This window comes from Caballeronia sp. S22, assembly GCF_964261745.1.
GTDB lineage: Bacteria > Pseudomonadota > Gammaproteobacteria > Burkholderiales > Burkholderiaceae > Caballeronia > Caballeronia jiangsuensis.
Genome location: NZ_OZ180035.1, coordinates 2,051,290 through 2,509,354, shown reverse-complemented (window position 1 = coordinate 2,509,354; position 458,065 = coordinate 2,051,290). Strand labels below are relative to the sequence as shown.

The 458,065-nt window shown below is 62.3% G+C and carries 410 protein-coding genes, 8 tRNA genes, 11 pseudogenes and 1 riboswitch (2 of these 430 running past the window's edge); of the genes and pseudogenes, 192 read left to right on the top strand and 237 right to left on the bottom strand.

Translation table 11 applies throughout. The features are described from left to right. Together dcm and ACEN42_RS11810 are read right to left on the bottom strand one after the other, a co-directional pair. A protein-coding gene (gene dcm, locus ACEN42_RS11815) for a DNA (cytosine-5-)-methyltransferase (RefSeq protein WP_371881118.1) crosses the window boundary here: on the bottom strand, positions 1-699 show its 5' portion. 330 nt of this gene lie to the left of the window's left edge; only the first 699 of its 1,029 coding nucleotides appear in the window; it begins with the start codon at positions 697-699; its stop codon lies beyond the left edge, outside the window. Positions 700-856: 157 nt separating this feature from the next. Then, positions 857-1,042, bottom strand: a pseudogene (locus ACEN42_RS11810) (ATP-binding protein); the annotation flags it as partial. 222 nt (positions 1,043-1,264) lie between these two features. Between ACEN42_RS11810 and istA the strand changes: the two are divergent. Both istA and istB (ACEN42_RS11800) read left to right on the top strand, forming a co-directional pair. Next, entirely contained in the window at positions 1,265-2,752 is a 1,488-nt protein-coding gene (gene istA, locus ACEN42_RS11805) for an IS21 family transposase (RefSeq protein ID WP_371880031.1), read from the top strand. Then, positions 2,749-3,600: an IS21-like element helper ATPase IstB gene (gene istB / locus ACEN42_RS11800; RefSeq protein WP_371880030.1), complete on the top strand. Its 852-nt coding sequence runs from the start codon at positions 2,749-2,751 to the stop codon at positions 3,598-3,600. Before istA ends, istB (ACEN42_RS11800) begins: the two co-directional genes overlap by 4 nt. Before the next feature lie 281 nt (positions 3,601-3,881). Here istB (ACEN42_RS11800) and istB (ACEN42_RS11795) read toward each other — a convergent pair whose 3' ends face one another. From istB (ACEN42_RS11795) to ACEN42_RS11760, 8 genes and pseudogenes are all read right to left on the bottom strand, one after another. Continuing rightward, complete coding sequence (istB, locus tag ACEN42_RS11795) at positions 3,882-4,571, bottom strand: IS21-like element helper ATPase IstB (RefSeq protein ID WP_371880029.1); 690 nt, start codon at positions 4,569-4,571, stop codon at positions 3,882-3,884. Next, positions 4,568-5,062, bottom strand: a pseudogene (locus ACEN42_RS11790) (IS21 family transposase); the annotation flags it as partial. The gene istB (ACEN42_RS11795) and the pseudogene ACEN42_RS11790, both read right to left, overlap by 4 nt. A gap of 87 nt (positions 5,063-5,149) precedes the next feature. After that, positions 5,150-6,154 carry a tyrosine-type recombinase/integrase gene (locus ACEN42_RS11785; RefSeq protein ID WP_371880025.1) on the bottom strand — a complete coding sequence of 335 codons (1,005 nt, stop codon included), beginning with the start codon at positions 6,152-6,154 and terminating at the stop codon, positions 5,150-5,152. Continuing rightward, on the bottom strand, positions 6,151-7,143 hold the full coding sequence (locus ACEN42_RS11780) for a tyrosine-type recombinase/integrase (protein ID WP_371880026.1): 993 nt from the start codon (positions 7,141-7,143) through the stop codon (positions 6,151-6,153). The genes ACEN42_RS11785 and ACEN42_RS11780 overlap by 4 nt, the downstream gene beginning before the upstream one ends. Beyond that, positions 7,140-8,402, bottom strand: coding sequence for a site-specific integrase (locus ACEN42_RS11775; RefSeq protein WP_371880027.1), 1,263 nt, complete (start codon positions 8,400-8,402; stop codon positions 7,140-7,142). Before ACEN42_RS11775 ends, ACEN42_RS11780 begins: the two co-directional genes overlap by 4 nt. A 155-nt stretch (positions 8,403-8,557) precedes the next feature. Further along, positions 8,558-8,809 (bottom strand): annotated as a pseudogene (locus ACEN42_RS11770) (DDE-type integrase/transposase/recombinase); the annotation flags it as partial. A 98-nt stretch (positions 8,810-8,907) separates the two neighbouring features. Continuing rightward, positions 8,908-9,675 carry an IS21-like element helper ATPase IstB gene (gene istB, locus ACEN42_RS11765; protein ID WP_371880028.1) on the bottom strand — a complete coding sequence of 256 codons (768 nt, stop codon included), beginning with the start codon at positions 9,673-9,675 and terminating at the stop codon, positions 8,908-8,910. Positions 9,676-9,687: 12 nt separating this feature from the next. Next, positions 9,688-10,593 (bottom strand): annotated as a pseudogene (locus tag ACEN42_RS11760) (IS21 family transposase); the annotation flags it as partial. Between the two features lie 131 nt (positions 10,594-10,724). Here ACEN42_RS11760 and ACEN42_RS11755 point away from each other — a divergent pair. Genes ACEN42_RS11755 through ACEN42_RS11745 form a run of 3 tightly spaced genes read left to right on the top strand, consistent with a single transcriptional unit; the run spans position 10,725 to position 13,977 of the window. Beyond that, positions 10,725-11,987, top strand: a complete 1,263-nt coding sequence (locus tag ACEN42_RS11755; RefSeq protein WP_371880027.1) for a site-specific integrase — start codon at positions 10,725-10,727, stop codon at positions 11,985-11,987. Then, positions 11,984-12,976 (top strand): tyrosine-type recombinase/integrase, encoded by a 993-nt coding sequence (locus ACEN42_RS11750; protein WP_371880026.1) that lies wholly within the window; start codon positions 11,984-11,986, stop codon positions 12,974-12,976. The genes ACEN42_RS11755 and ACEN42_RS11750 overlap by 4 nt, the downstream gene beginning before the upstream one ends. Continuing rightward, a complete protein-coding gene (locus ACEN42_RS11745) occupies positions 12,973-13,977 on the top strand; it encodes a tyrosine-type recombinase/integrase (RefSeq protein ID WP_371880025.1) in 1,005 nt (334 codons plus the stop codon). The genes ACEN42_RS11750 and ACEN42_RS11745 overlap by 4 nt, the downstream gene beginning before the upstream one ends. Before the next feature lie 111 nt (positions 13,978-14,088). On the opposite strand, the pseudogene ACEN42_RS11740 reads toward ACEN42_RS11745, so the two are convergent. The 4 genes and pseudogenes from ACEN42_RS11740 to ACEN42_RS11725 form a co-directional block, all read right to left on the bottom strand. Next, positions 14,089-14,691 (bottom strand): annotated as a pseudogene (locus ACEN42_RS11740) (IS21 family transposase); the annotation flags it as partial. A 167-nt stretch (positions 14,692-14,858) separates the two neighbouring features. Continuing rightward, positions 14,859-15,149, bottom strand: a complete 291-nt coding sequence (locus ACEN42_RS11735; RefSeq protein WP_374191181.1) for a hypothetical protein — start codon at positions 15,147-15,149, stop codon at positions 14,859-14,861. 105 nt (positions 15,150-15,254) lie between these two features. Next, a complete protein-coding gene (locus ACEN42_RS11730; protein WP_371881117.1) occupies positions 15,255-15,452 on the bottom strand; it encodes a hypothetical protein in 198 nt (65 codons plus the stop codon). A 901-nt stretch (positions 15,453-16,353) separates the two neighbouring features. Next, entirely contained in the window at positions 16,354-16,485 is a 132-nt protein-coding gene (locus ACEN42_RS11725) for a hypothetical protein (protein ID WP_371880023.1), read from the bottom strand. A 1,170-nt stretch (positions 16,486-17,655) separates the two neighbouring features. Between ACEN42_RS11725 and ACEN42_RS11720 the strand changes: the two genes are divergently transcribed. After that, the gene (locus ACEN42_RS11720) at positions 17,656-18,279 is read left to right on the top strand and encodes an SgcJ/EcaC family oxidoreductase (protein WP_371880022.1); all 624 of its coding nucleotides are present in this window, start codon (positions 17,656-17,658) and stop codon (positions 18,277-18,279) included. A 203-nt stretch (positions 18,280-18,482) separates the two neighbouring features. On the opposite strand, the gene ACEN42_RS11715 is transcribed toward ACEN42_RS11720, so the two are convergent. Next, positions 18,483-19,040, bottom strand: a complete 558-nt coding sequence (locus tag ACEN42_RS11715; RefSeq protein ID WP_371880021.1) for a MarR family winged helix-turn-helix transcriptional regulator — start codon at positions 19,038-19,040, stop codon at positions 18,483-18,485. A 111-nt stretch (positions 19,041-19,151) separates the two neighbouring features. On the opposite strand from ACEN42_RS11715, the gene ACEN42_RS11710 reads away from it, so the two are divergent. Next, positions 19,152-19,952: an SDR family NAD(P)-dependent oxidoreductase gene (locus ACEN42_RS11710; protein ID WP_371880020.1), complete on the top strand. Its 801-nt coding sequence runs from the start codon at positions 19,152-19,154 to the stop codon at positions 19,950-19,952. Between the two features lie 184 nt (positions 19,953-20,136). Beyond that, positions 20,137-20,910, top strand: coding sequence for an SDR family NAD(P)-dependent oxidoreductase (locus tag ACEN42_RS11705; protein ID WP_371880019.1), 774 nt, complete (start codon positions 20,137-20,139; stop codon positions 20,908-20,910). Between the two features lie 181 nt (positions 20,911-21,091). Here the strand turns inward: ACEN42_RS11705 and ACEN42_RS11700 are convergent, their stop codons facing one another. Beyond that, positions 21,092-21,823, bottom strand: coding sequence for an enoyl-CoA hydratase/isomerase family protein (locus ACEN42_RS11700; RefSeq protein WP_371880018.1), 732 nt, complete (start codon positions 21,821-21,823; stop codon positions 21,092-21,094). Positions 21,824-22,261: 438 nt separating this feature from the next. On the opposite strand from ACEN42_RS11700, the gene ACEN42_RS11695 reads away from it, so the two are divergent. From ACEN42_RS11695 to ACEN42_RS11685, 3 genes are all read left to right on the top strand, one after another. Then, positions 22,262-23,284 (top strand): MFS transporter, encoded by a 1,023-nt coding sequence (locus tag ACEN42_RS11695; RefSeq protein WP_371880017.1) that lies wholly within the window; start codon positions 22,262-22,264, stop codon positions 23,282-23,284. Continuing rightward, entirely contained in the window at positions 23,281-23,457 is a 177-nt protein-coding gene (locus ACEN42_RS11690) for a hypothetical protein (protein ID WP_371880016.1), read from the top strand. The genes ACEN42_RS11695 and ACEN42_RS11690 overlap by 4 nt, the downstream gene beginning before the upstream one ends. Positions 23,458-23,537: 80 nt before the next feature. Beyond that, positions 23,538-24,269 (top strand): SDR family NAD(P)-dependent oxidoreductase, encoded by a 732-nt coding sequence (locus ACEN42_RS11685; protein ID WP_371880015.1) that lies wholly within the window; start codon positions 23,538-23,540, stop codon positions 24,267-24,269. A gap of 76 nt (positions 24,270-24,345) precedes the next feature. Here the strand turns inward: ACEN42_RS11685 and ACEN42_RS11680 are convergent, their stop codons facing one another. Next, positions 24,346-24,798 (bottom strand): helix-turn-helix domain-containing protein, encoded by a 453-nt coding sequence (locus ACEN42_RS11680; RefSeq protein WP_162068499.1) that lies wholly within the window; start codon positions 24,796-24,798, stop codon positions 24,346-24,348. A gap of 1,104 nt (positions 24,799-25,902) precedes the next feature. Further along, complete coding sequence (locus ACEN42_RS11675) at positions 25,903-26,844, bottom strand: LysR family transcriptional regulator (RefSeq protein ID WP_371880014.1); 942 nt, start codon at positions 26,842-26,844, stop codon at positions 25,903-25,905. Between the two features lie 79 nt (positions 26,845-26,923). On the opposite strand from ACEN42_RS11675, the gene ACEN42_RS11670 reads away from it, so the two are divergent. Further along, the gene (locus ACEN42_RS11670; protein WP_371880013.1) at positions 26,924-27,820 is read left to right on the top strand and encodes an NmrA family NAD(P)-binding protein; all 897 of its coding nucleotides are present in this window, start codon (positions 26,924-26,926) and stop codon (positions 27,818-27,820) included. 447 nt (positions 27,821-28,267) lie between these two features. Here ACEN42_RS11670 and ACEN42_RS11665 read toward each other — a convergent pair whose 3' ends face one another. Continuing rightward, positions 28,268-29,737, bottom strand: a complete 1,470-nt coding sequence (locus ACEN42_RS11665; protein WP_371880012.1) for a DUF1254 domain-containing protein — start codon at positions 29,735-29,737, stop codon at positions 28,268-28,270. Positions 29,738-30,951: 1,214 nt separating this feature from the next. Between ACEN42_RS11665 and ACEN42_RS11660 the strand changes: the two genes are divergently transcribed. The 4 genes from ACEN42_RS11660 (at position 30,952) to ACEN42_RS11645 (ending at position 34,116) form a co-directional block, all read left to right on the top strand. Next, positions 30,952-31,584: a TetR/AcrR family transcriptional regulator gene (locus ACEN42_RS11660; protein ID WP_371880011.1), complete on the top strand. Its 633-nt coding sequence runs from the start codon at positions 30,952-30,954 to the stop codon at positions 31,582-31,584. 795 nt (positions 31,585-32,379) lie between these two features. Continuing rightward, entirely contained in the window at positions 32,380-32,544 is a 165-nt protein-coding gene (locus ACEN42_RS11655) for a DUF3331 domain-containing protein (RefSeq protein WP_371880010.1), read from the top strand. 89 nt (positions 32,545-32,633) lie between these two features. Beyond that, the gene (locus tag ACEN42_RS11650) at positions 32,634-32,840 is read left to right on the top strand and encodes a hypothetical protein (RefSeq protein ID WP_371880009.1); all 207 of its coding nucleotides are present in this window, start codon (positions 32,634-32,636) and stop codon (positions 32,838-32,840) included. Positions 32,841-32,976: 136 nt separating this feature from the next. Then, the gene (locus tag ACEN42_RS11645) at positions 32,977-34,116 is read left to right on the top strand and encodes an AI-2E family transporter (RefSeq protein ID WP_371880008.1); all 1,140 of its coding nucleotides are present in this window, start codon (positions 32,977-32,979) and stop codon (positions 34,114-34,116) included. Positions 34,117-34,252: 136 nt separating this feature from the next. Here the strand turns inward: ACEN42_RS11645 and ACEN42_RS11640 are convergent, their stop codons facing one another. Continuing rightward, positions 34,253-35,005, bottom strand: a complete 753-nt coding sequence (locus tag ACEN42_RS11640; protein WP_371880007.1) for a TetR/AcrR family transcriptional regulator — start codon at positions 35,003-35,005, stop codon at positions 34,253-34,255. Positions 35,006-35,423: 418 nt separating this feature from the next. Between ACEN42_RS11640 and ACEN42_RS11635 the strand changes: the two genes are divergently transcribed. From ACEN42_RS11635 to ACEN42_RS11610, 6 genes are all read left to right on the top strand, one after another. Further along, positions 35,424-36,602, top strand: a complete 1,179-nt coding sequence (locus ACEN42_RS11635; RefSeq protein ID WP_371880006.1) for an efflux RND transporter periplasmic adaptor subunit — start codon at positions 35,424-35,426, stop codon at positions 36,600-36,602. Further along, on the top strand, positions 36,599-39,772 hold the full coding sequence (locus ACEN42_RS11630) for an efflux RND transporter permease subunit (RefSeq protein WP_371880005.1): 3,174 nt from the start codon (positions 36,599-36,601) through the stop codon (positions 39,770-39,772). The genes ACEN42_RS11635 and ACEN42_RS11630 overlap by 4 nt, the downstream gene beginning before the upstream one ends. A gap of 2 nt (positions 39,773-39,774) precedes the next feature. Beyond that, a complete protein-coding gene (locus tag ACEN42_RS11625) occupies positions 39,775-41,250 on the top strand; it encodes an efflux transporter outer membrane subunit (protein ID WP_371880004.1) in 1,476 nt (491 codons plus the stop codon). A gap of 174 nt (positions 41,251-41,424) precedes the next feature. Further along, positions 41,425-42,765 carry a paraquat-inducible protein A gene (locus ACEN42_RS11620; protein ID WP_371880003.1) on the top strand — a complete coding sequence of 447 codons (1,341 nt, stop codon included), beginning with the start codon at positions 41,425-41,427 and terminating at the stop codon, positions 42,763-42,765. 59 nt (positions 42,766-42,824) lie between these two features. Further along, the gene (locus ACEN42_RS11615; RefSeq protein WP_371880002.1) at positions 42,825-44,420 is read left to right on the top strand and encodes an intermembrane transport protein PqiB; all 1,596 of its coding nucleotides are present in this window, start codon (positions 42,825-42,827) and stop codon (positions 44,418-44,420) included. Continuing rightward, complete coding sequence (locus ACEN42_RS11610; protein WP_371880001.1) at positions 44,417-45,148, top strand: membrane integrity-associated transporter subunit PqiC; 732 nt, start codon at positions 44,417-44,419, stop codon at positions 45,146-45,148. Before ACEN42_RS11615 ends, ACEN42_RS11610 begins: the two co-directional genes overlap by 4 nt. A gap of 446 nt (positions 45,149-45,594) precedes the next feature. On the opposite strand, the gene ACEN42_RS11605 is transcribed toward ACEN42_RS11610, so the two are convergent. After that, the gene (locus ACEN42_RS11605; protein ID WP_371880000.1) at positions 45,595-46,350 is read right to left on the bottom strand and encodes a TetR/AcrR family transcriptional regulator; all 756 of its coding nucleotides are present in this window, start codon (positions 46,348-46,350) and stop codon (positions 45,595-45,597) included. Positions 46,351-46,472: 122 nt separating this feature from the next. Here ACEN42_RS11605 and ACEN42_RS11600 point away from each other — a divergent pair, with 122 nt between their 5' ends. The 4 genes from ACEN42_RS11600 to ACEN42_RS11585 are packed head-to-tail and all read left to right on the top strand — an operon-like array spanning position 46,473 to position 52,006. Further along, positions 46,473-47,963, top strand: coding sequence for an FAD-dependent monooxygenase (locus ACEN42_RS11600; protein WP_371879999.1), 1,491 nt, complete (start codon positions 46,473-46,475; stop codon positions 47,961-47,963). Positions 47,964-47,972: 9 nt separating this feature from the next. After that, positions 47,973-49,043, top strand: coding sequence for a VOC family protein (locus tag ACEN42_RS11595; protein WP_371879998.1), 1,071 nt, complete (start codon positions 47,973-47,975; stop codon positions 49,041-49,043). 33 nt (positions 49,044-49,076) lie between these two features. Beyond that, a complete protein-coding gene (locus ACEN42_RS11590) occupies positions 49,077-50,033 on the top strand; it encodes a fumarylacetoacetate hydrolase family protein (protein WP_371879997.1) in 957 nt (318 codons plus the stop codon). Continuing rightward, positions 50,030-52,006, top strand: a complete 1,977-nt coding sequence (locus ACEN42_RS11585; RefSeq protein ID WP_371879996.1) for an acyl-CoA synthetase — start codon at positions 50,030-50,032, stop codon at positions 52,004-52,006. The genes ACEN42_RS11590 and ACEN42_RS11585 overlap by 4 nt, the downstream gene beginning before the upstream one ends. Positions 52,007-52,202: 196 nt before the next feature. Here the strand turns inward: ACEN42_RS11585 and ACEN42_RS11580 are convergent, their stop codons facing one another. Beyond that, complete coding sequence (locus tag ACEN42_RS11580; protein WP_371881115.1) at positions 52,203-53,213, bottom strand: IS30 family transposase; 1,011 nt, start codon at positions 53,211-53,213, stop codon at positions 52,203-52,205. A gap of 564 nt (positions 53,214-53,777) precedes the next feature. Here ACEN42_RS11580 and ACEN42_RS11575 point away from each other — a divergent pair. From ACEN42_RS11575 to ACEN42_RS11555, 5 genes are all read left to right on the top strand, one after another. Next, complete coding sequence (locus ACEN42_RS11575) at positions 53,778-54,482, top strand: OmpW family protein (protein ID WP_371881116.1); 705 nt, start codon at positions 53,778-53,780, stop codon at positions 54,480-54,482. 283 nt (positions 54,483-54,765) lie between these two features. Continuing rightward, positions 54,766-57,744 carry a molybdopterin-dependent oxidoreductase gene (locus tag ACEN42_RS11570; RefSeq protein ID WP_371879995.1) on the top strand — a complete coding sequence of 993 codons (2,979 nt, stop codon included), beginning with the start codon at positions 54,766-54,768 and terminating at the stop codon, positions 57,742-57,744. A 10-nt stretch (positions 57,745-57,754) separates the two neighbouring features. After that, positions 57,755-58,618: a 4Fe-4S dicluster domain-containing protein gene (locus ACEN42_RS11565; RefSeq protein WP_371879994.1), complete on the top strand. Its 864-nt coding sequence runs from the start codon at positions 57,755-57,757 to the stop codon at positions 58,616-58,618. Between the two features lie 81 nt (positions 58,619-58,699). Next, entirely contained in the window at positions 58,700-58,930 is a 231-nt protein-coding gene (locus ACEN42_RS11560) for an MAPEG family protein (protein WP_371879993.1), read from the top strand. 570 nt (positions 58,931-59,500) lie between these two features. Beyond that, positions 59,501-60,412, top strand: coding sequence for a hypothetical protein (locus ACEN42_RS11555; protein WP_371879992.1), 912 nt, complete (start codon positions 59,501-59,503; stop codon positions 60,410-60,412). Here the strand turns inward: ACEN42_RS11555 and ACEN42_RS11550 are convergent. Then, positions 60,391-60,897: pseudogene (locus ACEN42_RS11550) on the bottom strand (hypothetical protein); the annotation flags it as partial. The gene ACEN42_RS11555 and the pseudogene ACEN42_RS11550 overlap by 22 nt on opposite strands. Continuing rightward, entirely contained in the window at positions 60,837-61,100 is a 264-nt protein-coding gene (locus ACEN42_RS11545) for a hypothetical protein (RefSeq protein WP_371879991.1), read from the bottom strand. The gene ACEN42_RS11545 and the pseudogene ACEN42_RS11550, both read right to left, overlap by 61 nt. Before the next feature lie 553 nt (positions 61,101-61,653). Between ACEN42_RS11545 and ACEN42_RS11540 the strand changes: the two genes are divergently transcribed. The 5 genes from ACEN42_RS11540 (at position 61,654) to ACEN42_RS11520 (ending at position 67,474) form a co-directional block, all read left to right on the top strand. After that, positions 61,654-62,301, top strand: coding sequence for a hypothetical protein (locus ACEN42_RS11540; protein WP_371879990.1), 648 nt, complete (start codon positions 61,654-61,656; stop codon positions 62,299-62,301). Positions 62,302-62,450: 149 nt separating this feature from the next. After that, complete coding sequence (locus tag ACEN42_RS11535) at positions 62,451-63,461, top strand: IS30 family transposase (RefSeq protein ID WP_371881115.1); 1,011 nt, start codon at positions 62,451-62,453, stop codon at positions 63,459-63,461. Positions 63,462-63,507: 46 nt separating this feature from the next. Continuing rightward, positions 63,508-64,149 (top strand): hypothetical protein, encoded by a 642-nt coding sequence (locus tag ACEN42_RS11530; protein WP_371879989.1) that lies wholly within the window; start codon positions 63,508-63,510, stop codon positions 64,147-64,149. Between the two features lie 384 nt (positions 64,150-64,533). After that, positions 64,534-65,616: an alpha/beta hydrolase gene (locus ACEN42_RS11525; protein WP_371879988.1), complete on the top strand. Its 1,083-nt coding sequence runs from the start codon at positions 64,534-64,536 to the stop codon at positions 65,614-65,616. A gap of 940 nt (positions 65,617-66,556) precedes the next feature. Beyond that, a complete protein-coding gene (locus ACEN42_RS11520) occupies positions 66,557-67,474 on the top strand; it encodes a DUF2971 domain-containing protein (protein WP_371879987.1) in 918 nt (305 codons plus the stop codon). 368 nt (positions 67,475-67,842) lie between these two features. Here ACEN42_RS11520 and istB (ACEN42_RS11515) read toward each other — a convergent pair. Then, positions 67,843-68,611, bottom strand: a pseudogene (gene istB / locus ACEN42_RS11515) (IS21-like element helper ATPase IstB). Continuing rightward, positions 68,608-69,507 (bottom strand): annotated as a pseudogene (locus tag ACEN42_RS11510) (IS21 family transposase); the annotation flags it as partial. The pseudogenes ACEN42_RS11510 and istB (ACEN42_RS11515), both read right to left, overlap by 4 nt. A 38-nt stretch (positions 69,508-69,545) precedes the next feature. On the opposite strand from ACEN42_RS11510, the gene ACEN42_RS11505 reads away from it, so the two are divergent. The 4 genes from ACEN42_RS11505 (at position 69,546) to ACEN42_RS11490 (ending at position 79,173) form a co-directional block, all read left to right on the top strand. Then, positions 69,546-70,457: a hypothetical protein gene (locus ACEN42_RS11505; protein WP_371879986.1), complete on the top strand. Its 912-nt coding sequence runs from the start codon at positions 69,546-69,548 to the stop codon at positions 70,455-70,457. Positions 70,458-70,907: 450 nt separating this feature from the next. Then, the gene (locus ACEN42_RS11500) at positions 70,908-72,155 is read left to right on the top strand and encodes a hypothetical protein (protein ID WP_371879985.1); all 1,248 of its coding nucleotides are present in this window, start codon (positions 70,908-70,910) and stop codon (positions 72,153-72,155) included. Positions 72,156-72,173: 18 nt separating this feature from the next. Next, positions 72,174-72,416, top strand: a complete 243-nt coding sequence (locus ACEN42_RS11495) for a hypothetical protein (protein ID WP_371879984.1) — start codon at positions 72,174-72,176, stop codon at positions 72,414-72,416. Positions 72,417-72,894: 478 nt separating this feature from the next. Then, positions 72,895-79,173 (top strand): DUF4011 domain-containing protein, encoded by a 6,279-nt coding sequence (locus tag ACEN42_RS11490; RefSeq protein WP_371879983.1) that lies wholly within the window; start codon positions 72,895-72,897, stop codon positions 79,171-79,173. A 112-nt stretch (positions 79,174-79,285) separates the two neighbouring features. Here the strand turns inward: ACEN42_RS11490 and ACEN42_RS11485 are convergent, their stop codons facing one another. The 9 genes from ACEN42_RS11485 to rph form a co-directional block, all read right to left on the bottom strand. Next, positions 79,286-79,939: a hypothetical protein gene (locus ACEN42_RS11485; RefSeq protein WP_371879982.1), complete on the bottom strand. Its 654-nt coding sequence runs from the start codon at positions 79,937-79,939 to the stop codon at positions 79,286-79,288. A 19-nt stretch (positions 79,940-79,958) separates the two neighbouring features. Continuing rightward, positions 79,959-83,333: a hypothetical protein gene (locus ACEN42_RS11480; RefSeq protein WP_371879981.1), complete on the bottom strand. Its 3,375-nt coding sequence runs from the start codon at positions 83,331-83,333 to the stop codon at positions 79,959-79,961. Beyond that, on the bottom strand, positions 83,330-84,472 hold the full coding sequence (locus ACEN42_RS11475) for a tyrosine-type recombinase/integrase (RefSeq protein WP_371879980.1): 1,143 nt from the start codon (positions 84,470-84,472) through the stop codon (positions 83,330-83,332). Before ACEN42_RS11475 ends, ACEN42_RS11480 begins: the two co-directional genes overlap by 4 nt. Next, positions 84,442-84,720 carry a hypothetical protein gene (locus ACEN42_RS11470; protein ID WP_371879979.1) on the bottom strand — a complete coding sequence of 93 codons (279 nt, stop codon included), beginning with the start codon at positions 84,718-84,720 and terminating at the stop codon, positions 84,442-84,444. Before ACEN42_RS11470 ends, ACEN42_RS11475 begins: the two co-directional genes overlap by 31 nt. Positions 84,721-85,810: 1,090 nt before the next feature. After that, a tRNA-Ser gene (locus ACEN42_RS11465) sits at positions 85,811-85,900 on the bottom strand. A 43-nt stretch (positions 85,901-85,943) separates the two neighbouring features. Then, positions 85,944-87,152: an MFS transporter gene (locus tag ACEN42_RS11460; protein WP_371881114.1), complete on the bottom strand. Its 1,209-nt coding sequence runs from the start codon at positions 87,150-87,152 to the stop codon at positions 85,944-85,946. A gap of 11 nt (positions 87,153-87,163) precedes the next feature. After that, positions 87,164-88,387, bottom strand: a complete 1,224-nt coding sequence (gene hemW, locus ACEN42_RS11455; RefSeq protein WP_371879978.1) for a radical SAM family heme chaperone HemW — start codon at positions 88,385-88,387, stop codon at positions 87,164-87,166. Continuing rightward, positions 88,384-89,004: an RdgB/HAM1 family non-canonical purine NTP pyrophosphatase gene (rdgB, locus tag ACEN42_RS11450; protein WP_371879977.1), complete on the bottom strand. Its 621-nt coding sequence runs from the start codon at positions 89,002-89,004 to the stop codon at positions 88,384-88,386. Before rdgB ends, hemW begins: the two co-directional genes overlap by 4 nt. Further along, complete coding sequence (gene rph, locus ACEN42_RS11445) at positions 88,994-89,752, bottom strand: ribonuclease PH (protein ID WP_187607230.1); 759 nt, start codon at positions 89,750-89,752, stop codon at positions 88,994-88,996. Before rph ends, rdgB begins: the two co-directional genes overlap by 11 nt. 238 nt (positions 89,753-89,990) lie before the next feature. Between rph and ACEN42_RS11440 the strand changes: the two genes are divergently transcribed. From ACEN42_RS11440 to ACEN42_RS11420, 5 genes are all read left to right on the top strand, one after another. Further along, the gene (locus ACEN42_RS11440) at positions 89,991-90,941 is read left to right on the top strand and encodes a YicC/YloC family endoribonuclease (protein WP_371879976.1); all 951 of its coding nucleotides are present in this window, start codon (positions 89,991-89,993) and stop codon (positions 90,939-90,941) included. A 9-nt stretch (positions 90,942-90,950) separates the two neighbouring features. After that, positions 90,951-91,625 carry a guanylate kinase gene (gene gmk / locus ACEN42_RS11435; protein ID WP_187607228.1) on the top strand — a complete coding sequence of 225 codons (675 nt, stop codon included), beginning with the start codon at positions 90,951-90,953 and terminating at the stop codon, positions 91,623-91,625. 69 nt (positions 91,626-91,694) lie between these two features. Next, entirely contained in the window at positions 91,695-91,898 is a 204-nt protein-coding gene (rpoZ, locus tag ACEN42_RS11430) for a DNA-directed RNA polymerase subunit omega (RefSeq protein WP_006999799.1), read from the top strand. 69 nt (positions 91,899-91,967) lie between these two features. Continuing rightward, positions 91,968-94,361, top strand: coding sequence for a bifunctional (p)ppGpp synthetase/guanosine-3',5'-bis(diphosphate) 3'-pyrophosphohydrolase (locus tag ACEN42_RS11425; protein WP_371879975.1), 2,394 nt, complete (start codon positions 91,968-91,970; stop codon positions 94,359-94,361). A gap of 61 nt (positions 94,362-94,422) precedes the next feature. After that, complete coding sequence (locus ACEN42_RS11420) at positions 94,423-94,914, top strand: phage protein NinX family protein (protein WP_187607227.1); 492 nt, start codon at positions 94,423-94,425, stop codon at positions 94,912-94,914. A gap of 61 nt (positions 94,915-94,975) precedes the next feature. Here the strand turns inward: ACEN42_RS11420 and ACEN42_RS11415 are convergent. Together ACEN42_RS11415 and ACEN42_RS11410 are read right to left on the bottom strand one after the other, a co-directional pair. Continuing rightward, positions 94,976-95,052: transfer RNA gene (locus ACEN42_RS11415), tRNA-Arg, on the bottom strand. Positions 95,053-95,152: 100 nt separating this feature from the next. Then, positions 95,153-95,229 (bottom strand) — tRNA-Arg (locus ACEN42_RS11410). Positions 95,230-95,400: 171 nt separating this feature from the next. Here ACEN42_RS11410 and greB point away from each other — a divergent pair. Continuing rightward, entirely contained in the window at positions 95,401-95,952 is a 552-nt protein-coding gene (greB, locus tag ACEN42_RS11405) for a transcription elongation factor GreB (RefSeq protein ID WP_035505314.1), read from the top strand. A 74-nt stretch (positions 95,953-96,026) separates the two neighbouring features. Here greB and ACEN42_RS11400 read toward each other — a convergent pair whose 3' ends face one another. Further along, entirely contained in the window at positions 96,027-97,169 is a 1,143-nt protein-coding gene (locus ACEN42_RS11400) for a porin (protein ID WP_250483224.1), read from the bottom strand. Positions 97,170-97,680: 511 nt separating this feature from the next. After that, positions 97,681-97,908 carry a hypothetical protein gene (locus ACEN42_RS11395; RefSeq protein WP_371879974.1) on the bottom strand — a complete coding sequence of 76 codons (228 nt, stop codon included), beginning with the start codon at positions 97,906-97,908 and terminating at the stop codon, positions 97,681-97,683. A 676-nt stretch (positions 97,909-98,584) separates the two neighbouring features. On the opposite strand from ACEN42_RS11395, the gene ACEN42_RS11390 reads away from it, so the two are divergent. After that, complete coding sequence (locus ACEN42_RS11390; RefSeq protein ID WP_371879973.1) at positions 98,585-99,730, top strand: exonuclease domain-containing protein; 1,146 nt, start codon at positions 98,585-98,587, stop codon at positions 99,728-99,730. 7 nt (positions 99,731-99,737) lie between these two features. On the opposite strand, the gene ACEN42_RS11385 is transcribed toward ACEN42_RS11390, so the two are convergent. The 5 genes from ACEN42_RS11385 to pepN form a co-directional block, all read right to left on the bottom strand. Then, a complete protein-coding gene (locus ACEN42_RS11385) occupies positions 99,738-100,340 on the bottom strand; it encodes a chorismate mutase (protein WP_371879972.1) in 603 nt (200 codons plus the stop codon). A 235-nt stretch (positions 100,341-100,575) separates the two neighbouring features. Then, the gene (locus ACEN42_RS11380) at positions 100,576-100,725 is read right to left on the bottom strand and encodes a hypothetical protein (protein WP_035505326.1); all 150 of its coding nucleotides are present in this window, start codon (positions 100,723-100,725) and stop codon (positions 100,576-100,578) included. A gap of 613 nt (positions 100,726-101,338) precedes the next feature. Then, positions 101,339-101,414: transfer RNA gene (locus tag ACEN42_RS11375), tRNA-Thr, on the bottom strand. A 53-nt stretch (positions 101,415-101,467) separates the two neighbouring features. Beyond that, complete coding sequence (locus ACEN42_RS11370) at positions 101,468-102,487, bottom strand: class 1 fructose-bisphosphatase (RefSeq protein ID WP_187607225.1); 1,020 nt, start codon at positions 102,485-102,487, stop codon at positions 101,468-101,470. 115 nt (positions 102,488-102,602) lie between these two features. Continuing rightward, complete coding sequence (gene pepN, locus ACEN42_RS11365; protein ID WP_371879971.1) at positions 102,603-105,320, bottom strand: aminopeptidase N; 2,718 nt, start codon at positions 105,318-105,320, stop codon at positions 102,603-102,605. 222 nt (positions 105,321-105,542) lie between these two features. Here pepN and ACEN42_RS11360 point away from each other — a divergent pair, with 222 nt between their 5' ends. The 8 genes from ACEN42_RS11360 (at position 105,543) to ACEN42_RS11325 (ending at position 113,696) form a co-directional block, all read left to right on the top strand. Further along, a complete protein-coding gene (locus tag ACEN42_RS11360; RefSeq protein ID WP_371881113.1) occupies positions 105,543-106,259 on the top strand; it encodes a DUF4136 domain-containing protein in 717 nt (238 codons plus the stop codon). 208 nt (positions 106,260-106,467) lie between these two features. Then, the gene (locus tag ACEN42_RS11355) at positions 106,468-107,166 is read left to right on the top strand and encodes a CDP-alcohol phosphatidyltransferase family protein (RefSeq protein ID WP_238210080.1); all 699 of its coding nucleotides are present in this window, start codon (positions 106,468-106,470) and stop codon (positions 107,164-107,166) included. Further along, complete coding sequence (locus tag ACEN42_RS11350) at positions 107,163-107,975, top strand: 2OG-Fe(II) oxygenase (protein ID WP_371879970.1); 813 nt, start codon at positions 107,163-107,165, stop codon at positions 107,973-107,975. Before ACEN42_RS11355 ends, ACEN42_RS11350 begins: the two co-directional genes overlap by 4 nt. Then, positions 107,972-108,988, top strand: a complete 1,017-nt coding sequence (locus ACEN42_RS11345; RefSeq protein ID WP_238210082.1) for a flippase-like domain-containing protein — start codon at positions 107,972-107,974, stop codon at positions 108,986-108,988. Before ACEN42_RS11350 ends, ACEN42_RS11345 begins: the two co-directional genes overlap by 4 nt. Positions 108,989-109,011: 23 nt before the next feature. Then, positions 109,012-109,788, top strand: a complete 777-nt coding sequence (locus ACEN42_RS11340) for an NTP transferase domain-containing protein (RefSeq protein WP_371879969.1) — start codon at positions 109,012-109,014, stop codon at positions 109,786-109,788. Further along, positions 109,785-111,482: a phosphoenolpyruvate mutase gene (gene aepX, locus ACEN42_RS11335; protein ID WP_371879968.1), complete on the top strand. Its 1,698-nt coding sequence runs from the start codon at positions 109,785-109,787 to the stop codon at positions 111,480-111,482. The genes ACEN42_RS11340 and aepX overlap by 4 nt, the downstream gene beginning before the upstream one ends. Then, the gene (gene aepY / locus ACEN42_RS11330) at positions 111,475-112,632 is read left to right on the top strand and encodes a phosphonopyruvate decarboxylase (protein ID WP_371879967.1); all 1,158 of its coding nucleotides are present in this window, start codon (positions 111,475-111,477) and stop codon (positions 112,630-112,632) included. Before aepX ends, aepY begins: the two co-directional genes overlap by 8 nt. After that, the gene (locus ACEN42_RS11325; protein ID WP_371879966.1) at positions 112,632-113,696 is read left to right on the top strand and encodes a 2-aminoethylphosphonate aminotransferase; all 1,065 of its coding nucleotides are present in this window, start codon (positions 112,632-112,634) and stop codon (positions 113,694-113,696) included. Before aepY ends, ACEN42_RS11325 begins: the two co-directional genes overlap by 1 nt. On the opposite strand, the gene ACEN42_RS11320 is transcribed toward ACEN42_RS11325, so the two are convergent. The 10 genes from ACEN42_RS11320 to hemN all read right to left on the bottom strand — a co-directional run bounded on the left by ACEN42_RS11320 (position 113,697) and on the right by hemN (position 126,829). Continuing rightward, positions 113,697-114,134 carry a hypothetical protein gene (locus ACEN42_RS11320; protein WP_371879965.1) on the bottom strand — a complete coding sequence of 146 codons (438 nt, stop codon included), beginning with the start codon at positions 114,132-114,134 and terminating at the stop codon, positions 113,697-113,699. A gap of 135 nt (positions 114,135-114,269) precedes the next feature. Continuing rightward, the gene (gene guaD, locus ACEN42_RS11315; protein WP_371879964.1) at positions 114,270-115,598 is read right to left on the bottom strand and encodes a guanine deaminase; all 1,329 of its coding nucleotides are present in this window, start codon (positions 115,596-115,598) and stop codon (positions 114,270-114,272) included. Positions 115,599-115,622: 24 nt separating this feature from the next. Then, positions 115,623-116,996 carry an NCS2 family permease gene (locus ACEN42_RS11310; RefSeq protein WP_187607214.1) on the bottom strand — a complete coding sequence of 458 codons (1,374 nt, stop codon included), beginning with the start codon at positions 116,994-116,996 and terminating at the stop codon, positions 115,623-115,625. Between the two features lie 5 nt (positions 116,997-117,001). Continuing rightward, complete coding sequence (locus ACEN42_RS11305; protein WP_309879853.1) at positions 117,002-118,024, bottom strand: adenosine deaminase; 1,023 nt, start codon at positions 118,022-118,024, stop codon at positions 117,002-117,004. Between the two features lie 40 nt (positions 118,025-118,064). Further along, a complete protein-coding gene (gene xdhC, locus ACEN42_RS11300) occupies positions 118,065-119,081 on the bottom strand; it encodes a xanthine dehydrogenase accessory protein XdhC (RefSeq protein WP_238210094.1) in 1,017 nt (338 codons plus the stop codon). A gap of 41 nt (positions 119,082-119,122) precedes the next feature. Beyond that, positions 119,123-121,474, bottom strand: a complete 2,352-nt coding sequence (gene xdhB / locus ACEN42_RS11295; RefSeq protein WP_371879963.1) for a xanthine dehydrogenase molybdopterin binding subunit — start codon at positions 121,472-121,474, stop codon at positions 119,123-119,125. Beyond that, complete coding sequence (gene xdhA / locus ACEN42_RS11290; RefSeq protein WP_371879962.1) at positions 121,471-122,979, bottom strand: xanthine dehydrogenase small subunit; 1,509 nt, start codon at positions 122,977-122,979, stop codon at positions 121,471-121,473. The genes xdhB and xdhA overlap by 4 nt, the downstream gene beginning before the upstream one ends. 276 nt (positions 122,980-123,255) lie before the next feature. Next, on the bottom strand, positions 123,256-123,774 hold the full coding sequence (locus ACEN42_RS11285) for a disulfide bond formation protein B (RefSeq protein ID WP_250483399.1): 519 nt from the start codon (positions 123,772-123,774) through the stop codon (positions 123,256-123,258). Between the two features lie 143 nt (positions 123,775-123,917). Continuing rightward, positions 123,918-125,297: an amidase gene (locus ACEN42_RS11280; RefSeq protein ID WP_371879961.1), complete on the bottom strand. Its 1,380-nt coding sequence runs from the start codon at positions 125,295-125,297 to the stop codon at positions 123,918-123,920. A 149-nt stretch (positions 125,298-125,446) separates the two neighbouring features. Beyond that, entirely contained in the window at positions 125,447-126,829 is a 1,383-nt protein-coding gene (gene hemN, locus ACEN42_RS11275) for an oxygen-independent coproporphyrinogen III oxidase (RefSeq protein ID WP_371879960.1), read from the bottom strand. 137 nt (positions 126,830-126,966) lie between these two features. Here hemN and ACEN42_RS11270 point away from each other — a divergent pair, with 137 nt between their 5' ends. From ACEN42_RS11270 to ACEN42_RS11260, 3 genes are all read left to right on the top strand, one after another. Continuing rightward, positions 126,967-127,254, top strand: coding sequence for a YkgJ family cysteine cluster protein (locus ACEN42_RS11270; RefSeq protein ID WP_238288168.1), 288 nt, complete (start codon positions 126,967-126,969; stop codon positions 127,252-127,254). Between the two features lie 70 nt (positions 127,255-127,324). Then, on the top strand, positions 127,325-127,918 hold the full coding sequence (locus ACEN42_RS11265) for a DUF1439 domain-containing protein (RefSeq protein WP_371879959.1): 594 nt from the start codon (positions 127,325-127,327) through the stop codon (positions 127,916-127,918). A 63-nt stretch (positions 127,919-127,981) separates the two neighbouring features. Continuing rightward, positions 127,982-128,815: an undecaprenyl-diphosphate phosphatase gene (locus ACEN42_RS11260; protein WP_371879958.1), complete on the top strand. Its 834-nt coding sequence runs from the start codon at positions 127,982-127,984 to the stop codon at positions 128,813-128,815. Between the two features lie 80 nt (positions 128,816-128,895). On the opposite strand, the gene trmB is transcribed toward ACEN42_RS11260, so the two are convergent. From trmB to ACEN42_RS11245, 3 genes are all read right to left on the bottom strand, one after another. Further along, positions 128,896-129,642, bottom strand: a complete 747-nt coding sequence (trmB, locus tag ACEN42_RS11255; protein ID WP_371879957.1) for a tRNA (guanosine(46)-N7)-methyltransferase TrmB — start codon at positions 129,640-129,642, stop codon at positions 128,896-128,898. 76 nt (positions 129,643-129,718) lie between these two features. Further along, positions 129,719-129,793, bottom strand: a tRNA-Gly gene (locus ACEN42_RS11250). A 54-nt stretch (positions 129,794-129,847) separates the two neighbouring features. Then, entirely contained in the window at positions 129,848-130,408 is a 561-nt protein-coding gene (locus ACEN42_RS11245; RefSeq protein ID WP_035505394.1) for a YggT family protein, read from the bottom strand. A gap of 790 nt (positions 130,409-131,198) precedes the next feature. Between ACEN42_RS11245 and ACEN42_RS11240 the strand changes: the two genes are divergently transcribed. From ACEN42_RS11240 to ACEN42_RS11230, 3 genes are all read left to right on the top strand, one after another. Further along, positions 131,199-131,360, top strand: a complete 162-nt coding sequence (locus ACEN42_RS11240) for a hypothetical protein (RefSeq protein WP_016344705.1) — start codon at positions 131,199-131,201, stop codon at positions 131,358-131,360. A 338-nt stretch (positions 131,361-131,698) separates the two neighbouring features. Beyond that, on the top strand, positions 131,699-132,004 hold the full coding sequence (locus tag ACEN42_RS11235) for a hypothetical protein (protein ID WP_035505397.1): 306 nt from the start codon (positions 131,699-131,701) through the stop codon (positions 132,002-132,004). A 128-nt stretch (positions 132,005-132,132) separates the two neighbouring features. Then, a complete protein-coding gene (locus ACEN42_RS11230; RefSeq protein ID WP_238288165.1) occupies positions 132,133-133,098 on the top strand; it encodes a threo-3-hydroxy-L-aspartate ammonia-lyase in 966 nt (321 codons plus the stop codon). Between the two features lie 10 nt (positions 133,099-133,108). Here ACEN42_RS11230 and ACEN42_RS11225 read toward each other — a convergent pair whose 3' ends face one another. From ACEN42_RS11225 to ACEN42_RS11215, 3 genes are read right to left on the bottom strand one after another with little or no spacing between them, the layout of a single operon-like run. Beyond that, positions 133,109-133,777 (bottom strand): LysE family translocator, encoded by a 669-nt coding sequence (locus ACEN42_RS11225; RefSeq protein ID WP_371879956.1) that lies wholly within the window; start codon positions 133,775-133,777, stop codon positions 133,109-133,111. Positions 133,778-133,781: 4 nt separating this feature from the next. Continuing rightward, positions 133,782-134,777 (bottom strand): asparaginase, encoded by a 996-nt coding sequence (locus ACEN42_RS11220; RefSeq protein WP_371879955.1) that lies wholly within the window; start codon positions 134,775-134,777, stop codon positions 133,782-133,784. Then, positions 134,774-136,372 carry a UbiD family decarboxylase gene (locus ACEN42_RS11215; RefSeq protein WP_371879954.1) on the bottom strand — a complete coding sequence of 533 codons (1,599 nt, stop codon included), beginning with the start codon at positions 136,370-136,372 and terminating at the stop codon, positions 134,774-134,776. The genes ACEN42_RS11220 and ACEN42_RS11215 overlap by 4 nt, the downstream gene beginning before the upstream one ends. A 355-nt stretch (positions 136,373-136,727) precedes the next feature. On the opposite strand from ACEN42_RS11215, the gene ACEN42_RS11210 reads away from it, so the two are divergent. Both ACEN42_RS11210 and ACEN42_RS11205 read left to right on the top strand, forming a co-directional pair. Beyond that, positions 136,728-136,964, top strand: a complete 237-nt coding sequence (locus ACEN42_RS11210; protein ID WP_371879953.1) for a hypothetical protein — start codon at positions 136,728-136,730, stop codon at positions 136,962-136,964. Continuing rightward, on the top strand, positions 136,961-138,106 hold the full coding sequence (locus tag ACEN42_RS11205; RefSeq protein ID WP_371879952.1) for a transglycosylase SLT domain-containing protein: 1,146 nt from the start codon (positions 136,961-136,963) through the stop codon (positions 138,104-138,106). Before ACEN42_RS11210 ends, ACEN42_RS11205 begins: the two co-directional genes overlap by 4 nt. Positions 138,107-138,174: 68 nt before the next feature. Here the strand turns inward: ACEN42_RS11205 and ACEN42_RS11200 are convergent, their stop codons facing one another. From ACEN42_RS11200 to ACEN42_RS11165, 8 genes are all read right to left on the bottom strand, one after another. Further along, positions 138,175-139,368 (bottom strand): pyridoxal phosphate-dependent aminotransferase, encoded by a 1,194-nt coding sequence (locus tag ACEN42_RS11200; protein ID WP_371879951.1) that lies wholly within the window; start codon positions 139,366-139,368, stop codon positions 138,175-138,177. Beyond that, positions 139,369-139,806: a transcription antitermination factor NusB gene (gene nusB / locus ACEN42_RS11195; RefSeq protein ID WP_061118886.1), complete on the bottom strand. Its 438-nt coding sequence runs from the start codon at positions 139,804-139,806 to the stop codon at positions 139,369-139,371. Next, entirely contained in the window at positions 139,803-140,312 is a 510-nt protein-coding gene (gene ribH, locus ACEN42_RS11190) for a 6,7-dimethyl-8-ribityllumazine synthase (RefSeq protein ID WP_035505424.1), read from the bottom strand. Before ribH ends, nusB begins: the two co-directional genes overlap by 4 nt. A 52-nt stretch (positions 140,313-140,364) precedes the next feature. Beyond that, a complete protein-coding gene (ribBA, locus tag ACEN42_RS11185) occupies positions 140,365-141,528 on the bottom strand; it encodes a bifunctional 3,4-dihydroxy-2-butanone-4-phosphate synthase/GTP cyclohydrolase II (protein ID WP_250483246.1) in 1,164 nt (387 codons plus the stop codon). A 146-nt stretch (positions 141,529-141,674) separates the two neighbouring features. Then, positions 141,675-142,289, bottom strand: a complete 615-nt coding sequence (locus ACEN42_RS11180; RefSeq protein WP_371879950.1) for a riboflavin synthase — start codon at positions 142,287-142,289, stop codon at positions 141,675-141,677. A 27-nt stretch (positions 142,290-142,316) separates the two neighbouring features. Beyond that, positions 142,317-143,429 (bottom strand): bifunctional diaminohydroxyphosphoribosylaminopyrimidine deaminase/5-amino-6-(5-phosphoribosylamino)uracil reductase RibD, encoded by a 1,113-nt coding sequence (gene ribD / locus ACEN42_RS11175; RefSeq protein ID WP_371879949.1) that lies wholly within the window; start codon positions 143,427-143,429, stop codon positions 142,317-142,319. An 18-nt stretch (positions 143,430-143,447) separates the two neighbouring features. Next, positions 143,448-144,731 carry a glutamate-1-semialdehyde 2,1-aminomutase gene (hemL, locus tag ACEN42_RS11170; protein WP_371879948.1) on the bottom strand — a complete coding sequence of 428 codons (1,284 nt, stop codon included), beginning with the start codon at positions 144,729-144,731 and terminating at the stop codon, positions 143,448-143,450. Positions 144,732-144,883: 152 nt separating this feature from the next. Further along, positions 144,884-145,372: a hypothetical protein gene (locus tag ACEN42_RS11165; protein ID WP_371879947.1), complete on the bottom strand. Its 489-nt coding sequence runs from the start codon at positions 145,370-145,372 to the stop codon at positions 144,884-144,886. Positions 145,373-145,523: 151 nt separating this feature from the next. On the opposite strand from ACEN42_RS11165, the gene ACEN42_RS11160 reads away from it, so the two are divergent. After that, positions 145,524-146,735 carry a Bcr/CflA family multidrug efflux MFS transporter gene (locus tag ACEN42_RS11160; protein ID WP_250483250.1) on the top strand — a complete coding sequence of 404 codons (1,212 nt, stop codon included), beginning with the start codon at positions 145,524-145,526 and terminating at the stop codon, positions 146,733-146,735. Between the two features lies 1 nt (position 146,736). Here ACEN42_RS11160 and ACEN42_RS11155 read toward each other — a convergent pair whose 3' ends face one another. Beyond that, a complete protein-coding gene (locus tag ACEN42_RS11155) occupies positions 146,737-148,848 on the bottom strand; it encodes a prolyl oligopeptidase family protein (RefSeq protein ID WP_371879946.1) in 2,112 nt (703 codons plus the stop codon). 654 nt (positions 148,849-149,502) lie between these two features. On the opposite strand from ACEN42_RS11155, the gene ACEN42_RS11150 reads away from it, so the two are divergent. Next, positions 149,503-150,308 (top strand): IS5 family transposase gene (locus ACEN42_RS11150; RefSeq protein ID WP_371879831.1). Its coding sequence is split into 2 segments (ribosomal slippage): positions 149,503-149,851 and positions 149,851-150,308, totalling 807 coding nucleotides; the frame shifts between segments, so codons are not numbered across the junction. Positions 150,309-150,560: 252 nt separating this feature from the next. Here the strand turns inward: ACEN42_RS11150 and ACEN42_RS11145 are convergent. From ACEN42_RS11145 to ACEN42_RS11125, 5 genes are all read right to left on the bottom strand, one after another. Further along, positions 150,561-151,085, bottom strand: coding sequence for a helix-turn-helix transcriptional regulator (locus ACEN42_RS11145; RefSeq protein ID WP_371879945.1), 525 nt, complete (start codon positions 151,083-151,085; stop codon positions 150,561-150,563). A gap of 331 nt (positions 151,086-151,416) precedes the next feature. Beyond that, positions 151,417-152,535: an ABC transporter ATP-binding protein gene (locus ACEN42_RS11140; protein WP_035506187.1), complete on the bottom strand. Its 1,119-nt coding sequence runs from the start codon at positions 152,533-152,535 to the stop codon at positions 151,417-151,419. A 34-nt stretch (positions 152,536-152,569) separates the two neighbouring features. Then, on the bottom strand, positions 152,570-153,427 hold the full coding sequence (locus tag ACEN42_RS11135) for a carbohydrate ABC transporter permease (RefSeq protein WP_035506188.1): 858 nt from the start codon (positions 153,425-153,427) through the stop codon (positions 152,570-152,572). Beyond that, complete coding sequence (locus tag ACEN42_RS11130; protein WP_035506189.1) at positions 153,417-154,355, bottom strand: carbohydrate ABC transporter permease; 939 nt, start codon at positions 154,353-154,355, stop codon at positions 153,417-153,419. The genes ACEN42_RS11135 and ACEN42_RS11130 overlap by 11 nt, the downstream gene beginning before the upstream one ends. 181 nt (positions 154,356-154,536) lie before the next feature. Beyond that, positions 154,537-155,790: an ABC transporter substrate-binding protein gene (locus ACEN42_RS11125; protein ID WP_187607192.1), complete on the bottom strand. Its 1,254-nt coding sequence runs from the start codon at positions 155,788-155,790 to the stop codon at positions 154,537-154,539. Between the two features lie 585 nt (positions 155,791-156,375). On the opposite strand from ACEN42_RS11125, the gene zwf reads away from it, so the two are divergent. The 3 genes from zwf (at position 156,376) to ACEN42_RS11110 (ending at position 160,567) form a co-directional block, all read left to right on the top strand. Continuing rightward, positions 156,376-157,836, top strand: a complete 1,461-nt coding sequence (gene zwf, locus ACEN42_RS11120) for a glucose-6-phosphate dehydrogenase (RefSeq protein ID WP_238210117.1) — start codon at positions 156,376-156,378, stop codon at positions 157,834-157,836. A gap of 129 nt (positions 157,837-157,965) precedes the next feature. After that, the gene (gene pgl / locus ACEN42_RS11115; RefSeq protein WP_187607190.1) at positions 157,966-158,676 is read left to right on the top strand and encodes a 6-phosphogluconolactonase; all 711 of its coding nucleotides are present in this window, start codon (positions 157,966-157,968) and stop codon (positions 158,674-158,676) included. Next, positions 158,657-160,567, top strand: coding sequence for a bifunctional transcriptional regulator/glucokinase (locus tag ACEN42_RS11110; protein WP_371879944.1), 1,911 nt, complete (start codon positions 158,657-158,659; stop codon positions 160,565-160,567). Before pgl ends, ACEN42_RS11110 begins: the two co-directional genes overlap by 20 nt. Before the next feature lie 95 nt (positions 160,568-160,662). Here ACEN42_RS11110 and ACEN42_RS11105 read toward each other — a convergent pair whose 3' ends face one another. The 5 genes from ACEN42_RS11105 to ACEN42_RS11085 all read right to left on the bottom strand — a co-directional run bounded on the left by ACEN42_RS11105 (position 160,663) and on the right by ACEN42_RS11085 (position 166,141). Beyond that, positions 160,663-161,790 (bottom strand): porin, encoded by a 1,128-nt coding sequence (locus ACEN42_RS11105; RefSeq protein ID WP_371881112.1) that lies wholly within the window; start codon positions 161,788-161,790, stop codon positions 160,663-160,665. A 411-nt stretch (positions 161,791-162,201) separates the two neighbouring features. Then, positions 162,202-163,350, bottom strand: a complete 1,149-nt coding sequence (locus ACEN42_RS11100; RefSeq protein ID WP_187607379.1) for a porin — start codon at positions 163,348-163,350, stop codon at positions 162,202-162,204. Positions 163,351-163,906: 556 nt separating this feature from the next. Continuing rightward, complete coding sequence (locus ACEN42_RS11095) at positions 163,907-164,686, bottom strand: ABC transporter ATP-binding protein (protein ID WP_371879943.1); 780 nt, start codon at positions 164,684-164,686, stop codon at positions 163,907-163,909. A gap of 27 nt (positions 164,687-164,713) precedes the next feature. Beyond that, positions 164,714-165,427 (bottom strand): ABC transporter permease, encoded by a 714-nt coding sequence (locus tag ACEN42_RS11090; RefSeq protein ID WP_187607188.1) that lies wholly within the window; start codon positions 165,425-165,427, stop codon positions 164,714-164,716. Between the two features lie 27 nt (positions 165,428-165,454). Further along, entirely contained in the window at positions 165,455-166,141 is a 687-nt protein-coding gene (locus ACEN42_RS11085; protein WP_187607187.1) for an ABC transporter permease, read from the bottom strand. Between the two features lie 455 nt (positions 166,142-166,596). On the opposite strand from ACEN42_RS11085, the gene ACEN42_RS11080 reads away from it, so the two are divergent. Next, positions 166,597-167,295 carry a pirin family protein gene (locus ACEN42_RS11080; RefSeq protein ID WP_238210124.1) on the top strand — a complete coding sequence of 233 codons (699 nt, stop codon included), beginning with the start codon at positions 166,597-166,599 and terminating at the stop codon, positions 167,293-167,295. 72 nt (positions 167,296-167,367) lie between these two features. Here ACEN42_RS11080 and ACEN42_RS11075 read toward each other — a convergent pair whose 3' ends face one another. Next, positions 167,368-167,952: a periplasmic heavy metal sensor gene (locus ACEN42_RS11075; protein WP_371879942.1), complete on the bottom strand. Its 585-nt coding sequence runs from the start codon at positions 167,950-167,952 to the stop codon at positions 167,368-167,370. A gap of 245 nt (positions 167,953-168,197) precedes the next feature. On the opposite strand from ACEN42_RS11075, the gene ACEN42_RS11070 reads away from it, so the two are divergent. Continuing rightward, complete coding sequence (locus ACEN42_RS11070; protein ID WP_187607184.1) at positions 168,198-168,920, top strand: response regulator; 723 nt, start codon at positions 168,198-168,200, stop codon at positions 168,918-168,920. After that, positions 168,904-170,244, top strand: coding sequence for an ATP-binding protein (locus ACEN42_RS11065; RefSeq protein ID WP_371879941.1), 1,341 nt, complete (start codon positions 168,904-168,906; stop codon positions 170,242-170,244). Before ACEN42_RS11070 ends, ACEN42_RS11065 begins: the two co-directional genes overlap by 17 nt. Before the next feature lie 31 nt (positions 170,245-170,275). Here ACEN42_RS11065 and ACEN42_RS11060 read toward each other — a convergent pair whose 3' ends face one another. Next, positions 170,276-170,539: a hypothetical protein gene (locus ACEN42_RS11060; protein ID WP_050328642.1), complete on the bottom strand. Its 264-nt coding sequence runs from the start codon at positions 170,537-170,539 to the stop codon at positions 170,276-170,278. A 106-nt stretch (positions 170,540-170,645) separates the two neighbouring features. Then, positions 170,646-172,331 (bottom strand): diguanylate cyclase, encoded by a 1,686-nt coding sequence (locus tag ACEN42_RS11055; protein WP_371879940.1) that lies wholly within the window; start codon positions 172,329-172,331, stop codon positions 170,646-170,648. Here ACEN42_RS11055 and ACEN42_RS11050 point away from each other — a divergent pair. From ACEN42_RS11050 to ACEN42_RS11030, 5 genes are all read left to right on the top strand, one after another. Further along, complete coding sequence (locus tag ACEN42_RS11050; RefSeq protein WP_187607181.1) at positions 172,324-172,608, top strand: hypothetical protein; 285 nt, start codon at positions 172,324-172,326, stop codon at positions 172,606-172,608. The genes ACEN42_RS11055 and ACEN42_RS11050 overlap by 8 nt on opposite strands. 454 nt (positions 172,609-173,062) lie before the next feature. Beyond that, positions 173,063-174,826 (top strand): ABC transporter permease, encoded by a 1,764-nt coding sequence (locus tag ACEN42_RS11045; protein ID WP_371879939.1) that lies wholly within the window; start codon positions 173,063-173,065, stop codon positions 174,824-174,826. A 12-nt stretch (positions 174,827-174,838) separates the two neighbouring features. Next, entirely contained in the window at positions 174,839-176,188 is a 1,350-nt protein-coding gene (locus tag ACEN42_RS11040; protein ID WP_035506214.1) for an AAA-associated domain-containing protein, read from the top strand. Between the two features lie 173 nt (positions 176,189-176,361). Further along, the gene (locus tag ACEN42_RS11035) at positions 176,362-176,562 is read left to right on the top strand and encodes a type II toxin-antitoxin system HicA family toxin (protein ID WP_035506216.1); all 201 of its coding nucleotides are present in this window, start codon (positions 176,362-176,364) and stop codon (positions 176,560-176,562) included. Positions 176,563-176,574: 12 nt separating this feature from the next. Further along, a complete protein-coding gene (locus tag ACEN42_RS11030; protein WP_187607178.1) occupies positions 176,575-176,976 on the top strand; it encodes a type II toxin-antitoxin system HicB family antitoxin in 402 nt (133 codons plus the stop codon). A 62-nt stretch (positions 176,977-177,038) separates the two neighbouring features. Here the strand turns inward: ACEN42_RS11030 and ACEN42_RS11025 are convergent, their stop codons facing one another. The 3 genes from ACEN42_RS11025 to ACEN42_RS11015 all read right to left on the bottom strand — a co-directional run bounded on the left by ACEN42_RS11025 (position 177,039) and on the right by ACEN42_RS11015 (position 179,469). Continuing rightward, on the bottom strand, positions 177,039-177,563 hold the full coding sequence (locus ACEN42_RS11025; protein WP_238288141.1) for a hypothetical protein: 525 nt from the start codon (positions 177,561-177,563) through the stop codon (positions 177,039-177,041). Next, complete coding sequence (locus ACEN42_RS11020; RefSeq protein WP_035506224.1) at positions 177,560-178,114, bottom strand: hypothetical protein; 555 nt, start codon at positions 178,112-178,114, stop codon at positions 177,560-177,562. Before ACEN42_RS11020 ends, ACEN42_RS11025 begins: the two co-directional genes overlap by 4 nt. 287 nt (positions 178,115-178,401) lie before the next feature. Further along, positions 178,402-179,469, bottom strand: a complete 1,068-nt coding sequence (locus ACEN42_RS11015) for a sigma-54 interaction domain-containing protein (protein ID WP_371879938.1) — start codon at positions 179,467-179,469, stop codon at positions 178,402-178,404. A gap of 631 nt (positions 179,470-180,100) precedes the next feature. Between ACEN42_RS11015 and ACEN42_RS11010 the strand changes: the two genes are divergently transcribed. From ACEN42_RS11010 to ACEN42_RS10970, 9 genes are all read left to right on the top strand, one after another. Next, entirely contained in the window at positions 180,101-180,412 is a 312-nt protein-coding gene (locus ACEN42_RS11010; RefSeq protein ID WP_374191180.1) for a hypothetical protein, read from the top strand. Between the two features lie 51 nt (positions 180,413-180,463). Then, positions 180,464-180,781 (top strand): YqjD family protein, encoded by a 318-nt coding sequence (locus tag ACEN42_RS11005; protein ID WP_238210135.1) that lies wholly within the window; start codon positions 180,464-180,466, stop codon positions 180,779-180,781. 80 nt (positions 180,782-180,861) lie between these two features. Then, complete coding sequence (locus ACEN42_RS11000; protein WP_035506230.1) at positions 180,862-181,098, top strand: hypothetical protein; 237 nt, start codon at positions 180,862-180,864, stop codon at positions 181,096-181,098. Between the two features lie 332 nt (positions 181,099-181,430). Beyond that, complete coding sequence (locus ACEN42_RS10995; RefSeq protein ID WP_035506232.1) at positions 181,431-182,834, top strand: sigma-54 dependent transcriptional regulator; 1,404 nt, start codon at positions 181,431-181,433, stop codon at positions 182,832-182,834. Between the two features lie 221 nt (positions 182,835-183,055). Then, positions 183,056-183,274, top strand: a complete 219-nt coding sequence (locus ACEN42_RS10990) for a hypothetical protein (RefSeq protein WP_187607173.1) — start codon at positions 183,056-183,058, stop codon at positions 183,272-183,274. Between the two features lie 224 nt (positions 183,275-183,498). Beyond that, positions 183,499-183,735 carry a hypothetical protein gene (locus tag ACEN42_RS10985; RefSeq protein ID WP_035506237.1) on the top strand — a complete coding sequence of 79 codons (237 nt, stop codon included), beginning with the start codon at positions 183,499-183,501 and terminating at the stop codon, positions 183,733-183,735. A gap of 192 nt (positions 183,736-183,927) precedes the next feature. Next, a complete protein-coding gene (gene otsA / locus ACEN42_RS10980) occupies positions 183,928-185,382 on the top strand; it encodes an alpha,alpha-trehalose-phosphate synthase (UDP-forming) (protein ID WP_250483257.1) in 1,455 nt (484 codons plus the stop codon). 130 nt (positions 185,383-185,512) lie between these two features. Next, a complete protein-coding gene (locus ACEN42_RS10975; RefSeq protein ID WP_187607172.1) occupies positions 185,513-185,860 on the top strand; it encodes a chemotaxis protein in 348 nt (115 codons plus the stop codon). A 146-nt stretch (positions 185,861-186,006) separates the two neighbouring features. Further along, positions 186,007-186,918 carry a YihY/virulence factor BrkB family protein gene (locus tag ACEN42_RS10970; RefSeq protein WP_371879936.1) on the top strand — a complete coding sequence of 304 codons (912 nt, stop codon included), beginning with the start codon at positions 186,007-186,009 and terminating at the stop codon, positions 186,916-186,918. A gap of 111 nt (positions 186,919-187,029) precedes the next feature. On the opposite strand, the gene ACEN42_RS10965 is transcribed toward ACEN42_RS10970, so the two are convergent. Continuing rightward, positions 187,030-188,517: an RNA polymerase factor sigma-54 gene (locus ACEN42_RS10965; protein ID WP_371879935.1), complete on the bottom strand. Its 1,488-nt coding sequence runs from the start codon at positions 188,515-188,517 to the stop codon at positions 187,030-187,032. Positions 188,518-188,969: 452 nt separating this feature from the next. Between ACEN42_RS10965 and ACEN42_RS10960 the strand changes: the two genes are divergently transcribed. Together ACEN42_RS10960 and ACEN42_RS10955 are read left to right on the top strand one after the other, a co-directional pair. Continuing rightward, positions 188,970-189,311, top strand: coding sequence for a BON domain-containing protein (locus ACEN42_RS10960; protein ID WP_187607169.1), 342 nt, complete (start codon positions 188,970-188,972; stop codon positions 189,309-189,311). A gap of 324 nt (positions 189,312-189,635) precedes the next feature. Next, the gene (locus ACEN42_RS10955) at positions 189,636-189,869 is read left to right on the top strand and encodes a hypothetical protein (protein WP_035506251.1); all 234 of its coding nucleotides are present in this window, start codon (positions 189,636-189,638) and stop codon (positions 189,867-189,869) included. 90 nt (positions 189,870-189,959) lie between these two features. Here ACEN42_RS10955 and ACEN42_RS10950 read toward each other — a convergent pair whose 3' ends face one another. Next, the gene (locus ACEN42_RS10950; protein WP_371879934.1) at positions 189,960-190,412 is read right to left on the bottom strand and encodes a PA2169 family four-helix-bundle protein; all 453 of its coding nucleotides are present in this window, start codon (positions 190,410-190,412) and stop codon (positions 189,960-189,962) included. 186 nt (positions 190,413-190,598) lie between these two features. Here ACEN42_RS10950 and ACEN42_RS10945 point away from each other — a divergent pair, with 186 nt between their 5' ends. Beyond that, positions 190,599-190,844, top strand: coding sequence for a hypothetical protein (locus ACEN42_RS10945; RefSeq protein ID WP_371879933.1), 246 nt, complete (start codon positions 190,599-190,601; stop codon positions 190,842-190,844). A gap of 59 nt (positions 190,845-190,903) precedes the next feature. Here ACEN42_RS10945 and ACEN42_RS10940 read toward each other — a convergent pair whose 3' ends face one another. The 6 genes from ACEN42_RS10940 to ACEN42_RS10915 all read right to left on the bottom strand — a co-directional run bounded on the left by ACEN42_RS10940 (position 190,904) and on the right by ACEN42_RS10915 (position 195,065). Then, positions 190,904-191,476 (bottom strand): glycine zipper domain-containing protein, encoded by a 573-nt coding sequence (locus tag ACEN42_RS10940; RefSeq protein WP_035506258.1) that lies wholly within the window; start codon positions 191,474-191,476, stop codon positions 190,904-190,906. A gap of 52 nt (positions 191,477-191,528) precedes the next feature. Continuing rightward, on the bottom strand, positions 191,529-191,816 hold the full coding sequence (locus tag ACEN42_RS10935) for a DUF1488 domain-containing protein (protein ID WP_238288245.1): 288 nt from the start codon (positions 191,814-191,816) through the stop codon (positions 191,529-191,531). A 71-nt stretch (positions 191,817-191,887) separates the two neighbouring features. Beyond that, positions 191,888-192,358, bottom strand: a complete 471-nt coding sequence (locus ACEN42_RS10930; RefSeq protein WP_371879932.1) for a DUF4142 domain-containing protein — start codon at positions 192,356-192,358, stop codon at positions 191,888-191,890. Between the two features lie 71 nt (positions 192,359-192,429). Beyond that, positions 192,430-192,978 (bottom strand): type 1 glutamine amidotransferase domain-containing protein, encoded by a 549-nt coding sequence (locus ACEN42_RS10925; protein WP_371879931.1) that lies wholly within the window; start codon positions 192,976-192,978, stop codon positions 192,430-192,432. A 115-nt stretch (positions 192,979-193,093) separates the two neighbouring features. Beyond that, entirely contained in the window at positions 193,094-194,461 is a 1,368-nt protein-coding gene (locus ACEN42_RS10920) for an MFS transporter (protein WP_035506268.1), read from the bottom strand. A gap of 100 nt (positions 194,462-194,561) precedes the next feature. Then, entirely contained in the window at positions 194,562-195,065 is a 504-nt protein-coding gene (locus tag ACEN42_RS10915; protein ID WP_238210150.1) for a YbhB/YbcL family Raf kinase inhibitor-like protein, read from the bottom strand. A 311-nt stretch (positions 195,066-195,376) separates the two neighbouring features. On the opposite strand from ACEN42_RS10915, the gene ACEN42_RS10910 reads away from it, so the two are divergent. After that, entirely contained in the window at positions 195,377-196,855 is a 1,479-nt protein-coding gene (locus tag ACEN42_RS10910; RefSeq protein WP_371879930.1) for a diguanylate cyclase domain-containing protein, read from the top strand. Here ACEN42_RS10910 and ACEN42_RS10905 read toward each other — a convergent pair whose 3' ends face one another. Further along, entirely contained in the window at positions 196,856-197,251 is a 396-nt protein-coding gene (locus ACEN42_RS10905; RefSeq protein WP_238210153.1) for a hypothetical protein, read from the bottom strand. 109 nt (positions 197,252-197,360) lie between these two features. Between ACEN42_RS10905 and ACEN42_RS10900 the strand changes: the two genes are divergently transcribed. Next, entirely contained in the window at positions 197,361-198,062 is a 702-nt protein-coding gene (locus tag ACEN42_RS10900; protein WP_371879929.1) for a TetR/AcrR family transcriptional regulator, read from the top strand. A gap of 72 nt (positions 198,063-198,134) precedes the next feature. Here ACEN42_RS10900 and ACEN42_RS10895 read toward each other — a convergent pair whose 3' ends face one another. Beyond that, positions 198,135-198,992 (bottom strand): shikimate dehydrogenase, encoded by an 858-nt coding sequence (locus ACEN42_RS10895; protein ID WP_371879928.1) that lies wholly within the window; start codon positions 198,990-198,992, stop codon positions 198,135-198,137. A 254-nt stretch (positions 198,993-199,246) separates the two neighbouring features. Here ACEN42_RS10895 and ACEN42_RS10890 point away from each other — a divergent pair, with 254 nt between their 5' ends. Together ACEN42_RS10890 and ACEN42_RS10885 are read left to right on the top strand one after the other, a co-directional pair. Then, positions 199,247-201,151: a bifunctional sugar phosphate isomerase/epimerase/4-hydroxyphenylpyruvate dioxygenase family protein gene (locus tag ACEN42_RS10890; protein WP_371881111.1), complete on the top strand. Its 1,905-nt coding sequence runs from the start codon at positions 199,247-199,249 to the stop codon at positions 201,149-201,151. A 60-nt stretch (positions 201,152-201,211) separates the two neighbouring features. After that, positions 201,212-201,376 (top strand): hypothetical protein, encoded by a 165-nt coding sequence (locus tag ACEN42_RS10885; RefSeq protein WP_371879927.1) that lies wholly within the window; start codon positions 201,212-201,214, stop codon positions 201,374-201,376. A 7-nt stretch (positions 201,377-201,383) separates the two neighbouring features. Here the strand turns inward: ACEN42_RS10885 and ACEN42_RS10880 are convergent, their stop codons facing one another. Further along, positions 201,384-201,689 (bottom strand): hypothetical protein, encoded by a 306-nt coding sequence (locus ACEN42_RS10880; RefSeq protein ID WP_238210160.1) that lies wholly within the window; start codon positions 201,687-201,689, stop codon positions 201,384-201,386. Positions 201,690-201,862: 173 nt separating this feature from the next. Here ACEN42_RS10880 and ACEN42_RS10875 point away from each other — a divergent pair. The 3 genes from ACEN42_RS10875 (at position 201,863) to ACEN42_RS10865 (ending at position 203,610) form a co-directional block, all read left to right on the top strand. Continuing rightward, positions 201,863-201,937, top strand: a tRNA-Arg gene (locus ACEN42_RS10875). A 138-nt stretch (positions 201,938-202,075) separates the two neighbouring features. After that, positions 202,076-202,873, top strand: a complete 798-nt coding sequence (locus tag ACEN42_RS10870; RefSeq protein ID WP_187607158.1) for a hypothetical protein — start codon at positions 202,076-202,078, stop codon at positions 202,871-202,873. Then, entirely contained in the window at positions 202,873-203,610 is a 738-nt protein-coding gene (locus tag ACEN42_RS10865; RefSeq protein ID WP_371879926.1) for a class I SAM-dependent methyltransferase, read from the top strand. The genes ACEN42_RS10870 and ACEN42_RS10865 overlap by 1 nt, the downstream gene beginning before the upstream one ends. Positions 203,611-203,624: 14 nt before the next feature. Here ACEN42_RS10865 and ACEN42_RS10860 read toward each other — a convergent pair whose 3' ends face one another. Further along, complete coding sequence (locus ACEN42_RS10860; RefSeq protein ID WP_250483321.1) at positions 203,625-203,807, bottom strand: rubredoxin; 183 nt, start codon at positions 203,805-203,807, stop codon at positions 203,625-203,627. 243 nt (positions 203,808-204,050) lie between these two features. Here ACEN42_RS10860 and ACEN42_RS10855 point away from each other — a divergent pair, with 243 nt between their 5' ends. The 7 genes and pseudogenes from ACEN42_RS10855 to ACEN42_RS10825 all read left to right on the top strand — a co-directional run bounded on the left by ACEN42_RS10855 (position 204,051) and on the right by ACEN42_RS10825 (position 212,387). Beyond that, positions 204,051-204,434 carry a DUF4399 domain-containing protein gene (locus ACEN42_RS10855; protein WP_371881110.1) on the top strand — a complete coding sequence of 128 codons (384 nt, stop codon included), beginning with the start codon at positions 204,051-204,053 and terminating at the stop codon, positions 204,432-204,434. 201 nt (positions 204,435-204,635) lie between these two features. Continuing rightward, on the top strand, positions 204,636-206,570 hold the full coding sequence (locus tag ACEN42_RS10850; RefSeq protein ID WP_371879925.1) for an ATP-binding cassette domain-containing protein: 1,935 nt from the start codon (positions 204,636-204,638) through the stop codon (positions 206,568-206,570). Positions 206,571-206,827: 257 nt separating this feature from the next. Further along, a complete protein-coding gene (locus ACEN42_RS10845) occupies positions 206,828-208,807 on the top strand; it encodes a DNA topoisomerase IV subunit B (RefSeq protein ID WP_371879924.1) in 1,980 nt (659 codons plus the stop codon). A 44-nt stretch (positions 208,808-208,851) separates the two neighbouring features. After that, positions 208,852-211,170: a DNA topoisomerase IV subunit A gene (gene parC / locus ACEN42_RS10840; RefSeq protein WP_371879923.1), complete on the top strand. Its 2,319-nt coding sequence runs from the start codon at positions 208,852-208,854 to the stop codon at positions 211,168-211,170. A gap of 66 nt (positions 211,171-211,236) precedes the next feature. Next, positions 211,237-211,368, top strand: a pseudogene (locus ACEN42_RS10835) (addiction module toxin RelE); the annotation flags it as partial. Continuing rightward, positions 211,355-211,678, top strand: a complete 324-nt coding sequence (locus ACEN42_RS10830) for a helix-turn-helix domain-containing protein (protein ID WP_238288124.1) — start codon at positions 211,355-211,357, stop codon at positions 211,676-211,678. The pseudogene ACEN42_RS10835 and the gene ACEN42_RS10830, both read left to right, overlap by 14 nt. Before the next feature lie 250 nt (positions 211,679-211,928). Continuing rightward, positions 211,929-212,387 (top strand): CopD family protein, encoded by a 459-nt coding sequence (locus ACEN42_RS10825; protein WP_238210194.1) that lies wholly within the window; start codon positions 211,929-211,931, stop codon positions 212,385-212,387. A gap of 8 nt (positions 212,388-212,395) precedes the next feature. Here the strand turns inward: ACEN42_RS10825 and ACEN42_RS10820 are convergent, their stop codons facing one another. Further along, complete coding sequence (locus ACEN42_RS10820; RefSeq protein ID WP_238210195.1) at positions 212,396-214,825, bottom strand: EAL domain-containing protein; 2,430 nt, start codon at positions 214,823-214,825, stop codon at positions 212,396-212,398. Between the two features lie 56 nt (positions 214,826-214,881). Between ACEN42_RS10820 and ACEN42_RS10815 the strand changes: the two genes are divergently transcribed. Next, entirely contained in the window at positions 214,882-215,181 is a 300-nt protein-coding gene (locus ACEN42_RS10815; RefSeq protein WP_187607150.1) for a hypothetical protein, read from the top strand. A gap of 99 nt (positions 215,182-215,280) precedes the next feature. On the opposite strand, the gene ACEN42_RS10810 is transcribed toward ACEN42_RS10815, so the two are convergent. The 5 genes from ACEN42_RS10810 to ACEN42_RS10790 form a co-directional block, all read right to left on the bottom strand. After that, positions 215,281-216,171: a PhzF family phenazine biosynthesis protein gene (locus ACEN42_RS10810; protein ID WP_371879922.1), complete on the bottom strand. Its 891-nt coding sequence runs from the start codon at positions 216,169-216,171 to the stop codon at positions 215,281-215,283. Positions 216,172-216,256: 85 nt separating this feature from the next. Then, on the bottom strand, positions 216,257-216,718 hold the full coding sequence (locus ACEN42_RS10805) for a RidA family protein (protein ID WP_035506296.1): 462 nt from the start codon (positions 216,716-216,718) through the stop codon (positions 216,257-216,259). Between the two features lie 24 nt (positions 216,719-216,742). Further along, positions 216,743-217,939, bottom strand: coding sequence for a PLP-dependent aminotransferase family protein (locus tag ACEN42_RS10800; protein ID WP_250483333.1), 1,197 nt, complete (start codon positions 217,937-217,939; stop codon positions 216,743-216,745). Positions 217,940-218,045: 106 nt separating this feature from the next. Further along, positions 218,046-218,987: a DMT family transporter gene (locus tag ACEN42_RS10795; RefSeq protein ID WP_035506300.1), complete on the bottom strand. Its 942-nt coding sequence runs from the start codon at positions 218,985-218,987 to the stop codon at positions 218,046-218,048. 35 nt (positions 218,988-219,022) lie between these two features. Beyond that, positions 219,023-219,823 carry a VOC family protein gene (locus tag ACEN42_RS10790; protein ID WP_371879921.1) on the bottom strand — a complete coding sequence of 267 codons (801 nt, stop codon included), beginning with the start codon at positions 219,821-219,823 and terminating at the stop codon, positions 219,023-219,025. 177 nt (positions 219,824-220,000) lie between these two features. Here ACEN42_RS10790 and ACEN42_RS10785 point away from each other — a divergent pair, with 177 nt between their 5' ends. From ACEN42_RS10785 to ACEN42_RS10750, 8 genes are all read left to right on the top strand, one after another. Further along, the gene (locus tag ACEN42_RS10785) at positions 220,001-221,464 is read left to right on the top strand and encodes a PLP-dependent aminotransferase family protein (protein WP_371879920.1); all 1,464 of its coding nucleotides are present in this window, start codon (positions 220,001-220,003) and stop codon (positions 221,462-221,464) included. Positions 221,465-222,242: 778 nt separating this feature from the next. Further along, positions 222,243-224,147, top strand: a complete 1,905-nt coding sequence (gene htpG / locus ACEN42_RS10780; protein WP_238210199.1) for a molecular chaperone HtpG — start codon at positions 222,243-222,245, stop codon at positions 224,145-224,147. A gap of 99 nt (positions 224,148-224,246) precedes the next feature. Further along, positions 224,247-224,888, top strand: a complete 642-nt coding sequence (locus tag ACEN42_RS10775; protein WP_371879919.1) for a chorismate lyase — start codon at positions 224,247-224,249, stop codon at positions 224,886-224,888. Next, positions 224,885-225,367 (top strand): DNA-deoxyinosine glycosylase, encoded by a 483-nt coding sequence (locus ACEN42_RS10770; RefSeq protein ID WP_371879918.1) that lies wholly within the window; start codon positions 224,885-224,887, stop codon positions 225,365-225,367. Before ACEN42_RS10775 ends, ACEN42_RS10770 begins: the two co-directional genes overlap by 4 nt. Next, entirely contained in the window at positions 225,364-226,266 is a 903-nt protein-coding gene (locus ACEN42_RS10765) for a spermidine synthase (RefSeq protein WP_371879917.1), read from the top strand. The genes ACEN42_RS10770 and ACEN42_RS10765 overlap by 4 nt, the downstream gene beginning before the upstream one ends. Before the next feature lie 225 nt (positions 226,267-226,491). Further along, positions 226,492-226,740 carry a DUF3311 domain-containing protein gene (locus tag ACEN42_RS10760; protein WP_008350708.1) on the top strand — a complete coding sequence of 83 codons (249 nt, stop codon included), beginning with the start codon at positions 226,492-226,494 and terminating at the stop codon, positions 226,738-226,740. After that, entirely contained in the window at positions 226,740-228,290 is a 1,551-nt protein-coding gene (gene mctP, locus ACEN42_RS10755; protein WP_035506375.1) for a monocarboxylate uptake permease MctP, read from the top strand. The genes ACEN42_RS10760 and mctP overlap by 1 nt, the downstream gene beginning before the upstream one ends. Positions 228,291-228,432: 142 nt before the next feature. Beyond that, positions 228,433-229,536: an FUSC family protein gene (locus ACEN42_RS10750; protein WP_371879916.1), complete on the top strand. Its 1,104-nt coding sequence runs from the start codon at positions 228,433-228,435 to the stop codon at positions 229,534-229,536. 27 nt (positions 229,537-229,563) lie between these two features. Here the strand turns inward: ACEN42_RS10750 and ACEN42_RS10745 are convergent, their stop codons facing one another. The 7 genes from ACEN42_RS10745 to ACEN42_RS10715 all read right to left on the bottom strand — a co-directional run bounded on the left by ACEN42_RS10745 (position 229,564) and on the right by ACEN42_RS10715 (position 235,502). Continuing rightward, positions 229,564-229,992: a VOC family protein gene (locus tag ACEN42_RS10745; RefSeq protein ID WP_187609477.1), complete on the bottom strand. Its 429-nt coding sequence runs from the start codon at positions 229,990-229,992 to the stop codon at positions 229,564-229,566. A 177-nt stretch (positions 229,993-230,169) separates the two neighbouring features. Next, positions 230,170-231,123, bottom strand: a complete 954-nt coding sequence (gene tal / locus ACEN42_RS10740) for a transaldolase (protein ID WP_187609476.1) — start codon at positions 231,121-231,123, stop codon at positions 230,170-230,172. 205 nt (positions 231,124-231,328) lie between these two features. Continuing rightward, positions 231,329-231,577 carry an energy transducer TonB gene (locus tag ACEN42_RS10735; protein ID WP_187609475.1) on the bottom strand — a complete coding sequence of 83 codons (249 nt, stop codon included), beginning with the start codon at positions 231,575-231,577 and terminating at the stop codon, positions 231,329-231,331. Positions 231,578-231,649: 72 nt separating this feature from the next. Beyond that, positions 231,650-232,846: a benzoate/H(+) symporter BenE family transporter gene (locus ACEN42_RS10730; protein ID WP_371879915.1), complete on the bottom strand. Its 1,197-nt coding sequence runs from the start codon at positions 232,844-232,846 to the stop codon at positions 231,650-231,652. A 15-nt stretch (positions 232,847-232,861) separates the two neighbouring features. Then, on the bottom strand, positions 232,862-234,037 hold the full coding sequence (locus tag ACEN42_RS10725; protein ID WP_187609473.1) for a VWA domain-containing protein: 1,176 nt from the start codon (positions 234,035-234,037) through the stop codon (positions 232,862-232,864). 25 nt (positions 234,038-234,062) lie between these two features. Continuing rightward, positions 234,063-234,653, bottom strand: coding sequence for a GNAT family N-acetyltransferase (locus tag ACEN42_RS10720; protein WP_187609472.1), 591 nt, complete (start codon positions 234,651-234,653; stop codon positions 234,063-234,065). Between the two features lie 6 nt (positions 234,654-234,659). After that, the gene (locus ACEN42_RS10715) at positions 234,660-235,502 is read right to left on the bottom strand and encodes a MoxR family ATPase (RefSeq protein WP_238210206.1); all 843 of its coding nucleotides are present in this window, start codon (positions 235,500-235,502) and stop codon (positions 234,660-234,662) included. 397 nt (positions 235,503-235,899) lie between these two features. Here ACEN42_RS10715 and ACEN42_RS10710 point away from each other — a divergent pair, with 397 nt between their 5' ends. Next, the gene (locus ACEN42_RS10710) at positions 235,900-236,265 is read left to right on the top strand and encodes a c-type cytochrome (protein WP_014190874.1); all 366 of its coding nucleotides are present in this window, start codon (positions 235,900-235,902) and stop codon (positions 236,263-236,265) included. Positions 236,266-236,308: 43 nt separating this feature from the next. Further along, positions 236,309-236,686: a c-type cytochrome gene (locus ACEN42_RS10705; RefSeq protein ID WP_187609470.1), complete on the top strand. Its 378-nt coding sequence runs from the start codon at positions 236,309-236,311 to the stop codon at positions 236,684-236,686. An 87-nt stretch (positions 236,687-236,773) separates the two neighbouring features. Here ACEN42_RS10705 and ACEN42_RS10700 read toward each other — a convergent pair whose 3' ends face one another. The 3 genes from ACEN42_RS10700 to rsxB all read right to left on the bottom strand — a co-directional run bounded on the left by ACEN42_RS10700 (position 236,774) and on the right by rsxB (position 238,815). Further along, positions 236,774-237,205, bottom strand: a complete 432-nt coding sequence (locus ACEN42_RS10700; protein WP_187609469.1) for a DUF1841 family protein — start codon at positions 237,203-237,205, stop codon at positions 236,774-236,776. Between the two features lie 73 nt (positions 237,206-237,278). Further along, a complete protein-coding gene (gene nth, locus ACEN42_RS10695; RefSeq protein ID WP_187609468.1) occupies positions 237,279-237,923 on the bottom strand; it encodes an endonuclease III in 645 nt (214 codons plus the stop codon). A 16-nt stretch (positions 237,924-237,939) separates the two neighbouring features. Next, complete coding sequence (rsxB, locus tag ACEN42_RS10690; protein WP_371879914.1) at positions 237,940-238,815, bottom strand: electron transport complex subunit RsxB; 876 nt, start codon at positions 238,813-238,815, stop codon at positions 237,940-237,942. Between the two features lie 361 nt (positions 238,816-239,176). Here rsxB and ACEN42_RS10685 point away from each other — a divergent pair, with 361 nt between their 5' ends. Then, on the top strand, positions 239,177-239,809 hold the full coding sequence (locus ACEN42_RS10685; protein WP_035506335.1) for a TetR/AcrR family transcriptional regulator: 633 nt from the start codon (positions 239,177-239,179) through the stop codon (positions 239,807-239,809). A gap of 105 nt (positions 239,810-239,914) precedes the next feature. Here ACEN42_RS10685 and ACEN42_RS10680 read toward each other — a convergent pair whose 3' ends face one another. Both ACEN42_RS10680 and ACEN42_RS10675 read right to left on the bottom strand, forming a co-directional pair. Next, entirely contained in the window at positions 239,915-241,186 is a 1,272-nt protein-coding gene (locus tag ACEN42_RS10680; RefSeq protein WP_187609466.1) for a polyhydroxyalkanoate depolymerase, read from the bottom strand. A 355-nt stretch (positions 241,187-241,541) separates the two neighbouring features. Beyond that, positions 241,542-243,416: a glycoside hydrolase family 15 protein gene (locus ACEN42_RS10675; RefSeq protein WP_238210209.1), complete on the bottom strand. Its 1,875-nt coding sequence runs from the start codon at positions 243,414-243,416 to the stop codon at positions 241,542-241,544. A gap of 475 nt (positions 243,417-243,891) precedes the next feature. On the opposite strand from ACEN42_RS10675, the gene ACEN42_RS10670 reads away from it, so the two are divergent. Beyond that, on the top strand, positions 243,892-244,140 hold the full coding sequence (locus ACEN42_RS10670) for a hypothetical protein (RefSeq protein WP_035506343.1): 249 nt from the start codon (positions 243,892-243,894) through the stop codon (positions 244,138-244,140). A gap of 157 nt (positions 244,141-244,297) precedes the next feature. Here ACEN42_RS10670 and ACEN42_RS10665 read toward each other — a convergent pair whose 3' ends face one another. Continuing rightward, entirely contained in the window at positions 244,298-244,450 is a 153-nt protein-coding gene (locus ACEN42_RS10665) for a DUF3096 domain-containing protein (RefSeq protein ID WP_074168899.1), read from the bottom strand. Positions 244,451-244,653: 203 nt separating this feature from the next. On the opposite strand from ACEN42_RS10665, the gene ACEN42_RS10660 reads away from it, so the two are divergent. From ACEN42_RS10660 to ACEN42_RS10650, 3 genes are all read left to right on the top strand, one after another. Then, a complete protein-coding gene (locus ACEN42_RS10660) occupies positions 244,654-245,970 on the top strand; it encodes a lactonase family protein (RefSeq protein ID WP_371879913.1) in 1,317 nt (438 codons plus the stop codon). Positions 245,971-246,039: 69 nt separating this feature from the next. After that, entirely contained in the window at positions 246,040-246,606 is a 567-nt protein-coding gene (locus ACEN42_RS10655; protein ID WP_238288102.1) for an antimicrobial peptide resistance and lipid A acylation PagP, read from the top strand. Between the two features lie 86 nt (positions 246,607-246,692). Continuing rightward, on the top strand, positions 246,693-247,745 hold the full coding sequence (locus ACEN42_RS10650; RefSeq protein WP_187609462.1) for a transporter: 1,053 nt from the start codon (positions 246,693-246,695) through the stop codon (positions 247,743-247,745). A gap of 3 nt (positions 247,746-247,748) precedes the next feature. On the opposite strand, the pseudogene ACEN42_RS10645 reads toward ACEN42_RS10650, so the two are convergent. Both ACEN42_RS10645 and ACEN42_RS10640 read right to left on the bottom strand, forming a co-directional pair. Then, a pseudogene (locus ACEN42_RS10645) lies at positions 247,749-249,224 on the bottom strand (DNA translocase FtsK); the annotation flags it as partial. Positions 249,225-251,431: 2,207 nt separating this feature from the next. Further along, positions 251,432-252,022, bottom strand: a complete 591-nt coding sequence (locus ACEN42_RS10640) for an META domain-containing protein (RefSeq protein WP_238210213.1) — start codon at positions 252,020-252,022, stop codon at positions 251,432-251,434. 274 nt (positions 252,023-252,296) lie between these two features. Between ACEN42_RS10640 and purT the strand changes: the two genes are divergently transcribed. From purT to ACEN42_RS10625, 3 genes are read left to right on the top strand one after another with little or no spacing between them, the layout of a single operon-like run. Then, the gene (purT, locus tag ACEN42_RS10635; RefSeq protein ID WP_187609459.1) at positions 252,297-253,529 is read left to right on the top strand and encodes a formate-dependent phosphoribosylglycinamide formyltransferase; all 1,233 of its coding nucleotides are present in this window, start codon (positions 252,297-252,299) and stop codon (positions 253,527-253,529) included. Between the two features lie 25 nt (positions 253,530-253,554). Further along, positions 253,555-253,731 carry a DUF6726 family protein gene (locus ACEN42_RS10630; RefSeq protein WP_371879912.1) on the top strand — a complete coding sequence of 59 codons (177 nt, stop codon included), beginning with the start codon at positions 253,555-253,557 and terminating at the stop codon, positions 253,729-253,731. Between the two features lie 44 nt (positions 253,732-253,775). Next, entirely contained in the window at positions 253,776-254,132 is a 357-nt protein-coding gene (locus ACEN42_RS10625) for an MliC family protein (protein WP_238288243.1), read from the top strand. Positions 254,133-254,199: 67 nt separating this feature from the next. Here ACEN42_RS10625 and ACEN42_RS10620 read toward each other — a convergent pair whose 3' ends face one another. Next, positions 254,200-254,571: a hypothetical protein gene (locus tag ACEN42_RS10620; RefSeq protein ID WP_374191179.1), complete on the bottom strand. Its 372-nt coding sequence runs from the start codon at positions 254,569-254,571 to the stop codon at positions 254,200-254,202. Here ACEN42_RS10620 and ACEN42_RS10615 point away from each other — a divergent pair. Next, entirely contained in the window at positions 254,552-256,036 is a 1,485-nt protein-coding gene (locus ACEN42_RS10615; protein ID WP_238210217.1) for a DEAD/DEAH box helicase, read from the top strand. The genes ACEN42_RS10620 and ACEN42_RS10615 overlap by 20 nt on opposite strands. A 65-nt stretch (positions 256,037-256,101) precedes the next feature. On the opposite strand, the gene gluQRS is transcribed toward ACEN42_RS10615, so the two are convergent. Both gluQRS and ACEN42_RS10605 read right to left on the bottom strand, forming a co-directional pair. Continuing rightward, positions 256,102-256,971, bottom strand: coding sequence for a tRNA glutamyl-Q(34) synthetase GluQRS (gene gluQRS / locus ACEN42_RS10610; protein ID WP_371879911.1), 870 nt, complete (start codon positions 256,969-256,971; stop codon positions 256,102-256,104). Between the two features lie 7 nt (positions 256,972-256,978). Next, positions 256,979-257,842 (bottom strand): sulfurtransferase, encoded by an 864-nt coding sequence (locus tag ACEN42_RS10605; protein WP_371879910.1) that lies wholly within the window; start codon positions 257,840-257,842, stop codon positions 256,979-256,981. Between the two features lie 210 nt (positions 257,843-258,052). Here ACEN42_RS10605 and dnaE point away from each other — a divergent pair, with 210 nt between their 5' ends. Continuing rightward, entirely contained in the window at positions 258,053-261,586 is a 3,534-nt protein-coding gene (gene dnaE / locus ACEN42_RS10600) for a DNA polymerase III subunit alpha (RefSeq protein ID WP_371881109.1), read from the top strand. A gap of 17 nt (positions 261,587-261,603) precedes the next feature. On the opposite strand, the gene ACEN42_RS10595 is transcribed toward dnaE, so the two are convergent. Continuing rightward, complete coding sequence (locus ACEN42_RS10595) at positions 261,604-262,365, bottom strand: glycosyltransferase family 2 protein (RefSeq protein WP_371879909.1); 762 nt, start codon at positions 262,363-262,365, stop codon at positions 261,604-261,606. A 265-nt stretch (positions 262,366-262,630) separates the two neighbouring features. Between ACEN42_RS10595 and waaC the strand changes: the two genes are divergently transcribed. The 5 genes from waaC to ACEN42_RS10570 all read left to right on the top strand — a co-directional run bounded on the left by waaC (position 262,631) and on the right by ACEN42_RS10570 (position 269,096). Then, entirely contained in the window at positions 262,631-263,599 is a 969-nt protein-coding gene (gene waaC, locus ACEN42_RS10590; RefSeq protein WP_371879908.1) for a lipopolysaccharide heptosyltransferase I, read from the top strand. Further along, on the top strand, positions 263,596-264,738 hold the full coding sequence (locus ACEN42_RS10585) for a glycosyltransferase family 4 protein (protein ID WP_371879907.1): 1,143 nt from the start codon (positions 263,596-263,598) through the stop codon (positions 264,736-264,738). The genes waaC and ACEN42_RS10585 overlap by 4 nt, the downstream gene beginning before the upstream one ends. Positions 264,739-264,917: 179 nt before the next feature. Continuing rightward, on the top strand, positions 264,918-266,198 hold the full coding sequence (locus ACEN42_RS10580; protein ID WP_371879906.1) for an O-antigen ligase family protein: 1,281 nt from the start codon (positions 264,918-264,920) through the stop codon (positions 266,196-266,198). Positions 266,199-266,291: 93 nt separating this feature from the next. Beyond that, positions 266,292-268,076 carry a lipid A export permease/ATP-binding protein MsbA gene (gene msbA, locus ACEN42_RS10575; protein ID WP_238210229.1) on the top strand — a complete coding sequence of 595 codons (1,785 nt, stop codon included), beginning with the start codon at positions 266,292-266,294 and terminating at the stop codon, positions 268,074-268,076. Positions 268,077-268,694: 618 nt separating this feature from the next. Further along, positions 268,695-269,096, top strand: coding sequence for a hypothetical protein (locus ACEN42_RS10570; RefSeq protein ID WP_371879905.1), 402 nt, complete (start codon positions 268,695-268,697; stop codon positions 269,094-269,096). A gap of 231 nt (positions 269,097-269,327) precedes the next feature. Here ACEN42_RS10570 and ACEN42_RS10565 read toward each other — a convergent pair whose 3' ends face one another. Both ACEN42_RS10565 and ACEN42_RS10560 read right to left on the bottom strand, forming a co-directional pair. Next, positions 269,328-270,041: an Abi-alpha family protein gene (locus tag ACEN42_RS10565; RefSeq protein ID WP_371879904.1), complete on the bottom strand. Its 714-nt coding sequence runs from the start codon at positions 270,039-270,041 to the stop codon at positions 269,328-269,330. Positions 270,042-270,101: 60 nt separating this feature from the next. Further along, positions 270,102-270,440: a hypothetical protein gene (locus tag ACEN42_RS10560; protein ID WP_371879903.1), complete on the bottom strand. Its 339-nt coding sequence runs from the start codon at positions 270,438-270,440 to the stop codon at positions 270,102-270,104. Between the two features lie 191 nt (positions 270,441-270,631). On the opposite strand from ACEN42_RS10560, the gene ACEN42_RS10555 reads away from it, so the two are divergent. Further along, positions 270,632-270,907 (top strand): hypothetical protein, encoded by a 276-nt coding sequence (locus ACEN42_RS10555; protein ID WP_371879902.1) that lies wholly within the window; start codon positions 270,632-270,634, stop codon positions 270,905-270,907. Next, a complete protein-coding gene (locus tag ACEN42_RS10550; protein ID WP_371879901.1) occupies positions 270,904-271,296 on the top strand; it encodes a hypothetical protein in 393 nt (130 codons plus the stop codon). Before ACEN42_RS10555 ends, ACEN42_RS10550 begins: the two co-directional genes overlap by 4 nt. Here ACEN42_RS10550 and ACEN42_RS10545 read toward each other — a convergent pair. From ACEN42_RS10545 to upp, 35 genes are all read right to left on the bottom strand, one after another. Beyond that, the gene (locus ACEN42_RS10545) at positions 271,274-271,525 is read right to left on the bottom strand and encodes a DUF4224 domain-containing protein (protein ID WP_371879900.1); all 252 of its coding nucleotides are present in this window, start codon (positions 271,523-271,525) and stop codon (positions 271,274-271,276) included. The two genes, ACEN42_RS10550 and ACEN42_RS10545, sit on opposite strands and share 23 nt — an antisense overlap. Before the next feature lie 30 nt (positions 271,526-271,555). Further along, positions 271,556-271,696, bottom strand: a complete 141-nt coding sequence (locus ACEN42_RS10540) for an excisionase (protein WP_371881108.1) — start codon at positions 271,694-271,696, stop codon at positions 271,556-271,558. 359 nt (positions 271,697-272,055) lie between these two features. Next, complete coding sequence (locus ACEN42_RS10535; protein WP_371879899.1) at positions 272,056-272,607, bottom strand: hypothetical protein; 552 nt, start codon at positions 272,605-272,607, stop codon at positions 272,056-272,058. Between the two features lie 218 nt (positions 272,608-272,825). Beyond that, positions 272,826-272,975 (bottom strand): hypothetical protein, encoded by a 150-nt coding sequence (locus ACEN42_RS10530; protein ID WP_371879898.1) that lies wholly within the window; start codon positions 272,973-272,975, stop codon positions 272,826-272,828. Positions 272,976-272,998: 23 nt separating this feature from the next. Next, complete coding sequence (locus ACEN42_RS10525; RefSeq protein WP_371879897.1) at positions 272,999-273,646, bottom strand: hypothetical protein; 648 nt, start codon at positions 273,644-273,646, stop codon at positions 272,999-273,001. 240 nt (positions 273,647-273,886) lie between these two features. Beyond that, a complete protein-coding gene (locus ACEN42_RS10520) occupies positions 273,887-274,966 on the bottom strand; it encodes a tyrosine-type recombinase/integrase (RefSeq protein ID WP_371879896.1) in 1,080 nt (359 codons plus the stop codon). 4 nt (positions 274,967-274,970) lie between these two features. Further along, positions 274,971-275,552 (bottom strand): phage baseplate assembly protein V, encoded by a 582-nt coding sequence (locus ACEN42_RS10515; RefSeq protein WP_371879895.1) that lies wholly within the window; start codon positions 275,550-275,552, stop codon positions 274,971-274,973. A gap of 12 nt (positions 275,553-275,564) precedes the next feature. After that, positions 275,565-276,275, bottom strand: coding sequence for a hypothetical protein (locus tag ACEN42_RS10510; protein WP_371879894.1), 711 nt, complete (start codon positions 276,273-276,275; stop codon positions 275,565-275,567). Continuing rightward, positions 276,272-276,652: a hypothetical protein gene (locus ACEN42_RS10505; RefSeq protein WP_371879893.1), complete on the bottom strand. Its 381-nt coding sequence runs from the start codon at positions 276,650-276,652 to the stop codon at positions 276,272-276,274. Before ACEN42_RS10505 ends, ACEN42_RS10510 begins: the two co-directional genes overlap by 4 nt. A 55-nt stretch (positions 276,653-276,707) precedes the next feature. Continuing rightward, entirely contained in the window at positions 276,708-278,666 is a 1,959-nt protein-coding gene (locus ACEN42_RS10500) for a hypothetical protein (RefSeq protein WP_371879892.1), read from the bottom strand. Positions 278,667-278,841: 175 nt separating this feature from the next. After that, positions 278,842-280,017 carry a phage baseplate assembly protein gene (locus ACEN42_RS10495; protein WP_371879891.1) on the bottom strand — a complete coding sequence of 392 codons (1,176 nt, stop codon included), beginning with the start codon at positions 280,015-280,017 and terminating at the stop codon, positions 278,842-278,844. A 3-nt stretch (positions 280,018-280,020) separates the two neighbouring features. After that, positions 280,021-280,305 carry a hypothetical protein gene (locus ACEN42_RS10490; protein ID WP_374191178.1) on the bottom strand — a complete coding sequence of 95 codons (285 nt, stop codon included), beginning with the start codon at positions 280,303-280,305 and terminating at the stop codon, positions 280,021-280,023. Positions 280,306-280,353: 48 nt separating this feature from the next. Next, positions 280,354-280,887, bottom strand: coding sequence for a DUF4376 domain-containing protein (locus tag ACEN42_RS10485; RefSeq protein ID WP_371879889.1), 534 nt, complete (start codon positions 280,885-280,887; stop codon positions 280,354-280,356). Positions 280,888-280,891: 4 nt separating this feature from the next. Continuing rightward, positions 280,892-281,725 carry a hypothetical protein gene (locus ACEN42_RS10480; RefSeq protein ID WP_371879888.1) on the bottom strand — a complete coding sequence of 278 codons (834 nt, stop codon included), beginning with the start codon at positions 281,723-281,725 and terminating at the stop codon, positions 280,892-280,894. Positions 281,726-282,249: 524 nt separating this feature from the next. Further along, positions 282,250-282,723 (bottom strand): pentapeptide repeat-containing protein, encoded by a 474-nt coding sequence (locus ACEN42_RS10475; protein ID WP_371879887.1) that lies wholly within the window; start codon positions 282,721-282,723, stop codon positions 282,250-282,252. A 115-nt stretch (positions 282,724-282,838) separates the two neighbouring features. Continuing rightward, positions 282,839-283,642, bottom strand: coding sequence for a hypothetical protein (locus ACEN42_RS10470; protein WP_371879886.1), 804 nt, complete (start codon positions 283,640-283,642; stop codon positions 282,839-282,841). A 326-nt stretch (positions 283,643-283,968) separates the two neighbouring features. Beyond that, positions 283,969-284,169 carry a helix-turn-helix transcriptional regulator gene (locus ACEN42_RS10465; RefSeq protein WP_371879885.1) on the bottom strand — a complete coding sequence of 67 codons (201 nt, stop codon included), beginning with the start codon at positions 284,167-284,169 and terminating at the stop codon, positions 283,969-283,971. Between the two features lie 173 nt (positions 284,170-284,342). Further along, positions 284,343-284,765 carry a hypothetical protein gene (locus ACEN42_RS10460; RefSeq protein WP_371879884.1) on the bottom strand — a complete coding sequence of 141 codons (423 nt, stop codon included), beginning with the start codon at positions 284,763-284,765 and terminating at the stop codon, positions 284,343-284,345. 8 nt (positions 284,766-284,773) lie between these two features. Next, complete coding sequence (gene dnaB, locus ACEN42_RS10455) at positions 284,774-286,147, bottom strand: replicative DNA helicase (protein WP_371879883.1); 1,374 nt, start codon at positions 286,145-286,147, stop codon at positions 284,774-284,776. After that, a complete protein-coding gene (locus tag ACEN42_RS10450) occupies positions 286,144-286,992 on the bottom strand; it encodes a hypothetical protein (protein ID WP_371879882.1) in 849 nt (282 codons plus the stop codon). Before ACEN42_RS10450 ends, dnaB begins: the two co-directional genes overlap by 4 nt. Before the next feature lies 1 nt (position 286,993). Further along, positions 286,994-287,377 carry a hypothetical protein gene (locus tag ACEN42_RS10445; RefSeq protein ID WP_371879881.1) on the bottom strand — a complete coding sequence of 128 codons (384 nt, stop codon included), beginning with the start codon at positions 287,375-287,377 and terminating at the stop codon, positions 286,994-286,996. Next, positions 287,374-287,625: a hypothetical protein gene (locus ACEN42_RS10440; RefSeq protein WP_371879880.1), complete on the bottom strand. Its 252-nt coding sequence runs from the start codon at positions 287,623-287,625 to the stop codon at positions 287,374-287,376. The genes ACEN42_RS10445 and ACEN42_RS10440 overlap by 4 nt, the downstream gene beginning before the upstream one ends. Positions 287,626-287,802: 177 nt before the next feature. Then, on the bottom strand, positions 287,803-288,075 hold the full coding sequence (locus tag ACEN42_RS10435; RefSeq protein ID WP_371879879.1) for an XRE family transcriptional regulator: 273 nt from the start codon (positions 288,073-288,075) through the stop codon (positions 287,803-287,805). 153 nt (positions 288,076-288,228) lie between these two features. Then, on the bottom strand, positions 288,229-288,540 hold the full coding sequence (locus tag ACEN42_RS10430) for a transcriptional coactivator p15/PC4 family protein (protein ID WP_371879878.1): 312 nt from the start codon (positions 288,538-288,540) through the stop codon (positions 288,229-288,231). Positions 288,541-288,912: 372 nt separating this feature from the next. After that, positions 288,913-289,734, bottom strand: a complete 822-nt coding sequence (locus tag ACEN42_RS10425) for a DUF6387 family protein (protein ID WP_371879877.1) — start codon at positions 289,732-289,734, stop codon at positions 288,913-288,915. A gap of 21 nt (positions 289,735-289,755) precedes the next feature. Continuing rightward, positions 289,756-290,994, bottom strand: a complete 1,239-nt coding sequence (locus tag ACEN42_RS10420) for a tyrosine-type recombinase/integrase (protein ID WP_371879876.1) — start codon at positions 290,992-290,994, stop codon at positions 289,756-289,758. A 158-nt stretch (positions 290,995-291,152) separates the two neighbouring features. Beyond that, a complete protein-coding gene (rng, locus tag ACEN42_RS10415; protein WP_035510405.1) occupies positions 291,153-292,622 on the bottom strand; it encodes a ribonuclease G in 1,470 nt (489 codons plus the stop codon). Positions 292,623-292,629: 7 nt separating this feature from the next. After that, positions 292,630-293,244, bottom strand: a complete 615-nt coding sequence (locus ACEN42_RS10410; protein WP_187609447.1) for a nucleoside triphosphate pyrophosphatase — start codon at positions 293,242-293,244, stop codon at positions 292,630-292,632. A gap of 55 nt (positions 293,245-293,299) precedes the next feature. Next, the gene (gene rlmH, locus ACEN42_RS10405) at positions 293,300-293,770 is read right to left on the bottom strand and encodes a 23S rRNA (pseudouridine(1915)-N(3))-methyltransferase RlmH (RefSeq protein ID WP_035510408.1); all 471 of its coding nucleotides are present in this window, start codon (positions 293,768-293,770) and stop codon (positions 293,300-293,302) included. 14 nt (positions 293,771-293,784) lie between these two features. Then, a complete protein-coding gene (gene rsfS / locus ACEN42_RS10400; RefSeq protein ID WP_371879875.1) occupies positions 293,785-294,225 on the bottom strand; it encodes a ribosome silencing factor in 441 nt (146 codons plus the stop codon). 2 nt (positions 294,226-294,227) lie between these two features. Continuing rightward, entirely contained in the window at positions 294,228-294,938 is a 711-nt protein-coding gene (locus tag ACEN42_RS10395) for a nicotinate-nucleotide adenylyltransferase (RefSeq protein WP_371879874.1), read from the bottom strand. After that, on the bottom strand, positions 294,929-295,888 hold the full coding sequence (gene hemF / locus ACEN42_RS10390; protein WP_187609444.1) for an oxygen-dependent coproporphyrinogen oxidase: 960 nt from the start codon (positions 295,886-295,888) through the stop codon (positions 294,929-294,931). The genes ACEN42_RS10395 and hemF overlap by 10 nt, the downstream gene beginning before the upstream one ends. A gap of 138 nt (positions 295,889-296,026) precedes the next feature. Further along, on the bottom strand, positions 296,027-297,328 hold the full coding sequence (purD, locus tag ACEN42_RS10385; protein ID WP_371879873.1) for a phosphoribosylamine--glycine ligase: 1,302 nt from the start codon (positions 297,326-297,328) through the stop codon (positions 296,027-296,029). Between the two features lie 258 nt (positions 297,329-297,586). Beyond that, positions 297,587-298,315, bottom strand: a complete 729-nt coding sequence (locus ACEN42_RS10380) for a YebC/PmpR family DNA-binding transcriptional regulator (RefSeq protein WP_187609442.1) — start codon at positions 298,313-298,315, stop codon at positions 297,587-297,589. Positions 298,316-298,656: 341 nt separating this feature from the next. Further along, on the bottom strand, positions 298,657-299,310 hold the full coding sequence (gene upp, locus ACEN42_RS10375; RefSeq protein ID WP_035510419.1) for a uracil phosphoribosyltransferase: 654 nt from the start codon (positions 299,308-299,310) through the stop codon (positions 298,657-298,659). A 241-nt stretch (positions 299,311-299,551) separates the two neighbouring features. Here upp and ACEN42_RS10370 point away from each other — a divergent pair, with 241 nt between their 5' ends. Genes ACEN42_RS10370 through kdpE form a run of 4 tightly spaced genes read left to right on the top strand, consistent with a single transcriptional unit; the run spans position 299,552 to position 302,479 of the window. After that, the gene (locus tag ACEN42_RS10370) at positions 299,552-300,331 is read left to right on the top strand and encodes an SDR family oxidoreductase (protein ID WP_187609441.1); all 780 of its coding nucleotides are present in this window, start codon (positions 299,552-299,554) and stop codon (positions 300,329-300,331) included. A gap of 15 nt (positions 300,332-300,346) precedes the next feature. Then, positions 300,347-300,733 (top strand): methylglyoxal synthase, encoded by a 387-nt coding sequence (locus tag ACEN42_RS10365; RefSeq protein ID WP_035510424.1) that lies wholly within the window; start codon positions 300,347-300,349, stop codon positions 300,731-300,733. Between the two features lie 24 nt (positions 300,734-300,757). Continuing rightward, a complete protein-coding gene (locus tag ACEN42_RS10360) occupies positions 300,758-301,732 on the top strand; it encodes a quinone oxidoreductase (protein ID WP_238210237.1) in 975 nt (324 codons plus the stop codon). 48 nt (positions 301,733-301,780) lie between these two features. Then, positions 301,781-302,479 (top strand): two-component system response regulator KdpE, encoded by a 699-nt coding sequence (gene kdpE, locus ACEN42_RS10355; RefSeq protein ID WP_238210239.1) that lies wholly within the window; start codon positions 301,781-301,783, stop codon positions 302,477-302,479. Here kdpE and ACEN42_RS10350 read toward each other — a convergent pair. From ACEN42_RS10350 to ACEN42_RS10320, 7 genes are all read right to left on the bottom strand, one after another. After that, complete coding sequence (locus ACEN42_RS10350; RefSeq protein ID WP_371879872.1) at positions 302,455-303,147, bottom strand: SDR family oxidoreductase; 693 nt, start codon at positions 303,145-303,147, stop codon at positions 302,455-302,457. The genes kdpE and ACEN42_RS10350 overlap by 25 nt on opposite strands. A gap of 743 nt (positions 303,148-303,890) precedes the next feature. Continuing rightward, entirely contained in the window at positions 303,891-307,226 is a 3,336-nt protein-coding gene (locus ACEN42_RS10345) for an efflux RND transporter permease subunit (RefSeq protein ID WP_371879871.1), read from the bottom strand. A 3-nt stretch (positions 307,227-307,229) separates the two neighbouring features. Continuing rightward, entirely contained in the window at positions 307,230-310,349 is a 3,120-nt protein-coding gene (locus tag ACEN42_RS10340; protein WP_371879870.1) for an MdtB/MuxB family multidrug efflux RND transporter permease subunit, read from the bottom strand. 27 nt (positions 310,350-310,376) lie between these two features. Further along, positions 310,377-311,741, bottom strand: a complete 1,365-nt coding sequence (locus ACEN42_RS10335) for an MdtA/MuxA family multidrug efflux RND transporter periplasmic adaptor subunit (protein WP_371879869.1) — start codon at positions 311,739-311,741, stop codon at positions 310,377-310,379. Between the two features lie 324 nt (positions 311,742-312,065). After that, on the bottom strand, positions 312,066-312,899 hold the full coding sequence (locus ACEN42_RS10330) for an IclR family transcriptional regulator (RefSeq protein ID WP_187608959.1): 834 nt from the start codon (positions 312,897-312,899) through the stop codon (positions 312,066-312,068). A 534-nt stretch (positions 312,900-313,433) separates the two neighbouring features. After that, positions 313,434-313,733 (bottom strand): hypothetical protein, encoded by a 300-nt coding sequence (locus ACEN42_RS10325; protein ID WP_238210244.1) that lies wholly within the window; start codon positions 313,731-313,733, stop codon positions 313,434-313,436. A 202-nt stretch (positions 313,734-313,935) separates the two neighbouring features. Beyond that, entirely contained in the window at positions 313,936-314,517 is a 582-nt protein-coding gene (locus ACEN42_RS10320; RefSeq protein WP_250483367.1) for a DJ-1/PfpI family protein, read from the bottom strand. 191 nt (positions 314,518-314,708) lie between these two features. Here ACEN42_RS10320 and ACEN42_RS10315 point away from each other — a divergent pair, with 191 nt between their 5' ends. Both ACEN42_RS10315 and ACEN42_RS10310 read left to right on the top strand, forming a co-directional pair. Beyond that, a complete protein-coding gene (locus ACEN42_RS10315) occupies positions 314,709-315,185 on the top strand; it encodes a hypothetical protein (RefSeq protein ID WP_187608962.1) in 477 nt (158 codons plus the stop codon). Positions 315,186-315,300: 115 nt separating this feature from the next. Then, a complete protein-coding gene (locus ACEN42_RS10310; protein ID WP_371879868.1) occupies positions 315,301-317,934 on the top strand; it encodes a mechanosensitive ion channel family protein in 2,634 nt (877 codons plus the stop codon). 7 nt (positions 317,935-317,941) lie between these two features. Here ACEN42_RS10310 and ACEN42_RS10305 read toward each other — a convergent pair whose 3' ends face one another. Next, positions 317,942-318,541 (bottom strand): cysteine dioxygenase, encoded by a 600-nt coding sequence (locus tag ACEN42_RS10305; protein ID WP_371879867.1) that lies wholly within the window; start codon positions 318,539-318,541, stop codon positions 317,942-317,944. 127 nt (positions 318,542-318,668) lie between these two features. On the opposite strand from ACEN42_RS10305, the gene ACEN42_RS10300 reads away from it, so the two are divergent. Both ACEN42_RS10300 and ACEN42_RS10295 read left to right on the top strand, forming a co-directional pair. After that, positions 318,669-319,142 (top strand): Lrp/AsnC family transcriptional regulator, encoded by a 474-nt coding sequence (locus ACEN42_RS10300; RefSeq protein WP_014190921.1) that lies wholly within the window; start codon positions 318,669-318,671, stop codon positions 319,140-319,142. A 324-nt stretch (positions 319,143-319,466) separates the two neighbouring features. Then, positions 319,467-319,685 carry a hypothetical protein gene (locus ACEN42_RS10295; RefSeq protein ID WP_035510494.1) on the top strand — a complete coding sequence of 73 codons (219 nt, stop codon included), beginning with the start codon at positions 319,467-319,469 and terminating at the stop codon, positions 319,683-319,685. Positions 319,686-319,699: 14 nt separating this feature from the next. On the opposite strand, the gene ACEN42_RS10290 is transcribed toward ACEN42_RS10295, so the two are convergent. After that, positions 319,700-322,249, bottom strand: coding sequence for an FUSC family membrane protein (locus tag ACEN42_RS10290; protein ID WP_371879866.1), 2,550 nt, complete (start codon positions 322,247-322,249; stop codon positions 319,700-319,702). Between the two features lie 193 nt (positions 322,250-322,442). On the opposite strand from ACEN42_RS10290, the gene recC reads away from it, so the two are divergent. From recC to arfB, 4 genes are read left to right on the top strand one after another with little or no spacing between them, the layout of a single operon-like run. Beyond that, positions 322,443-325,841, top strand: a complete 3,399-nt coding sequence (gene recC / locus ACEN42_RS10285; RefSeq protein WP_371879865.1) for an exodeoxyribonuclease V subunit gamma — start codon at positions 322,443-322,445, stop codon at positions 325,839-325,841. Further along, positions 325,838-329,542 carry an exodeoxyribonuclease V subunit beta gene (recB, locus tag ACEN42_RS10280; RefSeq protein ID WP_371879864.1) on the top strand — a complete coding sequence of 1,235 codons (3,705 nt, stop codon included), beginning with the start codon at positions 325,838-325,840 and terminating at the stop codon, positions 329,540-329,542. Before recC ends, recB begins: the two co-directional genes overlap by 4 nt. Beyond that, positions 329,539-331,548: an AAA family ATPase gene (locus ACEN42_RS10275; RefSeq protein WP_371879863.1), complete on the top strand. Its 2,010-nt coding sequence runs from the start codon at positions 329,539-329,541 to the stop codon at positions 331,546-331,548. Before recB ends, ACEN42_RS10275 begins: the two co-directional genes overlap by 4 nt. A 25-nt stretch (positions 331,549-331,573) precedes the next feature. After that, entirely contained in the window at positions 331,574-331,987 is a 414-nt protein-coding gene (gene arfB, locus ACEN42_RS10270) for an alternative ribosome rescue aminoacyl-tRNA hydrolase ArfB (protein ID WP_238210258.1), read from the top strand. Between the two features lie 468 nt (positions 331,988-332,455). Here the strand turns inward: arfB and ACEN42_RS10265 are convergent. From ACEN42_RS10265 to thiC, 6 genes and pseudogenes are all read right to left on the bottom strand, one after another. Continuing rightward, a pseudogene (locus ACEN42_RS10265) lies at positions 332,456-333,387 on the bottom strand (DMT family transporter). Between the two features lie 115 nt (positions 333,388-333,502). Next, on the bottom strand, positions 333,503-335,104 hold the full coding sequence (locus tag ACEN42_RS10260; RefSeq protein ID WP_187608971.1) for an L-lactate permease: 1,602 nt from the start codon (positions 335,102-335,104) through the stop codon (positions 333,503-333,505). Positions 335,105-335,346: 242 nt separating this feature from the next. Beyond that, positions 335,347-335,475 carry a hypothetical protein gene (locus ACEN42_RS10255; RefSeq protein ID WP_273591704.1) on the bottom strand — a complete coding sequence of 43 codons (129 nt, stop codon included), beginning with the start codon at positions 335,473-335,475 and terminating at the stop codon, positions 335,347-335,349. A gap of 280 nt (positions 335,476-335,755) precedes the next feature. Then, positions 335,756-336,256 carry a hypothetical protein gene (locus ACEN42_RS10250; RefSeq protein ID WP_371879862.1) on the bottom strand — a complete coding sequence of 167 codons (501 nt, stop codon included), beginning with the start codon at positions 336,254-336,256 and terminating at the stop codon, positions 335,756-335,758. Between the two features lie 211 nt (positions 336,257-336,467). After that, on the bottom strand, positions 336,468-336,647 hold the full coding sequence (locus ACEN42_RS10245) for a glycine zipper 2TM domain-containing protein (RefSeq protein WP_371881107.1): 180 nt from the start codon (positions 336,645-336,647) through the stop codon (positions 336,468-336,470). A 294-nt stretch (positions 336,648-336,941) separates the two neighbouring features. Beyond that, complete coding sequence (gene thiC, locus ACEN42_RS10240; RefSeq protein ID WP_371879861.1) at positions 336,942-338,873, bottom strand: phosphomethylpyrimidine synthase ThiC; 1,932 nt, start codon at positions 338,871-338,873, stop codon at positions 336,942-336,944. 146 nt (positions 338,874-339,019) lie between these two features. Next, positions 339,020-339,161: riboswitch (TPP riboswitch) on the bottom strand. 244 nt (positions 339,162-339,405) lie between these two features. Here thiC and ACEN42_RS10235 point away from each other — a divergent pair. Further along, positions 339,406-340,347, top strand: coding sequence for an EamA family transporter (locus ACEN42_RS10235; RefSeq protein ID WP_371879860.1), 942 nt, complete (start codon positions 339,406-339,408; stop codon positions 340,345-340,347). On the opposite strand, the gene ACEN42_RS10230 is transcribed toward ACEN42_RS10235, so the two are convergent. Continuing rightward, a complete protein-coding gene (locus tag ACEN42_RS10230; protein ID WP_371879859.1) occupies positions 340,344-342,095 on the bottom strand; it encodes a tetratricopeptide repeat protein in 1,752 nt (583 codons plus the stop codon). The genes ACEN42_RS10235 and ACEN42_RS10230 overlap by 4 nt on opposite strands. Positions 342,096-342,281: 186 nt before the next feature. On the opposite strand from ACEN42_RS10230, the gene ACEN42_RS10225 reads away from it, so the two are divergent. Beyond that, entirely contained in the window at positions 342,282-343,064 is a 783-nt protein-coding gene (locus ACEN42_RS10225) for a DUF4397 domain-containing protein (protein ID WP_187608979.1), read from the top strand. Positions 343,065-343,249: 185 nt separating this feature from the next. Here the strand turns inward: ACEN42_RS10225 and ACEN42_RS10220 are convergent, their stop codons facing one another. Both ACEN42_RS10220 and ACEN42_RS10215 read right to left on the bottom strand, forming a co-directional pair. Beyond that, entirely contained in the window at positions 343,250-343,384 is a 135-nt protein-coding gene (locus ACEN42_RS10220; protein WP_016344885.1) for an entericidin A/B family lipoprotein, read from the bottom strand. Between the two features lie 184 nt (positions 343,385-343,568). Next, entirely contained in the window at positions 343,569-345,008 is a 1,440-nt protein-coding gene (locus ACEN42_RS10215) for a sensor histidine kinase (protein WP_371879858.1), read from the bottom strand. A gap of 219 nt (positions 345,009-345,227) precedes the next feature. Between ACEN42_RS10215 and ACEN42_RS10210 the strand changes: the two genes are divergently transcribed. The 5 genes from ACEN42_RS10210 to ACEN42_RS10190 all read left to right on the top strand — a co-directional run bounded on the left by ACEN42_RS10210 (position 345,228) and on the right by ACEN42_RS10190 (position 347,609). Then, positions 345,228-345,404, top strand: a complete 177-nt coding sequence (locus ACEN42_RS10210; RefSeq protein ID WP_008350561.1) for a DUF1328 domain-containing protein — start codon at positions 345,228-345,230, stop codon at positions 345,402-345,404. Between the two features lie 54 nt (positions 345,405-345,458). After that, the gene (locus ACEN42_RS10205) at positions 345,459-345,620 is read left to right on the top strand and encodes a DUF1328 family protein (protein WP_016344888.1); all 162 of its coding nucleotides are present in this window, start codon (positions 345,459-345,461) and stop codon (positions 345,618-345,620) included. A gap of 195 nt (positions 345,621-345,815) precedes the next feature. Further along, complete coding sequence (locus tag ACEN42_RS10200) at positions 345,816-346,391, top strand: bacterioferritin (RefSeq protein WP_035506403.1); 576 nt, start codon at positions 345,816-345,818, stop codon at positions 346,389-346,391. Between the two features lie 98 nt (positions 346,392-346,489). Beyond that, positions 346,490-347,122, top strand: a complete 633-nt coding sequence (locus ACEN42_RS10195; protein WP_187608981.1) for a response regulator transcription factor — start codon at positions 346,490-346,492, stop codon at positions 347,120-347,122. A 46-nt stretch (positions 347,123-347,168) separates the two neighbouring features. After that, the gene (locus ACEN42_RS10190) at positions 347,169-347,609 is read left to right on the top strand and encodes a response regulator (protein ID WP_238210270.1); all 441 of its coding nucleotides are present in this window, start codon (positions 347,169-347,171) and stop codon (positions 347,607-347,609) included. A gap of 5 nt (positions 347,610-347,614) precedes the next feature. Here ACEN42_RS10190 and ACEN42_RS10185 read toward each other — a convergent pair whose 3' ends face one another. The 3 genes from ACEN42_RS10185 to ACEN42_RS10175 all read right to left on the bottom strand — a co-directional run bounded on the left by ACEN42_RS10185 (position 347,615) and on the right by ACEN42_RS10175 (position 350,070). Beyond that, positions 347,615-348,811: an MFS transporter gene (locus tag ACEN42_RS10185; RefSeq protein ID WP_371879857.1), complete on the bottom strand. Its 1,197-nt coding sequence runs from the start codon at positions 348,809-348,811 to the stop codon at positions 347,615-347,617. Between the two features lie 65 nt (positions 348,812-348,876). Beyond that, complete coding sequence (locus ACEN42_RS10180) at positions 348,877-349,677, bottom strand: phosphodiesterase (RefSeq protein WP_371879856.1); 801 nt, start codon at positions 349,675-349,677, stop codon at positions 348,877-348,879. 36 nt (positions 349,678-349,713) lie between these two features. After that, positions 349,714-350,070, bottom strand: coding sequence for a hypothetical protein (locus ACEN42_RS10175; protein WP_371879855.1), 357 nt, complete (start codon positions 350,068-350,070; stop codon positions 349,714-349,716). A 181-nt stretch (positions 350,071-350,251) separates the two neighbouring features. On the opposite strand from ACEN42_RS10175, the gene ACEN42_RS10170 reads away from it, so the two are divergent. Together ACEN42_RS10170 and ACEN42_RS10165 are read left to right on the top strand one after the other, a co-directional pair. Then, positions 350,252-350,536 carry a hypothetical protein gene (locus ACEN42_RS10170; protein ID WP_035506565.1) on the top strand — a complete coding sequence of 95 codons (285 nt, stop codon included), beginning with the start codon at positions 350,252-350,254 and terminating at the stop codon, positions 350,534-350,536. 109 nt (positions 350,537-350,645) lie between these two features. Further along, complete coding sequence (locus ACEN42_RS10165; RefSeq protein WP_035506415.1) at positions 350,646-350,858, top strand: hypothetical protein; 213 nt, start codon at positions 350,646-350,648, stop codon at positions 350,856-350,858. Between the two features lie 153 nt (positions 350,859-351,011). On the opposite strand, the gene ACEN42_RS10160 is transcribed toward ACEN42_RS10165, so the two are convergent. The 4 genes from ACEN42_RS10160 to ACEN42_RS10145 all read right to left on the bottom strand — a co-directional run bounded on the left by ACEN42_RS10160 (position 351,012) and on the right by ACEN42_RS10145 (position 353,883). Beyond that, on the bottom strand, positions 351,012-351,497 hold the full coding sequence (locus tag ACEN42_RS10160) for a hypothetical protein (RefSeq protein WP_371879854.1): 486 nt from the start codon (positions 351,495-351,497) through the stop codon (positions 351,012-351,014). Between the two features lies 1 nt (position 351,498). After that, on the bottom strand, positions 351,499-352,173 hold the full coding sequence (locus tag ACEN42_RS10155; RefSeq protein WP_371879853.1) for a hypothetical protein: 675 nt from the start codon (positions 352,171-352,173) through the stop codon (positions 351,499-351,501). A gap of 538 nt (positions 352,174-352,711) precedes the next feature. Further along, positions 352,712-352,933, bottom strand: coding sequence for a DNA-binding protein (locus ACEN42_RS10150; protein WP_371879852.1), 222 nt, complete (start codon positions 352,931-352,933; stop codon positions 352,712-352,714). Positions 352,934-352,956: 23 nt separating this feature from the next. Then, entirely contained in the window at positions 352,957-353,883 is a 927-nt protein-coding gene (locus ACEN42_RS10145; protein ID WP_371879851.1) for a hypothetical protein, read from the bottom strand. Positions 353,884-354,200: 317 nt separating this feature from the next. On the opposite strand from ACEN42_RS10145, the gene ACEN42_RS10140 reads away from it, so the two are divergent. Then, positions 354,201-355,694, top strand: a complete 1,494-nt coding sequence (locus tag ACEN42_RS10140) for a TIR domain-containing protein (RefSeq protein ID WP_371879850.1) — start codon at positions 354,201-354,203, stop codon at positions 355,692-355,694. Positions 355,695-355,784: 90 nt separating this feature from the next. On the opposite strand, the gene ACEN42_RS10135 is transcribed toward ACEN42_RS10140, so the two are convergent. Then, positions 355,785-356,222 (bottom strand): hypothetical protein, encoded by a 438-nt coding sequence (locus tag ACEN42_RS10135; RefSeq protein ID WP_371879849.1) that lies wholly within the window; start codon positions 356,220-356,222, stop codon positions 355,785-355,787. A gap of 338 nt (positions 356,223-356,560) precedes the next feature. Here ACEN42_RS10135 and ACEN42_RS10130 point away from each other — a divergent pair, with 338 nt between their 5' ends. Then, on the top strand, positions 356,561-357,046 hold the full coding sequence (locus ACEN42_RS10130; RefSeq protein WP_371879848.1) for a hypothetical protein: 486 nt from the start codon (positions 356,561-356,563) through the stop codon (positions 357,044-357,046). Positions 357,047-357,063: 17 nt separating this feature from the next. On the opposite strand, the gene ACEN42_RS10125 is transcribed toward ACEN42_RS10130, so the two are convergent. From ACEN42_RS10125 to ACEN42_RS10090, 8 genes are all read right to left on the bottom strand, one after another. Further along, the gene (locus tag ACEN42_RS10125; protein ID WP_371879847.1) at positions 357,064-357,849 is read right to left on the bottom strand and encodes a hypothetical protein; all 786 of its coding nucleotides are present in this window, start codon (positions 357,847-357,849) and stop codon (positions 357,064-357,066) included. A gap of 367 nt (positions 357,850-358,216) precedes the next feature. Then, positions 358,217-358,588, bottom strand: coding sequence for an HNH endonuclease (locus ACEN42_RS10120; RefSeq protein ID WP_371881106.1), 372 nt, complete (start codon positions 358,586-358,588; stop codon positions 358,217-358,219). Between the two features lie 351 nt (positions 358,589-358,939). Further along, on the bottom strand, positions 358,940-359,311 hold the full coding sequence (locus ACEN42_RS10115; protein ID WP_371879846.1) for a hypothetical protein: 372 nt from the start codon (positions 359,309-359,311) through the stop codon (positions 358,940-358,942). A 1,259-nt stretch (positions 359,312-360,570) separates the two neighbouring features. Beyond that, complete coding sequence (locus ACEN42_RS10110; RefSeq protein ID WP_371879845.1) at positions 360,571-360,747, bottom strand: hypothetical protein; 177 nt, start codon at positions 360,745-360,747, stop codon at positions 360,571-360,573. Positions 360,748-360,811: 64 nt separating this feature from the next. After that, complete coding sequence (locus tag ACEN42_RS10105) at positions 360,812-362,368, bottom strand: HK97 family phage prohead protease (protein WP_371879844.1); 1,557 nt, start codon at positions 362,366-362,368, stop codon at positions 360,812-360,814. Positions 362,369-362,456: 88 nt separating this feature from the next. After that, complete coding sequence (locus tag ACEN42_RS10100; protein ID WP_371879843.1) at positions 362,457-362,777, bottom strand: hypothetical protein; 321 nt, start codon at positions 362,775-362,777, stop codon at positions 362,457-362,459. Further along, positions 362,778-363,092 (bottom strand): hypothetical protein, encoded by a 315-nt coding sequence (locus tag ACEN42_RS10095; RefSeq protein ID WP_371879842.1) that lies wholly within the window; start codon positions 363,090-363,092, stop codon positions 362,778-362,780. Further along, positions 363,092-365,416 carry a phage tail length tape measure family protein gene (locus ACEN42_RS10090; RefSeq protein WP_371879841.1) on the bottom strand — a complete coding sequence of 775 codons (2,325 nt, stop codon included), beginning with the start codon at positions 365,414-365,416 and terminating at the stop codon, positions 363,092-363,094. The genes ACEN42_RS10095 and ACEN42_RS10090 overlap by 1 nt, the downstream gene beginning before the upstream one ends. 1,084 nt (positions 365,417-366,500) lie before the next feature. On the opposite strand from ACEN42_RS10090, the gene ACEN42_RS10085 reads away from it, so the two are divergent. Continuing rightward, positions 366,501-367,244, top strand: a complete 744-nt coding sequence (locus ACEN42_RS10085; RefSeq protein ID WP_371879840.1) for a hypothetical protein — start codon at positions 366,501-366,503, stop codon at positions 367,242-367,244. Positions 367,245-368,124: 880 nt separating this feature from the next. Here the strand turns inward: ACEN42_RS10085 and ACEN42_RS10080 are convergent. The 4 genes from ACEN42_RS10080 to ACEN42_RS10065 form a co-directional block, all read right to left on the bottom strand. Continuing rightward, entirely contained in the window at positions 368,125-368,352 is a 228-nt protein-coding gene (locus ACEN42_RS10080; protein WP_371879839.1) for a hypothetical protein, read from the bottom strand. 631 nt (positions 368,353-368,983) lie between these two features. Continuing rightward, positions 368,984-369,361, bottom strand: a complete 378-nt coding sequence (locus ACEN42_RS10075) for a hypothetical protein (protein WP_371879838.1) — start codon at positions 369,359-369,361, stop codon at positions 368,984-368,986. Positions 369,362-369,374: 13 nt separating this feature from the next. After that, the gene (locus ACEN42_RS10070; protein WP_371879837.1) at positions 369,375-370,460 is read right to left on the bottom strand and encodes a tyrosine-type recombinase/integrase; all 1,086 of its coding nucleotides are present in this window, start codon (positions 370,458-370,460) and stop codon (positions 369,375-369,377) included. A gap of 174 nt (positions 370,461-370,634) precedes the next feature. Beyond that, a tRNA-Leu gene (locus ACEN42_RS10065) sits at positions 370,635-370,719 on the bottom strand. A gap of 131 nt (positions 370,720-370,850) precedes the next feature. On the opposite strand from ACEN42_RS10065, the gene ACEN42_RS10060 reads away from it, so the two are divergent. Continuing rightward, positions 370,851-371,012 (top strand): hypothetical protein, encoded by a 162-nt coding sequence (locus ACEN42_RS10060; protein WP_371879836.1) that lies wholly within the window; start codon positions 370,851-370,853, stop codon positions 371,010-371,012. Continuing rightward, a complete protein-coding gene (locus ACEN42_RS10055; protein WP_371879835.1) occupies positions 371,012-371,464 on the top strand; it encodes a metallophosphoesterase family protein in 453 nt (150 codons plus the stop codon). The genes ACEN42_RS10060 and ACEN42_RS10055 overlap by 1 nt, the downstream gene beginning before the upstream one ends. Before the next feature lie 52 nt (positions 371,465-371,516). Here ACEN42_RS10055 and proP read toward each other — a convergent pair whose 3' ends face one another. From proP to argA, 3 genes are all read right to left on the bottom strand, one after another. Continuing rightward, the gene (gene proP / locus ACEN42_RS10050) at positions 371,517-372,992 is read right to left on the bottom strand and encodes a glycine betaine/L-proline transporter ProP (RefSeq protein WP_187608988.1); all 1,476 of its coding nucleotides are present in this window, start codon (positions 372,990-372,992) and stop codon (positions 371,517-371,519) included. A 678-nt stretch (positions 372,993-373,670) separates the two neighbouring features. Then, entirely contained in the window at positions 373,671-373,943 is a 273-nt protein-coding gene (locus ACEN42_RS10045) for an oxidative damage protection protein (RefSeq protein WP_035506430.1), read from the bottom strand. A gap of 57 nt (positions 373,944-374,000) precedes the next feature. Then, positions 374,001-375,371 (bottom strand): amino-acid N-acetyltransferase, encoded by a 1,371-nt coding sequence (gene argA, locus ACEN42_RS10040; RefSeq protein WP_238210284.1) that lies wholly within the window; start codon positions 375,369-375,371, stop codon positions 374,001-374,003. A 22-nt stretch (positions 375,372-375,393) separates the two neighbouring features. Between argA and hrpA the strand changes: the two genes are divergently transcribed. The 6 genes from hrpA (at position 375,394) to ACEN42_RS10010 (ending at position 384,645) form a co-directional block, all read left to right on the top strand. Continuing rightward, the gene (gene hrpA, locus ACEN42_RS10035; protein WP_371879834.1) at positions 375,394-379,923 is read left to right on the top strand and encodes an ATP-dependent RNA helicase HrpA; all 4,530 of its coding nucleotides are present in this window, start codon (positions 375,394-375,396) and stop codon (positions 379,921-379,923) included. A gap of 137 nt (positions 379,924-380,060) precedes the next feature. Further along, complete coding sequence (locus ACEN42_RS10030) at positions 380,061-381,074, top strand: beta-propeller fold lactonase family protein (RefSeq protein ID WP_371879833.1); 1,014 nt, start codon at positions 380,061-380,063, stop codon at positions 381,072-381,074. An 88-nt stretch (positions 381,075-381,162) separates the two neighbouring features. Further along, positions 381,163-382,182, top strand: a complete 1,020-nt coding sequence (locus ACEN42_RS10025; protein WP_187608992.1) for a sterol desaturase family protein — start codon at positions 381,163-381,165, stop codon at positions 382,180-382,182. Between the two features lie 81 nt (positions 382,183-382,263). Then, positions 382,264-383,115, top strand: coding sequence for an EI24 domain-containing protein (locus ACEN42_RS10020; protein WP_187608993.1), 852 nt, complete (start codon positions 382,264-382,266; stop codon positions 383,113-383,115). 16 nt (positions 383,116-383,131) lie between these two features. Next, a complete protein-coding gene (locus tag ACEN42_RS10015; RefSeq protein ID WP_238210289.1) occupies positions 383,132-383,953 on the top strand; it encodes a molybdopterin-binding protein in 822 nt (273 codons plus the stop codon). Then, complete coding sequence (locus ACEN42_RS10010) at positions 383,950-384,645, top strand: copper homeostasis protein CutC (protein ID WP_371879832.1); 696 nt, start codon at positions 383,950-383,952, stop codon at positions 384,643-384,645. Before ACEN42_RS10015 ends, ACEN42_RS10010 begins: the two co-directional genes overlap by 4 nt. 6 nt (positions 384,646-384,651) lie before the next feature. Here ACEN42_RS10010 and ACEN42_RS10005 read toward each other — a convergent pair whose 3' ends face one another. Beyond that, positions 384,652-385,116, bottom strand: a complete 465-nt coding sequence (locus ACEN42_RS10005) for a rhodanese-like domain-containing protein (RefSeq protein ID WP_187608996.1) — start codon at positions 385,114-385,116, stop codon at positions 384,652-384,654. Positions 385,117-385,444: 328 nt separating this feature from the next. On the opposite strand from ACEN42_RS10005, the gene glnA reads away from it, so the two are divergent. The 3 genes from glnA to ntrC all read left to right on the top strand — a co-directional run bounded on the left by glnA (position 385,445) and on the right by ntrC (position 389,770). Continuing rightward, on the top strand, positions 385,445-386,860 hold the full coding sequence (glnA, locus tag ACEN42_RS10000) for a type I glutamate--ammonia ligase (RefSeq protein ID WP_061119874.1): 1,416 nt from the start codon (positions 385,445-385,447) through the stop codon (positions 386,858-386,860). A gap of 173 nt (positions 386,861-387,033) precedes the next feature. Further along, positions 387,034-388,176 (top strand): nitrogen regulation protein NR(II), encoded by a 1,143-nt coding sequence (gene glnL / locus ACEN42_RS09995; RefSeq protein WP_035506455.1) that lies wholly within the window; start codon positions 387,034-387,036, stop codon positions 388,174-388,176. A gap of 109 nt (positions 388,177-388,285) precedes the next feature. Then, complete coding sequence (gene ntrC / locus ACEN42_RS09990; protein ID WP_187608997.1) at positions 388,286-389,770, top strand: nitrogen regulation protein NR(I); 1,485 nt, start codon at positions 388,286-388,288, stop codon at positions 389,768-389,770. A gap of 18 nt (positions 389,771-389,788) precedes the next feature. On the opposite strand, the gene xth is transcribed toward ntrC, so the two are convergent. Next, entirely contained in the window at positions 389,789-390,571 is a 783-nt protein-coding gene (gene xth, locus ACEN42_RS09985) for an exodeoxyribonuclease III (protein ID WP_035506460.1), read from the bottom strand. A gap of 374 nt (positions 390,572-390,945) precedes the next feature. Between xth and ACEN42_RS09980 the strand changes: the two genes are divergently transcribed. Then, positions 390,946-391,751, top strand: a protein-coding gene (locus ACEN42_RS09980; protein WP_371879831.1) for an IS5 family transposase whose coding sequence is annotated in 2 segments (ribosomal slippage) — positions 390,946-391,294 and positions 391,294-391,751 — 807 coding nt in all. Because the reading frame shifts where the segments join, the coding sequence is not laid out codon by codon here. Positions 391,752-392,204: 453 nt separating this feature from the next. Here ACEN42_RS09980 and ACEN42_RS09975 read toward each other — a convergent pair. Next, complete coding sequence (locus ACEN42_RS09975; RefSeq protein WP_371879830.1) at positions 392,205-393,350, bottom strand: IS481 family transposase; 1,146 nt, start codon at positions 393,348-393,350, stop codon at positions 392,205-392,207. 676 nt (positions 393,351-394,026) lie between these two features. On the opposite strand from ACEN42_RS09975, the gene ACEN42_RS09970 reads away from it, so the two are divergent. Then, positions 394,027-394,611 (top strand): GNAT family N-acetyltransferase, encoded by a 585-nt coding sequence (locus ACEN42_RS09970; RefSeq protein WP_371879829.1) that lies wholly within the window; start codon positions 394,027-394,029, stop codon positions 394,609-394,611. Here the strand turns inward: ACEN42_RS09970 and ACEN42_RS09965 are convergent. Then, entirely contained in the window at positions 394,595-395,494 is a 900-nt protein-coding gene (locus ACEN42_RS09965) for a LysR family transcriptional regulator (protein WP_371879828.1), read from the bottom strand. The two genes, ACEN42_RS09970 and ACEN42_RS09965, sit on opposite strands and share 17 nt — an antisense overlap. Before the next feature lie 108 nt (positions 395,495-395,602). Here ACEN42_RS09965 and ACEN42_RS09960 point away from each other — a divergent pair, with 108 nt between their 5' ends. Further along, positions 395,603-396,436 carry a nitrilase-related carbon-nitrogen hydrolase gene (locus ACEN42_RS09960; RefSeq protein WP_371879827.1) on the top strand — a complete coding sequence of 278 codons (834 nt, stop codon included), beginning with the start codon at positions 395,603-395,605 and terminating at the stop codon, positions 396,434-396,436. Between the two features lie 81 nt (positions 396,437-396,517). Further along, positions 396,518-397,795, top strand: coding sequence for an amidohydrolase family protein (locus ACEN42_RS09955; protein ID WP_371879826.1), 1,278 nt, complete (start codon positions 396,518-396,520; stop codon positions 397,793-397,795). A 48-nt stretch (positions 397,796-397,843) separates the two neighbouring features. Here ACEN42_RS09955 and ACEN42_RS09950 read toward each other — a convergent pair whose 3' ends face one another. The 6 genes from ACEN42_RS09950 to fixL form a co-directional block, all read right to left on the bottom strand. Next, positions 397,844-399,955, bottom strand: a complete 2,112-nt coding sequence (locus ACEN42_RS09950) for a M3 family metallopeptidase (protein ID WP_238288039.1) — start codon at positions 399,953-399,955, stop codon at positions 397,844-397,846. A gap of 140 nt (positions 399,956-400,095) precedes the next feature. Beyond that, a complete protein-coding gene (gene folD, locus ACEN42_RS09945) occupies positions 400,096-400,950 on the bottom strand; it encodes a bifunctional methylenetetrahydrofolate dehydrogenase/methenyltetrahydrofolate cyclohydrolase FolD (protein ID WP_187605031.1) in 855 nt (284 codons plus the stop codon). A 214-nt stretch (positions 400,951-401,164) separates the two neighbouring features. Beyond that, positions 401,165-402,067 carry a DUF2950 domain-containing protein gene (locus ACEN42_RS09940; protein WP_371879825.1) on the bottom strand — a complete coding sequence of 301 codons (903 nt, stop codon included), beginning with the start codon at positions 402,065-402,067 and terminating at the stop codon, positions 401,165-401,167. A 59-nt stretch (positions 402,068-402,126) separates the two neighbouring features. After that, complete coding sequence (locus ACEN42_RS09935; protein WP_371881105.1) at positions 402,127-403,491, bottom strand: DUF3300 domain-containing protein; 1,365 nt, start codon at positions 403,489-403,491, stop codon at positions 402,127-402,129. Between the two features lie 436 nt (positions 403,492-403,927). Continuing rightward, complete coding sequence (fixJ, locus tag ACEN42_RS09930) at positions 403,928-404,563, bottom strand: oxygen response regulator transcription factor FixJ (RefSeq protein ID WP_014190971.1); 636 nt, start codon at positions 404,561-404,563, stop codon at positions 403,928-403,930. Continuing rightward, positions 404,560-407,094 carry an oxygen sensor histidine kinase FixL gene (fixL, locus tag ACEN42_RS09925; protein WP_035506485.1) on the bottom strand — a complete coding sequence of 845 codons (2,535 nt, stop codon included), beginning with the start codon at positions 407,092-407,094 and terminating at the stop codon, positions 404,560-404,562. Before fixL ends, fixJ begins: the two co-directional genes overlap by 4 nt. 281 nt (positions 407,095-407,375) lie before the next feature. On the opposite strand from fixL, the gene aceE reads away from it, so the two are divergent. The 3 genes from aceE (at position 407,376) to lpdA (ending at position 413,926) form a co-directional block, all read left to right on the top strand. Then, entirely contained in the window at positions 407,376-410,069 is a 2,694-nt protein-coding gene (gene aceE, locus ACEN42_RS09920; RefSeq protein WP_250483417.1) for a pyruvate dehydrogenase (acetyl-transferring), homodimeric type, read from the top strand. Positions 410,070-410,149: 80 nt separating this feature from the next. Next, positions 410,150-411,784 (top strand): dihydrolipoyllysine-residue acetyltransferase, encoded by a 1,635-nt coding sequence (aceF, locus tag ACEN42_RS09915; protein ID WP_250483418.1) that lies wholly within the window; start codon positions 410,150-410,152, stop codon positions 411,782-411,784. A 75-nt stretch (positions 411,785-411,859) separates the two neighbouring features. Next, positions 411,860-413,926: a dihydrolipoyl dehydrogenase gene (gene lpdA, locus ACEN42_RS09910; protein WP_250483419.1), complete on the top strand. Its 2,067-nt coding sequence runs from the start codon at positions 411,860-411,862 to the stop codon at positions 413,924-413,926. 162 nt (positions 413,927-414,088) lie between these two features. Here lpdA and ACEN42_RS09905 read toward each other — a convergent pair whose 3' ends face one another. After that, positions 414,089-414,664: a phasin family protein gene (locus ACEN42_RS09905; RefSeq protein WP_035506491.1), complete on the bottom strand. Its 576-nt coding sequence runs from the start codon at positions 414,662-414,664 to the stop codon at positions 414,089-414,091. Positions 414,665-415,440: 776 nt separating this feature from the next. Between ACEN42_RS09905 and pbpG the strand changes: the two genes are divergently transcribed. Then, on the top strand, positions 415,441-416,625 hold the full coding sequence (gene pbpG, locus ACEN42_RS09900; protein ID WP_284508932.1) for a D-alanyl-D-alanine endopeptidase: 1,185 nt from the start codon (positions 415,441-415,443) through the stop codon (positions 416,623-416,625). Between the two features lie 89 nt (positions 416,626-416,714). Here pbpG and ACEN42_RS09895 read toward each other — a convergent pair whose 3' ends face one another. Next, positions 416,715-417,521, bottom strand: a complete 807-nt coding sequence (locus ACEN42_RS09895; RefSeq protein WP_035506496.1) for an IclR family transcriptional regulator — start codon at positions 417,519-417,521, stop codon at positions 416,715-416,717. A gap of 191 nt (positions 417,522-417,712) precedes the next feature. Between ACEN42_RS09895 and ACEN42_RS09890 the strand changes: the two genes are divergently transcribed. Together ACEN42_RS09890 and ACEN42_RS09885 are read left to right on the top strand one after the other, a co-directional pair. Then, complete coding sequence (locus tag ACEN42_RS09890) at positions 417,713-418,447, top strand: (Fe-S)-binding protein (RefSeq protein WP_035506498.1); 735 nt, start codon at positions 417,713-417,715, stop codon at positions 418,445-418,447. Positions 418,448-418,472: 25 nt separating this feature from the next. Then, entirely contained in the window at positions 418,473-419,885 is a 1,413-nt protein-coding gene (locus ACEN42_RS09885; RefSeq protein ID WP_371879824.1) for a lactate utilization protein B, read from the top strand. Between the two features lie 53 nt (positions 419,886-419,938). Here ACEN42_RS09885 and ACEN42_RS09880 read toward each other — a convergent pair whose 3' ends face one another. Continuing rightward, positions 419,939-420,475: a hypothetical protein gene (locus ACEN42_RS09880; RefSeq protein ID WP_371879823.1), complete on the bottom strand. Its 537-nt coding sequence runs from the start codon at positions 420,473-420,475 to the stop codon at positions 419,939-419,941. A gap of 273 nt (positions 420,476-420,748) precedes the next feature. On the opposite strand from ACEN42_RS09880, the gene ACEN42_RS09875 reads away from it, so the two are divergent. Beyond that, the gene (locus ACEN42_RS09875) at positions 420,749-420,967 is read left to right on the top strand and encodes a hypothetical protein (protein WP_035506500.1); all 219 of its coding nucleotides are present in this window, start codon (positions 420,749-420,751) and stop codon (positions 420,965-420,967) included. Positions 420,968-421,043: 76 nt separating this feature from the next. On the opposite strand, the gene ACEN42_RS09870 is transcribed toward ACEN42_RS09875, so the two are convergent. Further along, the gene (locus tag ACEN42_RS09870) at positions 421,044-422,243 is read right to left on the bottom strand and encodes an amino acid aminotransferase (RefSeq protein WP_371879822.1); all 1,200 of its coding nucleotides are present in this window, start codon (positions 422,241-422,243) and stop codon (positions 421,044-421,046) included. Between the two features lie 343 nt (positions 422,244-422,586). On the opposite strand from ACEN42_RS09870, the gene uvrB reads away from it, so the two are divergent. From uvrB to ACEN42_RS09840, 6 genes are all read left to right on the top strand, one after another. Further along, positions 422,587-424,683 (top strand): excinuclease ABC subunit UvrB, encoded by a 2,097-nt coding sequence (uvrB, locus tag ACEN42_RS09865; RefSeq protein ID WP_250483426.1) that lies wholly within the window; start codon positions 422,587-422,589, stop codon positions 424,681-424,683. Positions 424,684-425,051: 368 nt separating this feature from the next. Next, a complete protein-coding gene (locus ACEN42_RS09860) occupies positions 425,052-425,597 on the top strand; it encodes an iron transporter (protein ID WP_371879821.1) in 546 nt (181 codons plus the stop codon). A gap of 55 nt (positions 425,598-425,652) precedes the next feature. Beyond that, a complete protein-coding gene (locus ACEN42_RS09855) occupies positions 425,653-425,985 on the top strand; it encodes a cupredoxin domain-containing protein (RefSeq protein WP_238210306.1) in 333 nt (110 codons plus the stop codon). A gap of 67 nt (positions 425,986-426,052) precedes the next feature. Then, on the top strand, positions 426,053-426,904 hold the full coding sequence (locus ACEN42_RS09850; RefSeq protein WP_371879820.1) for an FTR1 family protein: 852 nt from the start codon (positions 426,053-426,055) through the stop codon (positions 426,902-426,904). Further along, a complete protein-coding gene (locus ACEN42_RS09845; RefSeq protein WP_371879819.1) occupies positions 426,901-428,304 on the top strand; it encodes a 4Fe-4S binding protein in 1,404 nt (467 codons plus the stop codon). Before ACEN42_RS09850 ends, ACEN42_RS09845 begins: the two co-directional genes overlap by 4 nt. 38 nt (positions 428,305-428,342) lie before the next feature. Then, the gene (locus ACEN42_RS09840) at positions 428,343-428,756 is read left to right on the top strand and encodes a heme-binding protein (RefSeq protein ID WP_187605019.1); all 414 of its coding nucleotides are present in this window, start codon (positions 428,343-428,345) and stop codon (positions 428,754-428,756) included. 276 nt (positions 428,757-429,032) lie between these two features. On the opposite strand, the gene hemP is transcribed toward ACEN42_RS09840, so the two are convergent. The 4 genes from hemP to ACEN42_RS09820 form a co-directional block, all read right to left on the bottom strand. After that, on the bottom strand, positions 429,033-429,281 hold the full coding sequence (hemP, locus tag ACEN42_RS09835; protein ID WP_162065347.1) for a hemin uptake protein HemP: 249 nt from the start codon (positions 429,279-429,281) through the stop codon (positions 429,033-429,035). Between the two features lie 148 nt (positions 429,282-429,429). Then, a complete protein-coding gene (locus tag ACEN42_RS09830; protein WP_187605018.1) occupies positions 429,430-429,918 on the bottom strand; it encodes an SRPBCC family protein in 489 nt (162 codons plus the stop codon). 39 nt (positions 429,919-429,957) lie between these two features. Further along, positions 429,958-430,356, bottom strand: coding sequence for an OsmC family protein (locus ACEN42_RS09825; protein ID WP_371879818.1), 399 nt, complete (start codon positions 430,354-430,356; stop codon positions 429,958-429,960). 134 nt (positions 430,357-430,490) lie between these two features. Then, a complete protein-coding gene (locus ACEN42_RS09820) occupies positions 430,491-431,363 on the bottom strand; it encodes a pirin family protein (RefSeq protein WP_371879817.1) in 873 nt (290 codons plus the stop codon). Between the two features lie 165 nt (positions 431,364-431,528). On the opposite strand from ACEN42_RS09820, the gene ACEN42_RS09815 reads away from it, so the two are divergent. Continuing rightward, positions 431,529-432,491: a LysR family transcriptional regulator gene (locus tag ACEN42_RS09815; RefSeq protein ID WP_238288020.1), complete on the top strand. Its 963-nt coding sequence runs from the start codon at positions 431,529-431,531 to the stop codon at positions 432,489-432,491. A gap of 347 nt (positions 432,492-432,838) precedes the next feature. Here ACEN42_RS09815 and ACEN42_RS09810 read toward each other — a convergent pair whose 3' ends face one another. From ACEN42_RS09810 to ACEN42_RS09770, 9 genes are all read right to left on the bottom strand, one after another. Continuing rightward, positions 432,839-433,261 (bottom strand): biopolymer transporter ExbD, encoded by a 423-nt coding sequence (locus tag ACEN42_RS09810; RefSeq protein WP_187605015.1) that lies wholly within the window; start codon positions 433,259-433,261, stop codon positions 432,839-432,841. A 16-nt stretch (positions 433,262-433,277) separates the two neighbouring features. Further along, positions 433,278-434,024, bottom strand: coding sequence for a MotA/TolQ/ExbB proton channel family protein (locus ACEN42_RS09805; RefSeq protein ID WP_035506532.1), 747 nt, complete (start codon positions 434,022-434,024; stop codon positions 433,278-433,280). Positions 434,025-434,058: 34 nt separating this feature from the next. Then, positions 434,059-434,790: an energy transducer TonB gene (locus ACEN42_RS09800; protein ID WP_371879816.1), complete on the bottom strand. Its 732-nt coding sequence runs from the start codon at positions 434,788-434,790 to the stop codon at positions 434,059-434,061. Between the two features lie 327 nt (positions 434,791-435,117). Then, on the bottom strand, positions 435,118-435,354 hold the full coding sequence (locus tag ACEN42_RS09795; RefSeq protein ID WP_035506537.1) for a bacterioferritin-associated ferredoxin: 237 nt from the start codon (positions 435,352-435,354) through the stop codon (positions 435,118-435,120). 176 nt (positions 435,355-435,530) lie between these two features. Further along, the gene (murI, locus tag ACEN42_RS09790) at positions 435,531-436,412 is read right to left on the bottom strand and encodes a glutamate racemase (protein ID WP_371879815.1); all 882 of its coding nucleotides are present in this window, start codon (positions 436,410-436,412) and stop codon (positions 435,531-435,533) included. A gap of 4 nt (positions 436,413-436,416) precedes the next feature. Beyond that, entirely contained in the window at positions 436,417-436,893 is a 477-nt protein-coding gene (bfr, locus tag ACEN42_RS09785; protein WP_035506542.1) for a bacterioferritin, read from the bottom strand. 205 nt (positions 436,894-437,098) lie between these two features. Next, positions 437,099-438,622 (bottom strand): fumarate hydratase, encoded by a 1,524-nt coding sequence (locus ACEN42_RS09780; RefSeq protein WP_250483433.1) that lies wholly within the window; start codon positions 438,620-438,622, stop codon positions 437,099-437,101. 50 nt (positions 438,623-438,672) lie between these two features. Beyond that, entirely contained in the window at positions 438,673-439,260 is a 588-nt protein-coding gene (locus ACEN42_RS09775) for a TIGR00645 family protein (RefSeq protein ID WP_187605011.1), read from the bottom strand. Positions 439,261-439,452: 192 nt separating this feature from the next. Continuing rightward, positions 439,453-440,352 carry a DMT family transporter gene (locus ACEN42_RS09770; protein WP_371879814.1) on the bottom strand — a complete coding sequence of 300 codons (900 nt, stop codon included), beginning with the start codon at positions 440,350-440,352 and terminating at the stop codon, positions 439,453-439,455. A gap of 333 nt (positions 440,353-440,685) precedes the next feature. Here ACEN42_RS09770 and acs point away from each other — a divergent pair, with 333 nt between their 5' ends. The 4 genes from acs (at position 440,686) to ACEN42_RS09750 (ending at position 445,226) form a co-directional block, all read left to right on the top strand. Beyond that, the gene (gene acs / locus ACEN42_RS09765; protein ID WP_371879813.1) at positions 440,686-442,668 is read left to right on the top strand and encodes an acetate--CoA ligase; all 1,983 of its coding nucleotides are present in this window, start codon (positions 440,686-440,688) and stop codon (positions 442,666-442,668) included. A 77-nt stretch (positions 442,669-442,745) separates the two neighbouring features. After that, positions 442,746-443,072: a DUF4212 domain-containing protein gene (locus ACEN42_RS09760; RefSeq protein WP_187605008.1), complete on the top strand. Its 327-nt coding sequence runs from the start codon at positions 442,746-442,748 to the stop codon at positions 443,070-443,072. After that, positions 443,069-445,093 carry a sodium:solute symporter family protein gene (locus ACEN42_RS09755; RefSeq protein ID WP_187605007.1) on the top strand — a complete coding sequence of 675 codons (2,025 nt, stop codon included), beginning with the start codon at positions 443,069-443,071 and terminating at the stop codon, positions 445,091-445,093. Before ACEN42_RS09760 ends, ACEN42_RS09755 begins: the two co-directional genes overlap by 4 nt. Before the next feature lie 43 nt (positions 445,094-445,136). Next, positions 445,137-445,226: transfer RNA gene (locus ACEN42_RS09750), tRNA-Ser, on the top strand. An 812-nt stretch (positions 445,227-446,038) separates the two neighbouring features. Here ACEN42_RS09750 and ACEN42_RS09745 read toward each other — a convergent pair. The 3 genes from ACEN42_RS09745 to ACEN42_RS09735 all read right to left on the bottom strand — a co-directional run bounded on the left by ACEN42_RS09745 (position 446,039) and on the right by ACEN42_RS09735 (position 447,582). After that, positions 446,039-446,221: a hypothetical protein gene (locus ACEN42_RS09745; protein WP_371879812.1), complete on the bottom strand. Its 183-nt coding sequence runs from the start codon at positions 446,219-446,221 to the stop codon at positions 446,039-446,041. A gap of 119 nt (positions 446,222-446,340) precedes the next feature. After that, positions 446,341-446,481: a hypothetical protein gene (locus ACEN42_RS09740; RefSeq protein ID WP_187605004.1), complete on the bottom strand. Its 141-nt coding sequence runs from the start codon at positions 446,479-446,481 to the stop codon at positions 446,341-446,343. 162 nt (positions 446,482-446,643) lie between these two features. Continuing rightward, positions 446,644-447,582, bottom strand: a complete 939-nt coding sequence (locus ACEN42_RS09735; protein ID WP_371879811.1) for a CHAD domain-containing protein — start codon at positions 447,580-447,582, stop codon at positions 446,644-446,646. 296 nt (positions 447,583-447,878) lie between these two features. On the opposite strand from ACEN42_RS09735, the gene ACEN42_RS09730 reads away from it, so the two are divergent. Next, positions 447,879-449,465, top strand: a complete 1,587-nt coding sequence (locus tag ACEN42_RS09730; RefSeq protein WP_238288011.1) for an inorganic phosphate transporter — start codon at positions 447,879-447,881, stop codon at positions 449,463-449,465. Positions 449,466-449,476: 11 nt separating this feature from the next. Here the strand turns inward: ACEN42_RS09730 and ACEN42_RS09725 are convergent, their stop codons facing one another. The 4 genes from ACEN42_RS09725 to ACEN42_RS09710 all read right to left on the bottom strand — a co-directional run bounded on the left by ACEN42_RS09725 (position 449,477) and on the right by ACEN42_RS09710 (position 453,528). Beyond that, positions 449,477-449,992, bottom strand: a complete 516-nt coding sequence (locus ACEN42_RS09725; protein WP_371879810.1) for a hypothetical protein — start codon at positions 449,990-449,992, stop codon at positions 449,477-449,479. A gap of 153 nt (positions 449,993-450,145) precedes the next feature. After that, a complete protein-coding gene (locus tag ACEN42_RS09720) occupies positions 450,146-451,636 on the bottom strand; it encodes an esterase-like activity of phytase family protein (protein ID WP_371879809.1) in 1,491 nt (496 codons plus the stop codon). 41 nt (positions 451,637-451,677) lie between these two features. Then, entirely contained in the window at positions 451,678-453,078 is a 1,401-nt protein-coding gene (locus ACEN42_RS09715) for a glycerophosphodiester phosphodiesterase family protein (RefSeq protein WP_371879808.1), read from the bottom strand. A gap of 174 nt (positions 453,079-453,252) precedes the next feature. Next, the gene (locus ACEN42_RS09710; protein ID WP_371879807.1) at positions 453,253-453,528 is read right to left on the bottom strand and encodes a hypothetical protein; all 276 of its coding nucleotides are present in this window, start codon (positions 453,526-453,528) and stop codon (positions 453,253-453,255) included. 192 nt (positions 453,529-453,720) lie between these two features. Between ACEN42_RS09710 and ACEN42_RS09705 the strand changes: the two genes are divergently transcribed. Together ACEN42_RS09705 and ACEN42_RS09700 are read left to right on the top strand one after the other, a co-directional pair. After that, positions 453,721-454,338, top strand: a complete 618-nt coding sequence (locus ACEN42_RS09705; RefSeq protein WP_371879806.1) for a hypothetical protein — start codon at positions 453,721-453,723, stop codon at positions 454,336-454,338. Between the two features lie 309 nt (positions 454,339-454,647). Beyond that, positions 454,648-455,352, top strand: a complete 705-nt coding sequence (locus ACEN42_RS09700) for a DUF2968 domain-containing protein (RefSeq protein ID WP_371879805.1) — start codon at positions 454,648-454,650, stop codon at positions 455,350-455,352. A gap of 63 nt (positions 455,353-455,415) precedes the next feature. On the opposite strand, the gene ACEN42_RS09695 is transcribed toward ACEN42_RS09700, so the two are convergent. Beyond that, the gene (locus ACEN42_RS09695) at positions 455,416-455,727 is read right to left on the bottom strand and encodes a hypothetical protein (protein ID WP_371879804.1); all 312 of its coding nucleotides are present in this window, start codon (positions 455,725-455,727) and stop codon (positions 455,416-455,418) included. Here ACEN42_RS09695 and ACEN42_RS09690 point away from each other — a divergent pair. Continuing rightward, positions 455,726-455,968 carry a hypothetical protein gene (locus ACEN42_RS09690; protein WP_035503355.1) on the top strand — a complete coding sequence of 81 codons (243 nt, stop codon included), beginning with the start codon at positions 455,726-455,728 and terminating at the stop codon, positions 455,966-455,968. The two genes, ACEN42_RS09695 and ACEN42_RS09690, sit on opposite strands and share 2 nt — an antisense overlap. A gap of 57 nt (positions 455,969-456,025) precedes the next feature. Here the strand turns inward: ACEN42_RS09690 and ACEN42_RS09685 are convergent, their stop codons facing one another. Continuing rightward, positions 456,026-456,532: a PRC-barrel domain-containing protein gene (locus ACEN42_RS09685; protein WP_238210340.1), complete on the bottom strand. Its 507-nt coding sequence runs from the start codon at positions 456,530-456,532 to the stop codon at positions 456,026-456,028. A 110-nt stretch (positions 456,533-456,642) separates the two neighbouring features. Between ACEN42_RS09685 and ACEN42_RS09680 the strand changes: the two genes are divergently transcribed. Next, the gene (locus ACEN42_RS09680; RefSeq protein ID WP_371879803.1) at positions 456,643-457,320 is read left to right on the top strand and encodes a ribonuclease HI family protein; all 678 of its coding nucleotides are present in this window, start codon (positions 456,643-456,645) and stop codon (positions 457,318-457,320) included. A gap of 58 nt (positions 457,321-457,378) precedes the next feature. Here the strand turns inward: ACEN42_RS09680 and ACEN42_RS09675 are convergent, their stop codons facing one another. Then, positions 457,379-458,065, bottom strand: the 3' portion of a protein-coding gene (locus tag ACEN42_RS09675) for an SDR family oxidoreductase (protein WP_371879802.1). 57 nt of this gene lie beyond the right edge of the window; only the last 687 of its 744 coding nucleotides appear in the window; the start codon falls outside the window, past its right edge; it ends in the stop codon at positions 457,379-457,381.

Here is a 458,065-nt window from a genome sequence, read left to right as displayed (position 1 = left end):
TCGTAGCGTTTTCTTCGCCGCTTTTGCTGCCATCCACTTGACCCTGTCGGTATCCGAAAAGTAGAAACTCGTTGGAACCGGTCCGGTTTTGCGGACGACATCACCCAATGTAAGTGCATCTTTGTAGCCAGTGAACTCAGCGAAGTCGCTGATTTCAGTGGGCGCAACATGTGCGCTCCAGACGTTACCGTCGAGCATGAAGCCTGCACTTTTGAACCTGCTCTTTTCGTTAGAGAGAGGGCGATACGACATCTGCTCCTTGAACGGGTCGTCGCGGAGACGGTACGCCGGTGCTGCTCCGTCGAAAGTATTCTCGAGACTGCCCGGGAAGGCCCGTGTCAGCATCGACTGCTCAAACCACCCGGAGGAAGTCTGACTCAGTTTGAGCTTCGTGCGTTTAAAGACGTTCGTGCTCTCATGGTAGGCAACCATGAATGTGCGTCGTCGCCGTTGCGCGAAACCATAGTCCGCTGCATTCACCACTCGCCATTCCATTGCATAGCCGAGCTGGTATAAGGTCGACAAGACCATTGCAAAATCGCGTCCACGGCACGCTGCTGATGAAGAAATCAGGCGGTCGACGTTTTCGAGGATGAGATATTTCACAGGCTCGCCATCAACGAGGCGCTGTTTAAGCAACTGGGCAATGGACCACCACAGCACGCCCTTCTTGCCTTCGATACCGTGTGACTTTGACAGCGGTTTGGCGACAGAATAGTCCTGGCAGGGGAAGCCTCCAACTACAACGTCGGGACAGGCTTCCCGAATAGCTGTTCGCCCGTGTCAACGGCACTCAGGAATTGATACAGTTTCTGTCGGCATCGGCACTTCAGATTTGATACACCGGGTTGTAGTGTTATTGCGGTGCCGACCGCATTCCGTTGGCGGCGTTCTCCTTTGCTGTAGTCGATCTCTTCATAACCAGTCCGGCGCGCCGCTTGTCGCGTAGTCGATAGCTCTCGCCCTGGATTGTCACGACGTGAGCGTGATGCAATAGCCTGTCGAGCATGGCAGCAGTGAGCGTTGCGTCATCGGCTGCCGCGCGTCAAACAAGATGAGAGCAGCGCGTCGATCAGGATGAGAGTACTGGCGTTGCGGCAGCGGTGGAGGGCGTAGCCCGGAACCGCTGCCGCAACGCCGCGCCGAGGAGTTCACCCCGCTACCGGGGTGCCTTGTCGGTGGTCGCGGTAAATCGGGTATGAACAGCTCTTCCATGTAGCGAAGGGAGGCTGAGTTGCCCGGCCGACACATCAACGACCATCAGATGAGGCTCTACATGAAGTACAGACTCAAGGAAGGACCAGCTCAAGCGGCTGCGCGCGCCGGGTTCAGCGCCGCCACGGGGTATCGCATCGATCAGGACCGGCGACTGCCATCGCAGAAGAAGGCGCCACGTGCGCGTCGCCGTCCCGATCCCCTGGCGGCAATCTTTGACACCGACATCGTGCCGCTGCTCCAGTCCGCTCCCGGCATCCGGCCTATAGCCGTACTGGACGAGATGCTTCGGCGCCATCCCGACCTCCCGGGCAACGTGCGCCGCACACTGGAGCGCCGTATTCGCGACTGGCGCGCACTCCATGGCGAGGAGCATGACGTTATGTTCCGTCAGGTTCACGAACCCGGTCGTCTCGGGTTGTCCGACTTCACAGAGATGGACAGCCTGGGCGTCACCGTGGCGGGTGTCGCGCTTGACCACCGCCTCTATCACTTTCGGCTGGCCTGCTCGGGCTTTGAGCACGCTCACGTCATTCTCGGCGGCGAGAGCTATGTCGCGCTGGCTGAAGGGCTGCAGAATGCCATCTGGGCACTCGGGGGCGCGCCGCGCGAGCACCGCAGCGACAGCCTGTCGGCGGCGTTCCGCAATCTCGATGCCGACGCGCGCAAGGATCTGACCACGCGTTACGATGCACTGTGCGCCCACTACGGCATGCAGCCCACACGCAACAACCGTGGCGTTGCCCACGAGAACGGCTCCATCGAGAGCCCTCATGGCCACCTCAAGAGCGCAGTGCGTGATGCGTTGCTTCTGCGCGGCAGTCGCGACTTCGACAATCTCGGTTTCTATCGCTGCTTCATCGACGAGATCGTCGGTCGCATCAACGCGCGTAATGGCAAACGCATTGAGGCCGAGCGGGCACTGCTTCAGCCGCTTCCGGCCCAGCGTACGTGTGACTACGAGGAAACGCGCGTATACGTCACGACCACCTGCGGCTTCGTCCTGCGCAAGGTGTTCTATACCGTCCCGTCCCGGCTGATCGGCCATCACCTGCGCGTGCGCCTGTACGACGACCGGCTGGAGCTGTTTCTGGGCAGTACGGCCCTGATGACACTACAGCGCGGCCGTGCGGGTCCCAATGGCAAGCACGGCCACGTCATCAACTACCGGCACATCATCCACGCGCTGCGCCGCAAGCCCATGGCGCTGCTCAACCTGGTCTATCGCGATCAGGTCTTTCCGCGCGAGGCGTATCGACTGACCTTCGATCGCCTGCTCGAGCAGCTCCCGGAGCGTCAGGCATGCAGGACCACGGTTGAACTGCTCAGCCTGGCCCACGAGCACAACTGCGAAGCGCAACTGGCCCAGGCGCTGCAGCAGTGCCTGGACGATGGACAGTTACCCGACCTGGACGCACTGCGTTCGCGTTTCGAAGCGAAGCGCACGAACAGCATGCCGGAGGTGAACGTCCAGCTAGCACCGCTGAGCGACTACGAAGCCCTGCTTGACGACATGGCAACGGAGGTGACGGCATGAGTCTCGACATCGACGCCACCCGCCTGTCGCTGCTGCTCAACGATTTGCGGCTGCCCGCCATCAAGCAGATCTGGTCCAGCTTTGCCGAGCGCTCCGACACGGAAGGCTGGCCGGCAGCGCGCCTGCTGATGGCGCTGGCCGAACACGAGATCGCCGAGCGCGATCGACGCCGAGTCGAACGTCACCTCAGGGACGCCAAGCTGCTGCCGGGCAAGACACTGGAGAACTTCGATTTCGACGCGGTGCCGATGGTATCCCGCGCGCACGTCTCGGCGCTTTGCGCGGGCGATGGCTGGTTGCGTAACGGCACCAACCTGATTCTTCTGGGGCCGAGTGGGGGTGGCAAATCCCACCTGTCGTCGGCCATTGGACTGAGCCTGCTGGAGAAGGGCTGGAAGGTCCTCTTCGCTCGCACTACCGACCTCGTGCAGCGGTTGCAGCTCGCGCGCCGCGAGCTCGCGCTGGAGTCAGCCATCAACCGGCTGGATCGCTTCGACCTGGTCATCCTGGACGATTTCGCATATGTCAGCAAGGATCAGGCAGAGACGTCGGTGCTGTTCGAGCTCATCAGCGCTAGGTATGAGCGCCGTTCTCTTTGCATAACAGCAAATCAACCATTCGGCGAATGGGACAAGGTCTTCCCCGACCGGGCCATGACGGTGGCCGCCGTCGACCGGCTGGTACATCACTCGACCATCTTTGAGCTGAATGTCGAAAGCTACCGTCGCCGTACTGCCCTGCAGCGCAAGCAGCAGGGACCGGGACGCCCGGCCAGTAGAGCGACCCCAAAGAACGTTGGCGTGCCACCGACACAGGAGGATCAGCACGGCATCGACCTCACCGAATGACCCACTGTTCTCATCCTGATTGACGCGCGGCTCGTAGGCAAAGCTAGCCGGCGTCAATCAACTCCGGCATCATCTTCCACGCCAACACATTCTCATCCTGATTGTCGCGCAGCCAGAATACCTGCGGCGTCACCATTACACAGCAATCCAAAACGACTGGTGGCTTCAGCTTGATTGTCGCGCGACACCCACTCGCCCGCGTCAATCAACGCCGCGCGTCAATCAATAAACGCTTGCCAGCGTCAATCAACATCGGCATCATCATTTCTGCCGCGACATTCTCAACTTGATTGTCGCGCGTCTCTCATCCGGATTGTCGCGCCACAATCGGCGAACGTCTGGTCCCACTGCCCGAACGGAAGGTTGCTGGTCACGATCAGACTGCCGCGCTCGTATCGTTTGGCGATCACCTGGAAGAACAGGTTGGCCTGCTCACGGCTCATCGGCAGGTATCCGATCTCATCGATGATCAACAGCCTGTACGGGTTGACGAATCGTTTTAGCGCGTCTCCCAGCTGATTCTGTCGATGTGCCGTGGTCAGTATCATCAGCAGGTCCGCTGCGGTGATGAAGCGCACCTTGATCCCAGCTTGCGTTGCTGCATAACCCAGTGCCATTGCAATGTGCGTTTTGCCTGTGCCACTCGGACCGAGCAGTACGATGTTCTCGTTGCGCTCCAGAAACGTCAGACTCGCCAGCTCCTGGACCTGAGATCTGGGCACACCGCTGGCTGCCGCGAAGTCGAAGCCGTCGAGGGTCTTGATCGTCGGGAAGCCTGCCAGGCGCGCAAACGTCGCGCGCTGTCTGACGAGCCGCGCTGTGTGCTCGGCCTTTAGTACCGATTCGAGAAACTCTGTCAGGTTCACCTCGTCGGCGATTGCTTTTTGCGCCAGGTGTGGCAGCGCGTCTGCAATGGTCGTGAGCTTCAATTGGGCGCATAGCTGCGCCACGCGTTCGTGTGCGATGTTCATGCGGCAACCCGAATCAGCTGGTGGTACACGGACAGGGGGTGCTGCAGCGGAGACAGCCAGTCGTGGAATCGCTCGCGCAACTCCTGTCCGCTCGCCGGTGTCGTTGCTGGTAACAGCGCCGGATACGGTGGCGGCACGCTCTGCAAGGCCTTCTGCTCAACAAGCAGTTGCTCGCCTGGCTTCAACCGGGTCGTTCCATGTATCCGGACATGCGCAACTTCGCGTAGCCAACGCCAGACTTCAGTGTTGGCGGTCGTCACGTCCAGTTTGACGTTGGCCGCCTTGAACTGAGCGGCCAGCGGAACGTAAAAACTGCGGCGCAAATATCCGTTCATCCGTTCGACCTTGCCTTTGGTCTTCGCGCGATAGGGCCGACAGAGCTGGGGCTGAAACCCGTAGTGCCGGGCGAAGTCGAGAAACCCCGGCTGGAAGCGGTGCTGCTTCGGACCGTATGCATCCCGCTCGATGACAACGGTCTTCATATTGTCGTACTTCTGTGCCCGCTGGCGTTATGTGGCGGAAAGCGCGGTGTTCCCGTGCTGAGGCGGCGGGGAGCGAATATTTGAGCACATAATTTGTTACAGCGAATTGAGCCATTCGAGGAGGGTTTTGTCGTCCTTCCAGGCGGTACGAGCTCGGGATCCCGTCGAAATACCAGAATTCACCGAACAGGCTGCCAATGCTTGAGCCTTGGCCTTTAACGTTAGCTCTGCGTATCGATTTGTAGTATCCACGCTGACGTGTCCGAGCCAGCCACGGATCACATTGATTTCGACACCGGATTCCAGAAGGTGGACCGCGGCGGTGTGGCGAAACAGGTGCGGGCTGACTCGCCGAGGCTGTGGGATGTCCGTGTCCCACAATGCAGCATGTCGTCGAACGATCTTGTAGATCCCGAAGCGAGTCAGGGGACGGTTTCGTCCTGCACAGAAGACGTAGCCGTCAGGCGACGTATGCTGCTCTGTGAGCAGTTGCTGAAGACCCTTAGCCGTATCCTCCCAGAGTGGGCAGATGCGCCACTTATCTCCTTTGCCGTGCAGATGAACCTTGGCTGGAGCGACGAAATCGAGATGCTCCATGCGAAGATCGGCGACCTCTTGTACACGGGCACCGGTGTTGTACAAAAAGAGCAATAGGATTCGATCTCGGAGTGCAAAGCGCCCCTGCTTTGGAAGAGAGCGAAACAGTGCTGTCACCTCATCATCCGCGAGATAGTGGGTGTCAGGCAATGCTGTCCGCTTGACAGGGATCGCGGCGACGCGCTGGCAGGCTGCAAGCATCTCCGGCACTCGCAGAGCGAGGTATGAGTAGAAGGTATTCAACGCCGCGCGTCTCTGGTTGCGGGTACGCACAGAATTGCCACGCTGCTGCTCCAGGTACTTCAGAAATGCAAGGACTTGGTCGAAGCCGAGGTCCTCGATGGTCAGAGATGCGATTGAACCGCCACGTCGTTCGGATACAAAGCACAGAAACAGGCGGACGGTGTCACGATAGCTTCGGATCGAACCTTGGCGCAACCCCTTCTGCACTGGAAGATGATCCGTAAAGAACGACTGTACCAATGGGCCGAGAGATGGTGTCATGATGAGATGACCTCCTGGAGGGTTGCTGCGGCGAATGCCTCGTAACGACGGTTCGCCTGCTCGAGCAGTGCAGGTGTCGTTGACAGATACACCGAGGTGGAGCTCACATCGGCATGGCCCATGAACGTTGAAAGCGCAAGAAGATTCGCCTGTGGATCAAGGCCGTCGCGGTACCAGCGGGTCAGCACGCCAACAGCGAAGGCGTGGCGTAGATCATGGAGATGCGGATTCGGAACACCCGGTGCAATGTCCAGATGCAGCTTTGGAACCAGAGCATGAAAGGTCTGACTTACGGTGCCCGGACTGACGGGCCGTCCTCCACGCAGGCTAAACAGCGGCGCCTCATCCGAGACTGCGCGCGCGTCGTCCATCTGACGTCGCTGCACATGCTCGTTGAGCAACGCTTCGAGCTTGGGACCGAAGGGAACGAGCCGGCTCTTATAAAACTTCGTTTCCCGAATGATTAGCAGCTGCCGCTCACGGTCAACATCCTTGATACGCAGTCGGCAGGCTTCTCCAACGCGCAATCCGAGCCCATATAGAACAGCAAAAAGAACGAAATAGGTACTGCCCCGTTCAATGGTGCTTCCGTTGTCGGGAAGCGCCTTGGCCAGAGCGAACAGCCTCCTGGCGTCTGCCGTATCAAAGATATACGGCGCCCGGTCATATCTCGATCGACGCGGTGGTGACTGCAAGGGTGTCGCGGCGAGACTGCCGCGATCGACGAGATACGAGAAGAACCGGCCTATCGTGCAACGTAGGTGGTTGTAGCTCCTCGGGCGCGATCGTGGACGCGAGAGCAGGAACTCATCCACCAGGGGCGGAGTCACTTCGGAGAGGCGACCAACGCGCTTCTGTAGAAGGTAGGCGTCGAGCAGAACGAGCGTCTTCTGTTCAACATCATAACGCCTTCCCAACGAACGTTTGTGAACGATGAACTGCTCAATATCCGGCCCAAGAAAACTCTGGAAAGACGTGTGGGGACTCATAGCACATCCTCCCCGTCGCCCTGTGCGACATTGCGGAGTTCCTCGATCGCGATCTTGCCGTAAATCTGGGTCGACGAAATGTTTCGGTGACCGATATAGTCTCCAATATGCTTAAGTGAAAAATGGGCGTTGAGCAAGTGCTGGACGCAACTGTGGCGCAGTACGTGGGATCCAGTCCGTGGAACGCTGACACCGGCCTTGCGGATGAAGTAAGCAGCCCGCGACACCACAGCCGCGGACTGGATCGGAGCGAGCGGTGCCGTCATGCGCATGAACACTTCACGATGCGTTGTCGCCGGCCGCCCATTCTTGAGGTAGTCGACGATTGCCGCTCCGGCTACCGCCGACAGCGGGTAAGTGGTCGTATTACCGGCCTTGCGGTCGCGGATTCTGAAACGCTCGTTGCGCCAGTCAACATCGTCCAGGGAGAGTGCAGCAACTTCACAGGCCCGAAGCCCGTATGTCGCGAGCAGCAACAGCATCGCGTAGTCGCGCTTACCACAGGGCGAACGTCGATCAACGCTCGCCAGGATGCGCTCAACCTGATCCCAGGCGATCGATCGGGGAATGCCTGCGTATCGATACGATTGGGGAAACTCGACCAGCGAACTCAGGTCTCTGGAGACGACTCCTTCACGATACAGGTATCGCAGAAAGACTCGCAGTGTTCCACAGGCATTGCGAAGCGTGGTCCAGGCAACCCGTGGACCATACTCGGTGATGAAGCCGCTGATCACGGTCGGCGACACAGCGCGTAGACCGATGCCGTTGCGATCGAGGTAGGTTGCGAACTGTCGAAGGTGGAAGCGGTACTGGTAAATCGTACGCGGCCGGAGGCCCTTCTCCTCGACAAGGTAAGCCAGGAACTCCGGCGCCTGCCGCTCGAACGGATTCTCTGGCTTATGCGGGCGACCCGGACCAACGTAACCGTCAATTGCCAGTTGCAGCATCTGGCAAACGGGATTGCGTATCTCATGGGCCAACCTGCTTCTTCTGGAAGCGCACCGTCCACGCCCTCGTCGGCGAATCGAGGCTTGCACAAACGGTTCGACGTGGTCGCTTAGCTGCACCAATTCGTTCGCGCCGTGCGTCTTAGCGAACTCGCCGAATTCGACCAGAACCGGAACGCGGTGCAGCACGCTGCGGGGTGTATAGCCGTGCTCTGCCATCCAGTTGACGTACTGCTCGATCGCCGGAGCGATCCACGAAGCCCGGATGCGATCAACGCTCGCGGGACGAACATAATAGTTCTCGAGCATGACAATCTCCCAAGGAAAGTGGGAAGATCAACATGCCACGACGACTCGTTATGTTGCCAGTGAGGCAACAAAATGGCCCGCGGTCGCTACTTCCAAAAGAAAGGGCCACATAACGCCAGCGGGCACAGAAGCCCGATTTTGTTCCCGGCAACAAAATCGAGGAGCGCACGGCGCGGCACACCGCCGAACCAGTTAAAACAGTTGACGTGACACCTCAGCAAAGTATCGAGCCGCATGTCGGAAACGAATTCGACGTAGGTCGCACGGCTATAGCCGAGAGTGGCCACGAATGCGAACAGATTCGCTCCTTTGCGTCTGCGGAACTCGACCCAGTCGACCTGCATCTGATCGCCCGCAGCAGTCTCGAATCGCACCAAAGGATCGGGCACCGGTACAGGCCGCAATGTGGCAACTGCGTATTTCGGCGAACGTGACCGCCGATTTCGGGAACGTGACCGATTCGGCAGGGTCAGGCGTTGCGCGGTATTGATTGTAGATTTCCTTGCTAGTTTTGGTCGAGTTCTGGTTCCAGCACGCTGGGCGTCGTAGATGGTTTTCTGAGAGATTCGCCCGTCAGTTTGATGCGGTGATGACGCTGCATGAGGCGATCTAGCATTGCGTCGGCGATCGTCTCGTCGCCTATCCAGCCATGCCAGTGTTCGATTGGTAGCTGGCTGGTCACGATCGTGGCTTTGCCGGCAGATCGGTCGTCAATCATCTCGAGCAAATCGTTTCGAACCATCGCGTCGAGCGGAGCCATCCCCCAGTCGTCCAGCAGGAGAACATCAACGCGAGCAACCTGCAGCAACCATTTGGTGAAGCCGCCGTTGCCGTGGAGGACGCGCAGTTCCTCGCCGAGGCGCGGCACACGTAGGTACAACGCGGAGTGTCCGCGTCGGCAGGCATACTGCGCGAGGGCGCAAGCGAGCCATGATTTCCCTGCGCCGGTTGGACCGCTTATGAGCAGGCTGTATCCCGACTCTACCCAGTCGCCGAGAGCCAGGCTTGTGAGCGAACGCGGGTCCACGCCTCGACCAGCGCGAGTGTCGAGATCTTCGATGGCGGCCTGGGGATACTTTAGGCGTGCTTGTTTGAGCAGTCGGGTGCGGCGACGATCATCGCGCCAACTTGCTTCCCGGTCGACCAGCAACGACAGGCGTTCCTCGAAACTCAGAGCCGCAGTGCCGGGTTGCGTCAGCTGCTCTTCCAATCCGTTGGCGAATCCGTCCAGCTTCAGGGTGCGTAGTTGCGTCAAGGTTTGGTGCATCATCATGACCGATTCTCCTTATTGATAGTAGCTGGGGCCGCGTACATGCGCGTGACTCGGACTGACCCATTCGGCAGGCGTGGTCGCTGCCGCGCGGTCGCGGTTGTTGACCAGGATGTCGCGCACGTGGCGGTAACGATGCACACCCAATTCGAGCGCCAACGCACATGCCGCTTCGAGACGGTCGCGACCATAGCGACGTGAGAGCGAAAGCAACCCAAGGCATGCCCGATAGCCGTGCTCGGGATGGCGCTGTTCCTGCAGAAGCCGCGCGACGAGCGCGCCGGTGGCGCCGCCAATCTGCTGACCCCAGTGGATAAGCCGCTGCGGAGTCCATTCGAGATGGGCGCGGTGTGCCGCCGGCATGTGCTCGACGACGGTGGTGTAGCCTCCCACGCGATCGTTGCGGGCATGGCTGGCCACACGGCGACCGCGATGCAACAACTCGACGGCACCCGCTGTGATGCGCGCATCGAGCTTGAGTCCGACAAGCGCGTGCGGGACGCTGTAGCGATGTTTATCGATCTCGATGTGATAGTCGATGTGAACCGTCACTGCCTTGAACCGCGCTAGCTCATACGGCTGCGCCGGCAGCGGTTGCAGGGCCGGCGCGTCCAGTTCGGTGAACGCGCTTGCGCGGCATCCCGGCAGCTTCTGAAATGGGCGCTCGTTCAAGTTCTTCAGTAGCGGGCGGATCGCGTCGTCCACCGACTGGACCGACTCGAACTGGCGATGACGCAAGCGCGCCATGATCCAACGTTCGACCACCTGAACCGCCACTTCGACCTTCGGTTTATCCTGCGGGCGATAAACGCGTGCAGGCAGAAATGAGGTGCCGTAGTGACGCGCGAAGTCCAGCACGGTGTCGCCCGCGCGCGGCTCGTAACGGTCGGGGTCGGCGATCATCGCGCGCGGGTTGTCCGGCTTCTGTGCCCGCTGGCGTTATGTGGCCCTTTCTTTTGGAAGTAGCGACCGCGGGCCATTTTGTTGCCTCACTGGCAACATAACGAGTCGTCGTGGCATGTTGATCTTCCCACTTTCCTTGGGAGATTGTCATGCTCGAGAACTATTATGTTCGTCCCGCGAGCGTTGATCGCATCCGGGCTTCGTGGATCGCTCCGGCGATCGAGCAGTACGTCAACTGGATGGCAGAGCACGGCTATACACCCCGCAGCGTGCTGCACCGCGTTCCGGTTCTGGTCGAATTCGGCGAGTTCGCTAAGACGCACGGCGCGAACGAATTGGTGCAGCTAAGCGACCACGTCGAACCGTTTGTGCAAGCCTCGATTCGCCGACGAGGGCGTGGACGGTGCGCTTCCAGAAGAAGCAGGTTGGCCCATGAGATACGCAATCCCGTTTGCCAGATGCTGCAACTGGCAATTGACGGTTACGTTGGTCCGGGTCGCCCGCATAAGCCAGAGAATCCGTTCGAGCGGCAGGCGCCGGAGTTCCTGGCTTACCTTGTCGAGGAGAAGGGCCTCCGGCCGCGTACGATTTACCAGTACCGCTTCCACCTTCGACAGTTCGCAACCTACCTCGATCGCAACGGCATCGGTCTACGCGCTGTGTCGCCGACCGTGATCAGCGGCTTCATCACCGAGTATGGTCCACGGGTTGCCTGGACCACGCTTCGCAATGCCTGTGGAACACTGCGAGTCTTTCTGCGATACCTGTATCGTGAAGGAGTCGTCTCCAGAGACCTGAGTTCGCTGGTCGAGTTTCCCCAATCGTATCGATACGCAGGCATTCCCCGATCGATCGCCTGGGATCAGGTTGAGCGCATCCTGGCGAGCGTTGATCGACGTTCGCCCTGTGGTAAGCGCGACTACGCGATGCTGTTGCTGCTCGCGACATACGGGCTTCGGGCCTGTGAAGTTGCTGCACTCTCCCTGGACGATGTTGACTGGCGCAACGAGCGTTTCAGAATCCGCGACCGCAAGGCCGGTAATACGACCACTTACCCGCTGTCGGCGGTAGCCGGAGCGGCAATCGTCGACTACCTCAAGAATGGGCGGCCGGCGACAACGCATCGTGAAGTGTTCATGCGCATGACGGCACCGCTCGCTCCGATCCAGTCCGCGGCTGTGGTGTCGCGGGCTGCTTACTTCATCCGCAAGGCCGGTGTCAGCGTTCCACGGACTGGATCCCACGTACTGCGCCACAGTTGCGTCCAGCACTTGCTCAACGCCCATTTTTCACTTAAGCATATTGGAGACTATATCGGTCACCGAAACATTTCGTCGACCCAGATTTACGGCAAGATCGCGATCGAGGAACTCCGCAATGTCGCACAGGGCGACGGGGAGGATGTGCTATGAGTCCCCACACGTCTTTCCAGAGTTTTCTTGGGCCGGATATTGAGCAGTTCATCGTTCACAAACGTTCGTTGGGAAGGCGTTATGATGTTGAACAGAAGACGCTCGTTCTGCTCGACGCCTACCTTCTACAGAAGCGCGTTGGTCGCCTCTCCGAAGTGACTCCGCCCCTGGTGGATGAGTTCCTGCTCTCGCGTCCACGATCGCGCCCGAGGAGCTACAACCACCTACGTTGCACGATAGGCCGGTTCTTCTCGTATCTCGTCGATCGCGGCAGTCTCGCCGCGACACCCTTGCAGTCACCACCGCGTCGATCGAGATATGACCGGGCGCCGTATATCTTTGATACGGCAGACGCCAGGAGGCTGTTCGCTCTGGCCAAGGCGCTTCCCGACAACGGAAGCACCATTGAACGGGGCAGTACCTATTTCGTTCTTTTTGCTGTTCTATATGGGCTCGGATTGCGCGTTGGAGAAGCCTGCCGACTGCGTATCAAGGATGTTGACCGTGAGCGGCAGCTGCTAATCATTCGGGAAACGAAGTTTTATAAGAGCCGGCTCGTTCCCTTCGGTCCCAAGCTCGAAGCGTTGCTCAACGAGCATGTGCAGCGACGTCAGATGGACGACGCGCGCGCAGTCTCGGATGAGGCGCCGCTGTTTAGCCTGCGTGGAGGACGGCCCGTCAGTCCGGGCACCGTAAGTCAGACCTTTCATGCTCTGGTTCCAAAGCTGCATCTGGACATTGCACCGGGTGTTCCGAATCCGCATCTCCATGATCTACGCCACGCCTTCGCTGTTGGCGTGCTGACCCGCTGGTACCGCGACGGCCTTGATCCACAGGCGAATCTTCTTGCGCTTTCAACGTTCATGGGCCATGCCGATGTGAGCTCCACCTCGGTGTATCTGTCAACGACACCTGCACTGCTCGAGCAGGCGAACCGTCGTTACGAGGCATTCGCCGCAGCAACCCTCCAGGAGGTCATCTCATCATGACACCATCTCTCGGCCCATTGGTACAGTCGTTCTTTACGGATCATCTTCCAGTGCAGAAGGGGTTGCGCCAAGGTTCGATCCGAAGCTATCGTGACACCGTCCGCCTGTTTCTGTGCTTTGTATCCGAACGACGTGGCGGTTCAATCGCATCTCTGACCATCGAGGACCTCGGCTTCGACCAAGTCCTTGCATTTCTGAAGTACCTGGAGCAGCAGCGTGGCAATTCTGTGCGTACCCGCAACCAGAGACGCGCGGCGTTGAATACCTTCTACTCATACCTCGCTCTGCGAGTGCCGGAGATGCTTGCAGCCTGCCAGCGCGTCGCCGCGATCCCTGTCAAGCGGACAGCATTGCCTGACACCCACTATCTCGCGGATGATGAGGTGACAGCACTGTTTCGCTCTCTTCCAAAGCAGGGGCGCTTTGCACTCCGAGATCGAATCCTATTGCTCTTTTTGTACAACACCGGTGCCCGTGTACAAGAGGTCGCCGATCTTCGCATGGAGCATCTCGATTTCGTCGCTCCAGCCAAGGTTCATCTGCACGGCAAAGGAGATAAGTGGCGCATCTGCCCACTCTGGGAGGATACGGCTAAGGGTCTTCAGCAACTGCTCACAGAGCAGCATACGTCGCCTGACGGCTACGTCTTCTGTGCAGGACGAAACCGTCCCCTGACTCGCTTCGGGATCTACAAGATCGTTCGACGACATGCTGCATTGTGGGACACGGACATCCCACAGCCTCGGCGAGTCAGCCCGCACCTGTTTCGCCACACCGCCGCGGTCCACCTTCTGGAATCCGGTGTCGAAATCAATGTGATCCGTGGCTGGCTCGGACACGTCAGCGTGGATACTACAAATCGATACGCAGAGCTAACGTTAAAGGCCAAGGCTCAAGCATTGGCAGCCTGTTCGGTGAATTCTGGTATTTCGACGGGATCCCGAGCTCGTACCGCCTGGAAGGACGACAAAACCCTCCTCGAATGGCTCAATTCGCTGTAACAAATTATGTGCTCAAATATTCGCTCCCCGCCGCCTCAGCACGGGAACACCGCGCTTTCCGCCACATAACGCCAGCGGGCACAGAACCTCGATTTTGTTGCCGGGAACAAAATCCGGCACGATCAGTTGTGGAACGCCGCCGTAGAAGGTCAGCGCGCGGGCGATACCACTCAGCCAGTCCTCCATCGTCTCGGCCGGCGTGGCGCATGCGAATGTGTAGCTCGATGCACCCATGGCGGCCACGAAGATGTGCGCGCGGCGCCCTGTGGTCAACGACAACGTGGGACCGGCGAAATCGACGAATAGCTTCTCGCCAGCACGGTGGATCTGCCGCATGGAGCGCTTCAGCCGTTTCGCGAACGCCTTATAGTGCTCGCAGAACTGCGTGTAACGGTAGGTCTTCTGATTCGCGAACTCCGCCTGATATTCCTCCCACAACAACGTCAGCGTCACGCCCTTGCGGCGCAGCTCTTGATGAATGCGACCGTAGTCGGGCTGTGCATAGGCCGCGGGCCCGGTGGGCTTGCCAAGAAGCCGTCGTTCGAGCTCGCCCTCGTCCATATCACAGGCGATCGCCCAATCCAGCCCGGCGGCACCCGCCAGTCCGACGTACTTCGTGACCACGCCCTTGGAAATGCCCAGCGACGCGGCGATTCGATCATGCGAGAAACCGCCGTCGAACTTAAGTCGTAAAACGTCCTTGATCATGCGCATGTTCATCCGGTGCGCGGGCATGCTTTCTCCGGCAAAAGCCGGCGAGCATAGCTCGCGTGGTTGATGTCATGCGCAACGCCAGTCCTGTCGTCCGGTCCGTTCGGTCACGTTCCCGAAACGGCCGGTCACGTTGCCGAAATCGCCGGTCACGATCCCGAAACGGCCGGTCACCTTCGTCCGAAATACGCAGCAACGAACTTGCGCACGATTCTCTCGCCGCCATCGAATCCCTTCGACTGAATCTCGCGCCACAGAACTGTCGCTGGAATCCAGTCCGGCGCCGCTGACGCAATCCGTTCCCGAAGATAGGCTTCGAACGGTTTCAGTATCGACTCGCGCGGAGTCGCCGTGGGCCGAAACGTCGGCGCGTCCTGCGTCGCCAGATACTTCCTCACCGTATTGACGGAGCAGCCAACCTCACAAGCAATGGCACGCAGGCTCTTGCCCTGCTTGTGCAATATCCTGATCTGCATGTATCCCTCGTACGAGATCATCGCCGCTTAAAGCGGCTATTATCCCTTTGTCGAGGTGTATCAATTCCTCAGTGCCGACGGTGTATCAATTTACAGGTGCCGATGACACCCGCTTTCTGAATTCAATACGGCGGCGATATCTTCGTTTATATGCACGTCACCGGACCACCGTGCGCGATAGACGTTGCTTGCATGCTGCACTTTGCGGCTGGGCTCGAATTGGTTGCTAAGAGTGACGCAGAATGGGTGTCCGTGGACACGTTCAAGACCGAGTCTGAAGCCGCCCACACCTGCGAAAAGTTCAATCGTGTTGAGTTGAATAGAAGAATTGACTGAAGACACCGTTGTTCCGTTGAGTGAGGAAGGTGTCCAGTCAAGAGAGCGTGTTTATATCCCCGTCTCCTAAAACTTTAGATTTCGGTGGTTGCGAGTTCGGCCTCAGCGGTTGCCTCGAATGGCGAAAGCGTTAGTACGCTCGGTGGCCAATCCGTTGTTTACTGGTGTCTTCAATAGCGTAAGGACCGAGCTGCTCTTGTTCGCCACGTCGCATGGATGTTGTGTTGTTTACTTCGCCGACTTTCGGGCAACGCGTCGGTTTCGCATTGACGAACAAACAACTCGCCGCGCGTCATCGATTGCTCTACCCACTTACAGCCTGTGAAATGTCCACGGAGGGACGGAGATGGGCAGAGAGGATTAGAGAACTGAAGACGAGAGGGAGGAGAATGTCGGTCTGTGCGGGAGGTTTTTACGCCGACAAACAATTGAGCGACGTGAAGAGGTGGCGTGGACTGAAAATGAGCCGAGCAGCCAACGATGGCTTCGGGCGCTGGTCAAACTCCAGCGACTGCGCGTTCGAGTCGGGCGCTTTCTTGCGTTCAAGGCGCTACCTAATCGAGGTGCCTCGCGATTTTGTTGACAGCCGATGCGACGGTGACACGCGAGTTGGACGTCGTGCTGGCGCCGGAAGGAGTCTCGTTCCCCAACGCGCGGCCGGGAACACAAGGTTGCACGACAGGAGATCGACACGGAACACCACAGGGCGCTCGCCCTGCAGCGCCTCGGACACTCAGCACTTCCCCCGGGACCAAGATGCGGTCCGTTGATTGAAACGCTAGCGCCCGCGCTTGAGCCGTTGTGGCCGGGTGCGTTTCAACGAAGGCTTCCACGTGTCGTGCGCCTAGCCGGCTTATCCCGGCGAGGGCATGCCAACAGGGAGTCGGCGCGGCAACCGCACCATCAGTTCGGCAAGCGTACGGATGTCTGCCGCCTCCAGCGCGCGCACCACCCGACGTGGTAGCCAGTTGATGCCATCGGCCACTTGGGGATCGGGAACCGGCGCATGACGCAACACGTTTTGGGCCCGAACGACGGTGGCGCCGCGGTGCTCTGCTCAGACGCTGCAAGCTTAATAGCTCCGCCACTTGGGTTGCTGGCGCGACCGTGCGAAGGCGACCAGTTGCCGGCGAATTGGGCCGAACAGGGCGCGGGACGACTGGCCGTCCGCGGGGACATGGCCGAGGTAGCGGTGAACGGTGGCGCGCGGTGGGTCCCTCATTCCCGGCAAGCAGGGCAGCAAACGAGTCGAGGTCAGGGAAAAAGCCGGGGAGCGGGCACGCGGAGGCGGAGCGTCGGGAGGGGATGGGGCGCGCCGTGAGCGCCTAGCGGAGAGCGTTGACGGTCTCTTGCTTCTAGGTTAAGCCGACCGGCTGCTGATTTGCTTTACCAAATGACCCGGCCACGTCATTCAGGCGAGGCCCGGCACCCGGGCAGTCGGGTTGCCGTCGCCATCTCAACTGCGTTGAAGGGAAAAGGACGGCAAAGTCTGGACGCTACCTCCCGGCTCATCAAGAGACAGGTGGCAAGTTAATATAGGAGGGCTTATGGCTCAACCGAAATCAACGACTCCGGACATCCTGGGTCAGCGAATGACGGCAATCATCGGCGCTTTTGGCGTTCTGATGCACGGCGGACTGCCCCCGGTGGTGGCGTTTTTGCTGCCCGCTGTTGTCGTGGTTCTTCTGCGACGTAGATCCAGGTCGTAGCGAGGAAGACCCCCGGTGAGTGATCTCGCCGGGGTGTCGACCTCATCCCGCTTCGCCTACCAGTCACACCTGATATCCCTTTCAAGACCTCTACCTAGCGACTGCTCAGCGGGCGGCGATCGCCTCTCACGGGTCGACTGCGCCAATCGGGGAGGTTGCATTGGGCACGCATCGCTCCAGTCTCGATTTTCGGCAATCGGCCATCAAGAGACGTTCAGCAGGACCTTCACGCGGACGTTCGAATATCCGCTGAATTCGAAGAGCGGACTTACGCTCGTGATCATGTGACCGGCGCTCGGCCGCCCGGCGCAGCCGTGATCATATTGGTGGCATCCGTGTCCGCAAGCAACGCGGGCACCGGGGTTTCCGTATCCCGATAGGTCGGGGAAGCGCCCCCTTTCCCCCTGCGTGGAACTCACCGCTGCAAGAATAGCTGGCGCACAATCTTGAACACAGTCGTTGTGGTCACCAATGCCCCTCGACCGCTGACGTGCGCTTCGGTGGCGCACCGGGATTCAATTAAGGGGGAAAATGTGAGACGCCTACAGAAATGGTCAACATCCCTGATAGCAGGTGCGGCGATCAGTTTCAGTATCGGCTGCTCTCTGAATGCAGGTGTGCCGAGCACAGGTAACCTTCAGGACGAAGCGGCGATAAAGCGTGTCGTTTCCGAGATGACTCAGGGCTTCAACAGTCATGATGCCGAGGCGGCCACCCGGATGTACACCACCGATGCCGACTTCGTCAGTGTCCGCGGCGAGGTTGCAAAGGGAAGGGAAGAGATTCGAAAGGGGCTGGCGGCCATTCTGAGCACAAGGGCAAGGAATGCATCACTCGATACTCGCGCCATAACGATCCGGTTTATTCGACCAGACGTTGCTCTTGTGCACGTTGACAACGAGTTGAGGGGGCTCGTAAATTTCGAGGGACAGACGCTGCCCGCACATCGGGAGCTAAGCCTCCGAGTATTCGTGAAGGAGTCCGGGGTTTGGCAAGTTTCCGCCTTCCAAAACACTCTAACGAGACCGTTTGAGCCCAGCTCGATGGGGAAGGGAGCGGCCGCGCCGTGACGGACGAAACGCAGTGATGCTGCAAGCAGTTTGGCCCGTCGCGATAGACAGCAAGCGGCCAGTTTGCGACAGTCGGCAGCCAGCAACGTACGACCGTTTTAAGGCCAGTACGGTCACCGGAGTCGCTCAAATTGACGTCTTGTCGATTTTGGGCTGGTAGCACGCAACCTCGACCCTTGCCGTCGACTCGCGGACGAGCGTGACTAGGAGCGCCTGGCAACTCGAGTCTGGCCATCGTTATACGCGTCGAGGAACGCATCCGACGCCACGTGATCGGCGAGCGAGCGCAAGCTGGCAGCCGAATCGCGGCCCAATATCTGTTCTACGCGCTGGTTTGCCTTTGCCCAATAGGCGATGGATTCGTGCAGGCGGGCCGTGCCAGCGTCCGTCAAAACGGCGCGCTTTGTCCGTCTGTCTTGCTCATCCGTGCGCAATTCCACCAGACCATCTCGGATCAGTGGCCGCAGTGCATGCGTCACAGCCGAAATCTGGATCGCGAGCTTGCCCGCGAGATCCTGCAAGGTAGGCCATTGACGGTCACGAGCAGCCGCGAGCCGTTCGATATCCGCCAATAACCCAACCTGCGTTGCCTTCAGGCCTAACGGCGCAAGCGCATCGTCATACAGATTACCGAGGCGCCGTGCCGCGCGCCTGAGCGACGTATTGGTGCACACCAGATCCTCAAAAAGGCTCCTCTCTTCGCGTGGCGCCCGGCCCACGCCGGCTACGGAGGCAGCCGTTTCATCACGTTTCTTTCCCATGACGTAAGGATGGTTGAGTACAGCACCGTTGACAAGTACCAATGATATCGCTATAAACTTGAGCCCTCAATCAAATAATTGAGCCCTCAACTTAATTTAGCGGAGAAATGCATGTCCACTTCCAGGAAAACCGCCGTCGTGACCGGCGCATCCTCGGGTATCGGCGCTGTCTATGCTGACCGTCTGGCCGCGCGCGGCTACGACCTTATCCTGGTCGCGCGGCGTGCCGACCGCCTCGCCGCGTTGTCGAGCAAGCTGTCCGAGACGCACGGCGCCAAAGTTCAGGTTCTTGTCGCCGACCTCGAGAAGGATGCGGACATCGCCAGTGTCGAAGCGGTGCTTGCGAACGATGCCAGCGTGCATGTGCTCGTCAACAATGCGGGCTTCGCCCGGCTGCGCCCGCTCGCGCAGTCGTCGTTGAACGATTCGTCGTCGCAGGTGGCGCTGAACATTACGTCGCTGACGCGACTGACACACGCCGTGCTGCCTGGATTTCTGTCGCGCAACGACGGGGTGATCATCAACATCGCTTCGGTGCTGGCTGTCCACTCGTTGCCGGTGAGCTCGGTTTATAGCGGCACGAAGGCTTATGTGCTGGCTTTTACGCGCGGTCTTCAGGATGAACTGGCGAAGACTGGCGTGAAGGTGCAGGTTGTGCTGCCCGCGTCGACCGCGACTGAAATCTGGTCGGAAGGCGTATCCGGCGTGCCGCTGTCCGCGCTTCGACCAGAGACCGTGATGAGCGCGGAAGACATGGTCGACTCTGCGCTGGCCGGTCTCGACAACGGAGAAACGGTCACCTGGCCGTCGGTCGCCGACGAAAGCCTGTGGGCGAAGTACGATGCGGCGCGCGCCGCGTTGTTCGCGGCGACGCAGACGGGTACGCCTGCACCGCGCTATCGGAAGGCTTGACGGATGCTGACGGCAGATCCTGTTCGCGTAAGCATTCGCGAGGATCTGCCGAAAGATTGCGAATGGCAGTGACTCGTTGCGAGACCATGTTGCCGCCAGACCCAGGCAGTCCACCTGTCCATATCCGCTGTCCGTATTCATGTGGATGATGGGACGAACTTGCTTTTTGCAAAAGAAGATATCGATGACGCTCCATGGAAAAGTCGCCTTGATCACCGGTGGCAATAGCGGGATCGGCTTGGCTACGGCTCGCCGGTTTATTGCCGAGGGTGCGAAGGTCGCTATAACCGGCAGGAATGCATCTACGCTTGCACAGGCGAGAAGCGAACTGGGCGAGCATCTGTCGACGTACGAGCTCGACGTAAGCGACGCGGCAGCCATCGAGCCTGTCGTTAATCAGATCGCAAAGGATTTAGGTGCGGTCGACATCGTATTCGTGAACGCCGGTGCGGCAGGGATGACGCCGTTGGGCGGGACGACGCCAGCCGTGTTCCAGGCCTTGATTGCCACGAACCTGACCAGTGTTTTCTTCACCGTGCAGGCGTGTATTCCGCACCTCAAGACAGGCGCGTCGGTGATCTTGAATGGGTCGGTGCATGCTGTGCAAGGAGTGCCGGGCTGGTCTGCCTATGCAGCAGCGAAGGGTGCTGTTCGCTCACTCACCCGTGTCATGGCGGCCGAATTGGCCCCTAAGGGTATTCGGGTGAATCAGGTGACGCCGGGCGCCACTCGCACACCCATCTGGGATGTCGTTGCAACGTCACAGGACGCAATGCATTCGCTCGAAGCAAAACTCAAGCAGAAGATTCCGCTGAACCGCCTTGGTGAGCCGGATGAAGTTGCCGACGCAGTGCTCTTTCTGGCGTCGAGCGCATCGTCCAACATCACCGCGCAGGAGATTGTGCTGGATGGTGGCGCGACGGGCGCTCCTCAGGGGGCACCGATCTACCGCGCCTGATTGGTGATGTATTTGCGATATGACCTGATCGCCGCGCTGGCGAAAGACCGATCCGATCTCTCGCCGACCACTCAAACTTGCTGCGTGCAGGCCCTTCGTGAGCTGCTTCCCGCGGCCCTGAAAGCCGGGCGACGCCGTCACGATAACGACGCCACCTTGCCGATCCGGGGCCTGACGCGGTTTATCGCGCAACGTGACCCACGTGGTGACCGAGGCGCAGTTCAAAGTCGCCATCCTGCTGCAAACCCTTCTCATACATCTTGCCAATTAACGCTTGCGTTTCCGGCCACGAAGTCGTGCCAATAAAAGCCTGGTTCGACGACCAGCGATCCGCCTCGGTCGGAACACCCGCGCGCGCGTTGACCAGCTTTTTCGCGAGTTCCAGGGCGCGCTTTTCGAAGCTAGCGACGCGGCGGGCGAAATTGTCGACAAAGGCGTCCAGTTCCACATCAGGGATCGAACGATTCACCCAGCCGTACTTTTCGGCGGTGTCGGCATCGAAATCGTCAGCGCCGCAAATGATCTCCAGCGCGCGCGACCGGCCAGCAAGCGCGGCAAGCCATTCTGTCGCGCCGCCGCCCGGGACCACAGCAACGCCGACCTCGACCTGTGCGAGCACGGCCTTTTCCTTCGACGCGAAACGCATGTCGCAGGCCAGCGCCAGTTCAGAGCCGTGGCCGCGGGCACGGCCGCGAAGCTTGGCCACGCTGACCACGCGCGATTGCGCGAGGCGCGTGACGAACTTCGGCCATGCGCTGAATTCAGCGGAACCCGGTTGTTCGGGGACGACTTCGCCGCGTTCGAGATCGTAGTGCGCCACGAAGTAGTCGGGGTTGGCGCTTTCAAACACGACGACCTTCAACTCGCGATCGGCTTCGATCTTATCCATCAAGACATTCAGCTCCGCGAACATTTCCGGATCGTACAGATTGATCGGAGGGTTCTCGATGATGATGCGCCAGTAGGCAGAGGTTTCCGCCTTGATCGTGAGTCGGTTCTGAGTAGAAGCCATGAGGTTCTCCAGGATTCGGGTTGGGCAACGTCGGCGATGGATTCGCCAAATCTGGTTTCGTTATGAAACCGCGTAAGTAGCTTATCAATTCTGGTTTGTTAATGCAACCAGAATGTATCAGCGACTCGATGGCTGTTGCCTGGGACTATTTGCTGAACTGGCTGGATCTAGCAACAGTCATGTTCGTTATTCCCGTCCAGAATGTCTCGTGAATAGTGGTTGCATAAAACAACTAGAAGGGCTACCATCACGCTGACTTGTTTCAGGTCGGGCCCGCGCGGAACCATCGATGTGGCGCTCGACATCGCTCCCATATCGCAAGCGTTCAGGAAATTCGCAATGCCCACTCAACAGAAAGACCCCAGTCGTGATTCGACCTATTCGTGGCCCGGTGTGCTGGCGGTCGCGCTCGGCGCACTGTCGCTGGTCGTCACCGAGTTTTTGCCCGTCGGCTTGTTGCCGGGCATTTGTCGCGACCTAGGCGTAACCGAAGGAACAGCCGGCCTTGCCGTTACCGCGACCGCAATTCTTGGCTTCATCGCCGCACCGGTCACTGCCATTGCGATCGGCCGGGCCGATCGCAAGCGGGTGCTGCTCGGGCTCACGGCACTGCTCATCGTCTCCAGCGTGCTGTCATGGAAGGCAGAGAGCTTTGCAACTTTGCTGATCGCACGCGTGATCCTGGGCATCGGGGTCGGCGGATTTTGGGCGATTTCGATTACTGCCGCAGCGAAGCTTGTCCCACCGGAAAAAGTGCATGCGGCTTCGTCAATCGTGTTCGCAGGCATATCGATCGGCTCGGTCATCGCAGTGCCGGCCGGTTCGTACATCAGTGCTCATGCTGACTGGCGCGACGGATTTATGGGTGCCAGCGTGCTCGCGATCGTTTGCTTCGCGTTACAGCTTGTCTTTCTGCCGTCGCTCAAGATGAAGCACGGTGTGAACGTGCGGGATTTCTTCGGTTTGCTGAAGAATCCCAAGGTTCGTGCAATCTTCCTGACTGTCATTTTTATTGTGGCCGGTCAATACGCAGGCTATACCTTCGTCACCCCTTATCCGGAGCAGATCACGCACCTCAGTACCGCGATTGTGAGCATTCTCCTGTTTGCTTATGGCGTTGCGACAGTCGTGGGAAACTTCGTAGGGGGCGCCTTCGCTGGTCGTAATTTGCACAACACCGTAGTCGCAACAGTCTGGATCTTCGTGCTGTCGCTGGCGGCTATCGCGGCGTTTGCCGCCAGCCCGTTGTTTGCTGGCCTGGCGCTGCTGGTGTGGGCGGTGTCGTGGGGAATGGCGCCGGTCGGCCCCAGCTGTGGTTGTACAACGCGACGCTGCATGCGCCCGAAGCCGCGCAGGCGATGAACACGAGTGTGTTTCAGTTGTCGATCGGGCTCGGCTCGCTGGCGGGTGGTATCGCAGTCAACCATGCGGGGCTGCATAGCTCGATGTGGCTTGGGGCGCTGATTCTGGCCCTGGCGGTGCTGATGGTCTACATCATCGGCCGCATGAACCAGCAGACTGTTACCGCAACGTAGTGCCTGGTTTGACAGATTGCTACCGGTCGACCGCCCCGTTTTGGGCGCGCGTTAACGTACGAGGGTGAAAGGAGAGAAGCATGCAACCGACTGCAGTTGTGGTGGGCGTGGGATCGGAGGAGGGCTTAGGTGCCGCAGTGGCCCGCCGCTTCGCTCGCGGGGGCTTTCACGTCCTCGTGGGCGGTCGGACGATCGAGAAGCTCGAGCGGGTGGTCAAGAGTCTTGGCGAAGGCAATGGCACGCCTGTTGTCGTAGACGCCACCAGCGAAACGGATGTAGTGCAGCTGTTCCAGTTGGCGTCGTCGCCCGGTGCCGGGCGATCGCCCGCTAGCGTTGTCGTCTTCAATGCGGGGAATAACCAGCACATTCCGTTGCAACAGGTGTCGGCTGCTCAGTTCGAAGACTTTTGGCGTGTGGGTTGTTTCGGTGGGTTTCTGGTGGGCCGCGAGGCGGCAAACCTGCTGCTGCCCAAAGGTGAAGGCACGCTCATCTTTACCGTCGCTTCGGCCAGTCTGCGAGGCCGGCCAGGGTATGCGCATTTCGCTGCAGCAAAGGCCGGGCTTCGCATGATCAGCCAGAGCATGGCGAGAGAGTTTGGACCGCAAGGCCTGCATGTGGCGCACGTGGTCATCGATGGCGGCATCAATGGAACCCGGTTGAAGAACCTGCGTCCCGATGCGGTCGCCCACCGAGGGCCGGATGGATTGCTGAACATCGACGCCATTGCGGAAACGTATTGGCAACTGCATCTGCAACATCCGACTGCGTGGACTCAGGAAATCGATCTGCGTCCATTCAAAGAGAGCTTCTGATGCGAGCCTGCAGCGCGCCCTGCGCAACGGCTTCGTCGTGCGGCTCAGGCTCAGGTCATACGATGATCGCCGGCGTCTAGTTCATCGTAATCACGCGCGACACCAACACATCCTTCGGTTGTAGCAGGCGGCCGTCTTCCGAGCGCAATTCGAGTTTCTTGAGAGGGCGCTTCTTCTTCGCGTCCAGCGGAAGCGAGCCCAGTTCTTTAGACTCGTAAAGATACTCGCCGCCCCATTGGCCAAGGGCCACGAGAACGGGCAATAGTGCTTCGCCCTTTTCGGTCAGCGTGTATTCCTGGTATGCGCTGCCATCGGACGCGGGCACGATTTCCATGATGCCCTGCTCGACCATCGACTTCAGGCGACCTGACAGGATATTCTTGGGGATGCCAAGACTGCGCTGGAACTCACTGAACCGGCCGATTCCGGCGGTTGCGTCGCGGATGATGAGTAACGACCACCAGTCGCCGATCGAGTCGAGCGCCCTGGCAATCGCACAAAGATTTCCTTCGAAGCTTTTGCGTTTCATAGCTGACTACCTTTGCGTAACCTGCCCAGCATAACACATATGGTTTAATAATGAAACCAATCGCCTAAGAGCTTCCGATGCGCTCGTTCGAGGCTTCGCCAAAAGAGAGGCAGGCGTTTCCCATTACACAACCAGATACGAGTAACGCCTGCGAAAATCGTTCTGTTTCACGGCCTCGGGCGATCGGTGAACGTGTGTATTTGGCCATGGGAGTGAGCGCTGCATATCGCAGCCAAAGGGTATTCAACTCCGCGCTTGCAATGCGGCAAGGTATGCGTGTACACCTCACGAAAGCAATCGATCTGCTAAGAGCCTGAAATCTAAGCGGCTGGGCTTCAGCGCCGGGCCGCGATCATCGTCGTGCGGTTCGTCGCGACCAAGACACGACGATGCGCATGGCTGCTATCCCGACATAAGCAGTCGCTCAACGCAGTGGCGCCTATTGACCGAATTGGGTCGGCAACGGCCCGATCTGCTAGTTCTGATGTTGGAAGCGGAGGGTTGAACGAGCAACCGTCCGCGATTCCTCTGAACGACAGGCCCCTTCGGTTCACGACTACGTGAATCTCAACCGTCGAGATTGCTCAACTTTGAACCTTGTTCGCTCAACTCTCAACTCACCGCGTGGCAGTCCCCTCGCTCGGTCGGGCGAAACATTGAAAGGCGAAGAGGATGGACAAAGAGCGTAAGAGGTCAGATGAGCGCCTGGTCGCGGCGACGCTGAGTTGTGGTCGGCGGGCGGCTCAGGACCTCAATGCCATTGACCGTCGCGCCGCATTCGCGATTGGCGCCCATCAGTTTCTCGGCGGCCTCCGGCGTTCTCCGATAGGCCGCTCGAATCGACAAAGGCTCAATGTCTTATACGAGACGCGGGGTTTAGCTCTACTTCGGGCCGCGTTGCGGGGCTGCGGCGTAGTGGGCTAGCCACAAAAGAGCATAGCGGGAGAAAGACGGTGGTACGGTATCGGGCCGATTACCATCAGATTACGAGCTTGATTTCATCATAGCCGAATCGGTCACAATCCTCTAAGACGCGCGATCCCCGTGGGTTCAGCCGATAGCGGCCGGTTGCGGTGTCGTACGGCTCCGTCACCGTGCCGCACGTCACCCGGCAGATCCGACTTCCGGTCCCTCATCACGACTCGCGAAATGAGCCACCAGAGCGTCGATGAAGACCCTTACTTTCGCCGAAAGGCTGCGGTGGCTCGGATAAAGTGCATGCGCATCCACCATTGGCGTTGTCCAGCGCGGCAGCAGTCGAACCAGCCTGCCGTCGGCCACGGCGTCAGATGCGTGGAAATCCGGTAGGAGTCCGATGCCGATGCCAGCGATCAGCATCGTCTTCATGACTTCGGGCTCCGGGATGACGATGCCGGGTGGTACTTCGACCTCCCGAACGGTCCCGTTGGTGCCGCAGAATGCGAAGGCCTGCCTTCGATCGGCATGCGAAATCCATCGGTGATTCGCGAGGTCCTCGGGCCGCGCGATCTCGGCATGGTGTGCGAGATAGGCGGGGCTGGCACAAGGCCACAACGAGAACGTCGCGAGCCGTCGCGCTATCAGCTCGGAGTCTTGCAGCGGTCCGATGCGAATCACGACGTCCATCTGCTCGAGTTGGACGTCGATCGGCTTGTTGTTGACGGAGAGGACGACGCGGATGTCCGGATAACTGCGGACGAAGGTCGGCAGCATCGAGGCAAGCGGACCCGTAGCGAATGTGAAGGGCGCATCGACGTGCAAATCGCCGACCGGCACGCCCACCAAACCAGCCATGGCATTCTCGGCTTCACCCACCTCGTCGAGGATACGGCGAACGTGGCGCCTTAGGAGCAGGCCGGCGTCGGTGAGGCGAAGATGACGTGTGGAGCGTTCCACGAGCGCCATGCCCATGTTCTCCTCCAGGCGCACCAGCGACCGGCTCACCGACGACTTGGGCATCTTGAGGTGTCTCGCGGCGCCAGAAATGCTGCCCAGCTCAGCGATGTAAGAGAACACCGTAAGTTCGGTGATATCGAGCATGTCCTGGTCGTTCCAAAACTGGAACATCGAGTCTATCACTCCGGGACTAATCGGAGGGAGTGGAACGGGCTAGAGTGGGCCTCATCCCATCTGCGGAGGTTCCCCCATGAAGCAGGCCATCCTCGTCGCCGGTGCCACCGGCATGCTCGGCAGCCGGATCGCGCATCACTTATTAGAACGTGAAGACGCCATTGTTCGCTTGCTTTTCCGCCCAGGCCTAGAGGGGAAAAAGCGGCTCGCCGCAGATCAGTTCGCGGCCCGGGGTGCAGAAGTCGTCGAAGGCGACCTGGCCGATCACGCATCACTGGACAGGGCGTCACGGGGCGTGGACGTGATCATCTCGGCCGTGCAGGGTGGTACGGATGTGATCGTGGATGGCCAAGTCGCGCTTGCGAAAGCAGGAAAGCGCAACGGTGTGCGGCGCATTCTTCCTTCGGACTTCGGCCTCGATCTGTTCAAGGCAACGCCGGACGAGCACCCCGCGTTCAACGCCCGCGCCAGGGCCGACAAGGCTATCGAGGCGCTCGGGATCGAACACATCCACATGTTGCAGGGTGCGTTCATGAGCATGCTACAGCCGGGTTCTCCGTTGATTGATTACGACAAAGGGACAGTGACCTTCTGGGGCGACGGCAAGCAGCCGATCGAATTGACGACCGTGGAAGACACCGCCCGTATGACGGCGCGCGTCGCCCTCGATCGCGACGTGCCGAGCGGCAAATTTGCCTTTGCGGGCGATCGCCTGTCGTTCCAGCAGGTCGCCGATATCGCGGAAACGCAGACGGGCAAGCCGTTCAAGCGTCATTCCCTAGGCAACGAACAGCAGCTTCGCGGCACGATGAAAGAGATGGCGGTGAGTGATCCTGGGCAGGCGGTCATGTTGGCATACCAGCTCTACATGCTCAACGGGCAGACCTCGCTGGATGATCTCCAATCGGATCGCTATGCCGACTTGCGTTTGCAGAACTACACATCGTTCCTCACGGAGCAGCTTAGCGACTGAACTCACCTGCAGGAGAATCCGATGCCTGTCCGCATGAAGGCAATTCGATTCCACGAGTTCGGCGGGCCCGAGGTACTTCGGTACGAGGACGCCCCGAAGCCCGAGCTGAAGCCAGGCGAGGGTGCTGGTGCGCGTTTATGCCGTAGGCGTGAATCCACCCGATTGGTATCTGCGTGAAGGTAATAGGATGCCTCCTCCCGAATGGCGGCCACCAATCGCGTTGCCGGCCATTCAGGGGTCGGACATGCGTTGCTTCAGTTTAGGCGATGAATACGTTTTCACACGCCCTCGGCCATAAGGCGACGTTCGTCTTATGGCCGACTGTGTCAGAAGAACGTCCGCTTCGGGGTCTATACTCAGCCGATTGCAAACCGCGTTTCGCGCCGCTAGCGCGGATAATCTATCCTTACCGGACGTATAGCCTAAGAAGTAGCCATATTCCTTTCCCTATTTGCCGACGACTTCGAAATCAGGGAGCCTGAACGATTTGTTCATTAATGCCTCCGTCGGTCCGTAGAACCGTACCGTCGGAGCAGGACGCCGGCCAGCCGTCGGAATCCAGTTCGACTCCAGTCCTTTTGGCGCATGGGGGCCCACGTAAATTGTCACGCTCCCGTCGGCATTCAATTTCATCTTGTTCATCTCATACGAAGACAACGTGGTGCGCTCGCTGTTGCTGTAGATGTAAGTCCAGGTCGCATGGTCGTAGACAGTGACGGCCCAGAATTGCTTAGCAGGCATCGCGGCCGGAATCGTGATCTTGTAGTTCGTTTTTGCGTCGAGCAGCTTGCCGTTCTTGTCGGCCACGGCAACCATATACATCGTTCCAGGCGATTCGCTCAGCGTTTTGGGCATGTAGATGCACCAGAAGAAAGCCCTGGCCCGTCCCACGTAGTCAACTCGATCATCGTAGACATAGTCGAACTGCTTCTTTTCGTCGGGAAGCAATAGGGAAATGTAGTGGCGGTCGGGCCAGTAGAGAACCTCTTTGGGCGGATGATCGAAATAGGACTGGAGGCTGAACCATGCGTCGGCAGCGCCCTGACGCATCGCCCGAACCGTTTGGGCGTCGGGGTTGAAAGTCTTGCCTTTCTGGATTCCCAATGACGCAAGCATGCCCATCATTACTTTGTCTTCCGGCCTCACGGGTTCGACGTTGATGATGTCGGCGAGATCCTTGAAGAACCGCTCGTCATAAAACGGCAGTGTCGGATAGCGCCGATTGCCTGGGTCGACGAACCGCTGCTGTGGAGGGTTTGCAGCGTCCGCAAGATAGTACAGCCGCAGCCGGTGCGAGAAATTGAACGCATCGTCGACCGTTTTTCCGGCTTGTACTATCGAGCGGAACGCCAATGTGATTCGGTAGTTGGGCGAGGCAACGTGGATGTAGCCCTCAGGAATCGGTCCCGTGTAACCCGGCGGTGTGAACAAAAATTTGCCGCCCTTGCCCTGATCCAAGCCAGACGGGCCGACGTCGGCAATCGTAAATTGCCACGCGTCGACGACCTGTCCATACAGGCTACCGTCGGCTCCAGACGGCGGAATTTCCAGCACCACGGGTCCCTTGCGAAGGTCAGTAAATGCCGAGATATAGGGCGTCGAACTATTCCCAGTCACTACTTCGAGGTTCGGCGTCGCCGGCTTCGAATACGCGAGGATATCGTTGTCTTTCAAACCGAGATCTTCTGCGCCAGCAGGACGAAAGCGGTAAATCTCCACAGCAGGCAAAGCCCAATTTACCGCTTCGAATGCGCGCTGTCGTAGTGTCTGATAGTCAAGGTTTGCAGATGGCTGACTGCCCGCCGCTGGCTGGCCACCAAGCGGCTCTTTACCATCCTGCGCACCGACAGTGCCGGACGCGAGAGCAAGCAGGCAAACCGCTGCAGCCATAAGGCTTCGTTTTGTCATTTTCATCATGAGTTGATACCGTCTCGAATCAAAGGACCGCACTTAGGACAGGATGCACGCGCGAAGCCATTGTTGCAGCGCAACGTAAAGCGTTGCTCAGAGCCGCTGGCTGTTTTCAATACTAACGTAACGTGATTGCTGCTCGCACCGCTTAGTGTCGCCCCCGCCGGAGTAAGATGCGATAGGAGTCGGGGCAGTCTGATTGTCCTTTGGTGAAACATCCGTCCCTTAAACGACGCCACGCTCAGCTGGATATCGAATCCAGTGGCTTGAAACCCAACACAGTTCCTCGCGAGCACTGTGAATGGCCGCAACGAGTCTAGGAACTGTCGTATCCACACGATCGGCGGCTCCGCTCGGTCGGCGCAGCGGGGCCATTGGCGGTTCACGGTTCGACAGCAGGACCCAATGCCGGCTCGTTTGCCTAGACCCCACGTCGATAAAACGGCTATTGAGAACCTGAGAGGTTATCTAAACAGGCGCGCGTTTGGAGGTGAGTTTGATTTCCGCGCACATTTCCGGTTAGCGGGATTTAGACCAGGCGCGGCTTTCCCTTGTGGCCCCATTTAAGAAATTCGTCAAATCTAAACACTTGCTGTCTATGGCTTTGGGCGCCACATACGCTTGAAGGTAGGCACGGCGTCGTCAGCCGCCCAAACGGGGAGACGTCGGTCCCAGAGCGGCGGCGATCGCAGAACGGCGCTGACCAAGCTGTAGTTCTGGCAATGAATCGGATTTGAACGGCTCGGCGACATCGGTTGCGTCCAGTGGCGCGCATCGTGTCGTCCCGAGTCGACAGCGGCGTCGATCAGACCGTCACCCCTCACGGCTTCGGCGGAGCCGATCGCAAGATCGCGACAGAGTCGGAGAGGGGGCGGCCGTGGCCGCACAGCTTCATGCATTGCTCGCGACGTCGACGTGGCTAGCTCAAGATGGGCGCCCGGGATTGATTGTCTTCGCGGAGTCTAAAACCCATCCAGCTCAACTGCACGTCGGTAATCGTAGTTCTGGCCGTGGCGGTAGGTCTTTCTGTGCAGACAAAACGAGTGCCAAAACATGTCATGCATGACATATTCACCATGATTGACATTAATATCAGTTTGCGCTTTAATGTCTCATAACGGCGGCGCGAACGAGCAGGGTCCGGCAAGATCCACGCCCTGCTTGAGAGGTGCAGTCCGGAGGCGGTAGCAGCAAGTTCTTTGTAACCTGTAACCGGTGCCATGAAGCGGGAACGCCTAACACGCGCGCAGCGTAAAGAGCAAACGAGGGAACGGCTGCTTGACGCCGCCGAGCGAGTGTTCGTCCGCAAGGGATTGGCTGCGACGAGCGTGGACGATATATCGGACGAGGCCGGATACACCCGCGGCGCGTTCTACTTTAACTTTGACAGCAAGGCTGAAGTGCTCATCGAGTTGTTGCGGCGGGACAGCGAGCGGACTTGTTCGAATATACAGGCGATCACGAAGGAGGGCGGCGCGCCCGATGAAGTGAAGGAACGTGCTACCGCCTATTTCACCGATGCTATCAGACCCGATTCGTTCAGCCTTTGGGCAGAAGGTTCGCTTCTAGCATCGAGGGATGGTGCGTATCGAGATCCCATCAATGCGTTGCGAAACCGGAGATTAGCTGCCACGAGTGAGTGCATTCGGAGCATACGGGCAGCCAATCAAGCCAAATTGTCGCACGGACAGGCAGAGGCACTGGCGCTTGGAATGGCGAGTATCAGCGATGGCCTTATGTTCTTCAAAATGAGTAACGGGCAAAACATGAGCGGCGAGGGCGTGATCAATGTCGCTGTCGCCTTTATATCGTGGGTACTTGGGCACGGCCCCAAATACGAAGACGATAAATAACTGAACGCCTGCCCAGAGTTGGAGCGCCCCCCGGGCCCAATTCGACCGCTGGAAAGCCTGACATCCACGAGCGAAATAAGGCCCGCCAACGAAGTCGTCTCAATCGGTAGGCATCCTAGTATTCGAAGTCCTAGCGAAGCTAGACAGAGCCGCATAAATATGCAGCCCATGTTGAACGAGGGTGAAATGTGTAGGGAAAGAAGAGATGTACCAACTGCTGTCCTTGACGACGACATGAAGGCCTCAATGCCAGGGCGATCAAGAAGAGGTCCTATCGAGACTGCGCATCCCGCATCGGCATTCAAATGGGCCTGGTTACACTCTGCCGATTCATAAGACTGGATGGATTGCCACAGCCGTTTTCCCGAGCAATCTTTCTAGGTTACGCGTATTCGGTAGTGCGGCTATTGCCTAACGAGGTCTGCGTTTTTTGATCAGTACGGCTTGGACGACGCACGAGCATTCAACTGGGTTACCGGTGACCTACATAGTAAGTCGGTTAAGCGAAGCGGCCTTAGTTTTTCAAATGCAAGTTGATCGAGCAAATTGAGTGCTCTGCCATACTCAAGGAAATTCGCTTATGAATTGCGCCGCTGATGCGTGGAGCGTGACGGTCTCACGGCTCGAAGATCCGTTGTCCGAGCGTCTTGCGGAACGCATGTTACGTCGTTGCTATGCCTCGCGAGGGGGAGTCCATATCGAGTCGCTCACGGTCCGGGTGCTGGACAAGCCGACCGTTCAAACATTAGTTGTATCGTGGTGCGATGCGCGTTTTGGCCGCCATGGCTATGAGATATGGCGTACGGGCGTGACGCAAAAGGGGGGCGCTGCGTAGCGACTGGTCGACGGATAAAAGCCGGGGAGACGGTGTACAAACCGCGAAAAGCGAAGCAAAGAGCGGTTAATGCCGACGCGATGATCTGCACGGGCATATGGAATATCGAGCCAATTGGGACCTAGAGCACTGCAAGTTGGTGCTCTACCATGCATATGCGTTTCGTAATCAGCCTGTCCACCAGTATTTAATCGTACCTAGCACGGAGGTTGTCATGAAGAAGCAGTCTATCAAAAGGGTTAGTAACGAGAAAGCCGACAACGCCCATCGGATCGTGCAGGAAGCGCTTCGCAGTGCTGCTACGGCGGCCACTACCAATGGCGCCATCGACCTGCTTGGCGAGGCGTTAGTGAAACTCGATCGCCTGCTTGCCGTAAAGGGTGGGTCGGGTTGGAAATCCTTTGGGCGCTTCGCTGCTTAATTTAAGCGTTACAAAGCGATTCAGAGGATTTGGAAGCGCATTTAACAGACCTTCCCGCCCAATGGACATTTTCGCCATTCGACATCGCGTGTTTTTCGTACCCCGAGATGCGTCGACCGGTTGAGCCGCCCAATACATGACTGCACCATTTTCAAGCGAAGAAACGCAACCAGCTAGCACCCGGATGAGAGTATCTTTGACTACCTACCATCGCCAGTCGTTATTTTGGGGCGCCGTAGCCTTGTTGGCCGGTGTTTTGCTATGGGTATTGCGTCCTGTTCTAACACCGTTTCTCCTCGGTGGAATCATTGCATACGTTTTGCAGCCGGGCGTGGAGTGGCTGGTCCGACATCGCACGCCCAGGGGCCTCGCCGCCCTGCTCATGATCTCTCTGATCGCATTGCTTATCGCGTTGTTCACATTGTTAGTATTTATTGTCTTTCAAAAGGAAGGACCTGAGCTTGCGAGGCAGCTTCCTTCAATGGTGCAGAAACTCGACGCCGTGCTGAGACCGCGGATGGCTTTCCTGGGAATTGACTACTCGGTCAATCTGGCGAATATCCGCGAGCCATTAACCGCACGCTTATCAGCGAGCGAGCAAGGCGCTGCCCCCTCGGCTTGGCAGTATTTGCGCACAAGCGGCAGCCTGATGGTCAACGTGGCTGGCAATGTGGTGCTCGTGCCCCTCGTTCTTTTCTACTTGCTCTACGACCGGCATGAGGCGTTCGAGCGGCTAGAGAGCTTTGTGCCGCGACGCTGGCTCGCGAAAACACGGGATTTCACTGCGGAGATCGATCAGATGATGTCGCAGTATCTGCGCGGGCAACTGCTCGTCGTCGGAATACTCGCGCTGTTTTATCCCGTTGCGCTAAGGATCGCCGGGTTGGACGTCGCACTACCCGTCGGTCTTCTTACGGGGCTTGCCGTGTTCATCCCTTACATCGGGTTTGCGACCGCGCTGGCATTGGCGCTTCTGGCTGCGTTTCTGCAATTCGGAAACTGGTATGGGTTCGGAACGGTGATTGTCGTGTATGGAGTCGGTCAAATCTTGGAGAGCGTCGTTCTTACGCCCAGGCTCGTCGGTGAGCGCATCGGCCTGCATCCGCTTGCCGTCATCTTCTCGTTACTTGCTTTTGGCGAGCTGTTTGGTTTCTTTGGCGTTCTGCTCGCATTGCCTGCCAGCGCGGTGTTCGCTTCTGCTTTGCGGGAACTGCGACGCCGTTATCTGATGAGCGCATTTTACCGGACCCGAACATACGAAGATCACGGACGGTAGTGCAGAAATTCTGCAATGGCCCGGGCGACGCTATTCCCCGGCAAAGCGCTCACCACCGAGATCGACGGGGGAGTCGCATCCCCTTCACAGCCAACGCAAACATCGCGGCACGCTTTGTGGCTCGCGCCGCCTCTACTCACGCGGTCGCCTCCCGGTGTGATTGCGGCAAGGGACCCCGGGCGATCTTCTCCGCTTCGATACATGGAAGGCCGAACGCCTGCAAGACGATGGCCGCCGTACTCTCGGCGAATTTTTCCTGTCTGGATCGCAACACCTTTCTCGTGCGAACTGTGCGTGTGGAAGACGCAGAAGGGTAAAGCTCAGCGGCTATTCCCGCGAGAATAGTCCCGATCACGGAAATCACGCAAATCAATACGTCTGCGACTATGAAGCGTCTTTCGGAAATCCCTCTTAAGGTATCTCGCAGCAGCCTTTGACCCAGCCCCATGCTTAACGCACGCGTAGAGAGACCTTCGCGTATCAGCAGTTGTCCCCAAACCGGTTCGCGATAGGCGCGCAAAAGCGTATGGCGTACTGACATGGCGATCACTTCGGCAGGGTCAGACAACCCGCTTGCCAGATGATCTAGCGCGGTCGCGAATTCCTCGAATAGCCATTCAACGAGCGCGGTGAAAATGCCTTCCTTCGACTTGAAGTAGTTATAGAAAGACCCGAATCCCACGTCGGCGGCATCGGTGATGTCGTTGATCGTCACGCTTTCCATTCCTTTTTTTGCCACCAGTACGAACGCAGCGTCGAGCAACCGGATGCGAGTTTCGCGTTTGCGTCTGGCAAGGCGTGGCGACCCTGCCGGGATTACGGCAGGGCCTTGAGCCGGCGCCTCGGCTACCGGTCGGCGGCGCCTGCGGGCTATTGGCAAGTCGGACATGTTGCCTCCTAATTTTGTTAGATTTTAGATTTAAGCGTCATGGTTGACAACAATATCAGAAATGGGTCTAATGTCACCTATGCGGAGGATCTGCGGAACACAGGCGCCAGCAGGACTGAAAGTGGGCGGATGCGGCGCAAACGTCTTTGAGGCGCTGTAGACACTGGACCTCACGCGGAAACCGTCCAAAGAGCGCATGGACATCGGCAAACCCGCCGATCAGATGCCGCCGATCCGCAGCGTTCCGCATGCGATCTCTCCCCGAACGCGGGGCTTCGCTGAGTTCGAGTTGTGGTAGCGAGTCAGCGACGCATCAGAGGCTTTCCTGTTTTCGTGCTGCTGGCGAGGCCTGCTCTCGCAGCCACGGCAACTCCCGTCAGCGCTGTTGGCATTTCTACCTGGACTCATCACCTGCCTTGTGAACATCGTGAAACTTTCCGGACCCGTCGCGCTAAAACGGGCGCGCTCTCTATTACCCGTCTTGTTCCGGTCGACGCACCGATTACCCGTTGTCATCGCGGCGTGCAGCGCAATCCTTCTTTCGGCATGCCACCAGCGTGAAGCCGTCGTGGCGGAAGCCAAACCGGTTGTTGCCCTTGCGGTTCATCCGGATGCGAACAAGGCGAGCGCCTCGTTGCCAGCGCAAGTACAGGCCCGTTACTCCACACCCCTGTCGTTTCGCGTGGGCGGCAAAATCATCGAGCGACGAGTGCGGATCGGCGATTCGGTCAAGGCCGGGCAGACGGTTGCGTTACTTGATCCAACCGATCTGCGTAACAACCTTGCCAACGCAAGAGCGCAGCTGGATGCCGCAGAGCATCGGCTCAGCTTCGCCAAGCAGCAGCTTGACCGTGATCAGGCGCAGGCGCACGCGAACCTGATCGCCGCTGCGCAACAAGAGCAGACTCAGGATGCCTATGCGACGGCTCTAGCGCAGCGCGATTCGGCGCGAGCCCAGATGGCGCTCGCAATCGATCAACTGCGCTACGCGACGCTGACAGCTGACCATGACGGTGTAGTCACATCGGAGGATGCCGATACCGGACAGAACATGCAGGCCACGCAGGCGGTGTATCACGTTGATTGGACCGGCGACGTCGACATCGTCTGCGACGCGCCGGAAAGGGCATTGAACTCGTTGACGATCGGGGCGCGCGCGCGCGTCACATTGCCGGCCCTGCCTGGCAGAACGCTCGAAGCGCGGGTGCGTGAGGTGTCGCCCGCGGCCGATCCCGAAAGCCGCACATGGCGGGTGAGGTTGACGTTGGCTGCACCGAGTCCCGAAGTGCGTCTTGGCATGACGGCCAATATTGCGTTCGACGTGGCAGCCGATGGTGCTACGGGCGAGCCGTTCACACTGCCGGTGACTGCGCTCTTTCACAAGGACGAGAATCCGGCCGTCTGGGTCGTGCGTAACGGCAGCAATACGCTCGAGCTGCGCTCGGTCACGATCGAGCGATATGACGAGCGCACGGTCTCGGTGAGTTCGGGCCTGCATGACGGCGACCGGGTCATTCTGCAAGGCGTGCATGCCGTGAGTTCAGGGCAACAGGTGCAGGTGGTGCCCCCGCTTCATCAGGAAAACTTCCCGACATGAACGCGCGCGACCATGAAAGCGCGCGCGCAAGCGCGCCCGTGAATGCTTCTGATAATGCCACCGCTGGCGGAACCGGTTTCAATCTGTCTGCCTGGGCGTTGCGGCATCAGCAGCTTGTGATCTTTCTGATCGGTCTGATGACGCTCTTTGGTGTGATCGGTTATACCCAGCTAGCACAATCGGAAGATCCGCCGTTCACCTTTCGGACGATGGTGATCAAGACCTACTGGCCAGGTGCGACCTCCCGCGATGTGCAGGAACAGATCACGGACCGGATCGGCCGCCAACTGCAGGCGGCGCCCTATGTGGACAACATCAAGAGCTACTCGCGCCCCGGCGAGTCGATGATCTTCTTCGCGATGAAGGACTCGGCGCCTGTCAAGGAAGTCCCCGAAACCTGGTATCAGGTTCGAAAGAAGGTGGGCGACATCCGGGCAACGCTTCCGAAAGGCGCGGTGGGGCCATTCTTTAACGACGAGTTCGGCGACGTCTACACGAACATCTACGCGCTCGAAGGCGACGGCTTTACGCCCGCGCAACTGCATGACTATGCAGACAAGCTGCGTACCGTCCTGCTGCGCGTGCCTGGTGTGGCAAAGGTTGAATACTTCGGCGATCCCGATCAGCACATCTTTGTCGAGATTTCGAATGCTCAGCTGACGCGACTGTCGATCACGCCGCAGCAGCTCGCCCAGGCCATCGATGCACAGAACACGGTTGCACCCGTGGGCACCATCACGACGGCGGATGACCGTGTGTTTGTGCGGCCGACCGGCGCGTTCAAGGACGAGCGAGCGCTCGCGGACATGTTAATCACGGTCAACAAGCGTGCGTTCCGCCTCGGCGACATCGCGACGATCAAACGTGGTTACGATGATCCGCCCGTCACGCAGATGCGCGTGGGCGGGCAGGCGGTACTCGGCATTGGTGTGACGATGCAAAAGGGCGGCGACGTAATCAATCTCGGCAAGGCACTCGACGCTAGGACGGTCGAATTGCAGGCCTCGTTGCCGGCGGGTCTGAAACTCGCTCCCGTCTCGAGCATGCCGCACGCGGTCAAGCATTCGGTAGACGACTTCGTCGAGGCGGTTGGCGAAGCAGTGGCGATCGTGCTGGTTGTCAGCCTCATCTCGCTGGGGCTGCGAACGGGCATGGTCGTCGTCATCACGATCCCGATCGTCCTGGCCGTGACGGCGCTGTGCATGCATTTGTTTGGCATTGGATTGGACAAGGTATCGCTTGGCACGCTCGTGCTCGCGTTGGGGCTGCTCGTTGACGACGCGATCATTGCCGTCGAAATGATGGCGGTGAAGCTTGAGCAGGGTTGGAGCCGCGTGCGCGCGGCGGCCTTCGCGTACACGAGTACGGCATTCCCGATGCTGACGGGCACGCTTGTGACGGTCTCGGGCTTCCTCCCGATCGCGCTCGCGAAATCGAGCACGGGCGAGTACACGCGCTCGATCTTCGAAGTGTCGGCCATTTCGCTCGTCGTCTCGTGGTTCGCAGCCGTCGTGCTGGTGCCGTTGCTGGGGTTTCACCTGCTCCCGGAGCGCAAGGATCATGCGAGCGGTGGCCACGACCATGAGCACGACGTCTACAACACGGGCTTCTATCGGCGCCTGTCGGGCTGGGTCGCGTCGTGTATTGACCGACGCTGGCTCGTGCTCGGGGTCACCGCCGCGCTCTTCGTCATCGCTATGGGAGCGTTCACGCGGGTCCCGCAGCAATTCTTCCCGAACTCCGAGCGCCCGGAACTGCTCGTCGACATCAGGCTGCCGGAAGGTGCTTCGTTCGAGGCGACATTACGTGAATCAAAGCGTTTTGAGAAAATTCTCGATGGTAAGCCCGGGATCGACCACTTCGTCGACTTCGTCGGCACGGGCGCGCCGCGCTTCTATCTCCCGCTCGACCAGCAGCTTCAGCAGCCTAATTTCGCGCAGTTCATCGTCACGGCCAAAGACGTGGAGACGCGCGAGGCGTTGATGCACTGGCTCGACGCGAAACTGGAAAAGGACTTTTCTGGCGTGCGCACACGCGTCGCGCGCCTCGAAAACGGGCCGCCTGTGGGTTTCCCGATCAAGTTCCGCGTGAGCGGCGATGATATCGCAACGGTGCGCTCGCTCGCGGACACCGTTGCGCAGAAGGTCCGTGCCGACTCACGGACGCGCAATGTCCAGTTCGACTGGGACGAGCCAGCCGAGCGTTCAGTCTCGTTCGAGATCGATCAGAACAGGGCCCGCCAGCTTGGCGTCACATCGGAGGACGTGTCCAGCTTCCTCGCCATGACGTTGTCCGGCTATACGGTTACGCAGTATCGCGAGCGCGACAAGCTCATCAATGTTGACCTACGTGCGCCCAAGAGCGAGCGCGTCGACCCCGCGAAGCTGACGAGCCTCGCCATCCCGACACCGAACGGCGCGGTGCCGCTCGGCTCGCTCGGGCACGTGCGCAACACGTTGGAATACGGCGTGATCTGGGAGCGCGATCGCCAGCCGACCATCACCGTGCAGGCGGACGTGCGCGGCGACGCACAGGGCATCGACGTCACGCGCGACATCGAGCACGCACTTACCGCTGTGCGTTCGAAGCTGCCTGTCGGATATCGGATCGAGGTGGGCGGTGCGGTCGAAGAGAGCGTGAAGGGCCAGACGTCGATCAACGCGGAAATGCCGCTGATGATCATCGCCGTGCTGACGCTGCTGATGATCCAGCTGAAGAACTTCGCGCGCACGTTTATCGTCGTGCTGACGGCGCCGCTGGGGCTTATTGGGGTGGTGGCTGCACTGCTGCTGTTTGGTAAACCGTTTGGGTTCGTTGCGCTGCTCGGCGTGATTGCGATGTTCGGCATCATCATGCGCAACTCCGTGATTCTGGTCGACCAGATCGATCAGGACATCGCGGCGGGGCACGCACGCTATGACGCCATTATTGGCGCAACGGTGCGACGCTTCAGGCCCATCATGCTGACGGCCGCCGCTGCCGTGCTCGCCCTGATCCCGCTGCTTCGCTCCGGCTTCTTTGGACCCATGGCGACTGCACTGATGGGCGGCATCACCATCGCCACAATGCTGACGGTGTTCTTTTTGCCAGCGCTCTACGCGACGTGCTTCAGGGTGCGTTGTGACGAGCGCAGTGCGCAACCGGTCGTCGTCGAGCATACGGAGGCTTGACCATGAGTTTTACGTACAAAACATCCGTGGCGGCTGTGGTCGCGGCACTCGCTGTGACGGCTTGCTCGTTCGGGCCGAGCGGTGAGCCTCCGGCCACGCCGTCGCCCCCGCACTATGGCGCCCAGGCGCAGCCGTCGAAGACCGTGGGTGCGGATGGCGTCGCGCAAACATTCGATGTCGGCGCAACTGCCGCTCCGCAATGGTGGCATCTTTACCGTTCTGACGGCCTCGATGCCCTCGTCGACGAAGGCTTGCGCAACAGTCCGACGCTCGCGGCGACGCAGCGCACGCTTGCGGCGGCACAAGAGGAACTTCGCGCGCAGGTGGGCGCATCGACGCTGCCGTCCATCGACGGCGCCGTGCAGGTCGAGCGCGCGCGTTCGCCCGTCGTTCCGGGGCTTGGCCCTGAGCAGGTGCAATACAACTTCTTTGCCGGGCAACTGCTCGCGCATTACACGTTCGACCTGTTCGGCCAGACGCGGTATATGAATTCGGCGAGCGCGGCCCGTTTGAACGTGCAGGTGTTTGAACTGGAGGCATCGCGTCGTGCGCTTGCCGCGAACATCGTCGGCAGCGCGATCAATGTGGCGGCGCTCGACCGGCAGATCGCGCTCACCGAACGTCTCGTTGCGGTGTCCGGCGATGTCGCAAACGAGGACCAGCAGCGCTACACGTTGGGCTCGGTCTCGCGCGCACAGGCGCTCGCGTCGAAACAGGACGCCGCTGCCATCGCGGCGACGTTGCCGGGGCTGCGCCAGCAACGCGCGTCGGCCGTGCATGCGCTGGCGGTGCTGATGGGCCGCACGCCGGACAACGCCCCGAGCGTCCCAGACCTCGACAGCCTGTCGCTGCCCGAGCACGTGCCGGTTGCCGTGCCCTCGGACCTGCTGCGCTCGCGTCCGGACATCCAGGCGGCCGACGCGGCCGTCAAGGCTGCGGCCGCAGACGTAGGCGCTGCAACGGCGCAACTCTTTCCGAGCCTGTCGCTCACAGGCTCGATGGGTCGCGGCGGCTTTAGTTGGCCGACCGTGCTCTCAGGCGCAGGTGGCCTGTGGGCTATCGGCGCGGGACTGTCGCAGCCGATCTTCCATGGCGGTGCGCTATTCGCGCAGCGCCGTGCGTCGATCGATGCCTACGACGCCGCCATGCTTCACTACCGCTCGGCGGTGCTCTCTGCGTTCCAGGACGTGGCGAATTCACTCGCCGCGCTGGATAACGACGCGCAGACGCTTGCTTCGACGGAAGTGGCTGCGGACGCCGCGCGCGCGGCATTCGACGATACCGCCTCGCGGTACCGCATGGGCTCGCTATCTTCGGCGGCCACGCACGTCAGCGAGTCGCGGTACCTCAATTCAAAGATCGGCGCAGTGCGCGCAACCGGCCAGCGCATGAGCGACACAGCGGCATTGTTCCAGGCGATGGGCGAGCTTCCCGCGCCTCAGCAGACGGCTGCGTCAACGAAGACTTCAGCGCAATGACGGTGTTGTTGAACGTGCGAGGGCGATCTGTCCGGATCGGATCGCCTTCGCCGTTCAGCCCGAACCAGACGATAGGCGTTTGGAACATACAACGATAGACGCTCGCTGCGGAAAACGCGTCATGCGGTGTTTGGTCCCCGAGTGAATGGTGCCCGGATTTTTGCTTTATCCCGTATGGAATATCAGAGACTGATTGCCTGCCACGAATGCGATCTGCTGTTTCGCAAGCCTTCGAATGCCAGAGGGCGCCACGCTGCCTGTTCACGCTGCGGTGCGAGCCTGACAGCGCTGCCCGGTTCCGGCCTGCCGCTTGACTCGATCTGCGCCTTAACGCTCGGCGCGTTGATCACTTTCTGCATAACGCAGACTTTCCCCGTGATCGTACTGCGCGCGAACGGCATGATGTCCGAGGCGACGCTGTTTGGCGCCGTGCGCTTCTTATGGTCGGGCAACATGCGTGCCGTCGCTGCCATGGTGTTCTGCTCATCGATCCTCTTTCCGCTGATTGAACTGCTCGCATTGTTATATCTGCTGGTGCCGCTTCGCCTGGGCAAACTGCCGCCGCGTTTCAGTTCAATGTTGCGTCTCATACAGGTTGTCCGACCGTGGGGCATGGTCGAGGTGTTCATGCTCGGTGTGCTGGTGACGATCGTAAAGATGGTGAGCATGGCAGAGGTGATCCCAGGGCCGGGATTGTTCGCATTGGGTGCGCTCACCGTCATGCTGGGGGTTGTCACCTCATTTGACCCATGCAAGCTGTGGGCTGTCCGCGACGAGATCAGGTCTCCTCGAATGGCGGGCGCTCGCTGGTCGAGAGTGAGGACGGGCGGTCGGCACTTCATACGGCCATTGCGAGCGCGCAAAGCTGGTTCGTCGCCGGATATCACGGCACAACGCGTTGGGCTTGTTTGCTGTCATGCGTGTGGGCTCGTTCAGACCCGTATCGAGCATCAGATGCACCAGCGCTGCTCGCGATGCCGACACATGCTGCACGAACGCCGGCCGGACAGCCTGACTCGAACGGTCAGTCTGCTCCTTGCCGCTGTGCTTGCCTACATCCCGGCGAACCTTCTGCCCATCATGCACGCCTCAATGCTGGGCCGCTCGGAAGACGACACGATCCTTGGAGGCGTCGCGTACTTCTGGACGTCGGGAGACTGGCCGCTTGCCGTCGTCGTCTTTGTCGCCAGTGTTCTCGTGCCGATGCTCAAGCTGGTGGTCCTCACGCTTCTCGCCGTAGGCGCTCGTCGCGGTTCCGGGTGGCGGCCTCGGGAAAGGGCAGGTCTGTACCGGATAGTCGAGCGTATTGGCCGATGGTCGATGCTTGATGTCTTCGTCGTCGCGCTGACGGTCACACTGGTGCAATTTGGCTCCTTTGCCGTCATCACTGCGGGCCCGGCCGCGCTTGCTTTTGCAGCGGTGGTGGTTCTCACCATGCTCGCGTCGCATCAGTTCGATCCGCGTCTCATCTGGGACAACGCCGGACAGCGTATCCGCCCCAGCCATGAACGATGAAGCGCCGGCCGCTTTCTTCGCGACAACCCACCGGGAATTCTGAAACAGAAGCTTGAACAATGCATCTTTCCAATCTATCCAGTCCAGAACTCAAGCCGCACAAACGCTGGTTGCCATCCCTGATCTGGTTGGTGCCGCTCATCTCCGCGTTGATCGGTGTGGCGCTCGTAGCCAGATCCGTTGCCGAAAAGGGACCGGTGGTGACTGTCACCTTCAACAATGCGGAAGGCATGGAGGCAGGCAAGACCAAGGTCAAATTCAAGGACGTCGAGATTGGCTCGGTGCAGGCCGTCAAGCTGTCGAGCGATTTGCGGCGCGTCTTCGTAAGCCTGCAGTTGAGCAAGGACGCAGCGAAATTTGCGACGCAAGGCACGCGGTTCTGGGTGGTGCGCCCGCGCGTGGGTGCCAACGGTATCTCCGGCCTCGGTACCTTGCTCTCGGGTGCCTACATCGGCGCGGATATTGGGCGCTCGACCGAAAGGCAGGCGGCGTTTCAGGGTCTTGAGAATCCGCCCATTGTCACGACGGGGCAGCCGGGGCATCAGTACACGCTGCGAGGCGAATCGCTGGGCTCGATCGATATCGGCGCCCCGATCTTCTATCATCGCATCCAGGCGGGTCAGGTGGTTGGCTACTCACTCGATCCGCATGGCGCGGGTGTCATCGTCAATGTCTTCGTCAATGCACCGTTCGACCAGTACGTCAGTACCAATTCGCGGTGGTGGCATGCCAGCGGCGTCGATCTGCGTCTCGATTCCAACGGTCTGAAGCTCAATACGCAATCACTTGCGACCGTTGTCGTCGGAGGGCTGGCGTTCCAGTCTCCCGCAGGGCAGGACACCGGGCAACTGGCAGCTGACAAAGCGGTCTTCCGCCTTGCTGCTGACGAATCGGACGCCATGCGCGAGCCCGACGGTTCGCCGCTCAATGTGGTCATGCGCTTCAATCAGTCTTTGCGTGGACTGTCCGTTGGCGCGCCCGTCGACCTTCGCGGGATCGCGCTCGGGCAGGTGACCGACATCGGTATCGAATACAACGAAAAACAGAAGAGCTTCAGCATGAAGGTGTCGATGGCGCTTTATCCTGACCGGCTCAGCCGGCGCTCCAGTGAGGCGCTGCCCGCGCCGGACACGCCCGGCGGGCACGAACTCGTGCAGCACCTCGTGACGGAAGGGTTGCGCGGGCAATTGCGGACCGGCAACCTGCTGACGAGCCAGTTGTACGTCGCGCTCGACATGTTTCCGAAAGCGCCCCGGGCGAGCGTCGATGTGCGCCGCAACCCGATCGAACTGCCGACCGTGCCGAACACGCTCGACGAACTCCAGGTGCAGGTGGCGGACATCGCGAGGAAACTGAACCAGGTGCCGTTCGACCGAATAGGCGCCAACCTGAACGGCGCGTTGGAAAACGCCAACAGGCTGTTCGGGCATATGGACACAGAGGTCGTCCCGCAAGCCCGCGAGACGCTCGCTGCCGCACAAAAGACATTTAACACCGCCGAATCGACTCTGCGGCAGACTGCGCCGATGCAGTCGGACGTTCAGGAGGCCATGCAGCAACTGACTCGTACGCTGCAGTCTCTCAATACACTCGCCGATTATCTGGAGCGTCATCCCCAGTCGCTGCTGTTCGGCAAAAAAGGAGATAGGCCATGATGCTGAGGCAACCCTGTTCATGGCGCATGATAATACGGACCGTGACCGTCATTGGTCTGGCCATCGTGACGGCGTGCGCTTCGGCGCCGACGCGCTTTTACACGCTCGGCACCGACGCACAGCCGAGGATTACTAGCAGTACTGCAAGTCCATCATTTCGTATCGAGGTGCGTCCGGTGAAGGTACCGACCGCCGTAGCGAGAAGCCAGCTTGTGGTACAGATTAATGCGGCACAGGTGCAGGTGCTGGAGGACGATCGGTGGGCGTCGTCCCTCCCGGACGAAATTCGCGATGCGCTGATTGCTCGCGTGAACCAACAGGCCGGCGCGCCAGGTGCGGGGACGGTCGCCCATGGCGAGGATGTTCCGGTATATCAGATTGCCGTCGATGTTCAGCGCTTTGAATCCTGGCCCGGTTCACATGTGCTGATTGACGTCGTATGGACCGTACGCACGTCGGCGGACGTCGAGACATTGACCTGCCACAGTGCAGTGCGCGAGCCCGTGTCTGACGGATATCAGGCGCTCGTAGGTGGCCACCGCCGCGCGATTGGCGTAGTCGCTGCACAAATCGCCAAAGTTGTACGCGCCTCCGCCGCAAGCGCGACAGATAGTCCATTGAGGTTCACCGGGGCCGCGGGCAAAGCGGCGAAGGGGATCTCCTGCCCGCATGCGGCAGACGGCGCCCAGGCAGCCGCTGACAGTGCGATTGCGCCCCTTGAGGAATGAGTCCGCTTGTCCGTCGCCAGTCTGTGCATACCTGCGCGGCGGCCCCGCCCAGATGCGCAAGCAGGTCGATCATCTCTAAATTTAGCTCTTCGACCGGTGGTGCGATCGGCGCGAGACTACGCCATTACTCTATCTGCTGCATGCCTTGCCGCTTCAGCGTGGACGCCGCATCCGGTCCGGCCCGAGTGTTTAGCGCTAGATCTCTCGAGGTATCACTGCAAAGCACCGGACACCGAAGACCAGGAGATGATCGCGAGCGTCCTTGCGCTTGGAATGATCGAGTTACGCGGGCACGGGTCGAATGGCCACGCGTGGCGATGTTTCCCCGCCGCCATCCGATGACAATCAGTTCGCACGCTTGGCAAGCGGCAGCCACGAAAGAACGCGGTAATCACATGGTCCGTCTAGCCAGAGCGTGACCACACAAGTTGCGCGCTTCGCGATCCTCAATTGTCCTCGACGGCTTCATCGACGATGGGCAATGGCCGTGCTGCGATCTTTTCCGCCTCAGCGCGCTTTAGCCCGAGTGTTTGCAGCAACATCGCTGCCGTGCGCTCCGGGAAGTGCTCGCCGCTGAAGCCGAGTTCTTTCAGTACGCCCGGCGAGCTCGCGCCCGGCGCGACGAAGTTCAGCTCGGCGGCGATCGCACAGAGGACCGTGCCGCCCACTGCGAGAAATCCGATAAACGGGTCAGCAACGACGAACCGTTTCGCGGCAATGCCGTTGCCGATGTCGCGCAGTAGCCGCTGGCCCAGCCCGCGGCTCATCGCGCGCGCAGAAAATCCTTCACGTATTAGGAAACGTCCCCACACCGGATCGTGCCGCGCACGCAGGACAGTGTGGCGCACAGAGACGGCGACTACCTCTGCGGGATCGGTAATGCCCCCTGCAAGGCGATCGAGCATGTTCGCGAATTCTTCAAACACGTTATCGACGAGCGTCGCGTAGATCGCTTCCTTCGATTCGAAGTGGTTGTAGAACGAACCAAAGCCTACGTCGGCGGCCTCGGTGATTTCGTTGATCGCCACGCCCTCCATACCCTTTTCGGCCATCAACCTGAGGGCGGCGTCGAGCAGACGTGCACGCGTCTCGCGTTTGCGTCGCGCGCCGCGTGGCTCCCGCTCTTCTACTACGGCAGGCGGATTGACGGGTGCAGCAGCGCTGGAACGTTTGGCTGGCCGGCGATGTGTCGCGTTCGTCATGATGATCCCAAGTCTGGTCATATCCGCAGTATAGATGCAAACCTCTATATTGACAAAACGATCAGCTATGAGTTTAATGTCACAAACGGCCACGGAGAGCCGGCCTTGTAAATGGAGACGGAGTGACTGTGGAGACAACAGCAAAAGAAGGTGCCGGGCCGTTCGCCTCGCACGGCCCGGCTGGTCGGCGGATCGACACGCTTGCGCCAATGGTGGATGTTCTGTTGGTGGGTTGCGGACCGGTAGGCGCAACCATTGCCAATCTTCTGGCGCGCCATGGCGTGAACGTGATGGTTGTCGACAAGTCGACAAAAGTGTTCGAGCCGCCCGGTGTGATCGAACTCGATGAGGACGCGCTGCGCGTCCTTCGGCTTGCAGGCATTGAGAAGCGCGATCTTGAGACGATAGCCATTCCAGTCGCCCACGTGCGTCCCCCCTCGCGTCACCAGTTCGCCGAGGTCGATTCGCTTGACAGCCTCGATGGTCACCCGAAGCTCAAGTTCTATCAGTCGGAACTCGAGCGTTGCCTCCTTGCTCGGCTGCGGCGCTATGAGTGCGCTCGAGTTGCGCTGGGTGTCGGGCTAATCGGCTTTGCGCTGGAACGGGATCATGTGCTCGCACGGCTGGACTTGGGGCATAGGCGCACGCATGTGATTCGCGCACGCTACCTGGTCGGCTCGGACGGGGTGAACTCGCTGGTGAGACAGTTCATCGGAAAGGAATTCGAGCGCAAGACCTTTGCCGAGGAACGACGCCTGCCGGATGCGCGGCGTGCTCTCCATTCAAGCGGTCTAACCGTTAATGCTTTCAGCAAAGGGCGTGTGTTCCTCGCGGGGGACGCGGCCTGCATCACGCCGCCATTCGTCCGCCGCGGGTTGGTCGAGGGACTGCGCGACGCAGCCAACTTGAGCTGGAAGCTTGCATGGGTGGTTCAGGGGCGAGCCGACGCACGCATTCTCGACACCTACGACCAGGAGAGGCAGCCCCGCTCGAAGCCGATGATCAAGCTCGCAAGATTCATGGAAAAGCTCGTCATTCCGCGCCATGGCGTCGTCGCCCCGTGGGCTCATGGGCTGACGCGCTTGTTGTGCCGGGTGCCCCGGCTGCACCTGCAGATCGCGGAATGGCAGAGCAAGTCAAATACTGCATCTGCAAGAGGTCTGTTCGTCAAAGGCCGCTCACCGACGAAACTGGTCCGGGGCGCTGTCATCGCGCAGGGGCGGATACGAGGTGCGGACGAGAAAACGTGCCTGAGCGACGAGGTGTTCGGGCAGGGACTGGTGCTGATTGGATTTGGCACGGATGCCCGAGCTTCGCTCGATTCTGCTACTGCCGCGGCGCTCGCTCGTGCTGGCGGAAGCATCGTGCAGATCGCGCGCTGTGGACGGCGGAGTGACAGCTGGGAGGACCTCGACGGTGTGTTCCTTCCGCATCTTGTACCGGTCGGATGGGCCGCCGTCGTACGGCCCGACAAGACCGTGGTTCACGACGGACCGGCGACCGACGCGCAGCGGCTCGTGCGCGAGAGTCTTTCCTTGCTAGGTCAGCACTGCTGGTTAGCCAGTGAGCACGACACCGCCTGGGGTCTCAAAACCGCTATCCACACCGCGTGAGTATTCGCCATGAAACTGACCACTACACATCCGGCTCGCCACCCGAATCCCACGACGAAAGCGTCGGCATTGGCCTATCTGATATTCGATCGGCCAAACCTTGAGAAAGCCGAGCAGTTTCTCAATGACTTCGGTCTTCGAACCGTGTCGCGAAGTGAAGCGCTCCTCCTCTTGCGAGGAACGGGTGCTTCGCCTTTCTGCTACGTCGTTCGGAAGGCTTCAAAAGCCCGTTTCGTTGGCTTCGGGTTGCAGGTCGATAACCGGGCCGATCTTGATGCACTTGCAAAACTGCCTGGCGCTTCGGATGTCGAACGGTCCCCCCTGCCAGGCGGCGGCTATATGGTACGACTGACGGACCCGTCAGGTTTTCGCGTCGACGCGATATGGGGCCAGGCGCGCACTGCGCCCTTGCCCCATCGGCCAGCATTGCCGTTGAACTCCGTGGATGCGACCGTCCGCATCAATGGGACGCAGCGGCCGCCCGAGCACGCCCCGGAAATTATCCGGCTCGGACATGTCGTGCTGGAACTCGCCGACTATCAGGAAACTTGCGCATGGTACACGCAGTGTTTCGGCTTCATCCCGAGCGATGTACAGGTGCTTCCCGATGGCTCGCCCGTCGTTGCGTTTATGCGGCTCGACCTGGGTGACAAGCCGGCCGATCACCATACGCTTGCACTCGCACAAGGCTTTCTGCCCACCTACAGCCATAGTGCGTACGAACTTGTTGATGCCGACGCGGTCGGCATGGGTCAGCGCATCCTGCGCGAGAAGGGATGGACGCACGCGTGGGGAATTGGCCGGCATATCCTGGGCAGCCAGCTCTTTGACTACTGGCAGGACCCGTGGGGCAAGAAGCACGAACACTATTGCGACGGCGATCTCTTTACCGCCGATGTGCCGGCGGGTGTGCACGCGGTGAGCCGCGAGGCGATGGCCCAGTGGGGGCCGACGATGCCGCGCAGCTTCACGAAGCCGAGCTTCACCCCCGCGAGCATCGTGGCGCTCATCAGGAACCTGCGCCGTAGCCCCGACCTGACGCTGAGCAAGCTGCGGACATTGGCGAAGATTTTCGCCTGAACAACCCCTTCTATAGCATCCGGAGATCGATAAATGGCACTTCACGTTCTGCATTACTTGCATGATGGCCGCGCCCAGTGGGGCGTGGTTGCACATGGCGCTATCACGCCGATCCCCGGCGAGTTTGAGTCGACCGCTGAGTTTATCGAGGCCAACCCAGTTGAACGACTATTGTTGCTAAGTGCTCCGACGATTCCGGAATCGAAAGTGCAATGGCTATCGCCCGTGACGGCCAATCAACAGTTCATCTGCCAGGGCGCGAATTATCGCCAGCACATGATTGAGTCCGGCATGGACCCGGATGTGAAGAAATTCAACATGATCTTCACGAAGGCGACGAGCTGCATCGTTTCGGCCGACTCACCTGTAGTGAAGCCAAAAGAGGTCCAATTTCTCGACTATGAAATCGAACTCGGTCTCGTCCTCAAACGAAACATCACGTCCGGCGAAACGGTCACCGACGCGAACCTGCACGACTACATCGCCGGCGCCGTCATCGTCAACGACTATTCCGCGCGCGATATCCAAATTCCGCAAATGCAGTTCTACAAAGGCAAGAGTTATCGCACCTTTGGCCCAGTCGGTCCTTATCTTTGCCTCCTGGAAGAACAGGACAGTCCGAAGCTAAAGGAGCTCGTGCTGACGCTGACGGTCAACGGAACGGTCCGCCAGAATGACACCACGGCGGGTCTTGTCTATGGCCCGGCAGAGACGTTGACGGAGCTTTCCCGCATACACGACTTGCACACCGGGGACCTGCTCGCGACCGGCACCCCCTCCGGTTGTGCACTGACCATCCCGTCACCTGAAAAGCAGCGCGCCGCGGCGCAACTGCCTGAGGCCGAAAAATGGCGGCTTTTCTTGAAGATGCAGGAAGAGAGGCCGCAATACCTGCAGGTCGGGGACGTCGTGGAAGCGCACATTGCCAGCTACGACCGCTCGATCAATCTGGGCGTGCAGCATAACGTTGTCGTCGAAGAGGCAGCATGAAAGGCGTCGCACACGTACAGGATGTCCTTGCCATCGAAGCGCAGGGGCAGGTGGCCGATCTCCCGTCGAGCACTTACGACATGATTTGCCGGGGCGCCGCCATCAATCCATCGGCACCGGCCCTTTCGTTCTTCGCAACGGCCGACGACTATCGAAACCCCGAAAGCTGGACGTATCGTGAACTGATGCGCGATGTCACGCGCACCGCGAACCTGTTCTCGCGACTGGGCGTTCAACGCAACTCGGTTGTTGCCTATGTACTACCCAACCTCCCCGAGACGCACTTCGTGATCTGGGGCGGCGAGGCGGCTGGGATTGTCTGCGCCATCAATCCGCTGCTTGAAGGGGAGGCCATCGGCGAGCTGCTGGTCGCCTCAGGGGCTAGCGTGCTTGTCACACTGGCGCCGTTTGCCGGGATTGACCTTTGGCAGAAGGTGCAGTCGGTATTGCACAAGGTTCCCGCACTACGGCATCTGGTGCTTGTCAATCTGGTCGACCGAATGTCGACTGAAAAGCGATTCGTGGCGCGGATGCTCCAGCGTGGCGAGTGTTCGCGGTTGTATGGCGAGGGCGGTGTGCGTAGCGCGGTTCCTGCGCAGATTGACATCCACGACTACAGCACCGCAATCGAACGGGAGTCGGGCGTTGCGCTCAGCAGCACGCTTCGAATCAGCCTCGATGACATATCGTCCTATTTCTGCACGGGCGGCACCACGGGACTGCCGAAGCTTGCGATGCGCCGGCACGGCAACGAGGTGGCGAATGCGTGGAGTGCAGGTCAGTTTTTCGGCGAAAGCATCGGCCCGGGAAAAGTGATTTTTTGCGGATTGCCGCTGTTCCATGTCAACGCCGTCACGGTGACAGGGCTGCTGGGGTTCTCGCGCGGTGCCCACATCGTGCTCGGCACACCGCAAGGTTATCGAGGCGAGGGCGTTGTAAAGCACTTCTGGGAGATTGTCGAGCACTATCGCATCAACTTCTTTAGCGGTGTCCCGACACTTTACGGGTCGCTGCTGGACGTTCCAGTCGGCGAACACGACATCAGCTCGCTCGAGTATGGCCTGTGCGGCGCCGCCCCTATGCCGGTGGAGTTACTGCGCACTTTCCAAAATCGTACCGGAATAAGAATCCTCGAGGGCTACGGCCTAACGGAAGGTACCTGCGTGAGCAGCGTCAACCCGCCGTTTGGCGAACGCAGGGTCGGTTCAATTGGAATTCGTCTTCCCGGGCAGGCGATGAAAGCAGTGGTGGTCGATGAAGCCGGCCGATATATACGGGATTGCGAGGCGGATGAGGTCGGCCAACTGGTGATCTCCGGCGCCAACGTGTTCGTCGGTTACACCCGTCCGGAGCAGACCACCGACATCTGGATGGAGTTGGGTGACGGCATGAACTGGCTTAACACTGGCGACCTCGGGCGCCGCGACGCCGACGGCTATTTCTGGCTCACCGGCCGGAAGAAGGAGCTCATTATCCGGGGCGGACACAACATCGACCCTGCGGCAATTGAAGAGCCACTGCATCGCCATCCCGCGGTCCAGATTGCTGCAGCCGTGGGGCGTCCCGATATGCACGCGGGCGAGTTGCCGGTCGCGTATGTCCAGCTAAAGCCAGGCACCACGGCAACCGAGGCGGAATTGGCCGAGTTTCTGCGTCACGAGATCAACGAACGCGCCGCGCTTCCCAAGGGAATACGCATCGTGGATGCGATGCCGCTGACGGGCGTCGGCAAGATCTTCAAGCCCGCGCTAAGACGCCGGGAAACGGAAGACGCCCTACGGACGGCATTGGTGGAGGCGGGCGTCGAGGACGCAACCGTGAGCATCATTGAAGACACCGCTCGCGGGATGGCACTCCACGTCGAACTTCCTAACCCCGCGCGTGAAGCATGGGCGATAGCCGCGCTTGGGCGCTTTCCGTTCGCATTTACGGTCTCGTCCGCCGCGAAGCCGTCACCGGAAGGGCACCGCTGACAGACGAACTCCATCAGAGACGCGTGGGCAGCCTAAGGTACACGAACCACGACATCGGTGGGCGCGTTCGGTCACGCCTACGGGCCCCGGTGGCGAGCTTCAAACGCGAGCGTCATGAGTTACAAGCTCGCAACGGTTAGGTGGGGAAGAGAATGAATATTGCATCGGCGGTTTCAAGCCGAAGTGCAACAAGGGGTTAATGTTTAGCGTCTTGAGGTTGACTTGCTGAGGCGAGCGTGGCGGCGAAGACCTCGAACGGTGAATGAAACGCGTGAGTTGCGCGCGGCCGGTTGTTCAAGCTGTCGGCGATAGCATCGAGTTCGTCTTGTGTGTAGACCGAGAGGTCGGTTCCCTTAGGTAAGTACTGGCGCAACAATCCGTTGGTGTTTTCGCAAGTGCCGCGTTGCCACGGGCTGTGCGGGTCGCAGAAGTACACGCGCACGCCGGTGGCCGCGGCGAGTTCCTGATGGCGCGCGAGTTCCTTGCCCTGGTCATAGGTGAAGCTCTGGCGCAGGGGTTCAGGAATCGAATTGAGTTTGGCCGAGAAGCCCGCCAGAGCTGAGGCGGCCGTAGCATCCTCCATCTTGGCAAGCAACACCAGGCGGCTGGTGCGCTCAACCAGTACGCCAACGGAGGATTGGTTGCCGGCGCCTTTTATAAAGTCGCCTTCCCAGTGTCCAGGCAGCAGGCGGTCTTCGATTTCGGGCGGGCGCACGTGAATACTCACCATCTCGGGAATCTGCCCGCGTCGGTCTGTGCCGCGTGTGCGGGACATACGGGTACTGTGGCCGTGGCGCAGGCAGGCAATCAACTGGCGGCGCAGTTCGCCGCGCGGCTGAGCGTAGATAGCCGTGTAGATGGTTTCGTGCGATACGTGCTGGGTCGGGTCGGTCGGATACATTCGCCTAAGTGTGCCCGATATCTGCTGGGGCGACCACTTCCAGTCCAGCAACGTGAGCACAACCCGCCAGCGAACGCCCTGCGTGCAAAGCTTGGCGGGGCCGCGCCCAGCGCTACGGCGGGCGGCGCATAGTGCTTGAGCTGGCACGGATGCGTAGCCAGCAGGAGAGCTGTTGCGCGTCAGTTCACGGCTCACGGTGGACGGCGAGCGACCGAGCATTCGGGCCATGGCCCGAATGCTCACATCCTGCAGTCGTAGGCTTGCGATGGCGAGGCGTTCTTCAGGTTGAAGATGCTGGTATGAAATAGTTTTGTCGGGCATTGCAACACCTTATACGAGATAGGTGTTGCACCTCGCTTTTGAGGCCGCCATCGGAAAGGTCCTTGCGGTCGCTCGTTGAAAAATGGCTCGGGCCAATCTCTGCGGTACCGGTTCGGGTTACGCGATTTGGTCATGCATCCTCGAACCAGAAACACGGTGTGCGTATCGAGCTACTGTTACCAACAGGGCCGGTTGGACTATTTTTCTTTCGCCACCGCGACGGTGCTTGGTGTGTGTTCCCGCCTGAGGCTGAACGCTTGGCGATGCGCCCATCTTAGTTTGGAGATTGAGGCATATATCAGGAGACGTACGGAGGGCAGAGTACATACCGCGTAAAAGCAAGAAGCTGGATATCGTAATTAGTATAACTACTTAAATGCGTCACCTTTAGTGTTCGTGGTCGGAAGAAGACCGTGAAGAGCGATCCAGTCACGCAGGACGGAGCGCGGACTTGTATCAAATGATGTACCGGGGGCTCATAAGAATATCAGGCAACGAGACAGGAGAAGACACTTGAGGAATTACAGGCGAACCATCAGCTCCGCCGGCATGGCGGCTTGCATCTGCTCGGCTGCGCTGACCGACAATGCCGATGCGCAGTCAGCCGGGAGCATCACACTGTCGACAGGTTGGCTCCACGTCGCGCCCCAGGGCAACGCAACGCCACTCACCGTAGAGAGCGTTGGTGGCGTAGCCGTGAATCAGCAGCTGGTTGGGAGCGGGGCACATCCGACCTCGACGGACACGGTGGGGATTACTGCAGAGTACTACGTTACGGACAACATTGGTGTCGCCATGCTTGTGGGGCTGCCGCTCAAAGTCAATCTGGTTGGAGAGGGGACGCTACAGAAGTATGGCAACCTCGGCTCGACCAAGCCGATGCCGCCCGCCGTTGAACTTCGATACCACCTGTTTTCAGCCGAATCGAAATTCCGTCCATTCATAGGACTTGGCGTGAACTACACGTGGTTCACTCAGGTTCGGATTTCCAATAGCCAATTTGTGACTGATAACTTGGGACCCGGAGGTTCGGCGCACGCGGAACTCAGTTCATCCTGGAATCCCGTGTTTGAGATCGGGGCAAATTACGCGATCACCAAACATTGGTCGGTCGGAACCTCGGTCGGCTACATTCCCGTGAAGACCCACCTTACGTTGTACGGGCAGACCGCAACGGGAACGCAGATCGTTTCCACATCGACGCTTCGACTCAATCCGCTGAACGTCTTCGTGAACGTCGCCTATACGTTCTAGCGCGTACAGGTCATCAGCGCGCCAATCGAGAGGGTTGAATGCTCATCAAACACATGGAATACGTCATGTTTCGCGTCACCGGACCCGCCTGTGGTCCGCGATTTCCAAGGCCGACTACGACCTATCGCAAGGCATGCTGCCGCAATAAGGCTCGCTCTTGCCGGGTCTACAACCCACAACGCAGCATGACGACGCTTGCCCGGGCTGCTCGCATGATTGGTGAAGCGGTCAGTCGTGCCGTCATGCCAGCGCTAGCGCAGCGAGCCTCCATTTGGATCGAATAATGAAACGACAGGCTCTGAAGACCATTCTTTTTGCGTTGCCCAAGGTCCTCGACCTGACGGCCCGCCGCTTTCCAGTCTATCGTGATCGCCTGAAGGAGCGTGATCTCGTGGCGTGGATCGGACTCGCGGATGAAAGCATCGGCCGCGTCATCACGTTCAAGAGCGGGCGTGTTCGGTCACGCGCCGGCAAGCATCTTCGGCCCGACGTGCGCATGGTGTTCAAGGATGTCGCCACGGCACTTAAGTTCCTCTCGCCCAGCCCGGACCAAGGCGAAATCATCCACGCCGCGAAGAACTTCAAGGTGGTCACCGAAGGCGAGGACGAACTGTTGGTTTGGCTGTTGCAAACCCTAAGCATGATGCAGACCGTCGGCCTGCCAATGGGCATGCCCATGCGTGACGGCACGCACCGCTACACGACCTGCACCAACGGCGGGCCGCTGTTCGTATACGTGAAGGACGGCCGAGTCGTTCGGGTGACGCCCATCGATCTGGACAGCAAAGATGCGTCGAGTTGGGTCATCGAGGCGCGCGGACGCCGCTTTAGCCCGCCACGGCGTGGCTTGGTCGCGCCCCATGCCTTGACGCTCAAATCGCTCGTCTACTCGGACAAGCGCATCCTTCATCCCATGAAACGGGTCGACTTCGACCCTGACGGCGAACGCAATCCCGAGAACCGGGGGAAGTCAGGCTATGTCCGCATCAGTTGGGACGAGGCGCTGGACATGGTTACCAAGGAAATCAACCGGCAGAAGCGTGTTCACGGTCCTGGTTCCATCACCTTCCCGATGTCGTCCCACCACCAATGGGGCAATGTGGGCTACTACCTCAGCGCGCTGACGCGCTTTGCTAACCTGATTGGCTTTACCCGCGTTGCCGCCAATCCCGACAGTTGGGAGGGATGGTACTGGGGCGCCATGCATCATTTCGGCAATTCGATGCGCATCGGCGTGCCGTCCGGCTATGGCGGCATCGAGGATTGTCTTCAGGAAGCCGACATGATCGTCTTCTGGTCCTGCGATCCCGAAAGCACCAACGGGGCCTATGCGGGTTTCGAAGGGACACCGCGTCGGTTATGGGCCAAGGAACTTGGCATCGAGTTCGTTCATATCGACCCGCACTGCAATCCCACAGCCCAATTGCTGGGCGGGCGCTGGATTCCTGTTCGACCGCAAACTGATGCTGCGTTGGCCACGGCCATCATGTATGTGTGGGCCGTGGAGGGCTTGTACGACAAAGATTACATCGCCACCCGTACAACCGGGTTCGACGAGTGGAAGGCCTATCTGCTGGGCGATACGGACGGCGTTCCCAAGACGCCCGAGTGGCAGGAGAGCGAGACCAGCGTGCCCGCCAAGGACGTCCGGGCGCTGGCGCGCCTATGGGGAAACAAGAAGGTCCATCTCGCCGTCGGAATGACGGGCGCGGGATTCGGTGGCGCGGGCCGTGGCGCGACCGGAGCGCAGTGGGCGCGCTGCATGATCATGATGATGGCGATGCGGGGTTGGGGTAAGCCGGGGGTCAATTTCGGCTGTCTTGAAGTCGGTGCGCCACACGACCTCCATTTCTATTTCCCTGGCTATGCGGATGGCGGCATTTCCGGCGACCTCGCGTGGACCGCTAATGCGGTCAACAATTACCAGCGCATGCCGCACATCCTGACCATGAACCCGGTCAAGCAAATGGTGCCGCGGCAGCAACTGCCCGATGCCATCATCAACGGCCATGCGATTGGCTATCTTTGGGACGGCATTTCCCAGGAAGCCCAGTTCGCACCATTCAGCTACCCCATGCCCGGGTATTCGCCGATCCACATGATTTATCGTTACGGCGGGTCCGCGTTCAGCACAGTGACGAATTCCGGACGCTGGGCCGAGGCTTACCGGCACCCAAGCATTGAGTGCGTAATCAACCAGTCGATCTGGATGGAGGGCGAGGCGCAGTTTGCCGACATCATCCTGCCAGCGTGTACTCCGCTGGAGCGCTGGGACATCGGTGAATGGTCGAATTCCGGTGGCTATGCGCACCATGGACACGGCACGGTGAATCATCGCATGGTGACGCTGCAGCACAAGTGCATTGAGCCTCTGGGTGAATCCCGTTCGGACTACGACATTTTCACCGCCATCATGACGCGGCTTGGCTTGGGCGGCGTGTTCACCGAGGGATGCCGCGAACTGGACTGGGTCAAGCGGGTTTTCGACTCGTCGGATTTGCCCGATCATATTTCGTGGCGCGAATTCTGCCGCAAGGGCTATTTTGTCGTGCCACCCGAGAAGCCCGAGCTACGCCATCCGGTGGACATGCGTTGGTTCGCGGAGGGGCGGCGCAAGGACCTGCAAGAACCCCATCCGCTACCGTCCCAGTTCGCCGAAAAATTCGGCATGGGCCTGCAGACGCCGAGTGGCAAGCTGGAATTCGTACCCGAGCTCCTTAAGCGGCACACGGCAGACAACCCCGATCGGCCCGCGCTCAACCGGTATATCCCCTCTTGGGAGGGCCTACGCTCGGAGCAGGCTCAGCGCTATCCACTGCAGTTGATCGCCACCCACAGCCGTTACAGCTTCCACACCCACTGCGACGGGAAGAATTCCTCGGTCAACAGCGTCGAAGACCATCGCGCACTGCTTGGCGGCCACCGCTTCTGGCTGCTGAGACTGAGTCGGGTAGACGCGGCCATCCGGGGCATTTCGCATCGCGACCTCGTCAAGGTTCATAACGACCGGGGCGCCGTGATTTGCGCGGCCGACGTCTCGCCCCTGGTCAATGCGGGAGTGGTCAAGTCGTACGAGGCGAGCGCCGAATTCAAGCTGATTGAGATCGATGGCGAGCGCGTCGAAATTGGCGGTTGCATGAATATGCTTACCCCTGACCGGCCGCAAACCGCCGGCACAAGCAGCATGAGCCCCAACTCCTGCCTCGTACAGGTCGAAAAGTGGAGAAGTGCCGAGGCGTTCTTGCTCGGTCGCGCAGCGTGAGGAACATAGAGTGAACAAGTGGAACCTAATTATCAAAGTTGGGCGTTGCGAAAACTGCCAGAACTGCGTTATCGCCGGGCGGGATGAGCATGTCGGCAATGACTTCCCCGGGTATGCCGCGCCCGCCGCTGCAGATGCCGTCAGCCCCCTGCGCATATTGCGCCGTGTTCAGGGCGACTCGCATATGGTAGAGACCACCTATCTGCCGGTGATGTGCAACCACTGCGACGAAGCGCCGTGCATGCGGGTAGGCGGCGACGCCATTCGCAAGCGCGCCGACGGCATCGTCATCATCGATCCGGAGAAGGCGCGGGGCCGCAAAGACATCGTGAAGTCGTGCCCGTACCAAGCCATCGTCTGGAACGAAGAACTGCAACTGCCGCAGACGTGGATTTTTGATGCTCATCTGCTCGACCAGGGCTGGGATCAGCCGCGCTGCCAGCAGTCATGCCCTACCGACGTTTTCGAGACGGTCAAGGTTGATGATGCAGTGATGGCAGAGAAGGCGCGACGCGAGGGCCTCAAAGTATTACGGCCGAACTTGGGCACGCAGCCGCGTGTGTGGTACAACCGCCTGGAGCGTTGGGAAACCTGCTTCATCGGCGCAAGCGTCAGCACTCGTATAGGCGACGTGGTCGAGTGTGTACCGGGTGCCGCGGTCGCCCTGTATGTCGGCGATCAAAAGCTGGCTGAAACCGTTTCAGACGGCTTCGGTGATTTCCGCTTCGGCGGCCTGGCCAAGGGAAGTGGAATTTACCGTGTCGAAATCCGTCATGCGCTCGGCAACGCATGGCGCGAATGCGAGTTGGGCGAAAGCGTGTATTTGGGCGAGATCAGCCTCGCCCAGTCGACCATCGACGTGGAGCTCGCGTAATCACCGTAATCGAGTGGACGACACTGGAACGCCACCCCGCCAATAGGCGTTCGTTGTTTCCCGCCGAGGAGGCTTGTTCAAATGAACGCTGTTGCTCTCACATGCGTGACGGTGCTTGGGCTACTACTCTTTGGCCTCGGGTTGTACATCTCAGTGGTGCGTTTTCGCGAACGTACCAATTTTGGCTGCGAGGCGGCCCCCGCGCACCGACGGCACAAGCTGGTTCGGGCTCACGCCAACACAGCCGAATACGCGCCGTTTCTCGCGGGTGCGGTTCCTCTAACTTGGCGCGATCGCCTTCGATGGCGGTAGAGTCGCCGACGATGACGAGATCGTTGTATCGAGCACTTGTGCGCCTTGGACAAACTGAATAGTCTTTGATTAAGGGGGCGTCGTGTGCTCCAACGCGCTTGTAGTAGCCCGTCCGCTTCCTGTTGCGAGGGAGCGGATTTTTTTTTTGGAATCGAGAGATGACAAAGCTCGGGCGTTGGTTATCCTGACGACTATCCGCCGATGGGCATACGTCGCGTGCGCGGGGCGATGCGCGCCTCGAACTTCGGGCGCCATGCGTCATTCGTCATACATCCATTCCGCGCACGAAGGCAGCCACGGTGCGCGGGAGCCTGCTACTGCGCGCGTGTTGCCGATGCCCTGCTTTGAGCATACGAGCAAAAAAGAGCCCTGAGCGCGGATCCCGCCCATCGCCGAGTTCAGACTTTCGCGAACCTCGACAGCTGCTGTCGACTGCTGCGCTGCTGCTTCTACCGATGGCGCCGTTCCGGGCGACGGGACGGTCGAAAGCGAAGTTTGGCTCACGAAGGTCAAACAAAGGGCGTCTCTGCCGCCCGTTATAATTGTTCAAAACGACGGTGCAGAACGAACATGCGACTATTCGACGAAATAGTGTCGCTCTTGAGCGATGCCGACGCGTCCCTCGCGAGCGGGCTTCTTAGAACTAAAATCCTCGTGCGGCGCATCGGCCACAACGAACTGGAGCCTTGGATTAACAACGAGCTGAACGGCTACAAGGCAGAGACGAATGTGCCGGATCACCGGATCGTCGGTGCCCGTTTGATTGGAACCGTAGAAAACATGCGGTGGAGGCAAACGGGCGTCACTCTTCCAACGCTTCACCTTCCTGCGAACATCAGGGAGAGCCTCTGCACGGCGCGCCTGGGCCACTCGGTCGTTGAGCTTGAGGGATTCAATGCAGCCAAAGACGGTACCGTCGCGACTACGGTGCGGCCGGAGCTATACGGTGTCCTGGGGCGGCCCTACGACGGAGCGCACGTGACCGGGGCTAGAAGCGTGATAGGCACGACACAAATCGCGGGCGTGCTTGTTGAGATCCGTTCAAGGCTGCTGGACTTTGTCCTTGGCTTACAGGACAGCATTGGGAATATTGCGGAGGAAGACTTGAAGAAAGCGGGAGAAGGAATCAACGCGCAAGAGATGTTCAACTCTGCGATTTTCGGTGCAAACACTACCATCGTCCTTGGCGCCAACAACAGCACGTCCGTTAGCAATACCGTTAGCAAAGGCGATATTGGGCAGCTGCGCCGGACGCTCGAAAAGTCGGGAGTAGAACAGACAGACCTGGCCTCTCTTGAGCAAGCGTTAGCCGACGATGGCGAAACGCCATATCAATCTAGAAGTATTGGCCCGAAAGTGGCCAGTTGGATAGGCAATATGGTTCAGAAAGCCGCGACCGGAGGGTGGCAAGTCGGCATCGGCGCTGCGGGGAACTTGCTCGCGCCCGCAATTTCAGCCTATTACGGACACACTTCCGTCTGACGTGCTGCTGGCCAAGCAGCGGCGACAGAAAATCGCCCGGACATTGACCGTTGCCCCATCGTCAGCAGTCGTTGGGGGGCGGCGGGTCGGAGGACTCCTTTGGGTCGAGTGCGGAGATTAGCGCCGGCGCGGATCTGCGATTTGTTCACGACATCGTGCAAAAGGGATAGATTGTGAGTTTGCGCTAGTGCGACGGTTTCCTCGGCGGAGACATCAAACATGTGACGCCCCGCGGGGATGGCTCCATGACGGAGTGTCATTGTCCGGATGCCTCCATCACGTAGGAGGGACTCGAGTGCTGTCATCGCGCTTCTGCGCTCTGGCTCGTCGAGATGCATCCACACGGCAGTGAGCGAAATCAGGTCGAACGACGGCTTGGATGCACGCAAGAGCGTCAGATCGGGAAGGCTGTCGTCGATACAAACTATCGAGTTCGACGGATGACGTGCAGCGCCTGCTGCGCGAAATGCATCAATAGGTTCGACTGCAACAACTTTGTGCCCAAGTTCGGCGAACGCTCCAGCGTCCCGGCCGCTCCCGGCGCCACGTCCAAAACATTAGCCGGTGCGGGCGGTATCAGGTGGGTAATGCCGCCGTGAAGCTGCTGATACGAAATTTTCTGCCACCGCTCAATATGCTGCGAAGCATTTTCAATGTACCCAGCCGTTCCGCTCACGTGGTCCGACACTGATGCCTCTCTTTCGCTGGTTCACCGACTATCCGAGATAGGGATTCGCCTCATCGTGCCCAAGCCGCGGTATGCGCTCCCGCGAGCACGTCCCGATTGCTAGCAGACCGGTGAAAGTCTTCAGGAGCTAACAGGGCATGCGCGAAGCGAATTTGAGCTTCCAGGATATGGCGAGCGACGAAAGGCGGCAACCCAACTCCTGCCAGGGCGACCAATTCAGCCCATCTGTCTTCCGACCATGGAGAATTTCGACTTGACACCGGCCCACAGTTCGACTCCCCAATTTGGAGCGCCTTCGGTGATTGCGCTAGACGGACTGCAGAGTGGCTCATTGGCCGGCACGGCCGACGACGCACGTTTGTTTCGCGGTCGTTCAATCTCGGTTCCTAAAATTTAGGCAGTCCACCCGTTGTTCTCATGTTGCTATATGAATTCAGAAGGTCGGTGCGTCGCGGTGAATTCGGCGGCGCATGGTTCCCTCCTTTTTAGGCACTTATCGTATCCCATCCGGCAACGGATCGGGGAATCAACATATAGACGTGAGGCACATAGAATGAAAAATGGTATTGGAAAAAGTTTCGGCTTCTTTGCAGCGGGCAATCTGGACACGGCACAGGAGTTCAAAAATGCGCGGATGGCGCGTTCTTTGCCGTCAAACTACCCTGTTCTGAGTGCTCCGATTGAACATCAGGACCTCGTCGCAATCGTCGCGCAAGCGAATTCAGGAACGGCGCTCCGTCTGGCAACAGTGGATACTCCGTCTGGCCCGTTAGTGGTTCTCACGATGCAGGCAGGCACCTGCCAAATCAACTGGGTGGCTGACGCAAGCGACCCCGAGCTTTGGGCCGCGACGGATACATGGCGCAAGACCGGGCGAGCGGCATTCGCCTTGAACATTCCGACGGGCGGCGAAAAAGGCGCCGTGTTCGGCACTATCGATTTTAAGATTCCGTGCGAAATCGAAGAGGTTCGGAAGGGAGCAACGACGAACGGCTCGTCGAACGTGTGGGACGCTATCAGTGCGCTGGCAGCAAGCGACATCCTGAAGCAAGAGGCCCGTTCCTTTTTTCCGGGCATTGCGGTCAATCGCGTTCTGGTATGCGCCTTGATGACAGAACGCATTCGTGCGGTAGTCAAGGATAAGCCTCGCTCGACGAAGCCCTTCATTGTGCTGAATGAATCAAGCGCAACTGCTCACTAAGCGGGGCAGCCGAAGTAAAGGCTCACACATTCATGACCCGGTCCGAGCCACTCCGTGAGGTGAGTGTTGCGAGACCGAATATCTAGGCGGCCTCAAAAGCGAGGTGCAACACCTATCTCGTATAAGGTGTTGCAATGCCCGACAAAACTATTTCATACCAGCATCTTCAACCTGAAGAACGCCTCGCCATCGCAAGCCTACGACTGCAGGATGTGAGCATTCGGGCCATGGCCCGAATGCTCGGTCGCTCGCCGTCCACCGTGAGCCGTGAACTGACGCGCAACAGCTCTCCTGCTGGCTACGCATCCGTGCCAGCTCAAGCACTATGCGCCGCCCGCCGTAGCGCTGGGCGCGGCCCCGCCAAGCTTTGCACGCAGGGCGTTCGCTGGCGGGTTGTGCTCACGTTGCTGGACTGGAAGTGGTCGCCCCAGCAGATATCGGGCACACTTAGGCGAATGTATCCGACCGACCCGACCCAGCACGTATCGCACGAAACCATCTACACGGCTATCTACGCTCAGCCGCGCGGCGAACTGCGCCGCCAGTTGATTGCCTGCCTGCGCCACGGCCACAGTACCCGTATGTCCCGCACACGCGGCACAGACCGACGCGGGCAGATTCCCGAGATGGTGAGTATTCACGTGCGCCCGCCCGAAATCGAAGACCGCCTGCTGCCTGGACACTGGGAAGGCGACTTTATAAAAGGCGCCGGCAACCAATCCTCCGTTGGCGTACTGGTTGAGCGCACCAGCCGCCTGGTGTTGCTTGCCAAGATGGAGGATGCTACGGCCGCCTCAGCTCTGGCGGGCTTCTCGGCCAAACTCAATTCGATTCCTGAACCCCTGCGCCAGAGCTTCACCTATGACCAGGGCAAGGAACTCGCGCGCCATCAGGAACTCGCCGCGGCCACCGGCGTGCGCGTGTACTTCTGCGACCCGCACAGCCCGTGGCAACGCGGCACTTGCGAAAACACCAACGGATTGTTGCGCCAGTACTTACCTAAGGGAACCGACCTCTCGGTCTACACACAAGACGAACTCGATGCTATCGCCGACAGCTTGAACAACCGGCCGCGCGCAACTCACGCGTTTCATTCACCGTTCGAGGTCTTCGCCGCCACGCTCGCCTCAGCAAGTCAACCTCAAGACGCTAAACATTAACCCCTTGTTGCACTTCGGCTTGAAACCGCCCTATCCGAAAACTAACATGTCTCATCAAACGAACAACATCGAGTACACGGGCGACTACACCGTCTCTCAAATGCACACCGTCGCTGACATAGAGAATAGTTGCAACGTCGAACTCGGATTTCCCGGAGGTACTCCAGTACTGGTCGCTAACCTCAAGGAGGGGGTTCTTGATTTCGAATCCGATAAGGGTGCTTCGAAGAGCCTGACGTTGGACGTCGTCCCGTTGCTCGCGGGTTTGGCTCTTAAGATTGGGTTTCGTCGAGGCGGACTTCTCATGTATTGGCTTGGTGATTTGAGTGACCAGGAAATTTCCGACGCGCTTGATGATTGGTGTCTCCAGGGACGGATTCCGATTGCTTACACCGATGGCCAGTCCTGTTTCTTCGAGTCTGCTGACTTCACTCCGCCGCTGAGTCTCTATCTCAGTTGGAACGAAGCTTCGCAGAATACGTCACCGAATATGATGCAAGCAATGAGCGCGCTCGCTGCGGCTGGTTTGATTGAAGTTCAAGGTATCAAAGACGCCGGCGCGACCGAGATTAAGGCCGTTCGTACCACGGTCCTTCAAACGAAGCGACATTATGAGGAGATTGACGGTAAGGTGATGACGGAGGACGATGACCTGTCGAGCGACGACGACCGCCAGACGCTGCACTAAGGTTGATTTCAAAGCACGGCCCCGCAAGGAGCCGTGCTTCTCTTATGGCTAGACTTTACACATGCCTTGGCCAAATCGACGGGCTGTGCGTCCAGACTCCCGCAGTCAATCAGGCTCGATTGAGTTGCCCTATTTTGGCGGATATGTGACCTGCCCATCATTGCGCGAGCGAATTCACTTGTTTTACGAGTGCTCTGTTATTTACTGAGAGTTCCATTCCCTCTCGATGAACGCGGAGCCCTCTTTATGTTCCGTCACTTAGCTCTCTGGATAGGGGTCTTGTTACTGCTCACTGCATGTGCTTTGCCATTGGTGAAAGAGGCAGGTCAAGGCCCGACTGCCGGCGGGGGCGGAGGGACGGGATACCTGCCGGAGACGGCTGACGTGAGCCTGAAGGCGGGTCCAACTGCTCAAGATATAACATATCCGGTCCTGTTCGGTACGACGCGCAAGCCGATTGCCGGCGCCGACGGCCGCACGGTTGTGGGCTTTTCGGAAGTGCGCGATTCCGTCATTCACTACGGGCAGGTATCCGTTGAAGTTCCAGCGGGCCACGAGGTTGGGTCGTTAGGGGACTCGCTATTTGGAAACTGGGGGTTAGCCTCCGACCCGGAGCTAAAAGTTGTGAGGGTGCAGGTGTCATCAAACAAGTCAGCATTTATCGACTTCGCTCGGGGCGCGATTGCTCCAGCCACAAATCCTCAAGATAGTTATTTGGTTGTGTTCATACACGGTTACAACAACTCTTTTGAAGCAGCTGCTAAACGTGCTGCTCAGCTTGGTGTCGACCTTGGAGTGCCACCGAACAACATGTTCTTGTTCTCTTGGGCGTCGCGGGGTTCCATCCCAGACTACACATATGACGAAGCGACGATTGATGCAAGTGAGATTTATTTGCGTCAATACCTTGAAACTGTGATAAAGATTGCTAATGGGCGGAAGATTCATCTGGTTGCCCACAGCATGGGCAACCGAGCTTTGTTGAGAGTCGTGTCGATCGGCGTGGCCACCTTCCGGCAACAAGGCGTGAAGTTCGGCCAGATAATTCTCGCTGCAGCGGACGTTGACCGTGACGTCTTCGCGCAGTTGGGTCCAAACTACCTTGACGTGTCTGACCGGACGACGGTTTATCTATCGCCGTACGACTTTGCGGTTAGACAGTCTGTCAGAGTGCACGACGCTCCACGTGCTGGCTGCGGCACGGCACCCCAAGTCGTCATCCCAGGCATTGACAATATTGTATCCACGGAGCGGGAGTCGTTTCCTTACCACGCGTATTTTGCTGAAACAGTTCCGATGCTGAGCGACATTAAGAGCCTCATCCTGAAGAACAAGCCTGCACGATCAGGCAAAGGATGGCAGTATCGGGTCGGCGGCTATTGGATTGCTGGGCCGCCTCTAGACGCGGGCAAGGTTCTATGCAAAACGGACAGTCCGGTTGTGGTCAAGGCGTCTACGGCCGAATGAATTGAGAGCCTGACAGATGCTTGGTGCGCGTCGGCCATGCCGACCGTAATATGATATTGGTCTTTCCAATTGCCGACGCACACATATGATGGCGGATTCCCTCAATTCCATAGGCTTGCTTGCGAACATGGTTGAGACGCTCATGGCATTGTTCTTCGGGTACCCTTAGCCAGGAGCGAAGAATCATTCGGGGCCTCTTTAAGCCGGGAGACTGTCCTAGCAGACGGAACAAAAATCGCCGACCTTGAGGATGCGGCGGGGCGCAAGAAACCTCTCTACCGCACCATGTCGTTACTTGCGCTAAGCCTGCTGTTCATCGGGTTTGCCGCGCAAGGCGCTTTGCTTTGGCTTTGTTGAGCCTTCCGCCTGGAGCGGTCGCGCATTCCTTTGCATCGCCTGAAGCTTATGTTCGCGTCGATCATTCTCTCGGCAACTTCGACGTTGCCGCTGAACCTTCCGTGTTGTGGCGCACCAACTCAATGGCATTCTGTTAGAGAAGGACGTGCGGCTGAGCAAGTGCCGAATGGGAGAAAAGTGTTGAGTGGACAAATCGAAGTGCTGTCGCTGGGGCGGATGGGTACTGCTCCGCATGCCATTTTCCGGGTTCGACAGGGTCCGTCACGTTTGATGCTGTCTACCCGCCGACACGACGGCTTTTTTGCCAGCTTCGCGCCGAATATGCGGTCGACCTTTGGGAAATCAACCGTCTGCCTGCGATTGTTAGAGTCGCTGCTTCTTTGTTCCGACGGGAGCACAGAACCTGTCACCCATTTCAGTTGGCCGATAGAGATGACGACGCGAAGTTCACGAGTCGCTCAATTCCTTGGGTAGCGGCGCAGCCATCCCAAGAAGGCGAGCGAGCAGGTCGACCAGGCGTGACGCTCGTGATGCTACTATCGATCGAAAGGTAAGCACTGTCGATGCTGAGAAAGGTGAATCGATGAAACAGAGGTATCGGCACAAGAACCGACCGAAATCAACGAGTCCGGCTGATGATATAGGGTGCAGACCGGAATATCTGTACAAGTACACGGTAGGGTGCAGACCGGAATATCTGTACAAGTACACGGCTCTGCGGGCACCACCAGATAACCCAGCGAGGCAACGACAACTTGATGCGCTACTTACCAAACCACAGCTGTGGCTCGCAGCGCCTTCGTCATTTAACGACCCGATGGATTGTAAGCCCGGATTTCGATTCAGCAGTGGAACTGCAGAGGCACGCGAGAAATTCCGTCAGGTTACAATTTTCCGTATGGTCAAACGAGATCATCCGCACGCGAAAGGCGACGAACTTAAAAGCCTAGCAGCCGAATATTCGCGAACGCGGCAAGATATTGATTCCCACTTCGAAGCAGAGGCTGATGTCGCACTCACGGAGGCCCTTCAAAGTATTGGTGTCTTGTGCCTGTCTGAACGTCACCGGGATCCTGTCATGTTCTATCACTACGGCGACAGGCACGCTGGTATGTGCTTGAAGTTCAGAACGGGCGACTTCCTGGCAGGTGTCGAGCGTGTGAACTATGGTGAAGATTATCCCGTGGTCGATTTTTTCGACGACTCGAACCATGAAGAACAGTTCGAGAAAATATTTTTAACAAAGTATAAAGGTTGGGAGTACGAGCACGAGTGGCGGTACATCGCCGCCAACCTTGACCTTGAGAGCACGCAGCGCCTGCGCGATTACTCGCCTGAGCTTCTGAGCGGCGTAATCTTTGGCTACAAGATGTCACAGGACGATCGAGACCGCGCCATCGATCTATTGAACAAACGCGCTTCGAAGGTGGACCTGTTTGAAGCCAAACTAGATCGCAACCACTACCTGCTAGACATCGTGCCTTACGTGTCCAGCAAATAACCCGCGGCATCTAGTGTCTCACCGGGCGGACGGGGAATTTTCGCGAGCCTAACGTCGGACGCGTTATGGTGATCCGGCGGCAATTCGGAGATCCGCGAAGGCGCGGCGAGGCCTGTGGTAAGCGCTATACACGCTCTCCGGCGAAAGTCATGCTGGCTTGACGTTGTCGCTTTTGCGGGAACCAGCCAGAAGTTGCCCTTCGCCGCGCGTAGGGCGGCCAAGCATTTGGACGATTGTTTCCGTCAAGAGAACGGCCTCATACAGAAGCATGGCGACTGGCGTCAAGATCGCCCGGACGGGCAGTTCAAACTTCTCCACTTATGGGCGCCTAAATTCCCCCACCCCGTAATGCAGGACGTCGTCGATGTTTAGCCTTCTTTCGTTTTCTGCGCAAGCGCCTCGGCAGCTTCCTTGAGCCTGTAGCTGCGACCATTGAATTCGAGGAGGTGGCAATGATGCATAAGGCGGTCAAGGATCGTGGTGCTCATCGTGTTGTCGCCAAGATAGGCGCCCCAGTCCTGTACGACACGATTGGAGGTGACCACCACGCTTCGACGCAACTTGTAGCGCTGATGGATCAGGGTCTGCAAAAGTGCGCCGGCGTCGTCGGGGATCGTACGTGAGAGGAACAGGGCGTCGAGCACGAAGGTCGCAATCGAGAATGGCACGCAGCCGCGCCTGCCGTTGTTCCTGCGCACTCAGCGCATAACGGTTGAAGAAGTCATCGGTCTCGAGATACTGCACCTTGTGCCCGTGGAGGACGGCCTGATATGCGACGGCCTTCGCCACGTGCGACTTACCGGTGCCAGGCTTGCCGACAATTAAACCGTTTTCGCCAGCGGCGATGAACTTCAGTGCGTGTAGCTGGAAGCAGGCTTGGCGAGGCAGCTTTGGATTGAACGACCAGTCGAATTCCGTCAGGGTAAGCCTCTCCTCGAGACCCGATTGCTAGTAGCGACGCTCGATGAGGCACGACTGTCGCCGGTCGAGTTCGTCCTGCAGAATCAGCGCGAAGGTCTCCAGAAATGGTTGCTGGCTCCCTTGGGCCTGCAGCACGCGTGTCTCGAGCGTGTTGCGTACGCCTGATAGACGCAATAGCCTCAGCGCGCGTTCGATGTCCGGTAAGGTGGTGGTCATACGGTTTCTCCCGTCGTGGAGGATCGAGATGTGGCGCTGTGCTGCGCGCCGGCGTCGAAGAGCTCGCTGTATTCGGTTGCGGGCCGAATCAACGGGTGCTCCTGGGTGAGCGGCAAGGCGAGTTGCGGCGCCCGATCGAGGCGCTCAAGTGCCTGTTCGAACAGCCGTTCGACAACGGCGCGCACCTGCCGGTAGCGATACAGGTGATGATGCAGCGCGTGGTCGCAGGCCTGCTCGACGAGCCAGGCGGGATACTTCTTCGCCAGCGCGACGATGCCCCACATGCCGCGATGCCCGACGCGTCCTTCGGCGTCAAACAGATGCTGGCAAAGTGCCTTCGTTTGTGGGCCGATGTCGCCGGCGCTAGCGAGCGCCAGGCTCGTCTGGCGCGACGGATTGAACGGTCGCTCGTTCTCGGGCAGTTCGAGTGAACCGGGCCGCGTGTGGCGTGGATGGGTGCGCAGCAGCTCCTGAGTGCGACGGTCGCGGATCTCGATCGTGGTGTCGTAGACGCGCACGCTGACGAGGCTGCCGATGGGTGCAGGCCGTGCCGCATAGTTGCTGCGCTCGACACTCACTGTGGTGTCGTCCCCGACGGTGCGTACGACTTCGGTGAAGTAGCGGAACGCGGTGGCCGGCAGCGACCGGAGATGTGGCTTCTCCTCCTGGAACATCGCTTCGACCTGCCGCCCCGCTCTGCCGTGGATGCGCCTGGCTGCCCAGCTCTCCTCCCAATGCATAAGGAATTCGTTCTGAGCTTCAAGTGATTCGAAACGCCGGCCGGTGAGCGCGGTGTTCTGCGTATGTTGGATCGCGTTCTCTACGGTGCCCTTTCGATTCGGGTCTCGTACGCGAGCAGGGTCGGCGACGACGCCGTAATGCTCAAGCCTTCGCGATCCAAAGCCACACGACAATAGGATTCGACTGCGAACCCATGACATCTTCGTCCCCACCTCCATTTTCTGCCCGGGCCAGAGGACAGCACAGGCAGATCGACGCCGACTTTCCCACTTCGGCGCGAAGCGGACTGCTGCATTTGCTATTTGACCTCATTGAGCGTCGTTACCTGCCCGACTGGACAGTGGTCGCGCGTGAATTGCATCGGATCGGCAGATTTTCTGTTGTCGAATATTCGTCTTCTCACGTACCGAGTCTTAAACAAGCCACAGTCGACGCCGAATCGGCCCTTGAAAGCCTCGCTTGGGAAAAACTCTATGACTTCTGTGAACGCTTGCATGGTCATCTTCCACAAGAAATCGGATACGAGGACAACTACGGCAGCTACATCGTGCAAGTGTCTCGTGGCGATATGCAGACGTATATCGCGACCGAGCTTCAGAGACTCTTCCTTGAAGAGGATCTTGCCTATGAGTTTACTGAAGGCACTGTTCGCAGACGCGGAAGAAAGCACACGGTGGAACAGGTGGCTAAGTCACAAGTTGTGCTTTGGGACTCACGGCTTTTGAGTGCACGCAAGCACTTCGATAAATCTCTCCGGTTCTTCCGTCATCCGACACGGCCTGACTACGAAAACGCGGTGAAGGAGGCCGTGTGTGCAGTGGAAGCCGCAGGTAAGGCGCTCTTTCCAATGGCAAAAGCCTCAACATTGGGCGATCTCGTGAAGTGGCTTGGATCGACAACTGAAATTTCAGTTCCGAAGGCCGTCTGTCAGACGCTTAACGGTGTATATGCGTTTCGGAGCGGCGGCGACGGGGTGGGGCACGGAGGGGCGAACGGTGGCAAGGCGACGCTCGAAGTCACCGAGTATTTGTTGGCGGTGTGCGCTTCGCAGATCATCTACTTTGCCGATCTGGCGAACTCTATGGAAGTTGACGTCGCATTCTAGTTTGGCGCCAGCAGCCTTCCGACGGCGCGGCGCGCAGTTAGTGTCGCTGCTCGCGGGCGTGGTCGACGCGCTTCTCGTTCGATAGGTTTCCGACATACTCTGTTTTCGCGAGATAGCTGTGACCGCGCGCCGGTCCGAAGCACTATGCAGAAGTCGCTCGCGACCTTCCTCTCGGTGATCGAGCTGCGTCATCGATGTGACGTTGGGCTGAATGGCTCTTCGGAGTCGATTTCCGCAGATCGCGTCGAGACGCGGGCCCTTGGGCCCTTGGTCCTACAACCCTCAAGTTTCTTTGGTCAGTGCCGTAAGACAAAAGCATTTTCTGTATCCGAGTCATGACGAGCGAGCTTGCCGCAGGGGCTCTTCGTTGGCCTCGTGAGTAGTTGTCCGCTAACCAAGCATCCAATCTAGTTGCTGCAGAAACTACGAAAGCAAGAGAAGAACCTTAACATGACAAAGATGGCTGAGGAGACCGCTAATTCGCACGATTTCTGGTTGAAGACCACCGGATACGACACGCATGGGAGAAGCTCTGGCCATGCGCGGATAGATACGCCTTGGAACGCGTTTACGCACGATGAGCAAGCGTTAGTTTGCACGTTGTGGGTCGATCGTATTGTCGGAATATTCGACGAACAAGAGAATCGGCTTCGCCACTTTGTGCGTCTAGGCGGGAAGTCGAGGAAATGGAAAGGGGTTGCAATAAGTCATGGCAAAGTGGCGCGAGATAACCTTGACCGGGCGAATAGGGAGCGTCTGCCAGTGTTCGGCTACGAAGCCGAACCTCAGCCAGGCGCGCTCGATCGCGGCGAGCGCAAAGTCAAGCATTTCTACTTAGGTCGCGTGCACCAGCTACAAGGATTGATCGGCACGAAGCTGTGGGACCTTGAGCAGCGAATGGATATCGCTGGCGCGTTTCGGAGCCAGGGTGTCGATGACGATGTCGATTTCAACGCACCCGGGAAGCTTTTCGAACTCGTGGACCGTACCGCCAGCTTACCTCACGCCAAGCGCCACGAAGAACTGGATTCGGCTGAGAACGAGAACGAGGTCATAAACCAAGAGTTCGATGGCAATCTGACGGCCGACGAATACGCGCCCATCGCGCTGCGTTTGCTTGTCGCCCACGTACTCGAACAGCAGGACGGAGTGCTGGAGACTATAACCTACAAGCAACTCGCCGAGCGACTCGACCGGAGGGCACGAGGCGGAAAGCCTTGGGCGAAGGGGCTGGGCAAGGTGCTTGGACGAGTAACGGCGCTCATCGAAAAGGCGAGCAGTCAATGGCTCGAGCGCCCCCCGTTGCTGACGAGCGTGGTAGTCCTGTCGACGGGGCCTAATGCCGGTCTGCCAAGCTCAGGCGTAGGAGATATTTGGCTTGGTTACGAGTCACTCTCTCGCGATGATAAGCGGGCAAAGGTACAGGTCGAATACCAGCGAATCCTCGCTTTTGGCAGTCGCTGGAACGAGGTTCTGAGGTTCGCTGGCCTTACGCAAGGCGCGCCGGCGTCGGAACATCGTCAAGGCAATGGGGATACGGGCGGCTGGGCTGATGGCGAATCGGAGGCTCACAAAGCCCTGAAGCGCTTCGTTTTGGAGCATCCGGAAAATTTCGGTGCGTCCGCGGACGGCTTTTCGCAAGAAGAATACGCCTTAAGATCGGGAGACGAAATTGACGTTATGTTCAAGTCCGACTAGGTGTGGGTAGGGGTCGAGGTGAAATCCCGTGTCTCAAACAGGAACTCGGAAGACTATGAGCGGGGGCTGTATCAAGTTGTGAAGTACGGGGCTGTCCTTGCCGCCCAGGCGAGAATTGACTTCCCGATGCACCCGCCGGAGGTGCGGGTTATGTTGGTGCTGGAAAGCGAACTGCCTGAGGAATATCGGACGCTCGCGACTGCGCTTGGCGTTTCGTACATCGAAGGCGTAACGCCTGGTGTCGCGCAATCGTCGGCTTGACCAGCGAGCAGGTGTCCGCTGCGACGCAGAGTGGAGGCCACGTATGACATTAAGTCGCCCGGTGCCTTGTGGATATCGCCCCTTCAGGGGGACTGAACGCTTTGAGTTGCACTTCTGCTGAAGACGGGCTGCAGTCGCAGTCTGATTCGGCGGTTCTCGGCCATGCTGAACATCCAGCATGGCCGAGAACTAACTCATCAGGTCGCAAGCTCCGCGTCCCACTCGCATCTAGCGCCGCTGTCGCATTTTCGGCAGCAGAACGCGTTACCGAGGTCGCCTTAGGGCGGCAGCAGTCGCCTTGAAGGGTTTCCGCTACCGAAACCTGAGCAATTTTTGGCCTTGCATTCGGACGGGGGTCATTGGTTGGTCATGTTCGAGATTTGTGCGATTCCTCACCCTAAAGTTTTCGTCTTTTGTGCCGACAGAAGTTACGATGAGGACAAATGTTCGACCTTTAAGGCGAGTAGCGGGGCGGGTAATGCACAACAAGAAGATTGATGACGAGGGGCACCGAGAGAGCGATGCCAACGTTTCAGACACGGAGCTATTTTCGGGCAAGGTAACCGTTGGCGAGGCGATTGAGCGACTTCGTACTCGGTTACTCGACTTGTCCGCGCGGAACCGACTGTTGAACTACAACCATCCGCCCGCGCGCTCCATTCAAATTGCCGATGAACCTGACCTAGACGAACTTTTTGAGCGACTTAGTGGCGAGTCGAAGGGGGTCCCGTTCGAATACCTGGCTGAACCAAGCCCGGACAGCTACGAGGGGAAGCGGCCCGAACCACGGACACACGCACCGCGCATCGGCGTGTCGGTATCCTTTGAGGGAACGCGCAAGCGAGCCGGAGCGAGAACCACGCGGACGGGCGGTATGCAGACACTCCTGTACCCGGCGGACCTCGAACGGAAGCTTCGAAAAATCAATAGCGACGCGAAGACCGCTGTTGAGGAAACGGGCAGCAATATGCTGTTTCTCATCTTCGGCTTTCTCGAGTTCTACGACAGTGAAGACTCCGAGAAGCCACTTTTGGCCCCACTGCTTTCTCTGCCCGTAACCCTGAATAAGGGTGAGATCGACCACGACACGCGCACTTATCGGTATTTGGCGCAACATAATGGCGAGGACTTGGCGGAGAACCACACACTTCGGGAAAAGCTGCGCCGAGATTTCGTCCTGTCTTTGCCAGAATTTGAAGAGGGCGAGGCGGTCGGGCAGTTCTTTGCTCGGGTGGAGTCGGCCGTCACGAAAAAGCGTCGCTGGAAGGTCCGGCGCCAACTGACTCTCGGTATGCTCTCGTTTGGCAAGCTGGCCATTTGGGCTGACCTCGATACGAAAAAGAATCCAGCGCTTGTCGAGCACGCACTCATCTCAGCCGTGTTTTCAGGGAGCGTCAGCGAGGGAGGCGCAGCACTTCACGCGCCAGACTACCCAATCGACGAACGCCCAGAGGCTGGCCAGCAGCTCATCTACGACGCTGACTCTTCACAGCACAGCGCCATCATCGATGTCCTGGCTGGAAAGAACCTCGTTGTGAATGGACCACCAGGAACGGGCAAGTCGCAGACCATCACGAATATCATTGCTGCGGCTCTCTCAAATGGAAAGAAGGTACTTTTCGTCTCTGAGAAGCTCGCGGCACTCGAAGTGGTCCGCCAGCGACTGAGTCATGCCGGACTTGGTCATTTTTGTCTTGAACTGCACTCTCACAAGACTCACAAGAAGACGCTTCTCGACGATATTCAAGCTCGAATCGAACAGAAGTTCGCAGCGCCTAACCAGTTTGAGTCTAAGCTAGCTACGCTCAGCCGCCAGAAGACTCAGCTCGCGCGATATGCGGAGCTTATGGGTAGTAACCTTGGGAACTGCCTTGGGCTGACGGCGAACGAGATATTTTGGGCGGTCGAGCGACGCAGGCAAGAACTGGGAAATGCGGTGCCTGACGTTCGCGCGTTGGCCGTGCCAGATGCACCTTCCTGGACGCAAGATGACCTGCAGCTGCGAATGGCGCGTCTCGAGTCCCTGGCGAATCTCTTTGAAGCTATAGGTCGATTCGACAATAGTCACCCGTGGTGGGGTTTCACGCCTGCGGCATTGGTGCCGGCGGACGAAGAAGCGATTTGGCGAACCGTCAATCTAGCGTCGCGATATGCGAAAGACGCAGATGAGGCCGCCGCCGAGGCAATCGACTTTTTCCATCTGCCGAAACAACCGGATGTCGTATCAGCTGGTGCGTCGGCGAGAGTTCTCGGTGAGATTGCCGATTTCCCGCTGAACGCGGATGCGAGCTTGGTTGCTCGCATGTTTGCAGGATCCGACTCGCAAGGCACGCATAGCTCGCAGATATTAGAACAAGTTGCGTCCCAGGTCGCCCAAGCTCGAGCGTTCTTGTCGTCCGCCTCCAATGTGTTGGCTGACAGCGTCCGACTTAGCGTTGACGACCTTGAACAACTCCACCAATCGATTGAACTGGCAAACCTTGATAGCAACCTAGGCGGAAAGAAGCTAAGCGACATTCAAGCAATTGTGCTTGGCCTCGAACTTGCGCTAGCTGCATTCGAGTCCGCGTCGCGCGCAGCGGATGCACCTTACAAGGCGACAAGTCAGCAAGCGCTGGACGCGTTCCTTCGCTTGACGGAAACGGCTGAGTTCGAACTTCTAAGTCGATGCACGCCGGAAATGATACGAATGCGCGTTGCGGCAGTAGCTGCAATCGTTGCGTCAGTCTCAGGGGCGCTTGCTCGTGTTCAGTCTTTCGCGGACCGGCGGCAAATTAAATTCGATGCCACTCCGCAAGCCGTGGCCCGTCTCGCCGGACCCACGGGAATTCCTGGGATAGTTTCAGGGCAAGTCATCAACCAAGACGTGGTTTCAAAGGCAGCGGATTTGGCCCGCTGCTCTTTTGGTGGCACAGCGCTCGTTCAACTGAGCAACGTTGCAAAGGGTCTAGAGCTCGTGACTGCGGAGTTTGCAGACGCACTGGGACGCGCCTCATTTGCGGTCGAACGACTCGGTTTGTCTTTCCACTGGACAGAGGAGTCACTTTCAGAAGCTGACACGTTACTGCGCGTGGCTTCGTCAGCGCCGGCAAATTTGCTTGACTCTCGTGCCGCATCGCTTGGGCAGTCGAAGACGGAAGATTTCCTAGTGAAGATGAAGTCGGCAATATCCACTGAGTCGACTGAGCGCTTGGCCCTTGAGGGTCTCTTCTACATAGATAGCGTTCCCCCAATCGATGACGTCAGGGCCGCCGTGTCGGTGCTTCGGCAGAAGGACGGTCTCGGAGGGCTGTTGGATGGTAAGTGGCGAAAAGCGCGCAAGCTGCACTCTGTACTCTCTCGCGAGAAGCGGAAACTTTCTGCACGCCAGCGCGCTGATGAACTTGCGAAGCTGCTCGCATGGCACGACGCGAAAGAGACCTTCGAAGAAGATTCTGAGCTCAAGGATTGGTTCGGCCCATTGTTCCGCGGGCTGGATACAGACGTGTCGAAAATCGACAATCTGGCCGCTTGGTATAGCGCATCACGTACCTTGATGCTGAAGTGCCCGGGACTTGTCGATAAGGTTAATCTGACGACCGTCCCGGCCGACCGCATTCTCGAAGTCGCGGCTAAGTCAGATACCCTGTCTCAAGACCTGTCTAAACTCCGAGGGAGTAACTTTGCCGTCGGGCGCCTTCTCGAGAGCTTGGAGTTTCCTTTCGCAGCTGCGCGGGAGAAAAATTGGGAAGACGGACTAAGCGTGTTACGAAGCGCTCGCTCGAACATCGAGGCAGTCATTGAATTCTTTCGTAGCCGGATTGAACTCTCGCTGTCGCCGAAGGAAGGGGCGGAGCGCCTCGCAGCAAAGCTTGAACTCGATGAGCTTGCTCCGGAGTTCGCGCTTCTTTCTTCCGGCCAGCAACGTCTTCAAGATGCGGCTGGAAGCGAGCTTCGGCCAATGGTCCAGCTCAAGGACGGGAGATGGCCGAACGAGCTACTGGACGTGTCTGAGCGTATCCGAAAGGCAGCCGAACTCGCCAGCGTTGCAGTTGAGTACGCGTGTGACTCAGTTCCCATTTCGGCGGCAGCCTCGTTCATTGCGCGCAAGAGGGAGCTGGAGTTTGCTTGGTCGGCGGTTGGAACGATGCCGCGGCACGATGAGTCTGTGTCGTGGGCTGAAGTGGTTGCTCGTTGCCGCGAAGTGGTTCGTACCGCGGAAGACGTGCTCGTGTCGATTGTTCCCACTTGCAAAACCGACGCCACCCTATCGGCTTTCTTGGACGCTGCCGAAACGGGCAATCGTGGCCACAAGATATTGGCCGAGCTCGCGGCGTCGACCGAAGTCATCGACCTCCTTGGGCCGGACTTCATTGGAGAGTCGGTCGACCTTAGTAGGCTATTTGAGACACATGCATGGGGTTCGAGAGTCGCTGCAGCGCACCTTCCCGCGGAAGTCCGGACACACCTTTTGTCGATACGGGCACCCGAGGCGCTGGAGCGTGCGCGTCGGCTTTACGGAACGATCACACAGAAGGTGCAAGAGGCTCAAGACGCGATGCTCAGGCTTTCTTCCTACGGGAGCTTTGTGTGGACCGACTGGCTGGACCTGCCAGCGGGCGACTCTACGTTGACACCGAGTATGCTCAGGACGAGGCTTGAGTCGGTCGGGCAGTCACCGGGCGCGCTTATGTCGTGGTCGAAGTATCTGGCTTTCCGGAAGCTCGCTCTGAGGGACGGGCTAGAGATATTTGTCGAAGCGATGGAAAGCGGAAAAATTGACCCTTCAATAATCGCGCCGGCGTTTGAGCTGGCGTCGTTTGAATCGATTGGGCGGACCATCTATCAGTCGCATGGGGAACTGTCCAATTTCGACGGGGATGCGCACTCATTGGTCCGTGAAGGATTCCGTTCGCTTGACGCCGAGATTGTGTCTCTCGCAGGAAAAGATTTCGCCGCAAAAATCTCGAGAAATACACGCGTGCCGGAAGGACAACGCGGAACGACGGCAGGTGACTTCACCGAGATGCAGCTCCTCCGACGCGAGATAAACAAGCAACGTCGTCACATTCCAATTCGTCAACTCTTGAAACGAGCAGGACGCGCGTTACAGCAGCTCAAGCCTTGCTTCATGATGGGCCCGTTGTCAGTCGCGCAATACCTTGAGCAGGGAGCCTTGGAATTTGACCTCGTGGTCATGGATGAAGCATCGCAGTTGAGGCCGGAAGAAGCGCTCGGCGCAATCGCCCGGGGGGCACAACTCGTAGTGGTCGGCGACCCCAAGCAATTGCCTCCGACCAACTTCTTTGACCGAATGGTGGACTCGATCGACGACGACGACGAAGACGCGTCGGCTGCTACCACGGGTATGGAGAGTATTCTAGACATCTGCCAGCAGTTGTTCACGCCAGTTCGTAGCCTGCGTTGGCACTACCGCTCGCAGCATGAGTCTCTGATAGCGTTTTCGAACCACCATTTCTACAAGAATCTAGTTGTCTTTCCTTCGCCCTATGCAAACAACGGCAGGCTCGGAGTTAAGTACCGTCACGTTCGAAATGGCGTCTACCAGGACCGTCAGAACCTGCCCGAAGCTCAGCGAGTCGTTGATGCGGTACTCCAGCATATGCTTAAGCATCCCGAGGAGTCGCTGGGGGTTGTAACGCTGAACCAGACGCAGCGGGAACTCATCGAAGAACTGCTGGAGAAGAAGCTGAAATCCTTTGATGAGGGTGCTGAGTTCGTCGATAAATGGGCGTCCGCTGGATGGCCGTTTTTTGTAAAAAACCTCGAAAACGTGCAAGGTGACGAGCGAGACGTCATCTTCATCTCGACGACTTTCGGCAAAGCTGCAGGGACCGACAAAGTCAGACAGAACTTTGGCCCCATCAGCCGAGCTGCCGGATGGCGTCGACTCAACGTGCTATTCACGCGTTCCAAGCGACGGATTGAGTTGTTCACATCCATGGCGCCAGAGGACATCATCATCGATGAAAAGAGTCCCCTTGGAACCCGCGCGCTTCGTGATTACTTGGACTTCGCGAAGCGTGGGGTGCTTGTGACCACGGACGCAGGCATGCGCGACCCGGACAGCGATTTCGAAGTGTCGGTGGCGAACGTCATCGCGTCGTTAGGCTACGAAGTCAAGCCGCAACTGGGCGTGGCAGGGTACTTCATAGATATCGCTGTCCGTAATCCAGACCGGCCAGGCGAATTTTTGGCGGCAATCGAGTGTGATGGGGCTACCTATCACAGTGGTATCTCTGTGCGGGATCGAGACCGAATTCGCCAAGACATCTTGGAATCTCTCGGGTGGAGAGGACGAATCTACCGAATCTGGTCCACTGACTGGTTCCATGATCCTCGACAAGCAACTCATCGATTGCGTGCGTTCCTCGAAGAGCGTCGCCACATCAGCGAGAGGGAGGCGTTGGCTGGCGCAGAGGAGGAAACCAACGCAGATTGGAAGACTGACGATGACGACGCGACGGAAGCAACTGAAATAATAGAGCAGGGCGCCGGCGACGCTACTGACATAGTAGTGGAAATTGGCGACAGGGTGACGTATTGCTTGGTCGACGACTCATCGGAACGACATAGCGTCCTAATCGTGGACAGCGAAGGGAATGCCCGTATGGCAATCATCAATGAAAAGTCGCCGCTAGCTCAAGCTCTATTAGGCCTCGGGCAAGGCGAGGTTGGCACCTTGCAGGCATCGGGGTTGAAACCACGTAAGGTTCGCGTGCTCGCAATTCAGCGTCAGGCGGAGTTGCTGACGTAGTCCGAGTCGCTTGTGTTCCGCTTGCAAGGAGTAACCTTCCAAGCAAGCGTGACTTTCCCCATTGCTGTCCTGAGCAAGCAGAGAGCCGTGGTGTTGGCACCGGAAACCAGCGCTACTGGTTGCGAAATCGCCGGGTTGGATCGACAAGCGACTGAATAACACGCAGTGACTCGATGTTAGACCGATGTCCGGCAGCCCATTTGAAGAATTTGATCGTCCGCGGCGGCCCTGCGATGATGCGCTGGTCAGGCGATGCGGACTCGTCAATCACCGTCTTCGACTTGAAGTCTAAGGCGAGGATGCCTTCGAATCGGTCAACAATCAACGTGAGCAACATGCACAGGTTGACATAGTCTATCTCCGTCGCTCGTTCGCCTGTTTCGTCCTGCCCGTCAGTCCCGACGCTCACCGCACCAGTGTTTTGTCGCAATGCGTGACGAAGCCCGCGTCGAGTCTCGTCCAATTCGCGTTTGAGTGTGCGCTTGTCGATCTCAAGCTGCCTGATCTTTAGCAGAAGCGCTGGAGCAGGAGCGCCGTCGGGAGAGAGTTCCTCCGAGTCGCCATCTTGGCTGATGAAGTGAAGCAGCATCATCCCGGCGTACGTCTTGTTTCGACGCGGAGATAGATTGGTTCGATGGATGCCAGTGATTGCTGAAACTTCTGCGACGAGCTTGCCGTAGTGAGAGAACTTGGCCCCTCGTCGCGTCAACGAATCCAGCGCCGCCTGTATTTCCCCGATGTTTTTCTGCCTCCGCGGTTCATTCACGAGGTCCAGATTCTTCGCGCTATTTGGTTTCCCATTCTAGCTCCGGAGCCTTGGCGGAATCTTGAAAGACGGTTGAGAGGATTGTCTCGAGCTGGTCAGGTAACTCGCGAGCGATGCTACGAAGCAACGAAGCCACTGAATCGATGGCGTTGGCATCGTTCGATCCATTGACGGCTTCGACAGTGAAGTTTCCTGAAAGCAGCCGACGCTTCAGTAAGTTGGCTTTCGCATCCAACGCCTCCGACGAAAAGGACGGATAGATATTTGATTCGAGAATTCTTGTGACCAGATTCTCCGAAAGACTCACGTCTTTGGTGACCCGGCTAAGATGCAACTTCACAATGTCTGGCTGCCCAACGATATAGCTGCTCTTATCGTTGTCCGGCTGCGCTAGTTCGCTTCGAATCTTGTCAAGTGTCTCGTTAGCGTAGCGCCACGCAAGGTACTCGTTGGTATCGGTCACGCGAGCGAGCCAAAGACGGTTGACCGCTTCTGCGGGCTCGCCTGCCTTACGCATTGTGTCAATTTTTTTGGTTGCAAATCGAATCTGTTCAAGGAGCAGGTTCGATTTGGCCGAAATCCCGGGTTGATGGTCGACACATTTCATGGCAAGTGGACAAAGCCCGCATCTATATTTCTCACCGAACGCGTCAACTACTTCCTTAGGGCACTGGTCTCCAACTGGACAGATGTGCGTCGCATGGAAGATTATTTGATTCATTGGTCCCTCTTGCAGAAGTTCGACCGCTTCGTTAGCGACGTCCTGGAGTTGGTCCAGTCCCCAGGTAACGAAAGGTGCCATGAAGCCAAACGTCCGATAGGTCTCTTTTCTATCAAGCTTGAATGCCTTGACCAGACCGCTGTTTGGCTTATCGGGCCGAATGGAGCAGTCTTGGTCAAGTGGTAGAAAATCTCTGAGCAAAGCGTGATCAGCTGAGGCGAACCGTTTTGCCATGTCACGTCGCGCCGGTTTCGTGTAGTAATCCGTGACAATTGTGTCTCGATGCCCGACGACCTCAGAAATTTCGCTCGTTTCCAGTAAACCCTGTCGCGTCGTTATGAACGTGGCGCGGCAGGCATGTGGCGTTTGGATTGCTAGGTAGTTGATCTCGCAATACTTGGACCCTTCACTTTCCTTGTACTGCTTGACGCTCACGGGTTTCGGCGGGATCTTTATGTAAACAAAGGAGATGTCATAGTCGTGAGAGATTCTGCGGTAGTAGCGTTGAAACTCGAACAACAATTCCTTCCAGACATCGTGATACAAGCCGTCAGAGATAGGCTTGCCGGTTCCAATGCCCTGAAAAAGTGGCACGATATCGTCAAATGGACTATTCTCTCGTCCCTCATACGGGACTGGCACGGTTGACGAGTCCGTACAAACTAAGGTCTGAAAGTATTCTTCTCGAAGTAACATCGCGCGAGCGCGATACACAATCAGCGACGGCCAGGGGGACGTCCTAGTCTTGTCAGTGTTCAAGGTAATGTCGTACACGTACCTACCAGTGGGCCTGAACGCAAACAAATGGTCATGCGGTTCGCGTGAATTGTTCTCATCCCATAGATAGACGGGAAGCCATTGATGCGTTTGCAAACGTTGCCCGGCCTCGTTTCCGACGAGACAAAGGCGCAAGGCTGTCAGGTGAGCAACCTCTCGTGTTGCTACTAGGTCTTTCACGTTCACTGAACGGTGTGACCAGGTAAAAACCCGAGGAACTTCAAAAATCGGATACGTGTCGCCCCGGTAGAAATAGAAGGGTACAAAACCAAGCGAATTCGCATCGTATGGTCCGCCGCTTCTACTGCAGACGCTTTTATCGAGCTTGTCCGTCGGGTCGAGCGCCCGCTGCTGCAGATATTCACCGAATGATTCAACCGCGTACCCATACATCGTAAGATGTCCCTCAATGTCGACTGGGAACGTTACTTTCGTCGTTTGACTTGGGCGCGGCTCTGGAAATTTATGCAGTTTCCAGATGACAGGATTCTTGAATGGTCCGTCACAGACCGACTTGTCATCACAAAGGAACTCCGAAACATACTCAAAATAGCCTGCCAAACAACGCATGATCGCGTTTCGGGTACTCGATGCGCTTCTGAGGGCAATTATGAACTCGCGGATTGGCATTGGAAACAGTTCAATATTCGTGCCTCCCGGAATCGTCTGAGACGATAAATATGGAAATGTCGTAAAATCGTTGGGTTTTGAAGGAATGGTAATGGTTAAGTTCGAAAAGGCTTCCTGCCACCAAGGCAGGTAGCAGAATAGATATTCGAAGAGGATGCTTCGGGTCTGAATTTCGTTATTGAGTCTCTGAATTCCCTCTGTTTCCTTCCTGTAGTAAAGGTAGCTCGAAAAGCTTTTGAGCCAGGGTGCGAGCACGCTAAGGTCGATTTTCACGTGTTCACGGCCTGAGAAAAGCAGAGGGCCGTTTTCCCAGTCGACGCTGTGCTGCTTCGCGGTCCGCATTTCCCTGATGAACTTCACGATAGCATTGTTGCGATCGATCGGGGTGGAGTCCTCCGGAATATCAGATGAAAGCGATACTGTCTTGATTGCCGATTTGCGCTTCATGTATGTCCTGCGACCCGACATCTTCTCTAGCGAGTGTAGTTCGCGGAGTTGCTCTTCAGCGTTGGCCTGGTCTGCGAGGTACTCATCGAACGAAACAATATCTTGGAATCGAGTCGACCAATTGGAAAACGACACCAAGTCCTTGCTTTCGTACGAGACGCGCGCAGGGAATTTCCGAAGTGTTTCGGAGAGGTACCAGAGTACCGGCACCGGAGAACCAGTGAAGTCATATTCGTACGTGCCGTGTCTTGTGTGCGTTACCGCGCGCAAGAAGTCTGCTGCTTCACTGACGCTGATGTCCTCGACGCGTTGCCAATCGGACGCACGCAGGATGTGCTGAATGTACTCAGACTTGCGATGCCCGTCGATTATCGACTCTTTTAGGATCGGTCGAGTTAGTTCTATCGCAGGCAGATTGGGACCGAGTAGAAACGTCGTTGGGAGAAGAATATAGCCGTCGTTCCAGAGCAGGAGCAGGGTATGCTTCAGACCCCTAACAACATATGGGAACGCCGTTCCGGCAGGGCGAGCGCCGCTGGAGTATGGGAAGAACGCTCGAACATCCTTGTCCTCGGGCTTCGCCGCGACAAAGGTTAGAGCGTTGTGAAGGAATTCAATATCGAGGGAGCGTTGCTGATGACGGGCCTTCTTGCCTAAGAACCTGCTTAACGCGCGTGTTCTATGCGGCTTCAACCACCAAAGTGACGTGTCCTTGAGTTGCCGCTCCGAGGCGTCGCAAGCCTGGTCAATTGCTCGTGCAATCGCGCGTGGACCCAACTTCTTTTTTGTCAGCATCAGGGAGTCGGTTAGGTTAATCACAGCTTTTCTCCTGGAATCTGATCTAGCCGTTGGGGAAAAATCAGTTGATCAGCCGCTTCAAGTCGTTGTTCGACTTTGTCTCGCCTGGTTCTCGCATAGACCCTCGTCGAGGTAATCTTTGCGTGACCCATCGCTGTTTGCACATCCGCCAGTGGTAGGCCCTTCTCGCCGGTTTCAGAATCGATTTCAATATCATTGAGAAGGAAGTCGCCGTACATATGTCTGAGCGAGTAGATCGTCCACGCGGATCGCGTGCCGCCCCGCGGTGGTGAAACTCCTGCGCGCTTGACTGCCGCCTTGAACTGATCGTTGAGAGCCTTGGCACTCACGTGTAAATACGGCTCTCCACGTCGTGCTCTCTCGACGTATTGGAAGATGAAGTTTGGAGCATTGCTGTCGACGTAAGGAACAAAGCAAGTAGAGTGATATTCCTGCATCGCACGGTAGAGCGGCATGATGAGGTCGGGAATCAGGAATGTGACCGATACCTCGCGTCCCTTAAATCGCAGCCGCTCCTGATTGGTCATGTCACGCCCTAGCCGACGCTTCTTAGGGTCAAGGACATAGAATCGCCCAGTCTCGAAATCGAAGTCTTCCCACAGGGTGTTGAGTCCTTCGTGGGGACGCAGGCCTGCGGCTGCAAGTAAGAGCCAAAGAAATGCGTCTCGCGGGTTCGTCGCCTGTTGGACTACAGACGCAAGAAGCGTTTTCGGGAAGGGGAGGTTTTTCACATCCGATTGAGTCTCCTTGTTTCTGGAGCCGATGTTCCTTTTGCGCTTGGGGTGGCGCGCTTTTCGCATGACCTGTCCAAGGACACTGTGTGCTTTTGCGTCCTCGGGGCTCAATTTGGCAGGTTGCTGAGGACCGAGGGAGAAGATCGGATTTGTGGCGTCCGCTATCGACGCATAACGCGGCGAAACGGCGGCGAGGTCGAAAATTACGCGACTCTCCTCGACTCCGACTTCAATGTGGTCTATTAGACTTCGAAGTGCCGGATAGATATTGTTGAAACTGTTTGGCTGAAGCGGCTTTTGATATATTGTACGTGTGACGTTAAGAAGCCAGTTGAATTCAGGATGTTTCAGTACATCTATTTCTAGCTTCTTCCTCAAAGCATCGCTTCCGTATTCGAGGAACATGAAATGTCCATCTTGAAGACGTTTTCCGGAATATCCTCATTCGGATTCAATTTGACGACTTCCAGAGCAAAGTCAACAAACTTCGCCCCGACCAACGAATATCGACGTCGCGTATTAAGGCTCTTAGTCCATAAATCTTGGGAGAAGGCATCAAAAAACGCTAGGTCCAGCGAGCTAGGCACAGTTTTGAGCTTATAGATTGTGGCGCCCAAATACGTGTCGACTGTCAGGGTGACGTTCTTTAGCATGGCACGCTCTCGCAATTGACGTGCAACCAATCTGAGCTTCGAGCGACTTCATTGAAATAAGGGTTTTCGAGAGATGAATGACGCTGGGCGGCTACGCGAACCTCTTGTCTCTAACTTCTCGTAAATTTCTTGTATTTGATCTTTCGATACCTGCTCAAAGGAATTCAAGCAATTGCCGGCCAGAGAAAGTTTTAGATTGCTTTATAAAATTTTGGCAGAAAAATTTAGATGGGTTGTTGCAAATTCGGATTATTTGCGCTCAGCGGTTCTCACCGTTTAGCAGGCGCATCTAAAATATCTGCAGGCAAGCGTCTTTGTCTTTCGACGGCATAATTAGCATCAAATAGTGCCTCAAAAAAGGCGCCATAGTGTCTCCGTCTCTGAACTAAAGGTTTTGAGCACCTGCGCACGGGTTGGGACAGAACGACGGTCGCTCGTGCCTTTTCTAAAGTTTTAGACAGGGACAATCCGTTGCTTTCGGCTGCCTGCGAGGCGCACGAGAGCCAGTCAGGAGCATCACAAATCGAAGTTAACCATGGCGCGAATTTTTCGCGACTCTCGTCGCAAAGGCGAGCAACGGCCGGCAAATTCGAGCGTTTCCTTTGGCAGAAGTCAATCAATGAGGCTGCGCGTAGAACAACGCTATAGTCGTTCTCACTGTTGTATCGGTGCTGAAGCCGCCAGCAGGAGGGTTGATGTACTGCGCCGTTTGTAGTAAATGGCATGCCCGCACTAACGCGGGTTCATTGAGGCTAAGGAGGTAACGAGGCGCACCTCGACGCCAGCCCTTTCGGGAACTGTCCGCTCGGTGGAGGCTTAGCGGGGTCAGTGTTCCGCGAAGCGTGCGAGTCTGCTCTCGGTCTCGAGTCAGAGGCGATTTGGGTCCGTCGACAGAGTGTGTCGCGGCTACGAAATGCGCGCAGACATTCGTCCGAATCCAGAAATGGTCCCGAAACATATGCGCCGTCTCTCTGCGCGGGCTCAGGGACGATCGTTGACCGTCTGAGCAAGTGGACTCGGTGACCGGGATAGTGTGTTGGCGGGTGGGGCTCGCCTGCTCGCTTCAGTGCGTTGCCGCCTTGGTCGCACTTCTGGAGGGTACAGATAAGAACTCACGGAAGGATCGCTCCTTCGCCGGTTTTCAAGACCGGTGCCTTAAACCGCTCGGCCACACCTCCAGCAAGGCGCGTATTGTAGCGCAAGTCATCGTCGTGGAGAAACGCTCATCCTTCGAGCGATTTCGTCGCCTTGAGCGCGGGAAAAAGCCGCATCCACAAAAGCGCGACGACGATCGTGCCGATCCCGCCGATCAGCACCGCCGGCACCGCGCCGAACAATCCCGCCGTCATCCCCGATTCGAACTCGCCGAGCTGATTCGACGTCCCGATGAACAGCGAATTGATCGCGCCCACGCGCCCGCGCATTTCATCGGGCGTCTGCAACTGCACGAGCGACATGCGCACGACGACGCTGATCACATCCGACGCCCCCAGCACCGCGAGCGCAACAAGCGACACAGAGATATTACGCGACAGCCCGAACACGATGGTCGCGATGCCGAACGCGATCACACCGCCAAACAGCGCATTGCCCGCGCGCTGCCGCAACGGAAAATGCGCGAGCCAGATCGATCCGGCGAGCGCGCCGACAGCGGGCGCCGCGCGCAGAATCCCGAGTCCCCACGGCCCGGTGTGCAGAATGTCGCGCGCGTACACCGGCAGAAGCGCGGTCGCGCCGCCGAGCAGCACCGCGAAGAGATCGAGCGACAGCGCACCGAGAATCACCGGCTTGCTGCGGATGAAGCCGATGCCCGAAAAGAGCGCCTCGATGGACAACGGCGCGCGCATGCGCACCGCTTCGTCGATTTTTATCGCGGCCACCGCGCACGCCGCGACGAGAAACGCGACCGTCACCGCGCCGTACACCGTCAGCGCGCCGAGCCCGTAGAGCACGCCGCCCATCGCGGGACCGAGGATTTGCGCGGTCTGGTTCGCGGAAGTCGACCACGCGCTCGCATGCTGCAACTGATTGCGGGCGACGAGATTCGGCAGAAGCGCGGCCAGCGACGGCGATTCAAATGCGCGCGCCGCGCCGGTAATGGCGGCGATCGCGTAGATCGGCGCGACATCGTGCCAGCCGTGCCGCGCGCCGAGACACAGCACGAGCGCGGCGACGCCTTCGATCGACTGACACACGAACGTGATCGTGCGCCTGTCGTAACGATCCGCGACGTGTCCGACCACCAGCGTCAGCACGAACATCGGCAGGAACTGCGCAAGGCCGACGAGACCGAGCGCGTAAGCGCTATGCGTGATCGAATAGACCTGCCATCCGATCGCGACCGACATCATCTGAAACGCCACCGACGACATCACCCGCGCGGTCCAGAAAAGCGCAAACGGGCGATGCCGCATCACCGAGTCCCGCGCCATCGTCGGCGCGCTCAATTTTGCGGATCCTTCAAGAACAGCTCCTGCAGATCGTTGAGAAAGCGCTGGCCGAGCTCGGTCGGCGCAATGCGCTCGATATCGCGCGTGATGAGCCCGCGTTTCTCCGCTTCGACGAGCGCGGGCTCGATCGCGGACAGCGCAAGCCCCGTGCGCTCGATGAACGAATGCACCGGAAAGCCTTCGACGAGACGCAGCGTGTTCAGCATGAATTCGAACGGCAGATCGCGCGGGCCGACGTCGCGCTCTTCCTGAATCGCCGTCTCGGCGGGCGAGAGCGCCTGATCCATATACGTCGCCGGATGCTTGAAGCGCGCCTGCCGCAGGATCTTCGACGGAAACGAGAGCTTCGTATGCGCGCCCGCGCCGATGCCGAGATAGTCGCCGAAGCGCCAGTAATTCAGGTTGTGCCGGCTCTGCCGATGCGGTTTCGCATACGCCGACACTTCGTATCGCCCGTAGCCGGCTTCGCGCGTGCGTTCGTGAATCCAGTCCTGCATGTCGGCGGAAGCGTCGTCGTCGGGCAGGGCCGGCGGGTATTTGGCGAAGAGCGTGTTCGGCTCCATCGTCAGGTGATACAGCGACAGATGCGGCGGCGCGAAGGAAATGGCCGTGTCGATGTCGTGCCGGCATTCGTCGAGCGATTGCTGCGGCAGCGCGAACATCAGATCGAGATTGAAGTTGTCGAAGTGCTTCGCGGCGATTTCGACGGCTTTACGCGCCTGCGTCGCGTCGTGGATGCGGCCGAGCGCCTTCAGATGCGCTTCGTTGAAGCTCTGGATTCCGATCGACAGACGGTTCACGCCGCTCGCGCGAAACGATGCGAACTTCGCGGCTTCGAACGTGCCGGGATTGGCTTCGAGCGTGATCTCGGCGTCGGCGTCGATGGGCAGCAACGCGCGCGCATCGGAGAGAAGCCGGTCCAGACCTTTGGCCGACAACAGCGATGGCGTGCCGCCTCCGATGAAGATCGTATGCACCTGCCGTCCCCACACGAGCGGCAACGCACTTTCGAGATCGGCGCGCAAGGCGTCGAGATAGCGTTCCTCGGGGAACGTGTCGTCCTTCGATTCATGCGAATTGAAGTCGCAATAAGGACATTTGCGCACGCACCACGGGAAATGCACGTACAGCGAGAGCGGCGGCAACGACGTCAGCCGGATGCTTCCCGGCGACGTGAAAGCCTGCACCACGTTGATGGTCTTCGGTCCGGCGCTCACGCGAGTTCCTTCAATCGTTGCAGCAGATCGCGCAGCGCGAGCGCGCGATGGCTCAGCGCGTTCTTGCGCGCCGGATCGAGCTCGGCGGCGCTCGCATTGAGCGTCGGCAGGAAGAAGTGCGGATCGTAGCCGAAGCCGTTCGCGCCGCGCGGGACGTCGATCACTTCGCCATGCCAGCGTCCTTCCGCGATGAGCGGTTCGGGATCGTCCGCGTGACGCACGAGCACGAGCACGCAGAAGTAGTACGCGCGGCGGTCGGTTGAACCGGCGAGATCGGCGACGAGGCGCGCGTTGTTCGCGGCATCGCTTTTCTCGCCGCCGTTCATCGACGCATAGCGCGCCGAATACACCCCCGGCGCGCCGTTCAGCGCGCGCACGCAGAGTCCGGAATCGTCGGCGAGCGCGGGCAGTCCGGTGAGCGTCGACGCATGCCGCGCCTTCGCCAGCGCATTCTCGACGAAGGTCGCGTGCGGCTCCGGCGCCTCGGGCACGCCGAGCTCGCCTTGCGCGATCAGTTCGATGCCCGCCGCATCCAGGAGCGATGCGAATTCGCGCAGCTTGCCCGCGTTGTTCGACGCGAGCACCACGCGGCCCAGACCCAATGCGTCAGACACCATGAATCCCCAATGCTTCCTTCTGCTTCAGGATCAGCGCCTTGATGCCGCTGTCGGCGAGCGCGATCAGCTCGTTCATCTCGTCACGTGTGAAGGGCGCGCCTTCCGCCGTGCCCTGCACTTCGACGAAACCGCCCGCGCCCGTCATCACGACGTTCATGTCGGTGTCGCATTGGGAGTCTTCGTCGTAGTCGAGGTCGAGCACGGGCGAGCCTTCGAAGATGCCGACCGAGATCGCCGCGACGAATTCCTTGACCGGCGTCTTCGCGATCTTGCCCGACGCGAGCAGTTTGCCGATGGCGTCGTGCGCGGCGACGAACGCGCCCGTGATGCTCGCCGTGCGCGTGCCGCCGTCGGCCTGGATCACGTCGCAATCGATATGCAGCGTGCGCGCGCCGAGCGCGTTCAGGTCGAACACCGAACGCAGCGCGCGGCCGATCAGCCGCTGGATTTCCTGGGTGCGGCCCGTCTGCTTGCCGCGCGCGGCTTCGCGGTCGCTGCGCGTATGCGTGGCGCGCGGCAGCATGCCGTATTCGGCGGTGAGCCAGCCTTGCTCGCGTCCGCGCAAGAACTCGGGAACGCGCTCGGCGACGCTCGCCGTGCAGATCACCTTGGTATCGCCGAATTCGACGAGCACCGAGCCTTCCGCGTGCTTCGTGTAATTGCGCGTGATGCGCACGTCGCGCAACTGGTTCGCGCGGCGGCCGCTCGGGCGCGGGGGAGAAGGCTTGAGCAGGGGAGAGTCGGTCATGGGTCGAGTTCGAGAGAATTGGACGGGAATACCCGGCGGAACCCGACGATTTTATCGTCATTCACCGCCGGGCGTCGGTCGCGCACCCGCCGTCCGGGCGGGCTTCGCGCCAAAAATGGGATAATGCCAATTCCTCGCCCGGCAGCCAAACGCGTGCCAATCCCAAAGCACTTTCGAGAGCGCCGGGCGTATCGTTGAATCGGCCTTCGCAATGAAGGCGCACATCGCGAGACGTACCATGATCTACAGCATGACAGGCTATGCCAGCGCGACGCGCGAAGTCGTCGCGGATGGCGCGGGACCCAATGGCGCGGGCGGTTCGGGCGTCGGTGTATCGGTGGAATTGCGCACGGTGAATTCGCGCTTTCTCGACCTGAATTTCCGCATGCCCGAAGACGTGCGCGCGACCGAGCCGCAATTGCGCGAAATGCTGATGACCAAGCTCTCGCGCGGCAAGGTCGATATCCGCATCAACCTGAATCGTGTCGAGCAGACCGCGAACGCGGGCGCGCTCAATCGCGAGGCGCTCACGCAGCTCGCCACGCTCGAACGCGCCGTGCTCGATGTCTTCGAGGGCGCCGAGCGCATGCGCACCGGCGAAATCCTGCGCTGGCCCGGCGTGCTCGCGGAAAGCGCGGTGTCGCAGGAAACGCTGCGCGAAGCGGTTCTCGCGTGCGGCAAGCAGGCGATCGCCGATCTCATCGAAGTGCGCGCGCGTGAAGGCGCGGCGCTCGGCCGCGTGCTGATCGACAACGTGACGGAGATGGAAGCGATCGTCGCGCGCATCACGCCGCTCGTGCCGGAGCTCATCGCGAAACATCAGCAGAAGATCGTCGAGCGGCTTCAGGACGCGCTTGGCATCGCGACCACCGAAGGCGGCGCGGCGGTCACGACGAGCGTGCCGCGCGAGGAAATCGCCGAACGCATCCGTCAGGAAGTGACGATGTACGGCATCCGCATCGACATCGCGGAAGAATTGCAGCGTCTCACCGCGCACCTCGCCGAGACGCGCCACGTGCTGCAAAAGGGCGGCAAGGTCGGCAAGCGGCTCGACTTCATGATGCAGGAGCTGAACCGCGAAGCGAACACGCTCGGCTCGAAGGCGGCGGCGAAGGAACTCGCGGACGCATCGATGACGCTCAAGCTGCTCATCGAGCAGATGCGCGAGCAAGTACAGAATCTGGAGTAACGCACCATCATGCCGAATACCACGCACCGCTCGCATAGTCATTACACGGGCATCTATCCCGGCAATCTGTTCATGGTCGTCGCGCCTTCGGGCGCGGGCAAGTCCACGCTCGTGAACGCGCTCCTCGCCGAGGACCGGGACATTCTACTGTCGGTTTCGTACACGACGCGCGAGGCGCGTTCGAAGGAAACCAACGGCGTGCAATATCACTTCGTGTCCGTCGACGAATTCATGGAGCGGCGCGAAAAGGGCGAGTTTCTCGAAAGCGCCGAAGTTCATGGCAACTACTACGCGACGTCGAAGCTGTGGATCGCGGACCAGATGAAGCAGGGCCACGACGTGCTGCTCGAAATCGACTGGCAGGGCGCGCAGCAGGTGAAGAAGCAGTTCCGCAACGCGGTGGAAATTTTCATTCTGCCGCCGTCGCTCGATGCGCTCGAAGACCGTCTCAAGAAACGCGGCCAGGATTCCGACAAAGTGATCGTGCGACGCCTGCTCGCGGCCGGCAGTGAGATGGCGCATGCGTCGGAAGCGGAGTATGTCGTCATCAACGAGAACTTCGATCGCGCGCTCAACGAACTGCGCTGTCTCGTCGCCGCGACGCGTCTGCGCTTCACGTCGCAATACGCGCGCAACACGCAGCTTTTTGTGGACCTCGGCATCCACTCGACGCCGCAAGCATGACGCACTGCAGTGGCCGGGTCGTTCGGTCACATAAGGTAGAATAAAACCCATATTGAGAAGGAAACAAACATGGCCCGCATCACCGTCGAAGACTGCCTGAAACAAATCCCGAATCGCTTCGAGCTCGCGCTTGCGGCAACGTATCGCGCGCGCCAGCTCGCGCAGGGCCACACGCCGAAAATCGAGAGCCGCGACAAGCCGACCGTCGTCGCGCTGCGCGAGATCGCCGCCGGCCAGGTGGGCATCGAAATGTTGAAGAAGGTGCCCGTCTAAGGGCTGCCGTTTCGCCCGGTTTTTTTTGCAACCGACAACCCAGCGCGTCACGCCACCACGGAGGGGAAGATGAGTCAGACACCGTTGCCCATCTCCGCCGCCGTGGACCCCGACCTCGAAATCGATCAGGATTCCCTGCTCGATGCCGACAAGCCGCATGCGGCGCGCAAGTACATCGACGCGGTCCTCGAACAGTCCTTCCGCCATCTGTTCGGCCCGACCGCCACGCCGGAGCAGCCGCGCAAGCACGACGTCGTTTCCATCGCGAAACTGACGAACGGGCTCGCGAGCTACATCACTCCGGAAGAGATCAAGGAAGTCAAGGCGGCTTTCCACTTCAGCGACGAAGCGCACCTCGGGCAGTATCGTCAGAGCGGCGAGCCGTACATCACGCATCCGGTCGCGGTCGCGGAAATCTGCGCGGGCTGGAAGCTCGATGCGCAATCGATCATGGCGGCCTTGCTGCACGACGTGATCGAAGACCAGGGCGTGACCAAGACCGAGATCGCGGAGCGCTTCGGCGCGAAGGTCGCGGAACTGGTCGACGGCTTGTCCAAACTGGACAAGATGGAATTCCGCAATCGCGAGGAAGCGCAGGCGGAAAACTTCCGCAAGATGCTGCTCGCGATGGCGCGCGACGTGCGCGTCATTCTCGTCAAGCTCGCCGACCGGCTGCACAACATGCGCACGCTCGGCGCGGTGCCGCCGGACAAGCGCCGGCGCGTGGCGCGCGAGACGCTGGATATCTACGCGCCCATCGCGCATCGGCTCGGGCTGAACAATACGTATCGCGAGCTGCAGGACCTGTCCTTCGCGAACTTCAATCCGAACCGGTACGCTACGCTCGAAAAAGCGGTGAAGGCCGCGCGCGGGAATCGGCGCGAAGTTGTCGGCAAGATTCTCGAAGCGGTGCAGCGCACCATCGCGGATGCCAAGATCAACGCGGAAGTCACCGGCCGCGAGAAAACGATCTACAGCATCTACAAGAAGATGCGCGACAAGCAGTTGTCGTTCTCACAGGTGCTCGATGTCTACGGCTTTCGCGTCGTCGTCGAAAGCGCGCTGGAATGCTATACGTGCATCGGCGCGCTGCATGCGCTCTACAAGCCCGTGCCGGGCAAGTTCAAGGACTACATCGCCATTCCGAAGGTGAACGGCTATCAGTCCCTGCATACCACGCTGGTCGGTCCGTTCGGCGCGCCGATCGAGTTCCAGATCCGCACGCGCAAGATGCACGAAATCGCCGAGGCGGGCGTCGCGGCGCACTGGCTCTACAAGAACGGCGGCGCGGATCTGAACGACGTCCAGAAGCGCGCGCATCAATGGCTCAAATCGCTGCTCGATATCCAAAGCGAAGCAGGCGATTCGAGCGAATTCCTCGAACACGTCAAGATCGACCTGTTCCCGGATGCGGTCTATGTATTTACGCCGAAGTCGAAGATCATGCCGCTGCCGCGCGGCGCGACCGCGCTCGACTTCGCGTATTCGATCCACAGCGACCTCGGCAATCAATGCGTCGCGGTGAAGATCAACAACGAGCTCCTTCCGCTGCGCACGGAGCTGAAGAGCGGCGATATCGTCGAAGTGATCACCGCGCCGTATTCGAAGCCGAATCCCGCGTGGCTCGGCTTCGTGCGCACCGGCAAGGCGCGCTCGGCGATCCGTCACTACCTGAAGACGATGCGTCTGAACGAGTCCGTCCAGTTGGGCGAGCGGCTCGTCGATCAGAGTCTCAAGGGCTACGGGCTCGCGCTGTCGGACGTCACGCCGGAAGTGTGGGAAAGGCTCGTGCAGTGGACCGGCAACAAGACGCGGCAGGAAATTTTCGCGGATATCGGTCTCGGCCGTCGCGTGGCAGCGGTGATGGCCAAGCGCATCGAAGTGTTGATGAACGGCATCGCAGATGACGACGAACATCCGCGCGAGCATCACAACACCAATACCGCGCCGCCGGTGGTCATCACGGGCACGGAAGGCATGTCGGTGCAACTGTCGCCGTGCTGCCGCCCAATCCCCGGCGACGACATCATGGGTTATATCGGCATCGGCCTCGGCATGGCGATTCACACGACCGAATGCCGCGTCGCGCAAAGGATTCATCGGCGCGATCCGGGCCGCTGGATCGATGTCGCTTGGGCGCCGCAGCCGGGACGTCTCTTCGATGTCGCCGTGAAGGTGCTCGTCAAGAACACGAAGGGCGTCTTCGCGCGCGTTGCGGCGGATATCACGTCGGCGGACGCGAACATCGTGCATATCGCGATGGACGAAGACGTGTCGCAGGAAGCGAAGCTCTTGCGCTTCGTGATCCAGGTGAGCGATCGCGTGCACCTGGCGAATGTCATGCGCCGCGTGCGCACCAATCCGGACGTGATGCGCATCGCGCGCGAGCGTCCGAGCGACGAACCGCATCACCGCAATCAGGACGGCGGCATGCGCATCGACCGCGAGCGCGCCGACTACTGACGCGGCGTGGTATGCGGCGTGCATGCCTGTCGTCGATCGACGAACAGGAGAACGCGCCGCAATGAACACTTCAGATCTCGAAGGCGCCACGCTCGACTACTGGGTCGCGCGCGGGCTGCACGAATTCATCCGAGAGATTCACTTCACCGACAGCGGAGAGACGCTCTCCATACGCGGCAACGACCGCGGCAAGCCTTGGGACGGACGCTTCCTGCCGTCGACGTCCTGGGAGGCGGCGGCCGTCGTTCTGGAGCGTGCCTGCAAGCTCGAGATGCACGATCACGGGCGCGGCGAGGTGGTATGCACCGTGAGCTTCGGCAAGGACGGCCAGCCGATGGAAGGGCGGGGCGCGTCGCTGCGGATCGCATTGCTGCGCGCCTTCGTGCGGCACACATTCGGCGATTACGTCGATGATGAGTTCCCGCGCCGCTCGCAGACCTTGCTCGGCGCGCGGGCGGAGGCGATCGGGGAGTCGAGCGCGGTGGCGTCGGTGGAGGACGTGCCGAGGCCGGAATTGCACATCGGCGATATCGGCTCGGTGCCGCGTCAATAGGCGACGCTTCAAGGTCGCCAGAAACAAAAAGGGCCTTCCGTATGGAAGGCCCTTCGAAAGATGGCGCGGCTGGCAGGATTCGAACCCACGACCCCTTGGTTCGTAGCCAAGTACTCTATCCAACTGAGCTACAGCCGCACGCAAAACGGTACTGCTTATACTGCACGGCGCTTCTGGTTAAGCGCTTGATCTTTTCATCGAGCGGCGCGACCGCCGGGCGTGAAAACATCAGAATAGGTGGCGCGGCTGGCAGGATTCGAACCCACGACCCCTTGGTTCGTAGCCAAGTACTCTATCCAACTGAGCTACAGCCGCACGCAGAAGCGGAATTATAGCCAAGTCCATTCCGAAAAGGAAGGGGTTTTGCCCAGACTATCGAATTTTCTATCAGAAAGCGTTCGACGAAAGGGGCTTCCGGCGTGGTAAGTTGGTATCTGGAACGCAAGTACCCCACGCAATTGGACTTCACTCGGCATCGACCGCATCATGAACAAGGCATTTGTCAAAGAGTCGGATGACACCGACGACGACCTCGAGCTCGGCCATCCCGATGTCCCGGCGGGCACGAAGAATTACATCACGCCAGCGGGCCACAAGCGGCTGCGTGACGAGCTTCTGCAGCTTCTGGATACGGAGCGCCCGGAAGTGGTCAAGCTCGTCTCGTGGGCCGCTTCCAACGGGGATCGCTCGGAGAACGGCGACTATATCTACGGCAAGCGGCGGCTGCGCGAAATCGACCGCCGCATTCGCTTCCTGACGAAGCGCCTGGATCTCGCGGAGGTGGTGGACAGCAGCAAGCAGGAGAACGTCGATCAGGTGTTCTTCGGCGCGACAGTGGACTACGCAGGCGAAGACGGCGATACGAAGACGGTGACGATCGTCGGCGTGGATGAAGTCAATCTGGACATCGGCTACGTGAGTTGGATCTCGCCGGTCGCGCGGGCGCTGTTGAAGGCGAAGACCGGCGACACGGTCGCGCTGCACACGCCGGCGGGCGTGCAGCAGATCGACATTCTGGACGTGCGCTATCCGGACTGATCTAACGTCGCTGTACAGACGAAAAAAAGCCGCTCCGAAGAGCGGCTTTTCTACAACAAGACTGCCTGTGAAGCTTAGAAACGGTGACGCATGCCGACCGTCGCCGAAACCTGGTTGCCGTTCGACGACATGCCCACACCGTTGATCACCGCACCGATCGGCAGGCCTTCCTGGTCGGTCATGTGCTGGTATTCGCCTTGCAGGTACACGTCGGTACGCTTCGACAGCGCGTACGCCGTTTGCAGGCTGATCTGGTGGAACTTCGGCTTTTCGCCGTCGATACGGCTGTCGGTGTACGTGTAAGCACCCGCGAGCGACAGAGCCGGAGTCAGGTTGTAACGGCCGTTGACTTCGTAGTTGGTGAAGCGAACGTGACCGTCGGTCAGGTTGATCGAGCCGGCGCCTTGCGAGCCGACGTTGGTGATCGACGAAGCGTTGTCCAGCATCGTTTGCGTGAACACGAAGCCGACGGTTGCCGCGCCGAACGCGTAGTTCACGCCGCCGCCGAAGATGCGCTGACGGCCAGCGACGAACGGCGTGTTGTCGGTCGTGATCGCGCCGTTGACGTTGTTCGTCGGCGAACCGACGTTGTTCAGTTGCATGTACGCGGCTGCAACGTTCAACGGGCCGTAGTTGTACGAAGCGCCGACGCTGTAAGCGCGGTTATCCGCAAAGCCGCCTGCCTCGTTCGAGAAGCCGTACATCGCGCCCAGCTTGAAGCCGGCGTAGTTCGCGCTCGTGTACTTGACCGAGTTGTTGACGCGGAACGTGTTGTCGAGGTTGTCGTTATCGAACGGGTGGGCGAACTGCGTGCCGCCGTATTGCGTGCCCGTCAGAGCGAGAGGCCCGAGGAAGTCGACCACGGAGTCATATTGACGACCGAGAGTCACGGCGCCGAACTGGTTGCTCGACAGACCGACGAATGCCTGACGACCGAACTCGCGACCACCTTGGCCATTCGTGCCGTTCATGATGTTGAAGCCGTTCTCCAACGTGAAGATCGCCTTCAGGCCGCCGCCGAGGTCTTCCGAACCACGCAGGCCCCAACGGCTGCCGTTGACGGAACCGCTCGTCGCCTTCCAGTTGCTATGGCCTTGCTGGTTGTTCGTGTAGGTGATGCCGGCATCGATCAGGCCGTACAGCGTGACGCTGCTTTGCGCGTGAGCGGCGGTAGCAAAAACGCCCGACAGGGCGGCGACCACGAGAGTCTTTTTCATCTTTGTAACTCCGAGAGCAGATTGGGCCGGGGACCCAGGCTTTGAGGAAACCTCGCTCCTGCGCGCTGCGAGAGGCGCGGTCGGAGGAGCAATGCATCGGCGATGCGACACATTTGTTTCCGGACCAGACGAAGTGTAAAGACGGTGTTACAGGCGGGACGTTCCAATTTCCACAATAAACCATTGTTGATGCCACAATGATCGTTGCAGCGTATATTTTTCTTTATATACAATGATTTATCTGGGAATAAAGTCGTAAGGACAGAGGTGTCAACCAAATGACGTTGCGCATGCGCGACATGATTCGCGTGAAAAATGACGGGAAATTTCTCAAGTTCGATTGTTGAGATATCTGAAACAGAAGTTTGCGGCTTTTGCAGGTAATTAATGCGGACCGTATCGCTATACTGTCATTTCTGCTTTCCGAAGCAGACTTTTTCGTTGACGGAAAAAGATCTCCAAACTTTGTCAGCGCGACTTCCCGGTCGCGCTTTTTTTTTGCCCATTGCGTTTACCGCGCCTGGGTGCCTTCGGCTGCCACGAGGTAGCCGTCGAGCGGCGTCGCCCAGTCCTCCATCACGTAGTGCCTGGCATCCATGGGCGATGAGAGCAGGTTCTGCCAGTGGTCGCCATGCCAGACGGGATCGAAATCGAGCGATGAACCGCTCTCTGTCGGCGGCGCGATCGATGGCGCGGCGAACGATTTCAACCAATGCACGAATCGATTAAGTGGAATCATCGTTGGTTGCCCTCCATTACATTTAAGTCGTAGCTTAGTTTCCATGTTGCTTAATGCTGGAGGATCGGGCAAGAGGAGTAAACACTTACGATTCGAATAATCTAGTTTCAGTTTGAATGAATATGCTTCGTGTGCGTCGATATATCGTTCGGGGTTTATTCGAACGTGACCCTGACTGTAGATGTTTCCAGTAGTTCGGATCGGATTTACCTTTGAAAGTCGGGCGATAAAGTCGATTATCTTTTAGCGAAAATTAAATGTGATATTCGCGTCCGTAGATAGGCGCAACGCGCCATCCCGCAAGACAACGCCGGCCGTTCGCCGCGTAGAGCCTGCGGTCGCGGGCCTACGCCGTCGCCACCTTCGATGCCGACGTGCCCGGACATGATCGAGTCACCGACGCACGCGACCGAAGACTCTGGTAATCCGGGAATGCTATTACGGGTTATCCGCCATTGCGCGGATTACAAATCAGCAAAAGCTGAATAATAAAGAAACAAAAAATCATATTCAGGGCGGTTCATTAGAGCCAAGTTCGTTCGGCGCTTGGAGATAATCCAAACCAACCGCTATCCGCGACTTCCGTGAGCAAAGCCCTAGATCCGACGCTGCGTTAGAATGGGCAATCCAGCCAACGTCCACACCGGCGCCCACCGCGCCGCCTTCGCCGTCCACGATGCATCCCGATCTGTCCGCAAACTTTGTCTTTCCATCCAAGCCCATCGTATTCGTCGATCTCGAAACGACCGGCGCCACGTTCGGCGTGGACCGCATCACCGAGATCGGCATCGTGGAGGCAGGGCCGTCGGGCATCTCGCAATGGTCATCGCTCGTCAACCCGCAAAAGCCGATTCCCGCGTTCGTCCAGCAGCTGACCGGCATCACCGACGCGATGGTGCGCGATGCCCCAACGTTCGAGCAGCTCGCATCCGGTCTGCTCGAACGGTTGAACGGCCGGCTCTTCGTCGCACATAACGCGCACTTCGACCACGGCTTCCTCAAAGGCGAATTCAGGCGCATGGGTCTTCGCTTCGCGCCGGACGTGCTCTGCACCGTGCAGCTTTCCCGCGCGATCTATCCGGCGGAAAGCCGTCACGGCCTCGATGCACTCGTCGAGCGCCACGCGCTCGTGCCTTCGGCGCGGCACCGGGCGCTGGCCGACGCCGACCTGCTCTGGCAGTTCTGGCAACACCTGCATCGCGCAAACACGCACGATGTCATGCGTGCGCACCTCGAACGCGTGACGCGCCGGTTCCAACTCGCGGCGCACATCGACGAAGACACGATCGAGCAGATCGTCGCGGGCTGTGGCGTCTACATGTTCTATGGCGACGACGACACGCCGCTCTATGCAGGCCGAAGCGTGCGCTTGCGTCAGCGCGTGCGCTCGCATCTCGTCGGCCCGCGACGTTCGGCGAAAGATCTGCGTCTGTCGGCGCTTGTGCGCCGCCTCGAATGGAGGGCGACGGGCGGCGAAATCGGCGCGCTGCTGGCCGAGGCTCAATGGATAGCGAGCGTGCGTCCGGCGCACAATCGCGCGCCGAAGTCGCGTCCGGGCGATGCCCGCGGCGCGCCGTGGCCTTACGCGGGCGCGATCGCGATCGAGGAGCGCGACGAGGCATCGGGGCAACGCGCGTGGCATGTCATCGACAACTGGTGCTATCTCGGCACCGCCAGCGCGCTGGAGCAGGCCGGCGCGCTGCACGCGAGCGCCGATTCACCCGCGTTCGAATTGTCGACCTATCGCATTTTGAGCGAGCGTCTCGCGCGCGGACTCGCCGTGACGCCGATCGCCTGCGGAACGGTTGCGTCCACGGTCTGAAGCGCGATCAGCCGACGGCGCCCACGCCGCCCGACGCGCATACGTGCGAGAGCGCGCGCATGAGCGGCGCGTTCATCGACGAGTTGTAGCGTGTCAAATGCTTCCAGCGCGCGACGCTTTCGGCGAGCCGCACCGGACAGTCCTCCGCATGTCGAATCGGCTCGACATGCGCAAGCGCCGACACGAGCGACTGCGTGAGCAGATCGAGCTTCGGTCGCGTGTCCTTCGCGAGATCGGGCGGCGATCCTTCCGGCGCCGCCTTCAGCGCACGCCAGTTGGCAAAGAGCGCGTTCTGCACATCCTTGCTGGCGTCGATCTGATCGCGGAAGAACTGCCGTGCGAATTCAGGATCGACTTGCGCGGCCGACGCCTTTTCTTCGACATGCTTGAGCAACGCCTCTTCGCGCGGCGCGTCGGTGATCGGCTCCTGATGAGCCCACTTCCACCGCGCGACCGGTTCCGCGAGCGCGAGCCGTTGCGACACGAGTGCGATGAGGTTGGTGAACGGAGTATCGTCGCCGTCCGCGTGCACGGATGAGGGCGCGGCGAGCGCGAGCACGCAGGCGAAAGCGGCGGAGGCGAGGAGGGATGAGTTCGATCGGCGGCGCATCGGTATCCGGGCAAAAGCGCCAGAATAGCGCACCGCCCTCAAATCTGAACGACAGCAGCCAATTGATGGAAGGCGATTCGACGAGGCGAGCCGCACTGCACGACTCGCCCGAATGCGGTCATGAAAGAGGGGCGCGACGCGTCCTGGCCTGAGCCATATCCGGACCGGACGGTCCGAGTGCGCCGCGCGCAGCGGGCGTCGTTCTCACGACGACGGCGTGATCCAGTATGTCCGCCTATTTGGACTGCGCCGAGTTGCGCTGTTCGTCGAAGAACGCGCGCACATGCTCGGGCAGCTCGGTCGCGAGAAACTCGACGCCAACCGGTTCCGGATCCGGACAGTGCACTGTGTCGGGCGTCGGGATTTTGGTCGGTTTTGCGTCCATGATTTCTCTCCTCAATGACTACAACAATTGCGCCAACTTGGCCGATGCAGCTTTTGCGCCGCCACATGCAGCCAAAATACCCAATACGGTTCTCTCTATAGATGCGTTATCGGATCGCGAAAGCTTCGGCTTGAGTCCATTCGCGCGATTCGATGTTCAGCGCATGATCGTTCGTGTTGCGGACTGGTCGATATCGGTAATTGCTTGCCGGTACTTACTCAGTTGCTGCAAAAAGTACAGTTTTTACGGCAGACCCGAGAGCCGTACCCAGCATGGCTCTGCGCGAAGTACACCCGTTGCGTACTTAAACTGTAGCTTTTCCTCTATGGATATAACGATACCGGGAAACCAGCGTTGACGCTTGATGGTGCGGAGCGGAAAATGGCTCGTTGTTGTACGAAAGCGCACATATAAGGCGAATCAGGTGCGCGGAGCGGCGGCTCGTGAAATCGGTGAAGCCGATTTTGGCTGGCATCGCAATCCCGTGTACGAACTCGACGTCCGTTGCAAAAAACGCGAAACCCGTTGCTCGCGTTCCACAGGATCGACCCAAAAGCAAAAACCCGCGATCACTTGCGTAATCGCGGGTTTTTTGATGCTGCCTGAATCTTTGTGGTGCCGGAAAGAGGAATCGAACCCCCGACCTTCGCATTACGAATGCGCTGCTCTACCGTCTGAGCTATTCCGGCATCAGAGAAACAAGATTATAGCGACCACATTCTCGTTTTGGCAATAGCCTGAATCAATTTTTCTTTTCGAGGTGGTAGCGGGTCACGCGATCGACTTCGCTCTTCGAGCCGAGGAACACGGCCACGCGCTGATGCAGGCTCGTCGGAACGATATCGAGGATGCGTTGCTCACCGTTGGTCGCGGCGCCGCCGGCCTGCTCGACGATGAACGACATCGGGTTCGCTTCGTACATCAGGCGCAGCTTGCCGGGCTTCGACGGATCGCGCTTGTCGGCCGGATACATGAAGATGCCGCCGCGATTCAGAATCCGATGCACATCCGCGACCATCGACGCGATCCAGCGCATGTTGAAGTCTTCCTTGCGCGCGCCGTCCTTGCCGGCGTTCAGCTCGTCGACATAGCGCTGCACCGGCTCGTACCAGTGGCGCACGTTCGACGCGTTGATCGCGTATTCGCGCGTTTCGTCCGGGATCGTCATGTCGCGCTGCGTGAGCACCCACGAGCCGAGTTCGCGGTCGAGCGTGAAGCAGTTCACGCCGTGGCCCGTCGTCAGCACGAGCACCGTCTGCGGGCCATAAACGGCGTAGCCCGCCGCGACCTGCTGCGATCCCGGTTGCATGAACGCGGCTTCGCTCGGCTCGACGCCGTCCGGGCAACTCAGCACCGAAAAGATCGTGCCGATCGACACGTTGACGTCGATGTTCGACGAGCCATCAAGCGGATCGAACGTCAGCAGATAGTTGCCCTTCGGATAGCGATTCGGAATCGGGAAGATCTTTTCCATTTCTTCCGATGCCATCGCGGCCAGATTGCCGCCCCATTCATTGGCTTCGAGCAGGATTTCGTTCGAGAGCACGTCGAGCTTTTTCTGCACTTCGCCCTGAACGTTCTCGCTGCCGGCCGAGCCGAGCGCTTCGCCGAGCGCGCCCTTGCTCACGTGATAGCTGATCTGCTTGCACGCGCGCGCAACGACTTCGATAAGCAGACGGAGATCGGCCGGCAGGTTCTGGTGTTCACGCTGCTGTTCGATGAGGTACTTCGACAGCGTGGTGCGGCTGGAGATGGAGGACATGCTAGGGCTCCGTGAGCGTTAGACGAATATTCACGATTCTAACCGCTCGACCCGGCGACCCCATGTGACAGCGACCGCCGTGCCAAAACTTCACGCGGCGGTCGCAAAACAGCCTTCAGGCCGCGAGCGCCTTTTCGACGACCTCGCGCACGTCGCGCGATTTCGCCTTCGATGCGACTTCGCTCAGCGCCGCGTGCATCTTCTCGCGCAAACGCGGCGTAAAGCGGCGCCACAGTTCGAGCCCGCGCGCGAGACGCGCCGCGACCTGCGGATTGAGAGAATCGAGCGCGATCACCTGTTCGGCCCAGAACGCATAGCCCGAACCGTCGTCGGCGTGGAACTGCGCCGGGTTGCCGCTGCAGAAGCTGAAGATCAGCGAGCGCGCCCGATTCGGGTTCTTGATGTTGAACGCCTGATGCTGCATCAGCTTGCGCACGATCTCGATCACCTTGCGATCCGGGCCGCCGCGTTGGGTCGCCTGAAGTGCGAACCATTTGTCGATGACGAGCGCCTCGTTCTCGAAACGCCGATAGAAGTCCGCGAGCGCCGCGTCCGCGACGGTCGCATCCGCGCCTTTCGTCGCGCTCGCGAGCAAGAGCGCGGAAAGCGCCGCCGAGCGGTCCGTCATGTTGTCGGCGGCATCGTATTGCGCCTGCGCGAGCCCGACGGCTTCACGCGGATCGTCGAGCTGGCTCAAATAGGCGAGCGAGAGATTCTTCAGGCCGCGCTTGCCCGCATCTTCCGGCAGCGGGCGATATTCACCCGGCGTGCGGCTCGCTTCATATGTCGCGAGCCACTTGTCGCGCAATTGCGACGCAAGACGGCGGGTCATGAAGACGCGCGCTGCGTGCACGGCGGCCGGATCGGACACGGCCATCTGCTCGGCGAGATAGCTTTCCGAGGGCAGCATCAGCGCAAGTTCGCGGAACGCGGGCGTGAGCGTGGTGTCGTCGAGCACGCGGGCGAACGCGGCGATCACCTGTTCGTCGATGGCAAGCGCTTCGCCCTTGGCCGCGCGTCCGGCCAGCGCGAGCAGCTCGCGCGTGGCGAGACGCTGGCCGGCTTCCCAGCGGTTGAACGGATCGCTGTCGTGCGCGAGCAGGAACGCGAGCTCGTCGTTCGTATAGTCGTATTCGACGATCACCGGCGCCGAGAAATTGCGCAGGAGCGACGGCAGCGGCGTTTCGTTCACGTCGACGAACGTGAAGGACTGCTCGCGCTCCGTGAATTCGAGCACGCGCGTCGTTCCGTTCGGCTCCTTCTCGCCTTCGAGACGCAGCGGAAGATCCGCGCCGTTCCGGCCGATCAGACCGACCGAGAACGGAATCAGCAGCGGACCTTCCTGCGTGTCGCGCGCGGCTTCGGAGCCGTCGCCGTAACCCTGCGTGAGCGTCAGCGTGTAGCGCCCGTTCGCGGCGTCATGGTGCGCACGTACCGCCACGCGCGGCGTGCCCGCCTGGCTGTACCAGCGCTCGAACTGCGCGAGATCGCGCTGATTCGCGTCGGCGAGCGCGTGACGGAAGTCGTCGCAGGTCACGGCCTGGCCGTCGAAGCGCTGAAAATAGAGATCCATGCCGCGCCGGAAGCCGTCGCGGCCGAAGAGCGTCTGATACATCCGCACGACCTCCGAGCCTTTTTCGTAGACGGTCATCGTGTAGAAGTTGTTGATCTCGACGTAGCTTTCCGGGCGCACCGGATGCGCCATCGGGCCGGCGTCCTCGGCGAACTGCATCTGGCGCAGCACGCGCACGTCCTCGATGCGCTTGGTCGCGCGCGCCGCCGCGCTCGCGGCGCCTTCGGCATCGCCCGCGGCCATGTCGGCGGAGAATTCCTGATCGCGGAACACCGTCAGGCCTTCCTTCAGGCTGAGCTGGAACCAGTCGCGGCAGGTCACGCGGTTGCCCGTCCAGTTATGGAAGTACTCGTGGCCGACCACCGCTTCGATATTCGAGAAGTCCGTGTCCGTCGCGGTTTCGGGATTCGCGAGCACGTACTTCGTGTTGAAGATATTGAGGCCCTTGTTCTCCATCGCGCCCATGTTGAAGTCGCTCACCGCGACGATCATGAAGCGGTCCAGATCCAGCTCCAGCCCGAAGCGCTTTTCGTCCCAGCGGATCGAATGGATGAGCGAGTCCATCGCGTGGCGGGTCTTGTCGAGATCATGCGGCTCGACCCAGACCTGCAGCAGCTTCTCCTTGCCCGACCCGGACCGGATGCGCTCCTCGATGCACACGAGCTTGCCCGCGACGAGCGCGAACAGATAGCTCGGCTTCTTGAACGGGTCTTCCCATTTCGCGAAGTGGCGGCCGTCGGGCAGATCGCCTTCCTCGATCAGATTGCCGTTCGACAGCAGCACCGGATACGCGCTCTTGTCGGCGCGCAGCGTGACGACGTAAGTGGCCATCACGTCGGGGCGATCGAGGAAGTAGGTGATGCGGCGAAAGCCTTCCGCTTCGCACTGCGTGAAGAAGTTGCCGCTGGAGACATAAAGTCCGGAGAGCGTCGTGTTCTCCACCGGATTGCAGATGCTCTCGATGCTAAGCTCGAAAGCATCGGCAGGAATATTGCCGATGGACAGACCGCTTTCATGGACACGGACATCCGCGTGCGCGACGCCGTCGATCGCCGCGCTCACGAATTCGAGCTGTTCGCCCATCAATTCGAGGCGCGACGCATCGCCCCGGGCGTCCGGGTTGCGGCGCAGCTTCATCGTGTTCTTCACGACCGTGCGCGCCGGCACGAGATCGAACTCGAGCGCGACGGAGTCGATCAGGAAAGCGGGCGGCGTGTAGTCCTGGCGGCGAATCACAACGGATGCGGCCGTGGTAGACATGGCAAGATCTTCATGTTTGGATTGAACGGCGGCGGCGTCTCGCGTGCGCGGGTCGAGCGCACCAACGCATGCGCGCCTGGTCGGACCATTGTACAAGCCGTCCGGAGATCGTGAATCGGGCGGCGCAGCGCGTCGTGGAACCCACAGAACAGGACGCCGCCGTGCGGGCCACGGCGGTGCTGTCTATAACTGAGAAGGGTGCTCAACGAAGTGAGGATGACCATGAATTTCCCGATCAAGGCGCTCGCCAGATGGGCCGCGCTGATCCTGGCGGCGATGTGGCTCACGGGCTGCACCACCTATGTCCAGACGCAGGTCACCGCGTTCTCGGACTGGAGCGGCAGCGACACGACGCGCACATATGCGTTCGCGCGCAAGGGCGAGCAGCAGAACAGCATCGAGCAGACGACCTACGAGACGCTCGTCGCGAACGAGCTATCGAAATACAACTTCCGGCAGGTCCCCGAGGCGAGCGCGAATTATCAGATCGCGCTCGCTTATTCGATTCGCGGCGACACGGTGACCGTGCGTCAGCCGGTCTACTACGATCCGTGGCCGATGTACGGTCCGTGGGGCGCGGGTCCGTACTGGGGCGGACCGTGGGGCGGCTGGGGACCGTACGGTCCGTGGGGGGCGACGGGCTACGTCGACCAGAGCTATCCCGTCTATATCCACGCGCTGCAGATTCGCATGAACGACCGCAAGACCGGTCGCGAGACCTACAAGGTGACGGCAGTCAACTCGACCGGCGACGCGTCGCTCTATCAGGCGATGCCTTACCTCGTGCGCAGCGCGCTCGCGGATTTCCCGCTCGGCAACGGCACGGTGCGCACGGTGACGCTGCCCGTCGACAAGAACGGCGGCATCTCCAACGAAACGGCGGCGGCCGGTTCGACCGGCGGCGTGGCGCCCGCGCCCGCGGCCAAAACCGTCGATTGATCGCGGGACGGATGCGACGGCCGCGCGCCGTCGCATCGTCGTGAAATCGTGTCGGAAATTATTGCCGTGGCGTGCCGGGCCTGATTCCGTTCACGGCTCCAGCGAAAGTTTAAAAAACGCCCGCTGGCCTTGACTAAACAGGGAATTATCGACGCGACGACGGGCCGCAATATATGCAGCTTCGGCGAATTAGCGATATATTTCCGGGATGACAAAATCGTGTCCGCCCCGTCCTGAAGCCGTTCCCGAGCCCACCACATGGGATGCGCGGCTCGCACGCCGCCTCGTCACGCCGCTCGTCGGCACGCCGGTAACGCCCAACCATCTGACCACGCTGCGCCTCGCCATCGGTCTGGCCGGGGCGTATTATTTGTCGCTCGGTCAGTTCTGGATGTGCACGCTCGGCGCGCTGCTGATCGCGCTGTCGAACCTCGTCGATCATACCGACGGCGAGCTCGCCCGCATCAGCGGACAGTCGAGCAAGATCGGCCATCTCTATGACCTCGCGTGCGACGCGCTCGTGACCGTGCTGCTCTTTCTCGGCATCGGGTTTTACGTCGCCGTGCATCACCCGTCGATGCTCCTGCCCGCGCAATGGCTCGGCGGCATCGCGGGCGTGGCGGTCGCGCTGATCTTCTTTCTGCGCATGCGTATCGAATCGATGGTCGGCAAGTCCGGCACGAAGCAGGCGTCGATGGCCGGATTCGAAACGGAAGACGTGCTGTATCTGCTGCCGGTCGTGACGCTTCTGAACGGCATGACGCCGTTTCTGATCGCGGCGGCGATCGGCGCGCCGCTCTTCGCCATCTATGTGGCGGTGGACTATCAGCGCGTGAGTTCGCAGTTGAAACGCCGCGCGCAGGCGTCCCCTGCAAAAGACGGCAACGATTTCCAGGCGGTGAGATGAGCGATACGGCAACTCCGGACAACACGCTGACGCAACCCGCGCATGCGGCGGCGGTGAGCCGCCCGTCGAGGCGCGATATCGATTCGACCATGAACGCGCGGCTTGCCACGCTGCCCACGCCGAAGCTGCGCGACGAATACGGTCAGCAAGGCTCGTTTCTCTACATCGAAGATTTCCTGCCGCGCGATTTCACCGAGCGGCTGATCGCGGCCGTGCATGACGTGATGCCGTCGGTGAACCGCAACTATCTGCCGGGTCACAAGGCGGGCGGCAGCGTCAGCCGCCATACGCTCGACAAGCTCGCGCCGTTCATCGCCGATCTGTATCGTTCGGACGCGCTCATCAAGTGGCTGGAGTCGATCACCGGCGACAAGCTGCAACTCTCGCCGCAAGACGATCCGCACGCCTACGCGCTCTATTTCTACACGCGTCCGGGCGACCATATCGGCTGGCATTACGACACCTCATACTACGACGGCCGCCGCTACACGCTCCTGCTCGGCGTGATCGACGATTCCTCCTGCAAGCTCGACTACGAACTGCACACGAAGACGCCCGGCATTCCGGATCAGCCGGGCTCGGTGCAATATCCGCCTGGCGCGTTCGTGTTCTTCGATGGCGACAAGCTGCGCCATCGCGTGACGCCGCTCGGCGAGAACGAAATGCGCGTGTCGCTCACGTTCGAGTACGTGACGAACCCCAACATGCGTCCGTTCCAGCGCTTCATTTCGAACATGAAGGACTCGATCGCGTATTTCGGGTTCAGGCAGGTCTTTCGCCGCAAGGGCGGCAAGAACGGACTGGCATGAGCCGCGCGGGCACATTCCTGCTGTCGGTCGGCGTGGTGCTGTTCGTCGCGCTGCTCGGCTGGCAAGGCTTCGGATCGGTCGCATCGACGCTGGCCGCGGCGGGCTGGGGTCTGCTCGCGGTCGCGGCGTTTCACTTCGTGCCGCTCGTCATCGATGCCGGCGCGATCAGCGTGCTTTTCGCCGACCGTCAGCGCGACGTGTCCCTGCTCGACGCGTTGCTCGCGCGCTGGGCCGGCGAATCGGTGAACAGCCTGATGCCCGCGGGCCAGATCGGCGGTCCGATGCTGATGGTCCGCTATCTCGCGCAACGCGGCATGCGCGCGCGCGACGCGGCTGCTGTCATCACGGTGAGCACGACGATGCAAACCGTCGCGCAACTGCTCTTCGCGCTGATCGGCGTCGTGCTGCTGACGGGTTACGCGTCGGGCGGCTCGTCGTCGACGGTGACGATCGCCGTGCTGGCGGTGATCGGCGTGATCGGCCTCATGATCTTCGGTTTCTATCTCGCGCAGCGGCGCGGTCTCTTCGGCCGCGCGATGCGCTTCGCGTCGGGCATCGCCGCGAAATTCTCGGCCAAGCGCGACTGGTCGTCGCTCGTCACGCGCGCCGAAGCCGTCGATGCCGCCGTGCACGAGATGTATCGCGAGCGCGGCAAGGTGGCGTCGAGCTTCGGCCTGAGTCTCGTCGGCTGGATCGTCGGCACGGGCGAAGTGTGGCTCGCACTGCATCTGCTCGGTCATCCGGTCGGCTGGGCGGAAGCGCTGCTGCTCGAAAGTCTCGGCCAGGCGATCCGCGGCGCGGCCTTTGCCATTCCCGGCTCGCTCGGCGTGCAGGAAGGCGGCTATCTACTGCTCGCGCGTCTGGTCGGCTTGCCGCCCGAGGCGGCGCTCGCGCTGTCGCTCGCCAAGCGCGCGCGTGAACTGCTGCTCGGCGTGCCGGGCATCGTCTATCTGCATTTCGTTGAAAAAGGCTGGCAGCGCCGCCGTCTCGCGCGCGTGCCGGATATCGACTGACCCACCCAGAAGGGAACACAAGCATGCGCGCAATTATTCTTGCGGCCGGGATGGGCTTGCGCCTCGTTCAGCCCGAAGGCCAACAAAAGCCGAAATGTCTGCTTCGCTTTGGCGATGCTTCGCTGTTGGAGCGTCATCTGCACTTTTTGAAGTCGGCGAATGTCGATGAAGTCGTCTTCGTGACCGGCTTCAAGAGCGAGCAGATCGAAGCCGAGCTGGCCTCCATCGACTGGAAGCCGAAGACCGAAATCGTCGTCAACGAAGCATTCACGCTCGGCAGCGTGCTGTCCGTGCATACCGCGCGCGACGCGATGACGCGCGGCGGCGATGTCCTTCTGATGGACGCCGACGTGCTGTACGACGAACGCATCTTCGAGCCGCTCGTCGCGGGCGGTTCGGTGAATCGCCTGTTGATCGACCGCGATTTCGAAGCTGGCGACGAACCGGTGAAGCTGTGCGTCGAGAACGGCGTGCCGGTCGAACTGCGCAAGCAGGTTGCGGCGGGTCTCAATTACGACACCATCGGTGAATCGGTGGGCTTCTTCCGTTTCGATCATGCGACGGCCACGCGCCTCGCCGACATCTGCGCCGATTACGTGGCGACGGGCCGCGCGAAGATGCCGCATGAAGAAGCGGTGCGCGACCTGTTGCTGGAAAAGTCCCACGTGTTCGACATCGCCGATGTGACCGGCGCACCGTGGATCGAAATCGATTTTCAGAACGACGTGAAGCGCGCGGCCGATGAAGTGCTGCCGCAATTGAACGCGCTGCGTCAGTTTGCAGGAGCATCCCAACAATGAACGCACCCGAAAACATTCCCGTCGGTTACTCGCGCACCATGCGCCTGCGCGAGATGCTGCAAAGCAATCGCCTCGAATTCCTGATGGAAGCTCACAACGGCATTTCGGCGCGCATCGCGCGGGAAGCTGGCTTCAAGGCGATCTGGGGCTCGGGCCTGTCGATCTCCGCGCAATTCGGCGTGCGCGACAACAACGAGGCGAGCTGGACGCAGGTCGTCGACAACCTCGAATTCATGGCCGACGCGAGCGATCTGCCGATCCTGCTCGACGGCGACACCGGCTACGGCAACTTCAACAACGTGCGCCGTCTCGTGAAGAAGCTGGAGCAGCGCGGCATCGCGGGCGTGTGCATCGAGGACAAGCAGTTTCCGAAGACCAACAGCTTCATCAACGGCGAAGCGCAGCCGCTCGCCGACATCGACGAGTTCTGCGGCAAGATCAAGGCGGGCAAGGATTCGCAGAGCGATCCGAACTTTTCGATCGTCGCGCGCGTGGAAGCGCTGATCGCCGGCTGGGGCATGGAAGAAGCGCTCAAGCGCGCCGAGGCCTATCGCCAGGCAGGCGCGGACGCGATCCTGATCCACAGCAAACTGTCGAAGCCCGACGAGATTCTGACGTTCGCGCGCGAGTGGGCCGGCCGCGGTCCGCTCGTCATCGTGCCGACGAAGTACTACAGCACGCCGACCGACGCGTTCCGTCAGGCCGGCATCAGCTGCGTGATCTGGGCGAACCATCTGATTCGCGGCGCCGTGTCCGCGATGCAGGCCATCGCGAAGGAAATCCACGACAGCGAGACGCTCGTGAACGTGGAAGACCGCATCGCGTCGGTGAATGAAATCTTCCGTCTGCAGGACGCAGACGAGTACTCGGCTGCCGAAAACATCTATCTGAGCGCGGCCAACGAGAAGCGCAGCGCGATCGTGCTGGCGGCGAGCCGTGGCGCGGGCCTCGAAGCGCTGACCGAAGCGCGTCCCAAGGTGATGCTGCCGGTCGCGGGCAAGCCGCTTTTGCGTCACCTCGTCGAGGCGTTCAAGAAGGAAAGCATCAACGACATCACCGTGGTCGGCGGTTATCGCGCCGATGCGATCGAGAAGGGCGGCATTCGCCTCGTCGTCAACGAGCGGCACGACACCACGGGCGAGTTGGCATCTCTCGCGTGCGCGGTCGGGCACATGAACGGCGATACCGTCATTTCCTACGGCGACTTGCTGTTCCGCAGCTACATCCTGCGCGATCTGACCGAGTCGGACAGCGACTTCTGCGTGGTCGTCGATTCGTCGCAGGCACCGGAGGCGGGCGCTGCGGCGACCGATTTCGCGTACTGCTCGACCGCCGACGACCGTGCGCTGTTCGGCCAGAAAGTGTGGCTCGACAGCGTGGTCGGCGCGGGCCAGGCGCTGACGGAAGGACGCGCGCCGCAAGGCCGCTGGATGGGCCTCATCAAGGTGCGCGCCGGTGCGCGCGAACGCCTGCTCGCGACGCTCGGCACGCTGCAACAGCGCGCCGATTTCGACAAGCTCGACATGGCTGCGCTGCTCAACGCGCTGATCGCCGCGGGTCAGAAAATCGAAGTGCAGTATGTGCACGGCCACTGGCGCGGCGTGAACGATCTCGACGATTTCCGTCGCGCGGGCGATTTCGCGCACGGTCAGACGCCCATCGGTTCCGAAGGGACGGAGAACGCGCGTGATTGAGGCCGCCGAGTTCGTCGAGGCTGCGCGCGAGCGTGGCTTCGACTGGTACGCGGGCGTGCCTTGCTCGTTTCTCACGCCATTCATCAATTACGTGTTGCAGGACGAATCGCTGCATTACGTGTCGGCGGCGAACGAAGGCGATGCGGTCGCGCTGATCGCTGGAGTCGAACTCGGCGCGGGTCGCAAGCGCCGCGGCATCGCGATGATGCAGAACTCCGGTCTCGGCAACGCGGTGAGTCCGCTGACGTCGCTGACATGGACGTTCCGTCTGCCGCAATTGCTGATCGTCACCTGGCGCGGCCAGCCGGGCGTTCACGACGAGCCGCAGCACGCGCTGATGGGTCCGATCACGCCGCAGATGCTGGAAACGATGGAGATTCCGTGGGAGCTGTTCCCGACGGAAGCCGACGAGATCGGCCCGGCGCTCGATCGCGCGACGGAGTACATGGACAGCACCGGCCGTCCGTATGCGCTCGTCATGCAGAAGGGCAGCGTCGCGCCTTACGAGTTGAAGAAGACGGGGCTGTCGGGCGTGCGCGCCAATGCGCATCCCGCGACCGTTGAGCGCTTCGAAGGCGAGCGCGTGACGCGTCACGACGCGCTGCAAAAAGTCATCGCCAACACGCCGAAGGACACGACTGTCGTGCTCGCGTCGACCGGTTTCTGCGGCCGTGAGCTTTACGCGATCGACGACCGCGAGAACCAGCTCTATCTCGTCGGCTCGATGGGTTGCGTGACGCCGATGGCGCTCGGCCTGGCGCTCTCGCGTCCCGACCTGCGGGTGGTCGCGCTCGACGGCGACGGCGCGGCGCTCATGCGCATGGGCGTTTTCGCGACGCTCGGCGCGTACGGACCGTCGAACCTGATTCACTTGCTGCTCGATAACGGCGCGCACGAATCGACGGGCGGCCAGGCGACGGTGTCGCGGGCAGTCGATTTCGCGTCGATCGCGTCGGCGTGCGGCTACGCGCTCGCGCTCGACGGCGACGATATCGGCGTAATCGATCGTCTCTTCGACGCGAAAGACGTGAACGGCGCACGTTTCGCGCGCCTGTCGATCAGGACCGGCACGCCGGGCGACCTGCCGCGCCCGAAGATCACGCCCGAGGACGTGCGCGCACGTTTGCAACAACACATTGGAGACCGTTGATGCTGCTGCTCAATCCGGGTCCTGTCACGCTGAGCGAACGCGTGCGCAAGAGCCTGCTGCAAACCGACTTGTGCCATCGCGAGCCGGAGTTTTTCGATTTGCAGGATGAGGCGCGCGAGCGTCTCGTCGCCGCTTACGAACTCGATCCGGCCGTGTGGAGCGCCGTGCTGATGACGGGTTCGGGCACCGCCGCGGTCGAAAGCATGATCGCCGGTCTCGTGCCCGAAGGCGGGCGCCTGCTCGTCGTGGAGAACGGCGTGTATGGCGATCGCATCGCGCAGATCGCGAAGCAATATGGCATCGAGTACGAAGTCGCCAAATACGAGTGGATGCAGGCGCCGGACATCGACGCGATCATCGCGCTGCTCGACAGCAAGCCGTTCACGAACGTCGCGATCATCCATCACGAAACGACGACGGGCCGTCTGAACGCGATCGATCAGTTGTCCCGCGCGTGCAAGGAGCGCGGCATCGGCCTGCTGCTCGATGCGGTGAGCAGCTTCGGCGCCGAGGCGATCGATTTCGACGGCGGCGGCATCGCCGCGATCGCCGCGACCGCGAACAAATGCCTGCACGGCGTGCCGGGCGCGGCGTTCGTCATCGCGCGCCGCGATGCGCTGGCGAAGGCGGCGAGCCGCAATTACTACCTCGGCATCGCGCGACTCGCGAAGTTGCAGGACGAGCGCAACACGCCGTTCACGCCGTCCGTTCACGCGTATTACGCGCTCGTCGAAGCGTTGCGCGAGTTCGAAGAGGAGGGCGGCTGGCGCGCGCGTCACGCGCGTTACGCGAAGCTCGCGGAGCAGGTGCGCGCGGGGCTGGCTGCGCTTGGCATTGAGAGCGCGTTGTCGCCCGAGGAGTCGTCGGTGGTGTTGCGGGCGTATCGGCTGCCTGCGGGCGTCACGTATGAAACGCTGCACGACGCGCTCAAGGCGAAGGGCTTCGTGATCTACGCTGGGCAGGGCGGGTTGTCGAAGGAGCTGTTCCGCATTTCGACGATGGGCGCGCTCGATGCGAACGATATGGACCGGTTGATTTCGTCGTTCGTGGCGTTGCTGCGCTGATCACTGCTTGCAAAAAATCGCCGTAATGAAGGGCGCGACGTGGTGCACATCCGCGTCGCTGCCCGCCGCGCGCACCTGCTGTTCGACCTCCTTATCGCCGCCCCACACGACCACGCCGTAAGCGGAATCCGCGATCGGCTCGCCCTTGCCGAGTTTGAAGATCGGGTCATCCTTCTGGTACGCGACGACCACATAAACCTTGAAGCCGTAAGCCGTCAGCGTCGCGCCTTTCACCGGCTTGAACGCGTTGACGGAGTTCGGCTCCACGCGCATCGGCTTCGTTTCGAGCAATCCGTCCTGCTGCAACGGCGCGACGAAATCATGCGCGGTCGATTTGCAATCGAGTTGCGCATCGATCGGTTTCGCATGCGCGAGCGCGCCGAGTGACGCGAGCGTCACGGCCAGGGCGATTCGATAGGTTCGGACGACGTGCTTCATGTTGACGCGATGTTCAGGACAGCTTGCACTTTAGCGAGATTGCAAGGAATCTGCACGAATCGTCGCGGGGCGCGTGGCCGCGCCAACAAAAAAGCGGCCCGCGGGCCGCTTGTCGGATGAATCGTCTACGGCGCTTCAGGCCGCCAGTTCCAGCCTCGCCGTGTTGCGCTTGTCGCGCGAATGCACGCGTTTGCCGGCCGCGTACGTTTCGAACACCGCGCGATCGTCGCCGAGCAGCGCGAACGCGAACAGCAGTTCCTCCAGCGATTCCGTGCGCGAAGTGCGGCGCGCGAGCAGCGGTGTCGCGTTCGGATCGAGCACGACGAAGTCCGCTTCGCTGCCGGCGGCAAGCGTGCCGATCTTGTCGTCGAGTTCGAGCACCTGCGCGGCGCCCGTGGTGGCGAGCCAGAACATGCGCGTCGCGGTCAGATGATGCCCGGTCAGGCGCGCGATCTTGTGCGCCTCGTTCATCGTCTGAAGCATGGAGAACGACGTGCCGCCGCCGACGTCCGTCGCGAGCGCCACGGGCATGTTCGACTCGCCCGCCTTCTCGAAGTCGAACAGGCCGCTGCCGAGGAACAGATTCGAAGTCGGGCAGTGCGATGCCACCGCGCCGGTTTCCGCCATGCGCTCGCGGTCGCGCTCATCGAGATAAATGCAGTGGCCGTACACCGCGCGCCGACGCAGCAGGCCGTAGTGATCGTAAATGTCGAGATAGCTGCGATGCCCCGGAAAGAGGCTCTCGACCCACTTGATCTCGTCCGTGTTCTCCGCGACGTGACTCTGGATGAACACGTCCTGATACTTTTGCGCGAGCGCGCCGCACGCTTCGAGCTGCGCTTCCGTCGATGTCGGCGCGAAACGGGGCGTTAGCGCGTAATGCTGACGTCCGCGGCCGTGCCAGCGCGCGATGAGTTCCGCGCTGTCGTCGTAGCCGGATTGCGCCGTGTCGCGCAGAAACTCGGGGCAGTTGCGGTCCATCAGCACCTTGCCCGCGACCATGCGCAGATTGCGCGCCTCGCTTTCGGTGAAGAACGCATCGGCGGATTGCTTGTGCACCGTGCAGTACACGAACGCCGTCGTCGTGCCGCAGGCGAGCAGTTCGTCGATGAAAAAGCTCGCCGTTTCGCGCGCCACCGCCGGATTCTCGAAGCCGCGCTCGGTCGGGAACGTGTACGTGTTGAGCCACGGCAGCAGGCCCGGCGCGGGCGACGCGATCATGTCCGTCTGCGGATAGTGAATGTGCGAGTCGATGAAACCCGGCACGATCAGCTTGTCGCGCATGGTGTGGACGGTCGCGTCGGCGGCTATCTTGTCGCGCAGCGACGCATACGCGCCTGCCGCGACCACCTTGCCGTCCTCGACGAGCAGAAGGCCATCGGCCTCGTAGACCGCGCCGTCAGCGGCATGCGCGGGATCTTCCCGGAAGGTCAGCAACTGGGCGCGGTAGGCGGTTTGAGTCATGATGCAACGTCTCCGTTTCTGGGTTTAAAGCTGTGAAAGCAGCACGAGTGAGAAGGCAGCGATGATCCACATCGCCGGCTTGATTTCCTTCGCGCGCCCCGTCGCCGATTTCAGCACGACGAACGCGAGGAAGCCGTACGCGACGCCATCGGTGATCGAGTAGGTCAGCGGGATCAGGATCATCGCGAGGAACGCGGGAATGGCCTCATCGAAGCGATGCCATTCGATCTGCGTGATCGCTTCCATCATGAACACGCCGACGAGCACGAGCGCGGGCGCGGTCGCGATCGCCGGAACGAGCGAAAGAAGCGGCGAAAGAAACAGGAAGGGCAGGAAGCACAGGCCCGCGACCACGGCGACGAGTCCCGTGCGCCCGCCCGCCGAAATGCCCGCCGCGGATTCGATATACGCGTTCGCCGGGCTCGTGCCGAGCGGCGCGGAGATGAGCGCGGAGAAGGAATCGACCATCATCGACTGGCGGATGTTGCGCGGATTGCCGTCCTTGTCATAGAGCTTGCCGGCTTCGGAAATCGCCATGAACGTGGAGAGCGCGTCGAAGAACGACGTGAACAGCATCACGAAGATGAACGGCCAGTAGATGACCTTCAGCGAGCCGACGAGGTCGAGCTGTCCGACCGCCGAAAAGTCCGGCGCGGAGACGAGGCCGTTCCAGTTCACGAGCGTCTTGGTGGCGATCGCGGCGGGCCAGTACGCGGTGCCGTCGCCCCAGAAGCGGCCGATCGGAATCGCGATGATCGTCGTGAACACGATGCCGAGCATCAGCGCGCCGGTGACCTTGCGCGCGACGAGGATCGTCGTGACGGCGAGGCCGATCAGGAACGTGATGACGACGGGATTCAACGACGCCGAATGCACGATCGTCACCGGATCGCCGACGACGAACTTCGCGTTCACGAGGCCGATCAGGCTGATGAACAAGCCGATGCCGCACGACACCGCGTGCCGCAGATTCGCGGGAATCGCATCGACGACGAGCTTGCGCGCGTTGAACGCCGCGAGCACCGCGAAGATCACGCCGGACCAGAACACGCAGCCGAGCGCGGTCTGCCACGGCATCTTGCCGCCGTGAACCATCACGAACGCGAAGAGCGCGTTCATGCCCATGCCCGGCGCGACGAGCACCGGATTGCGCGCGTACAGGCCCATCGCGCAACTGCCGAGAAAGCTGACGATGACGGTCGCCGTCAGCGCGGCCGGGAACGGCACGCCCGCCTGCGACAGGATGCCCGGATTGACGACGATGATGTACATCGCCGTGAGGAACGTCGTGATGCCCGCGACGATCTCCGTCTTCGTGCGCGAGCCCGCCGCGCGAATGCCGAAGAAGCGTTCGAGCGCGGTCGAGTCCTGTTGTGGTGTTGTTGCTGTGGTTTCCATGCGCTTTACTGCTTCCAGTGCTGATCCAGGCGCGCGACCATTGCGTCGCGTTCTTCTTCGGTGACGAACGAGGCTTCCAGGCTGTTCTTAAGCAGCGTGTAGACCTCGTGATCCGTGAGCTTCAGCGCATCGACGATCGCGAAGTAGTTCGCGTTGACGTAGCCGCCGAAGTACGCGGGATCGTCGGAGTTGATCATCACTGCGACGCCCTGATCGAGCAGGTCTTTCAGCGTGTGCTTGGTCATGTCGTCGAACACGCAGAGCTTGAGGTTCGAGAGCGGGCACACGGTCAGCGCGATGCGCGCATCCGCGAGACGCGCGACGAGCGCCGCGTCCTCGATGCTGCGCACGCCGTGATCGACGCGATCCACCTTCAGCAGATCGAGCGCTTCATACACATACGACGGCGGGCCTTCCTCGCCCGCATGCGCGACGAGCTTCAGACCGCGCTCGCGCGCCTTCGCGAATACGCGCTCAAACTTAGACGGCGGATGGCCGCGCTCCGACGAATCCAGCCCGACACCGATCAGCCGATGCGCGTATTTGTCGAACAGAGGCAACGCGCTTTCGTACGTCGCGAGCGCGTCTTCTTCGGAAAGATGGCGCAGGAAACAGAGAATCAGCCTGCTCGAAAGACCGCGCTTCTCACCTTCGGCGAGCGCGGCATCGATTCCCGCGACGACCGTTTCGATCGCTACGCCGCGTTCCGTATGCGTCTGCGGATCGAAGAAGATTTCCGTGTGCGCGACGTGGTCCGCGAGCGCGCGCTCGACGTAGGCCATCGTCATGTCGTAGAAGTCCTGCTCGGTGAGCAGCACGCTCGCGCCCGCGTAGTAGATGTCGAGGAACGATTGCAGGTCGGTGAACGCGTAAGCGGCGCGCAACGCATCGATCGAGTCGTAGGCGAGCTTCACGTTGTTGCGTTTTGCGAGCGCGAAAATCAGCTCCGGTTCGAGCGACCCTTCGATATGGATATGCAGCTCGGCTTTTGGCGCGCGCGCAATCTTGTCGGCGAGTGTGGGATTCATGTGGGCTTGGTTGTGTTGGGGCTACGGTTGCGCCTGTGGGTCAGGCGGTCTGTTGCGACGACGCGTGGCTCGAAGCGTTGGCTTCGACCGCCTGCAGCAGTTGGGCTGCCGCTGCAACGGCGATCACTTCGGGCGCCTTGTCGACGATGCCGTCGATGCCGATCGGACACACCATCCGCGCGATGAGCGCCGGGTCGATGCCGCGCGCCGCGAGCCGGTGCTCGAACTGCTTCTTCTTCGTGAACGAGCCGATCATGCCGAAGAACGCAAAGTCGCCGCGTCTCAGGATGCATTCCGCCAGCGCGAGATCCACCGTGTGGTTGTGCGTCATCACGATGTAGTACGTGTGGGGCGGCGCGCGGTCCACGGCTTCGTCGGGCGCATCGTTCGGCTCGATCGTCACGTTCTCCGGCACGAACTGCGGCGCCGGAAACGCGGCGTCGCGCTCGTCGACCCAGGTGACGTGGCAGGGCAGCGTCGCGAGCACGCGCACGAGCGCCGCGCCCACATGACCCGCGCCGAACAGCACGACCTGAAAGTCGCGTGGCGCGATGGTTTCGGTGAGCAGCGCGCCGCTCTCGTCGAAACCGGCGCCGTCCCACAGGAGGCAGTCGGCGTCGGTTGCGCCCGGTTCGGGATCGGAGAGCATGACGGCGTCGGGCATCGGCGCGAACGAGACGCTGCGCACGGTCGACAACCCCTGCGCGGTGCGTTTCGACAGCGTCGTCACCCAGTTCAGATCGGCCACGTCGAGCCGCTCGAACGCGAGCACGACCGCGCCGCCGCAGCACTGGCCGAGGCTTGGGCCCAGAGCGAAACGCTCCAGCCGCCGCATGCGCGGGCTGCGCATGCCGTCCTTCAGCACTTGTCGTGCGGTCTCGATGGCCTTCCATTCCAGATGGCCGCCGCCGATCGTATAGCGCGCTTCCTCGCGCGTGACGATCATCTTCGTGCCCGGCTCGCGCGGCGCGGAGCCTTCGACACGCGCGACCGTCACGAGCACGACGGCGTCGCCGTGCGCGAGCAGGTGTTGCAGGTCGTTCAGCCAAACTTGCATCGAGTGAGCTCCAAAAATGTCGTTGTGCGTCGTCGCAGGCGCTAGTTTACCGGGGCGGCTTCTTCGGCCCCGACAGTCAGCGCGTCAAGAATTGCCTCGGGCGTCGCCGGCGCGCGCAGTTTCGGCGCATCGGTCGAATCGGGCGCGACGGATGCGATCGCCGCGCGAATCGCCAGCAGCACCGAAAACGACAGCAGCAGCGGCGGCTCGCCGACCGCTTTCGAGCGGAAAACGGTCGGCTCGGCGTTGTCGTTGCCGGCGTTGCGAAACAGGGCGACGTTGAAGATCGCGGGCGCGTCGCTGACGGCCGGAATCTTGTAGGTCGACGGCGCGTGCGTCATCAGGCGGCCGTCGCGGTTCCACCACAGTTCTTCGGTCGTGAGCCAGCCCATGCCCTGGATGTAGCCGCCTTCCACCTGGCCGATGTCGATCGCCGGATTGATCGAGCGCCCCGCGTCGTGCAGCAGATCGGCGCGCAGGAGCTTCCACTCGCCGGTGAGCGTATCGACGACGACTTCCGACACCGCCGCGCCGTACGCGAAGTAGTAAAACGGATGGCCTTGCAGTGTCTTCGCGTCCCAATGGACCTTCGGCGTCGAATAGAAACCGTCCGACCACAACTGCACGCGCGCGAGATACGCGGCCGCGACGAGCTGATCGAACGGCATCTGCCCGCCGTTCACGTCCACGACGCCGCCATGAAAACGCACATCGGCTGCGTTGCCGCCGAGCTGCTTCACGACGAGTTCGGCGAGACGCGCGCGGATCGTGAGCGCCGCGGCTTCGGCGGCCTTGCCGTTCAGGTCGCTGCCCGTCGATGCCGCCGTCGCCGATGTATTCGCGACCTTCGATGTATCGGTCGCCGTGACGCGCACGCGCTGCAAGCCGATGCCGAGCACGCTCGCGACGACCTGCGCGACTTTCGTGTTCAGCCCCTGACCCATTTCCGTGCCGCCGTGATTGACGAGCACGGAGCCGTCCTTGTACACGTGCACGAGCGCGCCCGCCTGGTTCAGGAACGGCACGTTGAACGAAATGCCGAACTTGACCGGCGTGAACGCGATGCCGCGCCGGAGCACGCCGCCTTTCGCGTTGAACGCGGCGATGTCGGCGCGGCGCGTCTGATACTCGCTCGACGCGACGAGTTCGTCGGTCAATGCCGCGATCACGTTGTCCTCGACCGGCTGACCGTAAGGCGTCACATCGCGATCGCCGATGCCGTAATAGTTCGCGCGCCGCACGTCGAGCGGATCGCGTTTCAGCCGATGCGCGATCTCGTCGAGCATCACTTCCATCACGAGCGCGCCTTGCGGGCCGCCGAAGCCGCGAAACGCGGTGTTCGACTGCGTGTTGGTCTTGCAGCACAGCGCGCGGATGTCGACATCGCTCAGGTAGTACGCGTTGTCGAAATGGCACACGGCGCGCGTGGCGACCGCGCCCGACAGATCCGCCGAATAGCCCGCCCGCAACGCGATCTCGACGCGCGCGCCGGCGATGCGGCCGTCGTCATCGAAGCCGCATTCGTATTCGTAGACCGCGTCGTGACGCTTGCCGGTGATCATGAAGTCGTCGTCGCGATCGGCGCGCAGCTTCACGGGACGCTTCAGCAGATGCGCCGCGAGCGACGCCACGCACGCGAACAGCGCCGACTGCGATTCCTTGCCGCCGAAGCCGCCGCCCATGCGCCGGCATTCGCAGAGCACGGCGTGGGTCGGCCAGCCAAGCATGTGCGCGACGACCTGCTGCATCTCGCTCGGATGCTGCGTCGAGCTATGGACGAGCATGCCGTCCTGCTCTTTCGGCAGCGCGTAGGCGACCTGTCCTTCGAGATAGAACTGCTCCTGGCCGCCCACTTCGAACTCGCCTACGAGCCGATGTTTCGCCGCCGCGATGCGTCCGTCCGGGTCGCCGCGGCGCAGATGCAGCGGCGGCAGCACGAACTGGTTTCGCGCCTTCGCTTCGCGCGGCGTGAGCACGGCTTCGAGAGGCTCGTAGCGCACCACATCCTCGCTTTTTGCGAGCGCGGCGGCGCGGCGCGCCAGATCGTGACTCTCGGCGATGACGGCGAATACCGGCTGACCGAGGTACTGCACTTCATCGGTGGCGAGAATCGGATCGTCGTGCAGCACCGGACCGCAATTGTTCTCGCCGGGAATATCCGCGGCCGTCAGCACCGCGACGACGCCGGGCGCGGCGCGCACCGCATCCAGATCGAGCGACACGATGCGCGCATGCGCGTGCCTCGACAGACCGAGCGCCGCGTGCAGCGTGCCGCGCGACTCGGGGATGTCGTCGGTATAGATCGCTTCGCCGCTCACGTGCAGCGCCGCCGATTCGTGCGGCAGCGCGGCCCCGGCGGCGTCGAGGACCATCGGTTCGGTGAGTCGGTTCATGGCGCTTCCTCCACATGCGCGCCGTACGCGAAGGCGTTCACCTCGGCAAGCGCGAGCGGAGCGTCCGGGCGCGTTTCCAGATAGAACCGCCAAAGCACGTTGCGCGCGACTTTCGCGCGATAGGCGCTCGATGCGCGCATGTCGGTGAGCGGCTGGAAATCGGCGTCGAGCGCGGCCATCGCGTTGCGTGCCGTCGCTTCGTTCCATTCGTGGCCGATGAGCGCGGCTTCGGCTTGCGCCGCGCGCTTGGGCGTCGCCGCCATGCCGCCGAACGCGATGCGCGCATCCGTCACGCGATGGCTTTCGTCGAGCCTGATCGCGAACGCCGCGCACACCGCCGAAATGTCCTGGTCGTAACGCTTCGACACCTTGTACGTGCGAAAGCGCAGCGCTGCGACCGGACGCGGCACGCGTATCGCCGCGACGAATTCGCCGGCATCGAGCGCGGTCTTCTGATAGCCGAGATAGAACGCGTCGAGGCGCATCGTGCGGGTGTTATCGGCCTTCTGCAGCACGAGTTCCGCATTCAGCGCGATGAGCGCCGGCATCGAATCGCCGATCGGCGAGCCGTTCGCCACATTGCCGCCGAGCGTGCCCGCGTTGCGGATCGGGCGCGACGCGAAGCGCGTCCACAGTTCGGCCAGTTCGGGATAGTCGGCGGCGAGCGCGGCATACGCATCTTCGAGCGAGACTGCCGCGCCGATCGTCAGCGTTTGCGCGTCGCGTTCGATCGTCTTCAGCTCGTCGACGTTGCCGATATACAGCACATCGCCGAGATCGCGAAACTGCTTCGTGACCCACAGGCCGACATCGGTGCTGCCCGCGAGCAGGCGCGCGTTCGGATGCGCGGCGCGCAATCGGGCGAATTCGGCGCGCGTGACGGGCGCGTGGAACGTGTGCGGGCCGGAAGAATCGGACGCGCGGTATTCGAAGGTCTGCGCGCGCTTCAGCGCGGTCAACTGTTGCGTGATGGCGTCGGCATCGAGCGGCGAACGGGGATACTCGAACATGCGCTGCGCGGCATCGACGATCGGCCGATAACCCGTGCAGCGGCACAGGTTGCCCGAGAGCGCGGTGGCGATTTCATCGCGCGACGGCGGGCCTGCATCGCGAGGATGCTGGTGATAGAGCGCCCACAGCGACATCACGAAGCCCGGCGTGCAAAACCCGCATTGCGAGCCGTGACAGTCGACGAGCGCCTGCTGCACCGGATGCAGCGCGCCATCCGCGCCGCGCAGATCTTCGACGGTGAAAAGGGCGCGGGAATCGAGCGTGGGCAGAAACTGGATGCACGCGTTGACGGCTTTGAGCGCGAGCGCGCCGGAAGCGTCGACTTCGCCGATCACGACGGTGCATGCGCCGCAATCGCCTTCGGCGCAGCCTTCCTTCGTGCCGGTGCAAAGCGCGTCCTCGCGCAGATGCTGAAGCACCGTGCGCGTGGCGGGCGCGTCGCCGATCTCGCGCACGGCGCCGCGTTGAAGGAAGCGGATGGTTTGCGTTGTCATGATTCAGGAAGACATTGCGGACCGGGCGCGCGTTACGCGGTTTCCGATCGCTTCATGGGTTGCGGTGAGAAAAAACTCAGGCTGCCTTTGAGCGAAACGGACTGCGCGCACGTAGATCGCCATCCAGACACGACCTTAACACCCCAATATCCCAAAAATATTGCCGGGTACGTATCAAGATTATGCGGATGCGCTGATGCGGGAAAGGAGGAAGCGCGTAGAGCGCTATGAAGCGGGGAAAACGGGCGGCGCGCTGAGGTCGTCGCCCGGAATAATTTACCGGACCGTCGTGCGCAGTTTGCGCTTCAGGCGCACGCTTGCCGCGACCAGCACGAAAATCAGCGCAAACGCGATCAGCGACCATTGCGGCAGCGACAGACCGAGAATCGGCGGATACGGCGTTTCGCACAGACCCGCGACTTTGAACACCTGCGGCAGCCAGCTTGCGGGCGGCAGACCGTCGACGATCGGCTGGAGGGCATCGAAACCGCAACTGAAGCCGGGATGCGATTGCACGTACACATGACGCACGGCGGTGGCGAGTCCGCCGAGCGCGGAAATCGCGACGAGCGTTTCCAGCAGCGCGATGCCGCGCCAGTTACGGAACGCCGCCCCGAGGAACGCGAAGATCGCGATCAGCACGAAAAAATAGCGCTGGATGATGCACAGCGGGCAGGGATCTTCGCCATGAAAGAATTGCAGATACAGCGCGCCGCCGACGAGACCGAGACTGACGAAACCGAGCAACACGAGCAGGCGTCGCTCGCGGCGCAGCACCCGGTCGTCCTGATGCATTGTGAAGTGATTCAAAGAGTTGTTCATTATTTCGCAACGATTCGAGAAGGAAGCACCTGAGTTGCGTGGGTATCGCGGTGAATTCTAGCGCGAACGCCCGATGCGCAAAATCAGCCGCGATATTCAGACGGTTTTCGGGCCGCTCAGCGCGTCGTCGCCAGCACGGCTTCGACCGCGCGTCCGATCGACAGCAAGGTGTCGTCGGCGTTCGGCGCGCCCGCGAGCATCAGGCCGGCGGGTGCCTCGCCGCGCGGATGGCAGGGCAGCGACAGCGCGCACGCATCGAGGAAATTGAAGGCGGTCGGATTGCGCAGAATCAGCGCATTGGTGCGCGTGAAGGCGTCGTCGTCGGTTTCCAGATCGGCGATGCGCGGCGGCAGCACCGGCACCGTCGGGCAGACGATCGCGTCGAACCGCTGCCAGAGCGTCGTGCGGGCCGCCTCGATCATCACGTCGCGCGCTTCGCACAAGTCGATGTAGTCGGCCGCGCTCGCCGCTTCCGCGCGCTTGAGACGCGCCAGCACGCGCGGATCGTATTCGTCGCCGCGCTCGGCCATCAGCTTCCGGTGCCACGCATACGCCTCGATTGCCACGAGCGGATAGCGGCTGATTTCCGGCAGTCGATCCAGCGGCGCGAAGCGCACGTCTTCCACCAGCGCGCCCGCGGCGGCCAGATGATTGATCGCCGCAGCGACCGCGCTCGCGACGGGCGCCTCGACGCCATCGGTCACGTAGTTCGTGAGCACGCCGAGGCGCACACCGTCGAGCGGGCGCGTCGCGGGCACGCCGGGGTCGCGTCCGGCGAGAATGCGGTCGACGAGCGCGCAGCACGCGACCGACACGCCGATCGGCCCGAACGAATCGAGCGTCTTCGAGAGCGGCACGCCGCCTTGCTTCGGAATGCGGCTCGCGGTCGGCTTGAAGCCCGTGAGGCCGCACAGCGCGGCGGGAATGCGGATAGAGCCGCCGGTGTCGGTGCCGAGCGCGACGGCGGCCATGCCGTCCGCCACCGACGCCGCCGCACCCGACGACGACCCGCCCGCGATGCGCGCGTCGCCCGGCACGTCGGCGTGCCACGGGGAGCGCGGCGTGCCGTAGTGCGGGTTCAGTCCGAGGCCGGAGAAGGCGAATTCGCTCATGTTGGTGCGCCCGACGATCACCGCGCCCGCGCGGCGCAGGCGCGCGACAGCGACGGCGTCGGCCTTGGCGGGAGCGGCATCGCGCAGCGCTTTCGAGCCGGCGCGCGTCACTTCGCCTTCGATATCGAAGAGATCCTTGATCGACACCGGAATGCCCGCGAGCGGCGAAAGCGCGGTGCCGGCGCGGCGCAGCGCGTCGTGGGCATCGGCGGCGGCGCGGGCGTGTTCGGCATCGACATGGAGGAAGACGGTCGAGCCCTGACCGGCAGGATCGGCGATGCGTTCGAGCGCCGCCTCGACGAGCGCGCGGCTCGTCGTGCGGCCGCTTTTCAGATCGGCGGCGAGTTGGGCAAGCGGGGCGAACTGCGGCGAAGTGGTGGGCATGGCGTCGGGCAGTGGCGTTGCCTCATGCGAGAAGGCCGGGCACGCCCGGCGCTTCGCATCGGCAGTGAGTGGATGGGCGCGCCGTGTCGCAAATCTGGGGCGTCCAAGGTGGCTGTCATTCTAAGCCACCGACGCCGATCGAACACCGCTCAGATCGTGCGCGAGAAACGGCGCAGGCTCGCCTGTCCCAGATAACGGTCGAATACCGACGCGACGTTGCGCACCAGCATGCGTCCGGCGGGCAGCACGCGGATCGCGTCGTGCGAGAGGTCGATGAGGCCGTCGTTCGCCATCGGCGCGAGGCGCGCGAGTTCATCGGCGAAAGCTGACGGGAATTCGATGCCGTGCGTCGCCGCGACATCGTCGAAACGCAGCTCGCCGCCGCACATGAGACGCATGATGACGTCGCGGCGCAGTTCGTCGTCGGCGCAAAGTCGCACGCCGCGCGTGATGGCGAGTTCGCCCGCATCGATCGCGGCGGTATAGTCGGCGAGTTCGCGGGCGTTTTGCGCGTAGACATCGCCGATCTTGCCGATCGACGATGCGCCTATGCCGATCAGATCGCAATCCGCGCGTGTGCTGTAGCCCTGAAAGTTGCGCTGTAGCGTGCCGGCTTCGAACGCGCGCGCGAGCTCGTCGCCGGGCAGCGCGAAATGATCCATGCCGATGTACACATAACCTGCATCGCACATGCGCGCGATCACGCGCTCGAGAATCGCGAGGCGCACGGCGGGCGAGGGCAGCGCGCTTTCGTCGATCTGCCGCTGCATCTTGAAGAGCGATGGCATGTGCGCATAGCCGAACACGGACACGCGATCGGGTTTCAGATCGATGATCGCGTCGAGCGTGCGCGAAAAGCTCTCGACGCTCTGATGCGGCAGCCCGTAGATCAGATCGACGCTCACGGACTTGAAACCGTTCCTGCGCGCGGCGTCGAGCACCGTCTCCGTCATTTCACGCGGCTGGATGCGATTGACGGCGCGCTGCACGCGCTCGTCGAAGTCCTGCACGCCGAGGCTCAGCCGATTGAATCCGAGTTCGCGCAGCAACGCGATGGTCGCCGGCGATGCCTCGCGCGGATCGACCTCGATCGAATATTCGGCGCGCTCGTCGGCGACGAGATTGAAATGCTCGCGCGTCGCGGACATCAATTCGGCCATCTCGTCGTGCGAGAGGAAGGTCGGCGTGCCGCCGCCCCAGTGAAGCTGCGTGACCGGACGCGAGGTGTCGAAGAGCGCGGCTTGCAGTGCGAGTTCGCGCTTCATCCGGTCGAGATAGGGGCGTGCGTGCGCGCGATTTTTCGTCGCGATCTTGTTGCAGCCGCAATAGAAGCAGACGGTGTCGCAGAACGGGATGTGGAAATACAGCGAGAGATCGGCGTTCGCTTTCGCCTTGCGCGCGGCTTCGCGATAATGCGCGGGGTCGAACGCGTCGGTGAACTGGACGGCGGTCGGATAGGACGTGTAGCGCGGGCCGTGCGCATCGTAACGCGCGAGAAGATCGGGACGAAAGAACGGAGCGGCGGCAGTCATGGCGGATCTCTGGGAATCGTCCGAGTGTAATCGGGCGATGAGCGCAACATTCGCGCGATAAAGTCGCAGCGATTTGACGAAGCGCAAAGATGAGGCGTGGGACAATATCGCTTCCTTTTGCGCGGTTCAGTGTCGCCATGTCGATCGATTCTTCGTCTCATGCCTGCAGGGAAGCGTGCGGTGCGTGCTGCATCGCGCCTTCGATTTCGAGCCCGATTCCGGGGATGCCGCATGGCAAGCGCGCGGGCGAACGCTGCGTTCAACTGGGCGATGATCTGCGCTGCAAGATTTTCGGCGATCCGCGCAGGCCGGCGTGTTGTTCCGGTTTGCAGCCGTCCGGCGAGATGTGCGGCGAGACGCGCGAATACGCGTTGACGTGGATCGAACGACTGGAAGCGCAGACGCGGCCCACGCAACTGTCCTGACGATCGGCGGTCGAAGTTCCGAACCGCGCCTCGCGGCGCAGACCTGAATAAAAGCTTTGGAGGATTACGCATGACGGAAACCGTCGCGCCGCTGCGGCGCCGGTTCGTGCTCGCAGGACTGTTGTCCCTGTCCGCACTTGCATTCACATCGGAGGCACAATCCGCCTCGAACTCGATATTCCCCTTCATTCCGGATCACTACACATTTTCGACGCAGCAGGTGCAGGAAGCGGTCGCGCGCAAGTTCCCGCTGCAACGCACGGCTTCCCAGATATTCGATGTCGTCCTTAGCAATCCGGTCGTCGGCATGGCGCCGGATCGCAATCGCGTGACGGTGCGTGTCGATGCGCGTCTGTCCACGCCCTTCATGCCGAATCCGGTGATCGGCGCGTTCACACTCTCGACGCAACTCGCCTACGACGCGCCGAGCCGTTCGGTCATTCTCGTTTCACCATCCGTTGACAATGCGCAGTTCAGTGGTGACGCCGCCCAGTACAACCAACAGATTGCATCGGTCGGCGCGCAACTCGCGGCGCAACTGCTCGACCGCTATCCGATTCACACGTTCAAGCCCGAGGAACTCCAGTTCGCCGGCGTGTCTTACGAACCCGGTACAATCACAGTCCTTACAAACGGCATACGTGTGCAGATTGTTGAGAAGTGAGTCGAAATCTCTGCGCAATGTGCTCCACAAGCAACGGCGATAACGGCGACAAGGGCTGAACGGATGGACTGGATATTGATGGTGAAGGCGCTCATTCTGGGCGTCGTGGAGGGCTTGACCGAATTTTTGCCGGTCTCGAGCACGGGGCATCTGATCGTGGCGGGCAGCTTGCTGAATTTCACCGACGCGCAATCGAAAACCTTCGACGTCGTCATCCAGTTCGGCGCCATTCTCGCCATCTGCTGGGAATATCGCGCGAAGATCGGCTCCGTGGTCACGGGCCTGCCCGTGCGCGCCGACGCGCGGCGCTTCACGCTGAACGTGATCATCGCGACCATTCCGGCCATCGTCCTGGGTCTGCTTTTCGAGAAGGGCATCAAGTCGGTGCTGTTCTCGCCGGTCCCGGTGTCGGTGGCGCTGATCGTCGGCGGCATCGTGATTTTGTGGGCGGAGTCGCGCCAGCGCGAACGCGCCGTCGCCCCGCGCGTACATTCCGTCGATGATCTTTCCTACTCCGATGCCTTCAAGGTCGGTCTCGCGCAATGCTTCGCGCTGATTCCGGGCACTTCGCGTTCCGGCGCGACGATCATCGGCGGGATGCTGTTCGGGCTCGAACGACGCGTCGCCACGGAGTTTTCGTTTTTCCTCGCCATTCCGATCATCTTCGGCGCGACGCTCTACGAAATGGCCAAGTACTGGCGCACGCTGACCGTGGACGATCTCGGGCTGTTCGCGATCGGTCTCGTCGCGGCCTTCGTCAGCGCGTTCGTCTGCGTGCGCTGGCTGCTGCGCTACGTCGCGTCGCACGATTTCACCGCGTTCGCGTGGTATCGCATCGGCTTCGGCCTGCTGATTCTGATCGTCGGATATAGCGGCGGCCTGAGCTGGGCCGACTGAGCGCGCTTTCGCCGCGCACCATGCAAAACGCCACGGCTTGCCGTGGCGTTGTTGTTTGTGCGCGGCGCTTTAGCGTCGTTTCAGCGGCGGCGGAACATCAGATCCCACACGCCGTGCCCGAGCCGCAGGCCGCGTCGCTCGAACTTCGTGACCGGACGGAAATCGGGGCGCGGCGCGTAGCCGTCCGCGGTGTTTTCCAGCGCAGGCTCGGCGGACAGGACTTCGAGCATCTGCTCGGCATAGTTCTGCCAGTCGGTTGCCAGATGGATATAGCCGCCCGGCTTCATGCGCGACACGAGCAGCGCGACGAACTTCGGCTGGATCAGGCGGCGCTTGTGATGACGCGCCTTGTGCCAGGGATCGGGGAAGTAGATGTGCACGCCGTCGAGACTGTCGGGCGCGATCATGTGTTCGAGCACTTCCACGGCGTCGTGCTGAAGAATGCGGATATTGCCGAGCCCTTGCTCGCCGATCAGCTTGAGCAGCGCGCCGACGCCGGGCTCATGCACTTCCACGCCGATGAAGTCATCGCCGGGACGCGCGGCCGCGATCTCCGCCGTGGTCGCGCCCATGCCGAAGCCGATCTCCAGCACGCGCGGCGCCTGTCGGCCGAAGAGCGCATCCCAGTCGCCGGGCTGCGGCGTGTAGGGCACGACATAGCGTGGACCGAGATCGTCGATTGCGCGCTGCTGGCCCGGCGATACACGGCCCGCGCGCGTGACGAAACTGCGGATGCGGCGATGGCGTAGCGCGGCATCTTCGCCGATGTTGACGTCGGGCTGATCGTTGCCGTCGGCGCCGGCGTCGTCGTGGGGATCGTGGTTCATGAGGCGATGCTGGAAACAGATGCGCGAAACTAAAAAGCCGCCCAAACGTGACTCGGGGCGGCTTTCGCTGGATTTCTGGAGCGGGCGATGGGAATCGAACCCACGTCTGTAGCTTGGGAAGCTACGGTAATGGCCATTATACGACGCCCGCATGAGACGGCTATTGTAAGCGCAACGCGCCGCGAGGCGCAATTGCGCCGGCGGCTCAGATCCCGAACAGCGTCATCGATACGGCGACGCGCGTCACGACCATCAACAGCACCTGCACGATCACGAACAGCAGGATCGGCGAAAGATCGATGCCGCCGAGCCGCGGCAGAATGCGCCGCAGCGGATCGAGGAACGGCGCGGTGATCTGATAGAGCAGCGGCATCGCCGGCGATTGCGGATTGAGCCATGAAAGCAGCGCCATCAGGATCGTCACCCAGATGATCAGATTCAGCGCCCACTTGACGACGGTCAGCAGCGCGACGAGCAGGAGGATCGGCACCATGAGCGTCGGATCGACGCCCGCGAGCACGACCATCAGCGTCACATACACAGCCGATGCGATGAACGCCGCGACAATGCTTGCCCAGTCGATCTTTCCGCCGGGCAGGATCTTGCGCAGCGGCAGGACGATCCAGTTGGTCGCCTGCATCACGGCGTTCGAAACCGGGTTGTAGGGCGGCATGCGCACGACCTGAATCCACGCGCGCAACAGAAGCGCCGCGCCGAACAGGGTGAACAGGGTGTTGAGCAGAAAACGGGCGATATCGCCGAACATCTCGGGTCCTCTAGGATGCGTGCGCAGTGTCGCGACTTGCGCCGGGTCGTATTGACGAAAAGTGAAGGAAAGCGGAGGCGCTAGCGGGTGAAGATCCGCCTGATGGTGGTCTCGGAGCGGCGGCCGCCTGTGCGGCGCGAATCGGGAATGCTGACCTTGATCATTGTTCGTTCTCTGGACTTGAATATCGTGCCGAAGCCAACGCGGTGCGCAGCGCATCGTGCGCGATCCGCGCGAATGCACCCGTGCCGTTCGATGAAGCTTCGCGATTCACTGCATGCGGCGACTCGAATTCCCCGCCCAGCAGGCGTGCCTGATGGGGTGCCGGTCGTCACCATAACATGGCTTTAATGCGGCTTGGGGACGTTGTCGCACGTGGCGGAAGCGATTCTCCGGACAATCACATGAAAGGCAAGTGAAAGTCGTTGGCGCTGCTGGTTTGGGCACCAGACGCCAGCATCTGAAAAACCCTAGTGTTGCCAATTTGAGACGATCGCGAAAAGGCGCATTTCACGCAAAACTGGCAGGATATAAATACGGATAGCGAAAGAGCGAATCGTCGCGCAGCGCGCTATTGTTTCTATTGGCAGCTTTTCCCCGGCCCCAAAGGGCATATTTTCTGCTGTGTGTGGTTAGACGCACATCGACGTGAAAGATTGGTTTCTTTGCGAACATCGAGGAACGGACAGGCGCTCAATACTAAACAGAACACGGATTCAGCGGGAGGCGGCACGCGGCCTGAGGCCGGCGCTCTCCCTTCAGGTTTCATTCGCTACGTTCGGAGGTCGCCATGAGCATTTTCTCTTATCGAAAGCATCTTCGATTCTTGAGCCAGGCCCAGCGACGTCGCTGGTGGGACCAGAAAAAGCGCCTGACGCCCCGGGTCGTGATCGGTGGGGCGTATGTTCCGCCAAATGTCACGCGTGAATTCGCTTATGTGAAAGTCGGCTGAAACGCGCGTCGTTTTAAGACTTTCGCGCAATACATTAAGAGCCCCGCCGGATGCATTGTCCGGCGGGGCTTTTTCGTTCATTTGTAAATATAAGTTACGCGGTTTTAAGCGCTCGAGCCGCGCGACGTCGCGCAGAGGGCGCAGACCTCCGCCGAACGGCCGATCCGGACGCACTCGCAAGCGACGCCGTCCTTTCAAATCCGCGTCGACGTTAAGGAACTTGCAATTTGCAACAAATGGCTCCTGCGACCGACCGTGTTTTTCGATAAATTGAGTTCATACCGTCGCTCGTGAGCCGTGGGAATCGGCCAACACGCGAAGCGGCGAGGAGAACGAAAGTGAAAAAGCTCGGTGGTTTGTTGGTTGCTGGTGCGCTCGGTGCCGGTTTCGTCGGTGCCGCGCAGGCGCACGTTTCAATTGGCGTGGGCATCGGGGTGCCGGCCTATCCGGTTTATGCCGCGCCGCCTGCACCTGTCTATGTGGCTCCGCCGCAGCCCGTGTACGTCGCGCCGCCGCCGCCCGTGGTGTATGCGCCGCCGCCTGCCGTTGTCGTGGGTGGCTACGGCGGTGGCTATGGCTACTACGGCCGTCCGTACTACCGGCATCACGGCTACTACCGTCATGGTCCGGGCTGGCGTTACTGATCGGCCCGAGCGACGAATCCAAAAAGGCGATGCGAGTTGGCATCGCCTTTTTTGTTTGAAGGGCGCTTTTGAATTCCGCTGATGGAACTGGGAGAATGGTGATCCCTTCACGACGCGCTCTCACGCCAATGTCCTCTCTTCCCGCCCCGACTTTCGATGACGTCGCCGATGCCGCCCGGCGCATCGAAGGCGTCGCCCATCGCACGCCCGTCCTGACTTCCCGCACCGCCGATGCCATCGCGGGCGCGTCGCTGTTTTTCAAGTGCGAAAACTTCCAGCGTATGGGTGCGTTCAAGTTTCGCGGCGCGTACAACGCGCTCTCGCATTTCGACGATCGGCAGCGCGCCGCGGGCGTGATCACCTATTCGTCGGGCAATCACGCGCAGGCGATTGCGCTGTCCGCGAAGCTCGCCGGCATCCGCGCGACGATCGTGATGCCCGAGGACGCGCCCGCCGCGAAAATGGAAGCGACGCGCGGTTACGGCGGCGAAGTGATCACGTACGACCGCTACACGCAGAACCGCGAGGAAATCGGCCGCAAGCTCGCCGAGGAGCGCGGCATGACGCTGATTCCGCCCTACGATCATCCGCATGTGATCGCGGGGCAGGGCACGTCGGCGAAGGAACTGATCGAGGAAACCGGTCCGCTCGATTATCTGTTCGTGTGCCTGGGCGGCGGCGGACTCATCGGCGGATGCGCGCTCGCGGCGGCGGCGCTGTCGCCGGACTGCAAGGTGATCGGCGTCGAGCCGGAAGCGGGCAATGACGCGCAGCAATCGCTCGCGCGCGGCGAGATCGTGCATATCGACGTGCCGCGCACCATCGCCGATGGCGCCGCGTCCACGCATGTCGGCGAATACAACTTCCCGATCATCCAGCGTCACGTCGACCGGATCGTCACCGTCAGCGACGCGCAGTTGATCGAGACGCTGCGCTTTTTCGCGCAACGCATGAAGATGGTCGTCGAGCCGACCGGTTGTCTCGCGGCAGCGGCCGTGCTGCAGAAGGTCGTGCCGGTCGAAGGCAAGCGGGTCGGCGTGATCGTGTCGGGCGGCAACGTCGATCTCGCGAAGCTGGCTCAGTTCGTCGCGTGACGCTGCATCGTCATGAAGTCGCGTTGACGATCAGATCGCGGTAGCCGTTGACGATCACGCTGTACGCGAAGTACGCGAAGAGCACGGCAGACATCACGTGGCACGCGCGCAGGAGCCGGGTTCCGGCGCGCTTCCTGCCGTGGCTCGCGAGCGTGCAGATGAAGATCGTCCAGCCGAGTCCGCCGCAGAAGAAGCCGATCAGAAAGACGGACGCGGGGACGGGGCTCGTCGCACCGGACTTCGCGATGAGCGCGCCGCCGACCGCCGCGAACCACAGGATCGCGCTCGGCGACGACACCGCGAGCAGGCATCCGCGCAAGAAGCTTTTCAAGTGCCGGGGACGCGGCACGGTGAGATCCGCTTCGCCTTCGACGGGCGGCGCGGACGCGGGATTGAGCGCCTCACGCGCCATCTTCCACGTCAGGAAGAGCAGCACGATCGCGCCGCCGATCCACACGACCCAGCGCACCGCGGAAAACTGCAGCAGCGCCGACATGCCCGCGAGCGCGAGCATCGCGTAGACGAGATCGCCGAAACACGTTCCCAGGCCGAGCACGAGCCCCGGTTTGAAGCCGTGCGACAGCGCGAGCGAAATGATCGCGACATTGGCGATCCCGATATCCAGACACAGCGACAGCGACAGAAAAAAACCGTCCGACAGCAACGACCACGAGTGCATATTTTTATTGATGGTTGTGAAGCGGGAAGCTCACGTCGAGACGGCCGGTCGGCACGTTCATCGTGTTGCGCGTGGGCGGATTGCGGAAGGCGGCGAGCGCGTCGCGCTGCTGTTGCGTGCCGATGCAAAGCGTATCGAGCACATGGACGACGACCGCGTTGAGCACCGACGTGTTGCCGTCCTCGACCTTCACCGCGATGCCGATCGGACCTTCATCGCGGCGCACGCCGATCGCATAGCTCGCATCCGCGCCCGTCTTGCCGACGAGCGCTCCGCCGAACGCCTGCATCAACAGCGTACAGAAGCGTCCTTCGCCCGCGACGAGTTCCGGATGCGACGTCATCGCGCGATGAATGCGCGCGAGCGGCGAGCCTTCCGGCGCGGCGGCGATCTTCCCGTAGAGCCGCGCGAGACGTTCGAGCGGGAACGCGGGCGTCGGCAGATTGCAGCCGTCGATGGCCCATTGCACGTCGTCGTCGGCGAGATCGACCGCGCGCGCGACGGTGTGCTTCACGCGCGCCTGCAGCGGATGATCGGGCAAGTGGTAATCAGCGAGCGGCGCGTTCATCGCCCGCGCGCCCGCGAGCATGCCGGCGTGCTTGCCGGAACAGTTGCTGCACGCGGCGGTCGGCGTGAAGTCGCGCCTGATCCAGTCCTTGAACACGGCGTCCGATATTGGCGGATGGCCGCCGCAGCGCAGATCGCTTTCGCTCGCGTTCGATTTGCCGAGCATCGCGAGCGCGCGCTCGATATGACGCGGCTCGCTGCTATGCGATCCGCACATCAGCGCGAGGTCTTCGTCGGTGAAGCCGAAGCGCTCAAGCGCGCCCGTTTCGATGACCGCGAGCGCCTGCGCGGGCTTCGCCGCCGAGCGCGGCAGCGTGACGCGATGCGGATCGCCGAAGGAATGCACGAGGCGCCCGTTCGCATCGACGACGGCGACGTGCGCCGCGTGCGTGTTCTCGATGACATCGCCTCGATAAAGCGTGGCCGCGATCATGATTTATCCAGTCCGATTTCAGTCCACAGCGCATCGACGCGACGCTTCACCGCTTCATCCATGACGATCGGGCGGCCCCACTCGCGATTCGTTTCGCCGGGCCATTTATTGGTCGCATCGAGTCCCATCTTCGAGCCGAGGCCCGCCACCGGCGACGCGAAATCGAGATAGTCGATCGGCGTGTTGTCGACCATCACGGTGTCGCGCGTCGGATCGACTCGCGTCGTGATGGCCCAGATGACTTCCTTCCAGTCGCGCACGTTCACGTCTTCATCCACCACGACGATGAACTTCGTATACATGAACTGCCGCAGGAAGCTCCACACGCCGAACATCACGCGCTTCGCGTGGCCGGGGTAGCTCTTCTTCATCTGCACGATCGCCATCCGATAGCTGCACCCTTCGGGCGGCAGATAGAAATCGGTGATCTCGGTGAACTGCTTTTGCAGGAGCGGCACGAACACTTCGTTCAGCGCGACGCCGAGCACCGCGGGCTCGTCGGGCGGCTTGCCGGTGTAGGTGGAATGGAACAGCGCGTCGCGACGCATCGTGATCTTTTCGACGGTGAAGACCGGAAACCACTCCTGCTCGTTGTAGTAGCCGGTGTGATCGCCGTACGGCCCTTCGAGCGCATGTTCGTATTTCGCCGCCGCGGACGCCGATGGACGCGGCGGCGCGCCTTCGGGCGCGGGCGGCGGCGTGCCGTCCTGCGGATAGATGAAGCCTTCGAGCACGATCTCGGCGCGCGCCGGCACCTGAAGCGTATCGACGCCCGGCGTCAGGCACTTCGCGAGCTCGGTGCGCGAGCCGCGCAAGAGGCCCGCGAACTGATATTCGGACAACGAATCGGGTACGGGCGTCACGGCGCCGAGGATCGTCGCGGGATCGGCGCCGAGCACAACCGCCACCGGATACGGCTTGCCGGGATTCGCGAGCGCGAATTCGCGGAAGTCGAGCGCGCCGCCGCGATGCGCGAGCCAGCGCATGATGAGCTTGTTGCGCCCGATGAGCTGCTGCCGATAGATGCCGAGATTCTGGCGCGGCTTGTTCGGTCCGCGCGTGACGGTGAGGCCCCAGGTGAGCAGCGGTCCGGCGTCGCCGGGCCAGCATGTCTGGATCGGCAGCCGGTTGAGATCGACGTCCTGGCCTTCCCACACCACTTCCTGGCAAGGCGGCGCGCTGACCGACTTCGGCGCCATGTCCCACACGGCCTTCGCGAGCGAGAGCAGTTTGCCCGCGTCCTTCAGGCCTCTCGGCGGCTCGGGTTCCTTGAGCGCGGAAAGCAGCCTGCCGACATCGCGCAACGAACTCAGCGCGGCGACATCACTGCCGAGGCTGACATCGGCGCCGCTCTGCGCCTCGGTTTCGATGCCCATGCCGAGCGCCACGCGCCGCGTCGTGCCGAAGAGGTTGGCGAGCACGGGCATCGTGTGGCCCGTGGGCGCTTCGAAAAGCAGAGCGGGCCCGCCCGCGCGCAACACGCGATCCGAGACTTCGGTGATTTCGAGAACGGGGGAAACGGGCTGCCGAATGCGGCGAAGTTCACCGATCGCCTCGAGGCGGGCAGTGAAGTCGCGCAGATCTTTGTATTTCATCGATGGTCGAAATTGGACTCGAAGCCGCCGGAGCACGAGACTCGACGGGCGGGACGGCTGCGCGCAAGGCGATTGTCGATTTTACCTGCGACAGCGTCGGTGCGTTGGGGGACATTCAGCAAATTCCGCTGGGAATCGCCCGTGAGACGTGGTTTTCGGGCGCTGAACGCTGTTCAATATAACTGTAAGTAATTGAAACACAAGTCTTTAGCATTGACGGATAATTAAACCCTGATAGAATCAGCTCGCATCTCTTGCAGGTTTTGAAACTTTTTACCTTCGCCTCAGGTCTTTCTTGACGCAACATGCGTCGCCTGCGCCGCTCCTGCCCGGCGATTCATGGTGTTTGGTTGTCATGCCGGCGTTTCTCGCGCCGGTTTTTCGCGTGGAGAGCCACCCGCGCATTGAGGGCACGCAGTTCGTGCCGCGCAACCCGGCAAGCTTTTGCCGGATCGGCTTTCCAGACGGCGCATGCCGTATCCCCGATGCCGCTTACGCTTGCCGAGAGCGAGTGGTGTCTGATTTGCGCTCCGAATACGCGCTTTATTCGTATTCATCTGCGCAAATCATGCAACATTGGGAGTATCGATGAACACTTCGGTTTGGTGGGGTTCCGACACCCGCGCCGCGCAGATCATGCGCATCGCGCTCCGTCGCGGACGCCGTTTGAGTCACCATGTCTTCGCGATGGTCGGTTGTGCCGCCGTCGTCAGCGCGCTCGCACTGTGGTTGCTGCCTTCGTGGCGCACGAACTTTGCCGCAAAGATCATGCCTTTCGTGTCGGCCGCCGTTCAGGCGGGACCGGCTCGCCTGCTCGCGGGCCAGCCGTTGCCGCCGTTCTCGGCGGTGCATCATCCGTCTGGAGACGCCTCGCTGCCCGTGAACGTCGCCGCGAACACCGCGCCGTCGGACAGCCTCAAGGCGCCGTCGACGGGGCCATCGCTCGGCGCCGCCGCCAGCGACGACGCAAGCACGCATCAGCTCACCGGCGGCATCAGCCTCGCCGTGTCGCCTAACGGGCTCGACCCGCGCACCATGCCGTCCGTCGGCATGCTGGCGAGCATGATTCCCGCGCAACGCGTGGTCGCCGACGCACGCGACGACCGCGTGCTCGTTTCCACGCGCGAGCAGAAGCTCGTCTCGAACTTCATCGCGCGGCGTTATCGCGTAGCGGAAGAGCCGGTTGCCGAGCTCGTTCGCGCCGCGTTCGACACGGGCCGCGATGTCGGTCTCGATCCGCTGCTGCTGCTGTCCGTCATGGCGATCGAATCGGGCTTCAATCCGTATGCTGAAAGCGGCGTCGGCGCTCAGGGCCTGATGCAGGTGATGTCGAAGGTTCATTCCGACAAGTTCGAATACTTCGGCGGCTCGCACGCAGCGCTCGATCCGCTCGCGAATATCAAGGTCGGTGCGCTCGTGCTGAAGGATTGCATCGCGCGCGGCGGTTCGGTTGCGGGTGGCCTGCGCTACTACGTCGGTTCCTCGACGCAGGACGACGGCGGTTACGGCGCGAAGGTCCTGGCCGAGCGTACGCGTCTGCGCGATGTCGCACGCGGCCGCAACGTGCCGATCAACGCGCCGCAAGCGCCGGTTCAGGCTGCGCCGAAGCAGGTTCTGGCCTCGACGGCTGCGGACAAGCGCGTTCACGTGACCATCGATTCGAAGAAGTCGGTCTCGCAGGACGAAGGCGACGCGGAAACGAAGCACGTCGCATCGGCGGAGTTCGGCGCTTAAACATTTCGTCGGACGCAAAGAAAAGGGCACCTTTCACGGTGCCCTTTTTTCGTTCTTGCGATGCGCTTTTATCGGCGGAATAGCGTGCCCAGCCGCTCGACCGCTTCCTCAAGCTTCGAGTACGCCGTCGCATACGAAAGACGGATGTAGCGCTCCGGGGCATGAAAGCCGAAATCCACGCCCGGCACGAGCACGACGCCCGCGTCGTGGAGCATCGAATGCGTGAGCGCGTCGCTGTTGCCGGCGGCGGGGTGATGTACCGTCGTCGTATCGGCATAGACGTAGAACGCGCCGTCGGGCACCACCGGCACGCCGAAGCCGAGCGAACGCAGCGCCGGCACGATGTAATCGCGCCGCCGCTTGAATTCGAGGCGGCGCGATTCGTAGATCGCGATCGTCTGCGGCTCGAAACACGCGAGCGCCGCGTGCTGCGCCAGCGCCGACGCGCAGATGAACAGGTTCTGCGACAGCTTTTCGACCGCGTTCACCATCGCGTGCGGCACGACGAGCCAGCCGAGCCGCCAGCCGGTCATGTTGAAGTACTTGGAGAAGCTGTTCACGGTAACGACATCGTCGCCGAAGGAGAGGGCGGACACGGGCTTCGCGTCGTAGCTCAAACCCTGATAGATCTCGTCGACGATCGTGAAGCCGCCATGCGCACGCATCTTATCGACGATGCGCCGGAGCTCGTCCGGCTCGATCGACGTGCCCGTCGGATTCGACGGCGACGCGAGCAGCACGCCGCGCGTGGCCGGTCCCCAGTTTTCCTCGACATGCTCCGCCGTCAACTGAAAGCGCTCGGCCGGACCGCTCGCGATGAGCACCGGCTTGCCATCCGCCGCCGACACGAAATGCCGGTTGCACGGATAGCACGGATCGGGCATCAGCACTTCGTCGCCGTTATCGACGAGCGCCATGCACGCGAGCAGCAGCGCCGCCGACGCGCCCGCCGTCACGACGATCCGCTCCGGATCGACCGTGAGGCCGAACGTATCGCGATAATGCCGCGCGATCGCCTCGCGCAGGGGCGTGATGCCGAGCGCGTTGGTGTATTGCGTGACGCCGCGCTTCAATGCATCGGCGGCGGCGTTGATCACGGGCTCGGGCGCGGTGAAGTCCGGCTCGCCGATGCTCATGTGGATGATGTCGCGGCCCGCGCGCTCGAGCGCCTGAGCCTCTTTCATCAGCTCCATCACGTAGAACGGCTCGATCGCATCGACACGCGACGCAAGCCGGACGAGCGGTTCCGCACCCTGGTTCATTTATGCTCCGCGTCCGCGCGCCTGCGCCTCGGTGGGACGCATCACGACGGCGAGCTTGTCGAGCACGCCGTTCACATACTTGTAGCCGTCCGAGCCGCCGAAGGTCTTCGTCAGCTCGACCGCCTCGTTGATGACGACGCGATACGGCACGTCGATGTGGTGCTTGAACTCGAACGCGGCCACCAGCAGCACCGCGCGCTCGACCGGCGACAACTGCTCGATCGGGCGGTCGAGGCACGGCTGCAACTGCTCGGACAGCGCGGCGGATTCCTTGATCACGCCATGCAGGATCGCATCGAGATGCGCCTGATCGGCCTTGTCGAAGCCTTGTGCGTTGCGCAGTTGCGCGTCGATTTCGCCGGCGGGCGCGCCCGACAGCAGCCATTGATAAAGCCCTTGCGTCGCGAGTTCGCGCGAACGGCGTCGAGCGCTCTTCATGCGCGGTCCTCGTCTTCTTCGTCTTCGTCTTCATCGTCGCCGTCGAGCTGTTCGAGCGCGACGGAGAGATTCGCCATTTCGACCGCCACGCGTGCGGCGTCGCGGCCCTTTTCGGTCATGCGGGCGACGGCCTGCTCGTCGTTCTCGGTCGTCAGCACGGCGTTCGCCACCGGAATGCCGAAATCGAGCGCGATGCGCGAGATGCCCGAGCCGCTCTCGTTCGACACGAGCTCGAAGTGATACGTCTCACCGCGCACGACGGCGCCGAGCGCGATCAGCGCGTCGAACTGGCCGGATTCCGCGAGCTTCTGCAGCGCGAGCGGAATTTCGAGCGCGCCCGGCACGGTGACGAGCAGCACGTCCTGGCCGATCACGCCGAGGCGCTCCAGCTCCTCGATGCACGCGTCGGCGAGGCCGTTGCACACCGGTTCGTTGAAGCGCGACTGCACGATGCCGATGCGCAGGCCGTCGCCGTCGATATTCGGCTGGTATTGTCCGATTTCCATGAATGGTCCTTCCCTTGGAATTGTGTGGAATAGGGTTGTGCGGCCGGCGGTCTCAGACCGAGCGCAACTGGGTGATGGCGGTTTCCGTCGGCGCGGCGGTGGCGGGGCAGCCGGGCATCGGCACGAAGCCCGTCACTTCGAGCCCGTAGCCCGACATGCTGCCGAGTTTGCGCGGCGTCGCGAGCACTTCCATCTTGCCGACGCCGATATCGCGCAGAATCTGCGCGCCGATGCCGTAGGTCTTGAAGTCGATCGGGCGGCGCTTGAGTTCGGCCGCCTTGTCCTTCTGGTCGAAGGCGCGGAACACGTCGACGAGATGCTCCTTCGTGTCGCCGCAATTGAGCATGACGATCGCGCCGAGATCGCGCGCGGCGATTTCCTTCATCGCGGCGTCGATGGTCCACGAGTGCGTCGACGAATCGATTTCGAGCAGATCGAGCACCGAGAGCGGCTCGTGCACGCGCACCGGGGTGTCGCGGTCGGGATGCGGCGTGCCGCGCACGAGCGCGATGTGCGGCGAGTGCGTCGGCTCGTCGCGATACAGCACCGCGCGGAACGGGCCGTGCGCGGTCTGCATCGTGCGCTCGCAGACTTTCTCGATGATCGATTCGGTGCGGCTGCGGTAATGGATCAGATCGGCGATCGTGCCGATCTTGATGCCGTGTTGCTGGCCGAATTCGATGAGGTCCGGCAGGCGCGCCATCTCGCCGTCGTCCTTGATGATTTCGCAGATGACCGCGGCCGGCGTGAGGCCCGCGAGCGCGGTCAGGTCGCAGCCGGCTTCCGTGTGGCCCGCGCGCACGAGCACGCCGCCCGGCTGCGCCATGATCGGGAACACGTGGCCCGGCTGGACGATATGCTCGGCGCGCGCGTCGTGCGCGACCGCCGCGGCGATCGTCTTCGCCCGGTCCGACGCGGAAATGCCGGTCGTCACGCCTTCGGCCGCTTCGATGCTGACCGTGAACGCCGTGCCGTACTGCGTGCCGTTGCGGTGCGTCATGAGCGGCAGATTCAGTTGCTTGCAACGCTCCTGCGTGAGCGTGAGGCAGATGAGGCCGCGGCCGTGCTTCGCCATGAAGTTGATGGCTTCGGGCGTGACGAATTCGGCGGCGACGACGAGATCGCCTTCATTTTCGCGGTCTTCTTCGTCGACGAGGATCACCATCCGGCCGGCTTTCAGTTCAGCGATGATCTCAGGAGTGGAGGCGAGCGACATGATGACGTCCCGTGCGGGGTCCGGTTTGGGGAAAGCGCGTATTTTACGCCACGGCCGATGGACAGTCGCTGAAATCGGCGGGCAGCCGGGCGGGGAGGCTTCGTTGCAAAACGAGCAGCCCCAACGCCCGACAAAAGAGGCTCAGATCACTGCGCGCTCATCATCCGTTCGACATAGCGCGCGATCAGATCGATTTCCAGATTGACCTTCACGTCTTTGGCGAGCGCCTTGAGCGTCGTGACTTCGACGGTATGCGGAATCAGGTTGATGGAAAACTCGCAGCCATCGGCGCGGTCGCTGACGGAGTTCACGGTGAGACTCACGCCGTTCACCGTCACGGAACCCTTGTAGGCCAGATATTTGCCGATGTCCTTCGGCGCGACGATGCGCAATTCATGCGATTCGCCGACAGGCTCGAATTTCGACACGACGCCCAGTCCATCGACGTGGCCGGAGACGAGATGCCCGCCGAGCCGGTCGTGCGCGCGCAATGCCTTCTCCAGATTCACTTCGATGCCTGCATCGCCGAGCCCGACCGTCTTGTCGAGACTTTCGCGCGACACGTCGACATCGAACGCATCGGCCGACTTCCTGATCACCGTCATGCACGCGCCCTGGATCGCGATGCTGTCGCCGAGTTCGACATCGGCGAGATCGAGATCGCCCGCGGCGACCGTCAGACGAACGCCCGCTTCCGGCTCCGAGCCGAGCGGCGTGACTTTCTCGATGCGGCCCACCGCCGCGACAATTCCTGTAAACATCGCTTCGTTCCTTGAATCGGTGTGCAATCAGCTCGCAGCAATCGACTCGACGAAGCGCGCGAGTATGCGCAGATCGTCGCCGAGCCGGTCGATACGATGAAATTTCAGATGCGGCCGCGCATCGAGCGTTGCGGGCGGCGCGAAGTCGAACATGCCGGGCGCGTTGCCCAGCAGGCTCGGCGCGAGATACACCAGCAATTCGTCGACGCAGCCCTCGCGCAGCAGCGAGCCGTTCAGTTTGTGACCCGCTTCGACGTGCAACTCGTTGATGCCGCGATCGGCGAGCGCGGTGAGCATCGCGGGCAGATCGACCTTGCCGTGCTCGTTCGACAGCTCGATCAGGTCCGCGCCTTTCTCACGCAGCGCGTCGACGCGCGCCGGATCGGCGTCGGCGGCATGGAAGATCCACGGCGGCGCGCCTTCGAGAATGCGCGCTTCCTTCGGCACGTCGAGACGGCTGTCGATCAAGACGCGTTGCGGCTGGCGCGGCGTGTCCACCGCGCGCACGGTCAGTTGCGGATCGTCCTCGCGCACCGTGCCGATGCCCGTCAGGATCGCGCAGGCGCGGGCGCGCCACGCGTGGCCGTCGGCGCGCGCGTCCTCGCCGGTGATCCACTGGCTTTCGCCCGTCGGCAGGCCGGTGCGGCCGTCGAGCGTGGCCGCGACTTTCATGCGCACCCACGGACGGCGGCGCGTCATGCGCGACACGAAGCCGATGTTCATCTCCTGCGCCTCGTTCGCGAGCAGCCCGCAGCGCACGTCGATACCCGCATCGCGCAGCATCGTGAGGCCGCGACCGGACACCGACGGATTCGGATCTTCCATCGCGGCGATCACTTTCTCGACGCGCGCATCGATGAGCGCGTGCGCGCACGGCGGCGTGCGCCCGAAATGGCTGCACGGTTCGAGCGACACATACGCCGTCGCGCCGCGCGGATCCTTGCCGCGCGAACGGGCGTCCTTGAGCGCCTGCACTTCGGCGTGATCCTGGCCGGCCGGCTGCGTGTAGCCCATGCCGATCACTTCGCCGTTCTTGACGAGCACGCAGCCCACACGCGGATTCGGCGTGGTCGTGTACATGCCCTTCGACGCGAGCGCGAGCGCGCGCTCCATGTGGGTGAAGTCGGTTTGCGAGAACATCGGCGCGGCCCGCGAGCGTCAGGCGGCGAGCGACGCGAACGCGCCGCGCGCGGCGTCGATGGTCGCGTCGATCACGGCGTCATCGTGCGCGCTCGACACGAAGCCCGCTTCGAACGCCGACGGCGCGAAGTACACGCCCGCATCGAGCATCGCATGGAAGAACGCGTTGAAGCGCCTGGTGTCGCCCTGCTGGATCTGCGCGAAGCTGCCCGGCACCGAATCCATGAAGTACAGGCCGAACATGCCGCCGATCGAATCCGCGGAGAAGGGCACTTTCGCTTCGCGGGCGGCGGCGGTCAGGCCGTCGACCAGCTTGCGCGTCTGCTTCGCGAGATCGTCGTAGAAACCGCGGCGCTGGATCAGTTGCAGCGTCTTGAGGCCCGCGGCCACGGCGATCGGATTGCCCGACAGCGTGCCTGCCTGATACACGCCGCCCAGCGGCGCGAGATGGGCCATGATGTCGCGGCGTCCGCCGAACGCCGCCGCCGGCATGCCGCCGCCGATGACCTTGCCGAGGCACGTAAGGTCCGGCTTGATGCCGTAGACCTCTTGCGCGCCGCCGAGCGCGACACGGAAACCGCACATCACTTCGTCGAAGATCAGCACCGCGCCGTACTCGCTGCAGCGCTCGCGCAGCGCGTTGAGGAACTCGGGCGTCGCGCGCACGAGGTTCATGTTGCCCGCGACCGGCTCGACGATCACCGACGCGATCTCCGACCCGAACGCCCTGAACGCCTCGTCGAGCTGCTCGACGTTGTTGTACTCAAGCACGGTCGTGTGCTTCGCGATATCGGCGGGCACGCCCGCGGAAGTCGGATTGCCGAACGTCAGCAGGCCGGAACCGGCCTTCACGAGCAGGCTGTCCGCGTGCCCGTGATAGCAGCCCTCGAACTTGATGATGCGGCTGCGGTTCGTGAAGCCGCGCGCGAGGCGCAGCGCGCTCATCGTCGCTTCGGTGCCGGAGGAGACCATGCGCACCTGTTCGATCGACGGCACGAGCTTGCAGATTTCCTCGGCGATCTCGATTTCGGCTTCCGTCGGCGCGCCGAAGGAAAAGCCGTTCGCGAGCACGCGCTGCACGGCGTCGAGCACTTCAGGGTGGACGTGACCGAGGATCATCGGGCCCCACGAGCCGATGTAGTCGATATAGCGCTTGCCGTCGGCATCCCAGAAATACGCGCCTTCTGCGCGCTCGATGAAGCGCGGCGTGCCGCCGACCGAGCGGAACGCGCGCACCGGCGAGTTCACGCCGCCGGGAATGGTTCGCTGGGCGCGTTCGAAGAGAACTTGATTCTTGGACATGGATGAAGGCCTGCGCTGAAAGTGGAAGCGGGATTCGCGAAGGGCGGACCGGGCTCGAGCGGCGACGAGCGCGGCGTGCGAGACGCGCGGTCCGGCGCGAAAAATCGATGCTGAAATTGTACCGGAGTCGTTGCGAACGGGCGGTGTCGCGCCTATGACGACGGCGATCGTTTCGCGGGCGCGGACGGCGCGGGAGGCTGCGAGCGCCGGCCGGTTCGCGCAGTCCAGAGCTTTTCCAGCGCGCCCTCGGCAATAGGCTTGATGAGCGTGCCTGACATCTGCGCGTCCCACGTCTGCACGGAGAACGGATGCGCCCGCAATTCGTCGCGCGTGACGACGACTTCCTCGTGCGCATCGACGAGCCAGTCGTACACGAAGTCGATGCACAGCCGATAACCGCGTTTGCTTCCGGCGTCGGGCACTTCGTAAGGCGCGCGCGTCACCCAGCCCGACGCGAACACGCCCTTCGGCTCCTGCGACACGCGATGCACGAACACGCGATCGCCCGGCATGAGCCCGCGCGCGGTCCCGCAGCCCCATACATCGGCGACGGCATCGCCCGCGGCCACGCGCCGCGCGATGTCGGGCAACTCGGGCCACGGCCACTTTTTGGGGCTCCAGATCAGCAGAAAGGCGGTCATCGCGTCGATGAAACGGGAAGGAAAACGAGAGAAGAGCTTAGCGCAACGCGGCGATCAGGGCCGGATCACGGCGGGGCGTCGCGTACAATGATCGATCGCTTGCGCGGCACGAGGCCGTGTCGCATCCACTCATCCCCGTCTTGCGAACTTCATGTCCGACACCACCCGTCGCCGGCCCGATGGCCGGCTGATTCTGTTGCTCGGCGCGCTCGCCGCGTGCGGCCCGCTGTCGATCGACATGTATCTGCCGAGCCTGCCCTCGCTCGCCGCCTCGTTCGGCACGAGCCCGGCCGCCGCGCAGAGCACGCTCACGAGCTTCATGTTCGGCTTCTCGTTCGGCATGCTGCTCTATGGCCCGATGTCCGACGCCTACGGCCGCCGGCCCGTCCTGCTCGGGGGCATCGCGCTGTACGCGCTCGCGAGCATCGGCTGCGCGGTGGCGTTTTCGATCGATGCGCTCGTCCTCGTGCGCTTTCTGCAGGCGCTCGGTGCGGGCGCGGCGTCGGTGCTCGCACGCGCCATCGCCCGCGATGCCCACGAACCGGGCGACGCCGCCCGCGTGCTGTCGATGCTTTCCATCGTCACGTCGATCGGACCGTTGCTCGCGCCGCTGATCGGCGGGCAATTGCTGTTGCTCGGCGGCTGGCGGATCGTGTTCGTCGCGCTGACGCTCTTCGGCCTGACCTGCGCGGTGACCGCCTTTCTGCGCGTGCCCGAGACCTGGCCGAAAGAGAAGCGCGCGAGCGCGGCGGTCGGCAAGTCGTTCGCCGCGTACGGGCATCTGCTGACCGATCCCGTCACCTGGGGCCACATGATGTGCGGCGGCATGGCGTTCGCGTCGATGTTCGCGTACATCACCGCGACGCCGTTCGTCTATATCGATTACTTCCACGTGAAGCCGCAGTACTACGGGCTGCTGTTCGGGCTGAACATCATCGGGATCATCGCGGGGAATGTGCTCAACACGAAGTTCGTCGGGCGTGTCGGCGCGATGAAGATGATCTCGGCCGCGTCGTTCGTGAGCGTCGCGGCGGCGCTCGCGGTCGCCCTCGTGTCGCTGACGGGCTGGGGCGGCTTGTGGTCGATCGTGGCGACGCTGTTTTTCGTCGTCGGCGTGGTCGGTTTGCTGTCGGCCAATTGCACGACCGAACTGATGCACCGCTATCCGCGCAATGCGGGCGCGGCCGCCGCCGTGTTTGGCGCGATGCAACTCGCGCTCGGCGCGCTCGCGAGTCTCGCGGTCGGGCTTTTTCACGATGTGTCGCCGCACGGCATGGGCATTGTGATCGGCGTATGCGGCGTGCTGACCTTTGCCGGGCGCACGCTGGTGCTGCGCTCGCATGCGGTGCCGGTAAAGGTCTGAATCAGGCGAGCGGCCCGATCGTCGATGCGAGGAACGTGAACGCGGCCGCTTCCGCCTGCGCGATCGCTTCCGGCTCGACGCCCGCGCCGTGTCCGCCGTCGCCGGTTTCCTGATACCAGACGTTCGCGTGACCCTGCGCCTGCATCTTCGCGGCCATCTTGCGGGCGTGGCCGGGATGCACACGATCATCGCTCGTCGATGACGTGAAAAGCACCGGCGGATACGCGATATCCGCCTTCACGTTTTGATAAGGCGAGTACGCCATCAGATGACGCAGATCGGCGGCGTCGTCGGGATCGCCGTATTCGTCGATCCACGATGCGCCTTGCAGCAGCAAGTGAAAGCGCGCCATGTCGAGCAGCGGCACTTCGGACAACACCGCGCCGAACAACTCGGGCCGCTGGACCATGCACACGCCCGTGAGCAGGCCGCCGTTGCTGCCGCCGCGGATCGCCAGTTGCTTGGCCGTGGTGACGCCCGTATCGATGAGCGCCTCGGCCACCGCGTTGAAATCGTCGAAGGAAACCTGGCGATTTTCACGCAACGCCGCCTGATGCCACGCCGGACCGAATTCGCCGCCGCCGCGAATGTTCGCGACCGCGTAAAGCCCGCCGCGCTCGAGCCACGCGATGCCGGTCGTCGCGTCGTAGCCGGGATCGAGCGCGACTTCGAAGCCGCCGTAACCGTAGAGCAGGCAAGGGCGCGCGTCCGTGCGCGTGTCGACGTCACGTCCGATCAGCCAGTAGGGAATGCGCTCGCCGTCCGGCGCGACCGCGTGGCGGCGCACGGCCGAGAGGCCGGTCGCATCGAACTGTGCGGGAAGGCGCGCGAGCAGTTGCCACGGCGCGTCGTTCGCGAGATCCGCGTGATACAGCGACGGCGGCGTCAGAAAGTGCTCGACGTGGATGAGCACGGTGTCGTCGCGCTCGCTGTCGATCGAATCGACCCAGGACTGGCTCGCTTCCGGCAGCGCGAAGTCGCGCGCCTGCCACTCGCCTTCGAGCGTCGCGGGCGGGCGCAGCAGCGTGACGCGCGGCGTGCCGTCGTCCATCTGCGAGACGATCAGCCAGTGCTTCGTGAAGTCGATGCCGGCAAGTACGAGCCGATCGGATGGCGTGAACAACGCGGTGAAATGACGCGAGCCATCGAGAAACGCGTCGCGCCGGATCACGGTCAGCGTGCCGGGCGCGTAGCGACGGCCGCCCGCGTTCCAGAACTTGCGCGGCGTCACGAACAGCCAGCCGTTCCAGTGCTCGATTTCCGCGTGCGCCGGCAGGTCGTATTGGCGCCATTCGTTCGATGTCTCGTCGAGCCAATAGTTGAGCGTGTCATAAAACGACACCGCGCGCGATGCGAGATGCAGCTTTTCGATGGGATCGTAGTCCACGCCCGCCGATACATCGCGCCGGTTGCCGTCGAATACGACGGGCGCGTCCGCGAGCGGCGTGCCGCGCTTCCAGCGGCGCGCCTCGCGTGGAAAGCCGGATGTGGTGAGGGCGGGGCGCGGGTTCGTCTTGCTGTCGTCCCAGCCGACGTAGACCGTGTCGCGATCGATCCACGAGATATCGTGCTTGCCGACATCGGGCAGCACGAAGCCATCCGCGACGAAGCTTTTCGACGGGATGTCGAACTCGCGCACCATGCACGCGTCCGAGCCGCCCGGCGACAGGCTCACGAGCGCGCGATCGTAGTCGGGGTAGCGCATGTCGAAGTCGGCGAGCGCCCAGCGGGTGTCGTCGTTGTTGTTTGTGTTGAGTTCGAGGGCGTCGACGTCGAGGATCGTTTCCCACACGGGCGCGCCTGCGAGCCACGCGCTCCACGGCGTGCGGCGCACGATGCCGAGCGGATGCGCGTCGTCCTGCCAGGTGTTGTAGGCCCAGTCGCCATAGCGCGAGCACGAGACGATGCGGTCTTGCGATGTGTAGGCTTTTTCGAGCCGCTCGGCGAGCGCGCGCGCTTGCGGCGTGGTGCCGAACGCGGCTTCGGTGCGGCGGTTCTGGCTATCGACCCAGGCTTGCACGCGGGCGTCGTCGAGCGCTTCGAGGCCGATGAAGGGGTCGGGTGCGTCGGACGGGGTCCAGGCGAGGTCGGGATGCGAGGTGAGAAGAGTCATGCGGCAAGGGCACTTTGAAATGCAAAACGACGATTGTGCCTGCAATGGGGCGAAGGGGGTATCGTGGCGGTCTGGAATGCGTCGGGCTTCTATGGATGGCCTGATTTCGTGTCGGTCTATTGGCGTTGCCCCTGTGCGGGGCGGCACCTACTTTCTTTGCTGCTGCAAAGAAAGTAGGCAAAGAAAGCAGCTCGTTTAAGCCCGCGGTCACACGCACGTTGGCCATGCTTGCCAGCCGTCGATGGCACTCGCCTAAGTGTCGCCCTCAAAGGACTGACCGGGCTTGGATCGCGCACGGTCTGTCGCCTCGTGCCGCTTCACTGACTGGTTCAGCACCAAGTGGCTCCGGCCCGCTTCGCGGCCGACGGGTCAATCGGGTCGGCGCGGACCTTCTTGCTAACGCCGCCATCTCACCGCATTCGTGTTTCGTTGGTTTTCGTTGCATACCCGGCGGCAGCGCGTAGCGCTGTGCCGAAGCTATTTGGTGCTGAACCAGCGCGCTCAAACATTTGGGGCGGCAGACCGTGCGCGAGCCAAGACCGGTCAGTCTTTTGGGGGCGACACTTAGAAGCCGTTGCGGAAATAGGAATAGAGCACTGTTAACTTTTCTTGTGAGTTGGTAGCTTCCTGGATTGTTTGCTCATGCAGGAAGCGATGACTAAAGAACTTATAGACGACGAACTGTGGTCATTCATCGAACCGCTGTTGCCTGTTCGGCCTTCGCGCAATCGGCGCCACGCTGGGCGCAAACCGATTGCAGATCGAGCGGTGCTCAACGGCATCATCTTTGTCCTGCGCTCGGGCACGGCGTGGAATCTGCTACCGCAGGAACTCGGTTGGGGCTCGGGCAGCGTGTGCTGGCGTCGACTCGACGCATGGCAGAAGGCCGGTGTCTGGCAACGCATCCACGAAGCGTTACTCGCCGAATTGCGCCGACGCGGCCAACTCGATCTGGAGCGCGCCATCGTCGACAGCTCTTCTATTCGCGCCGTATCGGCGGGAAAAAAACTGGTCCGAACCCCACGGACAGGCGCAAGCTCGGCAGCAAGCATCACCTTATTGTCGAGGCGCAAGGCATTCCGCTCGCAGTCATCCTGAGCGGCGCGAACTGTCACGACATCAAGCAACTGAATGCGCTGGTCGCGGCCATTCCGCCGATTCGCGGCAAGCGAGGCCGACCATTGCGCAAACCCGGCATCGTCCAAGGCGATCGAGGATACAGTTCCAATAAGCACCGGCAGGCGTTGCGCAAGCAAGGCATCGTGCCGGAACTCGCCCGTATCGGCGCACCGCACGGTAGCGGTCTGGGCAAAACGCGCTGGGTCGTCGAGCGCTCGATTGCCTGGCTGCATAACTTTCGACGCCTGAAGATTCGTTATGAACGATATGACTATATTCACGAGGCTTTCCTTTCGCTCGCGTGCGCGCTGATTTGCTGGAACCGGCTTAAGAATTCATGAACTTAATTCTGCAACAGCTTCTTAGGCGAGTGCCATTGGCGGCTGGCAAGCATGGCCAACGTGCGTGTGACCGCGGGCTTAAACGAGCTGCTTTCTTTGGTTACTTTCTTTGCAGCAGCAAAGAAAGTGACTGCCGCCCCGCACAGGGGCAGTGCTAATAGACCGACGCGCAAACGGGATCCGGCGAAACACTGAAGCGTGTCATGACATTTCGCCAAGAACCTTCGCATATCTAAAAATACCTAACACACTCTAGGCCACCAGCCTTTCCAGTTCCTGACTCATGTCAGGCGCGATTTCCCGGGCTTCCTTCGCCAGATTGACCTGCTTTACTGTCTTGGCGACTTCGAGCAGATCCGCATCGATGCGGTACCCTCCGCGCTCGTTCAGCCACGAGAGAATATCGGAAAGGTGCCAAACGGACGGATTGCCTTCATGAACCGGTGCGGGGAATTCCATCGCGTTCGCGAGCATCAGCTTGCGCATGTTCTGACGCGTCATTCCCGTTGCTTCGGCTACATCCGTCAGACCGACAAAGTCCGGCGCTGCTTCGATCAGGCGTGCGGAAGGAATCGCCTGCTTCACGTTTTGTAGCGCCGATAAAATGGCGCTGCAGGCGTCGAAGCCAGTCCTCCTGAAGGCGAGTGCAATTCGTCCTGGCTGACCAATCCCGATGGTCGCGTCATCGCATCCGGCCTCGGCGAGCCGTTCCACAAGTTGCTCGTGGTCGCAGTCTTCTGCCGACAACAGATACTTGAGAGTGAACACGTACTTCATGAGGGATTCCTGCTGCTCCGCATCTGCGGCTTATCCGGCAGTTTCTTTTCTGCGCGTCGTACAGTTGTCGACAACCCGTCTCAAGTCGTTCGCGTGATTCTCCGCATTGCGCAGGTTGTCAAGTGACAACCTGCGCGACCTTCATCGCGATTCATGACGCAGGCGTTCCATCGCACGCCCCGCGTCAATCTTATCGAGAGATCGCTACATGTGAAGATAGTAAGTAATCCGAAATATGCTTCGGGAACTCGACAGCCGATCCAGATCAATCCAATCCCGCAAAAAAAAACGCCACGGCTAACCGTGGCGTCTCATCAATCGAACAGCAACCTCAAGCCAGCCGCTCTTCCGTCTGCGGATCGAACAACACGGCCTTCGACACATCGAACAGCAGCGTCATGTTCGACGTCGGCTGCGGATTCGACGCCGGGTGCACACGCGACACGATGCGCTTCCCATTCACCTGCGCAAACACGAGCGTGTCCGGGCCGGTCGGCTCGATCACATCGACGCGCACGTCGACCGGTTGCAGGCTCGCATCCGACACATCGTGCGCGCTGCGCGAATCGGTGATGCGCTCGGGGCGCAGACCGAGGATCACGTCCTGACCGACCTTGCCACGCAGCCGGCCCGCGTCGAACGGCAGATTCAACACCTTCTGCGCGACGCCCGTATCGAGCTGCAAACCAACACCCGAGCCCGATTCGACGAGCTTGCCGGCGATGAAATTCATCGGCGGCGCGCCGATGAAGCCCGCGACGAACAGGTTGGAAGGCGAGTCGTAGATTTCCTGCGGCGCGCCGAACTGCTGCACGATGCCGTCCTTCATCACCGCGATGCGATCGCCGAGCGTCATCGCTTCGATCTGGTCGTGCGTCACGTAGACGATCGTCGTGCCGAGGCGCTGATGCAGCAGCTTGATCTCGGAGCGCATCTCGATACGCAGCTTCGCATCGAGGTTCGAAAGCGGCTCGTCGAACAGGAACATCACGGGGTCGCGCGCGAGCGCACGGCCCATTGCAACGCGCTGGCGCTGGCCGCCCGACAACTGCCCCGGCTTGCGATCGAGCAGATGACCGATCTGCAGCGTCTCCGAGACGCGATCGACGATCTTCTTCTGCTCGTCCTTCGGCACCTTGCGGATGTTCAGGCCGAACGAGATGTTGTCGCGCACGCTCATCGAAGGGTAGAGCGCGTAGGACTGGAACACCATCGCGATGTCGCGATCCTTCGGCGAGAGATTGTTGACCGTCTTGCCGTCGATCATGATGTCGCCGCGCGTCACGGTCTCGAGACCCGCGATCATGTTGAGCAAGGTCGATTTGCCGCAGCCCGAGCCGCCGACGAGGATCAGGAACTGACCGTCCTCGATGTCGATGTTGACGCCCTTGAGAACCGGCACCCCGTTCGGGTAGGTCTTGTACACGTCACGGATGGAAAGGCTTGCCATGTGAATCCTCTATATCTCTATCGAACGAAGTCGATTAACCCTTCACCGCGCCGGCCGTCAGCCCGCGCACGAAATAACGTCCCGCGATCATGTAGACGAGAATCGTCGGCAATGCGGCGATGATCGCGCCCGCCATGTCGACGTTGTATTCCTTCACGCCCGTCGACGTGTTCACGAGATTGTTCAGCGCGACCGTGATCGGCATGGAATCCACGCCCGAAAACACGATACCGAACAGGAAGTCGTTCCAGATCTGCGTGAACTGCCAGATCAGGCAGACCATGAAGATCGGCAGCGACACCGGCAGCAGGATCTTCGTGAAGATCGTGAAGAAGCCCGCGCCGTCGATGCGCGCCGCCTTCACGAGCTCGGCCGGAATGCTCACGTAAAAGTTGCGGAAGAACATCGTCGTGAACGCGATGCCGTAGATCACGTGAACCAGCACGAGGCCGGTCGTCGTGTTCGACAGGCCGAGAAAACCCTGCAGGCGCGCCATCGGCAGAAGAATCGCCTGGAAGGGGATGAAGCAGCCGACGAGCAGCATCGTGAAAAGGCCGTCCGCGCCGCGAAAGCGCCAGTGCGTGAGCACATAGCCATTGAACGCGCCGATGAACGACGAGATCAGCACGGCGGGAATCACCATGCGCACGGAGTTCATGAAGAACGGCTCCATGCCGTCGCAACGCACGCCGGTACACGCGCCCGACCACGCCTTGATCCACGGATCGAAGGTGAAGTGCGTGGGCGGCGTGAGCAGGTTGCCCGTGCGAAGCTGGTCGAGATCCTTGAAGGACGTCGACAGCATCACGTAGATCGGGAACAGGAAGTAAAGCGCGAAAAGTATGAGCACCGCATAGATGACGGCGCGGCTCAGGGTCATCTTAGGCTGCATTGCGAGTGCTCCTCGATTCGAGATACATGAGCGGCACGAGCACCGCGACGACCGTGGCGAGCATCATCATCGACGACGCGGCGCCCACGCCGAGCTGACCACGGTTGAACGAGAACGTGTACATGAAGATCGCCGGCAGCGACGACGACGTGCCCGGCCCGCCCGCCGTCAACGCGACGACCAGGTCGAAGGTCTTGATCGTGATGTGGCAGAGAATCAGCAGCACGGAGAAGAACACCGGCCGCATGCTCGGAATCACGATCTTGCGGTAAATGGTCGGCAATCCCGCGCCGTCCATCTGCGCCGCCTTGAAGATTTCACTATCGACGCCGCGCAGGCCGGCGAGGAAGAGCGCCATCACGAAGCCTGTCGATTGCCAGACGGCCGCGATCACGACGCAGAAAATCGCCTTGTCCGGGTCGCCCAGCCAGTTGAACGAGAAGCTCGTCCAGCCCCAGTCGTGGAACACTTTCTCCAGACCGAGGCCCGGGTTCAGAATCCACTGCCAGGCCGTGCCCGTCACGATGAACGAGAGCGCCATCGGGTAGAGGAAGATCGCGCGCAATGCGCCTTCGTTGCGGATCTTCTGATCGAGAAGGATCGCAAGGAAAAGGCCGAGGAACACGCAAATCGCAATGAAAGGGATGCCGAACCAGCCGAGATTGGCGGCGGAAGTCCACCAGACGTCGTTGGCGAAGAGCTGTCGATAGCGGTCCAAGCCCGCGAAATCGTAGCGCGGCATGAGCCGCGATTCGGAGAGTGACAGATACCCGGTGATGGCGATGAAGCCGTAGACGAAAACGAGCGCGATCACGACGCTGGGAGCGAGCACCAGCTTCGGAATCAGGCGATCGGCGAGCGCCGCCGTCGGTGAGACGCGACGGGGCGGATTTTGCGGCTTCTTGTCCGCGGTGATGGAGGCAGTCACGACTCGACTCCTGGAAGATGCGCCGGCGCTTGGGTGCGTTGAGGTGCGTTTAGGTGCACTGAAAGGCGCTTCTGTGGCGAATGCCTGCTGGCGCTGAAAGATGCGACGTTACAGATGCGGTCCTGCTTCGTCTTGCGCCGCCCGGCGCATGCATGGGCACACGCGCCGGGCGGAAACTGCCTTACTTCGTCTTGGCGGCGTTCGCGAGCGCGGCGACCGCGCTCTTCGAATCCTGCGACGAATTCATGAACTTCGTCACGACGTCGGTCATGGCGCCGGCGACTGCATCGCCCTGAGCCATGCCGTGCGCGAGCGACGGAACATAGCCGCCCGATTTGATCGCCGTCTGTTCATCAGAGTAGGACTTCTTCGCGCAGTCGTCGAACTTGTCCATCGGCACGCCGAGACGGACCGGGATCGATCCCTTGTTCAGGCTGAACTGCTCCTGGAACTCCGGCGTCATGATGGTCTTCGCGAGCGCGAGCTGGCCCGGCGTCGCGGCCTTCTGGCCCTTCTGCTGGAAGAACACGAACGAGTCGACGTTGAACGTGTAGGCCTTTTCCGTGCCCGGCACCGGCGCGCAGATGTAGTCCGTGCCCGCCTTCTTGTTCGCGCCGGCGAATTCGCCCTTCGCCCAGTCGCCCATGAACTGCATGCCGGCCTTGCCGTTGATGACCATGGCCGTTGCGAGGTTCCAGTCACGGCCCGTGCGGCCGCTGTCGAAGTAGCCCTGAATCTTGCGGACCGTGTCGAACACCTGAACCATCTTGTCCGAGGTCAGCGTCTTCTGGTCGAGATCGACGATCGCCTTCTTGTAGAAGTCCGCGCCCTGCGACAGCACGACGTCTTCCCACAGCGTCAGGTCCTGCCACGGCTGGCCGCCCATCGCGATCGGCATGATGCCCGCGGCCTTCATCTTGTCGGCGACCTGGAAGAACTCGTTCCAGTTGGTCGGCACCTTGCCGCCGGCCTTGTCCAGCGCGGCCTTGTTGATGTACAGCCAGTTCACGCGGTGCACGGAGAAGGGCGCCGCGACGTAGTGGCCGTCCGCGTGGATGATCTTGTCGATCTCAGGCGGTAGGTTCTTCTTCCAGTCGCCCGCGACGGAATCGATCGGCACGAGCACGCCCTGCTCGGCCCATTCCTGGATCAGCGGACCCTTGATCTGCGCCGCCGACGGCGCGTTGCCCGAGATCACCTGCGTCTTCAGTGCGGTCATCGCGGCCGCGCCCGCGCCGCCCGCGACAGCGAAGTCCTTCCAGGTGTAACCCTGCTTCGTCATGTCGTCCTTCAGCACGCCGACAGCCTTGGATTCGCCGCCGGACGTCCACCAGTGCAGCACGGAAACAGCCTCGGCAGCCTGAACCGCCGACGCCGTCGCGCCGCACAGAAGACCTGCGGCGCACAGCGCGCCCATGAGCTTACGGACTTTCATTGTTTATCTCCTCCAGACACCAGAACAAGAAACGATTGGCTCCCGATGCCGCCAGAAGCATGGGTAAGAAGCGTTGTCAAAAAAACGGCAAAACTGGATGGCCGGAAATCGGCGATGTCGGCGGGGAAGCGGCAGCGCGGGTCACCACGAACGCAGCGTGCCGGGCCGGCAGACCGATTTACGGCCGCACGGCTCTCAAGAGATGAGTGGGTTCAATCGCAACGGCTGTCTCCTCTTTTGATTTTTGCCGGGCCGTTTGAACTTGCCCCGAAGGGCGCGCTCGACGGCGAGGCGCGAGGCCGGGCGCACGGGAGCCGCAAGGGACGCTTCTCTGTGAAAAGCGGCGAGCCGCGGGCTCCGTTAACATGCGCACAGAACGTCTGACCGGAAAAAAGCCGTCACCAGATTTGACTGATTGACATGTCTTATTTTCCGTCGATGACATTTCCTCTTGATTTGGATTGTAGTTAAACTACAATTCAGTGTCAAAAAAAATTTTATCGGACTACGGCGTCATTCGTGGTCTCATTGGGCGGCACGCCCCGATTCGACTCACATCCAGTTCTGGAACCCTCGTTCAGACTCATGCAAAGCGACTCGAATTTCACCTTCGTACTCTTCGGCGGCACCGGCGATCTCTCCATGCGCAAGATTCTTCCCGCGCTCTTCGAGGCGCATCGCGCGGGCATGCTCAATCCGGCGGGCAGGATCGTTTCGGTCGCGCGCGAAGCCATGGAGCAAGCCGAATATCGCGCGTGGGTCGAGAGTCACGTGAAGCCGCACGTATCGAAGGACGGTCTCGACGACGCCGTGTGGCGCAGCTTCGTCGATCGCTTCGAGTACGTCGGGCTCGACCTCGGACGCGCGGAAGATTTCGTGCTGCTGCGCGACGTGCTCGCACAGTTCGACGGCACGCGCGTCTTCTATCTCGCGACCGGCCCGAAGCTTTTCGTGCCGATCTGCCGCGCGCTCGCCGCTGTCGGGCTGAACCAGAACTCGCGCATCGTGCTCGAAAAGCCGCTCGGCTACGATCTGAAATCGTCGAACGCGATCAACGACGCCGTCGGCGAAATCTTCCAGGAAGAGCAGATCTACCGGATCGATCACTATCTCGGCAAGGAGCCGGTGCAGAACCTGCTCGCGCTGCGCTTCGGCAACGCGCTGTTCGAGCCGCTGTGGCGCCGCGAATGGGTCGAGAGCATCCAGATCACGATCGCGGAAGAGCTGGGCGTGGAAGCGCGCGGCGACTTCTACGACAATACGGGCGCGCTGCGCGACATGGTGCAGAACCATTTGCTGCAACTGCTCTCCATCGTGACGATGGAGCCGCCGCACTCGATGGATTCCGACTCCGTGCGCGACGAGAAATTGCGCGTGCTGCGGGCGCTCAAGCCCATCGACGAGCGCGACATCAGCCGCGTCGCGGTGCGCGGGCAATATCATGCGGGTGTCGTCCGCGGCACGGCGGTGCCGGCGTACGCGACTGAACCGGGCGTGCGTCCCGACAGCACGACGGAAACCTTCGTCGCGCTGAAAGTGGAGATCGAGAACTGGCGCTGGGCGGGCGTGCCGTTCTTCCTGCGCACGGGCAAGCGGCTTGCGGACCGTGTCGCGGAGATCGTCGTGAACTTCCGCGCGGTGCCGCATTCGGCGCTCGGCGCGAACGCATTGCGCGCGGGCTCGAACCGTCTCGTGATCCGGTTGCAGCCCAATGAGTCCATCCGGCTGTATTGCCTCGCGAAGCAGCCCGGCGAAGGCATGAATCTCGCGAGCGTGCATCTGGATCTCGCGTTCGATCAGTTCTTCAAGGAAGGACAGATGGAGGCATATCAGCGCCTGCTGCTGGACGTGATTCACGGCCGCCTCGCGCTTTTCGTGCGGCGCGACGAGCAGGAAGCGGCGTGGCGCTGGGTCGAGCCGATCCTGAACGCGTGGGCATCGGGTACCAACAAGCCGAAGCCTTACGCGGCGGGCACGTGGGGGCCGGCGGCGTCGAGCGCGATGCTCGCTCAGGCGGGCACGTGCTGGCTCGAAGAAGAAAACTGATGGCGTGACGCCGACGCGGCCCCGAAGAGGTGCGCGGCGAACATGGGGAATACAAGAGACCGCTTCGCCCATCGTTGCGACGGCGCGGGCAGCAAGCGGATCGATAAACCAGAACAAGCAGGAGGAGCAATGATCGAGCTTCGCACTTTCGACGATCCGCGCGCCCACTCGGATGCGCTGGCGAAAGCCGTGAGCGACGCGCTCAAGGCGTCCCTCGCGGCGCGAGGCGCGGCATCGGCCGGCGCCACGGGACAAACCGCTCACGCCACGCTCGCGGTATCGGGCGGCACGAGCCCGAAGCCGTTCTTGCAGACGCTCTCGCGCGAGCCGCTCGACTGGGCGCACATCGACGTGACGCTCGTCGATGACCGCTGGGTGCCCGAGACCGATTCCGCGAGCAACGCTCAGCTCGTGCGCGACACGCTCCTGCAGAACGCGGGCGCATCGGCGTACTTCCTGCCGCTCGTCGATACCGGCAAGCCGCTGGAAACGCACATCGCCGAACTGAACGCCGATCCGCGCCGCCGTCTGCCGGATGTCGCCGTGCTCGGCATGGGCGAGGACGGCCATACCGCCTCGATCTTCGCCGACGCCCCCGAATGGGATGTCGCGATCTCGACGCCCGAGCGCTTCATCGCCGTGCATCCGGGCGCGGCGCCGCACGCGCGCGTGAGCCTGTCGATGTCGGCGTTAAAGCAGATCGGACAGTTGTATCTCTTCATCGCCGGCCAGAAGAAACTCGACGTACTGAACGCGGCGCTCGCCGCCCCGCAAAAGAACGCCATCTCGACGCTGGCCCACGCTGAAGGAGTGAAGCTCGATGTCTACTGGTGTGCATAAGGCAGCGGCTCAGCACGCCGACGGACCGCGGCTTCTCGCCGACATCGGCGGCACGAACGCGCGCTTCGCGCTGGAGACCGCGCCTGGCGAAATCGGGCAGATCCGCGTGTATCCGGGGGCCGATTACCCCGGCATCGCGGAGGTGATGCAGCAGTATCTGAAGGACACGAAGGTCGGACGCGTCAATCATGCGGCGATCGCGATCGCCAATCCGGTCGACGGCGACCACGTGAAGATGACCAATCACGACTGGAGCTTCTCGATCGAGGCGACGCGCCGCGCGCTCGGCTTCGACACCTTGCTCGTCGTGAACGACTTCACCGCGCTCGCGATGGCGCTGCCCGGCCTGACCGACACGCAGCGCGAGCAGGTGGGCGGCGGTTCGCGCCGGCAGAACAGCGTGATCGGTCTACTCGGACCGGGCACGGGCCTGGGCGTGTCGGGTCTGATTCCGGCAGATGACCGCTGGATCGCGCTCGGCAGCGAAGGCGGCCACGCCACGTTCTCGCCCTTCGACGAGCGCGAAGACCTCGTGACGCGCTATGCGCGCCGCAAGTTTCCGCACGTGTCGTTCGAGCGCGTGTGCGCGGGGCAGGGGCTCGAGCTGATCTATCGGGCGCTCGCCGAGCGCGACAACGTGACGGTCGCCGACGATTTCAACGCCGCCGACGTCACGAACCGCGCGCTGCAAGGCGAAGCGCTCGCGCTCGAAGTCGTGAATTGCTTCTGCGCGATCCTCGGCACGTTCGCGGGCAATATCGCGGTGACGCTGGGCGCGCTGGGCGGCATCTATATCGGCGGCGGCATCGTGCTGAAGCTAGGCGAGCTGTTCCACAAGTCGCCGTTTCGCGAGCGTTTCGAGGCGAAAGGGCGCTTTCAGCAATATCTGTCGGGCATTCCCACGTACATCATCACGGCGGAATATCCGGCGTTTCTCGGCGTCTCTGCGATTCTCTCCGAGCAGTTGTCGAACCGCGCGAACAGCGGTTCGTCGGCGGTGTTCGAGCGGATTCGCCAGATGCGCGATGCGCTGACGCCCGCCGAGCGGCGCGTCGCCGATCTCGCGCTCAATCATCCGCGCTCGATCATCAACGATCCGATCATCGACATCGCGCGCAAGGCCGACGTGAGTCAGCCTACCGTGATCCGCTTTTGCCGCTCGCTCGGCTGCCAGGGTCTGTCCGACTTCAAGCTGAAGCTCGCGACCGGCCTGACCGGCACGATTCCGGTGAGCCACAGCCAGGTGCATCTCGGCGACACGGCCACCGATTTCGGCGCGAAGGTGCTGGACAACACGGTCTCCGCGATTCTTCAGTTGCGCGAGCATCTGAACTTCGAGAACGTCGAGCGCGCGATCGATATCCTCAACGGCGCGCGGCGCATCGAGTTCTACGGGCTCGGGAATTCGAACATCGTCGCGCAGGACGCGCACTACAAGTTCTTCCGCTTCGGCATTCCGACCATTGCCTACGGCGATCTGTACATGCAGGCGGCGTCGGCGGCGCTGCTCGGCAAGGGCGACGTGATCGTGGCCGTGTCGAAGTCGGGCAGGGCGCCGGAACTGCTGCGCGTGCTCGAAGTGGCGATGCAACAGGGCGCGACGGTCATCGCGATCACGTCGAGCAACACGCCGCTCGCCAAGCGCGCGACGGTGGCGCTGGAGACGGATCACATCGAAATCCGCGAGTCGCAGCTTTCGATGATCTCGCGCATCCTGCACCTCGTGATCATCGACATTCTCGCCGTCGGCGTGGCGATTCGCCGTGCCGCGCCGAAGCCGGGCGCGAAGATCAGCGAGACGGTCGCGAAGGCGCGTCAGTCGCGCGACGATGACGCCGCCGCCGTGCTCGACTGGCTGAGCCACGGCGCGTCGGGGATGGCGCGGGACTAGCCGTTTTAGCGCGTCAACGCAGAAGGCCGCCGATGCAAACATCGGCGGCCTTTCTAATTGCGGCCCTGCGGCGATGGCTCGCCCAGATTCATCGATCAGAACGAATGCTGGATGCCTGCGTAGACGCCGCTCTGGCTGTGGCCGGGGAGCGGGTTGTCCGTCGCGACCGAGGAGCCGAAACCATTGGCGTTCAGGCCGTAGTTCGCTGTCTTGCTATTGCGCGCCGTCGCGACTTGCAGATCGAGCAGGGTGCGCTTTGACAGGTTGTACGAGCCGCCGACGGTGTAGATGGTCGCGTTGCCCGCGCCGTTGTTGCCGTTGACGTGATAGACCGCGCCGATCAGCGCCGCGGCCGGCGTCATCTGCCACGTCAGACCGCCCCATTCGTGATCGAGCGTGGTCGGCTGGCCGGGCAACTGAGCCGTCATGCCCGACGTGCGGATCGCCTGATAGCCGCCTTGCAGCTTGAACTGACCGAGGAACACGTTGAGCATCGCGGTGTACTCGCGCGAAAACGCGTAAGCGCCGTTGCTCGTGGCGTAGTCGCCGCCGAGCGTTCCGTTCGCCGGATTGCGGATTTCGTCGTAGATACCGCGCACCTGGAAGAGCGGCGCCGTGTACGTGATCTGCGCGCCCGCCTGACGGCCTTGCGCGGTGGTGCCGTTACCGTTCCAGTTGGTCGCGTTGGAGAGCGCGTACTGGCCGTAGAAGTCAAAGCCCGCGAACTTCGGCGACTGGTACGACACGTTGTTGCTCGACTGCGGCCAGTTGCGGCCACGCACCAGCGACGCCGACGACCAGTTCGACTGGCCGAACGGATCGAAGTCCCACACGCCGTTCGCGATGAAGAGCTCGCGGCCCAGCAACACGGTGCCGAACTGGTTGTTCGCGATACCGACCGTCGCCCAACGATTGAACAGGTTGCCTTGCAACTGGCCGTTCATCGCGTTGAAGCCGTTTTCCAGCTGGAAAACGGCGCGGTTGCCGCCGCCCAGATCCTCGCTTCCCTTCATGCCCCACAAGCTCGTGCCCCAGTCGCCGCTTTCCGCCCTGAAGCGATGCGAAGTGCCGGTGGCCGCGCCGTTCGCACCGGCGCCTGTCGGCACGCCGTTCATATACTCCAGTCCCGCGTCCAGGCGGCCGTATAGCGTCACGCCGCTCTGAGCGTGCGCCGCTGCGCTGAACGCCAGAAGTGCCGCTGCAGCGAGCAAAACCTTCTTCATCATCTCCTCCAAATCCCTGTCAAAAATTGAACCGATGGCTGCTGTCTGGCCCGATGCGGGTGCATCGAACCGAACATGGTTATCGAGAAAAGACACACGCGAACGTGCGCACGACGAAGCATCGCGACGACGCGATGATCGGGGGCATTCCTTGTTTTTTTGGGAGATTTTGAAGCAGAACTACGTTTTATGAGGCGCGGTTCCGTAGTTAAGGTTGTCGATTTGACAAATGTCGTGCAGGAGCCAAAAGAGCTTCCGGATCGATGTTCGTCATGCTAAGCATGGCGCACCCGGCCAACCGCGCGCCCAAATAAAAAACGGTGCGATACCCTTTCGGGCACCGCACCGATACGCGCCTCTCGCAGCAGCGTGAAAACCTTCTAAAAAAGACTCTTTGGTCAGACTCGCCGATTAGAACGAGTGCTGGATACCTGCGTACACGCCCGTCTGGCTGTGGCCGGGGAACGGGTTGTCCGTCGAAGCAGCCGAACCGTAGTTGTTGGCGTTCAGGCCATAGTTCGCGGTCTTGCTGTTCTGCACCGTCGCGACCTGCAGATCGAGCAGGGTGCGCTTGGACAGGTTGTACGAACCGCCGACCGTGTAGATGGTCGCGTTGCCCGCGCCGTTGTTGCCGTTCACGTGGTAGACCGCGGCGATCAGCGCTGCCGCCGGCGTCGCTTGCCACGTCACGCCGCCCCATTCGTGATCGAGCGCGGTCGGCTGGCCGGGCAACTGACCCGTCATGCCCGAGCTGCGGATTGCCTGGTAAGCGCCCTGAACCTTGAACTGGCCGAGGAACACGTTGAACATCGCCGTGTATTCACGCGAATATGCGTACGCGCCGTTGCCGCCCGAGCCGCCGTCGATCGGGTTGTACACGCCGCCCAGCGTACCGTTTGCCGGGTTGCGGATTTCGTCGTACATACCGCGGATCTGGAAGAGCGGCGTCGTGTAGGTGACATACGCGCCCGCTTCACGGCCTTGCGGCGTCGTGCCGTTACCGTTCCAGTTCGTTGCGTTGGAGAGCGAGTACTGACCGTAGAAGTCGAGGCCCGCGAACTTCGGCGACTGGTACGAAATGTTGTTGCTCGATTGCGGCCAGTTGCGGCCACGCACCAGCGATGCCGACGACCAGTTCGACTGGCCGAACGGATCGAAGTCCCACACGCCGTTCGCGATGAAGAGCTCACGACCCAGCAACAGGGTACCGAACTGGTTGTTCGCGATACCGACCGTCGCCCAGCGATTGAAGAGACCGCCGCCGCCCGGGCCTTGACCCGTCATGGTGTTGAAGCTGCCTTCCAACTGGAACACGGCGCGGTAGCCGCCGCCCAGATCTTCGACGCCCTTCAAACCCCACAAGCTCGTGCCCCAGTCGCCGCTTTCCGCCTTGAAGCGGTGCGACGAGCCGGTGGCAGGCGCGCCGGCCGGACCGGTCGGCACACCGTTCATATATTCGAGCCCCGCGTCCAGGCGGCCATACAGCGTCACGCTGCTCTGAGCGTGCGCGACCGCGCTGAACGTCAGCAGTGCTGCCGACGCGAGCAAAGCTTTCTTCATCATCTCCTCCAACCCTGTCAAGAAATAGAACCCAAGTGCTGCTGTGTGGTTCGATGCGAGCGCACCCAACCGAAAATTGTTTTCAGAGGAAGGACACGCGCGGGCTGTGGTGCTAGGCGATTCGCACGTCGTGGGCGCGAACCTGACGCCGACCCGTCGATCGGTGTCGTTCCTCAGTTTCTTTTGGACTTTTGAAGTAAAACTACTTTTTGGGTACTTCGTTTTGGTACTTTGGTTACCAATTTAACAAAATACGGTATAAGCGCCAAAGAAATTTGACGTTATGCGACTGTCTGTGTCAAAAATGCAATGCCCATGTGGTAGACACACTACCCACAGGATGGGAAACACCCCGCAAAGCCTTATGCCATCAGGGCTTTAGCGGCATGTAAGTTTCAGAGTCAGGTTTGTCGCCTATTGACGCGCGGGCGTCGTGGCGCTAGGTCGGAGAAGAGCGCGAAAGAGGTCGATACAACTGCGCCCGGACGCAAAAAAAGCGCCTCTTGGGCGCCTTTTCTGGAGTGGAAGGTTGCGGAAGCCGGCGTGTGCCGGGTGCTTACTTGAGGCTGCCCGACAGGAACTGTTTCAGGCGCTCGCTCTTCGTATTGCCGAACACCGCGTCGGGATGGCCTTGCTCCTCGATGCGCCCCTGATGCAGAAACACGACATGATTCGACACGTTGCGCGCGAACGCCATCTCGTGCGTCACGACGATCATCGTGCGGCCCTCCTCGGCGAGCGTCTGCATGACCTTGAGCACTTCGCCCACGAGTTCGGGGTCGAGCGCGGAAGTCGGTTCGTCGAAGAGCATGACATCGGGATGCATCGCGAGCGCGCGCGCAATCGCAACGCGCTGCTGCTGCCCGCCCGACAGATGCGACGGATACTGCTTCTCCACGCGCGGCGCGAGCCCGACCTTCTCCAGATAGGTGCGCGCGCGCTCCTCGGCTTCCTTCTTCGAGAGCCCGAGCACGTTGATGGGCGCTTCGGTCACGTTCTCCAGCACGTTCATGTGCGACCAGAGGTTGAAGTGCTGGAAGACCATCGACAACTTCGAGCGCACTTGCCTCAATTGTTTCTGGTCCGCCGCCTTCAGCGCGCCGGTCTTGTCCTTCATCGTGCGGACTTCGGTACCGTCGACGAAGATGCGCCCCTGGTTCGGCTGCTCCAGAAAATTGATACAGCGCAGCATCGTGCTCTTGCCCGAGCCCGACGAGCCGATGATGCTGATCACGTCGCCGGCCTTCGCCTTGAGCGAAACGCCCTTCAGGACTTCGTTGCTGCCGTACTGCTTGTGAATATCGTCGACGAAAAGCTTGTGCATCTGGGAATTCATGAAGGGTCCTTGGCTGACTCGATGGTCTTATTTGCCTTGCGGTCGCAGGTAAGCGAGCCAGCGATACTCGGCGCGGCGGAACAGCCACACGAGCGCGAACGAAATGCAGAGGTAGAGCAGGGCGGCGATGCCGAACGCCTCGAACGACTGATACGTCGCCGAATTGACGTCGCGCGCGATCTTGAGTATGTCCGGCACGGTCGCCGTGAATGCGACGGTGGTCGCGTGCAGCATCAGAATGACTTCGTTGCTGTAATACGGCAGCGCGCGTCGCAACGCGGACGGCAGAATCACCCGTCGATACAGCGTGAAACCCGACATGCCGTAGGCGCGCGCGGCTTCGATCTCGCCGTAGGGCGTCGCCTTGATCGCGCCCGCGAAAATCTCCGTCGTGTACGCGCAGGTGTTGAGCGTGAACGCGAGCAGCGTGCAGTTCATGCCGCTGCGGAAGAATTCGGCGAGCAGCATGTGGTCGCGCACGACCTGCAGGCTGTAGAGACCCGTGTAGCAGAGCAGCAGCTGAACGTAGAGCGGCGTGCCGCGAAAGACGTAGGTATAGAGCCACACCGAGCGCGACAGCAGCTTGTTCTTCGACACCCGCGCGACCGCGAGCGGCACAGAAAGACAAAAGCCTAAGCCGATGGAGATGACGAGCAGCCACATCGTGATCGCGAGACCGGTGATGCGGTAGCCGTCGGTGAAGAGGTAATTCTTCCAGTATTCCTGGATGATTTGGATCATGATCCCTGCCGCCCTTGAATGGACCGATTAGAGGTCGGCCTTGCGCACGCCGATGGAATAGCGCCGCTCCAGCCAGATCAGCACGAGATTCGAGATCGTGGTGATCGCGAGGTACACCGCGCCCGCGAGTAGCGTGAAGAAGAAGAAGCGCAGCGTGCCCTTGCCGGCATCCTGCGAGGCCTTGACGACATCCGCGAGACCGATGATCGACACGAGCGCCGTCGCCTTGACCATGACCTGCCAGTTATTGCCGATGCCCGGCAACGCGAAACGCATCATCTGCGGAAACATGATGCGCGAGAAGGCCTGCCACGGCGTCATGCCGTAAGCCGCGCCCGCTTCGAGCTGGCCGCGCGGCACCGAGAGAAATGCGCCGCGGAAGGTTTCGGTGAAGTACGCGCCGTAGATGAAGCCGAGGACCAGGATGCCGGCGAGGAACGGATCGATGTCGATCTGATCCCAGCCCATCGCGTCCGTGAACAGGTTCAGCCAGATCTGGATGCTGTAGAACAGCAGCAGCATCAGCACGAGATCGGGCACGCCGCGGATGAGCGTCGTGTAGACGGTGCCGAATCCCGACGCCACGCGGTTTTTCGACAGCTTCGCCGCCGCGCCGATCAGGCCGATCACAAAGGCGAACACGAGCGACAGCACCGCCAGCTTGACGGTCTGCCAGGTGCCCGCGAGGATCAGCGGACCGTAGCCTTGCAACATGGTGATTCCTTAGTGAGGTGCCTAACGTGCACGGAGTGCGACGGGCGCGGCGCGCGATACGAATGTATTCATCTCTTTTCCCAGCCGGCGGCGTACTTCCGCGCGTTTCGGCTGTCCTTCTCCGGCGCGCTCCTGCTTTGCGTCCAGCGGACGGTATTCTATGTGGTCAAAATTGCGGGGTGCCGTAATTGCGAACCGTGCCAACGCGCAATTGTTGCGCGGCGACGGGCTCGCGGCTGCCGGATTTCCGGCGCCCCGGCCGGTGACCGTCCGCCGCCGCCCCGAAAAGCGCGGTATTTTACCCGAAGCCGACGCGGGCGCGGAGGCGAAGCCGGACGAGTCTGATTACATGCATGGGTAGAACGATGTAGTGCCTGCGGGCGCGTTGTTTCGAAGCTCCGCCGCCCTTACATTCTCTCCATCGCAAAACAACGCCTTGGGCGGGAGCAAACATCATGTTCGAGATTCGCCGCAGCAATGAACGCGGTCATGCCAACCACGGCTGGCTCGACTCTTATCACAGCTTCTCCTTTGCCGATTACTACGATCCGGAGCACACGCACTTCGGCGCGCTGCGCGTGATCAACGAAGACCGTGTCGCGGGCGGCCAGGGCTTCGGCGCGCATGGCCATCGCGATATGGAAATCGTGAGCTACGTGCTCGACGGCGCGCTCGCGCACCGCGACAGCATGGGCAACGGCTCGACGATCCGTCCTGGCGACGTGCAGCGCATGAGCGCCGGCACCGGCGTGCGTCATAGCGAGTTCAACGGCTCGCCGACGGACACCGCGCATTTCCTGCAGATCTGGATCATTCCGGATGCGCCGGGCGGCGCGCCGGGCTACGAGGAAAAGCGCTTCGCGGACGATGAAAAGCGCGGCCGGCTGCGCGTGATCGCATCGCCCGAAGGGGTGGACGGTTCGGTCAGGATCGGCGCGGACGCGCGGATCTTCGCGGGCTTCTTCACTGGCGACGAACGCGCGGACTTCGACGTGCCTGCGGGCCGCCGTGTGTATGTGCACGTGGCGCGCGGCGCGGTGACGCTGAATGGCGAGGCGCTCGGCGCTGGCGACGCCGCGAAGCTCGAGGATGTGTCGAAGGTCACGCTCGAAAAGGGCGATAACGCCGAAGTGCTGTTGTTCGACCTCGCGTAAGTCCCGGTTCGCCGATGCAAAAAAGCCGCGGAGCGTCATGCTCCGCGGCTTTTGTTTTGCCGCAACCGCCGCTTACGGTTTCGCGGTAGCCGATGCGCCCGCCGCCGCACCCGGCGCGCCGTCCGGGCCGCCGCGCTTGCCCCAGCGCTCATGCATCTTGTGCTCGTGCTCGTGCATCTTCGCGAAGTGCTTCTTGAGCGCCGTGCTGACGGTGGTCTTCTGCTGGTCGTTCAGCGCGTTGTAGAAGTTCAGCCACGCGGTCGTGGTCTGCTCGCGCAGTTGCGCGTTCTGCGCCTCGATCTTCTGGTGCGCCGCGTGCATCGCGTTCAGGTCGAGGATCGGCTGGCTTTCCATCGACTTGAACTGATCGCGCATCTGCTTGTGGCTTTCGCGCATGGCCTGATGATTCTGCTTCATCGTCGTGAGCGCGGTCTGCCACAGCTTTTCCTGATCCGCGTTCAGCTTGAGCTGGCCGTGCAGTTCGTCCAGTTGCTTCTGCATGCGCATTTCCATGCGGTGGCCGCCGTGGCCGCCCATCATGGCCGGGCCGCCGGGGGGCGGCGCAGTCGGCGCGTCGCTGGTGGCCGCGTAGGCCGTGCCGAACGTCAGCGCGATTGCAGCAGCGGCGGCGGTGAGGATGCGATATTGCTTGGCCATCTTGATACTCCCTTGATTGTTTTCGATGCCGAAGCCACGAGGCCTTGATCGACGTATCGGTTGGTGTGTCGAGGTCTTGCGCTTGTCGGTGAAACACAGCGTAGGGGTTCGCGGCAGGGCGCGTGTTACGGCATGGTTCAGGCTTGTTACGCGGGTTTACGCCCCGCTTTCGTCGTAACACCCCGTAACCCTTATGGCAGGGCTGTCATCAATCGAGCTCCGACTCACGCGCTAAACTCCATCCCATGACTACGCAAATACTTGTCGTCGACGACGACGCCGAACTGCGCGACCTTCTGCGCGACTATCTGGTCCGGCAGGGCATCGAGGTGTCGGTGCTGCATGACGCCGGTGGACTCGAACGCCGCATCGAACGCGAGCGGCCCGATCTCATCGTGCTCGATCTGATGATGCCGGGCGTCGACGGGCTGACCGCGCTCAAGCAGTTGCGCGCATCCGGCGACGACATCCCGGTCATCATGCTGACCGCGCGCGCGGACGACGTGGACCGGATCGTCGGCCTCGAACTGGGCGCGGACGATTACCTCGGCAAGCCGTTCAATCCGCGCGAACTGCTCGCGCGCGTCCAGGCCGTGCTGCGCCGCCGCCGCACGATTCCGTCCGCCGCGCCCGAGCAGCGCGAGCCGTTTTCGTTCGGCCGGTTCCGGCTGGATTTCCAGTCGCGCACGCTGCAACAGGACGACAAGCCGCTGACGCTGTCCGGCAGCGAATTCGCGCTGCTCAAGATCTTCGTGAATAACCCGATGCGCACGCTCACGCGCGAGCGCCTGCTCGAACTGCTGCACGGCCCGGAATACGACGGCACCGATCGCGGCATCGACGTGCAGGTGTGGCGCCTGCGCCGCATCCTCGAGTCCGATCCTTCGGCGCCGCGCTTCATCCAGACGGTGCGGGGGCGCGGCTACGTGTTCGTGCCGGACGGCGAGCAAAATGCGCCGGGCAATTGACACGCTGTTCGGCCGGCTGGTCGTCATCGTCATCGGCATGCTGGTGCTGTCGCATGTCGCGTGGTTCGCGATCATCCGCTTCGAGCGGGACAACGTGCAGACGCGCTTCGCCGTGGAGGAAGCCGTTTTCCTCGTCGAGGCGGTCCGTCAGCACATCGCCAACACGCCGGATCAGCCTTTGCCGCCGCGCGTGCGCGTGGTCCCGCTCGCGAGTCCCGACGTGCCCAGGCAGCCCGACGAGAACATGCCGCCGCCGCTGCAGCGTTTCGTCGAGGACCTGAAAGACCGTCTGCCCGAAGGCACCGATGTGCGCCTGAGCGAGCCAGGCGGGCCGCCGAGCGTGTGGGTGCATGGCGTGAAGGACACGGGATGGGTCGTCGTGCCGGTGCAGCCGCTGCGCCCGCCGCGCTCGCGCGACCGCATGCTCGTGTGGCTCGCGCTGATTTTCTCGACTGCCGTGCTTGCCGCGCTATTCGGCGCGTGGCAACTGCAATATCCGCTGCGCTCGCTCGCGCAGGCGGTCGGGCGCTTCGGGCGCGGCCAGCCGACGCCGCCGGTGCCCGAGCGCGGCCCGCGTGAGTTGCGGCAGCTGACGCACGGTTTCAATCAAATGGTCCGCGAAGTCTCGCAGACCGAGAGCGACCGCGCCGTAATGCTCGCGGGCGTTGCGCACGATCTGAAGACGCCGCTCGCGCGTCTGCGTCTGCGCGCCGAAATGATGGACGACGAAAAGATGCGCGACGGCGTCGTGCGCGACGTCGATTCGATGGCGCATATCGTCGACCAGTTTCTCGTGTTCGCGCACGACCGCCCGGACGGCAGCGAGCCCGTTCCCGTCGACGAACAGTGTGAGCGAATCGCACGGGCGTATCGCGCGGTGTCGCCGGGCGCGCAGCCGATTCGCCTGAAACTCGAAGCAGGGCTCGCTTTCGCGCTGCCGGCGGCCACGCTCGACCGGCTGCTTTCGAATTTGCTCGACAACGCGCATGCGTACGGCGCGCCGCCGGTCGTCATCGAGACGCGGCGTGAAGCCAAGGGCTGGGTGTTGTCGGTGTCCGATCACGGCAAGGGCATCGCGCCGGACGATCTCATCAAGGCGAGCCGGCCGTTCGTGCGGCTCGATCCGGCGCGTGGCGGCAGCGGACATAGCGGGCTCGGACTCGCCATCGTCGAGCGGCTTGCGCGTCGCGTGGGCGGTGAGTGCGAGATCGGCAATCGTGCCGAGGGCGGATTGCAGGTCGCGATGACCTTTCCGTTCGACATCGCCACGCGGCCGGTAGAAGAACGCCGCGCCGGCCCGCAGCACGAAGAGCGCGTGTCGTAACGGCGCGCCAGGTGGCAGAAGCAGCGCGGCGTCAGTCGAACAGGGTTTCGAGCGCCGACGCCGCTTCGCTGTCCACCGTGTTGTACGTCACCGTCGACGCCTCGAAGATGTAGTGCGTCGTGTATTTGCCGAGGCGCGAGAGGATCTCATCCTGAATCACTTCGGGCGCGAGATCGATCTTCAGGAACCACGCCGTCGACGAAAGCCGCGTCTGAAACGAGCCGTACTCGGCGAGCAGGTGGTCGAACGTTTCTGCGTCCTGATCCCGGCACACGATGACCAGATTTCCCTTCATGCAAACCTCCCGATTCACGCCAGCGGCATTCGATTTCGAATATCGATGATACCTGCGGGATGCGTGCGCGTCGCGACATGCGCATGACCGTGCGATGGCCCGGCGCTCATTTGCCCGCGAGCGTGTCTTCCGTGTGCCGCGCTGACGGGCCGGGATCGGCGGGGCGCACTTCGCTGCGGTCGCGCCCACGAGACTTCGCCTCGTAGAGCGCGAGGTCCGCGCGGGAGAGAATCCATTCGAGGGCGTCGTCGAGCGCGAGCTCCGTGATGCCGATGGACACCGACAGCACCGCGTCGTCCGGCAGATGCGCGCAGTGCTCGTGATGAAAGCGCTTTCTCAGACGTTCGAGCACGGCTTGCGCATCGGCGAGCGAGGTTTGCGGCAGCAGAATGCCGAATTCCTCGCCGCCGAGCCGGCCGATCGCGTCGCTCGGACGAAGCTGCGCGCGGCACACTTCGACGAAATGTTCGAGCGCGCGGTCGCCCGACGCGTGGCCGAAGCGATCGTTGATCTGCTTGAAGTGGTCCAGATCGGCGATCGCGACCGAAAGCGGCGTGCCGACCGAGCGCGCGAGCTCGACTTCATGCCGCAGCGTGTCGAGGAAATATCGCCGGGAGAGCGCGCCCGTGAGCGCGTCATGGCGCGCTTCGGCCGAAAGCAGCGTATTGGCCGATTGCAACTGCTCGGCGAGATCGCGCGTCGCGCGGTGCAGGCGCCGCTCGCGCGAGTACGATGTGGCGATCACGATCGCGAGCGTCACGACGCCGAGCATCGTCAGAAACACGAGGAAGCGGTCGCGGCTGTGATTGCGGCTGATCTCCGGCCAGCTCGTGAGCGGATGGACGATATGCGCCGAAAGGCCCGAGTTGAGCCCCGTGCGTTCGTCGTAGAGCGAGGGCACATTGCTGCCGTTCGCGGCGTAGAAGGTTTGCGCGAGCGCGGGCGCGAGCCAGTGTTCGGACGCGCGCATCTGCTCGCCGATATGCGACACGCGCAGCTCCGGAAACGACTCGCGCCGGTAATGCTCGATGCGCTCGCGCTCGGTCATGCGCGCGATGGGCGCACTGGGCATCGCCTGGTATTCGAGCCTGCCGTCGTGCGCCATCACGACGACGCCGTTCTCGTCGGTCACGAAGGTGCCGGCGCGCGAGACCCAGTGCCGCAGCCGGTCGATGCTCACCTTCGCGATCACCGCGCCGACCAGAATGCCGTCCTCGTAAGCCGGCGCCGCGATGAAGATGCCCGGTTCGCCGGACAGACGCCCGACGCCATACATCTCGACGAAGCCGCCGAGCAGCGCGCGCGCCACATAGCCGCGAGCGCTCATGTCGTAGCCGATGAAGCTGTCGTCGTCGCCCGCGTTGCTCGATGCAATGCAGAAACCCTTTTCGTTGACAAGCCAGATGGAGTCGAGGCCGGAGAAGCCCTGCGCGTCGTGCAGGAAGTGATTGACCTTCGCGAGAGCGGGGCGCGCGGTCCAGTCCTTGCGGCGTTCGAGTTCCGTCCCGGCCGGGTTCGAGGCATAATTCCGCGACTCCGCGAGCGCGCTCTGCGTGAGGTCCATCTGGGCGAGCGTCGCGGGAATGGCGCGCGACATCGCCAGATCGCTCGCGATGATCTGCGCCATGTTGTCGACGATGGACGCCGCCATCTGGCGTTCGGTGCGCACCGTCGAAGTCATCTCCTGTTGTACCATTCGGTCCGACAACAAGCCGGCGGCAATCCAGCACGCGAATGCCAGCGCCGCGAGGCCGAGCGTCGCGATCACACGGTGCAGAATGAGCTTGTTCATCGATCTCGGGCGCAATGGAAGTTCACGCCGTTCGCAGGCTGAACGCGCCGTGCCGCCCGAGCGGTCCGGTCTGCGCGAAGCGGGCAAGGCGGGTGCGCGGATTACGGCGCATCATGTCAACCGCTTTCCGGGTTTCGCTCGCAACGGGGCGGCGAGTGTGGCTCAGGCGGTTTTCCGGCTCGGATCGGGCGTCTCGCATCGCATCGGCGCTCAAATTATTGTTCGTGATAAGCCAAGATTGGACGATGTTTTCCGCCGCCTATCAAGTGCCTTCTGAAGGCGGGCGACGTGCGTCCAACATAACGGATGCGCGTCGCGCGAAAGCGCCGTTCGCCGGGCAATCCGACCTGGGCGCGCCGCAGCCAGACTGAAAGGAAGCGAAAGCACGCGGGCGCGCGGCGCATTCGACGCTGACAGCCCCTTCATTTTGCCCATGCCGTGCCGAAGAGCAACAGAAACATCGCAGGAATGGCGCGCCGGACCGCATGAAGGTTGTGCCTGTCACACGGGTTGGTGTAGTGTCGCTCGGTTCAGCGCGGGGAAACGTCTGACGCGGCGACTGCCCGGCGCCGTCATTCGTGCTGAACGTGTCGTCGTATCGACGGCCGCGTGCGTTGAGCATGAGGCCGTCCCGGGCAAAGGCTTCTTGCCCGCCGGACGGTTCGTTCGCCGTCTCAAGCAACATCCCGCGCACGCGCGGTCGGAACAAAGCCTTACGGGGAGGGCCTTGCATGGAATTTGGTTTCAATCTGAATCGCACGGCGAATGCGTCGGCCTGGCGGATCCTGCCCAACCGCTGGGACTTCATCGCGTTCCCGATGATCATCTGCATCATCGCGCTCGCCGCCGTCGGATTCCACGAGACCCTGGCGCCGATCTCGACATTGCAGACCCAGGCGATCTCGCTCGACCCCGCGAACCTTCCCGAATACGCGTTGCGCACGACCTTGCGCATGCTGCTGGCGATGGTCGCCTCGCTCATCTTCACGCTGGTCTACGGCACGCTCGCGGCGAAGAGCAGGCGTGCGTCGATCGTGCTCGTGCCGATCCTCGACATCCTTCAGTCGGTGCCGGTGCTGGGCTATATCTCGTTTACGGTGACGTTCTTCCTCGCGATGTTCCCGGGGCGCGTGATCGGCGCCGAATGCGCGGCGATCTTCGCGATCTTCACGAGCCAGGCGTGGAACATGACGTTCAGCTTCTACCAGTCGCTGCGCACGGTGCCGCGCGATCTGGATGAAGTGTCGCGCGGCTTTCACCTCACCAACTGGCAGCGCTTCTGGAAGCTCGAAGTGCCGTTCTCGATGCCGGGCCTCATCTGGAACATGATGATGTCGATGTCGGGCGGATGGTTCTTCGTCGTCGCCTCCGAGGCGATCACGGTCGGCAACCGCACGATCGTGCTGCCGGGCGTCGGCGCGTATCTGGCCGCGGCCATCGGCGAGCGCAACCTGAGCGCGATCGGCTGGGTGATCCTCGCGATGACCATCGTCATCCTGGCCTACGACCAGTTGATGTTCCGCCCACTGGTTGCATGGGCCGACAAGTTCCGCATGGAGAACACGAGCTCGGGCGACGAGCCGTCTTCGTGGCTGCTCGACCTGATCCGCCGCACGCGCCTGATTCACCGTCTGCTCGTGCCGGCGGGCTGGATTCTCGCGAAGGCGGCGCGCGTGCCGATTAAGCTGCCGTCCCTGCAGGGCGCGCTGGAAAACGTGGGCTTGCCGCTGCGCGCGAAGGTGCCGTCCACGCGCGCGGGCGATATCGCGTGGGGCACGGTCGTGGTGCTGATCACGGTGTTCGTCGTGTGGAAGGTCGCGTCGTTCGTCGCGACCGGCGTGAGCTGGGGCGAAGTCGGCCACGTGTTCGTGCTCGGGTTCATCACGCTCTTGCGCGTGGTGGTGCTGATCGCGCTCGCATCGGTGGTGTGGGTGCCTATCGGCGTGTTGATCGGCCTGCGCCCGGCGCTCGCGGAAAAAATCCAGCCGCTCGCGCAGTTCCTCGCCGCGTTCCCGGCGAACCTGCTGTTTCCGGTGTTCGTCGTGGTGATCGTGCGCTTTCATCTGAACCCGGATATCTGGCTGTCGCCGCTCATCGTGCTCGGCACGCAGTGGTATATCCTCTTCAACGTGGTCGCGGGCGCGTCCTCTTATCCGAACGACTATCGCGAGGCCGCGAGCAACTTCCAGATCCGCGGCTGGCAGTGGTGGAAGAAGTGCATGTTGCCGGGCATCTTCCCTTACTACATCACCGGCGCGATCACCGCCTCGGGTGGCGCGTGGAACGCCAGCATCGTCGCGGAAGCCGTGTCGTGGGGGAAGACGGAGGTCGTCGCGCACGGCCTCGGCGCCTACATCGCCCAGACGACCGCCACGGGCGACTACCCGAAAATCATTCTCGGCATCGCCGTGATGTCGCTGTTCGTCACGCTGTTCAACCGACTGTTGTGGCGCCCGCTATACGCCTACGCCGAAGCAAGGCTTCGGCTGGATTGAGGACGAGTTCCGATGCAGAACCTGAAAAATACGTCGGCGGCGCAGGGCTTCCAGCGCCCGCAAGGCACGCCGCCGCGACTCGGCGCGGAAATCCTGCGCGTGGCGAACGTCAGCCGCGGCTTCAATAAGACGCAGGGCGAACTGCTCGTGCTCGACGATGCGAACCTCTCGCTGCGCGAAGGCGAGATCGTCGGACTGCTCGGGCGTTCGGGCTCGGGCAAGTCGACGCTGTTGCGCATCATCGCCGGGCTGATCGAGCCGACGGCCGGCGAAGTGACCTATCTGGACAAGCCCTTGAGCGGACCCGCGAAGGGCGTCGCGATGGTGTTCCAGACGTTCGCGCTGTTTCCGTGGCTGACCGTGCTTCAGAACGTGGAAGCCGGTCTGGAAGCGCAGGGCGTGGGCGCGCGCGAGCGCCGTGAACGCGCGCTGGCCGCGATCGACCTGATCGGTCTCGACGGCTTCGAAAACGCGTATCCGCGCGAACTGTCGGGCGGCATGCGCCAGCGCGTGGGCTTCGCACGCGCGCTCGTCGTCGATCCGACGCTTCTGCTCATGGACGAGCCGTTCTCCGCGCTCGACGTGCTGACCGCCGAAAACCTGCGCACCGATCTGCTCGATCTCTGGACGCAAGGGCGCATGCCGATCAAGTCGGTGCTGATCGTCACGCACAACATCGAGGAAGCGGTGTTCATGTGCGACCGGATTCTGGTGCTGTCGTCGAATCCCGGTCGCGTGATGGCCGAGATCAAGGTGCCGTTCAAGCATCCGCGCAATCGTCTGGATCCGGCGTTCAGGCGTCTCGTCGACGATATCTACGCGAAAATGACCGCGCGCCAGATGGACGAAGCGAAGAAGAAGGGGCTCGAGTTGGGAAGCTGGCTGCCGTCGGTCTCGACCAACCTGATGGCGGGCCTCATCGAAACGCTCGCGGCCGAACCGTATCATGGCCGCGCGGACATGCCCGAAATCGCGCGCACGCTGCATCTCGAAGTCGATGATCTCTTTCCGATCGCGGAAGTGCTGCAGCACCTCGGTTTCGCCGATGTGCGCGAAGGCGATATTTTCCTCACGCCGCAAGCGCGTGTGTTCGCCGAGTTCGGCACGCAGGAGCGCAAGATGATGTTCGCGGAGCATCTGCTGCGTCACGTGCCGCTGGCCGCGCGGATCAAGAAGGTGCTGAACGAGCGGCCGGGACATCGCGCGCCGCGCGTGCGCTTCGAGCAGGAACTGGAGGACTTTCTCTCCGACAAGGCCGCGCAGGAGACGCTCGATGCGGTCATCGACTGGGGACGGTACGGGGAGATTTTCTCGTATAACGACCAGACGGAGATGCTGAGTCTGGAGGATGTGGAGGCTTAAGCGGCTTCGGGTTGGATTGAATCGAAAGCGCGGTTGCCGGTGACGGCACCGCGCTTTTTCATTGGCGTTGGCCGTTCGGCTGAACGTTCGTGCAGCGCGTTGAATCGTAACGTTTTCGTCTTGAAGATCACTGCTGCGTGTGTAAAGCTACACACGCAGCATTCGGAGACGAGATGGATTCATCGCGCTTGATTCGAATGCTGATGGATGACGGCTGGGAGCTTGTGCGGACTCGAGGCAGTCATCACCACTTCAGACACGGAACCAAAATCGGTCGCGTAACCGTGGTTCATCCAAAGAAAGACGTAGCGATCGGAACGGCCAGATCGGTTCTCAAAGGCGCCGGATTGCTCAACCGTCTGTATTCGTCGTAACGGAGCCGGACAATGGAATTTGCCCTCGCCATTCATAAAGATCCTGAAAGCAGCTACGGAGTGACCGTGCCCAACGTGCCGGGCGTTTTTTCAGCCGGAGATACGATCCACGAAGCGATCAAAAATGCGAAGGAAGCCATTTTTTTCCACATCGAGACGATCATCGAGGACGGCGCGGAAGTCTCGATCACGTCGCGAAGCATCGAGGAGTTGATCGTCGATCCGGATTTCGCCACGGCCATCTGGGCCTTCGTCGAAGTGGACCTCTCCAAGCTCGATTCCCGCCCGGAGCGCATCAACATCAGCCTGCCGCGATTCGTGCTGCACAAGATCGACAGCTATGTCGAAGCGCGCCACGAGACCCGCAGCGGGTTCCTCGCGCGCGTTGCGCTGGAAGCGATCGCCAACGGCTGAAGTCATGAAAAAAGCGCGGTGTCCGTGAGGAAACCGCGCTCTTCGGAAGACCAGCCGGGAAACTACTGCAAATTCCCCCACCGCTCGACCGCGGGCTCCGCCGACGCCCATTTCCATCCGCTCGGCTGCTGGCAAGCCGTTGCGACGAACCACTCGGCGGGCGCTTTCGCATCGTCGCCATCGACGACCGAGAACGCGAATTCCTTGCACGTCGCGAGCGCGCTGCCGAACTCGCGCAGCACGCGCACTTCACCGTGACCGTTCTCGACCGGCAAGGTGTGCTTGACCTTCCACGGCCTGGTTTCGCCGACCTGAGAGATGCCCGCCGTCACCGCGATCATGACCTGCTGATCCTGATGCAGCGATTTGGTGACGCGCTTGACGGCTTCGTCCGTGGCGGCCTGCACGGCGATGCCGACGCCGAGCCCGATGGCCGGATTCGTCGTGAACGCGCCCGTCGCGATGCCGGCCGTCGCGCCAGCCGCGGCGCCAATCGACGCGCAGCCGCTCATCGACACGCACACGGCCGCGCCCGCCGCGACGATGCCGAGACGCAGCGCCAGAGTTACGTCGAGCGACAGCGTCATTGCAGCGAACCCCAGCGCGGCGTAGCGGGCTCGGCCGAGGCCCACTTCCACTTGTCGCCGTCACGGCATACCGACGCGACGTAGAACGCGCTGTCGGCCGCGCGGTCTTTGGTTGCGTCGCGATCGACGGAGAACACGATCTCCTTGCACTCGAGCACGCCGCTGCTGATCGTGCGGCTCACCGTCACGCGGCCTTTCTCGTCTTCTTCGATCGGCACCGAATGCACCGCCTTCCACGGCGCAACCGCACCGACCGCGAGCGGACCGGCGGCCGATGCGATCTGATCCTGCGTGTTGGTATGAGCGACGCGCTGCGTGTACTGCACGCCCGCGCGGGCCGCGGCGACCGCGCCCAGACCGATGCCTGTCGCCACCGCGGCGTTGCTGGTGACGCTGTTCGCCACCGCCGCGCCCGCGATACCGGCGCCTGCTGTCGCGCCTTCGCTATAGAGCGAGTTACATCCACTGAGGCTCATGCAAGCGATGACGCCTGAAATGACCGCGGCGAGCGCGGCGGCGCGCGGGCTGCGCCGATGGACCCTGATCTGCATGTTGCTTTCCTTCGTCTACCGTATCCCGACGCTTGCCAATCGGGGTTCGAGGGCTCGAATCTTCTTGAGGTATCGCCCTCAAGTCGCCGCCCGGCAACGCAAAGTCGGCACGGTGCGCGGGCTTCGCGCATTTTGAAGCATGCTTCTAATTACCGGTTCGGGAAAATTGCAAGAAATTGCAAGCGCACGAAATGTGCCTCGATCCGCGTTTCGTCGCGGACAAAAAAAGCGAGCGCGGCCATGCGCGCTCGCTTCTCAAGTCATGTCGATGAAAGCCGGCAGGCGATTCAGTTCTCGCTGCCCGACGCCCCGTCGCCGCCTTCGGTATCCTCGTTTTCGTATGCGCCGAGGCGGTTATACAGGGTCTTGAGGCTCACGCCGAGCGCCTTTGCCGCGCGCCGCTTGTCGCCGCCGCAATGCTTGAGCGTGCCGAGGATGATCTGCTTCTGCGCATCGGCGAGCGGCGTGCCGACCCAGACGTTCATCGCGTCGCCCTGCGTGACGGGCTTCTTCACGCGCGACGCGAGATGCGGATGCGCGATCTCCACCGTCTTCTCCGCGAGGATGAACGCGCGATAGACCGTGTTCTTCAGTTCGCGCACGTTCCCCGGCCATGAGTACGTGCGCAGCACGTCGAGCGCGCGTTTGCTGAAGACCTTGCTCGTGCCTTCCTGCGCGTTCATCTCCGAGAGGAAATGCTGTGCGAGCAGTTCGCGGTCCGAATCGCGCTCGCGCAGCGGCGGCGCGCGCAACGGGAACACCGCAAGCCGATACATCAGATCCTCGCGCAAGCCGTTTTCCTTCACGGCCGTGACGGGATCGCGATTGGTCGCCGCGATCACGCGCACATCCGAGCTGATGAGATCGTTGCCGCCGACGCGAAAGAACGTGCCCGTTTCCAGCGCGCGCAGCAGCTTCACCTGCCGCACCGGCGACATCTCCGTGACTTCATCGAGAAAGAGCGTGCCGCCGTTCGCGTGCTCGAAATAGCCGATACGCCCCTGCACCGCGCCCGTGAAGCTGCCTTTCTCGTGACCGAAGAGTTCGGCTTCGATGAGGTTGTCGGGAATCGCGCCGCAGTTCACCGCGATGAACGGCGCGTCCTTGCGCGCGCTGTGGTCGTGGATCGTCCGGGCGACGAGCTCCTTGCCGGTGCCCGACTCGCCGATGATGAGCGCCGTCGCATCGGTGGCGGCGACGCGCTCGATTTGCGCATACAGCTCCAGCATCACGGGCGACGAGCCGTAGAGCAGTCCATAGGACTTCAGGCCCGGCACTTCTCCCGTGTTGCGCTTTCTTTGCGCGGGTGTATCTCCGACCGCGGTGGGCGGCGGATCCAGATCGGTTGACGCCATGTGTCCTGATCGTTCCAGTTCTGCGTATGTCGTGGGCGGGCGGCGGCCTGCGCGGGCGCCCCCGGTCGTGCAGCCGGCGGGGCGCGGTTCGGCGCGCGCGAGCGGCGCAACCGTGGGTGACCGCGCGCATCGGCATATGACGCGCCCGTGCGCGTTGCCCGTCGTGCTCACGCTAGCCGTGAGCCGCTCTTCCTCATAGTGCGTCGGTCCAGGAACGTCTGCATCGGATATTTCGCAGCGCCGATTGTTTACAGACGAGCCTATCTCATAAACGCTATTTAACCATTCGCAACGACATTGCGGCAATGCGCTGGCCGGCCGGGGGCGCATTTTGTCTGAACGGCGCGGTGAGTGCGGCGCACTTCCGGAAAGGTTCTCCTTTACGCACCGAGAATTTACAAAGGCACAGCGTAATTGTTACCCGATCATCGGCGGCGGGACGTGGCGGGCGAGCGCCAAACTCCGGTTCAGCGTCACTGGCACGAAAGCTGCATGAGCTCGGTCATCGTGATACTTGTTCGAAAGTCGCCGACGAGCATCGCCCTGAGGCGCACACACGAGAATGGGCGAGAGAGGCAAAAGCATCATGGAAGACTTCTTTATTTTCGACGGGGCCGCACACGAGCGCACCATGCCCACACGGCCGCTTCGCACGCGACGCGCGTACGGTTCGGGCGGTGATCGCCAGGAACTCGTGACGGGCGAGCCGATCGACATCTATCACTGGGCCGCCGTCGCGCTTGTGACCGCGCTGATGTGCGCGGTGCTAGGCTATGCGGCGGGCACCCCCGCGCTCGCGCGCGCCGCGAACGTGACGAGCCTCGTGTTCGGCGCGATGGGCGGCGCGCTGATGGCAAGCGGCGTCGTGCGCAGCCTGCGCGCACGTCTCGAAGCAGGCGGGCGCCTTGCCGTGCCCCGCCTTCCTGTCGCCGAAACGCGCTGATTGTTGCGTCGGCGCGCTCAGACAAACCCAATTAGGCGAGGACTACATCTTATGAGTCAAACGACTGTCCAGCTTGCGTTGGGCAAGCAAAAGATCATCGAAGACATCAAAGTGCTTCTGAACGATTCGGAGGAATTGCTGCGTTTATCGGCGACGCTGCCCGGCGAGGGCGTCGAAGCGCTGCGCACGCGTCTGCGTGATCACGTCGATTCGGCGCGCAGCGCGCTGGAAGATGCGCAGGCGAATGCGCAAAGCCGTTATCGCGCGGGCGTCGATTGCACCGAGAAATACGTGAAGGACAATCCGTGGCAGTCGCTCGGCATTGCGGCGGGCGTCGGCTTTCTGGTGGGGCTTCTGGTTTCCCGCTGATTCGCCGCACATTCAACATGAATGCGCAGCGCCGTCGTTAATCGCGGCGGCGAATTTTATTGATGATGGGAGAGAACACAATGGCACGGCCCTCGATCGGAATTTTCGGCGCGTTGTTCGCAGTTGGCAGCGTTCTCGCGTGGAAGTGGGTGCAGTCGCAGGATCTCGCGGGACGGCGCGCGGCGCGTGACCTGAACCGCTGGGAAGACGAGGGCGGCAAAGTGCTGAGCCCGTCGACCGGCGCAAGCGCGAAGGCCGTAAATGGCCATGGCGTCGTCGGCGGCACTCCGGATGCGTGGCATTTTCCGCGGAGTTGAGCCCGGCTGCTTCATCCCGCTACCGCTTTTTAATGATGCGACCAAAGAAACGCGCGCTGAATCAGCGTGCGTTTTTTAGCGTGATAAACGCTTATAATCGGTGAAACTCCGGCCATAAGTTGTCTAAATGGAAAAACTTACGCTGGGTTTGAACCAAGCGTACGGATCATCGGAAATTATTCTATTTTTTGCGCATTTTGCGTCGCGTCGATTACCTTTAATTGGCGGACATCGCGAATCGCACCGGCCCGTCGGCGTCCATGCCGCACGGAGAAGACCATGCCACATCATGGCGTGTGACCTGAAAACGCTTTGGAAGAATTCGAGACGCAATGCCACACGTATTGATTGTCGATGACGATCCCAGTACCCGCGAGGCGCTAGCCGCGATCATCGGCGAAGACGGATTGACGACGGCCACCGCCGGCGATTTGCGCGAGGCACGCATTCAGCTCGTGCGGCAGACGCCGGACGTCGTATTCACCGATCTCAAGCTGCCCGACGGCACGGGCGTCGATCTTTTCGAGGATCTCGACCCGCGCTCGGGCGTCGAGGTGATCGTGATAACCGGCCACGCAACGGTGGAATCCGCTGTCAGCGCGCTCAAGATGGGCGCGACAGACTACCTCGTCAAACCGATCAACATGCAGCGCGTGAAGGCCATCCTCTCGCGCCTGCCGCGCGCCGGCGACCTGAAAGCGGAAATCGGCACCTTGCGCGGCGAGTTGCGCCGCATGGGCCGCTTCGGTCTGATGCTCGGCAATTCGCCCGCGATGCAAACGGTGTATGACCAGATCGGCCGGGTCGCGCCGACGGCCGCGTCCGTGTTGCTGATCGGCGAATCGGGAACCGGCAAGGAAGTCGCCGCGCAGACGCTGCACGAGCTTAGCCTACGCCGCAAGCATTCGTTCATCGCGGTGAACTGCGGGGCGATCTCGCCGAACCTGATCGAATCGGAGATGTTCGGCCACGAGCGCGGCTCGTTCACGGGCGCGGATCGGCAGCACAAGGGCTATTTCGAGCGCGCGAACGGCGGCACGCTGTTCCTCGACGAAATCACCGAAATGCCGATTGAGCTTCAGGTGAAGTTGCTGCGCGTGCTGGAGACGGGCATGTTCATGCGCGTCGGCACGACCAAGGAACTCGAGACGGACGTGCGCCTCATCGCCGCGACCAATCGCGATCCCGAGCAGGCCGTGCTCGAAGGCAAACTGCGCCTCGACCTCTATCACCGGCTGAACGTATTTCCGATCAACCTGCCGCCGTTGCGCGAGCGGGGCAAGGACGTCGAGTTGCTCGGACAAGCTTTCCTCGACGAGCTGAACTCCCGCTACAACACGAAAAAAGGCTTTCCGCCGGCCGTGCGCGAGATGCTGGCGTCGTACAACTGGCCGGGCAACGTGCGCGAGCTGAAGAACTACGTGCAGCGCGCGTACATCATGTCGGCGACGGATTCGGACAGCACGGCCACGGTGCCGCTGCAGATTTCGCTGTCGAAGCCATCGGCGGGCACGGCGGTGACCATTCCGTTCGGCACGTCGCTCGCGCAGGCCGACCGTCAGCTCATCCTCGCCACGCTCGACCAGTGCGGCGGCGTGAAGACGCGCGCCGCCGAAATCCTCGGCATCAGCCTGAAAACGCTTTATAACCGGCTCGTCGAGTACGGCGAGGACGCGAACAAGGCTGCTGTCGGAGAAGGCGGCGACATGAACGAGGCAGATAGCGAAAATACCTGAACGTCGCTTATCTTTAGACGAAAACAACGCCTGCGGCTTTTAAAGTGCGCAGGCGTTTTTCATTGGCAGGCGCGTTTTCTACGCCGATAATGTGACAGGAGATGCGCAACGGAGACTGATGAGGGGCATGCCCCTTGCTGCCGATCGAATGACATCCGCGCGTGGCGCGCAGGCGCCGACGGATGGCGAAAGTACGATCACAAGACCGCAAGGAGCCCGCCATGCCACACAGCCCGTCCAGTCGCGCTTCCGATGTTCATCGTATCGAAGCACAGACGCCGCAGCCGCCGGACCCGCCGGTAACGCCGCCCGACCAGCCGCCGCCCACGCCGATTCCGCCCGACACGAATCCGGATCCGACGCGCGAGCCGCCCGAGCCGCCGTCGCAGCCGATCGGCGATCCGCCGCCGGGGCCGGGCGAAACGCCGCACGTGTATTAGCAACGCAGAAGGACGCAGGACTGCAGACGTTGGACAATGCCCAGAATTCGTGCAAGGTCTGAATAAGTTTCCATCCGCAGCGTAGAGATTACAACGGATGGTGCAACTATGACCGGCGACACGTTCTGTCGCCGGTCGCTTTTTCTGAAGCCGCGCTTGCCCAAGCGCAACGGTCCGACGCCGCCGACGTCACTATCGCGACGGCCTTCTTCTCTGGAGGCATCATGAGGCATCCCGCACTCCGACGCTCCGCGCGTCATTCTTCCAAGCGCGAAGCGCGCGCCGAAGCCGCCAAGGCAGCCGGCGCCCAGGGCGCATCGGCGCCGCCCGCCGATCACGATCCCGCCGGCCAGAACCGCCCCGCGCCTGGCGTGCCGCCCGATGGCGAGCACAATCAGGGCGGCGTGCGTCGCGAAGGGATCGACTATCAACGCGACCTGGGCTCCGAGCAGGACTCGTGATTACCGGCCGGCGGACGCACCCGGCACAAGAATAAAAATTTCTACGCGGCGTGCGTTCGCCGCGTATTTTCGTTCGTCCGTAACATCTTCATACAAACTTTCATTTACAAATACCCACAAAAAGGCACAGCTTTTGCATACCCTTGATCGCCAATTCGAGCATGCAACGACAACTGATGAGGTGATGCTGTAATGAGCAGATTGATCGTGGTATCGAATCGCGTCGCACCGATCCAGGAAGGCAAGCCCAGCGCGGGCGGCCTCGCGATCGGCGTTCTCGATGCGCTCAAGGAGACTGGGGGCGTGTGGTTCGGATGGAGCGGCGAGATCGTCGGCGAGGCGGGCGCTCCGGTCGTTGAGAAAGGCGGCAAAGTGACCTACGCGACGGTCGGACTCACGCGCCGCGATTACGACCAGTACTACCGAGGTTTCTCGAACGCCACGCTGTGGCCGACCTTTCACTATCGCAACGATCTCTCGCGCTTCGATCGCGAGGAATATGCGGGTTATATGCGCGTCAATGCCAGCCTCGCCACGAAGCTGAAGACGATGCTCAAGCCCGACGACATCATCTGGGTGCACGACTATCACATGCTCCCGTTCGCGCAGGAGTTGCGAAAGCTCGGCGTCGCGAATCCGATCGGCTTCTTTCTGCACATTCCGTTTCCGGTGCCGGAAATTATGCGCACGGTGCCGCCGCACGAGGAACTGATCGCGGCGATGTGCCAGTACGACGTCGTTGGCTTCCAGACCGACAACGACAAGCAGTCTTTCATTGATTATGTGGAGCGCACGAGCCGCGGCCACTTCAACGAAGACGACGGCATGCTGCAGGCGTTCGGCCGCATGCTGAAAGTGGGCGCATATCCGATCGGCATCTATCCGGACGCCATCGCGAAGGCCGCCGACCAGTTCGCGAACCGCAAGCAGGTGAAAAGCCTGCGCGACAGCATGCACGGGCGCAAGCTCATCATGAGCGTCGACCGGCTCGACTATTCGAAGGGTCTCGTCGAGCGCTTTCAGGCGTTCGAGCGGCTTTTGCTGAACGCGCCCGGCTGGCATGGCCGCGTGTCGCTCGTGCAGATCGCGCCGCCGACGCGCTCGGACGTGCAGACCTATCAGCGCATCCGCCAGAATCTGGAAGGCGAGGCGGGCCGCATCAACGGGCGTTTCGCCCAGCTCGACTGGACGCCGATCCAGTATCTGAACCGCAAATACGAGCGCAATCTGCTGATGGCGCTGTTCCGTCTCTCGCAGGTCGGCTATGTCACGCCGCTGCGCGACGGCATGAATCTCGTCGCGAAGGAGTATGTCGCGTCACAGGATCCGGCCGATCCGGGCGCGCTCGTTCTGTCGCAATTCGCGGGCGCGGCGGATCAATTGCCGGGCGCGCTCGTCGTCAATCCGTTCGATCTGTCGCAGATGTCCGAGGCACTGGAGCGCGCGCTGTCGATGCCGCTCGCCGAGCGTCAGGCGCGTCACGCGGACATGATGGCGCCGTTGCGCGAGAACAATCTTTCGGTATGGCGCGATTCGTTCCTGTCGGACTTGCGCAGCGTCGCGACAGCGACATCGGTGACCGAAAAAACCGTCAATACGGTGAGGCAGGGCGCGACCGGCGCCAAGCGCCCGGCGGCGAAGGCCTGAGCCCGCGCCAAATCTCGTTTTGCACATACAGCCCCGCGCCTCAAAAGAAGCGCGGGGTTTTTTCATGCGCCAAGCCGGAGATCGCGGAACGGGACTTGCGGATTCATCATCGACACGATCCCAGGAGGTCATGATGAGCGGAAGTACATTGAACCCGCCCGAAGACGACGGCGCGGAGTACGGCAAGGGGCACGGCACCGGGGCGCTCGGCCCGAGCGACTCGTCGGACAGCGGCTCGGACGTGCAGGGCGAAAAGCGCTATCCGGGCGACATCGAAGATGAACTCGACGCGCACGCGCTCGGCCAGTCCAAAGCCGAACTGAACAGCGATACGGACCGCTTCGGCACCGGCGAGACCGCGTCGGCGGACGGCGACAACAATCTGGAAGCCGACGCCGATATCCTGCCCGACGAGATCGAGGACGAAGCCCGCGGCCTCGCCGACGAGGACGCCGACCCGGCCGACGATCGACCCTGAGACCCTGAGACCCTGATACGCAGCGGGACAACGCAACATGAACGCGGCGCGCTTCCAGTGGAAGCGCGCCGTTTTTTACACACGATTCGCAGCGCGGGGCTAACATCGTCGATTGACACTTCAAGCCGCGCTCACGCTTTCCGCCGATGGATCAGGACGTCTCCGCCACTCAATCCGCGCCTGTCGCTTCGGGCCGCACGTCGCGGTTCGGCTGGTTTTCGTGGATCGTCGATCCGATCATGCAATGGTCGCAGGATCATTGCCTGATGTTCTCGGCGTCGATCGCATTCTTTGCCGCGTTCTCGCTCGCGCCGACGCTCGTCATCGTGATCGCGGTGGCGAGCGTGTTCTTCGGCGCCGATGCCGTGCAAGGGCGGCTCTTCGACGAGATAAGCGGTGTCGTGGGCGTGGACGCGGCTCACACGCTGGAGGCAATCGTCGCGAACGCGTGGCATGCGGACATCGCGCGCAGCACGGCGATTCTCTCGCTCGCGGGCGTGCTGATCGGCGCGTCGGCGACGTTCTCGTCGTTGCATAGCGCGCTCAATGTCATCTGGCCGACGCCCGCCGTGAGCACGCGCGAGAGCATCGTCACGCTGCTGCGCGTGAGGCTGATGTCGTTCGGACTCGTGGTCGGCTCCGGTTTGCTCGTCGCGATCCTGCTCGTGCTCGATGCGCTCGTCGAAATACTCGGCCATTGGGTGCTCGGCGACGGCAGTCCGTTCATTGTGCTGTCAGGCCTCACGCGGCGCGCGATATCCATCGGCGTGCTGATGGTCGCCTTCACCGTGCTGCTCAAGTTTCTGCCGACGACGCGCATGCGCTGGGGCGATGCCGCGCTCGGCGCGACCGCCGCCGCGCTGCTTTTCGAAGGCGGCAAGCGGCTCTTCGCGTTCTATCTCGCGCACGCGGGCACGGCGAACATGTTCGGCGCGGCGGGGTCGCTTGCGATCATCCTCATGTGGCTTTATTACTCGGCGGCGGTGTTTCTGCTCGGCGCGGAGCTTTCGGCGACGGCCGCGAGAAAGCGCACGCATCGGGCGTCGGGGTGGCGCTGATCGCGGACAAAAAAAGGCCGTCCGAGAACGGACGGCCTGTCACTTACGCTCCTGTCGCTCAGGCGCCTCGCTTGACCGGGTCGTCGCCGAGCGCTTGAGAGCGTGAAACCATCATGCCTGACGGCGCAGTTCCGCGGGCGGCACCTTCATGAGATGTCGATACTTCGCCACCGTGCGCCTGGCGACGATCACGCCCTGATCCGCGAGCATCTTCGCGAGACTCACATCGGACAGCGGATCGCGCGTGTTCTCCTTCGAGATCATTTCCTTGAGCAGCGCGCGCACCGCCGCGGCCGAACATGTGCCACCGCTTTCCGTGCTCAATTCGCGCGGGAAGAAGTGTTTGAACTCGAAGATGCCGCGCGGCGTGGACATGTACTTGTTGCCCGTGGCGCGCGAGATGGTCGATTCGTGCAGGCCGAGCTCATCGGCGACATCGCGCAGCACGAGCGGCTTCAGCGCGATCTCGCCGTAGTCAAAGAACGCCTTCTGATGCGAGACGATGCATTCGGCAACGCGCTGGATCGTCGTGAAGCGCTGCTGCGCGTTGCGGATCAGCCAGCGCGCTTCCTGCAATTGCTGCGCGAGCGGCGAGCGACTTGCGCCGGCCGATTGCGCGAAAAGCTCCGCGTACATGCGATGGATACGCGCGCGCGGCAGCACGGCCGGGTTGATCGTCACGACCCATTGCTTCTTCACCGGACGCACGATGACGTCGGGCACCACGTAGTTGTCCTCGCTCTGACCGTAGTTCTCGCCCGGCTTCGGATCGAGGCGGCGCACGAGCGCGCAAGCGACGCGCAGTTCATCCGCGCTGCAGCCGATCTTCTTCTGCAGCTCGGCCTGCTCGCGCCGCGCAAGACGCTCCAGATGATGCCCGACGATCTCGAGCGCAACCGCGCGTCCCGGCGTGTCCTCTTCGAGCGCTTCGAGCTGCAGTGTCAGACATTCCGAGAGATTGCGCGCGCCGACGCCCGGCTTGTCGAGCGACTGCACGAGCTTGAGCGCGATGTTGAGTTCGTCCTCGTGCAGCGCGGGTTCGATCTCGACGACATTCGCGAGCTCGCTCAATTCCTGGCGCAGATAGCCGTCATCATCGAGTGCTTCGATGATGAGTTGCGCAATCGCGCGATCGCGCTCGTTCAACTGATAGAGCCGCAATGCATCGTGGAGCGTTTCGTGCAGCGACGGCTCGATGCGCACCCAGTCCGCCGGATCGGAGCCTTCGCCGTCGCCGTTGTTGCGCGACGAACCGCGTCCGAACGGATCGGACGAGAACTCGTTCATGGAGTCGTCGCGCGATTCCGAATCGGCCCTTTGCTCGCTTTCCATGTTCGATTCGGACGCGAGCGGGGCTTCGGCGGTGTTGCTGTCCGTGGTCGACGAGGCCGATTCGCCCATCGAGCTGCCGTTATCGGCGCCGAGGGCGTTGTCTTCGGTCTGCGACTCGTCGTATTCGAGAAAGGGATTCGTGTCGAGCGCGTTGCGCAGTTCTTGCTGGAACTCCAGGGACGAGAGTTGCAGGAGACGCACGGACTGCTGCAGACGCGGCGTAAGCGCGAGGGTTTGTTTCGCGCGGAGTTCGAGTGTAGGCGGCATTGCTTGCTAATCCTCGATTGTTCTAGACGTAGTGGGCTGGTTTGCGGATCAGTAAAGCAACAGCCGTGCCATCGTTCGATAAGCTCGCGCCGCGTCTACGTTTTTTGCAGTCCGCCCGGCGTTTCCGGACTGTTCGACACGCGGGTTTCACGCAGTTTTTACACGCGCTCAGACAAAAGCGCCGCGCGTTTCGGGCGGCGTCGCGTGCGCTGCGGCGGACGATTTTGCAACCGTCGAAGATTTGTTCGCAGACGCACGCACGCCTTGCCGCGCGGCGTTTTCAGCGTGCTTTTGCGGCGCGTGGATAGCGGTTGAGATCGATCCGGCACGCAAGTTGCGGTACGAAGTTCACGATCCGCGTGCTACGGCGCGGACGTGATCGCAGAGCCGCCTCGCGCACGAAAAAGGCGAACGGGGCGCCAGACCAAAATCGAAAAAATGGGAGTATTGCCATGAAGACGACTCAATTCCTGAAGGCAGCCGGTGGTATCGCGTGTGTCGTGTTCGCGCTCAACGTCGGCGCGCAAACCACTGCGGCGTCGTCGACGAGCGGTTCCGGCACGTCGATGGGCCAGAAGGTCGACGACAGCGCCGTCACCACGAAGGTCAAGGCCGAGTTGCTCGGCGCCAAGAACGTCAAGTCCACGCACATCCACGTGAAGACGCATTCGGGCGTGGTATCGCTGACGGGCACGGTGCCGTCGGCAGAAGACAAGACCGCCGCCGAAGAAGTCGTCTCGAACGTGTCGGGTGTTGCTTCCGTGAAGAACCATCTTAAAATTGCCGCCAAGTAATGGCATAGTTCGTATGCCCGGCTTCGCCACGGCGGGCCGCGGTTGAGTGCCAGCAGTACGGAACCCGCGCGGGGTTCGACGATTCGCCATCAGCGGCGATGAATCGGACGAAGCGCGGGTTCTCGCATGGAGGCTAGGGTTCGCGTCGCATCGCCCGATGCTTCAGTCGCACGTTCACGCATGATGCTTCACGCAGTGCGCATCACCTCGCAGCACTTCGAAACTTAAAAACGAGTACGACCGTTCAGGGCGGCACTCACACAGGTGGCTCACGAATGCGCAGTAGCCCGGCGTTCAGAGGCCCCGGCAAAACAGGAGCTCTTCATGAAGACGAAAAAGATGGCATTGATCGGCGCGCTCGCGCTGGCATTCTCGACGGCGGCGTTTGCGCAGGCAGCGTCCGATGCGGCCACGGCAGGCGCGGATGCTGGCGCGCATGCGAAGAAGCAGAAGGGCACCTATCTGCATCAGCAGGACAAGGCGCACAAGCTGAAGGGCGCGTCGGCAGCGGCGGCGGCTTCGGCGCTCGGCACGAACGACAAGGGTCAGCCGCAGTAACCTGACGCTCGACAAACAAACGGCCGCATCGCGCGGCCGTTTGCGTTCATGCGGCCCGATCGTCATCGGGCCGCTTTTGCATCAATCGCTTCAGGACTTCGCGGCTGCGTACTGATCGCGCAGATCGCGGATACGATCGTGATTTTCCAGCACGCCCTGATACTGGCGTTCGACGATCGCGCGAACATCGGCAGGCAGATCCTTGTCCAGCGCCTGACGATAGTTCTTCTTCGCGGCATCCTCGCCACGCTCGCACTCGGCGAGAATCGCGTGATCGCTATGGCCGCTCACGGCCGACTTCACATCGACCCAGCCGCGATGCAGCGCGCCGGCCACCGATCCGCCGGTTTCGGGCTTTCCGCCCAGCTGCGCGACCACGTCCTGTAGCTCGCGCGCGCCTTCCGCGCACTTCTGCGCGCGATTCTGGAATAGCAGCTTGAGGCTTGGATCACGCGTATCCTCTGCGGCCTTGAGAAAACCCTTTTCCCCGTCCTTCGAGGTTTCGACGAGATCGTTGAGTACCGATACGACGTTCGTGCTCATATAACACCTCCCATTGGTTTCGACATTGCCACTGCGCAGCCTCCCTGCGGGATGCGGCTCGCCGATTCAATACGCACGCGGCGTGCCCGCATCGTTCGCGGAAGGGCATGTGATTTGCTGCCGACACGGCATTACAGCGCGCATCCGATTCGAGACGCGCGCAGAACACGGCAACAGGAGAGCGCAGTGAATTTCTTGAACCGGCTCGCGCATCGCGAGTTTCTGATCCTTGTGGCGATGGCGGCGTCCGCGCTGACCTTGCATGTGCGTCAGCACGTCATCGAAGAGCATCCCGTGCAGGCATCGCATGCGGACTATGGGCGTATCTGCGAAGCGCCCGCCGTAAGCGAAAGCAAGGCGCGTGTGCTGCCCGCCGAATGCCGTCTGCGCGCAAATCTGCCGGCGAATCGAACGCACACGCCCTGGGTCTGACACGCAAGAAAAACAAACGCCCGCGAGAAGCGGGCGTCGTCATCGGGCACAGCGAGAAATCAGGCGCGCGTGTGCGCGAACTCACCCACCGGATGCGGCGGCTGCAGCGGATCGAAATCGCTCCAGCGACCTTGTTTCCATCGTCCCGACGCACGCTCGATATCGATACCGCCCGCCTCACGCAGCGCCGCGGCCGCCTGATCCTGCGATTCCGGCGATACATGCACCGCGACGAGGACACCCGCATGTCGCGCGGGCTCCTCGGCGTGCGCGGCGTCCTTCGGCTTCTTCGTATGCGACATCGCGCCGACGAGCGATCCCACATAAGCACCGACGCCCGCCGCGATCACCGAGACGAGCAGCGGCGCATGAAACACCGCGAAGATCGCCGCACCCACCACCGCACCGGCGACCGCGCCGATCGTCACGCCCTTGCCGGCGCCTTTGGGGGCCGCGCTCGCGCCCGCATCGGTGCCGACATCGCCGCCGACGGGATAGCGCGCGTGCTGGCCGCTCGGATTGACGAAGAAGAGCGTCACGTCTTCTTCCACGAAGCCTTTCGCGAAGAGCTTCTGGGCTGCCGATTCGGCCGCGCGAAAGGTCTGAAATCGGCCCGCAATGATCAGTGACATGTTCCCTCCTTGTTGGCTTGGGTGATTGGATGCGTTGCGCTGCGTGAGCGGCTCAGTCCGGCTCCATGCCGGCGACGCGGAACAATCCGCTTCTCAGCACGGCGGGCTGGCCGCCGTTGTCGTCGAGCACTTCGGCGCACACTGCGCGAATGCGTGCCGTGCCGCGCGCGTATGCATCGAGCAGATCTTCCTCGCGAGCCGACTTCGCGCCGAAGTGATCTTCGAGCGCTTCGGCGGTGATCGAACATACGACCGGCTCACCGTCGATGAGCGCGGCAAAGTGAATGGCGAGGTCGTCGCCGTCGAAAACGGGGGCTTCGTCTGCAAACGTGATGTGCATGGTCGAGTCCTCATAGGCGGGACGGGAAGCGGAACGGGGAGACGCCACGCGTCGGGCGACATACGCGACGCTCATGACGCCGCCTTCGCTTTCGCGAGCTGCTGCGCCATCTCGTAGTGATGGCTGATGACCGGCAACGCCTTGGCTGCCGCCGCCTTCAGCGCGGTGTCGTTGCCGCTTTCGCTTTCCTTCCTGAAGAGCGCGACGGCCTTCTGATGTCCGTCCATGGCTACCTTTTCAATATAGGCCTTGTCGAACTCCGCGCCCTGGAGATTTTGCAGACTGCCGATCAGCGATGAATCCGCCGCGGCCGGCGCGGTGATGCCGTGACGCTTCGCGAGCACGTCCAGATTGCGCGCGAGTTTCGTGTGATCGACGATCATTCGCTGTGCGAATTCCCGTACCTGCCGGTCGCTCGCGTGCGTGAGCGCGAGCTTGCTCGCGGCAAGCTCGGTCGCGCCCGCCTGACCTGCGTCCTGAAGAAACTGCTGATCGATCGGCGAGAGCTTTTCGCTTTGAGCCTGCGCGACTGGCACAGACACAGAAATTGCGGCCAGTGACAACGTAAGTGAGATCAATAGTCTCGACATCGGCTTCGCTCCGGTGCGATGGATCAGGCGCGCGCCTTTCCCAGCGCTTCGATCAGCGCCTTGTTGAATGCGGGCAGATCGTCGGGCTTGCGGCTCGTGATGAGATTGCCGTCGATCTGCACTTCCTGATCGACCCATGTGCCGCCCGCGTTGCGAACATCGTCCTGCAGACTCGGCCAGCTCGTCATCGTGCGGCCCGCGATGATGCCCGCCGAAATCGGCAGCCAGCCGCCGTGACAGATCACGGCGATCGGCTTCTTCGCCTGATCGGCTTCCTTCACGAAGCTTTGCGCTTTCGCATCGAGACGGATCGCGTCGCTGTTGACGACGCCGCCGGGTAACACGAGCGCGTCGTAATCGGCGGCGTTGGCGGCGTCGAAAGTGACATCGACGTTCACTTTGTCAGCCTTGTCGACGTGTTTGAAACCCTGGATCTGGCCGGGCTTCTGCGACACGATATCCACCTGCGCGCCGGCTTCCTTGAGCGCGCGTTGCGGCTCGACGAGTTCGGCCTGCTCGAAGCCATCGACGGCGAGAATCGCGACCTTGCAACCGTTGAGGGAATTGCCCATGAACACACTCCTTCGTTGCTGTTTTCGAAGATTCCGCGTGGGCGAAATCCATTTTCGAGGTTTCAGCAAAGGCTGTGCCCAGCGAGCTGCCGGGGACGCGAAGGAAAAGGGCGAATCAGGCGGGCTCGATGCTGCGCTTGCCGGTGAGGCGCAGCACGCTGACCACGGCGGCGGCGGCCGCGAACGCCGCCGCGACCGCAATCGCGATCACCGGACCCTGCTTCGGCGCGACGCCGAAGATCAGCGCGACGAGCGCCGCGCCCAGCGTCTGCCCGGTGAGGCGCGCGGTGCCGAGCATCCCGCTCGCGCCGCCGCTGCGATGACGCGGCGCGGCGGCGAGCATCTGTCGATTGTTGGGTGACTGGAAGAGGCCGAAGCCCAGCCCGCAGACGGCCATGCGCCACGCGATATCGAACGCGTCCGGATGCGCGCCGACGCTTGCGAGCAGCACCAGCCCGACGGTCAGGATCGCGAGCCCGATGCCGCCGAGCAGCCCCGCCGGATAACGATCCGCGAGCACGCCCGCGAGCGGCGCGACGAACACGATGACGAGCGGCCACGGCGTCATCAGAAAGCCCGTCTCGACCTGGCTCATGCCGAAATTGTTCTGCAGCAGGAACGGCAACGAAACGAACGCGAGCATCTGCGCGCAGAACGAACACACCGACGCGCCGACCGACAATGCGAACACCGGAATGCGCATCAGATCGACGGGCAGAAGCGGCGCGCTTTGCGTCAGTTGCCGCTTCACGAAGAAATAGCCGATGACCGCCGTCACGATGATCTCGCCGATCACATACGGACGATGCTCGCCGTGCCCGAAGCCATCGACCGCGACGATCGCGAGGCCGAAGAACAGCGCGTTCATGATCGCGCTGATGTAGTCGTACGGCTGCCGATGTCCCGGCGTGCGCGGCATCGACTTCCAGCCGATCGCGAACGCCACGACGCCGATCGGCACGTTGATCGCGAAGAGCCACGGCCAGGTCGCGACGGAGAGCACGCCCGAGGCGACCGTCGGCCCGATCACCGACGAGATGGCGACGACCGTCGCATTGATGGACACGCCGCGCCCGAGCTGATCGTGCGGATAGATGATGCGCACGAGCGCCGTGTTCACGCTCATGATCCCCGCCGCGCCGAAGCCCTGCACGACGCGCGCGATGGTGAGCGCGACGAGCGAGCCGGACAGCGCGCACGCGAACGACGACACCGTGAAGAGCGCGAGCCCCGCCATATACACGCGCCGGTAGCCGATGCGGTCGCCGAGCGAGGCGAGCGGCAAGAGCGAGATGGTGATCGTGAGCTGATAGGCGTTGACGACCCAGATGGAGTCGGCGGGAGAGGCGTTCAGATTGCGCGCGATGGTCGGCAGCGCGACATTGGCGATGGCGCCGTCGAGCACCGCGAGCGTGATGCCGAGCGCGACGACGGCAATGGCCCAGTATCGCTGGGGCAGCGGCAGACCTTGGTCGGAATCCATCGATGGGCGGGCAGTGGCAAGCGGCGCATTGTAAGACGCGCCGTTTTCAAATGGCTTGTACGCCGGCGCGGCCGCAGGGGTCCGCGCCACGTCTTGATGCTTACTTCAACTCGTAAAGGCCGGTGTAGGTCGCCGAATCGATCTCGTTGAGATGAGTCATGAAGCGCGCCACCGCATTGGTCACGTTCCCGTCGAGCGGCAGGCTCTCCGCCGACAGCGCATGGATGCGGAAGATATAGCGATGCGGCTTGTCGCCACGCGGCGGCGCCGCGCCGCCGAAACCGACCGTGCCGTAGTCGTTGCGAAGCTGTAGCGCGCCTTGCGGCAGCAGACTGCCGTCGGCCTTGCCGGCATTGCGCGGCAGCGAGCGCGCATCGGCCGGAATGTTGACGACGATCCAGTGCCAGAAGCCGCTGCCGGTGGGCGCGTCGGGATCGTAGACGGTGAGCGCGAGACTGCGGGTATCGGCGGGCGGATCTTCCCATTGCAGCGCCGGGGAAATGTTCTCGCCCGAACCGCCGAAGGCTTGCTGGTCGAATTCCTGCGCGTGCGTCATGAAACCGTTCGCCGGAAATTCGTCGGACCAGATGCGGAAATCAGCCATGAGAGTCGTGCCTCCTTCTTATAGCGATGTGGATGGATGCGGCACAGCGCATCGGACCGCGCGATGTCGCGGTCATCCGAGCCGTGCAGCAAACGTGCCCGAGACTGCGCGACCTAGAACACGCGCGGGCAAGGGCATGGCCAATCGAGTGTAGCATCCGCCCCCGATATCCGGCATGAGCGCGAACGCCACGGCGCGCATGTGCAAACGGGCGATTCGGCCCCGGAAATACGGCGCGCGCTACAATAATGAGATGAATTCAGGCCTCAACCAGGGACCATTTTGAGCCGGCGCGAGCCGAAAGGATGACCATGCCAAACGACCCGCGCCGCGCTGCCGGTCAATTCACGCCGGCGAGCGTGCCGGAGGACGATGCCGACATGTTCGACCTCGCGCCCGTGTCGCTCTGGCTCGAGGACTTCAGCGCCGTACGCGAGCAGTTCGAGCGCTGGCGCGCGGCGGGCGTCGCGGACCTGCGCGCGTTTCTCGCCGAAAATCCCAAGCGCATCGCCGAATGTTCGTCACGCATTCGCGTCGTGAAGGTCAATCAGCGCACGCTCTCGCTCTTCAAAGCGAGCGATGTCGATGATCTCGTGCAGAACCTCGATCGCGTGTTCCGCGACGACATGCTCACCACGCACATCGACGAACTGGAGCAGTTATGGTCCGGCAAGTCGCGCTTCGTGAGCCAGACGGTCAACTACACGCTCGACGGCAAGCGCCTCGACGTGCTGCTCAAGGCGGTTGTTCTGCCGGGCCACGAGGACACGTGGACGCGCGTGCTCGTCACCATCGAGGACATCACCGAACTCGAAGCGATGCGCCGCACGGCCGCCGCGAGCGAGCTCTATGCGCGCGGGCTCTTCGAGCATTCGCCGGTGTCGCTGTGGGTGGAAGACTTCAGTTCCGTGAAGTCGCTGCTGGACGATGTGCGCGAGCGCGGCATCGTCGACTTTCGCACGTTCACGAATGTTCATCCGGAGTTCGTCGAGCGCTGCATGCAGGAGATTCACGTGCTCGACGTGAATCAGCACACGCTGCGCATGTTCGCCGCGCCGACCAAGGCGACGCTGCTCGCGCGCCTGCCCGATGTGTTCCGCGACGACATGCAGCAGCACTTCCAGGAACAGTTGATCGATCTGTGGGACGGCAAGCTCTTCCATCAGCGCGAGGTGCTCAACTATTCGCTCGAAGGCAACGAGGTGCACGTGCATCTGCAGTTCTCGGTGTTTCCGGGACATGAGGCGCGCTGGGATCTCGTGCTCGTCGCGCTGACGGACATCACCGCGCGCAAGAAGGCCGAAGCGTATCTGGAATTCCTTGGCAAGCACGACGTGCTCACGAAACTCAAGAACCGCTCGTTCTATATCGACGAAATCAATCGCCTCGAACGCAAGGGCCCGTTCCCGGTGACGGCGATCGCCGTCGATGTGAACGGGCTCAAGGGCGTCAACGACCAGCTCGGCCACGCCGCCGGCGACGCGCTGTTGCGCCGCGCGGGCGAAGTGCTCGCCAAGGCGGTGGAGAAGCCGTTCCAGGCGGCGCGCATCGGCGGCGACGAGTTCATGATTCTTCTGCCAGGCACCGACGAGCGCGGCGGCGACGCGGTGATCGAGAGCATTCGCCAGTTGCTCGAAGTGAACAACCAGTTCTATTCGGGCAATCCGCTTTCTTTCGCGATGGGCGCGGCCACCGCGCACGAGGGCGAGCGGCTCGAAGCGATGCTGCAACGCGCCGACGCCGCGATGTACGCGGAAAAACGCGCGCACTACGACGGCAAGAACGCGTGATTACTGCTGCGTAACTTCGTCGATGCCGCGATTGAGCGCCGGGCACGCCTCGCCGATCTGCTTCTGATACTCCGACGGATTGCTCGTCTTGAGCTTCTCGAAGCGATCGACGGTCGGTTGCGCCTGCGCGAGACCGAGCTTCCATTCGCCGTCGAAATCGGGTGCGTCGGGGTAGCTCGTATGGACGACGTCTTTAAAGCGCGCGACTTTCGCGGCATCGATATGACAGACATCCGCCGCGCCGCGCGCGATGTTCGCGCTCGTCATCACGCCTTCCGCGGCCATCAGTTGTTTCGACGACGGATGGCCTGGCGGCATCGCGGTCTGCGCCGTCGCGCAGAGACACCAGGTGGCCAGAATGGCGGGAGCCAGAAAGAGCGAACGCTTGATGCGCATATGATTTTCGGTTTGTCTGCAGGGTGAAAAAATTATAGGTGAAGCCCTCCGTATTGAGCGCCTGTTATGGCGAGGATGCGTCGAAAGCGCGTGCTAGAATCGATTTTCAATGCCGTTCTCAGACAGAAAAATGAAAAAAGGAAGCAAGGCCGCGACTGCTGCGCCCTCGTCGACTACGGAGCAAGGGCGGCGCAAGTACGACCCTGAGGAGACCAAGCGGAACATTCTCGACATCGCCACGCAGGAGTTTTCGGCGATGGGCCTCGCGGGCGCGCGCGTCGACGCCATCGCGGAGCGCACCAACACCACGAAGCGCATGCTGTACTACTACTTCGGCAGCAAGGAAGGCTTGTACGAAGCGGTATTGGAGCAGGTCTACGGCGATATCCGCGCGCTCGAGCAGGAGTTGCAGCTCGCGGAAATGGAGCCAGAAGAAGCGCTGCGCGAATTCGTCGGCTTCACGTTCGATTATCACGACAAGCATCGCGATTTCGTGCGCCTCGTGACGATCGAAAACATCCACGGCGCGAAGTACATCGAACAATCGAAGACCTTCAAGGCGCGCAATTCGACGGTCGTCAAGACCATCGAGGATCTCATCGCACACGGCGTCGAGACGGGCAAGTTTCGCGACGACGTCGATCCGATCGACCTGCATCTGATGATCAGCTCGTTCTGTTTTCACCGCGTGGCGAACCGTCATACGTGGGGCGCGGCGTTCGGGCGCGATCCGTCGGGCACGCGTTCGCGGGCGCGTCATCGCGAGATGATCGTCGATGCGGTGTCGCGCTACATGCGGCGCGACGGCTGAGCTTTTCCTCGCGCGCATGGCAAAACGGCGGCACTCTCGCGAGGCCGCCGTTTTTTCATGGCTATCGGCGTTTCAGCTTTCCAGCAAGGTCTGGAAATGCGCGAACATACGCTCGGCATCCGGCTCGCGGCCGGTGAAGATGCGCAGCGCATCGACCGCCTGGCACACCGCCATGCCGCCGCCGCTCACCGTGCTGCAGCCGAGCGCCTTCGCCGCTTTCAGCAACTCGGTTTCGAGCGGGAAATAGACGATCTCCGCGACCCACAATTCCTTGTGCAGATACTCCGCCGGCAGCGGCAGGCCGGGCAGCTTCGCCATGCCCGTCGGCGTCGCGTGGATGAGGCCGCTGGCGCTGGCGAGCGTTTCGCGCAGGTCGCCGCCGCTTTTCACGACGCGATCCGGGAAACGCGCCGCGAGTTCGGCGGCGAGCGAGGCGGCGCGTGCCGCGTCGGAATCGAACAGCGTGAGCTCGCGCGTGCCCATCGACAGGGCGGCATGCGCGACGGCCGCGCCCGCGCCGCCCGCACCGAGCTGTACCACGCGTTCCAGCGGCGCGCCGGGAAGGCCGCGCTGGAACGCGCGGGCGAAGCCCGAGCCGTCGGTGTTGTAGCCGATGCGCTTGCCGTCCTTCAGCACCACCGTGTTCACGGCGCCGAGCGCGCGGGCGTCGGGGTCGAGCTCATCGAGCAACGGGATCACGCTTTGCTTGCAGGGATACGTGATGTTCAGGCCGTCGTAGCCCATGCGCTCGGCGGCGACGAGCAGATCGGGCAGGGCAGACGGCTCCAGCGCGAGCGCCTGAAGGTCGATGCGCCGATACACATAGCTGAGCCCGAGATTGCCGCCTTCCTTCTCGTGCATGGCGGGCGTGAGCGAACCGGCGATGCCGGAACCGATCAGGCCGATGAGATACGAAGTCTTGTTGGTCATGCGAGCGCGCTCCGGCATGGATGAGCACTGCATGCTGCAGTGCGAGATTGAATAGGCCGCAGTGTGAACGCACGCGCGAGGCTTGTCGGTTCGTGTTTTCACTAATTTGTACGGTCTAGTTAGTTTGTTATTATCGCGCAGAATGACATGGATTGCGCGCGTCCGTCATGCGGACGGCCTACACTGGAAGGCACCGCTTTCGATCCATCCCGCGTTCAATGAATTGCAACGAGGAGGCAGCGATGCTGCGTTCAATCCGGACTTCCATCGCAACGGTATCCATCAGCGGCACGCTTCCCGAGAAGTTGCGGGCCATCAAGGCGGCCGGTTTCGATGGCGTCGAGATCTTCGAGAACGATCTGTTGTATTTCGACGGCACGCCCGCCGACGTGCGCCGCATGTGCGCCGATCTCGGTCTCGAGATCTATCTGTTTCAGCCGTTCCGCGATTTCGACGGCGTGAGCCCCGAGCGGCTCGCGAAAAACGTCGAGCGCGCTAAGCGCAAGTTCGAACTGATGCACGAACTCGGCACGGACCGCATTCTCGTGTGCAGCAACGTGTCGCCCGATACGATCCGCGACGACGCGCTGCTCGTCGATCAGCTCGGCGTGCTCGCGAAGATCGCGGCGGACGCCGGCGTGATCGTCGCGTACGAAGCGCTCGCGTGGGGCCGCTACGTGAACTCGTACAAGCACGCGTGGAAGCTCGTCGACGCGGTGAATCATCCGAATCTGGGCCTCGCGCTCGATACGTTCCATACGCTGTCGATCCGCGATTCGGTGGAAGAGATCGCGTCGATCCCGGGCGATCGCATCGCGTTCGTGCAGATCGCCGATGCGCCCGTGCTCGCGATGGACGTGCTCGAATGGAGCCGTCACTATCGCTGCTTTCCGGGGCAGGGCGCGTTCGATGTCGCGGGCTTCACGGCGCGCGTGCTCGAAGCGGGCTACAAGGGTCCGCTGTCGCTCGAAATCTTCAACGATGGCTTTCGCGCCGCGCCGACCGCGATCACGGCGGCGGATGGCTATCGATCGCTGCGTTTCCTGGAAGAGCAGACGCGCGAACTGATGGTCTCCACGGGCAAGGACGTGCCGCCCGAACTCTTCAATCCGCCCGCGCCGCCGGAGCACATCGGCTTCCAGTTCCTCGAATTCGCCGTCGACGACTCCACGCGCGAGCAGCTTTCGCAATGGCTCGGCCGGCTCGGCTTCAGGCTCGCGGGCAAGCATCGTTCGAAGGATGTCGCGTTGTATCGGCACGGCGCGGGGTCGATCGTGCTCAACGCCGAAGCCGATTCGTTCGCGAGCGCGTTCTTTCAGAAGCATGGCTTGTCGCTGTGCGCATCGGCGTTTCACGTCGACGACGCGAAGCAGGCGTTCGAGCGCGCCGCCGCGTACGGCTCGGCGCCGTTCTCGGGGCAAGTCGGCCCGAACGAGCGCGTGGTGCCGGGCGTGCAGTCGCCCGACGGCAGCCTCGATTATTTCGTCGACGAAGCGCCCGGCGGCCCGACGCTGTGGGAGTCCGACTTCATCCTGACGGACATCGACGGACCGTACGAAGTGGGACCGCTTTCGCGCATCGATCACGTGTGCCTGTCGCTGCCCGCCGACGCGCTCGACACATGGGTGCTGTTCTTCAGAAGCGCGTTCGGCTTCGAGACCGAGGCCGCCGTGCTCGTGCCCGATCCGTACGGCCTCGTGCGCAGCCGCGCGGTGCGAAGCCGCGACGGCTCGGTGCGTATCGCGCTGAATGCTTCGGTCGATCGGTATACGGCGGTGTCGGAGTCGTTATCGACGTATCGCGGCTCGGGCCTGAACCATGTCGCGTTCAGCACGCCGGATATCTTCGATGCGATTCCGCGCCTCGAAGCCGACGGCGTCAAATTCCTGCGCATTCCGGGCAACTATTACGACGATCTCGTCGCGCGCTTCGGTCTGCCCGACGATCAGATCGACCAGATGCGCGAGCACAACATCCTCTACGACCGCGACGAGCGCGGCGGCGAGTTCTTCCACGCCTATACGGAGCAGCTCGATCAGCGCTTCTTCCTCGAAGTGATCGAGCGGCGAGGCGGCTACGACGGCTACGGCGCGGCCAACGCGGCGGTGCGGCTCGCGGCGCACGCGCAACAGCAGCAGCGCGCGCGTCAGGCGGCGTGAAGCGGGGCTAAGCGTGACCTAAAATCGATACATGGCGCCAGGGAAAAGCAGGAGGACGTCATGTGGGATTTTCCGAGCATTTTCGTCGGGCTCGCGTGTCTGGCGACGATCGTCATCGTGCTGCTCGCGCAGGACTGGCGCGATGAACATCGCAGGCGCGCGGCGACGCGAGACCACGCGCAACGGCATCCGTTGCGCGAGTGGTGGCTGAGGCATCGGCATTGAAGCGCGTTCAGGCGCTTTGAGCTTTTCCGCCGCCGGCCGCGACGGCGGGCGGCTGCTCGTGTTCGCGCTCCGTTGCCTCGAATGCGTCGATATGCAGATACAACCGGTGCACGGTCTGAATCTGCGTGTGAGAGAGATGTGACTGACGCGTGATGGATGCGAGCCGCTCGCGCCAGTACGAAGGCGGCAGCAACGGCCCGCCTAGATCGCACGACAATGAACGACGCAGCACCATTTCGAGGTGCGTCAGGTCCTGGTCGGCCAGCAACGCCGAGAACGCGCCCTGCGGCTTGGTATCGGGGAATGGGTCCATTACTCCGATGGCGGCGCGGCTCAGCGAAACTTGATAGGTGCAAACCCTAGCCGGACGGTTTTTTCCGACGCGCGCCGCCGCTTTCGAATTTCTTCGCGCCGACCCCGATGCCGCCGATAGCGTTTGCTATACTCTGCGCTCGCTTGCCGACGCTGTCGGCGACGCGCGGTCCACTCCCCGTAGTTCAATGGATAGAACGAGTGCCTCCTAAGCGCTAGATGCAGGTTCGATTCCTGCCGGGGGGACCACGATCCCACATGCCGCCCTCGCGGCCTTCTTGCCGCTGCCGCCGCGCTTTCCTCCTCATCCGGTTCACATTGGACCGCGAGCGCTTTCCCGCCGATAATGCGACCACTCCGGCTCATGCCATCTCGGCTCGCGCGCTCATGACGGAAATCCAGTCCGCGGTGCTCGTCTTCATTCTTCTGCTGGCCAGCACGGGCCTGGGCGCGATCGTGCGGCCGCTGCTGCCCGAAGAGCACAAGGCGCAGGAGACGGTGCAACTCGTGCAGTTGCTCGTCGGCATGCTGGTCACGTTCGCGGCGCTCGTGCTCGGCCTTCTGACGGCGTCGGCGAAAACCATCTTCGACACCACGAACAACGACATGCGCAGCTACGCAACCTCGATCATCGAACTCGATCGCGCCATGCGCGATTACGGCGCCGATCTCGATCACGCACGCGAACTCCTGCGCTCGTACACGGCGGGCGCGCTCGCGAGCACCTGGCCGAACGAGCCGCGCCCGCTTGGCGAATATCCGAACGTCGAGCCGTCGAAGAACACCGACAGCCTCGCGAACAACACGCTCGGCGCAATCTTGAGCAAGGCTCAGCGCGAAGTGCGCCTGCTCCGTCCGCACGATGACTATCATCGCCAGCTTGCCGCCGAAGCCGCCGCGCGCTTCGAGCAACTCATCGCGCTGCGCTGGAAGCTGGTGGAGGAGGCGCACGGATCGATTTCGTATCCGTTCGACCGGATACTCGTCTGCTGGCTGCTCATCATCTTCCTGTGCTTCGGGCTGATCGCGCCGCGCAACGCGCTCTCGCTGGTGACGATCATGCTCGGTGCGCTGTCGATCGCATCGGCGGTGCTCGTGATCCTCGATCTCGATACGCCGTTCACCGGCCCGATCATGGTCGGCAGCCAGCCGATGCGCGACGCCCTCGCGTACCAGAGCCGCTGATGCTCTACGACGATCCGCGCCTCGTCGCGCTATACGATGTTCTCAATCCGTTCGCGTCCGATACGGCGTTCTATCTTGCGCTGGCCGAGTCGGCGGAACATGTCGTCGATCTGGGCTGCGGCACAGGCCTGCTCGCCTGCGAACTGGCGAAGCGCGGGCATCGCGTGACGGGGATCGATCCGTCGCCGCAGATGCTGCGTGTCGCGCGGGCGCGTCCCGGAGGCGACAAGGTGACGTGGATCGAAGGCGATGCGAGCGCGCTGCCGTTCGTCGGCATGGCGGATCTGCTCGTGATGACGGGCCACGTCGCACAGATATTTCTCGACGACGCGGCGTTGCTCGCGACGCTTAAGGCTGCGCGTCGCGCGATCCGGCCGGGCGGCGCGGTCGCGTTCGAAAGCCGCAATCCGGCGGCGCGGGCGTGGGAAAACTGGACGCGCGAGCGCTCATCGAGATGCGTCGAAGCGCCGGACGGACGAACGGTGGAAGTGTGGCAGGAACTGCACGCGCAACCCGATCCTTCGACGACATGCCACGCCGCGTTCACGACGTACTATCGCTTCACGTCGGCGCCCGAAGATACGCTGAGCGCCACGAGCGAACTACGCTTCCGCACGCTCGACGCGCTCGCGCGCCTGCTGACCGATGCGGGTTTCGCGCGTATCGACTGGTACGGAGACTGGAATCGCGCGCCGGTGGACGAAACGAGCCGCGAACTGATCGCGGTGGCGCGGTGAAACAGCAGTGAGTATCAGAACTCGACGACGACGAAATCGGCCTTGCCCACGTCGCACAGCGGGCAGCGCCAGTCGCCGGGGATATCGCCGAAACGGGTGCCGGCGGGAATGCCTTCGTCCGGCAGACCGTCTTCCTCGTTATAGATCCAGCCGCAAATCAGGCAGACCCAGCTCTTGAATTCGATGACTTCGCTCACGACAGACTCTTGATTCGAAAGAAATAAACGGACCGCGTGCGCTCGAAGACGATGCGCGGCGCGGCGACCCGGCATCTTACAGGAATCGGCGCGATCGTCCCCGGTAGCACCGTCCGCAGGATGGTCCCGATTCCGCCAAACCGAAAGCCCGGTGTATGCTTTTTGGGTCTCGGGCGCCGCATTCGCGCCAGCGACCGGTTTCACAACATGGAGAAAACGATGAACAAAAAGGTCTTGGGTGCGATGCTGACGGGCGCGATCCTGCTCGCGCAATACGCCGGTGCGGCGCATGCGCAGGCGCGCGTCTATTTCATCGAGCCGAAGGATGGCGCAACCGTCACGAGCCCCGTGCACGTGAAGTTCGGCGTCGACGGCATGTCGATCGCGCCGGCGGGGACGATGACCGATGGCACCGGCCACCACCATCTGCTGATCGATGGCAAGGCGCTGCCGAAGGGCACCGTGATTCCGGCGAACGACACGTCGCTGCACTTCGGCAAGGGCCAGACCGAAGCCGATGTGAAGCTGCCGCCGGGCGATCACACGCTGACGATGCAGTTCGGCGACGGCGCGCATCGCTCATACGGGCCGGAAATGAGCCAGACCATCAAGGTGCATGTGAAGTAACGCGTTTTTCCGGCACGAGACAAGGGAAGGCCGCCACGGATCGCATCCGGGCGGCCTTGCTGTTTTTTGGGCTGCGAGGCCTCATCTGATCGGCGTAAGCCGCGTGCGTCGTGCGTTGTCGGGCGCGGCGCCCGGTACAATGGCCGCTTCCATCGGTCGTCGTGTTCGTCGCCGATTCTTCGCCATTCATCCGGTTTTCCCATGTCGCTTTATTCCATTTCGGACGCGCAGCTCGCGTTCGGCCACGTCGCATTGCTCGACCACGCCGACTTCTCGCTCGAAGCGGGCGAGCGTGTCGGGCTGATCGGCCGCAACGGCGCGGGCAAGTCGTCGCTCCTCAAGATCGTCGCGGGGCTCGCCGCGCCCGATGACGGCCTCGTCACGCGCCAGAGCGAGCTCACGACCGTCTATGTGCCGCAGGAGCCCGAGTTCGATCTCGACGCCTCCGTATTCGATGTCGTCGCGTCCGGCCTGACCGATGCGCGCGCACTGCTCGACGAGTACGACGCCGTCGCGCACGCCCTCGCCGATACGCCCGAAGGCGTGCAGCACGACGCGTTGCTCGCGCGCATGAACGCGTTGCAATCGGCGCTCGATTTGCGCGATGCGTGGAACTGGCGCACGCGTGTCGCAACGACGCTCGCGCAAATCGGCCTCGACGGCGACGCGCGCGCGGGCGACCTGTCCGGCGGCATGAAAAAGCGCGTGGCGCTGGCGCGCGCGCTCGTCGTGCAGCCCGACGTGCTGCTGCTCGACGAGCCGACCAACCATCTCGACTTCGACGGCATTCGCTGGCTGGAAGACCTGCTCGTCACGTTGCGCACCGGTCTGCTCTTCATCACGCACGATCGCGCGTTTCTCGATCGCGTGGCAACGCGCATCGTCGAACTGGATCGCGGGCGTCTGCTGTCGTATCCGGGCAATTTCAGCGCGTATCAGACAAGGAAGGCGCAGCAGCTCGAAGTCGAAAAGATCGAGCAGGACAAGTTCGACAAGCTGCTCGCGCAAGAGGAAGTGTGGATTCGCAAGGGCGTCGAGGCGCGGCGCACGCGCAGCGTCGGGCGCATCGCGCGGCTCGTGGAAATGCGCAATGAGCGCGCCGAACGCCGCAATGTGCAGGGCAACGTGAAGCTCGATGTCGGGCAGGGCGAGAAGTCCGGCAAGATCGTCGCCGAACTGACCGATGTGACGAAGCGCTACGGCGAGCGCACGATCGTCGATCGCTTCACGGCCACCGTGATGCGCGGCGACAAGATCGGTCTCGTCGGCCCGAACGGCGCGGGCAAGACGACCTTGCTGAAACTCATTCTCGGCGAACTGCAGCCCGACGAAGGCCGCGTGCGTATCGGCACCAACATTCAGGTCGCGTACTTCGATCAGATGCGCGCGCAGCTCGATCTCGACAAATCGCTCGCTGACACCATCAGCCCCGGCAGCGAATGGGTCGAAGTGAACGGCGTGAAGAAGCACGTGATGAGTTATCTCGGCGATTTCCTCTTCGCACCGGAACGCGCGCGTTCGCCGGTGCGCTCGCTCTCGGGCGGCGAACGCAATCGCCTGTTGCTCGCGCGGCTTTTCGCGCGTCCCGCGAACGTGCTCGTGCTCGACGAGCCGACCAACGACCTCGACATTCCCACGCTCGAACTGCTCGAAGAACTGCTCGCGGATTACGACGGCACCGTGTTGCTCGTGAGCCACGACCGCGCGTTTCTCGACAACGTGGTGACGTCCGTGTTCGCCGCGGAGGGCGGCGGCATGTGGCGCGAGTATGTCGGCGGCTTCTCCGACTGGCAGATTCAGCGCGAACGTTCGGAGCGCATCGCGGAAGACGCGGCGCGTCAGACCGCGAAGGAAGCGCCCAAGGACGACACGCCGAAGGAAAGCGCCGCGGGCCGCAACGCGCAGCGCACGGTGAAGCTGTCGTTCAAGGAACAGCGCGAACTGGAAGCGCTGCCGGGGCGTATCGCCGAGCTGGAGCAAGAGCAGAAGGCGATCGGCGCGCGGCTCGAAGACGGCTCGATCTTCGCGAAGGACGCGAAGGAAGGTGCGCGTCTGTCGGAGCGCCATGCGGCGATCGAAGAAGAATTGCTCGTCGCGCTCGAACGCTGGGAAGAGCTGGAAGCGAAACGCAAGTAGGCGCGTTTTATCGGTCCGAGGTGGGCGCGGCGGGCGAAAACCGCTATTCTCCTAGCGCGGCTCGGATCGGCGGGCGGTTTTCCGCCTCCCGCACCGGCATCCGGCCAGGCATTTTCATCACGCATTCGCCGGCAGATCGGGCGTCACGTTGTGGCATTTTCCGCGAGAACGCCCGAGAGCCGGATCAACGTTCAACTATGTCCACGAAAAAATCCAGCGCAATGGCGACAGGCACTGAACGAGGCAAACGCCTCGTCATGAACGCCAAGGCAGCCGGCTACAGCGAAGCATCGATCAAGGTGCTCAAAGGCCTGGAGCCGGTCAAGCAGCGGCCCGGCATGTACACGCGGACCGAGAATCCGCTGCACATCATTCAGGAAGTGATCGACAACGCCTCCGACGAAGCGCTCGGCGGCTTCGGCAAGCAGATCATCGTCACGCTGCACAACGACAACTCCGTGTCCGTCGAAGACGATGGCCGCGGCATTCCGTTCGGCCTGCATCCGGAAGAAGGCGTGCCGGTCGTCGAGATCGTGTTCACGCGGCTGCATGCGGGCGGCAAATTCGATAAAGCGGCGGGCGGCGCCTATACGTTCTCCGGCGGTCTGCACGGCGTCGGCGTCTCGGTGACGAACGCGCTCGCGACGCGCCTCGAAGTAACGGTCTGGCGCGACAACAAGGTCGCGCAACTCGCGTTTTCCAACGGCGACGTCATCGAAGCACTCACGACGCGCGCAGCCGAGCGCGGCGCCAAGAAAAGCGGCACGCGCGTGCGTGCATGGCCGAATCCGAAATACTTCGATTCCGCCAATCTGCCGCTCGGCGAATTGCAGCGTCTCCTGCGCTCGAAGGCCGTGTTGCTGCCGGGCGTCGAAGTGGCGCTCGTCATCGAGAAGACGGGCGAGCGTCAGACGTGGAAGTATGAAGACGGCCTGCGCGGCTATCTGCTCGAAGGCATGGGCGGCAGCGATCTGCTGATTCCCTTGTTCGAAGGCGAGCGCTATGCGGAAAGCTCGAAGAACACCGAGGAAACCTTCGCAGAAGGCGAGGGTGCGTCGTGGGTCGTCGCGTGGAGCGAGGAAGGGCCGCTTCTGCGCGAGTCGTATGTGAACCTGATCCCGACGCCCGCGGGCGGCACGCACGAATCCGGCCTGCGCGACGGTCTTTTTCAGGCGGTGAAGAACTTCGTCGAGATTCATAACCTGCAGCCCAAAGGCGTGAAGCTGCTCGTAGAAGACGTGTTCGCGCGCGTGTCGTTCGTGTTGTCGGCGAAGGTGCTCGATCCGCAATTCCAAGGGCAGATCAAGGAACGTCTCAATAGCCGCGATGCGGTGAAGCTCGTGTCGTCGTTCTCGCGGCCCGCGCTGGAGTTGTGGCTGAATCAGCACGTCGAGTACGGCAAGAAGCTCGCGGAACTCGTGATCCGTCAGGCGCAGGCCCGCACGCGCGCCGGCCAGAAGATCGAGAAGAAGAAGAGCTCGGGCGTCGCGGTGTTGCCGGGCAAGCTGACCGATTGCGAATCGACGGACATCGCGCGCAACGAGCTTTTCCTCGTCGAGGGCGATTCGGCGGGCGGCTCCGCGAAGATGGGCCGCGACAAGGAGTTTCAGGCGATTCTCCCGTTGCGCGGCAAGGTGCTGAACACGTGGGAAACGGAGCGCGACCGCCTCTTCGCGAACAACGAAGTGCATGACATCGCGGTGGCGATCGGCGTGGATCCTCACGGTCCCGACGATCAGATCGATCTCACGAATCTGCGCTACGGCAAGATCTGCATCCTGTCGGACGCGGACGTCGACGGCGCGCACATTCAGGTGCTGCTGCTCACGCTCTTCTTCAAACACTTCCCGCAACTGATCGAACGCGGCCATGTGTGCGTCGCGCGTCCGCCGCTCTTTCGCGTCGATGCGCCCGCGCGCGGCAAGAAGCCCGCGCAGAAGCTCTACGCGCTCGACGAAGGCGAGCTCGAAGCCATCCTCGACAAGCTGCGCAAGGACGGCGTGCGGGAAACCGCGTGGACCATCAGCCGCTTCAAGGGTCTCGGCGAAATGAGCGCGGAGCAGCTCTGGGACACGACGATGAATCCCGACACGCGCCGTCTCCTGCCCGTCGGCCTCGGCGATCTCGGCTTCGATCTCACCGTCTCGCGCATGACGATGCTGATGGGCAAGGGCGAAGCGGCCTCGCGCCGCAGCTGGCTCGAAGAGAAGGGCAACGAAGTCGAAGCGGACATCTAAATCCAAGCTCGACTCAGGCAACACACAACGGATATTGATATTCGATGGGAATCACAGACGATCTCTTCGCCGAACAGACCGCACCGGACGGCGAACAACTGACGCTCGGCGATTACGCCGAGCGCGCTTATCTCGACTACGCGGTGAGCGTGGTGAAGGGCCGTGCGCTGCCCGATGTCTGCGACGGACAAAAGCCCGTGCAGCGCCGCATTCTCTATGCGATGAGCGAGATGGGCCTCGCGTCCGGCGCGAAGCCCGTGAAGTCGGCGCGCGTGGTCGGCGACGTGCTGGGCAAGTATCACCCGCACGGCGATCAGTCGGCGTACGACGCGCTCGTGCGTCTCGCGCAGGATTTTTCGATGCGCTATCCGCTCATCGACGGTCAGGGCAACTTCGGCTCGCGCGACGGCGACGGCGCGGCGGCCATGCGGTACACGGAAGCGCGCCTCACGCCCATCGCGCGTTTGCTGCTCGATGAAATCGATCAGGGCACGGTCGATTTCATGCCGAACTACGACGGCTCGTTCGAAGAGCCGAAGCTGCTGCCCGCGCGTCTGCCGTTCCTGTTGCTGAACGGCGCATCGGGCATCGCGGTCGGACTCGCGACGGAAATCCCGTCGCACAATCTGCGCGAAGTCGCGCAGGCCGCCGTCGCGATGATCCGCGATCCGAAGCTCGGCCACGCGGGTCTGATGGAGAAGGTGCCCGGACCCGATTTCCCCGGCGGCGGGCAGATCATCTCGTCGCCCGCGGAAATCTCGGCGGCTTACGAGACCGGTCGCGGCAGCCTCAAGGTGCGCGCGCGCTGGAAGATCGAAGAGCTCGCGCGCGGCCAGTGGCAGGTCGTCATCACGGAATTGCCGCCGGGCGTATCGAGCCAGAAGGTGCTCGAGGAAATCGAGGAACTGACTAACCCGAAGATCAAGCTCGGCAAAAAGACGCTCACGCCCGAGCAGGTTCAGACCAAGCAGACCTTGCTCGGCCTGCTCGACGCCGTGCGCGACGAGTCGGGCAAGGACGCGCCCGTGCGTCTCGTGTTCGAGCCGAAGTCGAGCCGCATCGATCAGACGGAGTTCGTCAACTCGCTGCTCGCGCATACGAGCCTCGAATCGAACGCGACGATCAACCTCGTGATGATCGGCGCGGATGGCCGGCCGCGTCAGAAGGGCATCGTCGAAATTCTGCACGAGTGGATCGGCTTCCGTTTCGTGACCGTGACGCGGCGCACGCAGCATCGCCTCGGCAAGGTCAACGACCGCATCCATATTCTCGAAGGGCGGATGATCGTCTTTCTGAATATCGATGAAGTCATTCGCATCATCCGCGAATCGGAGGAGCCGAAGCAGGCGCTGATCGCACGCTTCAATCTCACCGACCGGCAAGCCGAAGACATCCTCGAAATCCGGCTGCGTCAACTGGCGCGGCTGGAAGCGATCAAGATCGAACAGGAGCTGTCCGACTTGCGCGACGAAAAGACCAAGCTCGAAGAACTGCTCAACAGCGATGCCGCGATGAAGCGCGTGCTGATCAGGGAGATCGAAGCCGACGCGAAGCAATACGGCGACGATCGCCGCACGCTCATTCAGCAGGAAAAGCGCGCGACACTCGAGGCGCGTGTCGTCGATGAGCCGGTGACGGTCGTCGTGTCGCAAAAGGGCTGGGTGCGCGCGTTGAAGGGTCATGGACTCGATCCGGCGGGCTTCACGTTCAAGCAGGGCGATGGACTCTATGCGGCGTTCCTGGCGCGCACGCCGGATTCGCTGGTCGCGTGGGGCAGCAAGGGGCGTGTGTATTCGGTGCCGGTATCGGCGTTGCCGGGCGGGCGGGGTGACGGCGTGCCCGTTACCTCATTGATCGAGCTCGAATCGGGCACGCATCTGCTGCATTACTTCGCGGCGAATGCGGAGCAGCAGTTGCTGCTGGCATCGAGCAATGGTTTCGGCTTCCTCGCGAAGCTCGGCGACATGGTGAGCCGTCAGAAGGCGGGCAAGGCGTTCATGACGATCGACGAAGGCGCGGCTCCGCTTGCGCCGATGCCTGTCGTTCACGGCGCGACATACGTCGCGTGTCTGTCGAGCGTGGGCAAGCTGCTCGTCTTCGGCATGGACGAGATGAAGACGCTGTCGGGCGGCGGTCGCGGCGTCATTCTGATGGGCCTCGACGCGAAGGAAACGCTGCGCCAGGCGCTCGCGTTCGATGCGCGCGGCCTGATGATGATCGGCACCGGGCGTGGCGGGAAGGCGAAGGACGAGAAGCTCAGCGGGTCGCAGTTGCAACTGCATCTCGGCAAGCGGGCGAGGAAGGGGCGCGCGCCGGATTCGTCGTTGAAGGTGACGGAGTTGAGGCCGGTGTTCGAGGGGTAATGGTTTCGACCTGGCATCCCTTGAGTTCGTTTGCTCCGTACCTTGAAAGCCCGCTTCGTGCGGGCTTTTGTATTGCACTGTTTCCAGAAAAAGTCGACAGACGGCATCGCAACGCCGAAGCCGGACTTCGACATCGTTCGGGCGAGGTTGAAAGCCGCGCAGGACCATGCCGCAGGAGAACGCAATGATCGAGATTGAAAAGGGCAGCGGCAACGTCTATGCCGATCTGGGAACGGCCGATGCCGACGAAATGCGAGTCAAGGCGCAACTCGCCAGCAAGATAGGCGAGATCATCAAAACGCGCCGCTGGACACAACAGCGGGCGTCGGAGGTGCTGGGCATCAGTCAGCCCAAACTATCGCAACTGCTGCGCGGCCAGTTCCGAGGCATCAGCGAGGCGAAGATGATGGAGTTGCTGGCACGTCTCGGCCGCAACGTACAGATCGTCGTTGGTCCGCCGCGGCGCTCGACGAAGGCGGGGCGAGTCGAAGTTGTTTTCGCCGCGTGACCGGGAATTCAGGTTTGCGAGCGATACGGTGACGGTGGTGAGCGTCATCGCGGTGATTGCTCGCCGCATCATGAATATCCGAAATCGCGGGAACTCCCTACGCGACTCGCATTCTTAGTGTTCTGGGTTCGACCGGCTCGTCATTTTGCTGCCGCAACATCCAATCTTCGGCGTAAGTCCGGTGGTGTCTGCCCATGGCTTTCACACGGCAACCCGTCCATCAAGTCTTGAACTGCATCCGGAATCCCCAATGAACAAAGCCATCGAAGCGGCGCTCTTTCTGCATCTGCTCGGCGTAGCCGTTTGGATCGGCGGCATGATCTTCGCGCATTTCTGCCTGCGTCCCGCGCTCGGCGATCTCACGCCGCAACTGCGTCTGCCGCTCTGGGAGTCGGTCTTCGCACGGTTCTTCAACTGGGTGGGCGTCGCGGTGATCGTGATTCTCCTCACCGGCGGCTTCCTGCTCATGGAGTTCGGCGGCGGTCACGCGGCGTGGCCATTACATGCGATGGCCGGTCTCGGCATCGTGATGATGTTGATCTTCGGTCATATCCGCTTCGCTGTGTTTCCGCGCATTCGTCGCGCGGTGCAGGCGCAGAACTGGCCCGACGGGGCGAGGGCGGTCGGGACAGTGAGACGGCTCGTCGTGATCAATCTCGTGCTGGGCGTCGTGACGATCGGCACGGCGGTGCTGTCGCGCGGGTTCTGAGTCAGACGTCAGCCGCCGCGCTCGTCACTGAGCGCGGTGCTCGATTCGCGGCCCGCATCGTTGCGCGAGCGCGGCGACTGTCCGCGCGGCCATCCGCACACGCCGAAGCGATCGAGCAGCGCCTGCACGCCATCCGCCGGCACGGGACGTGAAAACAGGAAGCCTTGCGCTTCCACCGGCCCGAGCGCCGCGAGCCACGTAATCTGTTCTTCCCGCTCGGTGCCTTCGACGACCACCGTCAGCCCCAGCGAACGCGCCAGATTGATGATCGCCGACACCATCACGCACACGCTTCGGTCCTCGGGAATCGCCTGAACGAACGAGCGATCCACCTTGAGCGTATCGACCGAGAAGCGGTTCAGATACGACAGCGACGAATAGCCCGTGCCGAAGTCGTCGAGCGCGATGCGCACGCCCAGACGCTTCAACGCGACGATCTTCTCCTGCACGAGCTCCGGATATTCGACCATCACCGTCTCGGTGATTTCGAGTTCGAGCTTGTCGGGCGGAATGCCGCTCGCCTCGATCGCGCGCGCGACCGTCTCCAGCAAGTCGCCGCGCCAGAACTGCACGGCCGAAATGTTCACGGCAAGCGACAGCCCGTTATAACCGTCGCGCTGCCATTGCGCGAGCTGCATGCACGCCGTGTAAATCACGAAATCGCCGACCGCGACGATGAGCCCCGTCGATTCCGCCACCGGAATGAACTCGTTCGCCGGAATGAGCCCGTGCTGCGGATGATTCCAGCGCACCAGCGCCTCGAAGCCGGTGATGCAGCGGCGCGTGAGATCGATCTTCGGCTGATAGACGAGGAAGAGCTGCTGCTCCGTCAGCGCGACGCGCAGTTGCTGCTCCCACTTCATCAGATGGTCCGCGCGATGCGACAACTGCGGCGAATAGAACTGATAGCAGTTCCGGCCCGCGTCCTTCGCGCTGTACATCGCGAGATCGGCCTTCTTCAGCAGATCGATCTCGCTCTCGTTCGATACCGAAAATAGCGCGATGCCGATGCTCGCATGCAGCACGAACGCGCTGCCGCGCACGTCGAACGGCGTGGCGAACATCGTCGCGATGTCGTCGGCGAGCGTGACGGCGCGCTGTTCGACGTCGTCGCCCTTCACGACGACCACGAACTCGTCGCCGCCGATGCGCGAGAGCGTGCCGCTTTGCCCCACCGTCTCCGCGAGCCGCGACGCGGTCATCTGCAGGACGATATCGCCGGCGTTGTGGCCGAGCGTGTCGTTGACCGTCTTGAAGTTGTCGAGGTCGATGAAGAGCAGCGCGAGCCGCCCGATGTTCTCCGGCTGCGCCACGTCGTGCCTCAGCGCGCGCAGCGTCGAGTAGCGGTTGCGCAGACCGGTCAGCAGATCGAATTCGACGAGATGCGTCATCTCGCGCTCGCGCCCGAGCAGCTTGCCGATGAGCCCCGTCGCCACCGCGAAGAAGCCGAGCATCGCGAGCGAGATGAAGCTCGCCATCAGGAGATAGACATTGCGCGTGTGGTTGTAGTCGATCATCTCCTCGCGCTCGGAGAGACCGACGAGCACGCCGAGTGGATAGCCGTCGATATGCCGGTACGAGACGATGCGCTTCACGTGATCGATCGGATCGACATAGATGCCCGACGCGTGGTCCGTCGTCGGATAGACGCCGCTCGCGCTGAAGGCCGCATGCGCGCGGTCGGCCGGACCGCTGTGCGCGGCGCCCTTCGTGGCGGAGCTGGCCGCGGCGCTCTCGGCGAGGCTGCCGCCCGTGCTGCGCGCGAGCACGGAGCCGTTGTCCGATACGACCGCGATCACGCCTTCGCGCCCGATCGACGCGACGTTGTAGAAATCGCTCGTGAAATAGGCCGGATCTTCCGACACGACCACGACGCCCGCGAACGAGCCGTCCGCATGATTGAGCCGCCGCGTGATCTGCAATGTCCACAGGCCCGACACGCGGCCGCGCACCGGGCGGCTGATGTACAGCAGGTCGTCGTTCGAATGGGCGTGCACCTTGTAGTGCTCGCGATCGGACAGGTCGATCGGCTTCGGATGCGGATCGGACGTATTGCCGATCAGCGTGCCGTATTCGTCGATTAGCGAGACCTGCACCAAGGTGTCGCTTTGCACCACGCCTTTCTCGACCGTTGCGATCAGATCGAAATTGTCTGGCGACTTCTCATACTCGTATTTGACGAAGCGGGTGATCTGGTCGACCTGATGGATCGCCTTGATGGTGTGCTGTTCGAGCGCCGACGAGAGGATCGCGGCGGAGGCCATCGATTCATGTGTCGTCGCTTCACGCTCGACTGAGAGGCGGGCGAATATCACCGCCCACAGCAGCACCAGCACGAAGGTGCCGAGCACGGGAATCGCGAGGAGCGCGCGCCGACGCCGCGCCGACGGCGCGCCGAAGAGGGTGTCGGATGAGGCGTGGGAGCGCGTGCGCTTCATGGCGCATCCGTGGGCGCTGTGTCGCGTAGCGCGTGGCGTGTTGCGAACTGCGCGAGGTGGATGAAGCGATGCATGTTTTGAGGCGTTCAGCCGAAACGGGTGAATATACCGTGCGCGGCGCGCAGCGGATGATCGGCGGCTTGTTTCTCCGAGACCCGATCCACGTCCGGATTCACGTCATGAAGCAGCACAACGGCCGTTCGGCGAGCGATTTTTTGCGGCAGCGCCCGAAGCCCGGCATGAGTGAGACGGCCAGTATTCGATGTCGTCAAGAGCATACGTTTGCGCTGCGGCGCAAGCGGCTCAATCTCGCGACGCCCATTGTCCGCCGATGTGAAACCGCGTTTGCGTTCTGATCCCCGATTGTTCAGATATTAGCGAAGCCTCGAAGATTAAGAAAGGGGCGGCGCTTGGGGGTATACGCGCGCCCTCGCGAACGCGCGTAGGTCATTGTTTCAGATGCAAAATGTCCCGTCGATCACAGTTACCGACGAGCCGCCGATCCAGATCGGTGCACCGTGTGCCTCATCGTCGTACTCGATGCTCACGCGGCCGTCGCGGTCGAGCGCGGTGCCCTGGCGCACGGTGTACGAAGCGCCGGGCCGTCTGCCCTGTTGCGTGAGGAGCGTCGCGAGCGCCGCGTTCGCGCTGCCCGTCACCGGATCTTCGATGTTCTCCGCGCCGAGCAGGATTACGCGCAGCTCGAAGGTCGCGGGTCCATCGGCGTCATGCGGTCCGTACACGGCGATGCCGTGCGTATCCACTTCCGCGACGAGTGCCTGCAGCGTCTCGCGCGCCTGGCCGCGCAGCGACAGCGCGAGACACTGCGCCGCGTCTTTCACGCGCACGACGAGCCACGGCGCACCATTGTTGACGGCAGCCGGCGGCGCGCTGAAATCGATTACCGCGGGCGAGAGCGCATCGGCGAGGCGCTGGTTCTGCTCAGCGCTCAGCGGCGCGATGGTGGCGGGCGGCGCGGCGAACGCCCACTCGCCGTTGTCGCGCTCGGCGAGCGTGACGAGCCCGACGCCGCATTCCTGCACGAGCCGGCCGGGCGTCTTCGGCGTGTAGCCGCTATCGAGGAGCGCGTGCGCGCTGCCGAGCGTCGGATGTCCGGCGAAAGGCAGTTCGACCGCTGTCGTGAAAATGCGCACGCGATAGTCGGCGCGCGGATCGGTCGGCGGCATCAGGAACGCCGTCTCCGACAGATTGGTCCAGCGCGCGATTTCCTGCATGCGATGCGTCGAAAGGCCTTCGGCGTCGAAGATCACCGCGAGCGGATTGCCCTTGAACGGAACCGGCGTGAAGACGTCGACCTGCTTGAACTGAACAGTGCGTGTAGGCATGAATGTCATCGGTTGGATCAGGACACAAAAAAACCCGACGGCCTGAGCGCGTCGGGTTTCGCTGACGAGCGACGGGAGGCGCGCCTTATGCGACTTCCGCGATCAGCTCGATCTCGACGCACGCGCCGAGCGGAATCTGCGCGACGCCGAACGCCGAGCGCGCATGCTTGCCCGCATCGCCGAACACTTCCGCGATCAGCTCCGATGCGCCGTTCGTGACGATGTGCTGCTCGGTGAAGTCGAATGTCGAGTTCACGAGGCTCATCACCTTGACGATGCGCTTCACCTTGTTCAGGTCGCCGACATGCGCATGCAGAGTCGCGATCAGGTCGATGGCGACGCTGCGCGCCGCGGCCTTGCCTTCTTCGGTCGTGATGTTGTCGCCGAGCTTGCCGACATGCACCTGGCCAGCCTTCTTCGCGATGTGCCCGGAGAGATACACGGTGTTGCCGCTCTGCGCGCTCATCACATAAGCGGCGGCGGGCGCGCCCGCGACGGGCAGTTCGATGCCGAGTTCCTTCAGCTTGTCATACACGTTCGATGCCATCGGTTGCTCCTCTAAACGTTGAAATCAGATGCTCGCGCGAATCAGCGCGCCGAGTTTCGCCACGCCTTCGTCGATCGTCGCGGGCGGAACCGTCACGAACGAAAGACGCATCGTATTGTGCTCGGCTTCGTTCGCGAAGAACGGGCCGCCCGGCACGAAGGCCACATTTTGCGCGATCGCCTGCTCGAGCAGCTTCATCGAGTTGATGTGCTGCGGCAGCTTCACCCACACGAACATGCCGCCTTCCGGCCGGTTCCATTCGACGCCCGCGGGCATGTGACGTTCCAGCGCGTGGAGCATCGCCTCGCACTGATCGCGATAGAGCGCGCGGATGGTCGGCACGTGCCGGTCGAGGAAGCCGTCCTTGACCACTTCGTAGACGATGCGCTGCGTGAGGCTCGGCGTGTGCAGGTCGGTTGCCTGCTTCGCCTGCACCAGTTTGAAGTGCAATTCCTCGGGCGCGATGATGTAGCCCACGCGCAGGCCCGGCGCCAGCACCTTCGAGAACGAGCCGAGATGCACGATGTGCTCGGGCGCCATCGAGAGCAGGGTCGGCAGCGGCGCGCCGGCGTAGTCGAGCGCGCCGTAGGGATCGTCTTCGATCACCGGGAACGGCGCTTTCTGCGCGAACGCGGCGAGCGCGCGGCGGCGCTCGAGCGGCAGGCGGCGGCCCGTCGGGTTCTGGAAATTCGGCTGCGCGTAGAGCAGGCGCGCATTGGCGGTGAGCGCGGCGTCGAGCGTTTCGGGGATCAGGCCGGATTCATCGGTCGGCACTTGCACGTAGTGCGGCTCGAAGAGCGAAAACGACTGCAGCGCGCCGAGATACGTCGGCGTTTCGACGAGCACGCGGCTGCCCGGATCGACGAGCGTCTTGCCGAGCAGATCGAGCGCCTGTTGCGAGCCGGTCGTGATGAGCACCTGCGTCGGGCGGATATGCGCGCCATTCACGGAGTAACGCGCCGCGACCCATTCGCGCAGCGGCATGTAGCCTTCGGTCGCGCTGTACTGGAGCGCGGCCGCGGGCTGATCACGCAGGATGCGTTCCGACGCGTGGCGCATTTCCTCGACGGGGAACGTCGCGGGCGAGGGCAGGCCGCCCGCGAAGGAAATGACTTCGGGCCGCTCCGTGACCTTCAGGATTTCGCGAATCGCCGAACTGGTGAGCTTGCGTGCGCGTTCGGAGAGTTGCCACGGCGTGGCGCGGAGATCGGCTTGATTCATGAAATGCCTCGGTTGTCTCGGGGATGATGTCTCTCGCGGCGCGGGCCGCGAGTTTTTGAGTCTGGGCTGACGAGGAACGGCAAACCTCAATTATCGCGCGTGTGCGTCATCTTGCGTGCGTCGTGCCCGCCGCGACGACCGCGGCTTGCGGCGCGGGACGCACGGCGGTCTTGCGGCCGAGCACGACGGTCGCGATGACGGCGGCCGCATACAGCCACGTCGATGCGCTCACGTGCTCGCCGAAGAAGAGCGCGGAAAACGCCATCGTGAAAAAGATCTGCAGCAGTTGCACCTGCCCGACGCGCGCGATGCCGCCCATCGCGAGACCGGCATACCACGCGAAGAAACCGATGAACTGCGAAAACAGCGTGACATAGCCGAACGCGAGCCACGTTTTGAGCGCGAGCGGTTCGGGATGCGTCGCGTGGCTTCCGAACAACTGCGCCCACGCGAGCCAGCCGACCGGCAGCAAAAGGAACGGCGCGGAGAGCACGAGCGCCCAGCAGATTACCTGCCAGCCGCCCATCTGACGCGCGAGCCGCGCGCCTTCCGCGTAACCGAGCGCGCCGATGCCAACCGCGACGAGCATCAGCAGATCGCCCGCCTGCAAGCCGCCGCCGCCCGCCTGCAACGCGAACGCGACGACGATCGCGCTGCCCGCCACCGCGCTTGCCCAGAACGCCTTCGACGGCCGTTCGTGCGAGAGCCACGCGGCATAGATGGCGACGCACAGCGGTTGCAGGCCGTTCACGACCGCGCCGTGCGACGCGGGCACGGTCTTCATCGCCCATGCCGAAAACACCGGAAACGCGATGATCACGCCGAGCGCGACCACCGCGAGACTCTTGACCTGCGGCCAGGTCGGCAGCTTCTCGCGACGCCACACGAGCAGGGCGGCGGCCGGAATCGCCGCGACGAGCGCGCGTCCGAGGCCGTTCAGCAGCGGATGCACCTCTGCGACGACGATGCGCGTCATCGGCAGCGTCAGGCTGAAAATGACGACGCCGATCAGGCCGAGCAACATGCCTTCGGTTTCGCGGGTTTTCATCGTGAGGTGTCTCCTTGTTTGTTCGATGCGCAGGCTCAGTCGGGCTGCGGCGGTGTTTCGGGTTCGTCCTGCGTATCCGTTTTCTTCCCGCGACGGCGTTTGGACGCCTGCCGCGCGTCTTCCTCGCGCGCCATTGCCTCTTCCGCCGATTCACCGAGCGTCAGCGTCGATCCGTCCGGCAGATCGAACTGCGCGACGAGCACCGGCGCGCCCGCCGTCCGCTCGACGCGCATCAGATGTTCCGCGCCGAGCCACGCGAGCTGCTCAGACACTGCATCCGCGGCCGGATGGAATCCGGTCAGCGTGCGCAGCGCGATGCCCGTTTCCGGGAGCGCGTCGCTCGGATGACGCGGCGTGTCCCACTGGATCAGCGATGGCAGCACGCCGTCGCCGGCACCTTGCCACGCCGGAAACGCGCCATCGTCGGGCACGGTGAGGCCCCACGTATTGCCAGCGCGCGACATGGCCGCGACGGGCGCGATGCGCGCCGGATACTGCTCGCGCCAGCGCGCGAGCGATTTCGGGCGATCGACGCGCGCGACCCAGTGCACGAGCTGCGGACCGTCGTCTGCAAGACGACGCTGCATCGCCGGGTCGTCCAGCGCGAAAAGGCGCGGCCGGGGCGACTCGACGCCCCCCGCCGACGGATCGATCGCGATCACTTCCAGATACGCGCCGCCCCACAGATTCAGCAGCCGGTTGTGCGTGCGCATCAGCGGATGCGCACCGCCGGCCACCGTCTCGACGCCGAATTTCGCGGCGACGAACTGCGCGCCTTCTTCCAGCGTGCGGGCGGCGATCACGAGGTGATCGAGTTTGAGTCGATGATCGGTCATGACGGGGCGATGCGATAAACAGGGGCCGATAGCATAACGCTTCCGTTTCGCGCACCGGAGTGCCCGAAAGCAAAATGTAGCCGCTATCACCATAACAGTAACGGTACAATCGGCCCAATACTATTCGGTACAGTTTTCCTGGCGCACAGCCGCGCTTACGGTACACCGGAGGCCCGCATGTCCGTTCCGCTCGATCAGATTCCCGCGCCGCACGACGCCGCGCAACTCACGCTCGTCGATCAACTGGTGCAATGGGGCCGCCGCCGCATCGACGAGCGCGTGTTCCGGCCCGGCATGCGCATGCCGTCGATCCGCAAGCTCGCGCTCGACAAGGGCGTGTCGCGCTTCACCGTCGTCGAGGCGTACGAGCGGCTCGTCGCGCATGGCTATCTCGACTCGCGGCGCGGCTCGGGCTTCTACGTGCGCGAGCGCGTCGCGCCGGCGCTCGTCGCGAAAGGCGAGGCGCCCGCGGTCGCGGCGGAGCGCGAGCCGGTGCAGAACACCATCGACGTGGTCTGGCTGCTGCGCAACATGCTGCATACGTCGAGTCCGGAGAAAGGGCCCGGTCTCGGCTATCTGCCGGGTCGCTGGCTAGACGGCGAACTCATCACCAACGCGCTGCGCTCGCTGTCGCGCCAGAGCGGGGCGCAGATGCTCGGCTTCGGCACGCCGCAGGGTTTCCTGCCGCTGCGCCAGCAGTTGCAGACGCGGCTGGAAGAACTGGAGATCGGCGCGTCGGCGGCGCGGCAGATCGTGCTTGTGTCGGGCATCACGCAGGCGATCGACCTGATCTCGCGCCTGTATGTGAAGCCGGGCGATGCGGTGATCGTCGGCGATCCGGCGTGGTTCCAGATGTTCGGGCGCTTCGCGTCGCAGGGCGCGCGGCTCGTCGGCATGCCGTATACGCCCGATGGTCCCGATCTCGATGCGCTCGAAACGCTCGTCGCGACATGGCGGCCGAAGATGCTGATCATCAATTCGGTGCTGCAGAATCCGACCGGCACGTCGCTCACGGCGGCGCAGGCGTTCCGCATTCTTCAACTCGCGCAGGAATACGATTTCATCGTCGTCGAGGACGATGTGTACGGCGATCTGTGTCCGGCAGGCTTTCCCGCGACGCGCCTCGCATCGCTCGATCAGTTGAAGCGCGTGATCTTCCTCGGCAGCTTTTCGAAGACGCTCGCGGCCAATCTGCGCGTCGGCTATATCGCGTCGGCGCCGGACGTGGCGAAGGCGCTCGCTGATCAGAAGATGCTCGTCGGCATGACGAGTCCGGAAATCAACGAACGCGTGGTTTATAAGGTGCTGACTGAAGGGCATTATCGGCGGCACGTCGAACGGCTGCGCGCGCGGCTCGACGGGGTGCGCGACAAGACTGCGCGCATGCTCGAGAAAACCGGTTTGCGGCTTTTTGCGACGCCGGCGGCGGGGATGTTTCTGTGGGCCGACGCGGGTGTCGATTCCGATGGTCTCGCGGCGGCGGGACATGAGGCGGGGTTTCTGCTGACGCCCGGCAGCCTGTTTTCGCCGCATCAGTCGCCGACTACGTGGATGCGATTCAACATCGCCAATTGTGGGGATCCGGCGTTGCCCGGGTTGCTTTCGAACTATCTGGAGAAGGCGGCGCGGCGCAGCGCCTAGGGTGTGGTTGCGGTTTTGTTTGCCTGGGCTTTTATGGGTGGCCTGTGTTCTTTTTGGTTTATTAGCGTTGCCCCTGTGCGGGGCGGCAGTCACTTTCTTTGCTGCTGCAAAGAAAGTAACCAAAGAAACAGCTTTCCCCAGCCTAAGCACTTCACACCGGCCGCGGCACAGGCGATTGGCCTAATGGCCCGGCAGTAGCGAGTGCCCTCGAAGGTCTCGCGGGGCTTGGACCGCGCACGGTCTGACGCCCTAAACATCCAAGCGCGCTGGTTCAGCACGATAAAGTTCCGGCACAGCGCTACGCGCTGCCGTCGGGTATATAAGGGAAACCATCGGTATGCGTAGGCAGTGAGATGGTGGCCTTAGAAAAGAAGCGCACGCATCCCCGATTGACCCGTCGGCCGCGAAGCGGGGCGCTATTTGGTGCTGAACCAGTTACGCGTGTGGTGCGATGTGGCAGACCGTGCGCGGTCCAAGCCGGGTGAGTTTTGTGGGGGCACTCGCTACTGCCGGGCCATTCAGCCAATCGCCTGTGCCGGGGCCGGCGTGAAGCACTTTGGATGGGGAAAGCTGTTTCTTTGCCTACTTTCTTTGCAGCAGCAAAGAAAGTAGGTGCCGCCCCGCACAGGGGCAACGCAAATAAACCGACACGAACACGGGATCCGGCGACCTCTTGAAAAACCCCCACCCGCCCTCACATCAGGCAAATTGGCCGCGTCGGCCAAACACGCCGCCGCGACAATCGCACTAAACGAAATCAACACAGAGGACCCCGACCATGGCGCAAGAAACCATGAGCTTTCAGGCAGAAGTGAAGCAGCTTCTGCACCTGATGATCCATTCGCTCTACAGCAACAAGGAAATTTTCCTGCGCGAGCTGATTTCCAACGCATCCGATGCCGCGGACAAACTCCGCTTCGAAGCCATCGAGAACAGCGCGCTCTACGAAAACGATCCGGACCTGCGTATCCGCGTGTCGTTCGATAAAGCCGCGCGCACCGTCACCATCGACGATAACGGCATCGGCATGAGCCGCGAGGAAGCGATTTCCCACCTCGGCACGATCGCGCGCTCGGGCACCAAGGAATTCTTCTCGAAGCTCTCCGGCGACCAGCAGAAGGACGCGGCGCTCATCGGCCAGTTCGGCGTCGGCTTCTATTCGGGCTTCATCGTCGCGGACAAGATCACCGTCGAGACGCGCCGCGCCGGTCTGCCGGCGAACGAAGGCGTGCGCTGGACGAGCGCGGGCGAAGGCGATTTCGAAGTCGAGGACATCGAGCGCGCGCAACGCGGCACGACCATCACGCTTCACTTGCGCGCCGACGAAGACGAACTGCTGTCGTCGCACCGGCTGAAATCGATCATCCAGAAGTACTCGGATCACGTCGCGCTGCCCATTCTGATGAACAAGGAAGAGTGGGATGCCGAGAAAGGCGAGATGGTCACGAAGGACGAGGACGAGACCGTCAACCAGGCGAGCGCGCTTTGGACGCGTCCCAAGAACGACATCAGCGACGATCAGTACAAGCAGTTCTATCAGCACATCTCGCACGATCACGACGATCCGCTCTCGTGGACGCACAATCGCGTCGAAGGCCGCAGCGAGTACACGCAACTGCTGTACGTGCCGAAGCACGCGCCGTTCGATCTGTGGAATCGCGAGCATCGCGGCGGGCTGAAGCTCTACGTGAAGCGCGTGTTCATCATGGACGACGCCGAGCAATTGCTGCCCGCATATCTGCGTTTCGTGAAGGGCGTGGTCGATTCGGCGGATCTGCCGCTCAACGTGTCGCGCGAAATCCTGCAGGAAAGCCGCGACGTGAAGGCGATCCGCGAAGGCGTGACCAAGCGCGTGCTGTCGATGCTCGAAGAGATCGCATCGTCCTCCGCCGAAGCGACCGAAGACGCCGACAAAGAGAAGTACGCGACCTTCTGGAACGAGTTCGGTCAGGTGCTGAAGGAAGGCATCGGCGAGGACTTCAGCAATCGCGAGCGCATCGCGAAGCTCGTGCGCTTCGCATCGACGCACAACGACAGCGACGCGCAGAACGTATCGCTCGCCGATTACGTCGCGCGCATGAAGCCCGAGCAGACGAAGATCTACTACGTCACCGCCGATAGCTGGCAGGCCGCGAAGAACAGCCCGCATCTCGAAGTGTTCCGCAAGAAGGGCGTCGAGGTGCTGCTGCTGACGGATCGCGTCGACGAGTGGATGCTGTCGTTCCTCAATGAGTTCGATGGCAAGCCGCTCGCGAGCGTCGCGCGCGGCGACCTCGATCTCGGCGCTCTCGACGACGAGGAAAAGCAGCAGCAGGAGAAGGTCGGCGAAGAAATGAAGCCGCTCGTCGAGAAGATGAAGGAAGCGCTCGAAGGCAAGGCGAAGGACGTGCGTCTCACCTTCCGTCTCACCGATTCGCCGAGCTGTCTCGTCGCCGATGAAGGCGACATGAGCGGCTACCTGCAACGCATGCTGAAGGCGGCGGGGCAGAAGGCGCCGCAAGCCGAGCCGATTCTCGAAGTGAATCCGGAGCATCCGCTGGTGAAGGCCTTGAACGCGGACAGCGCCAATTTTGTCGACTGGTGCCATCTGCTCTTCGATCAGGCGTTGCTGGCCGAAGGCGGCGCGCTGGAAGATCCGGCGAGCTTCGTGAAGCGCACGAACGCGCTGTTGCTCGCGCGATAAGCTGCCTGAGCGTTTCGAATGAACGCGCCGCCGGGAAACCGGCGGCGCGTTTTTTCTTGTGTTCGTGCGCCGTAAGACGCGGAATTTATAATCCGCAGCATGCTCACGCCCAACGATCCCATCGATGCGCACTGGCGCGTCATCCCGCTTTCATCGCTCACCGATGCACAAAAGGACTGGCTCACGCGCGGCGGTTCGCTGACCGCGCATCTGCGCACGCTCGGCGCGGTGACGGTCGAAGTCACGCGCGAAGCCGTCGATATGCCCTGGCACGACGAAGCGCGCGCGCTCGATATCACGCCGCGCACGCCGGTGTGGGCGCGTGAAGTCGCGCTGAAAGTCGATGGCGTGCCGTTCGTCGTCGCGCATAGCATCGTGCCGCTCGCGCACAGCACGGGCGTGTGGCAATCGATGCGCCGACTGCGCACGCGTCCGCTCGCCGAACTGCTCTATAGCGACAGCAGCGTGTCGCGCTCGGCGCTCGCGAGTCGAAGAGTCACCGCGCGGCATTCGCTGCATCGGCTCGCGTCGGCGCAATCGGATGAGCAGCCGCACACGCTCGTCGCGCGTCGTTCGGTGTTCAAACGTCACGACGCACCGCTGATGGTCACCGAATGCATGCTCGATGCGCTCTGGGGGAAGCTTGCCACCATGCACGACCGGCATCGGCGCGAACATGCCCGCTCTTACGATCACTTGAGCTCGCATGCGGAGCGCGTCGCGCACGGCGAGGCAAAATGAAGCTCGCAGGATTCGCGCCCATCGGCGATGAAGGAACGCACACGCTCATCCTCGGCAGTTTTCCGGGCGTAGCGTCCCTCGCGGCGACGCAGTATTACGCGCATCCGCGCAATCAGTTCTGGCGGCTCGTCGGCGCGGCGATCGGCGAGGATCTGCACGCACTCGTCTACGATGAACGCATCGCGCGTCTCGTCGCGCACGGCATCGGTCTCTGGGACGTGCTCGCCGCATGCGAACGCGAAGGCAGCCTAGACACCGCGATCCGCAACGCATCGCCCAATGACTTCGCGCAGTTCCGCACGCGCTTTCCGAAGCTGCGCAAGGTGTGCTTCAACGGCAAGACATCGGGCAAGTTCGCGCCGGTCCTGAGCGCCGCGGGCTACGCGACGCTCGTGCTGCCATCGTCGAGCGCGGCCAATGCTATCCTCTCGTTCGATCAAAAATTGCGCATCTGGCGCGACATCCTCACCACACAATGACGAATCTCATCAAGCGTGCATCGGCTGAAGCGCGCGCGTTCAGCCGTAAAAAGAACGACAGCAAGGCGAAGCGCAAGCGCAGCGACGACGATCGCGACGATCTCGCAAACGCGCCGCGCATCGACGCGCCTCGCAAGCCGCGCTTCGCGCCCGTGACGTTCTCGGAAGAGGGCGGCGTGCGCTATCTGCACTTCGGCACCGAATGGGTGCAAGGCGCGATGCGTCTGAAGAAGCCCGATCACATCGAGCTCGAATACGCGCAGCAGATGATGGCGTGGCTGCTTTTCGTCGAAACGCCGGAACGCATCGTGCAGCTCGGGCTCGGGGCCGCCGCGCTCACGAAGTTCTGCTATCGCTTTCTGAAGCACGCGAAAGTGGAAGCCGTCGAGCTGAATCCGGCGGTCGTGATCGCCGCGCGCGCGATGTTCGAACTGCCCTACGACGATGCGCGCCTCACCGTCACCGAACGCGACGCGTGGGAGTTCGTCAACGATCGCGCGAATCACGGCACGATCGGCGCGTTGCAGATCGATCTCTACGACGCCACCGCGCGCGGCCCCGTGCTCGACAGCGTCTCGTTCTATCGCGCGTGCCGCGCCTGTCTCACGCAGCCAGCGGGCGTCGTCACGATCAACCTGTTCGGCGATCATCCGAGCTTCGTGCGCAACATGCGTCATCTGAACGAAGCGTTCGATCATCGCGTGATCGCGCTGCCCGAAGTGCACGACGGCAATCGCGTCGCGATCGCGTTCGCCGGTCCCGCGCTCGACGTTTCGTTCGACGCGCTCGACACGCGCGCGAAGCTCATCGAAGCGCAACTCGGCTTGCCCGCGCGCAAATGGGTGAAGGGTCTCGCCGCGAGCGCGGGCGTCGCTACGAGCGGCGCGTTTTCGATCTGATCGACCCGGCGCAAGAAGCCCTGGCCAGAACGAGGGTTTTGGCCTATTTACAAGATGCTTTCAAATCAGCGGAATAGTCGGGATTCCCCCTGCTTGACCGTGTTTTAAGGGTCCATATACTCCCTCTGTTATTTCGGGGTGCTTTCAGCGGCATGTCTACCCGACGACCGGCATCCCGCCGGGCTCGCAATAACGACGCGAATCAAAACAAAGAGGAGACCGTTCATGGCTCACGAAGCTACGACCGGCACCGGACAACCGCGCAACAAGCATTGGCTATGGCTTCTGATCCTTCCGTGGATCGGTGTGGTATGGGTGCCGTTTTACAACAAGATCGAGCCCGTTCTGTGGGGCTTTCCGTACTTCTACTGGTATCAGCTCCTGTGGGTGCTGATCAGCGCGGTCATCACCGCCGTCGTCTATAAGAAGACGAAGGCGCTGCCCTCGGGACGCAAGAACGGAGGTGCGCGATGATGAACGCCACCGCAACTTTCGTCTTCGTTCTCTTCTTCGTCGGCGTCACGATTCTCGGCTTCATCGCCGCGCACTGGCGCAAGGGCGATCTCGCCCAGCTCGACGAATGGGGTCTCGGCGGCCGCCGCTTCGGCACTATCGTCACGTGGTTCCTGCTCGGCGGCGATCTCTACACCGCCTATACGTTCGTCGCGGTGCCGGCGCTCGTGTTCGGCGCGGGCGCGACGGGCTTCTTCGCGCTGCCGTACACCATCCTCATCTATCCGTTCGCGTTCGTCGTGTTTCCGAAGCTCTGGAGCATTGCGAAGCGTCACGGCTACGTGACCGCCGCCGACTTCGTGCACGCGCGCTACAACAGCCGCATGCTCGCGCTCGCCGTCGCGGTGACGGGCATTGTCGCGACGATGCCGTACATCGCGCTGCAGCTCGTCGGCATCGAAGTGGTGATCGGCGCGCTCGGGTTTTCGACACAAGGCTTCGTCGGCGATCTGCCGCTCATCATCGCGTTCGCGATTCTCGCCGCGTACACGTACACGTCGGGCCTGCGCGCACCCGCGATGATCGCCGTGGTGAAGGACGTGCTGATCTACATCACCATCATCGCCGCGATGATCGTGATTCCGGCGCAGCTCGGCGGCTTCGGCCATATCTTCAGCGTCGTGCCGCCCGAGAAGCTGCTCCTGAAAGCGCCCGATGCCGCGAGTCTGAACGGCTACAGCGCGTACGCGACGCTCGCGGTCGGCTCGGCGCTCGCGCTCTTCCTGTACCCGCACTCGGTGACGGCGATTCTCTCGTCGAACTCCGGCAACACGATCCGCCGCAACATGGCGCTCCTGCCGGCGTACTCGCTGGTGCTCGGCCTGCTCGCGCTGCTCGGCTACATGGCGCTGGCATCGGGCGTGAAGGACATGCCGGAATTCGCGTCGTACTTCAAGGCCTACGGTGCGAACTTCGCGGTGCCGGCGCTCTTCCTGCACTACTTTCCGTCGTGGTTCGTGGGCGTGGCGTTCGCGGCGATCGGCATCGGCGCGCTGGTTCCGGCGGCGATCATGTCGATCGCGGCGGCGAATCTCTACACGCGCAACGTGCATCGCGAGTTCGTCAATACGTCGATGACGCCGGAGCAGGAAACCAACGTCGCTAAGCTGGTGTCGCTGATCGTGAAGGTCGGCGCGGTGGTCTTCATCCTCGCGCTGCCGCTGACCTACGCGATCCAGTTGCAACTGCTCGGTGGCATCTGGATCATCCAGACGCTGCCCGCGCTCGTGCTCGGCCTCTATACGCGCGTGCTCGATCATCGCGGCCTGCTGCTCGGCTGGGCGGTGGGCATCGGCGTGGGCACGTGGATGGCCGTGTCGCTGCAACTGAAGGGCTCGATCTATCCGCTGCATCTGTTCGGCTACGTCGTGCCGGGCTACGCGGCGGTGTGGGCGCTGATCGCGAACCTGATCGTCTCGATCGTCGTGAGCCTGCTCGTGCGCGTGCTGGGCCTCAAGCGCTCGGATGACCGCACGCGTCCGGAAGACTATCTGGATATCGTGGAAGGCTGATTCCGGCCGGTCGCGCACGCGTGCGGCGCGGCGCGCGAAAAGCTGGTAAAACGCCCGTAACAGCCATCTGGCCGTTACGGGCGTTTCGTTTTCCGGCTGCCTTGATTTGACGGGCGTGCGTGTTCATCGACTTGAGCGAACCATGCTTTCTCCGACATCGACGTCACACAGGCGCAGCCGTCTCGCGCGCTTCTTCCACTCGATCGCGTCGCCGTACTTCCGCTACCGGCACGCGAACGTGATCCACGCGGTGCGCGTCGGGATCGCGATGGCGGTGTCGATCGCGGTCACGACGGGCATCGACATGCCGCACGGCGTGTGGGCGTCGGTATCGGTGCTGGTGGTGATCGGCGGATTGCAGCATTACGGCAATATCCGCAAGAAGGCGGGCGAGCGCGCGATCGGCACGATGCTCGGCGCGTTCTTCGGGCTCACGCTCATCCTCGCGCAGATGCTCACCGGCTCCGTGATGGTGTTCTTCGTGCTGATGTGCGTGATCGCGGGCGGCTGTGCCTACTACGCGATCGGCAAGGCCGGCTATGTCGCGCTGCTCACGGCGATCACCATGGTCATCGTCTCGGGCCACGGCGACCTGCCGCTGTCCACCGGCTTATGGCGCACGGCTAATGTGATGATCGGCGTCGTGATCGCGCTGGCGCTCTCGTTCGTGTTGCCGCAATACGCGACCTATTCCTGGCGCTATCGGCTCGCGGACAATCTGCGCGAATGCGCGAAGCTGTACGGCGCCTTGCTCGACGGCACGCCGCTTCACGCGGAGGACACCGCGCGGCGCTTCTATGCGATGAGCCAGCGGCTCGTGCAATCGCGCGGGCTGATGGAATCGGTCTCGAAGGAAACCGATGTGCCGATGGCGCGGCTCGAAGAGATCCAGCGGCTGCACCGCTCGATTCTCGCTGCGCTGGAAATGCTGGTGATGTCGATGCCGGAAGTCGCGAGCGCGACGCCCAGCCGTTTCGCGATCGCGTGTTCGCCGGGCGAGTATGCGGTGCGCCAGCAGCTTCTGCAGATGGCGCGCGCATTGCGCTTCGGGCGCGTGGGCCTGCTGTACCGCGTGGTGGATGCGCCGAATGTGCCGCCATGCGCCGACGACGATGCGAACATGTCGACGCAGGGCATGCACTGGCTCGCGATGCGTTTCGTGGAGCAGGTGGATCGGCTGCGGCTGCGGTTGTCGGAAATCGAACGGCAGTGGAATATCGAAGGCGCGCGGCCGCTCAATCCCTGATGTGACGAAGCGATAAAGCGATGAAACTCAGGCCGGCTGCGCTTCGCCTTCGTGCACAACATTGATGAGCCAGGGCACGCCGAAACGATCCGTCAGCATGCCGAAGCCTTGCGTCCAGAACGTGGATTGCCACGGCGTCAGGACGTTGCCGCCTTCGGCGAGCATCTTGAAGATGCGCTCGCCGGATTGCGCATCGCTCGCGGCGATCGACAGCGTGAAGCCCGAGTATTCCTTGCGTGGCTGATCGTAGCGGCCGTCCGAGACCATGATCGCGTTCTGCCCGACAAAAAACACCGCGTGCATGACCTTGTCCTGCCAGTCGGGCGGTGCGTTGCCGCCGTCCGGCACGTCGCGAAAGCGGACCAGTGTGGCGATCTGCGCGCCGAATGCCGCCTGATAGAGTTCGAGCGCCGCCGCGCAGTCGCCGTTATAAAAAAGATACGTGTCCAGTTGCATGACCGGTGACTCCGTGCATATGAAGCGGACATGCCGCCAAAGCCAACAAGTCTATTGCAACGAAGTCCCACGCTGACTCGGAAAGAGTCAAATTACGTTGTGAAGCGGCGAAATGAAAAAAACCGCGGATCGCGCCAATATTTCGGCGCGATCCGCGGTTTTCGTTTCAGGCATGCGTTACTGAAGCGCGGTGATCAGCTTCTCCAGCTTGATCGCATCGGCGGCAAACGCGCGGATGCCTTCCGCGAGCTTTTCGGTCGCCATCGCGTCGTCGTTGACGAGGAAGCGGAAGGTCGGCTCATCGACGGCGATCTTCTCCACGTTCTCGTTCTTCACCGCTTCCGGCGAGAGCTTGCGTTCGACCGTATCGTTGCTGTCGGCGAGTTTCTTCAGGAGATCGGGGCTGATCGTCAGCAGGTCGCAGCCGGCGAGCTCGGTGATCTGGCTCACCGTGCGGAAGCTCGCGCCCATGACCTCGGTCTTGTAGCCGAACTTCTTGTAGTACGAGTAGATGCGCCGCACCGACTGCACGCCGGGATCGTTCGCGCCGCCGTTCTTCACGTCGTCCCATTCCGCGCCGGCGGACTTCTTGTACCAGTCGTAAATGCGGCCGACGAACGGCGAGATGAGCTGCGCGCCCGCTTCGGCGGCCGCCACGGCCTGCGCGAGCGAGAACAACAGCGTCATGTTGCAGTGGATGCCTTCCTTCTGCAGCACTTCGGCCGCGCGGATGCCTTCCCACGTCGATGCAAGCTTGATGAGCACGCGCTTGCGGTCGACGCCCGCGTTTTCATACAGCTTGATGATTTCGCGGCCCTTGTCGATCGAAGCCTTGGTGTCGAACGAAAGGCGCGCATCGACTTCGGTCGAAACGCGGCCCGGAACGATCTTCAGAATTTCGGTGCCGAACGCCACGAGCAGATTGTCGATGATCTGCGGCATCGGCTTCTTCGCGTGCTCCTTGACGGTGTTTTCTAGCAGCGGCTTGTAATCGTCCTTCTGGACGGCCTTCAGAATCAGCGACGGATTCGTGGTCGCGTCCTGCGGCTTGAACTGGATGAATTGCTGGAAGTCGCCCGTGTCGGCGACGACGGTCGTGTATTGCTTGAGCTGGTCGAGAGCGGATGTCATGTCGAGTCTCAGACGCGTTGCGCCTTGTCAAATTGCGGTAACCAACCCGCGGATTGCCCATGATTGCGACGCCGCGCGGCGACTTCGTTCGCGCGGCGCGCCCCTTGAATGTCATTCTCCCATTCTAGTCCCGAGCGCGGCGAGCGCGCTGATACCGTGCGCGCAGGTTTTCGACCGGGCGCGGGACTGCGCGTTCAATCGGCCTTCAATCCACCGCGTAGGCGAGTTCGTGCCAGCGTCGCACCGTGCCCGAGCCAAGTTGACCCCGTGCAAAGCGCATTTTGCGGACCTCGTCGAGCGCGTGGGCGTCCTTCGCCGTATCGCCGCAGCTCATTTTGAGGACGACGTCCTGGACGTGCCCGGCGTCGTCGAGCAGCACGCGCACGATCGTCTTGCGTTTCTGGGCGGTGCCGGGCGGCGCGGAGCGCGCCAGCAGTTTGTCGATCAAAGCCATGACGGAATTACAAAGTTCGGTTGCGGAAAAACCGGCCGGAAATCGGGGCCGATTCCGTCATTGTAGGCTGCGTCAGGATCGTCTGGCGTTGAGCACGATATGTGTCGCGACGCCCGCGATCAATCCCCAGAAGGCCGAGCCGATGGAGAGCAGCGTGAGGCCCGATGCCGTCACCATGAACGTGACGAGCGCGGGCTCGCGCTGACGCGCGTCCTGCATCGCGTTGGCGAGACCGCTCATGATCGAGCCGAAGAGCGCGAGCGCGGCCACGGACACGACCAGTTCCTTCGGAAAGGCCGCGAACAGGGCCGCGATGGTCGCGCCGAACGTGCCCGCGATCAGATAGAAAATGCCGCACCAGACGGCGGCCGTGTAGCGCTTGTCGCGGTTCTCGTGCGCTTCGCGGCCGGTGCAGATCGCTGCGGTGATGGCCGCGAGATTCACGCCGTGCGAGCCGAACGGCGCGAGCACGAGCGACGCGATGCCGGTCGCCGAGATGAGCGGGGCGGAGGGCGTCGTGTAGCCGTCGGCGCGCAGCACGGCGATGCCCGGCACGTTCTGCGAAGCCATCGCGACGACGAAAAGCGGAATGCCGATGCTGATCGTCGCGGCGAGCGAGAACGCGGGCATCGTGAAAACCGGATGCGCGAGCGCGACGTGAAAATGCGTGAAGTCGAGCAGCCCGAGGCCGCCCGCGATCGCGATGCCCACGATGAGCGTGGCCGGAATCGCGTAACGCGGCACGAAGCGCTTGGCCGTGAGATACGTGAAGAACATCGCGATGACGAGCGCGGTCCGATGCTCGGCGGCGCGGAAAATCTCGATGCCGATCTCGAACAGGATGCCCGCGAGCAAGGCGGCGGCGATGCCCGTCGGGACGCGCTTCATCAGCGTGTCGAACCAGCCGGTGAGGCCGACGGCGGTCAGGAGCACCGCGCAGACGATGAACGCGCCGATCGCATCGGCATAGGCGACGTTCGGCAGCGACGACACGAGCAGCGCCGCGCCCGGCGTCGACCACGCGATGACGATCGGCGCGCGATAACGCAGCGACAGCCCGATGGTGCAGACCGCCATGCCCATCGAGAGCGCCCAGATCCACGACGAAATCTGCGCGTTCGTGAGATGCGCGGCCTGGCCCGCCTGAAACATCAGCACGAGCGAACTGGTGTAGCCGGTCATCATCGCGACGAAGCCGGCGACGACGGTGGACAGCGAAGTATCAAAGAGGAAGCGCGGCGCGGCGGGCGCCGGTGCGGAAGCTTTCATTCGTGTTCTTTTCGGTTACTTCGACAGCGCGCGCATGGCGGTTTCCAGGCCGGCCATCGTGAGCGGATACATGCGATTGCCGAGCACATTGCGGATCGCGGAAATCGACTGCCGGTATTCCCATAGCCGCTCGGGCTCGGGATTGAGCCACGCGTGATGCGGGAATTGATCGGCAAGCCGGCGCAGCCAGACCGCGCCCGCTTCGGCATTGTTGTATTCCACGGAGCCGCCGGGCTGCAGCACTTCGTACGGGCTCATGGTCGCGTCGCCGACGAAGATCAGCTTGTAGTCGGGCGTGAACTTGTGCAGCACGTCGAAGGTCGGCGTGCGCTCGGCGTGGCGCCGGCGATTGTGCTTCCACAGATAGTCGTACACGCAGTTGTGGAAGTAGTAGAACTCGAGATGCTTGAACTCCGCCTTCGCCGCCGAAAACAGCTCTTCGACGCGCTTGATGTGATCGTCCATCGAGCCGCCGACATCGAGCAGCATCAGCACCTTCACGTTGTTGTGGCGCTCGGGGACCATCTTGATATCGAGCCAGCCCGCATTGGCCGCGGTGCTGCGGATCGTGTCGGGCAGATCGAGTTCCTCGGCCGCGCCTTCGCGCGCGAAGCGCCGCAGGCGACGCAGCGCGACCTTGATATTGCGCGTGCCGATTTCGACCTGATCGTCGTAATCCTTGTACGCGCGCTCGTCCCACACCTTCACGGCGGTGCGATTCCCCGACGATTCCCCGCCGATGCGAATGCCTTCCGGGTTATAGCCGCCGTGCCCGAAGGGCGACGTGCCGCCGGTGCCGATCCACTTGTTGCCGCCTTCGTGACGCTCCTTCTGCTCGTCCATCAGCTCTTTCAGACGCTCCATGAGCTTGTCGATGCCGCCGAGCGCCTCGATGCGCTTCTTTTCCTCCGCGGTGAATTCGCGGTCGAGGCGCTTTTTGAGCCAGTCGAGCGGAACGTCGAAAGCTTCGTCGGGCAGCTGCGTCACGCCGTGGAAATACGCGCCGAACGCGCGATCGAACTTGTCGAAGTACTTCTCGTCCTTCACGAGCGTCATGCGCGAGAGGAAGTAGAACTCGTCGAGCGACGGCGAAATCACCTGCGCCTTCAGCGCTTCGAGCAAGGTCAGATATTCCTTCACCGAGACGGGCAGCTTCGCGTCGCGCAGCGAGTAGAAAAAGTCGATGAGCATGGCGCGCTCTCCATCGTGACGGGTTTCAGCGGTCGAGCCGGTAGTTCAGGTTGGCGCGCACCGCCGGCCATTCCGACTGGATGATCGAGAACACGACGGTGTCGCGCATCACGCCATCACGGCCCACCTGATGATTGCGCAGGATGCCGTCCTGCTTCGCGCCGAGCCGCGCGATCGCGGTGCGCGACGCGTGGTTCATGAAATGCGTGCGGAACTCCACGGCGATGGCATCGAGTTTTTCGAACGCGTGCGTCAGCAGCAGCAACTTGGCTTCGGTGTTGAGCGCGGTCTTCTGCACGCGTCTTGCGTACCACGTATGGCCGATCTCCAGCCGCCGGTTCGCTTCGTCGACGTTGAAGTAGCGCGTCGAACCGACGACATCGCCCGTCTTCGCATCGATCACCGCGAACGGATGCGCGCCAAGGCGATCGCGCATGTCGAGCGCCGTGTCGATATAGCCGCGCGTCTTGTCGGGCGAGGGCACGAAGGTGTACCAGAGCTTCCACAATTCACCGTCGCTCGCGGCGGCCGTGAGGGCCGGTTCGTGTTCGCGCGTGAGCGGCACGAGCCTGACGTGCTCGCCTTCCAGTGTGACGGGTTCGATCCAGCGGCTCATTTCTTTTTAGCGATGGTTGCGATTCATGAAGAGCAGACGCTCGAACAGCGCGACGTCCTGCTCGTTCTTGAGGAGCGCGCCGTGCAGCGGCGGGACGATCTGCTTCTGATCCGACGAGCGCAGCGCTTCGGGCGGAATGTCTTCGGCGAGAAGCAGCTTGAGCCAGTCGAGCAGTTCGGAAGTAGACGGCTTCTTCTTGAGGCCCGACACGCCGCGCAGCTCGAAGAAGCTCTGCATGGCGGCGGCGAGCAGGTCCTGCTTGATGTTCGGGAAGTGCACCTCGACGATCGCCTTCATCGTCTCGGCGTCCGGGAACTTGATGTAGTGGAAGAAGCAGCGGCGCAGGAACGCGTCCGGCAGCTCCTTTTCGTTATTCGACGTGATGATCACGAGCGGCCGGTGCGCGGCCTTCACGAGCTCGCGCGTCTCGTACACATAGAACTCCATGCGGTCGAGCTCGCGCAGCAAATCGTTCGGAAATTCGATGTCCGCCTTGTCGATCTCGTCGATGAGGAGCACGCTCTGCTGGTCCGACTCGAACGCCTGCCACAGCACGCCCTTGACGATGTAATTGCCGATGTCCTTCACGCGCTCGTCGCCGAGTTGCGAATCGCGCAGGCGCGAGACCGCGTCGTATTCGTACAGGCCTTGCTGCGCCTTGGTCGTCGACTTGATATGCCATTGCAGGAGCGGCATGCCGAGCGCGAGCGCGACTTCCTCCGCGAGCATGGTCTTGCCGGTGCCGGGTTCACCCTTGATGAGCAGCGGCCGTTGCAGCGTCATCGCGGCATTCACCGCGAGCTTGAGATCGTCGGTTGCGACGTATTGCGATGAGCCTTCGAAACGCATGACGAAGATCCGGTTGGCAAAAAAATCCCAGTATAAGTCAGAAGACCTTTCGATATTGAGGCGCGCCGGGTATCGTTTGAGCCGCTCTATCGGCGGGTTGCCGAAGCGAGTCCGAATGCTGCGCAGCGTGCGCGCAAGCGGGCTCATCGCTTGTACAGGGGCGAATTGTCGCAGGCAAAACGGCTGCTTTTCAGCCGATTCCCCTTGCCAGCAGGGCTTCGGCGCGGTTCGCGTGTGGACGGGGGGTAGGTCGCGCGGTACAATTAGCGCGATTTTTTTGGCCTGCGTGGCGACCAACCCTGTAGCAGCAAACAGTCCCGAGAAGGTTGTAATGCGCTCGGCGCGGGCCGCGGCCTTTTGAGCGCCGGATTTCCCCTCAAGCCAGGTTAGAAGAGCTATGAACAATTTCGTCGGCAAATGTGCCGTGATTGCAGCGCTGTCCGGTCTCGCCGGCTTCGCGACCGAGGCGTCGGCCGACGTCGTCGGCAACGCGAAGGCCGCAGAGGGCAAGGTCGCGATGTGCATCGGCTGCCACGGCATCCCCGGCTATCGCACCGCGTACCCTGAAGTCTACGAAGTGCCGATGCTCGGTGGCCAGAACGCGCAGTACATCGCCAATGCGCTGCACGCCTACAAGAAGGGCGACCGTCATTTCGACACGATGCGCGCCATCGCGACGACGCTGTCGGATCAGGATATCGCCGATATCGCCGCGTACTACGCCGCGCAGACTCCCCAATCGAAGAACAATCCCGACAAGTGATCCGCGCGTGACACGGCAAAGCGATAAACGGGAAGGAGAATTCATGAAGCCGTCCAAGGCACTTCATTCAAGCTTCAAGGCAGCATGCGCGGCAGCGGCGCTCATCGGCATGACGGTCGGCGCCGCGCACGCGGCCGACGTGAGCAACGGCAAGGCGCTCTCCGACAGCCACAACTGCGCGGCCTGCCACGGCCCCGGTCTCAACAAGCCGGTGAGCGGCGAGTATCCGCGGCTCGCGGGCCAGCATGCGACCTATATCTACTGGGCGCTGCGCCAGTATCAGATCGGCGGCAACAATCCGAACTTCGGCCGCAACAACGCCATCATGGCGGCGCAGGTGCAGAGCCTGTCGCAGAGCGATCTGAAGGATCTCGCGGCGTATATCGAATCGCTCGACGGCAATCTCGTGCTGAAGAAGTAAGCGCGCGGCTTTCGACGATTCGCCGGCAAGCAACACCCCGCTTCCCAAGCGGGGTGTTTTCATTTTGACGGCGCGTATTTCGGATGCTTAGTCGCGCGAAGCACGGCGCTCGATCAGCGCGAGATAGGCATCGGTATCCGGCGGCGTGCCCGTGCGCTGCGCTTCCCAGATCACCTGTCCGAGGCAATCCATGATCGCGTGCTGCGCGTCGTGCGGCGAGCCGAGGCGCGCGACCAGCCTGTCGTGCGCGCGGCGGATGCCCGGCGGCTGATCGATCGACAATTGCTCGCTGATCGCGAGATGCATCGACAAATGCAGAAACGGATTGGTCTGGCCGCGATCGGGCGAGTAATCGGCTTCGCGCGATTCGGGTTTCGCGAGCGCGTCGTGATATTCCGGATGCTCGCCGATCCAGTCGGCGGCCATGCTTTCGAGCGGCGTCAGAATCTCGCCGGCGCGCTCCTTGCGCCAGGTTTCGGTAAAGAACTGGCGGACTTCGTCGCGGCTAGGGTTGAACATAAGGTATTGATTCGATTGCGGGTTTCTGAACCCGCTATTGTAGACCGTGGCGCGTGCGGTCTGCCCAAACCGCTCATTCGACCGGCGCGGGCGTCTTCGGCCGATATTCGCAGAGCGGCTCGATCGCGCAGTGCCAGCACTCGGGCACGCGCGCCTTGCACACGTAACGCCCGTGCAGGATCAGCCAGTGATGCGCATCGTGCAGAAACTCTTTCGGCGTGAACTTTTCGAGCGCGGTCTCGACGGCGCGCACGTCCTTGCCGGGCGCGAGCCCCGTGCGATTCGCAACGCGGAAGATGTGCGTATCGACGGCGATGGTCGGCTGCCCGAACGCCGTGTTCAGAATGACGTTCGCCGTCTTGCGTCCGACGCCCGGCAGCGCTTCGAGCGCCTCGCGGTTATCGGGCACGTCGCCGCCGTATTGATCGATGAGAATGCGGCACGTCGCGATCACGTTCTTCGCCTTGGTGCGATAAAGCCCGATCGTGCGGATGTATTCCGACACGCCTTCCTCGCCGAGCGCGAGCACCGCGGCCGGCGTGTTCGCGACGGGAAACATCTTGCGCATCGCCTTGTTGACGGAAACGTCGGTCGCCTGCGCGGAGAGCAACACGGCGATCAGCAGTTCGAAGGGCGTCGTGTATTCGAGCTCCGTCGTCGGATGCGGATTGATACTTTGCAAGGTCTCGTAGATGGCGCGGCGCTTCGTGGCGTTCATGGTTCGATGTCCGTTCTCACGCGGGTTTGTCGCTTCGATCGCCCTCGCCGGGATGGGACGCGTTTTTATCGTCCGTCAGCCCGAGACGGCGACGGCGCTGCTCGGCGCTGTCGATCTGCGCCTGCACCGCGGCGCTCACGTGATCCGTGTTTTTCGGACCTGCGCCGAGCTTCGCCATCTCTTCCTTCTTCTTGCGCGCGCGTTCGAGCGCGGCCTGAATGATCGCGCGTTTCTTTGCTTCCGGATCGTCGCTCGCGGCTTGCGTCGCAGCCGGGACCGGTTGCGTCGGCGGCGTTTGCGGCGTTTGCGGCGACGGCTGGTCCGCGTGCGCCGCGCGCGCGGCCTGACGCGCGCTTGCCCGCGCCTCGGCGGCCGCGCGTTCGCGTTCGAGACGCGCCATGCGGCGGTCGTGCCGCGCGCGCGCTGCATCGGCTTCGTCCTGGCTCCATGCGTCCCAGCCGGTGCGCGTGCCGGTGACGGGCACCATCGCGATGCAATCGACCGGGCAGGGCGGCACGCACAGATCGCAGCCCGTGCACAGCTCGGCGATGACCGTATGCATCTGCTTCGCCGCGCCGACGATCGCATCGACCGGACACGCCTGCATGCACAGCGTGCAGCCGATGCACACGTTCTCGTCGATGACGGCGACGGGCCGCGCGCGTTCGACGCCGTGCGTCGTATCGAGAGGAATATCGGGTTTGCCGAGGAGCGCGGCCAGTCGCGCGACACCTTCGGCGCCGCCCGGCGGGCACTGGTTGTAGTTCGCCTCGCCCGCGGCGATGGCGTCGGCGTAGGGCCGGCAGGCGGGATAGCCGCACTTGGTGCATTGCGTCTGCGGCAGCAGATCTTCGATGCGCTCAGCGAGCGTCTTGGGAGCGGTTGCGGTCACGAGGAATTGCGATGATGCCTTGGGGACTGGCGCAGCATGTGCGCGACGCAGGCGAAGCGCGTGGCTGTGATCACGTCCACAACGACGACGGCGGCACGCTGCCTGTTCGGCGCGTGTCCCGCTCTTTCGGTCACGCGCTCGGCTTTAATCGACATTATCGCCGAAGTCCTCACCAGTCGTGCCGAATGGCTTTCAATCCTAATTGCCAATGTGCTTCGATGTGCGCATAATCGAAGCGCTTTTCCGTTTGACCGCAGGACGGTGTTTCCCAATAACCATGGGCAGCGCCCGTTCACGTCATGTACCCCAACGCGGGCCGCGTGACGCTAATCCGGCAACGCGGCTCCCGAGTCATGCCACCATGAATCAGCCGAAAATCAAAAGAGATCCTGAAGGCACCCGGCGCCGTATTCTGCTTGCCGCCGCAGAAGAGTTCGCTGCAGGCGGTCTGTTCGGCGCACGCGTCGACCAGATTGCGCGCCGGGCGGAGACCAATGAACGCATGCTCTACTACTACTTCGGTAGCAAGGAGCAGTTATTCACCGCGGTGCTCGAACATGCTCTTTCGGCGCTCGTCGAAGCCGAACGCACGCTCGAACTCGACGGCATCGCGCCCATCGAAGCGATGACGCGTCTCGCGCATTTCGTCTGGGATTACTACCGGGATCACCCGGAATTGCTCCGCCTCATCAATAACGAAAATCTGCATGAGGCGAGATATATCAAAGGATCGAATCGAATCCGCGAACTCATTTCGCCGATCGTCGCGACGCTCACGGCTATTCTCGATCGTGGCCAAAAAGCCGGGCTGTTTCGCACCGACGTCGATCCGCTCAAGCTCTATATCGTGCTGTCGGGACTCGGCTATTACATCGTGTCGAACCGCTTCACGCTCGAAGCGACGTTCGGGCTCGATTTCAGCGAGCAAGGTCAGCGCGAGCAGATCGTGCGTATGAACACCGAGTTGCTGCTGGCTTATCTGACGCGCCGCTGATCGACCGCTTTCGCATTCGCGCCATCTGAAGAAAAAACGTCGCGCCCTTTGCAAGGCGCGACGTTTTCATTTGACGTGATGGAATCGGTCCCGGCGCATTCACGCTTATGCGGGCACGGCTTCCGTCTTCGGCGTCTTGTCGTGTTCGAGAATGAACTCGCGCAATTGCGGATACACCATCGTGCGCCAGCGGCGGCCCGAGAAGATGCCGTAGTGGCCGGCCTTCTCCGCCGTGAAGTGCCGCTTGTGCTTTGGCGCAATGCCGGTGCACAGATCGTGCGCGGCGCGCGTCTGGCCGCTGCCGGAGATGTCGTCGAGTTCGCCTTCGATCGTGAAGAGGGCGGTGTGCTTGATGTCTTGCGGACGCACGAGTTCGTCGTTGACTTCCCACGTGCCTTCGGCGAGGCGGAACTCCTGAAACACGACGCGGATCGTCTCGAGGTAATACTCGGCGGCCATGTCGAGCACGGCGTTGTATTCGTCGTAGAAACGGCGATGTTGCTCGGCGTCGTCATCGTCGCCGCGGAGCAGATTTTGATAGAAGTCCCAATGGGCCGTGAGATGGCGTTCGGGATTCATCGCGACGAAGCCCGCATGCTGCAGGAAGCCCGGATAAACCTTGCGTCCCACACCCGGATAGTTCGCGGGCACGGTGTAGATGACGTTGTTCTCGAACCACCCGTACGAGTGCTCGTTCGCCAGCGAGTTGACGGACGTGGGGCTGCGGCGCGCGTCGATCGGGCCGCCCATCATGGTCATCGTGCGGGGAGTGTCTTCGCCGCGGCTCGCCATCAGCGAAATGGCGGCGAGCACCGGCACGGTCGGCTGGCACACCGAGATCACGTGCAGATCTTTCGCGCCGATGTGGCGGATGAACTCCTGGATGTATTCGACGTAATCGTCCAGATGGAACGGACCGTTCTCGGTCGGCACCATGCGCGCGTCGATCCAGTCGGTGATGTACACCTTGTGGTCCTGCAAAAGCGTCTTGACCGTATCGCGCAGCAGCGTGGAATGGTGGCCGGAGAGCGGCGCGCACACGAGCACGATCGGCTCGTTCTTCAGCTTGGTGACGGTGGCGCTGTCGTCGGCGAAGCGCTTGAAGCGCAACAGACGGCAGAACGGCTTCTCGACCACCGTCTGCTCGACGATCGGAATGTTATGTCCGTCCTTGACGATCTGATGAATGCTGAACTCGGGCTTCTCGTAGTCCTTGCCGAGCCGGTAGAGCAACTCGTAACCCGCGGCCAGGCGGCTTGAGCCGGGAATATAGGCGAGCGGACTGGCCGGGTTGACGAACGACTTCGATGCAGCTTCGGCCCATGCTGTAAGAGGAGACAGCATAGCTCGCTGAAATTCGTGAATTTGATAGAGCATGGTTGCCCCAGTAACTCCGGTGGAAACCGGCACGCCCGTTGATCCCGGCAAAACATCCGGCGATGAGGCTCAACGGCATTCGATGACCCCCGGCGGCGCGGCGGGCTGTCGCCATGCTGCCGGGGCACTGTCTTTCCTGCAATTTCCTGCCTGCCTTTCCGTGCTGCCACTCGCGCAATATCGACTCTTGTACGACGAACCTTGAGCGGAGGCAAGATTTTCCGCGTACTAAGCGTTCAATTCAATAAATCGGTCGGAATTGCCTGCGTGAAAACAACACATTCCGAGATCCTATAATTTGTGCATTGCACCAATATTACCGGGAAACGCGAATTTCATCAAACAAAACATAGATTTATGACTTTCCTGTTGCAGCATCGATGGCGGCTTGCTCATCCGGTTCGTCGTGGTTTTCCGGGCCGGATGGCTGGCCAATCGCTTTCGCCATCTCCTCTTCGTGCCGCATCAGATTCATTCCGGTATGCACCAGCGCCACGTGGGTAAAGGCCTGCGGGAAATTCCCGACCATGCGCTTGGCCACCGTGTCGTACTCCTCGGCCAGCAACCCGACATCGTTGGCGAGACCGACGAGACGCTCGAACATCTCGTGCGCTTCATCGATCCGGCCTTGCAGCGCCAGATTGTCGACCAGCCAGAAGCTACAAGCCAGAAACGTGCCTTCTCCGGGCGGCAAGCCATCCGCGACTTCGGCGGTGTGATAACGCTTCACGAGCCCATCGTGCGTCAACTTGGTCTCGATCGCATGTACGGTTCCGGTCACTCGCGGATCTTTAGGCGGCAAAAATCCCAGCAACGGGATGAGAAGCAGGCTCGCATCGAGCGCATCGCTGTCGTAGGCCTGCGTGAAGGAGTTCAGTTCGGCGTTCCAACTTTTCTTCAGCACCTCGGCGCGGATGCGCGCGCGCATCTCGCGCCAGTGGTCGATCGGCCCCGGCAGCTCGAACTTTTCCGCCGATTTGATCGCGCGGTCGTAGGCGACCCACGCCATGACCTTCGAGAACGTGAAGTGCTGGCGCCCGCCGCGCACTTCCCAGATGCCTTCGTCGGGCTGTTCCCAGATCGTGTCGAGGTGTTGCAGCATGGCGCACTGGATCGACCACGCGGTTTCGTCGCTCTGCAAGCCGCCGACGCGGGCAAGGTGCAGCGCATTCATCACTTCGCCGTAGACATCGAGTTGCAACTGATCGACCGCGCCATTGCCGATACGCACCGGCGATGCGCCCTCGTAACCGGGAAGCCACGGGATCTCCCACTCGGGCAGGCGCCGCTCGCCCGCGATGCCGTACATGATCTGGATCTGCGCCGGCGAGCCCGCCATCACGCGGCCCAGCCACGCCCGCCACGCGCGGGCTTCGTCGTAGTAGCCGCCGCGCATCATCGCGAGCAGGGTGATGGTCGCGTCGCGCAGCCAGCAGTAGCGATAGTCCCAGTTGCGCGTGCCGCCGAGCTGCTCCGGCAGCGAGGTCGTGGGCGCGGCGACGATTCCGCCCGTCGGCTCGTAGGCGAGCGCCTTCAGCGTGATGAGCGAGCGGCGGATCGCGCTCGCCCAGCGGCCCTTGAGCTCGCTTTGCCCCGACCATTCGCGCCAATGGTTTTCGGTGCGCGCGAGTTGCGTGTGAGGATCGGACGCGTGCGGCAGACGCAGATGGGATTGCGAATAGCACAGCGAGAAGGGCACGCGCTCGCCCGCGCTCACGTCGAAGCTGGCGGCCGTATGCATGTTTTCGCCGACGAGATCGACCGGCGTGCGCAGCACCGCGAGATCCGGTCCGGCGATCGCGCGAATGCCGCTGTCGTCGGGCAGACGGCTGACCCACGGCACGGCCGAGCCGTAGTCGAAGCGCAGCACCAGCTCCATCTTCATGCGCACCGTGCCGCGCCGGCCGATCACGATGCGCACGAGTTCCGAATGCCCGTTGCGCAAGGGCATGAAGTCGACGATCGTCACGGCGCCTTGCGATGTTTCGAAATCCGTTTCGAGGACCAGCGTGTCCTCGCGATAGCGACGGCTGATGACGGGCGTTTCGCCGTCGGGCATCTCGGGAGCGATGAGCCATCGGCCGTGCTCGGGCGTGCCGAGCAGCGCCGCGAAGCACGCGCCGGAGTCGAAGCGTGGCCAACAGAGCCAGTCGACGGAGCCGTCGCGGGAAATCAGGGCTGCGGTGTGGCCGTCGCCGACCATCGCATAGTCTTCGATCAAAGCTGGCATAAGCGAACATCTTCCTGCTGGCGGCGCGGGCCGAATCGAAACGCGCCGCGGGTTGAGCAAAAGATTCGGGACGCGTCGCGCCCCGAGCGAGGCGCGGAGTCAAGGACAAAGGAAGCGACCGACGCCACGCATGCTTTCTGGCCGCATTCTGCCGCAATCGTTCGTTGCAAGCAGAAAACCGGGCCGCGTGTGATCACGGCGCGCAACGGTCGGTGGGACGGCGGTCGCGCCGTGATTGGCGGAAAAGCGCTAGCGAAGCGCCGATCGCGCTGTTGAAAAAGCATTCGACTGATGTTTAGAATGAAGTTTCGTGAAAGGTCGAAGCGCCGTTTCCTTTGTTACTCCCGGCGCTGAAACTCTTGCGCCTTTCACGCGTCTTTCATGCATGACCCCGGCGCGTGACGCGCGCGAGCCATGCAACGGCCTGCGCGCTCCCGGCCGGTCCCTAACGTAGCGTTTTCGAGGAACGGAACCCATGCTCTATCCGTCGAAAGCCGACTGCATCGCCATCCTTTCCGCAGCAAGCCGCGTCTCGGATGCCGAGGCGCTTCTCGCGCTCGATCACAAGCATCTCGGTCTGTCGCGCAACGCGATGGAAACCGCCGCCGCATTCCTCACGGAGCGCGGCTGCTTCAGCCGCTACACCTTCGGCGTCGCCGGCGTTTCGGTCGGCGCGCTGTCGTTGCAGGGACGCCTGCGTCTCGACCAGCTCGCGAACGGCTGACGATACACGCTCGTCCCACGCGGCCCATCCGCGTGTCCTTTTTTCGTGACACTTTGCGCACGCGCACGGCTCAACCCGTGCGCGTGCGCTCGCGTTTCCGTTCGCATGTCCGGAACCGACGCGATGAATCGGCGTCACAACGACAGTCTCGCGTCCGTCAGAAATGGGCCGATCCCATGCCGAAGAGACCGATCAGCCCGATCACGATCAGATAGATCGCGACGATGAAGTTCAGCAACCGCGGCATGATGAGAATCAGGATCCCGGCGATCAGGGAAACCAGCGGGCCAAGGCTTAGGTGAATAGTCATCGCGGCAACTCCTGTTGTTGGTTCGAATCGTGTCGGTTGGCCTGTCGTGCGTGGTGTATCTTGGCTGCGAACCCCGTCGCTCATGATGGCGGTCCACGCCGTTTGGAGCGAAATTTGCTCCCGCACGTCCTTGGGCCTTGCGATGCCGGCGAACTCGCGCGTCGCCCCGATAACAAGCAGCAAAGAGACGATGAGGAGGTTTCATGCACCCGAGCCATCCCTGCGGCGCGAATTCGCCCGCATCGATGTTGCAAGACGCGCGCCCGATGCGCGCGAGGCCCATCGCGTGGGCGAGAGGTGTCGCGCTGATGCTGTCGCTGGCGGCGGCGCAGTCCTTCGCGCAAACCGCCACGATGCCCGCCACGCCGGGCGCAGCGAGCGGCGGGGCAACGACGGGCGCGCCGGGCAAAGAGGTCTACGATCTGCTGATCGGAACCTACACGGGCGGCGGCAAGAGCGAAGGCATCTATGTCTATCGTTTCGACACGGCCAGCGGCGAACTGTCCCGCATCGCATCGGCGCAGACGGTCAATCCGTCGTATCTCGTCGTGAGCCGTGACCGGAATTACGTGTATGCAGTGAACGAATTGCCCGGCGACAACGGCCCCGCGACCCAGCGCGGCGGCGTGAGCGCCTTTCGCTTCGATCGCGCGACCGGCCAGTTGAGCTTCCTCAACCGCGTTTCATCGGACGGCAACGATCCGTGCTACCTCGCGCTCTCGCCTGACGGCAAGTATCTGCTGACCGCCAACTACTCCGTCGCATCCAATCCGGGCGGCAGCTTTGCGGTCTTTCCGCTGTCCTCCGATGGCCACGTCGGCAACTCGGTGCTGACCGTGCATCACGAAGGCGGCGGCCCGGTGAAGGGACGGCAGGACAATTCGCACGTCCATTCGACCGTGTTCTCGCCCGACGGCAAGTATCTCTTCGCGCAGGATCTCGGTGTCGACAAGGTCTTTGCTTACCGCTACACGCCCGATCCGTCGGCATCGGGACGCGGCCTCTTCGGTCCGACCGAAGCGCGCTACGCGTTGATCAAGCCGGGTTCCGGGCCACGCCATCTGATCTTCGACGCAGGCGGCAGACACGCCTATCTGACGACCGAACTGAACGCGTCGGTGCTCGTGTTCGATTACCGCGACGGCAAGCTCACGCAGGTTCAGACCAATTCGATGATCGCGCCGGGTTTCCGAGGCAAGATCGGCGGCGGGGCGGTTCATATGTCGCCGGACGGACGTTTCCTTTACGCGACCAATCGAGGCGACGCCAACGAGATCGTCCAGTTTTCGGTCGATCCGAAGAACGGCCATCTGAAGTACGTCAAACGCTATCCGACGCTCGGCAAGACGCCGCGCGAATTCGCGATCGATCCGACCGGGCGCTGGCTCATCGTCGGCAATCAGGAGAGCGACAGCACGTATTTCTTCCGCCGCGATCCGCAGACCGGCGAGCTCGCGTCGGACCCGAAGCAACTGTCGATCGGCTCGCCGGTCGATTTCAAGTTCGTATCGCCGTCGTGACGGTCTGATCGGAGCGACGAGAGCGGCCGACGAGCCGCGTTTCACACAGCGACACGCTGTCCGATGACGATGAAAACGAAACTGCTCAAGGCGGTCATGGTTTCGATGCTATGCGCGCCACTCGCGGCGCGCGCGGACGACAGCAAGGAATGCGATTTCAAGCGGGACTGGATGTCGTCGGCGTGCCAGCGCGTGATGCGCGTCGTGCACGACGGCACATGGGATCTCTACGTGACGGGTTACGGCTGGCATATCGACGGCTTCAGCGATCGCAGCGAACTCAATCCGTGGTCGTACGGCGGCGGCGCGGGCAAGCACTGGATCGACGCGAACGGCAACGAGGACATTCTGTTCGCGTTCGCCTTTTCGGATTCGCATCACAACTTCGAACCGATCGGCGGTTACGCGCGCCAGTGGTACACGCAGCCGGTGCTCGGCGGATTGCAGGCGGGCGGCGGGTTCTTCGTCGGCGTCACGGCGCGCAGCGACATCGGCCATTACGTGCCGTTGCCGCTCGCGCTGCCGATCGGCTCGGTGCGCTACCGGCGCGCGTCCGTCATGGCGACGATCATCCCGCATATCCCCGGCCTGAACGACGGCGACGTCGCGTTCTTCTGGGGCCGCTACGAGTTCTAGTACGATGCGTTTCCGAGGCGCTTTTCTTTCGCATCGACTGAAAGGTGTACTGAGGAAATCGAAAGGCAACAGCAGGGAATGCAAGATTGAACACGACTCAACCATTCGACGCGCGCGAGCGTCCGCTCAAGCGCAATGAACCGGCGCCGCCGGGATTCATCAGCGCGTTCAGCTTCGCTGGCGGCGAGGCGCTGCGCCTGACCTGGGACGAAGCGCGCGATGCCGTCGTGGGCGATGGCCCGACGTGGCTGCATCTGTCGGCGAACGACGATGCCGTCGAGGGCTGGCTCGAAGGCGTCACGTCGATGCCCGATGTCGCGCGCGAGTTCCTGAACGGCGAGGACAAGCGTCCGCGCGTGCATATCGGCTCGAACTTCATGTACGGCGTCGTCGCGGACCTCGAACTCGTCGCGAAGACGCCGGATGCCGCCGCGCCGGGCGTGCGCGAGGCGAACCGCGCGACCGGCGCGCTGCGCTTTTACGTGGACAGGCATCGCATGATCACCGTGCGCGCGCGGCCGCTGCAATCGACCGACCGCTTGCGCCACGCCGTCCTCGAAGGCGCGATGTTTCGCGATTCCGTCGATCTCTTCGCCGGGCTGATCCGCGCGCTGAACGATACCTTCGCGGACCGTATCGATGAAATCGGCGACTGTCTCGACGATGTCGAGGAAAGCGTGCTCGAAGGAGGCCATTCGAAATGCCGCGCGATGCTGGGCGGCGCGCGGAGGCGCATCGTGGAAGTGAAGCGGTTTATCGATCCGGAGCGCAACGCGCTGACGCAACTCGTGTTGCGTCGCCTGGAATGGGCCGAACCGCGATCGATGGAAGCGCTCGTGCAGGCAATTCAGGTGCTGAACGGTCTGGGCGGCGGGCTGGAAGGACTCTACGAGCGCGCGAAGTTGTTGCAGGATGAAATCGCCGCGGCGCTGTCGGAAGACATCAACCGCAAGCTGCTCTGGCTCGCGATCATGTCCGCGTTGCTGCTGCCCGCCACGCTCGTGACGGGCATTTTCGGCATGAACGTGGCGGGTTTGCCGGGCACCAAGGATCCGGCGGCGTTCTGGATCGTGGTCGGCGTGATGACGGGCTGTGCCGCCATCACGATCTTTCTGCTGCGCCGCCTTCGGCTCTGGTAACGCTCACTCCGCCGGGCCGGGCGGGGCGAGCACTTCGCGGTTGCCGTTGTTGCTCATCGACGAGACGAGGCCGGCCGCTTCCATCTGTTCGACGAGGCGCGCCGCCCGGTTATAGCCGATGCGCAACTGCCGCTGCACCGACGAAATCGACGCGCGCCGCGTGCGTACGACGAAAGCCACGGCTTCGTCGTAGAGCGGATCGGCTTCGGCGTCAGGTGTCTCGCCGAAGAGGTCCTGTCCGCCGCCGCCATCGGACGTCGGGCCGGACAGAATGCCTTCCTCGTACTCCGGCTCGCCGAACTGCTTCAGATACTCGACCACGCGATGCACTTCGTCGTCCGCGACGAACGCGCCGTGCACGCGCTGCGGATAGCCCGTGCCGGGCGGCAGGAACAGCATGTCGCCCGCGCCGAGCAACGATTCCGCGCCCATCTGGTCGAGAATCGTGCGCGAATCGATCTTCGACGACACCTGGAACGCCACGCGCGTCGGAATATTCGCCTTGATGAGGCCGGTGATCACGTCGACGGACGGCCGCTGCGTCGCGAGAATCAGATGGATGCCGGCCGCGCGCGCCTTCTGCGCGAGACGCGCGATCAACTGCTCGATTTGCTTGCCCGCGACCATCATCAGGTCCGCGAGTTCGTCGATGACCACGACGATGAGCGGCAGCGTGGACAGCGGCTCGGGCGCGTCGGGTGTGAGCGAGAACGGGTTCGTGAGCTTCTTGCCCGCGGCCTCGGTGTTGCGAATCTTCTGGTTGAAGCCTTGCAGATTGCGCACGCCGACCGCCGACATCAGCCGGTAACGCTTCTCCATTTCGCCGACGCACCAGTTGAGCGCGTTCGACGCGAGCTTCATGTCGGTGACGACCGGCGCGAGCAGATGCGGAATGCCTTCATACACGGAAAGCTCCAGCATCTTCGGATCGATCATGATGAGGCGCACGTCCTCGGGCTTCGCCTTGTAGAGCAGCGAGAGGATCATCGCGTTGATCGCGACCGACTTGCCCGAGCCCGTCGTGCCCGCGACCAGCATGTGCGGCGCGCGGGCGAGATCCGTCACGACCGGATTGCCGACAATGTCCTTGCCCATCGCGATCGTCAGATTCGACTTCGACGTGCGATACACGTCGTCTTCGAGAATCTCCGAGAGGCGGATCATCTGGCGCTTCGCGTTCGGCAGTTCGAGGCCCATGCAGGTCTTGCCGGGAATCGTTTCGACGACGCGGATCGACGTGAGGCCGAGGCCGCGCGACAGATCCTTCATCAGCCCGACGATCTGGCTGCCGCGCACGCCGAGCGCCGGTTCGACTTCGAAGCGCGTGATGACCGGACCGGCGGACGCGCCGACCACCGTCACCGGCACCTTGAATTCCTGAAGGCGCTGCTCGATCAACTGGCCGGTTTCGCTCAGATGTTCCTCGGAGACGGGCTCGATCTCGTCGGAGGCGGCTTCGAGCAAGTCGAGCGTCGGCAATTCCACCGCCGACGCGTGCGGCGCATGGAATTCGAACTCGGTCGGCGCGGAGCCGCGTACCGGCTGACGCGGTTCGGGCGGCGCCGCGTTCGGCTGACCCGGAGACTGGGTTGCGACCGACGGCGCGGCCGCGATGCCCGGAAAGCGCACGACGTTCGACGGCGAAGCGAATTCGTCGCCCGCAACCTGGCGCTCGGCGACGGGCAGCGGTTCTTCCTCCGGCATATCGAGCACGTCGTCCTGCTCGTCGACGACGCGCAAGAGCGGCGGGGCAGGGGGCTCGCTGCCGGTATCGCGCGATGTGGGTACGTCCAGCCACGGCGGCGTCGGCGCGAGATCGCGCGCGTCCGGTTCGTGTTCTGGTTCTGGCGCTCGCGCGGCGGGCGGAAGCTCGGGCGTCTCGGTCGGCGGGTCGATGCGCGCGGGCTCTTGCGCCGCGTTTGTGTCGAACGCAGAGGCAGGGGTGGAAAGCGATGGCGCGATCGGGGTGTCGGCGCTCGGCGGCTCCGGCAGACGCAAGTCGAAGAGCGGTGGCGGCTCGACGAGCGTGGGCGCGATCACGTGAGCACCGATAAGCGGCGGCTCGACGCGCGCATCGAATTCCTGGGCCTTTGCGGGCGGCGGCGTTACCGGCTCGATGCGCGATTCGGGTGCCGTCTCGACGACGTGTTCGTCGGCGGTCGTCTCGGCGTTCGGCTGAACATCGGGCTGGCCGCCACGCGCCATCGCCACATGCCCGCGCGCGAGACTCGCGCCTGCGAGCGATGTCCAAAGCGCGGTCTTCTCCTCGATGGCTCGCAACGTCGCCTGAATCGCTTCGGGTGCCGGCGGCGTGATCGGCCCGAGCGGCGCGGCCGGGCGCGAGAACGCCGGTGCGGCGAGCGGCGCCGGCGCGAACTCACGCGTCGCCGTACCCGCGGAAGGACGCGCGGGCGGTGCGGCGCGTCTGATGTTCTGTGGCGTTTGCGGCAAAGGCGTTCTGCGCGCGGCGCTAACGCCGGTCGCGACGGACGTGGATGTGCTCGCCACCCCCGATGACCGTTGCGCAGGCATCGACGTCACCGGACTGCGCGGGCGATCCATGCGAGGCGCGGGCATCGGCGGCGTGGACGCGCGCGGCTTGTCGACGGCGACGGAAGCGCGCAAGCCCGAACCCGAAGGCTCGAATGCCGACGCCCGACGCGGCGCAAACGCCGAGCCGGCCTCGCGATTCGCCGAAGACGTCGACGGGTTCAGCCAGTCCGCAGGCACGACCGGCTCCGTTTGCGCGACCGGAGGCGAGACGCCGGCGGCCTCGAAAGCGGGGCGCTTGGCGTAAGCCTCGGCGGTGGCGATTGCGCTCGCGGTGGTGGCCGAAGCGCGGTTGACGCCGCTCTTGCCGGTGGCAGGCGGGCGCCACGGCGTCGGACGCTGATAACGGCTGCTACGGGGGCCGGTCGGAAGACCGAGCGTCGGCTCGTCGTGCGACGTGCGCGGCGGCGGCGCATCGAAACGCTCGGCGCGATGAGCACGTTCCTGCGAATCGCGCGCGGCCCTTTCGCGGGTGCGGCGTTCGAACCAGCTGCCTGCCTTGTCGCGACCCTTGTCACGACCCTTTTCGCGGCCGGGCGAAGCCTGGCGCGCCTCGCTTTCGCGTTCGCGCGGGGTGAGCCAGTTTTGCGGCAGGCCGAAGCCGAACGCTTCGTCCGCCCACGCCAGCACCGAACGCCAGCTGAATTCGATCAGCCAGGGCAGGAATATCGCGAGCACGACGGCCGCGATCGCGGCTGCGCCGCCGAGATGCGCGGGTCCGCTCAACGCGGTGGCGAGCGCGCGTCCGCAGCGATTGATGTTCGCCTGCGTTTCGAGCGAGTTTGCGAGCGCGCCTTCGAGCGTGCTGCTCGCGAGCAGCACGCCGACAAAACCGAGCCAGAGACGGATCGTGCCCGGGCCGCGAACGCCTTCCCTGCCCGGCAGCGCCAGCTTGACGATGCGCCAGAAGAGCGGAAGGAACCAGACGACCGATGCACCGAACCAGCCGAGAACTACCATGTGCATGCTTGAGCTTGAATCAATGTTGGGTGAAACGAATCAGGTTGTGACCCGAAGACTGCGCCCGGCCGCGCGTGCCGGCCGGACTGTTCGATCGAGCAGTTTAACGGGAAACCGCGCGGGAACCGCGCGGGTGCCGCGCACGCACGACGCGTGTGCCGCATGTACGCAACACATCACTTCGCGCGAGCCGAGAAGGTGAGCACTTGGCCGTCGTCGAGCGTCAGTTTCAGCGCGGGCGGCGGATTCATCTGCACGCCGCTTTTCGCGATATGCGCGAGCGCGTCGAGATAGGGCCGCTCCAGCGCCGCGCCCGCACCCGAGACGCACGCCATGCGCGTGCCGGCGAGCGGGCCGAACGTCAGCTTGCCGTCCTTCAGATCGTAGGTGCCGCTGTAGCGGTTGCAGCCCGAAAAGCCGCTCGCCTGGCGATGACCGTTCGCGGTCGAGAAATCGAGCGTGAGCGGCCGCGCGCCGTTCTCGCCCGCGTGCGGCACCGCGCGCGGCTGGCCGCTCGCATCGGTCCAGCTCGTGAGTTCCCATTGCGTGTCGTCGAGCAATTGCGTGGCGGCGGGATTATAAGGATCGGTGGGCGGCGCGCTCGCATCGGGATGCTTCGGCATCGCGCAACCAGTGACGACGCTCGCCGCGACGACGAGCGCGCACGCGCGGGACGCAAGCGAAAGCGCCGCTTTGCGACGCGACAGGAAGTTTGACGATGAGTGCGCCGAACGAAGAGCGGACGCGCGAAGGAAATGCGTGGGCATCGATGATCCTGAAGCAGGCGAAACCGTAAGGGTATCGCACGCGTCCTGCGATTTGTCTAGCGCCCGCAAGCAACAAAATGTTTGCCGCGGCTGTCATCGATCGCAGATGCGCGGGGAATTTCGATCCGCATTCACGTGTCAATACCGTTCATGACGACGCCGTCAATAGACCGAACGGTAGAGTGTTGCGACGGGCGCTGCGTGTTAACATCGCGCCCAATTCCGCCGCTTTCGCTTTACTGGCCTCGTCACCCGATCGATTCCCGGAGCACTCATGCAGACCGATTCATTTCGTCCTGATGCCTTGCGCATCGGCACGCCGCTTTCCGCCAACGCCACGCGCGTGATGCTGCTCGGCGCGGGCGAGCTTGGCAAGGAAGTGATCATCGCGTTGCAGCGCCTGGGCGTCGAAGTCATCGCGGTCGACCGCTATGCGAACGCGCCGGGGCATCAGGTAGCGCATCGCGCGCACGTCATCGACATGACCGACGCCGCCGCGCTGCGCGCGCTCGTCGAGAAGGAGCAGCCGCATCTGATCGTGCCGGAGATCGAGGCGATCGCGACCGATGCGCTCGCTGAAATCGAAGCGGCGCAACTCGCGACCGTCATCCCGACGGCGCGCGCCACGCAGCTCACGATGAACCGTGAAGGCATCCGGCGTCTCGCCGCCGAGGAACTCGGTCTGCCGACATCGCCCTATGCGTTCGCGCAATCGCTCGACGAGATGAAGGCGGCAATCGCCACAATCGGTTTTCCGTGTGTCGTGAAGCCGGTGATGTCGTCGTCGGGGAAGGGGCAATCGGTGCTCAAAAGCGACGCCGATGTCGAGCCGGCATGGAACTACGCGATGGCGGGCGGGCGCGTGAATCACGGCCGCGTGATCGTCGAGGGCTTCATCGACTTCGAATACGAGATCACGCAGCTCACCGTGCGCGCGGCGGACCCCGAGAGCGGCGAAACGCAAACCTACTTCTGCGATCCGATCGGCCATGTGCAGGTCGCGGGCGATTACGTCGAATCGTGGCAGCCGCAGCCGATGAGCCCGGCCGCGCTCGAAAAGGCGCGCGATGTCGCCGCCAAGGTGACGACCGCGCTCGGCGGACGCGGACTTTTCGGCGTCGAGCTTTTCGTGCGCGGCGACGACGTCTGGTTCTCCGAAGTGAGCCCGCGTCCGCACGACACCGGTCTCGTCACGCTCGCGACGCAGCGCTTCTCCGAGTTCGAATTGCATGCGCGCGCGATCCTCGGCTTGCCCGTGGATACCGCCTTGCGCGCGCCCGGCGCGTCCGCCGTCATCTACGGCGGTCTGGATGAAACGGGCATCGTGTTCGAAGGCGTGGCGCAAGCGCTCGCGGTCCCGGGCGCGGACTTGCGCCTTTTCGGCAAGCCGGAGAGCTTCGTGAAACGCCGCATGGGTGTCGCAGTGGCGACGGGCGCCGACACCGACGAAGCACGCGAGCGCGCGAAACTCGCGGCGTCGAAGGTGCGGCCGGTTTCGGCAAAATGACCGGCGCGCGGGCGTCGGCGGGAGCATGAACGTGAAATGGAAAGCGGTGGCCGCGCTCGTCGTGGTTTCCCTGGGACTCTCGGGCTGCGGACTTGCGGCGGCGCCGTGCCGCATCGCGTCGGCGGGGCTGAAGATCGTGCCGGTCGTCGGGCATGTCGCGGCAGCGCCGACCGACGCATGCGCGGAAGTGATCGATCCGTGATCGCCGGCGCGCGCATCGACTTCGAAACCATCGCGAATCGGATGATGAAGAAAACAATCGCACTCATGCTCGCGTCGCTCGTGGCGCAGTCGGCGCTGGCCATGCCGCTCACCGTGCCGCAGATCCAGACCGCGTCGACGCAAACCACGCGCTACGACTGCAAGGACGGCAAGAGCGTGTCCGTCCAGTACACGAACACGCGCAATCGTCAGAGCTTCGCGGCGCTGACCGTCGACGGGCGCAAGCTGCTGTTCGTGAACGTGATCGCGGGATCGGGCGCGAAATACGTCGCCGATCAATACACGTGGTGGACCAAGGGTCCACAGGCGAACCTGTACGACGAAATGGCCGCGAAGGATTCGCCGCCGCTGCTCGAAGATTGCGAAGCGCGCAAGAAGTAGGCGCGCGGCATGCCGGAATGCGGTCTGACCGTGCTTTCGCGCCGCGGGAGCGCACTCGCGTGCGGTGCTACAATGTGCGGCTTTCCGGCTGTGGAAATCGCAGCCGGTCCGAATTCCGGATTTTCGGCATCGCCGTTCGATGCCGGCTGAGCGGTACACGGGCCTCGAGCGAACCGCCGCTCAGAAAATCGGGGATGCCGCTTGCCTTCAAGGCGTCATCGAAGCCGTGTCCCATCTGAGCGCAGGCTCGATACCGGCCGCCCCGTGCAGCGCGCACCGTGTGCCTGTTTGATGCGCCGCGTGCGCCAACGAAACCCATCCGCGTAAGCAAGCGGTCGCGACGTTCGACCGAACGATTCGACCGATTTTTTACGCGCGCCGCATCGAGCGGCACTTTAGCGAAAGCCAATATAGTCACCATGTCCGATTCCGCCGCCACGAACACGTCCACCGCAGGGGCCGACGCGTCGACGTTCGACCAGTTCGGATTGTCCGCCGACATCCTGAAAGCGGTGAGCGAGTCCGGCTACACCACGCCCACGCCGATTCAGGCGCAAGCGATTCCGGTCGTCCTCGCGGGCCGCGACGTCATGGGCGCCGCGCAGACCGGCACCGGCAAGACCGCGAGTTTCTCGCTGCCGATCATCCAGCGCCTGTTGCCTTCGGCAAACACGAGCGCGTCGCCCGCGCGCCATCCGGTGCGCGCGCTGATGCTCACGCCGACGCGCGAACTCGCCGACCAGGTCGCCGCCAACGTCCAGACCTACTCGAAGCACACGCCGCTGCGCAGCACGGTGGTGTTCGGCGGCGTCGACATGAATCCGCAGTCCGACGCGCTGCGCCGCGGCGTCGAAATCCTGATCGCGACGCCCGGACGCTTGCTGGATCACGTGCAGCAAAAGACGGTCAATCTCGGCCAGGTGCAGATGCTCGTGCTCGACGAAGCCGACCGCATGCTGGACATGGGCTTTCTGCCCGACCTGCAGCGCATCCTGAATCTGTTGCCGAAGGAGCGTCAGACGCTGCTGTTCTCGGCCACGTTCTCGCCCGAAATCAAGAAGCTCGCGTCGACGTACCTGCGCAATCCGCAGACGATCGAAGTCGCGCGCAGCAATTCGACGGCGACCAACGTGCGCCAGATCGTTTTCGAAGTGCACGAGAGCGACAAGTCCGGCGCGGTCGCGCAACTCATTCGCGAGCGCGAACTTAAGCAGGTGATCGTGTTCTGCAACAGCAAGATCGGCGCGAGCCGGCTGGCGCGCGTGCTGGAGCGCGACGGCATCGTCGCGACGGCGATCCACGGCGACCGCACGCAGAGCGAGCGCATGCAGGCGCTCGACGCGTTCAAGCGCGGCGAGATCGAGGCGCTCGTTGCCACCGACGTCGCCGCCCGCGGCCTCGATATCGCCGAATTGCCGGCGGTCATCAACTTCGATCTGCCGTTCAACGCGGAAGATTACGTGCACCGTATCGGCCGAACCGGGCGCGCGGGCGCGTCGGGCGACGCGCTGTCGCTGTGCAGCGCGAACGAGCGCAAGCAGCTCGCCGATATCGAGAAGCTGATCAAGCGTCCGCTTGAAGTCGAGTCGCTTCAGGTGACGACGCGCGTCCGTCACGACGGATCGGCGCCGCGCCGCGATGAGCGCTTCGGCCGTCCGGAGCGCACGGAGCATCGGCACGCGTCACGCGACGAGTCTGGTTCGCGCCGCCGTCCGGCGGGCGCGCACGATCGGCCGCGCGGCCGTCAGCAGCCCGTCGACGAGTTTTTCCTGAAGCCGTATGAACCGTCGCCGTCGGCGATGAAGCGTCACGAGGAAACGGTCGAACCCGAGCGCAAGAGCGCGCCGAAGCAGCCGCTCGCGGCATTGCTCGGCGGGCTGGGAATGCCGCGCAAGTCGTCGTGATTTCCTGAAGACGAATGAAAAAAGGCAGCCCGTGCGGCTGCCTTTTTTGCTTTTGGGCGATGGACCTAGCGTGCGAAGCGCTTCGCCCATTCGGCCGTCGCGGCGCTGTAGAACATGTCGAGCGAACCAGCCGAAACGTGGATGTCGAGATGCCTCGCCGCCTCGACGAGCGCTTCGAGCGGCGCATGCCGGTCGAGCGGCGTCGCGCCCGTCTGCTTGCTCAGTTTTTCGCCGGCATCGTTGTTGACGACGTCCACATGCAGATAAGCCGGTGTGGGCACACCGAGGCACTGCTGCAGATAGATTTGCCGTGCGGTCGAATCGAGCAGGTCGGCACCGCGCACGATATGCGTGATACTGGCGTCGGCGTCATCGACGACGACCGCGAGTTGATAAGCCCACAGCCCGTCCGCACGCTTCAGCGCGAAATCGCCGACTTCCGTCGCGAGATTCTGCGTTTGCTGTCCTTGCCAGCGATCGACGAACGTAATGACCGCCGCATCGCCATCCGGCACACGCAGCCGCCATGCGCGCGCGGGCTTGCCGTGCAGGCCGTCGCGGCATGTCCCCGGATAGGCGAGCGTAGCGTGGCGCGCATGCGCGTGGATCAGCGAATCCGCGATTTCGCGTCGCGTGCAGCCGCACGGATAGATGAAGCCCGCCGTCTGAAGGCGTTCGAACGCGGCCTGATACGCATCGCCGCGCGCGCTTTGCCAGACCGGAGCTTCGTCCGAATGCATGCCGAAATGCGCGAGCGTCGCGAGGATTTCATCGGCGGCGCCGGGCACCGTGCGCGGCGCATCGACATCCTCGATGCGCACGATCCAGCTTCCGCCGTGCGCGCGCGCATCGAGAAAACTCGCGAGCGCGCTGACGAGCGAACCCGCGTGCAGCGGACCGGTGGGCGAGGGCGCGAAGCGGCCGCGATAAGACATTGGGCGCTCAGGCCGCGCGGCTGACCTTTGCGTCGGGATGGCAAGCCGGGCACGTCTCGCCCGGTGCGTAGAACGGCGACGTCTGATCTTCGACCGACACCACCGCGCGGCAGCCGAAGCATTGCGCGGTCGCGGTGGGCTGCAGGCTCGGATCGAGCGCCGTGCGGTAATCGAACACGAAACATTCGCCGGTGTAATGCGCGCCGCCCACTTCCTCGAAGTACTTCAGAATGCCGCCTTCGAGCTGATAGACGTGCTCGATGCCGACTTCCTTCATGTGAATCGCGGCCTTTTCGCAGCGGATTCCGCCGGTGCAGAACGACACGATGGTCTTGTCCTGCAGATCCGCGCGATTCTGCTCGATCACCTCGGGAAACTCGCTGAATTTCGTGATGCGGTAGTCGAGCGCGTTGTCGAACGTGCCGACATCCACTTCGAACGCGTTGCGCGTGTCGAGCATCACGACCGGACGGCCTTCGTCGTCATGGCCGCGGTCGAGCCAGGCTTTCAGCGTGGGTGCATCGACGGACGGCGCGCGGCCGAGTTCCGGCCTGATCGCGGGCTTCTTCATCGTGATGATTTCGCGCTTGAGCTTCACCAGCATGCGGCGAAACGGCTGCTTCGCGGAAATACTTTCCTTGAACTGAAGATCGGCGAAACGGCCGCCGAAGAGCTCATCCGTGCGGATGTAGTCGATGAATTCGCGGACTTCGGCGATCGGCCCCGCGATGAAAAGGTTGATGCCCTCCGGCGCCAGCAGAATCGTGCCTTTCAGGCCGAGCGCGTTGCAGCGTTCGGTGACGAGCGGCCGCCACGCGAGGCCGTCCTCGATGGTGACGAATTTATAGGCGGAGAGGTTCAGAATGCTCATGATCGGATGACGCGCAAACGGCTGTAACGGGTAAGAAGTGCGCGGATGAATCGCGCGCAAAACACGTATTATCCCGCAAACGGCGCGTGGCCCTCCCGGATTCGATCCGCCGCGTCGCCTCGCCTTGCGCGTGCGCAATTTCGGGCGTGCGCGCGGGCCTTATCCGTTCGGCCAACGCGATCGCCGCGCCCGATTTCGCGTATGTCCCGCATGTACAATACCGCCATGTCAGATCCCCGCTTCGTTCATCTCCGCGTCCACTCCGAATTCTCGATTGCCGACGGCATCGTGCGGCTGGACGACGTCGTCAAGGCTGCCGCAAAAGACGGACAAGGCGCGCTCGCGCTGACCGATCTCGGCAACGCGTTCGGTCTCGTGCGCTTCTACAAGGAAGCGCGCGACAATGGCGTCAAGCCCATCGCGGGCTGCGATGTCTGGATCACCAATCCCGCCGATCGCGACAAGCCCTCGCGTCTCCTTCTTCTCGTGCGCGACAAAGAGGGCTATCTCAATCTGTGCGAGCTGTTGAGCCGCGCGTGGCTCACGAACCAGTATCGCGGCCGCGCCGAGGTGATGGTCGAATGGCTCGAAGAAGGTCTGGCCGCCGGGCTGCTCGCGCTCTCGGGTGCGCAGACGGGCGACATCGGCATGGCGCTCGCGGCGGGCAATGCAGCCGCCGCGCAACGCAATGCCGAGCGCTGGGCGGCGCTCTTTCCGAACGCGTTCTATATCGAATTGCAACGCGCGGGTCAGCCGGGCGAGCAGGCTTACGTTCAGGAAGCGGTCAGGCTCGCCGCGAAGCTGAAGCTGCCCGTGGTCGCGACGCATCCGCTGCAGTTCATGACGCCCGACGACTACACCGCGCACGAAGCGCGCGTGTGCATTTCCGAAGGCGATATCCTCGCGAATCCGCGGCGTCAGAAACGCTTCACGAACGATCAGTTTTTCCGCACGCAGGACGAGATGTGCGCGCTCTTCGCGGACATTCCGTCGGCGCTCGCGAACACCGTCGAGATCGCGAAGCGCTGCAACCTGACGCTCGAACTCGGCAAGCCGAAGCTGCCGCTTTTCCCGACGCCCGATGGCATGTCGCTCGACGACTACCTCGTGCAGTTGTCGAAGGAAGGGCTCGAAGTCCGGCTGCAACAGCTTTATCCCGATGCCGCCGAACGTGAAGCGCAGCGCGAAACGTATTACGCGCGCCTCGACTTCGAGTGCGGCACGATCATCAAGATGGGCTTTCCGGGCTACTTCCTGATCGTCGCCGACTTCATCATGTGGGCGAAGAACAATGGCGTGCCCGTCGGTCCGGGCCGCGGTTCGGGCGCGGGTTCGCTGGTCGCGTATGCGCTCGGCATCACCGACCTCGATCCTTTGCGCTACAACCTGCTGTTCGAGCGCTTTCTGAATCCGGAACGCGTGTCGATGCCCGACTTCGACATCGACTTCTGTCAGGAAGGGCGCGACCGCGTCATCCAGTACGTGAAGGGCAAGTACGGCGCGGATGCGGTCTCGCAGATCGCCACCTTCGGCACGATGGCCGCGAAAGCCGCGGTGCGCGACATCGGCCGCGTGCTCGATCTCGGCTACATGTTCACGGACGGCATCGCGAAGCTGATTCCGTTCAAGCCCGGCAAGCACGTGACCATCGCGGATGCGATGAAGGAAGAGCCCGCGCTGCAGGAACGCTTCGACAACGAAGACGAAGTGCATCAGCTGCTCGAACTCGCGCAGCGCGTGGAAGGGCTCACGCGTAACGTCGGCATGCACGCGGGCGGCGTGCTGATCGCGCCGGGCAAGCTCACGGATTTCTGCCCGCTCTATACGCAGGGCGAAGACGGCGGCGTCGTCAGCCAGTACGACAAGGACGACGTTGAAGCCGTCGGCCTCGTGAAGTTCGACTTTCTGGGCCTGACCACGCTCACCATTCTCGACTGGGCCGAGCGCTATATCCGCCGGCTCGATCCGTCGAAGAAGGACTGGAATCTCGCGCAGGTGCCGCTCGACGATCCGGCGTCGTTCTCGATCCTCAAGAAAGCGAACACCGTCGCCGTGTTTCAGCTCGAAAGCCGCGGCATGCAAGGCATGCTGAAGGACGCGCAGCCGGACCGCTTCGAGGACATCATCGCGCTCGTGGCGTTGTATCGTCCGGGCCCGATGGACCTGATCCCGAGCTTCTGCGCGCGCAAGCACGGACGCGAGATCGTCGAATATCCGGACCCGCGCGTCGAGCCTGTTCTGAAAGAGACCTACGGCATCATGGTCTACCAGGAGCAGGTGATGCAGATGGCGCAGATCATCGGCGGCTACTCGCTCGGCGGCGCGGACTTGCTGCGTCGCGCAATGGGCAAGAAGAAGCCCGAGGAGATGGCCAAGCATCGCGAGATTTTCGCGGAAGGCGCGGCGAAGAACGGCCTCACGCGCGAGAAGGCCGACGAAACCTTCGACCTGATGGAGAAGTTCGCCGGCTACGGCTTCAACAAGTCGCACGCGGCCGCCTATGCGTTGCTCGCGTATCACACGGCGTGGCTCAAGGCGCATCATCCGGCGGAATTCATGGCGGCCAACATGTCGCTCGCCATGGACGACACCGACAAGGTGAAGATCCTCTTCGAGGACTGCATCACGAACGGCATGGCGGTGCTGCCGCCGGACATCAACCGCTCGGCGTATCGCTTCGAGCCGGTCGCGGAACCTGACGGCAAGCGCTCGAAAACCATTCGCTATGGTCTGGGCGCGGTGAAGGGCAGCGGGCAGAACGCCATCGAGGAAATCCTGCGCGCGCGCGAGGACGGCCCGTTCGTCGATCTGTTCGATTTCTGCGAGCGCATCGACCGTCGTGTCGTGAATCGTCGCACGGTGGAAGCGTTGATCCGCTCGGGCGCGTTCGACACGGTGCACGCGAATCGCGCGCAATTGCTCGCATCGGTGCCGCTCGCGATGGAAGCCGCCGATCAGGCCGCCGCGAACGCAATGCAAGCCGGTCTCTTCGACATGGGCGACGCGCCGCTCGCGAAACACGAGTACGTCGACGAAGCCGAGTGGTCCGACAAGAAGCGTTTGCAGGAAGAGAAGACCGCGCTCGGCTTCTATCTGTCGGGCCATCTCTTCGACGCGTACAAGGGCGAAGTGCGCCGTTTCGTGCGCCAGAAAATCGGCGAGCTGAAAGAAGGGCGCGACAAGCTGGTCGCGGGCGTCATTTCGGCGATGCGCACGCAGATGACGCAGCGGGGCAAGATGCTGATCGTCAATCTCGACGATGGCAGCGGGCAGTGCGAAGTCACCGTCTTCAACGAGCAATTCGAGGCGAACAAGGCGCTCTTCAAGGAAGACGAGTTGCTCGTCGTGCAGGGTCAGGCGCGCAACGACGCGTTCACGGGGGGCATCCGCTTCACCGTCGATACGGCGATGGACCTCGAACGCGCGCGCAGCCGCTATGCGCAGTCCGTGAAGGTCGAGATGAACGGCAACGCCGATGCGTTGCGCTTGCGCCGCGTGCTCGAAGCGCATGCGGCGGGCGCCGAAGCGCCTGCGCCCGTTGCCGCGCCGTCTGCTCGCGATAACGGCCGTTCGCGTCAAAGCGCGCCGATTCCGAACGGCCTGAACGTGAGCATCGTCTATCGCAGCGAGCATGCCGAAGGCGAAGTGCGCCTCGGCGACGCGTGGCGCGTCAAGCCGACCGACGAACTCATCACGGCGCTGCGCGGTGAATTCGCGGGCAGCGCGATCGAAATCGTCTACTGACACCGCCGCTGGCGGTGTCAGCGCGTGTCGTTGAGACGGGCGAGCTTCAGAAAGCGGTAATAGACGGTTTGAGCGTTGAACACTGCGATCATGAAGCCTGTCCGACCGTCCAGAAACCCGCGACGCAGAAAGTAGGTGCGCACGAACGCCCATAGTCCGCGCGTCACGGCAATCCCCAGACTGCCGCGCTTGCCAGCCGAATGACGTTGCAGCGCGCCTGCGCTGGAATACGCATCGAGCTTGCGCAGAACGGTCTCGAAGTCTTCGTACGAGTAGTGAAGCAGCTTGCCTTCGAGTCGCGCAACGGGCTTCGCCGGGTCGAAGACCAGCCGCTCGTGCACGAGGTCATCCGAGAAGTGCGCCGCGCCGCGTCGAAAAAGCCTCGCCAGACGGTCGGGATACCAGCCGCTATGTCTGACCCATTCGCCGCAGAAGCTCGAAAGCCGGTCCACCGTGCAGACATCGGCGCGCGGCGTATCGATGGCCGTTCGAATGGCCGCCGCGAGCTCCGGGGTGACGATTTCGTCCGCGTCGATGGACAGAATCCAGTCGGTGGAAAGCGCGTCGAGCGCGCGATTTTTCTGCGGCCCGAAGCCGGGCCAGTCGCGCTCGATCCGCACGCGCGCGCCATGCGCCTGCGCGATCTCCGCCGTACCGTCGGTGCTGCCGCCGTCGATCACGACGATATCGTCAGCGAAGGCGACCGATTGCAGGCACTGCGCGAGCCGCGCAGACGCGTTGTAGGTGATGAGAGCGATGCCGAGTGTGGGTCGGTTCATTTTGCTGGGCGGTATGCCTGACGCGGGCGGCAGCGAGACGAGTTTCGCCCCGGCGACCCGCCGATTGGCCCCGTGATAGCCGGTTTCAGGAGAACGGGGACTGTATAATGTCACACATCAGTCTTGTCGCAAGAGCCCGGACGGGAAATGCGCGAGACGGTCATAGCGCTTGCTATCGCATATCTCTCGTGGCGCCGCGTTCCGGACTCACTTTCCGAAAGCAACTCTCACAACGGTCGCAACGGGCTTTCCCGCAATTTTCTGAATGAAGCGAATCTTAGTAGTCAAGGTCACTTCGATGGGCGACGTGATCCAGGCACAGGCTGTCGTCGCGGACCTGCATCGCGCGTTTCCGGGCGTGCAGATCGATTGGGCCGTCGATGAGGCATTCGCGGACATATTGCGCTGGAATCCCGGGATTTCGCGTGTGCTGTATGCGCCATTGCGGCGCTTCAAGAAAACCCGCAGCGCGAAGGATTTCGCGGCGATCTGGGCGTCGATCAAGGAACTGCGCCGCGAACGCTACGATGCGGTCTTCGATCTGCACGGCGTCTACAAGAGCGCCATCATCTCGTTTCTCGCGCGCGCAAAGCGTCGCTTCGGTTACGACAACGTCAATCTCGGTGAACGCGGCGCCGCATTCGCCTATTCGGACCGGTTCGCGCCGCGCCACGACAGGAACGCGTGGGACGGCATGCGCCGCGCGCTGAGCGAAGCGCTCGACTATCCGATCGAACCCGTTCCGTCGATCGTTCTCACCGTGCCTCAACCCGCCGTGCCGCCCGGGACGGTCAGGCACGCGCCGTACGCGCTGCTGTTTCATGCGACGTCGAAGGAAGAGAAGAAGTGGCCCGTCGAGAACTGGATCGCGGTGGGACAGTCGCTCGTCGAATGTGGCGTGACGCCTTTGCTGCCGTGGGGCACCGATGCCGAGCGCGACAACGCCGAAGCCATCGCGCGAGGCGTGCCCGGTGCGCATGTGCTGCCGAAGATGTCGGTCGTCGAGCTCGCGCAGTGTATCCAGTTGAGCGCGCTCGTCGTTGGAACCGATACCGGCCTCGTGCATCTCGCGAGCGCGCTGCGCCGGCCGACCGTGATGATCTTCAGCGCGACGTCGCGTCCGCTTTTCGGCATCGACATTCCGGACTTGTGCATTTCGATCGGCGACGACGGCAGGCCACCCTCCGTCGCCGAAGCACTCGACGCTATCGAGCATGTAAGGAAATCGGCTTGAAAATTCTTCTGACTAACTTCCACCGCGGTCGGGGCGGCGGTCACGATACCTATATCCTTGCCATCGCGCAGGCATTGTCGCCGCAGCATCGGATCTTCGTCGCGGCGCCGGCCACGAGCCGTCTCTTCATGCAGGCGGGCGCGTCGCCCGGCGTCACGACCTTTCCGATCGATTTTTCCGCGAAGTTCAAGGATCTCGCGAAGCTGCCCGGAGAATATCGCGCGCTGCGGGGTCTGCTCGAACGCGAGCGCTTCGACGTCATTCATGTGAATGGATCGCCGGATCATCGGCTGGTGATGCTCGTCATGCTCGCGTGGAAGGGAAAGCGTCCGCGAATCGTCCTGACGAAGCACAACTCGATCCGAATCAAGCACGATTTCCTGACGAGACTGCGAGCGACGCGCGCCACCGACGACGTCATCGCCGTCTCGGACTCGACCGCGCAACTGATGCGCGAGTCGGTGTACGGGCGTTGTCCCGTCACGGTCATCAAGAACGGCATCGATACGGTCGGCCGCTATGCGCCGCGCGATCCGCAGGCGGCGGCGCAACAGCGCGGCGCTTTGCTCGGGCCGCGCGCAGGCGACCGGCTCGTGATCGGCACCGTGACCGGCTTCGACTGGTACAAAGGCACCATGGGCATGATCGAGGCGGTGGCGGCGCTGCCCGAACCGCTGCGCGACGAGGTGATGGTGGTCGTGGCGGGCGTCGAGCCGAACGCCGAGCAGCGTCAGCAAATCGAGGCGCTCGGCATGAGCGGGCGCGTGCATGTCGCGGGATTCGTCGAGGATGTGCCGAATGTGATCGCGTCGTTCGACATCGGTTTCGTGCTGTCCTATGCGATCGAAACCGTATCCTTCGCGTGCCGGGAAATGATGGCGATGGGCAAGCCCGTGATCGTGTCGCGCTACGCCGGCTTGCCGGAAAATATCGACGACGGCGTGGATGGATGGATCGTGGAACCGCGCGACACCGCGGGCCTTTCTTCGCTGCTGCAGACGATCATCGCCGGGCGCGATCGATTGCCGGCCATCGGAGCACGAGCGCGCGAGCGAGCCGTCCACGAGTTTTCGGACGAGCGCTTCATCGCGGACACTGAAGAAGTCTATCGGCAGGGCGGCGCGGCGCGCAGCGTCTGACGGCGCACGCGTACACTGCATCCCAACACGGCTTTTCTGCGCGAGGTCGGGTATCTCGCGAACGGCCTGGCGGCAGCGACTGAACAACGGCGCGCATCGAGGCGCAACGAAAACGCTCGGACGAGCGCGCACGGCATCTTTACAACACTATGGAAATCACACGGATCTGGAATACGAGCTTGTCGGGTCCTGACTCTTACCAGTTGATCGCGGCGAAATGGTTCGCGGTCGTCACGCTCTGGCTCGTTCCGATTTCGACGGCGGGCGTCAATCTGGGCTCGGCGGCGTGCGCCGTGTTCGCGCTGACGTCGCCGGAAGTGTGGCGGCGGGCGGGCGGGCTGTGGAAGCGCTCGCGTGCGGCGGTTATCGCGCTTGCGCTCTTCGTCGCGCTGGCGTTGAGCGTCGCGTACACGGCCGCGCCGACGAGCGAGGCAATCGACTTCCTGATGAAGTATCGGAAGCTGCTGTTCATTCCGCTGCTGATTCTGGTCTTCGCCGACAGCGAGCGCACGAAATGGTCGGCCCTGGCGACGTGGGGTCTGTTCGCCGCGCTCGTCCTCTCGATGGTGCTGACTTACAGCAATTTTCTTGGCTGGACCGCGGTCGGGCCGCGACACGGCACGGATCCCGTCTCGAAGCCGTGGGTGTTCAAGGACCACATTTCCGGCGGCCTGATGATGGCGTTTCTCGTGTGTCAGTCCTGGTCGCTGGCCGGCACGACGCGCAACCCGACTGCCAGGATCCTGCTCGCGCTGGTTTCGCTGCTTGCGATGGGCAATGTCCTCTTCGTCCTGCAGGGCCGCACGGGTCAGGTCGTCGCGATCTTCTACATGGCGATCTTTCTCGTCATGCAGGCCGTTCAGTTCCGCAAACACGACAAGGTCTCGCGCTGGATCGCCGGCGTGGGCGCGATCATGATCGCGGTGTGCATCGCGGCGTTCGTGCTGTACGCGAAAGACTCGCGCCTCGCCGGCACCGCGCAGGAAATCACCCAGTTCGAGACGCAGAACAAAGTCACGTCGATGGGTCTGCGATACGAGTACTATCGGCGCAGCATCGAGTTGATCGCGCACAGACCCTTTTACGGATACGGCGCCGGCAGCGTGCGCACGGAGTTCGAGCGTCTCCAGAGCGCGAACGCAGGCGCGAATTTCGTCATGATCGGCAATCCTCACAACGAGTTCCTGCTGATGGGCGTTCAGCTGGGCGTCGTCGGCGTGGCGCTGCTCGTCGCGCTGTTCATCACGCTCGCGCTAGAATGCAGCCAGCTTGCCGCGCCCGAGCGAGGCGTCGCGATCGGCTATCTGTTCGCGTTCGCGCTGGGATGTTGCGCGAACTCGCTGCTGCTCAATTTCACGGAAGGAAACTTGCTGGTCTTTCTCGTTGGAATACTGCTTGCCGCGGCGCCCCGCCGCGAGAGCCAGTCCCGCGCGTCGAGCGCGGGCGCGGCTTCAAACTGACTATCTGTAGCCGCCGGGCGCCCGCGCGATGAACGAGCGAGACTGCTCGACGCGCAGGGCAGCCGACGAGTGCGGCGAGTAGGAGATCACCTCTTGAATAAACAGGCAACCTTGCGCAAGACGATCGGCGGCACCGACGTATCGTCGCCAATGGCCGTTTTGAAGCGGCTCTGGCCGTACATTCGTCCGCTGCTCGGCATGGCGTTGCTCGGCATCGCGACGATGGGCATCGTTGCCGCGAGCGAGGCCGGCATTCCGATGCTGCTCAAACCGCTGCTCGATCACGGCTTCGGCTCGAAAGGCAGCGATCACGCGCGCTGGCTCGTGCCGCTCGCCGTCGTGGGGCTCGCGCTCGTGCGCGGTGCGGCGCAGTACGCGTCCGGCTATTTCCTCTCCTACGTGACGAACAAGATCCTGCTGCAACTGCGGCTCGAAATGTTCCACCGCATGATCCACACGAGCGCGGGCTTCTTTCAGCGCGAGACCGCGAGCACGGTCATCAACGCGATCGTTTTCGAGGTGAATCAGATCCTGAACGTGCTGTCGAGCGTGGTTGTGACGCTCGTGCGCGATTCGCTCACGGTCGTGTTCCTGCTCGGTTACCTGTTCATTCTCAACTGGCGGCTTACGCTGATCGTCGCGGTGATCCTGCCCGCGATCGGCTGGCTCGTCAGCAAGATCAACCGCCGTCTGCGGCGTCTGAACCGCGAGCATCAGGCGCTGACGAACGAACTGTCGTACGTCGTCGAGGAGACGGTCGGCGGCTACAAGGTCGTGAAGGTGCATAACGGCGAGCGCTACGAGATCGACCGCTTTTCGGAGATGAGCCATCGCCTGCGCGGTTACTCGATGCGCATGCAGGTTTCCGGCGGGCTCGCGCAGCCGCTCACGCAGTTTCTCGCGTCGATCGCGCTGGCTATCGTGCTGACGATCGCGGTCGTGCAGTCGGCGCACGATCAGACGACGGTCGGCGGCTTCGTCGCGTTCGTCACGTCGATGCTGCTCGTGATTTCGCCGCTCAAGCATCTCATCGACATCAATCAGCCGATGCAGCGCGGCGTGACCGCGGCGGAACTGATCTTCGGCCTGATCGACGAACCGGCCGAGCCCGAGGGCGGCGGTCGCCGTCTTCCGCGCGCACGCGGCGAAGTCGAGTTTCGAGACGTGACGTTCAGCTACGGCTCGATCGACCGGCCGACGCTCGATCGCGTGTCGTTCAAGGTCGCACCGGGCGAGATGGTCGCGCTTGCGGGCCCGTCGGGCAGCGGCAAGACGACGCTCGTGAATCTGCTGCCGCGCTTCTTCGATCCGCGTGCCGGTCAGGTGCTCGTCGATGGCGTGCCGGTCAACGAATACAGCCTGCACGATCTGCGTAGTCAGCTTGCGATGGTCAGCCAGGACGTCGTGCTGTTTAACGATACGATCGCGGCCAACGTCGCGTATGGTCAGACGCCGGATCGCGAGCGGGTGATGTCGGCGCTCGTTGCGGCGAATCTGTCGGATGTGGTGGCGTCGCTGCCGGACGGCATCGATACGCTTATCGGCGGCAATGGCATGCGGCTGTCGGGTGGGCAGCGTCAGCGTCTCGCGATCGCGCGCGCGATCTATAAAGACGCGCCGATCCTCATTCTCGACGAAGCGACCTCGGCGCTCGATTCGGAATCGGAGCGGCACGTGCAATCGGCGCTCGAAACGCTGATGAAGGGACGCACCACGCTCGTCATTGCGCACCGGTTGTCGACGATCGAGCGCGCGGACCGCATCCTCGTGATGGAGGCGGGGAAGATCGCCGAGCAGGGCAGTCATGCCGAGTTGTTGCGCAAGGATGGGTTGTATGCGCACTTGCATAGGATTCAGTATCAGCAGCAGGCGGCTTGACGCGGGGGCAGGACGAGGAATTTCTTTGCGTGAACATATAGGAAATTCCTTGTTCACGCACATTGCGCCAAACGGGATCATGTCCTCTCTGAACCGAGGCGGACGATTCCGATGGCCTATTGCAAATATCCCCAATTTATCGAGCAAATCGATCACGCAGCGTTCGACGCACTTGCCGATCCCGGACAAGCGACGCCGCATTCAGGAATCTACCGATGCGAAGCGTGTGGCAAGAGTGTCGTGTCCGCGTCGGGTCATCCATTGCCGCCGCAAAACCATCATCAGCATTCGACCAGGGAAGCCATTCGTTGGCGACTGATCGTGGCAACGCATTAACGAAAGACGCGGTTCGGAGAAAAGATGCCGGGGAGATGCGAACGTCGCCGAGCGTCATAATTTAAACACGACGTCGTACGTGTTCAAACCGTCCGCACATACGAACGATCCATACACTTCGTTATGCTATCAATCTCGACCCTCGGCACAGCGCGAGGAATCATGCCTGTGAAGCTCGGCGTGCAGGACCACCACGATGGGGGCGGTGGATGCAGAGCGTAGAGTTGGAAGAGTGTATAGAACGACGCTGCGCCTGTTTCCCTTCTACCTTGGTAGATCAAGATGAACGATGAGGCTTTGCAGACGTGGAATTACTTCCACGACTGGTATTTGGATAGCTTGAGCATCGGCCCGAATATCGAACCTCGGACGTTCGCGCTCGGACTGCACCTCGAAAGCCGGCGCGCAGTGGTGACCTTCAATGGCGCGACGTGCGTAGCGGTTGACCGTCTCGGTTTGCTGAATATCGTTTATGGGATTCATGTCATCTCGCCGGAGGACGCGAAGTATGAGCGCGCCTGTAGGGTGCTTGCCACCGGCGAACGTCTTACTAACAGGAAGGCAAACACGCTCGCCTTCGTGTACTCGACACTGGGCGCGGAACTCGCCATTGAATGCGATTCGGTTGACGCGCGCGTGTTCGAAGAGGACACCGTCGATCCGGGTTCGACGTCGCGCCGATGAATCAAATACGAATCGACCCGGCTCAATCCTCACATCAACACAATGTCATACTGTTCCGGTTTACGTGAAAAATTATTCAAAAACAATAAGTTACGAATTAATGGTGCTGGATGTGTCGGGCTAGCTACCCATCTGGCTACCCATTGATCGGTGTTAAGGACGTCGTTCGGGTTCGTTCTTAACGGTGTGAGCAGTCCACGGTCCCGAGAACCAAATCCCTGCCTATTTTTTTTAGTCGGCGGAATCAAGTTTTAGATCGCCACACGCGCGGACGAGTTCTCGACCAAGCATCGTCATTTGGACCATCGCTACGGTTACGCCGCCGTCCCAGACCGCAGCGGCGGTAATTGCCGAGATCCGCGCCAGATTGCTCAACGCGAAAGCGACATCACCAGGAGGGTTCACAAGAGGGTCGACTGTCTGCTGGCTCAGTACAGGATGGGCCAGCCGTGGGAGATCATATGTGAGCATGGCCGTCCCCGGCCCGTTCTCAGTTTCAACGCGGAATAGCTCGTTCAAAACTTGGGCGTCGAGTGATGACATATTCTCGAGCATGCTAACGAAAGCCCGCTTTTGCGAACTCTCGGTAACCGAGGCATTCACCAATAGATGAGCCCACATGTCCTGCATGTAGTCATCATCTTCCAAGCTTGCCGCGCTTAGCAGGGGCACAGCCATCTTCAAAGGCACGGGGATGGGCGGTTCCTTCAAACCTCTCTCCTCAAGAAACTTTGTAGCGCGCTCCATCAACCGAATCTGTCGCTCCCACCTTGCATACGAAACCTTGTCCTGAAAAATCCCCATCGCCTGCTCGATTGAGCCGTGTGTGTACTTGGCGATGAATCCCCCCATCGCTCGAGCAGCGTCGACTACCTTTCCAGTCGTTTTCGCGACCTCACCGACTGCCTTCGCGGTTTCTGTTGACGCCTGTACTGGATCTGACATTGTTTATCCTCTCGTGGATCGTTGCCCTACGGGGAGACGTAACGTTGGAGTCGGGAGACGTTAACGGTGAGCCTTAGTCGCTGAGATGAGCTCACGCACAAACTCGACCTCCCGCTTCAACGCGGCCGCGTCGCTACCTGGTTTGACTTGGGCCATTGCCGCGATGACCTGCTCAAGCAGTCCATCGGCGCGAGCGATGACGTTCCAAAGAGCGGTGTTCTGCTCTCGCAGCGAATTAATGGCACCCAGGTCCCGCTTTTCGATCTCGGCGAGCAGCGCACTCGCGGCCTCGCGTCTCGGATCGTGCTGCAGCCGATACACCATTTCGCCATTGACGGTCAGGCCAGCGGCCTCGGCAGCTCGCTCGAGCTCGGCGTGCAGGGCCTTGGGCAGGCGCACGGAGGTCTTCGTAGTGGTATCAGATGTCGGCATGGGCGCGATTCTAGCCAGCCTGATAATCGGCGGCCATAGTGCCACCTAAATGCCACCTTAAATGGGTTCTTTTCGATGAATTGATTTGCCATCCGACCGCGCAGAATTGGTTTGTCGGCGGCGCTGGGCCGGCGGCAACAAGCGAAAATGAGGAATCGATGGACCGGCAGGACGAAGTGATGGCGGCGGGGAACGAGGCGGACGGAAAGGAGAGGGTGGGGGAGCTGGCGCGGCGCGCGGCGTCGGATCTGGCAGACGCCCTTGTGGCACTTCAACAGGTGCGCGCACTTTTCGCCGCGATCGAGGCAGCGGCGATCGTGAAGGACACGGATCAATCGTTCCTGCTGGCGCAGGTCGGCAAGGATCTGAGCGTTGCGGCTAAGAAGCTCGTCGCGGCGAACACGGACTTCTTCTTCGCGGAGGCTACACGATGAGCATCCGTGGATGTGCAGACGCCGCGGGCGTCATTGGCCTCTTATGGGCGAATTTCGACGCGAACTCCGCATCGGACGCCGACCTCTTCTATTTGGCGGGCGCGTCCGAGGAAGCATCGAACATGGCGCACAGCTTGAGCGCGACGGCATCGGGTATTGCATGCTTGATCGCCGAAGATCGCGATCGGCAAGGCGTCAAGCACGGCGCGCTGCAGGGCGACGATCTGCCCACGCTGTTGTGGGGCATCGCGGGCACCGCACGGGCCATCGAGAAGCTCGCGTTCGTTGGCGGCGAAGCAGGCTTCCTGCTGCAGGAGCGGTATCGCGATCGGCCGGAGCGGGAGCGCGGACGGAGGACCAACCACATTACTTCTTCCGATCGCGATTGAGAGGATAGACCTTCGGCCGTTCGGGAGGCGAAGGGTTGGCTGCCGGTGTCAGCCCAGCACGGCGCGCCAGCAAGGCCTCGTATAAAGCCCAGGTCACGACAGGACGGCCGTCGGAGCTTCGCACGATGTCGATACCGAAAGTTGTCCGGAACCATTCCGCCTGTTTGCTGTGGCGGCTCAGACCGGTGATCTCCTTGAGCTCCTCGGGCGTCATCAGCCGGTTTTCCATCTGTCTCTCTTCATGCATCTCATTGATATGTCAGCGGCGGTCGTCGTCGACGTAGTCCGCATCGGGGGTGCAGAACCACGCACTGCCGATCTTCCTAGGGGGAGGATAGATGCGCCCGTCTCTGATCCAATTGCGTATCGTGTTGCGGTGAGGCGCATGCTCGCCGAACATCATCTCGACCCATACTGCTCGGCACGTACCTCGGAGAGGACCAAGCCGAAAACCGCAAGGCCACCTGTCCCAGCTCGAAGTGGATATTGGGGCCTAGTAACTGTACGTATGCATCGACCGACATAACGAGCCGCAGCGAGCGCAGGGAACGGTCAACTTGTCTGCGACATAGTGCGCGACTTGCGGCGCGCTTGCGGCTGGGGGCGTGGTATTTCGGCTGGCCAAAAACTGCGCACGGAGATGGATTCCTTCCAACTGTTTCACATAACAGTCTGTCAAGACCGTCACCTCCGCGATTGCCTCATCCAGTGCCCACTGAGCGAGTCGATTGAGCGGTGCAATCTGGCCCGGAACTGCATTCATTTGCGACCGCCGTTCGACGGGTCCTCGGGGACTTCGGAATCAAGCATCGCCTTCGCCGCGACGCTGATGTTCGGCAGGAAGGTGTCGTCCCAGTCCTTAGCCGCAGCCGCGGCCGCTTGTTTCATCTTCCCAAGCTGGTCGGACTCAAGACGGAGTTCGAACGCCACAGCGGCCAGTACCGCTCCTTGGCGGCTATCGAGCAGATTCCGGAATTTCATGGCTCTTTTCCTATGACGAATAAAATATTCGAGTAGCCCTGCAACTAGTGCAAGGAGCGCGCCAAGGCTCAATATCGTTCGGAGCGCCATTACCAGGGCAAACGGCAACCCGTACGTTTCCTTACAAAGCGCAGTCCATGCGTCTGGCCATGTCGCTCCATTGAGCGTTTCGAACCATGCCTTGACCTGGCCTGGGCAATCACAATTGATACGCGAAAATGTCACGACCAAGACGACGAACAGCAGCAACATTCCGCCGTACGTAGTGAGCCGCAAAAGCAACGTCTGGCGGCCGATTTTGGTAACGGCGCTTGGGGGATCGCCTTTCATGCTCTCCGAGCCGCGAAAAATCTGCCTAAAAGACCCGACTTCTAACCGATACGAACGAAGGTGCACGGTCGATAATTGCATTTTTGGGTTACCTTGTCACGTCTAAGCGTGAGTCATTCCGACACTTTGCGGCCGAATTTTTCGAATGAACATACATTTTCGGTGGCTCTCCTGACGGCGTCGCTCTAGGGAGCGCGAACACCTCCGTACGTGCGACGTTAGGCTGCCGCGAGGAAGCGCCGATTGGCATTCTCGCGGCTGCGGTCCCATATCGCGCGTGCCGCCGGTGTCAGCGGCGCTGGCGCTTCATGGCTGGCCTTTGCGTTGGCCGGCGCGGCGGCGCCATCGTGTTGAGCGATCGGGTTCATGCGGGCGTTTCCTTAAGCGGGGTTCAGTGGGCTTCGACAAACTCGGTGTCCGGCTCGCCGAGCGCGGAAATCTGGTTGTGCACATATTTCGCCAATACTTCTGTGACCTTGTCGGCCGCATCGATGCCCAGGTCTGCCGCGACCATGGGGCCGAACTTCGAGGGCCAGTTCAGCCACGCATCGCGCTGCGCCCGGAACTCCTCGAAGACGATGGCTCTCGCGAGGTCAAGATCGACCAGGGCGCCAATCTTCGTTTCGTAGTCGAGCTGGTGCAGTAGGACGAGCTGCACCTCTTTCATCCGACGCGCCTCATCGAAGGACATGTCCATATCGATGTCGGCTACGCCTAAGCGCACGGCGGCGGCTTCGACCCTCTCGCCCGGCAGCAGAGCGATTTGCGTATCTCGGTCGGCCGACGACGCCTGATCGGCGGCGTTACCCACCTCGTTGTTACCCTCGCTGTTATCTGATGCGGGCAGGGTAACAGCCGAGGTAACAGCCAGGGTAACGGCGGGAGCGCCGCCGCGCCGATGCCGCGCGAGGAGAGCGAGCGACGCGTGGACATCAACCTGATCGCCTTGCAGGACAAGCCTTTCAGCCTTTTTCCATGCGCTCACGGTCTTGCGTGAAACATCGCATCGACGCGCGAAATCCGCTTGTGTTTCGAGCATGATAGATTTTTCCAATGGGCGGTTTTCGGCCCGGTTGTTACCCAAATTTCAAAACTTCGTAGGTGCAGACGTTACGGGGCGCGCAATGCCCGTGCTGCAGGAGGGTCGTTTCCAGGACCCGTCCAATCCGGGTAGGGGAGGGTGATTCCCCGGAAATCCTTATGGGACGGGGATCTCCGGGATTTCCCGCTTCTGCGGCCGCACTCGCACACGATGACCCTTTGGGATCTGCAAAGCCTTTTACGATGCCGCGTGCGTGGCATTTCTCGCCACTGGTGCGCCGTTGGGTCTCGGCTGTACTGCGAAGCCGATTCGCTCGGCGACGCGGCGCTGACCTTGTGAGACTGTGCCCATGTCGACCTCGAGATACGCGGCCGTCGTCATCAGGTTCTTGTGTCTGAGTGCGCGCTGGATCGATTGCACCGGAACGCCCGACTCGCTCAGCAGTGTTGCGAATGTTCCTCGCAAGCGGTGCGCCGTGATGTGGGGCGCGCCTACTGCCTTGTTGGCCGCGAGCATCGCCGTCCGAGTGAAGCCCGGTCCAAAGGGCTTGCCGTTCGGCTTGACGAGCATCAGGCCGTCCGTAAGGCGTTTCGGGGCCAAGTAGTCGAGCAACCACTCTGGGACGGGGATCGGATCAGCTTCCCGTCCTTTTGTGCGGCCCGGCGTGTAAGTCTGTCGCTCGATGTCGAGCCACTCCCATCGAGCCGTGATGGTTTCCGACTCGCGCAGACCCAAACCGAGCATCAGGCGCACGGCAGTGGACACCGCATCGTCCGATGCATCGCGCTCGTCGATCGCTGCGAGCCATTGCTGCGTCAATCTGATGGGCAAGATCGCGCGCGGCTTCTTCTGTACCTTCAGGGCACGAACATGGAAGGGCATCGCGGGGATGATGCCGCGGCGGGCTGCCCAACTGCAGAGAAGCCGGAGCACCTTGAGCCACTGATTTGCTGATACGGGCGCGTGCGTCTTTAGATGCTCCACGCGCGCCAGCTCAACGCGATCTGTCGTCAACTCATCGACCAGGTCGTCGGCCAATCCGTGCAAGTGAAGTCGGCCGAATGTCTCGACCACTTTGAGGTGCGCGGGGCTCGCCGTAGGGGCGTGAATCTCGATCCACTTATCGATCAACTCGCGAAGCGTGGGAATCTCTTTGCTGCTGCGCGCCCAGAGCCGTGCTTGCCGATATGTCTGATCTGCGATCACTCGCGCGAGCTGCCGGTCTGTCTCATGCGTCGAGCGTTGCACTCGCTTTCCGTCGATTTGAAAACGGAAGTGCCAAAACTGGCCAGAGCGGAAGAGGGAGGGACTAGCCATGGCGCTACTCCGTTTGATCAGGGGCGTTCGATTCGATCGTGCTGCCACCGGTCTGGACGTTGACGATCTTGTGAGTGTGGCCGTTGGCCACCGCCCTCATTCCCGACATCGTTCTAGTGTTCGTGTCGCAGTTGTCGATGATGTCCCCGGTGCATTCAAGCCGCGGCGTCACCATGCGCACCTTCGTCGCGGCATTAATGACGACGGTGGTCGCATCATTCACGGTGACCGGCTGTCCCTTCGCCTCGACGACGATGCCACCGCTCGCCGTGAGATAGACCTGCTTGCCGTCCTGGCTGTAGAGCATCGTTTCGCCAGCCGCCAATCCTGTCGGTCGCGAGGGCTGATGATTCGTGCCGAGCACGACGCCGGCCGATCGATCTCCAGCGATATGCAGAGCGATCGCATCAGAGTCGATTGGCGGGTTCGACGCAAAGCCGAACTCAGCAACGCGGAGACTATCGGGCGTCTCCAAACCGTCCATCAGAACCTGCAATGCCTGGACGGGCCCCGAGTCATCGACATACTTCACACGCCCGCGTCCGACCAGGCTATAGATGCGCCGCTTCAATACCTCTATGTCCATCTTTATCTCCGATCATTTTGCCGTCGCGATGGCCTTGGCCAGTGCTTTCGACAGTTCCGCATTGAAGTGCTGCGACACAATCTGTTTGGCGAGACGCCCCCACTTAAGCTGCTTGTTGACCGGGAGCGCATTCCCGAATCGCACCAGCAGCTTGAGATGACCTGACGTATTGGCGTTTTTCGGCATATCCGGATGCGCGCCGCGCAGCAACTTGTTGCGCTTTCTGACCGTCATGCCTGCGCCGAGCTGCGCATCTTTCCCACGCAGAAACGGGCGCTGCCAGATTCCGTTGATCGTCTGCCCGTCCTTCGTTCGCACGGCGCCGACGAACACGTCCGGCATGCCCTTGAGCTTCGCGACCATGCCGCGGGGTAACTGTCCGTATCGGTTCAGCCTGACGTTCTTGGGATTGAGCAGTGCGCGGCTGTTGAGCGTGTGAACGCCGCCGGTCTCATACGGGAGCAGATACTTCGCCGCGATGGGCTTCACGTAAACGGTCGCGACCGGGTTGCTCTTCGTCGCCTTTCGCACGGCCACTGAGTTGACAGTGAACGGCGACGGGGCCCGGAAGGTTTCCTTGAAGTTCGCTTGCTCCCCAGCGCGCACGCGCTCCGCTACTGCGTTGATCGCCTGCGCCTTGGCAAACGGAATCTGCCGGCGCACGAGATCGGTCAAATTGCGATCGATCGACTTCGTGTCGACTTTGACTTTGAGATTGATCATTGGAGCACGCTGCACGGGGGCACCGCGCGATATGCAAAGAAGCGCTGGCGATCACCGTCCCGATGACCGGCGCGCACCAAGGTTTCAAGGGCACGCGTGATCGCCAGATCTTCGGTTTCCGCTGGCAGGTCCATGAAGCCGAAGCCGATTCGCGTTTGCGAGCCATCGAGCCGCATGAGCACCATCGCCGTCTTGACGCCAGGCTCGGGTGATGAGCCGGTCATGCTGGCTTCATACGTTGCGACGCCGTCTGGATGGTCGTCTAGGCCCGAAGCGCAGAAGTCCGCCACCAGCCCGAAGATGCCTGCACTCGCGAGCGCAGTGTGTGGATCGGGATAATCGCCCAGGTGCAGGGCCGGGAAGTATTGATCTTTCATCGTGATTTCTCTGTGTGCCGCGGCGGCGACGGCTCCTTTGCCGCCGCATGCTCCATTACATTCCGTCGAGACGGTAATTCACCTTGGTCGGCAGGTAGCTCCCGTCTTGCGTCTTCGCTTCGGGCCGGACGCCGGCAGGCGTGCCGTGGAAAGTGACGTCGAGCTTCAATGTCTGCGCTTGGCTCTGTAGCTCGGACATGCGCGCGCTATGCATGGCGTCCTGCTGCATGGCTGGTGCAATGCTGCCACCCTGATTCCCAGCGAACGCAGCTGCGACGCCCGCATTGATCTGATCGGACGAGTAGGGCTGTTGGCCGTTCTCAGCTCGAATCTGTGCGGCGATCAAGGATGACACCACGGACTTGTTGTTCAAGTCTGGCACCTGGTCTGCGCGCAAGCCGGTGCCCTGCGACAGCAAGCCGACATAGTTCGCTGTCATTTGGGCTGTGTTACCCGTGCGGGCGCCGCCAGTCCATTTGTCTACAATCTCAGCCACAGTGAGGCCTCGATAGCCGCGCCGAAGGTTCTCGGCCGCTTCACGAATACCCGTTTCGGGCGTTTCGAACGTGCGCTGTTTGTCGGCACGATCGTGAAGGTTCGCGGGGTTGTTAGTGCGAATGCCGAGCGGGACTCGGCTGCCCGCGGCCGGCGTGGAGCTTGTAGCGCCATCAGCGGTAGCCGCCGGATTTTTCCCGTCTGCCAAGAAAGCAGCGATGTCAGCATTTGAGGCGCCGGACATGTGCGAGGTGTACGCACGCAGGAAATCGGCCGCTGGCAGATGCGTCGATGCGGCCATCCAATCCCCGTTTTTCACATCCTCAATTCCCTGCTTCTCGTCGACGTCGGGAAGCCCTGCGAGTTTCGCGACCTTGAGTGCGCCCCAAGCGGCAACCCCGGCGAGACCTAGCGTACCCAGCGCGGTGAGAGCGGCTGGAACCGTCGCTGTCGTTAGCGTCACCAACGACGAGATGAGATTGGCAACCGCGCCGATCGGCCCGCCAAAAGTGATCGCGGCGACGGCGATCGCAACACCCTTGATCCCGCCGATGTTGTCCCACAGCGCTTTCGCCTTCGACGCAACCTCATCCCAGTCAATTTTCGCCAGCCACGTGACGAACTTCTGCACCGCCGTCGCCACCTTGTCGGCAATGTCCGCTCGGTTCTTATCGAGCCACTCTGACATTCGCTTAACGACTGGATCGAGGACGGGAATCAGCGCACCGCCAATGCGATTTCCAAGCCCTTCGACGGAGCCGCTGAGATCGGAAATATCCTCGTTGAACGCTTTCGCTCTCGCGATCTCAGCGGCGGTCGGCACCAAGCCCTGGCGGTATGCGCGCGCCTTGTCGGCATCCCACGTGCCCTGCTGGATCATCGGCAAGATGCCGCCGTAACCAAAGGTGCCTGCCACCTCGCGCTGCGCCTCAACAGACTTCTGCCCCTGAATGGCTTTCATCAGGCGCATCTGCGTCGAGTAGTAGTCGACCGTGCCGTCCTTGTTCCGCGCGATCTGCACGCCCATCTTCTGCAGCAGAAGCATTGCCTGCGGATTGGCGCCATTTGCAGCGCCACGGATCGCCATCTGGGACGCGCTCATGCTCGAATCGAACTCCTCAGCCGATACGCCCGCGCGCTTCGCGGCGACGTGCCATGCGGCCAGGTCCTGAGCGTTCATGCCGAGCAGCTTCGACGTCTTATTCAGCGTGAAGCCGAACGAACCGAAACGCACGGCGAGCGCCGACAGGCCCGCGAGCGACCCAGCGCCACCAATGGCCGCAAGACCGGGCACGATTGCGACGACCTTTTCGACGACTTTTTCGGCCGCCGTCGCGGCGTTGCGGAAGCCTTTCTCAAGCTTGCCGAGGTTCGATGCCCCAAAGTCGCCCAGCCGCGAAAAGCGGCCCTGCATTTTGTCGATCGGCTCACTGATTTTTGCCATTGACGCCTGAATCTTCTTCAGCACATCGCTCGCGCTGTCCTCCGCGCTGATGCGGATGGTCAGGTCATTTGCCATCTAAATACCTCCTTCAGGTGGCCACCGAAGGCCGCGTGGAAGTGTTTCCCAACAGAGATCATGTTTTCTTGTCAAAGAGGGTTAATGTTGTCGCGTTGTAAGCGCGACCAGCGCCGATTCTCGTGAACGTCGAAGCTGGCGAAAGCCGCCAAATAACGGGCCTTTGCTGTTCGCATCACGAGTTGACGTTCTTGACCTTGTTCACGTCGGGACTAACCGGGAACAGAATGAAGGGTTCTTGATAGAAGGCTTGCGGCGGCATGATGAGCAGATCGGCTCGCGTGCCTCTTTCATCTCGCGTGTACGTCACGTCTGCGATCAGCCACGTCTTAGGCTCCAGCTTCAGGGTCGGAAGGTCGATGTCGACGAGCGTGTTCGGCTCGTAGAGCGTTCCCGACGAGTCGCGCCAACTGTCCGTCGACAGACGAACCTGCATCGAGCGACCCATGCGCGCGACAAGTTCCCAGTTGGCACGCTGCTCTGCGACGGTCAATCCGCCTTTCACGTTTTCGGCCACTATCGCCCTGAATCGGAATCGAGGCACGCCGGCATCAGCAATGCGCGCGATCAGGTTGCCGCCCTTGCCGATGTCCTGAAGAGTGTCTAGCCCCATATACAGAGCGTCATAGTCACTGAAGCGTCCGTCCATCCTCGACACAAAGCTGGCAGACTCGACATTCACGCCTTCTTTGAAGCCACTCGATGCCTTACGTACGCCGATGCCCGACGATGCGGGATTACCTGCAACCTCGCCCCCGCTCGCGATCGTCATGCTGCCGTCCGGCTGATCGTAGAAAATCAGCGCCTTGTACCGGCAGACCATCTCGATGACCTCGTAAGGGGTCTGACCGGGAAAGATGTTGAGCTGCTCAATTGGCGTTCCGAGAACGGTGCCGGCTGCGACATTCACGGTGATTCCGTACGGGGTGCAGAGATTCTTCGCAATCTGGTCGACCTTCACATTGAGCATCTGGCCAGCAGGCCAGTATGCGGAGCAGTCGACGAGATCCTGAGACCGACTGCGACCCGCGATCCGGATCGTGTGCTCGCGAGCGTTATAGCTTGGGATGTATGCGTCGATGAAACCGGACAGCACGACATTTGCGCCGAGATAGACCTCGACTTCATCGCCAGCCTGCACGACCAGATCGGAAGCGCCCGGGTAGACTTCAGTGAACGAAACTTCGAAGTCGGACGGCATACGCTCGATGCCGCGCGAGACCCGCACGGAAGTCCAGCCTGAGATCGTCCGGCTGTTCGTGGTCGTATAGCTTTGCAGCCCTGCACTCCCGCGAGTGCAGGTGGAGACAACGAGCGTAATGTCGTTGGGCGCGAAGTTGGAATTGATCACTGGTCAGATTCCCGTGAACCGAGCTTCGACGCGCGCCGGCGGAAGGTCCGAAAAAGACTGAAAATCGTCGGGCGCGGGTGCCGAGCGGCGAGGCATCTGCTTTGGAAGAACGATCTGCGTGAACTGCGCGAGATGCGATTCCTCGACAGTCGGCCCGATTTGAGTTGCCTGAGCTGCAAGCTGTGCCTGTGTTTCGTCCATTCGATTTCTCCGGTGCGCGCGATAGCGCCGGTTGTGTATTGCTGCCATCTTTTTTCTTGGGGAAACCCGGCGGCAGGCGAGCGTCATCAGTGCGAGGACTTCGCCTGCCTCGAGTGTTCCGATCGGTACGGACTGTTAGGACCAGGTAACCGATTGCACTGTAGAAACCGTGGTCGCTGCGTCGATCTGTGCCTTAAGTGCGGTGCGCTTCTGGAAGGCCGTCCATCCTTGTGCGAGGATGGTCACGTAGAGCCCTTCGAGATCCGTAAGGGTAAACGGGACGAGCGTGTTGTCCGCCGCTTTCCAGAAGAAGTTGGCCGGAACGGAACCCGCGATCTGATAGCCCTGCACCGCTTGTTCCAAGATCGTCTGGCTGCCAGTGTCAGCCTGAAACGACTGTGTGACGTCAGCCAAAGTCTTGAACGACACCGATTGCTGCACCGCGGCCGCATATGCGTCGTCGATCAAGTCCTTTTGAACGCCCCTCAAATAGACGATCGAGTTCGGATCGTGTGCTGCATAGACCGCCCGCACTGCCTCGATCTGCTCGGAGGTCATTGCGGTGCCATACACAAAATCACCGTCTGCCGTCCAAGAAAATGGTAGGCCCGCAAGCCCTGCCGCGTTCAGTTCGCCCGGGAACGATGGGCCAATCGCTTTTTGACTCAATTGTTTAACCCCAAGTATGGCCGATCATCGAACCGGTAACGGTGACGCTACCGCCGCCCGTATTGACATTCACCGCGCCAGCAAGCGTGTGATAGCCAGCCGCGAGAATGCCGCTGTAGAAGGACGGGTTATTGAAAATCTGGGCGGCGCTCGGACTTGTTGCGAGACCTTGCGTCGAGGCGCCAGACGCCGCGTCGATTAAGATCCCCGATGCCCATGTTCCGGCCGCAACACTGGAATAGCCATTTGCAACGAATGTGACGTTTGTTGCGTCAAGTCCGAACGATATGCAAGAGACCGTCCCGGCGTTCACAGCGGTCAGCGTTGTCGATGACGTAGACCCGTTCGCGCCTCCCAGATTGAAAGGCTTGGGACGTCGATTGAAGAAACTGGCGACGTTTTGATTCGTGCCTGACGATACGAACTGGCTACTTGCGTTCGTGTATGCGGCGCCCACCAGGCGCGCCGCAGTGTTGCCCGACATCGTGTACCGGCCATCGCTTTGCTGCGTGAAACCGGTCGTCGATGCCTGAAGCGCGATGGCGCCGCTGGAAACAATTGCGTAGACCCAGTACAACGTCGATGCCGAGAGGCCGCTGTTAGAGAGTACGACGCCAGCCGACGGAATCGCGTATGCGACGCCGCCGATGTTCAAGGCGTTGCCACTCTCAGGAAGCAGCGTAACAGCCGTGGCGCTGGTGTATGTGAGACGACACTGACCGTCGCCGCCATTCTTCGTCTGGATGGCTATAAGTGCATCGCGGACCTGCGTGTACGTCGTTTTGCTCGGCATGAGACCGCCGGCCGCGACCACGTTGAGAAGCTCCTCCTGAACCATGTTCAGAAAGTCGGCGTCGAGGATCGTCGCAGCGATGCCGCTCGCCGGATTGCCGTTCGTGAAATATCCCGGCGTACCTGCGGTCGACGGTGTTGGCAGCGTGCCCGCTGCCGTCGGTTGATCGGTTCGAAACACTCTTAGTCCTCCTTCGATTCCAAGGTCGGTTGGATAGCAGCGGGGGGCCGCTTCACTTCGCCAGCTTGACAGCGGTCTCCCACGAGGAAGAGGCCGCTATCCGGGTTTACGTTTGTCTGCGGGTCTTCGCCGCGCGTCATCTGGTCGCCCATTCGAGTCAATCCGATATGCGTCTCACGCTGCGACATATCTGCAGATTCGTCCATATGATTCTTCCTTTGCGCTAAACGGCGCCGTAAGGGATTGCTGCCACTTGATTCCTGAGTGATTTCTGCCGCCCGCCGCAGGTTGAACCCGGCCTAACTGCCGGGAAAGGCCCCTGCTTCCATGAGCGTCGGCAGATGCCGGTGTTTTCCTATGAGTGCCCACCGCCGGCTGGGACTTCGCCCTTAACGGCTACTGGACTTAGAAGGGGCGTCGGCAGTAGGCCAGGCTACCGCTCCAGTCAGATCCGTCATGCTGAAGTGCGCACCAGCCAGACAGGCACCGAGCAGGTTTGCGTGTGCAAGGCTCCCGCGCACCATGCGAACGCCGCGAAGATTGGCGTTCGAGAGGTCCGCAAACGCGAATTGCGAGTGGTCGAGCGCAGAGCATGAGAAATCGGCGCCGCGAAGATCCAAGCCCGTGAGGTTCAGCCACCTCAAATCGCGGTTGCTTAGGTCAGCATCGCGCAAATCGACGCCGCCTTGCACGGCTTCCAAGATTGCTCTATCGAGTGCTGCTTGCCGCTGCCGATCCGCGGGCAGGTGGCTCTCTGTGTCGATCGATACCTCGAACGAAAAGAGAGTCTCATTCGTGGCGACCTTTTTAATTTCGGTGAGGCTCGATGCGCGTTTCGTTGATGTGCTGATTTGGCTTGTCATATTGTGTTCGGTTGGACCGCCATGCGTCGTCCCGCCGCGAACGATTGGGCAAGCAGGATAAAGACGCGAGGGCCACGTGGCGTGGCGTGAAAGAAGGCCTAGAAGCGTGGCAGCGCTAGGCGCTGGCCGGACGATGGACCGTGACGGTGGATCCTCTGATCTGATAGGGCGCTTTCGGCGGCTCCGGCGGTCGATACTTTGAATGCGTGCGGCATTTCAGTTCCATGTCGACGACGGGCTTGAGGATCGCCGCAATCGCCTGAACATCGATGTCATCGGACGGAAGTTGCAGAAGGTCCGGGCCTCGAATCGCAGTGTCGCCATATCCCAAGTAGACGATCTGCGCTTGGCACGGATCAACGATCCTGATGGTGTTCAGAAATTCGCGCATGAAGCCGGCCGGCAGATTGGCACAGATGGCGCGAGCCTGGCTTACGGCCTTTGCGATCTGCCCTACAGCAGAGCGCACCTGTTCCGAGAAGACCGGCTCGAGCGCCTTGGCCATGTCCATCCCCGCCTGTTTGATTTCATCGCGGACGGATGCGATCGCTTCGTCGGCCAGTTGCGCTTCGGCAACGAGAACGGGCCGGAGGCGCTCACAACGATCGATTTCTGATTGCGCCGTCGAGATCGCCTCGCGCGCCTTGTCCACCGATTTCTTCAGTCGTACCACTTCCTGCTGATGCTGAGGGTCGACGACAGCCTTCGCTTCGCTCAGCACGTGCGCTTTCTCCAGGCGCGTGAGATCTTCTGTCGACTGTTTGAGAGCGGCAACTGCGCTGCCTTGCTCTTCGGTTACGCGGCGAATCGCGAAGACGATCTGCTGTTGAGTGTCGAGAGCAGCCTGTGCCTTTGCCAGTGCTGCTGCGACCTCGGGTGTGAGCGAAAGCGAGCTCGCCAGTGATTGAACCTTTGGCATGGGTTATGTCCTTTGTGGGTTGACGTCAGACCGGTGCGTGCCATACGCGGCCGTCAATAGCAATGCGCTTATCGAGAACCGGTCACCGACTCGGCGCAGATCTGTTGCATTTCAGCGATGTCCTTCGCGGAACACCTGGACAGGTGATCAAAGGAACTGTGATCGGTTTGCTCCATCGCCGTTTTCCGCTGCGATGTGGTCTTGCGGGCGCTCACGGGTTTTGCGGGGTGCTCGTCCGTCGGCGATCGACCCGCGGCTCCGCGTCGACCTAGAAGCGTCTTGAATGAGAGATTCGGCATGGTGGGTATGCTCTGTTCGCATCGCGCTCACGCGCCGCGCGGCAGATTTGAGAGGAACGAGACGATCTCCGATTCGAGATACACGACCTTTCGGGGGGAGATCTTTCGGGGCTTTGGGAACGCTGGGTCGAGGCGAGCTCGGTTGCGCAGCGTCCGCTCGCTGACCTGAAGCAGCGACGCGGCGTCCGTGGCGGAGATCAAGCCGCCGCCTAGGATGGATTTGTTCATCGACTGAACTCCGTAAACGAAAAAACCGCCCCGAAGAGCGGTTGGACGTGGCGTTACCGGCGCGCCAACGAAAAAAGCCGCCCGGTAAGGGGCGGCTTTTCATTTCGTATAGACGTGCGAAACGTGGCAGAGTTTAGATTACCGGACCATGAGACCTATTGCAACATCTTTCTCTACGTTTCCATGATCTGATGTTCCGACGCCACCGCGCGGATGGTTTGCATCAGCCCCCGCGATGCGAACATCGGCATCAGTCTCTGCTTCGCCGCCTGATACGCCACGTGCTGATCGCCGGCGCGCATGCTGCTCCACACCTGACGGCCACATTCCTTGTTGCGCATCGTCGTCGAAACCGCCGCGCGCTGCTCGAGCGGCAGGGCGTCGATGCACATCTGCACCTCTTCAGCCTGCCGATCGTCGGCCCAGCCATAACCGTCGTCTTCGTCATCCTCTCCGGCAGGTGTCTCATATCCGCGGCAGGTGCGGTCAGCCGGGCGATAGAAGTGGGCGAGGGTGGCGGCATGCGACTGGCGGATCTGCCACCGGTAGTTTTCGAGCAGCAGGTGCTCGATCTGTTCGTTTTCGACTTCCGTCATGTCCTTTCTCATTCGTTGAAGCCTCTGCTGCGTGATGTCTTGCTTACCGTGTGCGTTGGCCACGCGCCGGTGTGGTTCTCGAATGTCACAAACTCGCCGCGGTAGGTGAGTGCGACGTCACCTGTGCGGCCATGTCGGAACTTTGCCGTGCGCACCTGCGCGAAGCCGCGCCACTGCTCGCCAGCATCGGGATTTGCTACTTCCTCGCGATGGATGAAAAGCACCGCGTCGGCGTCCTGCTCGATAGAGCCAGAATCACGGAGATCTGAGAGGACCGGCATGCGACCTGCACGCTTCTCGACCTCGCGATTGAGCTGAGCCAAGGCGATGATCGCGATGCCGAGCTCCTTTGCGAGCGACTTCAGACCGCGCGTGATGCCCTCGATCTCAGAGTTCCGATTCGACCCTTCGCCGGCCATCAACTGCAGGTAGTCGACAACGAGTACGTCGAGACCGTGCTTCCGTTTCACGAGCCGCGCCTTCGACCGCACGTCGAGCAGTCGCAGCGAGGGCTGATCGTCGATGTGCAGGTTCAGTTCGCTGAGCTTTTGCCCTGCAGCTGTCAGTCCAAGCCAAAATTCGTCGTCGTTCTCGCGCACGTGCATGACACGCTCAAGCGGCACGCGACCAAGCGACGCGATGCTACGATCGAGCAGCTCCGACTCTGGCATTTCCATGGAAAGGAACAGGGCGCTGTGGTTCTCTGCGACGTGGTTTGCGACGTTCATCGCGAGCGAAGTCTTGCCGACCCCAGGACGTGCCGCGAGGATCACTAGCCAACCCGGACGCAAGCCGCCGTTCAACTGCCGATCCAAGTCGACGAGCCCGGTCGAAATCGCGCGCTCGGTTCCGGCTAAGCGGCGGTCAATTGCATGAATATGCTCTGCAAGAGCCTGCTTGACGGCCTTCGGCTCACGCCTGACTGCAACCCGACCGATCTGCTCGATCGTCGTCGCCGCGCGGTCGATCAACTCGTCGGCAGATTCGCCGGTGGTCCCGACGGAGTCTTGAATCTCCGAGGTCGCTGAGAGCAGCATGCGCTTTTGCGCTCGGTCGCGAACGATGCCGGCGTAGCGCGCAATGTTCGCCGAGCTGGGCGTGTTCTGCACGAGCGCGTTGAGGTACGCCAGGCCGCCGACATCCGCCGATTTACCCTGCGCCTGCAAGCGCTCGAAAACCGTGATCGCGTCGGCGCCGATGCCCTCGCCAATCATCGACGTGACCAGCTGAAAAATCAGCCGATGGTCCGCGCGATAGAAGTGCTCGGCGCGGAGATCGCCGATGCGGTCGATCGAGTCGTTATCGAGCATCAGCGCGCCGATCACGCTTTGCTCCGCTTCGATCGCCTGAGGGATTGCCCGCTGGATGTCGTTGGCGCTCATGCGGCCTCCGCGTCGTGGAAGCGGCCTTCGCGGATCTTCGCGAAGTTTTCGGCTTTGCAAATCCAGTCTAGGCCCGGGGTGAACGGCTTGCGAGCACCTGATCCCGCGCGGCCGGTGAGAAACTCAGACTGCGCGACGTAGCTGAAGAATCGACGCCACCATTCGAGATCTTGGCGTTTTTCGTCTTCATTCCAACGAACGCGCAAGTGCTCGGCGCGTGCGGTGGTCCAATCCCGGATTACGGGGCTCGTAGGAAGCAGTTCGTGATATAGCGCGATGATTTCCTGATGCGGACAAGGAGATTTCACAGACTTCGGTCGCTGCGCAGACGAGTCGTCAGCGTTGCTGGCGACAACCAACCCTTTAGGGTTGGTTAAGGTTAACTCTCTTCTAATCTCCTCTTCTCTGTCGTTTCCGAGCGTTGCATTGCGTTGCATGTCGTTGCCGTGCGTTGCATCGCGTCTCTTTTTGTCACGATGGAGCCGACTCCTTTCCGTGCTGGAAAGCGCGCCAGTATTGGGATTGCCGGAATCTTCACGCTTCGGCTGACGTTCATCCCAGCGCGTGAGGCGGCCGTCGACAATCAGTTTTTTTTCGATCATCGCGTCAAAAATAGCGCGGACGCTGCCGTCTTCCAGGCCGAATGCAACGTCGTAATCGTTGCAGTCGAACGATGCAACGTTGCCGCGCGTTGCATCTGCGTTGCATTGCGTTGCAGTGCTGGCGCACTCAAGGAGAGCGGCCCACACCGCGACGACAGAGGCGACGGACTGACCGCTCTTGCGCGCTACCCACCCGAATTTTGGGTCGTTGACGGTGCCGTGCCACCAGCGGAACCAATCCATGTCAGCCCTCCTGTGAGGAGTCCTCAGCGGTGTGAACCCGCCGAGCGGACGCTTTCGTGCGAGCCTCGTGGCGCATACCCAAGTAGCTGGATGCTTCCGATCCGATGAAGGCCATCTGCGCGATAGTGTCGAGCTGCTCGGAGATGCCAAAAAGGAAGGTAGGCAGCCCTTCGCCTTGGAGAGCACCACTTTTTTGCCCGTTGCTCAGATCCTCCGCTACCAGGCATCCGACGCCTGACACTGTGTGACTCAACGATCGAGCCGTCGACGAAGCCTCACAGGCCGCATCAGAGAGAAACTTCAGCTCTTCGTCGCTCGCCTTGCTCGGTTCGAACGTGCCCCACAGGAACGCCAGCAGGCCGGCTGCGTTTGATTGATTGCTCATTTATAGTTTTTCCCTTCGGCGTTCGTGATGAGGCGGCTGAGTTCGTCGGAGATCGACCGCGATTCGTTTTGATATTCGACTGCCATGTCCGCGCCAACGCCGGCGAGATCGCCGATCACGGAGCCGGCGGCGGCAAGCTGCCGGATGGCAGCGAAGAGGGCGCGCAGACGGCCGAAGCTCGTGAAGGCAGTGTCCGCTGCGTTCTTCGCGTCTTCGAGAATGGGTTTGTGGCTCAGGGGCTCAGACATGGGGCACCTCCCGCTGCGCGATGCGCGCAAGGGCGAGGAGGGCTTCGCCGGCGATGTCGAGTGCAGATGCAGGCGTGGGCGCCATCGCGGCGCGCTTGATAGCGTCGCGGGCGATGTGCTCGAGGATGGCGGGGCTTATGTGCCCAGTGAGGGCGTGAGAGGGCTGGTGCGATGCACTTACGGCTGGTCGAGCTCGACGGTCGCGCCCGCAGCGCGCATCCGCTTCAGCACGCGCTCCATCGTCTGCTCGTCGAGTTCCAATCGAGCCATCGCGAAGAACAGCATGTGCATGCCCATATCCCGCCGGTTCGGCGAGTCTGCGACCATGTACTTCCGCCACTGGGATCCGGACGTCACTCCGAACAGCTCGGCCATCTCGGTGCTGCTCTTGCCCAGCGAGTCCTTCAATTTTTTCAGGTCGTCTGCTGAGGGAGGTGCGTACTGAATCATCGGTTTTGGATGCGCGAAAAGGCGCACGAAGAAATGTCTTCATGAGGGGCGTCCTTGCGGAGAATCGGGTTGCGCGAAATGCGAGACCCATGACCGCTAAGGTAGCCCCTTTGGGTGCGCCTGTCAACTTCTCTGTCGGTGCGTTGTCGCGCATTAGCCAACCTCCTTCGGATCGAAGGACTGGCCGGCGAGGAAGAGAGCACGCGTGATTTCCGGTACTTGATCCGGCTGAAGCGTCACGCCTTTTCCTGACGGTCGGTACTCGCCGTCTTCGCCAACGTACCAGGCGCGCAGATCGATAAACATGCTGCCGCGGTAGGAACGAACATGCACACGAAGCCGTTCGCTCTTGCTCTTTCGAAGGTCGAGAAACTGTGTGCCGTGCGCTTCGATTCCGCTATGATTGCGGATGATAGGTTGTACTTGTGGGCTGGCCTTCGCGCCGGCCATTTTTTTGTCTGTCACGCTGGCTCTCCTACCAGAGCCGCACGCAATTCACCCACGTTCCATCGGGTCAAAAAGCCGAACTTTCGCGGAGCAGGAATTTTCTGCGCGGCAACGCGCCGCCATATGGTCGAGAGCGAGCAGGCGTACAGGCCCGCGACCACATGCGCATCAACGTACGCTGCGTCGGGAAGAGATTGGAACGATGCGAGTCCGTGCGGTACGGACTGCGGCTGACGAACGCGGCTTGACATTGAGTACCCCCATTGACGTCGACTGACGCTGTATGCAATGAGGTGACTCTAGTGGTGGTGAGGCCGCTGGGTAACTGCTAGTTTCGGCGCTCAGATCATCCGGAAAAATTACGGCGCGATCTTTTTCCGATTCAGCACCTTAGCTCTGGTTGCCGAGCATATCTAAGCACTCTTGGGTGAATACTTGCTCCGCGACAGGCCGAGTGTTCTTGCGAAACATCCCGTCTGTGTCGCCCTCCATGTTCGCGAAAAGGGCGCGGACGTAGAGCCACACTGGGATATGGACCTTTTCCAGATTTGCCCAAAGTTGCAGATCGAAGTAGGGCATCACCGCGTATCTGTGCCACTTTTTGAAATCGGTCTCATTGAATTCCTTCTTCCCGCTGAATGATGAACCGCGGTTAGCCTTTGCCTTCGTTACCCAAGCTGTGAACGAATCAACCAGCTCCCCGATAGGGGCGGAGAGATTGATCTCGGCGAAGACTGGCGCCCCGGAGCCGGGCCATCTGCGATTTGCAAATTCGCATGCAGAGTCATCCAAATCCTCCGCGAACCGGCTCGCCTCTTGCGACAAAGTGTCGTCGTCAGCGTCAAGCTCAACTTGATATGCCTCCCATGCGGACACGTACACATCGTTCTGCCGCAATTCATCAGCAAGGCACATAACTTCCCGCACCGTCATGTCACGGACGAGATCGAGGCATTCTGCAACAGGGGGACGGGGCTCTACGATTTGAATTGCGGTAGGTTGCGCCAGCAAGAGGTTGACCGCCTTGCGCGTAAGTCCCGCGTCTTCGTCCTGGCCCGCGTCATTCCGGGTCAGCCCGCTCACTGAGGATTGGAGCCATACGCGGTTCCGAATTTGTGCGTGCCATTCCTCCGCGCCAAAGTTGGCGACGGGAGCGTATTTCGTGATGTCAAACCACGCAGGCAATTGAGAGATAGTCTTCTGTTCGGTCAAGATCGTTCCGTGTGGTCTGTCTTACGCTGTCTTCTTGTTGAGCGGTGACACGTTCCATTTCTGTCCGGCAGCGCAGGTCGCAAGGAACTGCGCCCAAAGGTAGAGCGCAGCCTTTCGCTCGTCCCAATACGTGTACTGATCGTAAATGCCCTCCACACCTTTCAGCTTGTGATTGAGGCACATCTCCGAGATGTCTCGAGGGATGCCCAGTCTTCGCATGTGACTCTTCATGGTGCTGCGAAGGTCGTGCGGAGTGAAGCGACGGATATTGGGCTCGTGGTTATCGATCCAGTAGTCGATCGCTTCGCGTATTGCATCCTTTGAGACGTGCGTATCGCCATCGAAGCGGTTCAGGCGGTTGCTGAGCCTCGCGGGCAGCACATAGTCCGACGCACCGGCTATTACCAACAACCGTCGAAACCAATCGACGACGATCGGAGCGAGCGGGACGTCCATTTCGGACCCTGTTTTGCTTGCAGGAATGTGCCATCGCCCTTCATCGATGAACAGGTTGGCCCGGCGCGCCGTGTAGAGCTCACTGATTCGCACGCCAGTTGCTAGCGCTATTCGAACAGCGATCAGATTCTCATCGCGCATCTTCGCATTCAGAAGAACATGCAGTTCGTCGCCGTCGAGCATCAGCCTCTTCTTCACATCAGGGCGCTTCCCGATGATGGCGTCTAGCTGAATCCCAGCGCATGGATTCGCGAAGATGATCTTCTTCCCGGTCGCGTGCTTGAAGATTCCCCTCAGTACGCACCATAACGTGAATGCTTCGACCCAGCCGAGTTCATGTCTCTCGACCTCGGCAACTATGTCCGCCGGGCCGACCGACTGCACGGACATTCCGCCCATTCCGTTCTCGACCCGCTTCAAGTTGCGGCCATAGCTCCGCTGAGTGCTCGGTGCGAAGGTCAGAAGGACTTTCTGTCGATAATCATGAATGAGCTCGCGAATCGTCCAATCCTTGCGCGCCTTCACCTTCCGAACTTCGTCAGCGGGATTGACGCCTTCCGCCAGGCCGGCTCGCCGTTTTGCTGCAGCGGCGCGCGCGGAAGATAACGTGACATCAGGGTAACGCCCCAGGGTGACCTCTTGGCGGCGACCGTTATGCCGAAATCGTAGAACCCATACCGCGGCACCTGCCGTCGACAGGGTGAACGTTAAGCCGTCTCCGTCGGATTTCGCCAGCGGACCTCCCGCCTTGATCCATTTTCGGATCTGGACGTCGGTTAGAACGTTGGACTGTCGTTTTGCCATCTGACTCGGAGTCTCCCGCTAGCTACCCACCCAGCTACCCAAAGTGGGCGCGATTCAGTGAGATAGGATGATACGGGATGACACAGGCAAAAGCGAGAGAGGCTTGGATTTACGGGGGTTTCAGGCGTCCATTGACACCGGATGAGACACGATGACATTCACATCAACACAATGTCATACTGCTCCTGGCTAAGATTACTCTCCACCTGCAACGAAACCGGCTTCCCGATGAAGTCCATCAGCATGGCCAGATGCTGCGACTCTTCTTCGAGAAATAAATCGATCACCTGCTGCGAAGCCACGACCCGAAACTCGCGTGGATTGAACTGCCGCGATTCGCGCATGATCTCGCGCAGCACGTCATAGCACACGGTCCGCGGCGTCTTCACCTGACCCTTGCCTTCGCATATCGGGCACGGTTCGCACAACACATGAGCGAGCGACTCGCGCGTGCGCTTTCGCGTCATCTCCACGAGCCCCAACTGCGAGAACCCGTTCACCGTCACACGCGTCCGGTCCCGCGACAACGCCTTCTTCAGTTCCCACAGAACCTGATCGCGGTGCTCGACATTCTCCATGTCGATGAAATCGATGATGATGATCCCGCCGAGATTCCTGAGCCGCAGTTGCCGCGCGATCGTATGCGCCGCTTCGAGGTTCGTCTTGAAGATCGTGTCGTCGAAATTGCGCGCGCCGACATAGCCGCCCGTATTGACGTCGATGGTCGTCATCGCCTCGGTCTGGTCGATCATCAAATAACCGCCGGACTTGAGATCGACGCGCCGCGACAGCGCCCGCTGAATCTCCGCCTCGATGTTGTACAGATCGAATAGCGGACGCTCGCCGGTGTAGTGGTGAAGACGCGGCGCAACCGCGGGCGTGAACTCCGCCGCGAAGTCGGCGAGCATCTGATACGTTTCGCGCGAATCGACCTGCATGCGCGTGGTCTCGTCGTTGACGAAATCGCGCAATACGCGTTGCGCGAGGTTCAGGTCCTGATAGAGCAGCGTAGTGGGCGGCACGCGCTGCGCCTGAGCCACGATCGTCGCCCAGGTCTTGCGCAGGTACGCGACGTCGGCCGCGAGCTCTTCGCTCGTCGCGTCTTCGGCGATGGTCCGCACGATATAGCCGCCTTTCTCGTCGGCGGGCAGCACGGCCGTCAGGCGCGCGCGCACGGCCTCGCGCTCCGCCTCGCTTTCGATCTTCTGCGAGATGCCGATATGCGGCTCCTGCGGCAGATACACGAGCGTGCGGCCCGCGATGCTCACCTGCGTCGACAGCCGCGCGCCCTTCGTGCCGATCGGGTCCTTCACGACCTGCACCATCAGCGACTGCCCTTCGAAGACGATCTTCTCGATCGGCACATGAGGCGCCGACGAATGCGGCTCGCCCGCGATACGTGGATGCCAGATATCGGCGACATGGAGGAACGCGGCGCGTTCGAGGCCGATATCGATGAACGCGGACTGCATGCCCGGCAGCACACGCACGACACGGCCGAGATAGACATTGCCGACGCGTCCGCGCGAAAGCGTGCGCTCGACGTGAAGTTCCTGAACGGCGCCTTGCTGAACCAGTGCGACGCGGGTTTCCTGCGGTGTGACGTTGATCAGGATTTCTTCGTTCATGGCCTGTTTAGAATGCGACGCGCGCCACGCGCAAGAGTGCTGCTGTTTCGAAAAGGGGCAAACCCATGATACCCGAATAGGACCCGTCGATCCGCTCGATGAACTCGGCCGCGCGTCCCTGTATGCCGTACGCGCCCGCCTTGCCGAGCGGCTCGCCCGACGCGGCGTAGCGTTGCAGCGCAGCACGATCGGCGCGCGCGAAGCGCACCGTCGAGCGCGAGAGCGCGGGTTCGAGCAGCGCGCCTTCCGCATCGACGACGGCGAGCGCCGTCAGCACTTCGTGCTCGCGGCCCGCGAGGCGTTCGAGCATCGCGACGGCGTCTTCCTCATGCTGCGGCTTGCCGAGGATCAGGCCGTCGATGGTCACGGTGGTATCGGCGACGAGAACCGGCGCGCTCGCATGGCCGCCCGCAACGAGCCGCGCGCGCGCCGCGTGCGCCTTCAACGCGCAGACGCGCACGACATACGCATCGGCGGATTCGCCCGGCAGCTCGGCTTCGAGCGCTTCGGCGTCTTCATCGGGACGGGGAAGGAGGAGTTCGTACCGCACGCCGAGCTGACGCAGCAGCTCCTGACGGCGCGGGCTTTGAGACGCGAGATAAACGAAGGGATGAGTCGGCATCTTGAAGTCGGGTTCGAATGGCGCGCACGGCATTCGATCCGACATCGAAAAAGCCTCACGCGCGATGATAGGGATGATTCTGCGTGATGCTCCACGCGCGGTAAAGCTGTTCGGCGAGCAGCACGCGCACCATGCCATGCGGCAGCGTGAGACTCGATATGCGCAGCATCAGCTCGGCGCGCGCTTTCACGGCCGGATCGAGCCCGTCCGCGCCGCCGATCACGAACGCGACATCGCGCCCATCCTGCTGCCAGCCGGGCAGGGCGTTCGCGAGTTGCATTGTGGTCCAGTCGCGGCCGCGTTCGTCGAGTGCGACGACGCGCGCGTTCTTCGGCAAGGCGGCTTCGATGCGCTGCTTCTCGGCCGCCATCACGCTTTCTGCATTGCGCCCCGACGAGCGCTGCTCGGGCTTGATTTCCTTCAGCTCGATGCGCAGCTCGGGCGGCATGCGCTTCGCGTACTCGTCGAAGCCATTCGTGATCCAGTCGGGCATCTTGTGTCCGACGGCGAGGATGACCAGCTTCATCGAATGAAGCGGCTTCAGTGCTTGCGCGTGGGACGTTTGACCGCGGGTGCGTCGTCTTCCTCGTCCTCGTCTTCATCGGCGGTGACGTTCGCGCCGCCGAACATGTTCGGCTTTTGCAGCTTCACGCGCACGGGTTTGTCGCCCCAGACTTCCTCGAGGTTGTAGTACTGGCGCAGCGCGGGTTGAAGGATGTGAACGACCGCGTCGCCGCAATCGACCAGCACCCATTCGCCGATCTCTTCGCCTTCCGTGCTGATGATATCGCCGCCGGCTTCCTTGACCTTCTCGCGCACGCTATTGGCGATTGCCTTGGTCTGCCGGTTCGACGTGCCGCTCGCCACGACCACGCGGTCGAACAGCGACGTCAGATGGGTGGTGTTGAACACCTTGATGTCTTGCGCCTTGACGTCTTCGAGACCGTCGATGATCGCGCGTTGAAGCTTCTGAAGTTCCATGGTTACCGTGTCTGGTACAGGTGATGTTGAACAATATAGTCCCATACAGCCGATGGGACGTGATCGCGGGCCTGCGCGCGGGCATCGTGTTCGTCTGTCATCGTGCGCGCTTCGTCGCGGATCGCCGTGGCGGATACGTCGATGAGAAGCGTCGCGTCGATGAGCACGTGCCCGTGCGGGCTCGCTTGCAGTGTTTCGGGTGACGCGGCGCGCTTTTGCACTTGCGCCGCGACCGCCGCCGGCAGCGTCGCGACATCGAAGCCGGGGCGCGTCTCCACGCAGACATGCGCGTAGTCGAAGAGCCGCATCCATTGATGCCACGAGTCGAGCTTGACGAGCTGATCCGCGCCCATCAGCAACGAAAGCGATGCGTCCGCGCCTTCGCGCTCGCGCCAGCGGGCGAGCGTGTCGACGGTATAGGTGTCGCCCTGGCGATCGATTTCATCGGTGGCGACGATGACCTGCACGCCGTCGAGTTCGAGCGATGCCGCCGCCGCGCGCGTCATCGCCAGCCGATGCTCCGGCGCCGATACGCCCGCCTTCTGCCACGGCTGACCCGCGGGCAGCAGCACGAGGTCGGTCAGTCGCAGCAACTCGACGAAACGCCGCGCGAGCGCGAGATGCCCGTTGTGGATCGGATCGAAGGTGCCGCCGAACAGGCCGACGCGCTTGGCGCACGACGCGCGGACCGATGCGGCCTGGGTCACAGCCATTCCCGCCGCACCAGGAAATCTTCGTAGAGACGCGCTTCCGGCGTGCCGGGCTCGGGTTGCCAGTCGTAGCGCCAGTTCGCGACGGGCGGCATCGACATCAGAATCGATTCCGTGCGTCCGCCGCTTTGCAGGCCGAAGTGCGTGCCGCGATCGAACACGAGATTGAACTCGACGTAGCGCCCGCGCCGATACGCCTGAAACTCGCGCTCGTGCGCCGAATACGGCGTGTCGCGGCGGCGTTCGATGACCGGCAGATACGCTTTCAGAAACGCATCGCCGACGCTTCGCATCATCGCGAACGAGCGCTCGAAGCCGGGCTCCGAGAAGTCGTCGAAGAAAATGCCGCCGATGCCGCGCTGCTCGTTGCGGTGCTTCAGATAGAAATACTCGTCGCACCACGTCTTGAAGCGCGGATACAGGTCCGCGCCGAACGGATCGAGCGCGTCGCGGCAGACCCGATGGAAATGCCGCGCGTCGTCCTCGTAGCCGTAGACCGGCGTGAGATCCATGCCGCCGCCGAACCAGAAGATCGGCGCTTCGCCCGGCTTCGTCGCGGTGAGCATGCGCACGTTCATGTGCACGGTCGGGCAGTGCGGATTGCGCGGATGCATCACGAGCGACACGCCGAGCGCTTCGAAGCCGCGTCCCGCGAGTTGCGGACGCGCCGCGCTCGCGGAAGGCGGCAGCGCGTCGCCCTGAACGTCCGAAAAGCCGATGCCGCCGCGCTCGAAAAACCCGCCGCCTTCCAGAATGCGCGTGACGCCGCCGCCGCGCAGATGCGCGCCGGGCTCGCGGGTCCAGGCATCGGTGGCGAAGGCGGTGCCGTCGAAGGCGCCGAGGGCATCGGCGATGCGCGTCTGCAGGCCCGTCAGATAATCGCGGACGGCTGCGATATCGTGGGCTGCGTCGTGTTCGTTGTGTTGTTCCGCGCTGCGGTTCGGTTCACTCATCGATTGCTGCGTGCGCCCTGTAGGCGGCCATGAATGGGCGGGGGTTAACCCTTCGTCTCGAAACTCTGGAAAGCACGCTGCCGGACACGAGGTCCGGCAGTGCGTCGGCTCATGCGGCGCAAGCCGCGCGGTGCCGCTTCAGTGCTTGTCGGCAGGCTTGTCCGCCGATTGCTTGCGGTTCACCGCCCGATAGCCGATGTCCCGGCGGTACTGCATGCCGTCGAAGGAAATCTGGTTGACTGTATCGTAGACCACGGATTGCGCGCCGCGCACGGAATCCGCCAGACCGACGACGCACAGCACGCGTCCGCCCGAGGTCGTGAGTTTCCCGTCGGTAAGCGTGGTGCCCGCGTGGAAAGTGACGGAATTCTCGGTTTCCGCCGGAATGCCGTTGATGCGGTCGCCCTTGCGCGGCGTCTCCGGATAGTTGTGCGCCGCGAGCACGACACCGAGCGCCGTGCGGCGATCCCATTCGAGATCGACGGTGTCGAGCTTGCCGTCGATCGCCATTTCCACGACCTTCGAGAAGTCGCCCTTCAGGCGCGCCATGATCGGCTGCGTCTCAGGATCGCCCATGCGGCAGTTGAATTCGAGCGTTTTCGGATTGCCGTTCGCGTCGATCATCAGGCCGGCGTACAGGAAGCCGGTGAAGCGGATGCCCTCGCTTTCCATGCCGCGCACCGTCGGCTGGATGATTTCGCGCATCACGCGCGCGTGCAGTTGCGGCGTGACGATCGGCGCGGGCGAGTAGGCGCCCATGCCGCCCGTGTTCGGACCCTTGTCGCCGTCGAGCAGGCGTTTGTGGTCCTGGCTGGACGCGAGCGCGAGCACGTGCTTGCCGTCCACCATCACGATGAAGCTCGCTTCTTCGCCCGCGAGAAATTCCTCGATCACGACGCGCGCGCCCGCGTCGCCGAGCTTGTTGTCGGCGAGCATGGAATCGACGGCGGCGTGCGCTTCTTCCAGCGTCATCGCCACGACGACGCCCTTGCCGGCCGCCAGCCCGTCAGCCTTCACGACGATCGGCGCGCCTTTCGCGTCGATATACGCGTGCGCGGCGGCGGTGTCGGAGAAGGTTTCGTACTCGGCCGTCGGAATGTTGTGGCGCTTCATGAACGCCTTCGCGAAGTCCTTCGAACTTTCGAGCTGCGCGGCTTCCCGGCTCGGCCCGAAGATTTTCAGGCCGCGCGAGCGGAACAGATTGACGATGCCCGCGGCGAGCGGCTGCTCCGGCCCGACGAGCGTGAACGCGACATGCTCCTTCTCGACGAAATCGGCGAGTTCCGCCGGGTCCGTGATGTCGACGTTGCGCAGACGCTCGTCCTGCGCGGTGCCGCCGTTGCCCGGCGCCACATAGACGATCTGCACGCGCGGCGATTGCGCGAGCTTCCAGGCCAGCGCGTGTTCGCGGCCGCCGGAACCGACGACGAGTAACTTCATTTGAATCCCCGAAATCCTGACAAAAAGCGGCTTGAGAAAAAGCGGCGGGCGCACGGCCCCTGACTTGCGCGCATGACGACGGTCGATGCGTCGCGAAGGCGGCTCGCGCTGACATCGGCTGCGTCACGCGCCTTCCAGGGGCGATGCCGCGCCGCAAAGATCGCGCGGCGCTGCTCCGGCATGCGAGCCGAAGCGAAAGATGTTCCATGCGGGGGCGGGGCGGCTTTCGTTTGCGCCGCGCCCCGCGCGATACGAAGCTCAGTCTTCGTTGATCGCGGCGTTTGTATAGACTTCCTGCACGTCGTCGAGATTTTCGAGCGCGTCGAGCAGTTTTTGCATCTTCGCTGCGTCGTCGCCGCTGAATTCGACTTCGGTCTGCGGTTTCATCGTCACTTCGGCGAGTTCCGCCTTGAAGCCCGCGGCTTCGAGCGCGTCCTTCACCTTCTGGAAATCGTTCGGCGGGCAGATCACTTCGATGCTGCCGTCCTCGTTCGTCACCACGTCGTCCGCACCGGCTTCGAGCGCGGCATCCATCAGCTTGTCTTCCGGCGTGCCGGGCGCGAACAGGAACTGGCCGACGTGATCGAACATGAACGACACCGAGCCGTCCGTGCCCATGTTGCCGCCGAACTTCGAGAACGCGTGGCGCACTTCCGCGACGGTGCGGGTGCGGTTGTCCGTCATCGTGTCGACGATGATCGCCGCGCCGCCGATGCCGTAGCCTTCGTAGCGAATTTCTTCGTAGTTCGCGCCATCGACGCCGCCGACGCCGCGCTGGATCGCGCGGTTGATGTTGTCCTTCGGCATGTTGGCGTCGTAAGCCTTGTCGACGGCCAGACGCAGGCGCGGGTTCGAATCGGCCTCGCCGCCGCCCATGCGCGCCGCGACCTGGATTTCCTTGATGAGGCGCGTCCAGACCTTGCCCTTCTTCGCGTCGGCCGCGGCTTTCTTATGCTTGATGTTGGCCCATTTGGAATGACCCGCCATTACCTTTCTCCATCGCGCTCGGGCGTCGAGCCGTGCGCCTAGTGTGCTGTCGTGCTTGCTTTGATGCCGAATGTGTCTGTCCGCGCCGCGGTTCTCCGGCGGCTGCGGGTTCGCTCGCGGATCGTCGGATCCGGCGTTACCCGAATAGGAGCAGACCGAAATTTTAGCATGGCGGCGCGCGCTCCCAGAACCGCTGCGCGCCGACTGAAACGGGAAAAATGATGGAAACCGCGTGAAATTCCGGCGAATCGCGGCGAAATCGTGCAAAGGCGGCGGTAAACGCAAACCGCCGCGCGGATGGCGCGGCGGTCGAAGGCGAAAACGCGGAATGAAACGGACGCTCAGTTCTTCGTGCCGAACAGACGGTCGCCCGCGTCGCCGAGGCCCGGAACGATATACGCATGCTCGTTCAGATGCGAATCGAGCGACGCCACGTAAAGCTTCACATCCGGATGCGCGTCCTGGAACACCTTGACGCCTTCCGGCGCCGCGACCAGCGCGACGAACACGATGTTCTCGCTCAGCACGTTGCGGCGCTTCATCACGTCGACGGCGTGCACCGCCGAGTAGCCCGTCGCGACCATCGGATCGCACAGGATGAAGACGCGCTCTTCCAGATCGGGCGGCAGGCGCACGAGATATTCGACCGGGCGATGATCCTCCGCCCGATACACGCCGATATGCCCGACGCGCGCCGACGGCACCAGATCGAGCAGGCCGTCCGACATGCCGATGCCCGCGCGCAGCACCGGCACGATCGCGAGCTTCTTGCCGGCGATCACGGGCGCGTCGATATCGACGAGCGGCGTTTCCACGCGTTTGGTCGTGAGCGGCAGGTTGCGCGTGATTTCGTAGCCCATCAGCAGCGTGATTTCCCGCAGCAGCTCGCGGAACGTGCGCGTCGACGTGTCCTTGTCGCGCATGTGGGTGAGCTTGTGCTGGATCAGCGGGTGATCGAGGATGAAGAGATTGGGAAAGCGGCTGTCTTGTTTCATGGGTCTCGCGCGCGCGGCGCGTCCTGCTCGTGTGATGTTCTGCCTGCGACGCTCGGGGAGCGACAGTGGCGACAGTTTACCCAAAAGCCCGCCCGCACCTAAGAAGAATCGCGCGCCTCGTCCCATACGGCCGCCGACGTTGCCGCCCCGATTCTTCTAGAATTGCGCGATAGACATGAGACCCGCGTGCGCCACGGCGCGCATGTTCGACCAACGCATAAACAAAACTGGAGGATCGACGATGGATATGGGAATCGCGGGCCGCACCGCGCTGGTGTGCGCGGCGAGCAAGGGCCTTGGACGAGGCTGCGCCGAGGCGCTCGCCGCCGAAGGCGTGAATCTGGTCATCACCGCGCGCACGGCGGAAACGCTCGAAGCGACGGCCGCGCACATCCGCGCGCAATACGGCGTCACCGTCACGACGGTCGCGGGCGACATCACGACGCCCGAAGGCCACGCCGCCGCGCTCGCCGCGTGCCCTTCGCCCGACATTCTGGTCAACAACGCGGGCGGCCCGCCGCCGGGCGACTTCCGCACCTTCACCCACGACATGTGGATCAAGGCGCTGGAAGGCAACATGCTGACGCCGATCGAGCTGATCAAGGCGACCATCGACGGCATGATCGGGCGCGGCTTCGGGCGTATCGTGAACATCACGAGTTCGTCGGTGAAGGCGCCGATCGATGTGCTCGGCCTGTCCAACGGCGCGCGTTCCGGGCTCACGGGCTTCGTCGCGGGCGTCGCGCGCAAGGTGGCGTCCACAGGCGTCACGATCAACAATCTGCTGCCGGGCACCTTCGACACCGACCGCATCGCCGTGACGATGGAAGCGCAGGCGAAGGCGCAGAACATCTCGATCGAGGACATGCGCGCGCGCCGTGCGCAGAGTCTGCCTGCCGGACGGTTCGGCACGTCGGAGGAATTCGGCCGTGCGTGCGCGTTTCTATGCAGCGTGCACGCGGGCTACATCACCGGTCAGAACCTGCTGATCGACGGCGGCGCTTACCCCGGCACGTACTGACCAAGGACCACGCACATGACCACACGCGTCGCGCTGATCGCGCACGACATGAAGAAGGACGACATCGTCACGCTCGCGGGCGAGTTCGTCGACACGCTCGCGCAATGCGATCTCGTTGCGACGGGCACGACCGGCGGACGCATCGCGGCGGCGCACGGGCTGGAGATCGAGCGCAAGCTCTCCGGCCCGCACGGCGGCGACCTGCAGATCGGGGCGGAACTGGCGGAAGGCCGCGTGAATATCGTGATCTTCCTGCGCGACCCGATGACTCCGCAGCCGCACGAGCCGGACATCAACGCGCTCGTGCGCGCTTGCGACGTGCACAACGTGCCGTGCGCGACCAACATCGCGACGGCGCGCATGATTCTCGACGACCTGCGCCTGCGTTTTGCGCGGGCCTGACGAACCGAAGGAGACGAACGAGCGATGACCAAGGCAATCCGATTCGACAAGGCAGGCGGCCCGGAAGTCATGAAATGGGTCGATGTGGACGTGGGCGCGCCGGGCAAGGGCGAGATTCGCGTGAAGCACCATGCGGTGGGGCTGAATTTCATCGACGTGTACTTCCGCACTGGCCTCTATCCGATGCCGCTGCCCGGCGGCCTCGGCATGGAAGGCGCCGGCGAGGTGACGGCGGTGGGCGAGGGCGTCACGCAGTTCAAGCCAGGCGATCGCGTCGCGTATGCGTCGCGTCCGCCGGGTGCGTATGCCGAAGAGCGTGTGATGTCGGCGGAATACGTGGTCAAGTTGCCCGATGCGATCGGCTATGAAGACGCCGCGTCGATCATGCTGCAAGGCCTGACCGCGCAGTATCTGCTGCGACGGACCTATCGCGTGAAAGCGGGCGATACCGTGCTGATCCACGCGGCGGCGGGCGGCGTCGGCATGCTCGCGTGCCAGTGGGCCAAGGCGCTCGGCGCGACGGTGATCGGCACGGTCGGTTCGGACGAGAAAGCCGAACTGGCGAAGGCGCACGGCTGCGATTACCCGATCGTCTACACGCGCGAGAACTTCACGCAGCGCGTGCGCGAAATCACCAACGGCGCGGGCGTGCCGGTGGTCTACGATTCGATCGGCAAGGACACGTACATCGCGTCGCTCGATTGCCTCGCGCCGCTCGGCCTCTTTGTCAGCTTCGGCAATTCGTCGGGGCCGCTGCCGCCGCTCGATTCGTCCGAGCTTGCGGGACGCGGCTCGCTGTATTTCACGCGGCCGACGCTCTTCAGCTACATCGCCAAACGCAGCGATCTCGATGCGATGGCGGCGGAACTGTTCGAAGTCGTTTCGTCGGGCAAGGTGAAGACGAACGTGCGCCAGCGCTACCCCTTGTCCGATGCGGCGCGCGCCCACGAAGACCTCGAAGCGCGCAAGACGACCGGCTCGACGATTCTCCTGCCCTGAAGTCGCGCCGAAGGGCGGGTCGTCACCATAACGAGCAACTAAAAAACCATGAGCGAGCCGTCCTTTACCGTCGTCCTGATCGAGGACGACAAGCAGATTCGCCGTTTCGTGCGCGTGTCGCTCGAAGCGCAGGGCATGACGGTCCATGAAGCGGAGACGGGGCAGAAGGGTCTAGTCGAGGCGGCGACGCGCAAGCCCGATCTCGTGATCGTCGATCTCGGTTTGCCGGACACCGATGGCATCGACGTGATCCGCGAGCTGCGCGGCTGGACGGAGTTGCCGATCATCGTGCTGTCTGCGCGCACGCAGGAAGAAGAGAAAGTGGCCGCGCTCGACGCCGGCGCCGACGATTACCTGACGAAGCCCTTCGGCGTTTCGGAACTGATGGCGCGGATTCGCGCGCATCTGCGGCGGCGCAATCAGGCGCAGGCATCGGAGACGCCGGTCGTCGCGTTCGGCGACGTGAGCGTCGATCTCGCGCTGCGCCGTGTCGTCAGGAACGGCGAGAACGTGCATCTGACGCCGATCGAATATCGTCTGCTATCGACGCTCGTGCGGCACGCGGGGCGCGTGCTGACGCATCGGCAATTGCTGGTGGAGGTGTGGGGGCCGTCGCATGTGGAAAGCCCGCACTACTTGCGCATCTACATGGCGCATCTGCGCCAGAAGCTGGAGCGCGATCCCGCGCAGCCCGAGCATATCGTGACGGAAACTGGCGTGGGCTACAGGCTCGTCGGCGCGGCGTGACGGATCGTGCGCGCGGGGTCGAGCCTGAGCGAATCGAGCACGATATCGATGGGCTCGTCGCCGCCGACGAACGCGATCATCCGGTTGTTGATGCCGCATGTCACGCATTGCAGCGCGATGCGCGCGACGTCGGCGCGCGAGACCTCGGGCTTGTGCTTCGTGAGCTCGCCGGCGAGTGCGATGGCGCCGTGCGCCGGTTCGTCCGATAGCGGTCCGGGCCGGAGAATCGCGTAAGGCACGCCGCGATGCGCGACGTATTCATCGGCTTCGCGCTTCATCCGCGAGTAGTGGCGTAGTGCGAACCCGCTGCGCTCCGGGTAGAACGCTGACAGCGCGCTGATGACAATGAGCTGCTGCACGCGGCGGCGTTTTGCGGAGTCGGCGGTGCGCATGACGGCGTCGCGGTCGATCGCGCGTTGCTCGTGCACGGTGTCCGTTTCCGCCGATCCGGCCGCGTAGATTACATGCGTGATGTCGTCGAAGGCGTGGGAGAAGTCGTTGGTGAGATCGCCGAGGACGATTTCGGCGCCCATCGCGGCGAGTTCGCTCTTGTGGGCGGATTTGCGCAGCATTGCGCGGAAGGGTATGGATTCGGTGTGGAGACGCTGCGCGATCAGTCGGCCCGTGCGGCCGTGGGCGCCGATCAGCAGAACCTTTGGCGTTTTCATGCGGGGAGGGGTCCTTTTCCACGGTGCTCGTGGCTAGCCTTTACCCGACAAAGTAGGCGATTTTTGCGTGGCGCGCTGGGGGTTGTGTTTGCGTTTGCAGCAATTTTGGTTTTGTTTTTTCGCTGGATCCCGATTTCGTGTTGGTCTATTAGCACTGCCCCTGTGCGGGGCGGCAGTCACTTTCTTTGCTGCTGCAAAGAAAGTAACCAAAGAAAGCAGCTCGTTCAGGCCCGCGGTCACACGCACGTTGGCCATGCTTGCCAGCCCGCTGTGGCCCTCGCCTAAGTGTCGCCCTCGAAGGACTTACCGGGCTTGGCTCGCGCACGGTCTGACACATCGCGCCGCTTGACTCACTGGTTCAGCACCAAATAGCTCCGGCCCGCTTCGCGGCCGTTCGGTCAATCGGGTTTGCGTGTGCTTCTTCTCCGATGGTTTCCCTTGCATACCCAACGGCAGCGCGTAGCGCTGTGCCGAAGCTATTTGGTGCTGAACCAGCGCCCTAACACAACTAGCTTGTCAGACCGTGCGCGATCCAAGCCCGATTGGGCCTTTGGGGGCGACACTTAGGCGAGTGCCATTGGCGGCTGGCAAGCATGGCCAAACTGCGTGTGACCGCGGGCTTAAACGAGCTGCTTTCTTTGGTTACTTTCTTTGCAGCAGCAAAGAAAGTGACCCCCGCCCCGGGGAGGGGCAGTGCTAATAGACCACCGCGATACCGGGATCCGGCGAAGAAAAACCGCAATTCACTCCGCCGCATTCGCGTGCCGCGCGCCCCCCTGCCGCCGCGCACGCCGCGCCTCGCCACGAATACGAAACCGATCCATATAAAGATAAACAACAGGCGTCGTATAAAGCGTCAACATCTGACTAACGATCAACCCGCCAACAATCGCAATCCCAAGCGGCGCGCGCATCTCCGACCCCTCTCCGGTGCCGAACGCGAGCGGCAGCGCGCCGAGCAACGCGGCGGCGGTCGTCATCATGATCGGGCGAAAGCGCAACAGACACGCTTCGCGAATCGCGTCCTGCGGCGTCTGCGCACCATGCCGCGTCGCCTCGATCGCGAAATCGACCATCATGATCGCGTTCTTCTTCACGATCCCGATCAGCAGAATCACCGCGATCAACGCAATGATGCTGAACTCCGTCTTGAACAGCAGCAGCGCGAGCAGCGCGCCGATACCCGCGGACGGCAGCGTCGAAAGAATCGTGATCGGGTGAATGTAGCTCTCGTACAAAATGCCGAGCACGATATAAACCGCCGCCAGTGCCGCGAGAATCAAAAGCGGCTGGTCGTTGAGCGATTGCTGGAACGCCTGCGCCGTGCCCTGGAAGCTGCCGTGGATGGTCTGCGGCACGCCGATCTCGGCCATCGTTTCGTAGATCGCGGCGGTCGCGTCGGACAGGGACTTGCCCGGCGGCAGGTTGAACGAGATCGTCGACGCGACGAACTGGCTCTGGTGATTCACGGAAAGCGGCGTATTGCCCGGCCCGAACTTCGCGATGGCCGACAGCGGGACCATCGTTTCCTTCGATGTCGATACCGCCGCGCCCGACGACGAACCGTTCTTGCCCGTCGCCGCAATCGCGTTGGTGGCGGAGTTCTTCACCGCGGCGAGCGCGAGGGTGGCCGTGGTGTCGCTCGTGCTCGTCGATGCTCCGCCCGCGCCGGTCGATCCGGTCGCGGCAGTGGATGCGGTCGAGGTCGTGCCGGACGTCGTGGTCGATTGCGTCGACGCCGAACCGCTCGCCGTGCCGCCCGACGTGCTGATGTAGAGCTGCTTGAGCGTCTCCGGGTCCTGCCAGTACTTCGGCGCGAGCTCCATCACCACGTGATACTGCGACAGCGGGTTGTAGATGGTCGAGACCTGACGCTGGCCGAACGCGTCGTAGAGCGTGTTGTCGATCTGCGCCGGCTTGATGCCGAGACGCGCGGCCGTCGAGCGGTCGAACGTGACCATCGCTTCGAGGCCGCCCTGTTGCTGGTCGGAGTTGACGTCGGTGAGCTCGGGGCGCTTTTGCAGCGCGTCGGTGAGGAGCGGCCCCCACTTGTAGAGATCGGATGTGGTGTCGGACAACAGCGTGAACTGATATTGCGCGTTCGACTGCCGCCCGCCCACGCGAATGTCCTGCACCGCCTGCAGGAACGTGCGCGCCCCCGCGACGTCCGCGAGCGGCTTGCGCAGACGGTTGATCACCTGATCGGCGGACACTTTGCGCTCGCTCTTCGGCTTGAGGGAGATGAACATGAAGCCCGAATTGGTCGAACGCCCGCCGGTGAAGCCCGCGACGCTATCGACGGCTGGGTCCGCCTCGACGATCTTCATCATCTCCGCGAACTTGACCTTCATCGCCTGAAACGACGTGCTCTGGTCCGCCTGAATGCCGCCGACGATGCGCCCCGTGTCCTGCTGCGGAAAAAAGCCCTTCGGCACGATCACGTACAAATAAATGTTCAGCCCGATGGTCGCGAGCAAAACCAGGAGAATCGTGCGCGGATGCGCGAGCGCCCAGCCGAGCGTGCGCGCGTAGGCGCGTTGCATGCGGTCGAACTGACGTTCCAGCCAGCGCGCGACGCGGCCTTCTTCCTTGCGGTCGTGCGGTTCCTGAAGAAGGCGCGAGCACATCATCGGCGTGACGGTCAGCGACACGACGAGCGATACGCCGATCGCGAGCGAAAGCGTCAGCGCGAACTCGCGGAACAGCCGCCCGACGATGCCGCCCATCAGCAGGATCGGCAGGAACACCGCGACGAGCGACACGCTGATCGACAACACCGTGAAGCCGACTTCGCGCGCGCCGAGTATGGCGGCCTCCATGCGCGGCACGCCTTTCTCCACGTGCCGCGTGATGTTCTCCAGCACGACGATGGCGTCATCGACGACGAAGCCCGTCGCGATGGTCAGCGCCATCAGCGAGAGGTTGTCGAGCGAGAAGCCGAGCAGATACATCGCCGCGAAGGTGCCGATGATCGAAATCGGCACGGCGACGCTCGGTATCAATGTGGCGCGCCAGTTGCGCAGAAACAGGAACACGACCATCACGACGAGCGCCACCGCGATCACGAGCGTCAACTCGGTATCGTGCAGCGACGAGCGGATGGTGGTCGAGCGGTCGGCGGTCGGCGTGATCTGCACGTCGGCGGGCAGCGCGGCCTGAAGTTGCGGCAGCATCGACTTCACCCGGTCGATGGTTTCGATGATGTTCGCGCCCGGCTGGCGATACAGAATCACGAGCACCGCGCGCTTGTTGTTGATGAGGCCGAGGTTGCGCAGGTCTTCGACCGAATCGACCACTTCGCCGACATCCGAGAGCTTCACCGCCGAGCCGTTGCGATACGCGACGACGAGATCCTTGTATTGCGAAGCCTTGCTCGCCTGATCGTTGGTATAGAGCTGAACGCGGGTGCCCTTGAACTCGATCGCGCCCTTCGGGCTGTTCGCATTCGCCGACGCGAGCGCGGCGCGCACGTCCTCCAGCCCGATGCCGTAGTGAAAGAGCGCGCCCGGCTCCAGCTCGACGCGCACCGCCGGATTCGCGGAGCCGCTCACGTCGACTTCGCCGACGCCCGGCACCGTCGATAGCGTCTGCTGCAGGACGGTCGCGGCGGAGTCGTAAAGCGAGCCCGCCGTGCGCGTCGGCGACGAGAGCGCGAGCACGAGAATGGGCGCGTCGGCGGGGTTGACCTTGTGATACGTCGGGTTCTGGCGCAGCGAGGTCGGCAGATCGGCGCGCGCGGCGTTGATCGCGGCCTGCACATCGCGCGCGGCGCCGTCGATATCGCGGTTGAGGCCGAATTGCAGCGTGATGCGCGTCGAGCCGACCGAGCTCATCGACGTCATCTCGCTCACGTCGGCGATGGTGCCGAGATGCCGCTCAAGCGGGCTCGCGACGCTCGTCGCAACGGTTTCCGGGCTCGCGCCGGGAAGCGATGCCTGCACGGAGATCGTCGGGAAATCGACCTGCGGCAGTGGCGCTACAGGAAGCCGCACGAACGCGAACATGCCCGCGAGCGCGATGCCGACGGCGAGCAGCGTCGTCGCGACCGGCCGGGCGATGAAGATGCGCGACAGGTTCATGGCTCAGCGTCCCTCACTGGCCGGCGCCGGGGGCGTGCCTCGATGAAAACGCGCGCGCAGCTTGCGGGCGAGCGAATCGAAGCCGAGATAGATCACCGGCGTCGTGAAGAGCGTGAGCAATTGCGACACGATCAGACCGCCGACGATCGCAATGCCGAGCGGATGCCGCAGCTCCGAGCCCGCGCCCCAGCCGAGCATCAGCGGCAGTGCGCCGAGCAGCGCGGCCATCGTCGTCATGAGAATCGGGCGGAAGCGCAACAGCGACGCCTGGAAGATCGCCTCGCGCGGCGACTTGCCCTGGTCGCGTTCGGCTTCGAGCGCGAAGTCGATCATCATGATCGCGTTCTTCTTCACGATGCCGATCAGAAGCACGATGCCGATGATCCCGATGATGTCGAGATCGTGCCCGGTGATCATCAGCGAGAGCAGCGCGCCGACGCCCGCGGACGGCAGCGTCGAGAGAATGGTGATCGGATGGATGAAGCTCTCGTACAGCACGCCGAGCACGATGTACATCGTCACGATGGCCGCGAGAATCAGGAACAGTTCGTTCGACAGCGACGCCTGGAACGCGAGCGCCGCGCCCTGGAAGCGGATCTGGAACGACGCGGGCAGGCCGATGTCCTCTTTCGCCTGCTCGATCGCCTTCACCGCTTCGCCGAGCGACGCGCCCTTGGCGAGATTGAAGGAAACGGTCGTCGCCGGGAACTGGCCGAGGTGCGTGACGAGCAGCGGCGCTGCGCGCTCATGGAACTTCGCGATGGCCGAGAGCGGCACCTGACCGTTGCTCGCGGTGGAAGAGGGCAGGTAGATGCCGTTGAGCGTGTCGCTGTAATGCGCGTCGGAAGGTTCCGCTTCGAGAATCACGCGGTACTGGTTCGACTGCGTGAAGATGGTCGAGATGATCCGCTGGCCGAATGCGTCGTAGAGCGCGTTGTCGACGGTCGCGGGCGTGATGCCGAAGCGCGCGGCGGTCGCGCGGTCGATCTCGATAAACACCGACTGGCCGTTTTGCTGCAGGTCGGTGGCGACATCGGTGAGAACCGACGTGTGTTGCAGGCGCTCGACGAGCTTCGGCACCCATTCGGCGAATTCGGACGGATTCGGGTCCGTCAGCATGAACTGGTATTGCGTCGGGCTGACGGTCGAATCGATCGTCAGATCCTGCACCGGCTGCATGTAGAGCTTGATGCCGGGAATGTCCGCGACTTCGCCCTGAATGTTGCGGATGATGTCGCTCGACGTGTTGCTGCGGTCGTCGCGCGGCTTCAGGTTGATGAGCATGCGGCCGCTATTGAGTGTGATGTTCGTGCCATCGACACCGACGAACGAGGTCAGGCTTTCCACATCCGGGTTCTGCAGGATTTTCTGCGCGAGCGCCTGCTGCTGCTCCGCAACGGCCTGATACGACGCCGCCTGCGGCGCCTGCGTGATCGCCTGAATCACGCCCGTGTCCTGCGTCGGAAAGAAGCCCTTCGGAATGTAGACGTACAGCACGGCGGTGAAAACGAGCGTGAGCACGAACACGAACAGGGTCGCGCGCTGACGCTCCAGCACCCAGGTCAGCGCGACCGCATAACGCCCGATCACGTAATCGATGAACTGGTGCGCGCGCGCCTCGAAGCGCTTGCTTTCCTTCGGCGGCGTGTGGCGCAGAAGCTTGGCGCACATCATCGGCACGAGCGTGAGCGAGACGACCGCCGAAATGACGATGGTCACCGCGAGCGTGATCGCGAATTCGTGGAACAGGCGGCCGACCACGTCGCCCATGAAGAGCAGCGGAATCAGCACGGCGATGAGCGAAACCGTCAGCGAGATGATGGTGAAGCCGATCTGCTTCGATCCCTTCAACGCGGCTTCGAGCGGCGGTTCGCCTTCCTCGACGTAGCGCGCGATGTTCTCGATCATCACGATGGCGTCGTCGACGACGAAGCCTGTCGCGATGGTCAGCGCCATCAGCGAGAGATTGTCGAGCGAGAAGCCGCACAGATACATGATCGCGAGCGTGCCGACGAGCGAGAGCGGCACCGACAAGCTGGGGATGATGGTCGCGTAGACGTTCGCGAGGAAGAGATAGATCACCAGCACGACCAGCACGACGGAGAGCGCGAGCTCGAACTGCACGTCGCGCACCGATGCGCGAATGGTTGTGGTGCGGTCCGTCACGACGCGCACGTCGAGCGCCGCCGGCAGCGCCTGCTGCAACTGGGGCAGGATTTTCTTGATGCCGTCGACGACCGCGATCACGTTCGCGCCCGGCTGGCGCTGCACGTTCAGGATGATCGCGGGTGTCGCATCGACCCACGCGCCGAGCTTCGTGTTTTCCGGACCCTGCACGATGGTCGCGACGTCCGTCAGCATGACCGGGCGGCCGTTGCGATAGGCGACCACCGCGCTCTTGTAGGCGTCGGCGTCGGTGAGCTGGTCGTTCGCGTTGATCGTGTAGGCGCGCGTCGGGCCGTCGAAGTTGCCCTTCGGCGTGTTGACGTTGAGGTTCGAAATCGTCGTGCGCAGGTCGTCGATGTTGAGGCCGTACGATGCGAGCGCGCGCGTGTTCGCCCGGATGCGCACGGCGGGACGATTGCCGCCGCTCACCGATACGAGACCCACGCCCGCGACCTGCGAAATTTTCTGCGCGAGGCGCGTGTCGGCGAGATCCTGGACCTGCGTGAGCGGCAGTGTTTTCGAGCTCACCGCGAGCGTCATGATCGGCGCGTCGGCCGGGTTCACCTTCGCGTAGATCGGCGGCGCGGGAAGATCGGACGGCAGCAGGTTGCCCGCTGCGTTGATCGCCGCCTGCACTTCCTGCTCGGCGATATCGAGCGGCAAGTCGAGGCTGAACTGCAGCGTGATTACCGATGCGCCCGCCGAGCTTTGCGACGACATCTGGTTCAGGCTCGCCATCTGCCCGAACTGCTTTTCGAGCGGCGCGGTGACGCTCGATGTCATCACGTCCGGCGACGCGCCCGGATAGAACGTCTGGACCTGGATCGTCGGATAGTCGACGGCGGGCAGCGCCGAGAGCGGCAAAAAGCGCAACGCGACGAGGCCGACCAGCATGATCGCCGCCATCAGGAGCGCCGTGCCGACCGGACGCAGAATAAAAATGCGAGATGGGTTCATGCCGGATTCATTACGTGATGCCTGCGGTTACTGCTGCTGCGACTGCTGACGTCGATGCCCGCCATGCCGTGCGCCCGATGCCGCCGAAGCCGGCGCGGCCGCCGATGCGCCGGAAGCACCGGAAGCACCGGAAGCAGCCGACGCCGCCTTCGCCTTCTCGGCCGGGATCGTGATCTTCGCGCCTTCCTTCAGGCGGTCGGAGCCGTCGATCACCACGCGCTCGCCCGTTTCCAGCCCGGATTTGATACTCGTGCGCTCGCCGTCGACCGGACCGGTCTTCACGTTGCGCACCGTGACGGTGTTGTCCGGCTTCACGACATAGACGAACGCACCGGACGAGCCGTTCAGCACCGCGGAGGTGGGCACGATGGTCGCGTTTTTGATCACGTCGACGAGCAGCTTCGTGTTCACGAACTGATTCGGGAAGAGCATGCTTTCCTTGTTGTCGAAGGTGGCGCGCAGCTTCACGGTACCGGTGGTCGTGTCGATCTGGTTATCGACGGTTTCGAGGAAGCCCGCTTCGAGCGGCGTCGTGTTCGCGCGGTCGTACGCGGTCACCGACATCTTCGTGCCCGCGTGCAGCGGCTTGAGAATGGCGGCGAGGTTGTCCTCGGAGGTCGTGAAGATCACGCTGATCGGCTGCAACTGCGTGATGACGACGACGCCGTTGGTGTCGCCCGTCGTCACGTAGTTGCCCGGATCGACCTGCCGCAAACCCACGCGCCCCGACACCGGCGCGGTGATGCGCGCATAGGTCAGATCGAGCTTGTAGGTATCCACATTCGCCTGATCGGACTTCACCGCGCCTTCGTATTGCTTCACGAGCGACGCCTGCGTGTCGACCTGCTGCTTCGCGATGGAGTCCTGCGAAAGCAGCGTCTGATAGCGCTGCAAGTCGAGGCGCGCGGTCTGCAGCAACGCCTGGTCTTTCGCGAGCGCGCCTTCCGCGTTGCGCAGCGAGATTTCATACGGACGCGGATCGATCTGCGCGAGCACGTCGCCCTTCTTGACCATCTGGCCTTCCCTGAAGGCGACATCGACGAGCGTGCCGTTCAGCTGCGTCTTGACCGTGACGTTCGCGAGCGGCGTGACGGTGCCGAGCGAATTGATGACGACGGGCATTTCGCCTTGCGTCATGGTCGCCACATGCACCGGTTGCGGCTGGTTCGCCGCTTGCGCGCCGCGCCGTCCGCCCTGACGCGCGTCCTGCGGTGCGTTCGTGCCGCCGGTGCTGCCGCGATTCCACGGATGCCACCATGCGATCGCGCCCGCGACGATCAGCATCGCGACGATGAGCGGAACGATCCGGCGCCGCCGCTGCGCGGGTTCGTAGGCGGCGGGCGTTGGAGGCGTCGGGCGCGGTTGCGCGGAAGGATTCTTTTGGTCGTCCATCGGTTCGGTGGCTGGGTCTTTCAAATCTGTACGGAGCGCGGACGGGCGGCGGTCGCGGTTCGGACGCGCAAGGCGATGCGCCGCGCGCATGAACCGTGACCGAAGCGGAGGCCGTGAGAATGCGGGGGCCGTCGAAAGCGGCTGGAAAGCCTGCCTGTCGATCAGGCCAGGAATCCGGCGCAGCCCCGGTGCGCGCGAAGCATGATGCTACGTCCCGCACCCGAGGCCGTCTACCGGCCATTCTTTCTGTTGATTACGACTGTTACACGCGCGCCGACGCGAGCTTTCGATGGGCTTCGATCGCGCACCGTGCAGCCGCGTAGTCTAACCGGCGGCGCGTATCGCGTTCGTCGCGCGCGAGCCGCCGATCTCGCGGGTGATCTGCTCGATGCAATCGAGCAGGGCTGGCGCGACTTCGCCGGTGAGTATGTCTTGCGGGCACTGATGCGCGGCGCCGCCGCAATTGACCGAATACCGTTCCTCGGACGGCCCGACGAAGCCCGCCGCGACCGCGTTCAGCCCATGGTGCCATTCGCCGACGGAGGTCGCGAAGCCAAGGCGCAGGGCATCGTCGAGGCCGCGTTGCAAGCCGCCCGCGATGGCCGGCCAGTCGTCGCCCGATGCGGTCTGCAGACTGCCGATGAGCGCGCGCCGATCCGGCTCCGAGAGCACCGCGAGATACGCGCGGCCGACCGCCGTGCGGCACAGGTCCATCCTTCCGCCGACCTCGAGCCGCGAAACCAGCACGGCCGAGCGTGGCCGAATGGCATCGATTACAACCATCTCAAGACGATCGCGCACGGCGAGGTGGACGGACAGCCCGGTACGTTCCGCGAGCCGGATGAGGAACGGGCGCGCCCGAGCACGAATATCGAAGTTGCGTAAAAATCCGTTGCTCAACTCCAGAACCGATGCGGTCAGCACGAACCGCTCGCTGTCGGGCAGTCGCAGCAGCAGGCCGGCACCGACGAGCGTCGCGGTGATGCGCGAGATCGTCGGCTTGGGGATGCCGGTCCAGTCCGTCAGTTCGCGATTGCTCACGGGCGCATCGGCGGCGGCAATCCGGCGCAACACATCGAGCCCGCGGGCGAGAGCCGTGACTTCTTCGCCGTCTTTTTCCCGGGCGCGTTCCCGGCCTGGCGACCGTTCATTTTGCATAGGCATTCGTTTTGTGAAACATTGTTTTATTTGATGATAGGTCGCGATTCTACAGGGCGACACCGCGAAACTTGCAAACGATGCAAGCCTTCACGATAAGCTGCATACACGATGAAACTTTTCCCGCAACGGTCGCACCTTGAACGAAGTTTGGGCAGTTGCCCGGACCGTGAAGTTTTGCTTGACTTAGGCAGCGATCCCGGAAAAAATGGAACCGAATTTCGAAACCGGGGTGATGTGCGCATCGGCGCTTTCCGCTCAGGGCTCGAAATACAGGCTCTCAGGTTCTAGCACGGCCCTCGGAATGGCTAGAACTTTTAAGGCGCTACGGCAACGTAGCGCCTTTTTTTTCGTGCTCGCTGAGTCGAAGCGCGTTGGCGAATATACCTGAACGGGCACGAGCCGCCTGGATGCCGCGTGCGGTCGCTGGAGCGGGATGCCGGAGGGAAAGGTGATGCGAGGCGGGAAATCGGCGGCAAAGACTTTCACCGCGCGATGGCAAAACGCGGTGCACCGGGCGCCGCGTCGTGGAAATCAGTACATGTTGTTGAACACGCGAGGCTGCTTGAGCAGGCGCTTGCCGCGCGCAATCCAGTAGACGCTCGCGCATACCAGCAGCAGCGCGACGGCCAGCACCAGCAGCGGGGAAATGCGTTCCGGCGCGGGCGGGCTCGTCGCGATGAACAACGCCGTCAGGAATGCCACGCCCGCCTGGTAGAACGAGCGGCTGGCGAGATTGCGGCGCATGCGGGGCGTGGTGAAGCGGGAGACGGGGGCGCGGGTAAACGGCTCGAACAGGATCAACCCTGCGACCAGGGCGACAGCGAAATTCATGAGAAGCATGGAGCGAGACTGTGTGGGGGGGCGGGACGCCGGCGAATATATGTCAGCCCGGTACGCTCCAAAACCAGAAGTCTCTTAAATGTAGAGGGAAAATTCTATTTGCCGCTTTTCACGGGCGGCGCTTCCGTTGGCAGGTATTCGTAAGGACTGGCGCGGCCTTCGCGCCAGTCAGGTTCCCCTGCGATGCAAGGTTTCAGAGTTCGATTCGCGTGCCGAGCAGCGTAAGAAACTGCCTGATCCACGCCGGATGCGCGGGCCACGCGGGCGCGGTGACGAAATTCGCATCGGTCACGGCGTCGTCCACGGCGATATCGGCGAAAGTCGCGCCGGCGAGCCGCACTTCCGGCGCGCATGCCGGATAGGCGGAAATGCGCCGTCCCTCGATCACGCCCGCCGCCGCGAGCACCTGAGCGCCGTGGCAGACAGCAGCGATCGGCTTGTTCGACTGCGCGAAATGGCGCACCAGTTCCAGTACGCGATCGTCGAGCCGCAGATATTCCGGCGCGCGGCCGCCCGCGATCGCGAGGGCGTCATAACGGGCGGGATCGACATCATCGAAGCTCGCGTTGAGCGTGAAGCGATGCCCGGGCTTCTCCGTGTAGGTCTGGTCGCCCTCGAAATCGTGGATCGCCGTCTTCACGTAGTCGCCGCGCCGCTTGCCGGGGCAGACTGCATCGACCGTGTGGCCGACGGCCTGCAGCGCCTGAAACGGGACCATCGTTTCATAGTCCTCGGCAAAATCGCCGGTGAGGAAAAGAATCTTCTTCGCAGCCATCGCTAGACCTCGTCAGGGAATGGGTTGTCGGATGCACCGTGCTGCGCGCAAGGCGCGCAACGCGGACCAGTCTACTATTCATGTCACGCTTCGCATGTGACACGCCGGAACTGCATTCCGGAGCGGTATAGCAGCGGCAGCGTATGATGTGCGCGACTTTTGAGATCACGAATCGGGCAGAAGGTAACACCATGCAAATGAATCCCATGAGCCGCATCGCCGTGGCGCTCGCCGCGCTCGGCGTGCTGGCCGCGTGCGAGAAGCACGACGCAACCGCGGGACAGGCCGCGGGCGCATTCAACAACCTCGCGAGCCAGACGAGCCAGAAGTTCGATCAGGCCGCGAGCTATGTCGGCGCGAAGGTCGATGCGGCGAAGCAGTCGGCGCAACAGAATGTAGATAACGCCGGTTCGATGCCCGACGTGTCGGCGAGCAGCGTCGCCGCATCGGCGCGATCGAATTTCGACAGCGCCGCGAGCGCGACGAACGCTGCGATCAACAATGCCGCGAGCGCAACCGGCGCCGGCCTGCAATCGGCGGGACGCAAGCTGCAGGAATGGTCCGCGACGAGCGGCGGCGCGTCGAATCCGCAGGCGAGTGCGCAGGGTTCGGTCGCGAGCCCGGCAGCCGACGGCAGCAGCGGCACCCGCACGGAAATGGACAAATAGCGTTCATTCGTCTGAGAAAACAGGGCGAATCCGCTTAACATTCGGTTACGTCCCGGTTGGGCGGCGTTCCGGTCCCAGCCGCTAAACTGGCGGTCTTTCAGAAATCGAGACCGTTATGAAGTTACGCAAGCTCGCGCCCCTGCGCGCGGCGGCGTCTGTCGCGATGTCCTGGATGGCGGCGTTCGCGCTTTCTTGCGCCGCGCTCGTGCGCCACGCGTCGCGCGGTTTTTCGCTTGTCATGTCGTCGGTGCTTGCCGTGCTCGTCGCGTCGATCGCGCTCGCGACGCCTGCCGCCCACGCCGCTTCCGCGCTCACGCTGCCCACCTTCCAGGAACTGATCACGCCGGCCGCGCCCGCGTCCGCGCCAGATGCCGCGTCCGCGCCCGCCATGTCCGATGCCGACATGGTGCGCTCGCTCGACAACATCATCGCAACGCTCGACAGCGACAAGCAACGCGCCGCGCTCGTTTCGCAACTGAAGCATCTGCGCGATGCGAAACGCGCGGCCGACTCCACCGTTCCCGCCTCCGGCGCAGCGGCGGCTTCTGCGACGACGGACGTAACCGCGAGCGGCACGGCCGCGGCAGGCGCGACGCCGACGTCCGGCTCGACGGCATCGTCGGTGGTGGCGACCATCGCGCAGAACGCGGGGCTGCTCGGCGCGATCGCGTCGGCGCTCACCAACATCGAAGCGGACGTGAAGCGCGGCAAGACGCCGATCGCCTATTGGATCGGACGTTTCAACGCGGCCGGCAACGAGCTTTTCACGATCGTCACGAGCCAGAGCCGCGAGACGTTCGGCCGCACGCTCTTCAACTTCTTTGCGATGCTCGCTGGCTGGGCCGCGTGCGCGCTGACGCTCGTTTATCTGCAGCGGCGCGTGCAGGCGCGTTACGGCATCGACACCGGCCTGCACTCGAATCCGACGACGCGCGAGCTGCTGCTCTTCACGCTGCGCCGCGTGGCGCCGTACCTGTTCGCGTTTCTCGCGGCGCTGACCTTCACGCATTACATGCCGCTGTCGCTCGGCCGCACGCTCGCGATGGTCACCGCGTACGCAATCGTCGCGGGCGCGGTGTTCTCGGCGATCTGTCTCATCATGTTCTCGCTGTTCGGCTCGGCGCACCGCCGCGTCGCGGTGAACCTGCTGATCATCCGCGCGCGGCGGCTCCTGTTCCTGATCGGCACGCTCGGCGCGCTCGGCGACGCCGCCGCCAATTACGACGTCGCGCAGCAACTGGGCACCAATCTCGCCGGCCTCATTTCGACCTGCGCGAACATGGGCGCGGCGGGCCTCACCGCGTATTTCGCGCTCGCGTTCCAGCGGCCCGTCGCGCATCTGATCCGAAGCCGGAGCTACGAGCAGCGCAACACGCGCAAGGCCGCGACCGAAACCTTCGAAGTGGTCGCGTCGCTGTGGCAACTGCCGCTCTTGCTGCTCGCGTCGGCGTCGGTGGTGGCGACGCTGATGGGCATCGGCACCTCGGAGAACGTGTTGCAGATGGCGATCGCGACGGCGGGCCTGCTCGTCATCGCGTTCTTCCTTTCCGCGATCATCGTGCGCATCACGCGGCCCAAGTCGCGCAAACCGCGCCGGCAATCGGCGTATGTGCGCAGACTCGTCAAGTTCGTCGGCACGATGATCGTGGTCGGCGTGTGGCTCGTGTTCCTCGAACTGTCGTCGCGTTTCTGGGGCTTTTCGCTCGCCCACATGGCCGAGGAGAGCGTCGCCGCGCGCGGCATCACGCACGCCGTCGCGATGATCGTGCTGACGTTCTTCGTCGTGTGGCTGATCTGGATTCTCATCGACACGGGCATTCAGGAAGCGCTCAGGCCGGACGCGGCGCGGCGCGGCGGGCGCGGCCCGAGCATGCGCGCCCGCACGATGCTGCCGCTCGTGCGCAACGTCGTGTTCGTGTTCCTGCTGACGGTCGCGGCGATCGTGACCGCCGCGAATCTCGGCCTCAACGTGACGCCGCTGCTCGCGGGCGCGGGCGTGATCGGCCTTGCGGTCGGCTTCGGCGCGCAGTCGCTCGTCGCGGATCTGATCACGGGGCTCTTCATCATCATCGAGGACACGATCTCGGTCGGCGATTCGATCGAGGTCGAGGGCGGTCACGCGGGCATCGTCGAAAGCCTGACGATTCGCACCGTGCGCCTGCGCGACGGTCAGGGCGCGATCCACGCCATTCCGTTCTCGCAGATCAAGACGGTCAAGAACCTGTCGCGCGATTTCGCCTATGCGGTGTTCGAGGTGCGCGTGCCGTTTTCGGCCGACGTCGATGAAGTCACGCAGATGATCCGCGAAGTCGGCGCCGAGCTGATGGACGATTTCCGCTATCGGCTGGAGATGCTGGGGCCGGTCGAAGTGTGGGGGCTGGATCGTTTCGATCCGAACTGGATGGTCGTGAAAGGGCAGATCAAGACGCGGCCGCTGCAGCAATGGAGCGTCGCGCGGGCGTTCAATCTGCGCATCAAGCGCAAGATGGACGAAGCCGGCATGGAGATTCCGGTGCCGCAGATGCACGTGCAGATGACGCGCGACGCGATGCTCGGCGCCGACGCCGCCGAAGGGCGCGAGCGCGCGCGGCGCATCTGGACGGGCGGGGCGCCGCCTGCGGTGGAAGAAGAGGCGACAGCCGCGGCGCGCGACGTGTCGCACGAGCCGCAGCCCGCGCCCCCGCCGACCGATCAGTCCGTGCCGATTCCGCCGCAGATTCCGACGGCGTCCGAGCCCGGAAAAGGCTGAGCCTGCTTCAGGCTGCGAGCAGATCGTTGACGTGCGTCGCGATCTGCTCGCCCGCGACGCCGTAGACGTGCAGCGACACGGCGCGCGCGGCGGCATCGGCGCAAAGGCCGAGCTGATGAATCGCGCCGCGTCCCGCGCCCACATACGACACCGCGCCCGGCGGGCGTGGATGACGCCGCGTTTCGATCGCGCGATGCTCCGCCGCGTCCCAGCGATACAGCGTTTCCTCGAGCGTGCCTTCGATCACCGCATAGCCGCACCACGTCCGATGACCATGCACCGGGCTCGCCTGCCCCGGCGCCCAGACGAGCGCGGCGATTGCATAGCGGTTGAGCGGATCGGCGGCGAGCAGATGGCGGCAATAGGTCTGCGGATTGCCCACGCGCTGATCGGGGCGCAGCACGGCCGGATCGGCGATCGCCCGTTGCAGCGCGAGTCGCACGCGCTGCCCGAACGCAGCCTGCGGACCCGTTTCGGCGGCCGCGAAAGCCGCATCCAGCTCGCGGCACAGTTGTTCGAGCGCCGGGCTTTTGCAGGCAGCGGATTCGGACGCCGGCGAAGCCGGGGGGAAGGGCCGCGCCAGGCGGCTGACATGTTCGAGTTGCATAGTGGATGAGCCGTCTTTTCGTTGTGACCTGATCCACTCATTTATACCGGCTTGCCTCCAGAATTAGTTTCCATATAATTTCGCTCGACCATCGAGAAATAGAATAATTTCCTATAAGGGGTGCAGCATGGGAATGGACCTCATCGACCGCAAACTGCTCGAATTGCTGCAGAACGACGTGACGATGCCCATCGCGGAACTCGCGCAACGAGTGAATCTGTCGCAGACGCCTTGCTGGAAGCGCGTGCAGCGTCTGAAAGAGACGGGCGTGATCCGCGCGCAGGTGGCGCTATGCGATCCGAAGAAACTGGGCGTCGGCACGACGGTATTCGTCGCGGTGCGCACGAATCAGCACACGCAGACGTGGGCTGAGGATTTCACGCGCGCGGTCCGCGATATTCCGGAAGTCGTCGAGGTGTATCGGATGAGCGGCGAAACCGACTATCTGCTGCGGGTCGTGGTGTCGGATATCGACGACTACGACCGCGTGTACAAGCAGCTCATTCGCGCGGTGCCTTTGTACGACGTGAGTTCCAGTTTCGCGATGGAGCAGATCAAGTATTCGACGGCGCTGCCGGTGCGGCCGACGCTTGCGCCTTGAGCGTCCGCGAGTGCATTAACTTAGGATGATGAAACAAAAAAGGCCGCCCGGGCGGGCGGCTCAACACGTCCGGTCACAGATCATCCCGGCACCTGCACCTGCCACCCGCGCCGGGATCGGACGCGCATGGAATCGCATTCAGTATCGTCGTCCGGGCGGGCTTTCTTCAAGCGGCGCGGTGCAGTAGAGAATTTCGCGACCGGCGCGCGCGTATCGAAACGACATGAGTGCAAGTGCCTTGGATCGACTTGCCCCGCAATCCAACTGAAACCCGATACGGGTACCATGTCGGGTCATTCCCGAAACGTCGCCACGAACCTTTTCATGAACCACGACCCCCGCGATTCTCGCCGCCCGGACGGTAAGCCGAAGAACCCGACCCGCGCCGTCAGCGTGTTCATCGTTGTCGTGGTGCTGCTCGTGATCGGCACGATCCTCTTCAACGCGATTCGCGAAAAGCGCGAGTTCGATCAGCAAAACGCGCAACCGTCCGCCGCGAGCGACGTGCGTCCCGCGGTCCCTGCGATCGGCGCATCGCAGTAGCGCCCAAGCGGCGTTCACACTGGCAGGCGAATCTGCGCGGCGTCCTTGCCGATGAGCGACGACGCCGTCAGCATCTGCTTGCATTGATGCGCGAGCAGCTTGAGGTCGTGAAGCGCATCGGCGGACAGCGATTGCGCGCGCTCGGCATCGACGACCATCTTGTCCAGATCGCGCCGCAGCTCCTTGAGCGCGTCCGCTTGTGCGGGCGGCGCATCGGGTTTCGGTGCGGCAGGCAGTTCGCCCACGGCGTCGGCGAGGTTGTCGCGCACGATGCCGAAGGTGCGCTGCACCGGTTCGAACGGCTGGCCGCCCGCTTCGTTGAGCGACTGCAAAAGCGGCGCGGCAGCCGTGATCTGCGAGGCGAGCACATGGCTTTGCACGAGCAGATCGTTCAATTCAGCGACGTACCTTTGCTGCGCCTTCGGCTCGAGCATCATGCGCTGGAACGCCTGCGCGAGATTGGCGAAAGCGATATGCACGTTCTTGCGTGCGAGCCGGTAACGGAAATCGCGGTCGAGTGCGGTGGCGGCGACCGTCGCCGCAGCGGACGCGCCCTTGCTCGCCGTCGCCGCCGTGCTTTCCCCGATACTCACCGACGACAATCGCTGCGCCGTCGCGCTCGCGGCTTTCATCGCCGAATCGGCGACCACCGCCGGATCGAGCGGCGGCGTGGCGGCGTTCGGCTCGTTGGCCGCGACGGTTGTGATGGCCACCGTTTGCACGGGCGCCTCGACAACCGATGACGACGCCACCGCGCCCGCGTTGGCATCGGCGAACACCGCGCGCTCGACGGGCGTTTCCATCGCCGATGAAGAAGCCGCGCGCGCCTTTTCCGCCGGCGTGGCTGGCTTCGCACGCCACCACCAGCTTGCTTCCAGATAATTGCGTGTCGCGGCGAGCAGATCCTTCACGAGCTTGCCCATCAACCGGTATTCCCAATAGGGGAAAAGATGGCTCGCCGCGATGGCGATCGCGCAGCCGACGACGGTATCGATCGCGCGCTCGCCGATGAGCCGCAAGCTGCCGGGCGCGAGCAGGTGGAACATCAGCAGCACATACGACGACGTGAACACGACGCTCGCCGCGTAGTTGAAGAGCAGGAGGCTATAGCTCATGACCATCGACGCGAACATCACGACGAGCAGGATATGCGGCTCCTTCACGAAGAGAATCAGCGCGATGGTCACCGCGCAGCCGATCGCCGTGCCGATGATCCGCTGCGTGTTGCGCTGCTTCGTGAGCGAATAGCCGGGCTTCAGGATGATGACGGTCGTCATCACGATCCAGTACGCGTTCGTGAGCGGCAGCAGACGTCCGAGCCAGAAGCCGATGCCCACAGCGATCGTCACGCGCAGCGCGTGACGGAAGCTCGGCGAGGACATCGTGAGATTCGAAAAAATCTGCATGAACGGCACGCGCCGGCTCGATATGAAGCGCGAGAGCGCGTGATCGATCTGCACTTCGGTTTCGATCGCGCTTGCGCCGTCGCGCGTGCGGCGGCGCATCTTGTCGATGAGGCGCGTCGCGCTCCAGAGCCGCCTGAACACCGCCGCCGCCGCTGTATACGCTTCCGGATTCTTCTCCGGCAGACCGTGCTTGCGCATCAGTTCGAGTTCGTATTCGATCGCGCGCAATTCGGCCTTCATGCTGATCTGCCGTCCGGCCGGATTGTTCTGCAGCACCGCGAGGCCGATTTCTTCGAGATCCGCGCTCGCCTTGCGCATCAGGTCGCGATAGAAGATGAGCACGTCCGAACCCGCGAACGTCTTTCTGACGAGCGGATAATCCGTATGCGCGCCGACGAAGAACTCGTGCAGATCCACCACGTTGATGAACAGATTGAAGAGCCGTGCGCGCCGCGCGTCGAGCTTGCCGCTCTTCACTTTCGGCAGGTTGCGCAGCACGATGTCGCGCGCCGCTTCCTGCCGCTCGACGGCCGCAATCTGCTTCTCGATGAGAATGCGGTAGCACTCGTCGAGATCGGCGTCGCCGTCATAAAACTCGGCGCGCGCGAGCAGATACTCCGCGCAACTGAAAATGCTTTCGGCGAGCGCCTGCTGCTCGATGCGATACACGAGCAGGCGGGAGACGAGCGTCGCCCAGTAGGTGTACCAGAGGCCGCCCAGCAGAATCCACGAAGCGTTGATGAGCGCCTGCATCGGCGTGAAATGCTCTTCGAGCGTGACGACCATCATGAAGAGCGTGGCGAAGCTGATCTGCGGCCAGCGATTGCCATACACGACGATCAGCGACAGCACGAAAGTCAGCGGCACGATGGTCAGCCAGAGCGCGATCGGATGCGCGGTCGCGATACCCGTTGCGAGCGCCGCGAGGAAGCCGATCGACGTGCAGGCGAGCATCTCGTTGTGCTTGTGCCTGAGCGGGCCGGGCATGTCGACGACGCACGCGCCGAGCGCGCCGGTCGCGATCGTGAAACCGAGCTCGCGATTATGAAAGACGATGAGCATCAGGACGGCGGGCAGCGACACGCCCAAAGCGATGCGCAAGCCGCCGAAGAAATACTGGCTGTAAATAAACTTCCTGATTTCGAACGAATAGCGCATCGACTTCCTGTTTTGACGCTCGTTGATGTTCTGGGGACGAGGCGAGAAACGAGTCTAACCCAACTCTACCGGGCTTCTGACCTCGGCCATTCGGCCAGGTTCTCGTCACCGCGCCCGCTTTGCTATGCTGGCGCCTGGACTTACAAAGCTTTTCGAATCCCGCCATTTCAGGCCGCATAGCAACGGCGCTTCCATGCTCGAACTCTTTTATTCGAATCGTCACGAGACGCTCGCCGCTGCGCTTTTCGAGGACCTCGACGCGTTCGCGATGCGCGAGAGCGATCCCTTCGCGCGCGAAGCCGTCATCGTGCCGAGCGCGGCCGTGCGGCGGCGGCTCGAACTCGACATGGCCGAGCGCTTTGGCATCTGCGCGAACGTCGATTTTTGCTATCTCGCGCAGTGGCTCTGGGCGCAGATCGGGCGCGTGCTGCCCGTGGCCGTGCATTCGCCGTTCGCGCCGGACCGGCTTGCGTGGCGCTGCTACCGGCTGTTCGAAGATCCGTCGATCGGCGATTCGGCGCGGCTATCGACATATCTCGACGCCGCCGACGATTCGATGCGCTACGAGCTCGCGCGCCGCATCGCGACGGTCTTCGATCACTATCTGACATATCGGCCCGAGTGGCTCACGCACTGGCAGGCGGGCGGCTCGATTCTCGCGGGCAGCGGTGTCGAGACCGATGCGCGCGGCCCGCGTCTCGCGGGCGCGAACGATATCCAGCGCGAGGACGAGCGCTGGCAGGCGGCGCTCTGGCGCGCGCTGCTCGCGGATCTCGCACACGATGCGAACGGCGCCGAAAAAGATCCGACGCCGCCCGCGTACCGCTTTCTCGCCGATGCGCCCCGCCTCGATCTCGACGCCGTGATGCATGCGCAATGGCCGCGCCGCATCAGCGTGTTCGCCTTGCCGACGATGCCGCCGCTGCATATCGCGTTGTTGCGCGAGCTGTCGCGCTGGATCGACGTGCGCGTCTATGCGCAGAATCCTTGCCGCGAGTTCTGGTACGACATCGTGAGCGAGGCGCGCGTCGAGCAACTCGAACTGAAGGGCGAAGCCGACTATCAGGAAGTCGGCCATCCGCTGCTCGCGGAATGGGGCCGACAGACGCAGGCGCAACTGCATATGCTGCACGAGCTGACCGAAAGCGCGGCGTCGAGCGAGCGGCAACTCTTCGAGGACAATCCCGCGCCGACGTGGCTCGCGCGCGTGCAGAACGGCATCCTCGCGCTCGATGAAGAAAGCATCGAGCCGCAGCCCGAAACGATCGTCGGGAACGGCATCGAAGTGCATGTCTGTCATAGCCTGTCGCGCCAGCTCGAAGTGCTGCACGACCGTCTGCTCGACTGGTTCGACGAGATCGAAGGCCTGGAGCCGTCGGATGTGCTCGTCGCGTTTCCGGATCTCGCGGTGGCGGGGCCGCTCATCGACGGTATCTTCGGCACCGCGCCCGCGGGCGCGAGCAACGAGCGGCGGCGCATTCCGTATCGCATCACGGGCCTGCCGCCGTCGCAGGCGAATCCGGTCGCGCGCGCGCTCATCGACTGGCTCGCGCTCACCGAGCGCAGCGTCGGCGCGCCCGAACTCGTCGAATGGCTGCGCGTGGATGCGATCGCGGCGCGCTACGGCATCGACGCCATCGCGCTCGAAACCGCGCAGGCGTGGCTCGCGGCGGCAGGCGCGCGTCGCGGATTGCGGCCCGACGAAGTCACCGCCGCCGACGTGCCCGCCGCGCGCCACACGTTCGCCGACGCCCTCACGCGCCTCTATCTCGGTTATGCGCTGCCGGGCGGCGGCGCGCCTGTCGACGAATGGCTGCCGATCGAAGGCGCGAACGGCTCCGATGCCGAGTTGCTCGGCCGTCTGACGCGCTTCGTCGACGATATCGACGCGTTCGCCGAACGCATCGCCACGTCGCGCACCGCGCGCGCCTGGGGCGATCTGCTGCTCGATGCGCTCGAACGTTTCTTCGATGCGGGCGTCGCGTTCACCGACGCCATCGGCGACGTGCGCCGCGCGATCGATTCGCTCGTCGTCGCGATGGACGAAGGCGCGGGCGAGACCGACGTATCGGCCGCCGTGATCCGCACCGCGCTCACCGATACGCTCGACGATCCCGCGCGCGGCGGCGTGCCGTGGGGCGGCGTCACGTTCTCGTCGCTGACGAGCCTGCGCGGCCTGCCGTATCGCGTGGTGTGCCTGCTCGGCATGGACGACGGCATGCTGCCGAGCCTCACGCGCGCCGACGAGTTCGATCTGATGGCGCGTTTCGGCAAGCTCGGCGACCGTCAGCGCCGCGACGACGAGCGCAACCTGTTCCTCGATCTCATGCTCGCCGCGCGCGACCGGTTCATGATCGCCTACACGGGGCGCAGTATCCGCGACAACGCGGTGCTGCCGCCCGCCGCGCTCATCGACGAACTGCTCGACTATCTCGCGCAGTCCGTCGCGGGCAAACATGCCGCGCCCGACGAGCTCGAAGCGGCGCGCGCGCGTTTCGTGTTCGAGCATCCGTTGCAGCCGTATGCGCCGGAATATTTTCACGCAGACGGCCGACTCTTCACCTACGAGCCCGAGCGCGCCGAACTCGCTCGCGCGCTGGAATCGGGCAAGTCGCAGTCCGTCGCGCGGTTCTTCTCCGCGCCCTTGCCGCCGGAGGAGGACGTCCAGACTATCGCGTTCGACGACTTCGTGCGCTTCTGGCGCCATCCCGCGCGCGCGCTGTTGCGTGACCGCCTTGGCATCGCGCTCGTCGATGCCGAAGCCGAACTCGACGAAACCGAGCCGTTCGAACTGGGCTTCGCGGGCCGCGACGCGCTCGCCGCGCGCGTGCTGCCCGCGCTGCTCGAAGCCGCCGACGACGGCGAGCGCGCCGCACGCGAACGCGCGGGACGCGTCGCGCGCGCGAGTCCGGAAATGCCCGGCGGCGCAACGGGCGGCGTGTGGCAGGCGCGCGAGCTTCACGCGCTCGGGCAACTGGCCGAACGCGTGCGCGCTTCGACATCGGCGGGTGTCGAGCGCCTGCCGTTCTCGCTCGATCTCAAGCCGCGCTGGCCCGACACCGCGGGCATCGCGCTCTTCGGCGCTTATGACGACGCGCTCATCGACGTTCGTCCGATGACGCTCGTCGGCACGCTCAACGCGCTGACGCCGCAAGGTCAGGTGATCTATCGCTACGATGCGCCGCGCGCGCGAGACTATCTGTCCGCATGGCTCGCGCATCTCGCGTATTGCGCGGCGCTGCCCGATGGTCCGCGCCGCACGATCTGGCACGGGCGCGGCTCGCAATCGGCGGATTTCGAGCTGATGCCCGTCGCCGATCCGCTCGCGCATCTCGCCGCGCTGGCGTCGCTCTATCGCGCAGGACGGCGCATGCCGCTCAGGTTCTTTCCGAAGAGCGCATGGCTCAAGGTGAAAGAGGGCGACTCGAAAGCACAGGCCGCGTGGGAATCCGAACGCACGCGCGCCGAATCCGACGATCCGGTGTTTCGCATCGCGTTTCGCGGCGCGGACCTCGCGCTCGACGATGCCTTCGCCGCGCTCGCGCGCATCGTGTTCGAGCCGCTCGTACAGCATCTGCGGAGCGGCGCATGACCAACCTCACGACATTCATGGATGACACCGGCGTGCAGGAACTCGACGTCTTCTCCTGCGCGCTCGATGGCGTGAACCAGATCGAGGCTTCCGCCGGCACGGGCAAGACCTGGAACATCTGCGCGCTGTATGTGCGCCTGCTGCTCGAAAAGCGTCTGTCCGTCGAGCAGATTCTCGTCGTGACCTTCACGAAGGCGGCGACCGCCGAGTTGCACGAGCGCATCCGCTCGCGGCTCGCGGGCGTCGCGCATGCGATCGAAAACGGCGATGCGGCCGGCGATCCGTTCATCGAGCAACTCTTCGAAACGACGCTCGCAGACATTGACGCGGACGAGGCCGCGAAGCGCTTGCGCATCGCCGTGTCCACCTTCGATCAGGCCGCGATCCACACGATTCATGCGTTCTGCCAGCGCGCGCTGCAAGAGGCGCCGTTCGCCGCCGCGATGCCGTTCGCGTTCGAGATGGAAGCCGACGACAGCGCGCTGCGTTTCGAGCTCGCGGCGGATTTCTGGCGCGAGCGCGTGGAGCCGGTCGCGGCGCGCACGCCGTCGTTCGCGTCGTGGCTCGTCGCGAAGGGCGCGGGGCCGGCATCGCTCGATGCGCAGCTCGCCCGGCGTCTGAAAAAGCCGCTCGCGGCGCTGCGCTTCGGCGATACGAATGCCGCCGAAGCGGCCGACATGCAGGCGCTGTTCGACCAGGCCTGCGCGTTGTGGAACGCCGAACGCGACGGCATCGCGAAGCTGCTCTTCGACGCCGAAGCCATCCTCAACAAGACGACGCACAAGCGCACGATTCTCGACGCGGCCATCGACGCGTGGGCCGACTACTTCGCCAATGCCGACTGTCATGCGCCGCCGCCGAAGGAAGCGCTCAAGCTCACCGCGACCGCGCTCGCGAAGGGCACCAAGGGCAAAAACATGCCGCCCGCGCACGCGTTTTTCGATCAGGCCGATGCGCTCGCCGCATCCGCCGCCGCAGCCGAGGCGTCGCAGCGCGCGATGTGGCTCGACATCGTGCGCGAGTGGCTCGATCACGCGCCCGCGGAACTCGCCGCGAGAAAGCGCGCGCGCCGCGTCGTATCGTTCGACGATCTGCTGTCGAACCTGCATCACGCGCTCGTCAGGCACGCGTGGCTCGCCGAGGCATTGCGCGCGCGCTATCCGGCGGCGCTCATCGACGAATTCCAGGACACCGATCCGCTGCAATACGCGATCTTCAACCGCGTGTTCGCGCCGCACGGGCCGCTCTTTCTCGTCGGCGATCCGAAGCAGGCGATCTACAGCTTTCGCGCCGCCGACCTGCACACGTATCTCGCGGCGCGCGACGGCGCGAGCGCGCGCTATACGCTCGCGGTCAATCAGCGCTCGACGCCGCAGATCATCGAGGCGTGCAATCGCGTGTTCGAAGCGAATCCGGCGGCGTTCATTCTCGATGGTCTCGACTATCAGCCGGTGCGCGCCGGTACTCGCAAACGCGGGCCGTTCGTCGACGGCACGCCAGCCGCGGCCTATGCCGAAATCGCCGATTTCTGCGTGTGGATGCTGCCGCACGGCGAATCGGCGCTCCTGAAAACCACCGCGCATCGCGATGCCGCCGAAGCCTGCGCCGCCGAGATCGCGCGGCTCTTGCGCGGTGCGCAGCGCGGCGAGGTGACCATCGGCCGCGCGCCGCTTTCGGCGGGCGATATCGCCGTGCTCGTGCAGACGCACCGGCAGGGCAGTCTCGTGAAGCGCGTGCTCGCGGCGTGGGGCATCGGCAGCGTCGAGCTCGCGCAGGCGTCGGTGTTCGGCTCGCCCGACGCCGAGCAGATCGAGCGCGTGCTCGCCGCCATCGACACGCCGGGCGATTTGCGCCGTTTGCGCGCGGCGCTCGCGACCGACTGGTTCGGCCTCGACGCCGCCGCGCTCTGGCGGCTGGAGCACGCGGACGCGGCCGATCCGCACGGCGAGCCGATCGATTCGACGAGCTGGGTCGAGCGCTTCTCGCGTTATCGCACGATCTGGCATGAGCGCGGCTTCGCGGTGATGTGGCGCACGCTCGCGCGTGAATTGTCGATCGCGACGCGTCTCGTCGCGCGGCCCGACGGCGAGCGCAGGCTCACGAACGTGAATCATCTGGCGGAGTTGCTGCAGGCGCGTTCGGCCGAACAGCCCGGCATCGCGCCGACGCTGCGCTGGCTCGCAGCGCAACGCGAGCAGCAGGGTGGCGGCGAGGAAGCGCAATTGCGCCTCGAATCCGACCGCAATCTCGTGCAGATCGTGACCGTTCACAAGTCGAAGGGACTGGAATATGCGGTGGTGTTCTGTCCGTTCCTGAACGACGGCGCGTCGCGCGAGCGGTCGAAATCGGGCCTGCCCGATGCACGCGAGTATCACGACGACGCGGGCGAAGCTGTGCTTCACTACGGCATCGAAGGCGATGAAGACGATCACGTGAGCGCGGCGATCGCGCGTGAGCAGGCGGCCGAGCGCGCGCGACTCGTCTACGTCGCGTTGACGCGTGCGGTGTTCCGCTGCTATGTCGTGGCGGGTTTCTATGTGTCGAACCGATCGACGAAGGAATCGCGTCGCAGCGTGCTCAACTGGCTCGTCGCGGGCAGCGGGAAAGATTTCGATGCGTTCTGCGACGAGCCGCCCGAGGAAGCGGATGTCGTCGCGGCGTGGAATGCGGTCGCGGCGCGCTCGGACGGCGCGATCGGCGTTGCGCCGCTGCCGGTGATCGATATGCGCGAACCGCTCGTCGCGGATGCGGCGAATCAGCACGAGATCGCGGCGCGCGTGAATCAGCGCATCCTGCGCGATCGCTGGCGCATGGCGAGTTTCAGCTCGCTGATCGCGGCTGGTGCGCGCGACGAGGCGAACCAGGCGCAGCCAGCCGAAGCGCGTCCCGATCACGACGAACTCGCCGCGCTCGATGACGCCGCACGAATAGCGCCATCCGCGCGCGACGAATCGCAACTCGCGCCCGACGACATACTCGCGTTCCCGCGCGGCGCGGCGGCGGGCGAGTGCCTGCATCGCATGTTCGAGCTCGCGGATTTCACCGAGCCGTCGGGCTGGCCCGCGGCCGTCGAACGCGCGCTGCACGAGCATCCGACGCCCGCGCCGGACGCGCTCGCCCCGCGCCTGCGGCCGATGATGCTGCGTCTGCTCGCCGATACGGTCGCCGCCGAGATCGCGCCCGCCATGCGGCTTCAGACTATCGCGATGACGCGTCGCATGAACGAGCTGGAGTTTCTGTTTCCGGCGCAAACGCTCGATTTCACCGCGATGCGGCGTTTGCTCGCCGCGCACGGCTTTCCCGACGTCGCCCTCGAAAACGGCGCGTTGCGCGGGTTCATCAAGGGATTCATCGACATGATCGTCGAGCATGAAGGCCGCTACTGGATCATCGACTGGAAGTCGAATCATCTTGGCGATGCCGCTTCCGACTACGCCGCCGCGCCGCTCGCCGTGGCGATGGCGGAACATGCCTATCACCTTCAGGCGCTCATCTATGTGGTGGCGCTGCATCGTTACCTGCGCGCGCGTCTGTCGGACTATGCGTACGACAAGCATATCGGCGGGTATTTGTACCTCTTCGTGCGCGGCGTTCGTCCCGACTGGCGAGATGGCGAATCCGCAAGCGGTGTGCATCGCGGACGGCCGTCGCTGGAACTGGTCGAGGCGCTCGATCGATTGATGTCGGGAGGCGTCGCATGAGCACGCTCGATTTGATGGAAGCGGCGCGCCCCGTGCCCGCGCCCGCGGACGAAAGCGCGGCGCTCGCCGAAGGCTTCGCGCGGCGCCTGAGCGCGCTCGCGGCGCGGCTGGGCGCAGACGAGCGAAGCGTGCTGTGGGCCGAACGCGCCGCGCTCGCGATGAGCCGCGCGACCGCGCAAGGCCACGTGTGCCTACCGCTCGGCGCGCTCGCCCGGCGTCACGATGCGCACTTCAACGAAGCGCGCGACGCGCTGCTCGCGAGCGGCGTCGCGTGCCTTGCGCGCAGTAACGCTCGCGGCAACGCCGCTGATCTTTTGCCGCTCGTCATCGACGAGGATGGGCGGCTTTATCTCGCGCGTTACTTCGACTACGAGCGGCGGCTCGCGGAGGCGCTCGTCGAACGCTCGCGCGATGCGCGCGTGCCGGTCTCGCGGGAGGACATCGCGCAGCAGGCCGGACGCATCGCGCGTTATTTCGGTCCGCGCGAGGGCGACGACATCGACTGGCAGCGCGTCGCCGCACTGGTCGCGCTGGCGGGGCGGCTCACGATCGTGAGCGGCGGGCCGGGCACCGGCAAGACGACGACGGTGGTCGGCGTGCTCGCGTGCCTGCTCGATACCGATCCCGATGTGCGCATCGCGCTTGCCGCGCCGACCGGCAAGGCCGCGCAACGCATGCAGGAGGCGCTCATCGAGCGCGCGGACAAGCTGCCGCCGGAACTCGCGGAGCGCCTGCCGCGCACGTCGTTCACTTTGCAGCGGCTGCTCGGCGTGCAGTCGGACGGGCGCTTCCGGCATCATCGCGACAATCCCTTGCCGTATGACGTGATCGTCGTCGATGAAGCTTCGATGATCGACGTCGCGCTCGCGGCGCATCTGCTCGAAGCGGTCGCGCCGGCGAGCCGTCTCGTGATGCTCGGCGACAAGGATCAGTTGTCGGCCGTGGAAGCCGGCGCGGTGTTCGCGGAACTGAGCGCGCAGCCGTCGTTCAGCGCATCGGGCAAGGCGCGCATCGCGGCGGCGCTATCGATCGATGCGAAGCGGCTCGAAGCCGCGTTGCCGCACGCCCGGACGCCAAAGAGCGAGCCGCAACTCGGACTATTCGACATCGCGCCCGCCGACGATTCCGAAGGCTACGGCGCGCTCTTCGATACGCTGCCCGATGACTGGAGCGGGCGAAGCAAGGAAGGCGAAGGCGCGCTGACCGATTGCGTCGTGTGGCTGCAGAAGAATTATCGGTTCGGGCTCGATTCGGACATCGGCCGTCTGTCGATCGCGATTCGCAACGGCGACGAACAGGCCGCGCTCGATGCGCTCGATCCATCCGGCGCGCGCGCGGCCGTGCTCTTCGACGACGGCGACGCGGCGCTGTCCGAACGCACGCTCGCGCGCCTCGCCAAAGGCTTCGCGCCGTATGCCGAAGCGCTGTCCGCCGCGCTCGATGGCGCAGAGGCCGATCACGCCCGGCTCTTCGACGCGCTCAATTGCTTCCGTGTGCTGTGCGCGACCCGCAAAGGACCACGCGGCGTCGATGAAGTGAACGCGCGCATCGCCGCGAAAGTGCGCGAGCAGGCGGGCATCGCGCTTGCGCTCGGCGCACAGTGGTTTGCGGGACGGCCGGTGATCGTCACGCGCAACGATTACGCGCTCGGGCTGTTCAACGGCGATATCGGGATTGCGCTGCCGGGCGCGGACGGATCGCTGCGCGTCGCATTCCGCATGGCCGATGGCGCGCTGCGCTATGTGTCGCCCGCCGCACTGCCGCCGCACGACACCGCGTTCGCGCTGACGGTGCACAAGTCGCAGGGATCGGAATTCGAGCACGCGGCGCTTGTGTTGCCCGGCGCGTTCGTGCGCGTGCTGTCGCGCGAACTGGTGTACACGGCGATCACGCGGGCGAAGCGCAGGGTGGAGGTCATCGGCTCGGCGGCGATTTTCGCGCAGGCCGTGAGGGAACCGACGCGGCGAGATTCCGGACTTGCGGCGAGAATACGGCGTCTCACATGAGTGCAGGACACAAAGGAGCCGACCGATGACGATGACCGACAGCCTCGCCGTGCCGCCGAACGAAATCGAGCTGACGGCCGTGCGCGCGCAAGGCGCGGGCGGTCAGAATGTCAACAAGGTGTCGAGCGCGATCCATCTGCGTTTCGACATCCGCGCGTCGTCGCTGCCGGAGCACATCAAGGATCGCCTGCTCGCGCTCACCGACAGCCGCGTCACGCGCGAGGGCGTGATCGTCATCAAGGCGCAGGAGCATCGCACGCAGGACATGAATCGCGCGGCGGCGCTGGCGCGGCTGGATGAGCTCATTCGGAGCGTCGCCGTCACGCGGCGCAAGCGGATCGCGACGAAGCCGACGCGCGCATCGCAACGACGTCGCGTGGAGGGGAAGGTGAAGCGTGGCGCGATCAAGGCGGGAAGAGGGCCGGTGCGGGGGGATTGAGTTGGGCAGCCTTGTTGCGGGTTCGGGTGCGCATCGATACGTGGGGCGGGAAAGTATGACTTCAGGACATCGCGGCCGATCATCGAAGCAGCGAGATCTGGATAGATCAGTGCGTGATGCGCCGAGGCCAGGTCATGCGTGTCCTTCCAGTGGTCGAACAGCCGACGACCGTGTAGATAAGCGTCTTTTATCTCGCATTCCAGATTAGCGGAGGAAGCTGTGCCGGAGTAGTTCGGTGCTGAACCAATTCGCTTGAATCACAAGCTTGTCAGAATGCGCGAGTCTCTTGTCGGCGATCTCAGGCGAGGGCCAAGGGCGGCTGGCAAGCATGGCCAACGTGCGTGTGACCGCGGGCCTGAACGAGCTGCTTTCTTTGGTTACTTTCTTTGCAGCAGCAAAGAAAGTGACTGCCGCCCCGCACAGGGGCAATGCTAATAGACCGACACGAACACAAGGTTCCCCAAAACCTCAAGGCGCAAGCTTACGCCGCCCAACAAACGGCACACGCTTCACGGCACCGGTAGCAAGCGCAGTCCCTGCAAGCACGATCCCACACCCCGCGATCATCGCAATCGACACATGTTCGCCGAGAAACACCGCGCCCCACAGAATGCCGAAGAGCGGAATGACAAAGGTGACGGTCATCGCGCGGGCGGGCCCCGCGACCGCGACCAGATGGAAATAGATGAAGTACGCGACGCCCGTGCAGCCGATCCCGAGCGCGAGCACTGCGCCCCACGCATGCGCTGAAACCGGCACGGCGGGCCAGGTGAGAAACGCGATCGGCGCGAGCGTGAGGGTCGCGCCGATCATGCTGCCGGCGGCGTTGGTCATCGCGTCGACGTTCATCAGATACTTCTTCGCGAAGTTCCCCGCGACGCCATAAAGCGCCGATGCCGCGAGCGCCGCAGCCGCCGCGAGCATGCCCTGCACCGGCAAAGCGGCATCATGCCCGCCATGATCCGGCGCGATCTGATTCCACACCAGCACGAGCACGCCCGCGAAGCCGATCGCCATGCCGATCGAGCGTGCCGTCGTCAGGCGGTCCCTGAGCCACAGGAAAGCGACGAGCGCGCCGAAGAGCGGCGTCGTCGCATTGATGACGGACGTCGCGCCTGCCGAAAGCGTCAGCTCGGCATACGCGAAGAGACAGAACGGCGCGGCGGAGTTGAGAATGCCGACGGCGAGCAACTGAAGCCAGCGCGTGCGCAGCGTCTTGACGGTGGCGGGAACGGACGGCGCGCAAGCAGCATCGCGACCAGAAACACCGCGCCGATACCCACGCGCAAGGCCATCAGCGGTGCGACGCCGAACTCGGCCACGCCGACGCGGATAAAGAGAAACGATGCGCCCCACAGGGCGGCGAGCACGATCAGTTGCAGCAGATTGGCGGGTGACATGGCGAGGCGGACTTCGGGATGCTGATTGAAAGTCCGCGCATGTTAGCACCGCGCCTGTATCGATAGAACGCCCGCCGAACGAAAGCGCAAGAAGCGGGAGAAGCGCGCCCGATTTTCAGTGCGGCGGAATCATCCAGGTGAGAACGTTCTGCTGCAGCCACACGAGCACGCCGAGCACGATCGTGAGCAGGATCGAATGCTTGAAGGTGCGCACGAAGACGACACCTTCCTTGCCCTTGAGCTCGGTCGTCGCCACGCCGGTCGAGATGTTCTGCGGCGAGATCATCTTGCCCATCACGCCGCCCGACGAGTTGGTTGCCGCCATGAGCACCGGATTCAGGTTCAGCTGATTCGCCGCGACCACCTGCAGATTGCCGAAGAGCGCGTTGCCCGACGTGTCGCTGCCGGAGAGGAACACGGCCACCCAGCCGAGGAACGCGGACACGAGCGGGAAGAACGGCCCGACCGACGCCACGCCCAGACCCAGCGTGTAGTTCATGCCCGAATAGTTCATCAGATACGCAAGACCGACGATCGTCGCGACCGTGAGAATGGCGATGCGCGTCTGCACCCACGTATCCGCGATCGCCGCGCCGTACTCGCGCGCGGGCAGCTTCACGAGCAGCGCCGTGATGATCGACGCCACCAGGATCGCGGTGCCGGTCGCGAGCGGCTGGAAGTCCCAGATCGCGCCGTACGGCTGGTTATAGAGCGTGATATAGACAGCCTTGTCGAGGCCGGGCCACGGAACCTTGACGTCGCCGATCAGGAAAATCTTGAGCACCGTCCACACGATCACCACCACCGACACGACGATCCACGGCACCCAGCCGTGGCCGCCCGAAAGCGTCGCGCCTGTGTTGCCGAGGCGCTCGACGTTCACGGCGAAGCGCTCGTCGGCGACGGGCTTCCACACGCGCAGGAACGCGATCGTCAGAATCAGCGAGACGAGCGACGAAAGCACGTCGGTCAGCGCATAGCTGATGTAGTTCGACGTCACGAACTGCGTGAGCGCGAACGCGCCGCCGGAGACGAGCAGCACGGGCCACACGCGCATCATGTTGCGAAAGCCCGCGTAAATGCCGATCACGTAAAACGGCAGGAAGAACGCGAAGAACGGCAACTGGCGGCCGACCATTTTCGCGAGCGCATCGGTCGGCAGGTGCGTGACCGCGCCGAGCACGGTGATCGGCACGCCGAGCGCGCCGAACGCGACCGGCGCCGTGTTGAAGATCAGCGTGAAGGTGAGCGCTTCGAGCGTCGGGAAACCGAGCAGAATCAAGAGCGAGCTCGTGATCGCGATCGGCGTGCCAAAACCAGAGATCCCTTCGAGGAGCGCGCCGAACGAGAAGCCGATCACGACGAGCACGATGCGCCGGTCGTTCGGGAGGTTATCGACCATCCACAGGCGAAACGCCTCGAAACGCCCCGAGCGTTGCGCGACGTTGTAGAGCAGGATCGCGGCGAAGACGATCCACATGACCGGCCATAGCGCGAACACGGCGCCGGCCGCGACCGAATCGAGCGCGAGCGCGACCGGGAAATGCCAGCCCGCCACGGCGATGACGAGCGCGAGTATCAAGCCCGCGAGCGATGCCTGCCACGCGGGGCGGCGCGCCCAGCCCAGCAGCACGAGCACGAGGATGATCGGCAGCGCGGCGACTATGAACGATGCGAACAGGGAATTGGCGATCGGGGTGAGTAGCTGGTGGAACATCGGGTCTCCTTCTCTCTGTCATGAGCCGAAGCGGCGCGAAGCGAAGCCGCGATGCGCGTGGAGTTCGATGTTAAGCAGTAGCCGGCCGCGGGCTTAAGCAAACGCATAACGCGCACACTAAGAATAGGGCGCGAACGGCCTGCGTCAAGGCGTGAATGCCCGCCCATTGCGGCATCGGCGTGGCGGGACGCGCCGCTAGCGGGCGCGTCGTCGAAGCGGGAGCAGCGCGGAAGTGGAGAGCGTCAGCCCTTGGCGACCGCGTCCGGCGCGCGTTCGTCATGGCGGACAGATGGCGTCTGACGGAACACCCACACGGTCAGAAGGCCGAGCGAGGCGAGCATCCACAGCAGGAAAAACATAAAGGCCATCATGTCCGATCCCCCGATACGGAAAGTGCGCCAGCGATGCGCGCGAGGTTTGCTACCTGGGTCGCCGTTGCGACGTGTCAAATAGGGGAGCTATGTAGCCAGAACTGTGCCAATCGTCTGGCGAAATGTGCCGAAGCCTTGTCGGATAAGGAAAGTGTCCCGGCGCACAGTTGCGTAATGTGCGCGTAAGTCCGCGAGCCGATCAGAAAATGTTGCAGCTTTGTTACGCAGGCGTGCGCCGGACGGCTTTTCTGTGTCATCCGACGCGATCGCGACACGGCGCTCAGTGTCCGTGGCCGCCGCCTCCGCCACCGTGCCAGCTACTGCCGCCACCGTGCCAGCCGCCTCCGCCGCCGTGCCATCCGCCGTTGCCGTGCCAACCGCCGCCGTGCCATCCGTGACCCCAGCAGCAACCGCCGCCGCCCCAGTAGCCGAAGCCGATCGAGACCGCCGGATAGCCGTAGCCATATCCATAGCCGTAATACGCCGGATATCCCGCATACGGATAGTACGGATACGGATAGGGGTACGGATAGGTCTGGTAGTAGTCGGAATAGGGCGAGCCGACGGCGTACTCGTACTGCGGCGGCAGCGTGGCAGGCGAGGCCGCTACCGCCGCCCCCGATGCGGGAACGACGAACTCACGCTGCGCGTAGGTCGCACTCGTGACGGGATAGGGTGGATAAGCCGGATACCCGTAAGGGTAATAGCACCCGCTGAGAAGCAGCCCGGCGGCGAGCGCGGCGGCGGCCGTCTTGGGTCCGGGAATAAAGGCGGAAATCATGATGCTGCTCCTTGCGCTACGGCTTGCCGGACTCTTCTATCGATGAAAATCGAACGGTCCGTTAGAAACAGCTTAGACGAACGATGGCGCGCAGGCGTCCGATGTCATGTGACAAAGCATTACCGAAACGCCTTTCTGTAACAAACATGAAACAGCGAATCGGTTTAACGCGGCGAAGCGCAACGCTTCGCCGCCTAAAACGGCCACCTCCTTACTTGCCGACCTGATTGCCGATAACGCCGCCGACCGCAGCGCCGCCCAACGTCGAAAGCGCACTGCCGCCGATTACCGCTCCGCCGGCCGCGCCCACGCCTGCGCCGATCGCGGTATCCCGTTGACGCGTGGTCATGTCGCTGCAAGCGGTCAATCCTCCCAGAAACGCGATGACCATTGCAGCGGCGCCGATCTGTTTGATGTTTTTCATGTCGACTCTCCAATTCGATGATGAGATGAATCGGCTCCGGTTCACACGCGGCTACGCGAGCCGCGCAGTGACCGTTTTCGGCGTCGACCAACAAGGGCCGCCATGTTTTCGCCGGTTCGTTCGCTTTTCCAGCAGGAAAAGTGCCCGAATCGTCCGATGAACCGCTCATCCAGACGCGACAAGACTTTGCGCCCGATTGCGATAAAAAAACGGCCTGCCGCACGCGCTGTGCGACAGGCCGTTGTCAGCCAAAAACAAGCATCAAGTCGGCTGGTAAATCTCCGAGCCCTTCTTGACGAACTCGATCGCCTTCGTCTCCATGCCCTTCGCGAGCGCCTCGTGTTCGCTCACGCCTTGCTTCGCGGCGAAATCGCGGACGTCCTGCGTGATTTTCATCGAGCAGAAATGCGGGCCGCACATCGAGCAGAAGTGCGCGACCTTGGCCGAATCCTTCGGCAGGGTTTCGTCGTGGAATTCGCGCGCCTTGTCGGGATCGAGGCCGAGGTTGAACTGGTCCTCCCAGCGGAACTCAAAGCGCGCTTTCGACAGCGCGTTGTCGCGAACCTGCGCGCCCGGATGACCCTTCGCCAGATCCGCCGCGTGCGCCGCCAGCTTGTAGGTGATGATGCCTACCTTGACGTCGTCCTTGTTCGGCAGGCCGAGGTGCTCCTTCGGCGTGACGTAGCAGAGCATCGCGGTGCCGAACCAGCCGATCATCGCCGCACCGATACCCGACGTGATGTGGTCGTATCCCGGCGCGATGTCCGTCGTGAGCGGCCCGAGCGTGTAGAACGGCGCTTCGTCGCACCATTCCAGTTGCAGGTCCATGTTCTCCTTGATGAGCTGCATCGGCACGTGGCCGGGGCCTTCGATCATCACCTGCACGTCATGCTTCCACGCGATCTGCGTCAGTTCGCCGAGCGTCTTGAGTTCGCCGAGCTGCGCTTCGTCGTTGGCGTCGTAGATGGAGCCGGGGCGCAGGCCATCGCCGAGCGAGAACGAGACATCGTATTGCTTCATGATTTCGCAGATGTCTTCGAAGTGCTCGTAGATGAAGCTTTCCTTGTGATGTGCGAGGCACCACTTCGCCATGATCGAGCCGCCGCGCGACACGATGCCCGTCATGCGGTTGGCGGTCAGCGGCACGTATTGCAGGCGCACGCCCGCGTGAATCGTGAAGTAATCGACGCCCTGTTCCGCCTGCTCGATCAACGTGTCGCGGAAGATTTCCCACGTCAGGTCCTCGGCCTTGCCGTTGACCTTTTCGAGCGCCTGATAGATCGGCACCGTGCCGATCGGCACCGGCGAATTGCGGATGATCCACTCGCGCGTTTCGTGGATGTGCTTGCCCGTCGAGAGATCCATGACCGTGTCGCCGCCCCAGCGGATCGCCCACGTCATCTTGTCGACTTCCTCGCCGATGGAGGAGGTCACCGCCGAATTGCCGATGTTCGCGTTGATCTTCACGAGGAAGTTGCGGCCGATGATCATCGGCTCGCTTTCCGGGTGATTGATGTTCGCCGGGATGATCGCGCGGCCGCGCGCCACTTCCTCGCGCACGAACTCGGGCGTGATTTCCTTTGCCGCGTCCTTGCCGAACGCCGCCGCGCCAAAGGCCTGTCCGGGATGCTGACGGCCCATCATTGCGGCGAGCTTTTCGCCGTTCGGACCGCTCTGCTTCAGGCTTTCGAGATATTCCGCGCGCCGCTGGTTTTCGCGGATCGCGATGTACTCCATTTCGGGCGTGATGATGCCTTGCCGTGCGTAGTGCATCTGCGAGACGTTCTTGCCGGCCAGCGCGCGGCGCGGATGGCGATGCAGGTCGGGAAAGCGCAGTTCGGCCGTCTTAGGATCGGCGGCGCGCTCGCGGCCGAATTCGCTCGACAGTCCGTCGAGCTGTTCGGTGTCGGCTCGTGCTTCGATCCATTGCGCGCGCACGGCGGGCAGACCCGCGCGGATGTCGATGTTCGCGTCGGGATCGGTGTACGGGCCCGAGGTGTCGTACACGTACACCGGCGGGTTCTTCTCTGCCCCGAAGCCGTCGGGGGTGTCCGATTGCGTGATCTCGCGCATCGGCACGCGGATGTCGGGCGTCGAGCCGGTCACGTAGACCTTGCGCGAGTTCGGTAGTGGCGCGATGGCGGCGGCATCGACGACGGCATTCTCGGACAGGAACTTCGGGTTGGCATTCATGTGCTGTCTCTCCTGTAGGGATGGTTTATTGCCGAAGCACGACGACGCACACACAAACGCAGTCGAGCTCGGCTGATTCAGGAGCTAAACAGGGAGGAACGAGATGGAAAGGTACGGGTCCGGAAGAAGTGGCTGGATGCTGCAAACCATGGAACCCGAACGCTTCCCTGCGCTGGCATTATCCAGATCAGGTTCAAAGGGTATTTCTCACCCACGCCACACGAAGCGATTTCGTCGATAGAACCGATCGAGATCGCGATGTGCAACGCAGGACCCCCGCGTTAGCAGCCGACACGTTACACCGCGGCGTGGCGTCTTGGCAACCATTCGTAAAGTTGTGCAAACGCGTTCCGTGCTTACTGCATAATGTCGGGCGCCGCGGACTCTCGGGGTTTTCCCGAGGATCGCGCGGTCTCTCCTCGCGCAATCGCACTTCTTTCGTCCCGTCATGCCGTTCAGTCTGGTAGTCGCCGCAGCGTATTTCCCTGTTCCTTTTGCAGTTATCCGGCGCGCAGCCGTCGCGGAGTAATGCATGTCCGCTTTGCCGCCGCCGCGCCTGCCGTTCAGTTTCCCCGACCGTTTTCCGTTTCGCGCGCCGCGCTCGTTCAAAGGGCAGGTCGCGCTTGCGCTGGCCGTCGTTTATCTCGTGTGGGGCTCGACGTATCTCGGGATTCATTTGTCGCTCGAGTCGCTTCCGCCGCTCATGCTCGGCGGTTTGCGCAATCTGTGCGCTGGTGTCGGGCTGTTCGTGATCGCCGTGCATCGCAAGGCGGTGTGGCCTAGCGCGCGGGAAGTGCGCAATGCGGCGATCGTCGGCACATTGCTGGAGGGTTTGTCGAGCGGGATGATGGCCTACGGCATGCGCACGGTGGGAACCGGCACGGCCGCGGTGATGGTGGCCACCGTACCGCTCTTCGCGACGATCTTCACCGCGTTGAGCGGGCGCGGCGTCGCCAGGGGCGAATGGTTCGCGGTGGCGCTGGGTCTCATCGGCATCGTGCTCTTGAATCACGGCGATCCTTCTCCGAGTTCGACCGTCGGCACGCTGGCGATTCTGTGTGCCGCGATTTTCTGGGCGGGCGGCGCGCATCTGGCGACGCGTCTGCCGCAGCCTTCGGATCTGCTGATGTCGACGGCTTTGCAAATCGGGCTCGGCGGATTGATCGCGACGGGTATCGCGCTGGCGGCGGGCGAGCGGGTGACGCATATGAGCGTCGGTGCGGGATTTTCATTTATTTATCTCGTGGTGATCGGATCGATGGCGGCGTATGTCGCGTATAACTTTCTGATTCGGAATACGAGCACGATCGTCGCGACGAGTTGTCTTTATGTGAATCCGGTCGTTGCGGTATTGCTGGGGGCGCTGCTGCTCGGGGAAATCATCACGCAATGGACTGTTATCGCGACGGTCGTGATTTTGCTTTCGGTCGGGCTTTCGTTTTGGTTTGATTATCGGCGGCGTGGGTTGGCTTAGCGCTGGTGGTGAACTGACGCGAAACGGCTTTCATCCCGTTCCAGTTCCGCGAGCACGCGTGCCAGCACTCCTTCCCAGTCGCCACACGTTTTCTGGTTGAAGATCCGCATGCTCGGATACCACGGCGTATCTTCACGATCGCGCATCCAGCGCCAGCAGCCCTGATGCCGATTGAGCAGCCATACGCGCTTGCCCATTGCGCCAGCGAGATGCGCTATGGATGTGTCCACACAGATCACGAGATCCAGCGATGCGACGAGCGCGGCGGTATCGGCGAAATCGTCGATCTCGTTCATCCAGTCGACGATATGGGCGCGCTGCCGGCGTTGCAGTTTCTTCTCGTCGTTCACTGGCTTCTGCAAACTGATCCAGAGCGCATGCGGCCAGGAGATGAGCGCGTCGATTTTGTCGACCGGCATGCTTCGTCTCGCATCCACTTCCGGCAGCAGCCCGCCGCCGGCCCATGCAAGACCGATACGCGGCCGTGCCGCGTTTTGCAGGCCGGCGAGCTGTTTCGACCAGCGCTGCGCTGCGCGCGGTTCCGCGTGCAAGTACGGAATCGCGGCCGGGACGGAGTCGGCATCCGTGTCGAACGCCATCGGCAGTGACAGCAGCGGGCTGTACATGTCCCACTGTCGCAAATCGACTCGCGTCGCATCGAGGTACACGAACTTCGATGACGTCGAACCGAAAGCGCGGCTCAACAGGCGTCGAAGAGGTTCGGGGCCGGCAAAGCCCACCTGGGAGAAACGCTCCATCGCCATCGGGATATACCGGCAGAAGTGAAGCGTGTCACCCAGCCCGTGCTCGTGCAGTATCAGCAGACGATCCCGATCTGCTCGCGTGCTTTCGCCTTTCCATTGAGGCATCGGCAGGTTCGGGGGATTGATCTTCGAATCGCCACGCTCATCCAGAAACGTGGACCATCGATGTTCGAAATGCGGCCACGCGTCCCTGTATCGACCCGACGCGAGCAACGCGTGACCGAGGTTGCCATGAGCTACCGGATTCGCCGGTTGGATCGCCAGCGCATGATGGAGTTGCTCGACGGCCGCGTCGAGCTGGCCAAGCGCTCTTAAGGACACACCGAGATTGTTATGCGCCTCGACATGACCGGGGTTGAGATCGATCACCTCTCGATATACCGCAGCCGCTTCCGCAAAGCGCAAATCCAATTGCAGCGCACGGCCGAGGTTATAGAGCAGGATGCTCCTATCGATGTCCGGGCGCCCTTGCGCTGCGATTTCGAGTGCGGTTCGTGCGCTTTCGGCGGCGCGGGCGAATGCGCCCAGGTGCGTCTGAATCACGCTGAGCGTATTAAGGAAGACCGGATTCGGCGAACGCTCGATTGCTTTCAGAGCCCAGCGTTGCGCGTCTTTTGCATCGTCAAGCGCAAGCACGGTGATACCACGCAAATGGAGCACATCCGCGTTATCCGATTCGATGCTCAGACATCGTTCACTCCAAAACACAGCGCCTTGCCATTGGCCAGCGTTATAGCAATCGACCGCCTGCTTATATATCGACTGAAAATCATCCTGCATCCCTGAAACGACTCCGAATGTTTTGCGAACCACGTCACCGATTCTATCGATCGGTTTCGATTTGCCACTCGCCAGATTGGAAAATTGAGTGTTTCTATCGTGGGATTTGCAGCCGTGTCGTCGTGCCGAACTTGCCGCTCGTACCTTCCCGAAGCAATCCTCTAACGAAACCAAAGCCTTATCCCACAAGGCTTCGCGGCCCAATCACGTGCTCACGCACCGATCAGGGGCACGTCGATTGCTCAATGCGAACGCCCGTTCCGCTAAGTCTTCGAAATCAACTTCGTCGCAAGCGGGGAGGGAAGGTCAACAAGGGAGAGTCTCAGGCCGAGCATTACGCACACGCGCCACGGACTCGAATAGAAAAGAACCAGAGAAAAAGGTGGAACCATGAAGCTCATCCGCACCGCTGCCGCGCTCGCCGCCGTCGCCGCTTTGCTCTCCGCTTGCGGCGGAAGCTCCGACGATGTCGGCAAGGAAATCGGCGTCACGCCGGCGCAGGTCCATTTCATTCACGCGATTCCGAGCGGCCCGAACGTCGACTTCTACGACAACGCCAAGATCCTGCAGCCGAATCTCGCCTACAAGGCGGTGACCAACTTCGCGAACATCGACACGGGCCAGCACAGCTTCTCGTACGCGGCCGTCAACACGACGACGCAACTCGCCACCGACACGAGCATCTCGAACGCCGCGAAAGGGCATGAGTACACGGTGATCGCGCTGCCTGACGCGGGCTTCCTGCCGTCGATCGCGGTCATCGACGATCCGTTCGACAAGGGCTTGCTGTCGAGCAGCGCGCGCGTGCGCGCTTTCAACGCGTCGACGAACGCGCCGAACCTCGATATCTATCTCGTCGCGCCGGGGACGAACATCGCGAGCGTCAGTCCGACGATGGCGGGCGTCGCCTACAAGAACGCCGTGCCCGCGACGACGCAGGATTCCATCTATGTCTCGGGCGGCACGTACCAGTTGATCGCGACGCTGCCGGGCACGAAGACGCCGGTCTACACATCGGCCTCGTTCACGCTCGTCAACAACGCGGACTGGCTCGTGACGACGTTGCCTTCAGGCAATGCGGTCTCGCAACTCGTGCCGGAGAAGATCCGTATGCTGGTCGCGCAGGGCGGCAACACGCAGCAACCGGCGCTGGAACTGCCCGACACGCAATAACGACGAGCGCCTGAAGCAACGAAACCCGGCCGCGCAGCATCGGCCGGGTTTTTTGCGTTTGGCGCGCGCCAACGTCGACGCAAAAAAAATCCCGCCACGCGAACGTGGCGGGAAGACAGGGTCCTACATCAACGCTATGGAACGCCTGAGCGCGCGCGCCGCAACGATGTGGCGCCCGTCGCCCGTTACTTGTGCTCCTCGGCGGAATTCGAAATGGCCTGACCGCCCTTCGAAATGTCCTGGCCAGCGCCCGAGACGGTGTTGCAGCCCGCGAGAGCCGCCGTGCCTGCAATCAGCAGTAGAGCGATGAGTCGAGTCATGTTTATTCCCCTTGGAGTTGAAATGCGTGACTGGAATCGGGTTCGCGCATCATGTCTGGTGACGGACCTCTTCGACGCCCCGCATACCGGTGTGAACAATCATAAAAAAATCGGTCGGTCTCAGGCTGTAGGCACGGCTGCGATTATGCTGTCGGCGGTGTCTGCATTCGGTGTCGGCATCGTCCTACGCGGAAGGCGCGACGATGGGCGCATCGACACTGCGCTCACGCGGCATCGACACGCTGATCGACGTGCCATGCGGCGACGCGCGCTCGATCTCGAAGCGCCCGCCGCGCGCCGAGACGCGCTGGCGCATCCCGACAAGCCCATGCGTCTGCGTGCGCTTGAGATCCTGCGGCCGGATGCCGATGCCGTCGTCGATGATCGAGAGCGACACGTTCTCTTCATCGACGTCGAGCGTCACGCGGATGCGGCTCGCATGCGCGTACTTCGCCGCGTTGGTCAGCGTCTCCTGCGCGACGCGAAAGAGCGCGATTTCGATCGCCTCGCCGAGCTTCACGTCGTCGCCCGGCAGATCGAACTCGACGCTCCAGCCGTTGCGTTGCGCGGCTTCGTCGGCAAGCGAGCGCAGCGCGGTCACGAGGCCGAAGCTGGCGAGCACGGTCGGCCGCATGTCCTCGATGATGCGTCGCTTCAACGCGATGCCCTGATCCAGATTGCCGAGTGCGCGCGCGAGTTTCTCGGCCATCGCAGGTTCCGTGTTCTTGAGCTTGCCGCGCACCCACGCGACATCCATCTTGCTCGCGGTGAGGATCGAGCCGAGTTCGTCGTGCAGTTCGCGCGCAAGCTCCGTCTTCTCGTTTTCGCTGACCGATTGCAAGTGCCAGGCGAGCGCTTCGAGTTGACGCGTGCGCGCGAACACGAGCTGATCGAGCTCTTCCTGCTGCGTGATGAGCGCCTTCTGCACGCGCGCCTGCTTGTCGAGCTGAATGCCCAGATTGCGAAAGAGCAGGATGAACAACACGATATTGAGCGCGCACAACGCGCCGACACAAAGCGTCGAGATGCGCTGATCGGCGCGGCTCGCGTCGAGCGCGTGCTGCGCGCGTTGTTCCTCGTTCAGTCGCAGGAGCGATAGCGCCGCGTCGAGCGTCGCGCTCGTGTCGGGCGGCGGCGCCAGCGTGCGATTGCGTGCGGCGGCGTCGGTCGGCGGGTCGGCGAAGCGCACCGTGCCTTGCGCGATTTCATCGTCGGCGGCGGCGCGGATCTGCGCGAAGCTCGCGAGCGCGGTGTCGTCGCCGATACGACGGTAGTACGCATCGAGCCACGCCAGCGTGCGCCGCACGCGCGCCGCCGTCTCCCTGAAGTGCGTTGGAAACGCATCGTCCGCTTTCAGCGCGAAGCCGCGCTCGTCGGCGGTGAGCGTGGCGATATCGGCGGCGAGCATCGAAAGCTGCGCGGTCGCGCCCTTCGCTTCGAGCGCGGTTTCGTATTCCGACGCGATGCGCATGCGTCCCGATTCCAGAATGATCAACCCGCCCACGGTAATGACGATCGCGACCGTCATCGCGACCGCCCAGCTATAGCGGCGCATCCAGTCGTTGAAACGCGCCGCGCGGCGCGCGATGCCGGCCGGCGCGGGCGGCGTGGACGCTTTCGGCATGGCGGGCTCGTCGGCTGCGAAGAGGGGCGGGTCGTCGGGCAGGATCGCGGCTCGCGGTACGTGGCTCATGGTGTCGGTGGTGCGGCGTTTCACTTAAGGCAGCCGATTTGAAAGCGGGTGTCGGTGGATTCCCACAGCAAAAAAGGAGCCTACCCGAATGCGCCGCGTGGCGGGCATGGCTAGCATGGTTCCGTCATTCATTCTTTACGGGGAACGATCATGCTGAAGTGGGCCTTGTTTTTCGCGATCGTGGCCGTGATCGCCGGGGTGCTGGGCTTTACGGGCGTGGCTGCGGGCGCCGCGGCCATCGCCAAGTTCCTGTTCGTGCTCTTCCTGATCCTGTGCGTCGTGTTCCTGGTGCTGGGCTTCGTCGTCACGAAAAAAGCCATCGATTAGCGGCGCTTGCGTCCGCTCGCCAGAACGTTCTCAACTACTTAGGAAGGAGCTCACATGCTTCACTACGCTGCTGTCTTCTTCGTCATCGCCATCATCGCCGCCGTGTTCGGCTTCACGGGTATCGCGGCCGGCGCGGCGGAAATCGCGAAGATTCTTTTCTTCATTTTTCTCGTCGTGTTCGTGGTCACCTTGCTGCTTGGCGTGTTCCGCACATGACGCCCGCATCACGGCGAAAGCCATGAGCCATCAAGCCGCGCGCGGGACTTACGACCGTCGCGCGGCTTTTTCGAGGGGCAGGCATGGTGCATGCATCGGAGCCTCTGATTGGATAGCAGGGTTCTATGCACGCGGCATTTGCGAGGGCCTGCTCCAGCGAACAGTCATCTCACCCCGTACAGAGGAGCGAACCAAATGTCCAAATCGTCTGCTGTAAAAGCCGAGTCGAACCAGTCCTCGGGCGCTTTTGTCCTCGATGTCGAAAAAATTCGCGCCGATGCGCGTCAGCACATGGACGAAGGCGCGGTGACGGAGGGCTACGGCGCCGACCGCGAGACGGTCCTGAAGCTGCTCAACGACTCGCTCGCCACCGAAATCGTCTGCACGCTGCGCTACAAGCGTCATTACTTCATGGCGAAGGGCATTCACTCGGAAGCCGTCGCACAGGAGTTCCTGGAGCACGCGAACGAGGAACAGGAGCACGCCGACACGCTCGCCGAACGCATCGTGCAACTGGGCGGCGCACCGAATTTCGCGCCTGACGGCCTGTCGTCGCGCTCGCATTCCGAGTACAACGAAGGCAAGGATCTGATCGACATGATCCGCGAGAATCTGATCGCCGAGCGCATCGCGATCGATACGTACCGCGAGATCATCCGCTATCTCGGCGACAAGGACGTCACGACGCGCCGCATCTTCGAGGACATTCTGGCCGTCGAGGAAGAGCACGCCGACGACATGGCGGATCTGCTGGAAGGCCGTAACGGCTAAAGGGCGACGCGGCCGGATACGCTGCGGGCGTGTCCGGCGGTTTGCATGAAATGACCGATCAACTACTACAAGAGCGTCCGGCAGCGCGGACGACGCGAATGATTCGAGTCTTGATAGCCGACGACCACGCGATCGTGCGCAGCGGATTCAGGCAGTTCGTCGTGGACGAGCCCGACATGGAAGTCGCGGGCGAGGCCGCAACCGGCGACGAAGCCATCGCGCTCGTGCGCGCGCAGGCGTTCGACGTCGTGCTGCTCGACATCGCGATGCCGGACAAGAACGGCGTCGACACCTTGCGCGTGATCAAGCAGATCCGCCCGGAGCAGGGCGTGCTGATGCTCTCGGGTTTTCCGGAGAGCCAGTACGCGATCAACCTGCTGAAGGCGGGCGCGAACGGCTATCTGAACAAGGACGCAGCGCCCGACGAGATCGTGCGCGCGATCCGTACTGTGGCGCGCGGACATCGCTATCTGTCCGAGTTCATCGCGGATGCGCTTGCCGACAAGCTCGACAAGCCCGCCGCCGAACGGCCGCACGAACTGCTGTCGGAGCGCGAGTTCCAGATTTTCTGCAAGCTCGCGGGCGGGCGGATTCCGACGGAAATCGCGCAGGAACTGCATCTTTCGGTGAAGACGGTGAGCACGTATCGCGCGCGCGTGCTCGAAAAAATGCGGCTTTCCAATAACGCCGATCTCACGTATTACGCGATCAAGAATGGCCTGATCGAATAGCGGCGCATGGTTTGAAATCCGCGAGCACTGCCGGAGGGCGCCCGACGTGGGCAATCACATCACCACTGACGACCGAAGCGGGCAGCCGGGCGCGCGGCGCACGCCGCTCGCGGTGCTGTTGATCGAGGACTCGCCGCTGATCCGCCGCAGCCTGACCGAGGCGATCGATGCGCTCGGGCCGTGGCGCGTGAGCGCGTTCGCCGATGCGCCGGACGATGCGATCGCGTTGCTGTCGGCGCAGGCGTTCGACGCGGTGATCGTCGACTTGCAACTGAAGCGCGGCTCGGGCATCGACGTGCTCGCGTGGCTCGAGGAATGCGGCGCGGCGCGCTCGCCGGGCGCGTTCGTCGCGGTGCTCACGAATCACGCGCTGCCGACGTATCGCGAGCGTTGCCTGCAATACGGCGTGCGCCACTTCTTCGACAAGTCGCTCGAATTCGATCGCGTGCTCGACGCGTTGTGCGACTACGCACGCGAGCGCACCTGAATCCGCTATCGCTTATCGCGCCCGCGCCAGTGGCTGAAGCCCGCGAGACCCGTCGCCGCGAGACCGGCGAGACAGACGCCCGTCCAGCCCATCGCCTGCCACGCGAGCGACGCGACCGCTGATCCCAGCGCCCCGCCGATGAAATAAGCGACCATGTAGACCGTGTTCACGCGGCTGCGCGCCTCGGGCTTGAGCGCGTAGATGCGCGACTGGTTCGAAATCTGTGCGGCCTGCACGCCGACGTCGAGCACGATCACGCCGACGACGAGCCCCGCGATGCTCTTCGCCGAAAACGCGAACACCACGAACGACAGCGCGACGAGCCCGATGCACAGCGAGATGACGGCGCGCGGGCCGCGCTTGTCGGCGGATTTTCCGGCGAGCGGCGCGGCGAGCGCGCCTGCCGCACCGACGATGCCGAAAAGCCCCGCCGCCTGCGGACCCATATGAAACGGCTCGCCCGCGAGCAGCAGCGTGAGCACCGACCAGAAGATGCTGAACGCGGCGAAGAGCGCGCCGCCGGTAAACGACGCCTCGCGCAGCGCACGGTTTTCGGCTGCGAGATGCCACATCGAGCCGAGCAGTTTGCCGTAGGTGAGCGTCGAGGTCGGCCGGCTCTTCGGCAGCCGCGCGATCACGACGACCGCCAGCGCGATCGTCGCGAGCACGGAGGCGCCGAACACGGCCCGCCAGCCGAAGTACTGCGCGACGAAGCCCGATACCGTGCGCGCGAGCAGGATGCCGAGCAGGAGCCCGCTCATCACCGTGCCGACGGCGTGGCCGCGTTCAGCGGCGGGCGCGAGTTCGGCGGCGAAGGGCACGGCTTGCTGCGCGATCGTCGATACGATGCCGATCGCGAGACTCGCCGCGATCAGGACGGCGAGCGTCGGCGCGCTCGCCGCGGCCACGAGCGATACGCCGAGCGCCGCGAGTTGCAGCAGGATCAAAAGACGCCGGTCGAAGCGGTCGCCGAGCGGCGCGAGCACGAGCATGCCGACCGCGTAGCCGAGCTGCGTCGAGGCGGGCACCGCGCCGATCAGCCGGGCGTCGCCGGGAAAGCTCGCGCGGAAATCGCCGAGCAGCGGCTGATTGAAATAGATGTTTGCGACCGAGACGCCCGCGATGGTCGCGAGCAGCCACAGCGTGGCGCGCGAATAGTGCGGATGGCGCGCTGGAGGATTCGATTGCGGCGAATTGGGCATGAACCGAAGCCGATGAAGATCAGCCGCTGATCATACTGAAGACGCGCGGGTGCCGCAGCGCGCCGTTAGAAAGGCTGCGGGCCGCCGCCCTGATCGACGCTCATGCAATGCGTGACGAGGCCGAGATCGGCGCGCCACAGATGCAGCCCGAACGCGGGCGGCTCCATGACAAACGCCTCGGGGCCGTCGGGTTTCAGTTGCAGCGCCACCTGATGCGCGGTCGACGGCGCGCACCAGACGAGCGTGCCGCCGAACCGCGCGCCGATGGCCCGATGCACATGACCGCACACGATGCGCTCGACGTTCGGATGGCGGCGCACGAGCGCATCGAGCGCGCGGCTGTCGTCCGGCGCGAGGCGGATTTCGTCCATGAAGCCGATGCCGCATGCGATCGGCGGATGATGCATGCCGATGACGACGGGCCGGTCGCGGCAGGCGTCGAGCTGCGCTTCGAGCCAGGCGAGGCGCGCGGCGCACAGACGTCCGCCGCCCGAGCCGGGATCGAGCGTGTCGAGCGCGAGCACGCGGACATTGCCGACATCGAATGCGTATTGCACGAAGCCGTCGTGGCCCGCGAGTTCGGGACGATCGCCGAAGACCGTGCGCAGATTCGCGCGGTCGTCGTGATTGCCGACGATCACATGCCACGGCATCGCGAGCGTATCGAGCAGAGTGCGCAGATGCCGGTATTCGTCGATGCCGCCCGCATCGACGAGATCGCCCGTGACGAGCACGGCGTCGGGGCGAGGATCGAGCGCGTTGAGCAGGCCGATCGCGCGGGCGAGGAAAGCGGCGGTATCGACGCGGCCGTAGGCGAGCGTGCCTTGCGCCGTGATGTGCAGATCGCTGATCTGGGCGAGCAGCATGCGCGTGAATCTCCTCATCGCGGGCGGGTTAGAGGCTCAATCGTCGGATGCGGCGACGGGCGGCTTCGGCGCGAGTTTCGCGGGAACGAGCCACTGGAAGCCGGTCATCGACGTTTCGCTGAACGTGCATTCGGCCGCCGCGGGCACCTGCGCCGGCTTGGTGGCCGGCGGCTTCGGCGGATTCTGGATCGTGCCGTGCACGACCACCCGCGAGCCATGATAACTCGCGCCGGAGCCCGTGATTTTCAGCGGCGCGCTCGCGGCGTCGGGGTAATCCGCGCGCACCTTGTCTTTGCAGGCTTCGACGTTCTTGTAATAGGACGTGCAGCCGGCGAGAAAAGCGAGCGGAATCGTGAGCAAAACGAGCGGCAGATGGCGGATGCGATGGTTCATCGATGAATTCTGTCGGTGCCCGATGCCGCGAAGGGCTCGGAGCGGAAAGAGGACGGGGCGAAACTTTATATCATGCGCGCCCCGCGAGGGTTTGGCCGGGCGCTTGTTTTCTCGCGCGATGCGGTAGCACAATCGGCTCTGTCATTCGACCGCGCGTTGCGCACCGATGGAGACCACCGCCATGCAGAAGGACATCGAAGTAGGCGATTACCTGCTCGCCATGCAGGCCGTATCCAGGCCGATCGAAGCCGACGGCGACGAGGAGGCGGCTCCGTCCGAGGGTTACGCGATTCGCGTGCGCGTGACGCGGCTCGACCGCAAACCTGTGCACGGATCGACACTCGCCGACGACTCGGGCGAAATGACGGGCGATCACGGTCCTTTCGAGACGGTCGCCGAGGCGATCGCGCATGGCGAGGCGTGGGGACGGCATTACGTCGCGCGCGTCCTGGGGCACGCGGTGTAGCGGCGAGGGCCGCGAAAGAGGGGAAGCGTTCCCCGCGTCAGGCGGGTGCAGCGCGACGGCGGGCATCGCTAGACTCTGGTTCATCGACCGGACCATCGCCGAGGTTGCCATGACGCCCGTTGCGCTCTACATCACCCCGAACTACATCGCGTCGGTGCGAGGCGGCAAGACGCGCGACTGCTTCGGCGGAACGGTGCGGTTCATCGGCGTGGATGCGTTGCCGTTCGATATCGAACACGTCTGCCTGCTTGATCGCGATACGGCGATCGAGGCGCTGTTTGATGCGGTGAGGGACGCGGAGCGGTTGTTGAATGCGGTGTGAGGGTGTCGTTCAAGATTTCGGAAGGCGGGTCGTTATTACGGTGACCCAATCCTTTACCGAAAACCTGATCCACGAATGGCACTGAAATCCCTTGCAAGCGCAGTCGCGTTGTCCTTGTTTCTCTCCGGCCTAAATTTTCCTCTCGATGCGTTGTCACGACAGCGACCAAGGATCAACTTTCCCGCCTTGGATGACGAAGTGCTTCGCATCGGAACCCGGCTCGAAAAAGCGCCAGTCTTCCTCGTCTGATGCGCCGTCCGTCACGACGCCCAGCTCAAGCTGTCGCGACATCGATATGTAGACGTTGCCGTTCTCGCCGACCGCAACGCGCTCGACAACGAATGGACCGTCGTTGGCAATGAGGTCTCGTATCTGCTCGAGCGTTGCGCGCGTGCGATCGTCGGAAACCGCGAAATCCGGGGAGTTGGCGAAGACCTCGCCCGCCCGCTCGATGGTCCAGGCACATTGGATGTGCAGGGCCCAAGTGCCCACGCGCTTGACGGTCCCGCGCGCTGTCGTCATTTCCCGAAGGGGGCCGAAGTGCAGCGTCAACATATCCGCCGCACGTCCCGCACCGCTGAGCTCCAACCCGTTTAGGGCCGAAAGGCGCTGCATGATTTGTTCGCGGGTAGTAGCCATATCAGACGCTCCCGTCAAACAGATCCTGGGCGCGTTCCATAAGTCCGTGGTAATTCATTTCGTCATCGTCCTGTATGTCATCATGGAGTTGTCTTGCCTGCTCCTGACTCAATCCAAGGGCCTTGACCACCGCCCTGAACTGCTTGTTTTGTGCCTGATTATTGCCTGGTCGACCATCGCCGGCCGCAAATTCCTCTTTGTCAACGACCGGTGCGATTTCGCTGTATTCGAACGGCTGAGCGTCATCAGTCAATGAACCGCTCCCGTCCGAGTCGCCCAAGCTCTTCAGCATTGAGTCGTCGCCGCTGTCACCACTAATGCGGATGACGGCGGTGGCAAGCTCGCCATCGGGTAGCAAATCTCCCGGCTTGGCGCGCCAGGCGGCCATGCAGTCGTCGGCGAAGAGTCTTGGTTGCGCCGGGCGCTCATGGTAAGAACCTGCGCTTGCTATGCGCGGCGCGGCCTTGAATAGCTGTGATGGCGTGAAAGTCACCGACCGCGGCCGGGGCGTCCCGCCGCCGCGACTGCCTTGCAAGCCGCTGCTCGGTGGCTCCGGTATCGTTACGAGTTCGCCCCGCTCGATAGCACGCTTCACCTTCCAACGCGCAATCGACGGATCGGCCTCGTCAATGCTCAATAGCTCTCGAAGCTTCGCCATAACGGCCTGATCGCGCATCCAATCCGAAGAGGCGGCTAGAAGCTCGCGTCCGCTCGCGGCGGCTCGCTCCTCTGCGGCCCTGCATGTGAAATGAACGTCGCGTCGCCGACGCAGTGTCAGCTTCCAACTCGCCAGCCGAATCTCTTGGGGCAATTTCCGTCTCTCTGCGTTTCCGAGGGCGATATCCGTAGCATGTCTAAGTAGTTTAGCGACTGCACGGTCCGGCGGGCAAACGGGCCGCAATGTTTATTGATCAGGCGCAGACGTGTGAAGCGGACGAATGTTCGGCCTTTCCGAGTTCGAAGCGCGACTCAGCCTGAAATAACCTGCGCCCCTGCATGCGCTCCGTGAGAAACTCTGCCCAGTCGTACCGGAACCGATATTTCCTCGGGCCCTGGCAACGCGTTCCGCAAACAAAAAACCCCGAGAGCCTTACGCTGTCGGGGTTGTTGTCGAATCTCGAGTCGAACGCAAACTACTTGGTGCCGGGGACCGGAAACGTGCGGCCTTGTGTGGCAACGCTTTCCGGCTTTGTGTGCAGAAAATGTGCGGTCTCTCATGCGCGAGAGACCAAGAGCCTGTCTACCGCTTCAATGGGAATCGAACCCAGAGCGTTGATCCGCACGCCGTTGGCTACGAGGTGATTACGGACCGTCTGTCTACTGCGCCCAAGCATGTCGGCCGCTTGGGTAATGGTGACATGCGCCGGTCGTGGGTGGCGGGCCGCATAGAGGGCAACCGCCTTAACCGCGATGTCGAGTGCTTCGTGTTCTGTCATGTGCTCCTGTTGGAATGAATTTGCTACCCCGCCCGCCTTTTACCGGCGCTGCTCCTACGGGGCTTCTTTTCGCACCCCGTCTCTTGTATAGCGCGACCGATGCACGCCTTTAGGTCTCTCCAGTTATCGTCTTGCCACTGCTTAATCGCTCGTTCGTCCAGTCGTAGCTCCTCAATACTCAGCGTCCTCCCCGGTGGTACAGACGGCCCGCTGACAAATTCCCTAATCTCGGCAAAGTTCTTGGCGCGCATAATGCGTTCTTGCAGCACGTTACGCGAACGCTTCGGGCTAATCACCTCGCCGTTATCGTTCTTGCGCTCCCCGTACTCTCCCGGGATAAATATGCTGTCCCACATTGTTTTATTGGCGAGATTCCAAATGAACGCCTTAAGCTCCGTGATTGCGGGCGCAACCTCCAGCGTTACCGCCTTGCCCGTAACCGGGTTCTGCACCGTGGTTCCCTTGACGTTGTAGCCGCGCGGTCCCTTGAGGTTGGCGTACACCTTCTTACCGTCTCTACTCGGACGGTGGAACACCTCAACCGTAAAGGGCTTGCCGAGGAGTTGGACCATGTGCGTAGAGGTACCACCGTGCGCCGCGTTCATAGCCGCAAAGAGCTTGCTAAACATCGATTCGTAGTCAAACGATAGCGTTTCCTGCACGGTGGTACGGTGCGGTACCAGTAAGTCGGCGTCCGCTAACTTACGCGGCTCGTAGTTCGGCCCGGACAGTTCAAACACGAGGTCTACCTTTTCGCGGTCACGCTTACGACCCTCAAACTCCTCCTCATGCTTGCCGAGTTCGAAGTAACCAACGAGACGCGCTCCAGCGAAACCCGTGGGCGGCGGAACGTAATCGTTTGAGACCACAGGAATACGCATATCCGGGCTGGTCTTGGCGGCTTCTGCGATTAGGGCGGCAAGGTCGTAGGGGCGTTGCGTGTCGGTCATGGGTGCTCCTGGTAGGGGCCGATACGCTACACGCGAATAGCGAACACCGCCATTATTATTTTGAGGTACTAAAAGAGTGTCACTAGGTAGTCCGATGTACATACACCAAGTGTGCACCCCCTATGCTATCCGCGAGATTTGCCGGCCAGCACGAGAACGGAGTAATCCCAAGCGCGCGTATATTGCGCGCCTATCAGCAATTTCTGAGGGACTTCGCCCGCTTCGCAGAATTAGAAGACATAATAGAGGTCGTGAGCTTGCTCTGGCGGGACGCTAAAACGGCTGCGCCTTTTCTTTCAACTTTGAGATTGAAATAAATGAAACCGCGAGTGTTCATTGGGTCGTCCGTCGAAGGTTTAGATATTGCTTACGCTGTTCAGCAAAATCTGCTGCACGACGTCGAGGCAACGGTGTGGACGCAGGGAGTGTTTGATCTTTCCGACACGACTATTGAATCGTTGACCTCCGTATTGGAGAGCTCGGACTTTGCCGTATTCGTATTTAGTCCCGATGACGCAGTTAAAATGCGAGACGTAACGCATAATGCAGTGCGAGACAACGTTCTCTTTGAGTTCGGACTCTTTATTGGGAAACTTGGCAGATCGCGGGTGTTTTATATCGTTCCCTCGGACGTCGATTTGCATATTCCGAGCGATCTTTTGGGCATAACTCCCGGCAAGTTCCCGAACAGTCGGAGTGACAATAATCTGCAAGCTGCTACAGGTCCCGCGTGCAATCAGATGCGGAAGCAAATTCGTGCTCTGGGGCTGCTTAACCCCCAGATGGTCAAGCCTGACGAGCCTAAGGAGACCGCATCCGAGCCGGCGAAATATGCGTGGGTTACGTCGGTCATTAACGAAGACTATGTCGATGCGGACGAGAAAATAAAAGCAGCTATAAAAGAAGGTAGGCCTGAAGTCGAGGTTCAGGGTTTGCACGAATGGCAATGCTACGTCGAATATAAGCGCGATCCAAGCACCGGGATCGATTCAATAGTTTCATTGTTTCAGGCAAGGCGAGATGATCCAGATAAGATACAACTTTTGTGCCGTTTTTTGCTCTGGGAGGGCTTTGGAGGTAAGGCGCTCGAATTGGTTGATACTCTAGACGACCGCGTCAAAACAAACCCGGTTTTTAAATCCGTCTTATCAGACTGTTTTTCCGCAATAGGTGACGAAGTGTCGGCGGAGGCCGCGCTGGTTCCAGCGCACGGCGCTAACGTCGATCTGGCGTGTCAATTGGCGGACAAATATACAGAGAATGGCGAGCATACAAAGGCTTTTGGAGTAGTTCGAACGGCTTTAACGTCCTTCCCTCATGATGAGCGATTGCTAAACAAGTGCGCGCATGCGGCCATGAATCTGAATGAACATAGGATTGCCGCTCATCTATTCCGAAGAATAACATTTCGGCATGCCGATAACGCGGATTACTGGGGATATCTCGGAAACTGTTGCTTAGAATTGAACATGCACGACCAAGCGCTTACTGCGTATCGGCATGCCGATAAGTGCGCTGGAGGAAACGCGTCTTGGATTCAGGCGAATATCGGAAATCTTCTATCGAACTCAGAGTTGCCAACAGAGGCGATTAGCTACTTGAAGCAGGCGCTCGTTATCGATGAGGAGTCGGAATATGCGCACGATAGACTTGCGAGGGCCATTACGGGAAAAAAGGAGCGGGAGAAAGCACTGGATACCGCATGCGCTGAGGGCCGCAAGCTACTACGCGACTGGAAGGACTCGGGCGACGGGGGCAGCGCTGCCGTGACGGGTTTGCTTTCGGGCCTTACGTTTCCGATAAATATGTAGGGGCTCGCCGCTCTCGGCAAACGCGAGCACTTAGAGGCTACGGGCCGCCCACGACGCTTTTGCAGCCTGTCCGACGGCATCCACCAATGGTTACCCAAGGACTGCAGCGGTGTCGAACAGGCCCGTAGCCTCCAGTATCCCCTGATCGTTTGTCTCCGGTCGCTGCTGGAGCATCGCTGCGGCATCCCGGCCCGCCTCGTCCCACGCGGCCTTACCGGCTATCTCTGCGACTTTGGGCCAGTCGTCCTTCGATACCGACTCGGATAACCACACACGTAGCGCAACCCGCTTGCCGTCCACCTTGACCCGCATACGTCCGTCGCTCTCGTTTATGATCGTGCGACACATGCCACGGTAATGCACCGTACGAGCCGGACCAAAGGTAACCTTGTGGATACCCGCCCCAAAGGAGTACACGGTAGCGTCCTCGGCCTCGGGCTTGCCCGCCATGATCAGCCTGCGCATTTTCGTGAGCGTGTTATCCGTGTTGCTAGGAAAGTACCCCGCCTGTGTGAGCGTCTCGTACATCGGCTCGGTTTCGTAATCCTCCAGCGGGCGGACCAGACTTGCTTATCACCGCCTCGCCATCGGCCCGGATACCCCCCAAGAACGATCGATAAAGGGTGGTCACGACGGGCCGCATAGAGGGCAACCGCCTTAACCGCGATGTCGAGTGCTTCGTGTTCTGTCATGTTCTCCGTTCAGGAGCGTGCAGGGTGATCAATGGGTTGAACGCTTCAGGCCGCCGAGGTGTTCAATTTTGGGTGTAAGTTCGAACCGCTCGCCCTGTCCCCGGCAAGGCATGATGGATTCGCTGCATAAGCCGACCTATCCTTGAGTAGCACGCACTGGTGTAGGAGGGGGCCATGTGGGAACAGATTGTTGGGAAAGTCACGGGCTGGCTTCCGACAGACTGGCGAACCGGGATAGCGAAAGGTGCAGTCGTGCTAACGCTCGTTACCGTCAGTGCGCTTGCAGTCTGCCTCGTCTTGCTCACTATCATTCTCGCGTTCGAATTACTGCTAGGGCGGGGCGTCAAGACTGAATATTTCGAAATCCCAGATCGCGCGATTGAGAACTGCAAGATACTATCTCCGCATGTGGACACGCTGACAACAGCGGTACGCGACGAGCAAAACGCTTTGTCATCGCTCCAAGCCGACCTCAACAAATATCAGGCTGACTACGAACGGATCTACGTGAACGAACAAAACCCTATAGGCGCGAGTGAGTCGCTAAGTACGATCCTTAAGGATACCAAGGCGCAGATCGCGGAGCATCAAAAATCGCTCGGCACGAATGTGCAGTCTTTAAAAGAGGAAGTGGATAAGTTAAACAAAGGTTGCAAGTGATAGAGGGCCGGGCTACGTCACGCCGCAATAACTCGCTTAGCTCGTTCCTCGACCCGTTTTACGGTCTCCGCTGTGGCGGCCATTAGTCCGGCCCGCTTGCTCGATTGGCGGGCACTTGCTAGGGAGTGCGCGGCCTCGTCCAACGTGGCGAACTCGTTAATACCCATTCCCCGAACCGCGAGAAAATCCACTAGCCGTATAGCCCGGTTCGGCATTTGCACTAAGACCCGATGCCAAAGCAACGCGGTACTAGCATTCGGGTCCGGAACATACGGGTATTTAGTCCATCCGTCCGAACCACCGCTGCGCGTAGTACTCGGCCGGATTTTGCGAGGATCAAAAACGCTGATACCGTCCAGCTCTACCTTAATCTTCGAATCCAGCGAGATAACGTTCAGGCCCGTCTTACCGGCCACGATAGTTTTGGCAATGTCCATTCCTGTGTTTATCTGAGAAACGCCGTAACCGTTAGCCTTTAGGACCGGAATAACGAATATCTCCTTTGCTTTCGCTCCTAAAGCGGAGGGCATACTCAGCCGATTAGCCGAGAATTTACTCACGCCGAGCAACGATTGAACGATTAGAGCTAACTCGGCCCGTGTCTTACTTGCATCCTTTGGATGCTCGCAAAGATAGCACGCAAGCTCTCCGGCCCAATTTTTAGAACCGTCATTCTCATAAACGGTAACCTTAGCGGTTATGTCGACGCCTAACTGTGCGGCCTGCGCTTCTGCTTTATTCGCTTGCTCGTTAAGGTTGTGCTGCGCACTGACCCCGGTCAGCGTCTTAAATGTCCGTGTCAATACGTTTCCTTACGATAATGTAATTTATGTGAGCTCCAAGAATCGCAGAAACTGTTACCTGTCACAAGTCGGAAAACAGCGGCTAATCACCCGCAAACCCTTGTCCAGTAAGGGCCGAGGTACCGAAAACTATTACAGGTAACAAGTTCTGACAAACACCATGTTCTACTAGGTATCTGTGCTCTGTGTTACGGGCCGGGTCTACAAAGAACTTGTCCCGTCTCGGCGTGCCCACCGGGTCTAGGTAGTCGATGGATATCTGTCTACGTTTCACCCTGTTGGTTAGGCTGATAATGTCCGAGGACTTGGCCCTGACCGATTCATACCAAATCCAGAAGTCATCCGGTAATGACTCGTAGAACACGGGCTAATCCTCGTTCCAATGATGGCCCATGTCTTTAGGCGTACCGTCTAGGTTAGCTCCGTACTTAACCTTGTAGCCCATATCCCTATTAGTCTTGTCTACGTGACAGCTAGTGCACAGCAATTGACAGTTACTATCATCCTCGGTACCGCCGTCCTTCAAAGGGATAATGTGGTCAACTTCACCACGTCTAACGACAACGCTGCAACGTCTGCACTTAAATCCGTCCCGCTCTCTGATCCGGTCGTTACGCTTAAGGCGTGCCGAACCGCTAAGGCGCTTATCTGGACTGCCATAATCCACCCTACCTCTACGCTTGGTAACCGTAGTGCTAACTGGCTTATCGGTTGCACAGTGCGGACAGCGCCACTCCATGCCCACAGGTTGCCATTGCGGGTGCTTATCGCATTCGCTCATTGTTAATCCTTGATTAGTTACAAGCTCGACCATAACTTTATAAAAGTACTTGGCCAAAGCATGACGAGGGCTATAGAACGTCCGATATTTAGGCAGGTCGGTTAGATGTTGTGATATACCAACACTCAGCCATAGGATTATCTATTGCGGCCTAATCCTGATACAACTACCGGGGGGTATGCTGAAATCTTAAGCAATTCGACCTCGAATCCGACCGGTCAGACTTGTTAAATCGCTAAGTCCAAATAAAAGTAGAGATTAAGCTCTGGGCGCAAAATAGCGCAGATTGGCGTTAGCAAGATTAAGGCTTTACTTGACGGAAAGTATCCAATTGACCAACACATCGCCGTAGGCTGTCACAAGCGTTCCGTATAGTCCGACAGAAAAAATACGCCACTCCAAAGCGGAATAGTCCTCCGACAGAAGGCTTATTTTCTTATCTTCCTTAACCTCTATGAGATTTTTAAGCAACTTATTGCGAAATTTGGATAGCTGTTTAAATTGCGCAACAGCAACCAAAAATAACGCAAGTGCGCCCGATCGATGAAAAAGTTGAGGGCTTCCTCTCCATAAATCGATAATCAGAAAAAAAGCGGGAATTGCGCAGGCGGCGTAGACCAATTCAAAGCATGACCGGTAGAGATTCGGGTCCGCCACTGTCTCTTTGAAGTCGTTGTCCATGCTACCCCCCCCAACTTAGTTGCGCGCGATAGTGCAGGGCATCAACAACGATAGCTGACTTCTCTTGTGCGCGCGCGCAACGCGCACGAGGCTAGAACGGGCCGGAATTCCTCCCGGCTACTCGCCTATTACCTCAGCCCCCGCGTCCGCCCCTGGTGCAAATGGAGCGGCATTCCGAACGCTTTAGTAATCCACAATCCCCGTCGATTCTGTTGCATTCCATCGGCTTCCATTTCAGGGATCGTTTTGCAACGCCTCTGAGAGGGCAGATAGCCGCCGCCCGGTCCAACAGAGCCGTATGGGCCGGTTCGATGCGCGTCGAACGCCCGCGAGGAGCGGAAGCGCTCCCCACAGGTTGGACAGATGTTGTTATCGTTGCTCTGGCGCACGGCGGGCTTCCTCATGCTTGCTCTGATACTCCCGAGCCAGCGCGTAGAACTCGCTAGCGGACCGCAACCGGGCCATGCGGTGGGCGTGGGTCGTGGGTCGGAAAACCTTGCGGCCTTTGCTATCTCGGAGGATTGCCATACCCGCCCGCGCCATACGGACCTCGTGCTTTCCCGCGCGGATGCATGCCTGAGCTACGGCCAACTCGTACCCGTTCCGCATATGCACCGTGTCAACCATGCGGCCTAGTCTGAGGTCCATCTGTGCAGCATTCTGGCCGTCCGTTACGTCATTCCAATCCGGTCCGAGACAGGCATCGTGGATGGAAACGCGAAGCTCGTCATTTCCGAGCGGTACCCGGCGCTTTCCGTTGTGGCGGGACAGCGGGAGGTCAAGCGCACGCGCCAAGCGGCTAAGGTGTCGCCGCTGTGCGTTGTAGTCCTTCAAGTAACTCATGCGTGCAATCTCGGCGCGAATGTCGCGCACGCCACAAGCTCGCCCGCCGCCTCGGGCGGTAGGTCTAGGTCTCTGCACAAGTCGCGCAAGCCCTGTAGTACCGGCTCAGAAAGACCAACGTCGATGCGGCGGTGGGGGATTGCTCCGGAGACGTCAAACTTTGGGTCTGCAATGCGTACCAACTGCGACGCCTTAATACGGAAGTAGCGCGCAAGCGGAACTCCCGCCTGCTTTGCACCCTCAATAAGACGATCATATGCGGCCAAGCTCAAACTTTGGGTCTGCAATGCGTACCAACTGCGACGCCTTAATACGGAAGTAGCGCGCAAGCGGAACTCCCGCCTGCTTTGCACCCTCAATAAGACGATCATATGCGGCCAAGCTCAAACGAAAGGCCGTGTCCGAGTAATGCCCGCTCACTCGTCGCACTCCGCGATTTGGCGTTGGAGGAGGCGGAGCTTGGCCTGTGCAATTTGCCGATCATTGCGGGCAATCTCGGCGCGGAGACTTGTGTTATCCGCCTCGGCACCCTTGATGAACGTGTTAAGCGATTCGTCCGACATGTGCTCGTCAAGTACGTATTCGAATTTCATAGTTATCCTTAAGTTAGGTCGGACGGCACGGTGCCGTCCGATTTGTCTTACCGCTATTTGCTGCTTAAGCCGAGACCGGCGCAGCGGTCTCGAATGCTGCGCCGTCCACGAACGACCAATCGGCATACTGAAGACCCCGAATAGCTTGCTGACCCGACTGGAACATGCCCGTCTGAACGGGCGTAACCGTGCCCGTACCATCATCGACCGGGAACATGCCCGCCGCTGTAATGTCCAGTTCGGCGGTCCCCAGGAACGCGAGAACCCGCGCAGCATCGACCACGAACAACTTACCAACCGGGACACTGTACGAGCAGATTGCGGGCATACCGCAGTAGATACCGCCCTTGGCGGTGATTTGCGTTTCGCTCGCGCTGCGGAGGCGCACTGCCGTAAGCGGATTAACGAGGACGCTCGCGGTGGTAAGGTCGCCAGCGAACGCCTCCAAGCCTTCGGCAAACGACGCAGCCTGCGATGCCACAGCACCAAGGCCCGTAGGAGTAACGCCGTCGCGAGCCTGACCGCCGAGGAATGCCTTATCGAGACCGCGACTCAACGCACGCTGAAGCTGCGCCGCAATGAGCGCCTCCGCCGCGTCACCGGACATGCGGATAAGCTCTGCTGAGAGGACCGTGATAATTCCGACCTTGCGTTGGTTAGTCAGGGTGACGCCAAACGCACCTTGGTACGCCTGCACGGGCATGTGCTCACCGACAAAGCTAGCGGTGATCGGCACGGTTTCCACGTTCACACGGGCAAGCGCGGGGACGCGGGTAAGACCTTGGAGTTGGCCGAGAATTGAGTTGCTAAAGACAGCCTGGACGAACTGGTCCCGGCTCAAGGTTTCCGCAGCCAGCACGCCTGTGTTCTCCATACCCATCGGGTTTTCGAGGGCTTTTACTACCTTGTTGATACCTGCCGCCGCACCCCATCGGCTTTCAGCGTACGCCGCGCCTTGAGTTTCGTTACCACCAGTAATTGCGCGGAGAATCAGGCGGCGGATGAAAATGTTGTGGTTCGTGTTCTGCATATCGGTTACTTCCTTATTGATGTGGTTGATTTGAACTGCTGCGCGGGCCGGTTGATGGACAACGGCCTTAGTCTCGGCGGGTGCCGCGACGGGTCTCGGTGGTGCGTGCTCTACGGCTCGCGGTTCAATGCCGAGGCTCTTGAATGCGCTAATGAACGCCTCGGGATTCGCCGGGATCGCTACGAGGGAAAGCTCGTGTACCTCTGCGGATTTGAAGTTAAGACCACCGTCCGCGTTTGGTTCCGACTTGATAGGCCGAAATCCAAGACTCACGCCCTCGATAAGGCCGGACTTAACGCTGTGCCAAGCCTCGTTGGTCCTCGTCTGCACCGTTCCCGGCTCGTCCACCTTGGGGATAGTCGCTTTGAACGGGAGACCTCGGGCCGTAGGCGTACCAAACTGGACGGTCCCTACAGGGCTTGCATGATCGTGATTCAGAAGGAGCGGAACCTCCTTTGCGAACCGGAGGCCCATAGGGTCCACTCGGTCCTTAACCCGGTCCAAAGCTGGGGTGCTCGCCATGCCCTCAATCTCGCGCCGTTCCTCGCGGACGGTCTTAATTGTGATTGCGGAAAATGCGTTGGTTTTCATGTACTCCTAAGCAGATTGTAGATAACGATCCGGAATTTCATCGACTAGCCCATTGGATCAGTCGGCGGGCCGCCTACGGGTAAGGCCGTTAGGCCGAGGTTGCTACGATTTCCCCGCCTGCAAGCGCGTAGCGATTTGCGTAGGCGGTAACTTGGCCGTCCGGCATGGCCTCAACGAGCTTATCCTCGGCGTAATCCCTCGGGTCTTGCCCCGCAGCGGGCAGGCCTTCAATCGGGATTGCCTGCGTGTACAAGGCCCACTTACCCGCCGCGTATGCCTCGGCGGAAAGGAAAGACGAAACGGTAGCAGTCGTGAGATTGGAACCGGCGTAATCAATCTGCACCTGAGTAACCACGTGCACCGTCGCAACCGCGCCCGTAGAGGGCGTTACAAAATCCTTTTTAATCAATTAGTAAGCTCCGTAGTAGACGTACCCTTGTACGTAAGTGTCATAGGTTGCTGAATTTTTCGACGCCCACGACCACGAAACCGTACCGGTAGTCGTGTCAATCGAAAAGGTTGGGTGGATAAGGCCGCCCGAGAGGTAACCTATGTACGAGTCCGGTTGCACGGAGATAAAGCCGCCTTGCTTCATGCGGTCATCCTGTACGCCGTCGTTAAGGCCGCCCGCGAGTTGCTTCATGCCGATAAAGCGCATAACGCGGTGGGAAGCGTCCAGCACCAAATTACCGGACGCGTCCCAAATACGTAGTCCGGCGGCCATCAGATTTGCCCGTTACGAGACATGTACAGGAGCCCACCCTGTCCCATGAACCGCTGGGTAATGCGTTTATCGATAAGGGTCTGTATTGCCGGGGCGAGGGCTACGAGGTCCTCCTGCGTCAAACCGCCGCCGTTGCCCGCCAAGCTCAATTGCACATGGTTGGTAACCGAGGTACCGCCGCCTCCGCCCGAGCCTACCGCACCGCCAGTAGCGAAGTGTTGCGCTTGGCCCGAGTTAATCGACTCCAGCAACGAGCGGTACTTACGTGTGCTCGCGGCATTAACCACAAACTCCCCGTTAGAGAGCATGGCCGGTATCGAGTCGCTAGTACCCGTACCCGCTCCGCTAATGTGGCCGCCCGTAGCGAACCCGGGCAGGCTTAAGCCCATAGACGAACCGATAGCGCGGAATGCCTGCATCTCGGCCATGTGGAGCGCAATTTTCGCCATGTCCGCGAGCACCGAGGAGGTGAAGGAGGAAAAGCTAAATTTGCCCTTGGTCACAAAATCGTCTAACTGAGAGCTAGCCGTAGACCACACGGACCCGAAACCCTCGGACATAACCTGCGCCGCCGTCTTGCCGTTACCGCTAAGCTGGACAATCTGGAGGCCCATTTGCGCGTTGAAGCTCTCCCGGAGGGCTTGCTCCCTTGCCAAGTGGTCCCGCAGTAACGAGAGTTGCGCGTTATAGCCGTCCGAGGCAATCGCAAGCTTTGCGTTGTACGTCTCTTGGTCCGTCCTCGCGGAGTCGTATTCCTCCTTGAGGCTCGCCACGGCCTGATAGAAAGACTCGCGGAGCCGGAGTGCAGCATCGAACGCTGCCGCTTGGTCCGAGGTCATAAACCGTGTTGCGTCCTGCACCTCATACGCCGAGGAGACACGTTGCACCGCCGCCGCTTGCTGCGTTCTGTACTTCTCTACCTGCTCCTGTCGTTTTTTAAATTGCTCGGCAATAGCTCGGGTGTAGTCGTTCTCGGCCTTGAGTCGCTCGGCCTGGAGCTTTTGCAACTCACCCAAAGCGGATTGGCGGGCGGCAAGTTCCGTCTTTCCTGCCGCAAGCTGCACGCGCTTTTGCTGGATCGCAATTTCCTCGTCGTACGCCTTGACGTTGATATCGCGCACCTTGCCGTAGTAATCCTGATACTGGAGCCGCCCCGTATCAAAATCGGCCTTGGCCTGCGCCAACGCGTCCCGCCGCGCCGCCTCAATGGCCGTCATACGGTTCTTTTCCTCGGCAAGGGCACCGTTGATAGCCGTATTCGGGTTGCTGTGGTGGCCGCGCGTGGACTTGGCGTAGTCCTCGTCAATCTTTGCTACGTTGTCGTAGTGCCGCTTGAGGGCCGATTGGTAGTCCGCGCTGTTCTTTTCTAGGCCCTTGGTAGCCTTAGCGAAAGCCTCGTTTTCGGCGGTAAGCTCATTGGTATGTTTCTGGCCGGGGCTCGCGTACTTGTCCGAGTTCAGGTACGAGGTAACGGCTACCTTGGCGTCTCCGCCCTTGGCCGCTGCCTCCTTAGCCTTTTGGGCCTTGAACTCCTCGGCCTGTTGGTTACGGAGTACGTCTAGCTTTTGCTTTTCTACGGAGAGTTGCCGCTCCGCCGCCGTGGCCGCCGCAAGGTTACCCATGCGCCGCTGATCGTTGATATTGCGCTGCGTGGCCTCAACTACCGCGAGTTGGTCTCCAACCTGCTTAGTGATACCGTCCGGGACCCCGATACCTGCAATCGCGTTCTTGACGCGCGCAATGATGTTGGCCCAATCGGTCCACCACTTTTGCACCGCGCCCATGTGCTTATCCGCGTCCGCCTGAATGTCCGCGTGCGCGCCCACGAGGCCCCGCATAATTACTCCCGTAGCGCCTGCGGTGTCCCCGAGCTTAACAAAACCCTCAATCTCCTCAATCTGCGCCGCGTTGAATGTGTGGTGGGATTTCTGATACTCCTCAAGCCACTTAATAACGCCGTCTTGAATCTTTGCGAGGGACTCAGCCGCCTTATCCGTACCGATACCAATATCGGACGACATAGCAAGGGCCGCTTGTGTGGCGAGTTGGAGATTGTCCGCAGTAAATGCGCCCGTGGCCGCGACCTGCGCGAGAGCCTCCCGGGCGTTGCTAAGGCCTGCGTACGTGGTAGCGAGGCCGTTGGACATTGCCACGAGTTGCTCGGTAGACAACCCGAGGTACCCACCCGTAGCCGCGATAGCCTTATTGAACGCCTCGGCTTGCTTTGCACCTTCGTGTATTTTCTCAAAGAACAGATAAGCCGCGCCTGCCGAAGCCGTGAAGGCCAAACCGAGCGGGGACATAATCAAACGCATAACGTCCATCTGCTCCCCGAGCACCATAAGGGACCCGCCGAACCGAGACCACGAACCTTGCGAGGCCTCGTGGGCCAACACCATAAGCTCACGCCGGGAGGCGGTAGTGTTGAGGTTGAATTGGTGCGTGTGCTCGCTAGCTTGTTGGATAGCGTTAATGTATCCGGATACCGAGTCCGTAACGCCTAGTTGCGCGGCCCGGAGTTGTAGGATTTGGGCCTGCGTTTGGCCCGCCGTAGCCGCCGTGCGTTGGAGTTGGCTAACGAAGGAGTTAATCGCACGGGCCGAGCCGGCGGAGCCGTTCGTGGCCGCTTCTGCGATTGCCTCTTGAGCAACCTTTATGCGCTGTGCTGCTTGGTCCTGCGTTTGTTGGAAAGCTTGCGCGGATTTCCGGGCGCGGTCTAGTTCTGCCGTGTACCCTGAGGCATCGGCGGTCACTTTGACGGTAGTTCTTTGGTCCGCCATTAGTGCGCGACCCCCTTAATGTACGACTCAAGAGCGGTCTTGATAATCGCTGAGACGGCGCAATCGTGGCGCGCTGCGGATTCGCGCAACTGCTTGTGAAGCTCGGGCGGAATGCGCGTGCTGATTACTCGGCTGTCCGCGTACGGCGCGTCCGGGACGTGTGTTTGTTTCATGAGTTAGTAACTCCTGTTTGTAGACAGAACGACAAAAGAAAACCCGCCTACGAACCCCTCGTGGGAAGGGCCACGCCGTAGGTGGGCAGGGTACCGAGCTTGCGCCCGGAATTTATGAAGGTGCTGTGGAATTAAGGTAACGACACCATGCAAGTCGCCGCGCTGTCACTCAACCTGTCGATCCTTACTTGCATGTTTCAGCGCGAACAACTTAAATGGGAGCAAACGGCGGTTTCGACCACAGGCGTGTAACGTTTAGATAACTCACTTCCCTAAGACGAATTGCGGGGATACGGCGATGTCAACTATCGCGGGCCAGCAGGAAAAAGTCCTAGATATCGTAGATGAAGCGTTGGTTAGAACCATTCGGATGGTAGGTTCCAAAAAGGTTTCAAACTAGCCCTGTCCCCGCCGTCCCCGTTCTGTACGGGGAAGTCCATGCGGGCTCTTGCGCGTTGCTAAACGCAATCGTCAAAAAAGCCCACGTTGGCGGGGTGGCAGTAGATTTGCACGAGCAATGGCTAGCCGAGAGCCTTACCAAAGCCCGAGAAAGTGTCCGAGCGATCGATCCGGCAGCAGTACCGGTTCGCATCAGGGCAGGCGTGCCAACCGACAATGTTTTCGAAACGCCGATTAACGACGCGAAACAAAGTCTCGTCCGCCAACTCTCCGGAGTGTTTCCCGCACTCGATCAGATATCCAAAGAGGGGCAACGTTACAACCTTGAAGGTCTTGAGGAGTTAGCGAGAATAAAAAAGCTAGCGGGCCAGATACAAAAGGAAATCAACAATTTCCGAAAAAATTGGCCGTCTGGGTTTCTGGATGACCCTCGTCAAGAACCAACAGACCGCACACAAGCGCGGGCGTGGACCGCGTGGTTTGTCGCGTTGCTTCTGGTGATCCTATTAATTCCCACATTATATTATTACAACGTCTACAAGCAGTCGTCGGCCCCATCGTTAATAGCGGCACGACCCGAAGTACAGGAAAAACTACACAGCGACGCCGCGACTATTCGACAACAAGCATCGGCACCAAATAAGGATCTCTTAGAAAGGTCAGTTGGAGTCGTTAAAAACGTCTGGGAGATGATTGACAAGGTGCCTAAGATTTTTGGGGCAGTTGTCATTGTTTGGGGGTTTGTTATGAAAATGTTTCAACGTACCCCTAATGCCAAAAGCATTGCTAAGACGGACTGACAAAAAGAAAACCCGCCCCGGAGGGACACGCCGTAAGCGGGCGGGTACCGAGCTTGCGCTCGGATTCGGGCAGATGGCGGCTAGCTGCGCTTTCTAACCTCTCTGCGAATTTGGATTATCAGCCGATGTAATTCGACAAGTTCGGCGGGCGTGTCTGCGGAGAGGTCCGCCACGCGCCGCACGTAGGCATCCGGGAGGGCAAGCGCGTACTGTTTGTTGTAGCATCGCTTGCATAGCCCCTTTGCGTGCGGCTTATCGGAACATAGTGGCATGGTACACGCGTGCATAAGGTATCTCGCAAACAAAATCGCCCACGGCTAACCCTGCTACTGCTGGCATAGATTAAGAACGCGGGCGGAGAGTTAGCGACGCAGGAAAGCGCCGCCAGAACGAACAAAGCCCCAGCACCCGCGAGGGCGTGGAGCTTGCGCGTATCTTGAGAGGTGGATTTATTTACTTGGCGCGTTCGGGGAGACTTTAGTCCCACTTGCGATACTCGCCAAGGCTTAGCCCTTTCCGGTTGAGGAGACCGTACTCGTCCTTGCTGCTATCTAGTTTCCCTTAGGCTCACATTCCCCTTGGGCGTCTAACGTAGCTTGCTGCTTACTCAATCACACGTTAAAGCCTTTGGCGGTCGGCTTGCTACTGACAGCGGTATATCTCGGCTTGGTTTTGCGTCCCAGCGTCGGACGGCTAGCTACTGATAGCGTTTGTGCTGCGAGTCGGTATCAGGCCCCGGCTACGGCTCAACTTCGTTTGCTGCGTGCTACGGGAAAGAATCCTAAACTACTTGTCTGAGCTTTGCCAGTACTTTGTGTTACGAACTAATTTCGACGCCGCGAGCATCAAGCCGGGCAGGCCTCACAGCCGCCTCGGCACGTCAGTGCAGCACAGTGAGCGAGGCGGGCAGGGCCGCGAGAGCTTGCCGTGCGCGTTGTTCCTCGGTGCCGTCCGGGTGGTACGCATCGGCCACGACGCACATACCGCCGTCCACAATCCCCGCGTGGTAGCGGTGGAGTTCCAAACCCTGACCGCGCAGGGCGTAATGCAGCGCTTTCCAGTTTGCGCGGGAGGTGTCGGCGGTGCGGATGATAAGGCGCGTGGTCATGGTCTGTCCTCGGTTCGGCGGCGGTTCTGTTCGTATTCGATCGGTTACTGCGGTCGGACGTAGTTTCGTGTGCTGCTGTATTCGGTGGCGTCCGGGCGGACCCGGATAATCTCCGGTAGGTTTGCCGCTGCTACCGAGTACCCCGCGTTTTCGCTCGTGACGCTCGGAACGTCCAGTCTTGCCGGTGCTCTTGTGCGGGCGGGTGCGGCCCGGAATCCCGCTCTCCAACCTGCCTCGCGCGCTGCTCGTTTTGCTTTGCTGCCCATATGATCCTCCTTGGTTAGGTAAGGGGACTCGTTGAGCCGCCTTGCGTAACCCCGTAGGGTTGTTTAACCAGGGCAGGCCGGGGAGGGTTACCTCGCTTGCGGTTCTGCCTGGGCGGTGCCTGACTAACGTGGGGAGCGTCCCTGTCATCACCTGCCGCTACGTTGTTTCCTCCAGCCTCCTAGAGCGACCTCTAGGCCCTTGCGGTTATCTCGGTAGCCTCTCAACCCTGTATCGCTCGGGCGTCTCGTTTGCTGCTCACTACGGAAAGGATAGTATCGGACAACAGACACTACAGCAACTGTCACTACACTAAAAAGTAGAAAAATCTCCGATTAGCTCTTGTCGGAGTGAATTTCTATCCGGTTCATTTCTCTTTCTTTGCGTCCTGTTCCGCTTTGAACTTTGCCATCGCACGGCGTCCGCCCTCGGCCCAATCGAGAGCTTGGCGGATAGTCTCGTCCTCGCGCTTCTCTAGAATGTAGTCCGCAATCAGGAGACGCAGGATTGCGCTGATGTTGGTGCGCTCCATGCCGCTGATAACCTTAAGGTCGTCAATCTGGCTTTGGAGGATGCGGATTTGCGTAGGGACGGTCTTTTTATCGGGCGTGATACCGTGCTTGATCTCGTCCGCAATGCGCTGCGCCTCGGCCTTGCGCGCCCGTTCTTGGTCCTCCGCTGCGACGGCCTCGTCCTCGCGCCGCGCCTCGGCCTCTAACTCTAGAACCTCTTTGCTTTTACGCATTGCCATACGTCCCTTAGGTGTGGTGTGAGTTGCCTGTAGTATAACAACAGACTCTAGAGCCGCGCCGCAATGCCTCGGCGGTCTCGCGGTAATAGGTGTTCTGGAGTATCGAGAGGTCCTTGTGGCCGCTGATCTTAGCGAGCGTCATAACGTCCACTTTTCGGGACAGGCGCGTGAGGGCCTCGGCGCGTGAGTCGTGGAAATGAATCTCGCGCAGGGCGGGGCGGGCCACCGCCAACTGATCCCGAGCTTTGCGAAAGAGGGTATCCAACGAGGCCGAGGAAACGGTAAAGCACTTTTCGCGGCCTGCAATAGGGCGCAGCAACCGTGCAGCGTGGCGCGTGAGCGGGATCGAGCGCATACGGCCCGTTAGGTACTGCATCTTGTGTTCTACCGTGACCACGCGCTTACCGAGGTCGATAGACGCGGCCCCAAGGCTCAATATCTCCCCGGCCCGCATTGCCGAGCGCAACGCGATAAGGAACGCGAGGGCTACCTCTTGGCTCTTGCTCTCCGGGGCTACTCCAGTGCGGTACCCGAGGTGACGGACAAGCGGGCGGACTTCTGAGAACGGGGAAATACGGCGGTCTCGTGGCGGCGGTTCCTGCGGCATACGCAGACCCTTGAACGGGTTGCCCTCCGTCCAATGCCACTCCTCGCGGGCAATCTTAAACGCGTTGCGTAGCCAATTTATATCCCGCAGGACCGAGGCCGAGGACACCGCGTCTACCTTGGTCCCGTCATCCATCGTAAAGCCCGCCAATCGAGCGTCTCGCCATGCTGCTAGATCAGGAGTGCGTACGGCCTCCAGCGTCTTGCCAGCAAGGGCAGGGGAGTTACGGAGGAACGCCTTGATACGCATCATTTCGGGCCGCGCACCCTCTTTCTTGACGGTGACCTCTGCGGTGTACCGCTGGAGCATCTCTAGGACCGTGTGCCGGGACCCCTCGGGCTTGTCCGCCTCCTTGCGCATACCGACTTCAGTATGGGCTACCCACTCCTGAGCCTCGCGTCTCTTAGCAAAGGTCTTGGTCTTTCGCTTGCCGTTGACGGTGACAAAGGCCCGGTAGCCGCCTTTGTACTCTGTGATGGATGCCATGTGCAGACCCGTGTGCAGTTCGTGTGCAGTTCGTGTGCACGAGAGTCTACCAGTACTGCACATTGGGCGTTCAAACTTGGAATATGTGCTACCTATCGGTACCAAATAAGGCTATGATTTTTATCGATATTTACCAGATAACCCACAACTTTGGAAAGTTTGGTGTCTAACCTGTGGTGCCGGGGACCGGACTCGAACCGGCAAGCCGTTAGGCGGCGGATTTTAAGTCCGCTATGTTTACCAATTTCATCACCCCGGCAGGGCGGACGCGATTCTACCATTGCCCGACACCGCGCCAAAGCCGCGCCGGCCGCCACCACGCACGCCGTTCGACAAGTTTTCGACGCTCCCGCATAATCGGCGGCACCGATTTCGGCGCGAGGACACACGATGGGCAAGACCCGGCTCGAAGCATTCAGCGATGGCGTGATCGCCATCGCCGTGTCGTTCTGGCAGCCGGGGATCGCCGCGACGATCTACGCGCTCGTCGCGGCCGTATGGCTCGTGCCCGATCGACGCATCGAGCGCATCCTCGCGAATGAGGAAACGTGATGCGCATCGGGCTCATCTCCGATACCCACAACCTCGTGCGCCCCGAAGCGCTCGACGCATTGCGCGGCTGCGCGCACATCATTCATGCAGGCGATATCTGCAAGCGCAACGTGCTCGATGCGCTCGCGTCCCTCGCGCCGCTCACCGTCGTACGCGGCAATAACGATGTCGGCGATGACGTCGCGCGATTGCCCGAGCACGCGCGCATCGAGCTTGGCGGCGCGACGATCCACATCGTCCACGATATCGCCGATATCCCGAAGCAACTCGACGGCATCGATGTCGTCGTGACCGGTCATTCGCACAAGCCGTTCATCGAGCATCGCAACGGCGTGCTCTTCGTGAATCCCGGCAGCGCGGGGCCGCGTCGTTTCAAACTGCCGATCACGCTCGCGTTGCTCGATATCGACGATGGAAAACTGGAAGCGCATATCATCGCGCTCGTGACATAAAAAAAGGCCGGCGCTCATGCACCGGCCTTACGCCTTCAAAAAGCCCGGCGCTTTACGCGCGCACCGTGCCTTCCGGGAACGTATCGTCCATTTCGGCGGCTTCGCGATGACCGCGCAGGATCGCGTGCGCTTCCGACTTCGACGCCACGGCAGGCGGCGAACCCTTCAGCGGCTTCTTCGCCGTTTCATGCAGCGCGAGCACCGACACGATACCGATCAGCGACGCGCCCATCAGATAGTACGCGGGCATCATCAGGTTGCCGGTCTTGTCGACGAGCCATGCCGTGACGAGCGGCGTCGTGCCGCCGAACAGCGACACCGACACGTTGAAGCCGATGGCGAGCGCGCCGTAGCGGATCTTCGTCGGGAAGAGGGCCGGCAGCGACGACGGCATCACGCCCGTGAACGTCGACAGCAGCGCGCCGAGAATCATCATGCCCGCGAAGATCGACGGAACCGTGCCCATGCGAATCAGCGAAAGCGCCGGAATCGACAGCACCAGGAGGCCGATACAACCTGCGAGCATCACCGGCTTGCGGCCGATCGTGTCCGACAGGCGGCCGGCGAAGAGCGTCAGCGGCATCATCAGCACCATCACGACGAGCACGATGAAGAGGCCGTGCGTCTCGTTGAACTTGAGCGTCGCCGACAGATAGCTCGGCAGATACGAAAGCGCCATGTAGTCGGTCACGTTGAAGATCAGCACGAGGCCCACGCATTGCAAAAGCGGCTTCCATTGCTGGATCAGCGTCTCGCGGAACTGCTCCTTGGTCGTTTCGTGCGACACCGCTTCCGCCTTCTCGGCTTCGCGCTGGAACGCCGGCGTTTCCTCGAGCTTCATCCGGATATACAGACCAATCAGGCCGAGCGGACCCGCGATCATGAACGGAATGCGCCAGCCCCACGAGAGCAGTTCGCGCTCCGACATCACCGCGGTCAGCACCGCGACGACGCCCGCGCCGAGCACATAGCCGACGAGCGTGCCGAACTCCAGAAAGCTCGACATGAAGCCGCGTTTCTTGTCCGGCGAGAATTCGGCGATGAAGGTCGCCGCGCCGCCGTATTCGCCGCCCGTCGAGAAGCCCTGCACGAGACGCGCGACGAGCAGCAGCACCGGCGCCATCACGCCGATCGACTCGTAGCTCGGAATGATGCCGATACAGAACGTGCCGACGGCCATCATGATCATCGTCATCGCGAGCACGCGCTTGCGGCCGATGCGGTCGCCGAGCGGGCCGAACACCATGCCGCCGATCGGGCGCACGAGGAACGCGGCCGCGAACGTGCCGAAGGTCGCGAGCAACTGCGCCGCCGGGCTGCTCGACGGGAAGAACACCTTGCCGAGCGTCACGGCGATGTAGCTGTACACGCCGAAGTCGAACCACTCCATCGCATTACCGATGGCCATCGCGCCGACCGCGCGCTTGAGCAGGGATTGATCGACGATGGTGATGTCGTCGAGGGTGAGATCGGACTTCCGACTCGATGAATCGTGTTTGCGCCAAAGGCCCTCTTGAAGGGAAGACATAGTCTGAAAAACTCCGTATTCGATCCCGAGAACTCGCGCGGAGCTTCGGGCGCGCCGTCGAAAGGACAGCGCGTATTGCCGGGACAGTGCAGTTTCGCGACGGCGCCGCTTTGCATCGCGGGAAACGGACGCCAATGGCTCCGCGCAGCATCGTGTTCGAAGCAGATGCTGAAGAATCGAGTAGCAAGCGCGGTGCCGGTGCTTCGCGGTGGGTCGCGAAATTGCACTCGGATGAAACAAACGAATTTGACGTGCGGACGGCGAACCCGGCGTTGAACCTGAGTTGCCGCGGGTGGAGCCGCGACGTCGGCGAAAAAACAACCTGAGACGAAAAAGGCCGGCGTGAGTCTGGCAGGACCAGCTAAAAAACCGACGCGCCTCTTTGTATGAAAACTGTCACTACCGCGATGTGCCCGAAAAGCGATGCGCCGGACTCATGCGCGTGAATGATGGTGAATTACTGTTGATAACGAACAGATGATAACACGATGACAGACGATGTGCAAACCGGGCCATCGGCGCACGCATCGGAGGCTGGCCCAATCCCTTGCCTGGTCTAGGATTGCGCCGAATCCCATGAGATTCGTCTGATGGTCCATTCGGAACATTTTGCACACTCGCAGGCAACAAAAAACCGGCCGCGTGGGCCGGTTCTTGCAGTGCGATCGAGCCGCGATTTCAGCTTTGCGGCGGGACGTAGCCCGTAGCCGTATCGGCGCCTTCGCCGAAGAAATATTTCTCGGTCTGCTTGATGAGGTACTGGCGCGCGCGCGGATCGGCCATGTTCAGGCGATTCTCGTTGATGAGCATCGTCTGCTGCTTGAGCCAGCCTTGCCAGGCTTCCTTCGAGATCGTTTCGTAGATGCGCTTGCCGAGCTCGCCCGGCAGCGGCGGAAAGTCCAGTCCTTCGGCTTCCTTGCCGAGCTTCGCGCATTGAACCATTCGAGCCATTGTGAGTTTCTCCTCTGTATCGGGGGCGAAGCGCGGTTCGCGCTTCTCAAATCGTGTTCAAAGCTGTTTCATCAGGACGAGCGACTTGCGCTGCCAGTTGTAAAGGCGCCGGCGGTCTTCGGGAAGATCGTCCACGGTCACCTTCACGAAGCCGCGCTTCAGGAACCAGTGCTCGGTGCGCGTCGTCAGCACGAAGATACGCGTGAGGCCGCGCGCCCGCGCCCGCTGCTCGATGCGCTTGAGCAGGCGCTCGCCGTCGCCCGAACCTTGCGCTTCCGGCGCGACGGTCAGGCACGCCATCTCGCCGATGCGTTCCTGCGTGTACGGATAGAGCGCCGCGCAGCCGAACAGCACGCCATCGTGCTCGATGACGGAGAAATGGTCGATATCGCGTTCGATCTGGTGACGTCCGCGCCGCACGAGCGTGCCGTCGCTTTCGAGCGGCTCGATCAGCGTGAGAATGCCGCCGACGTCATCCGGCGTCGCTTCGCGCAGGCTTTCGAGGTTCTCGTACGAGATCATCGTGCCGACGCCATCGTGCAGGAACAGTTCGAGCAGCACGCTGCCGTCGAGCGAATACGGAATGATGTGGCCGCGCGCGACGCCGCCGCGGCAGGCGCGCACCGTATGCTTCAGATAAAACGCGGTGTCGCCTTGCAGCTCGCCGCTTTCCTGCAGGCGATAGGCATCGTCGAGCGACAGTTCGCGGATGAGTTCGTTTTCCGAATCGACGAGGCCCGGAATTTCGGTCACGAAGATGATCTTGTCGGCGCGCAGCGCGATGGCGGCGGCGGACGCGACATCTTCCATCGACAGATTGAACGCCTCGCCGGTCGGCGAGAAGCCGAGCGACGACAGCAGCACCAGCTTGTTCGATGCGAGCGACTGGCGGATGGAATCGCCGTCGATCTTGCGCACGACGCCCGTATGCTGGAAATCGACGCCATCCAGAATGCCGACCGGCCGCGCCGTCACGAAGTTGCCCGACACGACGCTGATGTGCGCGTGCGCCATCGGCGTGTTCGGCAAGCCCTGGCTGATCGCGGCCTCGATGTCGAGACGCACTTCGCCGGCGGCTTCCTTCGCGGATTCGAGCGCGCGGGCATCGGTGATGCGCAGGCCGTGCGAGAACGACGATTCCACCCCGTGAAGGCTCAATTGCTCGTCGAGCTGCGGGCGCGAGCCGTGCACCAGCACGACGTGGATGCCCATCGCGTGCAACAGGCCGACGTCCTGCACGAGCGCGTTCAGGCGTCCTTCCTGCACCAGCTCGCCGCCGAACGCCACGACGAAGGTCTTGTTCCGGAACGCGTGAATATACGGCGCGACGGAGCGCATCCAGTCGACGAACTGGGCGTGGAGATCGGGCGCTTCGGGCTCGGCTGCCGGCTGCGACGCGGTCATCGTGAGGTCGGTTTGGGAATTCATCCCGGGATTATAATGCGACGCTATGCCGAATGTTTCTCGTCCATCACGTCCCGATCAGGCGGGCAAGTCTCAGTCCGCCGATAAATCCCTCGATCCTCAGGAGCAGTTGCGACAACTGCGTGAAAATCTGCTGCGCGAAGCGCGGGAGGGCGGGGGCGCGTCCGGCGATTCCGGCGAAGCGGGGTTGAGCAAGAAAGAACTCGCCGCGCGGCGGTTCGCGGCGGGCGCGCCTGCTGCGTCGGCGTCGCCGCAGCAGAAAAGCGTCGCGCACGGCAAGGCCGTGGAAATGACGCGCGGGCAGAGTGGCACTTCGGCGACGAAACGTCCGCCGCCGCCTCGGCCGCCCCAGCCCGCGGAGCCAATCCGCGATCGGGCGAAGCAGAAGCCTGCGCTTGCCGCGAAAACGGATCGCGCTCCGGCGCGCGAGCCGCTCGCCGCATCCGATAAGGCCGCGCCCGCGAAGCACGATGACACTCGGCACGCGCAAGACGCGCGTCCGCCGCGCGAGGGGCATCGAGCTGAGCGACCGGACGGCGGCGCGCCGACCAAGCCAGCCGACACGCGCAAGCACGACGCCCAACGCGCCGAGCATCGAAACGAGTGGCCCGCGCCCGTCGCGCGCCGCGAGCCTGTCGCCCCCGGACGAGCCGCCGAACGCCCGCCCGCACCGCGCGAGCCTCGCGAACCGCGTCCACCGCGCGCACCACGCATCGTCACGCCAAACCCGATTCCGCCGATCGTCTTCCCCGAAGCGCTGCCAGTCTCCGGCCGGCGCGAGGAAATCGCACGCGCGATCGCGGCGAATCAGGTCGTCATCGTCAGCGGCGAAACCGGCTCGGGCAAGACCACGCAGCTTCCGAAAATCTGCCTCGCACTCGGGCGCGGTCTCGGCGCGGGCGGCAGCGGTCTCATCGGTCACACGCAGCCGCGCCGGATCGCCGCTTCGGCCACGGGACGGCGCATCGCGGAGGAACTCGGCACGCCGTTCGGCGAAGTCGTCGGCTACAAGGTGCGCTTCACGGACAATCTCGCGCCCGGCGCGTCCGTCAAGCTGATGACCGACGGCATCCTGCTCGCCGAAACGCAGACCGATCCGCTGCTCAACGCGTATGACACGATCATCATCGACGAGGCGCACGAACGCAGCCTCAACATCGACTTTCTGCTCGGCTATCTGAAGGAAATCCTGCCGAAGCGTCCCGATCTGAAGCTGATCGTCACGTCGGCGACCATCGACGCCGAGCGTTTCGCGCGCCATTTCGGCAGCGACGAGAAGCCCGCGCCGGTGATCGAGGTGAGCGGGCGGCTGTATCCGGTGGAAGTGCGTTATCGGCCGATCGAAGAGGAAAGCGAGGCGATCAAAAACGCGCAAGGCACGCTGCCCCGGCGCAACGATCGCAAGACCGACCGCGATCTGATGGAAGCCATCGTCGATGCCGTCGACGAACTGTGCCGCGTCGGCCCCGGCGACGTGCTCGTGTTCCTGCCCGGCGAGCGCGAAATCCGCGATGCCGCCGAGGCGCTTCGCAAGCACCATCCGCCGCACACGGAAATCCTGCCGCTCTTCGCGCGCCTCTCCGCGCAGGAGCAGGAGCGCGTGTTCAGGCCGTCGAATGCGCGGCGCATCGTGCTCGCGACCAACGTCGCGGAAACGTCGCTGACGGTGCCGGGCATTCGCTACGTCGTCGATACCGGCATGGCGCGCGTGAAGCGATATTCGTATCGCAACAAGGTCGAGCAGCTGCAGATCGAGCCGGTGTCGCAGGCGGCGGCGAATCAGCGCGCGGGGCGCTGCGGGCGCGTCGCGGACGGCGTGTGCGTGCGGCTCTACGACGAAGCGGATTTTCAGGCGCGGCCGCGCTTCACCGATCCGGAAATCCTGCGCTCGTCGCTGGCTGCCGTGATTCTGCGCATGAAGTCGCTGCATCTGACGGCGATCGAAACCTTTCCGTTCATCGAGCCGCCGCCGGGCCGCGCGATCGCGGACGGCTATCAGTTGCTGAACGAACTCGGCGCCGTCGATGACGACAACGCGCTCACGCCGCTCGGCCGCGAACTCGCGCGCCTGCCGCTCGATCCGCGCGTCGGACGCATGATCCTTGCCGCGCGCGATCATCATGCGCTCGCGGAAGTGCTGATCATCGCGTCGGCGTTGTCGGTGCAGGATCCGCGCGACCGGCCGATCGAGGCGCAGGAGCAGGCGGATCAGGCGCACCGGCAATTCGTCGACGAGCGCTCCGAGTTCCTGCAATGGACGCGCATCTGGAAGTGGTTCGAGGAAGCCGTCGCGCACAAGAAGTCGAACAAGCAGCTCGCCGATGCGTGCCGCGCGAATTTTCTGTCGCACCTGCGGCTGCGCGAATGGCGCGACGTGCATTCGCAATTGCTGACGGTCGTGCGCGAGCACGGCTGGCGTCTGAACGAATCGGAGGCGACGTTCGAACAGGTGCATCTGTCGCTCCTGACCGGTCTTCTCGGCAACGTCGGATTGAAAGCCGACGACGAGCCGCATTATCTCGGCGCGCGCGGCATCAAGTTCCATCTGTGGCCGGGCTCGGCGCTCCTGAAGAAGGCGGGGCGCTGGGTGATGGCGGGCGAGCTGATCGAAACGAGCCGGCTGTACGCGCGCACGATCGCGAAGATCGAGCCGGAATGGCTGGAAACCGTCGGCGCGCATCTGCTGAAAACGTCGCTTTCCGATGCGCATTGGGAAAAGAAAGCCGCGCAGGTCGTCGCCTACGAGCGCGCGACGCTTTACGGGCTGACCGTCTACGCGCGCCGCCGCGTGAGCTTCGGCAAGCAGGAGCCGAAGTACGCGCGCGAGCTGTTCATCCGCGGCGCGCTCGTCGAAGGCGAATTCGATACGCGCCTGCCGTTCTTTGCGCACAACCGCAAGCTGGTCGCCGACATCGAGCAACTGGAGCACAAGTCGCGCCGCCAGGACGTGCTCGTCGACGATGAACTCATCTACGGCTTCTACGATTCGCTGATTCCCGAAGGCATGTGGACGGGCGCGGCGTTCGAGCGCTGGTATCGCGACGAGCAGAAGAAAGAGGGCAACGAAAAGCTGCTTTTCCTCTCGCGCGACGACCTGATGCGCCACGAAGCCGCCGGCGTCACGACCGACCTGTTCCCGAAGCGCATGACGATGTCGGGCATCGAGATGTCGCTCACGTATCACTTCGAGCCGGGTTCGCCGCGCGACGGCGTCACGCTCGCGGTGCCGCTCTACGGGTTGAATCAGGTCGATGCGCGCCGCGTCGAATGGCTCGTCCCCGGCATGGTCAAGGAAAAGGCGCAACTGCTGCTGAAATCGCTGCCGCAGAAATTGCGCCGTCACGTCGTGCCGTTGCCGGAGTACGCGGCGGGCTTCGCCGGGCGTCATGCGGGGCCGAAATTTGGCGCGGGCGCGCTCGTCGATTCGCTCATCGCGGATATTCGCGAGCAAACGCAATTCGCCGTGAAGAGCGCGGATTTCAAGCTCGAAACGCTGCCCGCGCATCTGTTCATGAACTTCAAGGTGATCGACGAGCACGGCCGCCAGCTCGCGATGGGCCGCAATCTCGCGCAGTTGCGCACTGAGCTCGGCGCACAGGCGCAGCAGGTGTTCCAGAAGCTGACGTCGGCGGCGGCTTTCGACGCGCTCTCGGGCGAGTCGGAATCGGCGCCGCAAACGCAACCGGCTGGCGTCGGCACCGCGCTTTACGAGAATCTGACCACCTGGAATTTCGGCAAGCTGCCCGAATTGCTGGAAATCCGCCGCCGCGGGCAGACGCTCTTCGGTTATCCGGCGCTCGTCGATCGCGGCACGCATTGCGACGTCGAAGTGTTCGATTCGCCCGAGGAAGCGGCGCGCATCCATCGCGCGGGATTGCGGCGGCTCTTCGCGCTGCAACTGCGCGAGCCGATTCGCTATCTGGAGAAAAATCTGCCGGGCCTGCGCGAAATGTCCATGCAGTACATGGCGCTCGGCACGTCGGATGAATTGCGCGACCAGATCGTCGAGACGGCGCTCGATCGCGCGTGCCTGCAAGACCCGCTGCCCGACGACGACGCCAGTTTCCACGCTCGCCGCGACGCCGCGAAAGGCCGTCTGACGCTGCTCGCGCAGGAAATCGCGCGGCTCGTCGGCGCGATTCTGGCCGAATATGCGGCGCTCGCGAAAAAGCTGGCGCAGGCGAAGACGTTCACATCGGCGTATGCGGACATGCAGGCGCAACTGGGCGCGCTTATCGGCAAGCGCTTCGTCATCGACACGCCGTATGCGCAGCTCGCGCACTTTCCCCGCTATCTGAAGGGAATCGGCCTGCGCATCGACAAGCTCAAGGCCGATCCGGCCCGCGACGCGCGTCTTTTCGGCGATCTGCAACCGCTCGCGCAGCATTATCAGCGGGCGATTTCGCAGCGCGGCGGCGTCGCGGACGCGCGGCTTTCGGAGTACCGCTGGCTGCTGGAAGAACTGCGCGTTTCGCTGTTCGCGCAGGAATTACGCACGCCGATGCCCGTTTCGGTGAAACGGCTCCACAAGGTCTGGGAATCGATGCAGCGCTAGACCGTGACGGAAAACCTTGCAGCAACGCGCCGTTTCTTGCGCAGGTGCAGCGTACTGCGCAAAAAGCTGCAGCCGGTTAACGCGCCGCGCGAGGCAAACGTTCTACAATGACGCCTGCCTTCCGAAGCCTATTTTCCATGCGCAATATTTTCTGTTCCGGCCGTTTCCGTGCGGCCGCCGCACGCGCGGCGCTTGCTACCGGCGCCGCTTTCCTCGCCACCGCAGCGTTCGCCAACAATGTCATCGTGCTCAACTCGGCGGAAGCCACGCTGAGCCTGATCGACGAAAACACGCATCAGGTCGTCGGCACCGTGCCCACCGGCAAGGAACCGCACCATCTGATGCCGACGCCCGACAGCTCGTCGCTGATCGTCGCGAATTCGGTGTCGAACAACCTGATGTTCGTCGATCCGAAAACCGGCGCGTTCCAGCGCTGGGTGCAGGACATCGAGGACCCGTATCAGCTCGGTTTTTCGCCGGACCGGAAATGGTTCGTGTCCACGGGCCTGCGTCTCGATCGCCTCGACATCTACCATTTCGACGGCAAGAACCTGAGCATCGCGAAGCGCCTGCCGCTCGCGACGATGCCGAGCCACATCGCGTTCACGAACGACAGTTCGACCGCGTTCATCTCGCTGCAGGTGTCCGGTGAAATCGCCGCGATTGATCTGGCGACGCAGACCGTGAAATGGAAGATGAAGGTCGGCAAGGTGCCCGCCGGCGTCTGGCTCACGCCGCAGGACAAGTATCTGCTCGTCGGCATGACGGGTGCGGACTACGTGGCCGTGGTCGACTGGCGCAACCAGAAGATCGTCAAGACCATCACGACGGGCAAGGGCGCGCACAACTTCCGTTCGATGGTCGACGGCAAGCACGTGCTGGTGTCGAATCGCGTGGCGAACACGATCAGCATCATCGACGAGGACACGCTCGCCAACGTCGGGGATATCACCGGTCTGCTGCCTGGCCCGGACGACATGGAACTTTCCGCCGACAAGAAGTATCTGTGGGTTACGTTCCGCTTCGCGAAGCACGTCGGCGTGATCGACCTCGCGAATCGTAAGCTGATCGAAACCATCAAGGTCGGCCGCTCGCCGCACGGCATTTATTTCTTCAACCGCGCACCGGTGACGGCGCCCAACGGGGCGTAAGCGGAGCAGCAGAGGGCGCCTGGCGCGCCCTATACTAGGATTGAGGAAAGGCCGGCGCACCGGACGGCCGCAAGCACCACGGAGCACCATGTTTCATTCCATTCTTTCGTCGCTGGACGGTCTCGTTTCCTGGCTGCAGACGCTTCTCTATGTCGATGTCGTGCAGCCGGCGCTGTTCAAGATCGGCCTGATGGACTACGACGAGGACACGTACGACGCGCTCTACTGGGTGATCGTCGGCGTGCTGGAAGTGCTCGCGATGTACGCGATCCTGCGCCCGCTCGAAGCCTTCCGCCCCGCGGAGGAATGGAAGGACCGCAAGGGTGTGCGCGTGGACGTGCTCTACACGTGGATCGTCAAGCTCGGCATCCTCAACCTGTTTTTCTTCTTCACGTTCCAGCCGCTCTTCGATTCGATGCAGAGCTGGCTGCGCATCCATAACGTGCCGAATCTCGAAATCGACAATCTGTGGCCGGGCGTCACGACGCAGCCGCTCGTCACGTTCGTCATTTATCTGCTGATCCTCGATTTCGCGGGCTACTGGTATCACCGTCTGGAGCATCGCTTCGGCATCTGGTGGGAACTGCACGCGGTGCATCACAGCCAGCAGAAGATGTCGCTCTGGACCGACGATCGCAACCATCTGCTCGACGACATTCTGCAGGCCAGCTTTTTCGCCTGCGTCGCGCTCGTGATCGGCGTGGAGCCGTCGCAGTTCGTCGTGCTCGTCGCCATCACGAATTTCATGCAGAGCGTGCAGCACGCGAACATCCGGCTGCACTTCGGCTGGCTCTTCGACCGCATCGTCGTGAGTCCGGCGTTTCATCGGCGTCATCACGCGATCGGCTTCGGTCACGAAGGCACGACCTACGGCTGCAACTTCGGCGTGCTGTTCTCGTTCTGGGACATCCTGTTCCGCTCGGCGTCGTTCGACCGCACGGTCGAGCCGACCGGTATCCGCGACCAGCTCGGCGCGCCGGGCGTAAAGCCGGTGCATTATGGCGACGGTTTCATCGAGCAGCACTGGCTCGCGTTCAGGCGCATCGCCGCGCGCGTTTCCGCGCGTCGCGCGGGCGCGTCCGCTTCGGACAACTCGGCGGCCGTCTGAACGTTCCGTCGAGACCAGCGGCCGCGCGCGGCGCTGGTTTATCCTGTCGGTTCCTCTTTCTCTTTCTTCTTCGAATCACGCATGAGTGACCTGCTGCGTTCGTTCGTGCGCGCGCTCGCGAACGTCTTTCATCCGCGCATGCTGTGGCTGACGCTGATGCCTTTCGGCGTCGCCACGGTGCTATGGGGCGCGCTCCTCTGGTTCTTCTGGCAAACGCTCACCGGCGCCGCGAACAGCTGGCTCGACGGCTGGGCGCTCACGTCCGCGATGTACCGCCTCTTCGATACGGTCGGCTTCTCGTCGCTGCACGCGGTGATCGCGCCGTTCCTCGTCGTCATCATGACGGTGCCGCTGATCGTCGTCACGGTGCTGCTGCTGATCGCGACGCTGTCGATGCCAGGCGTCGTCACGCTGCTCACGCGCAAACCGAGAGGGCATTATTCGTCGCTCGAAGAACGGCGCGGCGGCTCGTGGTACGGCAGTCTCGGGCACTCGGTGGTCACTACGCTTGTGTGTCTCGTGTTGCTGGTCGTCACGCTGCCCTTTTGGCTGATCCCGCCGTTCTTCGCGCTGATTCCGCCGCTGCTGTGGGGCTGGCTGACGTATCGCGTGATGACTTACGACGCGCTCGCGCTGCACGCCAGCGCGGAGGAGCGCCGCGTGATCGTGCGCGATGCGCGCTGGCCTTTGCTCGCGATCGGCATCGTGAGCGGCCTTCTGAGTTCCGTGCCGACGATGCTCTGGGCGTGGTCCGTATGGCTCTTGCCGCTTTTCCCGGTCGTCGCCGCCGTGACGATCTGGGCGTATGCGTTCATCCTCGTGTTTTCCGCGCTGTGGTTCGCGCATTACTGTCTGCACGCGCTCGAGCGCCTGCGCGCGAACGAGCCGCATTATCCGGCGATCACGGTCGAATCCCGCGACGTTTCACTGTAAGAACAAAGGGGCACTCATGGGCATTGGCGTCATCATCATCGGCGACGAGATCCTGTCCGGCCGACGCACCGACAAGCATCTGCCGAAAATCATCGAACTGCTCAGTGCGCGCGGCCTGTCGCTCGACTGGGCCGAATACGTCGGCGACGATCCCGCGCGCATCACCGCGACGCTCGCGCGAACTTTCGCGTCCGGCGACATCGTTTTTTCGACGGGCGGCATCGGCGCGACGCCGGACGATCACACGCGTCAGTGCGCCGCGCAGGCGCTCGGCGTGCCGCTCGCGCTGCATCCGGAAGCGGCGGAGCTGATCCGCGCGCGCATTCGCGACACGGCGGCTCAGGCCGGCGACAAGCCGGTCGATCTGGAGTCGCCGGAGAATCTGCATCGCCTGAACATGGGCACGTTTCCGCAGGGCGCGGAGATCATTCCGAACAGCTACAACAAGATCCCCGGCTTCACGGTCGGCGATCATCACTTCGTGCCGGGCTTTCCGGTGATGGCCTGGCCGATGATCGAGTGGGTGCTCGACACGAAGTACGCGCATCTTCATCATGCGACGCCGCATGTAGAGCGCTCGCTGCTCGTGTTCGGCCTGCCGGAGTCGCGCATCACGCCGCTGATGGTCACGATCGAGCGCGATTTCGACGGTGTGCGAGCGTTCAGCCTGCCGAGCGTCGGCGATGCGGCGCGTGGGGCGCTTTACGCGCGCTCGCACATCGATCTGGGCGTCAAGGGCGATCCGGAGCAGGCGAATGCGGCGTTCGATGTGCTGCGTGAAGGCGTGATCGCGCTGGGCGGCGAGGTCGTGGAAGTGCCGCCGGAGGAAACGAAGTGACGCTGCTGGAAGTCATCGCGACCACGGTTGCCGATGCGCGCGCGGCGGAACGCGGCGGCGCGAACCGGCTGGAGCTCATCACGGCGATGGGCGAGGGCGGACTGACGCCGAGCATCGGGCTGATCGAAGCGGTGGCCGACGCGGTCGGCATTCCGGTGAACGTGATCGTGCGGCCGCATAGCCGCTCGTTCGTCTACGATGCCGACGACTACGCGGTCATCCTTCGCGACGTGCGCGCAGTGGCGAAGACGCGGGCGAATGCGATCGTCGTGGGCATGCTGAACGCGAATGGCGATGTCGACACCGACGGCCTCGCGCGCGTGATCGAAGCGGCGGATGGCTTGCAGCTCACGTTTCACCGCGCGTTCGACGAAGCACGCGATATTTTCGCCTCGTTCGATACGCTGCTGACTTTCGATGCCGTGACCAATGTGTTGACGTCGGGCGGCAAGCCATCGGTGCTGGAAGCGCGGACGACGATTGCGAAGCTCGTCGAAAGGGCGGCGGGAACGCGCTGCACGGTGCTCGCGGGCGCCGGACTGACCGTCGATGCCGTGCAGCCCTTTGTTGCTTCGACGGGTGTGGGCGCGGTGCACTTCGGCTCGGGTGTGCGCGTCGACGGGAAGGGGCTCGCGCCTGTCGATGAAGCGAGGGTCAGGCGCGTGCGGACGTTGCTCGACGCGCCGGACTAAACAACATCAAGCCCCAATCCACGGCAGCTTCCGGAAACACCATCCCGACACCGTTTTCCGATGCCCCTGCCCATCCTTATCGCCTTCAAAGCCTTCCAGCAGGTCATACGCCTGCGCGTAACCCTCCTTCTGCGCCGCGACTGCCGCGAGCTTCGAACGCGCGGCGCTGCGGCACAAAAACACGACAGGCGTATCCGGGGTGGCGACCTGTCGCAATTGTTCGATAAACTCGGCATTCGGCACGGAGCCGGGGTAGCGGATCCACTCGATATGCGCGTACTGCGCGCCATCGATGGCCGGGCGGCCGACCCAGTCCAGCTCGGCGCGCGTGCGAACATCGACGAGGCGCACGCGCGGATCGAGTTGCAGGAGTTCGAACGCCTCGGCGGGCGAGAAGGCACCCGCGTAGGTGAGGCTGTTCTCGGCGGCGCGTTTGCTGGCCTGGCTATAGAGTTGTTCGAGCGTACTCATGGCGTATCGGTCTCCGTTAAGCGCAAAGAATCATTCTAGCGCGCGGCTTAAGCCGGACAGATCGATGCTCGATACTGGTGCAAGAGCGATACGATGCACCGAAAACGTGCTTTGATATTACTGGACAACCGAGTGCGCACCGAAAAGGTGCGTATCCGATTTGCAGCGCAACAAGGATCGCTTCAAAACGCGCGCTGCTTCAAGCGCTTAGCGCAAAGATGGTGCGCTTGGCACGGAAGCTGCTTTTCCATCCTCGATTGAATCGATATACAGGATTGGTCGGGGCGGCGAAGCGATTCGCCGACTTTTGTTAATCAGGAGATAGGTAATGAGTAAATCCGTGGCCGACGTCATGCAACTCGTCAAGGACGAGGACGTCAAGTTCGTCGACTTCCGTTTCACCGACACGCGCGGCAAAGAACAACACGTATCCGTGCCGGTCTCGGCATTCGACGAAGACAAATTTGAAAGCGGCCACGCTTTCGACGGTTCGTCCATCGCAGGCTGGAAGGGCATCGAAGCGTCGGACATGCTGCTCGTGCCGGATGCGGACACCGCCTTCATCGACCCGTTCTATGAAGAGTCGACGCTCGTTCTGACCTGCGACGTGGTCGAGCCCGCCGACGGCAAGGGCTACGAGCGCGACCCGCGTTCGCTCGCGCGACGCGCGGAAGCCTATCTCAAGAGCTCGGGCCTGGGCGACACCGCGTTCTTCGGTCCGGAACCGGAATTCTTCATTTTCGACTCGGTGCAGTGGAATACGGACCAGTCGGGCACGTTCGTGAAGATCGGCTCGGAAGAAGCGCCGTGGTCGTCGGCGAAGGAATTCGAAGGCGGCAACACCGGTCACCGTCCGGGCACGAAGGGCGGCTATTTCCCGGTCGCGCCGGTCGATACGTTCCAGGACATCCGTTCGGAAATGTGTCTGCTGCTCGAACAGATCGGCATTCCGGTCGAAGTGCACCACCACGAAGTGGCGGGCCAGGGTCAGAACGAAATCGGCACCAAGTTCTCGACGCTGGTTCAGCGCGCGGACTGGCTGCAGCAGATGAAGTACATCATCCATAACGTGGCGCACACGTACGGCAAGACGGCGACCTTTATGCCGAAGCCGATCGTCGGCGACAACGGTTCGGGCATGCACGTCCACCAGTCGATCTGGAAAGACGGCCAGAACCTGTTCGCGGGCAACGGCTACGCAGGTCTGTCGGAATTCGCGCTGTTCTACATCGGCGGCATCATCAAGCACGCGCGCGCGCTGAACGCGATCACGAACCCGGGTACGAACTCGTACAAGCGTCTCGTGCCGCACTTCGAAGCGCCCGTGAAGCTGGCTTACTCGGCTCGCAACCGTTCGGCATCGATCCGTATTCCGCACGTCTCGAACCCGAAGGGCCGCCGTATCGAAACGCGCTTCCCGGATCCGCTGGCGAACCCGTACCTGTGCTTCTCCGCGCTGATGATGGCGGGTCTCGACGGCGTGCAGAACAAGATTCATCCGGGCGAAGCCGCGGACAAGAATCTGTACGACCTGCCGCCGGAAGAAGACAAGAAGATCCCGACCGTGTGCGCGGGCCTCGACCAGGCACTCGACGCGCTCGACGCGGATCGCGAGTTCCTGACGCGCGGCGGCGTGTTCACGGATTCGATGCTCGACGCATACATCGAACTGAAGACGAACGAGCTGCAGCGTTATCGTCAGGCGGTGCATCCGATCGAGTTCGAGATGTACTACTCGCTGTAAAGCGACGCACGCCCGCATGACCCGAGCGCGTTTCGTGGTGAGCAGTCAGGCGAAGCGCGCGACGCATGCGATGCAGTGAAGAAAAGGGACGGCGCGCCGTCCCTTTTTTAATCGCCGCAATGTCATAGAACGAGAAGAAGATCGGTGTCACGAACGACCTCAACCATTGCACGATGGTGCTAAAGAACCTCATCAAGGCGCGCAAGGGTCACGCCGATGCGCTGACAGACGACTCGCGACTCGCGGGAAGCGGGCTTCTCCCGGGATTCGAAGCGCTGCCCACGAACGTGCTCGTTCTGGACATACGCAATCTCAGGATCGCGTACGCGAACCCTTCGGCCGAAGCGATGCTGGAGATGTCGCGCAAGCAGCTGACGCAGATGAACTGGCCCGAGCTCTTCGCGAATTCGGACGAGCTGGCGACCACGATCGCGTCGATCGCGGAGAACCGCTTCAACGCGACGCGGCTCGATGCGGTGCTCGAACGTCAGAGCCGCGAGCCGGTGCATGTGCATGCCATCGTCGGCTATCTCGAAGCGGCGCCCGAATACGTGCTGCTCGAACTCTTCGAGAACGAGCGTCATCTGCGCACCGATCGCGAAGAGCGCATCCACGACCTCACCGCCGTCAACAAGCAACTGATCCGCAATCTCGCGCACGAGATCAAGAATCCGCTCGGCGGGATTCGCGGCGCGGCGCAGTTGCTCGAATTCGAGCTCGGCGCGCGCGAACGCGACGAACTGCGCGAGTACACGCAGGTCATCATCAAGGAATCGGATCGGCTGCAGACACTCGTCGATCGCTTGCTTGAGCCGCACCGGCATCCGCATATCGTGGGCGACGTGAACATCCACGAAGTATGCGAGCGCGTGCGGGCCGTGATTCTCGCGGAGTTTCCGCGCGGCCTCACAATCGAGCGCGACTACGACGTGAGCGTGCCCGACCTGCGCGGCGACAAGGAGCAACTGATTCAGGCGCTGCTCAACGTCGTGCGCAACGCGGCGGAAGCGCTGAAGGAGCGCATTTCACAAGGCGATGCGAGGATCGAACTGCGCACGCGCATCGCGCGCAAGGTGACGATCGGCAAGAAGCTGCACAAACTGGCATTGGACTTGCATATCACTGACAACGGTCCCGGCATCCCCAGCGAAATCCGCGACCGGATCTTCTTCCCGCTCGTATCGGGCAGGGAAGACGGCAGCGGTCTCGGTCTCACGCTCGCGCAATCGTTCGTCCATCAGCACGATGGTCTGATCGAAGTCGAGAGCCGGCCGGGCTGCACCGAATTCGCCATCCTGTTGCCGTTTGAGAATTGATCACGATCGACCAGCGACGTCACGCGAAGCACGTGACCCATCAGGCATCGAAGCCTGACCGTTTCGACGGGCTCACACCGAACCATACGAAGACTTCTCGCCGAACGATATGAAGCCGATCTGGATAGTAGACGACGACCAATCCATCCGCTGGGTGCTGGAAAAGGCGCTCGCACGAGAAAACTTCACGACGCGCAGCTTCTCCGGCGTGCGCGATGCGCTCGCCGCGCTCGAAGGAGAAAGCCCGCAAGTGCTCGTCTCCGACATCCGCATGCCGGGCGGCTCGGGGCTTGAGCTGCTGCAGACCGTGCGCGACCGCTTGCCGGGGCTGCCCGTCATCATCATGACGGCGTTCTCGGACCTGGACAGCGCCGTGGCCGCGTTCCAGGGCGGCGCGTTCGAGTACCTCGCCAAGCCTTTTGATGTCGACAAGGCCGTCGAGCTGATCCGCCGCGCCGTCGACGAAAGCATGCGCGGCGAAGCGGCAGTCGACGAGCGTGTGACGGAGACGCCCGAGATGCTCGGCCAGGCGCCGGCGATGCAGGATATGTTCCGCGCGATCGGCCGTCTGTCGCATTCGGCGGCGACCGTGCTCATCACGGGCGAATCAGGCACCGGAAAGGAGCTTGTCGCGCGCGCTTTGCACCGACATAGCCCACGCGCGAACGGACCGTTCATCGCGCTGAACACGGCGGCGATTCCGAAGGATCTGCTGGAGTCCGAACTGTTCGGTCACGAGCGCGGCGCGTTCACGGGCGCGCAGGCGATGCGCCAGGGGCGCTTCGAGCAGGCCGAGAACGGCACGCTCTTTCTCGATGAAATCGGCGACATGCCATTCGATCTTCAGACGCGCCTGTTGCGCGTGCTGTCGGATGGGCAGTTCTATCGCGTAGGCGGGCACAATCCGCTGAAGGCGAACGTGCGGGTGATCGCGGCGACGCATCAGAATCTCGATGCGCGCGTGCGGCAAGGCCTGTTCCGCGAGGACTTGTATCACCGTCTGAACGTGATCCGCCTGCGTCTGCCGGCGTTGCGCGAGCGCAGCGAGGATATTCCGCTGCTCGCGCGCCATTTCCTGCAGAAGAGCGCGCGCGATCTGGGCGTCGAGCCCAAGCGCGTGTCGGACGCGGCGCTTGCGTATCTCGCGTCGTTGCCGTTTCCCGGCAACGTGCGTCAACTGGAGAACCTGTGCAACTGGCTCACGGTGATGGCGCCCGCGCAGGTGATCGAGCAGAAGGATCTGCCGCCCGATCTCACGCCGCGCCAGGACTATGCCGCGGAGGCCATCGCCGTTTCGTCCGATGGCGCGGTGGCCCCGGCTCCCGCGGCACAGAACGGCGCGGTGGCATCGGCGCCTTCGGTGGCGGGCGTTGCGGCCAGCGTGTGGGAGAACGGCTTGCGCACCGAAGTCGCGCGCCTTTTGCGCGAAAACTCCGCCGACGTGATGGACGAACTCGCGCGCCGTTTCGAAGCCGCGGTGATCCGCGAGGCGCTCGATTTCACGCGCGGGCGCAAGGTCGAGGCGGCGGAACGGCTGGGCATCGGCCGCAATACGATCACGCGCAAGATTCAGGAACTGCATCTCGACGCGTGAGCGTTGGTTGGGCAGGGATCAGTCGATGGTCGCGATCACGGGCGCGTGGTCCGACGGCTGATCCCACTTGCGCGGCACCTTGTCCACTTCGCACGACGTGCAACGCGCCGCGAGCTGCTCCGACAGCAAAATGTGATCGATGCGCAGTCCCGCGTTGCGACGGAACGCCATCATCCGGTAATCCCACCACGTGAAGAGCTTCTCGGGCTGCTCGAACTTGCGAAAGGCATCGGTGAGTCCTAGCTCGACGAGCTGCGCGAAGTGCGCGCGCTCCTCTGGCGAGACGAGGTTCTGTCCTTCCCAGGCTTTCGGATCGTGCACGTCGCGGTCTTCCGGCGCGATGTTGTAATCGCCCAGTAGCGCAAGCTGCGGGTGACGCGCCATGTCCTCGCGCAGCCATTCGCGCAGCGCATCGAGCCAGCGCATCTTGTAGGCGAATTTCTCGGAGCCGGGCGCCTGGCCGTTCGGGAAATAGGCGGAGATGATGCGCACGCCGTCGATCGTCGCGGCGATCACGCGCTGCTGCAAGTCCTCGAAACCGGGGATGTTGCGCACGACGCTGATTTCATCCACTTCGAAGCCTGCGTCGGACCTGACCAGAATGCCGACGCCGTTGTAGGTCTTCTGTCCCGCGAACCAGCTTTTGAAGCCGGCGGCTTCGAGCTCGGCGCGAGGGAATTTCTCGTCGGGGAGTTTGAGTTCCTGAAGACACAGCACGTCGACTTGTGAAGCGGCCAGCCAGTCGATGACGTGTTGCTGGCGGACTTTGAGGGAGTTGACGTTCCAGGTGGCGATTTTCATGAATTTCGGTCTTCGTCGGAGAGCGCGGCCGTGCGCTGAAGTTAGGATTCTAGCGGAGCGTAAGGGGGTGGTTTCGCTGCGCGGGTGGCGTTGGGGAATGGGTTGGATTGGGGGGCTGCTTTCGTCGGATCCCGTTATCACGTCGGTCTATTAGCACTGCCCCTCCCCGGGGCGGGGGTCACTTTCTTTGCTGCTGCAAAGAAAGTAACCAAAGAAAGCAGCTTCTCACCGCCCGCGGGCACACGCACGTTGGCCATGCTTGCCAGCCCGCGGTGGCACTCGCCTAAGAAGCCGTTGCGGAAATAGGAATAGAGCACTGTTAACTTTTCTTGTGAGTTGGTAGCTTCCTGGATTGTTTGCTCATGCAGGAAGCGATGACTAAAGAACTTATAGACGACGAACTGTGGTCATTCATCGAACCGCTGTTGCCTGTTCGGCCTTCGCGCAATCGGCGCCACGCTGGGCGCAAACCGATTGCAGATCGAGCGGTGCTCAACGGCATCATCTTTGTCCTGCGCTCGGGCACGGCGTGGAATCTGCTACCGCAGGAACTCGGTTGGGGCTCGGGCAGCGTGTGCTGGCGTCGACTCGACGCATGGCAGAAGGCCGGTGTCTGGCAACGCATCCACGAAGCGTTACTCGCCGAATTGCGCCGACGCGGCCAACTCGATCTGGAGCGCGCCATCGTCGACAGCTCTTCTATTCGCGCCGTATCGGCGGGAAAAAAACTGGTCCGAACCCCACGGACAGGCGCAAGCTCGGCAGCAAGCATCACCTTATTGTCGAGGCGCAAGGCATTCCGCTCGCAGTCATCCTGAGCGGCGCGAACTGTCACGACATCAAGCAACTGAATGCGCTGGTCGCGGCCATTCCGCCGATTCGCGGCAAGCGAGGCCGACCATTGCGCAAACCCGGCATCGTCCAAGGCGATCGAGGATACAGTTCCAATAAGCACCGGCAGGCGTTGCGCAAGCAAGGCATCGTGCCGGAACTCGCCCGTATCGGCGCACCGCACGGTAGCGGTCTGGGCAAAACGCGCTGGGTCGTCGAGCGCTCGATTGCCTGGCTGCATAACTTTCGACGCCTGAAGATTCGTTATGAACGATATGACTATATTCACGAGGCTTTCCTTTCGCTCGCGTGCGCGCTGATTTGCTGGAACCGGCTTAAGAATTCATGAACTTAATTCTGCAACAGCTTCTAAGTGTCGCCCTCACAGGCCCAATCGGGCTTGGCTCGCGCACGGTCTGCCGCCCAAAATGCTTGAGCGTGCTGGTTCAGCACGAAAGAGCTTCGGCACAGCGCTTCGCGCTGCCGTTGGGTTTGCAAGGGAAACCATCGAAGAAGCGCGCGCAAACCCGATCGACCCATCGGCCGCGAAGCGGGCTGGAGCTATTTGGTGCTGAACCAGTGACGCAAAACAGTTGGTGCGGCAGACCGTGCGCGGTCCAAGCCCTTGTCTGCTTGTGGGGGCACTCGCTATTGCCGGGCCATTAGGCCAATCGCCTGTGCCGCGGCCGGCATGAAGTGCTTAGGCTGGGGATAGCTGCTTTCTTTGCCTACTTTCTTTGCAGCAGTGTATAGACCGGGGACATGGTTGACACTTTCGTCGGGGACATAGTTGACACTTTGATCATCGGGTATCGGGCTGGTTCGGGTCAAACGTCATGAGTCGGTGATGGGCGAAATAGAGGTCGTAGGCATCGGCAATCGTGCTGCTCGGTCGCGCCACGATGTGCAGTCCGTGCAGTGCGCTGGATACGCGCAAACGGTGCTTTCCAAACGTCACCTTGCCGTTCCAGCCCACCAGCAGGACCTGATCATCCGGTCCGTATTCGAGCGGTGGCAGGCGGCTGGGCATCGCCCGCGCACTGGGCCGATAGCGCGAGATCGGCGTCGCCATGCCGATGCCCGCGTGCGGGCGCTCGAAGTTATAGCTTTGCCGCCAGCGGTCGAATTCAGCCTGCACCTGATCGGGCCCGGTGAAGCTGCGGTGATTCAGCACCTCGGCCTTGAGCGAGCGATGAAAGCGCTCGTCCTTGCCGTTGGTCTGCGGGTGATAGGGACGGCTATGGCTCATACGAATACCCAGCCGAATGCATCGGATGGCCAACTCGGTCAATTCGCCAGGCTTGCTCGGCGTGCCCCACGGCGCGCCGTTATCGGCGTTGATCTGTTGCGGCAGCCCGTAACAGGCGAAAGCGTTTCGCAGATGCGTGTACACCGTCTCGGTGTCCTGGCTGCAGCACGCCTGCAGCACGAGGTTGAAGCGCGAATGATCGTCGATCACGGTGAGCGGGTGGCAGCGCCTTTGATCGAGCATGCCGAAGTGGCCCTTGAAATCGATTTGCCATAGCTCGTTCGGCTCGGCGCGCTCGAAACGGGTCCAGGCGGTGGCCGCCTCCGAAGCCTTCTCGCCGATGCATCCATGGCGCTGCAAAATGGCATTGACCGTGCTGTGCGAAGGCACGCCTTGCAGGCCTTGATCCTTCAGGCGCCGGCTGATCTTGTGCGCGCTCCAGGCCGGATGCTGGCTTCGCACCTCGAGCACCCGCGCTTGGAGTTCGTCGCAGGTCCGATTCGGGCTGCTGTGCGGCCGTCGGGAGAGATCGCCCAGCGCCTCGCGGCCCCCGGCCTGATAGCGGTTGACCCACTTGTATCCGGTCTGCCGGCTGATGCCAAAGCGTTGGCACAGCTCGCTGAAAGCAATCTCTTGTTGCAGGGCCAGGGTCACGAATTCAAGGCGAAGTTGCATGGTGTCCTGCGGGTTCCAAGGCATGGTCGGGTCCAGGCATCGAGATGCCCAAAAGTGTCAACCATGTCCCCGCGGATCTGTCAGCTATGTCCCCGGTCTATACACTGCTGCAAAGAAAGTAACCAAAGAAAGCAGCTCGCTGAAGCCCGCGGTCACACGCACGTTGGCCATGCTTGCCAGCCGCACGTGGCAATCGCCTAAGTGTGGCTCTCATAGGCCCCAACGGGCTTGGATCGCGCACGGTCTGCCGCACCAAATGTTTAAGCGCGCTGGTTCAGCACGAAATAGCTTCGGCACAGCGCTACGCGCTGCCGTCGGGTACGCGAGGGAAACCATCGAAGAAGCCCGCGCGCACGCGATTGACCCATCGGCCGCGAAGCGGGCTGGAGCTATTTGGTGCTGAACCAGTGACGCAAAACAGTTGGTGCGGCAGACCGTGCGCGGTCCAAGCCCTTGTCTGCTTGTGGGGGCACTCGCTACTGCCGGGCCATTAGGCCAATCGCCTGTGCCGCGGCCGGTGTGAAGTGCTTAGGCTGGGGATAGCTGTTTCTTTGGTTACTTTCTTTGCAGCAGCAAAGAAAGTGACCCCCGCCCCGGGGAGGGGCAACACAAATAGACCGACACGAAATCAGGATTCCACAAAACCAAGCCAGCGCAGCGAATTATGATGTCGTCTGACCACAAACCTGCAATCGATCGAATGAACCCACCGACCCTGAACGGGCAGCGCGTGCAGCTTCGCCCGCTGCAACGCGATGACCGCGCCGCCTTGCTCGATGCCGCCGCCGATGGCGAGCTCTGGAGTCTCAGCGTAACGGTCGTACCAAATGAAGACACCATCGACCGCTATCTCGATACCGCGTTCGCAGGCCGCGACGCCGGCACCGTCATGCCGTTCACGATCGTGCGAACCGATGACGACCGCGTCGTCGGCAGCACGCGTTACTGGAAGATCGATCGCGTGAACCGCAAGCTCGAAATCGGCCATACGTGGCTCGCGGCATCGACGCAACGCACCGGCATCAACACCGAAGCGAAATATCTGTTGCTCGCACACGCGTTCGAAGCGATGAACTGCGTGCGCGTGCAGTTCACCACCGACGAGCTCAACGTGAAATCGCGCGCCGCGATTCTCGGCATCGGCGCGAAACAGGAAGGCATCGTGCGGCACGAGCGCATCATGCCCGATGGCCGCAAGCGCAACTCGGTGCGCTTTTCGATCATCGATGACGAATGGCCCGCCGTCAAAGCGATGCTGCTCGCGAAGCTCAACCGTCGAGCGTAGCCGAAGCCTTCAGCGTCTTCACACGCGCTTTCATGAACGCGACGAAGCCACGCGTGACGGTGTCGTCGCGTTCGGCTTGCCATGCGAGACCGACGCGCCATCGCGCAGGCTGATCGCGCAAGGTCAGCACGCGCGCATCGCGCAGCAGGTATTGCGCGCGCGATGGCAGGAACGCGGCGCCCACGCCGCCCGCCACGGATGCGAGCACGGACTGGATATCGTCCGCTTCCTGAATCACGCGCGGCACGAACGCGTGCTCCGTGCACCAGCGATCGATCTGCGCCGCGAGACCCGGCCCGCGCGTGCGCGACAGTGCGATGAATCCCGGCTCGTTCAGCTCGTTCAGGTCCGCGGGCAGACGCTTGTAGCGCGTGTGCTCGGGCACGGCGAGCGCGAGCGTTTCGTCGAGCACGGTGACGCCCGACAGCCCGGCGCTCGCGGGCATGCGCATGAATCCCACATCGAGCTTATTGGCGAGGATGCGGCGCGTCTGCTCGTGCGACGAAAGATCGTGCAGCGTGATGCTCACGCCCGGATTGAGCGCGCCGAATTCCGCGATCAGCCTGGGCACGTGCGTGAGCGTCGACAGGCACAGGCCGACACGCAAGAACCCGCGCGCGCCGCTCGCGGCTTCGCGTGCGCGGGCGAGCACGGTGTCGGCGTCGCGTACCAGCGATTGCGCATCGGCGATGAAGCCCGCGCCGAACGCCGTCAGGTCCGCGCCGTGTCGCCCGCGTTCGAAGAGGCGCGCGCCGAGGCTCGCTTCGAGCGCGGCGATCTGCTTGCTGAGCGCGGGCTGGCTGAGATGCAGGGCTTCGGCCGCACGGCCGAAATGGCGCAAGTCCGCGATGGTGAGGAAGGCGCGCAGGAGTTTCAGTTCCATCGGATATTCGATTCCATTTGGCGATCGAATCGATCAAAACATTCATTTTACTTATCGATACGCGAGCGGTTCAATGAGGTCATCTACCCGTTTATTCCGGAGCCTCGCTTGGACGCCACCTCGTTTCGCATCGCTGTCAGCACGCTCGTGTCGCAAGGCGATGCGGCGCGCCATTGCGCGCTGATCGCGGACGCCGCATGTCAGGGCGTACAACTGGTGCTGTTCCCACAATTGAGCATCGGCGTACCGGACGACGCATCGCGAGCCGAATCGTTCGATGGCCCGTCGATCCGCGCGATTGCCGCAGCCGTCGACGGAACCGGCGTCGCAGCGGGCGTCGGCTGGATCGAGCGCACCGAAGACGCACGCCTTTACGACAGCTATGCGATTCTCTTTCCCGGCGGCGCGCGTGTGCGTCATCGCAAGCTGCATGTATCGCATCGCGGATTGCACAGCGGCGAGCGCTTCACCGTCTTCGACGCGCCGCTCGGCGCACGCATCGGCATTCTGATCGGCGATGACAACGATGTCGTCGAGAACGTGCGGATGACGGCGCTCATGGGCGCGACGCTCCTTATCGCTCCGATGCGCGGCGATCGCACGCAGCGCGCGACGCTCGCCGCGCGCGCCGCCGACAACGGCATGTTCATCGCGTGCAGCCACACATCGGGCGACGAAGCGCTGATCGCAGGCCCGGACGGCCGCGTGCTCGCGCGTCGTACATCGGAGGACGGCGGTCTCATTGTCGCGGATGTGAAACCGTCGTTGGCCGAGGCGAGCGCCGGGCGTCGGGCGCTATCCGCGCGCCGTCCCGATCTCTACGAACCGCTCGCGCGACAGGGCAACGTCTATCCGCTCAGGATCGAACCGGAACGCGCAATGTCGCGCGGTTCGCTGCCGCTCAGCTTCGCGGTGGTCGGACGCCATCGCGTGCTGCGCTGAATCGAACTCCGCACGGCCTTTCTGTCCCGATACAATCGAACGGACACATCGGACGAAAAGCCTGATACGGAGGTTTCGCACATGGATTTGATCATTCGCCGCGCGGCGCTCGCGGACTCGCGCGGGCTCGTCGATATCGGTATGGAAGCGGGGCGTATCGCCGCGATCGAGCCGCGTTTGACGGCCACCGCGCGAGAGGAAATTGATGCGAACGGTTCGCTCGTCACCGCGCCTTTCGTCGATGCGCATTTCCACATGGACGCGACGCTGTCCTATGGTTTGCCGCGCGTGAACGCGTCGGGCACGCTGCTCGAAGGCATCGCGCTGTGGGGCGAACTGAAGCCCGATCTCACGCAGGAAGCGCTCGTCGAGCGCGCGTTGCAGTACTGCGACTGGGCCGTCGCGCGCGGGCTGCTCGCGATCCGCTCTCACGTCGATGTGTGCGATCCGCGCCTGCTGGCCGTGGAAGCGCTCGTCGAAGTGAAGCGCCGCGTGAAACCGTATCTCGATCTGCAACTCGTCGCGTTTCCGCAAGACGGCGTGTTGCGCAGCGCAGGCGCGTTCGAGAACCTGAAGCGCGCGATCGCGATGGGCGTCGATGTCGTCGGCGGCATTCCGCACTTCGAACGCACGATGGCCGACGGCGCGGCATCGGTGAAGCTCCTGTGCGAGTTCGCGGCGGAGCAGGGCTTGCGCGTGGACATGCACTGCGACGAATCCGACGATCCGATGTCGCGTCATATCGAAACGCTCGCGGCGGAAACGCATCGGCTCGGACTGCACGGCCGCGTGACCGGCTCGCATCTCACGTCGATGCACTCGATGGACAACTACTACGTCAGCAAGCTCATTCCGCTGATGCGCGAAGCGGGCGTCGCGGCGATTGCGAATCCGCTCATCAACATCACGCTGCAAGGGCGCTCGGACACGTACCCGAAGCGACGAGGCATGACGCGCGTGCCGGAACTGATGGCGGGCGGCATCACGGTCGCGTTCGGCCACGATTGCGTGATGGACCCGTGGTACAGCCTCGGCTCCGGCGACATGCTCGAAGTCGCGCATATGGGTTTGCACGTCGCGCAGATGACCGGTGTCGATGCGATGCGCGCGTGCTTCGATGCGGTGACGAAAAGTCCGGCGCGCATTCTCGGGCTGGAAGGTTACGGCATCGAAGTGGGCTGCAACGCGGATTGCGTCGTCCTCGATGCGCGCGATCCCATCGAAGCGATTCGCCTGCGCGCAGCGCGCACGGCTGTCGTTCGACGCGGCAAAGTGGTCAGCCGAAGCCCCGCCGTGCGCGCGACGCTGGCGCTCGAAGGGCGGCCATCGGAAGTCGATTTCAGGATCGACAGGCGATAAAAAACCCGGTCCCTTGCCTGCGGACCGGGTTGTCGAGCCGGCTAACGATCAGTGCGCCGCTTGCCCGGACATGCCGTTATGACGCAGCAATGCGTCGATGTCCGGCTCGCGTCCACGGAACGCCTTGAACGAATCCATCGCCGGGCGGCTGCCGCCCACTTCGAGAATCTCGCGGCGATAGCGCGTGCCCGTCGTCGCGTCGAGCACCGAGCCGTTGCCGGCCTTCGCGGCCTCTTCGAACGCGGCGTACGCATCGGCTGACAGCACTTCGGCCCACTTGTAGCTGTAGTAGCCCGCCGCGTAGCCGCCCGCGAAGATATGGCTGAACGTGTTGGGCCAGCGCGAGAACGGCGCCTGCGGAATCACATGGAACTTCTCGTTGATCGAGCGCGCGAGATCGTTCACGTTCTGCGTCGCGTTCGCCGGATCGTAGGACGTGTGCAGCACCATGTCGAACATCGAGAAGACGATCTGGCGCAGCGTGCCGAGGCCGCTCTGGAAGTTCTTCGCGGCGAGCATCTTGTCGAACAGCTCGCGCGGCAGCGGCGCGCCGGTCTCGACATGCGCGGACATATCCGTCAGCACGTCCCACTCCCAGCAGAAGTTCTCCATGAACTGCGACGGCAGTTCGACCGCATCCCACTCCACGCCATTGATGCCCGACACGCCCAGCTCGTCGATGCGCGTCAGCATGTGATGCAGCCCGTGCCCGAACTCGTGGAACAGCGTGATGACTTCATCGTGCGTGAAGCAGGCGGGCTTGCCGCCCACCGGCGCCGAGAAGTTGCACGTGAGATAGGCGACCGGCGTCTGCACGCCGCCTTGCGTGCGCTTGTGGCGCGAGCGGGCGTCGTCCATCCAGGCGCCGCCGCGCTTGCCCTCGCGCGCGTAGAGGTCGAGATAGAACTGCGCGACGAGCGTGCCGTCCTTGTTCTCGACGCGGAAGAAGCGCACGTCGGGGTTCCACACGGCGGCTTCGTCGCGGCGGATCGACACGTTGAAAAGTGTTTCGGTGACCTTGAAAAGGCCCTTCAGCACGGCTTCCTGCGGGAAGTATTGCTTCACTTCGTTCTCGGAGAACGAGTAGCGCTTCTGGCGCAGCTTCTCGGCTGCATACGCGATATCCCAGGGCTGCAGTTCGGGCATGCCGAGCTCGGTCGCGGCGAACGCGCGCAGTTCCATCCAGTCGTTTTCGGCGTAAGGGCGGGCGCGCGTGGCGAGATCTTCGAGGAACGCGATGACTTGCGCGGGCGATTCGGCCATCTTCGGCGCGAGCGACACTTCCGCGAAGTTCTGATAGCCGAGCGTCTTCGCTTCTTCCTCGCGCAGCTTCAGGTTCTCGACGACATTGGCCGTGTTGTCCCATTCGGCCTTGCCGTCGCCATAAGTGCCGCCCAGTTCCGACGCACGCGTGACGTACGCGCGATACATCGCCTCGCGCATCGGGCGATGTTCGGCATATTGCAACACGGGGAAATACGAAGGGAAATGCAGCGTGAACTTCCAGCCATCCTTGCCATCGCGTTGCGCGGCTTCGCGGGCTGCTTCGATCACGTCGTCGGGCAGGCCGGCGAGATCGCTTTCCTTCGTGACGATGTACGCGTACGCGTTGGTCGAATCGAGCACGTGATCGGAGAACGCCTTGGAGAGCGCTGCCTGCTCCTCCTGCAACTGCGCGAAACGCGGCTTGCGATCCTCGGGCAATTCCGCGCCCGACAGGCGGAAATCGCGCAGCGAGTTCTCCAGAATCTTCTTGCGCTCGGCCGACAGACCGGCGAATTCCGGGCCTGCGGCGATCGCCTTGTACTTCTCGTAGAGCGCGAGATTCTGCCCGACGCTCGCGGAGAATTCGGTGACGCGCGGCAGGTTTTCGGCGTGCGCGGCGCGCAGTTCGGGCGTATCGGCGACGGCGTTCAGATGGCCGATGACGCCCCACGCGCGCGACAGTTTTTCCGATTCCTGCTCGACTGCCTCGACGACATCCTTCCAGGTCGCGGGCGTGTCCGGCGCGCTCGCGCGGTCGACGGCGGCTTTCGCATCGGCGAGCAGCACGTCGAGCGCGGGCGTGACGTGCGCGGGCTGAATCTCGCCGAAACGCGGAAGATCGGAAAAATCGAGCAGCGGATTGGCCGCTGCCGGGGTGGACGTGGTATCGCTCATGACTCTCCCGTTCTGATGTTGGACGAAGCCGGGAACGGGACGCGTGCCGCGCCGGCTCTCTCCGAGATTATTGGGGCGGGCGGGGCAAATTCCAATCGATTGTTTTTAAGGGGCCGATTAATGCCGCCCCGCGCCGATGTTCACGCCTGCGCCGCGCGTTCGGCCGCTTCGATCGTGTTGACGAGCAGCATCGTGATGGTCATCGGGCCGACGCCGCCCGGCACCGGCGTGATGAATCCGGCCACTTCGCTGACGCCCGCGAAATCGACGTCGCCGCACAGCTTGCCTTCGTCGTTGCGGTTCATGCCGACATCGATCACGGTCGCGCCCGGCTTCACCATGTCCGCGGTCAGGATGTTGCGGCGGCCGACCGCGGCGACGATCACATCGGCGTCGCGCGTGTGCTTCGCGAGGTCGCGCGTCTTGCTGTGGCAGATGGTGACGGTCGCGCCGGCTTCGAGCAAGAGGAGCGCCATCGGCTTGCCGACGATGTTCGAGCGGCCGATCACCACCGCGTTCGCGCCTTTGAGGCTGATGTCGTGCGCCTCGAACATCTTCATCACGCCGTAGGGCGTGCACGGGCGAAAGAGCGGCTTGCCGGTCAGGAGCGCGCCCGCGTTGGCGACGTGAAAGCCGTCGACATCCTTCTCCGGCGCGATGGCTTCGATGACCTTGTGGCTATCGATATGCGCGGGCAACGGCAGTTGCACGAGAATGCCGTGGATCGAAGGATCGGCGTTGAGCTTCGCGATGTGCGCGAGCAGCTCGTTTTCGGCGAGCGTCGCGGGGAAGCGGTCCATCACCGAGTGCAGGCCGTTGTCGTGGCAGGCCTTCACCTTGTTGCGCACGTAGACCTCGCTCGCGGGATTGTCGCCGACGAGCACGACGGCCAGGCCCGGCTTGTGTCCACGGGCGGTGAGTGCGGCGGCGCGCTGGGCGACATCGGCGCGAAGGGTCTTGGAAAGGGCGTTGCCGTCGATGAGTTGGGCGGTCATGGCGAATCGGATCGAGGATGGGCGAGGGCGCGCGAGGGCGTGAAGCCGACGCCGTGCCCGCCGCTTTCGTGCGGCAGCGGTGCGCGGCGCTCGCGCATGGTGCTGGGCGCCTCGTCGGCAAATGCGCGGCAAATGCGCCCCTGGGAAGGGCGAAATTATACCGCCGGGCGCTATCGTGCGTTCCGGCCCGCCATCTTCGACACCTCGCCGGGACTCACGGCGTCACCACCTTCCACGACGAATCCGGATTGAACGACTTGATCGCCGCGGCCGCGCGTGTGGACGCCGGGCCGAGATCCTTCTCGTAGATCTGCCCGTCCTGATTGACGATGAAGGTCATCACGCCGGTCTCGCCGTAGCGCGCGGGCGTCGCAATCACGCCGAAGCCGTTCGTCAGCTTGCCGTCCTGCAGATAGTTCTTCGCGCCGCCCTGCGCGTTCGCGCCCTGCGCCGTCAGGATGCGGTAGTGGTAGCCGTAGTAGCCGTCCTTGTCGGTAGGCTTGTTCGGCATCGTCGCGGCGAGCGGACCGAGCGGGCTTTCCGGATCGCCCGGCGCGGTGTGCCAGTAGAGGCCGTCGTGCTTGCCGGGCGTGCTCACGAAACGGTCGGCGTAGCGGCCGGCCGTCTTTTGATAGTCGCTTTGCGCGGCGACGACCGCGAGCGCGACCTGCATCGCCGAACGCTCGTTGCGGCCGATACGCCGCGTGAACACTTCGTCGCGCGCGGCGGGCATGTCGAAGCGCCAGCCTTTCGCTACTTTCACGAGCGGAATCGGCAGGGTCCAGCCGCTCGTGCCCGCTTCGATGTGGGCGGCCGGACGGCCATCGAGCGGCTGCGTATCCTCGACGATGCGATGCTGTTGCGCCCACGCGGCGAGGTACGCGTAGATGTCCTCTTCGCCGATGCTGCCCTCGGGCACGTAGCGCCCGTGGTCCTTGCCGAGGACTTTGGAGAGCGCGGTTTCGTCGTTGGTCGCGATGGCGTCGGTGAACGCCTGCGCGGCCGCTTCCGCGGTGGGATACACGGCCTGCGCGTACGCGAACGTCGCGCCGAGCGCGAGCGACGCGGCAACAAGTGCGCGAAGCAATGGCTTCTTCGATGAGGCGAGTGTTTTCATGTCGGGCTCCTGGATCTGGCGTTCGCTGCCTAAGCGGCGTTTGACGATGGACGCGATCATCACCGGCGGAATCCTCCTCCGCCGCCGCCTCGATGGAACCCGCCGCCGCCTCCGCCGCCACCTCCGTGAAATCCGCCGCCTCCGCCGCCGCCGCGTTGCACGCCGCCGCCGCCTCCGCCGCCTCCATGGAATCCGCCGCCACCACCACCGCCGCCGCCAAGCCCGCCGCCTGCCTGACGCTCGACACCGCCGCCGCGGTTATGCGACTGATTGGCGAACGACTCCCGGCTCGCCTGTCCGCGCTGCATGTCCTGCCGCGCGCCGTTGCCGTCGCCCGCGCCGCGCAGCGCGTTATCGCGATTCACGTCCTGCGAGCGCTGACGCAGGTCGCTCGTGTTGCGCGCGTTCTCTCCGCCGCCCTGGCGGATGCTCTGCACGCGCTGGCTGGCCGGCTCGTTGAGGTTTTGCCCGGTGCGCTGCTGCAGCGTCTGGGCCGCCTGCGCGCGCCCGTCCTCGCGGCCGCGGAACTGGTTGGCGTTCGCGTCGCGATTCGCGTTGTTCAACGTGTTCTGCCGGTTCTGGACGTTGGTCCGGTTGAACTGCGGATCGTTGCGGTTCCAGCGCACGTTGTTGCTGTTCGCGTTGATGCGGTTGCTCGTGTTGATGTTGTTGTAGCGGTTCACGTTGACGTTGACATCGCCGTGACCCCAGTTGCAATTGCCCCACAGCGAATTCACGACCGCGACGCCCGCGCCGAACGCGAGGCCGCCGACGAACGCCGACGCCATCGCATATCCCGGAGGCGGCGGCACGTAGACCGGCGGATAGGCCGGATAGGGCCATGTGCCGTACACGACCGTCGGGTTGTAGGTCGGCACGTAGACCACTTGCGGATTGGCCGGCTCGATCTGGATCACGGTCGTGCTGGTGGTCGTGCTGCCCGGCGGCGGCGGCGCGCTCGTGACCTTCTGCTGCTCGTTCGTCTTGAGATTGCCCGCGCTTTGCGCCGCGCGCCGCAGACGCTGAACCGAGTCCATCACGTCGCTCGGCTGCGCGATGAAGGCGTTGCCGAGCTGCGTCACCCAGTCGATCTTGGAGGCCATCGTCGCGAGCGCCTGAGGGAACGCGACGAGCGATTGCACGCTCGGATCCCACGGCTCGGATTGCACGGCCTTGACCGCGTCGTCGCCCTTGACGTTCGGATTCGCCTTCGACCACGCGGCCGCTTCGGTGATTTGCGACGGATACGTCGACGCCATCATCACCTGCGCGAGCAGCGCGTCGGGATAGAGCGCGACCGGCGCGGTCAGCGCGTCGAGCTGCTGGTTCGTGAGCTTCGGCGCGGTGCTCGCGGCGTCCTGCGTCTGTGCGTGCACCGGTCCGGGATGAAGCGCCGCGAGCGGCAACGCGAGCGCAACGCTCATCGCGATGATCCGCAGCGTGCGCGCGCGATGCCCGACGACGATGTAAGGGGTTCGTTTCAAGATCAAGTCCTCCGGTGCACGCGCGATGCGCACGTTGTTAGCCGACAGGCGGCGAACTGATGCGCAGTGCTTGATGAAAGCGAAGGGAACGATGCGAGAGCGCGCGCTGGTCTCGAAGGTATCGACACCAAACGTTTGACCGTCGAGCAAGTACGTGGCAGACGCCTTGTCGCGCATGACCGTTGTCCGGTAGTGGGTCCGGCCAAATTACGGGCGGGCCGCGATGTGTGTCAACGTGATTCAGGAAATATCACGTTTCACTCTCGCCGACAACGGGGGTTTCGGAAGGGGACGGACGGCGCGATGCGGGCATCGGGCGCGCCATGAAAGCGCGGCCGGCATGACGATGCCGGCCGCGAACGGGAGAGCGAAGCCGTTACTGCTGAGGCTTGTTCGACAGCGCGAGTCGCAGCAGATCGGCGACGGTGTTCACGGAGAGCTTCTCCATGATGTTCGCGCGATGCGCTTCCACCGTCTTGATGCTGATGCCGAGATCGTCGGCGATCTGCTTGTTCAGGCGTCCCGCGATGATGCGTTCGAGCACCTGATGCTCGCGCGCGGTCAGCTTGCCGAGACGCTCGGCGGCGGCGCGCTGCTGCTGCACGCTGGTGCTTTCGCTGCGCGCCTTCTCCAGCATGCGCTCCACGAGCTTGCGCAGCTCGGCCTCGTCGAACGGCTTTTCGATGAAGTCCATCGCGCCTTTTTTCATCGTCGAGACGGCCATCGGCACGTCGCCGTGACCCGTCACGAAGATGATCGGCAGGAGCGAATTCTCGGCGATGAGCTTCTCCTGCAACTCCAGCCCCGTCATGCCGGCCATCCGCACGTCGAGGATCAGGCAGGAAATCGCGCCGGAGTGCGAGATCGGCAGATAGACGTCGAGAAACGATTCCGCGCTGGAGAAACACTGAACGCGATAGCCGTTTGCTTCGAGCAGCCAGCGCAAGGAATCACGCACGGCTTCGTCATCGTCGACGACGAAGACGGTTTCCTGAGTGGTGACTGTGCTCATAGTTCTCCCGTAACTGTTTGTTGTCTCGTATGTTCGTCCTGCGCATCCGTGCCGCTTGTGCCCGAGCTGCCGTCCACTGCGCCGATCGGCAGGCTGCAGTGGAAGGTCGCGCCGGTCACGTGGCCGTCCGCTTCGACGTTGTTGACGACCCAGAGGCGTCCGCGATGCGACTCGATGATCGAGCGGCAGATGTTCAGCCCCATGCCCATGCCATCGGACTTGGTGCTGTAAAACGGTTCGAAGAGGCGTTCGGCGGTTGCCTCGTCCACGCCCGGACCCTGATCGACCACGCTGATGCACACGAAGCCGCCGTCCATGCGCTGCACGACGACGCGAATCACCGGATCGATGGCGTTCGGTTTCGCATCATGCATCGCCTCGGCCGCGTTTTTCAACAGGTTGACCAACACTTGTTCGATCAAAACCGGATCGACGTAGATCACCGGCATGCGCGAGCGGATTTCGGTGACGATGCGGATCTTGCGTTTGCGCGCCTCGATTTCGGCGAGACCGACCGCGTCCGCGACGATATCCGCGACGCGCGCGGCCTGGCGCTTGGGCTCGCTGCGCTTCACGAACTCGCGGATGCGCTTGATGATCATGCCTGCGCGCACGGCCTGCTGCGCGGTCTTTTCGAGCACGGGAAGCAGCGTTTCCTGGGTCACGCGGCCGGATTTCACCAGCGCGACGCAGCCCGAACAATAGTTGTTGATCGCCGCGAGCGGCTGATTCAGCTCGTGCGCGAGCGACGACGCCATTTCGCCCATCGTCATCAGGCGGCTCGTGAACTGGAGCTTTTCTTCCTGCTGATGCGCGAGTTCCTGCGCCTGCTTGCGCTGCGTGATGTCGGTGGCGATCTGCATCTGCGCGAGATGGCCGTCGACCCACTGGATGTACTGGCGGCGCACCTCGAACCACTTCTGGATGCCTTCGACATAGACTTCCTGCGCGTCCGCCGAGCTTTCGGTGAGCGCGGTGGCGGGCAGGCCCGCGTAGGTGTCGACCATGTCGATGGTGTCGGACGAGCTCTGCGAGCCGCCGTCGAACGCGGCGCCCGCGAGCTCCAGATGCCCGTCCGGACGGATGCCGAACAGATGCCGGTAATAGCGATTGGCGAAGAGCAGCTCGGCTTCGTCGGCGGCGAGCACGGAGACGGCCGCGTCGAGGCTTTCGAGCACGGTGGTGAAGCGCTCGTGCGCGGCGGCGAGTTCTTCGCGGGCGCGCTTGGGCTCGGTGATGTCCGTCATCGACGACATCCAGCCGGTCTGCCGGCCCGAACTGTCGATCAGCGGCGACACGTAGAGCCGCGCGTGGAAGAACGAACCGTCCTTGCGGCGCACGCGCAGTTCGAAGCCGGACGAGGGCGCCTTGCCGCGCAGCGTCATGTCGAGCTGGCGCTGCATTTCGGGATACGCGTCGCGCGGCCAGTACGGGAACGGCGCGTTCTTGCCGACGAGATCGCTCTCGTCCCAGCCCGTCATGCGGCAGAACGCGGGATTCACGTGCGTGATGCGGCCGTGCATGTCGAGCACGCGCATGCCGATCAGCACCGAGTTTTCCATCGCGCGGCGAAAAAACGCTTCGGCGTACAGCGCCTGTTGCGCCTCGAAGCGCTGGCGCGTGTGCTTCCACAGGCTCCAGAGACTCCAGAGCACGAAGCACGACAAACCCGCGACGAGCCAGACGAGCGTGTTGTTGGTGAAGTTGGTGAGCTGCGGATACGAATACACGCGCACCGACAGGCCCTGTCCCGGCGGATCGAGCGGCAGGTCGTAGAACATGTCGCGCGGCAGGCGCGGGCGGCTCGACGTGGTCGCGAGCTCGCGGTTGTTCAGGTCGGTGATGGAAATCTTGTACTTCGCCGACAGTTCGCTCGGAATGTCGTGCTTCAGGACGCCTTCGATCGAGAACACCGCCGCGATCGAGCCGAGGAACTCGCGGTCGCGGAAAACCGGTGTCTGCAGGGTGATATAGCCATTGCCGAGGTCGTCGTAGAGCAACGGCGAGTAGACTTGGCGGCGGGTGGTGCGCGCTTCGTCGAATGCGGCCTGCACGGCCTCGTCCATCTGCGTGTCGTTGGGCTTCGCGAGCCGCGATCCGAGCACGGGCAGCGGCGTATTCGGCCAGCGGGGCTTATGCTCGCTCGTGTACCAGTTCATGTAGAGGATCTCGGGATGCCCCTGCATGATGTCGGTGGACGAGGTCTGGAAGGTTTGCGGGTCGCCGTGGCCGGTCGCGATGTCGCGGGCGAGCGCCTGGATCTGCTCCTGCGCGCCGGTCATCGAAAGACGGATTTGCTGCTGTGCCCACGCGACATTCCGATAGAGCGTGTCTTCCTGCTGCTGTTGCTCGCGCCGGTTCAGGCTCCATAGGATGAGACTCATCACGACCAGGAATACCAGGATCGAAATGAGCGGCGTGAGTAAATAGGAGTTCGACCACCACGGGCCGTGGTGCCAGCGGGAGGGCGAGGCGTCGGTCGGCTTTCGCGCGACCCTCGCCGAGCGTTTGATCAGCCGTTCGGTCAACATGGAAGCGATTGTAACGCAGCGCCTGATTGTTAATCGGCGTAAAAAGACGGTAAAGAAGTATGGATTGTCGCAAAAGGAGGAGAAACATCTGAACAAAAAAGTCTTATCGGACGGTGCGTTGCAGCAATTTTTCGTATGGTGAGATTAACTCTCATGATTTGAAAAATTCCTTGCATCATGGTCTGGACCCTCTTTAGAATTGCCGGCACGCGGCCAGTGCCCGCCTTCGATCGGGCGTGCGCCGGCGGTTCTCAGAGTGTTCCTCACATCAGGAGACGAGCATGTCCGCTGTACCCGACGAAGTTCTCAAATATGTCGCCAACGCCAAGGACGACGATCCTCAGGAAACCGCCGAGTGGCTCGACGCGCTCGATGGCGTAATTTCCGCGGTCGGTCCTGATCGCGCGCACTACCTGATCGAGAAACAGATCGAATTCGCTCGCGTGCATGGCGAGCACCTGCCGTTCTCGGCGAACACGCCGTACATCAACACGATCCCCGTCGCCGCGCAGGCGAAGAATCCGGGCGATCAGGACCTCGAACACCGCATCCGCTCGTACACCCGCTGGAACGCCATCGCGATGGTGCTGCGCGCGGGCAAGGACACGAACGTCGGCGGGCACATCGCTTCGTTCGCGTCGGCCGCAACGCTCTATGACGTCGGCTTCAATCACTTCTGGCACGCGCCGTCGAAAGAACACGGCGGCGATCTCGTGTTCGTGCAGGGTCACTCGTCGCCGGGTGTGTACTCGCGCGCGTTCCTGCTCGGCCGCCTGACCGAGAAGCAACTGAACAACTTCCGTCAGGAAGTGGGCGGCGAGGGCATCTCCTCGTATCCGCATCCGTGGCTGATGCCGGACTTCTGGCAATTCCCGACCGTGTCGATGGGTCTCGGCCCGATCATGGCGATCTATCAGGCGCGCTTCATGAAGTACATGGCGGCGCGCGGCATCGCGAAGACGGAAGGCCGCAAGGTCTGGGCGTTCCTCGGCGACGGCGAAACGGACGAGCCGGAATCGCTCGGCGCGATCGGCATGGCCGGCCGCGAGCGTCTGGACAACCTCGTGTTCGTCATCAACTGCAACCTGCAGCGCCTGGACGGTCCGGTGCGCGGCAACGGCAAGATCATCCAGGAACTGGAAAGCGAATTCCGCGGCGCGGGCTGGAACGTCATCAAGGTCATCTGGGGCAGCCGCTGGGACGCGCTCTTCGCGCGCGACAAGACCGGCGCGCTGATGCGCCGCATGATGGAAGTCGTCGACGGCGAGTACCAGACGTACAAGTCGGAGTCGGGCGCGTTCGTACGCGAGCACTTCTTCAACACGCCGGAACTGAAGGCGCTGGTCGCCGACTGGTCCGATGACGACATCTGGAACCTGAACCGCGGCGGACACGATCCGCACAAGATCTACGCGGCATTCGACGCCGCTACAAAGACGAAGGGCGCACCGACCGTCATCCTCGCCAAGACCATCAAGGGCTATGGCATGGGCGAGCACGGTCAGGCGATGAACATCACGCACCAGCAGAAGAAGCTGCCGATCGACACGCTGAAGAAATTCCGCGACCAGTTCCGCCTGCCGCTCAGCGACGAGCAAATCGCCGACGTGCCGTACCTCACGTTCGAAGAAGGCTCGAAGGAACTGGAGTACATGCGTCAGAAGCGCATGGACCTGGGCGGCTATCTGCCGTCGCGCCGCGAGAAGGCGGAATCGCTGCCGGTGCCGGCGCTCTCCGCGTTCGAGCCGCTCCTGAAGGGCACGGGCGAAGGCCGCGAAATCTCCACGACGATGGCCTTCGTGCGGATCCTGAACATCCTGCTGAAGGACAAGGCGCTCGGCAAGCGCGTCGTGCCGATCGTGCCGGACGAGTCGCGTACCTTTGGCATGGAAGGTCTCTTCCGCCAGATCGGCATCTGGAATCAGGAAGGCCAGAAGTACGTGCCGGAAGACTCCGACCAACTGATGTTCTATCGCGAATCGGAGACGGGTCAGATCCTGCAGGAAGGCATCAACGAAGCGGGTGGCATGTGTGACTGGATCGCGGCCGCGACGTCGTACTCGACGCACGGCGAGATCATGATCCCGTTCTACATCTTCTACTCGATGTTCGGCTTCCAGCGCATCGGCGATCTTGCCTGGGCCGCGGGCGACATGCGTTCGCGCGGCTTCCTGCTGGGCGGCACCGCGGGCCGCACGACGCTCAACGGCGAAGGCCTGCAGCACGAAGACGGCCACTCGCTGCTGTGGGCGGCGTCGGTCCCGAACTGCGTGAGCTACGACCCGACGTTCGGCTACGAGCTCGCGGTCATCATGCAGGATGGTCTGCGCCGCATGGTCGCGGATCAGGAAGACGTGTACTACTACATCACCGTGATGAACGAGAACTACGAGCATCCGGCGATCCCGCAAGGCGATGCCGTTGCTTCGGACATCATTAAGGGCATGTACGCGTTCAAGAAGGCCGAAGGCGCGGGCAAGGCGCACGTTCAACTGATGGGCGCGGGCACGATCTTCAATGAAGTGATCGCCGCCGCCGATCTCCTGAAGAACGACTGGAACGTCACCGCCGATCTCTGGAGCGTGCCGAGCTTCACTGAACTGGCGCGCGACGGTCAGGCGTGCGAGCGCTGGAACCTGCTGCACCCGACGGAAGAGAAGCGCGTGCCGCACGTGAGCGCGCTGCTCAAGGGCGCGAAGGGCCCGGTGATCGCATCGACGGACTACATCCGTGCGCTCGTCGACCAGATCCGCGGCTATGTGCCGAACAAGTTCGTGGTGCTCGGCACCGACGGCTACGGCCGCTCGGATACGCGCGAGGCGCTGCGCCACTTCTTCGAAGTCGACCGCTACTGGGTGACGCTGGCCGCGCTGAACGCGCTGGCCGACGAAGGCACGATCGAGCGCAAGGTCGTCGCCGAGGCGATCAAGAAGTACAACCTCGACCCGTCCAAACCCAACCCGATGACCGTCTAAAGGCATCGCCCCCGTGCGTTGTGACGCGGCCTCCTTCCGAAGCGGAAGGAGGCCCGCGTGCAACCCAGGAGACACTAATAATGAGTCAAGCGATCGAAGTCAAAGTGCCGGACATCGGCGATTTCAAGGACATCCCCGTGATCGAAGTGCTGGTCAAGGTGGGCGATACGGTCGAACCCGAGCAGTCGCTCGTCACGCTCGAATCCGACAAGGCGACGATGGACGTGCCGAGTTCGGCGGCGGGCACCGTGAAGGAGGTCAAGGTCAAGGTCGGCGACAACGTGTCGGAAGGCACGCTGATCGTCGTGCTGGAAGGCGGCGCATCCGCATCCGCGCCTGCCGCCAAGCAGGAAGCGGCCGCACCGGCGCCGGCGGCGGCGCCCGCTGCCGCGCCCGCGGCGAGCGGCGGCGGTACCATCGAAGTGAAGGTGCCGGACATCGGCGACTTCAAGGACATTCCGGTCATCGAGATCGGGGTGAAGGTCGGCGACAAGGTCGAGAAGGAGCAGTCGCTCGTCACGCTCGAATCCGACAAGGCGACGATGGACGTGCCGAGCCCCGAAGCGGGCACGGTGAAAGAGCTGAAGGTCAAGATCGGCGACACGGTTTCCGAAGGCACGCTGATCGTCGTGCTGGAAGGCGGCGCTGGCGCAGCGGCGCCCGCGGCGGCTCCCGCGCCCGCGAAGCCGGTCGAAGTGCCGTCCGATGCGCCGGTGAAACCCGCTCCCGCGAAAGAGGCGCCGTCCGCGCTCGCGCAGGCGCCCCTGATGCCCGCCGGCGACGGCACGCGCACGTCGAGCCACGCGTCGCCGTCGGTGCGCAAGTTCGCGCGCGACCTCGGCGTCGATGTGTCGCGCGTGCGCGGCAGCGGTCCCAAAGGCCGCATCACGCAAGGCGACATCACCGCGTTCGTCAAGGGTGTGATGTCGGGACAAGGTGCTGCGCCCGCAGCGGCTGCACCGGCTGGCGGTGGCGGCGGCGAGCTGGGCCTCCTGCCGTGGCCGAAGATCGATTTCACGAAGTTCGGGCCGATCGATCCGAAGCCGCTGTCGCGCATCAAGAAGATCTCGGGTGCGAACCTGCATCGCAACTGGGTGATGATTCCGCACGTCACGAACAACGACGAAGCCGACATCACCGAGCTCGAAGAACTGCGCGTCAAGCTGAACAAGGAACACGAAAAGGCGGGCGTGAAGTTCACGATGCTCGCGTTCGTCATCAAGGCCGTGGTCTCGGCGCTCAAGAAGTTCCCGGACTTCAACGCGAGCCTGGACGGCGACAACCTCGTGTTCAAGAAGTACTACCACATCGGTTTCGCGGCCGATACGCCGAACGGTCTCGTCGTTCCGGTGATCCGCGACGCGGACAAGAAGGGCCTCGTCGATATCGCCAAGGAAATGGCGGAGCTGTCGAAGCTCGCGCGCGACGGCAAGCTCAAGCCCGATCAGATGCAGGGCGGCTGCTTCTCGATCTCGTCGCTGGGCGGCATCGGCGGAACGCACTTCACGCCGATCATCAACGCGCCCGAAGTCGCGATTCTCGGCCTGTCGCGCGGTCAGATGAAGCCGGTGTGGGACGGCAAGCAGTTCGTGCCGCGCCTCACGCTGCCGATGTCGCTGTCGTACGACCATCGTGTCATCGACGGTGCGGCTGCCGCGCGCTTCAACGCTTATCTGTCGGCGATTCTGGGCGATTTCCGTCGCGTCATTCTCTGATCTTCGGATCTGGCCGACGGCGGAACCTCGGGGCTTTGCCCTGAGGTTCCATCCGCACATCTCTTAGGGGACAACATGAGTCTCGTCGAACTAAAAGTACCCGACATCGGCGACTTCTCCGATGTCGATGTCATCGAAGTCAATATCAAACCCGGCGACAGCATCGAAAAGGAACAGGGCGTCATCACGCTCGAAACCGACAAAGCCACGATGGAAGTGCCTGCCGATGTCGCGGGTACGATCAAGGAAGTGAAGGTCAAGCAGGGCGACAAGGTCAGCCAAGGCTCGGTCATCGCGATGGTCGAAACGGAAGGCGCGGGTGCTGCCGCTGCGCCCGCTGCCGCGCCGGCTCCGGCCGCCGCACCCGCGAAGGCTGCGGGCGGTGGCGGCGTGCAGGACGTGAAGGTGCCGGATATCGGCGACTTCAAGGATATTCCGGTCATCGAAGTGCACGTGAAGCCGGGCGATACGGTCGAGAAGGAACAATCGCTCATCACGCTCGAATCCGACAAGGCCACGATGGACGTGCCTTCTCCGGCTGCGGGCACGGTGAAGGAAGTGAAGGTGAAGGTCGGTGACAACGTGTCGGAAGGCACGCTCGTCCTGACGCTCGAAGGCGGCGACGCGGCTCCCGCGGCCGCGCCTCAGAAGGCCGCTCCGGCAGCCGCCGCAGCCGCTCCGGCGTCCGCGTCCACGCCCGCGCCGCAGGCGGGCAGCTACTCCGGCGCCGCCGATGTCGAATGCGACATGCTCGTGATCGGCGCGGGCCCCGGCGGTTACTCGGCGGCGTTCCGGTCCGCCGATCTCGGCATGAAGACGGTGCTGGTCGAGCGTTATTCGACGCTGGGCGGCGTGTGTCTGAACGTCGGCTGCATTCCGTCGAAGGCGCTGCTGCATACCGCGCTCGTCATCGACGAAGCGGCGGAACTCGCGGCGCACGGCATCAGCTTCGGCGAGCCGAAAGTCGATCTCGACAAGCTGCGCGGTTTCAAGGAAGGCGTCGTCAAGAAACTGACCGGCGGTCTCGCGGGCATGGCGAAGGCGCGCAAGGTGCAGGTGGTCACCGGCGTCGGCAGTTTCGTCGATCCGAACCATATGGAAGTGCAGGGCGCGGACGGCAAGAAGGTCGTGAAGTTCAAGCAGGCGATCATCGCGGCCGGCTCGCAAGCCGTGAAGCTGCCGTTCTTCCCGGACGATCCGCGTGTCGTCGATTCGACCGGCGCGCTCGAATTGCGTCAGCTTCCGAAGCGCATGCTCGTGGTGGGCGGCGGCATCATCGGACTGGAAATGGCGACCGTTTATTCGACGCTCGGCTCGGACATCGATGTCGTCGAAATGCTCGATGGCCTGATGCTCGGCGCGGACCGCGATCTCGTGAAGGTTTGGGAGAAGTTCAATTCCAAGCGCTTCACGAACGTGATGCTCAAGACCAAGACGACCAAGGCCGAGGCCAAGGAAGACGGCATCTACGTGACCTTCGAAGGCGAGAAGGCGCCGAGCGAACCGCAGCGCTATGACCTCGTGTTGCTCGCGGTCGGACGCAGCCCGAACGGCGGCAAGGTCGGCGCGGACAAGGCCGGCGTGGCGGTGACGGATCGCGGCTTCATCAACGTCGACAAGCAGATGCGCACCAACGTGCCGCACATCTTCGCGATCGGCGATCTGGTAGGCCAGCCGATGCTCGCACACAAGGCGGTGCACGAAGGCCATGTCGCGGCGGAAGCGGCGCACGGCGAGAAGGCGTATTTCGACGCGCTGCAGATTCCGTCGGTGGCGTACACCGATCCGGAAGTGGCGTGGGCCGGCAAGACGGAAGACCAGTGCAAGGCCGAAGGCATCAAGTTCGGCAAGGCCGTGTTCCCGTGGGCCGCGTCGGGCCGCGCGATCGCGAATGGCCGCGACGAGGGCTTTACCAAGCTGATCTTCGATGAAGAGACGCATCGTGTGATCGGCGGCGGCATCGTCGGTCTGAACGCGGGCGATCTGATCAGCGAAGTGTGTCTCGCGATCGAGATGGGCGCGGATGCAACCGATATCGGCAAGACGATCCATCCGCACCCGACGCTCGGCGAATCGGTCGGGATGGCCGCCGAGTTGTACGAAGGCGTGTGCACGGACTTGCCGCCGCAGCGCAAGAAGTAAGCGTTCGCGCTTCGGAAAGTGCAAAGGCGCGCTCCTTAACCGGAGCGCGCCTTTTTCATTTGCAGGGCAAATGGCGGACGACAAACGACAAAAAACCCGGCACGGTGGCCGGGTTCTTCGTCATGCGTGCTGCATCAAACCGGGCAGGGCCCGGCGGCAAACTTACGCAACCGACTTCTTGGCAGCGCGGGAAGCTTGCTCGGTCGCTTGCGTAGCGGCCTTCGTCGCAGCCGTAGCGGCAGCGTTGAAGTTGCTTTCAGCGATTTCGACAGCTTGCTTCGTTGCCTTGTGAACCGTTTCGTACGTCGTGTTGGCAGCGGTGATAGCCGACTTCATCACGGCGACAGCCGTTTCCGAACCAGCCGGTGCGTTCTTCGCGACGTTGTCGACGAGCGTTTGCACCTTGCGGTTTTGCTCTTCGTACTGCGCTTCTGCGACGCGGGCGAATTCAGCTTGCGTGGCCGACGCGATTTCATACAGGTGACGGCCATACGACAGCACCTTTTCCGCGACCGGCTGCGTCAGGCTGGCTTGCAGCGCGAGCAGTTCTTGAGCGTCCTTGACCGACAGCGCGCGTTGCGCGTTTTCCTGGCTTTCGGCCAGCGTCGACTTCACGACTTGCAGGTTCAGTTCGACCAGCTTCTCGACGCCTTCGAACGCCTTGTTCGTCAGACCGAACAGCGTGTCGAAGTTAGCTTTTTGTGCAGCGGCGATTTGCTCGGGGGTCAACAGCGTCATCTCAGGCTCCTGATGGCCGACCCATCAAACGCGGGTCGTGGTTTGGGTAGATCCGGCGCGATGAACCTGGCCGGCTAGGTGCAACTGCAATTGGTGCGTCGCAACATGAGACCCATTTTAGAGATATTCCGATGGATGTCAAGCACTTTTTGTGCGCCGCACAATGAATCGAAATTGTATGTTAAACAAGGACTTAGTTGCTAAAAAAGCGTGCGAGACGGGCATCGGTGGAAACCCTGGGCATCCGTGCTGCACATAGCCTTTGGTAGCGTCCGTTGCGCTTTCCCGAAGTGGATGAGAACACGTCCGGATGAACATTTGATGTTGCCCGCGCGCGCGAAGTCCGAGTCTTATCGCGATGCAAAACGAGAAGTTTCCGAAGTTTGTCTTAATTTTAAGATGTTGCCGTACACCAAATTGTTGAAGAAACGTTAACATTTCGGCTGTCCGATCTGTCGCGTGTTTGTCCGCGGCATCCGACCGCCCCTCCGTCGATTCGAAGTTCTGCGTTTTGTCCGATTCGGTTCACACGTTTAACTAAAGTCGTGGAAAGTTTTGCCGATAGTGCGTTTGCCGTCGTGTAGAAAAGCGCGCTTTTGGCAGCACGGTTCCGCCGGGACGATCGTTTTTTTCCGATCGAGGCGCGCTGTTGATCGGCAATATGCAATCCAGGCTTACAACTCAGTTTAACGAGTGCCGATAAGTGCTTAATATTGCTTAAATTTCGTTGCTTCACTACACTTGGCGGTACCCTCCAGCCGCCCAACAGAACACTAATGAAAACCGAAATGTTTTCGTCGTTGAAGGTGGTGCATGGCGTGGCAGTGCGCTCGGCATTGTCCATCGCTGTCTCCATCGCAGTAGCGACGTCCTTCGCAGCGGCTCCGGCTGAAGCCCTTGCAAAGACCGCCACGGCAACCAAGACCGCAAAGAAATCCACCGCGCAAGCCGAAAAGCCTGCACGCGTGGCGAAAACCACGCTCAAGGCGCCGAAGGCCGCGAAAGCCGCCAAGGTCGCCGCCACGGATGACGACGACGATGCGCCCCGCGCCTCGCGCAAGCGTCGGGTGTCGTATCGCATGGAACCGCATGCGCGCCGCGGCGCGGTGCACGCAGTTGCGTTCCAGCCGCGTGCGACGTCGGTCGGCCAGGCGTTCGGCCTGCATGACACGCCCGACAGCCTCGCGCTGCGCTCGAGCGTTGCCTATGTCGTCGACCAGAACACGTCCGAGACGCTCTTCGACAAGAACTCGCGCGCCGTCGTGCCGATCGCGTCGATCACGAAACTCATGACGGCGATGGTCGTGCTCGACTCGCACATGCCGCTCACCGACGAGATCAGCGTCACCGACGAAGACCGCGACTATGAGAAGTTCACCGGTTCGCGCCTGGCGGTCGGTTCGGAGCTGAATCGCGAGGACATGCTGCACATCGCGCTGATGGCATCCGAGAATCGCGCGGCGGCTGCGCTGTCGCGTTATTACCCGGGCGGCCGTCCGGCGTTCATCGCCGCGATGAATGCGAAGGCGAAGTCGCTCGGCATGACCGACACGCACTTCGAGAACTCGACGGGTCTGACGAGCCAGAACGTGTCGAGCGCGCGCGACCTCGTGAAGATGGTGAACGCGGCGTATCAATATCCGCTGATCCGCAAGTTCTCGACCGATCGCAGCTACGACGTGTTCACCGGCAAGCGCAACATTGCCTACAACAGCACGAACGCGCTGATCCGCAATGCGTCGTGGGATATCGGCCTGCAGAAGACGGGCTTCATCAACGAAGCGGGCGAATGTCTCGTGATGCAGGCGAACGTGAACGGCCGCCCGGTCGTGATCGTGCTGCTCGACTCGTACGGCAAGTACTCGCGTTTCGCCGATGCGGGCCGCCTGCGCTCGTTTCTCGATACGCTCGGCGAGCCGCACATCATGAGCGCCGATATGGGCAGCGGCGCGAATCCTTGAGCGTCTGACTTTCGCCGACTCTAGCGGCCGACTCACAAGAAAACGGGATTCGTCGAAAGACGAATCCCGTTTTTTTCATGGAGCGCGGTTCAGCGGTGCGCGTGCGGCGCTTCGGCGGCCGCCTGTTCCGGGTGATACCCGAGCGACTGCGAGATTTCGAGCGCGGTGTGGCTCAGTTGCTTGAGCCAGGCGTCCTGCAGACGATCGGCAGGTGCGGACAGCGACAGACCGGCCACGAGCCGTCCGGTGTCGTCGTAGATGCCGGCCGCGATGCAGCGCACGCCGAGCTCCAGTTCCTCGTTGTCGCGCGCGCAGGCTTGCTGGCGCACCAGCGACAGTTCGCGCTCGAGCTTCGAGAGGTCGGTGATGCTGTTCTGCGTGTGGCCGGAGAGACCGGTGCGCATCGCATAGGCGCGCACGCGGGTGGCTTCGTCGGCGGCGAGGAACAGTTTTCCTACCGACGTCAGATGCAAAGGCGCACGGCCGCCGATCGCCCGCACGACCTGCATGCCCGAGCGCTCGGAATACGCGCGCTCGATATAGACGATCTCGTCGCCTTGCCGTACCGACAAATTGACGGTCTGCCCGGTCTGACGATGCAGCTCGCGCATCGGCGGCATCGCGGCCTCGCGTACCGAGAGACGCGCCTTCACGAGATTGCCGAGTTCGAGCAGCCGCATGCCGAGCCGGTAGGTGCCCGGATCGGAACGATCGACGAGACGGCACAGCACCATGTCGTTTAGGATGCGATGCGCGGTTGACGGATGCAGTTCCGTGCTCTGGGACAGCTCTTTCAGGCTGACGGGGTCAGTGTGGTCGGCGAGGGCGTCGAGAAGACGCATCATGCGCTCGATCACCTGAATGGACGTTTTGGATTCCGGGTTCGTATCGCTCATCGTGAAAAATCGGTTGATGCGTCAAACAGCGGAATGGCGATTGTATCTCATAATGTGAAAAAAGCGAACGCCGGTCAAAAAGATGCCCTTCGTCAATGATGCTCGCGGACCGGCGCGAGCACGACGGGCGGGACTTTCGCGGATAATCGTCGGTGCGTTCAATCACTTCTACAAAACAGGAAACGCCCCCAATGCGAGTCGGACTATTCGTCACGTGTCTCATCGACATGATGCGCCCTGAAATCGGCTTCTCGGTGATCAAGCTGATCGAGCGGGCGGGTTTCGAAGTCGTCGTGCCGCCTTCGCAGACGTGTTGCGGCCAGCCCGCCTACAATTCGGGCGACCGTCCGCTCGCACGCGATCTCGCCGAAAAAACGCTGCGCGAGTTCGAGCAGTTCGACTATGTCGTCGTGCCGTCGGGTTCCTGCGGCGGCATGATCCGCGCGCATTACGGCGATCTCTTTCGCGACGATCCGCAACTGATGGGCCGCTTCGCGCGCCTGCAACCGCGTGTTTTCGAGCTGACGGATTTTCTCGTGAATGTCGCGAAGGCGCGCATGGAGCCCGGCGCATTCGACGGCATGGTGACCTATCACGATTCCTGCTCGGGATTGCGCGAACTCGGCGTGAAATCGCAGCCGCGCGAACTGCTCGCGCAGGCGGGCGTTCCGGTCACGGAGATGGCGGGCTGCGAGCATTGCTGCGGCTTCGGCGGCACATTCGCGGTGAAGTACGGCGACATTTCGACCGCGATCGTCGATGAAAAGTGCGCGAACATCAAGGCGAGCGGGGCGGACACCGTCGTGCTCGGCGATCTCGGCTGCATGTTGAACATCGAAGGGCGCCTGCGCCGCACCGGCGATACGTCGACGCGCGTGCTGCACATCGCGCAGGTGCTTGCCGGCGACGCGCAAGGCCGCGCGTGAGCGCATCCTGAAAGAGAGACCGCACATGCAAGTCCAGACGATGCATTTCAAGGCGCGCGCTTCAGCCAAACTCGCCGACGAGCGCCTGCAACAAAATCTCACGAAGCTCTCGACCAAGTTCGTCAGCGCGCGCGCGAGCGCGGTGCGGGACATCGACTTCGAGGCGACCCGCGCGGCGCTCAAGGAGCGGCGCGATCGTGCGCTCGACAATCTCGACGTGTGGCTCGAAACCTTCGAGCGCGAAGCGACCCGGCGCGGCGCCACGGTGCTCTACGCCGAATCGACGCAGGACGCGGCGAGACTCGTCGCGGATATCGCTCGCAAGCACGACGTGAAAAAGGTCATCAAGACCAAGTCGATGGTCTCGGAAGAGATGCAGTTGAATCGCGTGCTCGGCGAGATGGGCGTGCAGTCCATTGAGACCGACCTCGGCGAATACATCCTGCAGATCAACGACAACGAGCCGCCGAGCCACATCATCGCGCCGGTCGTCCACAAGGATAAGGAACAGATCGCCGATCTCTTCGCGAAAACGCACAACAAGCCGCGCCTGACCGATATCCCCGAGATGACGCGCGAGGCGCGCGAAGTGCTGCGCCCGCATTTCATGTCGGCCGATATGGGCGTGACGGGCGGCAACTTTCTGATCGCAGAAACGGGATCGGTGGCCGTCGTCACGAACGAGGGCAACGAAGGCATGTGCACGGTGATGCCGCGCGTGCATGTCGCGGTGACGGGCATCGAAAAGGTGCTGCCGACGCTCGAGGATCTCGCGACCGCAATGCGCCTCTTGCCGCGTTCGGCGACCGGGCAGACGATCTCGAACTATTTCTCGCTTCTGACCGGGCCGCGCGCGCCGGACGAATCGGACGGGCCGGAGCACATGTATTTCGTGATCGTCGATGGCGGGCGCACTGGGCTTATCGGTGGGGAATTTCAGGAGATGCTGCGCTGTATCCGCTGCGGCGCGTGCATGAATCATTGCCCGGTCTATCAGAAGATCGGCGGACATGCATACGGCTGGGTCTATCCGGGCCCGATGGGATCGGTGTTGACGCCTGCGTATGTCGGGATCGACAAGGCGCTGGATCTGCCGCAAGCCGCGACGCTCTGCGGCGAATGCAACAGCGTGTGCCCGGTGGGCATTCCGTTGTCGGATTTACTGCGCAAATTGCGCGAAAAGCAGATGGAGCGCCGCCTGCGACCGTGGAACGAACGCGCCGCGCTCGCGGCCTGGGGCTATCTCGCGAAACGACCGGTTGCGTATGCGCTCTTCACGAAGCTCGCCGTGCGTGTGCTCGAACGGATGGGTGGCAGCAAGAAAGCGATTTCGCGCTTGCCGTTTGGCGGTGGATGGACCGGTACGCGCGACATGCCCGCGCCGGTCGGGCGGACCTTCAGAGAGCTGTACAAGGCGCAGCACTCGCATCTCGGATAGAAAAAGGCCACGGCAATGTGCCGTGGCCCGTATCGATGAGTGCGCCTTTCGCCTTATCCGCCGTAGCGTCCGAGGAAGCCGCGTGAGTTTCCGCTCTCGCGGTTGCCGCCATTTGCCGATGGCGGCGGGGCGCGATTCGGCCCCGGTGGTTGACCGCCGACAGCCTTGGGAATCGGCGCGCCGCTCGCCTGTGGAGGCGGAGGGGCTGGCGGCCGTCCGCCGCCTGCCTGCGGCGGCGGTCCGTTCGGGTGTCCGTTCCCGCCCGCTTGCGGCGGCGGCCCGCCCGGACCACGATCGCGCGGTTGCTGATTACCATGCCAGCCGCCGGGCGGCGGCCGGCGCCAGCCCGGACCGTCATCCCAATAGCGGCTTCGGTTCGGTCCGTAATACGCGGGCCCCGAGTAATAACCGCCACCGACGACGACGCCCGGCTGAACCACCGGCGGTCCGCCGTAATATCCCCCGTAACCCGGATCGTCGTAGACACCGGGATAGCCGCCGCCATAGGACGAGCCATCGGGATAGACCGCGCAGCCGCCGAGAAATGCTGCGGATGACGCGATAAGAAGACCAGCAACTGCGGATTTCATGATCTTGATAGAACCTGTCGAACCATTACTGTATGAGACAGCATCGGTGAGCGGATGTCCCCAACAACTTTGTAAGCCTTTATGACGGCAAAGCGTCATAAAGACGCGAGCGGAGGCGCGCATTCACCAGACATGCTTGTTGTCGCGAACGCAACAATCCTTTGCTTTTCAATGGCTTTTTAAGATCGGGACGATTCCGTAAAATTCGAAGTGTCCGGCAATGGGTCACTAATGCTTGTTACCCGCTGCGACATCTCGACCAAAGGCAGTCCCATGAAAAAGACAATATCGACCTACTGGCCCGTCGCCATCGTACTTCCGATCGCGCTGGCTTTCTGCATGCACGCCGGCGAAAGCGGCAGCGCGGCCATGCGCCACGAGGAAACCAGCGTCGCCGGCGTGAGCGCGGAGCTCGCACGCGCGATTTCGCTAGGCTTCGTCGAGGACGACGACGCGACGCCCGCCGTGACGTCCGCGCAAAAGACACTCTGAATCGCCGCTTTCGACGCGCACAAAAAATGGCGCCCCGCGAAGGGCGCCATTTTCATTTGGAAGCTGCCGGAACGGCTTACTTCAGCACGGCGGCGACGGCGTTCGCGACGGCGTCGAGGTTGCGCGTGTTCAGCGCGGCCACGCAGATACGGCCGGTGCTCACGGCATAGATGCCGAATTCCTCACGCAGACGATCGACTTGCGCCGCCGTCAGGCCCGAGTACGAGAACATGCCGCGCTGCTTGCCGACGAACGAGAAGTCGCGATCGACGCCGCTCGCCTTCAGGCGCTCGACGAGACCGTTGCGCATCGCGCGGATGCGATCGCGCATTTCGCCCAGTTCCTGTTCCCAGGTCGCGCGCAGATCCGGCGACGCCAGCACGGCCGCGACGATCGAGCCGCCGTGCGTCGGCGGGTTCGAATAGTTGGTGCGGATCACGCGCTTGAGTTGCGACAGCACGCGGGCCGATTCTTCCTTGCCCGTCGTGATGATCGACAGCGCGCCGACGCGCTCGCCGTACAGCGAGAACGATTTCGAGAACGACGACGAGACGAACACGTTCAGATCGGCGGCGGCGAAGAGACGCACGGCGGCGGAGTCCGCGTCGATGTTGTCCGCGAAGCCCTGATAGGCCATGTCGAGGAACGGCACGAGATTCTTCGCCTTCACGACTTCGACGATCTGCTTCCACTGATCGTCCGACAGATCGACGCCCGTCGGGTTGTGGCAGCACGCGTGCAGCACGACGACGGTGCCCGGCGCGTAGCCGTTGAGCGCCGCGAGCATGCCGTCGAAGTTCACGCCATGCGTGGCGGCTTCGTAGTACGGGTAGTTGACCACCTCGAAACCGGCGCCTTCGAAGAGCGCGCGGTGGTTTTCCCAGCTCGGATCGCTGATCGCAACGATCGCGTTCGGATTCAGACGCTTCAGGAAGTCCGCGCCGATCTTGAGCGCGCCCGTGCCGCCGAGCGCCTGCGCCGTCACGACGCGGCCCGCGGCGATCAGCGGCGAGTCGTCGCCGAGCAGCAGTTTCTGCACGGCCGCGTCATAGGCGGCGATGCCGTCGATCGGCAGATATCCGCGGGGCAGCGCAGCGTCGACGCGCGCTTTCTCGGCTTCGCGCACGGCGCGCAAGAGCGGAATCTTGCCTTCCTCGTTCGTGTACACGCCGACGCCCAGATTGACTTTGGTCGTGCGCGTATCGGCGTTGAAGGCTTCGTTGAGGCCCAGGATCGGGTCGCGGGGAGCGAGTTCGACGGCAGAGAAAAGAGACATGATCTATCGGCAGTGAGGGAAGGACGTGCGGCAGGATGCAAACGGATGATGTGTGGCGATAAGCGGCCCAAAACCGTTATGCCAGTCGCACATTGTAGCGAATCCGGTGTGGCTTTTCGGACGAATATGGTGCGAATGCGCGTGCTTTTCGGCCCTTTTTTATATCGAAGCACGCGAAATCGACAATAAAAAAGGGCGCGAAGGTGCGCGGTTGAGATTCCCGATCCATGCCCAATCTGACGACGATCAGCCTCCCGAATCCCGGTCACGTCATGGCGAGCGCGCGCATTGCGTACGACGCTAGAATGCTTGTTTGCGCAGACGTTGACTCTCTCGATCTCTCATGTCCGACACTCTCATCGCATCACCCGAAGAACTGGACGAATCGAAGTTCGTCACGTTCGAAGGTTCGCCGTTCCAGCTCTACCAGCCGTATCCGCCCGCGGGCGATCAGCCCGAAGCCATTTCGACGCTCGTCGAAGGCATCGAGGACGGTCTCTCGTTCCAGACGCTGCTTGGCGTGACCGGCTCGGGCAAGACCTTCACGATGGCGAACGTGATCGCGCGCATGGGCCGCCCGGCGATCGTCTTCGCGCCGAACAAGACGCTCGCGGCGCAGCTTTACGCCGAGTTCCGCGAGTTCTTTCCGCGCAATGCCGTCGAGTACTTCGTCTCGTACTACGACTATTACCAGCCGGAAGCGTACGTGCCGCAGCGCGACCTTTTCATCGAGAAGGATTCGTCGATCAACGAGCACATCGAGCAGATGCGGCTTTCGGCCACGAAGAGCCTGCTCGAACGCCGCGACGTCGTGATCGTCGCGACCGTGTCCGCGATCTACGGTATCGGCAATCCGTCGGAGTATCACAAGATGATTCTCACGCTGCGCACGGGCGACAAGCTCGGCCAGCGCGACGTCATCGCGCGTCTGATCGCGATGCAGTACACGCGCAACGAAGCCGATTTCCAGCGCGGCTCGTTCCGCGTGCGCGGCGACACCATCGATATTTTCCCGGCGGAGCACGCTGAAATGGCGGTGCGCGTCGAGCTTTTCGACGATGAAGTCGAATCGATGATGCTCTTCGATCCGCTCACCGGCCGCGTGCGCAACAAGATTCCGCGCTTTACCGTCTATCCGTCGTCGCACTACGTGACGCCGCGCGATACCGTGATGCGCGCGATCGAAACCATCAAGCTCGAACTGCGCGAGCGGCTCGAGTTTTTCCATGGCGGCGGCAAGCTCGTCGAAGCGCAGCGGCTGGAACAGCGCACGCGCTTCGATCTGGAAATGCTCCAGGAGCTCGGCTTCTGCAAGGGCATCGAGAATTACTCGCGGCACTTTTCGGGCGCGGCGCCTGGCGAGCCGCCGCCGACGCTCGTCGACTATCTGCCGCCCGACGCGCTGATGCTGCTCGACGAATCGCACGTCTTGATCGGCCAGTTGAACGGCATGTACAACGGCGACCGCGCACGCAAGGAAAATCTCGTCGACTACGGTTTTCGCATGCCGTCCGCGCTCGATAACCGGCCGCTCAAGTTCAATGAGTTCGAGCGCAAGATGCGTCAGGCGATCTTCGTTTCCGCGACGCCCGCCGACTATGAAAAGCAGAAGGCGGGGCAGGTGGCCGAGCAGCTCGTGCGGCCGACCGGTCTGGTCGATCCGGAAATCGAGGTGCGTCCGGCGCGTTCGCAGGTCGACGACGTGCTGTCGGAGATCAACGCGCGCGTCGCCGTGCATGAGCGCGTGCTGGTCACCGTGCTCACGAAGCGCATGGCCGAGCAGCTGACCGAGTTCCTCGCCGATCACGGCGTGAAGGTGCGCTATCTGCACAGCGACATCGACACGGTCGAGCGCGTGGAAATCATCCGCGACCTGCGGCTCGGCACGTTCGACGTGCTCGTCGGCATCAACCTGCTGCGCGAGGGTCTCGATATCCCCGAAGTGTCGCTCGTCGCGATTCTCGACGCCGACAAGGAAGGCTTTCTGCGCGCCGAGCGCTCGCTGATCCAGACGATCGGCCGCGCGGCGCGCAACGTGAACGGCAAGGCGATTCTCTATGCCGACAACATGACGGACTCGATGAAGCGCGCGATCGGCGAAACCGAGCGGCGCCGCGAGAAGCAGATCGCGCACAACCTGAAGATGGGCATCACGCCGCGCGGCGTCGAAAAGCGCATCAAGGACATCATCGATGGCGTCTACAACGCCGACGAAGCCCGCGCCGAACTCAAGGAAGCGCAGACGCGCGCGAAGTTCGAAGACATGTCCGAGAAGCAGATCTCGAAGGAAATCAAGCGCCTCGAGAAGCAGATGATGGATCACGCCAAGAATCTCGAATTCGAAAAGGCGGCGCAGACCCGCGACCAATTGGCGCTCCTGCGACAGCGTGTGTTCGGCGCGAACGTCGGCGATCATGTGAGCGGCATCGGCGGAAAGTAAGCTTTATGTAAGTGGAATTGCGCTGAAAGCCGGAAAGCGCGGCGAACCGAATGGTTCGCCGCGCTTTTTTATTGCTTTTGGAAATCGCGCGATTCCGCGAAAAGCCTTGCCGCGTCTGGGTCTGTAAGCTCGCTCAAATTGTTGCGGGTGTCGAACGATGCTAAACTGACGAACATTGAGAATGGTTCGTATTAACGTTCACAGAGTTGTGCTAACGCGCCTCTGCGACATGTCGATTGCGGACGTTCCAACGGGAGGTATTGCTCCGGCCGACGCTTCTCCTTGAGGCGTCCGGCGCGCCGGTCCGGTACTTCAGTGGCAGGGCTCGCGTGGCACGCGCGCCAGTCGATAACAACAAGGAGTTTCTGATGGGTTCAACGTTGGTGCGCGGCCTCGTCGCCGCCGCAGGTCTCACGGCGATGATGGCAGCATCGGCCGCCGAATATCCGATCGGCAAGCAGCACATCGAAGGCGGCATGGAAACGGGCGCCGTGTACCTGCAGCCGATCACGATGGCGCCGGAAGGCATGATGCGCAAGGCGTCGGATTCGGACATCCACCTCGAGGCGGACATCCACGCGGTCAAAAACAACCCGACCGGTTTCGCCGAAGGCGACTGGATGCCGTATCTGAATGTCACGTATGAACTCACGAAGGTCGGTACGACCCAGACCCTCAAGGGCGACCTGATGCCGATGGTCGCGAGCGACGGCCCGCATTACGGCGATAACGTGAAGCTCTTCGGCCCGGGCAAGTATCACCTGAAGCTGCACATCTCGCCGCCTTCGCAGGAAGGTCATATGGCGTTCGGCCGTCACACCGACAAGGAAACGGGCGTGGGTCCGTGGTTCAAGCCGTTCACGATCGAATACGACTTCCCGTTCGCGGGCATCGGCAAGAAGGGCGGTTACTGATCGTCGCAGGCGCCCGGCATCCCGGACCGGGCGCGTTCATCCTCAGGAAGTACGCATGAAACTGAAAATTCAGGTGGCCGCGCTTGCGATGTCCGTGTTTGCCTCCGGGACCGCGTTCGCCGCCGACCTGCCGACGTTCAAGCTCGAAATGAACGACGGCAAGCTCAACCCGGCGCGCATCGAGGTGCCGGCGGGGCAGCGCATCAAGATCGAAGTGCACAACATCGGCAAGGGCGCCGCCGAGTTCGAAAGCGTTCAGTTGCGCAAGGAAAAAGTCCTCGCGCCGGGCGCCGATTCGTTCGTCGTGATCGCGCCGCTGGACCCGGGCGAATACAAGTTCTTCGACGACTTTCATCAGTCCGCGCAGGGCGTGATCGTCGCGAAATAAGCGTCGTGCCGGCACGAGGCGTCATGTCGCGCGCGGCCGATCGAAGTGCAATTGCTGGAGGTTTGGAATGGGGCAGGTACTTTTCATCGTGTGGCGGGAGAGCGTCGAGGCGTTGCTCGTCGTCGGCATTCTCTACGCGTGGCTGAAGAACGGCGATCATCAGGCGCGCCGCGGCCTGCCTTATCTGTGGGCCGGCGTCGTCATCGGCCTGGTTGCGGCGGTGGCGCTGGGCGCCGCGCTGATCGGCTTCACCGAAGTGCTGTCGGGCAATGCGCAGGATTACTTCCAGACCGCGATGGTGCTGGTCGCGTGCGTGCTGATCGTGCAGATGGTCCTGTGGATGAAGCGCCACGGCCGCACGCTGAAGCGCGACATGGAGTCGTCGCTGCAAAAGAGCACGCAAGACGGGCACTGGTGGGGCATCGCGCTGCTCGTCGCGCTCGCGATCGCGCGTGAGGGCAGCGAAACCGCCGTGTTTCTGTATGGCGTCGGCTTCGGCCAGTCCGGGCATGTCGACGTGTCGCAGTATGTCGCGATCATCATCGGCTTCGGCCTCGCGCTCCTGACGTTCTATGTGCTGCAGCTCGGCGGCAAGATCTTCTCGTGGCGCTCGTTCTTCCGCGTCACCGAGATCATGCTGCTGTTTCTCGCGGCGGGCCTGTTCGAGACCGGCGTCGACAAGCTGATCGACATGGAAGTGCTGCCGGTGATCGTCAATCAGGTGTGGAACACGTCGTGGCTGCTCGACGATTCGAGTACCTTCGGCTCGCTCGTTGCTACACTCACGGGTTATCGCGCGCATCCGGCGGGCATGAACCTCGTCGCGTATGCGCTGTACTGGATCGTCATCTATCTCCTGATGCGCCATTCGAAAAACCGGATGGCGCAAAAACAAAAGGCGGCAAGCCGTCCAGCATGAGTTCTGTGATACCTAGACCGGGCCGGCTGCAACAAGCCGGTCACTGGATGCAACGTCACGGCAGCGCGATCCGCATGATTCAGTGGGTCGTCGTTGCCGTGTACGCGTTTCTGATCGCCGTTCCCGCCGTGATGCCGCTGCCCGATGGCTCCGCGCATTTGTGGAGCAATCTCACGCTCGCCGCGCAGTTCGTGTTCTGGGGCATCTGGTGGCCGTTCGTGCTGCTGTCGATGGTCATGCTCGGCCGCGTCTGGTGCGGCGTGTTGTGTCCCGAGGGCGCGCTGTCGGAGTTCGCGAGCAAGTTCGGCCGCGGCTGGGCGATTCCGCGCTGGATGCGCTGGGGCGGCTGGCCCTTCGTCGCGTTCGGACTGACGACCATCTACGGCCAGATGGTCAGCGTCTATCAGTATCCGAAAGCGGTGTTGCTCGTGCTCGGCGGCTCGACCGTGGGCGCGATGATCATCGGCGTGCTGTATGGCCGCGAGAAGCGCGTGTGGTGCAAGTATCTGTGCCCGGTGAACGGCGTGTTCTCGCTGCTCGCGCGGCTCGCGCCGTTCCACTACAAGGTCAGCGAAGACGCCTGGCGACGCTCGTACAAAGAGGGCGAGCATGGTCATCGCGTCATTCCGATCAACTGCGCGCCGCTCGTCCCGCTGCGCAACATGAAGGGCGCCGCCGACTGCCACATGTGCGGCCGATGCAGCGGCCATCGCGATGCGATCGCCCTCAAGTGGCGCTCGCCGTCGGAAGAAGTCGTGACGCTCGGCGACAAGGCCGCGAATCCGTGGGACACGGCGCTGATTCTGTATGGCCTGCTCGGTATCGCGATCGGCGCGTTCCACTGGACCGTGAGCACGTGGTTCGTCGACCTGAAGCAATATCTCGCGGCGTGGCTCATCGATCGCAATATTCTCTGGCCGCTCGATACCAACGCGCCGTGGTTCCTCTTCACGCATTATCCGGAGCAGAACGACGTCTTCTCGTGGCTCGACGGGACGATGGTGATCGGCTATATCGTCGTGACGGGGATCGTGTATGGCACCGCGTTGCTCGCGCTCCTCGCGATGGGCACGCGCATGCTCGGCAAGATGAACGCGACGCGCCTGCACCACCTGACGCTCGCGCTGATCCCGATTGCGGGCGTCGGCGTGTTTCTCGGCCTGTCCGCGACCACGGTATCGCTCTTGCGTGCCGAGCATTTGCCGTTGTGGTGGGTGCCGGGCCTGCGCCTCGGTTTGCTCGGCGCGGCGAATCTGTGGAGCGCGTGGCTCGCGTGGCGCGTGACGAACCGCTACTCGCCGACGCTTGTTCCCCGCGTGCTCACGATGGTATGGTTTGTCGCTGCGCTGGCCGTCGCGGACAGCGCGTGGTACCTGATGTTCTGGGGCTTCAGTCGATAAACCGTCCACGCCGTCACGCGCGGCAACGAGAGCGAGAAGTGAGAACCAAACCCGTACTGACCGATGAAGACGTGAAGGCCATGGCCGCCGCTGCGGAGGCGCATGCCAGGGAGCACAACTGGAACGTGACGATTGCGATCGTCGACGATGGCGGGCATCTGCTGCATCTGCATCGTCTGGACGGGACGGGCGCGAGCACCGTCGAAATGGCGACGGGCAAGGCGCGCACCGCCGTGCTGGGCCGCCGCGAAACCAAGGTCTACGAAGACACCATCAAGCAGGGCCGCACGGCATTCCTTAGCGCGCCCATGACGGCGATGCTCGAAGGCGGCGTGCCGATCTTCGTGGGCGCGGATATCGTCGGGGCGGTGGGCGTGTCGGGCGTGAAGTCGGATCAGGATGCGCAGATCGCGAAAGCGGGTATCGCGGCGCTGGGTATCGAGAACGTCTGAAGCTTTCGCGCGATGCGCGCAATAAAAATGGCACGTCTTCGTCGCGAAGGCGTGCCATTCTGTTTCCGATGCGGCGCTCGTCGGCGCGCATCGTGAGAACCCAAGCAGGAACCAAAAAAAGCGGCTTCGCTTGCTATCGACGACTGGCTGGTATTTGCACGAAGGGGTCTAAATTCTCGCGTGCAAGTCGTCCTCGCTGGCTAAGGCCAAACACCTCTTGGCGAGGTGGTCCCCACAATACCCTGTACGTCCTGCTGTTCTTGCGTGTCTTGCGCGTTACTTCGTCAGGATCAGCTTGCCCAGACGCGTCGCGCGCAACTGATACGTTTCCCCGTTATGCACGATGCTCACGTGGCTGCGTCCCTGCAGCAGCGCGTCGCTCTTGAGCGAGCGCTCCCCGTTGCTTTCCGCTGCGTGAGCGACGTGAACCGTCGTGACGGTCGTCGCCTTCGGGCGGGTGATCGCGGCGTCGCGGACAGCCGGACGGCGCAGCCTGAGCGTGGAGGATCGCAGCGTGTCGGTCATGTCGGAAGTGTGCGTTCGTTGATTCGATGGGTCTATGGTAAATGATAACTATTCCTATTTGCAACTAGACTTTCCGATTGAAGCGCAACTTTTGATAGCCAGGCTCGATGCGGCGGAGAAGCAATCGCCGCCGCATCGCGCGATACGCTCAATGCAGCGGACTCTCGTCCTTGCGACCGTGCACGAACTGGCGAATCAGCCGCACGGTGTCGATATCCGACTCGCGATAAGCCGACTTCACGATTTCCTGCGTCTGACGCTCATCGGGCGTGGCGTTTTCGTTCTCCGGCAGCGTCGTGCTGTAGGTGAAGCGCAGGAATAGCTGAAGCGAGTCGGGCTGCACGATCGCCATCGTCAGCGAGCCGCCGACGTAATCGGCAGTCGGCAGGATGTCATAGCGCACGCTCGACCCGGGCGTCAGCGTCACGCGATCGCGCACGGTGGCCTGGCCGTAGTGCAGTTCGCGCTCCATCGTGTCGCCATCGCGCGAGAGGATGTCGCAGCTATCCAGCCCCAGCACGAATAATTGCGGCTGTTCCGCGCGCAGGACGAGCCCTTCCCAAAGCTGTTCGGGCGTGAGCGAATCGACGAGCGGGTTGAGCGGATCGTTGATCTGGATCAGGTGTTCGAAATTCAAGACGACGTTTCCTTGGACGTTCGTGGTGCCCGCGATGCATCACTGCGGCGTGAGACCGGAGTCGATGCGAATCGCGCCGGACAGAACCTTGTGGATCGGGCACGCATTGGCAATTTGCAAAAGCCGTTGCCGCTGTTCATCGGACAACGCACCCTGGAGCGAGATGCGGCGATCGATGTTCGTACCTTCCGCGGTGCTCTTCATCGACAACTCGACGTGCACGCCTTCCAGCGGCCATTCCTTGCGCTTCGCGTACATCTTCAGCGTGATGGACGTGCACGCGCCGAGACTCGAGAGCAGCAGCGACGCCGGTTCCGGTCCCGTATCGCCGCCGCCGAGGCTGGCCGGTTCGTCGGCGATCCATGAATGCGTGCCATCTGCGAGGCGGACTTGATAGTCGATATTGCCGATGTCGGCGGTCACGGAAGGTCCGGCCATGCGTTGCTCCTTGTTTTGAGAGGGACTGCAAGAATGACGAAAAACGGCGCGGCAAGAACGGTCATTGTGACGCAATGTGTCCGTTCATGCCGCACCGTCTCGTCGATTGCGCGCTGGTACGTCGGCGAGGACGCTCAGTGCGTGATCGCGCCCATCCGGCCCGCCTGATAGTCGACCACCGCCTGACGGATCTCATCCTCCGTGTTCATCACGAACGGGCCGTAGCGCACCACCGGCTCCTTCAGCGGCACGCCGCCGATCAGAAGCAGTTCGACGGGTTCATCGCTCGCGGCGAGAACGATCGTATCGCTGTCGTCGCGAAAGATCACCATCTGCTGCGCGCGCACCGGCTGGCTTTGCGGACCGTACAGCGCGGTGCCCGACAGCGGATACGCGAACACGCGGTAATCGCGTGGCACGGTCAGCTCGATCCGCGCGCCCGGTTTCAGCGAAAAGTGTTGATACAGAATGGGCGTGCGAGTTTCGATCGCGGCCTTCACGCCGAGCGCCTCGCCCGCGATCACCTTCACGCTGACCTTGCCGTCTTCGCTGGTCGCGACAGGAATCTCCGTCGACGGAATCTCCTGATAGTGCGGCGCGATCATCTTGTCGCGCTGCGGCAGGTTCACCCATAGCTGCAGGCCGTGCACGCGGCCGCCACGGCGCGTGAAGTCCTCGGCCGGCATTTCGCTATGCACGACGCCCGCGCCCGCGGTCATCCATTGCACGTCGCCGGGGCGCAGCGTGCCCGAATGACCCGCCGAGTCCTTGTGGCCGAACTCGCCTTCGAGCATGTACGTCACGGTCTCGAAACCGCGATGCGGGTGGTCGGGCGCGCCCTTCGCCTCGCCGGGCGCGTAATCGGCGGGGCCCATTTCGTCGAGGAGAAGGAACGGGTCGAAATCCATCAGAAGACGGGTCGGAAACGGGCGATGCACGACAAATCCGCCGCCTTCGACAGTGCGGGTCGCCGGAATGATGCGTTCGATGCTGCGGCTGGTGGACATGGTTGCCTCGTGTCGAATATGCGGAAATAGGGGAATAGCGATAAATTTGAAACACAGGTCTATTATATGGGCCGCGTTTCACGGTAAAAGACGCTGCCGCGCAATGGATTGTCGCGCTGGCGATAACGAACCGCGTCAACTCGAATCCCTGTCTCCCGAGCGACCATGAAAGCCGACTCGCATGATCTGAACGATCTGATGTATTTCTCGCACGTCGTCGAGCACGGCGGATTTTCGGCTGCGGAGCGCGTGCTCGGCATCTCGAAGTCGCGGTTGTCGCGGCGTGTGTCTGAGCTCGAAGCGTCGCTCGGCGTGCGCCTGTTGCAGCGCTCGACACGCAAGCTCGCGCTGACCGAAGCCGGACAGCTCTTCTACCAGCATTGCCAGGCGATGCTCGCGGAGGCCCAGGCGGCCGTCAACGTCGTGCAGAGCCTGCGCGATTCGCCGCGCGGCACCGTGCGCGTGAGCGTGCCCGTGACGATCGCGCAGACGTTTCTCTCCGCAGTGATGCCGGATTTCATGCATCGTTATCCGGAAGTGCGCGTCGTGCTGCGCGTGACGAATCGTGTGGTCGATCTGTTCGAGGATGCCATCGATGTCGCGCTGCGCGTGCGCTCGGAGCCGCCCGCGAGTTCGAACGTCGTCGCGCGGCCGCTGTGGCGCACGGAGCAGATGCTGGTTGCGGCGCCGTCGCTCCTGAAGTCGAACGCGCCGCCGATGACGCCCGCCGAGCTCGCCCAGTACGACACGATCGACACGCCCTCCGCCGATGGCCGCCACGTCTATCGCCTTATCGCGCCGGACGGCACGCGCCACGAGTTCGAGCACGAGCCGCGGCTCGTCACGGCGGACTTGTCGATGATCCGCGAAGCCGTGATGCGCGGTGTCGGCATCGCGGCGTTGCCCGAGATGATGTACGGCGCACCGCTGCGAACGGGGCAACTCTCGCCGGTGATGCCGGGCTGGACGTTTCCGTCGCCGCAACTGTATGCGGTTTTTCTGTCGCGCCAGGGCATGGTCCCGGCCGTTCGCGCTTTCGTGGATTTTCTCGTCGAGTCGATAGGTAGCGGTCAGCGCTTCCCCGGAGAATGTCCTGTTCAGGAAACGCCGGAACGGGAAACAGTTTGACCGCATCCGCGTTTGTCATTGGTTTATGACATTGAAGCGCGCGTTTGCGATGGTCAGATTCAATTGAACGTCCCTCATCGCAGCGGTATATTGAAACCTCCTTCGCTAAGGAGCTCCTTATGCGAAAACTCACGGCTGCTCTGATAGTTAGCCTGATAGGGTTGATTGCGCTGTCCGTGTCGACCACGGCTGCCGCATGTGACGGAACTTCTGGCTCTGGCTATTCGAACCCGAAGTGACCGCCTCACCCGAATGCGCCGAGTGCGCACGAAAAAAGGCCTTCATCTGACGATGAAGGCCTTTTACTTTTGAGGCTTGCGCGAGCGCTTATTTGCCTGCTTGCCGCCTTATTTGCCGCTCTTGGGCTCCGTGACGAAACCGATCTTCGTCAGTCCGCCTGCCTGCGCCGCCGACATCAGATCGGCGACCTTCTCGTATGCCACCTGACGGTCCGCGCGCAGATGAATCTCCGGCTGCGGATTCTGCTGCGAGGCCTGCGCGATGCGCGCATTGAGCGTCGCTTCGTCGATCGGCTGATCGTCCCACAGCGTCGTGCCGTCGGCCTTGATCGCGATATTCACGTGCGCGGGCTTCTCGTCCTGCGGCTGGCTGCTCGCGTGCGGCAAGTCGATCTTGACCGCGTGATGCATGGCCGGAATCGTGACGAGGAAGATGATCAGGAGAACCAGCATGACGTCGACGAGCGGCGTCATGTTGATCTCGCTCATCATGCCGTCGTCTTCGTCTCCGGCGAAAGGGCTCATGGCCATTGCGAGTCTCCCGGACTTACGACGCGCGCGTCGCGAGACGCAGGCTGTCGGTCGAGCCGTTCGTCGCGCGCTTGGTCGACGAGAGCTTCGAGCCCGTGACGAAGAATGCGTGCAGGCCGTGCGCGAAGCGGTTCAGTTTCGTGACGATGCCCTTGTTCGCGCGGGTGAGGGCGTTGTAGCCGAGCACCGCCGGAATCGCGACGAAGAGGCCGAACGCGGTCATGATGAGCGATTCGCCGACCGGACCGGCAACCTGATCGATCGAGGTCTGGCCCGTCGCGCCGATGGTCAGCAGCGCGTGATAGATGCCCCAGACCGTGCCGAACAGGCCGACGAACGGCGACGTGGAACCGATCGACGCGAGAATCGCGAGACCCGACTGCATGCGGCCGACGCCTTCGTCCATCACGTCCTTGAGGCAGCGCGTGATCCAGTCCGACACGTCCATGCGGTCGTGCAGATGCGGCTGCGTCTGGTGATGATGGTCGGCGGCTTCTTGTCCGGCGAGCGCGAGCGCGAGGAACGGGTTGTCCGCCGGGCTCGACGACTGGCTGCCGAGCTTCTTGATGCCGTCGCTGAAGTCGTCGGAGTGCCAGAACGCCTGTTCGGCGTTCTTGGTCAGGCGCTTCAGGCGCACGACATTCCACGCCTTCACGACGATCACCGTCCACGAAAGCACCGACATGATGACGAGTGCGAGCGCGATGCCCCGCGTCACGAAGTCGCCTTGCGCCCAGACGTGCGCAATCCCGTAGTTTTCCATTTTCTCTTTCCTTCCTTGTATCTAAAAAAATCGATCAGTCGTTCAGACTGAAAACGAATGGCACCGTGGCGGTCGCGCGAATCGCTTCGCCATTTTCCTTGTACGGGCTGCACGCGCTGCCGCGTACCGCTTCGAGCGCCGCGTCATCGAGCCGCGACGAACCGCTGCTCTTTTGCAGCGTGATGTTTTCGATCTTGCCCGACAGCCCCACCGTCAGACGAACGACGGCCGTGCCGGTTTCGCCGCGGCGCTTGGCTGTCGCCGGATAGTCTGGCTGCGCGATGTTACAGCTGAGGCGCGCGACATTCTTCGGCGCGGCGAGATCCATGCTCGGCTTGCCGATGGCGGGCGCGGCAGGCGGCGGCGCGGGTTGGGCAGACGCGGGCGGCGTCGGCTCGGGCGCGGGCGCGGCGATTTGCGACGGCGCTTCCGTGACCGGCATCGGCGTGGGCTTCGGCTCGATCTTCGGTTTGACCTTCGGCTTGGGCTGCGGCTTCGGAACGGGCTGCGGGACCGGTTTGGGCGGCGGCGGCGTCTCGACGGCGACCGGCTGCGGCGCGGGTTGCGGCGTTTCGCTGATCAGTTGCGCGGTGATCGATTTGGCTTCGATCGGGCGCGGCAGCGGCTCGTGGCGCATCGTCAGCGCGACGCCCAGAAGCGCGGCGTGAATGACGACGACAGCGGCGCATGCCGCGATGACGCGCGGATTGGCGTTCGATGCTGGCGCTGTCTGAAATGCGGCGGGAGTAGTGGTCGGGGACTGCATTGTTATTGGCTGCTTGCAATACTGCGTGAATGCTTGCTGAAAACGCTGCTTTCCAACTCGAGGTCCAGCGACTGCGCAGGCACGGTGCGGAAGAAACCAGACGACGTCATTTTCGGAAAATAAGCAGGGAGATAAACACGGTGGCCACGAAGCCGATCAGCAGTTCCATCTTTCCCTCCAGGGGTAAAGGGGTTGCGCGGCTGGCTAAAAGTGACCGGAAGTTCGAAGGTAACCTGGCTTGCTGGAAACGAGAAAACGTCCCGAGGCGCCGCTGGAGAACAACGGGCGCCGCCGGTTGTGCGCGGCGCAGCGGCTGCGCGAGTTTCTTCAGGCAGCTTGACGCTCGTAGAACGTGAGCGGCGCGACATGCTCGCGATGCTCGACGCCACAGCGCGAGGCGCAGACGCCGCTTTGTGCCATCACATCGCGAACGCTTTCCTCACACTTGCCGCAGCACAGCGCGACACCGAGCTCGAATTGCAACTCGTCGAAGGTATCCACTCCTTCGGCGATGGCGGTTCGAATCTTCCGGTCGGACACTGACTTGCAGACACAGACAATCATGATCGTTCGCAATAGTTAGCGTTAATGCGAATTATTATCATTCGGTATTGGCGCGTTTGCAAGCGAGGCTCGGTGTTTTTTGTAACAGAGCGCGCAAGTTAGCGGGGTTATTGCTAGAGAGCCTTGCCTGGCGGGGGAAAGCGCGCAGCAAGACCGGCGGCGCGCGTGAAAAACCCTCAGACGATGTCGGGTTCCGCGAGGCGCGTGCGGCGCGAAGGGATGTCGACGTGCTCGACTCTGGCGTCGAGTTGCAGCAGGGCCGCGGCGAGCTGACGCTGGGAATCGCCGTCGGCGGTGGAATAGAAGCGCGGCAGGGTGTCGGGCGGCGCGGCGAGGTTCTTCAGCGCGTGAGCGTCCAGCAGACGATCGAGCTGGCGCGCGATGGCGACACTCGTATCGACGATCTGCAGCCGCTCCCCGGCGATATCGCGGATTGCGCGATCGAGAAAGGGGTAGTGCGTGCAGCCAAGCACGAGCGTGTCCGCGCCCGCGTCGAGCATGGGCGCGATGTAGCTTTCCAGCAGCGCCATCAGCGCCGGCGACGACGTATCGCAACGCTCGACCGCCTGAACCAGCCCGTGTCCTGCCTGACAGATGAATCGGCAATCGCCCGCATAACGGTCGAGCAGCGACTGAAAGCGCGCGGAGCGCAATGTGACGGCCGTAGCGAGCACGCCGACCACGCGCGACTTCGACACCGCCGCCGCAGGTTTCACCCCCGGCTCGACGCCGACGAGCGGAATCGGCAGGCGCTCGCGCACGAGCGCGATCGACTGGGCGGTGGCCGTGTTGCACGCGACGACGAGCGCCTTCGCGCCTTGTCCGACGAGCCAGTCCCCGATCGCCATCGCGCGGTCGACGATGAAGTCGTCGTCACGTTCACCGTACGGCGCGTACCGCGAATCGGCGACGTAGATCAGGCGTTCGTGCGGCAGCGTCGCGCGCACGGCGCGCAGCACCGACAACCCGCCGAGACCGGAATCGAAAATGCCGACCGGCGCGCTCGCGTCTGACGCGGCACGCTCCTTCGGCTTCAGGGAAGGCACTGCGCCGGGCATGCGATTACTCGTGATCGCCCATCATGGTTTGCTGGTAATTCTGGATGCCGACCTTGTCGATCAGATCGAGCTGCGTTTCCAGCCAGTCGATATGCTCTTCGGTGTCATGCAGGATCTTTTCGAAGATTTCGCGCGACACGAAGTCACGTACCGACTCGCAATACGCGATGGCTTCCTTGCAGGTCGACTGGGAAATCTGCTCGAGCTTCAGATCGCATTCGAGGATTTCCTTGGTTTCTTCGCCGATCAGCAGCTTGTGCAGGTCCTGCAGATTCGGCAGGCCGTCAAGCATGAATACGCGCTGGATGAGCCAGTCGGCGTGCTTCATTTCGCCGATCGATTCGTCGTATTCGTGCTTGTTGAGCTTCTCGAGGCCCCAGTGCTGATACATCCGGGCGTGCAGGAAGTATTGATTGATCGCAGTCAGTTCGTTCTTCAACTGCGAATTCAGATATTCGATGACTTTCGCGTCGCCTTGCATGATTTCGTGTCCTGTTCTTAACGTGGGGCTTCTGAAAAGATAAACCTTGAGCGTGACAATGCCAAGGTTGAGTAGAAATTTTTTGTTTCAGACGAAACTGAGAATGAAAACCTTTCTCGACTAGCGGCGTTCGAAAGAAAAGAGCCGGGCGGATTGCCCGGCTCCTGACAGTCTCTAGCGGTAATAAACCGCCATTAAGCAGCGATCAAGCCGTCGCGACCGGAATCTTGCCGATCTTCGCCTGCCATTCGGCGGGACCGGTCTTGTGGACCGACGTGCCGCTCGAATCGACGGCGACCGTCACCGGCATGTCCTGCACGTCGAATTCGTAGATCGCTTCCATGCCGAGATCTTCGAACGCGAGCACCTTCGCCGCGCGAATCGCCTTCGACACGAGATACGCAGCGCCGCCGACCGCCATCAGATACGCGGCCTTGTGATTCTTGATGGCCTCGATCGCGACCGGGCCGCGCTCGGCCTTGCCGATCATCGAGATGAGGCCGGTTTGCGCGAGCATCATCTCGGTGAACTTGTCCATGCGCGTGGCCGTGGTCGGGCCTGCCGGTCCGACGGCTTCGTCGCGCACCGGATCGACCGGGCCCACGTAGTAGATCACGCGGTTCGTGAAATCGACCGGCAGCTTTTCGCCCTTGGCGAGCATGTCGGCGATGCGCTTGTGCGCGGCGTCGCGGCCCGTCAGCATCTTGCCCGACAGGAGCAGCGTCTGCCCCGGCTTCCACGACGCGACTTCTTCCGGCGTCAGCGTGTTCAGGTCGATGCGCTTGCTGGTTTCCGTGTTCGGCGCCCAGGTGACCTTCGGCCATGCGTCGAGCGGCGGCGCTTCGAGCTTCGCTGCGCCCGAGCCGTCGAGCGTAAAGTGCGCGTGGCGCGTGGCCGCGCAGTTCGGGATGATCGCGACCGGCTTCGATGCCGCGTGCGTCGGCGCTGCCATGATCTTCACGTCGAGCACGGTCGCGAGGCCGCCGAGACCTTGCGCGCCGATACCGAGCGCGTTCACTTTCTCGTGCAGTTCCACGCGCAGCTCTTCGATCCAGTCCTGCGGCCCGCGCGCGATGATGTCCTGAATATCGATCGGGTCCATCAGCGATTCCTTCGCCATGACCATCGCCTTTTCAGCGGTGCCGCCGATGCCGATGCCGAGCATCCCCGGCGGGCACCAGCCGGCGCCCATCGTCGGCACGGTCTTCAGGATCCAGTCGACGATCGAATCCGACGGATTCAGCATCGCGAACTTCGACTTGTTCTCCGAGCCGCCGCCCTTGGCCGCGACCTGGACGTCGACCTTGTCGCCCGGCACGATCTCGTAGTGGATCACGGCCGGCGTGTTGTCCTTCGTGTTCTTGCGGCCGCCTTCGGGCGGACTCACGATCGATGCGCGCAGCACGTTGTCCGGGTTCAGGTAACCGCGGCGCACGCCTTCGTTGATCATGTCGGTGACCGACATCGTCGCACCGTCCCAGCGCACATCCATGCCGACTTTCACGAACACCGTGACGATGCCCGTGTCCTGGCAGATCGGCCGCTTGCCTTCGGCGCACATGCGGCTGTTGGTCAGGATCTGCGCGATCGCGTCCTTCGCGGCGGGGCTCTCTTCCAGCTCGTAGGCGCGGCCGAGCGCCTGAATATAGTCGAGCGGATGGTAGTAGCTGATGTACTGCAGCGAATCGGCGATGCTCTGAATCAGGTCTTCCTGCTTGATGACTGTCATGGCTTGGGCTCTGGGGGACGAAATTATTTGTGCGCGTTCTGTCGGACGCTTCAGTCGAGGGCGCTGCGGGGCGCGACGGTTTCGCTGTGAAAGTGCGTCGGATGCGTATGCGTGGTCAGCCGGTCGACATACGCCATGATGAGCGCGGAAACGAGGAACGCGACATGGATGATCACCTGCCACATCACCCCGTAGAACGTGTGCTGGTCGGGGTTGATGAAGGTTTTCAGCAGGTGGATCGACGAGATGCTGATAAGCGCCATCGACAGCTTCACTTTCAGCACGCCCGCGTTGACGTGATCGAGCCATTCGGGCTCGTCGGGATGGCCTTCCACGCCGAGGCGCGACACGAAGGTCTCATACCCGCCGACGATCACCATGATGAGCAGATTCGAGATCATGACCACGTCGATCAGGCCGAGGACGACGAGCATGATGTTGGTTTCGTCGAGCGTCATCGCGTGCGTGACGAGGTGCCACACTTCCTTCAGGAACAACACGACGTAGACGGCTTGCGCGACGATCAGGCCCAGATAGAGCGGGACCTGCAGCCAGCGGCTCATGAAGATGACTTTCGGCAGCACTTTCATCGAGCCGGGCTGAGAGGGCGAGGCGGAAGAATGCTTGGGAGCGGACATGGGCGGCTTTTCAGTCGAGGTGGATCGGACCGGAAATGATGACGGGCGAATATGACGAAGAAAAACGTACGATGCGCCGGCAAACGCGCGTTTGAGCGCAATTGCGGTGTCAGGAAGCCCGCTATTGTAGCGCGTCGCCGCGCGGGCCTGCCGAAAGCTTTCAGAATCCGCTGAGGAACGGCCTAGCTGTTTCTAAACACCCGTTTCCCTCGGCACGGTTCCGGTGGCGCGCGATTTGAAACTCGCGAGCGCGATGCCCGTCACGACACACGCGAGCGCGACGCCGTGCGCGAGCGTCGGCCGTTCGTCGAGGAAAGCGATGCCGTAGAGCGCCGCCGCCACCGGCAGCACGGCGCAGAACACGCCGGCGAGACTGCCGTCGACGTGGCGGATGCCTTTCATCCATAGCCAGAACGAGAAGATGCTGGCGGAGAGCCCATACCATAGGACGAGCGCCCACGTGTCCCAGGCGACGCTGGTCCAGTCGAACTGCGCGAGCGAAGCGGCACCGACGGGCAGCATCAGCAGCAGACCGATGGCATGTGTGTACGCGCAGATGTCGATGGCGGGCAGCGTCTGCGTGAGACGGCGCGACAGGATCACATAGAGCGATTCGCAGCACACCGCGCCGAGCACCATCAGGTTGCCGGGCAACGAGCTCGCGCCCGTGTCGCCGGCCTGAGCGACGTTGATGACGAGCACGCCCGCGATCGCCAGTCCGATGGACGCGAACGCGCGTCCGCCCGGCTTCTCCTTCAGGAAGATCCACGCGAAGAGCGCGACCACGGCCGGAATCGTGCTCGTGATGACGCCCGCCGCGACCGCGCTCGTGCGCGCGACGCCGCCCAGCATCAGCAGCGTAAAACCAAATGTGCCGAACAATGCCTGCAGGAAAAGATTGAGCCACTCGCCGCGCGCGACGCGCTTCATCTTCGTCCAGCGCAGCAGCGGCCAGAGCACCGCGAGCGCGATCACAAAGCGCAGCAGCGCGAAGAGCGGAACGGGAACGGAAGCGACGATCGACTTGCCGATGCCGACGTTGCTTCCGACGAGCGGCATGGAGCCGATGAGTAATAGGGCGTAGCGATTCAAGCTGGATACCGCGCGGGTAGTTCAGTTACGATTGTGGGGACGCATTGTAGAAGCCGCGTGGACTCCGTGTATACCCCGTGCCCGTTGGGCCGGCCACGTAAGAAGCGGGTAAGTTGAACGGCTTATCTTGAATTCAATGCAGGATGTCATGGGCGGCCGAATGTGCCCTGACATGCTTTTCGTGCCGCCCGGCACGGTTCAACGGAGACAAGGTTGGAAACGGGAACGCCGCGCGCTTCCCGCGTTCGAACCTCATAAACATGCGGCGCACGCAGCCCATTCAGCGATGCGCGCGCCGCCGGATTTTGGAAACACCATCAGGAGAGGTTGTCGATGTCTGCGATCGAATCGGTTCTTCAGGAAAAACGTGTGTTCCCGCCGTCAGCCAAGGCAACGTCGGGTGCGGCAATCTCCGGCATGGACGCCTACAAGGCGCTGGCAGCGGAAGCAGAGCGCGATTACGAAGGCTTCTGGGCACGCGTCGCACGCGAGACGCTCACCTGGCACAAGCCGTTCACCAAGGTGCTGGATGAATCGAAAGCGCCGTTCTATACGTGGTTCGAGGACGGCGAACTCAACGCGTCGTACAACTGTCTCGACCGTCACGTCGAAGCAGGCCGCGGCAACGAGAACGCGATCATCTTCGAAGCCGACGACGGCACCGTCACCAACGTCACCTATCAGGATCTGCTCGAACGCGTCTCGCGCCTCGCCAATGCGCTCAGGAAGCGCGGCGTGAAGAAGGGCGACCGCGTCGTGATCTATCTGCCGATGTCGGTCGAAGGCGTGGTCGCGATGCAGGCGTGCGTGCGCATCGGCGCGACGCATTCGGTCGTGTTCGGCGGCTTCTCGTCGAAGTCGCTCAATGAACGTCTCGTCGATGTCGGCGCGGTCGCGCTCATCACTGCCGACGAGCAGATGCGCGGCGGCAAGGCGCTACCGCTGAAGAGTATCGCCGACGAAGCGCTCGCGGCCGGCGGCTGCGAGAAAGTGAAGGACGTCATCGTGTATCGGCGCACGGGCGGCAAGGTCGCATGGACCGAAGGCCGCGACGTGTGGCTGCACGAGATCGTCGAAAACGAATCGGCGACGTGCGAGCCGGAGTGGGTGAGCGCGGAGCATCCGCTCTTCATCCTCTATACGTCGGGCTCGACGGGCAAGCCGAAGGGCGTGCAGCACAGCACGGCGGGCATCCTGCTGTGGGCTGCGCAGACGATGAAGTGGACCTTCGACATGAAGCCCGGCGACATCTTCTGGTGCACGGCGGACATCGGCTGGATCACGGGCCATAGCTATATCGCGTACGGGCCGCTCGCGATCGGCGCGACGCAGGTCATGTTCGAAGGCGTGCCGACGTATCCGCACGCGGGCCGCTTCTGGGAAATGATCGACCGCCACAAGGTCACGATTTTCTACACGGCGCCCACGGCCATCCGCTCGCTCATCAAGGTATCGGAAGCGGACGAGAAGGTGCATCCGAAGAGCTACGACCTGTCGACGCTGCGCATTCTCGGCACCGTCGGCGAGCCGATCAATCCGGAAGCGTGGATGTGGTATCACGAGAACGTCGGCAAGGGTCAATGCCCGATCGTCGATACCTGGTGGCAGACGGAGACCGGCGGCCACATGATCACGCCGCTGCCGGGCGCGACACCGCTCGTGCCGGGTTCGTGCACGCTGCCGCTGCCGGGCATCATGGCCGCGATCGTCGATGAAACCGGTCAGGACGTGCCGAACGGGCAGGGCGGCATTCTGGTCGTCAAACGTCCGTGGCCGTCGATGCTGCGCAACGTGTGGGGCGATCCGAAGCGCTATCAGACGAGCTACTTCCCCGAGGAACTCGGCGGCAAGCTGTATCTCGCCGGCGACGGCGCGGTGCGCGACAAGGAAACCGGCTACTTCACGATCATGGGCCGTATCGACGACGTGCTGAACGTCTCGGGTCACCGTCTCGGCACGATGGAAATCGAGTCGGCGCTGGTCGCCAATCCGCTGGTCGCGGAAGCGGCGGTCGTCGGCCGGCCGGACGATACGACGGGTGAAGCCGTGGTCGCGTTCGTCGTGCTGAAGCGCACGCGTCCGGAAGGCGACGAAGCGAAACAGATCGCGACCGAGCTGCGCAACTGGGTCGGCAAGGAAATCGGCCCGATCGCGAAGCCGAAGGACATCCGCTTCGGCGAGAATCTGCCGAAGACGCGTTCGGGCAAGATCATGCGGCGTCTCTTGCGCTCGCTCGCGAAGGGCGAGGAAATCACGCAGGACGTCTCGACGCTCGAGAATCCCGCCATCCTCGATCAGCTCGGCGAAGCGCGCTGATCCTGCGCCGGCCGCTGCCCGAAGCGGGCGCGGTCGATCCTTATTGCCGACGCCATGCGGTTTTGTTAAAAAGCCGCATGTCCGATTTCTCCAGCCCGACGCCCGCCTCACCGCCGCCCGTATCGGCGGCGATGGCGCGTGCGCATCGGCGCTACTGGCGCTTCAACCTCGCGCTGATCGCCGTGCTGATGACGATCGGCTTCATCGTCTCGTTCGGTCTGCCGCTTTTCGCGCAACGCTTTGAGCACGTACGCGTCGCGGGCTTTCCGCTGCCGTTCTACTTCGGCGCGCAGGGCGCGATTCTCGTCTACGTCGCGCTGATCCTCGTCTATATCGTGCTGATGCAAGTCGCCGATGCGCGCCTTTTGCGTGCCGCCCGGTCGGAACAGGGCGACGAAGCATGAAGCTCACGAACCGGCTGATCCTTTACTACACGCTCTATACGCTCGGCTTTCTGCTTTTCATCTTTCTGATGGAGCGCATCGAGCGCACGACAGGGCCGGGCATGTGGATCGGCTACGTGTTCCTGTTCGTGCCGATCGCGGTGTATGCGGTGATCGGACTTTTGTCGCGCACATCCGATCTCGTCGAATACTACGTGGCGGGGCGGCGCGTGCCGTCCGCGTTCAATGGCATGGCGACCGCCGCCGACTGGCTCTCGGCCGCGTCGTTCATCGGTCTCGCGGGATCGATCTACGCGAGCGGCTACGATGGCCTCGCGTACGTGATGGGCTGGACGGGCGGCTACTGCCTCGTCGCTTTCCTGCTCGCGCCCTACGTGCGCAAGCTCGCGCGCTACACGATTCCCGATTTTCTCGGCACGCGCTTTTCCAGCAATCTGGTGCGCGCGCTCGCGGCCGTCGCGGCGATTCTCTGTTCGTTCGTGTATCTCGTCGCGCAGATCCAGGGCATCGGGCTGATCGCGTCGCGCTTCATCGGCATCGAGTTTTCGATCGGCATTTTTTGTGGCCTTGCGGGCATTCTCGTGTGCTCGTTTCTCGGCGGCATGCGCGCGGTGACATGGACGCAGGTCGCGCAATACATCATCCTCATCAGCGCGATGCTGATTCCCGTGTCGATGATCGCCCATCGCGAAGGGCTCGGCTGGTTTCCGCAATTCAACTATGGACGCGTGATGGAGCGGGTCGAAGCGCTCGAACGTGCGGTCGCCGTCTCGCCCGATGAAGCGCGCGTGCGCGCCGATTTTCAGCGTCAGGCCGCGCAGATTCAGCAGCGCATCGATGCGCTGCCGCGTTCGTTCCACGACGAGCATGCGCGCCTCGTCGCCGAGATCGCCGAATTGCGGCGGCACAACGGTCCGCTGCGCGAGATCAACGAGCGTGAGCGTGAGCTCGCGGCCTTTCCGCGCGATCCCACTGACGCGCAAGCCAAATGGTCGCGCGAACGCGATGCATTGATCGAACGCGTCGCCGCGCCCGTGCCGATGACCGAGGCGTTCGCGCCCGGTTCTTCCGGCGACGAGAGTCCGCGGCTGCATCAGGTGAACTTTCTGTCGCTGCTCCTGTGTTTGTCGATCGGCACGGCGAGCTTGCCGCACATTCTCACGCGCTATAACACGACGACGTCGGTGTCGTCCGCGCGGCGTTCGGTCGGGTGGACGCTGTTCTTCGTCGCGCTTTTCTATTTGACGGTGCCGGTGCTCGCGGTGCTCATCAAGCACGAGATATTGACGGGACTCGTCGGTCATCGCTTCGCGGATCTGCCGCAGTGGGTCACGCAGTGGCGGCGGGTGGAGCCGTATCTGATCCGCATCAGCGACGTGAACGGCGACGGCATCGTGCGCTGGGCCGGCATCCAGATGCAGCCGGACATGGTGGTGCTCGCGGCTCCCGAGATTGCCGGATTGCCGTATGTGATCTCCGGCCTGATCGCGGCGGGCGCGCTGGCTGCTGCGCTCTCGACGGCCGACGGCTTGCTGCTCACGATCGCCAACGCGCTGTCGCACGATGTGTACTACTGCATGGTCGATCGTCGCGCGTCCAGTCAGCGGCGCGTGACGATCTCCAAGATTCTGCTGCTCGGCGTCGCGTTGCTCGCGTCGTATGTGGCGTCGCTCAATGCGGGCAACATTCTGTTTCTCGTCGGCGCGGCGTTTTCGCTTGCGGCGTCGAGTCTCTTTCCGGCGCTCGTGCTCGGCGTGTTCTGGAAGCGGACGACACAGCGCGGCGTCGTCGCGGGGATGATCGCGGGGCTCGTCGTGTGCGTGTATTACATCGTGTCGACGTATCCGTTCTTCGTGCAACTGACGGGCTTCGCGGGGCCGCGCTGGTTCGGCATCGAGCCGATCAGCTCGGGCGTGTTCGGTGTGCCGGCGGGCTTCGCGGTGGCGATCGCGGTGAGTCTTGTCGATCGCAAACCGGATGCGTACACGCGGGCGCTCGTCGATTACATTCGTCATCCGTAGGGGCTGGCGCACGCGCGGGAAGTTGGTATAATCGCGGTCTTCCGGAGAGATGGATGAGTGGTTTAAGTCGCACGCCTGGAAAGCGTGTATAGGGTAAAACCTATCGGGGGTTCGAATCCCCCTCTCTCCGCCAGAATCTCAAGCCCTTGATCTTCAAGGGCTTTTTTATGCGCGATTGATATTCGATTTTGCGCATTGTCGATCAGCGTGGCGCGAAACGTCGAGCGCTGCCGTTTCGATGATCGTCTGATTTCGACTTCAGAACCCCGCGCACTTTCATCATTTTCCTAAGCCGTCACCGCAGTCGCGAACCTGGTTCATCGACGAGTCACGCAGTCAAAATTTCGGATAACTATATAAAGCTGATCGCGCACAATCAGCAGCACGGCAAGCGCGCGCGTGAAAGAACGGGAGAAATGGAGGCAGACAGGAATGGATGTCGTAAGAGTAGTGGGCGCCGGTATGGCTGCGCCTCTAATAATGCTCGATGAACTCTCGCACATGGCAGGGCGTAGCGGCCCATGCAACCCACCTCTTACGACATTCAGAAGGATAGTCGATACGCGCCAGAAAGGAATCGGATAAGTCGCGTTATGCGAGCAATAAACCTTTCAATTTCAAGATCGCTCAATGGCGTACCGGCTTTCGGGCGAACGCGGCGATAGGATCGTCGTCCGCCGTGGTGACCGCGGTCTGAACCGGTGCCTTATGCGCCGCCTTCCTGCTTTTCTGCGGTGCAGCAGACTTTGGCTGAGTGTGAGCAATCTCCGCGCTCGACATCCACTGCTCTGTGTATCTCGCGCAGGCGGGCGAGGCGCTCGAAAAGAGCGCAACGGTGACCGTCGTCAGAATAACGCTGGGTGTTCGCATGGTTGTGATGTAGTTCTGGAACGATAAGGCACCGCGAAACGATGACATTCGCGGCGTGGAGCGAGATGGAAAAGCTCAGTGCGAAAAGAGAATCATCTGGGCGGTCAGATTCTGGATGTCGCGGCGCATCGAATCGGGATATGCGCAGATCTGTTCGAAACCAAGGCGAGCGCGACTCGCGCAATGCTCGCTGATCTGCACCGATTGCGAGAGCGTCGCGTAGCCGTTCGCATCGACGGAAATCTGCAGTTCCTTCATTTTTTTAGGCTCTTGTAAAAACAGAAGGTCCGCATTTAAGCCGCTCAAGCATTAAAAAACGCTCGGACAAATCCGATTACCTCGGCACGCGACGATCCTTTACCTTCGGATGCGCTCGCTCACGCAAAGAGCCGCACGAACGCGCGCCAGAAAGCGCTCCAGCGACCCTGCGTGACCGTGCGCGACGCGTCCATGTCGCGCTGCCAGGTTGCGTTTTCCTGATCGTCGCGCGCCCGCGTGACGAGTGTCCCGAAGTACATGGCGAATCCTCTGTGCGGATATCGATGACGGAAGGCGTCGCTGTGAGCGACAGCCATGCGTTCAGGATGCCGGTGCGGCCGCAATCGCAACACCCGGATGACGGCTGCCAACCGAAGGAGGGAGCGCAGATGGACGAAAGGAGGGACCGGCTTGCGCGCGCGTCAGACGGAATGAGGCAGCGAGCGCAGACGCTTGAGCGCCGCGCGCGATTCGTCGCGGGCCGTCTTGTCGAGCCAGCGCGCCGCTTCGTCGATGGCGTCCTTGTCGTTCAGCGCCCGCGCGACACGTCGCAGGACCGCCTCGCTCGCGAGCACGTCGTGGAGTCGCACGAGCGCGGACTGTGCCGCGAGAAGTTGCGTCATCGTGTGCCGATGCCCGCGCTCCAACACCGGAGCGAACATTTCGAGCAGGCATTGTAGTTTCGTCGCCGCTTCCTCGATGCTGCGCAAGGTCTTCGCATCCACACGCTTCATCTTCGACGCCCGATGTTCCCGCTTGCTGAGCATGTCATCGGCGAGCGAGACGCGCTGGCGTGCAAACTCTTCCAGCGTGCGATCCTCGCCGCGCGCCTCGAGACGCCGCCGCGCATCCGCGAGCGCGCGACGCAGCAATACATCGACGTGCGCCTTGCGCAGCGTCACGCAACTCGTCGCCGATGCGTCGCGACGCTCCAGCCGCAGTGTGCGCACGACTGGCCCGAGGCGCGTGCAATCCTCGTTGGCATGTGAGAGCAGATCGCACGCCGCATCGAGTTCATGCGGCTCGCCCGCGATGTCTGCGAGACGTTTGAAGCGCTTGCGCACTACGCGCGCTTCCTTCTCGTCGAGCAGCGGTTCGAACGCCCACCATATTGCGCGCAGCCGGCTCAGCGTCGAACGCAGCCGTTCCAGCAATTCGATGTCGGTACGCTCGGCCATCAGTTCCGTCTGCTGGAATGCTTCGCTTGCGAGCGGGGCGGTCAGCATGATGAAAGCATCGGCGACGGGCTGATCGCGAAGGGCGTACGGATCGGACACGCGCGCGCGTGACTCGCCGGAGTAAGGGCTGAGCGAACCGCTCAGGCTCTTGCGAACAAGCGCTGGGTCGAAGTTCAGTGTCATCGTCTCTCGGTATGCACTTATATCGCACGACGCTTCTTTTATATTTCGGTTTCGTTCGTGCGCCAGCAGTTTTCGCCATCATTCGGTGGGCGTGCTGGCCGGAAACATAGACATGCAGAATGTCACTCGTATGACAGCGCGGACTTTTCCCGATGAAATCGTTCTCGCGGCCACGGCACGGATCTCGGCTGCGCATGGCGAAAGTTTTACGCGAGGTGTTGACACAAAAGATTCACAGTCGGCAAGGTCGGCCGAACGTATGCTTTGCACCGCTACGGTAAACGCGCGAGGCGATCATGCCGGATGTTGCATTTCCCCAGCAAGGCGGCGTTAGCGAACGCGCGCGCCGCACCAGTCTCCTCGTTTTCCTCTTCATTCTCATCGGCGGCGTCGGTTATGTCGGATTGCATCTGGCGACCGATCTCGAGTCCGTCCGGATGAGTTCCGCACTACCTTACTTTCTGCTTGGCGTCGCGCTTCTGATCGCGCTCGGATTCGAGTTCGTCAACGGCTTTCACGACACCGCCAACGCCGTCGCAACCGTCATCTATACGCACTCGCTGACACCGAATATCGCGGTGGTCTGGTCGGGTACGTGGAATTTCATCGGCGTGCTCGTTTCGAGCGGCGCGGTCGCGTTCGGCATCCTGCAACTGCTGCCCGTCGAACTGATTCTCCAGGTCGGCAGCAGCGCAGGCTTCGCGATGGTCTTCGCGCTGCTCATCGCCGCCATCATCTGGAATCTCGCGACGTGGTATTTCGGCCTGCCGTCGTCGAGCTCGCATACGCTGATCGGCTCGATCATCGGCGTGGGACTGATGAATCAACTGATGCGCGGGCCGAACGGCACGAGCGGTGTCGACTGGTCACAGGCCGCCGGTGTCGGCAAGTCGTTGCTGTTTTCGCCGATCGTCGGCTTCGTCTGCTCCGCGTTGCTGCTGCTCGCCCTGAAGGCGCTCGTGCGCGTGCCGGCGCTCTACAAGGAACCGAAGAAGAACCATCCGCCGCCATTCTGGATTCGCGCGTTGCTGATTCTGACGTGCACGGGCGTGTCGTTCGCGCACGGCTCGAACGACGGGCAAAAAGGCATGGGCCTCATCATGCTGATTCTGATCGGCACGGTGCCCACGGCTTACGCGCTCAACAAGGCGGTGAGTCCTTCGGAGACGCAGAGCTTCGTCGCCGTGGCGCACGAGGCATCCGCGACCTTCGCGAAGTATCTGAATAACGCGCCGCCTTCCTCCGATGCGCGCGAGGACACGCAGTCCTATGTCCGAACCCGCCAGCTTTCACCCGCGACCTTGCCCGCGGTGAAGCAACTGACCGATATCGTCGCGAACCAGGTCGGCGCGTCGGGATCGCTCGCAGCGGTGCCGAAGGATATGGTCGATAACGTGCGCAACAACATGTACCTCGTTTCCGAAGCGATCCGGCTGATGGAGAAGGCGAACACGCCCGCGTTCGCGCCCGAAGATCGCAGCGTGATCGACAACTACAGGAAGCAGCTCGATCACGCGACGAAGTTCATTCCGACGTGGGTGAAGGTCGCGGTAGCGATCGCGCTCGGTCTCGGCACGATGGTCGGCTGGAAGCGCATCGTCGTGACCGTGGGCGAGAAGATCGGCAAGCAGCATCTGACGTACGGGCAGGGCGCTTCGGCCGAACTGGTCGCGATGCTGACTATCGGCGCCGCCGATGCCTATGGCCTGCCGGTCTCGACGACGCATGTGTTGTCCTCGGGCGTCGCGGGGACGATGGCCGCCAACGGCTCGGGGCTGCAATGGAATACCGTGCGCAGCCTCGTGCTCGCATGGATATTGACCTTGCCGGCCTCGATCGCGCTGGCAGCCGCTCTCTACTGGGTCTTCCGAAATCTCTTCTGAGGCCCGGACGTTCAGGCGTTCGCGGGACGGCCGGTCTTGACCGTTTCGAGCGCCTTGATCGCTTCGACGAGACGCTTCTCGGGCGCGGCGTCGAGCATCGCGAGCGCGGCGCGCAGCAGTTCGCTCTTCTTCACGCGCACGCCGTTCTTCTGGCACTTTTCCTTGAGCGCGGCGATCTTCGCGTAGTCCGACTTGGGCATCGTGAAGCTGTCGCGCACGACCTTTTCCTTCTTCACGCGCCTGGTTTTCGCGTCTGCTCTGGGCCGGCTCTCGACGGTCTTCGCGGTCTTCTTCGCAACAGCGGCGGCTTCGACCGAAGGCGTCTTCGCGGCTGGTTTCTTCGCGGTCTTCTTCGTCGTGGCCGGAGCCGCCGCCTTCGCCCGGGTCTTCGGCGTCGCGGCCGCCTTGGCTTGCGTCTTCTTGGCCACCTTGTCGTCGGCCTTCGCGGGGGCCTCGGCCTTGTCGGCGGCGCCCTTCGGGAAATGGAACGCCTTCTTGGTCGGCGCCTTGACTTGCGGTGTGCTCATCCGTTCTCTCCTCGCGTGTGTGGAGAAAACAGTATATACGGTTTATGCTCGTGCGGGCCGTGCGCGCGTTTCCCTAACGCCCGTCGCATCGACGTGACAGGCGCGCGGCGCGCGAGTTATCTACACGTTTGTCCACTGAAACTGTGGACAAGCCTACTTGCCGTGACCATGCGCGTGATCGTGATCGTCGCGATCATGGTCATGCCGATCTGATCGGCAAGCCTTGTCGTCGCGGCCCTGTGCGCTGGGCAGACGTTGCGCGACATAGTCCGGCAGATCGGCGGCGTCGATCGCGAACACGAAGAACTGATTCGGATTGTCGATGCCGTTCGGATGATTCGAGTCCTTCACGGTGCCGACGAAGTCGTTGTCGTTGGCGATGAAAAGCGTGTGCTTGAGCACGCCGCCGACGCGCACGTCCGGCCCGAACGCGAGGCTTTCGAGCTTCGCGGGAATCTCCGTCGATGCGATGCCGTACGCGTTCAACACGCCGACGACGTCGAGAAAGAGCGTCTTCGCGAGCGCGTAGGGCGCAAGCCCGCTTTCGCCGCTCGTCTGACTCACGTCTTGCGCGCCGGCAATATCGACGCGATACACGCGCTTGATCTTCGCGGTCGAGTCGTCGCCGAGTCCCTTGCCGTCGCGTTCGTCGAGCAGAAGCTCGTGATCGTTCACCGCGACGATGTCGCTGATCGTCGGATAGTTGGGCGCATCCGCCGTGCCCATGTTGGTGAGCGGATACGCGTATTGCGTCGTCTTGCCCGTGCGCAGATCGATGCGCAGGATGCGCGTGTAGGCGCCGTTGGTGCCGCCGTCCTGCAGCAGCGGGCTTTGCATCACGCCGAAGAGCGTGTCGCCGTCAGGAGAGATCGCGAGGCCTTCCATGCCCTTGTTCGCGACGCGGCCCGACGTGTTCTCGCTGATCTCGTCGTTGCCGATCGGCGAGAGTGTCGTCACCGCGAACGACGCCGGCACGCGATAGGCCGCGATGCGCTCGCCCGTGCGCCGGTCGAATCGATAGATGTAGGGGCCGTACTCGTCGGAAATGAAGACGCTCGCGCCGTCGCGCGCCACGCGGATGCTTTCCGGATCGAAGCGCGCGTCGCGCGGATAGGTGGAGGGCTTCGTCGGCGTGAAGTTGTCCGAGCGGCCCGTGAAATAGTGCGTGTGATCCGACGCGTTCAGCGCGGGCGCGCCGTTGCCGACGTTTGCGGCAGCGCCGTCGCCATAGACGAGCGGTTCGCGCGCGTGGAGCAGCGTCGTATCGACGAGCTTCGGATCGAGCGTGTAAGGCAGCTTGCCGCCTTGCGCGCCGGCTTCGAGGCGCAGGATCAGCGTCTGGAAGCGATTGATGTACGACGCGGTGTCGTCGATGGCCTTGTTATAAGAGATCGCGTTGGGGCCGCGGTCGGGCACGGCGACGAACGTGTCGCAGCCGGCATACGCGAGGCCCGAGCCGAGTCCGCCGAGCAGATTGCCCGGCGCGCCGTTTTCGAGCGGGGCAGCCGTCGCTTTCGAGCGATCGGCGGCGTTGCCGCTCAACTGGCCGATCGCGATGAGATCGACGCCCGCCCACGCGGACGAACACGCGACAGTCAACGCGGACAACGCAAACGACAAGGCACATGCACGAGCGCGAACCATGAAGCTCTCCTTTCGATGGATGAAGCGAAGCGTGAGCGAGCCTAGCGGCCGAGTTCGCGCAGATAAGCCGTGCGGGACGCGAAGCCGGTGTTGGCGAAGTCGGTGAACACGCCGTCGACGCCGAGCCTGAAGAACTGCAGATATTCGCCCGCCGGATCGCCGTTATAGCTGGCCGCGAGATACTTCTTCTCGTTGCGGAACGTGAAGACGTGCACGAAAAGCCCGGCCTTGTGCGCATCGCTGATGACGCTGGTCGGGGTTTGCGTCGCCGCTTGCGGGGTCGAGCCGGTGAACGGCGTGCCGTCGGGATTGGTGGCGGGGAAGGGCGTGATCCTGAGCGGCACGATCTGCGGTTTCCACGGGCCGATGCCATCCGCGTAGGTCTTGATCTGCGCGAGTCCCGAAGGCGTGAGCATCGCGTCGAACCAGCGCGGGTCGCCGGCGACGGTCCAGTCGAACGGCCGGCTGTCGGTGATTTCGTTGTAGATCACCGCGCCGGTGCGGAAATCGATGTCGTAGCCGTCGATCAGTTGCACGACCTTCGTATTCAAGCCGTGCGTGCGCATGTATTGAAGACTGCCCGGCTCGAAGCTCTGCACGAACACGGGCGCGTTCCGGGTGTTGAGGCCGTTGTCGTTCAGAATCCTGATGAGCGCGTCTTCCAGCGGATGACTGCCCGGCGCGCCGCAGCCATTCGCGATCGCCTGGGCGTTGTTCCAGGTCGGGTTCTTCGTCTCGGGATACACGGCGATCGCGCGCCCGGTCGACGCGCTCTTCGCCTTCGCAATATCGACGATCTGCTGGAACGTGAGTATCGGAAACTTGCCGTTGAACTCGGTGGGGCGCTCGTTCGCGGCGTCGTAGGTCGTGCCGCCGAGGAGCGTGCCGAGTTCGGCGGCGGTGAAGTCGGTAATCGACCAGTCGCCCGTGTGATCCTCGCCATCGACGACCAGCGATTTCAGCACCGACCTCGGATCGGCCGGGTTTGTCAGGTCCGTGAGATACCGCGATGGTCCCGTGTCGGGCGTGGACTGCCACTTCACGTCGACGAGCACGCCGGGCACGGTGCGCTTTCTCGCCGCCACCGACGGGTTCGTCTTCGCCACATCGGCGATATTGGTGTTATCGGAGAGCCACGGATTGTGCCGCGCGACGAGCACGCAATCCTTCGAAAGATGCAGGTCTTCTTCGAGCGCGTCGGCGCCGCTATCGGCGGCGAGTTCGTAGGACGGCTGCGTTTCTTCGGGGCGCAGGCCCGGCAATCCACGATGGCCGATGACGAGCGGCATCTGACCGTCGAGCGTTGAGAACGCGGTGGGTGTTGCGGCTGCAGGCGGAGGGGTTGAAGCGCCGTCGCCGTGACAGGCCGCGAGCGCGAATGAAAAAGCGAGCGCGGCGCGCGCCGCGATGGAATGCCTACGATGCGTTCGTGCAAGCTTCATTTCGCTTCCTGTCTGCTTCGAATTGTCCCCGCGCATTATTACGAGCGGCGAGTGACGTTTGTATGACTAAGGAAGCGCCCCTTTAACTGTACGAACTATCGGCTGACTGTGGCGATTGCGGGTTACGAAAAAAACGCCGGCGCGCGGCCGGCGTCGTGGACGAAGCCGTGTGAGTTACTGCTTGATCGTTCCGGTAGATTGAGAACCTTGCGACTGATTCGGCGACATGCCTTGCTCGCGCTGCTGCATGAGCGTGCCGCTGCCGGACGTGCCGGACTGTACGCCGCCCTGAGAGGCATCGCCTGTTCGCGGAGCGGGCATCGGCTCGTTCTTGCCTGGCTGCATTTGCTGCTGGCGTTGCATCAACTGATCGCGCGACATTTCCTGCGAAAGTGCGACCGTGCTGGAGAGCGCGAGGAGCGCTCCGGCAATTATGATGGGGGTCTTCATGTTCGTCTCCTTGAAACCGGCGCAAGTCGCGCCGCTTACAGGGTTGTCAGCATCGATCGTGCCGCATTGATGCGAATTAGGACTGTCCTTATTTATGTCTGAAGCGACGATAAACGGTCGATAAACGGATAGCATATTCGGTAGGCGATCAAGAGCGCGACTATTACAATTCGCGATCCAAACAATCTCGAATTGCCTGAATCCGACTCAAAAGGGCTGAACGCCACGGAGTATTTCATGTCGATCTCACTGAACGATTTATTGGTATGGCGCGATCGTTCGCTCGAAGAGTCTGGCGAAGAAGCGCACATGCTGCAAGCACTAATTGCGCGCCGGGAAGCGGAGATGCGCGCGAGCATCGCGGATTTGATCGCGCTGGCCAGCCAGCGCGAAAACTGGAAACTGCAACGCTGTGCAACGATTGCGCGCCGCGTCGAGCAAGCGCCTGTGCAGCAACTCGAATCAATTCACGAATTTTTTCAGAATCGCGCCAATGAGACGCAGCGAGTCGAAACGCCTGCAGTTCTGTCCGACTTCTTCGCCGATGACCAACAGGAACAGGATGCTCCGCGCCCGCCGGCGGAGATGCCTCACGTGGCTAATATCAGCGTCGACGTGCCTGCGCCGATCGAAAATCTGCATGGCGTGATGCGCATGCTCGAATCGCGCGTCGCCAATACGCCGGGATACGCCTGCGGCGTACAGGGCATTAGAATCATGCGCATGGTTGCGCTGATGTCGAAAGCGCGCTCCGCCCAGATCGCGAAGATGAGAATCAGCGGGACACAAGCGTCTTATCGTCACTCCTGATGTTTCGATAATTTCAATCAGCGCGTTCTGATTTCGTCGCGTTATTTTTTTGAATCCGCTTACCGCAACGGCGATCTTTCGGGTCGGTTGAAACGTCGAACGTCTAGCCTATACTTGATTCGACAGCTTATTTGACCAAGAACCAATCGACGTCGTTCGTCATGCAGAATAATCGCGTTCTGCATTCAGGAAATTAGAATAACGTAAGTTGCGATCCTGTTTTCCGCAACGTCACTGCATGATCGCTGATACTGAACAAGGATCAGCCAGGGAGCCATCGTGAAAAGCCTGCTGAGCAGAAGAGGGAGCTTGCTCGACAATGCACCAACGTTTCTGCGCCAAAAAGCGCACAATCCGGTCCGTTTCGTCGAGCCTGAAATTCACGCGCAAGATGAACCGGAAGCCGACGAAGTCCCGGTAACGGCTTCTTCGACACGGGTAACGCCGCTGCGGCCCGCTGCGGTTCCGGTGCAGCAACCCTCCAAGCAAGGGCTGCAAGCCGCGCAACTCACAGAGGTCGATTGGCTCGTCCAGCAAGGCGTGCTCTCGACGTTTCGCACCTTTCAGAGCTTCGGCTATTCCGCAAGTCTGCTGTTCTATCCGCGCGATCTTGTCTACTACGCCGTCCTGTATCACGAGGGCGCGATCTGGCGCGTGCTCAAGGCCGGCGACATCAGTGCAGCCGAGCCGGCATTCCGACATTACGTCGAACAGGCGATGCGCCTCGCCGACGCCGAAATGCGGCGCGCGCATCTCGAGGCGCAGAACGAACAGTTTTCGCGTCTCATCGCGGAATCGGAGGCGCAGATCGAGCGCGTGCGTGTCGACCTCGGTCGAGGCAGTGATCAGGATCAGGAGGTTGCGCTGAAACAGCAGGAAGTACGCAAGGCACTGGCGCAACTGGAAGGGCGTCGCGCCGCCTCGCAGGCGCAACTGAGCAAACTGCGCCGCCAACTTCATCAGCTCGAATCGACAGTGAACGAGAGCGTGCCGCACTTGCCGTCCGTCCGATGAAGTCCACGTCGATTCGTCCGAAGAAAACTTTTCGATCTCGCGTAGAATCGCCCCTTCGGGCAGCTAGTCGATTTTTTCGGCATACTCCGCACCGATCTTCGCAATATATGTGCTGAGCCCGCGTCCGGCGCGGGCGAGCTGCTTCATTTCCTCGACCCGCGCGCGACCGGGCACGCGATAGTCATACAAGTATGTCCCGCCGCTGACAAAGCGCACCTTGATGCCATCGCGCAGGATGTCGAAGGCTTCGACCCCGGAGTTGCCGGCAAGATTTCGGTAGGGTTGCATGGTGCGTTCAAGCTCGAAAATGCGCAAACGATTGCGTGTTCGAAGCAGGCCTAAAGTTTTGTCGGCCGGGACCGTTAAGGGTGTCATGGATAAAGATCAATTCCCGTTCCTCGACTCGGACGACCCGCACTTTCAGCACGCACGCGCGCTGAGCCTTTCGGTCGGAGCGATCCGACGTGCGCAGGGCAAGTGCAGTCCGAACGACTTCCCGGTCGGCTCGCTCGAATGGCACTTCGCCATCGAGGATTTCGCGGGCGACGTCCTTCGCGCGCTGATGGGCGAAACGGAAAACACCGACGTTCAAGTCGGCGAGCGTCGTCGCGACTGATCGCTCGCACGCGCTTCGCCGCATCCCGGCCGCCGTTCGGCGGCAATTCCCTTTTGTTTATAGCTTCACGCCGCCCGCTTCGGGCGCATCCACGCCGCCTGGCGGGATCGCGCCGCTCGGGCTGACGTCGCTCGCGCGATCACTCGACCAGTAGGGCTCGCGTCCGTAATGCTGATGCACGGTGCTCGCCCAGACGCGGTCCGCCATTGACGGCCACGAATCCTTGTCGAAGCCCGGCGAGTTGCGCACCTGTTCGGCGGTCGCGTCGAGTCTGAAGCAGCGGTTGTCGGTATCGAGCGTGAGCGCGCTCCACGGCACGGCCAGCAGCTTATCGCCGATGCCGAGAAAGCCGCCGCTCGACAGCACTGCATACGCGACGCGTCCGCTCGTCACGTCGAGCATGATTTCCTTCAGCGAGCCGACGTCATGGCCGTCGCTGCTCATCACCGAATTACCGTCGAGCGTGCTCGCCGCCATGACATCGGGTCCTGGGCCCGCGGCCGTCGCCGCGCCCTTGCCAACGATCTTCGCGCCTGCCGAAGACGGCTCCGTCGATTCAATCATGATCCGCTCCCTGACTGGTTGTGGGGATGCGTTTCAATCAGCAACGGTCATACCATGACGCGTCACGGACGTCTGCTAAGCTCGGGATTCGTTCAATCCCGTCGACACCCATGATTGCTTTCGAGGAACTGCTTGCCGTTGCGTACAAGAGGGAGCGTGTGCTGAGCCGCCGGCTTGCCAAAGGCGCGGCGATTTCCGAACATGTGGCGCTCGTCAGGACTCTGGAAAAAGCGGCGGCAGGGCAATCCTTGCGCGATCTGGTCGATGCGCGCCGCGCCGCGCAAACCCGACACGCCGACGTGCTGCGTTCGCGCGAAAGCCGGCGCGCCGAACGCGCGAATCGCACGAGGCGCAATACCGAGATCGACACCCACGGATGGCGCGGCTGGTTCGACGGCTCCGCGCTGCCGAATCCGGGCCGGCTCGGGATCGGCGGCGTGCTGATCGGGCCGCTGGGAGAAACCGTCGAGATCAGCGTCACCGCGGGCATGGGCGACAGCAGTGCGGCGGAATATCTCGCGCTCATCGCCGTGCTCGAGGCGGCGGAGCGCGCAGGCGCCACGGATGCGGTGATTTATGGCGACAGCCGCGTCGTGATCGATGACGCCGGCGCGCTGGATGGCGCAGGCATCCGCTCACTCGCGCATCATGCCGCGCGCGTCCGTGCGCTCATTGCGCGGATCGGTGATGTACGGCTGCAATGGATCCCGCGTGCGCGCAATGTCCGCGCGGACGCCCTGTCGCGTGGGGCGTTCGATTCTGCGCGCGCGACGGTCGAAGCGGCCTGACGCGGCGCGCGCGAGCCATAAGGCATTCATAAGCCGCTGGCTTCAATAATCCCTGCAGTCACTTCAAATCGCGGACGTCCGCCGTCGGCGTGTCGCCGAATGCATCGCTCAACAGATAATCGACGACCTTTTGCGCCGACTGTTCGGGCGTTGCGAGTTGGCCATCGCGTTTGAGCGCGTCGAAGCGTTCACGCAACGGAAAGCGTTCGAGTTCCGTACCGCGGATTTCGGCCTGCATCTCGGTATCTACGACGCCCGGCGCGACGCTGCAGATGCGCAGCGCGCGATCGCCGTCGAGCGCGACCGCGCGCGCGTGATGATCGAGCGCCGCCTTGGTCGCGCAGTAGATGCTCCAGCCGGGATAGGCGTTGCGTGCGGCGCCGCTGGAAATATGGGCGATGCGCGTATCCGTCGCCGGCGCGGTCGCCTGGACCACCGCCGCCGCGAGCATCAGCGGGGCGGCGACGTTCACGCTGACCGCCCGCGCGACGGCAGCCGGTTCCTGAACCGCGAGACTGCCGACCGGCGCCAGCATCCCGGCATTGTTCACGAGCAGCACGCGCGCCGTACCGGAAACGAAACCCGACAAGGCTTCGCCCGACAGCCATTCGGTGAGCTTCGTCAGATCGGCGAGATCCAGTTCGATTTCGTGCAAGCGGCCGGGATAGCGCGCGGCGAGTTCGTCGTTGCGCTTTCGGGAGATCGCGAGCACGTCGACGCCTTGCGCGAGCAGAAGCTCCGCGAG

Coding starts and splice junctions, on each gene's coding strand:
- dnaE (WP_371881109.1), top strand. CDS start 258,053: ATGTACAATACCGCCATGTCAGATCCCCGCTTCGTTCATCTCCGCGTC.
- ACEN42_RS10925 (WP_371879931.1), bottom strand. CDS start 192,978: ATGGGCAATTCCCTCAACGGTTGCAAGGTCGCGATTCTCGCCGTCGAT.
- ACEN42_RS11090 (WP_187607188.1), bottom strand. CDS start 165,427: ATGATCCAAATCATCCAGGAATACTGGAAGAATTACCTCTTCACCGAC.
- ACEN42_RS10475 (WP_371879887.1), bottom strand. CDS start 282,723: ATGACAAGCCAAATCAGCACATCAACGAAACGCGCATCGAGCCTCACC.
- ACEN42_RS10195 (WP_187608981.1), top strand. CDS start 346,490: ATGATTCGAGTCTTGATAGCCGACGACCACGCGATCGTGCGCAGCGGA.
- ACEN42_RS11700 (WP_371880018.1), bottom strand. CDS start 21,823: ATGTTCGCGGAGCTGAATGTCTTGATGGATAAGATCGAAGCCGATCGC.
- ACEN42_RS11585 (WP_371879996.1), top strand. CDS start 50,030: ATGAAAGGCGTCGCACACGTACAGGATGTCCTTGCCATCGAAGCGCAG.
- guaD (WP_371879964.1), bottom strand. CDS start 115,598: ATGACTCAAACCGCCTACCGCGCCCAGTTGCTGACCTTCCGGGAAGAT.
- ACEN42_RS11640 (WP_371880007.1), bottom strand. CDS start 35,005: ATGTCCGACTTGCCAATAGCCCGCAGGCGCCGCCGACCGGTAGCCGAG.
- ACEN42_RS09890 (WP_035506498.1), top strand. CDS start 417,713: ATGCGAGTCGGACTATTCGTCACGTGTCTCATCGACATGATGCGCCCT.
- ACEN42_RS10900 (WP_371879929.1), top strand. CDS start 197,361: ATGCCGTTCTCAGACAGAAAAATGAAAAAAGGAAGCAAGGCCGCGACT.
- ACEN42_RS10855 (WP_371881110.1), top strand. CDS start 204,051: ATGCTGACGGGCGCGATCCTGCTCGCGCAATACGCCGGTGCGGCGCAT.
- pbpG (WP_284508932.1), top strand. CDS start 415,441: ATGAAAACCGAAATGTTTTCGTCGTTGAAGGTGGTGCATGGCGTGGCA.
- ACEN42_RS10765 (WP_371879917.1), top strand. CDS start 225,364: ATGACGAATCTCATCAAGCGTGCATCGGCTGAAGCGCGCGCGTTCAGC.
- ACEN42_RS11105 (WP_371881112.1), bottom strand. CDS start 161,790: ATGAAGAAGGTTTTGCTCGCTGCAGCGGCACTTCTGGCGTTCAGCGCA.
- ACEN42_RS11230 (WP_238288165.1), top strand. CDS start 132,133: ATGTCCTCTCTTCCCGCCCCGACTTTCGATGACGTCGCCGATGCCGCC.
- ACEN42_RS11540 (WP_371879990.1), top strand. CDS start 61,654: ATGAAAAATGGTATTGGAAAAAGTTTCGGCTTCTTTGCAGCGGGCAAT.
- ACEN42_RS10305 (WP_371879867.1), bottom strand. CDS start 318,541: ATGCAACTCGAACATGTCAGCCGCCTGGCGCGGCCCTTCCCCCCGGCT.
- folD (WP_187605031.1), bottom strand. CDS start 400,950: ATGACCGCCCAACTCATCGACGGCAACGCCCTTTCCAAGACCCTTCGC.
- ACEN42_RS10350 (WP_371879872.1), bottom strand. CDS start 303,147: ATGAAAACGCCAAAGGTTCTGCTGATCGGCGCCCACGGCCGCACGGGC.
- ACEN42_RS10970 (WP_371879936.1), top strand. CDS start 186,007: ATGGATCAGGACGTCTCCGCCACTCAATCCGCGCCTGTCGCTTCGGGC.
- ACEN42_RS11395 (WP_371879974.1), bottom strand. CDS start 97,908: ATGATTCCACTTAATCGATTCGTGCATTGGTTGAAATCGTTCGCCGCG.
- ACEN42_RS10075 (WP_371879838.1), bottom strand. CDS start 369,361: ATGCGTAAAAGCAAAGAGGTTCTAGAGTTAGAGGCCGAGGCGCGGCGC.
- ACEN42_RS11380 (WP_035505326.1), bottom strand. CDS start 100,725: ATGGACGCAAAACCGACCAAAATCCCGACGCCCGACACAGTGCACTGT.
- ACEN42_RS09795 (WP_035506537.1), bottom strand. CDS start 435,354: ATGATTGTCTGTGTCTGCAAGTCAGTGTCCGACCGGAAGATTCGAACC.
- ACEN42_RS11125 (WP_187607192.1), bottom strand. CDS start 155,790: ATGAAAGTCCGTAAGCTCATGGGCGCGCTGTGCGCCGCAGGTCTTCTG.
- ACEN42_RS10825 (WP_238210194.1), top strand. CDS start 211,929: ATGAACAAAGCCATCGAAGCGGCGCTCTTTCTGCATCTGCTCGGCGTA.
- greB (WP_035505314.1), top strand. CDS start 95,401: ATGAACAAGGCATTTGTCAAAGAGTCGGATGACACCGACGACGACCTC.
- ACEN42_RS10920 (WP_035506268.1), bottom strand. CDS start 194,461: ATGGATTCCGACCAAGGTCTGCCGCTGCCCCAGCGATACTGGGCCATT.
- gluQRS (WP_371879911.1), bottom strand. CDS start 256,971: ATGTCTTATCGCGGCCGCTTCGCGCCCTCGCCCACCGGTCCGCTGCAC.
- ACEN42_RS11530 (WP_371879989.1), top strand. CDS start 63,508: ATGTCTCATCAAACGAACAACATCGAGTACACGGGCGACTACACCGTC.
- ACEN42_RS11060 (WP_050328642.1), bottom strand. CDS start 170,539: ATGAAGGGAAATCTGGTCATCGTGTGCCGGGATCAGGACGCAGAAACG.
- ACEN42_RS10090 (WP_371879841.1), bottom strand. CDS start 365,416: ATGGACGTTATGCGTTTGATTATGTCCCCGCTCGGTTTGGCCTTCACG.
- ACEN42_RS11055 (WP_371879940.1), bottom strand. CDS start 172,331: ATGAACAAGCTCATTCTGCACCGTGTGATCGCGACGCTCGGCCTCGCG.
- ACEN42_RS10345 (WP_371879871.1), bottom strand. CDS start 307,226: ATGAACCTGTCGCGCATCTTCATCGCCCGGCCGGTCGCGACGACGCTG.
- ACEN42_RS11100 (WP_187607379.1), bottom strand. CDS start 163,350: ATGAAGAAAGCTTTGCTCGCGTCGGCAGCACTGCTGACGTTCAGCGCG.
- ACEN42_RS11420 (WP_187607227.1), top strand. CDS start 94,423: ATGAACACTTCAGATCTCGAAGGCGCCACGCTCGACTACTGGGTCGCG.
- ACEN42_RS11045 (WP_371879939.1), top strand. CDS start 173,063: ATGGAATTTGGTTTCAATCTGAATCGCACGGCGAATGCGTCGGCCTGG.
- ACEN42_RS10995 (WP_035506232.1), top strand. CDS start 181,431: ATGCCACACGTATTGATTGTCGATGACGATCCCAGTACCCGCGAGGCG.
- ACEN42_RS10045 (WP_035506430.1), bottom strand. CDS start 373,943: ATGGCTCGAATGGTTCAATGCGCGAAGCTCGGCAAGGAAGCCGAAGGA.
- ACEN42_RS09940 (WP_371879825.1), bottom strand. CDS start 402,067: ATGAAAACACTCGCCTCATCGAAGAAGCCATTGCTTCGCGCACTTGTT.
- zwf (WP_238210117.1), top strand. CDS start 156,376: ATGCAAAGCGACTCGAATTTCACCTTCGTACTCTTCGGCGGCACCGGC.
- ACEN42_RS10640 (WP_238210213.1), bottom strand. CDS start 252,022: ATGCCCACGCATTTCCTTCGCGCGTCCGCTCTTCGTTCGGCGCACTCA.
- ACEN42_RS10775 (WP_371879919.1), top strand. CDS start 224,247: ATGCTCACGCCCAACGATCCCATCGATGCGCACTGGCGCGTCATCCCG.
- ACEN42_RS10315 (WP_187608962.1), top strand. CDS start 314,709: ATGCAAATGAATCCCATGAGCCGCATCGCCGTGGCGCTCGCCGCGCTC.
- ACEN42_RS10180 (WP_371879856.1), bottom strand. CDS start 349,677: ATGCTGCTCGCCCAGATCAGCGATCTGCACATCACGGCGCAAGGCACG.
- ACEN42_RS11360 (WP_371881113.1), top strand. CDS start 105,543: ATGAATTTCCCGATCAAGGCGCTCGCCAGATGGGCCGCGCTGATCCTG.
- ACEN42_RS10365 (WP_035510424.1), top strand. CDS start 300,347: ATGACCACACGCGTCGCGCTGATCGCGCACGACATGAAGAAGGACGAC.
- ACEN42_RS11165 (WP_371879947.1), bottom strand. CDS start 145,372: ATGACCGCCTTTCTGCTGATCTGGAGCCCCAAAAAGTGGCCGTGGCCC.
- ACEN42_RS10880 (WP_238210160.1), bottom strand. CDS start 201,689: ATGGACCCATTCCCCGATACCAAGCCGCAGGGCGCGTTCTCGGCGTTG.
- ACEN42_RS10255 (WP_273591704.1), bottom strand. CDS start 335,475: ATGATGGCCTTTATGTTTTTCCTGCTGTGGATGCTCGCCTCGCTCGGC.
- upp (WP_035510419.1), bottom strand. CDS start 299,310: ATGAAACAAGACAGCCGCTTTCCCAATCTCTTCATCCTCGATCACCCG.
- ACEN42_RS10225 (WP_187608979.1), top strand. CDS start 342,282: ATGAAGCTCATCCGCACCGCTGCCGCGCTCGCCGCCGTCGCCGCTTTG.
- ACEN42_RS10675 (WP_238210209.1), bottom strand. CDS start 243,416: ATGCCAGCTTTGATCGAAGACTATGCGATGGTCGGCGACGGCCACACC.
- argA (WP_238210284.1), bottom strand. CDS start 375,371: ATGAATTCCCAAACCGACCTCACGATGACCGCGTCGCAGCCGGCAGCC.
- ACEN42_RS10770 (WP_371879918.1), top strand. CDS start 224,885: ATGAAGCTCGCAGGATTCGCGCCCATCGGCGATGAAGGAACGCACACG.
- ACEN42_RS11280 (WP_371879961.1), bottom strand. CDS start 125,297: ATGCCCACCACTTCGCCGCAGTTCGCCCCGCTTGCCCAACTCGCCGCC.
- ACEN42_RS10210 (WP_008350561.1), top strand. CDS start 345,228: ATGCTGAAGTGGGCCTTGTTTTTCGCGATCGTGGCCGTGATCGCCGGG.
- ACEN42_RS10500 (WP_371879892.1), bottom strand. CDS start 278,666: ATGGCAAATGACCTGACCATCCGCATCAGCGCGGAGGACAGCGCGAGC.
- ACEN42_RS10320 (WP_250483367.1), bottom strand. CDS start 314,517: ATGGCTGCGAAGAAGATTCTTTTCCTCACCGGCGATTTTGCCGAGGAC.
- ACEN42_RS11650 (WP_371880009.1), top strand. CDS start 32,634: ATGAAGAAGCAGTCTATCAAAAGGGTTAGTAACGAGAAAGCCGACAAC.
- ACEN42_RS11785 (WP_371880025.1), bottom strand. CDS start 6,154: ATGACACCATCTCTCGGCCCATTGGTACAGTCGTTCTTTACGGATCAT.
- hemP (WP_162065347.1), bottom strand. CDS start 429,281: ATGACCGACACGCTGCGATCCTCCACGCTCAGGCTGCGCCGTCCGGCT.
- ACEN42_RS11505 (WP_371879986.1), top strand. CDS start 69,546: ATGACATCTTCGTCCCCACCTCCATTTTCTGCCCGGGCCAGAGGACAG.
- ACEN42_RS10115 (WP_371879846.1), bottom strand. CDS start 359,311: ATGGACAACGACTTCAAAGAGACAGTGGCGGACCCGAATCTCTACCGG.
- ACEN42_RS11160 (WP_250483250.1), top strand. CDS start 145,524: ATGTCCGACACCACCCGTCGCCGGCCCGATGGCCGGCTGATTCTGTTG.
- ACEN42_RS09870 (WP_371879822.1), bottom strand. CDS start 422,243: ATGTCTCTTTTCTCTGCCGTCGAACTCGCTCCCCGCGACCCGATCCTG.
- rlmH (WP_035510408.1), bottom strand. CDS start 293,770: ATGAAGCTGGTCATCCTCGCCGTCGGACACAAGATGCCCGACTGGATC.
- ACEN42_RS11780 (WP_371880026.1), bottom strand. CDS start 7,143: ATGAGTCCCCACACGTCTTTCCAGAGTTTTCTTGGGCCGGATATTGAG.
- ACEN42_RS11265 (WP_371879959.1), top strand. CDS start 127,325: ATGACGGAAACCGTCGCGCCGCTGCGGCGCCGGTTCGTGCTCGCAGGA.
- ACEN42_RS10540 (WP_371881108.1), bottom strand. CDS start 271,696: ATGTTCGGCGAGCATGCGCCTCACCGCAACACGATACGCAATTGGATC.
- proP (WP_187608988.1), bottom strand. CDS start 372,992: ATGTCTTCCCTTCAAGAGGGCCTTTGGCGCAAACACGATTCATCGAGT.
- ACEN42_RS11210 (WP_371879953.1), top strand. CDS start 136,728: ATGCCGGCGTTTCTCGCGCCGGTTTTTCGCGTGGAGAGCCACCCGCGC.
- nth (WP_187609468.1), bottom strand. CDS start 237,923: ATGAACGCCACGAAGCGCCGCGCCATCTACGAGACCTTGCAAAGTATC.
- arfB (WP_238210258.1), top strand. CDS start 331,574: ATGACGATGACCGACAGCCTCGCCGTGCCGCCGAACGAAATCGAGCTG.
- ACEN42_RS09950 (WP_238288039.1), bottom strand. CDS start 399,955: ATGAGCGATACCACGTCCACCCCGGCAGCGGCCAATCCGCTGCTCGAT.
- ACEN42_RS11755 (WP_371880027.1), top strand. CDS start 10,725: ATGCTCGAGAACTATTATGTTCGTCCCGCGAGCGTTGATCGCATCCGG.
- ACEN42_RS11020 (WP_035506224.1), bottom strand. CDS start 178,114: ATGCAGATCAGGGTCCATCGGCGCAGCCCGCGCGCCGCCGCGCTCGCC.
- rph (WP_187607230.1), bottom strand. CDS start 89,752: ATGACCGACTCTCCCCTGCTCAAGCCTTCTCCCCCGCGCCCGAGCGGC.
- ACEN42_RS11385 (WP_371879972.1), bottom strand. CDS start 100,340: ATGCGCCGCCGATCGAACTCATCCCTCCTCGCCTCCGCCGCTTTCGCC.
- dnaB (WP_371879883.1), bottom strand. CDS start 286,147: ATGAGCGCCAACGACATCCAGCGGGCAATCCCTCAGGCGATCGAAGCG.
- hemN (WP_371879960.1), bottom strand. CDS start 126,829: ATGACTGCCGCCGCTCCGTTCTTTCGTCCCGATCTTCTCGCGCGTTAC.
- ACEN42_RS11320 (WP_371879965.1), bottom strand. CDS start 114,134: ATGAAGCACGTCGTCCGAACCTATCGAATCGCCCTGGCCGTGACGCTC.
- ACEN42_RS09695 (WP_371879804.1), bottom strand. CDS start 455,727: ATGACACCCTTAACGGTCCCGGCCGACAAAACTTTAGGCCTGCTTCGA.
- istB (WP_371880028.1), bottom strand. CDS start 9,675: ATGATGATGCACCAAACCTTGACGCAACTACGCACCCTGAAGCTGGAC.
- aceE (WP_250483417.1), top strand. CDS start 407,376: ATGTCCGCTGTACCCGACGAAGTTCTCAAATATGTCGCCAACGCCAAG.
- hemL (WP_371879948.1), bottom strand. CDS start 144,731: ATGTCCAAGAATCAAGTTCTCTTCGAACGCGCCCAGCGAACCATTCCC.
- ACEN42_RS10420 (WP_371879876.1), bottom strand. CDS start 290,994: ATGGCAAAACGACAGTCCAACGTTCTAACCGACGTCCAGATCCGAAAA.
- ACEN42_RS10505 (WP_371879893.1), bottom strand. CDS start 276,652: ATGAAAGATCAATACTTCCCGGCCCTGCACCTGGGCGATTATCCCGAT.
- ACEN42_RS10685 (WP_035506335.1), top strand. CDS start 239,177: ATGAATCAGCCGAAAATCAAAAGAGATCCTGAAGGCACCCGGCGCCGT.
- ACEN42_RS11745 (WP_371880025.1), top strand. CDS start 12,973: ATGACACCATCTCTCGGCCCATTGGTACAGTCGTTCTTTACGGATCAT.
- ACEN42_RS10950 (WP_371879934.1), bottom strand. CDS start 190,412: ATGAGCACGAACGTCGTATCGGTACTCAACGATCTCGTCGAAACCTCG.
- ACEN42_RS11260 (WP_371879958.1), top strand. CDS start 127,982: ATGGACTGGATATTGATGGTGAAGGCGCTCATTCTGGGCGTCGTGGAG.
- ACEN42_RS11355 (WP_238210080.1), top strand. CDS start 106,468: ATGACAAAATCGTGTCCGCCCCGTCCTGAAGCCGTTCCCGAGCCCACC.
- ACEN42_RS10310 (WP_371879868.1), top strand. CDS start 315,301: ATGAAGTTACGCAAGCTCGCGCCCCTGCGCGCGGCGGCGTCTGTCGCG.
- ACEN42_RS11555 (WP_371879992.1), top strand. CDS start 59,501: ATGCGACTATTCGACGAAATAGTGTCGCTCTTGAGCGATGCCGACGCG.
- waaC (WP_371879908.1), top strand. CDS start 262,631: ATGAAGCGAATCTTAGTAGTCAAGGTCACTTCGATGGGCGACGTGATC.
- ACEN42_RS11665 (WP_371880012.1), bottom strand. CDS start 29,737: ATGATGAAAATGACAAAACGAAGCCTTATGGCTGCAGCGGTTTGCCTG.
- ACEN42_RS10060 (WP_371879836.1), top strand. CDS start 370,851: ATGGGCAAGACCCGGCTCGAAGCATTCAGCGATGGCGTGATCGCCATC.
- purT (WP_187609459.1), top strand. CDS start 252,297: ATGCAGACCGATTCATTTCGTCCTGATGCCTTGCGCATCGGCACGCCG.
- gmk (WP_187607228.1), top strand. CDS start 90,951: ATGCCGAATACCACGCACCGCTCGCATAGTCATTACACGGGCATCTAT.
- ACEN42_RS11110 (WP_371879944.1), top strand. CDS start 158,657: ATGTCTACTGGTGTGCATAAGGCAGCGGCTCAGCACGCCGACGGACCG.
- ACEN42_RS11440 (WP_371879976.1), top strand. CDS start 89,991: ATGATCTACAGCATGACAGGCTATGCCAGCGCGACGCGCGAAGTCGTC.
- recB (WP_371879864.1), top strand. CDS start 325,838: ATGACCAACCTCACGACATTCATGGATGACACCGGCGTGCAGGAACTC.
- ACEN42_RS10145 (WP_371879851.1), bottom strand. CDS start 353,883: ATGACCGACACGCAACGCCCCTACGACCTTGCCGCCCTAATCGCAGAA.
- ACEN42_RS10105 (WP_371879844.1), bottom strand. CDS start 362,368: ATGAAAACCAACGCATTTTCCGCAATCACAATTAAGACCGTCCGCGAG.
- ACEN42_RS11690 (WP_371880016.1), top strand. CDS start 23,281: ATGAACACGAGTGTGTTTCAGTTGTCGATCGGGCTCGGCTCGCTGGCG.
- ACEN42_RS11630 (WP_371880005.1), top strand. CDS start 36,599: ATGAACGCGCGCGACCATGAAAGCGCGCGCGCAAGCGCGCCCGTGAAT.
- ACEN42_RS10005 (WP_187608996.1), bottom strand. CDS start 385,116: ATGAGTACGCTCGAACAACTCTATAGCCAGGCCAGCAAACGCGCCGCC.
- ACEN42_RS10480 (WP_371879888.1), bottom strand. CDS start 281,725: ATGGTTCAGGAGGAGCTTCTCAACGTGGTCGCGGCCGGCGGTCTCATG.
- ACEN42_RS09740 (WP_187605004.1), bottom strand. CDS start 446,481: ATGTACTTCGGGACACTCGTCACGCGGGCGCGCGACGATCAGGAAAAC.
- ACEN42_RS11475 (WP_371879980.1), bottom strand. CDS start 84,472: ATGTTCCTCGAATACGGAAGCGATGCTTTGAGGAAGAAGCTAGAAATA.
- ACEN42_RS11645 (WP_371880008.1), top strand. CDS start 32,977: ATGACTGCACCATTTTCAAGCGAAGAAACGCAACCAGCTAGCACCCGG.
- ACEN42_RS11075 (WP_371879942.1), bottom strand. CDS start 167,952: ATGGCCAAGCAATATCGCATCCTCACCGCCGCCGCTGCTGCAATCGCG.
- ACEN42_RS11240 (WP_016344705.1), top strand. CDS start 131,199: ATGAGCATTTTCTCTTATCGAAAGCATCTTCGATTCTTGAGCCAGGCC.
- ACEN42_RS11225 (WP_371879956.1), bottom strand. CDS start 133,777: ATGCACTCGTGGTCGTTGCTGTCGGACGGTTTTTTTCTGTCGCTGTCG.
- ACEN42_RS11750 (WP_371880026.1), top strand. CDS start 11,984: ATGAGTCCCCACACGTCTTTCCAGAGTTTTCTTGGGCCGGATATTGAG.
- ACEN42_RS10435 (WP_371879879.1), bottom strand. CDS start 288,075: ATGATTCAGTACGCACCTCCCTCAGCAGACGACCTGAAAAAATTGAAG.
- ACEN42_RS11390 (WP_371879973.1), top strand. CDS start 98,585: ATGCATCCCGATCTGTCCGCAAACTTTGTCTTTCCATCCAAGCCCATC.
- ACEN42_RS10465 (WP_371879885.1), bottom strand. CDS start 284,169: ATGAACAAATCCATCCTAGGCGGCGGCTTGATCTCCGCCACGGACGCC.
- ACEN42_RS11285 (WP_250483399.1), bottom strand. CDS start 123,774: ATGCATCAGGACGACCGGGTGCTGCGCCGCGAGCGACGCCTGCTCGTG.
- ACEN42_RS11520 (WP_371879987.1), top strand. CDS start 66,557: ATGAAACAGAGGTATCGGCACAAGAACCGACCGAAATCAACGAGTCCG.
- ACEN42_RS09885 (WP_371879824.1), top strand. CDS start 418,473: ATGCAAGTCCAGACGATGCATTTCAAGGCGCGCGCTTCAGCCAAACTC.
- ACEN42_RS10550 (WP_371879901.1), top strand. CDS start 270,904: ATGAGCATCCGTGGATGTGCAGACGCCGCGGGCGTCATTGGCCTCTTA.
- ACEN42_RS09955 (WP_371879826.1), top strand. CDS start 396,518: ATGGATTTGATCATTCGCCGCGCGGCGCTCGCGGACTCGCGCGGGCTC.
- ACEN42_RS10535 (WP_371879899.1), bottom strand. CDS start 272,607: ATGAAAGGCGATCCCCCAAGCGCCGTTACCAAAATCGGCCGCCAGACG.
- ACEN42_RS11705 (WP_371880019.1), top strand. CDS start 20,137: ATGACGCTCCATGGAAAAGTCGCCTTGATCACCGGTGGCAATAGCGGG.
- ACEN42_RS11145 (WP_371879945.1), bottom strand. CDS start 151,085: ATGAAGTACGTGTTCACTCTCAAGTATCTGTTGTCGGCAGAAGACTGC.
- ACEN42_RS09755 (WP_187605007.1), top strand. CDS start 443,069: ATGAAGCTCACGAACCGGCTGATCCTTTACTACACGCTCTATACGCTC.
- ACEN42_RS10730 (WP_371879915.1), bottom strand. CDS start 232,846: ATGAAAGCTTCCGCACCGGCGCCCGCCGCGCCGCGCTTCCTCTTTGAT.
- ACEN42_RS10705 (WP_187609470.1), top strand. CDS start 236,309: ATGAAGCCGTCCAAGGCACTTCATTCAAGCTTCAAGGCAGCATGCGCG.
- ACEN42_RS11605 (WP_371880000.1), bottom strand. CDS start 46,350: ATGACGAACGCGACACATCGCCGGCCAGCCAAACGTTCCAGCGCTGCT.
- ACEN42_RS10965 (WP_371879935.1), bottom strand. CDS start 188,517: ATGCCGCCTACACTCGAACTCCGCGCGAAACAAACCCTCGCGCTTACG.
- ACEN42_RS10130 (WP_371879848.1), top strand. CDS start 356,561: ATGTGGGAACAGATTGTTGGGAAAGTCACGGGCTGGCTTCCGACAGAC.
- ACEN42_RS10300 (WP_014190921.1), top strand. CDS start 318,669: ATGGGAATGGACCTCATCGACCGCAAACTGCTCGAATTGCTGCAGAAC.
- istA (WP_371880031.1), top strand. CDS start 1,265: ATGAGGCTCTACATGAAGTACAGACTCAAGGAAGGACCAGCTCAAGCG.
- ACEN42_RS11325 (WP_371879966.1), top strand. CDS start 112,632: ATGCTGCTGCTCAATCCGGGTCCTGTCACGCTGAGCGAACGCGTGCGC.
- ACEN42_RS10985 (WP_035506237.1), top strand. CDS start 183,499: ATGAGGCATCCCGCACTCCGACGCTCCGCGCGTCATTCTTCCAAGCGC.
- ACEN42_RS09875 (WP_035506500.1), top strand. CDS start 420,749: ATGAAAAAGACAATATCGACCTACTGGCCCGTCGCCATCGTACTTCCG.
- ACEN42_RS11425 (WP_371879975.1), top strand. CDS start 91,968: ATGAGTCAGACACCGTTGCCCATCTCCGCCGCCGTGGACCCCGACCTC.
- ribBA (WP_250483246.1), bottom strand. CDS start 141,528: ATGTCGCTCGCCTCCACTCCTGAGATCATCGCTGAACTGAAAGCCGGC.
- ACEN42_RS09730 (WP_238288011.1), top strand. CDS start 447,879: ATGCCGGATGTTGCATTTCCCCAGCAAGGCGGCGTTAGCGAACGCGCG.
- ACEN42_RS09680 (WP_371879803.1), top strand. CDS start 456,643: ATGATTGCTTTCGAGGAACTGCTTGCCGTTGCGTACAAGAGGGAGCGT.
- ACEN42_RS11655 (WP_371880010.1), top strand. CDS start 32,380: ATGGCGTACGGGCGTGACGCAAAAGGGGGGCGCTGCGTAGCGACTGGT.
- ACEN42_RS10800 (WP_250483333.1), bottom strand. CDS start 217,939: ATGAATCAAGCCGATCTCCGCGCCACGCCGTGGCAACTCTCCGAACGC.
- ACEN42_RS11775 (WP_371880027.1), bottom strand. CDS start 8,402: ATGCTCGAGAACTATTATGTTCGTCCCGCGAGCGTTGATCGCATCCGG.
- ACEN42_RS09895 (WP_035506496.1), bottom strand. CDS start 417,521: ATGAGCGATACGAACCCGGAATCCAAAACGTCCATTCAGGTGATCGAG.
- ACEN42_RS10830 (WP_238288124.1), top strand. CDS start 211,355: ATGATCGAGATTGAAAAGGGCAGCGGCAACGTCTATGCCGATCTGGGA.
- ACEN42_RS10670 (WP_035506343.1), top strand. CDS start 243,892: ATGCTCTATCCGTCGAAAGCCGACTGCATCGCCATCCTTTCCGCAGCA.
- ACEN42_RS09710 (WP_371879807.1), bottom strand. CDS start 453,528: ATGAAGACCCCCATCATAATTGCCGGAGCGCTCCTCGCGCTCTCCAGC.
- ACEN42_RS10330 (WP_187608959.1), bottom strand. CDS start 312,899: ATGCAAAATGAACGGTCGCCAGGCCGGGAACGCGCCCGGGAAAAAGAC.
- ACEN42_RS09805 (WP_035506532.1), bottom strand. CDS start 434,024: ATGGAAAACTACGGGATTGCGCACGTCTGGGCGCAAGGCGACTTCGTG.
- ACEN42_RS10570 (WP_371879905.1), top strand. CDS start 268,695: ATGAACGATGAGGCTTTGCAGACGTGGAATTACTTCCACGACTGGTAT.
- ACEN42_RS10935 (WP_238288245.1), bottom strand. CDS start 191,816: ATGCACATCACGTTTGCAGACGAAGCCCCCGTTTTCGACGGCGACGAC.
- ACEN42_RS10680 (WP_187609466.1), bottom strand. CDS start 241,186: ATGCTCTATCAAATTCACGAATTTCAGCGAGCTATGCTGTCTCCTCTT.
- ACEN42_RS11220 (WP_371879955.1), bottom strand. CDS start 134,777: ATGATCGCGGCCACGCTTTATCGAGGCGATGTCATCGAGAACACGCAC.
- ACEN42_RS10885 (WP_371879927.1), top strand. CDS start 201,212: ATGTGGGATTTTCCGAGCATTTTCGTCGGGCTCGCGTGTCTGGCGACG.
- ACEN42_RS10110 (WP_371879845.1), bottom strand. CDS start 360,747: ATGAAATTCGAATACGTACTTGACGAGCACATGTCGGACGAATCGCTT.
- ACEN42_RS11025 (WP_238288141.1), bottom strand. CDS start 177,563: ATGACGCTGTCGCTCGACGTAACTCTGGCGCTGCGTCTCGGCATCGTC.
- ACEN42_RS10960 (WP_187607169.1), top strand. CDS start 188,970: ATGAAGACGACTCAATTCCTGAAGGCAGCCGGTGGTATCGCGTGTGTC.
- ACEN42_RS09690 (WP_035503355.1), top strand. CDS start 455,726: ATGGATAAAGATCAATTCCCGTTCCTCGACTCGGACGACCCGCACTTT.
- ACEN42_RS11370 (WP_187607225.1), bottom strand. CDS start 102,487: ATGTCCTCCATCTCCAGCCGCACCACGCTGTCGAAGTACCTCATCGAA.
- murI (WP_371879815.1), bottom strand. CDS start 436,412: ATGCCCGGCGCAGTGCCTTCCCTGAAGCCGAAGGAGCGTGCCGCGTCA.
- fixJ (WP_014190971.1), bottom strand. CDS start 404,563: ATGAGCACAGTCACCACTCAGGAAACCGTCTTCGTCGTCGACGATGAC.
- ACEN42_RS11670 (WP_371880013.1), top strand. CDS start 26,924: ATGAAGCAGGCCATCCTCGTCGCCGGTGCCACCGGCATGCTCGGCAGC.
- otsA (WP_250483257.1), top strand. CDS start 183,928: ATGAGCAGATTGATCGTGGTATCGAATCGCGTCGCACCGATCCAGGAA.
- ACEN42_RS10915 (WP_238210150.1), bottom strand. CDS start 195,065: ATGGCTGATTTCCGCATCTGGTCCGACGAATTTCCGGCGAACGGTTTC.
- ACEN42_RS09735 (WP_371879811.1), bottom strand. CDS start 447,582: ATGACACTGAACTTCGACCCAGCGCTTGTTCGCAAGAGCCTGAGCGGT.
- htpG (WP_238210199.1), top strand. CDS start 222,243: ATGGCGCAAGAAACCATGAGCTTTCAGGCAGAAGTGAAGCAGCTTCTG.
- ACEN42_RS11215 (WP_371879954.1), bottom strand. CDS start 136,372: ATGAAATACAAAGATCTGCGCGACTTCACTGCCCGCCTCGAGGCGATC.
- uvrB (WP_250483426.1), top strand. CDS start 422,587: ATGTCCGACACTCTCATCGCATCACCCGAAGAACTGGACGAATCGAAG.
- ACEN42_RS10810 (WP_371879922.1), bottom strand. CDS start 216,171: ATGCCTACACGCACTGTTCAGTTCAAGCAGGTCGACGTCTTCACGCCG.
- ACEN42_RS09965 (WP_371879828.1), bottom strand. CDS start 395,494: ATGGAACTGAAACTCCTGCGCGCCTTCCTCACCATCGCGGACTTGCGC.
- ACEN42_RS11005 (WP_238210135.1), top strand. CDS start 180,464: ATGAGTCAAACGACTGTCCAGCTTGCGTTGGGCAAGCAAAAGATCATC.
- ACEN42_RS10025 (WP_187608992.1), top strand. CDS start 381,163: ATGTTTCATTCCATTCTTTCGTCGCTGGACGGTCTCGTTTCCTGGCTG.
- istB (WP_371880030.1), top strand. CDS start 2,749: ATGAGTCTCGACATCGACGCCACCCGCCTGTCGCTGCTGCTCAACGAT.
- ACEN42_RS10975 (WP_187607172.1), top strand. CDS start 185,513: ATGATGAGCGGAAGTACATTGAACCCGCCCGAAGACGACGGCGCGGAG.
- ACEN42_RS11140 (WP_035506187.1), bottom strand. CDS start 152,535: ATGGCAAGCCTTTCCATCCGTGACGTGTACAAGACCTACCCGAACGGG.
- recC (WP_371879865.1), top strand. CDS start 322,443: ATGCTCGAACTCTTTTATTCGAATCGTCACGAGACGCTCGCCGCTGCG.
- ACEN42_RS11490 (WP_371879983.1), top strand. CDS start 72,895: ATGCACAACAAGAAGATTGATGACGAGGGGCACCGAGAGAGCGATGCC.
- ACEN42_RS10340 (WP_371879870.1), bottom strand. CDS start 310,349: ATGAACCCATCTCGCATTTTTATTCTGCGTCCGGTCGGCACGGCGCTC.
- ACEN42_RS10660 (WP_371879913.1), top strand. CDS start 244,654: ATGCACCCGAGCCATCCCTGCGGCGCGAATTCGCCCGCATCGATGTTG.
- ACEN42_RS11500 (WP_371879985.1), top strand. CDS start 70,908: ATGACAAAGATGGCTGAGGAGACCGCTAATTCGCACGATTTCTGGTTG.
- ACEN42_RS09820 (WP_371879817.1), bottom strand. CDS start 431,363: ATGTCCACCAGCCGCAGCATCGAACGCATCATTCCGGCGACCCGCACT.
- ACEN42_RS11305 (WP_309879853.1), bottom strand. CDS start 118,024: ATGAATCCCACACTCGCCGACAAGATTGCGCGCGCGCCAAAAGCCGAG.
- ACEN42_RS11095 (WP_371879943.1), bottom strand. CDS start 164,686: ATGAATTCCCAGATGCACAAGCTTTTCGTCGACGATATTCACAAGCAG.
- ACEN42_RS09725 (WP_371879810.1), bottom strand. CDS start 449,992: ATGAGCACACCGCAAGTCAAGGCGCCGACCAAGAAGGCGTTCCATTTC.
- ACEN42_RS10910 (WP_371879930.1), top strand. CDS start 195,377: ATGCCAAACGACCCGCGCCGCGCTGCCGGTCAATTCACGCCGGCGAGC.
- ACEN42_RS10750 (WP_371879916.1), top strand. CDS start 228,433: ATGCTTTCTCCGACATCGACGTCACACAGGCGCAGCCGTCTCGCGCGC.
- ACEN42_RS10700 (WP_187609469.1), bottom strand. CDS start 237,205: ATGTTCAACCCTAGCCGCGACGAAGTCCGCCAGTTCTTTACCGAAACC.
- rdgB (WP_371879977.1), bottom strand. CDS start 89,004: ATGGTGTCTGACGCATTGGGTCTGGGCCGCGTGGTGCTCGCGTCGAAC.
- ACEN42_RS10625 (WP_238288243.1), top strand. CDS start 253,776: ATGAAGAAAACAATCGCACTCATGCTCGCGTCGCTCGTGGCGCAGTCG.
- ACEN42_RS10805 (WP_035506296.1), bottom strand. CDS start 216,718: ATGGCATCGAACGTGTATGACAAGCTGAAGGAACTCGGCATCGAACTG.
- ACEN42_RS10155 (WP_371879853.1), bottom strand. CDS start 352,173: ATGCGCGATCAGGCCGTTATGGCGAAGCTTCGAGAGCTATTGAGCATT.
- ACEN42_RS09935 (WP_371881105.1), bottom strand. CDS start 403,491: ATGAGCGTTGCGCTCGCGTTGCCGCTCGCGGCGCTTCATCCCGGACCG.
- ACEN42_RS11035 (WP_035506216.1), top strand. CDS start 176,362: ATGGATTCATCGCGCTTGATTCGAATGCTGATGGATGACGGCTGGGAG.
- ACEN42_RS11070 (WP_187607184.1), top strand. CDS start 168,198: ATGACTACGCAAATACTTGTCGTCGACGACGACGCCGAACTGCGCGAC.
- ACEN42_RS10055 (WP_371879835.1), top strand. CDS start 371,012: ATGCGCATCGGGCTCATCTCCGATACCCACAACCTCGTGCGCCCCGAA.
- xdhA (WP_371879962.1), bottom strand. CDS start 122,979: ATGACAACGCAAACCATCCGCTTCCTTCAACGCGGCGCCGTGCGCGAG.
- trmB (WP_371879957.1), bottom strand. CDS start 129,642: ATGAACCACGATCCCCACGACGACGCCGGCGCCGACGGCAACGATCAG.
- ACEN42_RS09855 (WP_238210306.1), top strand. CDS start 425,653: ATGAAACTGAAAATTCAGGTGGCCGCGCTTGCGATGTCCGTGTTTGCC.
- ACEN42_RS11400 (WP_250483224.1), bottom strand. CDS start 97,169: ATGAAAAAGACTCTCGTGGTCGCCGCCCTGTCGGGCGTTTTTGCTACC.
- ACEN42_RS10940 (WP_035506258.1), bottom strand. CDS start 191,476: ATGTCACTGATCATTGCGGGCCGATTTCAGACCTTTCGCGCGGCCGAA.
- ACEN42_RS11270 (WP_238288168.1), top strand. CDS start 126,967: ATGTCGATCGATTCTTCGTCTCATGCCTGCAGGGAAGCGTGCGGTGCG.
- ACEN42_RS11310 (WP_187607214.1), bottom strand. CDS start 116,996: ATGGAAACCACAGCAACAACACCACAACAGGACTCGACCGCGCTCGAA.
- ACEN42_RS10490 (WP_374191178.1), bottom strand. CDS start 280,305: ATGACGCTCGCCTGCCGCCGGGTTTCCCCAAGAAAAAAGATGGCAGCA.
- ACEN42_RS11155 (WP_371879946.1), bottom strand. CDS start 148,848: ATGACTCTTCTCACCTCGCATCCCGACCTCGCCTGGACCCCGTCCGAC.
- ACEN42_RS10290 (WP_371879866.1), bottom strand. CDS start 322,249: ATGCGCTATTCGTTCGAAATCAGGAAGTTTATTTACAGCCAGTATTTC.
- ACEN42_RS09905 (WP_035506491.1), bottom strand. CDS start 414,664: ATGACGCTGTTGACCCCCGAGCAAATCGCCGCTGCACAAAAAGCTAAC.
- ACEN42_RS11460 (WP_371881114.1), bottom strand. CDS start 87,152: ATGGCGCGGGACTCGGTGATGCGGCATCGCCCGTTTGCGCTTTTCTGG.
- ACEN42_RS10250 (WP_371879862.1), bottom strand. CDS start 336,256: ATGATTTCCGCCTTTATTCCCGGACCCAAGACGGCCGCCGCCGCGCTC.
- ACEN42_RS10325 (WP_238210244.1), bottom strand. CDS start 313,733: ATGAATTTCGCTGTCGCCCTGGTCGCAGGGTTGATCCTGTTCGAGCCG.
- ACEN42_RS10510 (WP_371879894.1), bottom strand. CDS start 276,275: ATGATCAATCTCAAAGTCAAAGTCGACACGAAGTCGATCGATCGCAAT.
- acs (WP_371879813.1), top strand. CDS start 440,686: ATGTCTGCGATCGAATCGGTTCTTCAGGAAAAACGTGTGTTCCCGCCG.
- ACEN42_RS10215 (WP_371879858.1), bottom strand. CDS start 345,008: ATGCCGAAAGCGTCCACGCCGCCCGCGCCGGCCGGCATCGCGCGCCGC.
- ACEN42_RS10200 (WP_035506403.1), top strand. CDS start 345,816: ATGTCCAAATCGTCTGCTGTAAAAGCCGAGTCGAACCAGTCCTCGGGC.
- lpdA (WP_250483419.1), top strand. CDS start 411,860: ATGAGTCTCGTCGAACTAAAAGTACCCGACATCGGCGACTTCTCCGAT.
- ACEN42_RS11695 (WP_371880017.1), top strand. CDS start 22,262: ATGCCCACTCAACAGAAAGACCCCAGTCGTGATTCGACCTATTCGTGG.
- ACEN42_RS09810 (WP_187605015.1), bottom strand. CDS start 433,261: ATGGCCATGAGCCCTTTCGCCGGAGACGAAGACGACGGCATGATGAGC.
- ACEN42_RS09715 (WP_371879808.1), bottom strand. CDS start 453,078: ATGAAGCTTGCACGAACGCATCGTAGGCATTCCATCGCGGCGCGCGCC.
- ACEN42_RS10715 (WP_238210206.1), bottom strand. CDS start 235,502: ATGCGTTTCGAAGGCTCATCGCAATACGTCGCAACCGACGATCTCAAG.
- ACEN42_RS09850 (WP_371879820.1), top strand. CDS start 426,053: ATGGGGCAGGTACTTTTCATCGTGTGGCGGGAGAGCGTCGAGGCGTTG.
- ACEN42_RS11030 (WP_187607178.1), top strand. CDS start 176,575: ATGGAATTTGCCCTCGCCATTCATAAAGATCCTGAAAGCAGCTACGGA.
- ACEN42_RS10440 (WP_371879880.1), bottom strand. CDS start 287,625: ATGTCTGAGCCCCTGAGCCACAAACCCATTCTCGAAGACGCGAAGAAC.
- ntrC (WP_187608997.1), top strand. CDS start 388,286: ATGAAGCCGATCTGGATAGTAGACGACGACCAATCCATCCGCTGGGTG.
- ACEN42_RS09775 (WP_187605011.1), bottom strand. CDS start 439,260: ATGTCCGCTCCCAAGCATTCTTCCGCCTCGCCCTCTCAGCCCGGCTCG.
- ACEN42_RS10515 (WP_371879895.1), bottom strand. CDS start 275,552: ATGGACATAGAGGTATTGAAGCGGCGCATCTATAGCCTGGTCGGACGC.
- ACEN42_RS11615 (WP_371880002.1), top strand. CDS start 42,825: ATGCATCTTTCCAATCTATCCAGTCCAGAACTCAAGCCGCACAAACGC.
- ACEN42_RS10785 (WP_371879920.1), top strand. CDS start 220,001: ATGTCCGTTCCGCTCGATCAGATTCCCGCGCCGCACGACGCCGCGCAA.
- ACEN42_RS10720 (WP_187609472.1), bottom strand. CDS start 234,653: ATGAGCCGCTGGATCGAACCCGTCACACTGGAAGGCGAGCACGTCAGG.
- ACEN42_RS11620 (WP_371880003.1), top strand. CDS start 41,425: ATGGAATATCAGAGACTGATTGCCTGCCACGAATGCGATCTGCTGTTT.
- ACEN42_RS11470 (WP_371879979.1), bottom strand. CDS start 84,720: ATGCTAAAGAACGTCACCCTGACAGTCGACACGTATTTGGGCGCCACA.
- ACEN42_RS11080 (WP_238210124.1), top strand. CDS start 166,597: ATGTTCGAGATTCGCCGCAGCAATGAACGCGGTCATGCCAACCACGGC.
- ACEN42_RS10360 (WP_238210237.1), top strand. CDS start 300,758: ATGACCAAGGCAATCCGATTCGACAAGGCAGGCGGCCCGGAAGTCATG.
- ACEN42_RS10220 (WP_016344885.1), bottom strand. CDS start 343,384: ATGACTCGACTCATCGCTCTACTGCTGATTGCAGGCACGGCGGCTCTC.
- rsfS (WP_371879875.1), bottom strand. CDS start 294,225: ATGGAACTTCAGAAGCTTCAACGCGCGATCATCGACGGTCTCGAAGAC.
- ACEN42_RS11340 (WP_371879969.1), top strand. CDS start 109,012: ATGCGCGCAATTATTCTTGCGGCCGGGATGGGCTTGCGCCTCGTTCAG.
- ACEN42_RS11595 (WP_371879998.1), top strand. CDS start 47,973: ATGAAACTGACCACTACACATCCGGCTCGCCACCCGAATCCCACGACG.
- ACEN42_RS10135 (WP_371879849.1), bottom strand. CDS start 356,222: ATGTACGAGACGCTCACACAGGCGGGGTACTTTCCTAGCAACACGGAT.
- ACEN42_RS10525 (WP_371879897.1), bottom strand. CDS start 273,646: ATGCTCGAAACACAAGCGGATTTCGCGCGTCGATGCGATGTTTCACGC.
- ACEN42_RS10655 (WP_238288102.1), top strand. CDS start 246,040: ATGAAAACGAAACTGCTCAAGGCGGTCATGGTTTCGATGCTATGCGCG.
- ACEN42_RS10725 (WP_187609473.1), bottom strand. CDS start 234,037: ATGCTCATCGACTTTTTCTACTCGCTGCGCGACGCGAAGCTGCCCGTC.
- ACEN42_RS11590 (WP_371879997.1), top strand. CDS start 49,077: ATGGCACTTCACGTTCTGCATTACTTGCATGATGGCCGCGCCCAGTGG.
- ACEN42_RS11575 (WP_371881116.1), top strand. CDS start 53,778: ATGGCGGCTTGCATCTGCTCGGCTGCGCTGACCGACAATGCCGATGCG.
- ACEN42_RS11660 (WP_371880011.1), top strand. CDS start 30,952: ATGAAGCGGGAACGCCTAACACGCGCGCAGCGTAAAGAGCAAACGAGG.
- ACEN42_RS09720 (WP_371879809.1), bottom strand. CDS start 451,636: ATGGTTCGCGCTCGTGCATGTGCCTTGTCGTTTGCGTTGTCCGCGTTG.
- ACEN42_RS10565 (WP_371879904.1), bottom strand. CDS start 270,041: ATGTCAGATCCAGTACAGGCGTCAACAGAAACCGCGAAGGCAGTCGGT.
- ACEN42_RS11180 (WP_371879950.1), bottom strand. CDS start 142,289: ATGTTTACAGGAATTGTCGCGGCGGTGGGCCGCATCGAGAAAGTCACG.
- ACEN42_RS10015 (WP_238210289.1), top strand. CDS start 383,132: ATGGGCATTGGCGTCATCATCATCGGCGACGAGATCCTGTCCGGCCGA.
- ACEN42_RS11245 (WP_035505394.1), bottom strand. CDS start 130,408: ATGTTCGGCGATATCGCCCGTTTTCTGCTCAACACCCTGTTCACCCTG.
- hrpA (WP_371879834.1), top strand. CDS start 375,394: ATGCCGAATGTTTCTCGTCCATCACGTCCCGATCAGGCGGGCAAGTCT.
- ACEN42_RS10070 (WP_371879837.1), bottom strand. CDS start 370,460: ATGGCATCCATCACAGAGTACAAAGGCGGCTACCGGGCCTTTGTCACC.
- ACEN42_RS10605 (WP_371879910.1), bottom strand. CDS start 257,842: ATGAGCATTCTGAACCTCTCCGCCTATAAATTCGTCACCATCGAGGAC.
- ACEN42_RS09685 (WP_238210340.1), bottom strand. CDS start 456,532: ATGATTGAATCGACGGAGCCGTCTTCGGCAGGCGCGAAGATCGTTGGC.
- ACEN42_RS10460 (WP_371879884.1), bottom strand. CDS start 284,765: ATGACGGAAGTCGAAAACGAACAGATCGAGCACCTGCTGCTCGAAAAC.
- ACEN42_RS11085 (WP_187607187.1), bottom strand. CDS start 166,141: ATGTTGCAAGGCTACGGTCCGCTGATCCTCGCGGGCACCTGGCAGACC.
- glnA (WP_061119874.1), top strand. CDS start 385,445: ATGAGTAAATCCGTGGCCGACGTCATGCAACTCGTCAAGGACGAGGAC.
- aepX (WP_371879968.1), top strand. CDS start 109,785: ATGAACGCACCCGAAAACATTCCCGTCGGTTACTCGCGCACCATGCGC.
- ACEN42_RS10615 (WP_238210217.1), top strand. CDS start 254,552: ATGTCCGATTCCGCCGCCACGAACACGTCCACCGCAGGGGCCGACGCG.
- ACEN42_RS10735 (WP_187609475.1), bottom strand. CDS start 231,577: ATGGCTTTGATCGACAAACTGCTGGCGCGCTCCGCGCCGCCCGGCACC.
- ACEN42_RS10395 (WP_371879874.1), bottom strand. CDS start 294,938: ATGGCTGTGACCCAGGCCGCATCGGTCCGCGCGTCGTGCGCCAAGCGC.
- ACEN42_RS10665 (WP_074168899.1), bottom strand. CDS start 244,450: ATGACTATTCACCTAAGCCTTGGCCCGCTGGTTTCCCTGATCGCCGGG.
- pgl (WP_187607190.1), top strand. CDS start 157,966: ATGATCGAGCTTCGCACTTTCGACGATCCGCGCGCCCACTCGGATGCG.
- ACEN42_RS10530 (WP_371879898.1), bottom strand. CDS start 272,975: ATGAACCCGATCGCTCAACACGATGGCGCCGCCGCGCCGGCCAACGCA.
- ACEN42_RS11345 (WP_238210082.1), top strand. CDS start 107,972: ATGAGCCGCGCGGGCACATTCCTGCTGTCGGTCGGCGTGGTGCTGTTC.
- ACEN42_RS09880 (WP_371879823.1), bottom strand. CDS start 420,475: ATGAAATCCGCAGTTGCTGGTCTTCTTATCGCGTCATCCGCAGCATTT.
- ACEN42_RS11610 (WP_371880001.1), top strand. CDS start 44,417: ATGATGCTGAGGCAACCCTGTTCATGGCGCATGATAATACGGACCGTG.
- ACEN42_RS10555 (WP_371879902.1), top strand. CDS start 270,632: ATGGACCGGCAGGACGAAGTGATGGCGGCGGGGAACGAGGCGGACGGA.
- ACEN42_RS10595 (WP_371879909.1), bottom strand. CDS start 262,365: ATGAACCGACCCACACTCGGCATCGCTCTCATCACCTACAACGCGTCT.
- ACEN42_RS11015 (WP_371879938.1), bottom strand. CDS start 179,469: ATGGCGTCAACCGATCTGGATCCGCCGCCCACCGCGGTCGGAGATACA.
- xdhB (WP_371879963.1), bottom strand. CDS start 121,474: ATGAACCGACTCACCGAACCGATGGTCCTCGACGCCGCCGGGGCCGCG.
- ACEN42_RS11560 (WP_371879993.1), top strand. CDS start 58,700: ATGAACGCTGTTGCTCTCACATGCGTGACGGTGCTTGGGCTACTACTC.
- ACEN42_RS10275 (WP_371879863.1), top strand. CDS start 329,539: ATGAGCACGCTCGATTTGATGGAAGCGGCGCGCCCCGTGCCCGCGCCC.
- ACEN42_RS10795 (WP_035506300.1), bottom strand. CDS start 218,987: ATGAAAACCCGCGAAACCGAAGGCATGTTGCTCGGCCTGATCGGCGTC.
- ACEN42_RS09745 (WP_371879812.1), bottom strand. CDS start 446,221: ATGAAGGAACTGCAGATTTCCGTCGATGCGAACGGCTACGCGACGCTC.
- ACEN42_RS10710 (WP_014190874.1), top strand. CDS start 235,900: ATGAACAATTTCGTCGGCAAATGTGCCGTGATTGCAGCGCTGTCCGGT.
- ACEN42_RS10020 (WP_187608993.1), top strand. CDS start 382,264: ATGAGTGACCTGCTGCGTTCGTTCGTGCGCGCGCTCGCGAACGTCTTT.
- ACEN42_RS10370 (WP_187609441.1), top strand. CDS start 299,552: ATGGATATGGGAATCGCGGGCCGCACCGCGCTGGTGTGCGCGGCGAGC.
- ACEN42_RS10235 (WP_371879860.1), top strand. CDS start 339,406: ATGTCCGCTTTGCCGCCGCCGCGCCTGCCGTTCAGTTTCCCCGACCGT.
- ACEN42_RS11680 (WP_162068499.1), bottom strand. CDS start 24,798: ATGAAACGCAAAAGCTTCGAAGGAAATCTTTGTGCGATTGCCAGGGCG.
- aceF (WP_250483418.1), top strand. CDS start 410,150: ATGAGTCAAGCGATCGAAGTCAAAGTGCCGGACATCGGCGATTTCAAG.
- ACEN42_RS10410 (WP_187609447.1), bottom strand. CDS start 293,244: ATGCCGACTCATCCCTTCGTTTATCTCGCGTCTCAAAGCCCGCGCCGT.
- tal (WP_187609476.1), bottom strand. CDS start 231,123: ATGACATCCGCTCTCGACCAGCTCAAGCAATACACGACCGTCGTCGCC.
- bfr (WP_035506542.1), bottom strand. CDS start 436,893: ATGCAAGGCGACGCGAAAGTCATCGAATATCTGAATTCGCAGTTGAAG.
- ACEN42_RS10790 (WP_371879921.1), bottom strand. CDS start 219,823: ATGACCGATCATCGACTCAAACTCGATCACCTCGTGATCGCCGCCCGC.
- ACEN42_RS10895 (WP_371879928.1), bottom strand. CDS start 198,992: ATGACCAACAAGACTTCGTATCTCATCGGCCTGATCGGTTCCGGCATC.
- ACEN42_RS10295 (WP_035510494.1), top strand. CDS start 319,467: ATGAACCACGACCCCCGCGATTCTCGCCGCCCGGACGGTAAGCCGAAG.
- kdpE (WP_238210239.1), top strand. CDS start 301,781: ATGAGCGAGCCGTCCTTTACCGTCGTCCTGATCGAGGACGACAAGCAG.
- ACEN42_RS10120 (WP_371881106.1), bottom strand. CDS start 358,588: ATGGAGTGGCGCTGTCCGCACTGTGCAACCGATAAGCCAGTTAGCACT.
- ACEN42_RS11675 (WP_371880014.1), bottom strand. CDS start 26,844: ATGTTCCAGTTTTGGAACGACCAGGACATGCTCGATATCACCGAACTT.
- ACEN42_RS09970 (WP_371879829.1), top strand. CDS start 394,027: ATGAACCCACCGACCCTGAACGGGCAGCGCGTGCAGCTTCGCCCGCTG.
- pepN (WP_371879971.1), bottom strand. CDS start 105,320: ATGTCTACCACGGCCGCATCCGTTGTGATTCGCCGCCAGGACTACACG.
- xdhC (WP_238210094.1), bottom strand. CDS start 119,081: ATGCAAGTTTGGCTGAACGACCTGCAACACCTGCTCGCGCACGGCGAC.
- ACEN42_RS09860 (WP_371879821.1), top strand. CDS start 425,052: ATGGGTTCAACGTTGGTGCGCGGCCTCGTCGCCGCCGCAGGTCTCACG.
- ACEN42_RS09780 (WP_250483433.1), bottom strand. CDS start 438,622: ATGACAGTCATCAAGCAGGAAGACCTGATTCAGAGCATCGCCGATTCG.
- ACEN42_RS11040 (WP_035506214.1), top strand. CDS start 174,839: ATGCAGAACCTGAAAAATACGTCGGCGGCGCAGGGCTTCCAGCGCCCG.
- glnL (WP_035506455.1), top strand. CDS start 387,034: ATGGTGCTAAAGAACCTCATCAAGGCGCGCAAGGGTCACGCCGATGCG.
- rng (WP_035510405.1), bottom strand. CDS start 292,622: ATGAACGAAGAAATCCTGATCAACGTCACACCGCAGGAAACCCGCGTC.
- ACEN42_RS10955 (WP_035506251.1), top strand. CDS start 189,636: ATGAAGACGAAAAAGATGGCATTGATCGGCGCGCTCGCGCTGGCATTC.
- ACEN42_RS11625 (WP_371880004.1), top strand. CDS start 39,775: ATGAGTTTTACGTACAAAACATCCGTGGCGGCTGTGGTCGCGGCACTC.
- ACEN42_RS10630 (WP_371879912.1), top strand. CDS start 253,555: ATGAACGTGAAATGGAAAGCGGTGGCCGCGCTCGTCGTGGTTTCCCTG.
- ACEN42_RS11135 (WP_035506188.1), bottom strand. CDS start 153,427: ATGCAGCCTAAGATGACCCTGAGCCGCGCCGTCATCTATGCGGTGCTC.
- ACEN42_RS10745 (WP_187609477.1), bottom strand. CDS start 229,992: ATGCAACTGGACACGTATCTTTTTTATAACGGCGACTGCGCGGCGGCG.
- ACEN42_RS10140 (WP_371879850.1), top strand. CDS start 354,201: ATGAAACCGCGAGTGTTCATTGGGTCGTCCGTCGAAGGTTTAGATATT.
- ACEN42_RS10175 (WP_371879855.1), bottom strand. CDS start 350,070: ATGAACCATCGCATCCGCCATCTGCCGCTCGTTTTGCTCACGATTCCG.
- ACEN42_RS10170 (WP_035506565.1), top strand. CDS start 350,252: ATGCAGAAGGACATCGAAGTAGGCGATTACCTGCTCGCCATGCAGGCC.
- ACEN42_RS09815 (WP_238288020.1), top strand. CDS start 431,529: ATGAAAGCCGACTCGCATGATCTGAACGATCTGATGTATTTCTCGCAC.
- ACEN42_RS10165 (WP_035506415.1), top strand. CDS start 350,646: ATGACGCCCGTTGCGCTCTACATCACCCCGAACTACATCGCGTCGGTG.
- ACEN42_RS10380 (WP_187609442.1), bottom strand. CDS start 298,315: ATGGCGGGTCATTCCAAATGGGCCAACATCAAGCATAAGAAAGCCGCG.
- ACEN42_RS11000 (WP_035506230.1), top strand. CDS start 180,862: ATGGCACGGCCCTCGATCGGAATTTTCGGCGCGTTGTTCGCAGTTGGC.
- ACEN42_RS11685 (WP_371880015.1), top strand. CDS start 23,538: ATGCAACCGACTGCAGTTGTGGTGGGCGTGGGATCGGAGGAGGGCTTA.
- rpoZ (WP_006999799.1), top strand. CDS start 91,695: ATGGCCCGCATCACCGTCGAAGACTGCCTGAAACAAATCCCGAATCGC.
- ACEN42_RS10030 (WP_371879833.1), top strand. CDS start 380,061: ATGCGCAATATTTTCTGTTCCGGCCGTTTCCGTGCGGCCGCCGCACGC.
- ACEN42_RS10470 (WP_371879886.1), bottom strand. CDS start 283,642: ATGCCAAAGGTTCAATCACTGGCGAGCTCGCTTTCGCTCACACCCGAG.
- ACEN42_RS10850 (WP_371879925.1), top strand. CDS start 204,636: ATGTCGCTTTATTCCATTTCGGACGCGCAGCTCGCGTTCGGCCACGTC.
- ACEN42_RS10990 (WP_187607173.1), top strand. CDS start 183,056: ATGCCACACAGCCCGTCCAGTCGCGCTTCCGATGTTCATCGTATCGAA.
- ACEN42_RS10545 (WP_371879900.1), bottom strand. CDS start 271,525: ATGGAAAACCGGCTGATGACGCCCGAGGAGCTCAAGGAGATCACCGGT.
- purD (WP_371879873.1), bottom strand. CDS start 297,328: ATGAAGTTACTCGTCGTCGGTTCCGGCGGCCGCGAACACGCGCTGGCC.
- ACEN42_RS11570 (WP_371879995.1), top strand. CDS start 54,766: ATGAAACGACAGGCTCTGAAGACCATTCTTTTTGCGTTGCCCAAGGTC.
- ACEN42_RS10150 (WP_371879852.1), bottom strand. CDS start 352,933: ATGACAGAACACGAAGCACTCGACATCGCGGTTAAGGCGGTTGCCCTC.
- mctP (WP_035506375.1), top strand. CDS start 226,740: ATGAACGCCACCGCAACTTTCGTCTTCGTTCTCTTCTTCGTCGGCGTC.
- ACEN42_RS11065 (WP_371879941.1), top strand. CDS start 168,904: ATGCGCCGGGCAATTGACACGCTGTTCGGCCGGCTGGTCGTCATCGTC.
- ACEN42_RS09975 (WP_371879830.1), bottom strand. CDS start 393,350: ATGCCTTGGAACCCGCAGGACACCATGCAACTTCGCCTTGAATTCGTG.
- ACEN42_RS10095 (WP_371879842.1), bottom strand. CDS start 363,092: ATGGCCGCCGGACTACGTATTTGGGACGCGTCCGGTAATTTGGTGCTG.
- ACEN42_RS09760 (WP_187605008.1), top strand. CDS start 442,746: ATGTCCGATTTCTCCAGCCCGACGCCCGCCTCACCGCCGCCCGTATCG.
- ACEN42_RS10520 (WP_371879896.1), bottom strand. CDS start 274,966: ATGGCTAGTCCCTCCCTCTTCCGCTCTGGCCAGTTTTGGCACTTCCGT.
- ACEN42_RS10160 (WP_371879854.1), bottom strand. CDS start 351,497: ATGGCTACTACCCGCGAACAAATCATGCAGCGCCTTTCGGCCCTAAAC.
- ACEN42_RS09825 (WP_371879818.1), bottom strand. CDS start 430,356: ATGGCCGGACCTTCCGTGACCGCCGACATCGGCAATATCGACTATCAA.
- ACEN42_RS11010 (WP_374191180.1), top strand. CDS start 180,101: ATGCCCACACGGCCGCTTCGCACGCGACGCGCGTACGGTTCGGGCGGT.
- thiC (WP_371879861.1), bottom strand. CDS start 338,873: ATGAATGCCAACCCGAAGTTCCTGTCCGAGAATGCCGTCGTCGATGCC.
- xth (WP_035506460.1), bottom strand. CDS start 390,571: ATGAAAATCGCCACCTGGAACGTCAACTCCCTCAAAGTCCGCCAGCAA.
- ACEN42_RS10820 (WP_238210195.1), bottom strand. CDS start 214,825: ATGAAGCGCACGCGCTCCCACGCCTCATCCGACACCCTCTTCGGCGCG.
- ribD (WP_371879949.1), bottom strand. CDS start 143,429: ATGTTCTCGCAAACCGACTTCACCCACATGGAGCGCGCGCTCGCGCTC.
- ACEN42_RS11205 (WP_371879952.1), top strand. CDS start 136,961: ATGAACACTTCGGTTTGGTGGGGTTCCGACACCCGCGCCGCGCAGATC.
- ACEN42_RS10870 (WP_187607158.1), top strand. CDS start 202,076: ATGACGGAAATCCAGTCCGCGGTGCTCGTCTTCATTCTTCTGCTGGCC.
- ACEN42_RS10450 (WP_371879882.1), bottom strand. CDS start 286,992: ATGGATTGGTTCCGCTGGTGGCACGGCACCGTCAACGACCCAAAATTC.
- ACEN42_RS10760 (WP_008350708.1), top strand. CDS start 226,492: ATGGCTCACGAAGCTACGACCGGCACCGGACAACCGCGCAACAAGCAT.
- ACEN42_RS11710 (WP_371880020.1), top strand. CDS start 19,152: ATGTCCACTTCCAGGAAAACCGCCGTCGTGACCGGCGCATCCTCGGGT.
- ACEN42_RS11715 (WP_371880021.1), bottom strand. CDS start 19,040: ATGGGAAAGAAACGTGATGAAACGGCTGCCTCCGTAGCCGGCGTGGGC.
- ACEN42_RS10905 (WP_238210153.1), bottom strand. CDS start 197,251: ATGCGCATCAAGCGTTCGCTCTTTCTGGCTCCCGCCATTCTGGCCACC.
- ACEN42_RS10335 (WP_371879869.1), bottom strand. CDS start 311,741: ATGGACGACCAAAAGAATCCTTCCGCGCAACCGCGCCCGACGCCTCCA.
- ACEN42_RS09845 (WP_371879819.1), top strand. CDS start 426,901: ATGAGTTCTGTGATACCTAGACCGGGCCGGCTGCAACAAGCCGGTCAC.
- ACEN42_RS11350 (WP_371879970.1), top strand. CDS start 107,163: ATGAGCGATACGGCAACTCCGGACAACACGCTGACGCAACCCGCGCAT.
- ACEN42_RS10245 (WP_371881107.1), bottom strand. CDS start 336,647: ATGGTCATCGCGTTTCTGGGAGGATTGACCGCTTGCAGCGACATGACC.
- hemF (WP_187609444.1), bottom strand. CDS start 295,888: ATGAGTGAACCGAACCGCAGCGCGGAACAACACAACGAACACGACGCA.
- ACEN42_RS10260 (WP_187608971.1), bottom strand. CDS start 335,104: ATGTTCCACCAGCTACTCACCCCGATCGCCAATTCCCTGTTCGCATCG.
- nusB (WP_061118886.1), bottom strand. CDS start 139,806: ATGAAGAGCGCTCGACGCCGTTCGCGCGAACTCGCGACGCAAGGGCTT.
- ACEN42_RS09800 (WP_371879816.1), bottom strand. CDS start 434,790: ATGCAGTCCCCGACCACTACTCCCGCCGCATTTCAGACAGCGCCAGCA.
- ACEN42_RS10845 (WP_371879924.1), top strand. CDS start 206,828: ATGAACGCCAAGGCAGCCGGCTACAGCGAAGCATCGATCAAGGTGCTC.
- ACEN42_RS10080 (WP_371879839.1), bottom strand. CDS start 368,352: ATGACCACGCGCCTTATCATCCGCACCGCCGACACCTCCCGCGCAAAC.
- ACEN42_RS11200 (WP_371879951.1), bottom strand. CDS start 139,368: ATGAACCAGGGTGCGGAACCGCTCGTCCGGCTTGCGTCGCGTGTCGAT.
- fixL (WP_035506485.1), bottom strand. CDS start 407,094: ATGTTGACCGAACGGCTGATCAAACGCTCGGCGAGGGTCGCGCGAAAG.
- ribH (WP_035505424.1), bottom strand. CDS start 140,312: ATGGAAATCGGACAATACCAGCCGAATATCGACGGCGACGGCCTGCGC.
- istB (WP_371880029.1), bottom strand. CDS start 4,571: ATGAACATCGCACACGAACGCGTGGCGCAGCTATGCGCCCAATTGAAG.
- ACEN42_RS10445 (WP_371879881.1), bottom strand. CDS start 287,377: ATGAGCAATCAATCAAACGCAGCCGGCCTGCTGGCGTTCCTGTGGGGC.
- ACEN42_RS10865 (WP_371879926.1), top strand. CDS start 202,873: ATGCTCTACGACGATCCGCGCCTCGTCGCGCTATACGATGTTCTCAAT.
- parC (WP_371879923.1), top strand. CDS start 208,852: ATGGGAATCACAGACGATCTCTTCGCCGAACAGACCGCACCGGACGGC.
- ACEN42_RS10185 (WP_371879857.1), bottom strand. CDS start 348,811: ATGCCCAATTCGCCGCAATCGAATCCTCCAGCGCGCCATCCGCACTAT.
- ACEN42_RS10205 (WP_016344888.1), top strand. CDS start 345,459: ATGCTTCACTACGCTGCTGTCTTCTTCGTCATCGCCATCATCGCCGCC.